The 461373-nt window shown below is 59.4% G+C and carries 368 protein-coding genes, 12 tRNA genes and 9 pseudogenes (1 of these 389 only partly in view); 249 read left to right on the forward strand and 140 right to left on the reverse strand.

Annotated elements, in window-relative coordinates:
• The first annotated feature begins 136 nt into the window (after positions 1–136).
• The 6 genes from ppc (at position 137) to KUIN1_RS07415 (ending at position 6714) form a co-directional block, all read left to right on the forward strand.
• Complete coding sequence (ppc, locus tag KUIN1_RS07390; RefSeq protein WP_011266958.1) at positions 137–2773, forward strand: phosphoenolpyruvate carboxylase; 2637 nt, start codon at positions 137–139, stop codon at positions 2771–2773.
• 282 nt (positions 2774–3055) lie between these two features.
• Positions 3056–3703 carry an adenylate kinase gene (gene adk / locus KUIN1_RS07395; RefSeq protein WP_004406317.1) on the forward strand — a complete coding sequence of 216 codons (648 nt, stop codon included), beginning with the start codon at positions 3056–3058 and terminating at the stop codon, positions 3701–3703.
• 92 nt (positions 3704–3795) lie between these two features.
• Positions 3796–4470: a tRNA (adenosine(37)-N6)-threonylcarbamoyltransferase complex dimerization subunit type 1 TsaB gene (tsaB, locus tag KUIN1_RS07400; protein WP_004406315.1), complete on the forward strand. Its 675-nt coding sequence runs from the start codon at positions 3796–3798 to the stop codon at positions 4468–4470.
• A gap of 243 nt (positions 4471–4713) precedes the next feature.
• Positions 4714–5025 (forward strand): hypothetical protein, encoded by a 312-nt coding sequence (locus tag KUIN1_RS07405; protein ID WP_011266960.1) that lies wholly within the window; start codon positions 4714–4716, stop codon positions 5023–5025.
• 2 nt (positions 5026–5027) lie between these two features.
• Complete coding sequence (locus KUIN1_RS07410; RefSeq protein WP_096126441.1) at positions 5028–5891, forward strand: DUF72 domain-containing protein; 864 nt, start codon at positions 5028–5030, stop codon at positions 5889–5891.
• Between the two features lie 133 nt (positions 5892–6024).
• Entirely contained in the window at positions 6025–6714 is a 690-nt protein-coding gene (locus KUIN1_RS07415; protein WP_152091914.1) for an extensin-like domain-containing protein, read from the forward strand.
• Positions 6715–6750: 36 nt separating this feature from the next.
• Here KUIN1_RS07415 and KUIN1_RS07420 read toward each other — a convergent pair whose 3' ends face one another.
• On the reverse strand, positions 6751–7374 hold the full coding sequence (locus tag KUIN1_RS07420) for a hypothetical protein (RefSeq protein WP_004406299.1): 624 nt from the start codon (positions 7372–7374) through the stop codon (positions 6751–6753).
• A gap of 96 nt (positions 7375–7470) precedes the next feature.
• Between KUIN1_RS07420 and KUIN1_RS07425 the strand changes: the two genes are divergently transcribed.
• Positions 7471–8280, forward strand: a complete 810-nt coding sequence (locus KUIN1_RS07425) for a class I SAM-dependent methyltransferase (RefSeq protein ID WP_011266962.1) — start codon at positions 7471–7473, stop codon at positions 8278–8280.
• Positions 8281–8351: 71 nt separating this feature from the next.
• Here the strand turns inward: KUIN1_RS07425 and KUIN1_RS07430 are convergent, their stop codons facing one another.
• From KUIN1_RS07430 to KUIN1_RS07460, 7 genes are all read right to left on the reverse strand, one after another.
• Positions 8352–9041: a DUF4197 domain-containing protein gene (locus KUIN1_RS07430; RefSeq protein WP_024651763.1), complete on the reverse strand. Its 690-nt coding sequence runs from the start codon at positions 9039–9041 to the stop codon at positions 8352–8354.
• 204 nt (positions 9042–9245) lie between these two features.
• The gene (locus tag KUIN1_RS07435; RefSeq protein WP_024639892.1) at positions 9246–9596 is read right to left on the reverse strand and encodes a YbaY family lipoprotein; all 351 of its coding nucleotides are present in this window, start codon (positions 9594–9596) and stop codon (positions 9246–9248) included.
• A 113-nt stretch (positions 9597–9709) separates the two neighbouring features.
• Entirely contained in the window at positions 9710–12211 is a 2502-nt protein-coding gene (gene plsB, locus KUIN1_RS07440; RefSeq protein ID WP_004406292.1) for a glycerol-3-phosphate 1-O-acyltransferase PlsB, read from the reverse strand.
• A gap of 178 nt (positions 12212–12389) precedes the next feature.
• On the reverse strand, positions 12390–12767 hold the full coding sequence (locus tag KUIN1_RS07445) for a hypothetical protein (RefSeq protein ID WP_004406289.1): 378 nt from the start codon (positions 12765–12767) through the stop codon (positions 12390–12392).
• A 19-nt stretch (positions 12768–12786) separates the two neighbouring features.
• Positions 12787–13596 (reverse strand): putative RNA methyltransferase, encoded by an 810-nt coding sequence (locus KUIN1_RS07450; RefSeq protein ID WP_024639894.1) that lies wholly within the window; start codon positions 13594–13596, stop codon positions 12787–12789.
• Positions 13596–14747 (reverse strand): succinyl-diaminopimelate desuccinylase, encoded by a 1152-nt coding sequence (gene dapE, locus KUIN1_RS07455; protein ID WP_003409292.1) that lies wholly within the window; start codon positions 14745–14747, stop codon positions 13596–13598. The genes KUIN1_RS07450 and dapE overlap by 1 nt, the downstream gene beginning before the upstream one ends.
• Positions 14748–14846: 99 nt before the next feature.
• The gene (locus tag KUIN1_RS07460) at positions 14847–17342 is read right to left on the reverse strand and encodes a glycosyltransferase family 2 protein (RefSeq protein WP_152091915.1); all 2496 of its coding nucleotides are present in this window, start codon (positions 17340–17342) and stop codon (positions 14847–14849) included.
• A 301-nt stretch (positions 17343–17643) separates the two neighbouring features.
• Here KUIN1_RS07460 and tcdA point away from each other — a divergent pair, with 301 nt between their 5' ends.
• On the forward strand, positions 17644–18474 hold the full coding sequence (tcdA, locus tag KUIN1_RS07465) for a tRNA cyclic N6-threonylcarbamoyladenosine(37) synthase TcdA (RefSeq protein WP_004406281.1): 831 nt from the start codon (positions 17644–17646) through the stop codon (positions 18472–18474).
• Here tcdA and KUIN1_RS07470 read toward each other — a convergent pair.
• The 4 genes from KUIN1_RS07470 to KUIN1_RS07485 are packed head-to-tail and all read right to left on the reverse strand — an operon-like array spanning position 18465 to position 21563.
• Positions 18465–18872, reverse strand: a complete 408-nt coding sequence (locus tag KUIN1_RS07470; protein WP_024639896.1) for a SufE family protein — start codon at positions 18870–18872, stop codon at positions 18465–18467. The genes tcdA and KUIN1_RS07470 overlap by 10 nt on opposite strands.
• Positions 18869–20074, reverse strand: coding sequence for an aminotransferase class V-fold PLP-dependent enzyme (locus tag KUIN1_RS07475; RefSeq protein WP_024639897.1), 1206 nt, complete (start codon positions 20072–20074; stop codon positions 18869–18871). Before KUIN1_RS07475 ends, KUIN1_RS07470 begins: the two co-directional genes overlap by 4 nt.
• Positions 20075–20133: 59 nt before the next feature.
• The gene (gene dapD / locus KUIN1_RS07480; RefSeq protein ID WP_024639898.1) at positions 20134–21168 is read right to left on the reverse strand and encodes a 2,3,4,5-tetrahydropyridine-2,6-dicarboxylate N-succinyltransferase; all 1035 of its coding nucleotides are present in this window, start codon (positions 21166–21168) and stop codon (positions 20134–20136) included.
• 47 nt (positions 21169–21215) lie between these two features.
• Positions 21216–21563 carry an ArsC family reductase gene (locus KUIN1_RS07485; protein WP_003314287.1) on the reverse strand — a complete coding sequence of 116 codons (348 nt, stop codon included), beginning with the start codon at positions 21561–21563 and terminating at the stop codon, positions 21216–21218.
• Between the two features lie 232 nt (positions 21564–21795).
• On the opposite strand from KUIN1_RS07485, the gene KUIN1_RS27605 reads away from it, so the two are divergent.
• On the forward strand, positions 21796–22026 hold the full coding sequence (locus KUIN1_RS27605; RefSeq protein ID WP_024639899.1) for a hypothetical protein: 231 nt from the start codon (positions 21796–21798) through the stop codon (positions 22024–22026).
• 92 nt (positions 22027–22118) lie between these two features.
• Here the strand turns inward: KUIN1_RS27605 and KUIN1_RS07495 are convergent, their stop codons facing one another.
• From KUIN1_RS07495 to map, 4 genes are all read right to left on the reverse strand, one after another.
• A complete protein-coding gene (locus KUIN1_RS07495; protein WP_172980039.1) occupies positions 22119–22967 on the reverse strand; it encodes a matrixin family metalloprotease in 849 nt (282 codons plus the stop codon).
• Positions 22968–23098: 131 nt separating this feature from the next.
• Complete coding sequence (dapC, locus tag KUIN1_RS07500) at positions 23099–24292, reverse strand: succinyldiaminopimelate transaminase (RefSeq protein WP_058822132.1); 1194 nt, start codon at positions 24290–24292, stop codon at positions 23099–23101.
• 51 nt (positions 24293–24343) lie between these two features.
• The gene (locus KUIN1_RS07505) at positions 24344–27040 is read right to left on the reverse strand and encodes a [protein-PII] uridylyltransferase (RefSeq protein WP_004406260.1); all 2697 of its coding nucleotides are present in this window, start codon (positions 27038–27040) and stop codon (positions 24344–24346) included.
• A gap of 65 nt (positions 27041–27105) precedes the next feature.
• Positions 27106–27888 (reverse strand): type I methionyl aminopeptidase, encoded by a 783-nt coding sequence (map, locus tag KUIN1_RS07510; protein WP_003391089.1) that lies wholly within the window; start codon positions 27886–27888, stop codon positions 27106–27108.
• Between the two features lie 313 nt (positions 27889–28201).
• Between map and rpsB the strand changes: the two genes are divergently transcribed.
• The 23 genes from rpsB to ispD all read left to right on the forward strand — a co-directional run bounded on the left by rpsB (position 28202) and on the right by ispD (position 54448).
• Positions 28202–28945: a 30S ribosomal protein S2 gene (gene rpsB, locus KUIN1_RS07515; RefSeq protein ID WP_003314293.1), complete on the forward strand. Its 744-nt coding sequence runs from the start codon at positions 28202–28204 to the stop codon at positions 28943–28945.
• A 190-nt stretch (positions 28946–29135) separates the two neighbouring features.
• Positions 29136–29999, forward strand: a complete 864-nt coding sequence (tsf, locus tag KUIN1_RS07520) for a translation elongation factor Ts (RefSeq protein ID WP_003415531.1) — start codon at positions 29136–29138, stop codon at positions 29997–29999.
• 205 nt (positions 30000–30204) lie between these two features.
• On the forward strand, positions 30205–30945 hold the full coding sequence (gene pyrH, locus KUIN1_RS07525) for a UMP kinase (protein ID WP_003339591.1): 741 nt from the start codon (positions 30205–30207) through the stop codon (positions 30943–30945).
• Positions 30945–31502, forward strand: a complete 558-nt coding sequence (frr, locus tag KUIN1_RS07530) for a ribosome recycling factor (protein ID WP_004657953.1) — start codon at positions 30945–30947, stop codon at positions 31500–31502. The genes pyrH and frr overlap by 1 nt, the downstream gene beginning before the upstream one ends.
• Before the next feature lie 16 nt (positions 31503–31518).
• Positions 31519–32274, forward strand: coding sequence for a polyprenyl diphosphate synthase (gene uppS / locus KUIN1_RS07535; protein WP_003314296.1), 756 nt, complete (start codon positions 31519–31521; stop codon positions 32272–32274).
• Positions 32274–33089, forward strand: a complete 816-nt coding sequence (locus KUIN1_RS07540; protein ID WP_003415535.1) for a phosphatidate cytidylyltransferase — start codon at positions 32274–32276, stop codon at positions 33087–33089. Before uppS ends, KUIN1_RS07540 begins: the two co-directional genes overlap by 1 nt.
• Complete coding sequence (gene ispC / locus KUIN1_RS07545; protein ID WP_004406255.1) at positions 33086–34276, forward strand: 1-deoxy-D-xylulose-5-phosphate reductoisomerase; 1191 nt, start codon at positions 33086–33088, stop codon at positions 34274–34276. The genes KUIN1_RS07540 and ispC overlap by 4 nt, the downstream gene beginning before the upstream one ends.
• A 117-nt stretch (positions 34277–34393) precedes the next feature.
• On the forward strand, positions 34394–35746 hold the full coding sequence (gene rseP, locus KUIN1_RS07550) for a sigma E protease regulator RseP (protein ID WP_004406254.1): 1353 nt from the start codon (positions 34394–34396) through the stop codon (positions 35744–35746).
• 74 nt (positions 35747–35820) lie between these two features.
• Complete coding sequence (bamA, locus tag KUIN1_RS07555; RefSeq protein WP_011266976.1) at positions 35821–38196, forward strand: outer membrane protein assembly factor BamA; 2376 nt, start codon at positions 35821–35823, stop codon at positions 38194–38196.
• Between the two features lie 45 nt (positions 38197–38241).
• Positions 38242–38745, forward strand: a complete 504-nt coding sequence (locus KUIN1_RS07560) for an OmpH family outer membrane protein (protein ID WP_003314303.1) — start codon at positions 38242–38244, stop codon at positions 38743–38745.
• Positions 38746–38747: 2 nt separating this feature from the next.
• On the forward strand, positions 38748–39803 hold the full coding sequence (gene lpxD / locus KUIN1_RS07565; RefSeq protein ID WP_011266978.1) for a UDP-3-O-(3-hydroxymyristoyl)glucosamine N-acyltransferase: 1056 nt from the start codon (positions 38748–38750) through the stop codon (positions 39801–39803).
• Positions 39804–39912: 109 nt separating this feature from the next.
• Entirely contained in the window at positions 39913–40353 is a 441-nt protein-coding gene (fabZ, locus tag KUIN1_RS07570) for a 3-hydroxyacyl-ACP dehydratase FabZ (RefSeq protein ID WP_002554719.1), read from the forward strand.
• Positions 40350–41126, forward strand: coding sequence for an acyl-ACP--UDP-N-acetylglucosamine O-acyltransferase (gene lpxA, locus KUIN1_RS07575; protein ID WP_003314305.1), 777 nt, complete (start codon positions 40350–40352; stop codon positions 41124–41126). The genes fabZ and lpxA overlap by 4 nt, the downstream gene beginning before the upstream one ends.
• A gap of 2 nt (positions 41127–41128) precedes the next feature.
• Positions 41129–42271, forward strand: a complete 1143-nt coding sequence (gene lpxB / locus KUIN1_RS07580) for a lipid-A-disaccharide synthase (protein WP_024651769.1) — start codon at positions 41129–41131, stop codon at positions 42269–42271.
• An 11-nt stretch (positions 42272–42282) separates the two neighbouring features.
• Positions 42283–42936, forward strand: coding sequence for a ribonuclease HII (gene rnhB / locus KUIN1_RS07585; RefSeq protein ID WP_024639907.1), 654 nt, complete (start codon positions 42283–42285; stop codon positions 42934–42936).
• A 68-nt stretch (positions 42937–43004) separates the two neighbouring features.
• Positions 43005–46526 (forward strand): DNA polymerase III subunit alpha, encoded by a 3522-nt coding sequence (gene dnaE / locus KUIN1_RS07590; protein WP_011266980.1) that lies wholly within the window; start codon positions 43005–43007, stop codon positions 46524–46526.
• 128 nt (positions 46527–46654) lie between these two features.
• Positions 46655–47602 carry an acetyl-CoA carboxylase carboxyl transferase subunit alpha gene (gene accA, locus KUIN1_RS07595; RefSeq protein ID WP_003364825.1) on the forward strand — a complete coding sequence of 316 codons (948 nt, stop codon included), beginning with the start codon at positions 46655–46657 and terminating at the stop codon, positions 47600–47602.
• 135 nt (positions 47603–47737) lie between these two features.
• Positions 47738–49075 (forward strand): tRNA lysidine(34) synthetase TilS, encoded by a 1338-nt coding sequence (gene tilS / locus KUIN1_RS07600; RefSeq protein ID WP_103713531.1) that lies wholly within the window; start codon positions 47738–47740, stop codon positions 49073–49075.
• Positions 49076–49338: 263 nt separating this feature from the next.
• Positions 49339–50970, forward strand: a complete 1632-nt coding sequence (locus KUIN1_RS07605; RefSeq protein ID WP_003364819.1) for a CTP synthase — start codon at positions 49339–49341, stop codon at positions 50968–50970.
• Between the two features lie 14 nt (positions 50971–50984).
• Positions 50985–51830, forward strand: a complete 846-nt coding sequence (gene kdsA, locus KUIN1_RS07610) for a 3-deoxy-8-phosphooctulonate synthase (protein ID WP_004406226.1) — start codon at positions 50985–50987, stop codon at positions 51828–51830.
• 138 nt (positions 51831–51968) lie between these two features.
• Positions 51969–53255 carry a phosphopyruvate hydratase gene (eno, locus tag KUIN1_RS07615; RefSeq protein WP_003339565.1) on the forward strand — a complete coding sequence of 429 codons (1287 nt, stop codon included), beginning with the start codon at positions 51969–51971 and terminating at the stop codon, positions 53253–53255.
• 190 nt (positions 53256–53445) lie between these two features.
• Positions 53446–53724 (forward strand): cell division protein FtsB, encoded by a 279-nt coding sequence (ftsB, locus tag KUIN1_RS07620; protein WP_003314315.1) that lies wholly within the window; start codon positions 53446–53448, stop codon positions 53722–53724.
• Positions 53725–53737: 13 nt separating this feature from the next.
• Positions 53738–54448, forward strand: a complete 711-nt coding sequence (ispD, locus tag KUIN1_RS07625) for a 2-C-methyl-D-erythritol 4-phosphate cytidylyltransferase (RefSeq protein WP_004406223.1) — start codon at positions 53738–53740, stop codon at positions 54446–54448.
• A gap of 7 nt (positions 54449–54455) precedes the next feature.
• Here ispD and KUIN1_RS07630 read toward each other — a convergent pair whose 3' ends face one another.
• Complete coding sequence (locus tag KUIN1_RS07630) at positions 54456–55352, reverse strand: LysR family transcriptional regulator (protein WP_004406220.1); 897 nt, start codon at positions 55350–55352, stop codon at positions 54456–54458.
• 104 nt (positions 55353–55456) lie between these two features.
• Between KUIN1_RS07630 and KUIN1_RS07635 the strand changes: the two genes are divergently transcribed.
• The 8 genes from KUIN1_RS07635 to rpoS all read left to right on the forward strand — a co-directional run bounded on the left by KUIN1_RS07635 (position 55457) and on the right by rpoS (position 62693).
• A complete protein-coding gene (locus KUIN1_RS07635; protein WP_003314319.1) occupies positions 55457–56569 on the forward strand; it encodes an S-(hydroxymethyl)glutathione dehydrogenase/class III alcohol dehydrogenase in 1113 nt (370 codons plus the stop codon).
• Positions 56570–56665: 96 nt separating this feature from the next.
• Positions 56666–57511, forward strand: a complete 846-nt coding sequence (gene fghA, locus KUIN1_RS07640) for an S-formylglutathione hydrolase (protein WP_003364809.1) — start codon at positions 56666–56668, stop codon at positions 57509–57511.
• 53 nt (positions 57512–57564) lie between these two features.
• Positions 57565–58038, forward strand: a complete 474-nt coding sequence (ispF, locus tag KUIN1_RS07645; protein WP_011266985.1) for a 2-C-methyl-D-erythritol 2,4-cyclodiphosphate synthase — start codon at positions 57565–57567, stop codon at positions 58036–58038.
• On the forward strand, positions 58035–59093 hold the full coding sequence (truD, locus tag KUIN1_RS07650) for a tRNA pseudouridine(13) synthase TruD (RefSeq protein ID WP_057458496.1): 1059 nt from the start codon (positions 58035–58037) through the stop codon (positions 59091–59093). The genes ispF and truD overlap by 4 nt, the downstream gene beginning before the upstream one ends.
• Positions 59081–59830, forward strand: a complete 750-nt coding sequence (gene surE, locus KUIN1_RS07655) for a 5'/3'-nucleotidase SurE (protein ID WP_004406214.1) — start codon at positions 59081–59083, stop codon at positions 59828–59830. Before truD ends, surE begins: the two co-directional genes overlap by 13 nt.
• 41 nt (positions 59831–59871) lie before the next feature.
• Positions 59872–60507, forward strand: a complete 636-nt coding sequence (locus KUIN1_RS07660; protein ID WP_004406213.1) for a protein-L-isoaspartate(D-aspartate) O-methyltransferase — start codon at positions 59872–59874, stop codon at positions 60505–60507.
• 208 nt (positions 60508–60715) lie between these two features.
• Entirely contained in the window at positions 60716–61582 is an 867-nt protein-coding gene (locus tag KUIN1_RS07665) for a peptidoglycan DD-metalloendopeptidase family protein (RefSeq protein WP_004406211.1), read from the forward strand.
• A 103-nt stretch (positions 61583–61685) separates the two neighbouring features.
• On the forward strand, positions 61686–62693 hold the full coding sequence (gene rpoS / locus KUIN1_RS07670) for an RNA polymerase sigma factor RpoS (RefSeq protein ID WP_003314325.1): 1008 nt from the start codon (positions 61686–61688) through the stop codon (positions 62691–62693).
• Between the two features lie 542 nt (positions 62694–63235).
• On the opposite strand, the gene fdxA is transcribed toward rpoS, so the two are convergent.
• The gene (fdxA, locus tag KUIN1_RS07675) at positions 63236–63559 is read right to left on the reverse strand and encodes a ferredoxin FdxA (RefSeq protein ID WP_003314327.1); all 324 of its coding nucleotides are present in this window, start codon (positions 63557–63559) and stop codon (positions 63236–63238) included.
• Between the two features lie 259 nt (positions 63560–63818).
• Positions 63819–66386, reverse strand: a complete 2568-nt coding sequence (gene mutS, locus KUIN1_RS07680) for a DNA mismatch repair protein MutS (RefSeq protein WP_172980092.1) — start codon at positions 66384–66386, stop codon at positions 63819–63821.
• A 471-nt stretch (positions 66387–66857) separates the two neighbouring features.
• Between mutS and KUIN1_RS07685 the strand changes: the two genes are divergently transcribed.
• The 3 genes from KUIN1_RS07685 (at position 66858) to recX (ending at position 69004) form a co-directional block, all read left to right on the forward strand.
• Entirely contained in the window at positions 66858–67373 is a 516-nt protein-coding gene (locus KUIN1_RS07685; RefSeq protein ID WP_032619601.1) for a CinA family protein, read from the forward strand.
• A 93-nt stretch (positions 67374–67466) separates the two neighbouring features.
• Positions 67467–68531 (forward strand): recombinase RecA, encoded by a 1065-nt coding sequence (gene recA / locus KUIN1_RS07690; RefSeq protein ID WP_002554688.1) that lies wholly within the window; start codon positions 67467–67469, stop codon positions 68529–68531.
• A 5-nt stretch (positions 68532–68536) separates the two neighbouring features.
• On the forward strand, positions 68537–69004 hold the full coding sequence (gene recX, locus KUIN1_RS07695) for a recombination regulator RecX (RefSeq protein ID WP_004406202.1): 468 nt from the start codon (positions 68537–68539) through the stop codon (positions 69002–69004).
• 13 nt (positions 69005–69017) lie between these two features.
• Here recX and KUIN1_RS07700 read toward each other — a convergent pair whose 3' ends face one another.
• Positions 69018–70130, reverse strand: a complete 1113-nt coding sequence (locus tag KUIN1_RS07700; protein WP_011266989.1) for an LOG family protein — start codon at positions 70128–70130, stop codon at positions 69018–69020.
• Between the two features lie 193 nt (positions 70131–70323).
• The gene (locus KUIN1_RS07705; RefSeq protein ID WP_004406195.1) at positions 70324–70740 is read right to left on the reverse strand and encodes a quorum-sensing-regulated virulence factor family protein; all 417 of its coding nucleotides are present in this window, start codon (positions 70738–70740) and stop codon (positions 70324–70326) included.
• A gap of 255 nt (positions 70741–70995) precedes the next feature.
• On the opposite strand from KUIN1_RS07705, the gene KUIN1_RS07710 reads away from it, so the two are divergent.
• The 4 genes from KUIN1_RS07710 (at position 70996) to KUIN1_RS07725 (ending at position 73047) form a co-directional block, all read left to right on the forward strand.
• Complete coding sequence (locus KUIN1_RS07710) at positions 70996–71706, forward strand: tRNA-uridine aminocarboxypropyltransferase (protein WP_004406193.1); 711 nt, start codon at positions 70996–70998, stop codon at positions 71704–71706.
• Positions 71707–71752: 46 nt separating this feature from the next.
• On the forward strand, positions 71753–71935 hold the full coding sequence (locus KUIN1_RS07715) for a hypothetical protein (protein ID WP_011266990.1): 183 nt from the start codon (positions 71753–71755) through the stop codon (positions 71933–71935).
• A gap of 15 nt (positions 71936–71950) precedes the next feature.
• Positions 71951–72598 carry a response regulator transcription factor ErdR gene (erdR, locus tag KUIN1_RS07720; protein WP_003319664.1) on the forward strand — a complete coding sequence of 216 codons (648 nt, stop codon included), beginning with the start codon at positions 71951–71953 and terminating at the stop codon, positions 72596–72598.
• An 83-nt stretch (positions 72599–72681) separates the two neighbouring features.
• A complete protein-coding gene (locus KUIN1_RS07725) occupies positions 72682–73047 on the forward strand; it encodes a diacylglycerol kinase (RefSeq protein WP_003364775.1) in 366 nt (121 codons plus the stop codon).
• 18 nt (positions 73048–73065) lie between these two features.
• Here the strand turns inward: KUIN1_RS07725 and KUIN1_RS07730 are convergent, their stop codons facing one another.
• Positions 73066–73992 (reverse strand): LysR family transcriptional regulator, encoded by a 927-nt coding sequence (locus KUIN1_RS07730; protein WP_003339525.1) that lies wholly within the window; start codon positions 73990–73992, stop codon positions 73066–73068.
• A 123-nt stretch (positions 73993–74115) separates the two neighbouring features.
• On the opposite strand from KUIN1_RS07730, the gene fpr reads away from it, so the two are divergent.
• On the forward strand, positions 74116–74895 hold the full coding sequence (gene fpr / locus KUIN1_RS07735; RefSeq protein ID WP_002554680.1) for a ferredoxin-NADP reductase: 780 nt from the start codon (positions 74116–74118) through the stop codon (positions 74893–74895).
• Between the two features lie 96 nt (positions 74896–74991).
• On the opposite strand, the gene tsaA is transcribed toward fpr, so the two are convergent.
• The 6 genes from tsaA to KUIN1_RS07770 all read right to left on the reverse strand — a co-directional run bounded on the left by tsaA (position 74992) and on the right by KUIN1_RS07770 (position 80328).
• Entirely contained in the window at positions 74992–75684 is a 693-nt protein-coding gene (gene tsaA / locus KUIN1_RS07740; RefSeq protein WP_024643240.1) for a tRNA (N6-threonylcarbamoyladenosine(37)-N6)-methyltransferase TrmO, read from the reverse strand.
• Positions 75685–75694: 10 nt separating this feature from the next.
• A complete protein-coding gene (locus tag KUIN1_RS07745; RefSeq protein WP_003409371.1) occupies positions 75695–76156 on the reverse strand; it encodes a DUF1456 family protein in 462 nt (153 codons plus the stop codon).
• 79 nt (positions 76157–76235) lie between these two features.
• Entirely contained in the window at positions 76236–76946 is a 711-nt protein-coding gene (locus KUIN1_RS07750) for an rRNA pseudouridine synthase (RefSeq protein WP_003339519.1), read from the reverse strand.
• Between the two features lie 92 nt (positions 76947–77038).
• Positions 77039–77479 carry a GNAT family N-acetyltransferase gene (locus KUIN1_RS07755; protein ID WP_103713527.1) on the reverse strand — a complete coding sequence of 147 codons (441 nt, stop codon included), beginning with the start codon at positions 77477–77479 and terminating at the stop codon, positions 77039–77041.
• A gap of 102 nt (positions 77480–77581) precedes the next feature.
• A complete protein-coding gene (gene rimO, locus KUIN1_RS07760) occupies positions 77582–78925 on the reverse strand; it encodes a 30S ribosomal protein S12 methylthiotransferase RimO (RefSeq protein WP_152091916.1) in 1344 nt (447 codons plus the stop codon).
• Positions 78926–79236: 311 nt separating this feature from the next.
• Entirely contained in the window at positions 79237–80328 is a 1092-nt protein-coding gene (locus KUIN1_RS07770) for a catalase family protein (protein ID WP_004406176.1), read from the reverse strand.
• A 333-nt stretch (positions 80329–80661) separates the two neighbouring features.
• Between KUIN1_RS07770 and KUIN1_RS07780 the strand changes: the two genes are divergently transcribed.
• Positions 80662–82557 carry a potassium transporter Kup gene (locus KUIN1_RS07780; protein ID WP_116886399.1) on the forward strand — a complete coding sequence of 632 codons (1896 nt, stop codon included), beginning with the start codon at positions 80662–80664 and terminating at the stop codon, positions 82555–82557.
• 85 nt (positions 82558–82642) lie between these two features.
• Here the strand turns inward: KUIN1_RS07780 and KUIN1_RS07785 are convergent, their stop codons facing one another.
• From KUIN1_RS07785 to KUIN1_RS07800, 4 genes and pseudogenes are all read right to left on the reverse strand, one after another.
• Positions 82643–83977, reverse strand: a complete 1335-nt coding sequence (locus tag KUIN1_RS07785) for a virulence factor family protein (RefSeq protein ID WP_024639921.1) — start codon at positions 83975–83977, stop codon at positions 82643–82645.
• A pseudogene (mprF, locus tag KUIN1_RS07790) lies at positions 83977–86594 on the reverse strand (bifunctional lysylphosphatidylglycerol flippase/synthetase MprF). Before mprF ends, KUIN1_RS07785 begins: the two are co-directional and overlap by 1 nt.
• Positions 86595–86968: 374 nt before the next feature.
• Positions 86969–87045, reverse strand: a tRNA-Met gene (locus KUIN1_RS07795).
• 205 nt (positions 87046–87250) lie between these two features.
• A tRNA-Met gene (locus KUIN1_RS07800) sits at positions 87251–87327 on the reverse strand.
• A 261-nt stretch (positions 87328–87588) separates the two neighbouring features.
• Here KUIN1_RS07800 and dinB point away from each other — a divergent pair.
• Positions 87589–88653 (forward strand): DNA polymerase IV, encoded by a 1065-nt coding sequence (gene dinB / locus KUIN1_RS07805; protein ID WP_004406165.1) that lies wholly within the window; start codon positions 87589–87591, stop codon positions 88651–88653.
• Between the two features lie 44 nt (positions 88654–88697).
• On the opposite strand, the gene KUIN1_RS07810 is transcribed toward dinB, so the two are convergent.
• The 3 genes from KUIN1_RS07810 to KUIN1_RS07820 all read right to left on the reverse strand — a co-directional run bounded on the left by KUIN1_RS07810 (position 88698) and on the right by KUIN1_RS07820 (position 92953).
• Positions 88698–89654 carry a lipoprotein gene (locus KUIN1_RS07810; protein WP_003390980.1) on the reverse strand — a complete coding sequence of 319 codons (957 nt, stop codon included), beginning with the start codon at positions 89652–89654 and terminating at the stop codon, positions 88698–88700.
• A 65-nt stretch (positions 89655–89719) separates the two neighbouring features.
• Positions 89720–91435 carry a proline--tRNA ligase gene (locus KUIN1_RS07815; RefSeq protein ID WP_152091917.1) on the reverse strand — a complete coding sequence of 572 codons (1716 nt, stop codon included), beginning with the start codon at positions 91433–91435 and terminating at the stop codon, positions 89720–89722.
• A 171-nt stretch (positions 91436–91606) separates the two neighbouring features.
• Positions 91607–92953 carry an OprD family porin gene (locus tag KUIN1_RS07820; RefSeq protein WP_152091918.1) on the reverse strand — a complete coding sequence of 449 codons (1347 nt, stop codon included), beginning with the start codon at positions 92951–92953 and terminating at the stop codon, positions 91607–91609.
• 855 nt (positions 92954–93808) lie between these two features.
• Here KUIN1_RS07820 and KUIN1_RS07830 point away from each other — a divergent pair.
• Together KUIN1_RS07830 and KUIN1_RS07835 are read left to right on the forward strand one after the other, a co-directional pair.
• Positions 93809–94240, forward strand: coding sequence for an HIT domain-containing protein (locus tag KUIN1_RS07830; RefSeq protein ID WP_004406157.1), 432 nt, complete (start codon positions 93809–93811; stop codon positions 94238–94240).
• Complete coding sequence (locus KUIN1_RS07835) at positions 94237–94443, forward strand: SlyX family protein (RefSeq protein WP_003364741.1); 207 nt, start codon at positions 94237–94239, stop codon at positions 94441–94443. The genes KUIN1_RS07830 and KUIN1_RS07835 overlap by 4 nt, the downstream gene beginning before the upstream one ends.
• A gap of 64 nt (positions 94444–94507) precedes the next feature.
• On the opposite strand, the gene KUIN1_RS28250 is transcribed toward KUIN1_RS07835, so the two are convergent.
• Positions 94508–95116: a cold-shock protein gene (locus tag KUIN1_RS28250; protein ID WP_004406145.1), complete on the reverse strand. Its 609-nt coding sequence runs from the start codon at positions 95114–95116 to the stop codon at positions 94508–94510.
• 458 nt (positions 95117–95574) lie between these two features.
• Between KUIN1_RS28250 and KUIN1_RS07850 the strand changes: the two genes are divergently transcribed.
• From KUIN1_RS07850 to KUIN1_RS07930, 17 genes are all read left to right on the forward strand, one after another.
• Positions 95575–96048 (forward strand): Dps family protein, encoded by a 474-nt coding sequence (locus KUIN1_RS07850; protein ID WP_003314356.1) that lies wholly within the window; start codon positions 95575–95577, stop codon positions 96046–96048.
• A gap of 341 nt (positions 96049–96389) precedes the next feature.
• Positions 96390–96734, forward strand: a complete 345-nt coding sequence (locus KUIN1_RS07855) for a ribbon-helix-helix domain-containing protein (protein ID WP_004406139.1) — start codon at positions 96390–96392, stop codon at positions 96732–96734.
• 292 nt (positions 96735–97026) lie between these two features.
• Positions 97027–98802 (forward strand): aspartate--tRNA ligase, encoded by a 1776-nt coding sequence (aspS, locus tag KUIN1_RS07860; protein ID WP_002554661.1) that lies wholly within the window; start codon positions 97027–97029, stop codon positions 98800–98802.
• A 117-nt stretch (positions 98803–98919) separates the two neighbouring features.
• The gene (locus tag KUIN1_RS07865) at positions 98920–99666 is read left to right on the forward strand and encodes a YebC/PmpR family DNA-binding transcriptional regulator (RefSeq protein WP_003339485.1); all 747 of its coding nucleotides are present in this window, start codon (positions 98920–98922) and stop codon (positions 99664–99666) included.
• Between the two features lie 130 nt (positions 99667–99796).
• A complete protein-coding gene (gene ruvC / locus KUIN1_RS07870) occupies positions 99797–100321 on the forward strand; it encodes a crossover junction endodeoxyribonuclease RuvC (protein ID WP_011266999.1) in 525 nt (174 codons plus the stop codon).
• 85 nt (positions 100322–100406) lie between these two features.
• Positions 100407–101015, forward strand: a complete 609-nt coding sequence (ruvA, locus tag KUIN1_RS07875) for a Holliday junction branch migration protein RuvA (RefSeq protein WP_004406125.1) — start codon at positions 100407–100409, stop codon at positions 101013–101015.
• On the forward strand, positions 101016–102077 hold the full coding sequence (gene ruvB / locus KUIN1_RS07880; RefSeq protein ID WP_003409396.1) for a Holliday junction branch migration DNA helicase RuvB: 1062 nt from the start codon (positions 101016–101018) through the stop codon (positions 102075–102077).
• A gap of 134 nt (positions 102078–102211) precedes the next feature.
• A complete protein-coding gene (gene ybgC, locus KUIN1_RS07885; protein ID WP_004406122.1) occupies positions 102212–102679 on the forward strand; it encodes a tol-pal system-associated acyl-CoA thioesterase in 468 nt (155 codons plus the stop codon).
• Positions 102669–103364 (forward strand): protein TolQ, encoded by a 696-nt coding sequence (gene tolQ / locus KUIN1_RS07890; RefSeq protein WP_002554655.1) that lies wholly within the window; start codon positions 102669–102671, stop codon positions 103362–103364. Before ybgC ends, tolQ begins: the two co-directional genes overlap by 11 nt.
• A 14-nt stretch (positions 103365–103378) precedes the next feature.
• Positions 103379–103843, forward strand: coding sequence for a protein TolR (gene tolR / locus KUIN1_RS07895; protein ID WP_002554654.1), 465 nt, complete (start codon positions 103379–103381; stop codon positions 103841–103843).
• Complete coding sequence (tolA, locus tag KUIN1_RS07900; RefSeq protein WP_004406115.1) at positions 103843–104913, forward strand: cell envelope integrity protein TolA; 1071 nt, start codon at positions 103843–103845, stop codon at positions 104911–104913. The genes tolR and tolA overlap by 1 nt, the downstream gene beginning before the upstream one ends.
• 47 nt (positions 104914–104960) lie before the next feature.
• Complete coding sequence (gene tolB, locus KUIN1_RS07905) at positions 104961–106211, forward strand: Tol-Pal system beta propeller repeat protein TolB (protein WP_218961292.1); 1251 nt, start codon at positions 104961–104963, stop codon at positions 106209–106211.
• 52 nt (positions 106212–106263) lie between these two features.
• The gene (pal, locus tag KUIN1_RS07910; RefSeq protein ID WP_003314369.1) at positions 106264–106767 is read left to right on the forward strand and encodes a peptidoglycan-associated lipoprotein Pal; all 504 of its coding nucleotides are present in this window, start codon (positions 106264–106266) and stop codon (positions 106765–106767) included.
• A gap of 6 nt (positions 106768–106773) precedes the next feature.
• Positions 106774–107592: a tol-pal system protein YbgF gene (gene ybgF, locus KUIN1_RS07915; protein ID WP_057449775.1), complete on the forward strand. Its 819-nt coding sequence runs from the start codon at positions 106774–106776 to the stop codon at positions 107590–107592.
• Between the two features lie 170 nt (positions 107593–107762).
• Positions 107763–108410 (forward strand): 7-carboxy-7-deazaguanine synthase QueE, encoded by a 648-nt coding sequence (gene queE, locus KUIN1_RS07920; protein ID WP_011267001.1) that lies wholly within the window; start codon positions 107763–107765, stop codon positions 108408–108410.
• 1 nt (position 108411) lies between these two features.
• Complete coding sequence (gene queC / locus KUIN1_RS07925) at positions 108412–109101, forward strand: 7-cyano-7-deazaguanine synthase QueC (protein ID WP_024651784.1); 690 nt, start codon at positions 108412–108414, stop codon at positions 109099–109101.
• Between the two features lie 63 nt (positions 109102–109164).
• A tRNA-Lys gene (locus tag KUIN1_RS07930) sits at positions 109165–109240 on the forward strand.
• A gap of 200 nt (positions 109241–109440) precedes the next feature.
• Here the strand turns inward: KUIN1_RS07930 and KUIN1_RS28550 are convergent.
• Positions 109441–109551: pseudogene (locus KUIN1_RS28550) on the reverse strand (site-specific integrase); the annotation flags it as partial.
• 9 nt (positions 109552–109560) lie between these two features.
• On the opposite strand from KUIN1_RS28550, the pseudogene KUIN1_RS28345 reads away from it, so the two are divergent.
• The 4 genes and pseudogenes from KUIN1_RS28345 to KUIN1_RS07950 all read left to right on the forward strand — a co-directional run.
• Positions 109561–109893, forward strand: a pseudogene (locus KUIN1_RS28345) (DUF4113 domain-containing protein); the annotation flags it as partial.
• A 961-nt stretch (positions 109894–110854) separates the two neighbouring features.
• Entirely contained in the window at positions 110855–112528 is a 1674-nt protein-coding gene (gene iaaM / locus KUIN1_RS07940) for a tryptophan 2-monooxygenase (RefSeq protein WP_004406103.1), read from the forward strand.
• A 36-nt stretch (positions 112529–112564) separates the two neighbouring features.
• A complete protein-coding gene (locus tag KUIN1_RS07945; protein WP_004406102.1) occupies positions 112565–113905 on the forward strand; it encodes an amidase family protein in 1341 nt (446 codons plus the stop codon).
• A 78-nt stretch (positions 113906–113983) separates the two neighbouring features.
• On the forward strand, positions 113984–115351 hold the full coding sequence (locus KUIN1_RS07950) for a carboxyl transferase domain-containing protein (protein WP_024641898.1): 1368 nt from the start codon (positions 113984–113986) through the stop codon (positions 115349–115351).
• 290 nt (positions 115352–115641) lie between these two features.
• On the opposite strand, the pseudogene KUIN1_RS07960 reads toward KUIN1_RS07950, so the two are convergent.
• A pseudogene (locus tag KUIN1_RS07960) lies at positions 115642–116319 on the reverse strand (DNA topoisomerase); the annotation flags it as partial.
• Positions 116320–117483: 1164 nt separating this feature from the next.
• Between KUIN1_RS07960 and KUIN1_RS28555 the strand changes: the two are divergent.
• The 5 genes and pseudogenes from KUIN1_RS28555 to nadA form a co-directional block, all read left to right on the forward strand.
• A pseudogene (locus KUIN1_RS28555) lies at positions 117484–118446 on the forward strand (methyl-accepting chemotaxis protein); the annotation flags it as partial.
• A gap of 27 nt (positions 118447–118473) precedes the next feature.
• On the forward strand, positions 118474–119304 hold the full coding sequence (locus tag KUIN1_RS28560) for a methyl-accepting chemotaxis protein (protein WP_373686961.1): 831 nt from the start codon (positions 118474–118476) through the stop codon (positions 119302–119304).
• A 388-nt stretch (positions 119305–119692) separates the two neighbouring features.
• Entirely contained in the window at positions 119693–119959 is a 267-nt protein-coding gene (locus KUIN1_RS07975; protein ID WP_011267084.1) for a cupin domain-containing protein, read from the forward strand.
• A gap of 54 nt (positions 119960–120013) precedes the next feature.
• Positions 120014–120595: a DedA family protein gene (locus KUIN1_RS07980; RefSeq protein WP_116866405.1), complete on the forward strand. Its 582-nt coding sequence runs from the start codon at positions 120014–120016 to the stop codon at positions 120593–120595.
• A 315-nt stretch (positions 120596–120910) separates the two neighbouring features.
• Positions 120911–121969: a quinolinate synthase NadA gene (gene nadA, locus KUIN1_RS07985; protein ID WP_011267086.1), complete on the forward strand. Its 1059-nt coding sequence runs from the start codon at positions 120911–120913 to the stop codon at positions 121967–121969.
• An 80-nt stretch (positions 121970–122049) separates the two neighbouring features.
• Here the strand turns inward: nadA and KUIN1_RS07990 are convergent, their stop codons facing one another.
• The gene (locus tag KUIN1_RS07990; RefSeq protein WP_003409438.1) at positions 122050–123483 is read right to left on the reverse strand and encodes a M48 family metalloprotease; all 1434 of its coding nucleotides are present in this window, start codon (positions 123481–123483) and stop codon (positions 122050–122052) included.
• 140 nt (positions 123484–123623) lie between these two features.
• Between KUIN1_RS07990 and KUIN1_RS07995 the strand changes: the two genes are divergently transcribed.
• Positions 123624–123875: a sulfurtransferase TusA family protein gene (locus tag KUIN1_RS07995; RefSeq protein ID WP_003317380.1), complete on the forward strand. Its 252-nt coding sequence runs from the start codon at positions 123624–123626 to the stop codon at positions 123873–123875.
• Between the two features lie 34 nt (positions 123876–123909).
• A complete protein-coding gene (locus KUIN1_RS08000) occupies positions 123910–124980 on the forward strand; it encodes an AI-2E family transporter (RefSeq protein WP_011267087.1) in 1071 nt (356 codons plus the stop codon).
• Between the two features lie 66 nt (positions 124981–125046).
• On the opposite strand, the gene KUIN1_RS08005 is transcribed toward KUIN1_RS08000, so the two are convergent.
• Positions 125047–125520, reverse strand: a complete 474-nt coding sequence (locus tag KUIN1_RS08005; RefSeq protein WP_003317382.1) for a peroxiredoxin — start codon at positions 125518–125520, stop codon at positions 125047–125049.
• A gap of 9 nt (positions 125521–125529) precedes the next feature.
• Positions 125530–126093 carry a glycine cleavage system protein R gene (locus KUIN1_RS08010; RefSeq protein WP_003317383.1) on the reverse strand — a complete coding sequence of 188 codons (564 nt, stop codon included), beginning with the start codon at positions 126091–126093 and terminating at the stop codon, positions 125530–125532.
• A gap of 325 nt (positions 126094–126418) precedes the next feature.
• Between KUIN1_RS08010 and dapA the strand changes: the two genes are divergently transcribed.
• From dapA to KUIN1_RS08065, 11 genes are all read left to right on the forward strand, one after another.
• A complete protein-coding gene (gene dapA, locus KUIN1_RS08015) occupies positions 126419–127297 on the forward strand; it encodes a 4-hydroxy-tetrahydrodipicolinate synthase (RefSeq protein ID WP_152091919.1) in 879 nt (292 codons plus the stop codon).
• Between the two features lie 18 nt (positions 127298–127315).
• A complete protein-coding gene (bamC, locus tag KUIN1_RS08020) occupies positions 127316–128434 on the forward strand; it encodes an outer membrane protein assembly factor BamC (protein ID WP_004406091.1) in 1119 nt (372 codons plus the stop codon).
• Positions 128435–129193: an MBL fold metallo-hydrolase gene (locus KUIN1_RS08025; RefSeq protein ID WP_004406084.1), complete on the forward strand. Its 759-nt coding sequence runs from the start codon at positions 128435–128437 to the stop codon at positions 129191–129193. It begins immediately after the preceding gene.
• A 28-nt stretch (positions 129194–129221) separates the two neighbouring features.
• Complete coding sequence (gene purC, locus KUIN1_RS08030) at positions 129222–129932, forward strand: phosphoribosylaminoimidazolesuccinocarboxamide synthase (protein ID WP_024651789.1); 711 nt, start codon at positions 129222–129224, stop codon at positions 129930–129932.
• Positions 129933–130025: 93 nt separating this feature from the next.
• A tRNA-Ser gene (locus KUIN1_RS08035) sits at positions 130026–130115 on the forward strand.
• A gap of 375 nt (positions 130116–130490) precedes the next feature.
• Positions 130491–131165: a dual OB domain-containing protein gene (locus tag KUIN1_RS08040; RefSeq protein ID WP_152091920.1), complete on the forward strand. Its 675-nt coding sequence runs from the start codon at positions 130491–130493 to the stop codon at positions 131163–131165.
• Between the two features lie 8 nt (positions 131166–131173).
• Positions 131174–131617 carry a DUF488 domain-containing protein gene (locus tag KUIN1_RS08045; protein ID WP_032658508.1) on the forward strand — a complete coding sequence of 148 codons (444 nt, stop codon included), beginning with the start codon at positions 131174–131176 and terminating at the stop codon, positions 131615–131617.
• The gene (locus KUIN1_RS08050) at positions 131614–132213 is read left to right on the forward strand and encodes a DUF4326 domain-containing protein (protein WP_152091921.1); all 600 of its coding nucleotides are present in this window, start codon (positions 131614–131616) and stop codon (positions 132211–132213) included. Before KUIN1_RS08045 ends, KUIN1_RS08050 begins: the two co-directional genes overlap by 4 nt.
• Before the next feature lie 249 nt (positions 132214–132462).
• Entirely contained in the window at positions 132463–133245 is a 783-nt protein-coding gene (locus tag KUIN1_RS08055) for a hypothetical protein (RefSeq protein WP_152091922.1), read from the forward strand.
• Position 133246: 1 nt separating this feature from the next.
• Positions 133247–133975, forward strand: a complete 729-nt coding sequence (locus KUIN1_RS08060) for a hypothetical protein (RefSeq protein ID WP_032658515.1) — start codon at positions 133247–133249, stop codon at positions 133973–133975.
• Between the two features lie 360 nt (positions 133976–134335).
• Entirely contained in the window at positions 134336–134929 is a 594-nt protein-coding gene (locus tag KUIN1_RS08065) for a hypothetical protein (protein ID WP_152091923.1), read from the forward strand.
• Between the two features lie 596 nt (positions 134930–135525).
• On the opposite strand, the gene KUIN1_RS08070 is transcribed toward KUIN1_RS08065, so the two are convergent.
• The 3 genes from KUIN1_RS08070 to KUIN1_RS08080 all read right to left on the reverse strand — a co-directional run bounded on the left by KUIN1_RS08070 (position 135526) and on the right by KUIN1_RS08080 (position 137504).
• The gene (locus tag KUIN1_RS08070) at positions 135526–135825 is read right to left on the reverse strand and encodes a type II toxin-antitoxin system RelE/ParE family toxin (protein ID WP_152091924.1); all 300 of its coding nucleotides are present in this window, start codon (positions 135823–135825) and stop codon (positions 135526–135528) included.
• A complete protein-coding gene (locus KUIN1_RS08075) occupies positions 135803–136051 on the reverse strand; it encodes a CopG family ribbon-helix-helix protein (protein WP_003345556.1) in 249 nt (82 codons plus the stop codon). Before KUIN1_RS08075 ends, KUIN1_RS08070 begins: the two co-directional genes overlap by 23 nt.
• 331 nt (positions 136052–136382) lie before the next feature.
• Positions 136383–137504 carry an alkene reductase gene (locus tag KUIN1_RS08080; protein ID WP_116886401.1) on the reverse strand — a complete coding sequence of 374 codons (1122 nt, stop codon included), beginning with the start codon at positions 137502–137504 and terminating at the stop codon, positions 136383–136385.
• 330 nt (positions 137505–137834) lie between these two features.
• Between KUIN1_RS08080 and KUIN1_RS08085 the strand changes: the two genes are divergently transcribed.
• Complete coding sequence (locus KUIN1_RS08085; RefSeq protein ID WP_104652694.1) at positions 137835–138764, forward strand: LysR family transcriptional regulator; 930 nt, start codon at positions 137835–137837, stop codon at positions 138762–138764.
• A 69-nt stretch (positions 138765–138833) separates the two neighbouring features.
• On the opposite strand, the gene KUIN1_RS08090 is transcribed toward KUIN1_RS08085, so the two are convergent.
• Positions 138834–139802 (reverse strand): LLM class oxidoreductase, encoded by a 969-nt coding sequence (locus KUIN1_RS08090; RefSeq protein WP_152091925.1) that lies wholly within the window; start codon positions 139800–139802, stop codon positions 138834–138836.
• A gap of 298 nt (positions 139803–140100) precedes the next feature.
• Between KUIN1_RS08090 and gvpU the strand changes: the two genes are divergently transcribed.
• The 6 genes from gvpU (at position 140101) to KUIN1_RS08120 (ending at position 147077) form a co-directional block, all read left to right on the forward strand.
• Positions 140101–140583, forward strand: a complete 483-nt coding sequence (gvpU, locus tag KUIN1_RS08095) for a gas vesicle accessory protein GvpU (RefSeq protein WP_010432140.1) — start codon at positions 140101–140103, stop codon at positions 140581–140583.
• A gap of 313 nt (positions 140584–140896) precedes the next feature.
• On the forward strand, positions 140897–142588 hold the full coding sequence (locus tag KUIN1_RS08100; RefSeq protein ID WP_024651792.1) for an NAD-dependent malic enzyme: 1692 nt from the start codon (positions 140897–140899) through the stop codon (positions 142586–142588).
• A gap of 232 nt (positions 142589–142820) precedes the next feature.
• Positions 142821–144461: a phosphoethanolamine transferase gene (locus KUIN1_RS08105; protein ID WP_172980040.1), complete on the forward strand. Its 1641-nt coding sequence runs from the start codon at positions 142821–142823 to the stop codon at positions 144459–144461.
• Between the two features lie 189 nt (positions 144462–144650).
• Complete coding sequence (gene rnd, locus KUIN1_RS08110; RefSeq protein ID WP_003407217.1) at positions 144651–145784, forward strand: ribonuclease D; 1134 nt, start codon at positions 144651–144653, stop codon at positions 145782–145784.
• Positions 145781–146074: a YcgL domain-containing protein gene (locus KUIN1_RS08115; protein ID WP_003407219.1), complete on the forward strand. Its 294-nt coding sequence runs from the start codon at positions 145781–145783 to the stop codon at positions 146072–146074. The genes rnd and KUIN1_RS08115 overlap by 4 nt, the downstream gene beginning before the upstream one ends.
• Positions 146075–146144: 70 nt before the next feature.
• The gene (locus KUIN1_RS08120; RefSeq protein ID WP_024651794.1) at positions 146145–147077 is read left to right on the forward strand and encodes a D-2-hydroxyacid dehydrogenase; all 933 of its coding nucleotides are present in this window, start codon (positions 146145–146147) and stop codon (positions 147075–147077) included.
• 66 nt (positions 147078–147143) lie between these two features.
• Here the strand turns inward: KUIN1_RS08120 and KUIN1_RS08125 are convergent, their stop codons facing one another.
• Complete coding sequence (locus tag KUIN1_RS08125; RefSeq protein WP_011267101.1) at positions 147144–147737, reverse strand: nitroreductase family protein; 594 nt, start codon at positions 147735–147737, stop codon at positions 147144–147146.
• A gap of 210 nt (positions 147738–147947) precedes the next feature.
• Between KUIN1_RS08125 and KUIN1_RS08130 the strand changes: the two genes are divergently transcribed.
• Positions 147948–148397 carry a YcgN family cysteine cluster protein gene (locus tag KUIN1_RS08130; RefSeq protein ID WP_003407229.1) on the forward strand — a complete coding sequence of 150 codons (450 nt, stop codon included), beginning with the start codon at positions 147948–147950 and terminating at the stop codon, positions 148395–148397.
• Between the two features lie 4 nt (positions 148398–148401).
• On the opposite strand, the gene KUIN1_RS08135 is transcribed toward KUIN1_RS08130, so the two are convergent.
• The 7 genes from KUIN1_RS08135 to KUIN1_RS08165 all read right to left on the reverse strand — a co-directional run bounded on the left by KUIN1_RS08135 (position 148402) and on the right by KUIN1_RS08165 (position 155279).
• Positions 148402–148782: a YgaP family membrane protein gene (locus KUIN1_RS08135; protein WP_024641153.1), complete on the reverse strand. Its 381-nt coding sequence runs from the start codon at positions 148780–148782 to the stop codon at positions 148402–148404.
• Between the two features lie 105 nt (positions 148783–148887).
• On the reverse strand, positions 148888–149388 hold the full coding sequence (locus tag KUIN1_RS08140; RefSeq protein WP_003317406.1) for an RNA methyltransferase: 501 nt from the start codon (positions 149386–149388) through the stop codon (positions 148888–148890).
• A 66-nt stretch (positions 149389–149454) separates the two neighbouring features.
• Positions 149455–150351 carry a copper resistance protein B gene (locus tag KUIN1_RS08145; protein ID WP_172980041.1) on the reverse strand — a complete coding sequence of 299 codons (897 nt, stop codon included), beginning with the start codon at positions 150349–150351 and terminating at the stop codon, positions 149455–149457.
• A gap of 8 nt (positions 150352–150359) precedes the next feature.
• Positions 150360–152138, reverse strand: coding sequence for a copper resistance system multicopper oxidase (locus tag KUIN1_RS08150; RefSeq protein ID WP_032607382.1), 1779 nt, complete (start codon positions 152136–152138; stop codon positions 150360–150362).
• An 86-nt stretch (positions 152139–152224) separates the two neighbouring features.
• Positions 152225–152599, reverse strand: coding sequence for a YajD family HNH nuclease (locus KUIN1_RS08155; RefSeq protein ID WP_003317410.1), 375 nt, complete (start codon positions 152597–152599; stop codon positions 152225–152227).
• A gap of 66 nt (positions 152600–152665) precedes the next feature.
• Entirely contained in the window at positions 152666–153142 is a 477-nt protein-coding gene (locus KUIN1_RS08160; protein ID WP_003407239.1) for a cyclic nucleotide-binding domain-containing protein, read from the reverse strand.
• Positions 153143–153218: 76 nt separating this feature from the next.
• Positions 153219–155279: a S9 family peptidase gene (locus KUIN1_RS08165; protein WP_003407241.1), complete on the reverse strand. Its 2061-nt coding sequence runs from the start codon at positions 155277–155279 to the stop codon at positions 153219–153221.
• A gap of 132 nt (positions 155280–155411) precedes the next feature.
• Between KUIN1_RS08165 and KUIN1_RS08170 the strand changes: the two genes are divergently transcribed.
• From KUIN1_RS08170 to KUIN1_RS08180, 3 genes are all read left to right on the forward strand, one after another.
• Entirely contained in the window at positions 155412–155888 is a 477-nt protein-coding gene (locus KUIN1_RS08170) for a hypothetical protein (protein WP_003390927.1), read from the forward strand.
• A 76-nt stretch (positions 155889–155964) separates the two neighbouring features.
• On the forward strand, positions 155965–156765 hold the full coding sequence (locus KUIN1_RS08175) for a class II glutamine amidotransferase (RefSeq protein WP_103754560.1): 801 nt from the start codon (positions 155965–155967) through the stop codon (positions 156763–156765).
• Between the two features lie 46 nt (positions 156766–156811).
• On the forward strand, positions 156812–157336 hold the full coding sequence (locus KUIN1_RS08180) for a DUF2937 family protein (RefSeq protein ID WP_003345586.1): 525 nt from the start codon (positions 156812–156814) through the stop codon (positions 157334–157336).
• Positions 157337–157373: 37 nt separating this feature from the next.
• Here the strand turns inward: KUIN1_RS08180 and KUIN1_RS08185 are convergent, their stop codons facing one another.
• From KUIN1_RS08185 to KUIN1_RS08195, 3 genes are all read right to left on the reverse strand, one after another.
• Positions 157374–158090, reverse strand: coding sequence for a WbqC family protein (locus tag KUIN1_RS08185; RefSeq protein WP_032656456.1), 717 nt, complete (start codon positions 158088–158090; stop codon positions 157374–157376).
• 209 nt (positions 158091–158299) lie between these two features.
• Positions 158300–159478 carry a vWA domain-containing protein gene (locus KUIN1_RS08190; protein WP_003407247.1) on the reverse strand — a complete coding sequence of 393 codons (1179 nt, stop codon included), beginning with the start codon at positions 159476–159478 and terminating at the stop codon, positions 158300–158302.
• Between the two features lie 39 nt (positions 159479–159517).
• Positions 159518–160363: an AAA family ATPase gene (locus KUIN1_RS08195; RefSeq protein WP_003407249.1), complete on the reverse strand. Its 846-nt coding sequence runs from the start codon at positions 160361–160363 to the stop codon at positions 159518–159520.
• 207 nt (positions 160364–160570) lie between these two features.
• Between KUIN1_RS08195 and KUIN1_RS08200 the strand changes: the two are divergent.
• Both KUIN1_RS08200 and KUIN1_RS08205 read left to right on the forward strand, forming a co-directional pair.
• Positions 160571–160797, forward strand: a pseudogene (locus KUIN1_RS08200) (DUF4160 domain-containing protein).
• Positions 160794–161282 (forward strand): DUF2442 domain-containing protein, encoded by a 489-nt coding sequence (locus KUIN1_RS08205; protein WP_024639948.1) that lies wholly within the window; start codon positions 160794–160796, stop codon positions 161280–161282. The pseudogene KUIN1_RS08200 and the gene KUIN1_RS08205 overlap by 4 nt, the downstream one beginning before the upstream one ends.
• Here KUIN1_RS08205 and KUIN1_RS08210 read toward each other — a convergent pair.
• A complete protein-coding gene (locus tag KUIN1_RS08210; protein ID WP_003407252.1) occupies positions 161279–162346 on the reverse strand; it encodes a DUF748 domain-containing protein in 1068 nt (355 codons plus the stop codon). The two genes, KUIN1_RS08205 and KUIN1_RS08210, sit on opposite strands and share 4 nt — an antisense overlap.
• 126 nt (positions 162347–162472) lie before the next feature.
• Here KUIN1_RS08210 and cysK point away from each other — a divergent pair, with 126 nt between their 5' ends.
• The gene (gene cysK, locus KUIN1_RS08215) at positions 162473–163447 is read left to right on the forward strand and encodes a cysteine synthase A (protein ID WP_024639950.1); all 975 of its coding nucleotides are present in this window, start codon (positions 162473–162475) and stop codon (positions 163445–163447) included.
• A 175-nt stretch (positions 163448–163622) separates the two neighbouring features.
• Positions 163623–164561, forward strand: a complete 939-nt coding sequence (locus KUIN1_RS08220) for an aspartyl/asparaginyl beta-hydroxylase domain-containing protein (protein WP_003407254.1) — start codon at positions 163623–163625, stop codon at positions 164559–164561.
• A 69-nt stretch (positions 164562–164630) separates the two neighbouring features.
• Here KUIN1_RS08220 and KUIN1_RS08225 read toward each other — a convergent pair whose 3' ends face one another.
• Positions 164631–168107, reverse strand: coding sequence for a hybrid sensor histidine kinase/response regulator (locus tag KUIN1_RS08225; protein ID WP_152091928.1), 3477 nt, complete (start codon positions 168105–168107; stop codon positions 164631–164633).
• Between the two features lie 242 nt (positions 168108–168349).
• Between KUIN1_RS08225 and KUIN1_RS08230 the strand changes: the two genes are divergently transcribed.
• Positions 168350–170224, forward strand: coding sequence for an MFS transporter (locus KUIN1_RS08230; protein ID WP_116886407.1), 1875 nt, complete (start codon positions 168350–168352; stop codon positions 170222–170224).
• 499 nt (positions 170225–170723) lie between these two features.
• Here KUIN1_RS08230 and KUIN1_RS08240 read toward each other — a convergent pair whose 3' ends face one another.
• Both KUIN1_RS08240 and rdgC read right to left on the reverse strand, forming a co-directional pair.
• Positions 170724–171671 carry a bile acid:sodium symporter family protein gene (locus KUIN1_RS08240; RefSeq protein ID WP_011267112.1) on the reverse strand — a complete coding sequence of 316 codons (948 nt, stop codon included), beginning with the start codon at positions 171669–171671 and terminating at the stop codon, positions 170724–170726.
• 96 nt (positions 171672–171767) lie between these two features.
• Positions 171768–172688: a recombination-associated protein RdgC gene (rdgC, locus tag KUIN1_RS08245; protein WP_003317427.1), complete on the reverse strand. Its 921-nt coding sequence runs from the start codon at positions 172686–172688 to the stop codon at positions 171768–171770.
• A gap of 171 nt (positions 172689–172859) precedes the next feature.
• Here rdgC and KUIN1_RS08250 point away from each other — a divergent pair.
• From KUIN1_RS08250 to KUIN1_RS08270, 5 genes are all read left to right on the forward strand, one after another.
• Positions 172860–172935: transfer RNA gene (locus tag KUIN1_RS08250), tRNA-Val, on the forward strand.
• A 21-nt stretch (positions 172936–172956) separates the two neighbouring features.
• Positions 172957–173033, forward strand: a tRNA-Asp gene (locus tag KUIN1_RS08255).
• A gap of 360 nt (positions 173034–173393) precedes the next feature.
• A complete protein-coding gene (locus tag KUIN1_RS08260; protein ID WP_011267113.1) occupies positions 173394–173789 on the forward strand; it encodes a hypothetical protein in 396 nt (131 codons plus the stop codon).
• 125 nt (positions 173790–173914) lie between these two features.
• Entirely contained in the window at positions 173915–175105 is a 1191-nt protein-coding gene (locus KUIN1_RS08265; RefSeq protein WP_057457602.1) for a CaiB/BaiF CoA transferase family protein, read from the forward strand.
• Positions 175106–175160: 55 nt separating this feature from the next.
• Positions 175161–175553, forward strand: a complete 393-nt coding sequence (locus tag KUIN1_RS08270) for a VOC family protein (protein ID WP_003346527.1) — start codon at positions 175161–175163, stop codon at positions 175551–175553.
• A gap of 32 nt (positions 175554–175585) precedes the next feature.
• Here KUIN1_RS08270 and KUIN1_RS08275 read toward each other — a convergent pair whose 3' ends face one another.
• Positions 175586–176104, reverse strand: a complete 519-nt coding sequence (locus tag KUIN1_RS08275) for a hypothetical protein (RefSeq protein WP_004408551.1) — start codon at positions 176102–176104, stop codon at positions 175586–175588.
• Between the two features lie 247 nt (positions 176105–176351).
• On the opposite strand from KUIN1_RS08275, the gene KUIN1_RS08280 reads away from it, so the two are divergent.
• From KUIN1_RS08280 to KUIN1_RS08300, 5 genes are all read left to right on the forward strand, one after another.
• Entirely contained in the window at positions 176352–177761 is a 1410-nt protein-coding gene (locus KUIN1_RS08280) for a DUF4329 domain-containing protein (RefSeq protein WP_116894159.1), read from the forward strand.
• A gap of 206 nt (positions 177762–177967) precedes the next feature.
• Positions 177968–178738: an FKBP-type peptidyl-prolyl cis-trans isomerase gene (locus tag KUIN1_RS08285; RefSeq protein WP_003346532.1), complete on the forward strand. Its 771-nt coding sequence runs from the start codon at positions 177968–177970 to the stop codon at positions 178736–178738.
• A gap of 366 nt (positions 178739–179104) precedes the next feature.
• The gene (locus tag KUIN1_RS08290; RefSeq protein WP_004408555.1) at positions 179105–179557 is read left to right on the forward strand and encodes a YkvA family protein; all 453 of its coding nucleotides are present in this window, start codon (positions 179105–179107) and stop codon (positions 179555–179557) included.
• A 100-nt stretch (positions 179558–179657) separates the two neighbouring features.
• Positions 179658–179996 carry a helix-turn-helix domain-containing protein gene (locus KUIN1_RS08295; RefSeq protein ID WP_011267116.1) on the forward strand — a complete coding sequence of 113 codons (339 nt, stop codon included), beginning with the start codon at positions 179658–179660 and terminating at the stop codon, positions 179994–179996.
• Positions 179993–180364, forward strand: a complete 372-nt coding sequence (locus tag KUIN1_RS08300; RefSeq protein WP_024661202.1) for a hypothetical protein — start codon at positions 179993–179995, stop codon at positions 180362–180364. Before KUIN1_RS08295 ends, KUIN1_RS08300 begins: the two co-directional genes overlap by 4 nt.
• A gap of 17 nt (positions 180365–180381) precedes the next feature.
• Here the strand turns inward: KUIN1_RS08300 and KUIN1_RS08305 are convergent, their stop codons facing one another.
• Together KUIN1_RS08305 and KUIN1_RS08310 are read right to left on the reverse strand one after the other, a co-directional pair.
• A complete protein-coding gene (locus KUIN1_RS08305; protein WP_152091929.1) occupies positions 180382–182154 on the reverse strand; it encodes a GGDEF domain-containing protein in 1773 nt (590 codons plus the stop codon).
• Between the two features lie 117 nt (positions 182155–182271).
• Complete coding sequence (locus KUIN1_RS08310; protein ID WP_172980042.1) at positions 182272–184353, reverse strand: carboxy terminal-processing peptidase; 2082 nt, start codon at positions 184351–184353, stop codon at positions 182272–182274.
• Positions 184354–184491: 138 nt separating this feature from the next.
• Between KUIN1_RS08310 and KUIN1_RS08315 the strand changes: the two genes are divergently transcribed.
• A complete protein-coding gene (locus KUIN1_RS08315) occupies positions 184492–185454 on the forward strand; it encodes an NAD(P)H-quinone oxidoreductase (RefSeq protein ID WP_024643193.1) in 963 nt (320 codons plus the stop codon).
• A 19-nt stretch (positions 185455–185473) separates the two neighbouring features.
• On the opposite strand, the gene KUIN1_RS08320 is transcribed toward KUIN1_RS08315, so the two are convergent.
• The 6 genes from KUIN1_RS08320 to KUIN1_RS08345 form a co-directional block, all read right to left on the reverse strand.
• Entirely contained in the window at positions 185474–186127 is a 654-nt protein-coding gene (locus tag KUIN1_RS08320) for an HAD family hydrolase (RefSeq protein ID WP_024643192.1), read from the reverse strand.
• A 91-nt stretch (positions 186128–186218) separates the two neighbouring features.
• Positions 186219–187208, reverse strand: coding sequence for an ABC transporter ATP-binding protein (locus KUIN1_RS08325; RefSeq protein ID WP_152091931.1), 990 nt, complete (start codon positions 187206–187208; stop codon positions 186219–186221).
• A 1-nt stretch (position 187209) separates the two neighbouring features.
• The gene (locus tag KUIN1_RS08330) at positions 187210–188007 is read right to left on the reverse strand and encodes an ABC transporter permease (protein ID WP_004408565.1); all 798 of its coding nucleotides are present in this window, start codon (positions 188005–188007) and stop codon (positions 187210–187212) included.
• Entirely contained in the window at positions 187994–188836 is an 843-nt protein-coding gene (locus KUIN1_RS08335) for an ABC transporter permease (protein WP_003421288.1), read from the reverse strand. Before KUIN1_RS08335 ends, KUIN1_RS08330 begins: the two co-directional genes overlap by 14 nt.
• The gene (locus tag KUIN1_RS08340; RefSeq protein WP_011267123.1) at positions 188833–189639 is read right to left on the reverse strand and encodes an alkaline phosphatase family protein; all 807 of its coding nucleotides are present in this window, start codon (positions 189637–189639) and stop codon (positions 188833–188835) included. The genes KUIN1_RS08335 and KUIN1_RS08340 overlap by 4 nt, the downstream gene beginning before the upstream one ends.
• Positions 189640–189717: 78 nt before the next feature.
• Positions 189718–190785, reverse strand: coding sequence for an ABC transporter substrate-binding protein (locus KUIN1_RS08345; protein ID WP_004408569.1), 1068 nt, complete (start codon positions 190783–190785; stop codon positions 189718–189720).
• A gap of 354 nt (positions 190786–191139) precedes the next feature.
• Between KUIN1_RS08345 and KUIN1_RS08350 the strand changes: the two genes are divergently transcribed.
• Both KUIN1_RS08350 and KUIN1_RS08355 read left to right on the forward strand, forming a co-directional pair.
• Complete coding sequence (locus KUIN1_RS08350; protein ID WP_162886048.1) at positions 191140–191859, forward strand: UTRA domain-containing protein; 720 nt, start codon at positions 191140–191142, stop codon at positions 191857–191859.
• A gap of 459 nt (positions 191860–192318) precedes the next feature.
• Positions 192319–196377: a beta strand repeat-containing protein gene (locus tag KUIN1_RS08355; RefSeq protein ID WP_152091932.1), complete on the forward strand. Its 4059-nt coding sequence runs from the start codon at positions 192319–192321 to the stop codon at positions 196375–196377.
• A gap of 251 nt (positions 196378–196628) precedes the next feature.
• Here the strand turns inward: KUIN1_RS08355 and KUIN1_RS08360 are convergent, their stop codons facing one another.
• From KUIN1_RS08360 to minC, 5 genes are all read right to left on the reverse strand, one after another.
• The gene (locus KUIN1_RS08360; protein WP_011267127.1) at positions 196629–197918 is read right to left on the reverse strand and encodes a M18 family aminopeptidase; all 1290 of its coding nucleotides are present in this window, start codon (positions 197916–197918) and stop codon (positions 196629–196631) included.
• A gap of 602 nt (positions 197919–198520) precedes the next feature.
• Entirely contained in the window at positions 198521–199156 is a 636-nt protein-coding gene (locus KUIN1_RS08365; RefSeq protein ID WP_011267128.1) for an RluA family pseudouridine synthase, read from the reverse strand.
• A 90-nt stretch (positions 199157–199246) separates the two neighbouring features.
• Positions 199247–199501, reverse strand: a complete 255-nt coding sequence (gene minE, locus KUIN1_RS08370) for a cell division topological specificity factor MinE (protein ID WP_003317453.1) — start codon at positions 199499–199501, stop codon at positions 199247–199249.
• Positions 199501–200313 carry a septum site-determining protein MinD gene (gene minD / locus KUIN1_RS08375; RefSeq protein ID WP_003317454.1) on the reverse strand — a complete coding sequence of 271 codons (813 nt, stop codon included), beginning with the start codon at positions 200311–200313 and terminating at the stop codon, positions 199501–199503. Before minD ends, minE begins: the two co-directional genes overlap by 1 nt.
• A gap of 231 nt (positions 200314–200544) precedes the next feature.
• Complete coding sequence (gene minC / locus KUIN1_RS08380) at positions 200545–201285, reverse strand: septum site-determining protein MinC (protein ID WP_003368369.1); 741 nt, start codon at positions 201283–201285, stop codon at positions 200545–200547.
• A gap of 120 nt (positions 201286–201405) precedes the next feature.
• Between minC and KUIN1_RS08385 the strand changes: the two genes are divergently transcribed.
• Together KUIN1_RS08385 and KUIN1_RS08390 are read left to right on the forward strand one after the other, a co-directional pair.
• Entirely contained in the window at positions 201406–202338 is a 933-nt protein-coding gene (locus KUIN1_RS08385; RefSeq protein ID WP_152091933.1) for a lipid A biosynthesis lauroyl acyltransferase, read from the forward strand.
• A gap of 32 nt (positions 202339–202370) precedes the next feature.
• A complete protein-coding gene (locus tag KUIN1_RS08390; RefSeq protein ID WP_004408362.1) occupies positions 202371–203555 on the forward strand; it encodes a patatin-like phospholipase family protein in 1185 nt (394 codons plus the stop codon).
• A gap of 41 nt (positions 203556–203596) precedes the next feature.
• On the opposite strand, the gene KUIN1_RS08395 is transcribed toward KUIN1_RS08390, so the two are convergent.
• From KUIN1_RS08395 to KUIN1_RS08415, 5 genes are read right to left on the reverse strand one after another with little or no spacing between them, the layout of a single operon-like run.
• Positions 203597–203833 (reverse strand): Rieske (2Fe-2S) protein, encoded by a 237-nt coding sequence (locus KUIN1_RS08395; RefSeq protein WP_152091934.1) that lies wholly within the window; start codon positions 203831–203833, stop codon positions 203597–203599.
• Positions 203817–204674: an iron-containing redox enzyme family protein gene (locus tag KUIN1_RS08400; protein WP_011267130.1), complete on the reverse strand. Its 858-nt coding sequence runs from the start codon at positions 204672–204674 to the stop codon at positions 203817–203819. The genes KUIN1_RS08395 and KUIN1_RS08400 overlap by 17 nt, the downstream gene beginning before the upstream one ends.
• Entirely contained in the window at positions 204674–205471 is a 798-nt protein-coding gene (locus tag KUIN1_RS08405) for a dihydrodipicolinate synthase family protein (RefSeq protein ID WP_152091935.1), read from the reverse strand. The genes KUIN1_RS08400 and KUIN1_RS08405 overlap by 1 nt, the downstream gene beginning before the upstream one ends.
• Entirely contained in the window at positions 205461–205979 is a 519-nt protein-coding gene (locus KUIN1_RS08410) for a DUF6190 family protein (protein ID WP_004408355.1), read from the reverse strand. Before KUIN1_RS08410 ends, KUIN1_RS08405 begins: the two co-directional genes overlap by 11 nt.
• Positions 205972–207168 carry an aminotransferase class I/II-fold pyridoxal phosphate-dependent enzyme gene (locus tag KUIN1_RS08415; RefSeq protein ID WP_004408352.1) on the reverse strand — a complete coding sequence of 399 codons (1197 nt, stop codon included), beginning with the start codon at positions 207166–207168 and terminating at the stop codon, positions 205972–205974. The genes KUIN1_RS08410 and KUIN1_RS08415 overlap by 8 nt, the downstream gene beginning before the upstream one ends.
• 219 nt (positions 207169–207387) lie before the next feature.
• On the opposite strand from KUIN1_RS08415, the gene KUIN1_RS08420 reads away from it, so the two are divergent.
• Entirely contained in the window at positions 207388–208068 is a 681-nt protein-coding gene (locus KUIN1_RS08420; RefSeq protein ID WP_004408351.1) for an acyl-homoserine-lactone synthase, read from the forward strand.
• 1 nt (position 208069) lies between these two features.
• On the opposite strand, the gene KUIN1_RS08425 is transcribed toward KUIN1_RS08420, so the two are convergent.
• Positions 208070–208813, reverse strand: a complete 744-nt coding sequence (locus tag KUIN1_RS08425; RefSeq protein ID WP_011267135.1) for a helix-turn-helix transcriptional regulator — start codon at positions 208811–208813, stop codon at positions 208070–208072.
• Positions 208814–209100: 287 nt separating this feature from the next.
• On the opposite strand from KUIN1_RS08425, the gene KUIN1_RS08430 reads away from it, so the two are divergent.
• Positions 209101–210204 (forward strand): transketolase-like TK C-terminal-containing protein, encoded by a 1104-nt coding sequence (locus KUIN1_RS08430; RefSeq protein ID WP_004408349.1) that lies wholly within the window; start codon positions 209101–209103, stop codon positions 210202–210204.
• Between the two features lie 2 nt (positions 210205–210206).
• Here KUIN1_RS08430 and KUIN1_RS08435 read toward each other — a convergent pair whose 3' ends face one another.
• Entirely contained in the window at positions 210207–210659 is a 453-nt protein-coding gene (locus KUIN1_RS08435; RefSeq protein ID WP_004408348.1) for a MarR family winged helix-turn-helix transcriptional regulator, read from the reverse strand.
• Positions 210660–210803: 144 nt separating this feature from the next.
• On the opposite strand from KUIN1_RS08435, the gene aceE reads away from it, so the two are divergent.
• A complete protein-coding gene (gene aceE / locus KUIN1_RS08440; RefSeq protein WP_024639306.1) occupies positions 210804–213473 on the forward strand; it encodes a pyruvate dehydrogenase (acetyl-transferring), homodimeric type in 2670 nt (889 codons plus the stop codon).
• Positions 213474–213570: 97 nt separating this feature from the next.
• Here aceE and KUIN1_RS08445 read toward each other — a convergent pair whose 3' ends face one another.
• The 3 genes from KUIN1_RS08445 to KUIN1_RS08455 form a co-directional block, all read right to left on the reverse strand.
• Positions 213571–214425 (reverse strand): pirin family protein, encoded by an 855-nt coding sequence (locus KUIN1_RS08445; RefSeq protein ID WP_024642752.1) that lies wholly within the window; start codon positions 214423–214425, stop codon positions 213571–213573.
• A gap of 190 nt (positions 214426–214615) precedes the next feature.
• Positions 214616–215026 (reverse strand): PA2817 family protein, encoded by a 411-nt coding sequence (locus tag KUIN1_RS08450; RefSeq protein ID WP_004408346.1) that lies wholly within the window; start codon positions 215024–215026, stop codon positions 214616–214618.
• 76 nt (positions 215027–215102) lie between these two features.
• Positions 215103–217550 (reverse strand): acyl-CoA dehydrogenase, encoded by a 2448-nt coding sequence (locus KUIN1_RS08455; protein WP_024639308.1) that lies wholly within the window; start codon positions 217548–217550, stop codon positions 215103–215105.
• A gap of 160 nt (positions 217551–217710) precedes the next feature.
• On the opposite strand from KUIN1_RS08455, the gene KUIN1_RS08460 reads away from it, so the two are divergent.
• The 10 genes from KUIN1_RS08460 to murB all read left to right on the forward strand — a co-directional run bounded on the left by KUIN1_RS08460 (position 217711) and on the right by murB (position 226788).
• Positions 217711–218334, forward strand: coding sequence for a glutathione S-transferase (locus KUIN1_RS08460; RefSeq protein WP_011267140.1), 624 nt, complete (start codon positions 217711–217713; stop codon positions 218332–218334).
• 183 nt (positions 218335–218517) lie between these two features.
• On the forward strand, positions 218518–219450 hold the full coding sequence (locus KUIN1_RS08465; protein ID WP_011267141.1) for an ABC transporter ATP-binding protein: 933 nt from the start codon (positions 218518–218520) through the stop codon (positions 219448–219450).
• Positions 219447–220235 carry an ABC transporter permease gene (locus KUIN1_RS08470; protein ID WP_003421319.1) on the forward strand — a complete coding sequence of 263 codons (789 nt, stop codon included), beginning with the start codon at positions 219447–219449 and terminating at the stop codon, positions 220233–220235. Before KUIN1_RS08465 ends, KUIN1_RS08470 begins: the two co-directional genes overlap by 4 nt.
• A 136-nt stretch (positions 220236–220371) precedes the next feature.
• Complete coding sequence (locus KUIN1_RS08475) at positions 220372–222588, forward strand: DNA internalization-related competence protein ComEC/Rec2 (RefSeq protein WP_024639311.1); 2217 nt, start codon at positions 220372–220374, stop codon at positions 222586–222588.
• Positions 222589–222630: 42 nt separating this feature from the next.
• On the forward strand, positions 222631–223347 hold the full coding sequence (locus tag KUIN1_RS08480; RefSeq protein WP_011267143.1) for a MotA/TolQ/ExbB proton channel family protein: 717 nt from the start codon (positions 222631–222633) through the stop codon (positions 223345–223347).
• Positions 223344–223775 carry an ExbD/TolR family protein gene (locus tag KUIN1_RS08485; protein ID WP_003317468.1) on the forward strand — a complete coding sequence of 144 codons (432 nt, stop codon included), beginning with the start codon at positions 223344–223346 and terminating at the stop codon, positions 223773–223775. Before KUIN1_RS08480 ends, KUIN1_RS08485 begins: the two co-directional genes overlap by 4 nt.
• Positions 223775–224770 carry a tetraacyldisaccharide 4'-kinase gene (gene lpxK, locus KUIN1_RS08490; RefSeq protein WP_152091936.1) on the forward strand — a complete coding sequence of 332 codons (996 nt, stop codon included), beginning with the start codon at positions 223775–223777 and terminating at the stop codon, positions 224768–224770. The genes KUIN1_RS08485 and lpxK overlap by 1 nt, the downstream gene beginning before the upstream one ends.
• 17 nt (positions 224771–224787) lie before the next feature.
• Entirely contained in the window at positions 224788–224973 is a 186-nt protein-coding gene (locus KUIN1_RS08495) for a Trm112 family protein (RefSeq protein ID WP_002552679.1), read from the forward strand.
• Positions 224970–225734 carry a 3-deoxy-manno-octulosonate cytidylyltransferase gene (gene kdsB, locus KUIN1_RS08500; RefSeq protein WP_024639315.1) on the forward strand — a complete coding sequence of 255 codons (765 nt, stop codon included), beginning with the start codon at positions 224970–224972 and terminating at the stop codon, positions 225732–225734. The genes KUIN1_RS08495 and kdsB overlap by 4 nt, the downstream gene beginning before the upstream one ends.
• A gap of 34 nt (positions 225735–225768) precedes the next feature.
• Positions 225769–226788: a UDP-N-acetylmuramate dehydrogenase gene (gene murB / locus KUIN1_RS08505; protein WP_024642747.1), complete on the forward strand. Its 1020-nt coding sequence runs from the start codon at positions 225769–225771 to the stop codon at positions 226786–226788.
• 154 nt (positions 226789–226942) lie between these two features.
• Here the strand turns inward: murB and rne are convergent, their stop codons facing one another.
• On the reverse strand, positions 226943–230248 hold the full coding sequence (gene rne / locus KUIN1_RS08510; RefSeq protein WP_162496827.1) for a ribonuclease E: 3306 nt from the start codon (positions 230246–230248) through the stop codon (positions 226943–226945).
• A 726-nt stretch (positions 230249–230974) separates the two neighbouring features.
• Here rne and rluC point away from each other — a divergent pair.
• The 3 genes from rluC to sppA are packed head-to-tail and all read left to right on the forward strand — an operon-like array spanning position 230975 to position 233606.
• Positions 230975–231931: a 23S rRNA pseudouridine(955/2504/2580) synthase RluC gene (gene rluC / locus KUIN1_RS08515; RefSeq protein WP_003317474.1), complete on the forward strand. Its 957-nt coding sequence runs from the start codon at positions 230975–230977 to the stop codon at positions 231929–231931.
• Entirely contained in the window at positions 231921–232583 is a 663-nt protein-coding gene (locus tag KUIN1_RS08520) for an HAD-IA family hydrolase (protein WP_004408320.1), read from the forward strand. The genes rluC and KUIN1_RS08520 overlap by 11 nt, the downstream gene beginning before the upstream one ends.
• A 24-nt stretch (positions 232584–232607) precedes the next feature.
• Positions 232608–233606 carry a signal peptide peptidase SppA gene (sppA, locus tag KUIN1_RS08525; protein WP_011267147.1) on the forward strand — a complete coding sequence of 333 codons (999 nt, stop codon included), beginning with the start codon at positions 232608–232610 and terminating at the stop codon, positions 233604–233606.
• Positions 233607–233661: 55 nt separating this feature from the next.
• On the opposite strand, the gene KUIN1_RS08530 is transcribed toward sppA, so the two are convergent.
• The gene (locus KUIN1_RS08530) at positions 233662–234240 is read right to left on the reverse strand and encodes a Maf family protein (RefSeq protein ID WP_024661285.1); all 579 of its coding nucleotides are present in this window, start codon (positions 234238–234240) and stop codon (positions 233662–233664) included.
• Positions 234241–234346: 106 nt separating this feature from the next.
• Between KUIN1_RS08530 and KUIN1_RS08535 the strand changes: the two genes are divergently transcribed.
• The 32 genes from KUIN1_RS08535 to KUIN1_RS08690 all read left to right on the forward strand — a co-directional run bounded on the left by KUIN1_RS08535 (position 234347) and on the right by KUIN1_RS08690 (position 262282).
• Positions 234347–234874 carry a YceD family protein gene (locus KUIN1_RS08535; RefSeq protein WP_003390869.1) on the forward strand — a complete coding sequence of 176 codons (528 nt, stop codon included), beginning with the start codon at positions 234347–234349 and terminating at the stop codon, positions 234872–234874.
• Positions 234875–234887: 13 nt separating this feature from the next.
• Positions 234888–235070: a 50S ribosomal protein L32 gene (rpmF, locus tag KUIN1_RS08540; RefSeq protein ID WP_002552688.1), complete on the forward strand. Its 183-nt coding sequence runs from the start codon at positions 234888–234890 to the stop codon at positions 235068–235070.
• A 4-nt stretch (positions 235071–235074) separates the two neighbouring features.
• On the forward strand, positions 235075–236097 hold the full coding sequence (gene plsX / locus KUIN1_RS08545; RefSeq protein WP_024643102.1) for a phosphate acyltransferase PlsX: 1023 nt from the start codon (positions 235075–235077) through the stop codon (positions 236095–236097).
• Positions 236098–236213: 116 nt separating this feature from the next.
• Positions 236214–237152, forward strand: coding sequence for an ACP S-malonyltransferase (gene fabD, locus KUIN1_RS08550; RefSeq protein ID WP_011267150.1), 939 nt, complete (start codon positions 236214–236216; stop codon positions 237150–237152).
• A 15-nt stretch (positions 237153–237167) separates the two neighbouring features.
• Positions 237168–237911 carry a 3-oxoacyl-ACP reductase FabG gene (gene fabG, locus KUIN1_RS08555; RefSeq protein ID WP_024639323.1) on the forward strand — a complete coding sequence of 248 codons (744 nt, stop codon included), beginning with the start codon at positions 237168–237170 and terminating at the stop codon, positions 237909–237911.
• A gap of 193 nt (positions 237912–238104) precedes the next feature.
• On the forward strand, positions 238105–238347 hold the full coding sequence (gene acpP / locus KUIN1_RS08560) for an acyl carrier protein (protein ID WP_004408315.1): 243 nt from the start codon (positions 238105–238107) through the stop codon (positions 238345–238347).
• 114 nt (positions 238348–238461) lie between these two features.
• Complete coding sequence (fabF, locus tag KUIN1_RS08565; RefSeq protein ID WP_003390862.1) at positions 238462–239706, forward strand: beta-ketoacyl-ACP synthase II; 1245 nt, start codon at positions 238462–238464, stop codon at positions 239704–239706.
• Positions 239706–240521: an aminodeoxychorismate lyase gene (gene pabC, locus KUIN1_RS08570; RefSeq protein WP_024643100.1), complete on the forward strand. Its 816-nt coding sequence runs from the start codon at positions 239706–239708 to the stop codon at positions 240519–240521. The genes fabF and pabC overlap by 1 nt, the downstream gene beginning before the upstream one ends.
• Positions 240522–240523: 2 nt before the next feature.
• Positions 240524–241657 (forward strand): endolytic transglycosylase MltG, encoded by a 1134-nt coding sequence (gene mltG, locus KUIN1_RS08575; protein ID WP_004408308.1) that lies wholly within the window; start codon positions 240524–240526, stop codon positions 241655–241657.
• Positions 241658–241676: 19 nt separating this feature from the next.
• Positions 241677–242309 carry a dTMP kinase gene (gene tmk, locus KUIN1_RS08580; RefSeq protein WP_024639326.1) on the forward strand — a complete coding sequence of 211 codons (633 nt, stop codon included), beginning with the start codon at positions 241677–241679 and terminating at the stop codon, positions 242307–242309.
• Positions 242302–243288, forward strand: a complete 987-nt coding sequence (locus KUIN1_RS08585) for a DNA polymerase III subunit delta' (RefSeq protein ID WP_024643099.1) — start codon at positions 242302–242304, stop codon at positions 243286–243288. Before tmk ends, KUIN1_RS08585 begins: the two co-directional genes overlap by 8 nt.
• 34 nt (positions 243289–243322) lie before the next feature.
• On the forward strand, positions 243323–243679 hold the full coding sequence (locus tag KUIN1_RS08590) for a PilZ domain-containing protein (protein WP_003409617.1): 357 nt from the start codon (positions 243323–243325) through the stop codon (positions 243677–243679).
• Positions 243680–243693: 14 nt separating this feature from the next.
• Complete coding sequence (locus KUIN1_RS08595; RefSeq protein ID WP_004408301.1) at positions 243694–244479, forward strand: TatD family hydrolase; 786 nt, start codon at positions 243694–243696, stop codon at positions 244477–244479.
• A 304-nt stretch (positions 244480–244783) separates the two neighbouring features.
• A complete protein-coding gene (locus KUIN1_RS08600) occupies positions 244784–245437 on the forward strand; it encodes a LysE family translocator (RefSeq protein ID WP_011267155.1) in 654 nt (217 codons plus the stop codon).
• Positions 245438–245583: 146 nt separating this feature from the next.
• A complete protein-coding gene (locus KUIN1_RS08605) occupies positions 245584–246246 on the forward strand; it encodes a TetR/AcrR family transcriptional regulator (RefSeq protein ID WP_003368424.1) in 663 nt (220 codons plus the stop codon).
• A 123-nt stretch (positions 246247–246369) separates the two neighbouring features.
• Positions 246370–246972: a DUF4823 domain-containing protein gene (locus KUIN1_RS08610; RefSeq protein ID WP_152091937.1), complete on the forward strand. Its 603-nt coding sequence runs from the start codon at positions 246370–246372 to the stop codon at positions 246970–246972.
• A gap of 21 nt (positions 246973–246993) precedes the next feature.
• Positions 246994–247554 (forward strand): DUF1285 domain-containing protein, encoded by a 561-nt coding sequence (locus KUIN1_RS08615; RefSeq protein WP_024639330.1) that lies wholly within the window; start codon positions 246994–246996, stop codon positions 247552–247554.
• Positions 247555–247639: 85 nt separating this feature from the next.
• Complete coding sequence (locus KUIN1_RS08620; protein WP_152091938.1) at positions 247640–248653, forward strand: aspartate-semialdehyde dehydrogenase; 1014 nt, start codon at positions 247640–247642, stop codon at positions 248651–248653.
• 109 nt (positions 248654–248762) lie between these two features.
• On the forward strand, positions 248763–251597 hold the full coding sequence (locus KUIN1_RS08625) for a FimV/HubP family polar landmark protein (protein ID WP_152091939.1): 2835 nt from the start codon (positions 248763–248765) through the stop codon (positions 251595–251597).
• Between the two features lie 159 nt (positions 251598–251756).
• Positions 251757–252581, forward strand: a complete 825-nt coding sequence (gene truA, locus KUIN1_RS08630) for a tRNA pseudouridine(38-40) synthase TruA (protein ID WP_004408281.1) — start codon at positions 251757–251759, stop codon at positions 252579–252581.
• Positions 252582–252642: 61 nt separating this feature from the next.
• Positions 252643–253263, forward strand: coding sequence for a phosphoribosylanthranilate isomerase (locus KUIN1_RS08635; RefSeq protein ID WP_004408280.1), 621 nt, complete (start codon positions 252643–252645; stop codon positions 253261–253263).
• 252 nt (positions 253264–253515) lie between these two features.
• The gene (gene accD, locus KUIN1_RS08640) at positions 253516–254436 is read left to right on the forward strand and encodes an acetyl-CoA carboxylase, carboxyltransferase subunit beta (protein WP_003318491.1); all 921 of its coding nucleotides are present in this window, start codon (positions 253516–253518) and stop codon (positions 254434–254436) included.
• Positions 254433–255737: a bifunctional tetrahydrofolate synthase/dihydrofolate synthase gene (folC, locus tag KUIN1_RS08645; protein ID WP_011267159.1), complete on the forward strand. Its 1305-nt coding sequence runs from the start codon at positions 254433–254435 to the stop codon at positions 255735–255737. The genes accD and folC overlap by 4 nt, the downstream gene beginning before the upstream one ends.
• Entirely contained in the window at positions 255721–256374 is a 654-nt protein-coding gene (locus KUIN1_RS08650) for an SPOR domain-containing protein (protein WP_011267160.1), read from the forward strand. The genes folC and KUIN1_RS08650 overlap by 17 nt, the downstream gene beginning before the upstream one ends.
• Before the next feature lie 118 nt (positions 256375–256492).
• The gene (locus KUIN1_RS08655) at positions 256493–257080 is read left to right on the forward strand and encodes a CvpA family protein (protein ID WP_003318487.1); all 588 of its coding nucleotides are present in this window, start codon (positions 256493–256495) and stop codon (positions 257078–257080) included.
• Between the two features lie 12 nt (positions 257081–257092).
• Positions 257093–258601, forward strand: a complete 1509-nt coding sequence (gene purF / locus KUIN1_RS08660; RefSeq protein ID WP_003347797.1) for an amidophosphoribosyltransferase — start codon at positions 257093–257095, stop codon at positions 258599–258601.
• A 20-nt stretch (positions 258602–258621) separates the two neighbouring features.
• A complete protein-coding gene (locus KUIN1_RS08665; protein WP_011267161.1) occupies positions 258622–259833 on the forward strand; it encodes an O-succinylhomoserine sulfhydrylase in 1212 nt (403 codons plus the stop codon).
• A gap of 50 nt (positions 259834–259883) precedes the next feature.
• Complete coding sequence (locus tag KUIN1_RS08670; protein WP_153221455.1) at positions 259884–260648, forward strand: SDR family oxidoreductase; 765 nt, start codon at positions 259884–259886, stop codon at positions 260646–260648.
• A 150-nt stretch (positions 260649–260798) separates the two neighbouring features.
• Positions 260799–260874 (forward strand) — tRNA-Val (locus KUIN1_RS08675).
• Between the two features lie 79 nt (positions 260875–260953).
• Positions 260954–261030: transfer RNA gene (locus KUIN1_RS08680), tRNA-Asp, on the forward strand.
• A gap of 115 nt (positions 261031–261145) precedes the next feature.
• Positions 261146–261222, forward strand: a tRNA-Asp gene (locus KUIN1_RS08685).
• 235 nt (positions 261223–261457) lie between these two features.
• Positions 261458–262282 carry a DUF2242 domain-containing protein gene (locus KUIN1_RS08690; protein WP_011267162.1) on the forward strand — a complete coding sequence of 275 codons (825 nt, stop codon included), beginning with the start codon at positions 261458–261460 and terminating at the stop codon, positions 262280–262282.
• A 346-nt stretch (positions 262283–262628) separates the two neighbouring features.
• On the opposite strand, the gene ilvA is transcribed toward KUIN1_RS08690, so the two are convergent.
• The 3 genes from ilvA to KUIN1_RS08715 form a co-directional block, all read right to left on the reverse strand.
• Entirely contained in the window at positions 262629–264164 is a 1536-nt protein-coding gene (gene ilvA / locus KUIN1_RS08700; RefSeq protein ID WP_011267163.1) for a threonine ammonia-lyase, biosynthetic, read from the reverse strand.
• A 557-nt stretch (positions 264165–264721) separates the two neighbouring features.
• Positions 264722–265762, reverse strand: a complete 1041-nt coding sequence (locus tag KUIN1_RS08710; RefSeq protein ID WP_011267164.1) for an AraC family transcriptional regulator — start codon at positions 265760–265762, stop codon at positions 264722–264724.
• Positions 265763–265764: 2 nt separating this feature from the next.
• Complete coding sequence (locus KUIN1_RS08715) at positions 265765–266898, reverse strand: carbon-nitrogen hydrolase family protein (RefSeq protein WP_011267165.1); 1134 nt, start codon at positions 266896–266898, stop codon at positions 265765–265767.
• Between the two features lie 207 nt (positions 266899–267105).
• On the opposite strand from KUIN1_RS08715, the gene KUIN1_RS08720 reads away from it, so the two are divergent.
• The 5 genes from KUIN1_RS08720 to KUIN1_RS08750 all read left to right on the forward strand — a co-directional run bounded on the left by KUIN1_RS08720 (position 267106) and on the right by KUIN1_RS08750 (position 275123).
• On the forward strand, positions 267106–269145 hold the full coding sequence (locus KUIN1_RS08720; protein ID WP_103713494.1) for an NADPH-dependent 2,4-dienoyl-CoA reductase: 2040 nt from the start codon (positions 267106–267108) through the stop codon (positions 269143–269145).
• Between the two features lie 84 nt (positions 269146–269229).
• Positions 269230–270174 carry a 1-aminocyclopropane-1-carboxylate deaminase/D-cysteine desulfhydrase gene (locus KUIN1_RS08725; RefSeq protein ID WP_152091940.1) on the forward strand — a complete coding sequence of 315 codons (945 nt, stop codon included), beginning with the start codon at positions 269230–269232 and terminating at the stop codon, positions 270172–270174.
• Positions 270175–270321: 147 nt separating this feature from the next.
• Entirely contained in the window at positions 270322–271659 is a 1338-nt protein-coding gene (locus tag KUIN1_RS08730) for an MFS transporter (protein ID WP_011267168.1), read from the forward strand.
• A gap of 975 nt (positions 271660–272634) precedes the next feature.
• Positions 272635–273843 carry an MFS transporter gene (locus tag KUIN1_RS08745; protein ID WP_003406479.1) on the forward strand — a complete coding sequence of 403 codons (1209 nt, stop codon included), beginning with the start codon at positions 272635–272637 and terminating at the stop codon, positions 273841–273843.
• A complete protein-coding gene (locus KUIN1_RS08750) occupies positions 273843–275123 on the forward strand; it encodes an arsenic transporter (protein ID WP_003406481.1) in 1281 nt (426 codons plus the stop codon). Before KUIN1_RS08745 ends, KUIN1_RS08750 begins: the two co-directional genes overlap by 1 nt.
• Here the strand turns inward: KUIN1_RS08750 and KUIN1_RS08755 are convergent.
• Positions 275089–276072: a DUF1853 family protein gene (locus tag KUIN1_RS08755; protein ID WP_011267174.1), complete on the reverse strand. Its 984-nt coding sequence runs from the start codon at positions 276070–276072 to the stop codon at positions 275089–275091. The genes KUIN1_RS08750 and KUIN1_RS08755 overlap by 35 nt on opposite strands.
• 371 nt (positions 276073–276443) lie before the next feature.
• Here KUIN1_RS08755 and KUIN1_RS08760 point away from each other — a divergent pair, with 371 nt between their 5' ends.
• The 18 genes from KUIN1_RS08760 (at position 276444) to KUIN1_RS27830 (ending at position 296439) form a co-directional block, all read left to right on the forward strand.
• On the forward strand, positions 276444–277508 hold the full coding sequence (locus tag KUIN1_RS08760) for a GGDEF domain-containing protein (protein WP_024641250.1): 1065 nt from the start codon (positions 276444–276446) through the stop codon (positions 277506–277508).
• Positions 277509–277649: 141 nt separating this feature from the next.
• Complete coding sequence (locus tag KUIN1_RS08765; RefSeq protein WP_003409651.1) at positions 277650–278540, forward strand: NAD(+) kinase; 891 nt, start codon at positions 277650–277652, stop codon at positions 278538–278540.
• A complete protein-coding gene (locus tag KUIN1_RS08770; RefSeq protein ID WP_024651738.1) occupies positions 278540–279505 on the forward strand; it encodes a metallophosphoesterase in 966 nt (321 codons plus the stop codon). The genes KUIN1_RS08765 and KUIN1_RS08770 overlap by 1 nt, the downstream gene beginning before the upstream one ends.
• Positions 279506–279507: 2 nt before the next feature.
• Positions 279508–280380 (forward strand): rhomboid family intramembrane serine protease, encoded by an 873-nt coding sequence (locus KUIN1_RS08775; RefSeq protein WP_003406491.1) that lies wholly within the window; start codon positions 279508–279510, stop codon positions 280378–280380.
• Between the two features lie 28 nt (positions 280381–280408).
• On the forward strand, positions 280409–280669 hold the full coding sequence (locus KUIN1_RS08780) for a YeaC family protein (RefSeq protein ID WP_002554502.1): 261 nt from the start codon (positions 280409–280411) through the stop codon (positions 280667–280669).
• Positions 280666–281499, forward strand: coding sequence for a DUF2797 domain-containing protein (locus KUIN1_RS08785; RefSeq protein ID WP_004414155.1), 834 nt, complete (start codon positions 280666–280668; stop codon positions 281497–281499). The genes KUIN1_RS08780 and KUIN1_RS08785 overlap by 4 nt, the downstream gene beginning before the upstream one ends.
• A 12-nt stretch (positions 281500–281511) precedes the next feature.
• Positions 281512–284178 (forward strand): aminopeptidase N, encoded by a 2667-nt coding sequence (gene pepN / locus KUIN1_RS08790; RefSeq protein ID WP_152091941.1) that lies wholly within the window; start codon positions 281512–281514, stop codon positions 284176–284178.
• A gap of 437 nt (positions 284179–284615) precedes the next feature.
• Entirely contained in the window at positions 284616–285269 is a 654-nt protein-coding gene (locus KUIN1_RS08800; protein WP_011267178.1) for a YjfI family protein, read from the forward strand.
• Between the two features lie 26 nt (positions 285270–285295).
• Positions 285296–286003, forward strand: a complete 708-nt coding sequence (locus tag KUIN1_RS08805; protein WP_003406498.1) for a PspA/IM30 family protein — start codon at positions 285296–285298, stop codon at positions 286001–286003.
• A gap of 30 nt (positions 286004–286033) precedes the next feature.
• Positions 286034–286588 carry a rhomboid family intramembrane serine protease gene (locus tag KUIN1_RS08810; RefSeq protein ID WP_003406500.1) on the forward strand — a complete coding sequence of 185 codons (555 nt, stop codon included), beginning with the start codon at positions 286034–286036 and terminating at the stop codon, positions 286586–286588.
• Between the two features lie 84 nt (positions 286589–286672).
• Entirely contained in the window at positions 286673–287338 is a 666-nt protein-coding gene (locus KUIN1_RS08815) for a DUF2491 family protein (RefSeq protein ID WP_003406502.1), read from the forward strand.
• A 13-nt stretch (positions 287339–287351) separates the two neighbouring features.
• Positions 287352–287777, forward strand: a complete 426-nt coding sequence (locus KUIN1_RS08820; RefSeq protein WP_011267180.1) for a DUF350 domain-containing protein — start codon at positions 287352–287354, stop codon at positions 287775–287777.
• A 27-nt stretch (positions 287778–287804) separates the two neighbouring features.
• Positions 287805–288551 (forward strand): DUF1190 domain-containing protein, encoded by a 747-nt coding sequence (locus KUIN1_RS08825; protein ID WP_011267181.1) that lies wholly within the window; start codon positions 287805–287807, stop codon positions 288549–288551.
• A gap of 11 nt (positions 288552–288562) precedes the next feature.
• Positions 288563–289720 (forward strand): glutathionylspermidine synthase family protein, encoded by a 1158-nt coding sequence (locus KUIN1_RS08830; RefSeq protein WP_003406507.1) that lies wholly within the window; start codon positions 288563–288565, stop codon positions 289718–289720.
• A 516-nt stretch (positions 289721–290236) separates the two neighbouring features.
• Entirely contained in the window at positions 290237–291592 is a 1356-nt protein-coding gene (locus KUIN1_RS08835; RefSeq protein ID WP_011267182.1) for a DUF1329 domain-containing protein, read from the forward strand.
• Positions 291593–291825: 233 nt separating this feature from the next.
• A complete protein-coding gene (locus KUIN1_RS08840; RefSeq protein WP_161632420.1) occupies positions 291826–292872 on the forward strand; it encodes a YCF48-related protein in 1047 nt (348 codons plus the stop codon).
• Between the two features lie 26 nt (positions 292873–292898).
• The gene (locus KUIN1_RS08845; RefSeq protein WP_024651744.1) at positions 292899–295289 is read left to right on the forward strand and encodes an efflux RND transporter permease subunit; all 2391 of its coding nucleotides are present in this window, start codon (positions 292899–292901) and stop codon (positions 295287–295289) included.
• 433 nt (positions 295290–295722) lie between these two features.
• Complete coding sequence (locus KUIN1_RS27830) at positions 295723–296439, forward strand: LuxR C-terminal-related transcriptional regulator (protein WP_011267185.1); 717 nt, start codon at positions 295723–295725, stop codon at positions 296437–296439.
• Positions 296440–296590: 151 nt separating this feature from the next.
• On the opposite strand, the gene gntB is transcribed toward KUIN1_RS27830, so the two are convergent.
• Positions 296591–297643, reverse strand: a complete 1053-nt coding sequence (gene gntB / locus KUIN1_RS08855) for a guanitoxin biosynthesis L-arginine gamma (S) hydroxylase (protein ID WP_011267186.1) — start codon at positions 297641–297643, stop codon at positions 296591–296593.
• A 323-nt stretch (positions 297644–297966) separates the two neighbouring features.
• Between gntB and KUIN1_RS08860 the strand changes: the two genes are divergently transcribed.
• The 3 genes from KUIN1_RS08860 to KUIN1_RS08870 all read left to right on the forward strand — a co-directional run bounded on the left by KUIN1_RS08860 (position 297967) and on the right by KUIN1_RS08870 (position 315818).
• Entirely contained in the window at positions 297967–301833 is a 3867-nt protein-coding gene (locus tag KUIN1_RS08860) for a non-ribosomal peptide synthetase (RefSeq protein ID WP_232060020.1), read from the forward strand.
• A 116-nt stretch (positions 301834–301949) separates the two neighbouring features.
• On the forward strand, positions 301950–314510 hold the full coding sequence (locus tag KUIN1_RS08865; protein ID WP_116892685.1) for a hybrid non-ribosomal peptide synthetase/type I polyketide synthase: 12561 nt from the start codon (positions 301950–301952) through the stop codon (positions 314508–314510).
• Positions 314511–314621: 111 nt separating this feature from the next.
• The gene (locus tag KUIN1_RS08870; RefSeq protein WP_003406518.1) at positions 314622–315818 is read left to right on the forward strand and encodes a tetracycline resistance MFS efflux pump; all 1197 of its coding nucleotides are present in this window, start codon (positions 314622–314624) and stop codon (positions 315816–315818) included.
• A 19-nt stretch (positions 315819–315837) separates the two neighbouring features.
• Here the strand turns inward: KUIN1_RS08870 and KUIN1_RS08875 are convergent, their stop codons facing one another.
• The gene (locus KUIN1_RS08875) at positions 315838–316551 is read right to left on the reverse strand and encodes a FadR/GntR family transcriptional regulator (RefSeq protein ID WP_003368499.1); all 714 of its coding nucleotides are present in this window, start codon (positions 316549–316551) and stop codon (positions 315838–315840) included.
• A gap of 95 nt (positions 316552–316646) precedes the next feature.
• Entirely contained in the window at positions 316647–318389 is a 1743-nt protein-coding gene (locus tag KUIN1_RS08880) for an IlvD/Edd family dehydratase (RefSeq protein WP_024639094.1), read from the reverse strand.
• Positions 318390–318603: 214 nt separating this feature from the next.
• On the opposite strand from KUIN1_RS08880, the gene KUIN1_RS08885 reads away from it, so the two are divergent.
• The 5 genes from KUIN1_RS08885 (at position 318604) to KUIN1_RS08905 (ending at position 322977) form a co-directional block, all read left to right on the forward strand.
• Positions 318604–319917: an MFS transporter gene (locus tag KUIN1_RS08885; RefSeq protein ID WP_116886282.1), complete on the forward strand. Its 1314-nt coding sequence runs from the start codon at positions 318604–318606 to the stop codon at positions 319915–319917.
• 35 nt (positions 319918–319952) lie between these two features.
• The gene (gene araD1, locus KUIN1_RS08890; protein WP_011267192.1) at positions 319953–320945 is read left to right on the forward strand and encodes an AraD1 family protein; all 993 of its coding nucleotides are present in this window, start codon (positions 319953–319955) and stop codon (positions 320943–320945) included.
• 135 nt (positions 320946–321080) lie between these two features.
• Entirely contained in the window at positions 321081–321368 is a 288-nt protein-coding gene (locus KUIN1_RS08895) for a DUF5629 family protein (RefSeq protein WP_024639096.1), read from the forward strand.
• A 78-nt stretch (positions 321369–321446) separates the two neighbouring features.
• Positions 321447–322619, forward strand: coding sequence for a lactonase family protein (locus tag KUIN1_RS08900; RefSeq protein ID WP_162886004.1), 1173 nt, complete (start codon positions 321447–321449; stop codon positions 322617–322619).
• 175 nt (positions 322620–322794) lie between these two features.
• On the forward strand, positions 322795–322977 hold the full coding sequence (locus tag KUIN1_RS08905; protein WP_003406532.1) for a hypothetical protein: 183 nt from the start codon (positions 322795–322797) through the stop codon (positions 322975–322977).
• Positions 322978–323416: 439 nt separating this feature from the next.
• Here the strand turns inward: KUIN1_RS08905 and KUIN1_RS08915 are convergent, their stop codons facing one another.
• The 10 genes from KUIN1_RS08915 to KUIN1_RS08960 form a co-directional block, all read right to left on the reverse strand.
• Positions 323417–327061: an AAA family ATPase gene (locus KUIN1_RS08915; protein ID WP_116886283.1), complete on the reverse strand. Its 3645-nt coding sequence runs from the start codon at positions 327059–327061 to the stop codon at positions 323417–323419.
• Positions 327058–328302: an exonuclease SbcCD subunit D C-terminal domain-containing protein gene (locus KUIN1_RS08920; protein WP_003406534.1), complete on the reverse strand. Its 1245-nt coding sequence runs from the start codon at positions 328300–328302 to the stop codon at positions 327058–327060. The genes KUIN1_RS08915 and KUIN1_RS08920 overlap by 4 nt, the downstream gene beginning before the upstream one ends.
• Positions 328303–328344: 42 nt before the next feature.
• Complete coding sequence (locus KUIN1_RS08925) at positions 328345–330003, reverse strand: BatD family protein (protein WP_011267197.1); 1659 nt, start codon at positions 330001–330003, stop codon at positions 328345–328347.
• Positions 330000–331718 (reverse strand): VWA domain-containing protein, encoded by a 1719-nt coding sequence (locus KUIN1_RS08930; protein WP_011267198.1) that lies wholly within the window; start codon positions 331716–331718, stop codon positions 330000–330002. The genes KUIN1_RS08925 and KUIN1_RS08930 overlap by 4 nt, the downstream gene beginning before the upstream one ends.
• A complete protein-coding gene (locus KUIN1_RS08935) occupies positions 331715–332773 on the reverse strand; it encodes a vWA domain-containing protein (RefSeq protein WP_003406537.1) in 1059 nt (352 codons plus the stop codon). Before KUIN1_RS08935 ends, KUIN1_RS08930 begins: the two co-directional genes overlap by 4 nt.
• A complete protein-coding gene (locus tag KUIN1_RS08940; protein WP_003406538.1) occupies positions 332766–333260 on the reverse strand; it encodes a DUF4381 domain-containing protein in 495 nt (164 codons plus the stop codon). The genes KUIN1_RS08935 and KUIN1_RS08940 overlap by 8 nt, the downstream gene beginning before the upstream one ends.
• Complete coding sequence (locus tag KUIN1_RS08945) at positions 333257–334201, reverse strand: DUF58 domain-containing protein (RefSeq protein ID WP_003318876.1); 945 nt, start codon at positions 334199–334201, stop codon at positions 333257–333259. Before KUIN1_RS08945 ends, KUIN1_RS08940 begins: the two co-directional genes overlap by 4 nt.
• A 4-nt stretch (positions 334202–334205) precedes the next feature.
• A complete protein-coding gene (locus tag KUIN1_RS08950) occupies positions 334206–335165 on the reverse strand; it encodes an AAA family ATPase (protein ID WP_003342804.1) in 960 nt (319 codons plus the stop codon).
• A gap of 209 nt (positions 335166–335374) precedes the next feature.
• Positions 335375–336121 carry an amidohydrolase family protein gene (locus KUIN1_RS08955; RefSeq protein ID WP_024640811.1) on the reverse strand — a complete coding sequence of 249 codons (747 nt, stop codon included), beginning with the start codon at positions 336119–336121 and terminating at the stop codon, positions 335375–335377.
• A gap of 47 nt (positions 336122–336168) precedes the next feature.
• On the reverse strand, positions 336169–336528 hold the full coding sequence (locus tag KUIN1_RS08960) for a hypothetical protein (RefSeq protein WP_152091942.1): 360 nt from the start codon (positions 336526–336528) through the stop codon (positions 336169–336171).
• A 367-nt stretch (positions 336529–336895) separates the two neighbouring features.
• Here KUIN1_RS08960 and KUIN1_RS08965 point away from each other — a divergent pair, with 367 nt between their 5' ends.
• The gene (locus KUIN1_RS08965) at positions 336896–341752 is read left to right on the forward strand and encodes an NAD-glutamate dehydrogenase (protein WP_116831058.1); all 4857 of its coding nucleotides are present in this window, start codon (positions 336896–336898) and stop codon (positions 341750–341752) included.
• A 777-nt stretch (positions 341753–342529) separates the two neighbouring features.
• Here the strand turns inward: KUIN1_RS08965 and KUIN1_RS27960 are convergent.
• The 6 genes from KUIN1_RS27960 to acnB all read right to left on the reverse strand — a co-directional run bounded on the left by KUIN1_RS27960 (position 342530) and on the right by acnB (position 348868).
• Positions 342530–342913 (reverse strand): hypothetical protein, encoded by a 384-nt coding sequence (locus tag KUIN1_RS27960; RefSeq protein WP_024640809.1) that lies wholly within the window; start codon positions 342911–342913, stop codon positions 342530–342532.
• A gap of 188 nt (positions 342914–343101) precedes the next feature.
• Positions 343102–343524 (reverse strand): hypothetical protein, encoded by a 423-nt coding sequence (locus KUIN1_RS08980; RefSeq protein WP_024640808.1) that lies wholly within the window; start codon positions 343522–343524, stop codon positions 343102–343104.
• Between the two features lie 34 nt (positions 343525–343558).
• Positions 343559–343969, reverse strand: a complete 411-nt coding sequence (locus KUIN1_RS08985; protein ID WP_024640807.1) for a hypothetical protein — start codon at positions 343967–343969, stop codon at positions 343559–343561.
• Complete coding sequence (locus KUIN1_RS08990; protein WP_024650800.1) at positions 343950–345113, reverse strand: polymorphic toxin type 44 domain-containing protein; 1164 nt, start codon at positions 345111–345113, stop codon at positions 343950–343952. The genes KUIN1_RS08985 and KUIN1_RS08990 overlap by 20 nt, the downstream gene beginning before the upstream one ends.
• Positions 345114–345416: 303 nt before the next feature.
• Positions 345417–345989 (reverse strand): manganese efflux pump MntP, encoded by a 573-nt coding sequence (gene mntP / locus KUIN1_RS08995; protein WP_003409706.1) that lies wholly within the window; start codon positions 345987–345989, stop codon positions 345417–345419.
• A 278-nt stretch (positions 345990–346267) separates the two neighbouring features.
• Entirely contained in the window at positions 346268–348868 is a 2601-nt protein-coding gene (acnB, locus tag KUIN1_RS09000; protein ID WP_003409708.1) for a bifunctional aconitate hydratase 2/2-methylisocitrate dehydratase, read from the reverse strand.
• A 402-nt stretch (positions 348869–349270) separates the two neighbouring features.
• Here acnB and KUIN1_RS09005 point away from each other — a divergent pair, with 402 nt between their 5' ends.
• The 5 genes from KUIN1_RS09005 to KUIN1_RS09025 all read left to right on the forward strand — a co-directional run bounded on the left by KUIN1_RS09005 (position 349271) and on the right by KUIN1_RS09025 (position 353959).
• On the forward strand, positions 349271–349741 hold the full coding sequence (locus KUIN1_RS09005; protein ID WP_003404500.1) for a DUF1289 domain-containing protein: 471 nt from the start codon (positions 349271–349273) through the stop codon (positions 349739–349741).
• Positions 349742–349825: 84 nt separating this feature from the next.
• On the forward strand, positions 349826–350437 hold the full coding sequence (locus KUIN1_RS09010) for a tRNA-(ms[2]io[6]A)-hydroxylase (protein WP_003368536.1): 612 nt from the start codon (positions 349826–349828) through the stop codon (positions 350435–350437).
• 150 nt (positions 350438–350587) lie between these two features.
• Positions 350588–351076: a MarR family winged helix-turn-helix transcriptional regulator gene (locus KUIN1_RS09015; RefSeq protein ID WP_003404499.1), complete on the forward strand. Its 489-nt coding sequence runs from the start codon at positions 350588–350590 to the stop codon at positions 351074–351076.
• A 72-nt stretch (positions 351077–351148) separates the two neighbouring features.
• Positions 351149–352357 (forward strand): HlyD family secretion protein, encoded by a 1209-nt coding sequence (locus tag KUIN1_RS09020; RefSeq protein ID WP_011267203.1) that lies wholly within the window; start codon positions 351149–351151, stop codon positions 352355–352357.
• Positions 352358–352399: 42 nt separating this feature from the next.
• Positions 352400–353959 carry a DHA2 family efflux MFS transporter permease subunit gene (locus KUIN1_RS09025; RefSeq protein WP_225650789.1) on the forward strand — a complete coding sequence of 520 codons (1560 nt, stop codon included), beginning with the start codon at positions 352400–352402 and terminating at the stop codon, positions 353957–353959.
• 189 nt (positions 353960–354148) lie between these two features.
• Here KUIN1_RS09025 and lpxH read toward each other — a convergent pair whose 3' ends face one another.
• Both lpxH and KUIN1_RS09035 read right to left on the reverse strand, forming a co-directional pair.
• Positions 354149–354895, reverse strand: a complete 747-nt coding sequence (gene lpxH, locus KUIN1_RS09030; RefSeq protein WP_011267205.1) for a UDP-2,3-diacylglucosamine diphosphatase — start codon at positions 354893–354895, stop codon at positions 354149–354151.
• Positions 354892–355395 carry a peptidylprolyl isomerase gene (locus KUIN1_RS09035; protein WP_003404493.1) on the reverse strand — a complete coding sequence of 168 codons (504 nt, stop codon included), beginning with the start codon at positions 355393–355395 and terminating at the stop codon, positions 354892–354894. The genes lpxH and KUIN1_RS09035 overlap by 4 nt, the downstream gene beginning before the upstream one ends.
• Positions 355396–355602: 207 nt before the next feature.
• On the opposite strand from KUIN1_RS09035, the gene KUIN1_RS09040 reads away from it, so the two are divergent.
• Both KUIN1_RS09040 and cysS read left to right on the forward strand, forming a co-directional pair.
• Positions 355603–357297 (forward strand): glutamine--tRNA ligase/YqeY domain fusion protein, encoded by a 1695-nt coding sequence (locus tag KUIN1_RS09040; RefSeq protein WP_024650802.1) that lies wholly within the window; start codon positions 355603–355605, stop codon positions 357295–357297.
• A gap of 24 nt (positions 357298–357321) precedes the next feature.
• Entirely contained in the window at positions 357322–358704 is a 1383-nt protein-coding gene (gene cysS / locus KUIN1_RS09045; RefSeq protein ID WP_024639690.1) for a cysteine--tRNA ligase, read from the forward strand.
• 109 nt (positions 358705–358813) lie between these two features.
• Here the strand turns inward: cysS and KUIN1_RS09050 are convergent, their stop codons facing one another.
• Complete coding sequence (locus tag KUIN1_RS09050) at positions 358814–360670, reverse strand: sigma-54-dependent Fis family transcriptional regulator (RefSeq protein WP_116886286.1); 1857 nt, start codon at positions 360668–360670, stop codon at positions 358814–358816.
• 299 nt (positions 360671–360969) lie between these two features.
• Between KUIN1_RS09050 and KUIN1_RS09055 the strand changes: the two genes are divergently transcribed.
• From KUIN1_RS09055 to KUIN1_RS09080, 6 genes are all read left to right on the forward strand, one after another.
• The gene (locus KUIN1_RS09055) at positions 360970–362064 is read left to right on the forward strand and encodes an ABC transporter ATP-binding protein (protein WP_103713484.1); all 1095 of its coding nucleotides are present in this window, start codon (positions 360970–360972) and stop codon (positions 362062–362064) included.
• Positions 362064–363179 carry an ABC transporter ATP-binding protein gene (locus tag KUIN1_RS09060; protein WP_011267209.1) on the forward strand — a complete coding sequence of 372 codons (1116 nt, stop codon included), beginning with the start codon at positions 362064–362066 and terminating at the stop codon, positions 363177–363179. Before KUIN1_RS09055 ends, KUIN1_RS09060 begins: the two co-directional genes overlap by 1 nt.
• Positions 363172–364038: a carbohydrate ABC transporter permease gene (locus KUIN1_RS09065; RefSeq protein ID WP_002552729.1), complete on the forward strand. Its 867-nt coding sequence runs from the start codon at positions 363172–363174 to the stop codon at positions 364036–364038. Before KUIN1_RS09060 ends, KUIN1_RS09065 begins: the two co-directional genes overlap by 8 nt.
• Before the next feature lie 10 nt (positions 364039–364048).
• Positions 364049–364849 (forward strand): carbohydrate ABC transporter permease, encoded by an 801-nt coding sequence (locus KUIN1_RS09070; RefSeq protein WP_003315280.1) that lies wholly within the window; start codon positions 364049–364051, stop codon positions 364847–364849.
• Positions 364850–364861: 12 nt separating this feature from the next.
• The gene (locus KUIN1_RS09075; RefSeq protein WP_003404479.1) at positions 364862–365134 is read left to right on the forward strand and encodes a DUF2160 domain-containing protein; all 273 of its coding nucleotides are present in this window, start codon (positions 364862–364864) and stop codon (positions 365132–365134) included.
• Between the two features lie 84 nt (positions 365135–365218).
• Positions 365219–366991, forward strand: a complete 1773-nt coding sequence (locus KUIN1_RS09080) for an ABC transporter substrate-binding protein (protein ID WP_011267212.1) — start codon at positions 365219–365221, stop codon at positions 366989–366991.
• Between the two features lie 64 nt (positions 366992–367055).
• Here the strand turns inward: KUIN1_RS09080 and folD are convergent, their stop codons facing one another.
• The gene (gene folD, locus KUIN1_RS09085; RefSeq protein ID WP_003404473.1) at positions 367056–367910 is read right to left on the reverse strand and encodes a bifunctional methylenetetrahydrofolate dehydrogenase/methenyltetrahydrofolate cyclohydrolase FolD; all 855 of its coding nucleotides are present in this window, start codon (positions 367908–367910) and stop codon (positions 367056–367058) included.
• A 296-nt stretch (positions 367911–368206) separates the two neighbouring features.
• On the opposite strand from folD, the gene KUIN1_RS09090 reads away from it, so the two are divergent.
• From KUIN1_RS09090 to KUIN1_RS09100, 3 genes are all read left to right on the forward strand, one after another.
• Positions 368207–368283: transfer RNA gene (locus KUIN1_RS09090), tRNA-Arg, on the forward strand.
• 51 nt (positions 368284–368334) lie between these two features.
• A tRNA-His gene (locus KUIN1_RS09095) sits at positions 368335–368410 on the forward strand.
• A 56-nt stretch (positions 368411–368466) separates the two neighbouring features.
• Positions 368467–368551, forward strand: a tRNA-Leu gene (locus tag KUIN1_RS09100).
• Positions 368552–368796: 245 nt separating this feature from the next.
• Here KUIN1_RS09100 and KUIN1_RS09105 read toward each other — a convergent pair.
• Positions 368797–369270, reverse strand: coding sequence for a hypothetical protein (locus tag KUIN1_RS09105; RefSeq protein WP_003404470.1), 474 nt, complete (start codon positions 369268–369270; stop codon positions 368797–368799).
• Positions 369271–370366: 1096 nt separating this feature from the next.
• Here KUIN1_RS09105 and tig point away from each other — a divergent pair.
• From tig to KUIN1_RS09140, 6 genes are all read left to right on the forward strand, one after another.
• A complete protein-coding gene (gene tig, locus KUIN1_RS09115; protein ID WP_003315274.1) occupies positions 370367–371677 on the forward strand; it encodes a trigger factor in 1311 nt (436 codons plus the stop codon).
• A gap of 91 nt (positions 371678–371768) precedes the next feature.
• Positions 371769–372410 carry an ATP-dependent Clp endopeptidase proteolytic subunit ClpP gene (gene clpP, locus KUIN1_RS09120; RefSeq protein ID WP_002552734.1) on the forward strand — a complete coding sequence of 214 codons (642 nt, stop codon included), beginning with the start codon at positions 371769–371771 and terminating at the stop codon, positions 372408–372410.
• 106 nt (positions 372411–372516) lie between these two features.
• Complete coding sequence (clpX, locus tag KUIN1_RS09125) at positions 372517–373800, forward strand: ATP-dependent Clp protease ATP-binding subunit ClpX (RefSeq protein ID WP_002552735.1); 1284 nt, start codon at positions 372517–372519, stop codon at positions 373798–373800.
• 207 nt (positions 373801–374007) lie between these two features.
• Entirely contained in the window at positions 374008–376404 is a 2397-nt protein-coding gene (gene lon, locus KUIN1_RS09130; RefSeq protein WP_011267216.1) for an endopeptidase La, read from the forward strand.
• A 146-nt stretch (positions 376405–376550) separates the two neighbouring features.
• Positions 376551–376823: an HU family DNA-binding protein gene (locus KUIN1_RS09135; RefSeq protein ID WP_002552737.1), complete on the forward strand. Its 273-nt coding sequence runs from the start codon at positions 376551–376553 to the stop codon at positions 376821–376823.
• A 205-nt stretch (positions 376824–377028) separates the two neighbouring features.
• On the forward strand, positions 377029–378912 hold the full coding sequence (locus tag KUIN1_RS09140) for a SurA N-terminal domain-containing protein (RefSeq protein WP_116886288.1): 1884 nt from the start codon (positions 377029–377031) through the stop codon (positions 378910–378912).
• 102 nt (positions 378913–379014) lie between these two features.
• Here the strand turns inward: KUIN1_RS09140 and KUIN1_RS09145 are convergent, their stop codons facing one another.
• Positions 379015–379344, reverse strand: a complete 330-nt coding sequence (locus tag KUIN1_RS09145; RefSeq protein WP_024639684.1) for a winged helix-turn-helix transcriptional regulator — start codon at positions 379342–379344, stop codon at positions 379015–379017.
• Between the two features lie 89 nt (positions 379345–379433).
• On the opposite strand from KUIN1_RS09145, the gene KUIN1_RS09150 reads away from it, so the two are divergent.
• Positions 379434–379760: a nuclear transport factor 2 family protein gene (locus tag KUIN1_RS09150; protein WP_011267219.1), complete on the forward strand. Its 327-nt coding sequence runs from the start codon at positions 379434–379436 to the stop codon at positions 379758–379760.
• A 205-nt stretch (positions 379761–379965) separates the two neighbouring features.
• Here the strand turns inward: KUIN1_RS09150 and fabI are convergent, their stop codons facing one another.
• The 8 genes from fabI to gloB all read right to left on the reverse strand — a co-directional run bounded on the left by fabI (position 379966) and on the right by gloB (position 390791).
• Complete coding sequence (fabI, locus tag KUIN1_RS09155; protein WP_060409189.1) at positions 379966–380760, reverse strand: enoyl-ACP reductase FabI; 795 nt, start codon at positions 380758–380760, stop codon at positions 379966–379968.
• A gap of 18 nt (positions 380761–380778) precedes the next feature.
• Complete coding sequence (locus KUIN1_RS09160; RefSeq protein ID WP_152091943.1) at positions 380779–382389, reverse strand: ABC transporter ATP-binding protein; 1611 nt, start codon at positions 382387–382389, stop codon at positions 380779–380781.
• Between the two features lies 1 nt (position 382390).
• On the reverse strand, positions 382391–383410 hold the full coding sequence (locus tag KUIN1_RS09165; protein ID WP_003315267.1) for an ABC transporter permease: 1020 nt from the start codon (positions 383408–383410) through the stop codon (positions 382391–382393).
• A 1-nt stretch (position 383411) separates the two neighbouring features.
• Entirely contained in the window at positions 383412–384485 is a 1074-nt protein-coding gene (locus KUIN1_RS09170) for a microcin C ABC transporter permease YejB (RefSeq protein ID WP_002552742.1), read from the reverse strand.
• A 2-nt stretch (positions 384486–384487) separates the two neighbouring features.
• Positions 384488–386344, reverse strand: a complete 1857-nt coding sequence (locus KUIN1_RS09175; RefSeq protein ID WP_104723783.1) for an extracellular solute-binding protein — start codon at positions 386342–386344, stop codon at positions 384488–384490.
• Entirely contained in the window at positions 386341–388170 is a 1830-nt protein-coding gene (locus KUIN1_RS09180; protein WP_011267222.1) for an extracellular solute-binding protein, read from the reverse strand. The genes KUIN1_RS09175 and KUIN1_RS09180 overlap by 4 nt, the downstream gene beginning before the upstream one ends.
• 137 nt (positions 388171–388307) lie before the next feature.
• Positions 388308–389912, reverse strand: coding sequence for a lytic transglycosylase domain-containing protein (locus tag KUIN1_RS09185; RefSeq protein WP_011267223.1), 1605 nt, complete (start codon positions 389910–389912; stop codon positions 388308–388310).
• 99 nt (positions 389913–390011) lie between these two features.
• Entirely contained in the window at positions 390012–390791 is a 780-nt protein-coding gene (gene gloB / locus KUIN1_RS09190; protein ID WP_024642085.1) for a hydroxyacylglutathione hydrolase, read from the reverse strand.
• Positions 390792–390872: 81 nt separating this feature from the next.
• Between gloB and KUIN1_RS09195 the strand changes: the two genes are divergently transcribed.
• The 4 genes from KUIN1_RS09195 to KUIN1_RS09210 all read left to right on the forward strand — a co-directional run bounded on the left by KUIN1_RS09195 (position 390873) and on the right by KUIN1_RS09210 (position 393553).
• Positions 390873–391634 (forward strand): methyltransferase domain-containing protein, encoded by a 762-nt coding sequence (locus tag KUIN1_RS09195; RefSeq protein ID WP_003404449.1) that lies wholly within the window; start codon positions 390873–390875, stop codon positions 391632–391634.
• Positions 391635–391680: 46 nt separating this feature from the next.
• Positions 391681–392133, forward strand: coding sequence for a ribonuclease HI (rnhA, locus tag KUIN1_RS09200; RefSeq protein ID WP_003368579.1), 453 nt, complete (start codon positions 391681–391683; stop codon positions 392131–392133).
• Positions 392134–392198: 65 nt separating this feature from the next.
• The gene (gene dnaQ / locus KUIN1_RS09205; RefSeq protein WP_003368580.1) at positions 392199–392978 is read left to right on the forward strand and encodes a DNA polymerase III subunit epsilon; all 780 of its coding nucleotides are present in this window, start codon (positions 392199–392201) and stop codon (positions 392976–392978) included.
• A gap of 20 nt (positions 392979–392998) precedes the next feature.
• Positions 392999–393553 (forward strand): GNAT family N-acetyltransferase, encoded by a 555-nt coding sequence (locus KUIN1_RS09210; protein ID WP_152092433.1) that lies wholly within the window; start codon positions 392999–393001, stop codon positions 393551–393553.
• 45 nt (positions 393554–393598) lie between these two features.
• On the opposite strand, the gene KUIN1_RS09215 is transcribed toward KUIN1_RS09210, so the two are convergent.
• Entirely contained in the window at positions 393599–393814 is a 216-nt protein-coding gene (locus KUIN1_RS09215; RefSeq protein WP_003404447.1) for a hypothetical protein, read from the reverse strand.
• A gap of 210 nt (positions 393815–394024) precedes the next feature.
• Here KUIN1_RS09215 and KUIN1_RS09220 point away from each other — a divergent pair, with 210 nt between their 5' ends.
• A complete protein-coding gene (locus KUIN1_RS09220) occupies positions 394025–394594 on the forward strand; it encodes an NADPH-dependent FMN reductase (protein WP_152091944.1) in 570 nt (189 codons plus the stop codon).
• 140 nt (positions 394595–394734) lie between these two features.
• Complete coding sequence (locus KUIN1_RS09225) at positions 394735–399963, forward strand: dermonecrotic toxin domain-containing protein (protein WP_152091945.1); 5229 nt, start codon at positions 394735–394737, stop codon at positions 399961–399963.
• Between the two features lie 43 nt (positions 399964–400006).
• On the opposite strand, the gene KUIN1_RS09230 is transcribed toward KUIN1_RS09225, so the two are convergent.
• Both KUIN1_RS09230 and KUIN1_RS09235 read right to left on the reverse strand, forming a co-directional pair.
• The gene (locus tag KUIN1_RS09230; RefSeq protein ID WP_011267227.1) at positions 400007–401158 is read right to left on the reverse strand and encodes an acyl-CoA dehydrogenase family protein; all 1152 of its coding nucleotides are present in this window, start codon (positions 401156–401158) and stop codon (positions 400007–400009) included.
• 3 nt (positions 401159–401161) lie between these two features.
• A complete protein-coding gene (locus KUIN1_RS09235; RefSeq protein ID WP_003404441.1) occupies positions 401162–402259 on the reverse strand; it encodes an enoyl-CoA hydratase/isomerase family protein in 1098 nt (365 codons plus the stop codon).
• Positions 402260–402535: 276 nt separating this feature from the next.
• Here KUIN1_RS09235 and KUIN1_RS09245 point away from each other — a divergent pair, with 276 nt between their 5' ends.
• Both KUIN1_RS09245 and KUIN1_RS09250 read left to right on the forward strand, forming a co-directional pair.
• Positions 402536–404215 carry an MFS transporter gene (locus tag KUIN1_RS09245; protein ID WP_152091946.1) on the forward strand — a complete coding sequence of 560 codons (1680 nt, stop codon included), beginning with the start codon at positions 402536–402538 and terminating at the stop codon, positions 404213–404215.
• A complete protein-coding gene (locus KUIN1_RS09250; protein ID WP_152091947.1) occupies positions 404212–405369 on the forward strand; it encodes an HlyD family secretion protein in 1158 nt (385 codons plus the stop codon). Before KUIN1_RS09245 ends, KUIN1_RS09250 begins: the two co-directional genes overlap by 4 nt.
• A gap of 536 nt (positions 405370–405905) precedes the next feature.
• On the opposite strand, the gene KUIN1_RS09260 is transcribed toward KUIN1_RS09250, so the two are convergent.
• The 7 genes and pseudogenes from KUIN1_RS09260 to KUIN1_RS09285 all read right to left on the reverse strand — a co-directional run bounded on the left by KUIN1_RS09260 (position 405906) and on the right by KUIN1_RS09285 (position 415337).
• Positions 405906–407522: an inorganic phosphate transporter gene (locus KUIN1_RS09260; RefSeq protein ID WP_024651277.1), complete on the reverse strand. Its 1617-nt coding sequence runs from the start codon at positions 407520–407522 to the stop codon at positions 405906–405908.
• Positions 407523–407647: 125 nt separating this feature from the next.
• Positions 407648–408667 (reverse strand): transporter, encoded by a 1020-nt coding sequence (locus KUIN1_RS09265; protein ID WP_003404434.1) that lies wholly within the window; start codon positions 408665–408667, stop codon positions 407648–407650.
• 172 nt (positions 408668–408839) lie between these two features.
• Positions 408840–409661: an aldo/keto reductase gene (locus tag KUIN1_RS09270; RefSeq protein WP_003315245.1), complete on the reverse strand. Its 822-nt coding sequence runs from the start codon at positions 409659–409661 to the stop codon at positions 408840–408842.
• A gap of 105 nt (positions 409662–409766) precedes the next feature.
• Positions 409767–410501, reverse strand: coding sequence for a methyl-accepting chemotaxis protein (locus KUIN1_RS28565; RefSeq protein WP_428842016.1), 735 nt, complete (start codon positions 410499–410501; stop codon positions 409767–409769).
• Between the two features lie 123 nt (positions 410502–410624).
• Positions 410625–411500, reverse strand: a pseudogene (locus tag KUIN1_RS28570) (cache domain-containing protein); the annotation flags it as partial.
• A 252-nt stretch (positions 411501–411752) separates the two neighbouring features.
• Positions 411753–412361 (reverse strand): TetR/AcrR family transcriptional regulator, encoded by a 609-nt coding sequence (locus tag KUIN1_RS09280; RefSeq protein ID WP_010429686.1) that lies wholly within the window; start codon positions 412359–412361, stop codon positions 411753–411755.
• Between the two features lie 105 nt (positions 412362–412466).
• Positions 412467–415337 (reverse strand): PAS domain-containing hybrid sensor histidine kinase/response regulator, encoded by a 2871-nt coding sequence (locus KUIN1_RS09285; protein ID WP_116886292.1) that lies wholly within the window; start codon positions 415335–415337, stop codon positions 412467–412469.
• A gap of 512 nt (positions 415338–415849) precedes the next feature.
• On the opposite strand from KUIN1_RS09285, the gene KUIN1_RS09295 reads away from it, so the two are divergent.
• On the forward strand, positions 415850–416488 hold the full coding sequence (locus KUIN1_RS09295; RefSeq protein ID WP_024651272.1) for a TetR/AcrR family transcriptional regulator: 639 nt from the start codon (positions 415850–415852) through the stop codon (positions 416486–416488).
• Between the two features lie 58 nt (positions 416489–416546).
• Here KUIN1_RS09295 and KUIN1_RS09300 read toward each other — a convergent pair whose 3' ends face one another.
• Positions 416547–419237, reverse strand: a complete 2691-nt coding sequence (locus tag KUIN1_RS09300; RefSeq protein WP_003404425.1) for a beta-glucosidase — start codon at positions 419235–419237, stop codon at positions 416547–416549.
• Between the two features lie 59 nt (positions 419238–419296).
• The gene (locus KUIN1_RS09305; RefSeq protein ID WP_003404424.1) at positions 419297–419545 is read right to left on the reverse strand and encodes a hypothetical protein; all 249 of its coding nucleotides are present in this window, start codon (positions 419543–419545) and stop codon (positions 419297–419299) included.
• A 425-nt stretch (positions 419546–419970) separates the two neighbouring features.
• Here KUIN1_RS09305 and KUIN1_RS27465 point away from each other — a divergent pair.
• Positions 419971–420180: pseudogene (locus KUIN1_RS27465) on the forward strand (hypothetical protein); the annotation flags it as partial.
• Between the two features lie 15 nt (positions 420181–420195).
• On the opposite strand, the gene KUIN1_RS09315 reads toward KUIN1_RS27465, so the two are convergent.
• Positions 420196–422349, reverse strand: coding sequence for a TonB-dependent siderophore receptor (locus KUIN1_RS09315; protein WP_152091948.1), 2154 nt, complete (start codon positions 422347–422349; stop codon positions 420196–420198).
• Between the two features lie 233 nt (positions 422350–422582).
• Between KUIN1_RS09315 and KUIN1_RS09320 the strand changes: the two genes are divergently transcribed.
• From KUIN1_RS09320 to KUIN1_RS09340, 5 genes are all read left to right on the forward strand, one after another.
• Entirely contained in the window at positions 422583–424142 is a 1560-nt protein-coding gene (locus KUIN1_RS09320) for a cryptochrome/photolyase family protein (RefSeq protein WP_080269109.1), read from the forward strand.
• Positions 424139–424282: a DUF2256 domain-containing protein gene (locus tag KUIN1_RS09325; RefSeq protein WP_080269108.1), complete on the forward strand. Its 144-nt coding sequence runs from the start codon at positions 424139–424141 to the stop codon at positions 424280–424282. The genes KUIN1_RS09320 and KUIN1_RS09325 overlap by 4 nt, the downstream gene beginning before the upstream one ends.
• A gap of 146 nt (positions 424283–424428) precedes the next feature.
• The gene (locus KUIN1_RS09330) at positions 424429–424857 is read left to right on the forward strand and encodes a DUF2231 domain-containing protein (protein ID WP_003368607.1); all 429 of its coding nucleotides are present in this window, start codon (positions 424429–424431) and stop codon (positions 424855–424857) included.
• Complete coding sequence (locus KUIN1_RS09335; protein ID WP_011267237.1) at positions 424854–426146, forward strand: PQQ-dependent sugar dehydrogenase; 1293 nt, start codon at positions 424854–424856, stop codon at positions 426144–426146. The genes KUIN1_RS09330 and KUIN1_RS09335 overlap by 4 nt, the downstream gene beginning before the upstream one ends.
• Positions 426147–426475: 329 nt before the next feature.
• On the forward strand, positions 426476–427675 hold the full coding sequence (locus KUIN1_RS09340; protein WP_011267238.1) for an MFS transporter: 1200 nt from the start codon (positions 426476–426478) through the stop codon (positions 427673–427675).
• Positions 427676–427748: 73 nt separating this feature from the next.
• On the opposite strand, the gene KUIN1_RS09345 is transcribed toward KUIN1_RS09340, so the two are convergent.
• Both KUIN1_RS09345 and KUIN1_RS09350 read right to left on the reverse strand, forming a co-directional pair.
• The gene (locus tag KUIN1_RS09345; RefSeq protein WP_003404405.1) at positions 427749–429389 is read right to left on the reverse strand and encodes a methyl-accepting chemotaxis protein; all 1641 of its coding nucleotides are present in this window, start codon (positions 429387–429389) and stop codon (positions 427749–427751) included.
• Between the two features lie 268 nt (positions 429390–429657).
• Positions 429658–430653 carry an aldo/keto reductase gene (locus KUIN1_RS09350; RefSeq protein WP_116886293.1) on the reverse strand — a complete coding sequence of 332 codons (996 nt, stop codon included), beginning with the start codon at positions 430651–430653 and terminating at the stop codon, positions 429658–429660.
• A gap of 155 nt (positions 430654–430808) precedes the next feature.
• On the opposite strand from KUIN1_RS09350, the gene KUIN1_RS09355 reads away from it, so the two are divergent.
• The 5 genes from KUIN1_RS09355 to KUIN1_RS09375 all read left to right on the forward strand — a co-directional run bounded on the left by KUIN1_RS09355 (position 430809) and on the right by KUIN1_RS09375 (position 455464).
• Complete coding sequence (locus tag KUIN1_RS09355) at positions 430809–431531, forward strand: haloacid dehalogenase type II (protein WP_024651268.1); 723 nt, start codon at positions 430809–430811, stop codon at positions 431529–431531.
• 614 nt (positions 431532–432145) lie between these two features.
• A complete protein-coding gene (locus tag KUIN1_RS09360) occupies positions 432146–441211 on the forward strand; it encodes a non-ribosomal peptide synthetase (RefSeq protein WP_152091949.1) in 9066 nt (3021 codons plus the stop codon).
• Positions 441208–445320 carry a non-ribosomal peptide synthetase gene (locus KUIN1_RS09365; protein ID WP_116886295.1) on the forward strand — a complete coding sequence of 1371 codons (4113 nt, stop codon included), beginning with the start codon at positions 441208–441210 and terminating at the stop codon, positions 445318–445320. The genes KUIN1_RS09360 and KUIN1_RS09365 overlap by 4 nt, the downstream gene beginning before the upstream one ends.
• Entirely contained in the window at positions 445317–454499 is a 9183-nt protein-coding gene (locus tag KUIN1_RS09370) for a hybrid non-ribosomal peptide synthetase/type I polyketide synthase (RefSeq protein WP_152091950.1), read from the forward strand. The genes KUIN1_RS09365 and KUIN1_RS09370 overlap by 4 nt, the downstream gene beginning before the upstream one ends.
• Before the next feature lie 95 nt (positions 454500–454594).
• Complete coding sequence (locus KUIN1_RS09375; RefSeq protein WP_152091951.1) at positions 454595–455464, forward strand: TauD/TfdA dioxygenase family protein; 870 nt, start codon at positions 454595–454597, stop codon at positions 455462–455464.
• A 43-nt stretch (positions 455465–455507) separates the two neighbouring features.
• On the opposite strand, the gene KUIN1_RS09380 is transcribed toward KUIN1_RS09375, so the two are convergent.
• Complete coding sequence (locus KUIN1_RS09380; protein WP_003404381.1) at positions 455508–456023, reverse strand: GNAT family N-acetyltransferase; 516 nt, start codon at positions 456021–456023, stop codon at positions 455508–455510.
• A 154-nt stretch (positions 456024–456177) separates the two neighbouring features.
• On the opposite strand from KUIN1_RS09380, the gene KUIN1_RS09385 reads away from it, so the two are divergent.
• From KUIN1_RS09385 to KUIN1_RS28580, 3 genes and pseudogenes are all read left to right on the forward strand, one after another.
• Positions 456178–457305 carry a saccharopine dehydrogenase NADP-binding domain-containing protein gene (locus KUIN1_RS09385; protein ID WP_116886360.1) on the forward strand — a complete coding sequence of 376 codons (1128 nt, stop codon included), beginning with the start codon at positions 456178–456180 and terminating at the stop codon, positions 457303–457305.
• 399 nt (positions 457306–457704) lie between these two features.
• Positions 457705–458598, forward strand: a pseudogene (locus KUIN1_RS28575) (methyl-accepting chemotaxis protein); the annotation flags it as partial.
• Positions 458599–458799: 201 nt separating this feature from the next.
• Positions 458800–459504: a methyl-accepting chemotaxis protein gene (locus tag KUIN1_RS28580; protein WP_373686962.1), complete on the forward strand. Its 705-nt coding sequence runs from the start codon at positions 458800–458802 to the stop codon at positions 459502–459504.
• Positions 459505–459537: 33 nt separating this feature from the next.
• Here the strand turns inward: KUIN1_RS28580 and KUIN1_RS09395 are convergent, their stop codons facing one another.
• A complete protein-coding gene (locus KUIN1_RS09395) occupies positions 459538–460470 on the reverse strand; it encodes a DMT family transporter (protein ID WP_032655312.1) in 933 nt (310 codons plus the stop codon).
• 74 nt (positions 460471–460544) lie between these two features.
• Here KUIN1_RS09395 and KUIN1_RS09400 point away from each other — a divergent pair, with 74 nt between their 5' ends.
• On the forward strand, positions 460545–461373 hold the 5' portion of the coding sequence (locus KUIN1_RS09400; RefSeq protein ID WP_058822608.1) for a LysR family transcriptional regulator. The gene runs 26 nt beyond the window's last position; only the first 829 of its 855 coding nucleotides appear in the window; its start codon is at positions 460545–460547; the stop codon falls past the right edge of the window.

Here is a 461373-nt window from a genome sequence, read left to right on the forward strand (position 1 = left end):
GTTCAGGTTTTTGCTGAAGCATTTGTCCAACTGCAGACTTTTGGTGCACTGTTGGCATAGCGGATTCGAATTCACGTACGCCCGTGCTACCGAGCGGGTACGCAACTGAGCCCAGATAAAAAACGGGAGAGGAACGATGGCCGATATCGATGCGCGTCTGCGCGAAGACGTTCACCTGTTGGGTGAGCTGTTGGGGAATACGATTCGCGAGCAGCGAGGTGCGGAATTTCTCGACAAGATCGAGCGTATTCGCAAAGGTGCCAAAGCGGGCAGGCGCGGTTCCGCAGAAGGGGCCGAGCAACTCAGCTCCAGCGTCGACGGGCTGGGTGATGATGAGCTGCTGCCGGTGGCGCGTGCGTTCAACCAGTTTCTCAACCTGGCCAATATTGCCGAGCAATATCAGCTCATGCACCGCCGCGATGATAAACAGCCGCTGCCATTCGAGTCGCGAGTACTGCCCGAACTGCTTGATCGCCTCAAGGCCGAAGGCCACTCACCTGATGCCCTGGCACGCCAGCTCAGCAAGCTGGAAATCGACCTGGTGCTGACTGCGCACCCGACCGAAGTGGCACGTCGCACGCTGATTCAGAAATACGACGCCATCGCAGCGCAGCTGGCTGCACTTGATCATCGCGATCTCAATAGCATCGAGCGCACACAGATTACTTCGCGCCTGCAGCGGCTGATTGCCGAGGCCTGGCATACCGAAGAGATCCGGCGCATCCGACCCACCCCTGTCGATGAAGCCAAATGGGGTTTCGCGGTCATCGAACATTCCCTCTGGCACGCCATTCCAAACTACCTGCGCAAGGCAGACCATGCGCTGCATGCGGCCACCGGTCTGCATCTGCCCCTGGAAGCCGCGCCGATCCGTTTTGCCTCCTGGATGGGCGGCGACCGCGACGGCAACCCGAATGTCACCGCCGCTGTCACCCGCGAAGTGCTGTTGCTGGCGCGCTGGATGGCCGCTGACCTGTACCTGCGTGACGTGGACAATCTCGCCGCAGAACTGTCGATGCAGCAGGCTAGCGATGCTCTGCGTGCCAGCGTGGGTGACAGCGCCGAACCCTATCGGGCAGAACTCAAACGCCTGCGCGAGCGCTTGCGCGCGACGCGCAACTGGGCCAATGCCTCACTGAGCGAAACCCTGCCTGCGCCGGAAGCGGTGCTGCGAGACAACCGTGAACTGCTCGACCCGCTGCTGCTGTGCTTCCAGTCGCTGCACGAATGCGGCATGGGTGTCATCGCCGACGGCCCGCTTCTGGATTGCCTGCGTCGTGCGGTCACATTCGGCCTGTTCCTGGTGCGTCTGGATGTTCGTCAGGATTCCAGCCGTCACTGCGCAGCGATGACCGAAATCACTGATTACCTGGGGCTGGGTCGCTACGAAGAGTGGGATGAGCAGACCCGCATCGATTTTCTGTTGCGTGAATTGAATAACCGCAGGCCGCTGCTGCCGAGCTACTTCAAACCGGCCGCCGATACCGCAGAGGTTCTCGCAACCTGCCGCGAGGTGGCGGCCGCCCCGGCGGCGTCGCTGGGGTCCTATGTCATCTCGATGGCCGGCTCGGCTTCGGATGTGCTGGCCGTGCAACTGCTGCTCAAGGAATCCGGGCTGCAGCGGCCCATGCGTGTGGTGCCGCTGTTCGAGACCCTGGCCGACCTGGATAACGCCGGGCCGGTGATCGAGACGCTGCTCGGGCTGCCGGGCTATCGCTCGCGTCTGCACGGCCCGCAAGAGGTGATGATCGGCTATTCCGACTCGGCCAAGGATGCCGGCACCACTGCGGCGGCCTGGGCGCAGTACCGCGCCCAGGAAAGGCTGGTGGAGATCTGCCGCGAGCAGCAGGTCGAATTGCTGCTGTTCCACGGTCGCGGCGGTACAGTCGGTCGTGGCGGCGGTCCCGCGCACGCGGCGATTCTGTCGCAGCCGCCGGGTTCTGTGGCCGGGCGTTTCCGGACCACCGAGCAAGGGGAAATGATTCGTTTCAAATTCGGTCTGCCGGACATCGCCGAGCAGAACCTCAATCTGTATCTGGCTGCCGTGCTGGAAGCGACCCTGTTGCCACCGCCACCTCCGCAGCCAGCGTGGCGGACGATGATGGACCAGATGGCCGACGACGGGGTCAGTGCCTACCGAGCGGTGGTGCGCGAGAATCCCGAATTCGTCGAGTATTTCCGTCAGGCGACGCCCGAGCAGGAGCTGGGGCGCTTGCCACTTGGCAGTCGTCCGGCCAAGCGCCGCGAGGGCGGTGTAGAAAGTCTTCGTGCCATTCCGTGGATCTTCGCCTGGACGCAGACGCGTCTGATGCTGCCCGCCTGGCTGGGTTGGGAGGCCGCGCTGAGCAAAGCGCTGGAGCGCGGCGAAGGCGAGGTGCTGGCGCAGATGCGTGAGCAGTGGCCGTTCTTCAGAACGCGCATCGACATGCTGGAAATGGTCCTTGCCAAAGCCGATGCGGACATCGCCCGACTCTACGACGAACGTCTGGTCAGCGCCGAGCTGCAACATTTGGGTGCACATTTACGCGACCTATTGTCGCAGGCGTGCAATGTGGTTCTGGGGCTGACCGGGCAGACGCAACTTCTGGCTCACAGCCCTGAAACGCTGGAATTCATCAGTCTGCGCAACACCTACCTTGACCCGTTGCATTTGCTTCAGGCGGAGCTGCTGTCGCGCTCGCGTAATCGTGAAGCCAGTCTGGACAGTCCTCTGGAACTGGCGCTGCTGGTGTCTGTAGCGGGGATTGCTGCCGGTCTGCGTAACACGGGCTGATGGATCCGGCCAATGTCATCGTCGGGCCTTTTCGGTCCGGCGATGGCCAGCGCGGGTTTTCCAGGCGGGTCTGCCTGAAACGTTGATATAGGTCATGTCACTCTGAAATCAAGGCCGGCAAGCCGGTACGCCTGCGGTTACTGCGACTTTCGGCGGCTTGTGCGGCCTCGGTCTGCTGTGTATCTTGATCAGCCTTTCGGCCTATTGGCCTGATTCATTTTTTAGATTGGCCCCCGAGGCGAATCCGATGATTTCACTATAAAAAATTTGAGGAGCATGACGATGCGCGTGATTCTGCTGGGAGCTCCCGGGGCCGGTAAAGGTACTCAGGCAAAATTCATCACTGAAAAGTTCGGCATCCCGCAGGTTTCGACAGGCGACATGCTGCGCGCTGCAGTCAAGGCTGAAACCGAGCTGGGCCTGAAGGCCAAGAGCGTCATGGACTCAGGCGGTCTGGTTTCCGATGACCTGATCATCGGCCTGATCAAGGACCGTCTGGCCGAGCCGGACTGCGCGAACGGCGTGCTGTTCGATGGCTTCCCGCGCACCATTCCACAGGCCGAAGCCCTGTTGAACGCCGGTCTGGAAATCGACCATGTGCTGGAAATCGCGGTCGATGACGAAGAAATCGTCAAGCGCATGTCCGGCCGCCGGGTTCACGAAGGTTCCGGGCGCATCTACCACACTATCTTCAATCCGCCGAAGGTCGAAGGTATCGATGATGTGACCGGCGAACCGCTGTTGCAGCGCAAGGACGACGTCGAAGAGACCGTGCGTCATCGCCTGTCCGTGTACCACGCGCAGACCAAGCCGCTGGTCGAGTTCTACAGCAAGCTGGAAGCGAAGAACGGCAAGCCCAAGTGCAGCCATATCCCGGGCGTCGGCTCGGTTGAGGACATCACTGCAAAAGTACTGAAAGCCTTGAGCTGAGGCTCGCAGGCTGAACAATAAATGGCCCGCTTGCGGGCCATTTGTCATTTATACTGCTGCACTTTTTCACATTGACCACGACGGAAACACCGATGACCACCTTGCTGGCCCTGGACACCGCCACTGAAGCCTGCTCGGTCGCTTTGCTGCATGACGGCAAAGTACTGAGCCACTACGAGGTGATCCCGCGCCTGCACGCCCAGCGGCTGCTGCCCATGATCAAAAGCCTGATGGCCGAGGCGGGCATTGCCATGTCGGCGCTGGACGCCATCGCTTTCGGACGTGGTCCCGGTGCGTTCACCGGTGTACGTATTGCCATCGGCGTCGTGCAAGGCCTGGCATTCGCCCTTGAGCGTCCGGTGCTGCCCGTGTCGAACCTCGCCGTGCTGGCGCAGCGCGCCTTGCGCGAGCACGGCGTGTCGCAAGTGGCCTCGGCCATCGATGCACGCATGGACGAGGTGTACTGGGGCTGCTATCACGAGAGCGCCGGCGAGATGCGTCTGTTGGGCGACGAAGCTGTGATGGCGCCCGAACTGGCCACGCTGCCTGCGCACGCCAGCGGGCAATGGTTTGGTGCCGGTACGGGCTGGGGCTACGCAGAGCGTATTCCGCTCAGCCTGGCAGGCCATGATGCGGCCATGCTGCCGCACGCGCAGGATCTGTTGACACTGGCGACCTTCGCCTGGCACCGCGGCGAAGCCCTGCCTGCGGATGACGCTCAGCCGGTCTACCTGCGCGACAAGGTCGCTACACCTAAAGCACGTTGATGGAATGAGTTCAGGACCCGCGCAATCGTCTGATTCGTCATGAACACGTCTTTCAATACTCGCCAGCATCAGCCAATGCTGGAAAAATATCAGTTTGCCATCTACCGTTTATCGTCTGAATGGTCTTTAATCTCATTTGGCGATAACAAGTTGCAAGATATGTGGTCTAGTTATCGTTACGCAATTTGCGAACTACAAGGCAGTAACGCTAAATTGCCACTATCGACGCCGAGTACATAATCGATGCGCATAGACGGAACCTCATCACGCTCGTACCCCATCAAGCGAAAGCCGCAGAAAACACCTTCGACGGTCGAAGGTTCTTTTGAGGAAGTCGTGGTTGATGCCGAGCTGCCGCCGCCACCAGCGCGCGCTCGCCGTGAAACGGGTGATCCAACGATTGGCAGCACTGCCAACGTACCTGCGCGTCCGCAAGACATCATTTTCCCGCGCTCCATGAGCTCTCGTGTCGCCCATGCGCTGGCCAGTTATATGGCCACTGCCAGTTTTGTCGATTGGGACCTTGAAGTATCGGGGCTCGATCTGCACGTCTGATTGTGTCTCGTCTGCCTTACTACCTCGGTTGTCCGTCATGGAGTGAAAACGCCTGGCGCGATTCGCTGTACCCCGAAAATGCCCGCCCCAATGATTTCCTGAACCTCTACACTCAGGTGTTCAACGCTGTCGAAGGCAACACCACGTTCTATGCCCGTCCCGCCGCCACTACGGTGCAGCGCTGGGCAGAAATAATGCCCGACGATTTTCGCTTCACCGCCAAATTCCATAAAGACATCAGTCACAACGGCGACCTTCGTGAGCAGGTGGGCGCCGCTGGGGAATTCATTCGCCTGCTTGCGCCTCTGGGCAGACGGGTCGCGCCGTTCTGGCTGCAGTTGCCCGCCAGCTTCACACCGCAGCGCCTGGCCGAACTGGCCGGTTTTCTTGACGAGCTCAAGGTGTCTGTAGCAGTGGAAGTGCGCAACATGGCTTTCTTCATGAAAGGTGACGAAGAGCGCATGCTCAATCGCCTGTTGCTGGACCGAGGCGTCGAGCGCATCTGCCTCGATTCGCGGGCATTGTTCAGCTGTGTCTCGAGTGATCCTGCAGTCCTGCACGCCCAATCGAAAAAGCCCAAGGTGCCGCCTCGTCCGGCTGCGCTGACGCTGTTTCCCCAAGTGCGCTTCATCGGCGGTCCGGACCTGGAGGCCAACGATCAGTTTCTGCTGCAGTGGGTGGAAAAGGTCGCCGTGTGGATTGAAGAGGGGCGCACGCCGTATGTCTTCCTGCACACTCCGGACAACATCAGGGCTGCCGAGCAGGCCATGCGCTTTCACCAGCAACTGATGGCGCGATTGCCGGGCTTGCCGGCATTGTTCGAACTGGATCGCGGGCCTCAGGTGGAACAGTTGGGCTTGCTCTGAGGTCTTCCAGGTGTGGGCTGAAAAAGCCTGGCCTTGCGGAGAGCACGCTTATGGATGCGCAACTGCGCTGTGTTGCCCCTGTTTACAAACGCCTCTTGCGGTTCGCCTCTGTTGCCCTGGTCAAGGGTTGAGCATGCGCGTGCTTCTGGTATTCCTGTTGCTCTGTGCAATGGCTGCGTTGGCAGTCTGGCGTGGCTGGGTCGATGTCCCCGAGCGCTGGAACCCATGGGCGCCACTGGATGTGCGGGCCGAGCCCAACTTTCTGACGGCTTACAAGCTATCGCGATTGCAGAACGATCCCGCACTGTGCGATCAGGTGCTGAGTTCGTCGGGGTTGCGTTTCAGTCGCCAGGCCGACAGTGATCCGTCTGCTCGTTGCCCTCTGCAAAATACCCTGCGTATCCAGGGTGGCGACGTGGCGCTGAGCAGCAGCTTTCTGGCCAGTTGCCCATTGGCGGTCGCCTATGCGCTATTTGATATCCACACGTTGCAGCCTGCCGCCCAGGCCGTTTTCGGCCAGCGGGTAGCGCGGATCGATCACTTGGGCAGCTTTGCCTGCCGCAATATCTATAACCGCACCAACGCTCGGCTCAGCCAGCATGCCACGGCCAATGCGCTGGACATGGCAGGTTTTCGCCTGGCAGACGGTCAGCGCATCGGTGTTCTACAGGACTGGAACGATGATGGGGACAAGGGGCGTTTTCTGAGGCTGTTGCGTGACGGTGCCTGCAAAAATTTCAGTACGGTGCTCGGGCCGGAGTACAACGCAGCGCATCGCGATCATTTTCACGTCGACATGGGGCGCTGGTCGGTGTGCAGGTAAAGCCGCGGTAAGCTGCCGGCAGGAAGCGTTCGGGGCTTATGCCGCCATCCGCAGGTTTTGCAGGATCAGCGGGCGTGCCCAGCCGTTCTCGTAGTCGAACTGGCGTTGTTGGGCGGCGATGGTCTGCTCATCCAGGGGCAGGGCAGGCTTGTCGGCCAGTTCCCATTCAAATTCGGCAATCGGCAGATGAAGCGGGCGTGGCTGCGGGCCAGGGCCTGGTTTGACGCTATCGTCATACGGATTCAGAACGGTAGGGCGTACCCAGTGGCTCTCGAATTCCAGATGGCGTTGCTGTTCGATCATTTCAGCCATGCTGAACGGCTCGGCAGGCGGAGGCAGCAGATCAAGGTCGAACTCGGCAATCGGCAGGAACAGCGGCTCTGGAGGCTTGACCTCGGTGTCGGTGACCGGGCAGGTACGTTGCTCGACGATTTTGCTCAGGGTTTTTGCGCCAGCGACCGGTTCGCCTGTTTCTACATCCACCTCAACGGCCGTCGGGTGCACGGGGACTGAAGCGCTTTCACTGACCTGATCCGCCATCGCCCGGGCAAATGCATCCGACCACAGCTGCGTCACACCACCCAGTGTGCGGCTGTTGCGTACGCTAAAGTCGCCTGAGTGCGACAAATAGCCGATGGATGATTGAACAATCTCTGACATAGCGATCAGTACTGGCCTTGGGTCTGGCAAAATGCCGGATACTTGGTTATCGGCAGGCTTTGCCGAACATTAACAATTTTTGAGTGTGTAAACGCAATGATTGAGCAGCAAGCAGGCAGTCGTATCCGGGTCGAAGCCCTGGCCGTTGGCGGACAGGAGCAGGCGGCGCAATGGGCGCAGCGCCTGGGCCTGCCGTTGACCGATGCGCACGCTGATTTTGCACTGCAGCTTACTGACGAAGGGCTGCAGTTGCAGCAATTGGGCGATGATGCGCCAGGCGCGGTACGTGTCGATTTTGTCGAGGGCGCAGTGGCTCATCGGCGACTGTTCGGTGGTGGGACCGGGCAGATGATTGCCAAGGCGGTTGGTATTCAGCCAGGCATTCGCCCCAGCGTGCTGGATGCAACGGCAGGGCTTGGCAAGGATGCGTTCGTGCTGGCAAGTCTCGGTTGCGACATGAGCCTGATCGAGCGTCAGCCGATCATCGCTGCATTGCTGGAGGATGGTCTGGCCCGCGGGCGCGGTGATCGTGACGTCGGTTCGATCATTGCCCGGATGCGCCTGTTGACCGGCAACTCGATCGACCTCATCCGCGCCTGGACAGGCGAGCCGCCCCAGGTGATCTACCTGGACCCGATGTTCCCGCATCGGGAAAAGACCGCCCTGGTGAAAAAGGAAATGCGTCTGTTCCGGCCGCTGGTCGGTGATGACATGGACGCGCCAGCCTTGCTGGAAGCCGCGCTGGCGCTTGCCACCCACCGCGTGGTGGTCAAACGCCCGCGCAAGGCCCCCTGCATCGACGGCCTTAAGCCGGGCTATGCGCTGGACGGCAAATCCAGCCGCTACGACATTTACCCGAAGAAAGCCTTGAAGCCCAAGGCAGCCACAGACGAGAGCGGTGCATAGCGCCTATCGTCGACGGCCTGAGCCCGAATCAAACGCAGATGCGCCTGTAAATACAGGCGCGAATCCCGCACTCAAAGTGCGCCAAACACTTTCTTCGCCAGGCCCGTAGCGGCGGCAGCAGGGTTGGCGCGAATGCTTTCTTCCTGTTTGGCGATCATTTCGAACAGCCCGTTCAGCGCTTGCTCGGTCACGTAGCCTTCAAGGTTGGCATTTTTGCTGTCAAGCGCGCCAAGTGCTGCCGCTTTGCCGGCAAAGGCGTTGTACTTCTGGGCCAGGCCCACCTGATCGGTGGACTTCTTGACGATAGGCAGGAACTTGGCGCGAATCTGCTCGCGGCTGGTGCTGCTCAGGTACTGGGTGGCCGAGTCCTTGCCACCGCCGAGAATGGCTTTGGCGTCGGTTACGCTCATCTTTTTCACTGCGTCTACAAGCAGGGCCTGAGCTTGAGGCACGGCGGCTTCGGCGGCCTGGTTCATGCTGGTTTCCAGCTGATCGACCTGAGTGCCCATGCCGAGCATTTTCATTTTTTTCGCGATCTGGCCGAGTTTGCCCGGCAGCTCGATACGTACCTCTTCATTTTTGCTGAAGCCACCGGGCACGCCGAGCTGTTTGACGGCGACCTGTGCGCCTTGAGTCAGGGCATCCTTGAGTCCTCCGGTCGCGTCCGATTGCGAGAGGTCGCTCAGCGACAGGGCGAAGACGTTGGCCGACAGCAGAAGGCCAGCGCACAGGCCGGCCAGGGTGAAGGAAAAACGAGGCATGAGAGCTTCCTTGTTGAAGTGGGTTCTGACCTGAACCCGGGTCGATAGTGGTGCGGTGCGTGATCAAGCGTATCAGGAAGTCGCAACAGGCACTTGCGCCCGTGAGCGATGCACGTCAATCGATGTCGGGGGTGATGAAGCCTTGTGAAACGACAACGGCGCGTGAAGGCGCGCCGTTGAAGGGAGCAAGCAGTGTCGAACGGATTAGCCGGCTGCCTGAATGACCTTGATTTTCAGGCCGCTCTGGTCCTGGTTGGTCAGTTCAACAGGATGAACAGTGTCGTTGATCCAGATAAGTTTGCCGTCATGTTCGATGCGTGCCGACAGTGCATAGCTGCGACCCTGAATGGGGTAGCGATCTGCGGCATAGCCCAGTTCAAACCGCAGTGGCACCTGGCTGGTAATGTGTGTTTCGCTGACGTCGATGACAGGGGCCAGAACATCAGCAAGGCTGATGTCACTCAGGGTGACAGTGAGCTTGCAGTCCGCTGGCAGCAGGATGCGTGGCAGGTAATAAACTTCACCCTGAAGGCGTACTAGGGGTTCGCTGGACATTTCAATTTCCTTATTGAGTGTGGGTACCAGTCATTGGCACAAACCACACCTTAGCAACTGCCGGGAGGCATAAAGCACTCGTCTAAAGATCCCCGGCTAATTGCGGAAAATCCCTACGCTGCGCCTTGATCGGTTCCCGCTTCCTGCTCCTCTTCATTGCTGTGCAAGGCCACTTGCCGAATCGAAAGACGGATTTCGGCAGGCAATACCCGCTTGGCCGCACCTTCTGCCAGTTCGCCCAGCATCGGGTGATAGCTCAGCTTGCCGGCGCTGTCCTTGCGCAGTACGCCCAGGTCCAGCAGGGTCTGGATGAAGTGCCGGAACAGGCTCTTGTCGAAGAACTCCGGCGCATTGAGGCCATGCAGAATCGACAGGCGCTGGGCCATGACCGTGCACAGGTCCTCAAGCTGCTCGGGGCTCAGCGTGTTCTGCCCGCTGTTGAGCAACAAGGCAATCGCCATGTAGAAGCGCTGCAGGGTCTGGGCGATGGCGCGCGACAACAGGGTCAGCAATACGAACTCGCGGGAACTGGGCTCCGGGCGCACGTAGGCGTCCTTTTTGAAGCGCAACAGACCTTGTTCCACGAACGCTGCCAGCCACTGATCGACCACGTCATCCAGTTCGTTCAGCGGCCAGCGAATGAACAATTCCGATTGCAGGAACGGATACAGCGCACGTGTGTAGCGCAGGATCTGTTCACGGGTCATGCGCGACGAGCTCTGGAAAAAGCTCGCCAGCAGCGAGGGCAGGGCGAAGATGTGCAGGACGTTGTTGCGGTAATAGGTCATCAGCACCGCATTCTGTTCGTTCAGGTACAGAATTTTGCCCAGCGCGTCTTTTTGCTCGGCGAGCAGGTCCATGCCTTTGACATGCTCGATCAATGAGCGGCCATCACCTTCCGGCAACGTCGTGTGCGGGGAGTACGGAACGGCGCGCAGCAGGGTCAGGTACAGGTCGAGAACCCGCTCCATGGCCTGATCGTCCAGCGCCAGTCTTTGCGTCGACAATAACGCCACGGCAACCAGGTTCATCGGGTTGACGGCAGCGGCTTCGTTCAGGTGCTGAGCCACACGCTCGCCCAGACGGTGCGTGGTCTCGCTCAGCCATTCGGGGCGAAATTGCGGGTCCAGTTGCTGTTCGCGCCAGTCCGGTTGTTCGCCATCGAGAAACTCGGCCAGTTTGATCGGCGCACCGAAGTTCACTGAGACCTGGCCGAAGCGCTGCTTCAGCGCGCCGATGACTTTGAAGATATCGAAGATCGACTCTTTCTTCTTGGTTGCTCCGCGCAGTTCGCCCAGATAAGTACGGCCTTCCAGTACGCGCTCGTAACCGATGTACACCGGGATGAAGACGATAGGCATCCGCGAGTTGCGCAGAAAGCTGCGCAGGGTAATGGCGAGCATGCCGGTTTTCGGTTGCAGCATGCGCCCGGTGCGCGAGCGACCGCCTTCGACAAAGTATTCGACCGGAAAGCCCTTGATGAACAGCGTGTGCAGGTATTCGGTGAACACCGCCGTATACAGCGGGTTGCCCTTGAACGTGCGGCGCATGAAAAATGCCCCGCCACGTCGCAGCAGGCCGCCGACCACAGGCATATTCAGGTTGATGCCGGCGGCGATGTGCGGCGGCGTGAGGCCGTTGCGAAACAGCAGGTAAGACAGCAGCAGGTAATCGATATGGCTGCGGTGGCAGGGGACATAAATGACCTCATGTCCCGGCGCGACTTCCTGAACGCCTTCGATGTGGCTGACCTTGATGCCGTCGTAGATCTTGTTCCAGAACCAGCTGAGCACCACTTCCATGAAGCGGATCACTGAATAGGTGTAGTCCGAGGCGATCTCGTTGCCGTAGCTCAGCGCCCGTTCCCGCGCCTTTTCCTGGGTGATGTGTTCACGCTCGGCTTCTTCGATGATCGCCTGCTTGACCAGCGGCTCGTCCAGCAGACCTTTGACCACCGTGCGCCGGTGCGAAACGTCGGGACCGATCACGGCACTTTTCAGGTTGCGAAAGTGCACGCGCAGCAGACGTTGGGTCATGCGCAGGGTCAGTTCGTAACCTTTGTTTTCACCCACCAGTTCGCGCATGTGGATAGGCGCGGAAAACTGCACGCGGGTCTTGCGGCCCAGAATCAGAATGCTGACCAGGCGACGTAAGCGGCCGGTCACCGCCCAGCTGTCGGCAAACAGCAGCTTCCAGGCACTGGACTCGCGGTCAGGCGACTGGCCCCAGAACACGCTCACCGGGATGATCTGCGCGTCTTCGCCGGGGTTCTGGCTGACGGCTGCGACCACACGCTCCAGCGTCGGAGGCGCACCACGCTTGTCCTGGCGACCGAGCCAGTCGGGGGAGGGGGTCAGGTAAAAGAATGCGGCCGGCTCGATCAGGTTGCCGACCGCTACCGACAGCACCGGACGAGGCAGACCGGCCTTGCGGCATTCTGTGTCGATCACTGCCAGATCGCTGATCGACGGCGATTGCAGTGCATAGAACACCGGGCGGCTGCGGTCCAGATTCAGCGTAAAAGACGATTGATTGATGGTTTCCGAGCGAACCCAGAGATACAACAAACGGCGCAGGGTGCCGAACACAAGGCGACGGAATGGAGAGCGGGTCATACGGCTTCTGCTGAGTGAGGGGCGGGCGATTGCCCTGGATGGGCGCCAGTGTGACGTATCCCGAAGCGATCGGCAAAAGCGCCGGTGCGCGCGCTGAACGGATCACGTCTGAATGACCGCTTGCCGAGCCGGGCTCACCTGACGACGGCACGTATCAGGAACGTCGCGGCGAAAAATCCTACGCGGTTCGCCAGGTAATCTCTTCCTCACCGTCGGCACTCACGCGTATCCAGCGGTCGGCCGTCTCGTCGCTTTCTTCTTCAACCCAGGTGCCCGGGGCGCAACGTACTTCGACGTTCAATGCCTTGAATGCGGCGCGAGCACAGGCGATGTCGTCTTCCCACGGGGTCTGATCGCTGTCCAGGTGCAGGCTGTTCCATTTACCGACCGCTCTGGGCAGCCAGGTCACGGCGACAGTGCCCGCGGTGCATTTCCAGGTCTGGCCTTTCTGCTTCCAATCGCTGCAAAAGCCCAGCGCTTTGCCGAGCCACTGGGCGATTGCCTTGTGATCGACGTCTTCGTCTTTCAGGTAAATCTCGATATCGGGTTGGCGCATGGGGGCCTCTGTTGAATGCTTATTGCAGCACGAAATAATCGTAGCGCATGGAAACGGTGACCTTGAAAGGTCCTGGTTGCTCGATGACCGCTGCCCGACGTTCGGCGCTGGCGCGCCAGCCGTGCGGTGTCATGGCCAGCAGATCGGCGCGGGACTGGCCGTCGATCAGCTTCAGCGTGTAGCGCAGTGTTTCGCTGTGTTGCAACTGCATGCCTTGCGGCACCAGTGACAGGTGCTTGTCGTCTGCGTAATCGCGCACTTCATCATAGAGCCGCTGACGCAGCTCCATCAGATGCTCGCTGGTCGGGCCGACCCGCATCAGTCCGCCGCCAGGGGTCAGCAAACGCTTGGCTTCCTGCCAGTCCAGCGGGCTGAACACGCTGGCCAGAAACTGGCAGCTGGCATCCGCAAGTGGCACACGGGCCATGCTGGCGACCATCCAGGTCAGCGCCGGATCACGACGACAGGCGCGTTTGACCGCCTCGCGGGAGATGTCCAGCGCATAGCCATCGGCATGCGGCAAGGCTTCGGCAATCTGCGCGGTGTAATAACCTTCGCCACAACCGATGTCCAGCCAATGCGCGGGGGATCGCTCGGCGGCCAGTTCAGCCAGTCGCCGGGCTACCGGCGCGTAGTGCCCGGCGTTGAGAAAATCGCGTCGCGCCTCGACCATGGCCTGATTGTCGCCCGGGTCGCGGCTGTTCTTGTGCTGCACCGGCAACAGGTTCAGATAACCCTGACGGGCTCGGTCGAAACGATGATTGGCCGGGCACACCACGCCGTTGTCGGCAGTGCTGAGCGGCGCTGAGCAGATCGGGCAGGTCAGCATCAGGCGAGCAACTTGACCAGAGTCTGGTAGTAGATCTCGGTCAGCACATCGAGGTCGCTGGCCAGAATACGTTCGTTGACCTGATGGATCGTTGCGTTGACCGGCCCCAGCTCGACCACTTGGGTACCGAGGGTGGCGATGAAGCGACCGTCGGAGGTTCCGCCGCTGGTTGAGGCTTTAGTCTCACGGCCGGTGACGCTTTTGATGCTGGAAGACACGGCGTCCAGCAACGCGCCCGGTTCGGTGAGGAACGGCAGGCCGGACAATGCCCAGTCCACGTGCCAGTCCAGTTCATGCCTGTCGAGGATATCGGCAACGCGCTGCTGCAGACCTTCGACGGTCGACTCGGTGGAAAAACGGAAATTGAAGACCGCCACCAGATCGCCGGGGATGACATTGGTGGCGCCGGTGCCAGCGTTCAGGTTGGAGATCTGGAAGCTGGTCGGCGGGAAGAAGTCGTTACCGTGGTCCCAGTGCTCGGCGGCCAGTTCGGCCAGGGCCGGCGCGGCCAGGTGAATCGGATTCTTCGCCAGATGCGGGTAAGCGACATGGCCCTGCTTGCCGCGTACCGTCAGCGTGGCGCCCAGCGAACCGCGCCGACCGTTCTTGACCACATCGCCGACCAGCGTGGTGCTCGACGGCTCGCCGACGATGCACCAGTCCAGACGCTCGTTACGCGCTGCGAGGCGTTCGACCACGGCTTTGGTGCCGTGATGCGCCGGGCCTTCTTCGTCGCTGGTGATCAGAAATGCCACCGAGCCCTTGTGATCAGGGTGGTCGGCGACAAAGCGTTCGGCCGCCACCAGCATGGCCGCCAGACTGCCTTTCATGTCTGCCGCGCCGCGTCCGCAGAGCATGCCGTGCTCGTCGATCAACGCATCGAACGGGTCGTTCTGCCAGTTCTGCAGCGGCCCGGTCGGCACCACGTCGGTATGCCCGGCGAAACACAGTACCGGGCCGTCGGTAGTGCCGTGGGTGGCCCAGAAGTTGTCGACGTCTTCGATACGCATTGGCTCCAGCTTGAAGCCGGCATCGCCCAGGCGCTGCATCATCACGGTCTGGCAATCGGCATCGACCGGCGTCACTGACGGACGGCGGATCAGATCGCAGGCGAGTTGGAGGGTGGGCGAGAGGTCGGCTGGGGCCGTCATGTACAGAACTCCGGTAGCAAGACTTTGGGCGCGAAAAGGCGGATATCTTAAAGCAAAACGACGACCTGAGGCCGTCGTTTATCGTGCCCGGTGGATATGTCAGGTTGTCGGCAGTGCCGGGCGGTTTGCGCGTGCCGACAAGATAGCCATGGTTATGGCTGCAAGATAAGGGAGTGATTGTGCGAACAGCATGGTTATCCAGAAACCGGAATTCGTATCGATGGATGCCCTGCCTGTGAGCAAAAGCACAATCGCGATCCAGGAGATCGCCAAGGTAGACAGTTCTTCCCTTACATCGAGCAGGTTTTGTCCGATCCGGTTTGCAGAGGTATGTTTGGGCGTTCTGTAGAAAGGCATCGCCGAGGTGAAAAGCCCCGCCAGCACTGCCTTGCCCAAGGTCGGATAAAGCGCCATGCCGGCCAGTATCGCCGCCAGTGCCTCTTTGATGTGTGTGCTGACCAACCGCCGGTAAAGCACAATCATCTTGAACGAGCGCAGGGCAAACATCAGTATCAACGACGTGGAAAATATCCATGGCAGCGGCCCGAAAGTCTCGGGCTTAAGGATCATTGCCATCGACCAGGCCAACGCAGCCAGCGTTAACAGATAATTCATTCCTTCTGCCACCCACGGCATCCACCCCGCGATGAAATGGTAGCGTTGCATCGCGCTCAGGGACGCGCAATTTCCTGCAATCAGGCTTCCGGCGTGCCGCTTGACGATCTGCATAGCTCCATATGCCCAGCGATATCGTTGTTTCTTGAAGTCCATGAACGTATCGGGAGTCAGCCCTTTGCCATAGCTGATAGCGGCGTAACCAGTGGAGAAACCACTTTCAAGCATACGCAGGCCAAGTTCGGCGTCTTCGCATATGCACCATTCCGCCCAGCCCAGTCGGTCCAGTGCTGATCGGCGGATCAGTGTCATGGTGCCGTGCTGGATAATTGCATCGTGATCGTTACGGATCACCATGCCGATGTTAAAAAAACCTCGGTACTCGGCCTGACAGCAACACTTGAACAGGCTTTCGTGACCGTCGCGATAATCCTGCGGCGATTGAATGACTGCAACCTTCGGGTCCGTGAAGTGGGGCACCATATGTTTGAGCCACTGTCGATGGACACAGTAATCAGCGTCGATGACTGCCACTACCTCTGCGTCTTCAGCGGTATGTCTCAGGAGGTAGTTGAGCGCACCCGCTTTGAATCCGGGAAGTGGACTGACATGAAAAAACCGGAACCGAGGGACGAGCTGCTGACAGTATCGCTCGATAGGCTTCCAGATGGCCGGGTCCTGAGTATTATTGTCGATAACCAGCACCTCGAAGTCCGGGTAGTCCAGCGTTTGCAACGAGTCGAGAGTCCGTTTCACCATGTCCGGAGGTTCGTTGTAGCACGGAACATGCAGGGAAACTTTCGGGGCGGGACCAACAGGACGATGGACGGGGCTGAAAGAGCGTGGGGTGTCCGGTCCCCAGCAGGCTTCGAGGAATTCGTGCGTTTCGATACCCATGTAAGTCAGCACGCTGGCAGCCCAGATAAAGACGACAGGCAGCGCGAGCCAGGCGGGCAGTGGCTGTGAGTAGTGCATGCCGAACCCTGACAATGCGCAATAAGCCAGCACGATTATCAAGGCGCCTGCAGGCCACGACTCCGGTTTAAGGCGGGTGATAAGCCTGAGTGTTTCCGAGAGCATGTTGACCGGCATTTTTACCGGGCCGTTGACGTGCAGTTTTAATCTGCGCTTTGCATCGAACAAACCCCAATTAGGCCCGGGCAGACCTTCTTCAGTCTTCCAGTGCTGGTCGAAGGCTTCTATCACGAAATAGTCATGGCCGTGCTGATCCAGTAATGGAATCTGGTTGCGCAGGTATATCGAGTGCTCTGCGTCAGAGGTCGTCATCCGCCTCTTGGCGATGGCCTTGCTCGGCCAGCCAATCTCCGAAAGTATGAGGGGCTTGTCGGGGAATCTCGTTCTCAGTTCGTTCGCGTGTGCCAGAACGATCGCGGTCGCGTCCAGCGCTGAAACGCCTTCCCAGAAAGGCAAAATATGGGCGGCAATGAAGTCGACATGCCTGACGAGGTCCGGCGTCTCGTACCATTGTGTCCATATCTCGGAGGTCGAAACAGGCACATTGACGGCGCGTCGTGCGGTCTGCAGATAGTGAATAAGCAGATCGATGGGAACATCATCACGAAACAGGACTTCATTTCCCAAGACCAGGCGTTGCACGCTGGAGTAACGGTTGGCGAGTTCGATCCCTGCATTTATTTCCTCGATATTGTGCGTTTCATCCTCTGTTATCCACACGCCAAGCGTGACATTCATGCCCAGTGCTTCGGCGAGTTCGGGGATATGCATCAATGTCCCTTCCACCGAGTAAGTTCTTATATTCCGTGTAATGCTTCGAAGTAGCAGCAGGTCTTCTCTTATCTGATCACGCGTCGGAAAAATCTGTTTGTAGGGGCTTTGGCCCGGTCGAAAAGGGGCGTAGGCCACGCCAGAGATCATTGCAGGCCAGTTGGGCGGATAATTGAACCTGGTTTTGAACAGGTTTTTCAGCCACGTGCCTGCCTTGTTTGAATATTCATCCATGTGTGAAACGTGCTCCATGCTTGTTGCACTGGTGCCGCGAGTTCCCTTCGCGTTGGTTAACCTTAGTCGCCCTCGTTCATTGCCGTTTGCAATGCTTAGACTCTTTTCCTCGGGCGTTTCCAAAAACGGAATGGCGTTTAGGCAGTGGGCGTTGATCGCGTTCTAAAATCATTATTTTTTACTTCCCTTGAGTCTCTGGGTCAGTTCGTCAACGGACCAAGACCTTGCCTGCCGGGAACAAGTCAGGTGTCTTGCCGTCGACAAACCCCTATAATGCGCGCCGGTTTTTGAGGTATTGATCATGAGCGCAGAAGATCCGCGGTTCGCTGGTATCGCCCGTCTATATGGCATCGAAGGGCTGGCACGCCTGCGCGCGGCCCATGTGGCGGTGGTGGGTATCGGCGGGGTGGGCTCCTGGGCGGCGGAAGCCATGGCGCGCAGTGGTGTGGGCGAGATTTCGCTGTTCGACATGGACGATGTCTGTGTCAGTAACAGCAACCGTCAGTTGCATGCGCTCAGCAGTACGGTTGGCCAGTCGAAAGTCGAGGTGATGGCTGAGCGTATCCGCGCGATCAACCCCGATTGCATCGTGCACGCGGTGGCTGATTTCGTCACCCGCGACACCATGGCCGAGTGCATCACCCCGGACATGGACTTCGTCATCGACTGTATCGACAGCGTCAACGCCAAGGCTGCGCTGATTTCCTGGTGCAAGCGGCGCAAGATTCAGATGGTCACCACCGGCGGGGCGGGGGGGCAGATCGACCCGACCCTGATTCAGATCGCCGACCTGAACCGCACGTTCAATGACCCGCTGGCCTCCAAGGTGCGCTCGACCCTGCGTCGGGATTATGGTTTTTCACGCACGCCGAACCGTCACTACAGCGTGCCTTGCGTGTTTTCTACTGAACAACTGCGCTACCCCAAGCCGGATGGCAGTATTTGTCTGGAAAAGAAATTCGTCGGCGAGGGCGTAAAGCTCGATTGCGCCGGTGGTTTCGGTGCAGTGATGATGGTGACTGCGACCTTTGGCATGGTTGCCGCTACCCGTGCGGTAGACAAGCTGGTGGCGGGCACGCGACGGCCTTCGGAGCGGATCAAGCCAGCGCTTGTAACACCCGATCAGGCTTGAGTCAGCTGGCGCATCTTCTGCAGTACGGCATTCAGGCCGTTGCTGCGCGAGGGTGAGAGCTGGCGGGCGAGGCCCAACTGATTGAACCAGCCAGGTAAATCCACGGCTGCCAGCTCCCGGTCCGACAGGCCGTTGACCCGCGCCAGCAGCAGCGCCACCAGACCGCGAATCAGTCGCGCGTCACTGCCGGCCCGAAACAGCCAGGCATTGTCGCTGACTTCGCCGGTCAGCCAGACCTTGCTTTCACAGCCATGTACCAGATTGTCGTCGGTCCTTTCTTCGTCACTCAGTGGCGCGAGTTGATCACCCCATTGCATCAGCAGGCGTGCGCGCTGTTCCCAGCCTTGCGGCCGGGAAAAACTGTCGAGCGCAGTTTGCGCCAATGGCGGCAGACTCATCGAAGCAGCTCCAGTGCCTGATCCAGTGCGCTGAAGAACTGCAGCAGATCGTCCGAATCGTTGTACAGCGCCAGTGACACGCGAATCGCGCCGGGCAGGCCAAGGGTCTTGAACAGCGGCATCGCGCAATGATGACCGGCACGTACGGCAATGCCCTGTTCGGTCAGCAGGTGAGCCACATCAGCATTGTGAACATCGTCGACGACGAAGCTGACCAGTGCCAGATCCGGCGAGCCCAGAACCTGGATGCCATCACGCTGTTGCAGGCCCTCAAGCAGGCGACGGTGCAGTCTGGCTTCATGTTCTGCGACCGCCTGATGATCGAGGCTGTCCAGATAGGCCAGCGTAGCGCCCAGACCGATCACACTGGCGATGGGCGGGGTGCCGGCCTCGAAACCCAGGGGTGCCGGACGAAATTTCGCGTGCTGATAATCGGCTGTCAGCACCATCTCGCCGCCGAACTGCCAGTGCGCGAGGCTGGGCAGCGCCTCGTTGCACCCGTAAAGCACGCCGAGTCCTTCTGGGCCATACAGTTTGTGGCTGGAAAACACATAAAAATCGCAGCCCAGCGCCTGCACATCGTGGCGTCCGTGCACCACGCCCTGTGAGCCGTCCACGACGGTAATGGCGCCTTGGGTCTTGGCAAGTGCGATAAGACGAGCGAGCGGTTGCCAGGTGCCGAGCACGTTGGAGAGCTGGGTGACGGCGAGCAGACGTGTGCGCGGTCCGATCAGGTTGGCTGCCGCGTCGCAGTCGATCACGCCATCGATATCCAGCGGCAGAACCACCAGTTTCAGGCCGCGACGCTGAGCCAGTTGCTGCCATGGCAGCAGATTGGCGTGATGTTCCAGCGCGCTGATGGCGATTTCGTCGCCCGCCGCGAATTCATGTTCCAGCCCGTAGGCCAGCAGGTTCAGCGCAGACGTCGCGCCGTGAGTGAAGATGATCTGGCCGTTCTCGCCGGCATTCAGCCAGCGGGCGGCCTTGCCACGGCTGGCCTCGAACGCTTGAGTGGCGTGTGCGCCGGGCAGATGCTGGGCACGATGCACATTGGCGGCACCGTTGGCATAGTAATGAGTCAGGGCGTCGATCAGCGCCTGGGGCTTTTGCGTCGTGGCGGCGTTGTCCAGATAAGTCTGGCCTTGCCGTTGCAGGGCGGCGATGGCGGGGAAGTCGCCACGCCAGGGAGAGAAGAGGGGCATTGTTCGTCCAGCGTGTGGAGGCGGGTTCAAAGCCAGCAGCCTTGAACCCGCACACAGCATCAGTTATGAGCGTGCAGTGCTTCGTTCAGCTCGACGGCCGACTTGTGGGTTTTGCATTCCACCGCGCCGGTCTGAGAGTTGCGACGGAACAACAGGTCGGTCTGACCCGCCAGCTCGCGGGCCTTGACGATCTTGACCAGCTCATTGTTTTCGTCGAGCAGCGCGACTTTGGTACCTGCGGTCACGTACAGGCCCGACTCAACGGTGTTGCGATCACCCAGCGGGATGCCGATGCCGGCGTTGGCACCGATCAGGCAGCCTTCACCGACCTTGATGATGATGTTGCCACCACCGGACAGCGTACCCATGGTCGAGCAGCCGCCGCCCAGATCCGAGCCCTTGCCGACGAATACGCCAGCGGAAACGCGGCCTTCGATCATGCCCGGGCCTTCGGTGCCGCCATTGAAGTTGACGAAGCCTTCGTGCATGACCGTGGTGCCTTCGCCGATGTAGGCGCCCAGGCGCACGCGAGCGCTGTCAGCGATACGGACGCCGCTCGGCACGACGTAATCGGTCATTTTCGGGAATTTGTCGACCGAGAACACTTCCAGCAGCTCGCCCTTGAGGCGTGCTTCGAGCTGACGTTCGGCCAGTTCGGCCAGATCGACCGCGCCCTGGCTGGTCCAGGCCACGTTTGGCAGCAGCGGGAAGATACCTGCCAGGTTCAGACCGTGCGGCTTGACCAGACGGTGCGACAGCAGATGCAGCTTGAGGTACGCCTCGGGAGTCGACGTCAGTGTGGCGTCTTCAGCCAGCAGGGTCGCGACCAGTGGCTTCTGGCTTTCGGCCAGACGAGTCAGCAGTGCGGCTTGAGTAGCGTCCACGGATTTGGCCGCTTCGGCCAGCTTGTAGGCCATGTCGACATTAAAGGTGATCGCCTGGTTGCCGCCGGTGTAACCCAGAACCGGTGCGATAGCCGCGACCAGTTCCGCAGAAGGATTGATCAGAGGCTGAGCATAAAATACTTCAAGCCATGCGCCTTGACGATTTTGGGTGCCGACGCCGAAGGCCAGGCTGAACAGGGTGGTGGACATGTAAATACCTCGTGGCTTTATCAAGGGGCTTTCAGTAGCGCTCTGGCTTACTGTAAAGCCGCTGCATACAGGTCAGGCTTGAAGCCGATCAGGGTTTTATCGCCCAGATCAAGCACCGGGCGCTTGATCATGGACGGCTGCGCGAGCATCAGTTCTATGGCTTTCGCCTGGTCGAGATCGGCCTTTTGTCCGTCTTCGAGCTTGCGAAAGGTCGTGCCTGCGCGGTTCAGCACAACCTGCCATCCGTGTTCATTGCACCACTGCTCGAGGTGCTCACGGTCGATGCCCTGGGTCTTGTAGTCGTGAAATTCGTAGCTCGCCGAATGCTCATCGAGCCAGGTACGAGCCTTTTTCATCGTGTCGCAGGCTTTGATGCCAAATAGAGTGTAAGTCATTGTTTAAGGTGGGGTGGCTGATCTTGCTCGATACTCCCCACGTCCTCTCCTCGCAATTTAGCCGGCTATTATGCCACGTCAGTCCGTTCAGTGTTATGACAGAGCCAGTACGGTGACTGAACGAAAATTAGATAATAAGGCTAACCATCATTAAGAAAACTTCACCCGCTCACGCTTGAGTCGCTGGCTGCAGCGGGCAATTATTACCCGTCATTTGAAGTTTGGGTGCGTTATGTCTGAGCAAGAGAAGAAGCGTCAGGATGCGCTTGTCCGGCAACGTTATTACAGGGAGCGTCAACGTGCCGAGGGATTCAAGCAAAGTACCATCTGGATTCACGGTGAAGCCGAAGCTCAGGGCCGGCTGGCTGCCCGTGAAGGAAAGCCGTTGCTGCCCATGCAGTCTCATGACCCCGTCAGCTGGGCAGTCGGCTGGGTGGCTGAAAAGCTGCGGACCCGACAGTAGTCAGCACTTTTTCGGGCGGTCACGCCACACGTTGGGGACGTATGGCGCGCTGTTGATTGCCGCATGATCAACACGTGTCAGGACGCTCTCCGTCAGAGCGTTTCAAATTTCGAGTTGCCACGGTCCGCGTAGATAGCGCCCATCACGGCGATGTCATTGCTGCTGAGCGTCTTGCCCACATTGATGATCTCGAAGTCGCCGAGGGTCAGGCCGTTGGGGATATCGAAATGCATGATCGAATCACGGTCGTAAGCCGAGTGGTGGAAGTCTGCGGCCTCGTACCTGTCGAAAAAATTGGTATTGATCTCTTCGTCGCTCAACCCGGTTTGCGAAAGCAGTGAGCGCAAGAGCGGCTCGTTCCAGGGGATGTTTGCCTGTGGATGCTGATGCTCGTGAACCGCGCCCAAGGCGTGCCCGAATTCATGCAGTACGATGCGCGTCAATTCCGGCATCGGCTTCAGGTCCGCCGTGTACAGCTCTTTTAGGTTGAACTCCATCGTAGCCTCATCAGGTCCGGCCAGCAGGGTATCGGTGCCTATGGCGCTCCAGTTCAGATGTTCATTGAAGCCAATTCGGATATCACTCGCCCCGTCCGTCACGAACTCGAATTTCAGGTTTATGTGCGGCAGCCACTTGCGGGCGGCCTCGACGATGGGTGCTGTCAGGCTGACAGGAGGATTCTTCAAAAAAAGAACTTTCAGGGTTCGCCCGCGAGCCCAGTATTTGCTGAACGAAACCAGCAGGCGCGCCTGGCGACCTGACTGGCTGGTGTCGGCGCCGGTTTCCGATGGGTAAGCAGGGGTGATCGGCGCGTTGGCGGGGTTTTCGCGAATCGCTGCATCATACGAAGCCTGGTGATTTCCAGCGCTGCGCATGCAGCAGGATGCGGGCAGTTTTACGCCTTGGGTAACAGCGGGTGCGGTCATGGGAGTGGCCTTCATGGTAGTTCGCTTCGTGTCTGGAAGCATTAAAAATGAAGGGTGAGGGTACGTTCACGCAGGGGGCTGGAGGTGGTAACTAATTACCCCGCCGCACATTGCATGCGGCGGGACGATTTTTTTGGATTCGGCTTTTACTTGCTCAGGAATGCGCGGATACGTTCGGCCGCTTCGATGCATTCGGCCAACGGGGCCACGAGCGCAAGACGCACCCGGCCTGCGCCAGGGTTGACGCCATCCACTTCGCGGGAAAGGTACGAGCCCGGTACTGCAGTGACGTGCTGATCGACGAACAGATCGCGGCAAAATGCAGCGTCATCGGTACCGACGTTCGGCCACAGGTAAAAGCCGCCGTCCGGGCGTTGAACGTCGAGCACCGGGGTCAGGATGTCGAGCACCGCAGCGAACTTTTCCCGGTACAGATCACGGTTGGCGCGTACGTGCTCCTCATCATTCCAGGCGGCGATGCTGGCCAGTTGAGTCTGAACCGGCATGGCGCAGCCGTGATAGGTGCGATACAGCAGGAAGGCCTTGAGGATCTGGGCGTCACCCGCCACAAAACCTGAGCGCAGGCCCGGCAGATTGGAACGCTTGGACAGGCTGTGGAAGACCACGCAGCGTTTGAAATCCTCGCGGCCCAGCTCGACGCAGGCGCTGAGCAGGCCCGGTGGCGGAGTCTGCTCATCGAAGTACAGCTCGCTGTAGCACTCGTCCGCAGCAATGACAAAGTCATGTTCGTCGGCCAGGGCGATGAGCTTTTTCAGGGTTTCAACCGGAATCAGTGCCCCGGTCGGGTTGCCTGGTGAGCACAGAAAGAGGATCTGGCAACGCTTCCAGATGTCCGGGCTGACGGCATCGAAATCGGGATTGAACCCGTTATCGCTCAGGCATGGCAGGTAGTGCGGTTGGGCTCCGGCCAGAAACGCGGCGCCTTCATAGATCTGGTAAAACGGATTCGGGCTGATCACCAGGCCGTCATCACTGCGATTGACTACGGTCTGGGTGAAGGCGAACAGCGCTTCGCGCGTGCCGTTGACCGGTAATACATTGCGCGCCGGATCGAGCCAGCCCTGTGGCACGCCGAATCGACGGCTGCACCAGCCGGCAATGGCTTCGCGCAGCGCAGGAATACCCAGCGTGGTCGGGTAAACCGCCATCTGATCGAGGTTGTCTGCCAGTGCTTTGGCAACGAAATCGGGAGAGCGGTGCTTCGGTTCGCCGATGGACAGTGCTACCGGACGCTTTTCCGGGTTGGGTGTCACGCCGGCCAGCAAGGCGCGCAGCTTCTCGAAAGGGTAAGGCTGAAGCAGTTGCATGGCGTTATTCATGGAACGTGTTCCTCAATGAGCTGCGTTGAGTCGATTCGTATGGCCAAGTATTCATATGCTGATCCGCAAATCGTTGCCCGGCTCTGAGTTGACGCTCAGTTGCTTGACGATCGCATCCTGCAACTGGCGGCACAGTTGTGGATCGGACAGCGGGTGATTGTTGGCGTCGGTGATGAAGAACACGTCTTCCACGCGCTCGCCCAGCGTTGCAATCTTGGCGTTCTGCAGGGACAGGTCGAACTCCAGGAAGATCTTGCCGATGCGCGCCAGCAGGCCTGGACGGTCCGGTGCCAGCAACTCGAGTACCGTCACCGGACGCTGGGCGTCGTTATGAATGGTGACTTGCGGTGCGAAGGCAAAGTGCTTGAGCTGACGTGGCACGCGGCGCTTGATGATTGTCGGGTAATCATCCGGGTTGCGCAGGGCTTCGGTCAGGCCTTCGCGGATGTCCTGAATGCGCTCCGGGTTGTTGCCGATCGAACCGCCCTCATGGTCGAGGACGATGTAGGTGTCGAGTGTGAATTTGCTGCTGGAAGTAATAATGCGTGCGTCGTGAATGTTCAGGTTCAGCTGGTCCATCGCCGCCACGGTAACCGCGAAGAAGTCATGCTGATCCGGGGCGTAAATGAAGATCTGCGTGCCGCCCTCGAATTCACGCTGCGTGGTTTCCTTGATCAGCACCAGCGGACCGCCGTCGGCTGGTTGCTGCAGAATCGCATCGCTATGCCAGGCCACGTCGCCGGCGGTGTGGCGCAGGAAGTAATCATCGCCCAGTGCTGACCAGAGTTGCTCGACGTCATCAGGATCGGTGCCGTTGCGTACCAGAATATCCAGTGCGGCAGTCTGTGTGCGGCGAATCTGTTCTTCGCGGTCGACCGGGTTTTCCAGGCCGCGGCGCAAGGCCCGCTTGGTCTCGGTGTACAGCTGACGCAACAGGCTGGCGCGCCATGAGTTCCAGAGCGTCGGATTGGTCGCGTTGATGTCGGCGACGGTCAGCACATACAGATAATCCAGATGCACTTCGTCGCCCACGAACTGGGCAAAGTCGTGGATGACCTGCGGATCGGAAAGGTCCTTGCGCTGGGCGGTGGTCGACATCACCAGGTGGTTGCTCACCAGCCAGACAATAAGCCGGGTGTCCCAGGCAGGCAGATGATGGCGCGCACCGAACGCCTGCGCATCGATGGCGCCCAGCTCCGAGTGATCACCGCCACGACCCTTGCCGATGTCGTGATAAAGCCCGGCCAGGTAGATCAGCTCCGGCTTGGGCAGGCGGCCCATGATCTTGCTGGCCAGCGGAAATTTCTCGGACACTTCGGTGTATTGCAGCTTGCGCAGGTGCTTGATCAGATTCAGCGTGTGCGCATCGACGGTATAGATGTGAAACAGGTCATGCTGCATCTGACCGACGATATGGCCGAACTCCGGCAGGTACAGGCCGAGAATGCCGTAGCGGTTCATCCGCCGCAGGTTGCGATGAATGCCTATTTCGCACTTGAACAACTCGATGAACAGGCTGGTGTTGCGAATATCGTTGCGGAACTCGTCGTTGATCAGGTGCCGATGTTCACGCAGCAAGCGAATGGTGTCGGCACGTACACCCTTTATTTCCGGATGCTGGGCCATGAGCACGAAGATTTCGATCATGGCAAACGGGGTGCGCTTGAAGACGTTCGGGTGGGTGGCTTCTATATAGCCATCGTGCAGCTGAAAGCGTGAATTGATCGGCTGTGGTGTGCCGCTGTCGTCGGAAAGAATCACTTCTTCGAAATGCTGGATGATCAGATCGCTGAGTTCGGCGATGCTCATGACCACCCGGTAGTACTTCTGCATGAAGCGCTCTATGGCCAGCTTGGCATCATTGTCTTCATAGCCCAGCAACCCGGCGATGCGTACCTGATAATCGAACAGAAGCCGGTCCTCGGAGCGTCCGGCCAGCATGTGCAGCGCGTAACGCACTTTCCACAAAAACTCTTGGGAGGAGGCGAGCAGGGCGTTTTCGCTGCCCAGCAGGAAGCCTTCGCCTGCCAGTGCGTGCAGGTTCAGCGTGCCGTACTGACGCCGCGCGACCCAGAGGATGGTCTGAATATCGCGCAGGCCACCCGGAGAGCCCTTGACGTTGGGTTCCAGGTTGTATTCGGTGTCGTTGTACTTGTGGTGGCGTTTTTTCTGTTCCGCGTGTTTGGCGAGGAAAAACTCCTTGCTCGGCCACATATGCTCGGTGCTGGTGACCTCCAGCATGCGCTGGCGCAGGTGTTCGGGGCCGGCGATGGTGCGACTTTCCATCAGATTGGTGATCACGGTCAGGTCGGCGCGGCCTTCCTGTGCGCACTCGTTGACCGAGCGTACGCTTTGTCCGACTTCCAGGCCGATGTCCCACAGCAGGGTCAGAAACCGCTCGATAGGCTCGCGGAAAACTTCGTGGTCATCGCTGTCCAGCAGGATCAGCAGATCGATGTCCGAGTAAGGATGCAGCTCGCCGCGCCCGTAGCCACCCACTGCCAGAAGCGCGATATCGGCGTCTTCACTCCATTCGAACTGATCCCAGGCCTTTTGCAGGATGTTATCGACAAACCATGCCCGGTCCTCGATCAGTCGTCGAATGTCACGGCCCGACCTGAAGCGCTCATCAAGGACGTCTCTCGCTCGGCGGATGGCCTTCTTGAACGCAGCGATGGGGCTGGCTTTCAAGGCCAGTTCGGCCTGGAACTGGCCTCGATCGAACAAGTCTGGATCTACTTGCGGCATTGAGCAGTATTCCTCGTGTCGGGCTGTGCAAGTGACGGGCGGGCGTTCAGCCGGGCATGATCGGGTCAGGGAGCCTTTTGGGCAATGGTGTCATCGCTGCGCAAGGTGAAGATTTCGTAACCGTCAGCGGTCACCAGCAGCGTGTGCTCCCATTGCGCCGAGAGCTTGCGGTCCTTGGTGATCGCCGTCCAGCCATCGCCGAGAATCTTGGTTTCAGGGCGACCCTGGTTGATCATCGGTTCGATGGTGAAGGTCATGCCTTCCTGCAACTCGATACCGGTTCCGGCCTCGCCAAAGTGCATCACCTGCGGCTCTTCATGAAACACCTTGCCGATGCCATGGCCGCAGAACTCACGAACCACGGAGAAGCCGTTCTTTTCAGCGTGTTTCTGGATGACGGCACCGATGTCACCCAGGCGAGTGCCGGGTTTGACGATTTCGATGGCCTTGTACAGGCACTCCTGAGTTACCTTCGACAGGCGCTCGGCCCATACCGGAACGGTGCCGACATGGAACATCCTGCTGGTGTCGCCATGGTAGCCGTCCTTGATGACGGTAACGTCGATGTTCAGCGAGTCACCGTCCTTCAGCTTCTTGTCGCTCGGGATACCGTGGCAGACCACCTGGTTGATCGAGGTGCAGATCGATTTGGGAAAGCCCTTGTAGTTCAGCGGGGCCGGGATCGCCTTCTGTTCGTTGACAATATAGTCATGGCAAAGGCGGTCCAGCTCTTCGGTGGTCACACCGGGCTTGACGTGCGGCGCTATCATTTCCAGAACATCGGCGGCCAGGCGACCGGCGATGCGCATCTTTTCGATGTCTTCCGGGGTTTTGAGGGTGATGGTCATACGAATTCTCTCGGCGTGGCAGGCACGCGGTGGGTGCGCAAAGGCGCAATTCTATCAGACCACCGGTGCCGGGTAATCATCGCTTCCTTCTATAGGCCGTCCATGCAACTGCAAAGTCACCGCAAAACAAGCACTTGATGGGAGTTCCGTTCTCTTCCCTTTTATGATATAAAATGCGCCGCTTTCCAAGGTCCGTCCTTGAAGCACAAACCCACACACGTGTCGACACGATGACCTGGGTGCCCTTGGCAGATGCCATTGGTTGGTCATTGGGATACGTGGAGGCCTAACCCGACTTATCAAGGAACTATTTATGTCCCAAGTCAATATGCGCGATATGCTGAAGGCTGGTTGCCACTTCGGCCACCAGACCCGTTACTGGAATCCGAAAATGGGTAAATACATTTTCGGCGCGCGTAACAAGATTCACATCATCAACCTTGAAAAAACCCTGCCTATGTTCAACGAAGCGCTGACTTTCGTTGAGCGCCTGGCTTCGGGCAAAAACAAGATTCTGTTCGTCGGCACCAAGCGTTCCGCTGGCAAGATCGTTGCTGAAGAAGCAGCACGTTGCGGTTCGCCGTACGTCGACCATCGCTGGTTGGGCGGCATGCTGACCAACTTCAAGACCATCCGTCAGTCGATCAAGCGTCTGCGCGAGCTGGAAGTACAGGCTGAAGACGGTACTTTCGCCAAGCTGACCAAGAAAGAAGCCCTGATGCGTACCCGTGATCTGGAAAAACTGGATCGCAGCCTGGGTGGTATCAAGGACATGGGCGGTCTGCCGGACGCTCTGTTCGTTATCGACGTTGATCACGAGCGCATCGCGATCACCGAAGCCAACAAGCTGGGCATCCCGGTTATCGGCGTCGTCGATACCAACAGCAGCCCGGAAGGCGTTGACTACATCATCCCTGGCAACGATGACGCAATCCGCGCCATCCAGCTGTACATGGGTTCGATGGCTGATGCTGTTATCCGTGGTCGTAACAATGTTGCTGGCGGCACCGACGTCTTTGTCGAAGAAGCTCCAGCTGCAGCTGCTGTAGAAGGCTGAGTACAAACGCCTGGCGTTTACTCAGTACGCGAAAAGGGGGCTTAGCCCCCTTTTTGCCACCTAGGAAATGATTTGTCGGTCTGTAGCCATGACCTCGCTGTCATGTGTTGCTGCCACCCTGATTTTTCAAGAATTGCACGCCCGGCCTGTCGGGTGGAATGGTTGAAGACCTATCCAAGAGGATTTTGAAATGGCAGAGATTACTGCAGCGTTGGTCAAAGAACTGCGCGAGCGTACCGGCGAAGGCATGATGGATTGCAAAAAGGCCTTGACCAAGGCTGGCGGCGACATCGAAAAAGCAATCGACGACATGCGTGCTTCCGGCGCCATCAAGGCCGCCAAGAAAGCAGGCAACGTGGCTGCTGAAGGCGCTATCGCCATCAAGGACGACGGCAAGGCTGCTGTCATCATCGAAGTCAACTCGCAGACCGACTTCCTGGCCCTGCAGGACGACTTCAAGGCTTTCGTTGCTGCAAGCGTCGAAAAAGCCTTCGCTGACAAGCTGACTGATGTCGCTCCGTTGATCGAAGCTCAGGAAGCTGCACGTCTGGTACTGGTCGGCAAGGTTGGCGAAAACGTCAACATCCGTCGCTTGAAGCGTATCGAAGGTGACGTCGTAGGTACTTACCTGCACGGCAACAAGATCGGCGTGGTTGTTACCCTTAAAGGTGGCGACGTCGAGCTGGCCAAGGATATCGCCATGCACGTCGCGGCAAGCAACCCAGAGTTCCTGTTCCCTTCGGAAGTTTCTGCCGAAGCGATCGAGCGCGAGAAGAATGTCTTCCTGCAACTGAACGAAGACAAGATCAAAGGCAAGCCAGCTGAAATCGTTGAAAAAATGGTTGGCGGTCGTATCACCAAGTTCCTGGCAGAAGCCAGCCTGGTTGAGCAAGCCTTCGTCAAGAACCCGGAAGTCAAGGTCGGTGATCTGGCCAAGAAAGCCGGCGCTGAAATCGTTTCCTTCACCTACTTCAAAGTAGGCGACGGCATCGAGAAGCCAGTTGATAACTTCGCTGACGAAGTGGCTGCTCAACTGGCTGCCGCCAAGCAGTAAGACGGTTTTTCAACTGTCGCCCCAAAGAGGCTGCCCGCTCACGCGTGCGGCCTCTTTGTCGAAAGGGAAAAGGAAATTTTCCTTGGAGATTGTGCTCACAAGGCTGCATTCTCCCGACGCGCGCAAAGCGTCAAGCTAAAGTAAGCGCAGGCTTGAAATAGCCCGCACAGATTTTTTTCAGAAAACGCCGCAGGAGAGATTCGCAATGGCTCAGCAGGGCAGTGGTTATCAGGCTCGCTATAAACGCATTCTACTCAAGCTTAGCGGTGAGGCCCTCATGGGCTCGGAAGAGTTCGGCATCGACCCGAAGGTGCTGGATCGCATGGCGCTGGAAGTCGGCCAGCTGGTCGGTATCGGCGTTCAGGTCGGTCTGGTGATTGGCGGCGGCAACCTGTTCCGTGGCGCGGCCTTGAGTGCTGCGGGCATGGATCGGGTGACAGGCGATCACATGGGCATGCTGGCCACTGTGATGAACGCCCTGGCAATGCGCGATGCGCTGGAGCGCGCTAATATCACTGCCATCGTGATGTCGGCCATTTCCATGGTGGGTGTGACCGATCATTATGATCGCCGTAAGGCCATGCGCCATCTCAGCGCCAAGGAAGTGGTGATTTTTGCCGCCGGCACCGGTAATCCGTTCTTTACCACCGATTCGGCTGCCTGCCTGCGCGCGATCGAGATCGACGCCGATGTAGTGCTCAAGGCCACCAAGGTGGATGGTGTGTACACCGCAGATCCGTTCAAGGACCCGAATGCCGAGAAGTTCGATCATCTGACCTACGATGAAGTGCTGGATCGCAAGCTGGGTGTGATGGATCTGACCGCAATCTGCCTGTGTCGCGATCACAAGATGCCATTGCGCGTCTTCAACATGAACAAGCCGGGTGCCCTTCTGAATATCGTCCATGGTGGCGCTGAAGGGACCCTGATCGAGGAAGCACAATAATGATCAACGAAATCAAGAAAGATGCTCAGACCCGTATGCAGAAGAGTCTGGAGTCGCTGACCCATGCCTTCACCCGTATCCGTACCGGCAAGGCGCATCCGAGCATCCTGGGTGGTGTGATGGTTCCTTACTACGGCGCCGATACCCCGCTGAGCCAGGTGGCCAACGTGACCGTCAAGGACTCGCGTACCCTTCAGGTCGTGGCGTTCGAGCGCAACATGCTCGCTGCTGTCGACAAGGCCATCCAGAGCTCCGGTCTGGGCTTCAATCCGACCAACCTGGGTGAGTTGCTGCTGATCTCCATGCCGGCGCTGACCGAAGAAACCCGCAAGGGCTTCACCAAGCAGGCGCGCGATGCTGCAGAAGATGCCCGTGTGGCCGTCCGTAACATCCGCCGTGACGCCTTGAGCCAGTTGAAAGACCTGGTCAAGGAGAAGGAAATCAGCGAAGACGAAGAGCGTCGTGCGGCTGACGACGTACAGAAGCTGACTGACAAGTTCGTGGCGGAAATCGAAGTTGCGGTCAAGCAGAAAGAAGCCGATCTGATGGCTGTTTAAGGTTTCGGACGCTTTCATGGAAAAGATAAAACCGGCCGTGCCGTCTTCGGTGCCGCGCCATGTTGCGATTATCATGGATGGTAATAATCGCTGGGCCAAGAAGCGCCTGCTGCCAGGCGTTGCAGGCCATAAGGCCGGCGTCGATGCCGTGCGGGCCGTTATCGAGGTCTGCGCCGAAGCGCGGGTCGAAGTGCTGACACTGTTCGCGTTCTCCAGTGAAAACTGGCAGCGCCCGGCCGAAGAGGTGGGTGCGTTGATGGAGCTGTTTTTCACGGCGCTGCGCCGTGAAACCAAGCGCCTGAACGAAAACGAGATCAGCCTGCGAATTATCGGCGACCGCTCACGCTTTCATCCTGAGCTTCAGGCTGCCATGCGCGAGGCGGAAGTGCGCACCTCCGGCAACAGCCGTTTCGTGCTGCAGATCGCTGCCAACTACGGTGGGCAGTGGGACATCGCGCAGGCTGCCCAGCGGCTGGCGCGTGAGGTTCAGGCCGGGCACTTGCAGCCGGAGGACATTACTCCTCAGTTGTTGCAGACCTGCCTGGCCACCGGCGACCTGCCGTTGCCGGATCTGTGCATCCGCACCGGCGGCGAACACCGCATCAGCAATTTTCTGCTTTGGCAGCTGGCCTACGCCGAGCTGTACTTCTCCGACCTGTTCTGGCCGGACTTCAAACACGATGCCATGCGCGCCGCGCTGGCAGATTTCGCTTCTCGCCAACGTCGCTTCGGTAAAACCAGCGAACAGGTAGAAGCTGGAGCCCGGGCTTAATGCTGAAACAACGGATCATCACGGCACTCATTCTGTTGCCGATCGCCTTGTGCGGGTTTTTCCTGCTGACCGGCATGTACTTCGCCCTGTTCATCGGGGTCGTCGTCGTTCTGGGTGCCTGGGAATGGGCGCGGCTCGCAGGTTTTGCCGCGCAGTCGATGCGTATCGGCTATGCGGCTGTGGTCGCTGTTCTGCTTTTCCTCATGTACCTGCTGCCAGGGCTGGAGCCCTGGGTGCTGGTTGCTGCCGTCATCTGGTGGGGTGTGGCGACCTTTCTGGTCCTTACCTATCCGGACTCCAGCAGTCACTGGGCAAGTGCAGCGTGCAAGCTGGTCATCGGCCTTCTGATTCTGCTGCCTGCATGGCAGGGTCTGGTCCTGATCAAGCAGTGGCCACTGGGTAACTGGTTGATTCTGTCGGTGATGGTGCTGGTCTGGGCCGCCGACATCGGCGCTTATTTTTCCGGCAAGGCTTTTGGCAAGCGCAAGCTGGCGCCCAAGGTGAGCCCTGGCAAGAGCTGGGAGGGCGTATATGGCGGTCTGGTGGTCAGTCTGGGCATCACCGCAGCAGTAGGTTTTTCCCGCGACTGGACGGTTGCGCAGTTCATCGCGGCGCTCTTTGGTGCGGCGGTGATCGTATTCATCTCGGTGATTGGCGACCTGACCGAAAGCATGTTCAAGCGCCAGTCCGGGGTCAAGGACAGCAGCAATCTGCTGCCTGGACACGGCGGAGTACTGGACCGCATCGACAGCCTGACGGCGGCCATTCCGGTATTTGCCGTTCTGCTCTGGGCCGCTGACTGGGGTGTCATGTGAGTGGTCCGCAACAAATCACCATTCTGGGCGCAACCGGTTCCATAGGGCTGAGCACTCTGGATGTGGTCGCCCGTCATCCAGCGCTTTATCAAGTGTTCGCGCTCACCGGTTACAGTCGTCTGGATGAATTGCTGGCCTTGTGCATCAGGCACACACCGCAGTACGCCGTAGTGCCGGATCAGGTGGTCGCTCGCAAACTGCAGGACGACCTGGCAGCGGCCGGGCTCGATACCCGGGTGCTGGTCGGCGAGGGCGGTCTGTGCGAAGTGGCCGCAGACCCTCGGGTCGATGCAGTCATGGCCGCCATTGTCGGGGCTGCCGGCTTGCGCCCGACCTTGGCTGCGGTAGAGGCGGGCAAGAAAGTATTGCTGGCCAACAAGGAAGCGCTGGTCATGTCCGGCGCCCTGTTCATGCAGGCTGTTCGGCAAAATGGCGCTGTGCTGTTGCCCATAGACAGCGAGCACAATGCGATCTTCCAGTGCCTGCCCGGCGATTTCGCTCGCGGGCTGGGTGCCGTTGGCGTCCGGCGGATCATGTTGACTGCCTCGGGCGGGCCGTTTCGCGAAACGCCGCTGGAGCAGTTGCAGAATGTCACGCCGGAGCAGGCCTGTGCCCATCCGGTCTGGTCGATGGGGCGCAAGATCTCCGTCGATTCGGCAACCATGATGAACAAGGGGCTTGAGCTGATCGAAGCCTGCTGGCTGTTCGATGCGCGGCCGGATCAGGTCGAGGTGGTCATTCACCCGCAAAGCGTGATTCACTCGCTGGTCGATTATGTCGATGGCTCGGTGCTGGCTCAATTGGGCAATCCCGACATGCGTACGCCCATCGCCAATGCATTGGCATGGCCTGCGCGTGTAGACTCTGGCGTTGCGCCACTGGACCTGTTTCGTATCGGTCAGCTTGATTTTCAGGCGCCGGACGAGGAGCGATTCCCTTGCCTGCGGCTGGCCCGACAGGCGGCAGAGGCTGGAGGCAGTGCACCTGCCATGCTCAACGCGGCCAATGAAGTGGCCGTCGCGGCATTCCTCGATGGGCGTATCCGCTACCTGGAAATCGCCGGTATTATCGAAGAGGTTCTGGATCATGAGCCTGTCACCGCGGTCGAAGGGCTCGAAGCGGTGTTCGCCGCCGATGCAAAAGCGCGTTTGCTGGCGGGCCAATGGCTTGAAAGACACGGGCGATAGCGATCTGACAACCCGTCAGGATGTGAGTGAAAGGGTTGATGTGGTGCGTCAACGGCGGGCCTGGAGGCCTGCAATGATTAACACACTGGCCGACCAGTCGGTACCCGGAGAAGGCTGATGAGCGCTTTATACATGATTCTCGGCACCCTGATTGCTCTGGGTGTGCTGGTGACCTTCCACGAATTCGGCCACTTCTGGGTGGCGCGCCGCTGTGGCGTCAAGGTGCTGCGTTTCTCGGTAGGCTTCGGCACGCCTCTGCTGCGCTGGCATGACCGGCAGGGCACCGAGTACGTCGTCGCTGCCATTCCTCTGGGCGGCTATGTGAAGATGCTCGACGAGCGCGAAGGCAATGTTCCGCCCGAACTCGCTGACCAGTCGTTCAACCGCAAGACAGTAGGGCAGCGCATCGCGATCGTGATTGCCGGCCCGACTGCCAATTTCATCCTGGCCATCGCATTTTTCTGGGTGCTGGCGATGATGGGCAGCGAGCAGGTGCGCCCCGTTATCGGCGCAGTCGAGTCCGGAAGCATCGCCCAGCAGGCTGGCCTGACGGCCGGACAGGAAATCGTTGCTGTCGATGGCGAGCCTACTTCGGGTTGGGCCGGGGTCAATCTGCAACTGGTCCGCCGTCTGGGTGAAAGCGGTACCATCGCGTTGAAAGTCAGGGACCAGGGTTCTACGGTCGACACGTCTCGTCAGTTGGTACTGAGTGACTGGCTGAGAGGCGCAGAAGAGCCTGATCCGATCAAGTCGCTGGGTATTCGCCCGTGGCGTCCGGCGCTGTTGCCGGTGCTGGCGGAAATCGATCCGAAAGGTCCGGCGCAGAGCGCAGGGCTCAAAACGGGTGATCGTCTCGTTGCGATGGACGGTCAGCCGCTCGATGAGTGGCAACAGGTTGTCGATCGGGTGCGCGAGCGTCCCGAAGCGAAGATTTCGCTGCGCATCGAGCGCGACGGGGTGCAAATGGACGTGCCGGTGACCCTCGCGGCCAAGGGCGAGGGCAAGGCTGCCGCGGGTTACCTGGGGGCTGGTGTGAAAGCTGTCGATTGGCCACCGGAAATGCTGCGCGAGGTCAGCTACGGGCCTTTCGCGGCGATGGCCGAGGGTGTGAAGCGCACCTGGAACATGAGTGTGCTGACCCTGGACTCGCTGAAGAAAATGTTGTTCGGCGAGCTCTCGGTAAAAAACTTGAGTGGACCGATAACCATTGCTAAAGTGGCGGGCGCTTCGGCCCAGTCGGGCATCGGAGATTTTCTGAACTTCCTCGCTTATCTGAGTATTAGCCTGGGTGTTCTGAATCTGCTGCCCATTCCCGTCCTGGACGGGGGGCATTTGCTGTTTTATCTGATCGAGTGGGCGCGTGGTCGTCCCCTTTCGGAAAAGGTTCAAGGTTGGGGGGCGCAGATCGGTATTAGTCTGGTAGTGGGCGTAATGTTGCTCGCGCTGGTCAACGATCTGGGCCGACTGTAAAGCGTTGCCGAGTTGCGAATCTGCCGCATTTTGCGGCAGTTTGTTTATTGCCAGTTGGAATAAGAAAGGACTTCATGAAACGTCTGCTGCTAACTGCGGTTCTTTCCGCACTGATGATCGCTGAAGTTCACGCCGAGTCCTTCACCATCTCCGATATCCGTGTCAACGGCCTGCAGCGGGTTTCCGCCGGCAGTGTCTTTGGCGCACTGCCGCTGAACGTAGGCGAGCAGGCGGACGATGGTCGTTTGGTCGATGCTACCCGTTCGCTGTTTAAAACCGGTTTCTTTCAAGATATCCAGCTGGGTCGCGACGGCAACGTGCTCGTCATCAACGTCGTCGAGCGCCCTTCGGTTGCGAGTATCGAAATCGAGGGTAACAAGGCCATTTCCACCGAGGACCTGATGAAGGGGCTGAAACAGTCCGGTCTGGCCGAAGGTGAGATTTTCCAGCGTGCCACCCTCGAAGGCGTGCGTAACGAGCTGCAACGTCAATACGTTGCCCAGGGCCGTTACTCTGCCGAGGTTGACGCCGAGGTTGTTCCTCAGCCGCGCAACCGCGTAGGCCTGAAGATCAACATCAATGAAGGCACCGTAGCCTCCATTCAGCACATCAACGTGGTGGGTAACAAGGTCTTCTCCGACGAAGACCTGACCGACCTGTTCGAGCTCAAGACCAGCAACTGGCTGTCGTTCTTCAAGAATGACGACAAGTACGCCCGTGAAAAGCTGTCGGGTGACCTTGAGCGCCTGCGTTCGTACTACCTCGATCGCGGCTATATCAACATGGATATCGCCTCGACCCAGGTGTCGATCACGCCCGACAAGAAGAACGTGTACATCACCGTCAACATCAATGAAGGCGAGAAGTACAGCGTCAAGTCGGTCAAGCTCAGCGGTGACCTGAAGGTCCCTGAAGATCAGGTCAAATCCCTGTTGCTGGTGCAGCCGGGCCAGGTGTTCTCGCGCAAGGTCATGACCACGACGTCCGAACTGATCACCCGCCGTCTGGGTAACGAAGGCTATACCTTCGCCAACGTCAACGGCGTGCCGACACCGAACAACGAAGACCACACGGTCGATATCACCTTCGTCGTCGACCCGGGCAAGCGTGCCTACGTCAACCGTATCAACTACCGCGGCAACACCAAGTCGGAAGACGAAGTGCTGCGTCGCGAAATGCGCCAGATGGAAGGCGGCTGGGCATCGACCTACCTGATCGACCAGTCGAAAACCCGTCTGGACCGTCTGGGCTTCTTCAAGGAAGTCAACGTCGAAACGCCACCTGTTCCTGGCACCGACGATCAGGTCGATGTGAACTACGCCGTTGAAGAGCAGGCGTCCGGTTCGATCACCGCCAGTGTCGGCTTTGCGCAAAGTGCCGGTCTGATCCTTGGTGGTTCGATCAGCCAGAACAACTTCCTGGGTACCGGTAACAAGGTCAGCATCGGCCTGACCCGCAGCGAATACCAGAGCCGTTACAACTTCAGCTACGTCGATCCGTACTACACGCCGGACGGTGTCAGCCTGGGTTACAGCGCGTTCTACCGCACCACCAACTACGATGACCTTGACGTTGATGTTGCAAGCTATGCGGTTGACAGCCTGGGTGCCGGTATCAACCTTGGCTACCCGATCAGCGAGACCTCGCGCCTGACCTACGGTCTGACCGTGCAGCAGGACGAGATCAAGACCGGCAAGTACACCGTTGACGAGATTTTCGACTTCGTCGAGAAGGAAGGCGACAAGTACCTGAACTTCAAGGGCTCGGTTGGCTGGTCTGAATCGACTCTGAACAAGGGTGTTCTGGCGACCCGTGGTCACTCGCAAAGCCTGGTGTTCGAATCCACCTTGCCGGGTAGCGACCTGTCGTTCTTCAAGCTGGATTACCGTGCCCAGTACTTCCACCCGATCACTGATAACTACACTCTGCGCCTGCACACCGAGCTGGGTTATGGCGACGGCTATGGTTCGACCTCGGGTCTGCCGTTCTACGAGAACTACTACGCCGGTGGCTTCAACTCGGTACGTGGCTTCAAGGACAGCACCCTTGGTCCGCGCAGTACGCCAAGTAATGGCTCCAAGCCGGGCACATTGGCGGACCCGGATCAGGATCCACTGCCGTTCGGCGGTAACGCTCTGGTTCAGGGTGGCGTAGAAGTCATGTTCCCGCTGCCATTCGTCAAGGATCAGCGCTCCTTGCGGACGTCTGTTTTCTGGGACGTGGGTAATGTCTTCGATACCAAGTGCGACTCGACCAGAACAAGCGCGTCAGGCAAGAAAGTCGAATGCAACGACATCGACCTTTCCGGCATGGCCAGCTCGGTGGGTATCGGCGTCACCTGGATCACTGCGCTCGGTCCTTTGAGCTTTGCTCTGGCGATGCCGATCAAGAAGCCGGATGACGAAGCAGAAACTCAGGTCTTCCAATTCTCCCTGGGTCAGACCTTCTAAGCGTCTGGTCTTTGATAACGCAACGAATTTTGTAGGAGTTGTATTGTGCGTAAGTTGACTCAACTGGTAATGCTGGCCACCGTACTGGTCGCCAGCCCTGCATTTGCCGACATGAAAATTGCGGTACTGAACTATCAGATGGCCCTGCTGGAATCGGACGCTGCCAAGCGTTACGCAGTGGACGCCGAGAAGAAGTTCGGCCCGCAACTGACCAAGCTGAAAAGCCTGGAAAGCAGCGCCAAGGGTATTCAGGATCGTCTGGTCAGCGGTGGCGACAAGATGGCTCAGCCTGAGCGCGAGCGTCTGGAGCTTGAGTTCAAGCAAAAGGCCCGTGATTTCCAGTTCCAGTCCAAGGAACTGAACGAAGCCAAGGCCGTTGCTGACCGCGAAATGCTCAAGCAGTTGAAGCCGAAGCTGGATCAGGCTGTAGAAGAAGTCATCAAGAAAGGTGGTTTCGACCTGGTCTTCGAGCGCGGTGCGGTGATCGACGTCAAGCCACAGTATGACGTGACTCGCCAGGTCATCGAGCGCATGAACCAGCTGAAGTAACCATGAGCATAACCATCAAGCTCGGCCAGTTGGCCGAGTTCCTTGGTGCCACGTTACGTGGCGACAAGGATATCGAAATCACCGGGCTGGCCACTTTGCAAGAGGCCGGCCCTGGTCAAGTCAGTTTCCTGGCAAATCCCAAGTACCGTAAATTGCTGGTCGATACCCAGGCCACTGCCGTGCTGCTCAAACCTGCAGACGCCGACGGTTACGCCGGTAATGCGCTGGTGGTTCCTGATACTTATCTGGCCTACGCACGCATTTCGCATTTTTTCGATCCCAAGCCTAAAAGTAGCGCAGGCGTTCATCCGACGGCAGTGATTGCCGCAGATGCACTGATTGATCCTGCTGCCAGCATTGGCGCTTTTGCTGTGATCGAGAGCGGTGTGCGCATTGCAGCAGGTGTCACCATCGGTGCTCACTGCTTCATCGGCGCTCGCTGCGAGATCGGTGAAGGCGGCTGGCTGGCCCCGCGGGTAACGCTTTACCACGATGTGCGCATTGGCAAGCGCGTGGTCATCCAGTCGGGTGCTGTGCTGGGTGGCGAAGGCTTTGGCTTTGCCCAGGATAAAGGTATCTACCACAAGGTTGCACAGATCGGTGGCGTCACCCTCGGTGATGACGTCGAGGTTGGCGTCAATACGGCGATCGATCGCGGTGCACTGGCTGACACGCGCATCGGCAATGGCGTGAAACTGGATAACCAGATTCAGATTGCTCACAACGTTCAGATTGGCGACCACACGGCGATGGCTGCGTGTGTCGGCATTTCCGGAAGCACCAAAATCGGCAAGCATTGCATGCTGGCTGGAGGTGTCGGTCTGGTGGGGCATATCGAGATTTGCGATGGCGTTTTCATCACCGGCATGACGATGGTGACGCATTCCATCACCGAGCCGGGTTCGTACTCGTCCGGTACGGCCATGCAGCCGGCCGCCGAGTGGCGCAAGAGTGCAGCTCGTCTGCGCAAGATCGATGATATGGCGCGACGTCTGCAAAAGCTTGAAAAGGCCATAGAGACGGTGACCTGCGCTGATAATCGCTCATCTGATGGCTGATACCTTTTTAATATCAAGCGTGCTCAGTCGATAAACTGCCTCCTTGATGTAGAGGGGTGCTGCGCAGTCGCGACGCACTCCTAATCTTTACTACAGGCTTCCCCTCGAAATGATGGACATCAAAGAAATTCGCGAATACCTGCCTCATCGTTACCCGTTCCTGCTGGTGGATCGCGTGACCGAGCTGGATATCGAGAACAAGAACATTCGCGCCTACAAGAATGTCAGCGTCAATGAGCCTTTTTTCAACGGTCACTTCCCTGAGCATCCCATCATGCCGGGCGTGCTGATCATCGAAGCGATGGCACAGGCTGCCGGTATCCTCGCGTTCAAGATGCTCGATTCCAAGCCGTCGGACGGTACGCTCTATTATTTCGTCGGTTCGGACAAACTGCGTTTCCGTCAGCCGGTTCTGCCGGGCGACCAACTGGTTCTCGAGGCGAAATTCCTGAGCAGCAAGCGTCAGATCTGGAAGTTCGAATGCAAGGCTACCGTTGATGGCAAGGCAGTCTGCTCTGCCGAAATCATTTGTGCGGAACGCAAACTATGAGTTTGATTGACCCTCGCGCAATCATCGATCCGACGGCCGTTCTGGCCGACAATGTTGAGGTCGGCCCCTGGTCGATCATCGGACCCGGTGTGGAAATTGGCGAGGGTACAGTCGTCGGTCCTCACGTTGTCCTCAAGGGGCCAACCAGAATCGGCAAGCACAACCGCATCTACCAGTTTTCATCGGTGGGTGAGGACACGCCTGATCTGAAATACAAGGGCGAGGAAACCCGCCTTGTCATCGGCGATCACAATGTGATCCGCGAAGGCGTGACCATTCACCGCGGGACCGTTCAGGACCGTGCCGAAACCACGCTGGGCGATCACAACCTGATCATGGCCTATGCCCATATCGGGCATGACAGCGTGATCGGCAACCACGTGATTCTGGTCAACAATACTGCCCTGGCAGGCCACGTTCACGTGGATGACTGGGCGATCCTGTCCGGCTTTACCCTGGTCCATCAGTTCTGCCACATCGGTGCGCACAGCTTCTCCGGCATGGGCACTGCGATCGGCAAGGATGTACCGGCGTTCGTCACGGTCTTTGGCAACCCGGCCGAGGCGCGCAGCATGAACTTCGAGGGCATGCGCCGCCGCGGCTTCTCCGAAGAAGCCATTCATGCGCTGCGCAGAGCCTACAAGACAGTTTATCGCCAGGGGCTGACCATCGGTCAGGCGCTGGCCGATCTGGCAGAGCCTGCGGCGCAGTTTCCTGAAGTGGCCGTATTTCTTCAGTCCATTCAGACGTCGACCCGCGGCATCATTCGCTAACCATGACCAGTCCACTCTGTATCGCTCTGGTCGCGGGTGAAGCATCCGGCGATATCCTCGGATCCGGTCTGATGCGTGCCCTCAAGGTGCGCCATCCCGATATCCGCTTCATTGGTGTCGGCGGTCCGTTGATGGAAGCCGAAGGCATGCAGTCCTCCTTCCCGATGGAGCGCCTGTCGGTGATGGGGCTGGTTGAAGTGCTCGGGCGACTGCGCGAGCTGCTGGCCCGGCGCAAGCTGTTGGTCCAGACCCTGATCAATGAAAAGCCGGACGTCTTCATCGGCATTGACGCGCCTGACTTCACGCTCAATATCGAACTTCAGCTACGTCGCGCCGGGATCAAGACTGTGCACTACGTCAGCCCGTCGGTCTGGGCCTGGCGTCAGAAGCGTGTGCTAAAGATTCGTGAAGGCTGTGACCTGATGCTGACCCTGTTGCCATTCGAAGCGCGTTTCTACGAAGAGCAGGGCGTACCGGTGCGTTTTGTCGGTCATCCGCTGGCAGACACAATTCCTCTGGAGTCCGATCGTGCAGGTGCTCGCGCAGGCCTGGGATTGGCGCAGGAGACGCCGGTTGTCGCGCTGATGCCGGGCAGCCGGGGCGGTGAAGTGGGGCGTCTGGGCGGGTTGTTTTTCGACACGGCCGAGCGGCTGCTTGCCCGGCGCCCAGAGCTGCGCTTCGTACTGCCCTGCGCCAGCCCGCAGCGACGGGCTCAGGTGGAGCAGTTGCTGCAGGGGCGTGATCTGCCCGTCACGCTGCTCGACGGCCAGTCGCATGTTGCTCTGGCCGCGTGCGATGCGGTACTGATCGCCTCCGGCACCGCGACCCTGGAGGCGCTGCTTTACAAGCGCCCCATGGTAGTTGCCTATCGCCTGGCGCCGCTGACCTTCTGGATACTCAAGCGAATGGTCAAAAGCCCTTACGTGTCGCTGCCGAACCTGCTGGCCCAGCGTCTGCTGGTGCCTGAGCTGCTGCAGGACGACGCTACGCCAGAAGCCCTGGCGCGTACGCTGCTGCCATTGATCGACGACGGTCGCGAGCAGACCGCCGGTTTTGATGCCATTCACCGGATCCTGCGTCGCGATGCGTCCAATCAGGCCGCCGATGCGGTATTGAGCCTGCTCGGACGGTCGCCTTCACTGTGAGGTCGCCCATGATGCAAACAGGTCTGGATTTTACCCTCGTCGAGGACCTGGTGGCGGGTGTTGATGAAGTGGGTCGCGGCCCGCTGTGCGGTGCCGTGGTAACCGCCGCCGTCATTCTCGACCCGACCAGGCCCATTCTCGGTCTCAATGATTCGAAGAAACTGACCGAAGCCAGGCGCGAAAAGCTCTACGTCGAAATTCAGGAGAAAGCCCTGTGCTGGTTCATTGCCAGGGCTGAAGTCGAAGAGATCGACCAGCTGAATATCCTCCACGCCACGATGCTGGCCATGCAGCGCGCCGTTGAGGGGTTGAGTATCACGCCCAGACTGGCGCTTATCGACGGCAACCGCTGCCCGCAGTTGTCGGTGCCCTCGGCGCCGGTGGTAAAGGGTGACTCCAAGGTGCCTGCCATCGCTGCCGCCTCGATTCTTGCCAAGGTGAGTCGGGATCGGGAAATGGCAGCGTTCGAACTCATCTATCCGGGTTATGGCATCGGTGGGCACAAGGGTTATCCTACCCCGGTGCATCTGGAAGCACTGGCCCGGCTCGGGCCGACGCCCATTCATCGGCGTTCCTTCGCTCCGGTGCGTGCAGCCCATGAAGCGCGCGCAACGATAATGATGGGTGGCTCGATTTCGCCTTCAGTCGGGTTGCTGCAGGACTGACGTTTCACTCCGGGCCAGCTACAATCCTGCCCTTCGTTTTTTGTATTTTCGCGTTTTATAGGATCACCATGCCGGCTTCTTTCGTTCATCTACGCCTGCACACCGAATATTCGCTGGTTGACGGTCTGGTTCGGGTCAAACCGTTGATCAAGGCGCTGACCGGCATGAACATGCCCGCCGTGGCGGTGACCGACCAGAACAACATGTGCTCGCTGGTCAAGTTCTACAAGGCCGCCCAGGGCTCCGGCATCAAGCCGATCTGCGGTGTCGACCTGTGGCTGGCGGGCAGGGACGAAGATGCCGCGCTCAGCCGCATCAGCCTGCTGGCGATGAATGCCCAGGGCTACCGCAACCTGACCGAGCTGATTTCCCGAGGCTTTATCGAAGGCCAGCGCAACGGTCAGATCGTCATTCAGCGCCAGTGGGTCGCGCAGGCCAGTGAAGGTGTGATTGCGCTTTCTGCGGCCAAGGAAGGCGAGATCGGCATGGCCTTGCTCGGCGGCAATCCGGGGGAGGCCGACGAACTGCTGCGCGAGTGGCTGGAAGTCTTTCCTGACCGCTTCTATATCGAAGTGCAGCGCACCAACCGCGCCAATGACGAAGAACATCTGCACGCTGCGGTGGCCCTGGCCGAGCGTCACGGTGCACCGCTGGTGGCGACCAACGATGTGCGCTTCATCAAACAGGCCGATTTCGAAGCTCACGAAACCCGTGTGTGCATCGGTGAAGGGCGTGCGCTGGACGACCCGCGTCGCTCGCACAACTACAGCGATCAGCAATACCTGAAAAGTCCGGAAGAAATGGCCGAACTGTTCAGCGATCTGCCGGAGGCGCTGGAAAACACCGTCGAGATTGCCAAGCGCTGCAACATCGACGTCAAGCTGGGCACGCACTTCCTGCCCAACTTCCCGATTCCCGATGGCATGACCATCGATGAGTATTTCCGCAAGGTCTCCTTCGACGGCCTCGAAGAGCGTCTTGCAGTCCTGTTGCCCAAGGACACGACCGAAGATTACGAAGCCAAGCGTCAGGTGTATGTCGACCGGCTGAATTTCGAGCTGGATATCATTATCCAGATGGGCTTCCCCGGTTACTTCCTGATCGTGATGGACTTCATCCAGTGGGCCAAGAGCAACGGCGTGCCGGTGGGGCCGGGCCGTGGTTCGGGTGCCGGGTCGCTGGTCGCCTATGTGCAGAAGATCACCGACCTCGACCCGCTGGAATACGACCTGCTGTTCGAACGCTTCCTGAACCCGGAACGGGTTTCCATGCCCGACTTCGACGTCGACTTCTGCATGGATGGTCGTGACCGGGTGATCGAATATGTGGCCGAGAAGTACGGTCGCAACGCGGTCAGCCAGATCATCACCTTCGGTTCCATGGCTGCCAAGGCGGTGGTGCGTGACGTGGCGCGGGTGCAGGGCAAGTCTTACGGGCTGGCTGATCGTCTGTCGAAGATGATCCCGTTCGAAGTCGGCATGACCCTCGAAAAAGCCTACGAGCAGGAAGAGATTCTTCGCGATTTCCTCAAGGTCGATGAGGAAGCTGCGGAAATCTGGGAGATGGCGCTCAAGCTCGAAGGCATCGTGCGTAACGTCGGCAAGCACGCCGGCGGTGTGGTTATTGCCCCGACCAAGCTGACCGACTTCTCGCCGATTTATTGCGACGAGGCCGGTGACGGTCTGGTGACCCAGTTCGACAAGGACGATGTCGAGGCTGCGGGGCTGGTGAAGTTCGACTTCCTCGGTCTGCGTACCCTGACCATCATCGACTGGGCACTCAAGACCATCAACCGCGACCGCGCCAAGGTCAACGAAGAACCGCTGGACATCGCGTTCATTCCGCTCGATGACATGCCGACCTATCAGTTGCTGCAGCGCGCCGAGACCACGGCAGTGTTCCAGCTCGAGTCGCGCGGCATGAAAGAGCTGATCAAAAAGCTCAAGCCCGACTGTCTGGAAGACCTGATCGCACTGGTGGCACTGTTCCGTCCCGGCCCGTTGCAATCGGGCATGGTCGACGACTTCATCAACCGTAAACACGGTCGCGCCGAGCTGTCCTATCCGCACGTCGATTACCAGTACGAAGGCCTCAAGCCGGTACTGGCACCGACCTACGGCATCATCCTGTATCAGGAACAGGTGATGCAGATCGCCCAGGTCATGGCCGGTTACACCCTTGGCGGTGCGGACATGCTGCGTCGTGCCATGGGTAAGAAAAAGCCCGAGGAAATGGCCAAGCAGCGCGGTGGTTTCATCGATGGCTGCAAGACCAATAACATCGACCCGGACCTGGCCGGTAACATCTTCGACCTGGTGGAAAAGTTCGCCGGTTACGGTTTCAACAAGTCCCACTCCGCGGCCTACGGGCTGGTGTCGTACCAGACTGCCTGGCTGAAGACTCACTACCCGGCGCCGTTCATGGCGGCGGTATTGTCGGCGGATATGCACAACACCGACAAGGTCGTGACCTTGATCGAAGAAGTGCGCACGATGAAGCTGCGCCTCGATGCGCCGGACGTGAACACCTCGGAGTTCAAGTTCACGGTAAGCGACGATGGCCGCATTCTTTATGGCCTCGGTGCGATCAAGGGGGTAGGCGAGGGGCCGGTCGAGGCGATTACCGACGCGCGCCAGAACGGGCCGTTCAAGGACCTGTTCGACTTCTGCGCCCGCGTCGACCTCAAGCGGGTCAACAAGCGAACCCTGGATGGGCTGATTCGCAGCGGTGCGCTGGATCGCCTCGGGCCGTACTTCGAACTGGAGCCCAAGGCCTATCAGGCCAATATCGACCGTAACCGTTCGGTGCTGCTTGCCGCACTGGAAGAAGCCATTCAGGCAGCAGAGCAGACGGCGCGCAGTCGCGACAGTGGTCACTCGGACCTGTTCGGCGGCCTGTTCGTCGAAGCGGATGCCGATGTCTACGCCAACCATCGCAAGACCCGCGAGCTGAGCCTCAAGGATCGTCTGCGTGGCGAGAAGGAAACCCTGGGGCTGTACCTGACCGGGCATCCGATCGATGAATATGAAGGCGAGATCCGCCGGTTCGCCCGGCAACGGATCATCGATCTCAAGCCGGCAAGAGACACTCAGACGGTGGCAGGTCTGATCATTGCCCTGCGCGTCATGAAGAACAAGAAGGGCGACAAGATGGGGTTCATTACCCTGGACGATCGCTCGGCGCGCATCGAGGCGTCGCTGTTTGCCGAAGCGTTCCATTCGGCTCAGTCACTGTTGCAGACCGATGCTATGGTGGTGGTCGAGGGCGAAGTCAGTAATGATGACTTCTCCGGCGGGCTGCGCCTGCGGGCCAAGCGTGTCATGAGTATCGAGGATGCCCGCACCAATCTGGCCGAGAGCCTGCGTGTGACGGTGCGTGCCGAAGCGCTCAAGGGCGACCGGCTGCGCTGGCTGGGCGATCTGTGCAAGCGCCATCGCGGTGCCTGTCCGATCACGGTGGACTACACGGGGCAGGACGCCCGTGCATTGCTGCAATTGGGAGAAGCATGGCGGATTGATCCTGCGGACAGCTTGATTCAAGCTCTGCGTGACCAGTTCGGACGTGAGAACGTCTTTCTCCAGTATCGTTGAACGCCGCAGGCTCGACTTGCGCTCAACCCTGAATTTTAATTTCGACCTGAACGCGCCGGTTCCGAACAGGAACGGCGCAGACGGATCAACCGGCCGGCCTCTTGGCCGTCGACCCAAGACGGATGCCTATGAACCCGAATTTTCTTGATTTCGAACAGCCTATCGCTGACTTGCAGGCCAAAATCGAAGAACTGCGCTTGGTGGGTAACGACAACTCGCTGAACATCGGCGACGAGATCTCCCGGCTGCAAGACAAGAGCAAGACGCTCACCGAAAGCATCTTCGGCAACCTGACCAGCTGGCAGATCGCGCGCATGGCGCGCCATCCGCGTCGTCCCTACACGCTGGACTACATCGAAAACATCTTTACCGAGTTCGATGAGCTGCACGGTGATCGTCATTTCTCCGATGATGCGGCGATCGTCGGCGGTATTGCCCGTCTGGACAACCAGCCAGTCATGGTCATCGGTCATCAGAAAGGTCGTGAAGTGCGCGAGAAGGTTCGTCGCAACTTCGGTATGCCGCGCCCCGAAGGCTATCGCAAGGCCTGCCGCCTGATGGAAATGGCCGAGCGCTTCAAGATGCCGATCCTGACCTTTATCGACACACCGGGCGCCTATCCGGGTATCGACGCGGAAGAGCGCAACCAGAGCGAGGCCATTGCCTGGAACCTGCGCGTGATGGCCCGTCTCAAGACGCCGATCATCGCTACCGTCATCGGTGAAGGCGGTTCCGGTGGTGCGCTGGCAATTGGTGTCTGTGACCAGTTGAACATGCTGCAGTATTCGACCTACGCGGTGATCTCTCCGGAAGGCTGCGCATCGATTCTGTGGAAGACCGCCGAGAAGGCCCCGGATGCTGCCGAAGCCATGGGCATCACCGCTGATCGCCTGAAAGGCCTGGGTATCGTCGACAAGGTCATCGCCGAACCACTGGGTGGCGCGCATCGTGACCCGGTAGCCGCCGCTGCCTTGATTCGTGAAGAGCTGAGCAGTCAGCTGGCGATGCTCAAGGAGTTCGATAATGACGAGCTGCTTGCCCGCCGTTATGACCGCTTGATGAGCTACGGTCTGTAAGCTGCGTCGCCCCGATTGTTTCCACGTCTTGCGGGCTTCTGCCCGAAGGGCGTGGGAGCGAACCTGTTCGCGAAAGGGCGGGTTCGAGCACTGAAGCCGTTAGTGTGCGAACCCGCCAGGCCGGTGAAAACACCCATGACCACCCCCTCACGCACCGGTCATGATCTTTCTGTCAGGCTTCTTCAAGTCCTGGCCCCCTGGCGCAATGCGCCTGTCTGGCATGTCGGTTTCTCCGGCGGCCTCGACTCAACCGTGCTTTTGCATCTTCTGGCTGAACTTGCCAGTCGCGAAACCCTGCCTGCGCTTAACGCCATCCATGTGCACCATGGCCTGCAGCCCGCTGCCGATGCCTGGCCAGAGCATTGTCAGCAGGTCTGCAGGACGCTCGGGGTGGCATTCGAGTCGGTTCGTGTTCAGGTCGAGCCGGGTGCAAGTATCGAGCAGGCGGCCCGGCAGGCGCGATACAGCGCGTTCAGCGAGCGGCTGGGTGAGGGCGAGGTGCTGCTGACGGGGCAGCATCGCGATGATCAGGCCGAGACCCTGTTGTTCCGTCTGCTGCGCGGCGCAGGCGTACGCGGTCTGGCTGCCATGCCCGATCAGCGGGTGCTGGGGCGTGGGCACCTGGTGAGGCCGCTCCTGGATATGTCGCGAATGCAGTTGGAGGATTACGCGCATCGGCACGGGCTGAACTGGATCGAAGATCCCAGCAATGACGATCAGCAGTTCTCGCGCAATTTTCTGCGCAGTCAGGTACTGCCGTTGCTGACCTCCCGATGGCCACAGGCAGCGGCCAGTCTGGCGCGAACCGCACGTCACCTTGGCGAAGCGCAGCAATTGCTGGACGAGCTTGCGCTGCAGGATATTGCCCATGCCCAGGCTGCAACGTCGTTCGCTTGGCTTAGCCTGCCGGTATTGAGTCTTGGGCCGATTGCCGCATTGTCAGCAGCCCGGCAGCGCAATGCACTGCGTCACTGGCTTGCGCCGCTGACGCGCCTGCCGGACACCGATCACTGGGCCGGCTGGGAGGCGTTGCGCGATGCAGCGCAGGACGCGGGCCCGCTGTGGCGGCTCGCCGATGGAACCCTGCACAGGGCGCAGGGCTGCCTCTGGTGGGTGCCCGCTGGCTGGGAGCCGCTCGGTCATCAGACAATGGACTGGTCAGACCCTGGCGCGGCGCTGCTCCTTCCCGGTAATGGCCGCGTGGTTCTGCAAGGCGAGGCGCCGTCGGGGTGTCTGCAAGTCCGCTATCGGCAGGGCAGTGAAGTGTTACGCCTGGACGGGCGTGGCAGCCGTGACCTCAAGCGCTTGCTCAACGAGCAGGCAGTGCCGGCGTTTCTGCGCGGCAGATTGCCGCTGCTGTACCTCGATAACGTGCTGCTGGCGGTCGCCAACCTGCCAGGGCTGGACGGTTCGCCCAATGAAAACTGGCGTTTGCGCTGGGTTGCGCCGACCGGCGACCAAAGTTTGAGCTGAAAGGCCCTTTCAGGTAGACTACGCTCCCTTCTTGATACAGCTTCTGTCGGCTCTTTTGAAACGACATGAGTTGCCGGTTACCAACCAGTATTTACTGGGTAATTCTTAAAATGTAGCGCACACCACACTGGCTTCGGCCGGTCGGTTTCAACGCAGCAGTTTCGGGAGTGCACCGTGAATTTTGTCGGTAATCGGGGGCTTCGGCCTTCCTTCGCTATCCCCGGCGGCTCTGACCGCTTTAACGCAGACTTCTAGGGTTTTTCATGACGCGCTACATCTTCGTCACGGGCGGTGTTGTTTCTTCATTGGGGAAAGGCATTGCCTCGGCTTCATTGGCGGCCATCCTGGAGGCGCGGGGACTCAAGGTCACCATGCTCAAACTGGATCCCTACATCAACGTGGACCCAGGCACCATGAGCCCGTTCCAGCACGGTGAGGTGTTCGTCACTCACGACGGCGCCGAGACCGACCTGGACCTTGGTCACTATGAGCGGTTCATCCGCACCACCATGACCCAGAACAACAACTTCACCACCGGCCGTGTGTACGAGCACGTCCTGCGCAAAGAGCGCCGTGGTGATTACCTGGGCGCGACCATTCAGGTCATCCCGCACATCACCGATGAAATCAAGCGCCGCATCATCAAGGGTGCAGGCGATGCCGACGTGGCGCTGGTCGAGATCGGCGGCACGGTGGGTGACATCGAGTCCCAGCCGTTCCTTGAAGCCATCCGCCAGTTGCGTTTCGAAGTCGGCGCGCGCCGCGCGATGCTGATGCACCTGACGCTGGTGCCGTATATCGCCACTGCCGGCGAGACCAAGACCAAGCCGACCCAGCATTCGGTGAAGGAATTGCGCTCCATCGGCCTGCAGCCTGATGTGCTGGTCTGCCGTTCCGATCACCCGATCGACGTTTCTTCGCGTCGCAAGATCGCTCAGTTCACCAACGTCGAAGAGCGTGCAGTCATCGCCCTCGAAGACGCGGACACCATCTACAAGATCCCGGGCATTCTGCATTCGCAAGGCCTGGACGATTTTGTGGTCGAGCGCTTCGGCCTGCAATGTGGCGGTGCCGACCTGTCCGAGTGGGACAAGGTTGTCGACGCCAAGCTCAACCCGGAGCACGAAGTGACCATCGCGATGGTCGGCAAGTACATGGAACTGCTCGACGCCTACAAGTCGTTGATCGAAGCCATGAGCCACGCCGGTATTACCAATCGCACCAAGGTCAACCTGCGCTACATCGATTCTGAAGACATTGAAAACCAGGGCACCGGCCTGCTGGAAGGCGTGGATGCAATCCTGGTTCCGGGTGGCTTCGGTCTGCGCGGCGTCGAAGGCAAGATCACGGCCGTTCAGTTCGCCCGTGAGAACAAGGTTCCGTACCTGGGCATCTGCCTGGGCATGCAGGTCGCAGTCATCGAGTTCGCCCGTAACGTGCTGGGCTGGAAAGACGCCAACTCCACCGAGTTCGACCGCACCAGCGCACACGCTGTGGTGGGGCTGATCACCGAATGGGAAGACGCCACCGGCGCAGTCGAAACCCGTACCGAAAGCTCCGATCTGGGCGGCACCATGCGTCTGGGTGCGCAAGAGTGCCAGCTTGAAGCCGGTTCGCTGGTTCACGATTGCTACACCAAGGACGTGATCGTCGAACGTCATCGTCATCGTTACGAAGTGAACAACAACCTGTTGCCGCAACTGATCGAGGCCGGCCTGAAGATTTCCGGTCGCTCCGGTGACGGCGCGCTGGTTGAAGTGGTTGAGGCTCCGGACCATCCATGGTTCGTTGCTTGCCAGTTCCACCCGGAATTCACCTCCACGCCCCGTGACGGTCATCCGCTGTTCAGCGGTTTCGTCAAGGCGGCACTGGCTCAACATCAGAAAAATTCCTGACAGGGACTGCAGACATGGCTCAGAAAATCATCCGCGTAGGTTCGATCGAGGTCGCCAACGACAAGCCAATGGTGCTGTTCGGCGGCATGAACGTACTCGAATCCCGGGATATGGCCATGCAGGTCTGTGAAGAATACGTAAAGGTCACCGAAAAGCTCGGTATCCCTTACGTGTTCAAGGCCAGCTTCGACAAGGCCAACCGCTCTTCGGTGAACTCCTACCGTGGGCCGGGCCTTGAAGAAGGCATGCGTATTTTCGAAGAGATCAAGCGCACCTTCAACGTGCCGCTGATCACCGATGTTCACGAGCCTCATCAGGCTGCCGTGGTGGCCGAAGTCTGCGACGTCATTCAGCTGCCGGCTTTCCTGTCGCGGCAGACCGATCTGGTTGTGGCGATGGCGAAAACCGGCGCGATCATCAACATCAAGAAAGCCCAGTTCCTTGCACCCCAGGAAATGAAACACATCCTGACCAAGTGCGAAGAGGCCGGTAACGATCAGTTGATTCTCTGTGAGCGGGGTTCCAGCTTCGGTTACAACAACCTGGTCGTGGACATGCTTGGCTTCGGCATCATGAAACAGTTCGAGTACCCGATCCTGTTCGACGTAACCCACGCCCTGCAGATGCCGGGCGGTCGTTCCGATTCTGCCGGCGGCCGCCGCGCCCAGGTGCTGGACCTGGCCAAGGCCGGCATCAGTCAGAATCTGGCCGGTCTGTTCCTTGAAGCCCATCCGGACCCTGACAACGCCAAATGCGACGGGCCATGTGCCCTGCGTCTGGACAAGCTGGAGCCGTTCCTGGCCCAGCTCAAGTCACTGGATGAACTTGTCAAAAGTTTTCCGATCGTAGAGACCGCTTGAGCAGGGTTCTCCGGTAAAGTGCCGTTCCCCGTCATTCGTGACGGGGTTGTCACATTCAGGGCTGCCGGTTTTTGCACCTGACTGTGAACATCGTTTTCCCGCTGCGTCGTTTTCGTCAATCCTGGAGTGTTTACAACAATGGCAAAAATCGTTGACATCAAAGGTCGTGAAGTTCTTGACTCCCGTGGCAACCCAACCGTTGAAGCAGATGTGCTCCTCGATAACGGCATCATCGGCAGCGCCTGCGCGCCGTCTGGCGCTTCAACCGGCTCGCGCGAAGCGCTGGAGCTGCGTGATGGCGACAAGAGCCGTTACATGGGCAAGGGCGTTCTGAAGGCTGTTGCCAATATCAATGGTCCGATCCGCGACCTGCTGCTGGGCAAGGATCCGGTTGACCAGAAGGCGCTGGATCACGCGATGATCGAGCTGGACGGCACCGAAAACAAGGCAAGCCTGGGCGCGAACGCCATCCTCGCGGTCTCCCTGGCAGCTGCCAAGGCAGCGGCACAGGATCAGGACCTGCCGCTGTACGCGCACATCGCCAACCTCAATGGCACACCGGGTGTGTATTCCATGCCAGTGCCGATGATGAACATCATCAACGGTGGCGAGCATGCCGATAACAACATCGACATCCAGGAATTCATGATCCAGCCTGTCGGCGCCAAGTCCTTCGCTGAAGGCCTGCGCTGGGGCACCGAGATTTTCCATCACCTCAAGGCGGTTCTCAAGGCGCGTGGCCTGAACACCGCAGTGGGCGACGAAGGTGGCTTCGCGCCTAACCTGGCGTCCAACAAGGAAGCGCTCGACGCCATCGCCGAGGCGGTTGCCAATGCGGGTTATACGCTGGGCACCGACGTGACCCTGGCGCTTGACTGCGCAGCGAGCGAGTTCTACAAGAACGGCAAGTACAAGCTGAGCGAAGAGGGCGAGTACAGCTCTGCCGAGTTTGCCGAATACCTTGCCGAGCTGACTCGCAAACACCCGATCATTTCCATTGAAGACGGTCTGGACGAGTCCGATTGGGATGGCTGGAAAATCCTCACCGACAAGATCGGCGAGAAAACCCAGCTGGTAGGTGACGACCTGTTCGTGACCAACACCAAGATCCTCAAGGAAGGCATCGACAAGAAGATCGCCAACTCGATCCTGATCAAGTTCAACCAGATCGGCACGCTGACCGAAACCCTGGAAGCCATTCAGATGGCCAAGGCTGCCGGTTATACTGCGATCATCTCTCACCGTTCCGGCGAGACCGAAGATTCGACCATTGCCGACCTGGCGGTGGGCACCTCTGCCGGTCAGATCAAAACCGGTTCGCTGTGCCGCTCCGATCGCGTGTCCAAGTACAACCAATTGCTGCGCATCGAGGAGCAATTGGGCTCCAAGGCTGTGTATCGTGGTCGTGCCGAGTTTCGCGGCTGAGCCATAGATGGTAAAAAGACGCAGAGTGCTGCGCGGATTCGGGTTCCCTGACTCGCCTGTGCAGCTCCGATGCTGACGCTCCGCGGTAATCTGGAGTGATTGAGCCTGGCTTATGTCAGGCTCAATGCCCTCAGTCGTTTGTTGTTCACGTTGGCTCTGCTGTCTTTTTTACTGGGTACCTGATATTTCAATGCGCAGTCCTAACTGGTTGTTCCTCGTCCTGCTCCTGTTGCTGGCTGGCTTGCAGTACCGCCTTTGGGTCGGTAACGGAAGCCTCGCGCAAGTGGCCAGCCTGACTCAGCAGATTGCCGACCAGCACGCTGAAAATCAGGTGCTGCTGGAGCGCAACCGCGTGCTTGATGCCGAGGTCATGGAATTGAAAAAAGGTCTGGAAACCGTCGAAGAGCGTGCCCGACATGAATTGGGCATGGTCAAGGACGGCGAAACCCTTTACCAGCTCGCGCAATAATCAAGTTGGTGCGATGAAAGACTTTCTTCCTGCCTTCTGGGCAGTGATACCTGCAGCGGGCATTGGCGCTCGCATGGCAGCCGACCGTCCCAAGCAATACCTGTCACTGGGCGGCCTGACAATTCTGGAACACAGCCTGCTTTGCTTTCTCGATCACCCCCGTCTCAAGGGGTTGGTGATCAGTCTGGCTGTGGACGACCCTTACTGGGCGGCATTGCCCTGCGCGCATGACACTCGCATCCAGCGCGTGGACGGCGGCAGCGAGCGCTCAGGCTCGGTGCTCAACGCGCTTCTGCACCTGCATGCGCAGGGCGCCAGCGACAATGACTGGGTGCTGGTCCATGACGCTGCGCGTCCGAATCTGGCGCGCAGTGATCTGGATAATCTGCTCGGCGAGCTGGCCGATGATCCTGTCGGCGGCCTGCTGGCCGTGCCGGCCCGCGATACGCTCAAGCGTGCCGACAGCAGCGGTCGCGTGCTTGAGACTGTGGATCGCAGCCTGGTCTGGCAAGCGTTCACGCCGCAGATGTTTCGTCTTGGGGCCCTGCATCGCGCCCTGGCGGACAGCCTGGTCTCCAACGTCAGCATCACCGATGAGGCATCGGCCATCGAGTGGGCAGGGCAGTCGCCCCGCCTGATCGAGGGGCGCTCGGATAACATCAAGGTCACTCGCCCCGAGGACCTGGAATGGCTACGTCAGCGCCGCAGCGAGTTCGGGCGCTAGGTTTTCGCTATTGGCGATATTCATCCCGCATCGCCAACCCTTCCTTAAGATAATCCACCAGCTTGCGCACCTTGGGTGACAGGTGCCTTTGCTGCGGATACAGCGCCCACACGGCGGTGTTGGGCGGTTGATGTGCCTCCAGCAACGACACCAGCGTGCCGTCGTTGAGGTGTTTCTGCACGTAGTAATCCGGCAACTGGCATAAGCCGACCCCGTGCAGCGCGGCATCCAGCACTGCCTGGCCGCTGTTACAGCGCCAGTTGCCTTGCACGCGCTGGGAGAATTCACGCCCGTTCTGCTGAAGCTGCCAGGTGTCGCTGCCACCGATCAGGCAATTGTGGCGATTCAGTTCTGAAAGGCTGTGCGGCCGGCCGTAACGCTGGATGTAGGACGGCGAAGCGCACAGGTACATCTGCCGTGGCGCGAGGCGGGTTGCGACCAGACGCGAATCCTGCAGCCGACCCAGACGAATCGCCAGGTCCATGCCTTCATGAACCAGATCCAGCGTGTCGTTGCTCAGCTCGATATCGACCCGCAGGTGTGGGTACACATCCATGAAACGCGTGACCAGCGGCGTGATGAAGCGCTCCCCGTACGCCACGGCGCAGGTCATGCGCAACAACCCCTTCGGTTCGCTGGCCAGATCGCCCACGGCGCGCAGTGCTTCTTCACGGCCGTCCTGCAGGCGCTGGCAGTGATGCAGAAAGGTCTGCCCGGCTTCGGTGAGTGCGACCTTGCGTGTACTGCGGTAGAGCAGACGGGTCTGCAGGCGTTCTTCAAGACGCACGATCTGACGGCTGACGTGCGACGAGGAGACCCCGAGCCGCTGAGCCGCCGCCGTGAACTGCCCGCATTCCGCAACAGCAACGAACTCATCCAGACCTTCCCAGCGATTGGTGTACATCGATTATCCCTGTACAGCATTAATGTTTTGCTTTTAGCCGCATTACTCGTCAATTGGCACTGTACTACACTGCAATCCTTGTTTTTACCCGTCGGAGAAGATTGATGATCAAGTCGCGCGCTGCTGTCGCTTTTGAAGCCAAAAAGCCATTGGAGATCGTTGAAGTCGATGTGGCCATGCCCAAGGCGGGAGAAGTGCTGCTCAGAGTAGTGGCCTCCGGCGTTTGCCACACCGATGCCTACACATTGTCCGGGGCTGACCCTGAAGGGATTTTTCCGTCGATCCTCGGCCACGAAGGTGGTGCGATTGTCGAAGCGGTGGGTGAGGGCGTGACCTCGGTGGTGGTCGGCGACCACGTGATTCCGCTGTACACCCCGGAATGCCGTCAGTGCAAGTTCTGCCGCTCGGGCAAGACCAACCTGTGCCAGGCGATTCGTGCCACGCAGGGTAAAGGCCTGATGCCGGATGGCACCACGCGCTTTTCCTACAAGGGCGAGCCGATTTTCCACTACATGGGCACCTCGACCTTCTCCGAATACACCGTACTGCCGGAAATCTCGGTGGCCAAAATCGACAAGCAGGCACCGCTGGAAAAAGTCTGCCTGCTGGGATGTGGCGTCACCACCGGTATCGGTGCGGTGCTCAACACCGCCAAGGTCAAGCCTGGTGATACCGTGGCCATCTTCGGTCTGGGCGGTATTGGCCTCTCGGCATTGATCGGTGCGGTCAAAGCCAAGGCGGCTCGAATCATCGCCATCGACATCAACCCGGCCAAGTTCGAGATCGCCAAACAGCTGGGCGCGACTGATTGCGTCAATCCGAAGGATTTCGACCGTCCGATCCAGGAAGTCATCGTCGACATGACCGATGGCGGCGTCGACTTCTCGTTTGAGTGCATCGGTAATGTGCAACTGATGCGTGCAGCGCTGGAATCCTGCCACAAGGGCTGGGGCGAGTCGGTCATCATCGGCGTGGCCGGTGCCGGTCAGGAAATCGCTACCCGTCCGTTCCAACTGGTGACCGGGCGCGTCTGGCGCGGTTCGGCATTTGGCGGCGTGCGTGGCCGTACCGAATTGCCGAGCTATGTGGACATGGCGCAGACCGGAGAAATCCCGCTGGATACGTTCATCACCCACACCATGGGCCTGGAGGACATCAACAAGGCGTTCGACCTGATGCATGAAGGCAAAAGCATCCGCACCGTCATTCATTTTTAAGGAGCAGCGGCAAGCTGTCAGCTCCAAGCGGCAAGCACGAAGGTCTCTTACCTGCTTGTAGCTTGCGGCTTATAGCTTGCAACTGGAGGACATCACATGCCTTTGGAAAATATTTCCTGTCAAAAGAGTTTCGGCGGCTGGCACAAGCGCTACAAGCACCACTCCCAGGTGCTGGGCTGCGACATGGTGTTTGCCGTCTATCTGCCACCGCAGGCGGAGCAGGGCGGCAAGCTGCCGGTGTTGTACTGGCTGTCCGGCCTGACCTGTACGGATGAAAATTTCATGCAGAAAGCCGCCGCCCATCGACTGGCGGCCGAGTTGGGCATCATCATCGTGGCGCCTGATACCAGTCCGCGTGGTGCCGACGTGGCAGATGATCCTGACGGCGCCTGGGACTTCGGTCAAGGCGCGGGCTTCTACCTCAACGCTACCGAGCAGCCTTATGCACGGCATTACCAAATGCATGATTACGTGGTCAAGGAGCTGCCGGCGCTGATCGAGGGGCATTTTCCGGCGTCACAGGTGCGCAGTATCAGCGGGCACTCGATGGGCGGTCACGGCGCGCTGGTCTGCGCATTGCGTAATCCGGGTCGCTATCGGTCGGTGTCGGCGTTCTCGCCGATCAGTAATCCGATCGATTGCCCATGGGGGCAAAAGGCATTCTCGCGTTATCTGGGCGAAGACCGTTCCCGCTGGCGCGAATGGGATGCCAGCGTGCTGATTGCGCAGGCGTCCGAAAAGCTGCCGACGCTGGTCGATCAGGGCGATCGTGACGATTTTCTGGTCAACCAGCTCAAACCCGAGGTGCTGGTTCAGGCGGCCAAGGCTGCGGACTATCCGCTGACCCTGCGCATGCAGCCAGGCTACGACCACAGCTATTTCTTCATCGCCAGCTTCATTGAGGACCATCTCAGGCATCACGCTGCAGCCTTGAACAGCTAACGCGCGCCAAAGCAGGTAGAATCACGCCCTGACTTTTTTCAGGGCGTTTTTTTATGCGTATTGGCCATGGCTATGATGTGCACCGTTTCGCTGAAGGCGACTTCATTACCTTGGGCGGCGTGCGGATTGCACACGGGTTCGGCCTGCTGGCCCATTCCGATGGCGATGTCCTGCTGCATGCCTTGAGCGACGCGCTTCTGGGCGCCGCAGCGCTGGGCGATATCGGCAAGCATTTTCCCGACACCGATCCGCAGTTCAAGGGCGCCGACAGCCGCGTGCTGCTGCGTCATGTCCTCACGCTGATCCACGGCAAAGGCTGGAAGGTCGGTAATGTCGACGCCACCATCGTCGCTCAGGCACCAAAAATGGCACCGCATATCGATGCCATGCGGGCATTGATCGCTGAAGATCTTCAGGTTGAGCCGGACCAGGTCAACGTCAAGGCCACAACGACCGAAAAGCTTGGCTTTACCGGGCGTGAAGAAGGCATCGCGGTGCATGCCGTTGCGTTGTTGCTGCGCGCATGAACGAACTTGAACTGCTGGGCCCGCGAGCTTACGGCGAGGCACTGGGGCGTGCAGTCCTCAAGGCGACTGCCGAAGACTTTCAGGTCGACGAAGTGCTGGACATTCCGCTTTCCGGGGATGGCGAGCACTTGTGGCTATGGGTCGAGAAGCGCGGTCTGAACACGGAAGAGGCGGCACGTCGGCTGGCCAGGGCTGCGGGCGTTCAGCTGCGCACAGTCAGCTACGCCGGGCTCAAGGATCGCCAGGCACTGACCCGCCAGTGGTTCAGCATTCAACTGCCGGGCAAGGCCGATCCTGACCTGTCCGCGGCGCAGGACGACACGCTGCAGATTCTCAAGAGCGGCCGCCACAAACGCAAGCTGCAGCGCGGCGCCCATGCGGCCAATGGCTTCACACTGCGTCTGACCCAGCTGGATGCAGACAAGGACGCCTTGAATCAGCGTCTTGAAACCATCGCCCGGCAGGGCATCCCCAATTATTTCGGCGCGCAGCGTTTCGGTTATCAGGGCGGAAATCTTGGCGAGGCACGCGATTACGCCGCCCGCAAGGCGCTGCCTGAGCAACGCGCGGTGCGTTCGCGACTGTTGTCCACGGCGCGCAGTTACCTGTTCAATCGGGTGTTGGCCGCCCGGGTTGCCGATGGCAACTGGCAGAAGGCTCAGGTCGGTGATTTGCTCGCGTTCACCGACAGCCGCAGCTTTTTTCCGGCCGGGGTGGATGAATGCAGTGATCCTCGTCTGGCGATCCTCGACCTTCACCCCACCGGACCACAGTGGGGTGAAGGCCCTTCGCCAGCTGGCGGTGCGACGGCAGCGCTGGAAAATACCGTTGCCGATGACGAATCTGTGTTGCGTGACTGGCTGGTCAGAGCGGGCATGGAGCACGAACGTCGCATCCTGCGACTGCCCATTGGGCGGCTGACGTGGCATTATCCCGAGTCTGACATTCTGCAACTGGAATTCGTCCTTCCGCCCGGATGCTTTGCTACCGTTTTGGTACGCGAACTCATCGATCTGGTGCCGGTTGGGCAGACGGACAGCTCATGCGTATTCTGATATCAAATGATGACGGGGTGAATGCGCCCGGTCTTGTCGCGCTCCATGCGGCGTTGGCGGACTACGCCGACTGCGTGGTGATTGCGCCTGATCAGGACAAAAGTGGTGCCAGCAGTTCTCTGACACTCGACCGGCCCCTGCATCCGCACACCCTGGAAAATGGCTTCATCAGTGTCAACGGTACGCCCACCGACTGCGTGCATCTGGGCATTCACGGGCTACTGGAGCGTCAACCGGACATGGTGGTTTCAGGCATCAACCTGGGGGCCAATCTGGGCGACGATGTACTGTATTCCGGAACGGTCGCTGCAGCCCTGGAAGGGCGTTTTCTGCAGCGCCCGTCGTTTGCCTTTTCGTTTCTGTCACGTCAGCCGGATAATCTGGCGACGGCGGCGCATTACGCGCGTTTGCTGGTCGAGGCCCATGAGCAACTCGACCTGCCACCCCGCACGGTATTGAACGTGAATATTCCCAACCTGCCGCTCGAGCATATCCGCGGCATTCAATTGACCCGATTGGGGCATCGTGCCCGCGCTGCAGCACCGATCAGGGTCGTCGACCCGCGTGGCCGTGCAGGCTACTGGATCGCGGCTGCCGGCGATGTCGAGGACGGCGGTGCCGGGACCGACTTTCATGCGGTCGTACAAGGCTACGTATCGATCACGCCGTTGCAACTGGATAGAACCTGTCAGGACGGATTCAGCAGCCTGAACACCTGGCTGGAGGGACTTCGTTGATGTCACGCGAGCAGGATGATTTATTGCGTCGAGGGATCGGAATGACGTCGCAGCGTACCCGCGAGCGTCTGATTCAACGCCTCTGTGAAGAGGGCATTTCCAATCAGCGGGTACTGGACGTCATTCGCAAGACGCCCCGGCATCTGTTTGTCGATGAAGCGCTGGCGCATCGCGCCTACGAAGACACCGCATTGCCCATCGGCCACAACCAGACGATATCCCAGCCCTACATGGTCGCGCGGATGAGCGAGCTGCTGCTGGCAGCAGGGCCGCTGGACAAGGTCATGGAGATCGGTACAGGGTCCGGCTATCAGACCGCTGTGCTCGCCCAGCTGGTAGAGCGAGTGTTTTCGGTCGAGCGCATCAAGGGGCTGCAGGATCGCGCCAAGGAGCGTCTGGTCGAGCTCAATCTGCGCAACGTGGTTTTTCGCTGGGGTGACGGCTGGGAGGGCTGGCCAGCCCTGGCGCCGTATAACGGCATCATCGTCACGGCGGTGGCAACCGATGTACCGCAGGCATTGCTCGATCAACTGGCACCGGGAGGCCGTCTGGTCATCCCTGTTGGCTCTGGGGAGGTTCAGCAGTTGATGCTGATCATTCGTGAAGAAAACGGTTTTTCCCGGCATGTGCTGGGGGCTGTGCGCTTCGTACCCTTGCTCAACGGGCCCATCGCTTGAAGATTGTCTGCGGTAAACAATGAATTCTGGCGTCAGTCATCGGTCTACAGCGCGCGGCCCGGAATCTTGAATGGCCTGATGGCATCATTTCCACGCAGCTGATTGATACTTAACAGCGTTTTTCAGCGGCTTATCACTGGCTGCCCGTTGCTATTACGACACAATAGGCATCTTTTTTGAATTCAGTCACCAGTAAAGGGAGTGGCGGGTGAGTCTCACAGTCATTCAGCAGCTCAGGTCTTCAAGAAGTTATCAGCGTCTGGTGATTGGCATTGCTCTCAGTGTCCTTTTGGTCGGCTGCTCCAGCTCGCCTTCAGGCGGCGTTCGCGTGGTCGATCGCAACGGCAATGCAGTCGCCCAGCGCCCGACGGTGACCACCGGCCAGTATGTGGTCAGGCGCGGTGACACACTTTTTTCCATTGCATTTCGTTACGGCTGGGACTGGAAGGCGCTGGCTGCCCGTAACCAGATCCCGGAGCCGTTTACCATCAAGCCCGGTCAGACAATTCGCTTTGACGGACGCTCCTCTTCAACGCCGAACGTGGTTTCAACGTCCGGCGCGGGGCGTCCGGTGACGTCTACATCGACCAGTACCGGCAGTTCCGGATCCGTCAAAACCACGGTCATGTCCAAACCCGTTGCGGTTGTACCTGTGGTTATACCTCCGTCGGCGACCACCGGGACAGGCCCGGCCGGCAAGTCTCCGACGGGTTGGACCTGGCCTTCGAGTGGCATTTTGATAGGAAAATTTTCCTCAAACGGCAGTTTGAATAAAGGAATTGATATCGCTGGTGATTTGGGACAGCCTGTTTTGGCAGCGTCTGATGGTTCAGTTGTTTACGCCGGAAGTGGATTACGGGGCTACGGCGAATTGATCATCATCAAACACAGCGATACCTACGTCAGTGCCTACGGTCATAACCGCAGGCTTTTGGTACGGGAAGGACAACAGGTCAAGGCAGGGCAGACGATTGCCGAAATGGGGTCAACAGGAACTGACCGGGTGAAACTGCATTTTGAGATTCGCCGCCAAGGGAAACCTGTAGATCCGTTAGGATTCTTGCCACGTCGTTGATAGTTGTCAGCCTGTTCCTGGCGTAGTAGGAACAGGCTCAAGCGTTGCCATGGAACCAGGCGATGCTGGAGCTTGAGGTCGAACTCACCAAAGGACTAAAACAATGGCTCTTGGCAACGAAGCGCCGGAGTTTGACATCGATGATGAAGTGCTCCTTATGGAAGCCGGCATTGTCCTGAAGGAAGCGTCAAACGAGAAGCAGCCAGCCGCTGTCTCGGGACGTACCAAGGTCAAGCATTCAACATCGCTCAAACAACACAAGTACATTGACTACACGCGGGCGCTCGATGCTACCCAGCTGTACCTCAATGAGATCGGTTTTTCTCCTCTATTGTCCCCGGAAGAAGAAGTTCATTTTGCGCGTCTGTCGCAAAGTGGAGATCCGGCCGGGCGCAAACGCATGATTGAAAGCAATCTGCGGCTGGTAGTGAAAATTGCCAGACGCTATGTCAATCGTGGGCTTTCATTGCTTGATCTGATCGAGGAGGGCAACCTGGGGTTGATCCGGGCGGTTGAGAAGTTCGACCCAGAGCGCGGCTTTCGTTTTTCGACCTACGCCACCTGGTGGATTCGTCAGACCATTGAACGCGCGATCATGAATCAGACGCGGACCATCCGGCTGCCGATTCATGTGGTCAAGGAGCTGAACGTTTATCTGCGTGCGGCCAGAGAGCTGACCCAGAAGCTGGATCACGAGCCCTCTCCTGAAGAGATCGCCAACCTGCTGGAAAAACCGGTAGGCGAGGTCAAGCGCATGCTGGGCCTGAACGAGCGTGTTTCGTCGGTGGACGTTTCGCTGGGGCCGGATTCGGACAAGACACTGCTCGATACCTTGACCGACGACCGTCCGACAGACCCCTGCGAGCTGCTGCAGGACGACGATCTTTCACAGAGCATCGATCAATGGCTGTCTGAACTGACCGAGAAGCAGCGCGAGGTTGTGATTCGTCGCTTTGGCTTGCGCGGGCATGAAAGCAGCACACTTGAAGATGTTGGGCTTGAGATTGGTCTGACGCGTGAGCGTGTAAGGCAGATTCAGGTCGAAGGACTCAAGCGTCTGCGCGAGATCCTTGAGAAAAACGGTCTGTCCAGCGAGTCGCTCTTCCAGTAATCCCCCCTCCGTAGCCACCATCCAGGGCCGATATAACACTGTGTGTATATCGGCCTTTTTATATGTCTTCCGTCATTCCAATGTTGCTGCGCGTGCTGCCAGCAGACGCTGCTCTGCCTGGTCGATAACTACGTGCCTGTACTTATAAGTTTCAAAGCCTGTAAGTCATTGCGTACGCTTGCTGTAAGTCATTCAGTTAAGCAGAGTGAGGCTTGTCGCCAACTCGCCTGTTTTTCCATTGCAAGGCTTTGTTTTAGAAGAGGTTCTAATTTTGAAAGGCGATCTTCCAGGAAATATTCTGGAGCGTTTCGGGTGTTGCTCTCCAGGGTTAAATCTCTAATATCGAAGCTGTGCCAACGGACAGGCACAGGCCATCAAGGATGAAGGCCGGGATATCGCGGGATGCGATTCATCAGGATGATGACTAGGGAATACAGGGATCAAGGAAAAATGTGGGCGGGTCATACCGCCCCTTTTTTTATCTGCAGAAAATCGTCTTCAACAAAAAAGGCCCTCTTGAGGGCCTTTTGTCTGTATGGAATCTAGCGTTCCAGATCAGCGATCTTGCCGGTTTTGCCATCCCACTCTGCCGCATCCGGCATAGCGTCTTTCTTTTCGGTGATATTGGGCCAGATTTCAGCAAGCTCGGCATTGAGCTCAATGAAGTTTTCCATGCCGGCAGGAATCTCGTCTTCAGAGTAAATGGCTACGGCAGGGCACTCTGGCTCGCAGAGCGCGCAGTCGATGCACTCGTCCGGGTGAATCACCAGGAAATTCGGGCCTTCGTAAAAGCAGTCCACCGGACAGACTTCTACGCAGTCGGTGTACTTGCACTTGATGCAGTTGTCGGTGACGACGAAGGTCATTTCTAATTTTCTCCTCAGGCGGCTGCGGCAGAGCCCTTCCAGACAGGGGTGCCAGGTTCGGGAGGTTTCCCGGCCCTATGAAAACACGTGCTTGTGGTGGGTGGCCTTGAGGCAGTAAGACTGCGTCGTCTGCTACCTCTCCCTGCTACCTACCGGCGGTTCGCTGCATTTTCACGCGGCTCGAAAAACGCCTCGACCAGGCTAAAAGCCGAGAGCGTCCCAAACCGCGCGGGATTCTAACAGTATGTAACGCTTCGCGTCACAGGCGAGTTTGCAATGTGTATAGCAAATCCAGCGCCTGTCGCGGGGTCATATCGTCGACCTTGACCTTCGACAGCTCGTCGAGCACCGGGTGCGGCAGACTTGCGAACATATCGCTCTGCTGCGGGACAGCGGGCTTGCCGGGTTTGGCGCGCGGCTGCTCGTGCGGCAGGCTGGTGGTTTCCAGACGCTGCAAGTGCTCCTTGGCGCGGCTGATGACCTTGCCCGGCACACCGGCCAGTTGCGCCACGGCCAGGCCATAGCTCTGGCTCGCAGGCCCGGGCAGGACGCGGTGCAGGAACACGATGCGCTCGTTATGCTCGGTGGCATTGAGGTGCACGTTGGTCACCAGCGGTTCGCTTTCCGGCAACACCGTCAGTTCGAAATAGTGCGTGGCGAACAGCGTGTAGGCACGCAGTTGCGCCAGACACTCGGCTGCCGCCCATGCCAGCGACAGGCCGTCGAAGGTGCTGGTACCGCGCCCGACTTCATCCATCAGCACCAGACTCTTATCGGTGGCGTTGTGCAGAATGTTTGCCGTTTCGCTCATTTCGACCATGAACGTCGAGCGTCCGCCCGCCAGGTCGTCGCTGGAGCCGATGCGCGTGAAGATCCGGTCGACCAGCGACAGTTCGCAGCTGGCGGCGGGGACGAAGCTGCCGATATGGGCCAGCAGTACGATCAGCGCCGTCTGACGCATATAGGTCGATTTACCGCCCATGTTCGGGCCGGTGATGACCAGCATGCGCGTGCTGTCGTCCAGCGCCAGGTCGTTGGCCACGAAAGGCGTGCTTAGAACCTGTTCCACCACCGGATGGCGACCCTGCTCGATGCGCATGCACGGTTCGGCGACAAAGCGTGGGCAATTGAGGTCCAGATTCAGCGCGCGTTCCGCAAGGTTGCTCAGCACGTCCAGTTCGGCCAGAGCCGCCGCTGTATCCTGAAGCGGCGCAAGATGACCGATCAGGTCTTCGAGCAGTGTTTCGTAGAGCATCTTTTCCCGAGCCAGCGCGCGGCTCTTGGCCGACAACGCCTTGTCTTCGAACTCCTTGAGTTCGGGCGTGATAAAGCGCTCGGCGCCCTTGAGGGTCTGGCGGCGTATGTAATCAGCCGGCGCCTGCTCGGCCTGCTTGCTTGGCAGCTCGATGAAGTAGCCATGCACGCGGTTGTAGCCGACTTTCAGGTTGCCGAGGCCGGTACGGGCTTTTTCGCGGGCTTCCAGGTCGATCAGGAACTGACCGGCGTTTTCGCTCAGCGACTGCAGATCATCCAGTTCAGCGTCGTAGCCCGTCTTCAAAACGCCGCCGTCACGGATGACGGCTGGCGGATTGTCGATGATCGCGCGCTGCAGCAGGTCGGCCAGCTCGGGATAGGTTCCGGCAGTCTGCGCAAGTTGCTGCAGATGCGGCGCGTCCAGATCGGTCATCGCCTGTTGCAGTTCGGGCAGGGCGCTCAGTGCGTCGCGCAGGCGGGCGAGGTCACGTGGCCGCGCGTTACGCAGGCCGATACGCGCCAGAATCCGCTCGATGTCGCCGATTTCCTTGAGCTGTGGCTGCAGGTTTTCGAAGCGATAGCGTTCCAGAAAGCAGGTGATCGATGTCTGCCGTGCCTGAAGGATGGTCAGGTCGCGCAGTGGCCGGTTCAGCCAGCGGGTCAGCAGCCGCGTGCCCATTGCGGTCTGGCAGCGGTCCATGACCGATTGCAGGGTGTTGTCACGGCCCCCGGACAGGTTGGTGTCCAGTTCCAGGTTACGGCGGCTGGCGGCATCGAGGATCACGGTATCGTCGAGACGTTCGTGACGCAGGCTGCGTAAATGGGGCAGGGCGGTACGCTGGGTTTCCTTGGCATAACTGAGCAGGCAGCCGGCAGCACCAATGGCCAGCGTGAGGTTTTCGCAACCGAAACCCTTCAGGTCCTGGGTTGCAAACTGCTGACACAGACTTTTATGGGCTGAGTCGCGCTCGAAATCCCAGGGTGCGCGACGTCGAGAACCACGGCGTTTCTCGGCGGGCAGACCTTGTGGCCAGTCATCCGGAATCAACAGCTCGACCGGGTTGATGCGCTCGAGCTCGGCCAGCAGGTTCTCCCAACCCTTGATCTCCAGCACACTGAAGTTGCCGCTGGTGATATCCAGTACCGCCAGGCCGAACAGGCGTTCGTCACCCAGCACGGCGGCGATCAGGTTATCGCGGCGCTCGTCGAGCAGGGCCTCATCGCTGATGGTCCCTGGCGTGATGATCCGCACCACCTGACGATCCACCGGCCCCTTGCTGGTGGCCGGGTCGCCGATTTGCTCGCAGATCACCACCGATTCGCCCAGTTTCACCAGCTTGGCCAGATAACCCTCGGCTGCGTGGTAGGGAATCCCGCACATGGGAATGCTCTGACCTGCCGACTGGCCGCGTGCGGTCAGGGTTATGTCCAGCAGCTTGGCGGCTTTCTTCGCGTCTTCGTAGAAGATCTCGTAGAAATCGCCCATGCGATAAAACATCAGCTGATCCAGGTGCTGGTTTTTGAGTTTCCAGTACTGCTGCATCATCGGAGTGTGTGCGGAGAGGTCGGAAATTGCTTTATTCATCAGTGGCTTAGGCAAGTTCTTGAGAGGAGTGAGGCAACCTTGAGACGCGACGGGTAGCCCTTGTCTGAAGCAAGGGGCGTCTGCCGGGTATGTGCGATGGCGGCAAGGTTATCACGCTCGACCGGGTGGTGCAGTGACAGCGTGGCGCCCGCGTATTGGTGACCGGGCGTTTCCAGACAGCCATGCAGCTCGATTTGCCGTATAGACTTTCATCGCTGCCACTCGATCTCCGGGCGGTAACTTATAAAAAAGGATTTTTATATGAAGAACAAACGAGCAAGGGACTCTGTCAGCGGGCGCTTCATCCCTTTGGAAGAAGCCAGAAAAAGGCCGAGAGAAACCACGGTGGAAACGGTCAAAAAGCCCGGGCGCAGGAAAAATGACAAGTAAAGCAGCATGCTCAGTACCGTTGCGCGGCAGGTGCGCGGCTCCAGGATTCACCTTTACAGGCTTTCCAGCATGAACGATTACACCGTGAGTGAGATAACCGGGCTTGCCGATACGCTTGGCAGGCTTCTCGACGCAATGAACGCGCAAGTGACCACTGCCGAATCCTGTACGGGGGGCGGAATCGCCGAAGCGATCACGCGCATTGCCGGCAGCTCGGCGTGGTTCGAAGCCGGTTACGTGACCTATTCGAACGCCCAGAAGACCCGTCAGTTAGGGGTGCCCGAGGTATTGTTCGAACAGGTCGGGGCGGTCAGCCAGCCGGTCGTCGAAGCCATGGTGCGAGGCGCGCAGCGTGAAAGCGGTGCACGATTCGCCGTCGCGGTCAGCGGTGTCGCAGGCCCCGGCGGCGGTTCGCCGGACAAACCGGTCGGTACTGTGTGGCTGTGCTGGGGCAAGGATGATGCGTCGGTCAGCCGCTGTTACCGGTTCGATGGCGACCGTGATCAGGTTCGTCGACAGACGGTCGAAGCCGCGCTGCACGGGCTGATACAGCTTGCGCGCGGAGAAATGCCAAAACAGGGGTAGGCGCGCGCTCACTGCTGTGGAATAATACTGTCTACTTATACAGGTGTTGTGGCCATCAAGGCCCTAATTGAATTTGATTACGTGAGGACTTCAATGGACGACAACAAGAAGAAAGCCTTGGCTGCGGCCTTGGGTCAGATCGAGCGTCAGTTCGGTAAAGGCGCCGTGATGCGCATGGGCGATCACGATCGCCAGGCGATCCCTGCCATCTCCACCGGTTCGCTGGGTCTGGATATCGCTCTCGGTATTGGCGGACTGCCAAAAGGCCGGATCGTGGAAATCTACGGTCCTGAGTCTTCCGGTAAAACCACACTGACGCTGTCGGTCATCGCCCAGGCCCAGAAAATGGGCGCTACCTGTGCCTTTGTCGACGCCGAACACGCGCTGGATCCGGAGTACGCAGGCAAACTGGGCGTCAATGTCGACGACCTGCTGGTTTCGCAGCCGGACACTGGTGAGCAGGCGCTGGAAATCACCGACATGCTGGTGCGCTCCAATGCCATCGACGTGATCGTGGTCGACTCCGTTGCTGCGCTGGTGCCGAAGGCAGAGATCGAAGGCGAAATGGGTGACATGCACGTGGGTCTGCAGGCGCGTCTGATGTCGCAGGCGCTGCGCAAGATCACCGGCAACATCAAGAACGCCAACTGCCTGGTGATCTTCATCAACCAGATCCGCATGAAGATCGGCGTGATGTTCGGCAGCCCGGAAACCACCACCGGTGGTAACGCGCTGAAGTTTTACGCTTCGGTACGCCTGGACATCCGTCGTACGGGCGCGGTCAAGGAAGGCGATGAGGTTGTCGGCAGCGAAACCCGCGTCAAGGTTGTGAAGAACAAGGTGGCTCCGCCGTTCCGTCAGGCCGAGTTCCAGATTCTTTACGGCAAGGGTATCTACCTGAACGGTGAAATCGTCGATCTGGCCGTTCTGCATGGTTTTGTCGAGAAGTCCGGTGCCTGGTACAGCTACCAGGGCAGCAAGATTGGTCAGGGCAAGGCCAACTCGGCCAAGTTCCTGGCAGATAACCCGGAAATCTGCAAAGCGCTCGAGAAGCAGATCCGCGACAAATTGCTGACCCCTGGCGTCGACACCAAGGCTGTCGGCTCCCGTGAAGCAGTGGCTGCCGATGATATGTCTGAAGCAGATGTCGATATCTGATAGCCATGCCTGCCGTACTCGATACACCTGTCGCCGTCAGGCGCACTGCAATGGACCTGCTCGCACGTCGCGAGCACGGTCGAGTCGAGCTGACGCGTAAACTGCGTCAGCGCGGCGCTCCCCCCGAGCTTATCGATGCCGCCCTTGATCGCCTGGTCGAGGAAGGTCTGCTCTCTGAATCCCGCTACCTTGAAAGCTTCGTGTCTTACCGGGCACGTTCGGGCTACGGTCCTGTTCGTATTCGCGAAGAGCTTGGTCAGCGTGGCTTGCAACGTGCCGACATTGAGCAGGCGCTCAGGGACTGCGGTATTGATTGGCAGGAGAAGCTTTACGAGCTTTGGCAGCGCAAGTTTGCCGGTGCTCTGCCTGTCGATGCGCGCGAGCGAGCCAAACAGGGGCGTTTTTTGAGTTATCGAGGCTATCCGCTGGAAATGATCGGCCGCTTGTTAAGCGGCCGTGGCGGAGATGACTGATATATCGGGGCGTTTACTGTGGCGCCCGTTTCTGAGCTGCGTCCCTGGTCGCTGAAGCGTCTTCCCAGTTTTCCTGTTGGTTGATGTAATCCACCAGTTCACGAAGCCTGCCCTGATTGCGGCCTGTGAAGGTGAACGCCAGTCGTGTCAGGTGACTGAACTGCGCTTCATCGTGTTCTTCGCCCTGATAACTGTGCTGGTGAAAGTTTTCATTGATGCACAAGTCAGCGAACGCTTCCTGCATGTGCTCCAGAGCTTGCTCGCTCAGCGCATGATGCATACGGATCACGAACTTGTTTTTCAGCCAGCGGCTGGAATGGAAGTTGGCGTAAAACCGGTTGATCTCTTGCACCGCTTCGTCGGCGCTGTAAACCAGCCTCATCAGCTTCATGTCGGCTGGCAGAATGTAGTGATTGTCCTGCAACTGGTGCTTGATGAAGTCCAGCGCACCTTGCCAGAAACTCCCGCCAGGCGTGTCCAGCAATACCACAGGCACCAACGGGCTTTTGCCGGTTTGTATCAACGTCAGCACTTCCAGGGCTTCGTCCAGAGTTCCGAAGCCGCCTGGGCATAGCACCAGCGCGTCGGCTTCCTTGACGAAGAACAGCTTGCGCGTGAAGAAGAAGTGGAAGGGCAGCAGGTTTTCGCTGCCCTCTACCGTCGGGTTGGCGTGCTGTTCGAAGGGCAGGGTAATGTTGAACCCGAGGCTGTGTTTCAAGCCTGCACCGGCATGGGCTGCCGCCATGATGCCGCCGCCTGCGCCGGTGATGACCATCATGTTGGAGCTGGCCAGTTTTTCTCCCAGCTCTCTGGCCTGGGCGTACAGCGGATGTTCCATTGGTGTACGAGCGGAGCCGAAGACAGTGACTTTGCGGCGGCCCTTGAAGCGCTCGAGCACCCGAAAGGCTTTGTCCAGTTCGCGCAGGGTCTGCAGCGTTATCTTGACGTCCCAGCGGTTACGGTCATCCTGGGCCATGCGCAACACGGTGAGCATCATGTCGCGGTACAGCGGAAGGTTTTTCGTGCCCGGAGCCACCTCATTGATGTGCTCTTCAATCTTGCTGGTCAGGTCGAGACCGTCGCTTTGAAAGTGTCGGGATAGAAGATCGTCAGGTACATACGGCATTCGGGATTTTTCCTCCTGCAGGATCGATGGCCCGGTGGGGCGTGTTGAATCGATGATGTCCCGGTTTGCAGAGAAAGGCTACCCATTCCCTGTTCATTGCCAGGGTGGATTGGTTGCAGGATGTCTTGAGTACTGCTCGAATGACGCGCCTGAAGAACAGGCGCGCGGGGGGAGGCTACATGTCGGGCGTGGCTTATTGCTTGGGCTTTACAGTGCAGTCGGAAGCCTGAAAGGTCTGCGTCGCAACCGGGCGGTTGGTCTTGTACTCGGTGAACTGATACTTGAGTACGGCACCCTTGGTCATCAACTGGCGAAAACCATTGTTGTGGCACACGCTATTGCCCAACTGGTTGCGCATCACGTCCGGGTTGGCGCGCATCTGCTGAGCCTGGCCTTCACGAACGCTCAGGTGGTTGATCAGCTGGTTGCCGCTGACGGTATAGCCCTGATCGAGGATGTCTTCGTTGATCGCTCTCGGCGTGCCGACACTGCTTTCCTTAGCGACTTTTTCCAGCATCTTGCTGAGTTCGAACTCCTGTTTCGACGCCGCCTGGGCGCACAGTGGAGTAACGAGCAAAAGCGTAAGGGTGGGTACGATAAGGCGCAGCATTAAACTCTCCTGATTAAGTCACTGGCCGTTGGACCAGCGACTTCAAAGTGCGTTCCGGGCAGCCCACCGATAGCGCGGGGGTGCTGTGGCGCAGCAGTATAGAGCAGGAGTCTTCCTCGGGCCTAGACTCTGGACGAAAAGAGGCTGCCGTACCGAAAGCGCGTTGAAGTGCCGGGGCTCTGATAAACTGCGCGCACTTTAGTCCTGCCGAGTCTTTGTGGTGTCGATGTATCTCCCCCGCAGGTGTGTCCTGTAATGAGCCATGCCGTGTCCCGCCTGCGCGATGAGCGTCTGGCCCGCAGTACCAGGCCTTTTATTGCCCGAGGCTCGCGCGCGCCGCGCTGCCCGGAATGCCGGGTGATCTCCAGCTATTGTCTGTGCGAATGGCGACCCAGCGTCGCTGCAGACTCAGGCATCTGCCTGCTGATGTATGACACCGAGCCCTTGAAGCCGACCAACACTGGTTGGCTGATCGCCGATGTCATCCAGGACACTCATGCCTTCCTCTGGTCGCGGATAGAGGTCGATGAGCAATTGCTCGCCTTGCTGGACGACCCGCAGTGGCAGCCCTACATCGTCTTTCCCGGAGAATTTGTCGCCGAGGAGCGCGTGGTCAACAGGGTCTCGCGCCTGGATGGCAAGCGCCCGCTGTTCATTCTGCTGGATGCCACCTGGACCGAAGCACGCAAGATGTTTCGCAAGAGCCCGTATCTGGAGCGGTTTCCGGTCTTGAGTCTGGAGCCCGAGCAGATCTCGCGTTACCGTTTGCGTCGATCGAGGCGTGACGATCACTTCTGCACGGCGGAAGTGGCCGCCCTGTGTCTGGAACTGGCCGGTGACGCCAGTGCCAGCGGAGTGCTGGATGCTTATCTGGACGTGTTCAGCGCTCATTACCTGGGCGCCAAGTACCAGAACCCGATCGATCCCGACGACGCGGCGCATACCCACTTGAAGGCGTTCATTTGAAGGCTGTTCATAACCAGGGGCTGCCGAACTGCACGGGTTTGGCTAATTGCCATCTATGTTCCCGGGTATCGACGCTTCGCGCTTGACCGTCATGGCCATGCTGGGCATGCTTGGCGCCGCCTGGAAGCCGATTCATCTGGTCTGGCAGGGCACCGGGGCCCGCTTCGGGTTTCGCACTGTGCGTTCGCCAGCCTTGCTGGGCGGCCGAGTCTTCGGCCCCTCACTATAAAAACAGGATCATTACATGACCTACGACATCCTGATCGCTGATGATCATCCCCTGTTTCGCAGTGCGCTGCATCAGGCGCTGAGCATTGGCCTGGGGCCTGACGCACGGCTGGTCGAGGCAGAAAGCATTGCCCAGCTTGAGTCGCGCCTGGGGGAGAAGGCTGATTGGGATCTGGTTCTGTTGGACCTGAACATGCCAGGGGCCTACGGCTTCTCCGGGCTGGTCCTGTTGCGTGGCCAGTACCCGCAGATACCGGTGGTGATGGTCTCGGCGCAGGAAGAAGCCTCCATCGTGGTGCGCTCCAGAGAGTTTGGTGCCAGCGGCTTCATTCCCAAATCCAGCTCGCTGGAAGTCATTCAGCAGGCGGTACGCACGGTGCTTGACGGTGACGTCTGGTGGCCGCCGCAGGTCAATGAAGTGATCAGTGTTTCAGACGAAGCAAAGGCTGCCAGCGCAGGCCTTGCCAGCCTGACGCCGCAGCAGTTTCGAGTGCTGACGATGGTCTGTGAAGGCTTGCTGAACAAGCAGATCGCTTCCGAACTCAGCGTGTCCGAAGCGACCATCAAGGCACATGTCACAGCGATTTTCCGCAAGCTTGGCGTACGCACGCGTACCCAGGCAGCATTGTTGTTACAGCAGCTTGAGTCCATTTCGTCCAGCTGACGGCTTTCAGGTTGCGAGCATTCACGCTTTTTTGACCTTTATTGCCTTAGCTTTCCTCATCTTTTTTACACAGCAGCCTCTCTATGTCGCCCTTCAAAGGCCAAACCGGTCTGAAACGTATTCTTAATGCCGCGGGTTATTCACTGGACGGTTTGTGCGCAGCCTTCAAAGGTGAAGCGGCTTTCCGCCAGTTGGTACTGCTCAACGTGGTCCTGGTCCCGCTGTCGTTTTTCCTGCACGTCAGCAAGGGCGAGCATGCCCTGCTGGTTGCCGTGTGCCTGCTGGCGCTGATCGTGGAGCTGCTCAATTCGGCCGTAGAGGCGGCCATTGACCGCATCTCGCTGGACCTGCACCCGCTGTCCAAGAACGCCAAGGACATGGGCAGTGCTGCCCAGTTCATCGCCCTGAGCATGATTGGTCTGGTGTGGGCGATCATTCTGCTGGGCTGACGCCTTTGGTACAGATCGTCAATACAGGCTGGGCAGCACGATCTCGTCGCTGCGCTGCACCCCTGCGGTGAATGCGCGACACAGTTCGAGAAACTCGCGCATGGCCGAGGTCTGGTATTTCTGTTTGTGCCAGATGAAGTAGAACTGCCTGGCCAGGTCCAGCTCGGGCGTAGCCAGTTCGACCAGATTGCCGCGACGAAAGGCATCACGCAGCGCCAGTCTGGAAATGCAGCCAATGCCCAGCCCGGATTCGACTGCGCGTTTGATGGCTTCGGTGTGCTCAAGCTCCAGTCGGACATTCAGCCCGTTACGGTGATGACGCATCGCCTGATCGAACGTCAGGCGTGTGCCTGAGCCCTGTTCCCGAAGTATCCAGGCTTCATGGGTCAGCTCTTCCAGGGTTACCTGGGCGCGCTTGGCCAGCGGATGCTGCGGGGCGCAGAACACCACAAGTTCGTCTTCGACCCAGGATTGCACTTCGATGTCCGGGTGGCTGCAATCGCCTTCGATGAGGCCCAGATCGATCTCGTAGTGCGCAACCTGTTGCACGATATGCGCCGTGTTCTGGACATGTAGCTTGACCTGGCTTTCCGGATGGCGCTGCATGTAGCCGCCGATCAGCAGGGTCGCCAGGTAATTGCCGATCGTCAGCGTCGCCCCGACCGCCAGTGAACCGAAGCCTGATTTGCCGTTGAGCAGGTCTTCGATTTCCTTGGCCTGATCGAGCAGCGCGACGGCTTGGGGCAGCAATTGTCTGCCGGTGGCGTTGAGGCTGAGGCGCTTGCCGGCACGGTCAAATAGCTGGCAGCTCGATTGGCGCTCCAGCTCGGTGATGGAGGTGCTGGCAGCCGACTGCGAAAGCGAAAGCAGTACTGCGGCTTTGGAGACGCTTTCCTGCCGGGCGACGGCCACAAATACCTGGAGCTGACGGAGAGTAAATCGCATATCTATATAACCGATAACCTATATCTTGATAATTCATTTAACAGATATTGTGTCTGCCACTAGAATGTCGCGCAATAGCGCAGTGCTTCTGCGCGCACTATTTTTTCAGGAGTCCTCACGTACATGAGCAACATGAACCACGAGCGTGTCCTCAGCGTCCACCACTGGAACGACACCCTCTTCAGTTTCAAGTGCACCCGCGACCCTGGTTTGCGTTTCGAGAACGGTCAGTTCGTGATGATCGGTCTGCAGCAGCCAAACGGTCGCCCGCTCATGCGCGCCTATTCGATTGCCAGCCCGAACTGGGAAGAGCATCTGGAGTTCTTCAGCATCAAGGTGCCTGACGGCCCGCTGACTTCCCAGCTGCAGCACCTCAAGGAAGGCGACGAGATCATCATCAGCAAGAAGCCTACGGGTACGCTGGTGCTGGACGATCTCAAGCCAGGCAAGCATCTTTACCTGCTGAGCACCGGTACCGGCCTTGCGCCGTTCATGAGTGTCATCCAGGATCCCGAAACCTACGAGCGTTTCGAGAAGGTCATCCTCTGCCACGGCGTGCGTTACGTGAACGAAGTCGCCTATCGCGAATTCATCACCGAGCACCTGCCGCAGAATGAATTCTTCGGTGAAGCGCTGCGTGACAAACTCATCTACTACCCGACGGTCACCCGCGAGCCTTTCGAGAACGAAGGTCGTCTGACTGACCTGATGCGCAGTGGCAAGCTGTTCAGCGACATCGGCCTGCCGCCGATCAACCCGCAGGACGACCGTGCCATGTTGTGCGGCAGCCCGAGCATGCTCGACGAGACCAGCGAAGTGCTCAACAGCTTCGGCCTGACCGTTTCGCCGCGTATGCGTGAGCCGGGCGACTATCTGATCGAGCGTGCGTTCGTCGAGAAGTAAGCCGGCTGCACAAGACCCGCCTCTTCCTTGAGTGGATCAGGCGGGTTTTTGTTGTGCGGGATTTGTTGCCTCGATCAGTTCAGATCAGCAGCAGCCTCAGGCGAGCAGCACTTCAAGCACGCAAATCACGCCGGCCTGCGGGTAGTGCCAGCGCACGTCCAGATCCCAGAACTGAGCACCATAGCGACGTTCCGGCGTGGGCAGCTGATAGGCCGGGCGCGGGTCCTGGGCCAGGCACTGCTCGATCAGTTCGACCAGCGGCTCGTTCAGGCGCAACGCGTGTTCACGAGCCTGTTGCAGCGCGGCCTCCTGCCAGCGCACCGGTATCAGGTCTGGCGCAGCACTGGCGATGTGGTTGGTCGCGTCGGCGATTGCGTCGGCGTAGGGCACATAGGGCTTGATGTCCAGCACCGGCGTGCCATCCAGCAGGTCGATGCCGGACAGCCAGAGTCGCCCGGGCTCGACCTTGTCCAGCTTGACCACCGACTGGCCGATGCCATTGGGGCGATGGGTTGCGCGGGTAGCGAACACGCCCATCGACTGGTTGCCACCCAGGCGCGGCGGGCGCACCTTCAGGCGTGGCTTGTCTTCCAGTGTCAGGTGGAACAGAAACAGCAGCCAGACGTGACTGACCTGTTCCAGCCCCTGAACCGCTTCACCCTGATCGAAAGGTGGCACCAGCTCCAGCACGCCGCGTGCCGCCGGTGCCAGCTGTGGCTGGCGCGGGATGGCGAACTTCTCCTTGAAGCAGGAGCGCACGAAGCCGACAGGGGAGACGTTGTAGCTCATCGGGACCGATTCAGCCACGCACGCGCAGGGTCAGGCCCTTGAGGAAATTGCGCAGCAGTTGATCGCCACAGGCGCGGTAGTTGGTGTGTCCGACCTTGCGGAACAGGGCGCTCAGTTCTGGTTTGGAAACCGGGAAGTCGACTGATTTGAGGATGGCGTGCATGTCGTCTTCTTTCAGTTCGAACGCCACGCGCAGTTTTTTCAGGACGATATTGTTGGTGATCGGCAAATCGATCGCCTGTGGCGGACGGCTGTCGTCCTTGCCACGCTTGAAGTAGACCAGGCCATCGAGGAAGTGCGCCATGATTTCATCGCTGCAATCCAGATAGCCTTCTTCTTCCTCTTTTTTCATGAAAGCGATGACATCGCTCTTCGACACTTCAAAACCGGTCAGTGCGGTGATCTCGACAATCTTGCTGTCGCTGATATCGAGCATGTAGCGCACGCTGCGCAGTACATCGTTGTTCATCATGAGGCGTGTTTCCTGATAAGTCGTAGGGCAGCGCATGACGGTGGTCATGCGCGCTGTAATAAGGTGGGTGGCGCGAGGGTCAGAATTTTTCCTTGGCCGTCATGTAGCGCCACTGGCCCTCGGGCAGTTTGCCCATGGATACGCCGCCGATGCGGATGCGGCGAATGGCGACGATCTTCAGGCCGACGGCCTCGCACAGCAGGGCGATGATGCCGGGCTGCGGGTTTTTCATTGCAAAGCGCAGGCGGTTCTCGTTCTGCCAGCTGGCTTTCACGGCTGGCAGCTCCTTGCCTTTGTAGGTCAGGCCGTGGTTCAGCCGATTGAGGCCGTGAGCAACCATCTCGCCCGAGATTTCCACCACGTATTCCTGCTCGATTTTGCTGCGGTCATCGGTGAGCTTGCGCAGGATTTTCCAGTCCTGGCTGAATACCATCAAGCCGCTGGCGTTGGCCTGCAGGCTTGAAATCGCCTCAAGGCGCATGAAATGGCCCTTGAGCGGACGCTTGCTGTAGCTGTGCTCTACGGAGAGCGTACCCGGCGTGATCATCTGCAACGCTTCTTCGGCGCTTGCCGAGGCGGGTTTGTGCAGGATGATCGTCACCGGCTCGGGCGAGTCGGCCTTGGCGTCCGGGCTGAGCTCGATTTTCTGGGTGCTGACCTTGAAGTGCGGTTCTTCGATGACCTCGCCGTCCACAGTGACCCAGCCACCCTCGATAAACAGTTCGGCCTCCCGGCGGGAGCAACCGACCAGCTCGATAAGGCGTTTGGAAAGGCGAATGGGGTCTGTCATGACAAAAAAGCCGTTTGCTAAAATAAAGTCGCCATTGTAACCGCCCGGCGACGGTTAATCGCGGCAACATTGCATTTGCGCTGCAATCGGTGTCAGTTACGACTGATCAGGCGCATTCTGAGCATGGGGTAAGGCTGGCCCAGACCATCGATTTCAGAGCGGCTGACAACCTCGAAACCATGCCTGCGGTAAAACCCCAATGCCTGCGTATTCTGCTCGTTGACGTCCAGCTCGCGGATATTGAACTGCTCGATTGCATGAGTCAGCAACTGCGTGCCCAGCTTCTGGCCGCGATGGTCCGGGTCGATGAATAGAATATCCAGACTGTCCTTGTGCGCACCCGCAAAGCCGGTGATGTTGAGCTGCTCATCCCTTGTACAGAACAGGGTCACACTGCCCAGATACTGCGGCAGCAGCACCTTGAGCCGGGTGATGTAGGCGTCTGGCAGAAAGTCATGGGTGGCGCGCACCGAGCGTTCCCATACCTCGGTCAATTCCGGGTAATCGCGGGTATCCGGTGTGTATAGCTGCATCTCGCGTCCTCCTTTAAGCCGGTCCTGGATAGACAACAGCCCGAGACGAAAAAGCCCTGCCGGTTCAAGGGCAGGGCTTTCGCTTGCGACCAGGGAGAGCGCTTAGAGCATCTCGGCCCACAGGTCGTATTCGTCGGCATCGGTCACCCGGCACATGATCTTGTCCCCGGGCTGAACGGTGCTGCCGTCTTCCAGGCCGATGAACACGTTGCCGTCGATTTCCGGGGCGTCGAAGAAGCAGCGGCCCACGGCACCACGATCGTCGACTTCGTCGATCAGCACTTCGATCTCCTTGCCGATTTTCATCTGCAGGCGCGCAGCGCTGATTGCCTGCTGATGAGCCATGAAGCGATCCCAGCGATCCTGCTTGACGTCGTCCGGCACGATGGCCGCGTCCAGCAGATTGGCGGGCGCGCCTTCAACCGGCGAGTACTGGAAGCAGCCAACCCGGTCCAGCTGCGCTTCGGTCAGCCAGTCCAGCAGGTACTGGAAGTCTTCTTCGGTTTCGCCGGGAAAGCCGACAATGAAGGTCGAACGGATGATCAGGTCCGGGCACTGCTCACGCCAGTTCTTGATGCGCGCCAGGGTCTTGTCTTCGAAGGCCGGACGTTTCATCAGCTTGAGGATTTTCGGGCTGGCGTGCTGGAACGGGATGTCCAGGTACGGCAGGATCTTGCCCGCGGCCATCAAGGAGATCAGTTCGTCGACGTGCGGGTACGGGTAGACATAGTGCAGGCGCACCCAGACACCCATCGAGCCCAGCGCCTGGCACAGCTCGGTCATGCGGGTTTTGACCGGCTGACCGTCCCAGAAACCGGTGCGGTATTTGACGTCAACGCCATAGGCGCTGGTGTCCTGGGAAATGACCAGCAGTTCCTTCACCCCGGATTTGACCAGGCGCTTGGCCTCGTCCAGTACATCACCCACCGGGCGGCTGACCAGCTTGCCGCGCATCGACGGGATGATGCAGAAGCTGCAACTGTGGTTGCAGCCTTCGGAAATTTTCAGATACGCGTAGTGGCGCGGGGTCAGTTTCACGCCTTGTGGCGGCACGAGGTCGATCAACGGATTGTGATCCTGGCGGGGCGGCACCACATCGTGCACCGCGTTGACCACCTGCTCGTACTGCTGCGGGCCGGTCACCGACAGCACGCTCGGGTGCACGTTGCGAATGACACTCGCATCGACGCCCATGCAGCCGGTCACGATGACCTTGCCGTTTTCCTTGATGGCTTCGCCGATCACTTCCAGCGACTCGGCCTTGGCCGTATCGATGAAGCCACAGGTGTTGACCACGACCACGTCGGCGTCCTCGTAGGTCGCAACGACTTCGTAACCTTCCATGCGCAGCTGGGTCAGGATGCGTTCAGAGTCAACGAGTGCCTTTGGGCAACCCAGTGAAACGAATCCAACCTTGGGGGCGGACGGCGTGGTGACGGTGGACATGGCAAACCTCGGCGTGAAGGGCGCCCGGACGCGAAGCGCAGGCGCTGACTGGGCGCTTGCTGCGCCTCTGATCAAAAAGTGCGCAATTCTAGCGGCGAGTGGGCAGGATGACCAGCGTTTGCATGAGAATTACGACGTACGCGAGACGCAGCCAAGGCCAGCGCTTGCCGAGCCGATCGCATCACGACCGGCAGTAACGCCGGCACACGCAGTGTATTGAAGAAAATAGCCGATGTTGCAAAGGGCGGCAGTGACAGTTTGAATGAAGTCCAGGCCCGACTGCGCAGGCCTGGACTGGCTGTCACATGCTCTCAGCGCCGCGGTTCATGCATCGGGCAGCCGTTGTGCTGGCTGCGAAAGCCCGCCGAGTGTTCATAGGCCGGTTTGCGCACGCGCATCACGCCGCCCAACGGACGATGCGCCTCAAGGCCATGCCATGGGCTGAACGCCATGGCTTCGTCGATTTCCTGGACGTTTTGCTCCGACCACGCTGACTGGCGGGGCACATCGATTCGAGCGACGGTTACGTAAGGGCTGAGGTCTTCCGGCCAGATCGCCGAGGCGTCCTCGATCGGCATTTTCTCCAGGTCCGTGGCCAACTGGACGCGGACTTCCCAACTGGCATCGTGTTCAAGAAAGAACGCCTTGACCGCTTCGCGCAGACCGTCCGGATTGTCTTTCAGGTCCACAGCCTTGTCGGTCAGCGCAATCAATTCGGCGGAGACGGGCACGACGCTGAGTTTGGCGTAGTAGGGGCCGTACAGAAACGGTACGACGGTGTAGAACGTCTCGCCCAGGATGTGGGTCATCGGGTGTCCGCCGAGACTTCTCAGTGTGCCACTTTCGCCCCCGGCAGACTCGATCACCGACTCGATGCCGCGCAGGACGGCAGACAAAGCGCGTTTCATGCTCGGCGCCTTGTCGGTCGTCTTGGCCAGCAGCTTCAAGGTCTTCAGGAAGGCCTTGGGGTCCTTGGCGGTAAAGGCCTTGGCGTTTTGCATGACGAAATCCTGAGTGGTTGCCTCTGCGCTGCCAGGCAAGCGCGGGCCTTCGACGCCTACCAGTTTGATGGCCAGGCCTCTGGGCGTGGACACCTTGTCGTCGAGGATGTCGCCCGGGTTGGTCGAAAAGCGCATGACGACCGGGAAGTTGCCGGGCCTGGCGAAGGCACCCTGGGCCAATGGCTCGGGCAGGTCGCCGTACACTTGAATCTGCCCGTGGAGCAAGCCGTGAGCCTTGGCGTGGACACTGCGAATGGCGTGCCCTGTATCTTGATAAGTGGTCTCGAGGATGGAATGCATGGCTTCGACCAGCTCTTTGCTGGTCTGCGCTTCATCATCCGGAACGACTTCAAATGAGGGCTGGAAGGGTAAAGGCTGGACAGTCAGGTTTTGTGTGGTCATCAGAGCATCTCGGTCAGAGGTAATCAGGGGGCCCGGGCGTCGGTGCGGTTCTTGAAGACCCCTGATGCGGCAGGCTTAACTAATGACCGGCCGATATTTTTGTCGTTCCATGAGAAACGCTGCCTCGAAAAACGCCTTCAACAGGCAGTGATCAAGGCGTGGTGGCAGGTCGGATCGTTGCGACGATCTGCGTTTCACCAAGAATTACGACGAGTGCTGCGTTATGCTTCGCGCCATCGCGCCGAGGCATGTCAATGTCTGGCTGAATCTGAATTGTTACGCCTTGTGATGTTCTCAGTGTTGAACCTCATGTCTGGTTTCCGGGAGTAGTGGATGAGTCAAGCAAACAGTCATGCGGAGGCCGGAGGCGCTGCCAAGCCCATCGGGCTGCTGATCGCCGCGGTAGGGGTGGTTTACGGCGACATCGGCACCAGTCCGCTGTACACCCTCAAGGAGGTGTTTCAGGGTGGTTACGGTGTGGACGTGACCCATGACGCGATTCTCGGCGTGCTGTCGCTGATCTTCTGGTCGCTGATCTGGGTGGTTTCGTTCAAGTACATGGCGTTCGTCCTGCGTGCCGATAACCAGGGTGAGGGCGGTATCATGGCGCTGATGGCCCTGGCGCGGCGCGCTTCGGCCAAGCATCCCCGGCTGCAAATGATGATGGTGATATTCGGCCTGTTCGGCGCCGCATTGTTCTACGGTGACAGCATGATCACCCCGGCGGTTTCGGTGTTGTCGGCGATGGAAGGGCTGGAGCTGGCGTTCGATGGCCTCGATCACTGGATCGTGCCCATGGCGCTGGTTGTGCTGGTGGGCCTGTTTCTGATTCAGCGTCATGGCACCGCGCGTATCGGCGTGCTGTTCGGCCCGGTGATGGTGATCTGGTTTCTGGTGCTCGGCGCGCTGGGTGTCTACGGCATCATGCAGTCGCCGGAAGTGCTGAAAGCGGTCAACCCGGCATGGGGTGTGAATTTTTTCATCATCCATCCGGGCATCGGTGTGGCCATTCTGGGGGCTGTGGTGCTTGCCCTGACAGGGGCCGAGGCGCTGTACGCCGACATGGGCCACTTCGGCCGCAAGCCGATTTCGCGTGCCTGGTTCATCCTCGTGCTGCCTGCGCTGCTGCTCAACTATTTCGGCCAGGGTGCGCTTGTGCTGGGCAACCCTGAAGCGGTTCGTAACCCGTTCTACCTGCTGGCGCCGGGTTGGGCGCTGCTGCCACTGATCGGTCTGTCGACGATGGCGACCATCATTGCCTCGCAAGCGGTGATCTCCGGTGCCTTCTCGATGACACTGCAGGCGATCCAGCTGGGCTACATTCCGCGCATGCACATCCAGCACACCTCCAGCGACGCGCAAGGCCAGATCTACATTGGTGCCGTCAACTGGGCGCTGATGGCGGGTGTCATTCTGCTGGTGATCGGCTTCGAATCGTCTGGCGCGCTGGCGTCTGCCTACGGCGTCGCGGTGACCGGAACCATGCTCTGCACCACCATTCTGGTGTCGACGGTCATGCTGATGCTCTGGAAATGGCCGCCATTGCTGGCTGTTCCGTTGCTGATCTGCCTGCTGCTGGTGGACGGTCTGTTCTTCGCGGCCAACGTGCCGAAGATCTTCCAGGGCGGGGCCTTCCCGGTACTGGCGGGCGCGGTGTTGTTTATCCTCATGACCACCTGGAAGCGCGGCAAGCAGTTGCTCGCGGAGCGAATCGACGAGGGCGGCCTGCCATTGCCGATCTTCATCGGCAGCATTCGCGTCCAGCCGCCGCACCGGGTACAGGGCACGGCAGTGTTCCTGACTGCACGTTCGGATGCCGTACCCCATGCGCTGTTGCATAACATGCTGCACAACCAGGTGTTGCACGAGCAAGTGGTGCTGTTGACCGTGGTGTATGAAGATTCGCCGCGTGTGCCGTCCGCTCAGCGCTTCGAAGTCGAATCCTATGGCGAAGGCTTCTATCGGGTGATCCTGCACTTCGGCTTTATCGATGAGCCTGACGTACCGGCTGCGCTGGCCTTGTGTCACTTGCCGGAGCTGGACTTCAGTCCGATGCGCACCACGTACTTCCTCAGCCGCGAGACCGTGATCCCGTCCAAGATGGATGGCATGGCTCGCTGGCGTGAAGCGTTGTTCGCCTTCATGCTCAAGAACGCCAACGGCAACCTGCGCTTCTTCAAGCTGCCGTTCAACCGGGTGATCGAGTTGGGTACGCAAGTGGAGATGTAAGCGTTGGCCGGGTTGTCCGGCAGCGCAGATAAAAAAATCCCGGCCACCTCACGGTGCCGGGATTTTTTTGTCGCAGACTGTGGCGTTACTGAGCGGCAGTCTTGCCCTGACGCTTGTTGATCGCGTCGATCAGACGTTTGGCCAGCGCCGGATAGTCCTCATCGAAGTGATGACCGCCTGGCAACTGAACCGCTTCGCCGACGGCGGTGGTGTCAGTGCAACCGCTGTCTTTCTTCTCTTCGACGCCGTAAACGCAGAACACCTTGGCGGCTGGCAGCTTGGCCATTTCCTGTCCGGTGGTGGCTTCCTTGCCTGCGTTGCCAAGCCAGCCGTCGACGTGAATCTCGAAGCTGCCAGTGCGCGCGAAGGCCAGCAGAATGATCGCGTCGACCCGATTCTGATCTTCTGCGGCCAGGCGATTGTAGATAGCCGGCATGACGTCCGCACCGAACGAGTAGCCCGCCAGAATGAAGCGCTTGGTGCCCCACTTCTGACGGTAGTGGTTCATCAGGTCGGTGAGGTCGACGGCGGTCTGTTCCGGCGTCTTGTGTTCCCAGTAGTAGCGCAGTACGTCGATGCCCACCACCGGGTAGCCCATCTTGGCCATGTCGCCGGCCACGACCTTGTCCAGGTCGCGCCATCCGCCGTCACCGGACATGAACAGCGTCACGGTGTCGGAGGGCTGGCTGGCCGGAACTTCGACCGTCGGTATGCCCAGTCCGCCACTGTCATTCTCGCCGAGCAACAGATGACGAAGTTCGGTATTGAGCACCTGAGGCAACGGGATGTCGTAGTCGCTGATGCTGGTGTCGGCGTTGCTCTGATCGCGCACGAAGGCTGCGCTCGGATCATCCGGCGCGTCGTTCCAGGCGGCCAGCCAGTGACCGTGCGCAGCCTTCTGCGGCAGCGGCACGTCGCAGATCTGCGGCGGCTTTTCGTCCTCTTCCACAACGGGCGGCGGATTAGACACGTGCTCGAGCGCAAAACCTACCGAAATGGCCTGCGCCTGGTCATCGGTCTGCCCGGCCAGCCAGCGCCAGGCCAGGGTTGCGCCCGGGCCTATGCCACCGACGACCTTTGCCGGGCCGTCGAGCTTCGTCAGAGCGTCCTGAAAGGTCTTCTGCTGCAGGACGCAGTCGTCCTTGGGCAACACCACCTGAATGATGCGTGCCGACGCATCCTTGCTGATCGCCAGCAATTGCTTGTCGCTCAGCATGTCTTCAGCGGTGACGGCCAGTGCGATACGGGTCTTGATGCTGGTGGCCGGCGTTACGCTGGTCAGCGGCGCGCCACCGTCAAGGTTCGAGTGTTCCAGTGATGCGGGCGGAGCGGGGCGGGTCCAGACCCAGACCCCCAGCGCTACGATTAAAAGAACAATTACCAGAGCTGCGAGCAAAAGGCGCCAGGAGCGTCGAATCATCAGCGTTTCACCAATCCAGTCAGGCCGCCCGCAATCAGGGCGGCGGTGTCAGCCAGTGCCACGAGCGGATCGAGTCCGGCAGGCACGGCCATATAACGAGGTTCCCAATCGGGCTGGAATTTGTCCTTGAAGCGACGCAGCCCCTGGAAGTTGTACAGCTGTTCGCCACGGCGGAAAATCATCGAACCCAGACGCTGGGTGATGGGTGCGCCACGTCGCGGCTGCAGGCCCGACAAAGGCACCATGCCCAGGCTGAAGCGCGCGTAGCCCTGGGCTTTGTAATGCAGAATCAGACCGACCATCATGAACTCCATGGTCAGCTTGGGTGCATCCGGGTGAGAGCGCATCAGGTCCAGGCTGGCCAGTTCCGGGCTGGTGGTTTCCAGCAGGTTGGAGAACGCGACCGGCTTGCCCTGGAAGTGCACGATGGCAATACGGAAGTACTTCAGGTACTCAGTGCTGAAACGGCCCAGCGAGAAGCCTTTTTCGCGGACATTCTTGCCCGTCAGCCAGGCGTCGGAAATCACTTTCAGCTCGTCGATCGGTGCCTGGCCCGGTTCGTAGATCTCCAGCGAAAGACCGTCGCGGCCACCCCGGTTCCAGGTGTAACGCAGGTCTTTCATCTCCTTGCCCTTGGCGTCGATGTCGAAGCGATGCAGGTCGACGCGCGCTTCTTCACCCAGCTTGATGGCCGTGAGACCGATGTCCATGTAGAACGGCAGGTTTTCTGCACGTACCTGGTAGAACACCGGGCGCGCATGGTGCACATCGCACAGGTCGCGGAACTGCCAGATCAGCTCGGCACGCTGTTGTGTGGGGCCGATCGGGTCGTAAAGTGCTACCAGACTGCGGCCGCGATGCGAGTACATCAGGAACGCATTGCCGGCCGGATGGAACAGGATCGCCTTGTCGCCGGTGAGCACCAGGCCGCCATCGGGCTGTTTGGAGGCCTTGAGGATCTCGGCCGCCTTGTCCATATCTGCGGCGTCGGGCAGCTTGATGACCGGTCTGGCAGTACGCAGTAACCAGGTCAGCGAAACCACTACCAGCAGCACGGCGCTGCCGAGCGCCGAACGCAGGCCGCGCGGGGCGTCTGCATCGAGGGTGAACTGCCACCACAACTGGTGACTGTAGGGCACGTCCTGATAGGCGAACAGCAGCAGCCAGATCGAGGCACCGACCACGCAGATGCTGGCAATCAGGTAGACCGGCGAGAACGGCAGCTCCAGCAGGCGGCTTGGACGGTAGAACGAACGGCGGAAAGTCAGCAGCAGGCAGGCGGTCAGCAGCAGCATGCTGGCTTCTTCCCAGTCGAAGCCCTTGAGTATCGACAGCACTGCACCTACCAGCAGCAGAATAGAGGTCAGCATCCAGGCAGCCGACAGCCGGCGACGCAGGCCCTGGGCGAGCAGCAGGCACAGCACACCCACCAGACTGGCTCCAAAGTGCGACGCATCGATCAGTCGATGCGGGATCATGAAGCCGACGTTTTCCAGACGGGTATCGATTTCAGGGGTGGCACCAGAGAAGAGCAGCACCACCCCCGACAAGAAAACCAGTAGTGCCAGAATCGGTGCCGCCAGCCCTGAGGCGACGCGCATGGCCTGCCGGGTCGGCAGCAGGCGCTGAGCCTCGGTGAACAGCAGGGTAAGGCAGGCCAGCAGCAGCGGCAGGATCACGTAGATCAGGCGGTACAGCAGCAGTGCAGCGGCGAGCGGGGCGGCACCCAGTTCGTTGGCAAAGGCTGCGAGCAGAATCGCCTCGAACACGCCGACGCCACCAGGCACATGGCTGAGCACGCCAGCAGCGAGCGCCAGCAGGTAGATAAGGATGAATGCACCCAGCGGCGGCGCATGCGGCAGCAGCAGGTACAGCACCATCGCGGCGGCGGCGACGTCCAGCGCGGTGATCACCAGCTGAATCAGCGTCAGCTTCAAATCCGGCAGGCGCAAGGTGCGACGACCGAGACGAACCAGAATATTGTGCGGGATGTCCTGTTCCGGCAGGCGTCGACGGTAGACGAACACCGCCAGCAGCAGGCTGCCGATCAATACCGCTGTAGCGACTACAGCCAGCACGTCGACGGGAAGCTTGAGGGCCAGTGACGCGCCTGACAGGTTGCTCAGGGTGGCTAGTGCAGCCAGCGGCGGCAGCGCACAGCCCAGTGACAGGCTGGCGAACACGGTCATGCGGGCGATTTCGATTGCGCCTACGCCATGGCGTGAATAAAGCCTGTAACGTACCGAGCCACCGGACAGCATCGACAGGCCGACCGCATTGCCGATGGCAAATGAGGTGAAGCCGCCGAGAAGCAGCGTCTTGATAGGCAGGTCGACATTGGCGTATCGACTGGCGGACAGTTCATAGCCCATCAGAATGATATAGCCGACGATTGCCGCGAGCAGCGCACCGCCCAGGGCGGGCAGGGGGACTGCGAACAGCGAGTCGTGCAGCGCATACCAGTCCATTTCGACCAGCATGTGGCGGCAGGCTATAAGGGCCAGGCTGAACAACAGCAGCATCACCGCCAGCCCGATGGGCTGTCGGTATTTGCTCAGCAGCTCCCGCCAGTTATGGCGCGGTGGGCTGACGGGTTGCTCTGCATCAATGGTTTCATTGGAATCGGACATGTTGTCGCGCATCAATCACTCCTTGGATCGTGCGCGACAGGATGGAGGTATGCAGCCAAGTTACCAATCCCTACGCAGAAAATATTTCAGGATGTTAGCGCGTCAACGTCTAACGAGCGAATGGCGAATCGAGCCGGGTGATGCTGTTCAGCTACGGTTCAGTCGTGATTCAGCTTAGTAACACCTATCGGCAGCGCACGCAAAAACTGTCGTAAATGCACGCATTACGTTACAGATGTGATGATAGGGTTTCAAAGGGCTTTGGAAATAGTCTTTTTTGTCAGACAGTTAGCCGTTGCCCGCGCTACTTTTTTACCGGAAACAAAAAAGGCCACTCTTTCGAGTAGCCTTTCTTGATGTTTGGTTGCGGGAGCCGGATTTGAACCGACGACCTTCGGGTTATGAGCCCGACGAGCTACCAGACTGCTCCATCCCGCGTCTGTGTGGCGGCATTCTACAGCCGAACGCTGAAGTGTCAACCCTTAATCCGCAAAGCATGCAAATGAATAGCAGATTGTGCACATTGTGCACGCTCTATAGCCAAGGCAGAGGGCCACGGCGGCGTGCAGGTCAGGGCTTGAGAAGAGGGCTTTTCAGGCACGCACAAAAAAGGCCACTCTTTCGAGTAGCCTTTTCTGATGTTTGGTTGCGGGAGCCGGATTTGAACCGACGACCTTCGGGTTATGAGCCCGACGAGCTACCAGACTGCTCCATCCCGCGTCTGTGTGGCGGCATTCTACAGAGAGATGACAAGGTGTCAATGGTTAGTTTTAAAAAAGTGCTTTTTCTTCAAACGCTTAGCGGATCCAAATGATCGATCTGCACGGCATCGGCGCTTGCATGACGGGGCTTTGCAGCTGTTTCGGTCATGCGTGATGGGCTTTTGACTACTTTTCGTGGCGGCCTTTCGCATCATTGGATGTTACTTGGCGGCACGAATGAGATACTGCCCGGCCATTGATTGCAAAATCCCATCAGGTCATGACGCAGCGCAAAATCATCCACATCGACTGTGACTGCTTTTATGCAGCCATTGAAATGCGTGACGAGCCCGACCTCGCCGGCAAACCGTTGGCGGTAGGCGGCTCTGCGGAGCGGCGCGGGGTGATTGCGACCTGTAATTACGAGGCGCGCGCCTATGGCGTGCGTTCGGCCATGTCGTCCCGGCATGCGCTCAAGCTCTGCCCGGACCTGACCATCGTCAAGCCGCGCATGGATGCCTATAAAGAAGCATCGCGGGAAATCCACACGATCTTTCGCGATTACACCGACCTGATAGAGCCGCTGTCTCTGGATGAGGCCTTTCTGGATGTGTCCGAGGCCGGGCACTTTTCCGGCAGCGCCACGCGCATCGCGCAGGACATCCGTCGTCGGGTCTCGAATCAATTGCACATCACCGTGTCGGCGGGCGTTGCGCCCAACAAGTTTCTCGCCAAGATCGCCAGCGACTGGAAAAAGCCCAACGGGTTGTTCGTCATTACGCCGGATCAGGTCGAGGAATTCGTCGCTTCCCTGCCAGTCACCAAGCTTCATGGCGTAGGCAAAGTCACCGCAGACAAACTCGGCCGGCTGGGTATCGTCGACTGCGCCGACCTGCGAAGCCGCAGCAAGCTCGCGCTGGTCCGGGAGTTCGGCAGCTTCGGTGAGCGCCTCTGGAGTCTGGCGCACGGCATTGATGACCGACCGGTGCAGAATGACAGCCGACGTCAGTCAGTCAGCGTTGAAAATACCTACGACACGGATCTGCCTGATCTGGCGGCCTGCCTGGAAAAGCTGCCCGACCTGCTGGAAACCTTGAGTGGCCGGATGGCCAGAATGGAAGGGCAGTACCGGCCCGGCAAGCCGTTCGTCAAGGTGAAGTTTCATGACTTTACGCAGACGACTCTGGAGCAGTCCGGAGCCGGAAGGGATCTGGGCAGTTATGAACAGTTGCTGGCTCAGGCGTTCGCCCGCGGTGGCAAGCCGGTCAGGTTGCTGGGCATAGGCGTGCGCCTGCACGACCTGCGTGCAGCCCATGAGCAACTGGAATTGTTCTCTCGACAATGACTGGCCGCGGCTAAACGCCGCGGCCTTTCATGTTGCGGGCTTTTTTACTGGCTCTGGGCAGGAACGGCGACCAGGCGGCCAGCGTCTCTGGCGAGCGACTTGAGAAATTCACCCTGCAGTTGCGGGTCGTTGCGCGTCAGTTCGATCAGGTTCTGTTCCAGCTCGCTGGCTTCTTCTTCCAGCCCCATGTCAGAAAGACGTTTGACGCGATGCACCCACTGGCTGACCTCATCATCTTCAAGGTCGTCGTAGATCAGGGCGTGCGCCTCCAGCAACTTGCCGCGTAGCGAATGGCTGATTGGCAAACTGGCGCTCGTGTGCGCGCTGTCCTGATCGTCTTCGACATTGATATAAATGCGCGTGATGCGGCTCAGGTCCTGTTCGGCAAACGGACTGTCCAGCAGGTTCAGGCGCAGGATGCCGTTGCGGTCAGTGCTCATTTCGTGAGTTTCATTGCCAGCCTTGACCATCACCGGGCGTTCATTCCAGGGCAGGGTGGAGTTCTCGATCCGCTTGTCCTTCTGAACCTCGTCGATGCTCGCCAGATTCTGCTCGGCGCGACCGTGGGACGGGGCGTTCATGAACGGGTTCAGACCTGCCACGCCATAGTGAATCCAGTCCTTGGTCATGCTTTCCGGCAGATTACCCAGCGCAAACACGTTGACCACGTTAGCCCCGACACCTGCGACAACAGCGACTGCGCCGAGCGGGATCTCGTAGACCTCCCGCCACGGTTGGTAAGGCGTATAGCGGTCATAGTGGCGGGTGACTTCAAAGTCGGTGACCTCGAACGATTTGTGCTCGTGAATCCGCACGCGGCGTTGCGGCAACTCCAGTGTCTTGGGTTCGCCGATATCGACTTGCAGGGTGTGTTCGAGCAGTTTGCGTTCGACTCGCTCCTCGTGCTCGCTGCGCTGAGAGAGCTGGTTGGCACAGCCGCCGACGAGAAATGAGCCGCACAGAACGGCGCTGCCGAGGCTTAGGGTGCTTCGTTTGAGCATGGGATCTCTGATGCGGATTGGGCGAGTGAAGAGCGGCGCACCTGCGAGCAGGTGCGCACGTTGACTCAGCGGTTCACTTTGCCCTGGATGAACGACAGCACGTCCGCGACCGCAATGGCTTGCGGTTGCGATTCGGTACGGCTCTTGTATTCCAGATTACCTTCGGCCAGGCCTCGGTCACTGACCACGATACGGTGCGGGATACCGATCAGTTCCATGTCGGCGAACTTGATGCCCGGGCTGGTCTTCTTGTCGCGGTCGTCGAGCAGTACTTCAAAACCGGCAGCCGTCAGGTCGGCGTAGAGTTTGTCCGTCGCTTCACGAACGGCGTCCGTCTCGTAGCGCAGCGGGACCAGCGCAATCTGGAACGGCGCGAGGGTGTCGTTCCAGATGATGCCGTTTTCGTCGCTGTTCTGTTCGATGGCAGCGGCAACCACTCGGGAAACACCGATGCCGTAGCAACCCATCGCCAGATTGACCGGCTTGCCGTTTTCACCCAGCACCTGGCACTTCATCGCTTCGCTGTACTTGGTGCCCAGCTGGAAGATGTGACCCACTTCGATGCCGCGCTTGATTTCCAGCGTGCCCTTGCCGTCCGGGCTTGGGTCGCCCGCAACCACGTTGCGCAGGTCGGCAACGGTCGGAACCGGCAGATCGCGCTCCCAGTTGACGCCGAAATAGTGTTTGTCGTCGATGTTGGCACCGACGCTGAAGTCGCTCATCAGCTCGACAGAGCGGTCGATGATGCACGGCAGTGGCAGGTTCAATGGGCCCAGTGAGCCCGCGCCTGCGCCGATGGCGTCGCGCAGTTCGGCTTCGGACGCCATGACCAGCGGGTTGGCGACCTGTTCCAGCTGACTGGCCTTGATTTCATTGAGCTCGTGATCGCCGCGGATGATCAGGGCGATCAGCTTGCCCTCTTCGGCAGCATGCACCACCAGCGTCTTGACGGTTTTCTCGATTGGCAGACCGAAACCTTCGACCAGTTGGGCGATGGTCTTGGTGTTCGGCGTGTCGATCAGACGCAGCTCTTCGGTCGCGGCAGGGCGCGTCTTCTCGCGAGGAATCGCCTCGGCCTTTTCGATGTTGGCTGCGTAATCGGAGCCGTCGCTGAACACGATATCGTCTTCGCCGGATTCGGCCAGTACGTGGAATTCGTGCGAGCCTGCGCCACCAATCGAGCCGTTATCCGCTTCGACCGGGCGAAACTTCAGGCCCAGTCGGGTGAAGATGTTGCTGTACGCCAGATGCATGCGGTCGTAGGTGACCTGCAGCGATTCGTGATCGGCATGGAACGAGTAGGCGTCTTTCATGACGAACTCGCGTCCACGCATCAGGCCGAAGCGTGGGCGGATCTCGTCACGGTATTTGGTCTGGATCTGGTACAGGTTGATCGGCAGCTGTTTATAGCTGTTGAGCTCATTGCGTGCCAGATCGGTGATGACTTCTTCGTGGGTCGGGCCCAGGCAGAACTCACGGTTGTGGCGGTCGACCAGACGCATCAGCTCCGGGCCATACTGCTCCCAGCGTCCGGATTCCTGCCACAGTTCTGCGGGTTGAATGCCGGGCATCAGAATTTCGAGTGCGCCTGCGGCGTCCATTTCTTCACGAACGATGGCTTCGACCTTGCGCAGTACGCGCAGGCCCATGGGCAGCCAGGTGTAGAGGCCGGAGGCCAGCTTGCGAATCATGCCGGCGCGCAGCATCAGCTGATGGCTGACCACGACCGCATCGGAAGGGGTTTCTTTCTGTGTGGCGAGCAAAAATTGACTGGTGCGCATGGTTGGCCGTTGTCGGTTGCTGAGACAGGAAATGACCTGGCATTGTACGGCGCTGTGCCGGTCGCGTACAGGGCGGGGCTGGCTTGCAGGTGGCGTTGGAGTGCTTTCTTGGGGGCATGAAAAAGCCCGGCATGTGCCGGGCTTCTTCTATTAACGAGTGCTGAGCGGTGATTACAGGATCGAGATCGGGTAATCGACGATCAGGCGGAACTCGTTGACGTCGCCATCTGCCTGGGCATCGTTACCACGGTGCCATGCCTGACGCATACGGAAGGACAGGTCTTTGGCCGGGCCAGTCTGTACAACGTATTTGGCTTCAAGGTTGGTTTCGTGGTGCTTGCCGTCAGCTCCATACATGTTGGCATAGGCACTGGACGCGTCTACTTTGGTGCCATCAATGTTGTCACCGTTGAGGTAGCGTGTCATGAAGCTCAGGCCAGGAACGCCGTAAGGCGTCATGTTCAGGTCGTAGCGCACTTGCCACGATTTCTCGCCTGGGCCGTTGAAGTCAGAGTACTGAACGGAGTTGGCCAGGAAAATAGAGTCGCCGCCACGATTGTTGTCGCCTATACCGATATAGTCGAACGGCGTATCGCCGTCGACTTTCTGGTACGCAACGGTAATGGTATGCGCTGCCAGGAACGAATAAGCCGCCGACGCCGAGTAAGTGGTGTTGTTAATCGACCCAGCTTTAGCGCTGCCTTCGTCAAGGGTGCGGTACAGGTTGACGTCGAAAGCCAGTGACTGATCATTCCCCAAAGGCAATGCATAGTTCACGTTACCGTAGTACTGATCCCAGATGTCTTCGAGTTTGGCTGCATAGAAAGCCACGCCCAAACCATCGGTCACTGCGTACTTGCCGCCAACAAAATCTGCACTGCTGGCTTTCAGGCCGTTGAAGCCGTTTGCGTAAGTTGCCCAGATGCTGCCGTCGTGACTCGTGTCATCCTGGCTTGTGCCCGAGTAGAAGTGTCCTGCTTCAAGATCAAGACCTGCAATCTCACTGCTTTGCAGGCTTAGACCGCTAGCGGTTTGAGGTAGCAGGCGTGATCCGCCAACCGCAAATACTGGACTGGTAGGCTGCATGTCGCCGATTTTCAATTCAGTCTTCGATACGCGGAATTTTACAGCGCCGCCCAGCTTGCCCTGCGTAGCCTCGTTATCACCATTGGCGTCAGTGACCAGGTTTCCAGAGCCTGAGTATTTGTCGAGACCCCAAAGCCTGAAGCCTCCATAGCCGAATGCCTCAACGCCTACACCGATGGTGCCTTGAGTGTAGCCGGTACTGAAGTTGGCCCAGATGCCTTGGGTCCAGTCTTTGTCACTGCGACCGCCTGGAGCAGGGTTGTTTTTCTTGTCACGGTTGTAATAGTAATTGCGCAACTTCAGGTCAAGCGTGCTGCCTTCCACAAAGCCCTTGGCATCAGCCTGATCGCTGACGAAAGGTGCGGCTGTTGCCATTTGGGCGCTGGCTGCCGTAACGGCCAGTGCGATTGCGCTCCACTTCATCACTCTCATCGTGATTGCTCCTTTGGTTTTTAGAAGATTTGTCTGCCGTCCCACCTGTTTTTTTATCTGGGCGGCTCTTTCTATTTTTGTCGGCGGAATCTATATCACGCTGACTTGGGTTGCTATAGCTACAGCCTTATCCTTTCAGAATCTTTACGACGCGCAGCCGAGCTAGCCTGTAGTGGCATTCTGCACCTTGTCTGATTGATCAAAGTGCGGTCCGTCACAGCGTCCCTCAGGGTCGCAAGCCTTGTTTCCCTTGATTCTGCCACCCCTGTTTTCCGCCAGGGGTGCCTTGATCATATGGGTGATAAAGCAACAAGCGTGCACAAAGTTTCCGAAAATGAAAAAATTTTGTGAAAAATCAGAATCAGGATCGCATTTTTGCTCTATCTACATGTTTTTGTTAGCCATTTTTATTTTTTAAAAATACCTGTGGCTTTTCCTCGCCAAGGATGAACGCTGCCCTGATTCCCCAAAACGTTACCGGTATCGGCTCACGTTGAGTAGAAAACGAATCCGCTTTGTTGCTGTCGCAACAGCAGTGTGTGATTTTGGTGCAGTCCTTATCGGATTCGCCTGAACCTGGAGCATTGCTCTGGTGGCGGTCATGGTGAGGCAGTGGATGTTTCATTTTCATGTACGTCAGGCAGGCAATTGTAAGGCACTGGTTCAACGTGTGGCTGTTTGCAGCGGGATCTGCCGTCATTCAGTGGCGTCAAATTGGTGCGGCGACCGTTGTGGTGGGTGCATTCTGGTGCATAGGTGAAGCCTCACGCGAAGCCTAGTATCCTGCCTGCCTATCGCAGCACCCTGCCACAGGCAGGGCAGGTGCATTTACCTGGCAGTCAGGAGCTTTTTATCGTGTTCGTTCTGGATTCCCGTCTTCAACAAGACACCCTGCCGATTGGCGACTTTCCGTTGTGCCGGTTACTGCTCTCCAACGACAGTCACTACCCATGGTTCATTCTGGTGCCGCGTCGGGCTGAGATCACTGAAGTCTTTCAGCTGAGCGCTGCAGATCAGGTGCAGTTGTGGCAGGAGACGACTGCACTGTCCAGGGTGCTGAACGAGCTCTTCGATGCGGATAAAATCAACGTTGCCGCCTTGGGGAACGTGGTGAGCCAGCTGCATATGCACGTCATCGTGCGCAAGCGTGACGATGCCGCCTGGCCTGCGCCCGTGTGGGGCAAGCAGGCTGCCATCGCTTATACTGACGAACAGTTCTCGGCAATCCGCCAGCAACTGAAGCCGGTACTGACAAATGATTTCCGATTTGAGGAGGAGCAATCATGAGCCTTGAAGAGCGAGTCATGGAGCTTGAAAGCCGTATGGCCTTTCAGGACGATACGATCCAGGCGCTCAATGACGTGCTGGTAAAGCAGCGGCGCGAGCTTGATCATCTGCAACTGCAGATGGCGGCGATGCTCAAGCGTCAGGAGGAAATGGGCAGTCAGTTCGAGACCTTCGAGGAAGATGCGCCGCCACCTCACTATTGATCGGCTGGCATAAAAAAACCGCGACTTCCGTCAGGAGGTCGCGGTTTTTTGTTGCTTGAAACAATCAGCGGCGGGGCAGGGCTGCAATGACATCTTCGGCCTGCAGGCCTTTGTCGCGGTTCATCACGGAAAATTCGACGCGTTGCCCCTCGACCAGTACGCGATGACCCTCACCGCGAATGGCACGAAAATGCACAAAAATATCGTCGCCGGAATCCCGGGAGATGAAGCCGAAGCCCTTGGAGGTGTTGAACCACTTTACGGTGCCAGTATCACGATTCCCCATGTCGTGGCTTTGCGGCGCGGACGAGGGCGTGTAAGACCTGTAAAAGCTGACGCCCAGGTGCAAGGCGACGGCTGCGATGGCGACAGCCAGGCTCACCAGAATGGCGGGTTGACCTGCGATGCCGGGTAGAGGAACAAGCAAGGTTAGCGTTTGTACGATTACCGCAATGACAAGCAGTGCACTGACCAGATTTTGCAGATTATGACGCGGGCCTCGATTCCAGTAAGGAATGACCGGAGCGAGTATCAGGTTAAGCAGCCCTAGAAAAGCCAAGCAGATCGCGTCAGGATTTTGCAGGTAGAGAGATGCCGCTTCACTACGCAGGCTAGGTATGAAAGAGAGCAACAGGGCTGCTGCTCCCGTTACCAGATGGACGATTTTCAACATTTTAAAAAGCTCACATGCAAGAAGGATTACAAGAAATAGCTGGTAACGTCCGGTACGCTTCTGAACAAGATGAGGCGTGATGCACGAACGCTGGGCCGGCCTATGTGCCAGCGCTGAATGACAACTCGTTGGCGACACGCCGTGTATTTAACAGCAAAGCCTGATCCTACTCAAATCAGCAATCGATAATGGTGCCGGTGCCTGTCCGTCCCTGGCATCACGTTGTCCTTTAGTACCTCTGCACATGCTGAAACAGAGCGCTCTGGCGGATTTTGCTGATTATTCTTCAATTTTCTGCTCCTGGCAGCCCGCTGCGAACACGCAGGAGTCGCCGTGGTATTGGCGTGAGTCGCTGCCAGCAGCCAGCGTCGTACCAACGGAAAGCTGCGCCATTCGGGTTCTCTTGATAGAGTAGCGGTCTTTACTGCTTTTCAATCCTCACCAAAAGGGCATGAAACATGGCAATCGATATCGGTATCAGTGAAGAGGATCGCAAATCGATCGTGGACGGTCTGTCGCATCTGCTGTCGGATACTTATGTGCTTTACCTCAAGACTCACAACTTTCACTGGAATGTCAGCGGGCCGATGTTTCGCACGCTGCATTTGATGTTTGAAGAACAGTATAACGAACTGGCACTGGCGGTTGATTCCATCGCCGAGCGTATTCGTGCTCTGGGCTTTCCGGCGCCGGGTACTTATTCGACGTATGCGCGCCTGTCTTCCATCAAGGAAGAAGAAGGCGTACCAAGCGCTGAAGATATGATCAAAAGTCTGGTGCAGGGTCAAGAGGCAGTTGTCCGTACCGCTCGTAGTATCTTTCCTCTTCTGGACAAGGTAAGTGACGAGCCGACAGCTGATCTGCTGACGCAACGCATGCAGGTGCATGAGAAAACGGCCTGGATGTTGCGCTCGATGCTCGAGTCTAAGTAACGGCCAGGGGCGAGTGGCTTCAAGTGCCACCCGTCCCGCTCCTGAACTGTTGATCCCCCGCCGTATCTGGTACTTCCTGTACCTGCCTTCATTGCGCAATCGCTCCGGCAATTCAAGGCCCTGCAGTCGCGCGTTGTGCTGCAGTTCTCCTCGCTTTTATTGGCGGCTCCTTCAAGGTTAATAACGTTATTCCGCTGTTTCCTGTAGCCATCTCCTACAGTGACAAAGTGTAGGGGCTTCTGGCTATAAAATCGTCAATCATGTTTTATACATCGGGACATTTATTTGTTTTTGAATATTTCTTTTGGTGTTTAAAACTCAATGATTCGAAGGTGACGGTTATGATGTTACGAAGTGCTGAGCGAGAGCTTAAGTTGCTGCATCGGGAGGTGGAAATACGCCATGACCCTTTTGTCGAGGATTTCAATATGACGCTGGCGCAACCACACTCCAAATCCGTTCGGCTTAACGGTCTGGCTACGTGCCTGCGTCTGGAGAACGTGTACTGGAACATTCTTTCAGGTATCGCCAGTTCCAATGAGTGCTCTGTCAATGCGGTACTGTCCTACATTGATCGGGAGGTTCACTTGCGGTACGGGGGCGTAAAGAATTTCAGTGGTTTGATTCGTGTTGTCTGTGTGGCGCATCTTTTGAAGGGCGACTGCCTGGAAAATTCCCACGTCTAGCATAGCTTTATCCTCATTCCTGTGGGCCCGCTCAGGTGTGCCTGCGCTTTCCCCCGCAGCGCGAGTGAACGGCTCGGCTGCGCGGGGTGGTCACGAACTTATCCGGTCGTTAATAGGTTCGTCCGGCTGCACGGTGCCAATTAACTCTATATAATCCTCCGTCTTGCTAGCGGGCGTGACTCTGCGTGGGTCAGGGCTGGCTTTGGCCTTGTGCCGGTGCCTTGTACCTCTGAGCGCAAGCCAGGAGCGAAATCGCCACCGAATTCGAATTACGAGAAGTGAAAACACCATCATGATGCGCAGCCATTATTGCGGCCAACTGAACGAGAGTCTGGAAGGCCAGGAAATTACCCTTTGCGGATGGGTCCACCGTCGTCGTGACCACGGGGGCGTTATCTTCCTCGATATCCGCGACCGTGAAGGCATGGCTCAAGTCGTGTTCGACCCTGATCGGGCCGACAGTTTCGCTGCCGCTGATCGCGTGCGCAGCGAGTACGTGGTCAAGGTCGTGGGCAAGGTTCGTGCTCGTCCGGCAGGTGCCGTGAATGCGAACATGGCGTCAGGCGCCATCGAGGTTCTGGGTTACGAGCTCGAGGTGTTGAACGAGTCCGAAACGCCGCCGTTCCCTCTGAATGAGTATTCCGACGTCGGCGAGGAAACACGCCTGCGCTATCGCTTCATCGACCTGCGCCGTCCGGAAATGGCCGAGAAGCTGCGTCTGCGTTCGCGTATCACTACCAGTATCCGTCGCTATCTGGATGACAACGGCTTCCTCGACGTCGAGACGCCGATCCTGACCCGCGCCACACCAGAAGGCGCTCGCGACTATCTGGTTCCAAGCCGCACACACCCGGGCAGCTTCTTCGCCCTGCCGCAATCGCCTCAGCTGTTCAAGCAACTGCTGATGGTCGCCGGCTTCGATCGTTACTACCAGATCGCCAAGTGCTTCCGCGACGAGGACCTGCGTGCCGACCGTCAGCCGGAATTCACCCAGATCGACATCGAAACCAGCTTCCTCAATGAAGAGGACATCATCGGTCTGACCGAGAAGATGGTTCGTCAGTTGTTCAAGGAAGTCCTGGACCTGGAGTTCGGTGATTTCCCGCACATGACCTTTGAAGAGGCCATGCGCCGCTACGGTTCCGACAAACCGGACCTGCGCAACCCGCTGGAACTGGTGGATGTTGCCGATCAGCTCACCGGCGTGGAATTCAAGGTGTTCAGCGGCCCGGCCAACGACCCCAAGGGGCGCGTTGCCGCACTGCGTGTACCGGGCGCCGCCAGCATGGCGCGCAGCCAGATCGACGACTACACCAAGTTCGTCAGCATCTATGGTGCCAAGGGGCTGGCCTACATCAAGGTCAACGAGCGCGCGAAGGGGCCGGAAGGCTTGCAGTCGCCGATCGTCAAGTTCATCCCGGAAGACAACCTGAACGTCATCCTCGATCGCGTTGGTGCGGTTGATGGCGACATCGTCTTCTTCGGTGCGGACAAGTTCAAGATCGTCAGCGAGGCCCTTGGCGCGCTGCGCATCAAGATCGGTAATGACCTCAAGCTGCACACTTGCGAGTGGGCACCGATGTGGGTCGTTGACTTCCCGATGTTCGAAGAAAACGACGACGGCAGCTTCACCGCGTTGCACCACCCCTTCACGGCACCCAAGTGCACCCCTGAAGAGCTGGAAGCCAACCCGGCGACCGCGCTGTCCCGTGCCTACGACATGGTGCTCAACGGCACCGAGCTGGGCGGCGGTTCGATCCGTATCCATCGCAAGGAAATGCAACAGGCGGTCTTCCGTCTGCTGGGCATTGCCGAAGACGAGCAGCAGGAGAAGTTCGGCTTCCTGCTCGATGCCTTGAAATATGGTGCGCCACCGCACGGTGGTCTGGCTTTCGGTCTGGACCGTCTGGTAATGCTGATGACCGGCGCGCAATCGATTCGTGAAGTGATCGCGTTCCCGAAAACCCAGAGCGCGGCCGATGTCATGACCCAGGCGCCTGGCGTTGTCGATGCCAAAGCGTTGCGCGAGCTGCACATCCGTCTGCGCGAGCAGCCAAAGGCCGAGTGATGCCGGGCAGGGCGTATCAATGATGCGCCCTGCATTTACCCCTTATTGAGTGAAGCTTTTTGCCCGTCTGTTCAGGGCGAAAGGTGAAGGTGTTTCAAAAAGAATCTGGAGCGAAAAATGGCAGGTCATTCTAAGTGGGCGAACATCAAGCACCGCAAAGAGCGTCAGGATGCCAAAAAAGGCAAGATTTTCACCAAGTGGATCCGTGAGCTGACCGTTGCTGCGCGTCAGGGGGGCGGTGATCCCGGTTCCAACCCGCGTCTGCGTCTGGCGCTGGACAAGGCGCTTGGTGCGAACATGACCCGTGACACCATTGATCGTGCGGTGGCGCGAGGGGTAGGGGCCTCCGACGGTGATGATGTCGAGGAGCTGGGTTACGAGGGCTACGGTCCGGGCGGCGTGGCGATCATGGTCGAAACCATGACCGACAACCGCAACCGTACCGCGGCGGCTGTGCGCCATGCATTCACCAAATGCGGCGGCAATCTCGGCACCGACGGCTCTGTTGCCTACCTGTTCGATCGCAAGGGGCAGATCTCCTTCGCTGCCGGGGTCGATGAGGATTCGCTGATCGAGGCTGCCATGGAGGCTGATGCTGACGATGTCGTGACCAACGAAGACGGCTCGATCGATGTGTTCACATCGTTCTCCGGGTTTTATGCAGTGCGTAACGCATTGGAGGCTGCGGGTTTCAAGGCTGCAGACGCAGAGATTGTCATGCTGCCGACCACCAGTGCCGTGCTTGATCTGGAAACCGCTGAAAAGGTACTCAAGCTGATTGATATGCTCGAAGACCTGGATGACGTGCAGAACGTGTATTCAAATGCGGAGATCCCGGACGAAGTGATGGAGCAACTGGGCTGATCGCTTGCAGGTAACACCAGGTCGGAAGCCGGGGGAACGAAGCTGTGAGCAACGCGCAGCTATCGGCCCCCGGCTTCTGCCTTTATGCTGCACCTATTGTTTTGCGTGACTTCCTCAAGCTGCAGGCGTTATGACTCTTATTCTTGGTATCGATCCCGGTTCGCGAATCACCGGCTATGGCGTGGTACGCGACACCGGGCGCGGCTGTGTCTATGTCGCGTCGGGCTGCATCCGCACCGGCAGCGGCGAGCTGCATGAGCGTTTGCAGATCGTTTATCGCGGTGTGCGGGAAGTCATCAAGACCTACGAACCAGTGACGATGGGCATCGAAAAGGTTTTCATGGCGCGTAACGCCGATTCGGCATTGAAGCTGGGGCAGGCCAGGGGCGCAGCCATCGTGGCGGGTGCCGAAGAGGCGCTGGAAATTGCAGAATACACCGCAACCCAGGTCAAGCAGGCAGTTGCAGGAACCGGCGGTGCCAATAAGGAACAGGTGATGATGATGGTCATGCACCTGCTCAAGCTGACCCAGAAGCCGCAAATCGATGCGTCCGATGCCCTTGCCATCGCCCTGTGCCACGCGCATACGCGTTCCAGTCTGATTCCTCACGGCTTGGGCACTGCGCGCAGTCGCGGCGGCCGCTTGCGGCTCTAGAGGCATTATATGTCCGCTTATTTTCTATGATGACGGTGTTCAACTTCTTCGCGCGAGCGACAGGCAACACGAAAGGATCTGAAACGTGATTGGACGTTTACGCGGCTCTCTCGCCGAAAAGCAGCCTCCGCATCTGGTGCTGGATGTCAACGGTGTCGGCTATGAGGTGGAAGTGCCGATGACCACCCTGTACCGGCTGCCGCATGTTGGCGAGACGGTGACTTTGCACACCCACCTGGTGGTCCGCGAGGACGCGCACCTTTTGTACGGCTTCTACGAAAAACGCGAGCGCGAACTGTTTCGTGAGCTGATCCGGCTCAATGGCGTCGGCCCCAAGCTGGCACTGGCGCTGATGTCCGGTCTGGAAGTCGATGAGCTGGTACGTTGCGTACAGGCGCAGGACACGTCGGCGCTGACGCGTATCCCCGGTGTGGGCAAGAAGACTGCCGAGCGGCTGCTGGTCGAGCTCAAGGATCGTTTCAAGGCCTGGGAGGCCTTGCCAGGCACCTTTACGCTGGTTTCCAATGGTCCCAATCAGGCTGAGCCTGTGGCATCGGCAGAGTCCGATGCGGTCAGCGCACTGATTTCGCTGGGCTACAAACCTCAGGAGGCGAGCAAGGCTGTCTCCGCCATCAAGGAAAAAGATTTGAGCAGTGCGGATCTGATTCGCCGTGCGTTGAAGGGGATGGGTTAAGTGATAGACGCCGACCGTCTGATAACTGCCACTGGTGGCCGTGATCGTGATGAACAGATGGACCGCGCGATTCGGCCACTGAGCCTTGCGGATTACATCGGCCAGCCGACCGTACGCGAGCAGATGGAGTTGTTCATCCAGGCTGCCCGTGGTCGCAGCGAAGCGCTGGATCACACGCTGATCTTCGGTCCGCCCGGTCTGGGCAAGACCACGCTCGCCAACATCATCGCTCAGGAAATGGGCGTGTCGATCAAGAGTACGTCCGGCCCGGTCCTCGAGCGGCCCGGCGATCTGGCAGCGATCCTGACCAACCTTGAACCCAATGACGTGCTGTTCATCGACGAGATCCATCGTCTGTCGCCGATCGTCGAGGAAGTGCTGTACCCGGCAATGGAAGACTTCCAGCTCGACATCATGATCGGTGAAGGCCCGGCAGCGCGCTCGATCAAGCTTGATCTGCCGCCGTTCACGCTGGTCGGTGCGACCACTCGAGCCGGCATGCTGACCAATCCGCTGCGCGACCGCTTCGGCATCGTGCAGCGACTCGAGTTTTACAACATCGCCGATCTTTCCACGATCGTGTCGCGCTCGGCAGGCATTCTGGGGTTGGTCATCGAGCCGCAAGGCGCTTTCGAGATCGCCAGGCGCGCCCGTGGCACGCCGCGTATCGCCAACCGCCTGTTGCGTCGCGTACGGGATTTTGCCGAAGTGCGTGGCAATGGGCAGATTACCCGGCAGACAGCCGATAAGGCCCTCAACCTGCTGGACGTCGACGAGCACGGCTTCGATCATCAGGACCGGCGTTTGCTGCTGACCATGATCGAGAAGTTCGACGGTGGTCCGGTGGGCGTGGACAGCCTGGCGGCGGCCATCAGCGAAGAGCGTCATACGATCGAAGACGTACTCGAGCCCTATTTGATCCAGCAAGGCTATATCATGCGCACACCTCGGGGGCGTGTGGTGACCCGGCATGCGTATCTGCATTTCGGCCTGAATATCCCGTCGAGGATGGGCGAGATACCGGTACCGGACGATTTCGGCGACGAGCCCGTGGATTTATAGCAATGGCTTGCAATTTATTTGCGGTCTCTGTGGTCACATTGCCAGTCCTGCCGCCGATACCAGTAACTAAGTGGCAAATCGTTGAAAAACAGTTGCCTGACCCGATTGGCAACCTGAGGAGTAAGCTCTAGAGTATGCGCGCGCAAAACGGGGTTCAGTCGTTCGCACATCGCTGTCGCGTTTATTACGAGGACACCGATGCCGGCGGCATCGTCTACTACGTCAATTATCTGAAATTCATGGAGCGGGCTCGTACCGAGCGGCTACGGGAATTGGGCTTTGCCCAATCCGAACTGGCGCAGGAAAACCTTTTATTTGTCGTGCACTCCAGTGAGGCTCGTTATCACCAGCCGGCGCGGCTGGATGACGAGTTGCTCGTCAGTGCAGAAGTAACCGAATTGAATCGCGTCAGCCTGCGCTTTAAACAGCAGATCAGGCGGGCGTCGGATGCAACGCTGCTCTGTGAAGGGCAGTTCCTGGTGGCGTGCGTGCGCGCCGATAGTTTTAAACCCCGGGCCATTCCCGAAGCTCTGCGAGCGGCCTTCGCCGACCAGAGCGGCGCGGGCATACATTCAGAGCAGGAGATAAAGCGTGGAAGCTAACGTCGTCGACCATTCCTCCATGTGGAGTTTGGTCAGCAATGCCAGCATTGTTGTTCAGTTGGTAATGCTGATTCTGGTAGCTGCTTCGGTCACTTCGTGGATCGTGATTTTTCAGCGCAGCAACATGCTGCGCGCAGGTCGACGTGCGCTGGACAGCTTTGAAGAGCGTTTCTGGTCGGGTATCGATCTGTCCAAGCTGTACCGTCAGGCGGGCAGCAACCCCGATCCGGATTCGGGCGTCGAGCAGATCTTCCGTGCCGGTTTCAAGGAGTTCTCGCGTCTGCGTCAGCAGTCCGGCGTCGATCCTGATGCGGTCATGGAAGGTGTGGCGCGCGCCATGCGTGTTGCCATCTCCCGCGAGGAAGAGAAACTCGAAGCCGGTCTGCCGTATCTGGCGACCGTGGGCTCTACCAGTCCTTATGTCGGTCTGTTCGGTACTGTCTGGGGGATCATGAACTCCTTCCGCGGTCTGGCGACTGCACAGCAGGCAACACTGGCTACCGTGGCACCGGGTATTGCCGAAGCATTGATTGCAACGGCCATCGGCCTGTTTGCAGCCATTCCGGCCGTTATTGCCTACAACCGTTTCGCCGCGCGCAGTGAGACCTTGATCAGCCGTTACTACACGTTTGCTGACGAGTTCCAGGCCATCCTGCACCGTAAAGTGCACACCAGCGAAGAGTGAGCAGGTAATTCCCCATGGCTTTAATCGCTCGAGATCGTCGCAGAAAACGCAAGCCGGTCGCCGAAATGAACGTAGTGCCCTACATCGACGTGATGCTGGTGTTGCTCGTGATTTTCATGGTGACGGCTCCCATGATCAACCAGGGCGTGAAAGTCGACTTGCCCAAGGTCTCCAGCGAGGCTTTGCCGCAAGACAACAACAATCAGGTCCTGACCATTTCGATCAAGGCTGACAAGACCTATTACTGGAACCTTGGCAGCGAAGTCGATACCGACAAGCAGATGGACAAGGCAATGACCCTGCCACAGCTGACTGCCGCAGTGACCAAGATCGTCGCTGCCGGTCGTGACGCAGGCAAGCAGACGCAGGTTTTCATTCGTGGTGACAAGACCGTCGATTACGGCTCGGTCATGGGCACGATGGGCGGGCTGCAGAAGGCTGGGGTCGGGAATGTTGGCTTGATTACCGAGGCACCCTGATGCAGCCGATTCGAGAGCCGTCCGCCTCGGAAAGCTACTTCTGGCCCAGTGTCTGGGCCGTGGCATTGCATATTCTGATTTTCGGCATGCTGTTCGTCAGCTTTGCCATGACTCCGGATCTGCCCGAAGCCAAGCCTATCGTTCAGGCAACGCTCTATCAGCTCAAGTCCAAGAGCCAGGCCACTACCCAGACCAACCAGAAGATTGCCGGTGAGGCGAAGAAAACCGCTGCGCGACAAACAGAAGTCGAACAGCTGGAGCAGAAAAAGATCGAGCAGCAAAAACAGGAAGCTGTAAAAGCTGCGGAACAAAAGAAAGAAGAGTCTGCTCAAAAAGCCGAAGAGCAGAAAGCAGCCGACGAAGCCAAAAAGGCCGAACAGAAAGCAGAAGAGGCCAAAAAGGCTGACGATGCCAAGAAAGCCGATGAAGCCAAGAAGGTTGCCGACGCCAAAAAGCTTGAAGAGAAGCAGCTGGCTGATATAGCCAAGAAGAAGGCCGAAGACGAGGCGAAGAAAAAAGCCGAAGAAGACGCCAAGAAAGCTGCTGCCGAGGAAGCCAAGAAACAGGCTGCTGATGAGGCCAAGAAAAAGGCCGCAGAAGACGCCAAGAAAAAGGCTGCCGAGGACGCGAAGAAAAAAGCCGCTGCCGATTCCGCCAAGAAGGCGCAGGAAGCAGCCCGTAAATCCGCTGAAGACAAGAAGGCGCAGGCACTGGCCGATTTGCTGTCCGATAAACCGGAGCGGCAACAGGCTTTGGCTGACGAGCGGGGCGATGAAACGGCTGGCAGTTTCGATGACCTGATTCGTGTAAGGGCTTCGGAAGGCTGGAGTCGTCCACCATCGGCACGTAACAACATGTCGGTAACGTTGCAGATCGGGATGTTGCCGGACGGTACGATTGCTTCTGTATCGATTGCCAAATCCAGTGGTGACGGACCGTTTGACAGCTCTGCGGTTGCTGCGGTGAAGAACATTGGACGTTTGACAGAAATGCAGGGTCTGAAGCCGGCTGACTTCGCGCCCTATCGTTCATTCAAGATGACATTCACACCTGGAGATCTAGCCTTGTGATCAACCTTTTTCGAGGACTGCTGGTCGTTCTCTGTTTCGCATCCGCAATGGTGTCGGCAGAAGAAAAGAACATTCTGGTCACCAGCGGCAGTGACCGCGCAGCGCCAATCGCTGTTGTGCCTTTCGGATGGCAGGGCGGTAGCGTTCTGCCTGAAGACATGGCCGAAATCATAAGCAACGATCTGCGCAACTCCGGTTACTACGCGCCGATCCCGAAGCAGAACATGATCAGCTTGCCGACCCAGGCCAGCGAAGTCATCTTCCGTGACTGGAAAGCGCTGGGTGCCCAGTACGTCATGGTCGGCAACATCACGCCTGCCGGCGGACGTCTGCAGATCCAGTACGCGCTGTTCAACGTGGCCACCGAGCAGCAGGTGCTGACCGGTAACGTGTCGGGTACCAATGATCAGTTGCGCGACATGGCGCACTACATTGCCGACCAGTCGTTCGAGAAGCTCACCGGTATCAAGGGTGCGTTTTCCACTCGTATGCTTTACGTGACGGCCGAACGCTTCTCGGAAAACAACACGCGTTACACCTTGCAGCGTTCGGATTACGACGGTGCTCGTGCAGTAACCCTGTTGCAATCCCGTGAGCCAATCCTGTCGCCGCGTTTTGCGCCGGACGGCAAACGTATTGCCTATGTCTCGTTCGAACAGAAGCGTCCACGCATCTTCGTTCAGCACATCGACACCGGTCGTCGCGAACAGATTACCAACTTCGAAGGCCTGAACGGCGCGCCTGCCTGGTCGCCGGATGGCAGCAAGCTGGCATTCGTACTGTCCAAGGACGGCAACCCGGAGATCTATGTAATCAATCTGGCGTCGCGTCAATTGAGCCGCGTGACCAACGATTCTTCGATTGATACTGAACCTTTCTTCGGCAAGGACGGGTCTACGCTATACTTCACGTCGGACCGTGGCGGCAAGCCACAGATCTACAAGACCAATATCAATGGCGGCGGTGCCGAACGCGTGACGTTCGTGGGTAACTACAACGCCAACCCGAAATTGTCAGCCGATGAAAAGACGCTGGTAATGATTCACCGGCAGGACGGCTTCACTAATTTCAAGGTGGCAGTGCAGGATTTGGCCCGCGGTAGCGTAAAAATCCTCACAGATAGCAACCTTGATGAGTCGCCTACTGTTGCGCCCAACGGCACCATGGTAATCTACGCCACCCGCCAGCAGGGCCGGGGAGTCTTGATGCTCGTGTCCATTAACGGACGCGTAAGGCTCCCGCTTCCTACCGCTCAAGGCGAAGTCAGAGAACCTTCCTGGTCCCCTTACCTGAACTGACGCGGCGCTACACGATTTGCTTAACACACTGGGGTTCATTAGGAGTTTCAAGATGGAAATGCTGAAGTTTGGTAAATTTGCTGCGCTGGCTCTGGCCATGGCTGTAGCTGTAGGTTGCTCGTCCAAAGGCGGCGACAATGCCGGTGCAGGCGGTGCTGCTGTTGATCCTAACGCTGGTTACGGCGCCAACTCGGGTGCTGTTGACGGCTCCCTGAGCGAAGAAGCTGCTCTGCGCGCAATCACCACCTTCTACTTCGAATACGACAGTTCGGACCTGAAGCCAGAAGCCATGCGCTCCCTGGACGTGCACGCCAAAGACCTGAAAGCTAACGGCGCTCGCGTTGTTCTGGAAGGCAACACCGACGAACGTGGTACTCGTGAGTACAACATGGCACTGGGCGAGCGTCGTGCGAAAGCCGTTCAGCGCTACCTGGTACTGCAAGGTGTTTCCCCAGCCCAGCTGGAACTGGTTTCCTACGGCGAAGAGCGTCCAGTTGCTACCGGCAACGACGAGCAGTCCTGGGCTCAGAACCGTCGCGTCGAACTGCGTAAGTAATTTGACATGCGAACGTGCCGACGTGCTCTAACCGTTTTGGCCCTTGCCCTTCCGCTTTCAGCGTTGGGTGCGGCACCTGTGGTCGATAACAATTCTGGCTCTGGCAGCAGCAGTTATCCGCCAGCGGGTTATGGCACGTCCGGCGCCTATGCCGGGGGAGGGGTTACGGCCCCTGCCTCGGCACAAGGTCAGCTGTTCATGCAGCTGCAGCAAATGCAGGACGAAATCGCGCGTTTGCGTGGTGTTGTCGAGGTCCAGCAAAATGACATCCAGCGCATGAAGCAGGAAGCACTGGAGCGTTATCAGGAACTCGATCAACGTATAGCCAGTGGCTCAGCCGCTCCGGCTACCAATAATTCCCAACCTGCTGGTGGCGCTATCGACGCCGGCGGGACGCCTTCGGCCCCCGCGGCTCAGCAGGCACCGGCAGCAGGCACCGAGCCTCCTGATCCGGCGAAGGAAAAGCTTTATTACGAAGCCGCCTTCGATTTGATCAAGGCAAAGGATTTCGACAAGGCCAGCCAGGCCTTCACCGCTTTCCTGCGCAAATACCCAAACAGTTCGTATGCGGGCAATGCCCAATACTGGCTGGGTGAAGTCAATCTGGCCAAAGGCGACCTTCAGGGCGCCGGTCAGGCGTTCGCCAAAGTCAGTCAGCAGTATCCGAAGCATGCCAAGGTGCCTGATTCGCTGTACAAGCTGGCTGATGTCGAACGCCGTCTGGGTCATACCGACAAGGTAAAAGGCATATTGCAGCAGGTCGTTGCCCAGTATCCGGGCACTTCAGCTGCACAATTGGCGCAGCGAGATCTGCAGCGCCTTTGATGTGCTGACCCGCTGATCAAGAAAGCCGCGCTAGTCGCGGCTTTTTTCGTTAGAATCTCGCACCCGAAATTCCGGTACACCTTACGCTTTTCTGGATTCCGCGATTGCGAGTCCCTTGAAGTGCCTGACGGAGGCGGACGGCCTGTTTAGCTGTTACGCCCGTGGCTGATATGCAAGACACATTACGCATCACCGAAATCTTTCACTCGCTGCAGGGTGAAACCCGTACGGCAGGCCTGCCCACCGTATTTGTCCGCCTTACCGGCTGCCCGTTGCGCTGCCAGTACTGCGACAGTGCCTACGCGTTCAGCGGCGGCACCATTCAGACGCTGGACGACATCCTTGGACAAGTGGCTTCCTATCGCCCTCGTTATGTCTGCGTCACCGGTGGCGAACCGCTCGCCCAGCCCAATGCCATTGCGTTGCTGAAGCGTCTTTGCGACGCGGGCTATGAAGTATCGCTGGAGACCAGTGGTGCTTTGGACATCTCGGCGGTGGATCCTCGTGTCAGTCGCGTCGTAGACCTCAAGACCCCGGGGTCAAAAGAAGTCTCGCGTAACCGCTACGAGAACATGGAGCTGCTGACGGCGAACGATCAGGTCAAATTCGTGATCTGCTCGCGTGAGGATTATGACTGGGCGGTTTCCAAGCTGATCCAGTACGGTCTTGATCGTCGTGCGGGCGAAGTTCTGTTCTCGGCCAGTCACCACGAGCTCAAGGGCCGTGATCTGGCGGATTGGATCGTGGCTGACAACCTGCCGGTACGCCTGCAGATGCAGTTGCATAAAATTCTTTGGGATGACGAGCCGGGGCGCTGATATGAGTGAATTGACCAAGACTGAAAAAAGAGCCGTGATCCTCCTGTCTGGTGGCCTGGACTCTGCGACCGTCGTAGCCATTGCCCGCGCCGAGGGTTACGTCTGTTACACGATGAGCTTCGATTACGGCCAGCGTCATCGCGCCGAGCTGGATGCCGCTGCGCGGGTTGCCGGTGATCTCGGTGCCGTGGAGCACAAGGTCATTGGCCTGAACCTCAACGGTATTGGTGGCTCGGCATTGACCGACAGCTCCATTGCCGTGCCTGAGTCGCCTTCTGAAGGCATTCCGGTCACCTACGTACCGGCACGCAACACCGTCTTCCTGTCGCTCGCTCTGGGCTGGGCAGAGGTCCTTGGCGCGAGGGATATCTTCATTGGCGTCAATGCCGTGGATTACTCGGGTTATCCGGATTGCCGTCCCGAGTTTGTCGAGTCATTCGAGCGCATGGCCAATCTGGCTACCAAGGCCGGTGTGGAAGGGCAGGGCTTCACGATCAGGGCGCCGCTGCAGAATCTGAGCAAGTCGGACATCGTCAAGGCAGGCACTGCGCTGGGGGTCGATTACTCGCTGACGGTTTCCTGCTACCAGGCTGACGACCAAGGCCGTGCCTGTGGCAAATGCGACAGCTGCCGCTTGCGCGCCGAGGGCTTTACCGCTGCCGGTATCGCAGACCCGACTCGCTATTTTTAAAGTTTTTCAAAAAAGGTGTTGAATTACTCATAAAAATCAGTAATATACGCGCCACACAACAGAGGGTCGTTAGCTCAGTTGGTAGAGCAGTTGGCTTTTAACCAATTGGTCGTAGGTTCGAATCCCACACGACCCACCATTTCGAAAATCTGGAAGGCCCATGAAAATGCGGATTTCCAGGTTTTTTTTTTGCGTTGCAGATTGTCATGGTCGAATAGCGGTTCTGGGCTTCCGTCATGGGGCTGATGCGACGATCGGTAAGGCAGCTGGCAGGTCTTTCGAGGCTGAAGGCAGTAAGCACCGATTGAGTGTGATGTGCACCCAGACAAGCAGCCGTCTGAACTCCCGATGGGTTTTTTCGGTTTCGCCCCTAACCCCGATTATTCTCTGGCTCGGATCTACGTTCTCATACCTCAAGCAGAGCAATGCGTTAAGTATTATGCCCGTGTATTAGGAGGTTACCCCACTAACGACGTGCGCTTGATGACCAGGGCGGCGAACGAGGCAGTGAATCGTTTGTTTCGACCGGAGTTCAAGTACAGCAAGGCAGAGGTACTGTTGCTGGATCTGCGACAGCCTGGCGAGTTTACGGATGACATGTTCGCAGCTTCGCAACTGGCGTCTGCGGAGAGGATGATGGGAGGCCTGGACGAGATCAATACACGCTGTGGCAGAGGGGCTTTACGAACAGGGAGTGTTCCTTTCAATCCGGAATGGGCTATGCGCCGCGAGCTGATGAGTGAGAGTTATACAATCAGGCTCGATCAGTTGTGGGAGGTGAAAAGTCTGTAAGAGCTCTGTAAGGATCAAGGCGCGGATGCACTTGGGTTACTAGAGTTACCACGCCTACTTCGTCAAAATCTTCGAATCGAGATTTAGATAGAGCAGTTTTTTGTAGACGCAAAGTGATACGTTTGCAGTCATTCGCTAGTGAAATTTTAGTATTTCTGATTGTCATCTAATAGCTCCATTGAACTGACATCGTACATCCATCACTAACCCAGCTGTCTAATTGATATCACCAGTTCGCTTCGGTGGTGAGAAGGAAAAGCTGTCTTCATATAATAAAGCTTGACTCGTCGCTTTTGAGAGGATAATTTTTATTCAAGTCTGATGTTGGATCCGAACGATGCAGATTTTTTAGCTCTGACGATTAGGCCGTTTCGCGATAGCATGATTGATGCCGTTGTATTTTAATGTATACTAAAGCCATGTTGACTGCCTTTTTCTGTTGGGGCATATACTTCTTTTGCAGGCGGAAAGTTGGCAGTGCTGTGGGTCTTTAAACCCTCCGACGTAGGCTTTCGCTCAGCTCGGCTGATCGTACCGCGAACTCGGCGGCAAAGGTATTAGTATTATTTATGGAAATAGGTGCATTGCTGATTGCGATGCGAGCTCGGCAGTTGGCGGGGCGGGGGCGCCAGCCTTAGAAAGCCTCATTCCCCACAGCCTTATATAGAGATTGGACGCTCGGTATATGATTATGTTGCTCCGCTTTAAGGCGGCTCATCTTTGATGTCTGCAGGGGCGTTAAGGAATTCGGTCAGGTCGAAAAAAGTCGGTATACGCAAGCCAATGCGTGGTCGACCAGCGGTCGTTAATGCTTACTAATCTTAGCGGACTAATAGGGTTTGAAGGGATTGGTTTAGGAATTTTGGATGTTGACGACTGCTGTGCACAGCTGCCGTTTCAGCTTTAGTTTAAAAAAACGTAACCGGGCAGCACGTCAGGTTGAAGAGGATAGCGTCACGTTATGGATGACCATTTTAATTCACCCAGTATTGATATTTTGTACGACTACGGTCCCTTTCTGAAAAAATGTGAGATGACGGGAGGCATAGGCAGCTATTCATCCGGAACGCCCACCCCTCGGGTAGCGATAGTCGGTGCCGGCATCAGTGGGCTGGTCGCTGCAACTGAATTATTACGTGCGGGAGTCAAGGACGTTGTTTTATATGAGTCGCGTGATCGAATCGGGGGGCGGGTATGGTCTCAAGTGTTCGATCAGACTCGTCCACGTTACATTGCAGAAATGGGTGCGATGCGCTTTCCTCCCAGCGCAACTGGCCTTTTCCACTACCTGAAAAAGTTTGGTATTTCAACGTCGACCACCTTTCCGGATCCAGGTGTGGTGGACACGGAGCTGCATTACCGTGGTAAACGCTATTACTGGCCAGCGGGCAAAAAGCCGCCCGCATTATTCAGGCGAGTTTATGAGGGGTGGCAGTCTTTATTGCGCGATGGTTACCTCCTTGAAGGCGGTTCTTTAGTTGCCCCGCTGGACATTGCCTCCATGCTCAAGTCGGGTCGTTTTGAAGAGGCAGCGATCGCATGGCAAGGATGGCTCAATGTATTCCGAGATTGTTCATTCTACAACGCGATTGTCTGTATTTTTACCGGCCCCCACCCGCCAGGCGGTGACCAATGGGCTCGCCCTGAAGACTTTGAGCTGTTCGGCTCGCTTGGCATAGGCTCGGGTGGTTTTCTGCCAGTCTTTCAGGCTGGCTTCACGGAAATACTCCGGATGGTCATCAATGGATACCAAAGTGATCAGCGACTGATTCCGGACGGGATATCCAGTCTGGCCACGAGACTCGCTGATCAGGCATTTGACGGCAAAACGTTAAGGGAGCGCATTTGTTTTAGTCGGGTAGGCCGCATTTCCAGAGACTCTGAAAAAATCATCATCCAGACAACAGCAGGAGAACAGGGCTTATTTGATCGAGTGATTGTCACTAGCAGTAATCGAGCCATGCAAATGATTCATTGCCTCACGGACAGCGAGCGCTTCCTGAGTCGTGACGTCGCTCGTGCTGTCCGCGAAACCCACCTGACCGGATCATCGAAGCTTTTCATTCTCACCCGTACTAAATTCTGGATAAAAAACAAACTTCCGACCACCATCCAGTCGGACGGCTTGGTGCGCGGCGTCTATTGTCTGGATTATCAGCCCGATGAACCTGATGGTCACGGAGTTGTTCTGCTCAGTTACACGTGGGAAGACGACGCTCAAAAAATGCTGGCGATGTCTGACAAAAAGACACGTTGTCAGGTACTGGTTAATGACCTCGCTGCGATGCATCCGACGTTCGCCAGTTATCTCCTGCCTGTTGAGGGGGATTATGAGCGGTATGTATTGCACCATGACTGGCTCACCGATCCCCATTCTGCGGGCGCTTTCAAACTCAATTACCCCGGCGAGGATGTTTACTCGCATCGATTGTTCTTTCAACCGATGACAGCGAACAGTCCCGATAAAGACACGGGGCTCTATCTGGCTGGCTGCAGTTGCTCTTTTGCCGGAGGGTGGATCGAAGGTGCTGTCCAGACAGCATTGAACAGTGCCTGTGCCGTGCTGCGCAGCACCGGAGGGCAGGTGTCAGAAGGCAACCCGCTTGACTGTATTAACGCCTCCTATCGCTATTAGCAGTCCTGAGAGAAGCGCTTATACAGGGAGAAGAGTATGCGCGAAATGATCACACTTGAATCGCTGTGCCGGGCATTGGCCGATGAACAGATTGCCGCTGAAGAGCTGCGCGGGCGGGCGCTCGACACTGAGGCCCGCTTGACCCTTTTGAACTGTTTCATACGCGAGGGCGATGCGGTCAGCCAGTTTGGCGAGGCTGATCAAGCAAGGAAGGGTACTTCACTCTGGGGCGTGCCAGTTTCCTTCAAGGATAATATCTGTGTTCGCGGTCTGCCGTTGACGGCCGGGACGCGAGGGATGTCCGGTTTCATAGCTGATCAGGATGCTGCGATTGTCAGTCAACTCAAAGCCCTCGGGGCTGTGGTTGCTGGCAAGAACAATATGCACGAACTTAGTTTCGGGGTGACATCCATCAATCCTCATTGGGGAGCCGTGGGAAACCCCGTTGCCCCCGGGTATTGTGCCGGGGGCAGTAGTGGTGGAAGTGCCGCCGCAGTGGCAAGTGGAATCGTTCCGCTGTCGGTGGGGACCGATACGGGGGGCTCGATAAGAATACCGGCGGCTTTTTGCGGCATTACGGGCTTCAGACCCACTACTGGACGCTTGTCAACGGCAGGCATTATCCCTGTTTCTCATACAAAGGATTGCGTTGGGTTACTGACACGAACAGCAGGCGACGCCGAATTTGTGTATGGGCTGTTGTCAGGCAAGCAGCAGTCTTTTCCTCTGAACAGGACGGGTCCCTGTCGAATCGGCCTACCGGTCTCCATGTGGTCTGATCTGGATGGCGAGGTGGAGAGGGCATGCATTAATGCACTCAGCCTGCTGCGCAAGACAGGGTTCGAGTTTGTTGAAATTGATGATGCCGATATTGTGGAACTGAACCAGACACTCACGTTCACCGTTCCGCTTTACGAATTCTTTGCCGACTTTGCTCAGTCATTGCTCTCCTTGGGCTGGAAGCACGGTATCCATCATATTTTTGCGCAGGTTGATGATGCCAACGTAAAAGGCATCATCAATCACCATCTTGGAGAGGGCGCTATAAAACCGGCTCACTATTTGAGTTCACTGCAAAATGGCGAGCTGTTGAAAAGAAAAATGGATGAGCTATTTGCTCGTCATCATATCAAGCTCCTGGGGTATCCCACGGTACCTTGCCGGGTACCTCATCTGGATCATGCTGACCGACCAGAGTTTTTCAGTCAGGCCATTCGCAATACCGACCTGGCCAGCAACGCGATGCTCCCCTCTATAACGATTCCCGTCGGGCCGGAAGGGCGGTTGCCGGTCGGCTTGAGCTTTGACGCGCCCAGAGCGCGAGATGCTTTTTTACTGAGCAACGTGAGTCTTATAGAGAAAGTATTAAAGGGTTGAGGTTTCAGTTGCCGACGCTTGTTGACGGGGTGTCGCGGTGTCGGCGTTTATCTACGCAAACCGACGTCAGGAGTTTCGATGAGCGTTTCCGAAAGACGCGTCTCTAGGTTGTTTGATCCAGGTAGTTTCAAGGAGGACCTCGAGGGCCAGAACACCCATTTCATCTGCGGGGCAGGAACGATCCACTCAATCAAGACCTATGTTGCGATGAGTCGCGGTCGTGACTGCGAGTTTCAAAGCAGTCGGCAATGGAGTACGGCTCAGCAAATTATAAAAACGGTAGGTTTGGCACGAGCTGCTGAAGCCCCGCTTATCTATATTCAAGATAAAATCGGGGACAATAATGATACTGAAGGCTTTGATACAGCCAGGGTTTTTTCTTCAGATATGTCAAGTTTGCTTCTTTCCCCGTCCGGGATGGGCAGCGTCAGCGCATCGCTGGCAGAGTTGGCAAAACTCAATTTGCTGATGTCCGTGATTTTAGGGCCGACATCAGGGCCTTTGGCGTTACCTGTGATGCTCGCCGATCTGGTGCTGATGACTCGTCGAGGAGCTTTGTGCATGGGACGACCTGACATGGTCAAGGCGATGCTCGCTCAACAGACCGATCTTTATTCCCTCGGCGGGTCCGATATCCACAGTACCGCGTCTGGGTCCGTGCACTTGGTTTTTGACGACGAGGCTGATCTGTTCGCCGATCTGAGAAAACTGCTCTTATATCTGATTGCTGGAAAAAGCTCGACGTACGGTGAGTTTTCAACCCCGCTTGAAGTGGATTTCAGCCGCCTGTTGCCCCCGTCTCATAATATTCCTTTTGATGTGCAGCATCTGGTACGTTCATTTGTCGATAGCGACAGCCTGATCGAAATCGGTGCCTCTCATGCGCCTGAGGTTTTAGTCGGGCTGGCCAGCCTGCAAGGGCAGGTTTTTGCCGTGGTTGCCAACAACTCCGCGCATGGCGGCGGCGTCATCTACAAAAGGACCGCCCGCAAAATGATTCATGTCATTGACCTGGCTGGGAAAATGAGCTTGCCCATTTTGTTTATCGCAGATATTCCTGGGATCATGATTGGGGAAGAGGCTGAACGCGATGGGATTTTTGCCGCTGTGGCAGATTTATTCAGAGCACATACCCGATGCAAGGTAAAAAAATTATTGTTGGTTGCTCGGAAGGCGTACACCGGTGGTGTTTATGCCATGAGCGGGCCAGGCTTTGAACCTGTCGCCGTGCTGGCCTATCCTGACGCCAATATAGGCGTTTTCAGTACCCTTACCATGGAAAAGATCATCAAGTCCTCAAGCATGACCGATGCGCAGAGAGCTGTGGTGTCCGCATTGGATGAGGAAATCAGATCGCCGCTACTGCTCAAAGACAAGGGCTTGATTACCGATGTCATCAGTGTGCGAGATACACGGGAAGCAGTGTTCAAGTATCTGTTTCATTAGGAGTGTTCAGCTCCGTACCTGACGGCGTCCCAGTGGTGGGCACCAGCAATTACTGCCCTGGGTTGCGTGCCCCTTCGCAATTGCAAAACTTGATGAGGGAATGACAGAAAACGTCTGGGTTGCCAAACAGATTGGACGGCCTGCGATCAAGGGCTTCAACACCGTGCTGGCTTATACCTTGGCAGAGCCAGGCTTTCCGAAGGGTTGCCCAGGACGCTTGGCAGCAGCTGTGGCAGGTAACGATCAAGGCAACGGCCTTCCTCATCTACCATGTATTCATCGGCGACCTATTTCGCCAAGAACGATTGTCCTGCAGTCCATAGCTGAACCTCGACACTCCAGAACGGTTTGGGTACGAAGTTTGAGATATCCCGGTCGCCGTCAACCACCAGCCGAAGGGGCGGTGCTTGAACGCTTCCGACGGAGAGCACACCGGTATACTCGGACTGTCGGCCCAGCAAGGTGAAAAGCCGCGAAAAAGTTCATGCCGGTGAGCCGGTCCGCTCTGGAGCGAGCGCGGAGAGATACAGCGGGTAGGTTTCAGAGCCTTGTTTGACGCTGTTGAGTGCCTGGTGGATGGATGCTTCGTTGAGCGCTGACAGCCAAAGCCTTTGAATCGGTCCCCGGTGCCCACAATAGTCGATCAGCGCGCGATCATCTCCCGCGGTCAGCGTCCGTCGCAATCACGAGCTCGGTGGCCTGCTTGAGTAGTTGCTTGACGATCTTGAACTGATCGGCTGTTTTCGGCTTGACGAGCACTTTCCATTCCGCAGGCAGGATTGTAAGTATGTCCAAGCTCCAGTTTTTCAGGCGCTCTCCATAGGCATCGGGAGGAGCTGTTTTCAGTAGGTGTCCGCCCCCCCCCCCAGTTCACGGCCACACCATTGCCTTTGATGCAGCCGTCACCTCGTGTTTTGGCTCCGAGCACGGCGGCGATGTCTTTACCTCTCGCACAGATACAAGCGCATAAGTAGCGCCCGTTCATCAATATGCTACCTCCGCCGGATTCTGGTACAAGGCTCGGACACGTTTCGCGGCGGCCGGCGCTGCATCTGAGATGAGATTCGTAGCATGTAGATGGATGCCGAGATGGAGCGCTGGCAGCACCTATTGCCCGAGCCGGTACATGAGCGCTTGCGGCATGAATCTATGGCCTCGGATCAATCGCCTGCTATCAAGGTGAAATGGGACGCGTATTGCGGTCTATGCCGGGAGGATTGATCTCGCTTGAGGAAGGCGGGCGCTGACCCACGGCGGCGCGCTGTTCCGGCATCTGGCTGCGGTAAGATTGGCCGTGTAGTGGTTTGTCAATATCAATAACCCGTGTACCCGCCGGGCTTATCAGATCGCCCTGCAGGACTTCTGCAGTTTCGTCGGCTCGGCCTAGGCGTTTCGCGCCGTGGCGCGCTCAGTTGGATTTCTGATTCGTCCGATATCAAACTCATTGCCCGCGCTTTGGTGTCGTATGCGCTGATCGTCTTGCCATAGCCAACGGCAAGCGTGCCTAACGACAACAGCGTCCATTAGGTCTTTTTAAAATCGGTGCGTCAGAGAGGACAAATAATGCAAGTGCTCTGTTCGATAATAAAGTTAATTATTCGCTGCCTCTCTGTGTAACTCATTATTATGAGTTGTGGATTTGGGGTTGCCAGGCGTGCGCCGAGACGAATTTTAGTCGTCCGTTCGTCGACATGCGTCAAAAAAATTATAGAAAATGAAAAGAGTGACGACATAGTGGCTTATAGCCATGGAGCGGCCTTTTATCTTTAGTTCGAGACCCTCGGTTATGAACAGGCTTATCCTGCCTCGGCACCTCTTTGTCCAGAAAACACATACAGTTCGAGTATTTACTCAAGTACTTCAATGGCCCTCCGGATGACGCCGCAGTGAGTTCAGATCTGTGACGTGACCTTTTTACCGAGCGTGTCGAGGGTTTCAGCAGATTCACATTATCAATTCATCCTGATGCGTATCGGACTCTATGTTCCGCTACCTGTCCGGCGGACTTTTATTTTCAAAAAATCAATGAGTAAAGATATATGTCCAGCGCAACATCTGGTGTGTTAAGTAATATGACGGTTCGGGCGAAGCTACTGGTGGGTTTCGGACTGTTGATTTTAATGATTTTGTTAATGGCTTATACGGGAAAGGATGCCACCGATACGTTGAAGCGTCGGGCTGAACTGTCTGGGGATATTGCTCAATTCAGCTCGATCGCCCGAGACATGCGTATCGAGCGTTTGGTTTATTTTTTAAAAGCGGATGATGCACAGGCTTCAAAGTGGTTGGAGGCACTCGAGCGGACGGAGCGTCAGCTGGTGAGCATCTCGCCCCGTTTCAAAACAGCCAATAACATCGCGCTGCTCAAAGAAGCCCAAACGACGATGCAGCTTTACCGTGGGTTCTATACTCGATCAGTCGAGGCTACTCGAGAGCGTGAGCAACTGCGGACCCTTGCCGGCGCTTCGGGCGAAACGATTAACGGTTTGTTGCTGAAGATCGCAGAAGCCGCCAACGACGAGAGCGGGAATGCCGCGGATCGTCAGAAACTCCCTGCACTGTTTATCTCTGTCCAGAAGATGCGAACCGCGTTTCGCTCTTATACGGCATCCCCGAGTAAAAGCGGGGAAGACACTGTCCGTCAGGCAATAGCGCAGGTGGTGGCCAGTATCGACACGCTCAAAGATACCAGTTTGCCCCGTGCTGACGTTCAAGCGTTGGCGGCAGGAATGGCCACCTATAGCGGGCAACTGGAAACATTAGTTGCCGCTCAGGCCAAAGTTGATGAGGCTCAAGGCGGTATCACAACGTCGATCGCCACCATTCTTGGCATTACGGACAAGATGACGGCTATCCAGAATGAGTTTCGTGCCTCCGATGCAGAGAAAGCACAGGAGAAGATTTTGCTCTGGCTGGGCCTTTCTGCTCTCTTGGGTGTTCTTGCGGCCTGGTTGATTACTCGATCAATTGTTCATCCACTCAAAGAGACTGTTGAAATCGTTGAAGTCGTTGCAGAAGGGGATTTTACGTACAAAACGCAAGTGACTCGAAATGATGAGTTGGGCGCGTTGCAGGGCAGCATGCTGCGCATGACGTCCGGGCTCCGAAGCTTGATTGGGGAAATGAAAGAGGGAATCGTGCAGGTGGCAAGCGCGGCAGAGCAGCTTTCAGCAGTAACCGAGCAGACCAGTGCGGGCGTGAACGCGCAGAAGCTGGAGACTGAGCAGATTGCCACTGCGATGCAGCAGATGACAGCCACTACTCATGAGGTATCTCGTAATGCAGCCCAAGCCGTAAATACTGCGCAAATCGCCAGTCAGTTGGCCCAGAAAGGTGGGCAAGTCGTTGACAGGACTCGTTCCCAGATAGAGACCCTGGCGCGTGAGATGAACATGACCAGAACAGCGATGGCGGCGCTTAGAGGGAATACTCAGAGCATCGGTGGCGTGCTGGATGTGATAAAAACGGTGGCTGATCAGACAAACCTTCTGGCGTTGAACGCGGCCATTGAAGCTGCGCGTGCCGGGGAGGCAGGACGTGGTTTCGCTGTCGTCGCGGACGAGGTAAGAGGCCTGGCCGTGCGCACCCGCACGTCGACAGACGAGATCGCGCTGCTTATAAACGAACTGCAAACCAGTACCGATCATATGGGCCAGGTTCTAGAGCAAAATCTGGCACTGACGGACAGCAGTGTCGAACTGTCTACGCAAGCCAGCGAAGTGCTGCAGAGTATTACCGCATCTGTTCATGAGATTGAGGTGATGAACGAACAGATCGCCGTTGCTACTGAGCAGCAAAGTAACGTCGGTGAAGAAATAGGCAGGGGCGTCACGAATGTCAGGGACATTTCAGACCAAACAGCCGCCGCCAGTGAAGAGACAGCGACATCGAGTGTTGAATTGGCCAGAGTCAGCGCCAGACTGCAGGAGATGACCAACCGGTTTAAAGTCTAGCCTGAAGGTCTGGCCCAATGCGTTTGTGGCTTGGGTCAGGCCTCAACAAGACCAGATCGAGTTCATACCGCGTTGCGGCACTCAGCCGCCATGCATGGGCTGCCGGTACGGCTGAAAAGAGCGGCCGCACAAGAGAATTGGCTATCTACAAAGACGAGTACCTATCGAGTCATCCGGGCGACGGGGGGGGGGAGGTGGGACTGATCTGAAGCAAGCGTTCAAAGCGTCGGAAAACTTATTGAATGTTGCTCCCAAGGGGTGATCTATAGGGGCGGCGTTTTTGAATATTGCGAGGCTGTAGCAATTGTCGTGGTGGGTGGTCCCGGCGCCGCCATTCCGGGCGTCGATTCGGTTCAGCCCCACACCAAAAGATTCAGGAAAGGTAGAAATGGAAAAAGAGGCTTTTTTGCAACTGCTGGCTGCCGAAGGGTTCGGCACCGTTGTTGAAGTCGAGCGCGAAGCGTTTGGTACGCTGGACTCGCATGCCCACAACTTCGAGGCGATGGCGCTGGTTCTGCACGGCAGCCTGGTCATCCATAAATCTGATGGCGATTTCACCTACAACTCAGGAGATATTTTTCACCTGGAATGTAACCAACCCCATTCGGAAGTGTTTGGTGAGCATGGCGTACGGTACCTGGTGGGAAGAAAGTGACGAAGCTGGCATTTCAGCCTGGATTCATGTGATGTCAGACGTACAGGAAAGACCATGTTCGAACATCTTGACCTCAACGCGCTGATCGCCGCCTACGGCTATTGGGTCATTTTCCTGGGCTGTTTGCTGGAAGGCGAAACAGTGTTGATCCTTGGTGGTATGGCTGCGCACCAAGGTGCTCTGCAATTGCTGCAAGTGATCGGCTTGGCCACGTTGGGCGGTATGCTCGGCGATCAGTTGCTATTCTGGACCGGACGTTATTCCGGGGAGCGCCTGCTGCCCAGACTCAAACGTCACCAATCTGCCATCAAGCGGGTCGAGGGTCTTATCCAGCGTTACCCCACGACCTCCGTATTCGCTGTTCGCTTCCTCTACGGCATGCGCCTGGTGGGGCCTATGGTGATAGGTGCAAGTGGCCTGTCACCCTGGCGTTTCGCCCTGATAAATGTGCTGAGTGCGGCAGTCTGGGCAACCCTGTTCGTCTGCGCCGGCTATTGGGCGGGGGAAGCGTTACAGCATCTACTCGGCGACCTGAAGCCCTATCGTCTGCCGATCTTCCTCGCGGTGGTAGCACTGGTGATTCTTGCTGCGTTGGTGCGGTATGTGCGCCGCCGATCCAAGGCAACGCATGATTGAGGCGGTGGAGTCGGCGCGCATGGCTGTAGCGCGCCTTGCCGACGTTGAGGTCGACAGCCAGTACCTGGCTTTCCGTGCCCCCGGCAAGCGGTCTTCAAGAACCCTTCTCATCGCTGCCCGCCGAGCCAGAAACAGCTGTTAAATCAGTTTTTTGGCGCTAGAATCGGCGCGCCTTAAGAAGTCTGGCCGATATCCACCGGATATCAGCCATAAGCCTTTGTACAGATGGCGCAGCCTCTGTCAGGCTTTTTTTATTGCCTGTATTTCGGGTGTAAACTTGCCTTTCGCGCACTGGCGCTTTCAGGTCCCGTGAACATGACACAGATCTCCGAACGTTTCCTGGTGCAGGCGCATCTCGATGCCAAACAGCCCAGGACGTTGAGCCCGGCAGAGCAGGCGCGTTACCGTGCCGACATTGCTGCTGAACTCAAGAAGCAGGACGCCGTGCTGGTTGCTCACTATTACTGCGATCCGGTTATTCAGGCGCTGGCCGAGGAGACTGGTGGCTGCGTGGCCGACTCCCTGGAAATGGCGCGCTTCAGCAATAACCACGCGGCCAGCACTGTATTGGTGGCGGGTGTGCGTTTCATGGGCGAAACCGCGAAGATCCTCAACCCGGAAAAACGCGTGTTCATGCCGACGCTTGAAGCCACCTGCTCGCTTGACGTGGGGTGCCCGGTCGACGAGTTTTCCGCCTTTTGCGACCAGCACCCGGAACGTACCGTGGTGGTGTATGCCAACACCTCAGCAGCCGTCAAAGCCCGCGCGGACTGGGTGGTGACCTCAGGCTGTGCGCTGGAAATCGTCGAGAGCCTGATGGACAACGGTGAGAAGATCATCTGGGCGCCAGACAAGCACCTGGGCCGCTACATTCAGCGTGAAACCGGAGCCGACATGCTGTTGTGGGACGGTGCCTGCATCGTCCACGAAGAGTTCAAGTCCAAGCAGCTCGAAGACATGAAAGCCCTGTACCCCGAGGCGGCGATTCTGGTTCACCCGGAGTCGCCGGAAGCGGTCATCGAGCTGGCTGACGTGGTCGGCTCGACCAGTCAGATGATTGCCGCAGCGCAACGCCTGCCCAACAAGACGTTCATCGTTGCCACTGACCGGGGCATCTTCTACAAGATGCAGCAGCTGTGCCCGGACAAGATCTTCATCGAGGCGCCTACGGCCGGCAACGGCGCGGCGTGCCGGAGTTGTGCACATTGCCCATGGATGGCGATGAATACGCTTGAACGCACCTTGCAGTGCCTGCGTGAGGGCAGTAACGAGATATTCGTCGACCCGGCGCTGATCCCCCATGCTGTACGCCCCTTGCAGCGCATGCTGGACTTCACTCAGGCAGCGCGTTTGCGACAGGCCGGCAACGCCTGACAGCGGTCATGAAAAAGCCCGACTGAAGCGTCGGGCTTTTCATTGTTGTACGTGTCAAGCCGTCTTGCGACGCCGGACGATCAGTTCATCATGTCCTTGACCATCCGCTCCTGCTCGATCAGATCCTTTTGCCGCGCATCGATACGTGACGCCAGCTGAAAATTATTGGCCGCACGGCGTTTGGCGAAGTCCAGCTGCTGGATCGCCTGACGGAAATCACCGACCAGCGCAAAATACTCGGCGCGCGCCTGATGCAGGCCGATCGTGTTGCCGTTCAGGCCACGGGTTTCCGCCACGACGTACCAGATGTCCGGATCATCCGGGCGGGTCTTGAGCAGTGCTTCAAGGCTTTTCTCGGCTTCGGCCGTGCGGTTCTGCTTGAGCAGCACGTCGATACGCACGTCATTGAGCGGATAATTGCCGGGGTACAGCGTCAGCATGCGATCGACACGCTGCTGCGCATCGGCCAGGCGGTTATTGGTGATGTCCAGGTCGATCTGCGTCAGGTTGTAGGTAATGTCATTCGGCGCTTTTTCGAGCAATGGCTTGAGGGTTTCCCTGGCCTCGTTCAGTTGTCCGCCCTTGATCTGCGCGATGGCCAGGCCATAGCGCGCCGGATCGGATTTCGGGTTTTCAACCAGTTGCGCACGGAAGCGTTTGGCGGCAATGCCTGGGGTTTCTTCGTAGATCAGCGCCACGCGGGCGCGCATCAGTTGGTACAGCAGACTGTCTTCCTTGCCGCCCGGTTTGGCCTGCTCGGCACGGTTGCGTGTGTCGGCGATCCGCGACTCGCTGACCGGGTGAGTCAGCAGAAACTCCGGAGGCCTGGCGTCGAATCGATACTGGCGCATGAGGCGCTCGAACATGGTCGGCATGTTGCGCGGGTCATAACCGGCCTTCTCCAGGTTGAGAATGCCGATGCGGTCGGCTTCCTGCTCGTTCTGGCGCGAAAAGCGCCGTTGTTCCTGGATCGCGGCAGCCTGTGAGCCGGCGATGGTGGCGATACCCGCGTCACCGGCGCCTGCGGCTGCCATGACGATACCCGCCAGCATCGCGGCCATGACCGGCACCTGCATGCGTTGCTGGGCCTCGATGCCCCTGGCGAAGTGGCGTTGTGACAAGTGAGCCAGCTCGTGAGCCAGTACCGAGGCATACTCACCCTCGGTCTGAGCGTTGAGAAACAACCCGCCGTTGACGCCGATGATGCCGCCGGGTGCGGCAAAGGCGTTGAGCTGCGGGCTGTTGATCAGGATGAATTCAAGCCGCCGGTCCTGAACCTGACTGGTCTCGGCAAGGCTGTAGACCGAAGTCTCGACGTAGTCCTTGAGTTGCGGGTCCGACAGCTGCGCCACCTGGCCGCGCAGCAACCCCAGCCACGCGCGGCCCAGACGGTGCTCCTGTTCGGGGGAGACAATCGAGGAGCTGGCGTCACCAAGCGAGGGGAGGTCATCCGCCATGCCGTGTGTAGCGAACAGGCAAGCGAGGGTGAGCAGTGTAGGACGCAAAAAATTCATGCATGAAGCTCTGGTCAGAAGAACCTGTACTGTAGCTGGCTCAATGGCGTGCTGACCAGAGTGAGGTATTCTTGCCGCCTTGTTCGTCCTGCCTTTTCTGACCTGCTTTGTAATTCGATGTGTCCGCCTGGAGATAAACGATGTCTGACGCTGTAGTGCGCCCCGAGGCCTGTGACGCCGAACTGGATGCCAGTGGTCTCAACTGTCCGCTGCCCCTGCTGAAAGCCAAGATGGAACTCAACCGCCTGGCCAGCGGCGCGGTGCTTAAAGTAATTGCCACCGATGCCGGTTCGCAGCGCGATTTTCGAACTTTTGCCAGGCTCGCCGGGCATGAGTTGCTGCATGAAGAGGTCGATGCCGGCATTTATCGTTACTGGCTGCGCAAGGCCTGACCCACTGCCGCGTTTTTTCCGAAAAGGATGTTTGATGTTCAATGTGCTTCGCAATTGGGTGCAACGCTACTTCTCTGACGAAGAGGCGGTGGTCCTGGCGGTTTTGCTGTTTCTGGCGTTCACTCTTGTCCTGACGCTGGGCGGCATGCTGGCGCCGGTCCTCGCCGGTCTGGTGCTGGCGTTTCTGATGCACGGGCTGGTCAGTGCCCTGGAGCGCCTGCGCATGCCCGAAATGGCCGCCGTCGGTCTGGTGTTCACCCTGTTCATCGGCGTATTGCTGGTGTTCCTGCTGGTATTGGTGCCACTGCTCTGGCACCAGTTGATCACTTTGTTCAACGAAGCCCCGGGTATGCTCGCCAAATGGCAATCCGTGCTGCTATTGCTGCCCGAGCGTTATCCGCACCTGGTGTCCGACGAGCAGGTGCTGCTGGCCATCGAGGTCGCCCGGGGTGAGGTGGGCAAGATCGGTCAACTGGCGCTGACGTTCTCGATCTCCAGCCTGCCGCTGCTGGTCAACCTGATGATCTATCTGGTGCTGGTGCCGATTCTGGTGTTCTTCTTCCTCAAGGATCGGCACATGATCGGCCGCTGGGCGCGTGGCTATCTGCCGCGTGAGCGCGCTTTGATCAACCGGGTGGCGGATGAGATGAAGCGCCAGATTGCCAACTATATTCGTGGCAAGGTCATCGAGATTTTTATCTGTGGTGGCGTGACCTACATTGCTTTCGCCGCGCTCGGGCTCAATTACGCAGCGTTGCTGGCAATGCTGGTCGGCATATCAGTGGTCGTGCCCTATGTCGGCGCGGTAGTGGTCACCGTGCCGGTGGCGTTGATCGGTCTGTTCCAGTGGGGCTGGGGTGACCAGTTCATCTACCTGATGATCGCTCACGGCATCATTCAGGCACTGGATGGCAACGTGCTGGTGCCGCTGCTGTTTTCCGAGGCCGTCAATCTGCACCCGGTGGCAATCATCTGCGCCGTGCTGCTGTTCGGCGGGTTGTGGGGGTTCTGGGGGATCTTCTTTGCGATTCCGCTGGCCACGCTGTTCAAGGCCGTGCTCGACGCCTGGCCGCGCAATGAGCCGACGGTAGCCCCGTTGCTTTGACGCGATAGCCGCGACAGCAGGGCTGAATCGCTGCGGCACCTTGCGCGCCGCAGCGGGGTACGCGGATCAGCCTTTGTTCAGGGCTTCGGCCTGCGCCAATACTTCAGCCACATGGCCCGGCACTTTCACGCCGCGCCATTCCTGACGCAGTACGCCTTCCTTGTCGATCAGGAAGGTGCTGCGGTCCACGCCCAGGTATTCCTTGCCATAGAGCTTCTTGAGCTTGATGACGTCGAACAGCTGGCAGACGGCTTCGTCCTTGTCCGAAATCAGCTCGAACGGGAAAGACTGCTTGGCCTTGAAGTTTTCATGGGTCTTCAGGCTGTCGCGGGAAACACCGAGCACAACCGTGTTGGCTGCCTGAAACTGCGCGATATGGTCACGAAAGTCCTGACCCTGCGTGGTGCAGCCGGGCGTGTTGTCTTTCGGGTAAAAATAAATCACGACCTGCTGGCCCTTGAGCGCAGACAGCTCGACAGTCTGTCCGCTGGTAGCGGGTGCCTGAAAATCGGGAACCGGATGATCTACTGTGACAGTCATGAGGACTCCTTACATTGGGGCTTGTGGGCGCCAGGGTTCGATCAGTGCGTCCAGATTCAACGCGTCGGCGAAATCGAGGAATTGATCGCGCAGCCAGCTGATCTGCGTCCCGGCAGGCAGTGTCACCGTGAACGTGGCGTTGAGCATGGTGCCGCCGGTCTGCGGAGCCTGATAGGTGTCGCAGATCAGGTTCTCCAGCTCGACGTTGTGGTCGATGAAGAACTGGCACAGCTCATTGATGATGTCCGGGCGGTACGCCGAGCTGACGTAGGCCACGTAGGGCAGGGCCTCAGGACGGTTCTCAAGAGTGGCGCTGCGCACGACGCTGGTCGTGAACGCATGCTTCTTGGAGAGGCTCGACAGACCGGTTTCAAGGCGCGCCAGAGCGTCCCAGCTGCCCGACACCTGAAGAATCAGCGCACTGCACTCGCCGTGGCGGGTGAGGCGCGAGGTGACGACCGAGCAGCGGTTTTCATGGCTGGCGCGGCACAGGACGTTGGTCAGCTCCATGGGGTTTGCGCCAAGGGCACTGATGACAAGGAATTGTTCGCGAACTGTGGGGGTGGACGACATGCAGCATTCCTAGACGATGAGCGGTCGGTACTTTTTCGGACTTGCGGGGCTGTTTCGACAATCGATGGCGCAAGATTACTTGCCGGGTCCCTCGGCGCCTGGCTCGCATGGATATACCATGACTGGGCTGGAGTGCGCTGGGGCGGGGCTTCTGGCGACAAATTCGACCGATTGAGCGAGGTGCGCAGGTGACCAGTACCGATCAAAGGACGAAGGGTAGCGAAAACCATCGCTCAGGGGAATGCTCAGAGCGCGGTACTTCGCTTGTACAAGGCTGATAGCGCCAGTACCATTACGGCTCTCTTTTTCCGGCAGGAGCGGTTGCATGATTGCGGGCAGTATGGTGGCACTGGTCACACCAATGGATGCACAAGGTCGTCTGGACTGGGACAGCCTGAGCAAACTGGTTGACTTCCACTTGCAAGAGGGCACCCACGCCATTGTTGCCGTAGGCACCACCGGTGAATCGGCGACGCTGGATGTGGACGAACACATCGAAGTCATCCGCCGGGTGGTCACTCAGGTTGCAGGTCGCATTCCGGTCATCGCCGGTACAGGCGCCAATTCGACGCGTGAAGCTGTCGAACTGACCACCAACGCCAAAAATGCGGGTGCCGACGCGTGCCTGCTGGTGACGCCTTACTACAACAAGCCGACTCAGGAAGGCCTGTTCCAGCATTTCAGCCACATCGCCAATGCCGTCGACATCCCGCAGATCCTCTACAACGTGCCGGGCCGTACGGCCTGCGACATGCTGCCAGAGACCGTTGCGCGTCTGTCGACGGTAAAAAACATCGTTGGTATCAAGGAAGCCACCGGCAACCTGCAACGCGCCAAGGACATCCTGGCCAGCGTCAGCAGCGATTTTCTGGTGTACTCCGGCGACGACGCTACAGCAGTCGAATTGATGCTGCTGGGCGGCAAGGGCAATATTTCCGTCACCGCCAACGTTGCACCGCGCGCCATGAGCGATCTGTGCGCAGCGGCCATGCGTGGCGATGCGCAAACGGCCCGGGCGATTCACGAAAAGCTCATGCCGCTCAACAACACCCTGTTCATCGAATCCAACCCTATCCCCGTGAAGTGGGCCTTGCATGAAATGGGTCTGATGCCAGACGGTATCCGTCTGCCGCTTACCTGGCTCAGCGAAGCCTGTCATGAACCGCTGCGTCAGGCCATGCGCCAGTCCGGCGTCCTGGTTTAATTGAGGAAGTATCACGCAATGAAGCGATTGGCCGGACTTTCCGCACTTGCTCTTATTATCTCCAGCACCAGCGGTTGCGGTTGGCTCTGGGGCGAAGATGGTTACTTCCGTGATCGCGGCAGCGATTACCTCCAGGCGACCCAGACCCCACCCATGCAGTTGCCCGCCGATGTCAGCGGCGTCAAGCGTCTGGATCCTTTGCTGCCGATCCCGCGTAACGTGGCTGACAGCACTCAGAAAGACGGCGAGTACACAGTGCCGCGTCCTCAGCCGCTGGGCACGACTTCCGAGTCGAGCGACTTCAGCCTGCAGAAGAGTGGTGATGCGCACTGGATCCTGGCGCAGCGTCAGCCCGCCGAAGTCTGGCCGGTGGCTCATCAGTATTTCGAAGACAACGGTTTCCGTATCGCTGAAGAGCGTCCGCAGACCGGCGAATTCAGCTCCTCGTGGCAGCGCCTCGATGAGCTGTCCGCTTCGGTGGCCAAGCGCCTGAGCGCTGCTGGTGTCTCGGCCGACTCGGAAACCCGTGTACGGGTTCGCATCGAGCCGGGCGTGCAGCGCAATACCAGTGAAGTCTACGTGGTCAGCGTTGAGCGTCCTGCCGGCAGCACTGCCGACGTGGCCTTCCCGACGCGTACCACCAACCTGGGCCTTGATGCAGCACTGACCGACGATCTGCTGGCCAGCATGGGCCGCAACGCCGAGAAGGGCGGTTCTATTTCCCTGCTGGCGGCACGTGACTACGACACCCCGAGCCGTGTTGCCTTGAGCGAAGACGGCAGCGGCAACCCGGTCTTGAACCTCGGTGCCGATCTGGACCGCGCATGGTCGAGCGTTGGCCGTGCGCTGGATCAGGGCGACTGGCGTGTCGAGGACATCAACCGCAGCCTGGGTCTGTACTACATCAACCTGGCTGAAAAGGCCAAGACGCCTGAAAACGAGCCTGGTTTCTTCGGCCGCATGTTTGGCAGCAAGTCGACCAAGGAAGAGATCGATGCCCGTGCCGAGCGCTATCAGGTCCGCCTGAGCAAGGTCGGTGACAACGTTCAAGTGACCGTCGAGAAGAACATCAACACCGTTGCACCTGCGGATATCGCACGTCGGGTGTTGAGCGTTATTCAAGACAACCTGGGTTAAGTGCGTTTCGCGGTTCTCGGCAGCGGCAGTCGTGGCAACGGCACGCTGGTCGCAAGCAACGATACGTACGTACTGGTCGATTGCGGTTTCTCCCTGCGGGAAACCGAGCGGCGCCTGGCTCGTCTGGGCGTCTCGGCAAGCCAGCTGAGCGCCATACTGGTGACCCACGAACATGCCGATCATGTGCATGGCGTGGGTTTGCTGTCGCGGCGCTACAATGTGCCGGTCTACCTCAGCAGCGGGACGTTGCGCGGAATGCGCAAGCCGGTTGAAATTGCCGGCCTGCTGGCAGGCGGGGAGAGTCTGCAGATCGGCGCACTGGACATCGACGTGGTGTCGGTCGCCCACGATGCGCTTGAACCGACGCAGTTCGTCTTCAGTGACGGCAAGCGCCGCTTCGGCCTGTTGACCGACCTTGGCTCTTACTGCTCCAACGTATTACAGCGTTATCAAGGCCTGGATGCCTTGATGATCGAGGCCAATCACTGTCGCGACATGCTTGCCCGAGGCCAGTATCCGGTCTTTCTCAAGCAGCGCGTGGGCTGTGAAACCGGTCATTTGAACAACCATCAGGCCGCCAATCTGGTGAGCGAACTGGGATGGCAGGACCTTCAGCACCTGGTGCTGGCGCATCTCAGCAGCAAGAACAATCTGCCGCATCTGGCCCGGCAATGTTTTGTCGATACCCTCGGGTGCGACCCGGACTGGCTGCAACTGGCCGATCAAGATTCAGGGCTCGACTGGCGACATATCGCCTAGCCCAACTACTTAGCAAGCGGAGCCCATCATGGAAAAACGTGAAGAACTCTACCGCGGCAAAGCCAAATCGGTTTACAAGACCGACGACGCTGACCGCTTGATCCTGCTGTTCCGCAACGACACCTCGGCGTTCGACGGCAAGCGCATCGAACAGCTCGACCGTAAAGGCATGGTGAACAACAAGTTCAACGCCTTCATCATGCAAAAGCTCGAAGAAGCGGGTATTCCAACCCAGTTCGACAAGCTGCTGGGCGACAACGAGTGCCTGGTCAAGAAGCTCGACATGATCCCGGTCGAATGCGTCGTGCGTAACTACGCGGCTGGCAGCCTGGTCAAGCGTCTGGGCATCGAAGAAGGCACCAAGCTCAACCCTTACACCTTCGAACTGTTCCTCAAGGACGACGCCAAGGGCGACCCGTTCATCAACGAATCCCACGTTGTGGCGTTCGGCTGGGGCACCGCCGAGCAACTGGCTCGCATGAAAGAGCTGTCGATCAAGGTCAATGACGTGCTGACCAAGCTGTTCGACGACGCCGGCCTGCTGCTGGTCGACTTCAAACTCGAATTCGGCGTATTCCACGGTGAAATCGTCCTCGGCGACGAATTCAGCCCGGACGGCTGCCGCCTCTGGGACAAGGACACCCGCAAGAAAATGGACAAGGACCGCTTCCGCCAGGGTCTGGGCGACGTCATCGAAGCCTACGAAGAAGTCGCAAACCGTCTGGGCGTGCCGCTGTAAGCGGAAAAAAAACACGCAAGCGCTTGATAGCACGAAAAAAAACAGCAGAAGGGCTTCGCCTTCTGCGTTGATGCTGTTATGATGCGCGCCGTTGGAGAGATGCCAGAGTGGCCGAATGGGACGGATTCGAAATCCGTTGTACCTTCACCGGTACCTAGGGTTCGAATCCCTATCTCTCCGCCATTACGTAAAAACCTTTGTAAATCAATAAGTTACAAAGGTTAAGAAGCAGCGATTGGTAGCAGCAGTTTGTAGCAATTTTTTGCCAAGCTGCAGCGATCAAGTCGCTGTTTTTTTTCGTCTGTATTTTTAGGTGACTGATCATATCCCCCGTCAGGTCTACGTAGCCCTTCTGTGATCGTCTAAGATGCGATAGGGCGTCGTTCGCATCACGACGTGTGATACGAGCAAGGTTTGATAAAAGCTCTTACACTGCAGCTACGGGATCTGTGAGCTTTGCGGCTATACATCTAAATTCACCAAAGTAGGGCTTGCCATCGATGTTGAGCAAAGCGAGGATGTTCAACGGCACATCGCCATCATGGAACGGAAACCAAAATGCCTTATCAAGCTCAGCTTGTTTGTTTAGCCAACTCACGAAAACCCCAAGGCAAGTGCATTGCTGGCAAAATTTGGGGAGGAGATCACCACGGCACGTGGGTCCGTCCTGTGAGTAATCGTCCTCAAGATTCGATCTCTGACGTAGAACGAACCTGCCAAACTGGGCAATTTGCTCAGTTGCGTGATTTTCTATCTATTTCCTTTTCCAATGCCCATGGACATGCGTTTCAGCAAGAAAATCATGTGATCCAGCATCCACCCGTTTGGGTTCAAAACGGGCAAGCGTCAATTGCTGACCTAGCCAATCTTGTGGACACACCGCTTGCTCTGTGGGAAAACAATCATCACAGCTACTCAGGTTGCAATGACAAGGTTCCAGCTGAGATCCTTGTTAATCACCGATCTAGTCTCTACTTGATTCGCCCCCAAAATATCCGGATCAGAGTCTCTGCCGAGGGGGCGTATCGTGGTGATGGGACGCTAAAAGCAAGGGCAACATTTTCGTACAACAGAATTAACTACTCCCTTATCATCACCGATCATGACGTGGAGCGATATTATCAGCAGCAAGGTGCCGGTGAATATACTCCAGAGGGCGTGAGCTATTTTACGGTTAGCCTCGGTGACGTGAGCAACGGTTTTGCTTATAAATTGATAGCCGCAGTGATCTAAGGGTAAATATGAAAATTTTCACAATAGGTTTTACTGAGAAAAAAGCCGAGCGTTTTTTCTCTCTTATTAAATTGTCAGGTACGAAGCGAATTGTTGATGTACGACTTAATAACTCGTCGCAACTTTCAGCCTTCGCCAAAAAAGACGATCTAAAATATTTCCTCAAAGAACTTTGTAATGTTGACTACATCCACGTTCCGGATTTAGCCCCGACAAAAGAAATTTTGTCCCCATACCAGAAAAAAGAGATTTCTTGGCAGCAGTATGAGGAAAAATTTCTAAATCTCATGGCGAAACGAAATATTGAAAAACACGTAAAACCAGAAATTATTGATGAGGGTTGCTTGCTTTGCAGTGAGCATCAGCCGCATCAATGCCATAGACGGCTGGTGGCAAATTACCTTAAACAGGCGTGGGATCAATCTGATGCGGTTGTCAAAGATTTAGTATGAGTAAAGATGCAAAAGTTTTAATTGCATACCCTATCGACTTCCTTTCATATTCAAAATTTGAAAGGAAAGTCGATAAAATTATTGGCTGTCTTGAAAAAGTAGAGCTGATTTACGTTGCTGATGAAAACGGCTTTATCGAACAATATTCGGCGTCCAAGGGACTGAAAGCGACCCCTTTCGAGGCAGACAACGAAGCGTTAAAGAAAGCAACGCACGCTATCCTTTTTCAAGATGAAGAAAGAAATTGCTTTTTTATTTTGTATAACGAACTACAAGACAGAAAAATACCAACAAGGGTGATAAATTTAAAAATCACAAAGGTATCTAATAAAGACAATGGTGATAGCTACGATATTTATATTGGCAGAGGAACCCTGTGGGGAAACCCGTACCAGATGGGTAAAGAAGGCACACGCGACGAAGTTATAGCCAAGTTTGCTTATGATTTCGAAAAACGCTTTTTGAAATTACCCGAGAAATTTGATGAAAACATCGAAAAGCTCAGGGGCAAGACTCTCGGTTGCCACTGTAAGCCTGCGGCATGTCATGGTGATGTGATCGCTAACTATCTTAACTCCCAAGACGATGGAAAGTAACTCGACGGCATTACGCTTAGCGGGTGTCCAGACGTTTTCTCACTCTGTGGGTATTGGCCCGGTTGCGAACGCCCGGCCAATGGTGCGTTAAAGCCCTCGATTTTTGATCAGGGTGGTTTTGAACGCTGGGACTTGTACCAGTGTGAAGAACTACCGAATATGCGGTGTGTGTGTCGATCCCGCACATGTGGCGGCAATGAGCCACCCTGTTGCTATATTCTTTCTCTATGCCATAGGAGATAGAGCACCATGATCAAGGAATCAAAGGAAGAGATTTTTATAAAAAAGGTCTTTCACCATTTTGGATTCGACCTTGAAAAAATCAGAGAAAGCGACACAAAAAGCCCGGACTTCCTCACATCAGATGGTCAGTATAAAATTCTGTTGGAATTGAAGACGAAAAATGAAAGCCAAGAAATTCTTGATGAAAGAGATACGGTGTTAAAGACGGGCGAAATTTATTCAAAAACCACGCCGCTACGCCGAAATAATAGAATCTCGAAATTATTTGACAAAGCTGCTAAGCAGTTCCACTCAAAGAAAGAAACCGTTGAAGCTGATTTTTGCTTTCTTATTCTGCACGCATGCGGGCCTGCCACCTCTTATCATTTGAGTCAGTTTGAAGCTTCGGCATATGGCTCAGTGAAACTGATAACTTATGGCATTACTAATGAACCGTTAAAAGATTGTTACTATTTCCAAAATAGTGATTTTTATAAGCATCAATCCATAATTGATGGAGCAATATTTGTAGGGGAAAATAACCTGCAATTCTGCATTAACGATCTATCACCACGTTATGACGCTGTGAAAAAATGCGGTTTTGTGAAAGCGTTCACTACTGGCGTGGTCGATCCGACTGCTAAAGAGACCGCAGGCAAGGCGTATTCTATACGAACCAATATTGATAGAAATGATGAGTACGAACTCATTGAACATATCAAGAAAAAATATTCGATAGACAAAGTAACCCCGTTTAATTTTATGCATCAAATACTTATCACAAGAATTGCCGCAAGTGAGGAGGAATAAAATGGCGGATAACAGGAAGCTAACAAAACGCCAGCACTACCACATGCGAGCAATTTTGAAAAATTTCTCGGTAGGTGAGGATCTAAGTATTTTTTACAAAGATGGAAGCATTGGATGCCTGACATACGAAGACAAAGCATTTTATGGGCATATTGCATGGTCGGATGAAACAGAAACACGTTATGGAGCCGTCATTGAGAAAAAAGGACTTGGGCAAATACGTCACATCCTAAATACTCGTGGAGTGTCCGACCATCAAGATATATCGACATACCATATATTTTGGCGTTTACGTCACATGTATGCTGTGACGCCTGGGCCAGTGACTAAAATTTATGAAGGTTTCGATTTCGGTACGTTGGAAGAAGTCAAAGACTGGGCCAATAGGCATGGGAAAATCTACGTCAATGGGGATGGCACCATTGATGGCATGTTTGCGGCAACTCTCAGGATTCAAGAAGGGCTTGATCGGTACCGTAAAGAATATGAAGGAGTTTTTTGGTCAGTAGGGATCGCAGAAAACGGCGGATTGATTTCGGCAGACAACTACCAAAGGTCTTTAATGTTTCCTTTATCGCCTCATATTTTGCTATGCGGCAAGCGTAAAAAAAATAAGAAGCCTTGGATTATGACTGACGAAGAAATCACGCAGGCAAACCAAATGGCGAAAGATGAATGCCATGATTTCTGTTTTTCAAAGCCTAAAAGCCATGATGCTATCGCATCATAAGGCCTGTAAAGCCTCTGCTCGTTGGGGTTGGTATTGAGATTCTGAAAGTCCCTATCTCTCCGCCATACAAATAAAGACCCGTAGCTGATTCAGCTACGGGTTTTTTATTGCCTGAGATATGGATCATTTCCGCGTACGTGCTTCATTTGGTCTGATTTACAGCGTCCCTAACGCGCCGATACACGTGCTGCGTGAGGGGCTCTTTCGAGTGCTCTAGCCGGGTGATGTCGTCAAAGGGGTCGTCGATCAGGTCAGGCAACAACTGCCGCACTATGTTTAGACGTTGCGAACGAGGGTTACCAGAATCGCGGTATCGTGAGAATATCTGTAGCGGATGTTAACTGTCATAGTGAGTACTTGATGTTTAGCTCGGGGATCGAGAAGACTATTTTGCTAACGCTTTTGGCTGCTGTTGGCGGGGCGTTTAAGTTGGGGCTTGAGACGCAGCACCGCTGGCTAGTGGGGAGTGAGCAGGAAGTGGTTGCGAAAGGCTCTTATATAAAACTCAAAGAGCTTGAGGATGGCTATTATTCTAAGAAGTATGTGGATGAAAATTATCTATCGAAAAGTTCCGTACTGGAAGGCTTTGTTACGAAGAAGCAGTATAAGGAGATTGCGGCTGAGTTAGTTGAATGTCGCTCTAAAGCGCAACTTGCTGCTAAGGCGCTGAAGTCTGAAACGAAAAAACTTTCGTATGGTGAGGTGTGGCATCCCCAAAATCCTGAGTTCGTCATACGATTCGACAGCTACTCAGTGGATGTTGATAGTGTCTTTACTGGCATCGTTACGACTATTTTGCCTGAGTCGGAGCGTAGCACCTACAGGATGTCGCCTTTAAGTAACTCTAGGGTATACAAGTTCAGGTATGAGGGACAGAGCTATAGCCTTAAGCTGGACTTTAAGAACGTCAGGGATGAAATTTTTTTGGAGGCTACGCTCACCCAGATTTTGTGATTTATTATTTGATAATCAGTCACGGAAAATATGCCTAACTGGCGGGTGTTTTGTTGCTGATAGTCAACCTTGGGTGCGAGCGGCAATAGGGTGTTGGGATAGGCCGGAAGTCAGTCGCAAAAACTAGATTTGTATTTTGTATGTCGATCCAATCGGGCAAAAAATGGGGTAATTCATCCTTCCATTGTTGCCATCCAATGCTCAGTGAGCGGCTTTCTGGATTGCTGGGAATCAACCTGTAGCACTGGTGACGGAGGGCTGCAGGCCTTTTTTTGCCCAGTACCCAGACACAATGGAAGTGTGCTGTGCTGAGCGGTTTACCTCCTTTGGAAACGGGCTCACTCTTTCGAGTACTGTTCTGCCTCGTTGATGCAGTGCTCGCAGAGAGCGCTGCCATGGCAGGCCTCTTGTTCGAGTGATATTGCCAACTCTTTGCCTTCAAGGACTATCTGGCAACCCTTGCGGTAGCTGCCCGGGTCCGTCGGACCCTCGCATGCTCTCTGGCGATGAGCGCAATGACTGCATTTTGAAGGGCGCTCAATTGGTCGGAACCCTTGGCAATGGCGAGCTTGGCTATTCGGCTAACCTTGGCGTGCTCATTGGATTTTTGCAGTATTCAGGCGCTCGTTCCGCTCATGCAGTACACGAACAATGAATACGACCCGGGTGCGAACCACATAGCTCACTACGAAGGGGTAGCGGGTAAGCACCAGCTCGCGCACGTCCGGGGTTTGGGAAGGGCGTCCCATCCCCGTAAACGTCGCGAGCTGCTCAATGGATTCCAGAATGGTATTTACGACTTCGTCAGCTCTCTGGTGGCCCATCAGCCCCGCGTAATGCTCATGAATCGCTTCCAGATCGCTATCGGCTTTTTCACTTAACTCGATTTGCGGCACGCGCTACCCACTTGGCTTTAACGGTTTCCAGATCGATCGTCTTCCCTGCATCGATGTCGGCCAAGCCTTCATCAATGGCTTTCAAATGCCACGCTTCTGCTTCAACGTAGCGAGACAGAGCACGTTTCAGGTGGTACTGACGATCACGGTCCGTGGCAAGGGCAAGCTGGTCGAGCATTTCGACCAAGCCTTCTTCTACCCGGAATGACAGAACAGGCGATGCCATATTGGCCTCCACGGCTGATAGCTGTAAACAATGTATACAATAAATTAATTGGTATACTCAGTTTACTTGCTAGCGCACCGGGTTTGTCAACGTTCAGTCAAAACAGATTTTACTGAGAGTTTACTTTTATCGGCTTCTCATCCGTCTAGCTGCTCAGTCAGATGCCGTACAAGCCTATCCCTGAGGACTTCCAGCTCGTCGTCATTCAGAACCAGCTGCTCACGGCAAGGATATGGCTGCGCTGACACGATTGTCAGCGCCCTGCTGAGAAGCGGCTTTTACCATTAGACCAACCGAGACACCGCTCGAACGCGGCGTCCCGGCCAGTAGATCAAGCGCGGTAAGGTGCGTAGTCGATGTAGCCCTGCGCATCGCCACCGTAGTAGCTGTCACGGTCCGGGGTCGTCAGGGGCCAGCCGTTTTTCAGGCGGGCGACCAGGTCGGGGTTGCCGATGAAAGGCTGGCCAAACGCAGCAAGGTCGATCAGGTTTTCTTCCAGCAGCGCATCAGCGCGTTCACGGGTCATGTCGCCGGCGAGGATCAGCGCGGTGTTGCCCAGTTCGGCCTTGCAGTGCTTGAGCAGTTTGCGTAATGCCTGCTCCTGCGCGGCGGAGCTTTCGCCGGCCATGAAGAAGTGCGTCTGGTCCATGACGTGTACATAGGCGATGCCGCGTTCGCGCATGCCTGCGCACAGCGCAGAGTAGGTTTCGTCGATCTCCGGGTAGAGCGGCATGTCGAACAACTGGCCATAGGGCGAGATGCGAATACCAACGCGGTCGGCACCGATTCTGGCGCAGGCGGCATCGACCACTTCGAAGACGAAGCGCAGCCGATCTTGCAGGTTGCTTGCGCCGTATTGATCGGTGCGGTCGTTGACCTGCGGGTTGAGGAACTGCTCCAGCAGGTATCCATTGGCGCCGTGAATTTCCACGCCGTCGAAACCGGCGTCGATCGCATTCTGCGCGGCCTGGGCGAAATCCTCGACGACTCGCGCCACTTCTTCGGTGGTGAGCGGGCGCGGCACGGAGGTGGGCACGAAGCCGGGTTCGCCGTCTTCGCCATAACCGAACGCAACTGCACCCTGTGCTTGTCTGGTGGTGGCGCTGACCGGTGCTTGGCCGTCGATCTGGATCGAGGTATGGGACACGCGGCCAACATGCCAGAGCTGCGCGAACATGTGACCACCGACGCTGTGGACCGAGTCCGTCACCAGCTTCCAACCCTGGATCTGCTCCGGTGTATAGATGCCTGGATTGAACAGGTAGCCCTGGCCTTCACGGGAGATCGGCGTGCCTTCCGACACGATCAGGCCGGCGGTGCCGCGCTGGGTGTAGTGCAGCGCGATCTGTTCGGTGGCGATGTCCTCGGGGGCACGCGAGCGGGTCATTGGCGCCATGACGACGCGGTTGTTGAGGGTCGTGTTGCCGAGTTTGAATTCATTGAACAGAGTCAAGGCAGTCTCTCCTGTGGAGGGAGAATCAAAAGGACAATGACGGCAGCAGCCTTGGACGGCGGCTGTCAGGGGATTACTGGCGACGTGTCAGCGGTAGCGCAACGAGCACTCCGATGCCCATTGGCCACCCGCCAGCTTGCCAGGCAGGGATGTTGCGGCCGCCATCATCAGGACTGATAGTCCGAGCGTGAGGTGTTGTCCGGGGCCAGTTCAGCGCTGTATTAGGCTTCAATCCGAACAGGTTTTGACATAGTCTATTGGAGAAATGGCGTTTGATTTTTGCTGGTTTCTATCAAGTGAGTGGAATGGAATTCAATAATCGGAGTGTCTATGTTTTCGTCTGAGCGCCTCAAGGGTATCGATGTGTTCGTCATCGTCGCCGACATGGGCAGCTTCACGGCCGCAGCTGAACGGTTGAACCTGACCAACTCGGCGATCAGCAAGAGCATTGCGCGATTGGAAGGGCGTCTGCGCACCCGGTTGTTCCAGCGCACTACGCGTCGGCTGTCGCTCACCGAGGCAGGGGAAACCTTCTACCGTACCTGCACAACGGTCCTTTCGGATCTGGAGGAAGTCGAGATTGCGCTGACTTCGACCCAGACCGAGCCACAGGGCAAGGTGCGTATTGATTTGCCAGCTTCGTATGGGCGTTTACATGTCCTGCCGTTGATTCTTGATTTCATGAAGCAGCACCCCAGGTTGCAGCCCCATGTGTCTTTTTCCGATCGGTACGTCGACCCGGTGCACGAGGGCATCGATATCGTCGTCAGGATTGGTGGTTCAGATGCCTGGCCAGCCGCCATGGCTCATCAGTTTTTTGGAACGCAGAAGCTGATTTTTTGCGCGTCGCCCGAGTATGTAAATCAATATGGGCAGCCCAAAACGGTGTCGGACCTCGATGATCACCAGTGCATCGGCTATGGGCAAAATGACGGTATGGCGATCCCCTGGTATTTCAAGGGCCGCCAAGCAGGGGACATGGAGCGCAGAATCATGCATCCGCACATTGCCGTGGGAGACGGAGAGGGTGAGGTAATGGCAGTGTTGGCGGGGCTTGGTATCGCTCAGCTACCGACCTGGCTGGTCCAGGGGCATCTGAACAGCGGCAGGCTGGTGGAAGTGCTGCCGGATCTTGCTACCGAAGGCCTTCCGATGAATCTTGTCTGGCTTCGAAGTCGCGAGGCGCTGCCAAAAGTCAGCGCTTTGGTCGCCTACCTGGGAGCCAATCTCACGCCTGCCGGGCGTGTTGAGCGGGCTTGAATAATCATTGAATCGGGGATGATCGCAAAGCCGCTTACAACACAGAATCGCGAAACCGTCCCTGTCTCCTCAGCCTGACGTGATGGAAAACTCGGGGAGGATGTGCTCCTGAAGTTCATCGATCAGCTCCAGAGAGGGGCGCCGCGTGGGCTTGAGGTTCAAGGCAACATGATTGATCCCGGCTTCGCGTTGCCGCGAGAAGAAGTCTTTCAGCGCCTTTCGACCGCCCCGCAGCATCCGCCCCGTTTGTAGCGGCGCGTCAGGATTGGTGTCGAGATCGAACATCGCGCCATAGCCGAAAGGGATGAACCCCCTGGAAGCGGTTGCCTCACGCCAATGCGGTACAGCCTCCGGCATGCGCGGCGCGTCGCCATGCCAGATCCAGGCATCTACATTGGCTGCAAGCCACTCCAGGCTCTGTCCAGCACGACCGATGGCAATGATAGGGACGCGTTGGGCTGCGGGTTTGGGGACCAGATCGATATCGCCCCGCAACTGGCCGAAATGCTGTGTCTTCAGGCGCGGAAATGACTCTGAAATCAGCGTTTTGATCAGCGTTAGCGCTTCCTGATAGCGTTCCGCCCGGCTGGCAAAGTCGACCCCGAAAGCCGGGTACTCTGTTGCCCGGTCACCCGAAGCCATGCCAGCGAGAAAGCGGCCTCCCAGGAGTTGGTCCGCCGTAGCGATCTGCTTGGCGGTGATAACCGGCTCTCGCAACGGGCTGACGATGCCTGCAGTGCCGATGGCGATTCTATGAGTGAGCGCTGCCAGCCAGCCCGCGTACACCAGCGGATCAAGGACCTGGCCGGTATCGCCAAATGACGGATCGTAAAACGGCACATCGCGCAGCCACAGCGCCGCAGCATCGCTCTGATCGAGGCGCTGCACGATCTCGGCCTGGTCCTCCAGACTGGGAAAAGGGCCGTCAGGATAGCCGCGCGCGGGCGAGATGAATCCGATGGTCAACTGATCAGGCTGGAATGTACCGCTGAACGCCGTATGGTTCTCCAGGCTGAGCGATTGATTGTTCTGAGTCATCGTTTTACTCCGTTTCGGAAATCGATCATTCGATTCTATAGATGACCTTTAGGCGGATCTCCGATCTTTTGGATCAGTCATTGTGAAAAAAAATCATCAATATGCTGTCTGCAACAGTTGAGCGAACGACTGGCTGCCCATGCAGATTACAAGCACTGACATCATCCTCCTGCAAAATTACGTGGTTTTCATACCTACCCTTTGGCCATTCGCAAACTAATCCTGCCTCCCGGTTTCGCTTTCGCCCTTTCTGATCTATACCTTGGGTTCAACGTTTTGTGAGGCGAGGAGCTATCAGATGTCGGACGTAGATCAGGTACAAAAGTCGCAACCTTCTCCCAGCCAGAGCCACGATGACGTGATTGCTCAGTTCAAGTGGCAGGGCAAGCAGATCGACTGGTTGCTGCAATGGCTGGTCAAGTTTGTTGCCAACACCAAGGTTGAGATGGGCGTGACGCTGTCGGTGGGCGGGAATCTGGTTTCCGGGCATCTGATTTCTCACGATGCGTATTTCGAGCAGTTGGCCGACGATATCTCGGCACCGTTCAGTTCGTTCGCCAACGGCACTGACGCGACCATGAAAGAGATGATCCTGTCCTTCAAGCCCGGTGAGTCATCTGAAGACACCCCGGCCTTCCATTTCATTCACTTGAAGGACTGCCGCACCTATTCCACTGACGGCAACCCGATTTGTGATGCCGGTGTGCTGTGGCGGGGCCGGATCTCGGCAGTCGATGGGTTCACCATCGGGCTTATCGCTGAAAAGCCTGGCGCAGCCTGATCCCATGAAGCCCCGACGTCCGTCGGGGCTTTTTCAACCCGAGACCATGATGCCTTCCAGCGTGCCGACTGCACCGGCTGGTCATGGGATGCTGCGCCTGCAATAGCGTCACTTAGCCACTCTTTGCGCGACAAAATGTCGCAAGCCGCTGTCAGGCGAGTAATATGTCTGCCCTGACCTTATCCGCCGAATGGTTTTCGGCATGGCCTGATAGAGAACTGGCGACAAGAAAAAACAACAAGAACTGAGCCAGGCTGCCCGCCCCGGTCGACGTAAAGAATTAATGAGTAGACGAAAAAGGCGATTAGAGAAAATGACCAACACTTCGCGACCTTTGTACATTTCCTACGCAGGACCCTCACTGCTGGAAATGCCCCTGCTGAACAAAGGCAGTGCCTTCACCCCGCAAGAGCGGGTCGAATTCAATCTGATCGGTCTCCTGCCGCAGAACGTAGAGACGATCGAAGAGCAAGTCACCCGGGTCTACAGCCAGTACAAACAGTGTGCGAGCGACCTGGACAAGCATATCTACCTGCGTTCGATCCAGGACAACAACGAAACCCTGTTTTTCCGTCTGCTCGACTCCCACCTGGACGAGATGCTGCCGATCATCTACACGCCGACGGTGGGGCAGGCCTGTCAGGAATTCTCCAAGATCTACCGCACGCATCGCGGCCTGTTCATTTCCTACCCCGAGCGTGACCGCATCGATGACATTTTGCGCAGCGCGACTAAGGATCGGATCAAGATCATTGTCGTGACCGACAGCGAGCGAATTCTCGGCCTGGGCGATCAGGGCATCGGCGGCATGGGCATTCCGATCGGCAAACTGTCGTTGTACACCGCTTGCGGCGGGATCAGCCCGGCGTACACGCTGCCGATCGTGCTGGATGTCGGCACCAACAATCGTGAGCTGCTGGACGACCCGATGTACATGGGCTGGCGTCACGAGCGGGTATCGGGCAAGGAATACGAAGACTTCATCGCGCTGTTCATCGACGCGGTGCAGCGTCGCTGGCCGGACGTGCTGTTGCAGTTTGAAGATTTCGCCCAGTCCAACGCCATGCCGCTGCTCGAAAAGTATCGCGACGAACTGTGCTGCTTCAACGATGACATCCAGGGCACCGCTTCGGTTGCCGTGGGTACGTTGCTGGCGGCCTGCAAGGCCAAGAATGAAACCCTCGGCCAGCAGAAGGTGGTGTTTGTCGGAGCCGGTTCGGCAGGCTGCGGGATCGCCGAGCACATCATCGCAGCGATGCGCATTGAAGGCCTGAGCGAAAGCGAAGCGCGCAAACGTATTTTCATGGTTGATCGTTTCGGCCTGTTGACCGAAAGCATGGACAACCTGCTCGACTTCCAGAAACGACTGGCGCAAAAGACCGCCGACGTGTCTGGCTGGACTGCCGGCTCGGAAGCCTTCCCACAGTTGCTCGACGTGGTCACCCACGCCGGCGCCACCGTAATGATCGGTGTGTCCGGGCAGCGCGGTCTGTTCACCGAGCAGGTGATTCGCGAACTGCACAAGCATTGCGCCAAACCCCTGGTCATGCCGCTGTCCAATCCGACGTCCAAAGTGGAAGCCACGCCGGAAGAAATCCTGCGCTGGACCGACGGCAATGCGCTGGTGGCCACCGGCAGTCCGTTTGCGCCAGTGGAAATCAACGGTCGCACGGTGCATATCGCGCAGTGCAACAACTCCTACATCTTTCCGGGCATCGGCCTCGGCGTGGTGGCCTGCAAGGCATCGCGCATCACTGACCGGATGCTCATGGCGGCGTCCAATGCGCTGGCCGAGTGCTCGCCGATGGTGACAGGGAAGGGCGATGCGGTGTTGCCGCCGCTCAAGGAAATCCAGCAGGTCAGCCGCAAGATCGCGTTGGCTGTGGCCAGGGAAGCGCAAGCCGAAGGGCTGGCGCTGGAAACTACCGAAGAGGCACTGCTTGAGGCCATCGAGCGTAATTTCTGGTTGCCGGGCTACCGGGCCTACCGCCGTCGCTCGGTCTGATCAGGCGCGGTTGAAAGGATGACGTCTCCGCAAGCTTGCTTGCGGAGACACGCTGCTCTGCAAATGCGGTAATGCTGCAACGAATTTCTTTACAGTGAAATAAGCTTCATTCAACCCAATCCTCTCACCATTTTCACATAAAATTGATGATGCGCTGCCTACAGTGCGCGCCATCGGGGAGTTCACTGGCTCCTGAATGCCCGATGCATATTCATTCGATAAGCAGACCACGATGCCGACACCCAGAACTGTTCGTCCAGAAGTTGTAACCCTACTTGCCAGTGCGTTTCTGTTACTGGGTTTCAATATCAATCTCTGGCAGCATCTTTTCTCGATTACCAGCGCCGATAGTAAAGGGTTGGCCATGCGCTTTGCGTTTGGCTTGATGATTTTTTGCGTGTTCAATATCGTGCTGACGCTGTTGGCATTCCGTCGTGTGTTTAAACCGGTGTTGATCAGTCTGTTTATGATCAGCGCGGGGGTGGTTTATTTCATGACCGAATACGGGGTCATGATCGACGCTGGCATGTTTCGAAACTTCGCCGAAACCAACGTTACGGAAGTGCAGGGGCTGCTGTCTTTAAAACTGGCCTTGTATATCCTTCTGCTGGGCGTAGTACCCTCGCTGATACTCTGGAAACTGCCGATCAGCTACCGTCGCTGGCACCTTGAACTGTTCAGCAAACTGCTGGTGACGGTTGCGTGCTGCGTGGCAATCGGCGGCGTTGCACTGGCCAATTACCAGGGGCTGTCGTCATTGTTTCGCAATCACCATGAGTTGCGCCTGATGGTGGTGCCAAGCAATTACATTGGTGCGTCGCTGGGCTACCTGAGTGAGCAGGTGCTCTCTGCAAGGCGCCCGTTCGTCAAGATCGGCGAGGACGCCAAACGTTCTGCGGATTGGGCCACGCATGCTCGCAAATCGTTGACCGTGCTGGTGGTCGGCGAAAGTGCCCGGGCCGAGAACTTCGGGATCCTTGGCTATGGTCGTAACACCACGCCCAACCTCAACAAGGAAAGCGGGCTGGTGGCGTTTACCGATGTGTATTCCTGCGGCACCGAAACCGCCGTGTCGGTGCCTTGCATGTTCTCCAGCATGGGGCGCAAGAATTACAACGCTACCCAGGCGCGCAATCAGGAAGGCTTGCTGGATGTACTGAAGCGCGCGGGCATAGACGTGATATGGCGTGACAATCAGGCCGGCTGCAAAGGCACCTGTGATCGAGTGACCTTCCAGGACGTGAGCAATCTCAAGGACCCGCTGTTGTGCAACAACCATGAATGCCGGGACGAGATACTCTTGCAAAACCTGCAGACCTTTATCGACAGTCTCGACAAGGACACGGTGCTTGTTCTGCACCAGATGGGCAGCCACGGGCCTGAATACTACAAACGTTACCCAAAAGAGTTTGAAAAGTTTACCCCGGTGTGTGAAAGCAATGCGCTGAACAATTGCAGCCGGGACAGCATCGTCAATGCGTACGACAATACGTTGCTTTACACCGACCATGTACTGTCCACACTGATTGATCTTCTACGCGCCAATCAAAACAAGGTCGATACCGCCATGGTCTACCTGTCGGACCATGGCGAGTCGCTGGGCGAGTACAACCTGTTCCTGCACGGCACGCCTTATGTGCTGGCGCCTGATCAGCAAAAGCATGTGCCGATGATGGTCTGGTTGTCCGATAACTATCAGAAGTCCTTTGCCGTCACGCCGGAGTGCCTGGCCAAACAGCGTAATGCACCGTTGAGTCAGGACAATCTTTTCCATTCCATGCTCGGCCTGCTGAAAGTCGATACCAAGGTTTATGACCCCAGCCTCGATATGTTTGCCGGGTGCCGCAGCGAGTTGGCGGCCACCGACAAGTAACCACGTGCGCGGCGTTCCGGGTATTGATCGTCCTCTCACGTTATGGGGACGATCATCGGCAGCGCGTTTGCCCGGCAGTCGCTGTTCCCGTCCGTCATTTGCATGAAGATGCGCCAGACCCGGACGACAGACGCGCGATAATCTCCCATGACGATATATACTGCGCGCCATTGTTGAAGGGAGAGCCATGTGGCCATCGATATTCACTGGATTCGCGACGACGACAGCCTCGCCCGGCATTGCGCACAATGGCAGTCACTGCCTTTCGTGGCGCTCGACACCGAGTTCATGCGGGTCGACACTTTTTATCCGATCGCCGCGCTGCTGCAGATCGGCGACGGGCAGAGCGCCTGGCTGATTGATCCGTTGCTGATCAACGACTGGCGGCCGCTGTCTGCGTTGCTCGAAAACCCCGACGTCATCAAAGTGGTGCATGCGTGCAGCGAAGACCTCGAGGTGTTGCTGCGCCTGACCGGCAGCCTGCCGGTTCCGCTGTTCGATACCCAGTTGGCAGCCGCCTACCTGAACCTCGGTTTTTCCATGGGCTACTCGCGCCTGGTGCAGGAGGTCCTCGACATCGACCTGCCCAAGGGCGAAACCCGTTCCGACTGGCTGCAACGCCCGTTGTCGGAAACGCAGGTCAGCTACGCTGCCGAAGACGCCGTGCACCTGGCCGAGTTGTTCACCATCCTGCGCCCGCGCTTGTCCGACGACAAATACGCCTGGCTGCTGGATGACGGCGCCGAACTGGTCGCCAACCTGCGCCGTGAGGTGGACCCGTACGAGGTGTATCGCGACGCCAAGCTGGCCTGGAAGCTGTCCCGCGCCCAGCTGGCGGTGCTGCGCGAGTTGTGTGCCTGGCGTGAGCGTGAGGCGCGCGCCCGTAATCTGCCGCGCAACCGTATCGTGCGTGAGCACTCGCTCTGGCCATTGGCCAAGACCCAGCCGGACAACCTCGGCGCGCTGGCGCGGATCGAGGACATGCACCCGCGTACGGTCCGTCATGACGGCGAGTTTCTGCTCGAGCTGATCAAGACCGCGAGCGTGTTGCCTCCCGAAGAGTGGCCACCTGCGTTGCCCGAGCCACTGCCCATTGATGCGGCCGGGTCGATCAAGCGTCTGCGCGCAATCGGCCAGCAATACGCCGAGCAACTGGACATGGCGCCGGAGCTGATGCTGCGCAAGAAGACCCTCGAAGCCCTGCTCAAGAGCGGCTACCCCGACGGTCCTTACCAATTGCCCGACTCGCTGCGTGGCTGGCGTCGCGAGTTGATGGGTCAGGCGCTGCTGGACAGCCTGGCCACCCCTGGAGAACCGTCTTGAAGCGCATCTGCTCGATTTATCGCAGCCCGAAAAGAAACGAGATGTACCTTTACGTCCTGAAGAGCGACGTCCTCAAGCGTGTGCCGCCCGAGCTGCTGGTGGCCTTCGGCAAGCCGGTTCATGCATTCGATCTGGTGCTGAGCCCCGAGCGGGCGCTGTCGCGCGAAGATATCAATGTGGTGCTGGAGAACCTCGACAGCCAGGGCTATCACTTGCAGATGCCGCCGGCTGAAGACGATTACATCGAGCACTTGCCCGAAGAGCTGCTGCGCCGCAACGATCCCATGTAATCGTTGCTCACGTTGTAAAGCGGCCCACATCGACGTGGGTTGCCTGTCCTGTTTTTAAGGTTTTTGAAACATGCGCGTTCTGATTGCCGAGCACGATTACCACGTTTACACCCAATTGTTGCGCAAGGCTGCGCCTGATCTGGAAGTTTTCAGCACTGGCGATTCTGCCGAATTGTCGCGCATGGCCAGCGACTGCCCGGTCTGGCTGGGGCAGCCGGACCTGATGGCCAACCTGTTGCGGCAGGGGCACACGCCGCAATGGCTGCAATCCACCTGGGCGGGCATCACGCCGCTGCTGGCTGACAGCCTGTCGCGCGACTATCGCCTGACCCGCGCGGTCGGGATTTTCGGGCAGGTCATGGCCGAATTCGTTTTGACCTACATGCTTGGCCATGAGCGCGAGGTGCTGGCGCGCCTGATGAGCCAGGTCGAGCGCAAGTGGGACAACCGCACCGGGCAGAGCCTGTCGGGCCGCAAGGCATTGATCGTCGGTGCCGGTGATATCGGTCAGCGCGTTGCCGAGTTCCTCCTGCCGTTCGGCGTGCAGGTGTACGGTGTGGCTTCCAGTGCGCGCACTCAGGAACCGTTCATCGAAGTGACGGCGTTGTCAGACATGACGGGTCTGCTCGGCGAGATGGATTACGTCATCAACCTGCTGCCCAACACGCCCGAGACGCACGACCTGTACGACGCCAAGCTGTTCGCCAGCTTCAAGCCCACGGCGCTGTTCATCAACGTCGGACGCGGGGTGGCGGTCGTCGACGCAGATCTGGTCGAGGCGTTGAAGGAAGGGCATCTGGCTGGCGCGGTGATTGACGTCTGCCGTCAGGAGCCTTTGCCGCAGCGGCATCCGTTCTGGACTGCCTACGGTCTGCTGTTGACCGGTCACAGCTCGGCGCCTACCTCACCTGTGGCCATGACCGAGCTTTTCGTGCATAACCTGAACGCTTTTCAGGCCGGAGAAACGCTGCGCGGCGAGGTCGATTTTTCGCGAGGTTACTGACGCCCTTGCCTGCGAGCCGACGTTTCAGGCGTCGGCTCGCAGGTATCGATCACCGCAAACAGTCGGTTACAGCGAAAAATCACCTTCGGCGGCCAGTTCTGCCAGCGGCTTGCGCGGGCTTGGCACTTCGCGGCCTTGCAGGTAGTCCGGCAGGGTCGATTTGTCACCCAGCTTGCCAATCGCGACGGCCGCGTGCACTGCGTAGCCCTCGGGAATATTCAACTCCTTGCGGGTCAGATCCTGATCGAAACCGGCCATGCCGTGGGTGTGCCAGCCGCTCAGGCTGGCCTGCAGTGCCAGGTAACCCCATGCCGAACCCGTGTCGAAGGTGTGCCATAGAGCCGGGCTCTCTTCGCTTGCGCCGGGGGCGACGAAGGTGGTCTTGGAAATGACGATCACCAAGGCCGCTGCGTGTTGCGCCCAACTGCGATTGAACTCGTTCAGCAAGCCCAGGTAACGCTCCCAGTTCGGCGTATCGCGACGTGCATAGAGAAAGCGCCAAGGCTGCGAGTTATACGCCGATGGCGCCCAGCGTGCGGCTTCGAAAAAGCTCAGCAGGGTTTCCTGGTCGATGCTTTGGCCGTTGAAGGCACGTGGCGACCAGCGTTCGGTGAATTGCGGGTCGATCGGGTGATCGGCGATGCGAGGGTTCGTGCTCATGAGAGTCCTTGATAGCGAAGGTTGAAAACGAGCGTGGCTTGATGGGCCGTGGTCGGCAGGCATCGCTTGAACGCACTGAAAACCCGTTAACGCTACTGTTTTGCCCTGTCGCTGACAAGTCCCGGCTACCGGCAGTCGCAAGTGCTTGGCCCGCACCCCGTGTACCTCTAGACTGGCGGCCTTTTCATTATCGATACCGTTGTCCGAACCATGGCCGCTAAAGTTGAACCCTTCTGGATGCGCAAGACCCTTGACCAGCTCGATACCCAGGAGTGGGAGTCTTTGTGCGATGGCTGTGGCCTGTGCTGCCTGCAGAAGCTTGAGGATGAGGAAGACAACGCGGTTTATTACACGCGAATTGCCTGCAAGCTGCTGGATCTGAAAACCTGCCAGTGTTCCGATTACGCAAACCGTCGTGCCTCGGTGCCCGATTGCATTCAGTTAACGCCCGGTCAGGCAGATGAGTTCAAATGGCTGCCACCGACCTGTGGCTATCGCCTGGTCAGCGAGGGCAAGGATCTGCCGCTCTGGCACCATCTGGTGTGTGGTGATCGCACGGCCGTGCATCACGAGCGTATCTCCCAGTCAGGTCGCATGCTCAGCGAGAACAATGTGGCCGAAGACGACTGGGAGGATTACCTGATTTTTCGCGCAGGTTGAACGCTTAAATGACCGGTTTTGGCTCGGTCAGCTCTTCCACGCCTTTGGCAGCCGCCGTCTTCACGGCATGTTCAGCGTCGTCCTTGAGGGTGTTCAGTTCCGCACCGGCACGTTCGATGGTCGAGCGTGCGCTCTGCAGATCGCTGCGGCCTTTTTCCATCAGGCTCTTGGCCGAGCAGTGACCACTGATGCCGCGTGCCAGCGCCGCGCCGCCGATGGCCAGTTGGATCAGGCCCAGAAAGCCGCCACGACGGACGCCTTTACCCATCAGCAATACGCCGCCAGCCAGCGAGCCGATACGCTCCCAGCCCTGGACATTCTGCTCGGGTTTGCGTTGAAGCAGTTCAGGTGTGTCGATGCGTTCGATGATCGGGGTGTCGCGCATGATGGCTCTCCATGAGGTAGTAGGTCGGAGTTGGCAAATTGGAAGCAGTTGCTCGATTCACAGAAACTGACTGCCCATGCGCGACACAGGTTCAATGCTTTTCCGTCAGCGGTCGCTGGCCGGATCAATTTTCTCGCGACCGAACTGCGGACCCGAACGGGTATTGATACCTTTGGCCATGCGGTCATAGAGAACAACGTTGACGGTCGCCGCCAGGTTCATGCAGCCCTCGGTCGGGATATAGACCACGTCTTCGCACCAGTCGCGAATCTCCTGATCCAGCGAGCCATCTTCCGGGCCGAAGATATACAGCGCGCGATCAGGGTGCGTGTATTCGGGCAGTGCGCGGGCGCCGTCGACCAGTTCGACGGCCACCGGAATGCAACCCAGCGGCAGAATGCTTTTGAGGTCTTCGATGCCGATCAGCGGGATGTCCTGATGGATTTTCTTGGTGTCGGTGATGAAGTCCCGCGCGCGTTCATAGCGTTTACCGGTATAGAACACCGACGCCACGCCGTAACAGCCGGCCGCACGCATGACGGAGCCGACGTTTTCCGGGGACTTGGGGTTGTAAAGACCGATGCAGGCGTACCGTTTGTTGGCCACGGGGAGGGTGCTCTGAAGAAAACCGGGGATTATACGGCAGCCTCGGAGCAATACCATTGACTGTGTTCAGAACCACATGCGCACGCCGACCACCAGTCGCGCGTCCTGGGTGTCTTCGTCGTCCTCGCGCGCGTAATCGGCCGTCTTGCCGTAGGAGCGGTCCCAGCTCACCCCGACATAAGGGGCGAATTGCGGGGTGATCTCGTAGCGCAGTCTGAGGCCGAACTCGCTGGTCGACAGGCCCGAACCATTGCCGCGTTGCGGGTCGTTCTTGCCGTAGAAGTTCAGCTCCGCGGTGGGCTGCAGCACCAGATTGTTGGTCAGTTGGAGGTCGTAGTCGGCCTCCAGGCGAGCGGCGGTCTGTCCGGCTTCGCCGATGAACGCGGTGGCCTCGATATCCAGATCCGAAATGGCTTGGCCCTGCAGGCCGAAGGCGGCCCAGGTTTGCGGCGCGCCCGGTTTGAAATCCTGACGTGCTCCGGCGACCACGTCCCACCAAGGGCTGATCGAGTGGCCCCACAACGCCTGGATTTCCGCTTCTTCGGTCTTGCCGTTGGTTCGCTCACCTTCGGAGCGCAGCAGCAGGCGGTCGATATCACCGCCAATCCAGCCGGACAGGTCCCAGGCCAGAGCGCTGCCGTCGTTGGCGTCCTGCCATTCCAGCTTGTCGGCCAGAAAGTAACTGTTGATGGCGCTGTCATGAACCTGATGGCCCGCGTGGATGGTGTACACCGCAGCCCGGTCCGCATCAGTGATCGGCGGGATCGGGGTTCGGCTCTGGTTGGGCGCAGCCTGTGTCGAGGGCGTGTCCTCGCTGTCGCCGGCGTCCATATGCATCGCATGGCTGTCGTGGTCCATGCCCTCCATTCCGGCGGCCAAGGTCGGGGCCCACGGCGTGGCGGTCAGCCCGGCGGCCAGCAACAGCATCGGCAGGCGGGGCGAATTCAGCGTTCTGCTCAACATCAAGGTCCTCATTCTTCCACCCGCACTTCGCGGAACATGCCCATTTCCATGTGGTACAGCATGTGACAGTGATAAGCCCAACGGCCCAGCGCATCGGCGGTCACGCGATAGCTGCGGCGTGATCCCGGTGGCATGTCGATGGTGTGTTTGCGCACCATGAACTGTCCATTCTCGTCTTCGAGGTCGCTCCACATGCCATGCAGATGGATGGGGTGGGTCATCATCGTGTCGTTGACCAGCACGACACGCACCCGCTCACCGTATTTGAGCATCAGCGGTTTGGCGTCCGAGAACTTCACACCGTCGAATGACCAGGCGTATTTTTCCATATGCCCGGTCAGGTGCAGCTCGATCGTGCGACTGGGCTCACGGCCGTCCGGGTCTTCGAAGGTGCTGCGCAGGTCAGCGTAGGTCAGGACTCTGCGGCCATTGCCCCTGAGGCCGATGCCCGGATCGTCGAGCTTGGGCGAGGTGCTCATGGCTTGCATGTCGACCAGCGGGTTGTTGTTTTCGCTCTCGGGGTGCGATTGCGGAGTCGGCGTTTTCTGGGCCGGCGTCTGCGCGTGGTCCATTGCGGGCATCGCGTCGTGGCCCATCTTGCTGTGGTCCATGCCTGACATGTCGTGCGTTGCCGGGGCTGCGGCGTGGTTCATGCTGCCATGCTCCATGCCTGCCATGCCCATATCATCCATGCTCAACAGCGGGCGTGGATCGAGGGGCGGAACGGCAGCCTGCAGGCCGGGCCTGCTGGCCAGGGTGCCGCGGGCATAACCGGTGCGGTCCATGGACTGTGCGAACAGGGTATAGGCACCTTCCGCCGGCTCGACAATCACGTCGAAGGTTTCCGCCACTGCGATGCGCAACTCGTCGACGGTCACCGGCTTGACGTGCAGGCCGTCGCTGGCCACTACGGTCATCTTCAGGCCCGGAATACGCACGTCGAAGTACGTCATTGCCGAGCCGTTGATCAGCCGCAGTCGGATCCGCTCGCCAGGCTTGAACAGCCCGGTCCAGTTCATGTTCGGCGCCTGACCGTTCATCAGGTAGGTGTAGGTCGCGCCGCTGACATCCGCGAGATCGGTCGGGTCCATTCTCATCTTCGCCCACATCCAGCGATCCCTGGTGGTCTCGCTCCAGCCTTTTTCACCCACGTCGTTGATGAAGTCGCCGACGGTGCGCTGGTTATTGTTGTAGTAATCGGACTGTTTCTTGAGCGTTTTCATCAGCTGGACCGGCTCTTCGTCGGTCCAGTCGCTGAGCATGATCACGTGTTCGCGGTCGTATTCGAACGGCTCCGGCTCTTTCGCGTCGATCACCAGCGGCCCGTAGACCCCCGACTGTTCCTGGAAGCCGGAGTGGCTGTGATACCAGTAGGTGCCGTGCTGCCTGACCTTGAAGCGGTAGACATACAGGCCATCCGGCGCAATACCGTCAAAACTCAACCCCGGCACGCCGTCCATGTTGGCCGGCAGGATGATGCCGTGCCAATGGATGGATGTGGCTTCGTCGAGCCGGTTTTTGACCCTCAGGGTCACGGTGTCGCCTTCGCGCCAGCGCAGCAGCGGGCCGGGAATACCGCCATTGATGGTCTGCGCGGTCTTGGCATTGCCGGTGATGTTGACCTGGGTTTCGCCGATATACAGATCGAACTCGGTGCCGGACAACCCGTTGGGCTGGCCCGGATTGGCCACCGCCCACGCCGGGCTGCGCCACAACCCGAGGCCGCCGAGCAGGCCACTGGCGGCCAGCCCTTTCACAAAGGTTCGTCTTGAGGTTCGGGTGGGCATGGCGAGATATCCGGTCGGTCGGGTGGCCGCAGGCCAGGGGAAGTGCGGGTAGGGCAGGGGAGCGTGGCTGGTCGAAAGCGCCGAGGTTACTCGTCCTTTTTCATCAGCCCGGCCAGTGCAGCGAACGGGTTGTGAGTGGCCTTGGCGGTTTTCGGACTGCCCAGGGAGCCATCGGCGAAGTACTGCTGATCGGTGTAGCGCGAGTGCTCGTTGTCGTGGCAATACAGGCACAGCAGCTCCCAGTTGGAGCCGTCCTGCGGGTTGTTGTCATGGTTGTGGTCGCGGTGGTGTACGGTCAGTTCGCTGAGACGTTTGCCTGCGAACTCGCGCGCGCAGCGGCCGCAAACATGCGGGTACATGCGCAGCGCCTTGTCACGGTAGCCCATCTCGCGGTCGCGCTGGGCGTCGGCCAGGATGCGGTCCAGCTTGGCAGTATGGGAAGGAGGATTGGCCGTGCTCATGGTGTCACCTGTGCGTGTGCGCATTGAAAGCGGAATATCGGCAAGTTTAGCGCCAGATAGGCAAACTCACACCTGTTGGGAGAGTAATTGACCATCGACCATGCGCAGGCGCTTGGACAACGAGATGGCCAGGGCACGAATGATCTTGGCGGCGATTTTCGGTGCGTCCTCGAGCATCTTGTCCAGCGAATCACGGCCCAGGTTCAATAGCTGGCAACTGGTGGCTGCGATACAACTGGCCGAGCGGCGCTCGCCATCGAGCACCGCCATTTCTCCGAAGGCGCGGCCGTGGCGCAGAACGGCGATTTCCACCTGTTGACCGTCTGCGGCAAGCTTCTGCACAGACACGGTGCCCTGATGGATGATGCACATGAAGGTTCCGGCATCGCCCTCGGCAAAGATGGTCTCGCCTTTATCGATATCGGTAATGCTGAAATAGCCGGCTACGGTAAAGAAATCGCCCGGCAGCAGGGTGTCGAACAGGCCGCAATCGAGCAGCATGTCGCGTATGGCGTTGTTCAGGTTGGACAGTGGTTCTGACATGTTAGGTCTGGTAATCCTGACAAAGGGGCAACTCCGCTGCCCCCGATCCTAGTAAGACAGGTGTTTCACACCAAGTTCATTCAGCGATCTGCAATACCTTGAAGATAAATGCGTACTCCAGCGCCACGTCACGCAAGCCCTGATAGCGACCGCTCATGCCACCGTGCCCGGCGCCCAGTTCGGTCTTGAGCAGCAACGGATTATCGTCGGTCTTGGTGGCGCGCAATTTAGCCACCCATTTGGCGGCTTCCCAATACTGCACACGGCTGTCGTTGTAACCGGCGATGACCAGCATGGCCGGATAGGCCTGAGCCGTGACGTTTTCGTAGGGCGCGTAGGCCTTGATACGCGCGTAGACCTCCGGCTCCTGCGGGTTGCCCCATTCGTCGTATTCGGTGACGGTCAGCGGCAGGTCCGGGTCGAGCATGGTGTTCAGTACATCGACGAACGGCACTTCGGCAATCGCTGCCTTGAACAGCTCGGGCCGTTGGTTGAGCACCGCACCGATCAGCAGGCCACCGGCGCTGCCACCGCTGATCACCAGTTGTCCGGCGCTGGTCAGGCCCTGGGCAACAAGGTGTTCGGCGCAGGCAATGAAATCGCCGAAAGTGTTCTGTTTGTGCTCCTGCTTGCCGTTGCGATACCAGGCCTCGCCCAGCTCGCCGCCGCCGCGCACATGGGCGATGGCGAACGCCACGCCACGGTCGAGCAGGCTCAGGCGCGCGTGGGAAAACCACGGGTCGAGGCTCTCGCCGTAGGCGCCGTAGCCGTACAGATACAGCGGGGTGGCCTGTCCGGCCAGTTCGCGCTTGACCACCAGGCTGATCGGCACCTGGGTGCCATCGCTGGCCGTGGCCCACAAACGCTGGCTGACGTAGGCATCGGCGTCGAAGGTGCCCAGTACCGGGGTTTCCTTGAGCACTACCTGTTCGCCGCTGGCCAGGGTCAGTTGACGGACCTGGGCCGGACGGTTCAGCGACTGGTAGCGCAGGCGGATTTTGTCGCTGTCGAATTCCAGCGTGTCCTGCACATACAGGCTGTAGGCGGCGTCAGGTAGCTGCACGCGATAGGTCGGCAGCGCTTGCGGACGTACTTCGATGATCGGCAGGCCGCCCTCGCGCAGGCTCAGGCTGATGCCTTTGGCGTTGAGGCTGACGCCTTCGAGCATGACCTTGTCGTCGTGCGCGACCAGCGTCTGCCAGTCCTCGCGCACCGGTACGTCACTGTCCTGTTGCGCAGCCTGATACAGCGCGAAGTTGATGCCGCTCTGATTGCTGCGGATGAACCAGGTCCAGACGCCATTGAGCAGCCCGTGGTCCGGATAATATTCGTGACCTTCGCTGCGCGGTGCGAGGCAGGTGAAGGCCTGTTGCGGATGATCGGCGTCCAGCACCCAGGCTTCGCTGGTGGTTTTGCTGTTGAGCAGAATGATCAGTTGGCGCTCTGAGCTGCTGCGGAAGCAGTGCAGGAAGAAGCGGCCGTCCGGCTCGTCGAACACCTGCTCGGCCGATGCCGTGCCCAGGGTATGGCGATGCAGCTTGCCCGGGCGATGGGTTTCGTCCAGCTCGCCGAAAAACAGGGTCTGGCTGTCGTTGGCCCAGGTCATGCTGCCGTCGCAGTTTTTAAAGGGCAGGCTGCTGATCTGACCGGTGCTCAGCTCCTTGACGTAAAGCTCATATATCTCGTCGCCACTGGTGTCCAGGCTGTAGGCCAGACGCTGGTGGTCGGGACTGATGCTGAACGCACCCAGCGAGAAAAAGCCGCCATCGGCCATCTCGTTGGGGTCGAGCAACAATTCCTCGGCGCTTTCATCCACCGTGTTGCTGTCGTCGGCCGGGCGCGGGCAGCGGTAGTGCCGGGCGTATTCATCGCCTTGTGTGGTGCGGGTGTAATAAAGGTACGGGCCCCAGGGGGAGGGCAGCGACAGGTCGGTTTCGAGGATGCGGCCCTTGATTTCTTCGAACAGGCTTTCGCGCAACCCGGTCTGCTCTGCCAGTTGCTGCTCCTGCCAGGCGTTTTCGGCTTTGAGGTAGTCGAGCACTTCGTCGGTGTCGCGGTTCTGCAGCCAGGCATAAGGGTCGGGACCGTCGGCCTTGCGAGCGATCGGGGCGCTGGAGGTTGCATTCGGGAAGGACATGCTGGGCTCTCTGTTAAGGCATCAATCAGGAAAATATCGGTACACGCTGAACCGAATACTGAAGCGAGGCAAGCCGCGTCAGGCAAAAGCCGTTATCATAAGCGCCTCTTTACCTGGCTTACCACGGACGTCATGACCGAAAACGACTATCTGATCGCCTGGAGCGTCTACGCCTTCGCCGCGTTGGGTTGCCTGCTGGTATGGTTTCTGATGACCCGCTGGATGTGGCGGTACCTCAAGGAGCCGTTGCTGGTGGCGGTCGCGGTGCTGCTGTTTACGCCGACCATGGTCGACCCTGCCAAGGACGCGATGGCGCCAGCCGTGGCGATCACTGCGCTCGACCTGATGTTCAAGGTCGGCAGCAATATCTGGACCGCCGTGTCGGACCTGGCCATGTATGGTATGTTCGCCTTCGCCGCGTACCTGCTGTTCGTGCTGATCCGCTGGCCGATCGAACGCAGCCGCAAGGCCCGCCAGCCCAAGCCTGCGGCCCAGCCTGTCGAAACAGACCCTGCTGACGAACCTTTCGCCGAAGACGATCACTACGCTCGCAAGAACGCTGCGCCTCTTGCGCCGACCAGGGCTGCGCGGGTCGAGCCGCGGCTGTAGCTCCCGCTTCGTTGGCAAGCGCCGCTACCTGCGGCGCATGACCCGCTGCAAAACGTCTTGAAGCGAGAACCTGAGCATGTGTGAACTACTGGGCATGAGCGCCAACGTCCCGACCGACATTGTCTTCAGCTTTACCGGGCTGATGCAGCGTGGCGGCCGCACCGGTCCGCATCGCGATGGCTGGGGCATTGCCTTCTACGAGGGCCGTGGCCTGCGTCTGTTTCAGGACCCGGCAGCCAGCAGCGAATCGGAAGTCGCACAGTTGGTGCAGCGTTATCCCATCAAGAGCGAAGTCGTGATTGGCCATATTCGGCAGGCCAACGTCGGCAAGGTCTGCCTGTCCAATACCCATCCTTTCGTCCGTGAGCTCTGGGGCCGTAACTGGTGCTTTGCGCATAACGGTCAGCTGGCGGATTTCACCCCGGGCGTTACTTTTTATCGGCCAGTGGGCGATACCGACAGCGAAGCGGCATTCTGCGACTTGCTCAATCGCGTCCGCGAAACCTTTCCCGAGCCCGTCGACGTCGAGGCGTTGCTGCCTACGCTGATTCAGGCGTGTGCCGAATATCGCAGTAAAGGCGTGTTCAACTGCCTGTTGAGCGACGGCGACTGGCTGTTTTGCTTTTGCAGTACCAAACTGGTTCAGATCACTCGCCGTGCTCCGTTCGGTCCGGCGAGGTTGAAAGATGTCGACGTGATTGTCGATTTTCAGGCTGAAACCACACCGCACGACGTGGTCACGGTCATCGCGACCGAACCCTTGACCGAGAACGAAAACTGGAACCGCTATGAACCGGGCCAGTGGAGTCTGTGGCGCAAGGGCGAGAGCGTGGCGCAAGGTTCAGTCGACACCGCGACCGAGACGGCCAGGCCGTAAGACACCATCACATCGGCTTAATGGATAAAAAAGAAGAGGGATATTGATGCTGCGAAGTTATCTGCGATTGGTCCTGTTCACCATGGGCCTGCTGTTCGGGGTACAGATTCCCGGTTTCATCAGTGATTACAGCAAGCGTGTCGAAGCGCATCTGATCGAGGCGCAACAAGCCGTCAAGGGCTATACCGCCACTGCGCAGCAGTTCTTCAAGGGCGATATCCAGGCGCTGATCCAGCACTATCGCAGCAGTGAAGACCCGGTTTTCCGCAGCGATGCGGACACCATCGACACCCTGATGAACCGCACGCACATTCTTGAGCGTCAGTGGCTCGGGCTCCAGGGGCCGTGGTATTCCAAAGCCATCTTCGTGGCCACCTCTTCCGATCCGGATATCCGTCGCGAAACCTTCAATGGCTATACGTGGCAAGTTCTGCTGGCCCCGGAAGTGATTGCCTGGGGCATCATCAGTGCATTGCTGCTGGCGCTGCTGATCGAAAGCTTTGTGCTGTTGCTTGGCTGGGTTTTCAACGGCGGACGACGCAAGCCGCAGCTGGAACGCGACTGGAATTGACTGTGGGGCGGGGCATAGCGAAACATCGGCGCGCAGCTCATATGACTGCCCGTGTTTCATTATGTAGATAGGCGAGTACCGTTTCAGGTGCGTTCCACATCAGCACGTCGATGATTGAAAGGTTTTCGACGAAATTCAGAGGTCCCGTGGAATAACTGAATGAAGCGGGCTCGAGAAACCTCAGTTCTATGCCTCGTTCCTGCCATTCGCCGGGTATGAAAATTTCGCGTCCACCTGTGGCGTTGATGTACTGGCGCGCCCCCAGCACGGTGCTTATTTCCAGCGCCCATTGGCCTGCATGTTCAATGGGCGGCAGATCCAGGTTCATCGCCGCACAGCTTTCCCAGTTAAAACTCATGCCTAAATACTCGCAGACCACTTTCAGCGCGCGCGTGTTGAGTTCACACAGGTGGGTGGCAGGTGTGCCGAATGTCTGCTCGACCACCTGCAAGGTTTCCCGGAAGTACGGCGCCTGGCTTCGATAGTGTTCAAGCTGATTCTTGATTCGTCGGTGGGCACAGGCAAGGTCGATGATGGTCGCGTCCTTGATCAGTGCGCCCTCGCTGACACAGACCGGAACATTGATGTATTGCCAGTCGCCTTTGCTGCCCAGTACCCGATTGCGGTTCATCCAGCTTTTGCGTTTGTATTTGACGATGTCAAAGACCAGCCCGCGCTGGACCGCCGCAATGAGCTGGAAGTAACCGATGTAGGGGAAAAAGTAAGGCTGCATGATCCCGAGCGTTTCGTTCATAAGTAACCCGCGACGTCGCGACGTCGCGACGGCTGCTCAGGCAAAACGATGGAGTAACTGCAAAACGACCTACTCAATCAGCACTTTTGCGTCTGATTGGTTGTGTGGAACTGTCAGCGTAGTTTGGGTGTTCAAAATGATCATGCTGCTGGTCGGGTTGTATCGGTCGGTCGATGACCGGCTTATACAGCATTGGCAGCAGCCTTATTTCATTTCGCCAGGTAGCGCATGCCTTCTTCCAGACCGCTGAGGGTCAGCGGATACATCTGACCTTCAATCAAATCACGCACGATATGCGTCGAGGTGGTGTAGTCCCAGGCATCTTTCGGGTAGGGATTGATCCAGATGATCTTCTTGAATTTGGCCATGAAGCGCTGCATCCATACATAGCCCGCCTCTTCATTCCAGTGTTCGACGCTGCCGCCGGGCTGGGTGATTTCATAGGGCGCCATCGAGGCGTCGCCGATGAAAATCACTTTGTAGTCCTCGCCATACTTGTGCAGCAGGTCCTGGGTAGCGGTCCGCTCCGAGCTTCTGCGCAGGTTGTTCTTCCACACCGATTCATAGATGAAGTTATGGAAGTAGAAATACTCCATATGCTTGAATTCGGTCTTGCATGCGGAGAACAGTTCTTCACAGACCTTGACGTGCGAATCCATCGAGCCGCCGATGTCGAACAGCAGTAATAACTTGATGGTGTTGCGCCGCTCCGGACGCATCTGAATGTTCAGCAGGCCGGCATCGCGTGCGGTGTGATCGATAGTGCTGTCGATGTCCAGTTCATCCGCAGCGCCCTGACGAGCGAACTTGCGCAGGCGACGCAGGGCCACCTTGATATTGCGCGTCCCCAGCTCAACCTGATCATCCAGATTCTTGTACTCGCGCTGGTCCCAGACTTTGACGGCCTTGCCTTTGCGCTCGCCGGCCTCGCCGACGCGGATGCCTTCCGGATTGTAGCCACCCGAACCGAACGGGCTGGTGCCACCGGTGCCGATCCATTTGTTGCCACCGGCATGGCGTTCCTTCTGTTCTTCCAGACGTTTCTTGAACTCCTCGATCAGTTTGTCGAGGCCGCCCAGCGACTGGATCTGCGCGCGTTCCTCGTCCGTCAGCGAGCGCTCGAACTCTTTGCGCAGCCAGTCTTCCGGGATCAGCGCCTGCAAATGCTCGTCGAGGTTTTCCAGGCCGTTGAAATACGCACCGAAGGCGCGGTCGAACTTGTCGAAATGGCGCTCGTCCTTGACCAGAATCGTGCGCGCCAAGAAGTAGAACTCATCGATGTCGGCGAACACGACCCGCTGTTTCAGCGCATTGATCAGGTCCAGCAGTTCACGCAGAGACACCGGCACTTTGGCCGCGCGCATTTCGTTGAACAGGTTGAGCAGCATGGCTGTCGCCCTTTTACATGGCAGGTTGGATAGACACGATCAGCGATTGCCGCGACGGCTCATGAACGCCAGACGTTCCAGCAGATGTACGTCCTGCTCGTTCTTGACCAGCGCGCCGGCCAGTGGCGGAATGGCCTTGGTCGGATCGCGTTCGCGCAGCACGGCTTCACCGATGTTGTCGGCCATCAGCAGCTTCAGCCAGTCGACCAGTTCGGAAGTGGAGGGCTTCTTCTTCAGCCCCGGCACTTTGCGCACATCGAAGAATACGTCCAGCGCTTCGCTCACCAGGTCTTTCTTGATGTCCGGGTAATGCACATCGACGATGCGTTGCAGCGTGGCCCGATCCGGAAAGGCGATGTAGTGAAAGAAGCAGCGACGCAGAAAGGCGTCCGGCAGCTCTTTCTCGTTGTTGGAGGTAATGATGATGATCGGTCGCTTTTTGGCCTTGATGGTTTCATCGATCTCGTAAACGTAGAACTCCATCTTGTCGAGTTCCTGCAACAGGTCGTTGGGGAACTCGATATCGGCCTTGTCGATTTCGTCGATCAGCAGAATCACACGCTCCTCGGACTCGAAGGCTTCCCAGAGCTTGCCCTTTTTCAGGTAATTGCGTACGTCGTGGACCTTGTCGACGCCCAGTTGCGAGTCGCGCAGACGGCTCACCGCATCGTACTCGTACAGGCCCTGATGGGCCTTGGTCGTGGACTTGATATGCCAGGTAATCAGTTTCGCGCCGAAGGACTCGGCCAGTTGCTCGGCGAGCATGGTCTTGCCGGTGCCGGGCTCGCCCTTGACCAGCAATGGACGCTCCAGCGTGATGGCCGCGTTGACCGCCAGCTTGAGATCGTCAGTGGCAACGTAGGCCGGCGTACCTTCGAACTTCATTGATCCATCCTTTTTCGCATGGGCGCGCGTAACCGGTCGGCACGCACGCCGTAAGAGGGGCAAGCAATGCCCTGACTATAACGTGGCGGCCCGCTGGCTGTGAACGAAGACGCCTCATTCAGTTCTTGAATGGCGCGTCACGCTGTGACCGGGTGTAAATTGTAACGCTGCTTCTGGTATGGCTAATTTGGCGATACCATGCGTGCCATGTCGACCAAATACAGATTCAGGGATAAATACAGGATTCAGCTGAGAGAAAAAGACCACCTGCCGCCGCATGTTCACCTGACTGGGGGCTGGACGTGCTGATTTGCCTTGAGCTTGTAGAGCCCATGCGCGGAACTGCACCGGCTGTTGTGTTGAGGGAAGCTCTTGAATGGATACGCATTCGCCGTAACGAACTGATGGAGGAATGGAAACGATGGCATCCATGAAACGCCCACGGCTCAAGGAGGTTCATGCCCAGTCCGGATATCGACTGGCCTTGACGTTCATCGACGATCAGCAATTCGTGCTCGACATGAGCGCGGATGTGCAGACTTTTCCTGGGTTACGGCCTTTGATCGCTGCCGATGCCTTTGCCCAGGCCCAGGTGGGCGATGATGGCTGGACGGTTGAATGGCCAGAGCCGGATATCCAGATCGGTGCCGATACCTTGTACCTTGACGCTCAGGCTCAAGCGGCCACCGATGAAAACACGCGTATTTTCATCGGGTGGCGGGCCCGCACGGGGTTGCCCCTGGCCCAGGCCGCAAAAGCATTGGGTGTGAGCCCGCGCAGCATCACCCGCTACAGCAACTCCCGCGAGCCGACACCACGCACCCTTGCGCTGGCTTGCCTGGGCTGGGATGCATTGCAGCAACAGGCACAGGCCGCCGAAGGGCGGGGTGTATACGGCACAGACAAAAAAACACGCTAGGAACCCTTGCTGCTCTCATAGCGCGCATTGAATGCCTGCACGAACGCATTGCGCAGGATCTGCAGAAACGCCTGGAAGCCGCTGATGTCCTGCTGATGGACACTGCCGCTGAGGTCGACGCGTGTGGCGAACTGGTTTTCCCGCTGGTTTTTCAATACGGTTTCGCTGGTGCCGACCAGCGCTTCCCAGATCGAACGGAAAACACCCTTGTCCTTGTTTTCGACATCCTGCTGCCAGTTGAATACGTCCACATTGCGCAACAGCGGCTTTATGTAGCCCTTGAGCTGGCCTTTGTCGGCCTGCGCTTCAATCACCACGTCGCCATCGCCGGCGTTGAAATCGAACTTGCCGTAGGCCGACGAAAAGTCGTTGAGTTTCTTGAGTTGGATGCCGGTGGCGCGCAGTTTGAAGTCGAAGTCTTCAAAGTTGCTGAACGGGTCGAATCTGGCTGTGCTCTCCAGATCGGCGTGGCCCAGCAGGCGCGCCTTGCCCTTGAACTCGGCATCGCGATTGCCCTCCACGTCGACCACGTTAGTCAGGTTATAGATGCTGGCATTGACCTGATCCGCCTCGATTTTTACCTTGGGCGTGGAGTTGAAGTTATTGAACGTGATACGCCCGTCGTCGATGCGCAATTCGTTGAGGGTGATAGGCAGCAACTTGTTCATCTGGGTACGCCAGTCGGTGCCCTGACCGGTCTGCGAGTCCTGCTTGCTGCCGCCGTCCACGAAGTTGATCTGCGGGCCAGTGAACAGGGCTTTCGCGACCACTGCATGGTCATACCAGAGAGAGTGCCAGCTGACTGCCAGTTCGATCATCGGCGCGTCAAAGAAGGGCACCGGGACCTTGCCGTCGGTCTTGACGATCTTCAGCCCCTTGATCCGGTACGCCCCTCGCCACAGTGCCAGGTCCACATCGGTGATCTCGCCTCGGTAGTCACCCATGTCGGCCAGTTTGTCGTTCAGATAGTCACGCACCAGGTATGGCAGGGCGATATTGACAGCGATCAGCAGGACTACCAGAGCGGCCAGGGTCCATAGCGGCCAGCTGTAGCGACGTTTCATGACATGAGTCTCCTGTTTCAATGAAGGATTGACTGCTCGCGTCGTCATCCGTTCGGTCAGACTGGACGCCCCAGAGTTGGCGGCATAGGCTTTGGGTCTTTAACCGATGTGCACAAGGACACCCTCATGAGCCGTATCTACGCTGATAACGCCCATTCCATCGGTAATACGCCGTTGGTGCAGATCAACCGTATCGCGCCGCGCGGTGTCACCATTCTGGCCAAGATCGAAGGGCGTAATCCGGGCTATTCCGTCAAGTGCCGTATCGGCGCCAACATGATCTGGGACGCCGAAAGCAGCGGCAGGCTCAAGCCGGGCATGACCATCGTCGAGCCAACCTCGGGCAACACCGGCATCGGTCTGGCCTTCGTTGCCGCTGCCCGTGGCTACAAACTGATGCTCACCATGCCCGCTTCCATGAGCATAGAACGTCGCAAGGTACTCAAGGCACTGGGCGCAGAACTGGTGCTGACCGAAGCGGCCAAGGGCATGAAAGGCGCGATTGCCAAGGCCGAAGAACTGCTGGCAGGCAACCCCGAGAAATATTTCATGCCGGCGCAATTCGAAAACCCGGCCAACCCGGCCATCCATGAAAAAACCACTGGCCCGGAAATCTGGGCAGACACCGACGGTGCCATCGACGTCCTGGTGGCAGGCGTAGGAACTGGCGGGACTATCACCGGTATCTCCCGGTATATCAAGCACACCGAAGGCAAACCGATCCTGTCGGTCGCGGTCGAGCCGGACGGTTCGCCGATCATCACCCAGGCGATGGCCGGTGAAACGATCACGCCCAGCCCGCACAAGATTCAGGGCATCGGCGCCGGCTTCATCCCGAAAAACCTCGACCTGTCGATTGTCGACCGGGTGGAGCGTGTCACCGATGAAGAGTCCAAGGCCATGGCGCGGCGTCTGATGCAGGAGGAGGGCATTCTCTGCGGTATCTCCTGCGGCGCGGCAATGGCGGCTGCCGTCCGTCTGGCTGAAAAGCCGGAGATGCAGGGCAAGACGATCGTGGTGGTGCTGCCGGACTCCGGCGAACGTTACCTGTCGAGCATGCTGTTCAGCGATCTGTTTACCGATCAGGAGCTTTCCCAGTAACACATCTTCGCAAGCGCGCACTTCATGCGGGCAACGCAAGGGTTTATGATGGCCAGCTTACGACTCGCCGGACGATCAGCGCTGTCCGCCCGGCGCTCCAGTCATTATTCAGAATCATGCATCAGCACTGCCCGCGTGACGTTTGGCGTTATCTGCCCGCTTCAAGGAGAGCTTCATGACCCTTTCATTTGTTGCCAAGGCATCGATCCTGATGCTGTTTCTGGGCAGCACGCTGTACGTTCATTTGCGCGGTCGGGCCCGATTGCCTCTGTTGCGGCAGTTCGTCAACCATTCTGCATTGTTCGCACCGTACAACGCACTGATGTACCTGTTTTCCCGCGTGCCGTCCGAGCCGTATCTGGACCGCAGCAAATTCCCTGAACTGGACGTCCTCAAGGACAACTGGGAAACCATTCGCGACGAAGCCATGCACCTGTTCGACGAAGGCTATATTCGTGCGGCGGAGAAAAACAACGACGCCGGTTTCGGCTCGTTCTTCAAGAAGGGCTGGAAGCGCTTTTACCTGAAGTGGTACGACAAGGCCTTGCCGTCTGCCGAGGCGCTGTGCCCGAAAACAGTCGAACTGGTCAACAGCATTCCCAACGTCAAGGGCGCGATGTTCGCGCTGTTGCCGGGTGGCAGTCACCTCAATCCGCACCGCGATCCGTTTGCCGGCTCGCTGCGTTATCACCTGGGCCTGTCCACGCCCAACTCCGATGACTGCCGGATCTTCGTCGATGGCAAGGAATACGCCTGGCGTGACGGTCAGGACGTCATGTTCGATGAGACCTACGTTCACTGGGTCAAGAACGAGACCGACCAGACTCGTGTGATTCTGTTCTGTGACATCGAGCGTCCGCTGACCAACCGCTTCATGACCCGTATCAACCGCAGCGTCAGCGCGTTTCTGGGCCGCGCCACCGCTCCGCAGAACCTTGACGACGAGCGCGTCGGCGGAATCAACCAGGCGTATGCATTCAGCAAGCGTTTCAGCGACGGCTTCAGTGGCAAGGTCAAGCAGTTCAAGCGCGCCAACCCCAAGGCTTACCGCGTACTGCGCCCTGTTCTGGCAGTGGCTGTACTGACGCTGCTGGGCTACTGGTTGTTTGGTTAAGCGACAGTCTTTCCTGTTATTCCGCTCTGATCCGGTTGTTCGTGGCCTCTGCGAACAACCGGCATTCCGTTACCCGTCCAGACTCACATGCCGGCTCAACAGTGCGCGCAGCGCTGCAGGCTTGACCGGCTTGGGCAGATAATCGAGTCCCGCCGCATGCACCTGAGCGATCAACTCTGCCCGCCCATCGGCACTGATAAGCACGCCCGGCACCGGTTGACCCAGTCGGGTGCGTAGCCAGACCATGAGTTCAGTACCGGTTTCGCCTTCATCCAGGTGGTAATCCACCAGGGCAATCTGCGGTCGAACGCCATTGTTCAACAGCGCTTCGCATTCCTGGCGATTGCGCGCGGTCCAGACCTGACAGCCCCAGCGTGACAGCAGACTGTGCATACCGATCAGGATGCTGTCTTCGTTGTCGACACACAGCACCTGTGTGCCGTTCAGCGCGGGGCGGCTGACATCGGGCAGCGTAGCGGGGAGTGCCGCCTGGGGCGCGGCCAGCGGTACCCGGACGCTGAACACGCTGCCTTTGCCGGTCCATGAGCGCACCTGCAAAGGATGCTCGAGAATGCGGCACAAACCATCGGCAATCGCCAACCCCAGACCCAGCCCCTTGGCCGCGTGAGTCTTGTGGCTGTCGAGGCGTTTGAATTCTTCGAAGATCACCTTGCGCTTGTCCTCGGGAATGCCCGGCCCCCGGTCCCAGACTTCCAGACTCAGGCTCTCACCGTAGCGCCTGACACCCAGCAGAATGGGGCCTTTGGCATAGCGGAACGCGTTGGTCAAAAAGTTCTGCAGCACCCGGCGCAACAGCTTGATATCGCTGTCGACGCGCAGTGAACTGCCCCTCACACGAAAACTCAGGCCCTGCTCCTGAGCCAGCGCCTTGAATTCGGCACCGAGGGTGTCAAACAGCGCGCTGAGCGGAAACGGCTGGCGGTCCGGGGTGATCTTGCCGTTTTCGATGCGGGAAATATCCAGCAGGTCGCTGATCAGGTCTTCGGCAGAGCGCAGCGAGCTGTCCAGGTGCCGAACCAATTGCTGGGCTTCGCTGGAAATCCCTTCCTGCTGATGTGACAGCGCAGCGGAGAACAGCCGTGCAGCGTTCAACGGCTGCATCAGGTCATGACTCACCGCAGCCAGGAAGCGGGTTTTCGATTCGTTGGCGGCTTCAGCGGTGCCCTTGGCTTCGGTGAGCGCCTGGTTGAGCTGGGACAATTCGTGGGTACGTGCGGCTACCCGCTGCTCAAGGCTTTCATTGACGCCTTTGAGGGCGTGTTCGGCAGCGCGGAACTCGGTGATGTCGGTGAAACTCATGACGAACCCGCCGCCGGGCATAGGGTTACCAATCAGCTCGATCACCTGGCCATTGGGAAACAACCGCTCCGAGGTGTGAGCGCGGCCCTGGCGCATCCAGTGCAGACGGCGCGCAACGTGAACTTCTGCCTCGCCCGGTCCGCAGAGCCCGCGTTCGGCGTTGTAGCGGATGATGTCGGCAATCGGCCGGCCAACGCCGATCAGGCCTTCGGGGTAATTGAACAGCTCAAGGTAACGGCGATTCCAGGCCACCAGCCGCAGGGACTGGTCGACCACGCTGATGCCCTGGGTAATGTTTTCGATGGCACCCTGCAGCAGCGCGCGGTTGAACTGCAGGACTTCCGAGGCTTCGTCGGCGATGCGTACAACGTCTTCCAGCTGCATGTCGCGACCTTCGATAGCGGCCTTGACCACCGCGCGGGTCGAGGAGGTGCCGAGCACGCCGGCCAGCAGTCGCTCGGTATGCGCGATCCACTCACCGTCGGCATTCAGGCTGGGGTTGAAACCCTTGCCCTGCCTTTGGGCGAAACGGATGAAACTCTGCCGCGCGCGGTCTTCACCGACGAAGCGTGCCGACAGGCTGAGCAGGTCCTCGATCTGCACCGCAAGCAGCGGGCGGCTGAAGTCGCGCCCCTGGGTTTCCTGACCGATGAAACGACCCGCCTGCCAGTGCTCGGCCACTCGCGTGCGCGACAACATCGACACCCAGGCGAACAGCGTGCAGTTGCCGGCCATCGACAGCACCACGCCCTGGGTCATCGGCGAGATAGGCAGGTCGAACGGGTTGCTGTGCAGCCAGGAAAGCAGCGGGAAAGTGCTCAGCGACCAGCCCATGCCATGCGCCGCCACTGGCAGCACGAGGGTGTAGAACCAGATGAAGATACCGGCCGCCAGCCCTGCGAAGACGCCACGCCGATTGGCCTGCTTCCAGTACAGCGCACCGAACATGGCGGGAGCCAGCTGGGTGATCGCGGCAAAGGCGATCTGGCCGATGGTCGCCAGACTCGCCGTCGACCCGAGCATCCGGTAGCTGACATAGGCCAGCAGGAGAATCATCACGATGCTGATGCGTCTGACAGAAAGCATCCAGTGACGAAACGCTTCGAACGGCCGCTCGGTGTTTTTGCGTCTTAACAGCCACGGCAGCAGCATGTCGTTGGAAATCATCGTCGACAGCGCCACGCAGGCGACGATCACCATGCCGGTTGCCGCCGATGCTCCGCCGATGAAGGCCAGCAACGCGAGTGACGGGTGAGCGTGCGCCAGCGGCAGGCTGATCACGAACGAGTCGGGCAGCATGGAGCCGGGCAGGAGCATTTGTCCGGCCAGTGCAATCGGCACCACGAACAGCGCGGCCAGCGCCAGATAGGCCGGGAACACCCATTTGGCGAGATTCAGGTCCTGAGGCTCGATGTTCTCGACCACCGTCACGTGGAACTGGCGGGGCAGACAGACAATCGCCATCATCGCCACGCCGGTCTGCACGAACATCGACGGCCAGTTGATCGTGTCTTTCCAGTATTCCTCAAGGCGTGGCGCGAGTTTGGCCTGATTGAACAGGTCGTCGAATCCGTCATACAGGCCGAACGTGACGAACACGCCGACTGCCATGAACGCAAACAGCTTGACCAGCGCCTCGAAGGCAATGGCCAGCACCATGCCGCGATGGTGTTCGGTGACATCCAGATTGCGTGCGCCGAAGACGATGGTGAACAGCGCGAGAATCAGCGACACCACCAGCGCAGTGTCCTGAGCGCGGGTGCCGGTGGAATCGGCCACGGCACCGATCAGGATATTCACCCCCAGCACGATGCCTTTGAGCTGCAACGCGATGTACGGCAGCATGCCGATCAGGCAGATCAGCGCCACCATCACCGCCAGGGACTGGGACTTGCCATAGCGCGCCGCGATGAAGTCGGCGATCGAGGTGATGTTTTCCTGCTTGCTGATCAGCACCATTTTTTGCAGCACCCAGGGTGCCAGCACCATCAGCACGATGGGCCCCAGATAAATCGGCAGAAACGACCATAATTGCTCGGCGGCCTGACCCACTGCGCCGAAAAACGTCCAGCTGGTGCAGTACACCGCCAGCGACAGGCTGTAGACCCAGGCACGCATGGTCGGGCGCAGGGATGCGCTGTAGCGGTCGCCGTAGAAGGCGATGGCGAACATGATGGCCATATAGGTAAGGGCAACGGCCGCAATCAGCCCGCTGGACAGCGACATATCAAATTCCACACCGTATCGATAACGCGCAGTCTCGCACGATGGCCGCGCTTCGTCTTTGTCGACCAAGGTCGAGCGTGGCGCGGTGTCGCAGCCGCCCCGACAAAGCCCGAAGTGATAAAAAAAGCGACACAGGTTTTGTAAAAGAAAATGTCCTATCGACATTCGGCGGCGTTACGTCTTCAATGTGCCTCGGATTGGCCGCTGCGTCAGTTCTCCCCAGCCTCTCAGGACCACGGACGATGAGCCAACAGTCACAATTCAGCCTGCTCGGGAAACGCCGTTTCCTGCCGTTTTTCATCACGCAGTCTCTCGGGGCATTCAATGACAATGTCTTCAAGCAGTCATTGATCCTTGCCATTCTTTACAAGCTCAGCATCGATGGGGATCGCTCGATCTACGTCAATCTATGCGCATTGCTGTTCATCCTGCCGTTCTTTCTGTTCTCGGCGCTGGCCGGGCAGTTCGGCGAGAAATACCCCAAGGACAAGTTGATCCGCATCATCAAGTTCGGCGAGATCGTCATCATGGTGGTCGGCGCCGCAGGCTTTCTGTTCAATCATCTGGAGTTGATGCTGGCCGCGCTGTTCGCCATGGGGACGCATTCGGCGCTGTTCGGGCCGGTCAAATATTCGATCCTGCCCCAGCACCTGCGCGAGAGCGAACTGGTCGGCGGCAACGCGCTGGTCGAGATGGGCACCTTTCTGGCGATCCTGGCCGGCACCATCAGCGCGGGTGTGATGATGTCTTCTTCGCAATACGCCTGGGTGGTGGCGGCTGCCATCGTGCTGGTCGCCTGCCTGGGGTTTCTGGCCAGCTTCGGTATCCCGCGCGCCGAGGCTGCCTCGCCGGAGATGAAGCTCAACTGGAACATCTTCACCCAGTCGTGGGCGACCTTGCGCATGGGGCTGGGGCAAACGCCCGCGGTTTCGCGCTCGATTGTCGGCAACTCGTGGTTCTGGTTTGTGGGCGCTATCTACCTGACGCAGATCCCGGCCTATGCCAAGGAATGGATGTACGGCGACGAAACGGTCGTTACGCTGATTCTGGCCGTATTCTCCATCGGCATCGCGCTGGGCTCGTTGCTCTGTGAGCGCTTGTCCGGGCATAAGGTCGAGATCGGGCTGGTGCCGTTCGGCTCGATGGGCCTGACAATTTTTGGCCTGCTGCTGTGGTGGCATTCGGGCGGTTTCCCGCAGAACGTGCAGGCCAACGACTGGCTGGCGGTGCTGTCCTCCGGGCAGGGCTGGCTGGTGCTGTTCGATATTCTGGGTATCGGCGTATTCGGTGGCTTTTATATCGTGCCGCTGTACGCCTTGATCCAGTCGCGCACGCCGCTGAAAGAGCGCTCGCGCGTCATTGCCGCCAACAACATTCTCAACGCGCTGTTCATGGTGGTCTCGGCGATTGTCTCGATCCTGCTGCTGAGCGTTGCCAAGCTGTCGATTCCGCAGCTGTTTCTGGCCGTGTCGGTGATGAACATCGCGGTCAATATCTACATCTTCAAGATCGTCCCCGAGTTCACCATGCGCTTCATGATCTGGCTGCTTGGCCATTCCATGTACCGCGTCGAACACCGCAATCTGGACCGGATTCCGGACGAAGGCGCGGCGCTGCTGGTCTGCAACCATGTGTCCTTTGTCGATGCATTGCTGATTGCCGGTGCGGTGCGGCGTCCGATCCGCTTTGTCATGTACTACAAGATCTACCAGCTGCCTGTGCTTAACTTCATCTTTCGCACCGCCGGGACCATCCCCATTGCCGGGCGTAACGAAGACATGGACATCTACGAAACATCGTTCAAGCGCATCGCCCACTACCTCGCGGAAGGCGAACTGGTGTGCATCTTCCCGGAAGGCAAACTGACCACCGACGGCGAAATCAACGGCTTCAAGAACGGCATGAGCCGCATCATCCAGGAAACGCCAGTACCGGTCATTCCACTGGCACTGCAAGGCCTGTGGGGCAGCTTCTTCAGCCGCGACCCGAGCAAGACCCTGTTTCGCCGCCTGTGGTCTCGCGTCGTGCTGGTGGCCGGTTCGCCCATCGCAGCGGACGTGGCAACCCCCGTGGACGTACGTGAAGAAGTGAAAGCGCTGAGAGGAAAAGTGCAGTAGCGCCGGCGCTCCGTACGACTGACGTGCCAATCACTCCGCATTGGCACGATAGTCATCAGTTCCCGAGCCGTGTATTTAGCCAAATTGCTCTGAAGCGCTTTTCAACCACGATGGCACAGGCGACGCAGAGTGCGACGTTAGTGACGGCTGAGTCCTGGCGCTGATCCGGGGGTAGCCTGGCAGGACGCCAGGCAAGCCGCACCGTGCCATGGATGGCGCGTTGCGGCGACCCCCGGATCAGTGACAGGGCGAAGGAACCCGACGAAGTCGGGCCGGAAACGGAGCCAGGGGGTTTGCTTACTTTGGCCCCATCAAAGTAAGTCGCCGAGGGGCGAAAAGGTGACCTGAGCCGAACCCCGATCCACCTGACACCGCAGAACCGCCGTGTGACGCAGAGCGTCACGAACTGCATTCCCACGCGGAGCATGGGAACGATAGTCAACCGTCCAACTTTTTGGGGGCAGTTCACTGGAGCGTGAGGAACGATAGTCAACTGGCATCAACGGACGGACGTATTCTCTTCCTCCGGCATCTTCCTGAAATACGTCGACAGCAACGCCCCGGAAATATTGTGCCAGACACTGAACAGCGCACTTGGCACCGCCGCCAGCGGCGAAAAATGTGCACTGGCCAGCGCAGCGCCCAGCCCCGAGTTCTGCATACCGACCTCCAGCGCCAGCGACTTGCGTTGCGCCAATGGCAGCTTGAAAACCTTGCCAGTGAAATAACCCAGCAGAAAACCGAACGTGTTATGCAGAATCACCACCGCCATGATCAGCAGGCCGGATTCAGCGATTTTCGCCTGACTGGCGGCGACCACCGCGCAGACGATCATCACAATACTGACCACCGACACCAGCGGCAGCACATCGACCGCATAGCTGACCCGCGCGCCCAACAGACGCTGGGCAATCACGCCCAACACAATCGGCAGCATGACCAGTTGCAGGATCGACCAGAACATATCCAGAAAGGACACCGGCAGCCACGCCGACGCCAGGAACCAGATCAAGGTCGGGGTCAGCAGCGGGGCGAGCAGGGTAGTGACCGCAGCGATTGCCACCGCCAGCGCCAGATCACCCTTTGCCAGCCAGGCCATGACGTTGGATGAAGTGCCGCTCGGACAGCAGCCGACCAGAATCACACCCACGGCGATCTCCGGCGGCAGTTGAAACACCTGGCACAGCAACCAGGCCACACCGGGCATGATCACAAAGTGCGCGATCACACCCAGCGCCACTCGCCACGGGTTACGCGCCACTTCAGAGAAGTCTTCGAGTTTCAGGGTCAGGCCCATGCCGAACATGACCAGCCCCAGCAGCGGCACGATCCAGCTCTTAAGGCCAATGAATGCCTGCGGAAACAGAAATGCCAGAATGGCGAACAGCAAAACCCAGTAGGCAAACGTGTTGCCGACAAAACGACTCAAGGCTGCCAACGCACGCATGGCCTGTTCCTTATTGTTGAATAACCGGGGTGAAATGAATGCGCCGTCTGACGAGACGGCGCGGTGTTTCGAGCGGCAGTGCTGCAAGAGCGGGTATCAGATGCCCTGCGGAATCTCTTCGCCGCCCAATGCCTCGAACAGCTCCGGCAGGAACTCGCCGAAGGTCAGCATCATCAGCGTGAAGCTGGCGTCCAGTTGTCCCAACGCTTCGTCGCCACCGTCCTGTTCGGCCTGATCCTGCAGCAGGTCCTCGAACTTCAGACGCTTGACCACCAGTTTATCGTCCAGCACGAACGACAGCTTGTCCTGCCAGGCCAGCGACAGTTGGGTCACGACCTTGCCTGTGCTCAGGTGCAGCTGGATTTCGTCGCCGGTCAGGTCCTGACGCTTGCAGCGCACGATGCCGCCATCTTCATGGGTGTCGCGCAGCTCGCACTCGTCCAGCACGAAGAAGTTGTCGGCCGCTTTCTGGGTCTTGACCCAGTCGGTCATGGTCGCACTCGGTGAAACCTTGACCGTCAGCGGACGTACCGGCAGCGAGCCGATGACTTCGCGCAGGGTCGACAACAGGTCCTCGGCGCGTTTCGGGCTGGAGGCATTGACCAGGATCAGGCCCTGTTTCGGCGCGATGGCGGCGAAAGTGGCGGAGCGACGGATAAACGCACGCGGCAGGAACGCCTGGATGATTTCATCCTTGAGCTGATCGCGTTCCTTCTTGTAGACCTTGCGCATCTGCTCGGCTTCGATCTCGTCGACCTTTTCCTTGAGCGCGTCACGCACGACGCTGCCCGGCAGAATGCGTTCTTCCTTGCGTGCTGCGATCAGCATGAAGTCCTGACTGATGTGTACCAATGGAGCGTCTTCACCCTTGCCGAAAGGAGCGACGAAACCATAGGTGGCTACCTCCTGGCTGGCGCAGGCGCGCGCCGGTTTGGTCGCCAGTGCTGTCTCCAGCGCTTCGGCATCAAAAGGCACGTCCTGGGTCAGGCGATAGACAAGCAGGTTTTTGAACCACATGAGGTGAATCTCTCTTTCTATACAAAGGCGGGCATTATTCGCTCCTCAGCCGCTGGGGCCAACCCTGTACAGAGCGTTTGTAAGCCTTTGGAAGGATTATAAAAATTATTTAAAAAAGTGCTTGCCAGAGTACAGGTCGCTCCGTAGAATGCGCGCCACACCGAGAGTGAAGGGTGATTAGCTCAGCTGGGAGAGCAGCTGCCTTACAAGCAGCGGGTCGGCGGTTCGATCCCGTCATCACCCACCAAACTCGCTTTTAGTGTTACGCGCAGCGGTAGTTCAGTCGGTTAGAATACCGGCCTGTCACGCCGGGGGTCGCGGGTTCGAGTCCCGTCCGCTGCGCCATATTCCGCTTCAAGGCCCTTGAACTCCTTGAAGCAAACAGAAAGCCCGCCCAGTGCGGGCTTTCTGCTTTCTGTAGTTTGGAAATTCCAACCCCCTCGTGCAATGCCCCCGCGGCAGTTCTATTGAAGTTCTGTAAGAATTATTCTTCGCGAATGTAAGTAATGTCCTTAATTAGTGAAGTTTAAACCAGGCTTGTTAGTTAGCCTTGGTGAGCGCTTGATTTATCCTCTTTGCTGGTATTAGCTGAATGGGTTGATGGGGTATCCAGACATTAAACGTTTTTTGATGATCCCAGATAATTAATCCAGACCGACCGCCGAATCGAGGCGGTCTGATACGATAATGAGCAAAGGAATGACTATGAAAAATCGTTTTAAACTGTTTGTAGGCACTACGGCCTTGATCCTCTCTGCGAGCGCGCTGGCCAAGCCAGTACTGCACACGGCGACCATCGACCAGCACGGCAATATCGTTGCTCAGTCGTCGCCCTGGATCAAGTCTGTAAGTTACAGCAGCCAGAAAGACTACTTCGCGACGTATAAAGTGCTCTTCAAGGAAGGGCAGTTTAAAAAGTCTCCAGGGTTCTGCTCGGTGTCTTCCATTGATACCAGTGATCATGAGCGGCTGTTCTACGGGCACGCCAAGTTGGGCGGCGCTGCGACAACAGAACAGGTCAATGTATTGGGACTTATGGTCGGTAAGCGGGGGGCTTCGGGTGACTCCTCAATGAGTTTCCAGTTGGCCTGCAGTAATTGATTCAATGAACCCCGCCTGGTGCGGGGTTTTTTACGGCGGTCTGATCTGGAGGCGCACCTTCCGGCTTTCCATCCAGCGCATTTGCGCAGATCATTCCTCCACCTCCCAACAAGAAAGGACGTGTCATGAGCCTGCCTCTTCAGGGCATCAAGGTGGTGGAACTGGGTCAGCTCATTGCCGGGCCGTTCGCGACGAAGATTCTCGCCGAGTTCGGTGCCGAGGTCATCAAGGTCGAGCCGCCATTGACCGGTGATCCCCTGCGCAAATGGCGTTTGCTGCATAACGGCACGTCCGTCTGGTGGGCGGTGCAGTCCCGCAACAAACAGTCGGTAACCCTCGATCTGCGCCAGCCTCAGGCGCAGGAGATGGCACGGCGCCTGATCCGCGATGCCGATGTACTGGTCGAGAACTTCCGCCCCGGCACACTTGAAGGCTGGGGGTTGAGCTGGGAAGCGCTGCACGCCCTCAATCCGAAACTGATCATGCTGCGTGTCTCCGGCTACGGGCAGACCGGGCCGTATCGCGACCGGCCGGGTTTTGGCGTGATCGGTGAGGCCATGGGCGGTCTGCGTCATCTGTCGGGTGAGGCAGGGCGCACGCCAGTGCGTGTCGGCGTATCGATTGGCGATTCGCTGTCTGCGCTGCACGGTGTGATCGGCATTCTGCTGGCGCTTCGTCATCGCGAGCAGAATGGCGGCGACGGGCAGCAGATAGATGTCGCATTGTACGAGTCAGTGTTCAACATGATGGAAAGCCTGATTCCCGAGTATTCGGTATTCGACACTGTCCGCGAGCCGGCTGGCAGCAGCCTGCCAGGCATCGCGCCGAGCAATGCCTACCGCTGCAATGACGGCAAGTACGCGTTGATCGCGGGCAATGGCGACAGTATCTTCCGGCGCCTGATGGAAAAGATCGGCCGCGCGGACCTGGCCAGCGACCCCGAGCTTGAGCACAACGACGGGCGGGTCAGGCACGTGGCGCGCATCGATGCGGCCATCTCGACCTGGACCGCCGAACGCTCGATGGACGAAGTTCTTGCAGCGCTCAACGAGGCCCGTATTCCGGCAGGTAAGATCTACGACGCAGCCGATATCGCCAGGGACCCGCATTATCAGGCGCGGGACATGCTGTTGCAGGGCACGCTGGATGACGGAACGCCCGTCACCCTCCCGGGTATTGTGCCTAAACTTCAAGACACGCCGGGGCAGGTACGATCGTCTGCGCCAACACTCGGTCAACACACCGATGCTGTGCTTGAAGCGCATGGCATCGACGCTGCCACCCGTGCCGAGTGGCGTCGGCTTGGCATTATCTGATCCGAAACCTGACCATTGTCGTAAACAGAACTCTATTCCAAACGGAGCTGATCCCGTGATTGATCATCTGGACCATCTGGTACTGACCACTGCCGATATCGACGCCTGCAAGGATTTTTACGTACGCGTTCTGGGCATGACCCCTGAACGCTTTCGTCAGGGGCGTCTGGCATTTCGCTTCGGCAATCAGAAAATCAACGTCCATGAACGCGGCAAGGAGTTCGAGCCCAAGGCTCACTTGCCGGTGCCAGGTGCGCTGGATCTGTGTTTCATCGCCACCATCCCGCTGGAGCAGGTGATTGTGCACCTGCAGGAGCAGGACTGGCCGATCGTCGAAGGTCCGGTCGAGCGCACCGGTGCTACCGGGCCGATCTGGTCGGTGTATGTGCGTGATCCGGATCTTAACCTGATCGAAATTTCCGAGCCGGCGGCTGATGCGTCGATGTAATCGCGCTCGATGAGGGCGGTTGCATCATTGCATCAGCAGCCCTTCGCAGGCGCTCCGTCCTTCGGCACGAATGCGCCTTTTTCGCCTGGCTTGGTGATGATGTACGCACGTCGCCACGGCTGATCGTCGATCAGTTTCCAGCGATGGCCGGGGCCGGTGGTGTCCTGCGCCAGCAATACTTCCCCAGGGTGCAGGATAAAGTTCTCGCCGCCGGTGGTGGAAAATTCCAGCGTGCCGGACAGGGTGATCACGTACTGCTCTTCGGGGGCCGGATGCCAGTCAAAGGTCGAGTGCGCCGGGGTTTCCTTGAAGTGCAGGGCGCTGACATCGGTCATGGCTTTTTGATCGATTGAACCCTCGATGACGTGTGACAGATTGTCGGGGCCTGTGCACAGGCGGTAGGCCTTGATGCCCTCAGTGACAACCAACGGCGGCTTCTTGGCGGCATAGGCTGCGCTGACCGGTAACATGGCTGCGGCGGCGATTACGGCCAGGCTTGCCAACTGGCGAGCCGTCGAGCGCGTTGAGCGAAAACGAGTGGTCGGTTGCATAAAAATGTTCCTGAGCACGACAAACTGCGTGAGCCCTGGTCGCCAGTCGCGATGGTCGATGCAGGGTCTGGGCCGATTCGCCCACGCCGTGGATCGAAGCACATCCCGGGATGCTTAAAAATTATCTTTAATTTCATGTTGTTCGGCGCCGGCAGGCGTACGTAACGTCATATTCATCTATGTCACTTGCCGTCTCGGGTTTCCTTACGCTCATGACTCAATCAGTCAGGCTTCCAAGGAGCCCCGCATGCACCCCAGAAAAAGGCGCTACAAACGATCCATCGATCACCACCCCGGCATGCCGGCGCTCAGCGCGCCGTTCGATCATCCTGATGATGCGGCGCGTTATGCCCACGAGCGGATCGGCAATCGGCGTGATCGCGAATACGGTGGTTTCATTCTGGTTCGCAAGGATGGTAAATACATCGCGACCGAACCCATGAACGGCAGCGAGTTCAGCTTCGATCCCAATGAAGTCTTCCCGCGCAATGACCAGGAAGGTTACGTGCTCTACCCGCAAGGGCATGACGACTATGCGGTCTACCATTCTCATCCGTCACTGCAGGCCGGGCTGGACGAGTGGCCGGAGAGTGAAAAGGTCACGTACCCGAACAGTTTTTCAGTCGGCGACATTTATGCGGTGATCGATGATCAGGAGGTGTGTGCGGCGACGTATCTATCCGGGCCTGACGGCTCCCTGATCAAGTACACGCTGTCGCGCTCTGCCGCCGAAGACACATTGTTTGCGCGCGTCTCCGGCCCGCGCAGCATGCCGCACCTGTGTGAACTCAGCCAGATCCACAAGGCGCTGCAGAACCTGAGCATGATGCCCAGTGATGTAGTCCGCCTGCTGGCCGGTGCCGGGGATCTGCACGTGATAGTGCCCAGCCGCCTGTGGGGGCAGGCAGGCAAAGTGCCGGCCGACTGGCAGCCTTACCCGGACGATGCTGTTGCTCGTACACCTCCCGCCAAATCGCCTGCAAGCTGCGAAGCGCAATGGCCACCCCGACCTCTGAGCCTCAGCGCGCCGTTCAACAGTGCCGATGAGGCTGCACGTTACGCACATGGCCGTATCGGCAGTCGTATTCATTCGCAGATCATCGGTTTTCTTCTGTTCAATCCGGTCGCGCGAGCCTATCGGATTGCCGAGCCGATTCTCGATGACGGCATGCCGGTGTATGCACCGTGTTCGGCATTTCATCCCGATGCCTATTATCGGCCTGCATTACCTGACGGCTACCGTGTGGACGGCATGTATTTCTGCTCAGCCAATCTGGCCGTCGAGGGCGGACGTGACGTCATCAACGATTTCTTCGAGCCGGATGACCTGCATCGGATGTTCAGTTACCGGCACAAACCGGCACAACGCCGTAAAGGCCTGCCGATTCGCTATGGTTTCGAGATGTCGGCGGTTTATTTCTCGGCAGCCGACGGCGCGCTGCTCTGTTACACCCCAAGCCAGTCCGCCGAGGAGTTTCAACTGTTGCAAAGCGTATCGCGAGTGTACTCCGGGGCCGAGTCCGTTCAAGCGCAACTCGCTGCCGGTAACCTCAGCGTGCAGGATTTCGCCCTTCGAGTGGCGCGGGCCGGGCTTCTGCGCGTGCTGCAGACCAGTGAGCGCTGGCCTGATGCCGGTGTGATCAGTCCCGTGGCCTGAGCCCTGTGCAGCGAGCCAGCGCCTTGCCTTCGCGAATCACAAACTGAACTGCAACTGAACAATGCGGTACAGATCCGGGAAAACCTTTGGATACCTGAACTTATCGGCGTTTTCTCCCTCTCATGCCGGTAGCCATTGATCGCGGCGGCCTGATAAGCTCGCGGCTTTACTCGTTTGCCCTTTTGGCGCATGAACAAGGAATTAGCATGAAACAGCATCGGTTGGCAGCGGCGATTGCCCTGGTCGGTCTGGTACTCGCAGGTTGTGACAAGCAAGCCAGCACCGTAGAGCTGAAAACCCCAGCACAAAAAGCGTCTTATGGCATCGGTCTGAACATGGGCAAAAGCCTGGCTCAGGAAGGTATGGATGATCTGGATTCCAAGGCTGTAGCCCTGGGTATCGAAGATGCTGTTGGCAAGAAAGATCAGAAACTCAAGGACGAAGAGCTGGTTGAAGCCTTCTCCGCGCTGCAAAAGCGTTCCGAAGAGCGTCTGGCGAAGATGAGCGAAGAGGCTTCTGCCGCTGGCAAGAAATTCCTCGAAGAGAACGGTAAGAAGGACGGCGTGGTCACCACCGCTTCCGGCCTGCAGTATCAGATCATCAAGAAAGCCGATGGCGCTCAGCCCAAGCCTACCGATGTTGTGACTGTTCACTACGAAGGCAAGCTGATCGACGGCAAGGTCTTCGACAGTTCCGTTGAGCGCGGCAGCCCGATCGACCTGCCGGTTGGCGGTGTGATTCCGGGTTGGGTCGAAGGTCTGCAACTGATGCACGTCGGCGAGAAGATCAAACTCTTCATCCCGAGTGATCTGGCTTACGGCGCACAGAGCCCGAGCCCGGCGATCCCTGCCAACTCGGTACTGGTGTTCGATCTTGAACTGCTGGGTATCAAGGACCCTGCAGCGGCACCGACTCCTGGTGCTGATGCCGACGAAGAAGAGGCAGCTCCTGCCGCTTCGGCTCCGGCCAAGAAGTAACGCACCACCTGGCTACAGAAAACGCCCTGTCTCGACAGGGCGTTTTTGTGTCCGGCTTATTTCCCGAACGCTTGGTCATTCGGGCAGTCCCACTATCATGGATGTATGCAAAGGCATTGTCCGACAGTCCGGCAAGATCAAGGTACTCGTTTAGTAGAGGGTGTCGGGTTCACACGTTTGTAGTTTTTTTGTGAGTAAAAAACGCCCGATTTGACTACGGCCCCCCGAAAACGGGGGGTTGAGGCTGGAAAGAAGCCGCTGTTCACAAGGTTATCCACAATTATTGTGGATAACCTTGTGGCACTGGCCGGGCAGGTTCGGCGAATCTGCTTTTATCGAACGACATTTTGCTGAACGGGAGTGGGTATGAAAGCACCGTGGAATTTTATCCGTTATCTGCCCGGAGCCCGGCGTTTGCTGGCCGCTGGACGATTGCCAGGACTGTTGTTCGCTGTCGCGCGCAAGGGCAACAGTGAAGGTAATCGTCTGGGCAAACTCAAGGAAGACCTGCGTTTGCTGCAGGCCTTGTGCCTGGCTTACTGGCGGGGCGAATACCGCGCCATCAGCCCCAAAGCGATCCTGTCCATTGTCGCCGGTCTGATGTACTTCCTCAGCCCGCTGGACGCGATCCCCGACTGGATACCCGGCCTCGGCATGCTCGATGACATCGCCGTGCTGGCGTGGGTTACCAAGCACCTGAGCAATGAGCTGGACGCTTTTCGTGAATGGCGCGCGCAGCAATCGCCCGAGAAACTCATCGTGGTCGAGCAACTGCCGAAGACTCAGGCCCTGCTGGAGCAAGAGCGGGGTAAGGTGTAAGTCTCACGGATTGAACACAAGCCCTGGCGTTCCGCTGTTAAGATGCCTGCCTATGGATCAAGCCTGATCAGTATGCGGTCGTGTAGTACAAGGTGACTCTATGGATCTTCAAGTGATATCCCGTGACGGGGAGCCGGAATACGCCGTGCTGCCCTGGGCGCAGTATCAAGCACTGCTCAAGGCCGCCGGCCTGGCCGGCAAGCCTTCCGAGCCGGCTGCCTCGACTGGCGGCACCACCGCCAGTGAGCTTCCCGGGTTCGATGAATTGCGTGCACTGCGCGAGGCCAAAGGCCTTGAAGCGGCGAGTCTGGCGCGTACCGTCGGGATCAGCCCGTCCTATCTGGAACTGATCGAGAACGGTACTCGGCAGCCGGACGGCGCCATCAAACGCAGCCTGGCGTGGGAGCTTGGAGTGCCGGGCTGGCGAGGTGAGTCGTGAGCGTGCGCATCAGTCGTCAGCATTGGGATGGACTGCTCAATGAGCTCGATCTGGCCCGTCGCCAACGGCACCTGCTGACCTATCGCGCTCTGGTGGAACGCCTGCAACTGCCCAGCCCGGCCATGCAGACCCTTACGGCCGCCCTTGAGCACCTCGCCGCCATGGATGCCCGCGCTGAACAGCCCTTGCGCAGTTCGCTGGTCATCAGCCAGGGCGCCAGCCGCCTGCCGCGTCCCGGTTTTTTCGAGTGCGCCGAACGCCTTGGCCGTTTCTCCGGACCTTCGGACGGCGTCGCGGCAGCGTCATGGCACGCCTCGGAAGTGGTTCGGGTGTTTGAATACAATTATCCGCAAGTGCAAGCGCAGTAGGGGTATGGCGCCGGCGCTCACGCCTGCATCAACAAATCCAGTCGCGTCGAATCGATGACGTGAATGCTGGCGCCGGCGACATCCTTGGCGAAGTGCTTGGCCTGTGAAGCGAGGTCGGCCAATTGGCTGGCATCGACCAGCGTGCAGCTTGCTTCATGCAAGTGCACCACGCCAATCGACAGTGACAGCAGGGGGAATTCCTGGCGTTGGCCCTGACGGTTGAGGGCGATGAAACAACCGGCTTCCAGGTGTTCTGCGCGGTAGAAACGCCGGCATTGATTCTGAAAATCATCCAGCAGGGTTTTCAGGCGTCGTTCCCAGTCATCAAAGCCCAGCACCATCAGAAAATCATCCCCGCCGATGTGCCCGACAAAGTCCCTGGCCGGATCGATGCGGTCGTTCAGGCATTGCGCCAGACACAGCAGCACCTCGTCGCCACGCGCATAACCGTAGATGTCGTTGAAGGGCTTGAAGCTGTCGATGTCCACGTAGCAGATCATCGACGCACGGCCTTGCTGCAGCAGTCGAGTCAGGCATTGCTGAATCGGAACGTTGCCGGGCAGCAGGGTCAGCGGGTTGGCGTAACGTGCCTGCTGGATCTTCATTTCGGTAATCAGCTTGAGCACGTCGATCACTCGTCCGAGGCCCAGATAGGTACCGTTCGAGGTGATGATGAAATCCTCCTCGATGCGCTGCCGGGCACGGCTGGTCAACAGCCGGCTGACCTGTTGCAGTGACTGGCTGACCTCCACGGCGAGAAAGTCACTGCTCATCAGACGGCTGATCGGTTTGCGAGCAAACAGCTCGGTGCCGAAGGGCTTGAGCAGGGCCTCGGACAACGAATGCCGGTGGACGATGCCGCACGGTCGGGCGTCGTCATCCAGCACCGCCAGAGAATTGAGGTTGGCCTGCCTGCGAAACGCTTCCAGCACTTCAGCCGTGGGTGTCGACTGGCTGACCGATGGCTGCGGATTGAGCAGGGCAGACAGGTCGGCCGCTTCTTCGTTGAGCGGCGCCACTGCGGTTTCTGTCCTGGGCAGCATGGCGCGGGTGTCGCGCGGCGGGCGCTCCTGAGGTCGGGCCAGCAGATAGCCTTGAACCAGGTTCACGCCCATGTCTTTCAGCGTTGCCAGCTCTTCGGGCAATTCGATGCCTTCGGCAATCACCGTCGCTCTGGAGGCCTTGGCCATCTGCAGCATGGAGCCGACGAATTCGCGCTTCACCGCATCCTGGTGAATGCCGTCGATGAAGTGCCGATCGATTTTCACGTAGTCCGGGCGCAGCTCCGACCAGAGTCGCAAGCTCGAATAACCGGCGCCAAGATCGTCCAGCGCGATGGAAAAGCCCATGTCGCGGTAGTGGTGCAACGCTTTGTACAGCAGGTCGAAATCGTCGGTGGGCATCTGCTCGGTCAACTCGATGACCACGTCCTTGGGCGCGATGTGGTAGCGACGCAGCATCTCCAGAGTCCGCCCCGGTGGATGCGAGGTTTCGAGCAGCGATTCGGGGGAGACGTTGAGAAACAGCTTGCCCGGCAACTTCTGCTGGCTGAAACGTCGGCAGGCGCTGTCCCGACAACTCAACTCCAGCTCGCTCAGACGACCGGCCTGGCGGGCGATGGCGAACAGGTTCAGGGGCGAGTGCAGGGCGCTGTTGGACGGGCCGCGGGTCAAGGCTTCATAGCCCAGGATCCGGTGTTCCGACAGCGAGACGATGGGTTGGAACAAACTGTGCAAATCACCACGAGCCAGAATGGAACTCAGTGCGCTCAGCTGCTCTGTTATGGTCATGGTCGTCTCGAAGAGAATGAAAAAGGGCTGAGCGCTTTCGCGTTCAGCCCCGTATTTCACGACAGCTTCATGACTGTTTGATGACGTTGAAGCTAAATGGCCATCAATGAACCTGCGTTACTTCTTCGCGACAGCGGCACTCAGACCCAGGTAGTCGATGAGAATGCGCCCGGTCTCTGCCAGATAGGCATCGTCCTCGGGTTTGGTTTTCTCGTCTTCCACCGGCAGCGCGTCTTCGTCTTCCTTCTTCAGCTCTTTGAGCGGCTCTTCACCCTTGGCCTTGCGGCGGGTGTTTTCCAGCGCAAGTTGCTTGCTTTCGATAGACGCATGCTCGGCACGCCGGTCGGCTTCATTGAGGCTGACGGTCTTCTCGTTCATCAGCTTCTTGGCCAGCGCCAGGCGATCCTCGATGAACACGAACTCGGCGTCTTTTGCCGAACGTGCCTCGTGACGCGCCTGCAGTTGGGCCAGGAACGGCCTGAACGGGTCGATCGCCGGCTTGATCGCCGGTTTGATGCTGTCCCACGGCATGGCCTCGGGCAGCGCGCTCTCGCCGATTTCCTTGGTGTCGATCAGCGACGGGTAAGTGATGTCCGGTACCACGCCCTGATGCTGGGTGCTCTGACCGGAAACCCGGTAGAACTTGGCCAGGGTCAGTTTCAGTTCGCCGTGATTGAGCGGCTGAATGGTCTGCACGGTGCCTTTACCGAAGGTCTGACCACCGATCACCAGCGCGCGGTGATAATCCTGCATCGCCCCGGCGAAAATCTCCGACGCCGACGCAGACAGACGGTTGACCAGCAGTGCCATCGGGCCTTTGTAGAACGCGCCCTTGGCTTCGTCTTCCAGCACGTCGACCTTGCCGTCGGCATTGCGCACCAGCACGGTCGGGCCTTTGTCGATGAACAGGCTGGTCAGCTCGGTGGCTTCCTGCAATGAACCGCCACCGTTGTTGCGCAGATCCAGTACCACACCGTCGACCTTCTCGGCCTGCAATTCGGTGAGCAGTTTCTTCACGTCACGGGTGGTGCTCTTGTATTCCGGATCGCCGGCACGGTAGGCCTTGAAGTCCAGATAGAAGGCCGGAATGTCGATGACCCCGAGCTTGTAGTCCTTGCCATCCTGCTTGAGGTGCAGGATCGACTTCTTGGCCGCCTGCTCTTCAAGTTTCACCGCTTCACGGGTGATGGCGACGATCTTGGTGGTCTGGTCGTTCGGCGCATTGCTGGCCGGGATGATCTCCAGGCGTACCACCGAGCCTTTCGGACCGCGGATCAGCTTGACCACTTCATCCAGACGCCAGCCGATCACGTCGACCATTTCCTTGTCGCCCTGAGCGACGGCCACGATCTTGTCGGCCGGGGCAACCTGCTTGGTCTTGGCCGCCGGACCTGCCGGCACCAGACGCACGATCTTCACGTTGTCATTATCGCTCTGCAACACGGCGCCGATGCCTTCCAGCGACAGGCTCATGTTGATGTCGAAGTTCTCCGCGCTGTCAGGTGACAGGTAGTTGGTGTGCGGATCGTAGGACATGGCGAACGTGTTGATGTAGGCCTGGAAGATATCTTCGGCGCGAGTCTGATTCAGACGCGCCTGCTGATTCTTGTAGCGCTTGGTCAGGGTTTCCTGAATCTTCGCCGGGTCCTTGCCTGCAATCTTCAACCGCAGGACTTCATCCTTGATGCGCTTGCGCCACAGTTCGTCGAGCTCGGCGGTATCCTTGGGCCATGCGGCGTCCTTGCGGTCGACCAGCAGGGTTTCCTTGGTATTGAAGTCGAGCTTGTCGACGCCCTTGCCCAACTCGCCCAGCGTGAAGTTCAGACGCGCGTTGACGCGGTCCAGATAGCGCTTGTAGATGATGAAGCCGGCGTTCAGGTCGCCACTCTTCAGGAAGTCGTCGAACTGGAACTGCCATTTGTCGAACTCGGCAATGTCGCTGGCCATGAAATAGCTGCGCGAGGGGTCCAGTTGCTTGATGTAGCTCTGGTAAATAATCGCTGAACGCTTGTCGTCCAGGGGCGGCTTGCTGTAGTGATGTCGTTTGAGCAGCTCAACCACGTTGAGACTGGCAATCACTTCGTCGCGGTCCGGCTGAAGATTATCCCAGCTGTTGGCGGCAAAGGTACTGGCTGACATCGGCAAAACGCTAAGGCCGACAAACAGTGCGAGGGCAGTGCTGGGGAATAGTTGCTTCATGCTGATTCGACGCGAGGACAATTGATAACGCATATTAGGCCGTCTTTGAGGTCGCCGGTTCCTTTGGACCCGGCCGCATAATGCAAAAGCCCGGGCAAAACAGCCACGGGCTCAGTCTGGACTCACTATGGAGGCACCGTGAAAGCATTGCAAGGCGTTGAAGGACATGTGGAATGGGTCGAGGAGCCGAGTCCGGCCCTCGATGTGGGGCAGGTACGTATCAAAGTGGCTGCGGCAGGTTTGAATCGTGCCGATCTGTTACAGCGCGAGGGCAAGTATCCGCCGCCGCCCGGAGTCACTCAGACGCTGGGTCTGGAGTGCTCCGGCGTGATCGCCGAAGTCGGTCCGGGTTCGTCCTGGGTGGTTGGAGACCGCGTCTGCGCGCTGTTGGCGGGCGGGGCGATGGCCGAAGAAGTGGTGGTCGATGGGCGACACGTGCTGCCCGTGCCGGAAGGGCTGTCGCTGCATGAGGCGGCAGCCATTCCCGAGGTCTATGCCACGGCGTGGCTGAACCTGTTCGAGCTCGCCGGGCTCAAGCCAGGCGAGAAGGTGTTGTTGCACGCTGGCGCAAGTGGGGTTGGTTCAGCCGGGATTCAGCTTTGCAAGGCGTTTGGCAACCCGGTCTGGGTCAGCGTCGGCTCGGCAGAACGGCTGGCCTATTGCGTCGAACTGGGTGCTCAGGGCGGCGTGGTGCGCAGCGAAAGTCTTGAAGGCCTGAACGATTTTGCACCGTTCAACGTCATCCTCGACCCGGTGGGGGCGAGCTATGCCGAGCTCAATGTAAAACTGCTGGCCCTTGACGGCCGCTGGGTGCTGATCGGCGTCATGAGCGGCCGCGAGGCGAAAGTGGATCTGGCTCATGTGCTGGGCAAGCGTATCCGGTTGATGGGCTCGACCTTGCGCAGCCGCGACGACACGTTCAAGGCCGACCTGCTCAGTGACCTGGGACAGCACGTCTGGCCGCTGTTCACTGAAGGCCGCCTCAAGCCGCAACTGGCGAAATCCTTTGCGATCAAGGATGCCGAAGCGGCGTTCGAAGAGCTGGCGACCAATACGGTGTCCGGCAAGATCGTGCTGGTGATCGACGAAAGCCTGGTCTGACCCGGCGGCGCCTCTGGACTCAGCTCCAGTCGTGCACCGGCCAGCCTGCTTTCTGTGCGTGTTCCAGTAACACGGCATCGGGGTTGACCACGTTAGGGTGGTCAACCTTGAGCAGCAGCGGCAGGTCATTGCGCGAATCCGAATAGAAACTCGCACCCTCGAGATTTTCCCCCTCGGCATCCAGCCACTCCATCAGGCGCGTGATCTTGCCTTCCCGATAAGTCAGCACGCCGACTGTGGCCCCGCTGTAGACGCCATGCTGCACGTCCAGCTCGATACCCAGCACTTCGTCGATGCCGAGGCGTTCGGCGATCGGCTTGACCAGGTGCACGCCCGAAGCCGAGATCACCAGAATCCGGTCACCCTTGGCGCGGTGCTTTGCAATGCACGTGCAGGCGTCGCTGTAGATGATCGGTTCGATGACGTCCTCGACCCACGGGCCGACCAGATGCTCGATTTCTTCGGGGGTACGGCCAGCCATGGGCTCCAGGCTGAAGGCCATGTAGTCTTCCATCGCGAGCTTGCCCTCGCTGTAGGCGGCCATCAGTTCGTCGTTTCGTTGCATGAACGACGTCGAGTCAACCCAGCCCAGGCGACCCATCTGCTCGCTCCAGAGCGTGGCGCAGTCACCACCGATCAGGGTTTCGTCCAGGTCGAAAATTGCCAAGGGCATGTGTGCTTATCCTCAGTGTTGGTTACGTTAGCTTCAAGCTTCAAGCTTCAAGCTTCAAGCTTCAAGCGAAAGCGAAAGCTCGGCGGTTGCGTCAGTCAAGCGCGCACAGCGCCGACGGTTCGATGTTCAGTGTTACACGCCTTCCGTCCGGGTGCAGGTCGTCGGCGCTGCGGTTCAGTACGTCGACCACCAGCTTCACGCCACGGGCCTGTACCCGGTAACGGATGACGTTGCCGAGCAGACTGTGACTGCGTATTTCGCCTTCCAGTTCGCCGGTCAGGCTCAATTGGATCGATTCAGGGCGGATCGCCACACGGCTGTTGATCGGGCGCTGCATCAGGCGCGTGGCGTCGTCGGCTTCCAGCAGGTTGTAGTTGCCGATGAAGCCTGCGGCGAATACGTCCACAGGCGCGGTGTAGAGGGTTTCGGCGTCGCCGCTCTGCACGATCCGGCCCTGGTTCATCAGGAAGATACGGTCTGACATGATCAGTGCTTCTTCCTGGTCGTGGGTCACGAAAATGGTGGTCAGGCCCAGCTCGCGCTGAATGGCACGGATCTGTTCGCGCAGGTTCTTGCGAATCCGCGCATCCAGCGCCGACAGCGGCTCATCGAGCAACAGCAGACGCGGGCGAGTGACCAGCGAACGCGCCAGCGCCACGCGCTGGCATTGCCCGCCGGACAACTGATGCGGGTAACGCGTGGCAAAATCGTGCAGCTCGACCATGCGCAGAATCTCGGCGACGCGCCGTGTACTCTCGTCAGCACTGACTTTCTGAATGCGCAGCCCGAAGGCGACGTTTTGCTCGACGGTCATGTTGGGAAACAGCGCGTAACTCTGGAACACCATGCCGATGTTGCGCTTTTGCGGGGTGAGCGGCACCAGATCGCTGCCATCGAGCAGAATGCGCCCGCTGTTGACCGGGGTCAGCCCGGCGATGCAACGCAACAACGTGGATTTGCCGCAGCCCGACGGGCCCAGCAAGGTAACGAACTCGCCTTTCGCAATGCTGCAGTTGATGTCGCTGAACACTGACGTGCTGGCGTAGCTTTTCTGCAGGTTTTCAATGCTGACAAAACTCATCTCAGTCTTTGTCCTTGTTCAGTCGATTGGCGGCCCAGGTCAGCACCAGCACGAAGAGGAAATAGGAAATCACCAGCGCGCTGTTGAAGTGACCGCTGCTGTTGCGCATGTTGTTGAGGTACACCTGCAGGGTTTCATAGCGCGTGCCGACCAGCAGGTTGGCGAATACGAATTCGCCGAACAGGAACGAGAACGACAGCAGCAGGGCAATCATCAGGCCCTTGCGCAGGTTGGGCAGCACCACCATGAACGCCGCCTGCCAGGTGCTGGCGCCGAGCAACCGGGCGGCGTCCATCAGGTCTGTCAGGTTGATGGCCTGCAGGTTGTTGGTGATGGCGCGGTACATGAAGGGCAGGGCGACGGTGAAGTAACAGCCGATCAGAATCCACGGTGTGCCGACCATCGCCATGGGGCCTGAGCCATACAGCTGCAGCAGGCCGACCGAGGAAACCACGGGTGGCACGGCAAACGGCAGCAGGATGAGGATGTTCATCAGCCCGTCGAGGCGCGGAAAGTAGTAATGCACGACGAACAGCAGGGGCAGAATCAGCACCACCGAAAGGATCAGTGCGCCGACGCAGACCAGCAGTGACTGGCCGAACGCCGTCAGAAAGCGTGGGTCGCTCCACAGCGCCACGTACCATTTGAAGGTCAGGCCACTGGGCAGAATGGTCGCCGACCAGCTGGTCGCGATCGAGTACAGGAAGGTGCCGGCCAGCGGCAGCAACAGGATCAGGAACAGCAGGCAGACCACCGTCTTGTGATAAATGCTCGCAGGCCCTCGTTCAACGCGTGACATGGTAGCTCCTTCTCAACAGCCACTGATGGACCACCGTGACCAGGGTCATGAGACCGACCAGAATCATCGCCAGCGCGCTGGCCATGTTCGGGTCCAGCGTGATATCGCCCGCGACCATCGCCGCGATACGGATGGGCAATACGTTGAAATTGCCGGTGGTCAGCGCGTAGACCGTGGCATACGCGCCGAGCGCATTGGCCAGCAGAATGACGAAGGTGCCGAGCAGTGCCGGGGTCAGCACCGGCAGGCCGATGTAGCGCCAGAACTGATAGCTGCTGGCCCCCAGCAGCGCTGCCGACTCGTTCCAGTCTTCGCGCACGGCATCGAATGCGGGGTAGAGCAGCAGCACGCCGAGGGGGATCTGGAAGTAGGTATAAAGGATGATCAGTCCGGTCTTGGAATACAGGTTGAAGTCATCGATGATCCCGGTCTGCTTGAGGATCAGGGTCAGCGCGCCGTTGAACCCCAGCAGGATGATGAACGCGAACGCCAGTGGAACGCCGGCGAAATTGCTGGTCATGTTGGCGAACGAGTTGACGAAATCGCGCAGCCGCGAATCCACCTTGCGCAGTGAATAGGCACCCAGAACGGAGATGATGATGCCGAACAGGCTCGACCAGAAGCTGATCTCCAGGCTGTACTGAATGGCCTGCCGATAGAACTTCGAGCTGAACGCCCGGGTGAAGTTTTCCCAGCCCCAGCCGGCATCGCTTTGCAGGCTGTGGATCGCGACCCACAACAGCGGTGCGATCTGAAACACGATGAAAAATACGGCGAAGGGCAGCAGGCACAACAGCCCCAGCCACTTGCCTCGGGAAAAGGTCGTCAATTGAAGATCTCCCGGCAGACCGGTTTGTCGTGAGGGATACCCAGCAGCTCGCAAACGGTGCCGCACAGATCGGTCTGGCGCGGCGCGGCGTCGACATTCAGGCTGAAGGCATCGCCGATAACGAACAGCGGTACTTCACGCTCTTCCGGCAACAGCCCGTTGTGCGAGCGGTCGTTGTTCATGCCGTGGTCGGCGGTTACCAGCACCTGATACCCCGCATCCAGCCAGCGTTGCAGATAGTCAGCCAGAATGATGTCGGCGCTGCGGGCGCTGTTGCGGTACTGCGCAGTGTCGAGGCCGTGCTTGTGCCCGGCGTCGTCGATGTTCATGGGGTGGATCAGCAGAAAGTTCGGGGCGTGGCTGAGGCGCAGACTTTCGGCGTCGGCGAACAGGTGCGAATCAGGGTAGTGGTCGGCCCAGTAGAACAGCCCGTGCTGGATCGGCAGGTCCGCTGCCTCGGTGTGGCGGTCGCGTGCCGGGTCGAACGGCGTGCGGTTGTACAGCTCGCTGACCCAGTGATAGGCCGCCGCTGCCGTGCTCAGTCCGGCGTCGCGAGCATAGTGAAAGATGCTGCGCTGATTCGACAGGCGTGAGACGTTGTTATGCACGATGCCGCTGTCGATGGGCGCAACGCCGGTCAGTATGCATTCGTAAAGGGGGCGGGAGAGGGCGGGCAGTTCGCATTCGATCTTGTAGAGCGCGGCCCTGCCTGCATCATGCCAGGCTTGCAGGTGCCCCATCGCATGGCGTGCGACTTCGTAATTGAGGCCGTCCAGCACGATCAGGATGACGTTGTGTTTCATGGGCAACTCGCTTTGAAAGAACGGGCGAGACTGGCTCGCCCGGTGTACACGACTTCATCCCTGAGCCGCAGGAGAGGATCAGTTCATCTCGATGATGACCTGCTCGTTCCACATCTGCGGCAGCGCTTTGGAGGTTTTCTCCCAGGCGTCTGCGTTCTTGATCGGCTTGGCGTTTTTGTACTGGTCTTGCGGCAGCAACTTGGCTTGAACATCTTCAGGCAATTTGATGTGCTCTACGCGAATCGGGCGCGCATTGCCTTCTGCCAGCCTGATCTGACCCGCGTCGCTGAAGGTGTACTCACGCGCCAGCTTGGCGGCGTTCGGGTGTTTGGCATACTTGTTGATGATGGTGGTGTAGCCGGAAATCACCGAGCCGTCCGACGGGATCAGCACGACGTAATCATCGGGTTTGGTCATCTTGGCTTTGTAGCTCAGGCCATTGAAGTCCCAGACCACACCGACTTCGATTTCGCCTTTCTCGATGGTCTGAATGGTCGGGTTGGCCAGCGACAGACGCTTCTGTTTGGCCAGATCGGTGAACAGTGCCAGGCCCGGTGCGATGTTGCTTTCGTCACCTTTCATGGCGATGGCCGCTGCCAGTACACCGTTGGCAGCCTGAGCCGCAGTGCTCACATCGCCGATGGAAACCTTGTATTTGCCGGTTTTCAGGTCAGCCCAGCTTTTCGGGATTTCAGAGCCGTGCAGCAGGTTTTTGTTGACGATGAAGGCAATGGTGCCCGTATAGGCCAGCGCCCAATGGCCGTCCGTGTCCTTGGCCCAGGTCGGGATCTGCTCCCAGGTGGTTGGCTTGTAAGGCTGGGTGACGCCTTTTGCTGCGGCGATAGGGCCGAATGCTGCGCCTACGTCGCCAATGTCACCGCTGGCGTTGTCTTTCTCCGCTTCGAACTTGGCGATCTCCTGGGCCGAACTCATGTCGGTGTCCATGTGCTTGAGGCCGTATTTGGCTTCCAGGTCTTTCCAGATGCCGCCCCAGTTTGCCCAGTCATCCGGCATGCCGAGGCTGTTGACTGCGCCTTCAGCCTTGGCCGCAGCCTCCAGCGTTTTAAGATCCGTGTCCGCAGCCATGACCAGCGAACTCATTGCCATGGCTGAACCGAGGAGTGATGCCAACAAAAGATGTTTCATTCGGAGCTCCTAGTGCACTTCTTGCAAGAAGTGTTCGTTGCGGATTGTTTGGTCTAGATCAGCAATACCTGAGCCAAGTTAGGCTTTTTGCATGACATTTTCGTGTCGTGTCGCGTAGACAAAAGCGTTTTTCAAGGGCCCTGGCAGTGCCTGGCGCTAAGCGTAGACCATCGCAACGTGCGCGCTGAGCAGGGGGTTCGGGGCTGTTTTCAGCACAGTTGGCATGCAACGTGATTTGTCCTGTAACAGGACAGTCATGTACCCGGCCTAGGCTCACCGCAAGGGAGTCAACGGCGTTGACCGCACTGATGTATGCCTCGTAACAGGGCTGGTCTAGTCCAGACGGATACCGGAATGCGCGAAGATGTACCACGGGCGGTAACCACGATTTGCCATGCGCTGCAGGAGCAGATCGAACACGGCTTGTTGCCGCATGGCAGCAAGTTGCCTGCAGAGCGCAAGCTCAGTGAGGTATTCGCCACCACACGCATCACCTTGCGGGAAGCGCTTTTGCAACTCGAGTCGCAGGGGCTGATTTACCGCGAAGAGCGGCGTGGCTGGTTCATCTCGCCGCCGCGGCTGGCCTATGACCTGATCAGGCGCAGCCATTTCCACGCAATGGTCTGTGCCCAGGGAAGGGTGCCTCACACCCAGCTTCTTTCTGCACGCCTGCAACCTGCTTCAGCGATGATCTGTGAAATGCTGGAACTGCCGGCGCTGTCGAGCGTGATCCAGATCTGTCGCGCGCGGCGAATCGATCAGCGCCTGGTGCTGTATGTCGAGCACTACCTGAGGCCGGAGTTGTTCCCCGGCATTCTCGAACACGATCTGAACGAATCGCTGACCGCACTCTACGCCCGCTGCTACGACATTCACTGCGGCCGGGTGCGCTTCGACATGGTTCCCACGTCTTTGCACAGCGAAGCATCCGCAGCACTGAAGGTTTCACTGGGTAGTCCGGGCCTGCGCATTGCACGAGTCAATTACGACCGCAAAGACCGGTTGATCGATTGCGATCTCGAATACTGGCGTCATGATGCTATTTATGTGCGCGCTGAGGTGCATGGCGACTGAACGCCTGTATTTAAAACCTGCTTGCCAGGCACGGTCTGCACCGTCGTTAGTTGCCTGTTTTCTATAAGTAAATGCTCATTTCAGTGGTCGGAAACTTGCGAGGTGCAGGGCCTGTTTAATAGGCTCTGTGTAACGCATGCGTTTAACTAACAAAAAAAATCAATGAAGATAACGCTGTTGTCTCTTGGGGCGTGGGCGTAGATTAGTTGGTTTTTGTCATCAGGATTTTCAGAGTAATTATTCTAATCTTTCATGAAGAATTTACAAAAAAGTTAGTATTAATTAATGTTTTTTAGTGGGGTGTGGTAGGTTTTTTAGTGCGGAAGGATGTGCGCTGTTAGTGGCTGTTTTGTGCACCATCGTTCCACATTGGATTAAGGCTGACATGGCGGTTGTCCTGTAAAGCAATGCTTGATAAGTGCAGCTGCTTTTATTTAAAGGATCTATGAGGATGCTGTAATGAATCTCGACAAGGCGTTGGTGCTGCGTACCTGTGCAAATAACATGGCCGATCATTGCGGCCTTATATGGCCCGCTTCCGGGACGGTTGAATCCAAATACTGGCAGTCAACCAGGCGTCACGAGAATGGTCTGGTGGGTTTACTGTGGGGCGCTGGAACCAGCGCTTTTCTAAGCGTGCATGCCGATGCGCGATGGATTGTCTGTGAAGTCGCCGTTGCAGACATCATCAGTCTGGATGAGCCGGGAATGGTCAAGTTTCCGCGCGCTGAGGTGGTTCATGTCGGCGACAGGATCAGCGCGTCACACTTCATTTCGGCGCGTCAGGCCGACCCTGCATCAACGCCCCCGCCCACGTCAATGACCACGGCCACGCTCCCGCCCCCGCCCACGCCTGCGGCAGCACATGTCACATTACCTGTGGCGGCAAGTGTCACGTTACCGGTGGCCGAACAGGCCAGTCATGAAGTGTTCGATGTGGCGTTGGTCATCGCAGCGGCCCCCTCAGTAAATACCCTGCCGGTAACGACGCCGCAGAATTTGCAGACCGCCACTTACGGCAGCACGTTGAGTGGCGACAACCACAGTCGGCTCATTGCCGGTTATGGCAGTAACGAGACCGCTGGCAACCACAGTGATCTGATTGCCGGTTATGGAAGTACAGGAACCGCCGGTTCCGACAGCTCGCTGGTCGCAGGCTATGGAAGCACCCAGACTGCCGGAGGGGACAGCGCGCTGACGGCGGGTTACGGCAGCACCCAGACCGCCCGCGAAGGCAGCAACCTGACGGCAGGGTATGGCAGTACGGGAACAGCTGGCTCGGATAGTTCGTTGATCGCCGGTTACGGCAGTACTCAGACTTCCGGAGAAGACAGCTCGCTCACAGCGGGTTACGGCAGCACGCAGACGGCCCAGGAAGGCAGTAATCTGACGGCCGGGTACGGCAGCACCGGCACGGCGGGCTCCGATAGCTCGCTGATCGCCGGTTATGGCAGTACACAGACCTCTGGAGGTGACAGCTCGCTGACGGCGGGTTACGGCAGCACGCAGACGGCCCAGGAAGGCAGTAATCTGACGGCCGGGTACGGCAGCACCGGCACGGCGGGCTCGGATAGTTCGTTGATCGCCGGTTACGGCAGTACACAGACTTCCGGAGAAGACAGCTCGCTCACGGCGGGTTACGGCAGCACGCAAACGGCTCAGGAAGGCAGCAACCTTACCGCTGGGTACGGCAGCACCGGCACGGCGGGCTCGGATAGCTCGTTGATCGCCGGTTACGGCAGTACCCAGACTTCGGGCGGCGACAGTTCGCTGACCGCGGGCTACGGCAGTACGCAGACGGCTCAGGAAGGCAGCAACCTGACCTCCGGGTACGGCAGCACTGGTACCGCAGGTGCCGACAGCTCGTTGATCGCCGGCTATGGCAGCACGCAGACTTCGGGAAGCGACAGCGCCCTGACCGCCGGCTACGGCAGCACGCAAACGGCTCAGGAAGGCAGCAATCTCACTGCTGGGTATGGCAGCACCGGCACGGCAGGTTCCGACAGCTCGCTGATCGCCGGTTACGGCAGCACGCAAACCTCGGGCAGCGACAGTTCGCTCACGGCGGGTTACGGCAGTACGCAGACGGCCCAGGAGGGCAGCAATCTGACGGCGGGGTACGGCAGCACGGGTACAGCAGGTGTCGACAGCTCTCTGATCGCGGGATACGGCAGCACGCAGACCTCGGGAAGTGACAGTGCGCTGACAGCAGGTTACGGCAGTACGCAGACGGCCCAGGAAGGCAGCAATCTGACGGCGGGCTACGGCAGCACTGGCACGGCTGGTGCCGACAGCTCGTTGATCGCCGGATACGGCAGCACGCAGACCTCGGGAAGTGACAGTGCGCTGACAGCAGGTTACGGCAGTACGCAGACGGCCCAGGAAGGCAGCAACCTGACTGCGGGTTATGGCAGCACGGGTACGGCAGGTGCCGACAGCTCGTTGATCGCCGGATACGGCAGCACGCAGACCTCAGGCAGTGAAAGTTCGCTCACCGCGGGTTACGGCAGTACCCAGACGGCCCGTGAAGGCAGCACGCTGACAGCCGGGTATGGCAGTACGGGAACAGCTGGCGCCGACAGCTCGTTGATCGCCGGTTACGGCAGCACGCAAACCTCTGGCAGTGAAAGCTCGCTCACGGCAGGTTATGGCAGTACCCAGACCGCACAGCAGGGCAGCGTACTTACATCCGGCTATGGCAGTACGCAAACGGCGGGGGCTGCCAGTAACCTCACCACCGGTTATGGAAGTACCGGCACTGCGGGTCATGAAAGCTTCATCATCGCCGGTTACGGGAGTACACAGACAGCGGGCCACAAAAGTATCCTGACCGCGGGCTATGGGAGTACTCAGACTGCCAGGGACGGTAGCGACCTGATTGCGGGCTATGGCAGTACAGGAACCTCAGGCTCAAGCAGTTCGCTGATCGCAGGTTATGGCAGCACCCAGACCGCGAGTTACAAAAGCATGCTGACCGCCGGTTATGGCAGTACTCAGACGGCCAGAGAACACAGTGACCTTGTCGCAGGCTATGGCAGCACGTCAACGGCAGGTTCAAACAGTTCGCTGATCGCCGGATACGGCAGCACCCAGACGGCGGGCTTCAAAAGCATACTGACCGCCGGTTATGGCAGTACCCAGACGGCACAGGAGCGCAGTGACCTGGTCGCAGGTTATGGCAGCACGTCGACTGCGGGCTACTCCAGTTCCTTGATCGCCGGCTATGGCAGCACGCAGACGGCAGGCTACGGGAGCACGTTGACGACCGGTTATGGCAGTACGCAGACCGCGCAGGAAAACAGCTCGCTCACCACCGGTTACGGAAGTACCTCCACTGCGGGCTATTCCAGCTCGCTGATCGCGGGTTACGGCAGTACGCAGACGGCAGGCTACGAGAGCACGTTGACCGCCGGTTACGGCAGTACGCAAACCGCACAGGAGCGCAGTGACCTGGTGACAGGTTATGGAAGTACTTCCACTGCCGGCTATGCGAGTTCGTTGATTGCAGGTTATGGCAGCACGCAGACGGCAGGCTACGAGAGCACCTTGACCGCCGGTTACGGCAGCACGCAAACCGCACAGGAAAACAGCTCGCTCACCACAGGCTACGGGAGCACTTCCACCGCCGGCTTTGCCAGCTCGCTGATCGCCGGTTACGGCAGTACGCAAACGGCCGGCTACAAAAGTACCCTCACGGCCGGCTATGGCAGTACTCAGACCGCAGAGTACGGAAGTTCACTCACTGCGGGCTATGGCAGCACTGCAACGGCCGGGCAGGACAGCTCGTTGATCGCCGGTTATGGCAGCTCCCTGACCAGCGGAATCAGAAGTTTTCTGACGGCAGGCTATGGCAGTACGCTGATCGCCGGACTTCGCAGTGTTTTGATCGCCGGTTATGGCAGTAGCCTTACATCGGGCATTCGCAGCACATTGACTGCGGGTTATGGCAGTAACCAGATTGCAAGTTACGGCAGCTCGTTGATTGCAGGCCATGAAAGCATTCAGGTCGCCGGAAATAAAAGCATGCTGATCGCCGGCAAGGGCAGCTCGCAGACCGCAGGTTTTCGCAGCACGCTGATTGCCGGTGCGGGCAGCGTACAACTGGCGGGTGATCGCAGCCGTTTGATTGCCGGTGCAGACAGTAATCAGACCGCGGGTGACCGCAGCAAACTACTGGCCGGTAATAACAGTTATCTGACCGCCGGCGATAGAAGCAAACTCACCGGCGGGCATGACTGCACCCTGATGGCGGGCGATCAAAGCAGATTGACCGCTGGAAAGAACAGTATCTTGACGGCCGGCGCGCGGAGCAAACTTATTGGCAGTGAAGGCTCGACGCTCTCGGCTGGAGAAGACTCCACGCTGATTTTCAGGCTCTGGGACGGGAAGAGGTACAGGCAACTGGTTGCCAAAACGGGTGAGAACGGTGTTGAAGCCGATATACCGTATTACGTGAACGAAGATGACGATATTGTCGATAAACCCGACGAGGAAGATGACTGGATAGAGGTAGAGTAGCCAGCGATATTCAAGCACTCCACTACTGAATCATCGACAGGGTGTGTCGATGGAGTTCGGGACATGAAGTCCCTTTATAAACGAATGATCTTTTGTTGCGTAAGATATGGCTCAGGATCATGCAGGCAAAAGCAGCTTTTTTATCGTTGTGATTAGAGAGGTTTTATTTTTTTCAATGGCGTTTACCGGGGTCAATACTGACACGCGAGAGCAGCAGGCCGCTCCCGCGTTACCGATGATCGCCTCAGTCGTTATGGCAGCTCGTGGCTGGCATAGAACGCGCTCAATACCTTGACCAGATGCGCCAGGTCATGGCTGCCGGCCAGTTCGCGGATCGAGTGCATGGCGAACGTTGGCAAGCCGATATCTACCGTGCGGATGCCCAGATGGCTGGCAGTGATCGGTCCGATGGTCGAGCCGCAACCCATGTCGCTGCGTACCACAAAGCTCTGCACCGGGACTTCTTCGGCCATGCACAGATGGCGGAAGAAACCGGCGGTTTCGCTGTTGGTGGCGTAACGCTGGTTGCTGTTGACCTTGATCACCGGCCCGGCGTTGAGCTTGGGGCCGTGATTGGCGTCGTGCTTGTCAGCGTAGTTGGGATGAATGCCGTGGGCGTTGTCGGCTGAGATCAGCAGCGACTTCTGAATCGTGCGCACGTAGTCTTCGCTGCTTGGCAACAGGCGCTGGACGATCTGCTCAAGCATCGCGCCGTCTGCGCCACAGGCAGAAGACGAGCCAACCTCTTCGTGATCGGTGCACACCAGCAGGGCGGTTTCGTCGCTCTCGGTGTTGAGCAGTGCCTGCATCCCGGCGAAACACGACAACAGGTTGTCAAGGCGTGCGCCTGCCAGGAAATCCCCGTTGAGGCCGACCACAGCGGCGCCCTGGGTGTCGTAGAAGCTCAGCTCGTAATCGAGCACCACATCGGCATTGAGCCCGTGTTCGCGGGCCAGTTGGTCGGTCAGCAGCGCACGGAAGTCCGCGCGCTCGTCACCGGCTACCTGCGCCAGGATGGGCGGCAGTTCGTTTTGCGCGTTGATCGCCCAGCCTTCGTTGGCAGTGCGGTTCAGGTGAATGGCCAGATTGGGAATCACGGCGATCGGCAGCTTGAAGTCGATCAGTTGGCTTTCGACCTTGCCATCGCGGCGGAAAGTGACGCGCCCGGCCAGCGACAGATCACGATCGAACCAGGGAGCCAGCAAGGCGCCGCCGTAGACTTCGACGCCCAGTTGCCAAAAACCCTGGCGTTGCAGTTCCGGTTGCGGCTTGACCCGCAGGCACGGGCTGTCGGTGTGCGCACCGACCATGCGGATGCCGCCACTGAGTGGCGACTGACGGCCCATGCGGAAAGCGACAATGGAGGAGTCGTTACGGGTGACGAAGTAACGACCTCCGGTTTCTACTGCCCACGTATCACGTTCGTCCAGCCGCTGAAAACCTGCGGCTTCAAAGTGTTGCACGAGGGTGGCAGTGGCGTGGAATGGGGTAGGAGAAGCCTTCAGGAAATCAATAAGGCCTTTGTTCAACTCTGCGCGCATAAATAGCTCCAGACAACAATGGCGCGAGTTTACCGTATTGGATGATTTGCTGCCTTCGGTTGCGCTCATCGCGCAGCTCTCGTGCCGATGCGCTGTGTGACGCAGAGCGTCACGAACTGCATGCCGACGCGGAGCGTCGGCACGATAATCAAAACCGCAGTCATTGCCGCAAAAGCGCTTCTCAACCACGATGTCACTGACGACGCAGAGTGCGACGTTAGTGACGGCTGAGTCCTGGTGCTGATCCGGGGGTAGCCTGGCAGGACGCCAGGCTAGCCGCACCGCGCCATGGATGGCGCGTTGCGGCGACCCCCGGATCAGTGTCAGGGCGAAGGAACCCGACGAAGTCGGGCCGGAAACAGGAGCGGGGACTTTGCTCACTTTGGTCCCTCAAAGTGAGTCGCCGAGGGGCGAAAAGGTGACCTGAGCGGAACCCCAATCCACCTGACATCACAGAACCGCTGTGTGACGCGGAGCGTCACGAACGGCATTACCACGCGGAGCGTGGGAACGATAGTCGGGCCCGAACGCCAATCCACCTGACATCACAGAACCTCTGTGTGACGCGGAGCATAGGGACGATAGTCAGCGCGTCATTTAAATCAGAACGGCGCAGCACACTCGAAGGTCATTCGCTCGCCAGTCCCGGGATGCGTGAAGCTCAGCATGCTGGCATGCAGACACAGACGTGGATAGGCCGCCAGCGCTTCCGGATGCGCGTACAGCCCATCACCCAACAGCGGATGCCCGATCGACAGCATGTGCACACGCAACTGATGCGAGCGGCCAGTGATCGGCGTGAGCTCGACGCGACAATAAGTGTCATGCCGCTCGACAACCTTCCAGAACGTCAGCGCGTGTTTGCCACCCTCGTGGTCCACCACATGCCGGGGCTTGGTAGGCGGGTCGTAGCGCAACGGCAGATCGATGCTGCCGCTGTCCAGGGACGGTTGGCCCCAGCACAGCGCGGTGTAGGCTTTCTCGGTTTCGCGGTCATGAAACTGACGCGACAGTTCGCGATGCGTATCGGCATCGCGGGCCAGCAGAATGATGCCCGAGGTTTCCCAGTCCAGACGATGGACGATACGCGCTTCGGGGTAACCGTTTTCCTGCAGGCGGGTAATCAGGCAATCCTTGTTGTCGTCGGCACGACCGGGAACGGAAAGCAGCAGGGTAGGCTTATCGATCACCAGAACGGCGGCGTCCTGATGAATGATGCGGATGTTCGACAACGGCATGCAACGGCCTCGAAACGCTAGAAACGCCGACGGCGGCAAGGGCGCAGCTTCCGGAGAAGTGCGCCGATACCGCCGCGAGCGACTGCCTGATCAGCGATCGGGCAGGGTGATATTGAGTTCCAGAATAGAACAGCTGCCCTGGCTTTCCAGAGCGACCTGTACCTGATCAGACTCGATATTGACGTATTTACGGATCACTTCCACCAGCTCTTTCTGCAGCGCAGGAAGGTAGTCCGGGGTACTGCGTTGGCCGCGTTCGTGAGCAACGATGATCTGTAGACGCTCTTTCGCTACCGAGGCCGTGCTTCCTTTTTTGCGGTCACGAAAGAAGTCAAAAATATTCATTAATTACCCCCGAACAGGCGTTCAAAGAATCCTTTCTTATGCACATCCAGAAACCGGTGCTCAAGTGTTTTGCCCAGCAGGCGGTCGACCGCATCGCTGTAGGCCTGACCCGCGTCGCTCTGGTCATCGAGAATGACCGGCACGCCCTGGTTGGAAGCTTTCAGTACAGCCTGGGATTCGGGAATCACGCCGAGCAGGGTAACGGCAAGGATTTCCTTGACGTCTTCCACGCCGAGCATTTCGCCCTTGCTGACGCGCTCAGGGTTGTAGCGGGTCAGCAGCAAGTGTTCCTTGATCGGGTCTTCGCCGCGTTCGGCGCGACGCGATTTGCTGGCCAGCAGGCCCAGCATGCGGTCGGAGTCACGCACCGACGAGACTTCAGGGTTGGTCACGACGATGGCTTCGTCGGCGAAGTACATGGCCAGGTGAGCACCGGTTTCGATGCCGGCCGGCGAATCGCAGACGATGTATTCGAAGGATTCCTTCAGCTCCATGAGGACTTTTTCAACGCCCTCCTTGGTCAGTGCTTCCTTGTCGCGGGTCTGGCTGGCGGCCAGCACGAACAGGCCTTCGATCTTCTTGTCCTTGATCAGCGCCTGTTGCAGGTTGGCTTCACCATTGACCACGTTGACGAAGTCATACACGACACGACGTTCGCAACCCATGATCAGGTCGAGGTTACGCAGACCGACGTCGAAGTCGACGATGACTGTCTTGTGGCCGCGCAGTGCGAGGCCGGTACCGATGGCGGCGCTGGTGGTGGTCTTGCCCACACCACCCTTGCCGGATGTAACAACGAGAATCTTGGCCAAGGTGTATCACCCCTAGAGGAAAAGGACATTGAGTCCCTGAAAGGCATCTCCTGGCGCCGCGCACGCCGAAGCATTCTGGAAGCCCTGGGGTCTGATTCCGGAAAGCTAGCACTAAGCTATTACTTTCGACTCATATACCCGCTGAAAAGCAGTGCTTTTCAGAACTTCCTGCCGCCTTCACGACAATTTCGCGACGAATCAGAGATGCTTTGAAAATTGCGGCAGTATCCGTTAAAGACGAATGATGTTCAACACATCACCTGACAAGCTGATCTGGACCGGCGAGCCCCATAACGGGTCCCTGCGCAAGTCCTCGGACACCTTGTATTGTCCGGCAATCGAAATCAGCTCGGCGCTCAACTGCTGACAGAAGATGCGTGCCTTGGTATCGCCCTTTATTCCCGCCAGTGCCCTGCCACGCATCGGGCCGTAGACATGGATGTTTCCATCGGCGAGAAGTTCCGCACCAGGACTGACCGGCGCGACTACCACCAGGTCGCCGCCCTGAGCGTAGATCTGCTGCCCGCCGCGTACCGGAGCGGTTATCACGCGGGTCGGCTTGATCAGTGGCTCGGGTGGTTTTTCCGGTATTTTTTTCGGTGCTTCGGCCTCGACCGGGTCGATCACGCGTTCACGTGCGCCGGACGGCGGCAGGACCGGGAGGTCGACGGCAATCGCCGCAGCAATGTCTTCGATGCGGTTGGCGCGGATCGCCAGGGTGCGCAGGCCATGCTGGCGACAGATGCGCACCAGACCCGGGAGATCCACCGGCCCCTCGTTCGGTGCGAGTTTGTCCAGAGCCAGGATCAACGGCGTATTGCTGAAGAAGTTGGGGGCTTGTGCCACCTTGGCGGCCAACTGCCTGTCGAGCGCTTCAAGGTTGGTTCGGGCCAGCTCCATCACGGTGATGGCGAGCATGCTGCCCTTGAGCTGAAATACAGGTTCCGGGTTTTGCGATTCAATCTGGCTCATGGTTGATATACACAACAGCTTGTCGCTAAAAGTGCCGAGACTTATAGCGAGAACGCCCGCGAGCCGCAAGCGGCCAGAACCGTTGTAGAATGCGCGGCCTTTGTTCTGACGGAAGCCCAAATGGATCGCCCGCGTCTTAAAGCCAGTTTCCTTCACCCCCGTTTCTGGCCGCTATGGCTGGGGCTGGGGCTCTTGTGGCTGATTGTTCAATTGCCATTTTGTGTTCTGCTGGTCATCGGTCGGGCACTGGGCGCCATCATGTACCGTGTGGCCACTGATCGAAAAAAAATCGCGTCGCGCAATCTGGAGCTGTGCTTCCCGCATTTGTCCGCGGCCGAGCGCAAGCGTCTGCTCAAGGAAAACTTCGCCTCCACCGGGATTGCCTTTTTCGAGATGGCGATGAGCTGGTGGTGGTCGAAAAAACGTCTGGCCAGGCTTGCCCACGTCGAAGGGCTCGAGCATTTGCAGAATGCCCAAAAAAAAGGCGAGGGCGTGATTCTGATGGCGCTGCATTTCACCACGCTGGAAATCGGCGCGGCGCTGCTGGGCCAGCAGCACACCATCGACGGCATGTATCGCGAGCACAAGAGCCCGCTGTTCGACTTCGTCCAGCGTCGCGGGCGCGAGCGCCATAACCTTGATTCGCTGGCTGTCGAGCGCGATGACGTGCGCGGCATGCTCAAGTTGCTGCGCGCCGGCCGGGCCATCTGGTATGCGCCGGATCAGGACTATGGCGCCAAGCAAAGCATTTTTGTGCCGCTGTTCGGCATCCAGGCCGCGACCGTGACCGCCACCAGCAAGTTCGCCCGCCTGGGCCGTGCGCAGGTTGTGCCCTTCACTCAGCGGCGTCTGGCAGACGGCAGTGGTTACCGGCTGGTGATCCATCCGCCGCTGGATAACTTTCCGGGGGAAAGCGACGAAGCCGATTGCCTGCGCATCAACCAATGGGTGGAAAAGGCCGTCACTGAATGCCCGGAACAATATCTTTGGGCCCATCGACGCTTCAAAAGTCGACCGCCAGGTGAACCGAAGCTATACAACAAGCATAAATAAAACGCGTCTTCGATCACCGAGGTCAGTTGTAGATGCCAGATCCTGCTGTTGCGATCAATGCTGTGAGGAGTCCGGTCGAACCGGTAACCGGGCTCATTCTTTCAGGTGGTGGTGCACGTGCCGCCTATCAGGTCGGGGTGCTTGCAGGCATTGCCGACCTGTTGCCTGCCGGGGCGCCCAACCCTTTTCCGGTCATTGTCGGCACGTCGGCAGGGGCGATCAATGCAGTGAAACTGGCCAGCGGTGCGCTGCACTTTCGCATTGCCATTCACCAATTGACCGAGTTCTGGCAGTCATTTCGCAGTCATCAGGTTTTACGCAGCGACTGGTCGGGTGTGATCCACCAGGCCAGCCGGTTTTTTGGCCGCAGCCTGATGGGCTTCGGACGAAACATTCCCGTTGCCTTGCTCAACAGCTCACCGCTGCGTGAACTGCTCAACGAGCGGCTGGACCTTTCCGGGATCGAAGCGGCGATCAATGCTCACCACCTGCGCGCGGTGGCGGTGACAGCCTTTGGCTACGAGTCGGGGCAAGCGGTCACGTTTTATCAAGGGCGGGGCACCATCGAGCCGTGGTTACGTCATCGGCGTATCGGTCGTCCGACGCAACTCACCGTGGATCACCTGCTTGCCAGCTCGGCTATCCCGTTGCTGTTCGCTCCAGTGATGCTCGATAAGGAATACTTTGGTGACGGAGCCGTGCGTCAATCTGCACCGATCAGCCCGGCGCTGCATCTAGGGGCCAATCGGGTGCTGGTCGTGGGTGTCAGCGGCAATCCGCGCGGGCTTAAAAGCGAACGACCCGCACCACGTCCACCGAACGGCATGCAGCCGAGTCTGGCGCAGATCAGCGGGCACATGCTCAACAGCACCTTTATTGATAACCTGGAAAGCGATATCGAATTGCTTGAACGACTGAACACGGCCAGCGCGTTGCTGCCCGATGAGCAGATCAGGCAGCCGGGCATGGAGCCGGTGGAAGTGCTGGTGATTTCGCCGAGCCGTCCGCTGGATGAAATCGCGGCCCGCCACCGCCGTGAACTGCCCCCCGCACTGCGCACGTTCCTGCGCGGGCCGGGCGCGACCAGGAGCAGCGGTGCCAGTGTGCTGAGCTATCTGCTGTTCGAGTCAGGTTATTGCAGCGAATTGATCGAGCTGGGGCGTCACGATGCGATTGCTCAGGGTGCCGAACTGAAGCGCTTTTTGCGTCTGACCTGACGTCGCCACGGCAGGAGCGAGCCCTGCCGTGGAGCGCGCTGTTATCTCACTCGGCGTACCTGCAACTGACCGCACGGCGGACCGCTCAGTTGCTCCCCGGTTTCGAGGCTGAACACCGAAAAGTGCAGGGGACAGGTGATGGACCGGCGTTTCTCGTTGACCACTCCATGCTCCAGCCATCCTTCACGATGCGGGCAACTGCTCGGTATCAGGTATTGCTCCTGGCCAATGCGTACGGTGAACGTGTCGGGACGACGAAACTCAGCAGGCTCGTTCAAGGCTGACCTCCTTGTTGAAATGCTTGAGCCGACGGGCTTTTTCTACCGCCAGGTCGAACGCCAGGTTGGTGATCTCGCGTCCCATGCAGATGCCGCGCCAGGCTTTTACCGGATCCAGATCCCCGCTGACGTCCATGGCCTTGAGCAGGCGCTGGCCCTCGATGGCGTGGAAAACGTCGATATGAACGTGTTCTGAATAGTAGGTATGAGCCTTGATCTGCAAGCGCTCGCAAAGCTGCGTGTAGCACTCGAAAAAGAACGGTACCACGGTCTCGAAGTAGGTGATGACGCCGGCAAACCATGACGCATCGTCCGCCCGCATCGCCAGCCAGCAGAACATATTGGGAAAGGTGAAACCGGCGCTGGAGTTGGCGTCTACGTAAAACTGCAGGTCCAGCGGCATTTCCAGTTCGCGCAACAGGTCCTGATAGAGCGTGGTATGCGAGCGTTTGAGGTTCCCCGAGCCGAACTCGTCGATCATCATGCGCAGCATGGGCATCTGTGCGGGAAGGCTGAGCCTGGGCATCAGGTGATAGAACACCTGTGCTTCGGTCAGGCCATCCAGTGCAAACTCCTGAACCAGAATCCGGAATTCGTCGAGGGTCATGTCGTTGGCGACATACTGTGCGCTGGGCGGTACTTCGCTGCTCTCCTGTTCGACCAGCTCGGCCAGCATTCTGCGCAGACCGGCAAGGTCATCAGGCGCATCTGCCGTCATGCTGCGTTCGATGGCATCCTCGATCCAGTGTTGCTCGAACGCCAGAATCGCCTGTGGCATGGGCACCCGCTTTTCGATAAGCGCACGGTTGGCCAGAAACAGTTGCTTGTGCAGGTCTTCCATCAGGCAGCCTCCTCGGTGACGACACGCTCGCTGTTGATCACGCCCCTGGCTCTGAGCTCGCGCTTGATATGCGCGTACCAGTCCGGGGCATTGAGCAGATAACGCTGGTTAAGCGTGGCGACTTGCTGGCTGAGTGCCGGCTGCTGCCGGGCAGCCGCTGTCCGGCACAGCAGCGGTTCCAGATTGGCCAGGGAAACCACATTGCCGTCGGACTCCAGGTCTCCGGCCAGCTGCATTTCCCAGCCGATGAAGTAGTCGACGCCCTCCTGTCGAATGGCATCTACCTGATCCTGCGGGCGCGACAGCGAGGGCGAGTCCTTCAGGCCAATGACTCTGGGTAACTGCGCGATGGCCTTGAGGGTGGCGAAGGACTTTTCGTTGCCCGACAGGGCGGCCTCGTTGTACATGAAGATATCCATGTGCGTCGCGTCATGAATGGTCTGGTAATGCTCGATGATCGCCTGCTGGCTGATACCGGGCGTCAAGGGTGAGGTAAACATCACTGCTTGAGCACCGGCATCCTGAGCCAGGAGGGCAAAGTCCAGCACCTCCTGCGTCGAATGGCGTTCGATCCCGGCGATGACGCTGCGCTCGCCCGCGTGCCTGAGGGTCAGCGTCAGCATCTGCAGCCATTGCTGACGCGACAGCCGCCAGCCCTCTCCGGAGGTCAGGCATGGAATGTAGCCATCGACATGGGGCGCGAGGCTACCCAAAAGGCGTTCGAGGCTGGCTTCGCAGACTTGCTCCTGCGCGTTCAGAGGCGTTATCAGGGGGACCAGAATGCTTTTACCAGACATGTTGAAAGTCCTCGTTGCTGATCACCATGGCGCAGGACTGGTCATAGAGACGCTGGAGCATCTTCGGGAACGTCTGCCGTCGAATGGTGCTTTCGAATGGTTGAAGGAAAGGCTGCAGCACTTGCAGGCGCAGCAACTCCGGATCGTGGGTATAAAACGGGATTTCCTGCTCCAGCACTTGAGCAGCCAGCAGTTTCTTGTCGGCCGGCAGACCTCTGAACAGCGTTTCACCTGCTGCGCGCTGGAGCACCTGTTCGCTATAGCCCTCACGCTGTATTGCCATGTCGGTGTGCAAGACATCCATGAACGGGTAATAGGCGTCCTGCAGGGCACGGCCTTTCTTCCAGATGATGGCGTCGCAAATGCCTATCTGGGCGAAATTCATCTGCACGCTGCTCTCGTAGAACCGGGAGAAGAACTCCAGGGATTTGTCACGCACGCCGGGATCGGCATGGTGCATGCCCATGAAAACCGTGGCATCGATCATCGGCAGGTCGAAGTCAGACATGGAGGTTCTCCAGTGCCTGCGCAATTGCCTGAACGGCGGCCTCGAATTCGTCCGGCTTGCGTGCCAGTGCCAGGCGTATGTAGCGCTGGCCTTTTTCCGGCTGGCTCCAGTAGAAATACTTGCCCGGCAGTACGTAGACGTCCGATTGCAGCAGATAAGCCTGCAAGTCATCGGCGTTCACGCCGGCGGGTAGAATCTCGAACCAGGCCACGCTGGTATCGATCATCGGTTGCACATACTTCAAGACCTTGCCCTCAAGGCAGGCACGCGCCTTGCTGCGGTTGAGGTCCAGCACCGAGCGCACGGAGTCGAAGTCATCGTCGTTGCTGTCCTCGATGTAGCGGGTCACGACGTTGAGGATGAACGGTGAGACATTCAGCAGGACGCTGGTGACAATGCTGTAGATATCGGCGTTGATGTCGCGGCTGGCCATGAGCGTGGCGCATTTGGTGTCCTGCAGGGGCCAGGTCTTGCCCGTATCTTCCATGACCAGGTATTGAGTGCCGATGTCGTCGAGAATCGCGTAGGCATCCACGCGCTGCTTGCCGGCGGCTTTGAAGAACGAGGCGAAACAGAAATCGAGGATCAGCAGCTTGTTGTAATCCCGGCAGTAGCGGGCCACTTCGACAAACGTGTCCGGCCCCTCGGCAAACAGGCTGGAACCTGTCGGGTTGTTGGGATCGACCAGAAAGATTGCGTCCAGTCCGATGGCGGCCTTCTGTAACTTTGCGTACACCTCGGTCGATGACCTGAACAGGCTTTCATCCAGTGCCGACATGGGCACTTCCATGTGTTTCAACAGGTCATGCAGGTTGTCGAAACAGGGCTCGATCAGCCCGACGCTCATGTTCTTTTTGCGCAAGTAGGTCGCAGTGATATGCATGGCGATGGACGCGGCGTAGACGAGATAGATTTCGTCGTGGCGTTTCAACGCATGATGCTGGCCGTGGAAGGTGAAGAAGGCCTGAATGAACGTCTGTTCACTCTGATACTGCGTCTGGTTCTGTGCCCGATACCACAGCTCGGGCAGGCTGGCGACGATCATGCGCTGGGTCTCGCTCTGATCCTGGTGCGTGTGGGCATCGGCCAGATTGAAGCGGGTCTTGAGGGCAGAAATTTCGTGTTGGGTAATATCGTCCAGAACAGGAACTGCGTTCAAGGTGTCGATACCGGCATACAGACTATTCATACCATTATCCCTGTGGCGTCATTATTGTTTGGGAAGCCGCCGTCCTGGATATCCAGAACGCCGGAGCAGATTTCCTTATTTTCGGCGCCAATGACACTGTACCTAAGTGCAAACAGCAGGGCGTTAGTGTTTCAGCGTGTTGACCTGTTCTTAAGTACAGTAGATTTGCCTATTTAAATAAGTAATGCTTCACGCTGGTGACGCCGGGTGGGTTTTAGAATGTCGAGCGGGTTTGAATTTCAGGTAGCCAGTTACAGCAAAGTGCCCGTCACGTTGCTGGAAACGCTGTATGCCCTGCGCAAGAAGATCTTTTCGGATCGGCTTGAATGGAAGGTTCGCGTCAGTCAGGCGTTCGAGTTCGATGACTATGACAGTGCCGCTGCGACTTACCTGATAGGCAGCTGGAACGGGGTTCCGCTGGCCGGGCTCAGGCTGATCAACACCTGTGATCCGTACATGCTGGATGGACCGTTTCGCAGTTTTTTCGACTATCCGGCGCCCAGAAATGCTGGCATGGCGGAGTCGAGCCGGTTCTTTGTCGACACGGAACGTGCCCGGTCGCTGGGTATTCTGCACGCGCCACTGACCGAAATGCTGCTGTTCTCGATGCACAATCACGCTGCCTCGGCTGGTCTGGAGTCCATCATCACGGTGGTCAGCAAGGCGATGGCGCGGATCGTGCGCAAGTCCGGGTGGGAGCACCGTGTTCTGGCAACGGGGGAGGCTTCACCAGGCGAGACGGTATTGTTGCTGGATATGCCTGTGAGCGCCGACAACCATCAACGGCTGCTCGGCAGCATTGCTCTCAGGCAGCCCGTCACGGATGACCTGTTGCGCTGGCCAATACCGCTCGATGCATCAGCATCCTTGCAGCGAGCACGCATGGACAGCGCAGCCTGAGTCAGACCATGCCCATATTAATGGCTTTGTACACGGCCTGTTTGGCAGTGCGCACTTCGAGTTTGCTGGAAACGTTGGACATGTGAAATTTCACGGTGCGTTCCGAAATGGAAAATATCTCGGCGATTTCGCTGTAGGCCTTGCCCATGGCTACCCATTTCAGCACGCCTATTTCGCGGCTGGATAATTTGCATCGGGTGGGCTGCGGGAAGAGTTCGTGGGGCGCCTGTGTCTTGGTCAAACGGTCATGAAAGCGGATGAGGCTCATCTGGATATCAGCGGCCTTGTCGCGGATTCGCTGATCGAAGTCAGTCTGTTGCCTGGCATTGCAAAGACTCAGAGCGGCAAAAAGCCCGCTTGCATCGTGCAGGGTGAAAGTGGCCCCGGAGGACAGCTGGTATTTGGCCGAGCGCTTCAGGAAGTCATCGGTCTCGACGCCCTGAATGGCATGCCGGGCCTCTCTCCAGAAAAATGGCGTAATGCTATGCCAGGCATGTTTGATGATGGGATCGATAAGGTGATAGTTGGAGGCAATATACGACTTCAGCCAGGAATCAGGATAGTTGGACAGGATGACCGGTTTGACAGTGCGTGTCTTTGGGCTGGAAAAGTAGGCATAGGTGAAATCGCCAATACGATGCAGATCGTTTTCGAAGTCTTCAATCAATTGACGCAGCGGAGCAGGGGCTGCGTTGATCTTGAGGGGCGGGCAGTCAAGTTGGGTGTGCACGGTACGAACCTCCATGTAATACCTTGTCTATTGTTTGTTTGCGGCCTGGCCGTCTTCATTATCCTCATTTGTATTTTCCGCAGTACATGAAAACATGGACTGCGTGTGTCTTTTGTCTTTGAACAAGGGCTTAGCCGTTGAAAATAATACGCTCATCGACCTGCCGAGTTGCGAGCGCACGCATGTTCGGGGACTGGCCATCGCGCTGCGATGAGGCGTGTCAGTGATTTTTATTGCGATTGCAATCATATTCTTGGTTCCATCAAGGTGCAAGGATGCTTGTCCGACAGCAAGGAGTAGTGATGAACAGCGCAAACAGTCATTCGTTGGCACCCCAGACCCGGTTCGCGGCGTTGGCCTGCATGGACAAGATTCAGGCGGTCACGGGGCTTGCGCTGCGTGGGTGTTGTTCACCCCTGTTCGCGATGGCCGATATCGTCGAGCGTCTGACCAGAGATCCGTCCACCTCGCGGCGGATATCGGTGGTACGGGCCAGCAAACACATGTCACGCGGACAGGAAGGCATGCTCGCCAGCGCCTGGCCGCTGAGATTTGCTGCGCAGGCTGGCGCGGTGGAGTTGCCGCTGATTTACATGATCAGCAGCGAAACCTCCGCCGAGTTGAGCGCGCTCGCATCGGAGTCGTTCCAGCGGGGCATCTTCTGCAACGATATCGAGACGCTGCCGTCACGCTGGCCCAAGGGTGCCCATCCCTGGTTACCGCTGTGGCTGCTGTCGAACCGCAAATGCCAGCCGTTTGACCCTGCGGATGCTGCCGAAGCGCGGGCGATCACACTGCACGCCCTGCACAGTCTGTATGTCGAAGGCCGGAGCGGCTTCTATTACATGGCCTTGCACGACGAGTCCAATGAGGAAGTCAGTGAACTGAGCGATGCTCAGGCTGTGGCGGCCGTACAGGGCATGTACCGGATTGGCGACGCCGTTTGCGGTCATGAAGGCCGTCGCGTACGCCTTCTGGGGGCGGGTCTGGCGCTGCGCTCGGTACGCCAGGCTGCCCGCCTGCTCCGTGAACACTGGGACGTCGATTGCGAAATCTGGAGCTGCCCCAGCTATACCCGAGTGGCCCGCGATGCCGCAGCCGCACGACGCTGGAATCGTTTCCATTCTGCACAACCCGCACGATCCTGGCACCTGCGCGATTGCCTGGGCGAGGGGCAGGACGCGGTGGTAGCCGTCACCGGCTACCCGCAGGCCGTGGTTGAACAGCTGCGTGAGCATGTCCCGGGGCGGTTCGTCGGGCTGGGTGCCGATTCCGCGGCCCCGCAGGGTACGCCTGCAACCCGTCCGGAGTGGATCGTCGTACAGGCCCTGACTGCGCTTGCGGAAGGCGGGCAACTGGGCTACGAGCCGCTGAAACTCGCCTTGCGACGCTATCAGCTGGTCTGATGTCAGCCTTTTCCACCGCTTTGCCGGGCGGCCAGTGCGGCACGCTCCAGCGCGTCGGCGAACACGCGGCGCTGCTGGTCGTCGAATTGCGTCAGAAACAGCTCGTCGACTGCCGTTTCGTAAACCTGCCACATCTGTTTGCGCAGGGTCCGGCCCTTGTCGGTGATCGCTGCCACGGCGCCTCGTCCATCGCTGTCGGACCTGTGGCGCGCCACCAGCCCTTCGCTTTCAAGCCGGTCGACCAGGCGAGTCAGGTTGTAGCGTTCAATGGCCATGACGTCGGCCAGCTCATGCATGCGGCGCATGCCTTGCGGGCCGCTTTCAATGCCCCAGAGCGCGTCATACCACGCATAGGCAGGCAGCCCGGCCGCCGCCAGACGTCGTTCGATTTCGCGAATCAGACAGCGGTGTGCCCTGACGAATCTGAACCACGTATCCGGTTCGGCTGACGACATGATTCACCTTTGTCTGAAATTCTTGAGGGTTGCAATAGTAACCGAGCGCGGGATAAATTCCGGTATTTGATTGCAATTGCAATCAGATTTTTCAAGGCAGACGCCTGTCCGGCGTCCACTGCCGCATCACAGTAGGAGACGACGATGGCACAGCAACCCCGGTTTCTTGACGAGGATCCGCAAGAAACCCGCGAATGGCTCGAATCGATTGAGTCGGTACTCAACACTGAAGGGCGCCCGCGCGCGCACTATCTGATCGATCAGTTGCTGGACTTCGACGTCGCCCAACATGGCGATTTCTACGGTCGGGTCACCACGCCTTACGTCAACACCATCCCCAGTGACCGCCAGCAGCCTTATCCGGGCGACCTTCAGGTTGAAAAACGTATCAACGCGTTCATCCGCTGGAACGCCCTGGTGATGGTGCTGCGTGCCGGCAAGCATTCCGGCGTGGGCGGCCATATCGCTTCCTACGCATCTGCTGCCGTGCTTTACGACGTCGGGTTCGACCACTTCTTCCGGGGGCGTACCGAGCAGTTTGCCGGTGACCTCGTCTATATTCAGGGTCATTCTTCGCCGGGCATTTACGGCAGGGCGTATCTGGAAGGTCGTCTGAGCGAAGAGCAACTGGACAACTTCCGTCGCGAAACCGATCGTGACGGCATTTCTTCCTATCCGCACCCGCGCCTGATGCCGGACTTCTGGCAGTTCCCCACCGTCTCCATGGGGCTGGGGCCCATCACTGCGGCGTATCAGGCACGCTTCATGCGCTACCTGGAGAATCGCGGACTCAAGGAGCATCAAGGACGCAAGGTCTGGGCGTTCCTGGGCGATGGCGAGATGGATCAGCCTGAGTCACAGGCAGCCATTGCTCTGGCCGGGCGCGAGAAACTCGACAACATCATTTTCGTCGTCAACTGCAACCTGCAACGCCTTGACGGACCGGTACGCGGCAACAGCAAGGTCATTCAGGAGTTCGAAAGTCTGTATCGCGCCGCAGGCTGGAACGTGATCAAGGTCATCTGGGGCGGCGGTTGGGATGCGCTGCTCGAGAGGGACAAGAGCGGGCTGCTGCGTCAGCGCATGATGGAATGCGTGGATGGCGAGTACCAGAACTACAAATCCCAGAATGGCGCCTACGTTCGCGAGCATTTCTTCGGCAAGTACCCGGAGCTGCTGGAACTGGTCAGCGACATGAGCGATGACGACATCTGGAAGCTCTCGCGTGGCGGCCACGATCCGGAAAAAGTCTACAACGCCTATGCTGCCGCGATGCGCCACAAGGGTGGGCCGACCGTGATCCTGGCCAAGACCGTCAAAGGTTTCGGCATGGGCGAGGCGGGTGAGGGGCAGAACATCAACCACCAGTTGAAGAAGCTTGGGGCAGAGGCGATCAAGGCCTTCCGCGACCGCTTCTCGCTGGACATCACCGATGACCAGCTGGGCGACATGCCGTACCTGAAACCGGCCGAGGGCAGTACCGAAGCGCTGTACCTCAAGGCCCGCCGGGCTCAACTGGGCGGTTACATTCCGGCCCGTTTCAGTGACGCTGCCACCCTGCAGATTCCGCCGCTCTCGGTGCTGGATACCCAGCTCAAGAACACCGGCGATCGCGGCATATCCACGACCATGGCCTTTGTGCGCATCCTCTCGACGCTGCTCAAGGATCCGAACATCGGCAAACTGATCGTGCCGATCGTGCCGGATGAGTCACGAACCTTCGGTATGGAAAATCTGTTCCGTCAGATCGGTATTCATTCCCACGTCGGTCAGTTGTACACGCCGCAGGATGCAGGGCAACTGAGCTACTACAAGGAGAGCACCGACGGGCAGATCATGCAGGAAGGGCTGAATGAGTCAGGTGCGATTTCTTCCTGGATCGCGGCCAGTACTTCCTACGCCAACCACGGTGTGATGACCGTGCCGTTTTATATCTTCTACTCGATGTTCGGCTTCCAGCGGGTGGGCGATCTTGCCTGGGCCGCGGGAGACGCCAGGGCGCGGGGTTTTCTGCTGGGCGCCACGTCAGGCCGAACCACGCTGATGGGCGAGGGGCTGCAGCATGACGACGGGCACAGCCATGTCATGTCGTCGACGATACCGTGCTGCGTGTCTTACGACCCGACGTTTGCCTTCGAGCTGGCGGTGATCATTCAGGACGGCATGCGTCGTATGTTTGCCGAAAATGAGGATATCTATTACTACATCACCTTGCTCAACGAGAACTACCCGCACCCGGATCTGCCCGAAGGCGCAGAAGCCGGCATTCTCAAGGGGATGTACCCGTTGCAGGCCAGTGCATCGATCAATACCGGCAAGCACGTGCAGTTGATGGGCTGCGGGTCGATCCTGCTGGAAGTCATCGCGGCCGCCAGCTTGCTCGAAGACGACTTTGGCGTGAGCAGCGAAATCTGGAGTGTTACCAGCCTGACCGAACTGCGTCGTGAAGGTCAGGATGCCGAACGCTGGAACCTGCTGAATCCCGAGCAGGAGCCGCGTCTGAGCTACGTGGAAAGCTGTCTGGCAGACAGGGAAGGGCCGGTGATTGTGGCGACCGATTACATGAAAATCTTCGCCGACCAGATCCGTCCCTTTGTACCCATGCGCCGTTTCGTGGCACTGGGCACTGACGGTTTTGGCCAGTCCGATACGCGTGAGTCGCTGCGCCACTTCTTCGAAGTGGACCGTTACTTCGTGGCGGTGGCTGCACTCAAGGCGCTGGCCGATGACGGCAAGGTCGAGCGCAAGGTGGTGGCGCAGGCCATAGAACGTTACAAGATCGACCCAGGCAAGCAGAACCCTGTGCTGGTCTGAGTCGCGCTCGTATCTGCTCTGACACCAGCAAAGCGGTCCGCCTTGCTGGTGAAGGGGCCGCTACAGACGAAGGGAAGTCTGACGGTCCGAACCGGGTTCACGCCGTCAGACGATCTTCCCGGAAGTCACGAATCGCCTGCTCGATCTCTTCCTTGGTGTTCATCACGAAGGGGCCGTATTGCACGATCGGCTCACGCAAGGGCTTGCCTGCAATCAGTAACAGCCGTGCACCCGCGGTGCTGCTGATCTGTACGGCACCGCTGTCGGACAGCCTTGCCATATGGCGTTTGCCGATCGGCTGGGCGCTGCCTTCCAGCTCGACACTGCCTTCATAGACGTACAGCAACACAAGGTGCCCGTCGGGTACGTGCGGGCTGATACGACTGCCGGCAGGCATATCAAAGTCAAAGTACAGAGGCTCGGTATCCGGGCGCTGTACTGCCCCGGCCTGTTGAACCTGACCATCGTCGAAATGCCCTGCCAATACCACCACCTGCACACCGGCCTGAGTGGTGATACTCGGAACGTTTTCCGGCTGGATGTCCTGATAGCTGGCGTCGCTCAGCTTGTTCTTGCCCGGTAGGTTCAGCCAGAGCTGAAAGCCGCGCATGGTGCCTTCTTCCTGTTCGGGCATTTCGCTGTGAATGATCCCGCGTGCTGCGGTCATCCACTGCACACCGCCGCTCTGCAGAAGGCCGACATTGCCCATATGGTCTTCATGACGCATACGGCCTTCAAGCATATAGGTCACCGTTTCGAAGCCACGGTGCGGGTGAGGTGGAAAGCCGGCGATGTAGTCATCCGGCTTGTCCGATCCGAACTCGTCCAGCATCAGAAACGGGTCGAACTGCTCCACACCACGCCCGCCGAAGACGCGCGTCAGTTTGACGCCCGCGCCATCGGACGCTGGCTGACCCGTTTGAATGGACAGGACTTTACGAAATTGAGTCATGGGAGAGGGAGCACTCCTTATCAGATGATACGAAGTGTCATGGTATGCCTGTCTATTCGATAAATTGATTCGAATGCCGGGACTTAATGATCGTATTGATCGATGTGTTGCGCGGTGTGGCGTATTGGCGCGGGGTGACAGGCAACCTGCCCGGAATGACCTCCGGAGCAGGCTTGAAGCCAAAGGATGCTCAGTGCTTGCTGCCCTGCGTCGACATGCTCAGCAGCTGTTTCTCCTGATTCCAGTCAAACGGTTCTTCGTTCTGCTCGGCGTCGTAGCGGCGCTCTTCCAGCGCCTGATACAGCTCGATTTCATCATCCGGCATGAAATGCAGGCAGTCACCGGCGAAGAACCACAGCAGGTCGCGCGGCACCAAGTGCGCGATTTGCGGGTAGCGCTGGATGACCTGGCAGAGGATGTCCTGACCCAGGTACTGGCTTTCGATGGGGTCCTGCGGCAGCAGCTCGACCAGTTCGTCGAAACGCTCCATGAACAGCGCGTGGCTTTCTTCCGGAACCTGCTCGGCCTCGCCCAGCGCGACCAGAATGCTGCGCAGGTGTGCCAGCAGGCCAAGTTGGTGATCGAGAGTGGCGTCGGCCATTGGGTAATCCTCAAATGCAAAAACAGGCGCGAGAGTATAAAGCTCTACGCGCCTGCTGTGTGGTGCGACCTGACTATCAGCGAATCTTGCCGGCTGCCAGGGTCAGTTCTTCCTTGTCGAAATCATCCACATCGATCACCTTGCGGCGGGCTGCCTCGGCGGTACGCAGGGTCTGCGCTTCGTCGGCCTGCAACACACCGAGGCGCAGCGCGGCGTCGATGACCGGCTCGCCAGCGTCCGGCTTGACCTGACCACTCTTGAGGGCCACTTGCAGCTTCTTGTGCAGCGGATACGCAGCGCTGAGCAGGTCGATGGCCTGTTGCAGCGCGCCGACCGGATCGTCTGCTGATTGCGGGCGATAGCAGCCTGCCAGCAACTCTTCCAGCGTCGGATCGCCCTTGGCGCGGCCCAGTACCTGGGCAACTTCGGCATCCAGTCTGTCCGAAGGCCCCTTGTGTCGGCGACCGAACGGGAACACTACGGCACGCAGCACCCCGCCCAGTATCCGGTTGGGGAAGTTGCTGAGGATCTCGTCCATTGCCCGTTCCGAATGCCCGAGGCTTTCTTCCATGGCCCAGCGGAACAACGGGCTCATGTGGTCCGGTGATCCGAGGTCGTGATAACGCTTGAGCGCTGCCGAGGCCAGGTACATGTGGCTGAGCACGTCGCCCAGGCGGGCCGACAGGCGTTCGCGGCGTTTCAGCTCGCCGCCGAGCAGCATCATGCTCAAGTCGGCGAGCATCGCGAACGCTGCTGCCTGGCGGTTGAGCGCCCGGAAGTAGCCCTGGCTCAGGCCGTTGCCCGGCGCTCTTTCGAAATGGCCAAAACCCAGGTTGAGGATAAAGGTGCTGGCGGCATTGCTCACCGCAAAGCCGATGTGTTTGAGCAGCAGGCTGTCAAACTCGATCAGCGCCTGCTGTTTGTCCTCACGCCCGGCCAAGGCCATTTCCTTGAGTACGAACGGATGGCAGCGAATCGCGCCCTGGCCGAAGATCATCAGGTTGCGCGAGAGGATGTTGGCGCCCTCGACAGTGATGAAGATCGGCGCACCTTGCCAGTTGCGACCCAGGTAATTGTTCGGGCCCATGATGATGCCCTTGCCGCCATGCACGTCCATGGCGTGACCGATACACTCGCGGCCGCGCTCGGTCAGGTGATATTTGAGGATCGCAGAGAGCACTGAAGGCTTCTCGCCCAGGTCGACCGCATTGGCCGTCAGCATGCGCGCACTGTCCATCAGCCAGGCATTGCCGCCGATGCGCGCCAGTGCTTCCTGGATGCCTTCGAATGCCGAGAGAGGCACATTGAATTGCTCACGCACCTTCGCGTACTGGCCGGTGACCAGGCTGGTGTACTTGGCAGCGCCGGTGCCGACGGCCGGCAGCGAGATCGAACGACCCACCGACAGGCAGTTCATCAGCATCATCCAGCCCTTGCCCAGCATCGGCTGACCGCCGATCAGGTAGCTCAGCGGGACGAACACGTCCTTGCCGGAGTTGGGACCGTTCATGAACGCTGCTCCCAGAGGCAGGTGACGGCGGCCGATCTCCACGCCGGGCGTATCGGTCGGAATCAGCGCCAGGCTGATGCCCAGATCTTCTTTTTCGCCGAGCAGGTGCTCAGGATCGTGGGCCTTGAAGGCCAGGCCGAGCAGGGTGGCGACCGGGCCGAGGGTGATGTAGCGTTTTTCCCAGGTCAGGCGCAGGCCGATGACTTCTTCACCCTGCCACTGACCTTTGCAGATGATCCCGGTGTCGGTCATCGCGCCAGCATCGGAACCGGCCAGCGGACCGGTCAGCGCGAAGCAGGGAATGTCTTCGCCGCGTGCCAGACGTGGCAAGTAGTGATTGCGTTGCTCGTCGGTGCCGTAATGCAGCAGCAATTCGGCAGGGCCGAGGGAGTTGGGCACCATCACCGTGGAGGCCAGGTCGCCGCTGCGGGTGGCCAGCTTCATGGCCACCTGAGAGTGGGCGTAGGCCGAGAAGCCCTTGCCACCGAATTCCTTGGGGATGATCAGCGCGAAGAAGCCGTGCGCTTTCATGTGCGCCCAGGCTTCGGGCGGCAGGTCCATGGCCTGGCCGATTTCCCAGTCGCTGACCATTGCGCAGAGTTCTTCGGTCGGCCCGTCGATAAAGGCCTGTTCCTCTTCGGTCAGCTGGACTTTCGGGTAGGCCAGCAGCTTGTCCCAGTCCGGACGACCGCTGAACAGCTCGCCATCCCACCAGACCGTGCCGGCATCGATCGCATCGCGCTCGGTCTGCGACATCGGCGGCAGGACTTTTTGAAACCAGCTGAACATCGGTGCAGTGAAATGCTTACGGCGCAGATCGGGCAGCATTACCGGTACGAACACTGCCAGCCAGAGCAACCAGAACACCGTCAGCAGCCATCCTGGCGCGTGACTGAAAATACCCATGGCCAGCAGGTAGACAGCTACCACGCCAAGCGCCGGGAGCGGGGCGGTTCGCCGATGAGCCAGCCAGGCAATGCCGACGACCAGCACAACAATCCACAACAACAGCATAAGTATTCCTCCGTGATGACCGCCGCTGTGGCAGCGATCAAACTGGTCGCCAGGCAGTGGTGAGGCGACATCGATAGTGACCCCTGGTTGACGAGGAAGTTGCCGCCGCTTAGGGGTAGACTGTGAGCCTTTATTTATCAGCGACTGCGAGGGGAACGCAATGCTCAAGATCTGGGGACGGAAGAATTCCAGCAATGTGCGCAAGGCACTCTGGATTGCCGAGGAAGTGGGCGTACCCTACGAGACGCAGGACGCCGGTGGTGCATTCGGCCTGGTCAACGAAGCGGCCTATCGCGCGAAAAACCCTAACGGCCGGATTCCGATGATCGAAGACGGCGACTTCGTGATGTGGGAGTCCAACGCCATCGTGCGCTATCTGGCCGCCCGGCATGCCCCCGATTCTGATTTATACCCCGCAGACCTGCAGGCCCGCGCCAATGCAGACAAGTGGATGGACTGGACCACCTCGACCATCGCCGCGCCGTTCAGCCCGGTGTTCTGGGGCGTAGTACGCACGCCGGCCGAGAAACAGGACTGGCCGGCCATCAAGCAAGGCATCAAGACGCTGCACAGCCTGCTGCTGGTGGCCGACGAGGCGCTGTCGCGACAGCCCTGGCTGTCTGGCGATGCTTTCGGCATGGGCGATATTCCCCTGGGATGCTTCGCCTACGGCTGGTTTGAAATGCCGATTGAACGTCCGCCGCTGCCTCACCTCCAAGCCTGGTATGAGCGTCTCAAGACGCGCCCGGCTTATCGCAAGGCGGTCATGACCCCGTTGACCTGAGCATGTGATGTGAACAGGTGAAAGGGCTGATCGGGCGCATGTCCGGCGCTCGATATTTACTATTAACAGATGTGTCTGTACTTGAACGACGCAGCCGAGCACCATTGCGCGGCTGGGGCGTCACGGCAGGCGGCTGGTGACAGTCATCTTCAATTCCTTTTTCTGATGAGTACCTTTCCCGATATGTCTTCCGCTCTGTCCATTCGGCAGTTAACCAAAACCTACGGCAACGGTTTCCAGGCCTTGAATGGCATCGATCTGGACGTCGCCGAAGGTGATTTCTTCGCCTTGCTGGGCCCCAATGGCGCTGGCAAATCCACCACCATCGGCATCATCTCGACGCTGGTCAACAAGACCAGTGGCACGGTGAACATCTTTGGCCACGACCTGGATCGCGAGCCCGCTGCGCTCAAGCGGTGCATCGGTGTCGTGCCGCAGGAGTTCAACTTCAACCAGTTCGAGAAGACCCTCGACATCGTCGTCACTCAGGCGGGCTACTACGGCATCCCGGCGAAAATCGCCAAGGAACGCGCCGAGCAGTACCTGACGCAGCTGGGGCTGTGGGAAAAGCGCGATGTGCCGTCGCGTTCACTGTCCGGCGGCATGAAGCGGCGCCTGATGATCGCCCGTGCGCTGATTCACGAGCCGCGCCTGCTGATCCTCGACGAACCCACCGCAGGTGTGGACATCGAGTTGCGCCGTTCGATGTGGACCTTTCTCACCGAGCTGAACAGCAAAGGCATCACCATCATCCTCACCACGCACTACCTGGAAGAGGCTGAACAGCTGTGCCGCAACATCGGCATCATCGACCACGGGGTGATCGTGCAGAACACCGGCATGAAGCAGTTGCTCAGCACGTTGACCGTCGAGACGTTCGTGCTCGATCTCAAGGCCTCCTGGCAGAGCGCGCCACAATTGCCCGGTTTCCCTTGCCGCCTCCTCGACAGCCACACCCTGGAAGTGCAGGTCGACAAGAACGTCGGCATCACGGCACTGTTCAGTCAGCTCGCCTTCCAGAACATCGAAGTCTTGAGCCTGCGTAATAAATCCAATCGCCTTGAGGAGTTGTTTGTGTCCCTGGTGGAAAAAAACCTCGCGAAGGTGGCGGTATGACCGTACCCAACGGCGAGTTGCGCCCCAATCTGATCGCCCTGAAAACCATCGTCTACCGTGAAGTGCACCGCTTCATGCGGATCTGGCCGCAGACCCTGCTGCCGCCAGCCATCACCATGGTCCTGTACTTCGTGATTTTCGGTAACCTCATCGGTCGCCAGATCGGCGACATGGGCGGCTTTACCTACATGCAGTACATCGTGCCGGGGCTGATCATGATGTCGGTGATCACCAACTCCTACGGCAACGTGGTCTCGAGCTTCTTTGGTGCCAAGTTTCAGCACTCCATCGAAGAACTGATGGTGTCGCCGGTCTCGCCGCACACCATTCTGGTCGGTTACACCCTGGGCGGTGTATTGCGTGGTCTGATGGTCGGTTTCATCGTCACCATGCTGTCGATGTTTTTCACCGACCTGCAAGTGCACCATTTGGGCGTGACCATTATCGTGGTGGTGTTGACCGCGACGATTTTCTCGCTGCTGGGCTTCATCAACGCAGTGTTTGCGCGCAACTTCGATGATATCTCGATCATCCCGACCTTCGTCCTGACCCCGCTGACTTATCTGGGCGGCGTGTTCTACTCGATCAACCTGTTGCCACCGTTCTGGCAGACCGTGTCGCTGGCCAACCCGGTCCTGCACATGGTCAATGCCTTCCGCTACGGCATTCTGGGCGTCTCCGACATCAAGATCAGCATCGCCCTGGCGTTCATGATCGTGGCGACCTTCGTGCTGTATATCGGCTGCGCCAGGTTGCTGGTGAGCGGCCGCGGTATGCGTCAGTAACACATTGGCTTCGACCCGCCAGGCTGGCGGGTCGAGCGCTGGCCGGGACCGGCCGTTCAGATTCTGCAACACACCACCCCTTCCGACATTTCCCCTGTGCGCTGATTCTTGAGGCTTTCCGCTGCAAGGAACCGTCATGCGCACAGGGATGATCGCGCTCGCGCTCGGGCTGCTTGCCCTGCGTTTTCTACCGGCCCTGCCGCCGACCTGGCTACTGCTGCTGATGCCGATACTGGCGTTGATGTTGCTGCCGTTCCGTACCTATCCGCTGGCGTTCTTTCTGCTCGGTTTCACCTGGGCCTGCGTTTCGGCGCAGTGGGCATTGAGTGACCGCTTGGCGCAGCGTCTCGATGGTCAGACGCTGTGGGTGCAGGGCAAGGTGGTCGGTTTGCCCAGTGTCGCCGAAGGTGTGGTGCGCTTTGAACTGGAAGATGCCTGGTCACGACGTGCCAGGCTGCCGGCGCGAATCCGCATGGCGTGGTACGGCGGCCAGCCCGTAAACAGCGGCGAGCGCTGGCGCATGGCGATCAAACTCAAGCGGCCGGCCGGGCTGGTCAATCCGGATGCTTTCGACTACGAAGCCTGGCTACTGGCGCAGCGCATCGGTGCGACCGGCACGGTAGTGGATGGTCAGCTATTGGCACCCGCGCGTGCCGCCTGGCGCGATGCCATTCGTCAGCGCCTGCTGGCGGTCGATGCGCAGGGCCGGGAGGGCGGTCTGGCGGCGCTGGTGCTGGGCGATGGCTCAGGGCTGTCGAGCACCGACTGGCAGGTGTTGCAGGATACTGGCACTGTGCATCTGCTGGTCATTTCCGGCCAGCACATCGGTTTGCTGGCCGGCGTGATCTACGCGCTGGTCGCAGGCCTGGCGCGCTGGGGGCTGTGGCCACGCTTTTTGCCCTGGCTGCCGTCGGCGTGTGCACTGGCGTTCAGTGCTGCACTGGGCTACGGACTGCTGGCCGGTTTCGAGGTGCCGGTCCGGCGAGCCTGTGTGATGGTCGCGATGGTGCTGCTGTGGCGCTTGCGTTTTCGTCACCTGGGCGTGGTCTGGCCTTTGTTGCTGTCCTTCAACGCGGTGCTGATCTTCGAGCCGCTGGTGACGCTGCAGCCGGGTTTCTGGCTGTCCTTCGCGGCGGTCGGCATTCTGATCCTGATTTTCAGCGGGCGTCTTGGCGCCTGGAGCTGGTGGCAAAGCTGGACACGGGCGCAATGGCTGATCGCCGTTGGCTTGTTGCCGATCCTGCTGGCGCTGAACCTGCCGATCAGCCTCAGCGGCCCGTTTGCCAACCTGCTTGCGGTGCCTTGGGTCAGCGTGATTGTCCTGCCGCCGGCATTGCTCGGAACGCTGTTGCTGCCAGTCCCCGTGGTCGGGGAAGGTCTGCTCTGGCTGGCGGGCGGGGCGCTGCAGGGGCTGTTCGTATTCCTCGGCGCGGTGGCCGCCGCATTGCCGGCCTGGCTGCCCAGTGCCGTGCCGGTCTGGGCATGGTGGTTGAGTCTGCTCGGAGCCTTGCTCCTGTTGCTGCCCAAGGGCGTGCCCCTGCGTCCGCTGGGCTGGCCGTTGCTGTTGCTGTGCGTTTTTCCGCCGCTCGAATCAGTGCCTGAAGGTCAGGTCGATGTGTTGCAACTGGATGTGGGGCAGGGCCTGGCGATTCTCCTGCGCACCCGCAATCACACACTCCTGTATGACGCAGGCCCACGTTTCGGTGAGTTCGATATCGGTCAGCGCGTGGTCGTGCCCGCCATGCGCAAGGCGGGTGTCCGCCATCTTGACCTGATGTTGATCAGCCATTCCGACGCAGACCATGCCGGAGGTGCAGCAGCGGTTCATCAGGCCTTTCCGGTGGCCCGCGTGCTAGGCGGTGAGCTGGCCCGCCTCGCGCCGCAACTCGACGCCCGACTGTGCGAGAGCGGTGCACGCTGGGAGTGGGATGGCGTGGTGTTTTCCACGTGGCGCTGGGAGCAGGGGCCTGACGGCAATCCGGCCTCCTGCATCCTCAGCGTCGACGCCAGGGGCGAGCGTCTGCTGCTGGCGGGCGATATCGACGTGCACGCCGAGCGTGCGGCGATCGACAGCGGGTTCGACCTTCGTGCCCACTGGTTGCAGTCGCCGCATCACGGCAGCCGTACCTCGTCGTCCAAAGCATTTCTGCGCGCCGTGGCACCGGTTGGCGTGCTGATTTCCCGTGGTCGCAACAACGCGTTCGGTCACCCGCATCCGTTGGTCATGGCGCGCTATCGAGGCCTGGGCATCGCCAGTTACGACAGTGCCGAGCTGGGCGCGGTCCGTCTGCAACTGGGGACATTCGGAACGCCACAGGCCGAGCGCGCGCAACGGCGCTTCTGGCGTGATTGAGTGAATGGATATCGATCTCGGCGTTCGGCACTTGGCGACCCTATGGTAGAGTGGCGCCAATTTTTCGAGGGAGTGATCACTGTGTGGGAACTGGTCAAATCTGGCGGCTGGATGATGCTGCCGATTATTCTGAGCTCCATCGCCGCCGCCGGCATCATCATCGAGCGCTTGTGGACGTTGCGTGCCAGCCGTATCACGCCACCGCACCTGCTCGGGCAGGTCTGGCAGTGGATTCAGGAACAGAAGCTGGACAGCGAAAAGCTCAAGCAGCTGCGCGCTGACTCGCCGCTGGGCGAAATCCTTGCCGCAGGGCTGGCCAATTCCAGGCATGGTCGCGAGATCATGAAGGAATGCATCGAAGAAGCCGCTGCCCGGGTCATTCATGAACTGGAGCGCTACCTCAGCGCACTGGGCTCGATCGCTGCCATGGCGCCGTTGCTTGGTTTGCTCGGCACGGTGCTGGGCATGATCGATATCTTCGGCTCGTTCAACAGCTCCGGGGCCACCGCCAATGCCGGTGTGCTGGCAGGTGGTATTTCCAAGGCGCTGATCTGTACCGCGTCGGGTCTTATCGTAGCGATCCCGGCGATTTTCTTTCATCGCTTTCTGCAGAGCCGCGTCGATGAGCTGGTAGTCGGCATGGAACAACAGGCCATTCGTCTGGTTGAAGTGGTGCAGGGCGACCGCGATGTCGATCTGATCGACGCCAAGATCGATCTCAAGTCGCTGGCCAGAGCGGGCGGGGGCAAGAAGAAGTGAAATTTCGCCGTCGCAGACCCCGGGAAAACATCGACATCAATCTGGTCTCTCTGATTGATGTGGTGTTCATCCTGCTGCTGTTCTTCATTGTGACGACCACCTTTACCCGTGAAACCCAGTTGCGGGTGGATCTGCCCCAGGCCGTCACCGGAACGCCGGACGTGGACGCCAGCGCCAAACAGCTGGACATTGCCATCAACGCCGACGGGATTTTCTCGCTGAACAATCAGTTGTTGCCGAAAAACGACCTGGCGACGCTGATCGAGGCGCTGCAGCGCGAGTCGGGGGGCGATACCAGCCTGCCGCTGTCGATCAGCGCCGACGGCAAGACCCCGCACCAGTCGGTCATCACGGCCATGGATGCGGCGGGCAAGCTGGGCTTCAGTCATCTGCGCATGACCACTGTCGAGGCCACACCGGCTAACTGATGGCATTCACTGACCGTTTGCTCGACGCCTGGTACAAGGGCCACCCTGCGCTGGCGCTGTTGCGCCCGCTCGAAGGTCTTTACCGGCGTGTCGTAGAGCGCAAACGGGCGCGGTTTCTGGCGGGCGAAGGTGATATCTATCGAGCGCCGGTGCCGGTCATTGTGGTGGGTAATATCACCGTCGGTGGCACGGGCAAGACGCCGTTGATTCTCTGGATGATCGAGCATTGCCGCCGTCGCGGTTTGCGTGTCGGTGTGGTCAGCCGTGGCTACGGCGCCAAACCGCCAAGCCTGCCGTGGCGTGTCCTGCCTGAACAAAGTGCCAGCGAGGCGGGGGACGAGCCGTTGCTCATCGTGCAGCGCTGCGGTGTGCCGCTGATGATCGATCCGGATCGCAGTCGCGCCGTACAAGCCTTGCTCGCTGCCGAATCGCTGGATGTGATTCTTTCCGACGACGGCTTGCAGCATTACCGGCTGGCCCGCGACCTGGAACTGGTGCTGATCGATGCCGCCCGTGGTCTGGGCAATCGCCGTTGTCTGCCTGCCGGGCCGTTACGCGAACCGGCCGAGCGGCTGAACAGTGTCGACGCCTTGCTTTATAACGGTGCCACGGCTGACAGGGACGACGGCTATGCCTTCAGGCTCAAGCCTTCGGCACTGATCAATCTGCGCAGTGGCGAACGTCAGCCAGTGGATTATTTCCCGGCCGGGCAGGCGCTGCATGCGGTCGCCGGAATCGGCAATCCCCGACGTTTCTTCAATACCCTCGAAGGATTACACTGGCGACCGGTGCCTCACGCGTTCGCCGACCATGCTGTCTACAGTGCTCAAGCGCTGACATTTGCACCCGCGCTGCCCTTGGTCATGACCGAGAAGGATGCGGTGAAGTGTCGTGCCTTTGCCGCTGATGACTGGTGGTATCTGGCAGTGGATGCAGTACCTTCCGATGCCTTTGTCGGTTGGTTCGACCAGCAACTGCTACGTCTTTCTCCATGATTGCTTCAGGATCTCCTATGGACACCAAACTACTCGATATCCTCGCTTGCCCTGTCTGCAAGGGACCATTGAAGCTTAGCGCCGACAAGACCGAGCTGATCAGCAAGGGCGCAGGCCTTGCCTATCCGGTGCGCGACGGCATCCCGGTGATGCTCGAAAGCGAAGCTCGCACCCTGAGCACCGACGAGCGGCTGGAAAAATGACCGCAGCGTTTACCGTTGTCATTCCTGCGCGCTACGGCTCCAGCCGCTTTCCGGGCAAGCCGCTGAAAACCATTGCTGGCAAACCCATGGTTCAATTGGTCTGGGAGCAGGCCTGCAAGAGCAGCGCCGAACGCGTGGTGATTGCCACCGACGATGCGCGCATTGTCGAAGCCTGTCAGGCTTTTGGTGCCCAAGTGCTGCTGACGCGCGACGATCACAACTCCGGCACCGATCGTCTGGCCGAGGTGGCCGCGCAATTGGGCCTGGCGGCTGACGCGATTGTCGTCAATGTGCAGGGCGACGAGCCGATGATCCCGCCTGCGGTGATCGATCAGGTGGCGTCCAATCTGGCCGCCCATCCCGAAGCCGGCATGTCCACGCTGGCCGAGCCTATCGACGACGTGGCCGCGTTGTTCAACCCCAATATCGTCAAGGTGGCTACGGACATCAACGGCCTGGCGCTGACGTTCAGCCGGGCTCCCTTGCCGTGGGCGCGCGATGCGCTTGCAGCAAATCGCGACCAGCTGCCTGCCGGCGTGCCTTATCGTCGGCACATCGGGATCTACGCTTATCGTGCGGGTTTCCTGCATGACTTCGTCAGTTGGGGCCCGTGCTGGCTGGAAAACACCGAAAGCCTGGAACAATTGCGGGCGCTGTGGAATGGCGTGCGAATTCACGTTGCCGACGCGCTTGAAGCGCCACCCGGTGGCGTCGATACCCCCGAAGACCTGGAGCGCGTAAGGCGCTTGCTGGAGGGTTGATGCGCTTCGTCCAGTGTTCCGGGAAGGCGAGGGCATGAGCTTGCAGGTGCAATCAGCGATTTCCCTCAAGCCGTTCAATACGTTCGGTGTGGATGTTCAGGCCCGGTTGTTTGCCGAAGCGCACAGCGATGATGATGTTCGCGAGGCGCTGGCCTACTCGGCCAGGCATGACGTGCCGCTGCTGGTGATTGGTGGTGGCAGCAACCTGCTGCTCAGCGCTGACGTGCAGTCATTGGTGGTGCGCATGGCCAGCCGCGGCATTCGCATCGTGCACGAGGACTGTCTCGAGTCGATTGTCGAGGCAGAAGCTGGCGAGCCCTGGCATCCGTTCGTGCAGTCCTGTCTGGAGCTGGGGCTGGCGGGGCTGGAAAACCTCAGTCTGATCCCAGGCACCGTTGGCGCGGCACCCATGCAGAACATCGGTGCTTATGGCGTCGAGATCAAGGATGTCTTCCATAGCCTGACTGCGCTGGATCGTGAAACCGGCGAATTGCGCGAGTTTTCTCTGCAGGACTGTGCGTTCGGCTACCGCGACAGCGTGTTCAAGCATCAGGTCGCGCGCTGGTTGATCCTGCGTGTGCGTTTCAAGCTCAGTCGCGTAGCTCGCCTGCACCTCGAATATGGCCCGGTTCGTCAGCGTCTCGACGAGCAGGGTATCGATCGGCCGACGCCGTTCGATGTCAGCCGTGCGATCTGCGCCATTCGCAGTGAAAAGCTGCCTGACCCAGCAATGCTGGGCAATGCCGGCAGTTTCTTCAAAAACCCGATTATCACTGCCGAACTGTACGCAACGATCAAACAGCAGCACCCAGGCGTCGTCGGCTACCCGCAGGACGATGGTCGAGTGAAGCTGGCGGCCGGGTGGCTGATCGAGCAGGCAGGCTGGAAGGGCTATCGCGATGGTGACGCCGGCGTGCACAAGCTCCAGTCGCTGGTGCTGGTCAACTATGGGCAGGCCAGTGGCTTGCAGCTACTAAGTCTGGCGCGCCGTATACAGACCGACATCGCTGAACGTTTTGGTGTCGAGCTGGAAATGGAGCCGAACCTCTACTGATAGCCTGGGGATGGTCTCTTGTGAGAGGGAGCTCGCTCGCGAAGAGATCAGATCAAGCGCCGCGTATTGAAGATGAGCGTGGTGCAAGCCTCAATCAACGGACATGAAAAAGCCCCGCCTGTTTGCACAGGCGGGGCTTTTTCATGGGCCGGGGTTAGACGAGGGGTTTAGGCTCGTTTTCTTTCTCGGCTTCATGTTGCGGTTTAACTGCTGGTTGCTCAGTTGCCGCTTCTTCGGTCTTTTCCTCGGCTGCCGGTGAAGGCTGGGCCGATTCTGCTTCAGCGGCAGCAGGCGCCGCCTCGACGACTGGAGCGCTGGCAGCAGCGGCTTCCTGTTGACGACGTGCTTCTTCTTCACGCTTGCGGCGACGAACTTCACGAGGATCGTTCGGTGCGCGGCCCGTGCTGCTGACCACTGGTGCAGGCGCTGCTTCTACCGCCGCAGGTGCCTGCTCTTGTGGGGCCGGAGCCTGTTCTTCAACGACCGGCTGAGGCGCGACGTAAGGAGCAGGTTCTTCTTTCAGCGCTACCGGCTCGACGACAGCAGCAGGTGCAGGCGTTGGCAGTTCGGATGATTCAGTGGCTGGCACTTCCTCATGAGCCGCTGCTTCGACCGGCGCCTGTGGTGCTGGCTCTGGCGTCGGCTTGAACGGCACTACGCGTTCTGCGTGAGGTGCTTCGAACAGTTCGGACTGTGCAGCAATCGCAGGTGCTTCGACCGCTGCCGGCTGAACTTCAACCTCTGGAGCAGGCTGCGCTACAGGAGCATCGTCTGCCACAGGGGCTTCAACGGCCGGTGCTTCGACAGTCGGCTCGGCAACGGTCTGTGCTTTTTCGGCAACCGGTGCTTCGGTGGCTGGCGTTTCAGCTACTGACGTTTCAGTCACAGGCGCTTCGGCAGCAGTTTCCTGATGCACAGGCTCGGCGTCCGCAGTGGCTGCGTTGCTGTTGGCACGTTCGGCCTGCTGATGCGCGTCGGCTTCGGCAGGCGCGCTGATCACGCTGCTGGCAGCGGAAGCTGCGGCGGTGAAGCCCAGACCCGCCGACAGGTCGGTGGCGCTGCCTTCTTCTTCGTTGCCGTTCTCTTCGGAGCCTTCGATCACGTTGCCATTGGCATCGCGCTGACGCTCACGACGATTGCTGCGACGACGCTGGCCACGCGAGCGGCGGCGAGGGCGGTCGCCTTCGCTACCGTCGTTGCCTTCCTGGTTCTCGTCGTTGGTCTGCTCTTCGTTGAGCAGCACTTCCTCTTCTTCGCTCACGGCAGCCGCGGCCTGTTCGGCGCGTGGTTGACGTTCTTCACGAGGTGCGCGCGGCTGGCGCTCTTCGCGTGGTGCGCGTTCAGGGCGCTCCTCACGAGCGAGGCTCACCGCAGGTGCTGCATCCAGAGGCTCGCGCAGTTCGCGAACCGGGCGATCTTCGCGCGCTTCACGTGGCTTGCGCTCGCGGGTGGTACGGGCTGGACGCTCTTCGCGCGGTGTCGACTCCTCGCGGGCTTCACGCGGTTCGCGAACGGTGCGCTCTTCACGAGGTGCACGTTCCTCACGCGGCGCACGCTCTTCGCGAGGTGCGCGCTCTGCACGTTCTTCGCGGGGGGCGCGTTCTTCACGAGGCTTGCGCTCTTCGTCGCGGCGATTGTTGCGGCCACGGCTCTGCTGGCGGCCGTTGCGGCGTTCTTCGTTGCGGGCTGGACGCTGTTCTGCAACAGGTTTCTCGACCACGACCGGAGCAACAGGCTCTTCCTTGGTCGCGAACAGGCTGACCAGGGATTTCACCAGACCCTTGAACAGGCTTGGCTCGTGAGCGGCGGGTGCCGGTGCAGGCGTTGGTGCAGGGGCTGCGGCTTCTACCGGGACCGGAGCATTGGCACGAGCCGGGGCAGTCTTGACGGCTGCTTCCTGACGAACCAGGGTGCGGGTTGCGGCGGCCAGCGGGGCAATTTCTTCCACTTCGGCAGCGGCAGCAGCGATTTCGTAGCTGGTCTGGCTGCTGTGCGCTTCAGGGCTGTCATCACGCAGACGCTGAACTTCGAAGTGCGGCGTTTCCAGCTGATCGTTCGGCAGAATGATGATGCGGGCACGGGTGCGCAGTTCGATCTTGGTGATCGAGTTGCGTTTTTCGTTGAGCAGGAAGGCGGCGACCGGGATCGGCACCTGAGCGCGCACTTCGGCAGTGCGGTCTTTCAGGGCTTCTTCTTCGATCAGGCGCAGGATGGCCAGCGACAGCGATTCAACATCACGGATGATGCCGGTGCCGTTGCAGCGAGGGCAGACGATGCCGCTGCTTTCGCCCAGCGATGGACGCAGGCGCTGACGGGACATTTCCAGCAGGCCGAAGCGCGAAATACGACCGATCTGCACGCGGGCACGGTCGGCTTCCAGGCTTTCGCGGACTTTCTCTTCCACGGCGCGCTGGTTCTTGGCCGGCGTCATGTCGATGAAGTCGATGACGATCAGGCCGCCGATGTCACGCAGACGCAGTTGACGGGCGATTTCCTCAGCCGCTTCAAGGTTGGTCTGCAGGGCAGTTTCTTCGATGTCGCTGCCTTTGGTGGCGCGCGCCGAGTTGATGTCGATGGACACCAGGGCTTCGGTCGGATCGATGACGATGGAGCCGCCGGAAGGCAGTTCGACAACGCGCTGGAAGGCGGTTTCGATCTGGCTTTCGATCTGGAAGCGGTTGAACAGCGGGACGCTGTCTTCGTAAAGCTTGATCTTGCTGGCGTACTGCGGCATCACCTGACGGATGAAGGTCAGTGCTTCTTCCTGGGCTTCGATGCTGTCGATCAGGACTTCACCGATATCCTGACGCAGGTAGTCGCGGATAGCGCGGATGATGACGTTGCTTTCCTGGTAGATAAGGAAAGGGGCGGAGCGATCGAGGGACGCTTCCTTGATGGCGGTCCACAGTTGCAGCAGGTAATCGAGGTCCCACTGCATTTCTTCGCTGCTGCGGCCCAGGCCTGCAGTACGAACGATCAGACCCATGTCGGCTGGCGCGATCAGGCCATTGAGGGCTTCACGCAGTTCGTTGCGCTCTTCACCTTCGATACGACGCGAGATGCCGCCGGCACGAGGGTTGTTGGGCATCAGAACCAGGTAGCGGCCGGCAAGGCTGATGAAGGTGGTCAGGGCTGCGCCCTTGTTGCCACGTTCTTCTTTCTCGACCTGAACGATGACTTCCTGGCCTTCGCTCAGGACGTCCTTGATGTTGACGCGGCCTTCAGGGGCTTTCTTGAAGTACTCGCGGGAGATTTCCTTGAGGGGCAGAAAGCCGTGGCGCTCAGAGCCGAAATCGACAAAGGCAGCCTCAAGGCTGGGTTCGATGCGAGTGATTCGGCCTTTATAGATGTTGGCCTTCTTCTGCTCGCGTGCACCTGACTCGATGTCCAGGTCGTAGAGGCGCTGGCCGTCTACCAGTGCAACACGCAACTCTTCGGGTTGAGTTGCGTTAATCAGCATTCTTTTCATGTAGTACCGTCGGTTTCCGGGCTGCCGGAAACGGCGTTCGGCACACACGACTTCTCACGGTCGGTGTCAGGGCACGTCAGGAGTGGTTGGACACTCCAGTGTCTAGCGAGGTCCTCGCCCAGAGGGGGCGGAGGGTCGCGACGACGTTTCCTGCTTGCTGTGGTGGCATAAGACACCCCTTTCAGCAAAAGCTTTGTCAGGAGGAGGAATCGACCATCGGTAGCGGACGAGATGAAGCGTCTAGAACAAGCCTTGTGCTACACAGTCCGATGGTTGTGCGTCTCCACCCTACACGTATCCCTGATAATTCGGGTGCTGCCGCGCGCAGAATCCGCAGCGGGTTGGCATTTACCGCGACCTTCGATAGGGAAGGTCGCGCATCATGGCTTGAGGCGTTGTTCCCGAAGCATTCGCTCGTAGCGTCTGAAAGCGACTGCACTTTGTGAACTGGCCATGAACTGTCCGCACTGGCCACGAGCTGTCTGCTCTGCTGTCAGGCGTGTTTCCGGCCTCATGTCACCTGCGCTTGTTACGTTTTCAGCGTGCTCCGTTGTCACCGAACACCGCGTAGGACGGCCTCCCGTCCTTGTGAATTGCGTTGGTCAGGGCCGGTTGTCAACCGTTGGTCCGCTGTCCGGCCGCTTTTGGCGGCGTTCGCGACTATAGCAGCAATCATTAAGTGCTTCAAATCCATAAAAAATTGTTATCATTTGCGGCATGACGAATATTGCCCCTCCAACCCCCGGCGTCCAGCTGGTTGAGGTTGCCCCGGAACTTGCCGGTCAACGCATCGATAACTTTCTGATCACTTATCTCAAGGGTGTGCCCAAAACCTTGATTTACCGCATTTTGCGCAAAGGCGAAGTGCGTGTGAACAAGGGGCGGATCAAGCCGGAGTACAAGTTGCAGGCAGGCGATATCGTGCGCATTCCTCCTGTGCGCGTGCCTGAGCGCGACGAGCCCGTGCCGGTTGCGCAGGCGCTGCTGCAGCGTCTCGAAGCGGCGATTGTCTATGAAGACAAGGCGCTTATCGTGCTCAACAAGCCTGCAGGTATTGCCGTGCATGGCGGCAGCGGCCTGAGCTTTGGCGTGATCGAAGCGTTCCGCCAGTTGCGCCCGGATGCCAAGGAGCTCGAGCTGGTGCACCGCCTTGATCGCGATACATCCGGTCTGCTGATGATCGCCAAGAAACGCAGCATGCTGCGGCATCTGCACGAAGCCCTGCGCGGCGACGGCGTCGACAAGCGCTACATGGCGCTGGTCCGCGGTAACTGGGCAACGGCGCTGAAGCAGGTGCGTGCGCCATTGATGAAAAGCAACCTGCGCTCCGGCGAGCGCATGGTCGAAGTGAATGAAGAGGGCAAGGAAGCCCTGACGATTTTCAAGGTGCTGCGTCGTTTCGGTGACTTCGCCACCATGGTCGAAGCCAAGCCGGTCACCGGGCGGACTCACCAGATCCGTGTGCACACCTTGCATGCGGGGCATGCCATAGCAGGTGACACCAAGTACGGTGACGAGAATTTCAGTCGCGAAATTCGCGATCTGGGCGGCAAGCGTCTGTTTCTGCATGCCTACATGCTGACGGTGCCGATGCCCGATGGCAGCAAACTTAATGTGCAGGCGCCTGTCGATGACATGTGGGCCAAAACAGTGGAGCGTCTGAGTGCGCCGTGATTACGATCTGTTGATTTTCGACTGGGACGGCACACTGGCCGACTCGGTCGGGCGCATCATCCTGTCGATGCGCACGGCGGCCATCGAGACCGATCTTGAAGTGCGCGACGATACGGCGATCAAGGGGATTATCGGTCTGGGGCTGCCCGAGGCGATTCGAACCCTGTATCCGCAGATCAGTGGCAATCAGTTGATCGAATTTCGGCAGCACTACGCGGACAGTTACATGGCAATGGATAGCGTGCCGTCGCCGCTGTTCGACGGTGTGGTGGAATCGATACAGGCGTTTCGCGAGGACGGCTATCGTCTGGCGGTCGCTACCGGCAAGGCGCGTCGCGGGCTCGATCGGGTGCTGAAGGCCAATGGCTGGCTGGATTACTTCGATGCTACCCGCGCGGCCGACGAGACCGCCAGCAAGCCTGATCCGCTGATGTTGAACGAGATCATGGCGCACTGCGGGGTTACGCCGCAGCGTTCGCTGATGATCGGCGATGCTTCGTTCGATCTGCTGATGGCTCGCAACGCGGGTATGGATTCGGTTGCGGTGGGTTATGGCGCTCAGCCGCTGGAGTCGCTGCGCCAGTTCGAGCCGCGGCTGGCTATCGAGCATTTTTCCGAGCTGCGCACCTGGTTGAACGGGCGCAGCGTCTAGTTTTCGGGTTGGAGTGATTGGAACATGTCTGACGAATGGAAGGCACCCGTTTCGCAAAGCGCGGACGAGGGCATCAATGGCAGGGAAGAGGCTAAAAGCTGGAAGCTTCTTGAAAAGACGCTGCTGGCCAGTGTTCAGGAACAGCGCCGCGCGCGTCGCTGGGGGATCTTTTTCAAGCTGCTGACGTTCGCGTTCCTGTTTGTTGCAGTGATCGTTCCGATGCTGGATTTCGAGGGCGGCACTTCGCGCCGTTCCAGTCACACTGCGCTGATCGATGTGCAGGGCGTGATTGCCGACAAGGAGGCGGCCAGTGCCGAGAACATCGTCACTGCGCTGCAGAAGGCCTTCGAGGATGAAAAGACCAAGGGTGTGATTCTGCGTATCAACAGCCCGGGCGGCAGTCCTGTGCAGTCGGGCTATGTCTACGACGAAATCCGTCGCCTGCGCGCGGCGAAGCCGGACATCAAGGTGTATGCGGTCATTACCGATCTCGGTGCTTCGGGCGCTTATTACATCGCCAGCGCCGCTGACCAGATCTATGCCGACAAGGCCAGTCTGGTGGGGTCGATCGGTGTGACGGCAGCAGGTTTCGGCTTTGTCGGAGCCATGGACAAGCTCGGCGTTGATCGTCGTACCTATACCTCCGGCGAGCACAAGGCGTTCCTTGACCCGTTCCAGCCACAGAAGGCTGACGAAACGCAGTTCTGGCAGGGTGTGCTGGACACGACTCATCGCCAGTTCATTGCCAGTGTCAAACAGGGTCGTGGCGACCGCTTGAAGGACAAGGACCACCCAGAGCTGTTCTCCGGGCTGATCTGGACCGGCGAGCAGGCTGTTGCGCTCGGTCTGGTGGATGGGTTGGGCAGTGCGAGCTATGTCGCGCGGGATGTGATCAAGGAGAAGGACATCGTCGAGTACACCGTCGAAGAGTCGCCTTTTGATCGCTTTTCGAAAAAGCTGGGCACCAGCATCGCCGAGCGAATTGCCATGCTGGTCGGTTTCAACGGCCCAAGCCTGCGTTGATGGCTTGATGCAGATATAAAGAACCCGGCCACTGGCCGGGTTCTTTGTCTGAGTGTCAGGGTACGCTGACGCCTTCCTTTATTAGCATGTCCACCAGACGTATCAGGGGGAGACCGATCAGGCTGGTCGCGTCGCTGCCTTCGGTGCTGCGAAACAGGCTGACGCCAAGGCCTTCTGCCTTGAAGCTGCCCGCGCAGTCATAGGGCTGTTCGGCATGCAGGTAGCGTTCGATGCTGGCCCGGTCGAGTTCGCGCATGTGCACTGTAAAAGGCACGCAGTCGACCTGGCACTCGCCGGTCGAGCTGTTGAACAGGGCCAGGCCGGTCAGGAAGGTCACGCTTTTGCCGCTCGCCGCCGTCAGCTGTTCCAGTGCGCGTTCGAAGCTGTGCGGCTTGCCCAGGACCTGTTCGTCAAGGACGGCGACCTGGTCGGAGCCGATGATCAGGTGGTGATGATGCTCTGCAGTGAGTGCTTCGGCTTTCTCCCGGGCAAGGCGCTGTACGAGGTCGAATGCGGCCTCGTCCGGTCGCCGGCTTTCATCGATATCCGGAGACCTGCAGGTGAATGGCAGGCGCAGGCGGGCGAGCAGTTCGCGGCGGTATGAGGAGCTGGAAGCGAGGAGCAGGGATGGCATGCGGTTCTCCGTAGGCTGAGCGTTGATTCTAAAGAGTGGTCGGAGTGACGAACAGGCCTGAATTTCCTTTGACATGCCCGGGGGGCATCCCTAGAATGCTGCGCCTATGTTGAATGACCCGATTCCATCTCACGTTGACCCGCGCAAATTGTCCGATCGCGGCACTACCCTTCAGGGTGAAGTGCTGCTGGGCGATCTGAAGAGACTCTGCGACCCGCTTGCCGACACTGTCGGTACGGTGCAGGCGAAATTCGTTTTTGAGCGTGACGAACGCCGTTCTGTGGTTATCCACAGTTCGATAGACGTCCCGGTCAAGATGGTTTGCCAGCGTTGTCTTGAGCTGGTGACCCTGCCGATCCACAGCGAATGCAGTTACGTTGTGGTGAAGGAGGGTGCGAATACCCAGTCGTTACCGAAAGGTTATGACGTGCTGGAACTGGGCGAAGATCCTTTGGATCTGCTGGCATTGATCGAGGAGGAGCTATTGCTCGCCTTGCCCATTGTGCCTGCTCATCATCCTGAAGAATGCCAGCAACCGGCGGGTCTCGATGAGCCCGAACCGAGCGTGGACGAGGTAACGCGGTCCAACCCGTTCAGTGTATTGGCGCAGTTAAAGCGTGACCCAAACGTTTAGGAGTTAATCAATTATGGCTGTTCAGCAGAACAAAAAATCCCGCTCTGCCCGTGACATGCGTCGTTCGCACGACGCTCTTGAGGCAAGCACTCTGTCGGTAGAAAAGACCACTGGTGAAATTCACCTGCGTCACCACGTATCGCCAGAAGGCGTATACCGTGGTCGTAAAGTGATCGACAAGGGCGCTGACGAGTAATTTCTTGTCCGCTCCGATCATCGCGATCGACGCAATGGGCGGGGACTTCGGTCCCCGCAACATTGTTCAGGCAAGCCTCGCGTGCCTGACAGCTACTCCCTCGCTTCACCTGGCCCTTGTCGGCCAAGCCTCCCTTATTGAAGAACTCGTCTCTGCTCATGAAGCCGTGGATCGTTCGCGCCTGCGTGTCATTCATGCCAGTGAAGCGATTGCGATGGACGAGCGTCCGTCTCAGGCGTTGCGTGGCAAGCCTGACTCTTCCATGCGCGTTGCTCTCGAGCTGGTGGCCAGCGGTCAGGCCCAGGCATGTGTCAGTGCCGGCAATACCGGTGCGCTGATGGCGCTTTCGCGGTTTGTGCTCAAGACCTTGCCAGGGATCGACCGCCCGGCAATGATCGCAGCTATTCCTACTCGCTCGGGTCATTGCCAGTTGCTGGACCTGGGGGCGAACGTCGATTGCAGCGCCGAGGCGCTCTATCAGTTTGCGGTAATGGGCTCGGTGCTTGCCGAGATCCTTGGTGTCGCAACGCCCAGAGTGGCCTTGCTCAATGTGGGCACTGAAGACATCAAGGGCAATCAGCAGGTCAAGCGTGCTGCCGGTCTTTTACAGGCTGCCTCGGGGCTTAACTACATTGGCTATGTCGAAGGCGACGGGTTGTACAGGGGAGAGGCTGACGTGGTGGTGTGTGATGGTTTCGTCGGCAACGTGTTGCTCAAGTCGAGTGAGGGTCTGGCGACCATGATTGCGGCCAGAATCGAGACGCTGTTCCAGCGCAATCTGCTCAGCAGAGCGGTCGGCGCGCTGGCGTTGCCCTTGTTGAGGCGTTTGCAGACCGATCTGGCGCCCGCCCGTCATAATGGTGCGAGCCTGCTCGGATTGCAGGGGGTCGTGGTGAAAAGCCACGGTTCTGCAAGTGTTTCAGGTTTTCAGAGTGCGATTCAGCGAGCGGTCGTCGAATCCCGTGAAAACCTGCCACAGCGTTTGAAGGGGCGGCTTGAGACGATGTTTCAGGACGGCCGAACCTGAAAATGTGACGCATCAGACTGGTCAGTCATCCAACCGATCAGTCATGTACATTAGAATTCCCGCGTTCGGCCTGTCCGGACGCCCATTTTGGCGACAATAATTCAGAGGCTTGTCAAATGTCTGCATCCCTCGCATTCGTCTTTCCGGGTCAAGGATCGCAATCGCTCGGTATGCTCGCCGAGCAAGGCGCGCACCATCCGCTGATCCTCGACACTTTCGAGCAGGCTTCCGAAGCCCTCGGCTACGACCTGTGGGCATTGACTCAGAACGGTCCTGCCGAGCTGCTCAACCAGACCGACAAGACCCAGCCGGCCATTCTGACCGCTTCCGTTGCCTTGTGGCACGTGTGGCTGGCCGAGGGCGGTGCGGTTCCTGCATTCGTCGCCGGTCACAGTCTGGGTGAATACAGCGCACTGGTAGCCGCGCAAAGCCTGAGCCTGGCCGACGCCGTAAAGCTTGTCGAGCGTCGCGGCCAGTTGATGCAGGAAGCGGTGCCGGCGGGTCAGGGCGGCATGGCCGCCATTCTGGGTCTGGATGATGCTGACGTTATTGCAGCCTGCGCCGAAGCGGCACAGGGTGAAGTCGTCAGCGCGGTGAATTTCAACTCGCCGGGTCAAGTGGTGATCGCCGGTTCCGCCGAGGCCGTCAAGCGTGCCATGGAGCTGTGCAAGGCCCGTGGCGCCAAGCGCGCCTTGCCATTGCCGGTCAGCGTGCCATCGCACTGCGAACTGATGCGCCCGGCCGCCGAGCGTTTCGCCGAGGCCGTTGAAGCCATCGAATGGCAAGCGCCGGAAATTGCGCTGGTACAGAACGTCAGCGCCAGTGCCGTCAGTGATCTGGCGACGCTCAAGCGTGATTTGCTGGAGCAGTTGTACAAGCCGGTGCGTTGGGTCGAGTCCATTCAATGCCTGGCGAGCCGCGGTGCGACCCAGCTCGTGGAATGCGGTCCGGGCAAAGTGCTGGCCGGTCTGAACAAACGTTGCGCCGACGGCGTGATGACCTACAACCTTGATACCCCGGACGCCTTTGCCGCCGCGCGCGCGGCACTGGCCTGATTAGGAGAAGCCTGCATGAGCCTTCAAGGTAAAGTGGCACTGGTAACCGGTGCAAGTCGCGGCATTGGCCAAGCCATTGCTCTGGAATTGGGACGCAACGGTGCTGTTGTCGTGGGTACCGCGACGTCAGAGTCCGGCGCCGAGCGCATCAGTACGACGTTCAAGGAAAACGGCATCGAAGGCTTTGGCCTGATGCTGGATGTCTGCGACGCCGAGTCTGTGAATTCGGTTCTGTCCACCATTCAGGAGCGCGTCGGCGCACCGTTGATTCTGGTCAATAACGCCGGTATCACCCGTGATAACCTGATGATGCGCATGAAAGATGACGAATGGTATGACGTCGTCAACACCAATCTGAACAGCCTTTTCCGTCTTTCCAAGGGCGTTTTGCGTGGTATGACCAAGGCGCGTTGGGGGCGTATTATCAGCATTGGTTCGGTTGTGGGTGCCATGGGCAACGCCGGTCAAGTAAACTATGCTTCCGCGAAGGCCGGTCTGGAAGGCTTCAGTCGGGCTCTGGCCCGTGAAGTGGGCTCGCGGGCGGTCACCGTGAATTCGGTGGCACCGGGTTTTATCGATACCGACATGACGCGTGAGCTGCCTGAGGCTCAGCGTGAGTCACTGATTACCCAGATACCCCTGGGCCGTTTGGGGCAAGCCGAAGAGATTGCGCACGTAGTCGCTTTTCTTGCGTCCGAAGGCGCAGGCTACGTTACCGGGGCCACAATCCCTGTTAACGGCGGCATGTACATGAGCTAATGTGACGACCTGTTTCAAAAAAATGTCATACGAGCTGTCTAAAATCCGTTATAAAGCTGCAATCTATGAATGGGCAAAGGTACGGTTGGGCATAAAAGGGGAGAGCGTTAAGCTTGAAATTCGCAAAACCTCTTCTATACACTTACCCACTGGCCAGATGCCTGAACATTTCCACTAGGAGTTAAAACTAGGTATGAGCACCACATCCATCGAAGAGCGCGTCAAGAAAATCGTTGCAGAGCAACTTGGCGTCAAACAAGAAGAGGTTGTCAACACTGCTTCTTTCGTTGAGGACCTGGGCGCTGACTCCCTGGACACCGTCGAGCTGGTAATGGCTCTGGAAGAGGAATTCGAGACCGAAATCCCTGACGAAGAAGCGGAAAAGATCACTACCGTTCAAGCAGCAATCGACTACGTCACTAGCCATCAGGCTTAAGATTTGTAATCGCTGACTGCTGTCACGGGAAAACCGCACTGCTTTAACCGGCGTGCGGTTTTTTCTTTAAAAAACGCTGTGATTGTTCCGTAAACAAGAGAGAAGGAGAGTCCTGTGTCGCGTAGACGCGTCGTGGTCACCGGGATGGGCATGCTTTCGCCACTGGGCAATGACGTGCCCAGCAGTTGGCAAGGCATTCTGGCGGGCCGCAGTGGCATTGGCCTTATCGAGCACACGGACTTGTCAGCCTTCACCACCCGCTTCGGCGGCTCGGTCAAGGGTTTCAACGTCGAAGAATACCTCGCGCCCAAAGAAGCGCGCCGCCTCGATCTCTTTATTCAGTATGGCCTTGCGGCCAGCTTTCAGGCCGTGCGTAATGCAGGCCTCGAAGTCACTGATGCAAACCGTGAGCGCATCGGCGTTGCCATGGGGTCGGGCATCGGTGGTCTGACCAATATCGAAAACAGCAGTCGCCTGCTGCACGAGCAGGGTCCGGGACGGATTTCACCGTTCTTCGTTCCTGGCTCGATCATCAATATGATTTCCGGTTTCCTGTCGATCCACCTGGGCGCACAGGGACCCAATTACTCCATCGCGACGGCTTGCACGACTGCAACCCACTGCATCGGCATGGCGGCTCGCAACATCGCCTATGACGAAGCGGACGTGATGATCGCCGGTGGCGCTGAAATGGCCGCCTGTGGACTCGGTCTGGGCGGCTTCGGTGCAGCGCGTGCGCTGTCGACCCGCAACGATGACCCGACCCGCGCCAGTCGTCCCTGGGACAAGGGCCGTGATGGCTTCGTCCTGTCCGACGGTGCCGGTGCCATGGTGCTCGAAGAGCTTGAGCACGCCAAGGCGCGTGGCGCGACCATTTATGCAGAGCTGGTCGGGTTCGGCATGAGCGGCGACGCTTATCACATGACCTCGCCACCTGATGACGGCGCCGGTGCTGCACGCTGCATCGTCAATGCGTTGCGTGATGCCAAGGTCAATCCCGATCAGGTGCAGTACATCAACGCACACGGTACGTCGACGCCTGCAGGCGATCTGGCCGAAGCTTCTGCGATCAAGTCGGTATTCGGTGATCACGCCTACAAGCTGGCAGTCAGTTCGACCAAGTCGATGACCGGCCACCTGCTGGGCGCTGCCGGTGCTGTCGAAGCGATCTTCAGCGTCCTGGCAATGGTTGATCAGGTGGCTCCGCCGACCATCAACCTGGATGAGCCAAGCGAAGGCTGCGATCTGGACTTCGTGCCTCACGAAGCGCGCCGCATGCCGATCGACGTCGTTCTGTCGAACTCCTTCGGCTTTGGTGGCACCAACGGCTCGCTGGTATTCCGTCGGTTCGCCGAGTAATGCCCGACTGGGTCGATGGCTGCCCCGCAGACGCCTTGTCCCTCAAGGACCGAGGGCTGGCCTACGGCGATGGACTGTTTGAAACCATCGTCGTCAAGGCCGGGCAGCCATTGCTTCTGGAGCGTCATCTGCAGCGTCTCGAAAGCGGCTGCGCGCGCTTGTCGATCGCAACCGATCACGCGCTGATCCGTGCTGAAATGACCCGCTTCGCTGCAGAGCTTGGTGATGGGGTCATGAAGCTCATCCTGACCCGTGGCGACAGCCAGCGCGGCTACGCTCCTGCCCCCAATGCCCAATCGCGTCGAATCCTGCAGGGCGGCCCTGCGCCAGCCTATCCGGGTGTGCATGCCGAGCAGGGCGTGCGCCTGTTTGCCTGCCAGACGCGTCTGGCGGAACAACCGCTTCTGGCCGGCCTCAAGCACCTCAATCGTCTGGAGCAGGTACTGGCCCGCTCCGAGTGGAGTGACAGCGAGCACGCCGAGGGCTTGATGCGTGACACGTCAGGACGACTGATAGAGGGTGTCTACAGCAACCTGTTTCTGGTCAGTCAGGGCCGTTTGCTGACTGCTGATCTCAGCCGCTGCGGGGTCGCAGGTGTGATGCGTGCCGAATTGCTGGATCAGGCACCAAAGCTGGGGCTGACTGTCGATATCCGTGACCTGCACATGTCTGACCTTGAATCGGCAGACGAAGTGTTTCTATGCAACAGCGTGTACGGCGTCTGGCCGGTTTGCAGCTTTGCAGCGTTGAACTGGCCGGTCGGGCCGCTCACCCGTAAACTGCAAGGTATTGCTCGCACCCTTCTGGATATCTGATTTTGATCCGAAAAATATTGGTGTTGCTGGAAACAGCGGTTGTCCTGGCAGGTTTGCTGTTCGGCTTTGCGTTCTGGCAGCAGTACCAGGCGCTGAACCAACCGCTCGAGGTGGCTCAGGAACAACTGCTGGACGTTCCGGCCGGTTCGACGCCGACCGGCGTACTCAATCGATTGCAGGCCGATGGCGTAATCAAGGACGCTTTCTGGTTGCGTCTCTACTGGCGTTTCAACCTGTCCGGGCAGGCCCTGCACAGCGGTGAATACCGCATGGTGCCGGGGATGAACGTCAAAGGCCTGTTCGACGTCTGGAAGCGCAAGGAAGTCGTGCAATACAGCCTGACGCTGGTCGAAGGCTGGAATTTCCGCCAGGTGCGTGCTGCGCTGGCCAAACAGGCCAAGCTCGATCAAACGCTGGCAGGTCTGTCCGACAGTGAGCTGATGGCGAAAATAGGCCATCCCGATGTGTTGCCTGAAGGCCGTTTCTTTCCGGACACCTATCGCTACGTGCGCGGCATGACCGATGCCGAATTGCTCAAGCAGGCTTATAGCCGTCTGGAAGAAGTACTCGACGAGGAGTGGAATGCGCGGTCGCCAGAGGCGCCGTATTCAAACCCTTACCAGGCGCTGATCATGGCGTCGCTGGTCGAGAAGGAGACTGGCGTACCTCAGGAGCGCGGCCAGATAGCCGGCGTGTTCGTGCGTCGCCTGAAGCTGGGCATGCAGTTGCAGACCGACCCGACCGTGATCTACGGCATGGGCGAGCGCTACAACGGCAAGTTGACGCGCGCCAACCTCAAGGAAGCCACGCCCTACAACACCTACGTGATCGCTGGCCTGCCGCCGACGCCCATTTCGCTGGTAGGGCGTGAAGCGATTCATGCTGCTCTTAACCCGGTGGACGGCAGCAGTCTGTATTTCGTGGCCAAGGGCGACGGCAGCCATGTGTTCTCGGACGATCTGGATGCCCATAACGCGGCCGTGCGTGATTATCAGCTCAAGCGCCGTGCGGATTATCGCTCCAGCCCGGCACCTGCCGCACCTGCCACACCGGCACCCGTAACTGACTCGCCCCCTTCGGAAAGCGTGCCTGCGGATACTCCGGATGCGCCGCAGTCCGAGCCGAATGCACAATGATGACGATTAAGGATGACCTGTGACTGGCTTGTTTATCACTCTTGAAGGCCCGGAAGGTGCAGGCAAAAGTACCAACCGTGACTACCTGGCGGCGCAATTGCGTGCGCAGGGTGTTCAGGTACTGCTGACCCGCGAGCCGGGTGGTACTCCGCTGGCCGAGCGTATTCGCGAGCTGTTGCTGGCGCCCAGCGACGAGGCCATGAGCGCCGACACCGAGCTGCTGCTGGTGTTTGCGGCGCGTGCACAGCATTTGGCCGAAGTCATTCGTCCAGCGCTGGCGCGTGGCGAGGTGGTGCTCTGTGATCGGTTTACCGATGCGACCTACGCCTATCAGGGCGGCGGCCGCGGCCTGTCCCATCAGCGTATTGCAGCGCTGGAACAGTTCGTTCAAGGCGACCTGCGCCCTGACCTGACGCTGGTCTTCGACCTGCCGGTGGAGATCGGTCTGTCACGCGCCGCTGCACGCGGTCGGCTGGATCGCTTCGAGCAGGAAGGCAGAGCTTTCTTCGACGCTGTGCGCAGCACCTATCTGGAGCGGGCCAGGGCCGAGCCTGCGCGCTATCGCCTGGTAGACGCCGCACAGACTCTGGCCGACGTTCAGGCTTGCCTCGACACCTTGCTGCCTCAGTTGCTGGAGCTGCAACGTGGCTGAAGCCTACCCCTGGCAGGCGTCGCTCTGGCAGCAGATGGCCGGTCGCGCCCAGCACGCTCACGCCTATCTGCTGCACGGGCCGGCGGGTATCGGCAAGCGCGCTCTGGCTGAACGACTGATGGCCAGCCTGTTGTGCAAGACCCCTGAAGGGCTTGATGCCTGTGGACACTGCAAGTCCTGTCTGCTGCTGGCGGCTGGCAGCCACCCTGACAACTACGTGCTCGAGCCGGAAGAGGCGGACAAGCCGATCAAGGTCGATCAGGTGCGTGATCTGGTCAGTTTTGTGGTGCAGACCGCTCAGATGGGCGGGCGCAAGGTGGTGCTCGTCGAGCCTGTGGAAGCGATGAATACCAACGCGGCCAATGCCTTGCTGAAAAGTCTGGAAGAGCCTTCAGGCAATACCGTTCTGTTGCTGGTCAGTCATCAACCGAGCCGCTTGCTGCCAACGGTCAAGAGCCGTTGTGTGCAGCAGGCGTGCCCGTTGCCCGGCGAACAGATGAGCCTCGACTGGCTGAGCGGCGCATTGCCCGATTGCACGCAGGACGAACGCTTCGAGTTGCTGACGCTGGCCGCCGGATCGCCGCTGGCTGCGGTGGCGCTGCACACGCAGGGCGTTCGCGAACAGCGCGCGCTGGTGGTCGACGGCGTCAAGAAGCTGCTCAAGCAACAACAGTCGGCTACCCAGCTGGCCGAGGGCTGGAAGGATATTCCGCTGTTATTGCTGTTCGACTGGTTCTGTGACTGGTCGCACCTGATCCTGCGCTATCAGATGACCCAGGACGAGGAAGGCCTTGGCCTGGGTGACATGCGCAAGGTCATTCAATACCTGGCGCAAAAATCTTCTTGCGCCAAAGTGCTGGAAATTCAGGACTGGATTCTGGCGCAGCGCCAGAAAGTCATGTCCAAGGCCAACCTCAATCGGGTGTTGCTGCTTGAAGCGTTATTGGTGCAGTGGGCAGGCCTGCCGGGACAGGCGTAGACTCTGCGTTATCCGGAACCGTTGAGGTGTTGTCATGAGTCTGCCGCCGAGCACAGGTCCACGTAATGGCATTCTGTCCCTGACCATCAAGGACAAATCCGTTCTTTACGCTGCTTATATGCCGTTCATCAGAAACGGCGGGCTGTTCATTCCGACCAGCAAAAGCTACAAGCTGGGCGATGAAGTGTTCATGCTGCTCAATCTGATGGACGAACCGGAGAAGGTTCCGGTTGCCGGCCGCGTGGCCTGGATCACGCCAAAAGGCGCACAGGGCAATCGCACCGCTGGCGTTGGCGTGCAGTTCAATGACGGCGACAACACCGCCCGCAATCTGATCGAAACTCACCTGGTCGGCGCTCTCAAGTCCGATCGTCCAACCCATACGATGTAGTTGTGTTTTAAGCCATGCTTGTAGATTCCCATTGTCACCTCGATCGCCTTGACCTTGCCCAGCACGACGGCTCTCTGGATGCCGCACTCGACGCCGCGCGCGGCAGAGGGGTCGGGCATTTTCTCTGCATCGGTGTCAGCGCCGACAATGCGGGGGCGGTCAAGGCACTCGCCGAACGCTACGCGGATGTCGATTGCTCGGTGGGCATTCATCCGCTGGACGTGAAGCCCGGCGAAATGCCGCCCCTGGACTGGTTGCTCAAGGAACTCGATCACCCGCGGGTGGTGGCCATTGGCGAGACCGGTCTGGATTATCACTACGAACCTGAAGCGGCCGAGATTCAACAAGCGTCTTTCCGTGTTCACCTCGAGGCGGCCAGAATCACTGAAAAACCGGTGGTCATCCACACTCGGGGCGCACGTGCCGATACGCTCAGCCTGCTGCGTGAGGCTGCCTTGCCCCACGCCGGTGTCCTGCACTGTTTCACCGAGGACTGGGAGATGGCCAAGGCCGCGCTGGACCTGGGGTACTACATTTCGCTGTCCGGCATCGTGACGTTTCGTAATGCCGATGCCCTGCGCGACGTTGCAAGGCAGGTGCCCGCCGATCGTCTGCTGGTCGAGACCGATTCCCCGTACCTCGCGCCGATCCCTTACCGGGGCAAGCCGAACCTGCCCCAGTACGTACGTGAGGTTGCCGAGTTTCTGGCAATGCTGCGAGGCGAGTCCTACGAGCACTTTGCCGAGCAGACCACCGCCAACTTTGCCCGCCTGTTTCCGCTGGCGCACGTTCAGCGCTGACGGATGCTCAAATCCGCGGGCAGACAAATCGCAGGCAAAAAAAACCCGGATTCTGGGGGGTGAAGCCGGGTCAAGACCATTAGGAGTAAAACAAAGGCGCGCGAGTCCTTTGGCACCTCTACTGCCGAGTCATTTGGGGAATGATGACGCGTCAGCAGCTTAAGTATTGTTCAGGACGGCGTAGCGTCCAGTGTCTTTTGATCGTTTTTTAAACAGTTTTGGAATACTAAAGCCCTCCTTGAGTGCTCGATGAACACTTTGTATCGGGCGAAATGCGGGGGCGCTGCAGTCATGGAGTGGTGGGGTGGAGTTTTCCAACGGTTTTCTGCTGAGTCTGTCCTTGTGTCTGGACATTGGTCTGGCCAACATCGCCATGATCACGCTGTCCATGCAGCGCGGTTTTTCCAGGGGGCTCTGGCTGGGGCTGGGAACCTGCGTCGGTGATCTGGCCTACGCAATCCTGGCGATGCTCGGCATGGCCGTGCTGCTGCAATATGAAGCCGTGCGCTACGTGCTGTGGATTGGCGGCACAGCAGTGCTGGCCTGGTTCTGCTTCAGGATGATCATCAGTGCCACTACCGTCAGCACCGGTCTCGACAGTCAGAAGGTTGAATCGGAAAAATCCAGCCTGGCGCTGTTCCTGCGCGGGATCTTTCTGGCGATGTCCTCGCCCAGCGCCATCCTCTGGTTCGCCGCAGTCGGCGGGGCGCTGATTGCCCGGCAAGGCTCTGATCTTGTCAGCGCTTCGACCTTTCTCGCCGGGTTCGTCGCTGCGGGCGTGGTCTGGTCGACCTCGCTGTGTGCGCTGGCTCATCAGGGTGGGCGATTCATGGGCGAACGAATGTTGCGCTGGTCATACATTGCCTCGGCGCTGATCTTTGCCTACTTCACGTTGTATGTGGTGATCACGGGTTATCTGGAGTTTGTCGTTGCCTCTCCAGCGTTGCCGGCGCACTAGGTTGCCACCGCACTGGAACGGTATCGGGCGCCCGGGCTGACCGGTGCGAATCGTTCATGCAGGTCGACAAGTATGGATGAACCGTGCAATTTAGCGCCGATTGGGCATAATACCCGGCTTCGATTTCGATCCTGACAGACCTCTCTATGCAGAAAGAACCTCGTAAGGTCCGTGAATTTCGCCGCCGTGAGCAGGAAATTCTCGACACCGCGCTAAAGCTGTTTCTCGAGCAAGGCGAAGACAGCGTCACTGTCGAGATGATCGCGGACGCCGTCGGCATTGGCAAAGGCACCATCTACAAGCACTTCAAGTCCAAGGCGGAAATCTACCTGCGCCTGATGCTCGACTACGAGCGGGACCTGAACGAGCTGCTGCATTCGGCCGACGTCGACAAGGACAAGGAATCGCTCTCGCGCGCCTACTTTGAATTCCGTATGCGTGACCCGCAGCGCTATCGTCTGTTCGACCGTCTGGAAGAGAAGGTGGTCAAGGGCAATCAGGTGCCTGAGCTGGTCGAAGAGCTGCACAAGATCCGCGCCTCCAACTTCGAACACCTGACGCTGCTGATCAAAGGCCGCATCAGCGAAGGCAAGCTCGAAGATGTCCCGCCTTACTACCATTACTGCGCTGCCTGGGCGCTGGTACATGGCGCCGTTGCGCTGTATCACTCGCCGTTCTGGAGCAACGTGCTGGAAGACCAGGAAGGCTTCTTCCACTTCCTCATGGACATCGGCGTACGCATGGGCAACAAGCGCAAGCGCGACGGCGACGTCAGCGCCGAACCCACGCCAGATCCCGCCGCCGAATAACGCGCCGCCCCGGTCTTGAGCATCAGCTTAAAGGCTTTGGCGTCGGCTGCGCCAGAGATGGCGCGGAAGCTGCATCCGACGACCATTCGCCGGTTTTCCGTCACCGGTATTTGGGAGGGGATAATGCGTAGCCTGGTTATGCTGCTCGCGCTTCTGGCGTTGAGTGGCTGCATGAAAGTCAGTGACATGGGCGAAGGTGTTCGCGAGCAATTCAGCGATGCGGGTCTGCTTGACCATAGCGAAACCCGTCGTACTGCCAACTGGCGCGTGCAGCCTGACTCGTTCATTTACATCGCTCAGGGCGCCTTCGTACCGCCGGGCAACGTCTATCCGCGGCCTAACGTGGTGGCTGAAGAAGCCTTCAAGGGCTTTATCGAGTACTTCCCGATGGTCCGTCGTGCCCGCGGCCCGCTCGGGCTGGATGAAGCCATGGTCGAGGCGCGTGCTGCGGGCGCGCATTATTTGCTCTATGCACGTTTCGCCAAGGCTGACGACCGCATCGGCAATGTCGATCAATGGGCCGATCAGGAAGCGGTGGACCGTCTGGGTGTCGACAGCGGTGTCATTCAGCTGATGCTGATCGAGACCGGGACCCGTTACCTGATCGACAGCGCACGCATTCGCAGCCGTGGCGGATTGCTGACGCTTTACGACAAAAGCCCCGAGGATTTGCTGGGTCCGCCGCTTGAGGACTACGCTCGTACCTTATTGGGTGTCGAACGCTAGGGCCCGCATCAGGAGAATGGAGTGACCGATTCAAACAAGGCGGGTGATCTGTTCGCGCAGATCCCCAAAACCAAAGGGTTGCCGCCTGTTCATTTGTGGAATCCGGACTTCTGCGGCGATATCGACATGCGTATCGCCCGCGACGGTACCTGGTATTACCTGGGCACGCCGATCGGCCGCAAACCGATGGTTCGGTTGTTCTCGACCATCATGCGCCGTGACGGCGATGACTATTTCCTGATCACTCCCGTCGAAAAGGTCGGCATCACGGTGGATGACGCGCCTTTTGTCGCCGTCAGCCTTGAGGTGCTGGGGGAGGGCGAGTGCCAGGTGTTGCGCTTTCTGACCAATGTAGAGGATCAGAGCGAAGCGGGACCGGAACACCCTTTGCGGGTTGTCACCGACCCTGATACCCAGGAACCGGCGCCGTACATTCACGTGCGGAGCAATCTGGAAGCGCTGATTCACCGCAATGTTTTCTATCAGTTGGTCGAGCTGGCCGTTTCCCGCGATATGGACGGACAGCGCTGGCTGGGCGTCTGGAGCCATGGCGTGTTCTTCCCGATAGGGCTCGAGCCTTGAAATACACACCTGATTGCCGGCTTGAATTGCCTGTCGGCAATGCGGCGGTTAAAGTGCCGCTCCCTGATTTTCCTGAGGTTTTTGCATGAGCCAGTCCTTTGATATCGCCGTAGTCGGCGCAACCGGTACTGTCGGCGAAACCGTTGTGCAGGTTCTGGAGGAGCGCAATTTTCCGGTGGGCAATCTGTACCTGCTGGCCAGCATCGAGTCCGCAGGCCACTCGGTGCCGTTTCGAGGCAAGAATGTGCGCGTACGTGAAGTCGACGAATTCGATTTCAGCACGGTGCGCATGGCGTTTTTCGCTGCGGGGCCTGCGGTCAGTCGCAGTCACGCCGAAAAGGCGGTAGCGGCGGGGTGCACGGTCATCGACCTGTCGGGGACATTTACCTCAACCCAGGCGCCGAATGTGGTGCCGGAAATAAATGCTACGCTTTTGCACAGCCGTGGCGTCGCTCCCTGTCTGGTTGCCAGCCCAAGTGCTTCTGCCACTGCGGTTGCCCTGGCTCTGGCGCCGTTGCGCGGCCTGATCGATATCCAGTCGGTGACGGTAACGGCGTGTCTGGCGGTATCGGCACTGGGGCGTGAAGGCGTCAGTGAGCTGGCACGTCAGACCACCGAGCTGTTGAATGTCCGTCCGCTGGAAACCCGGTTTTTTGATCGCCAGATGGCGTTCAACCTGCTGGCTCAAGTGGGTACTCCAGATGTGTCGGGGCACCTGCCGCTGGAAAGGCGTCTGGTCGAAGAATTGCGCGAACTGCTGGCGCTGCCATCGCTCAAAGTGTCTGCGACCTGCATTCAGGTACCGGTGTTCTTTGGTGACAGCTTCACTGTAGCGCTGCGCACGGCCGGAGCGGTCGACGTGGCGGCGGTCAATGCTGCACTCGAGTCTGCAGACGGGGTCGAACTGGTCGATGCGGGTGATTACCCTACGCCGGTGGGCGATGCGGTGGGCCAGGACGTGGTTTATGTGGGACGCGTCAGGACGGGAACCGACGATTCCGAGCAGCTCAATCTGTGGCTGACCTCGGATAATGTGCGCAAAGGCGCTGCGCTCAACGCTGTGCAGGTTGGCGAATTGTTGATAAAAGACTATGTGTAAAAGATACTTGGCAACAATTTGAATAATTGTTTTAGCGGCGATACGCCTTACACCCAAATGCAGGACTACCTCCCCGGATCTCGGGGAATCTTTAAACAAGGGATGGGCTATGGTTCAGGTTCGTAAACTGGTATTAGCAATCGCTGCGGCATCAGCGCTGTCATCGGGTATGGCGCAGGCGCTGGGGCTCGGGGAATTGTCGGTCAAGTCGACCCTGAATCAGCCATTGGTAGCGGAAATCGAGTTGACCGAGGCTCAGGGGCTCAACGCAACGCAAGTTGTGCCCAGCCTGGCCACCACGGCCGACTTCGCGCAGGCGGGGGTGACCCTTCAGGCATTTCTCAACGATCTCACCTTTACCCCGGTTATCAATGCCAGCGGTAAAAGTGTCCTGCGCATTACATCCAGCAAGCCGGTGCGCGAGCCTTATGTGAAGTTTCTGGTTCAGGTGCTCTGGCCCAATGGCCGGTTGCTGCGTGAATACAGCCTTCTGCTCGATCCGCCGAAATTCTCTCCCGAGGCAGCCGCTGCGGCCGCTGCCCCGGCCCCGGCCCCCGCTGCCGCGCCCGCCGCGCCTGCGCAACTGGCAACAGTAGCCCCTTCGGCAGAAGCGCCGGCAGCCGAGGCACCGGCACCGGCTGCCAACCCAGCCGCAGTGCCGCCGCCAGCCGCCGACAAGCAGTCGCAGTACGTCACCGCCAATAACGACACCTTGTGGGAAATCGCTGCCAAGGTGCGTACGGGCGGGACTGTCCAGCAAACCATGCTGGCGATTCAGGCGTTGAATCCGGATGCGTTCATTGGTGGCAACATCAACCGCCTGAAAAAGGGGCAGGTGCTGCGTCTTCCAACGCCGCAACAGACCACCGCGCTGCCGCAATCACAGGCAGTGGCAGAAGTTTCCCGCCAATACAGCGCCTGGCGTGAAGGTCGCCGTCTGCCGGCCGGTACCCGTCAGGTCGATGCTACCCGTCGTGACCGTGCGGGCGCGGCGCCTTCCAAAGTCGATACCTCCGACAACCTCAGCCTGGTTTCGGCAAGCGGCAAGCCTGCGGCGAAAGGTGCGGCGGGCGACGGTGACCTTGGCAACAAGCTGGCCGTGGCTCAGGAAGCGCTGGATACCACACGTCGCGACAATGCCGAGCTGAAAAGCCGCATGAACGACCTGCAAAGCCAGCTCGACAAGTTGCAGCGTCTGGTCGAGTTGAAAAACGGTCAGTTGGCCAAGATGCAGGCCGCTGGCGCCGCCGTGCCTCCTCCTGCCGCCACTCCTGATGTCGCGACGCCTGCCAATGCGGCAGTGCCTGCCTCGCTGGTCGACGCTAACGGTGCGCCGGTCAAACCGGCCGGCGAGATCGCGCCTGAAGATGCGCTGCCTGCAGGTGCTGCCGAAGTTGCGACGCCGGCGCCAGAGCAGCCGCTGGCGGTGGAGCCGGTTGCTGCAACTGACGAGGATGAGGATGCACTGCAGAAAATCATCAACAACCCTGTGCTGCTTGGCCTGATCGGCGGTGCGGTACTGCTGATTCTGGCCTTGCTGCTGTTGTTCCTGGCGCGTCGTCGTGCGGCGAAGGCCGAGGCCGAGAAGCACAAGCGCATGGCACGTGCGCTGGCCGAGGAGTCTGATTTCGTCTCTGACATGGACATGAATGCACCGCCCGCCAGCTTCGACGGGCTTGATGTGCCGCCGCCCAACGTGCGTATGGGCGGCGCCGCAGCCGCCGCTGCCGGTCGTGAACGTCCTGCCGATCCGCTGGTTCAGGCCGAGATCCATATCGCTTACGGGCGTATGAATCAGGCGATCGAGTTGCTGGAAGAAGCCGTCAACGAAGACCCCAAGCGCGACGATATCCGTCTGAAACTGATGGAAATCTACGCCGAGCAGGGTAACAACAAAGCCTATGCCGCCCACGAACGTAAACTGGTGGCTGCGGGAAAGCTTGAAGCTGAGGTCGAGCAGCGGGAAGAACTTAACTCGACCATGAAGCCGGTGGCACCTGTTGCTGCGCCGCTGGCTTCTGAAGCCTCATCGGCTGCTCCTGCCGTCGCTGCAGCCGCCGCGGCGGCTACAACAGCCGCACTGGTTGCAGAGCTTGATGCCAAATATCTCGAAGAACTGCTGGCCGATGATGCGGCAGAGCAGGATGCCGAGCCTGAGCCCGAGCCCGAGCCCGAAATTGTTGCTACACCTGAACCTGAGCCGGCAGTAGTCGCGCCGCTGGCCGCAGAGCCTGTTGAAGAGGCAGACCCGTTCGATAACGATTTTGACTTGAGCCTGGACGAGTTCGAAGAACCGTCTGTGCCTGAAGTCTCTACTGTGAATGACATCGATGACCTGATGCTCGACGAGCCCAAGGTATCGGCGGTAGCCGATGACGAAGAGCTGAGCTTCGAGTCGGTCATGCAGCAGCAGGAAGAGGCCCGTGCAGCGACAACGCCGCAAGACCTTGCCGACTTCGACCTCGATCTGTCCGAGGAAGACCCGGCCCTCAAGAGCGAAGATGATTTCCTGCTCGGTCTTGGCGAGGATCCACTGGATTTGGGTGAAACCTCGCCTGTACCGCCGGTCAGTGATGACCTGGAGCTTCCAGAGGATTTCGACCTGTCGCTGGCGGACGAGATTGAGACCGATCAGGCAAGTCAGGCGTTCGCGACTGAAATCGATGACGTCAATGCCGAGCTTGAGCGTCTTTCGCAGAATCTTGAGCATCCGCCGCTCGATGAGCCGAGATTCACTGCCGAGGATGCGGCAGCGCTGGATGACGAGCCGGACTTCGACTTCATGGCCGGTACTGACGAAGCGGCGACCAAACTCGATCTGGCGCGTGCCTACATCGACATGGGCGATGCGGACGGCGCTCGGGATATTCTTGATGAGGTCGTCACCGAGGGCGATGACGGTCAGAAAAGCGAAGCGCGGGAGATGCTTTCGCGGCTGGCCTGATTCAACCCCGGCAACCTTCACACGGCCGCTTATGCGGCCGTTTGCATTTCAGATGTCCCGCTTGAGTAGCGTGTTTTTTTTGCGGCCGTATAATGGCCGACTTTTCGCGAACCGACAGGCTGTACCACTTTGGCGAATATAGATAACCCGGCCGCCGAGATGGCGGCCGAGGGCTTTTCCCGAATCGCGCTGGGCGTTGAATACAAGGGCTCGCGCTATTGCGGCTGGCAGCGTCAGGCGTCCGGCGTGCTGACCGTGCAGGAAACCCTTGAAGACGCGTTGTCAAAAGTGGCCGCGTCACCGGTTTCACTGATGTGTGCCGGTCGCACGGACGCGGGCGTGCATGCCTGCGGTCAGGTGGTGCATTTCGACACCCAGGCCGAGCGCAGCATGAAGGCCTGGGTCATGGGCGCCAATATCAATCTGCCCCATGATGTCAGTGTCACCTGGGCCAGAGTCATGCCCGCCACCTTTCATGCGCGCTTCAAGGCCATTGCCCGGCGTTATCGTTACGTGATCTACAACGATCAGATCCGTCCGGCGCACCTGAACCAGGAAATTACCTGGAACCACCGCCCGCTGGATGTCGAGCGCATGGCGCAGGCTGCCGAATATCTGGTGGGTACTCACGATTTCAGCGCCTTTCGCGCCGGTCAGTGTCAGGCCAAGTCGCCGGTCAAGCAGTTGCACCATCTGCGCGTGACCCGTCACGGCAAGATGATCGTCATTGATGTGCGCGCCAATGCCTTTCTTCATCATATGGTGCGCAATATCGCCGGTGTACTGATGACCATCGGTACCGGAGAGCGACCGATCGAGTGGGCGCGGGAGGTGCTGGAAAGCCGGATTCGGCGCACCGGTGGTGTCACGGCCCATCCTTACGGGTTGTATCTGGTCGGGGTTGAGTACCGTGATGAATTCCCGCTGCCCGAGCGCTATATCGGCCCCCATTTTCTTACGGGCTTTGCGGAATTGGACGGCTGACGATCCGGGCCGCATTTGCTAACATCCGGGACTTTCCGAAAGGCCTGAGGTTACTCACGACATGTCAGCCGTTCGCAGCAAGATCTGCGGGATTACCCGCATAGAAGATGCACTGGCTGCCGCCGAGGCAGGTGCCGACGCGATCGGCCTGGTGTTCTACCCGAAAAGCCCGCGTGCGGTGACGGTATTGCAGGCGCGTGCCATTATTGCCGCGCTGCCGCCGTTCATCACCACGGTGGGCCTGTTCGTCAACGCCAGTCGCTGCGAGCTCAACGAGACACTGGATGCGGTTGCGCTGGACATGCTGCAGTTTCATGGCGATGAGACACCCGAGGAATGCGATGGGTATCATCGCCCGTACGTCAAGGCGCTGCGGGTCAAGGCCGGTGATGACATTGCCGGGGTCTGCCGGACCTATCGCAATGCACGCGGCGTGCTGCTCGATACCTACGTCGAAGGGGTGCCCGGCGGTACCGGAGAAACCTTCGATTGGGCATTGATTCCGGACGACCTGGACAAGCCGGTCATTCTGGCAGGCGGGCTGACGTCGGCCAATGTGGCGCAGGCCATCGCTCAGGTCCGGCCCTATGCAGTGGATGTCAGCGGCGGCGTTGAAAAGAGCAAGGGCATCAAGGATCGGGAGAAGATCCTGGCGTTCATGAGTGCGGTGCACGGCACCTGATGTGACGGCTATTGATCGGCCGCCGTCCATAAGCCTGTCCGCGCCAAGAGGCACGCGGGTCGAATCGAGTAAGCGGTGGTGCCACTGAGCAACGCCGTCGTTGTGAAAAATCGGGGTGAGGGGTGCGCAGGTCCGGCCGTGAGTCGATCGCTATCCTTTCATCGTCGTCCATATACGAATTTATCCGAGGGCATGCGACTGGCGTTTGATTTGTCAGTCGTTCGAGCCACACCGGTACTGGAGATATAAAGCATGAGCAACTGGTTGGTAGACAAACTGATCCCATCGATCATGCGTTCCGAGGTCAAGAAGAGCTCGGTTCCCGAAGGCCTCTGGCACAAATGCCCGTCCTGTGAGGCGGTGCTGTATCGCCCTGAGCTGGAAAAGACCCTGGACGTCTGCCCCAAGTGCAACCACCACATGCGTATCGGCGCACGTGCACGACTGAACATTTTTCTGGACGTCGAAGGGCGCGAAGAGCTGGGTGCCGATCTTGAGCCGGTCGACCGTCTGAAATTCCGCGACGGCAAGAAGTACAAGGATCGCCTGACCGCTGCGCAGAAGCAGACCGGTGAAAAGGACGCGCTGATTTCCATGAGTGGCACCTTGCTGGGCATGCCGGTGGTGGCTTCGGCATTCGAATTCTCGTTCATGGGCGGTTCGATGGGTGCCATTGTCGGCGAGCGTTTCGTACGTGCCGCCAACTACGCGCTGGAAAATCGCTGTCCGTTCGTCTGCTTCGCCGCTTCCGGCGGTGCGCGGATGCAGGAAGCGCTGATCTCGCTGATGCAGATGGCCAAGACGTCTGCCGTTCTGGCGCGCCTTCGCGAAGAAGGGCTGCCGTTCATCTCGGTGCTGACCGACCCGGTCTACGGTGGCGTTTCCGCCAGCCTGGCCATGCTGGGTGACGTTATCGTCGCCGAGCCCAAGGCGCTGATCGGTTTTGCCGGTCCGCGGGTCATCGAGCAAACTGTTCGCGAGAAGCTGCCTGAAGGCTTCCAGCGCAGCGAATTCCTGCTGGATCACGGCGCTATCGACATGATCGTCTCGCGCAGCGAGCTTCGTCCGCGCCTGGGTAACCTGCTGGCACAGATGATGAACCTGCCGACCCCTCGTTTTGTCGCCCCCGTTATCGAGCCAATCGTCGTCCCGCCGGCCCCTGCGACGATATGACTTCTACGTCCCTGAGCGACTGGCTCGCTTACCTGGAGCAACTGCATCCGTCTGCCATCGACATGGGGCTGGACCGGTCTCGACAGGTGGCGCTGCAGCTGGGGCTTACCCGCCCGGCGCGCCGGGTGATCACGGTGACGGGCACCAACGGCAAGGGTTCAACCTGCGCCTTTGTCGCCGCCTTGTTGCAGGCTCAGGGCCTGAAGGTCGGTGTCTACAGTTCCCCGCATCTGATTCGCTATAACGAGCGGGTAAAGGTGCAGGGCGTCGAGGCAACCGACCTGGAGTTATGCGATGCCTTCGCTGCGGTCGAAGCGGCACGCGGCGACGTCACCCTGACTTATTTCGAAATGGGCACGCTGGCGGCATTCTGGCTGTTCGAGCAGGCCCGGCTCGATGCGGTCGTTCTGGAAGTCGGTCTGGGCGGTCGCCTGGATGCGGTCAATCTCGTCGATGCGGATATGGCGCTGGTCACCAGTATCGGGGTCGATCATGCCGAGTACCTGGGCGACACCCGTGAGTCGGTCGCCTTCGAGAAAGCCGGGATCTTTCGCGCAGGTTGTCCTGCGCTGTGCGGTGATCCGGCGCCACCCGAGCCGCTGCTGGCCAAAGCCCGCGAGCTGGGCTGTCCGTTGTTGTTGCGTGGCCGGGATTTCGATCTTTCCATAGGCGATGACAGCTGGGACTGGCGCGGTGTCGCTCACGGCGAACAGATCGAGCTGCGCGGTCTGCCGCTGCTCGACCTGCCCATGCAGAATGCAGCGCTGGCGCTTCAGGCCTTCGCCCTGCTGGGGTATCCATTGCAACCGGATGCGACAGGCAAGGTACTTGCCGAGACCCGGCTCGCCGGTCGTCTCGATCGCAGGGTCGTCAAGTGGCACGGCAAGTCGCTCAACCTGCTGCTGGATGTAGGCCATAACCCCCACGCGGCACAGTTTTTGGGGCAGCGCCTGGCGCGGCAGCCGGTTGGCGGCAAGCGTCGTGCGGTGTTTGGCCTGCTCAGCGACAAGGATCTCGACGGTGTGGTCGCGCACCTGGCGCCGGTCATTGAAGAGTGGGCCGTTGCGCCGCTTCCGACCTCGCGCAGCCGGCCGGCAGAGGAGTTGCAGACGGCCTTGCAGAACCTTGGGGCCCGCGTGACGTCCTATCAGAGTATCGCGTTGGCGCTGGAAGCTCAGTGCGCGCATGCCACGCCCGATGACGAGATTCTGCTGTTCGGTTCATTTTACTGTGTTGCCGAGGCCCTTGAATGGTTGGCCCGGTACACCGATGAGGACGCTGCAAATGGCTTTGCTGGATAACGTATTCAAGCAGCGAATGGTGGGAGCACTGGTGCTGATCGCCGTGGCGGTCATCTTCCTGCCCATGCTTTTCACGCGTGAAGATGAAACACGTCAGGTGCAGGTCGAGGCCCCAGCCGCGCCCCAGGCGCCCGCGGCTTCGCAGGTGCGGGTCGATCCGGTGCCTGTTCCGGAGCCTCAGGTTCTGCCTCAGGAGCCTGTGCCGGGTGACGATGACATGAGCAGCAGCCAGCCGCCTTCCATGCCGATCGCGCCTGCGCCGACCGCCCAGACCGCACCTGCCGCTCCGGCCTCCAAAGCAACTGCCAAACCTGCACCTGCACCTGCACCGGCGACAGCGGCTGCACCTGCGGCCCCCGCCAAACCTGCGGCACCTGCTGGCGTCGACGCCAACGGCCTGTCGATCAGCTGGTCGGTGCAGTTGGCGAGCATGTCCAATCGTGCGAATGCCGACAATCTGCAAAAAACGCTGCGCACCCAGGGCTACAATGCCTACATTCGCACCGCTGATGGTGTGAACCGGGTGTTTGTCGGCCCGCTCATCGAGCGCGCCGAGGCCGATCGTCTGCGTGATCAGCTCGACAAGCAGCAAAAGCTCAAGGGTATTGTGGTGCGCTTTCAGCCCGAGCGCGGTTGACCGTTCGGCACCTGGTGCCCCTGGCACAAAGGAAAATGCCTCGCGCCGGTAATCGCTGCTTACCGGCAGGCGGGCGCTCTGCTAAAATGCGCCGCCTTATCCGTCTGCAGGCTGCAACGTGCCATTTACTCCGGTTGACTGGGCAATTCTCGGAATTGTCGCCATCTCCGCCCTGATCAGTCTGAAGCGCGGCTTCGTAAAAGAAGCACTGTCGTTGACGACGTGGATCATTGCAGGTGTTGTGGCCTGGATGTTTGGCGCAGGGCTGTCGCAGTATCTGGTCAATTACATAGAAACACCTTCGGCCCGCGTGATCGCGAGCTGTACCATTCTTTTTGTCGCCACCCTGCTGGTAGGCGCCATGGTCAATTTTCTGATAGGCGAGCTGATTCGCGTCACCGGGCTTTCCGGGACCGATCGTTTTCTCGGCATGGTCTTCGGCGCAGCGCGCGGAGGCCTGCTTGTCGTTGTGGCGGTAGGGCTGTTGAGCCTGGGGCCGGTGCAACAGGATCAATGGTGGCAGCAGTCCAGGCTGGTGCCGCAATTTCTCATGGTCGCTGACTGGTCGAAAAACCTGATTCTCGGGATGTCCAGCAAGTGGCTCGCCAGCGGCATCAGCGTACCCGCTGACATGCCGTTCAAGGAACAGATCCTGCCGTCTACAATGCCGCAGGATGTGCTCGGTAAATCCAGTTCCACTAAGTAGGGGTTGTGTCGCATGTGTGGCATCGTCGGTATCGTCGGCAAGTCGAACGTCAATCAGGCGCTGTATGACGCGCTTACCGTCCTCCAGCACCGCGGCCAGGACGCTGCCGGTATCGTAACCAGCCATGATGGCCGGTTATTCCTGCGCAAGGACAACGGATTGGTGCGCGATGTGTTTCATCAACGTCATATGCAGCGTCTGGTCGGGCATATGGGCATCGGTCACGTGCGTTACCCCACCGCGGGCAGTTCGACGTCGGCCGAGGCTCAGCCGTTTTACGTCAACTCGCCTTACGGCATCACGCTGGCGCACAACGGCAACCTCACCAACGTCGAGCAGCTGGCCAAGGAAATTTACGAGTCCGACCTGCGCCATGTGAACACCAATTCCGATTCGGAAGTGCTGCTCAACGTGTTCGCCCATGAACTGGCCGTGCGTGGCAAGTTGCAGCCAACCGAAGAGGATATCTTCGCGGCCGTGACCGACGTGCACAATCGCTGCCGCGGTGGTTATGCGGTCGTAGCCATGATCACCGGCTACGGTATCGTCGGCTTCCGTGACCCGGACGCCATTCGTCCTATCGTGTTCGGCCAGCGTCACACCGACGAAGGCGTCGAGTACATGATCGCCTCGGAAAGCGTATCGCTGGACGTGCTGGGCTTTACCCTGATTCGCGACCTTGCACCGGGCGAAGCGGTCTACATCACCGAAGACGGCAAGCTGCACACCCGTCAGTGCGCGGCCAACCCCAAATACGCTCCGTGTATCTTCGAGCACGTCTATCTGGCGCGCCCGGATTCGATCATCGACGGTATCTCGGTCTACAAGGCGCGCCTGCGCATGGGCGAGAAGCTGGCCGACAAGATCCTGCGCGAGCGTCCGGATCACGATATCGACGTGGTCATCCCGATTCCGGACACCAGCCGTACTGCGGCGCTGGAGCTGGCCAACCATCTGGGCGTCAAGTTCCGCGAAGGCTTCGTCAAGAACCGTTACATCGGCCGGACCTTCATCATGCCGGGCCAGGCTGCGCGCAAGAAATCCGTACGCCAGAAGCTCAACGCCATCGAGCTGGAGTTCCGCGGCAAGAACGTGATGCTGGTGGATGACTCCATCGTACGCGGCACGACCTGCAAGCAGATCATCCAGATGGCCCGCGAAGCCGGTGCCAAGAATGTCTACTTCTGTTCTGCAGCCCCGGCTGTGCGCTACCCCAACGTCTACGGCATCGACATGCCGAGTGCTCACGAGCTGATTGCCCACAACCGCACCACGCAGGACGTGGCCGACCTCATCGGTGCCGACTGGCTGGTCTATCAGGACCTGAATGACCTGATCGAAGCGGTCAGCGGCAGCAAGAAAATCAAGATCGACAACTTCGATTGCTCGGTTTTCGACGGCAAGTACGTGACCGGCGACATCGACGAGCATTATTTGAACCGGATCGAGAGCGCGCGTAATGACGCCTCCAAGATCAAGACTCAGGCAGTGAGCGCGATCATCGATCTGTACAACAACTAATTGGGCAAGGAGTGGGCGGCATGACTCAGGAATGGGATGCAGGTCGGCTGGACAGCGACCTTGAAGGCGTAGGTTTCGATACCCTAGCCGTACGTGCCGGGCATCACCGCACACCGGAAGGAGAGCATGGCGAGCCCATGTTCTTCACCTCCAGTTACGTATTTCGCACCGCCGCCGACGCGGCTGCGCGTTTCTCCGGTGAGGTGCCGGGCAACGTCTACTCGCGTTACACCAACCCGACGGTGCGTTCGTTCGAAGAGCGCATTGCCGCACTGGAAGGTGCCGAGCAGGCCGTCGCTACGGCGACCGGCATGGCGGCAACCCTGGCTGTGGTGATGAGCCTGTGCAGCGCCGGTGATCATGTGCTGGTGTCACGCAGCGTCTTCGGCTCGACCATCAGCCTGTTCGACAAGTACTTCAAGCGCTTTGGTGTCGAGGTGGATTACGTTCCTCTCGCCGATCTGAGCGGCTGGGACGCGGCGATCAAGCCCAACACCAAAATGCTCTTCGTCGAATCGCCGTCCAATCCCCTGGCTGAGCTGGTCGACATCGCGGCGCTGGCCGAGATCGCCCACGCCAAGGGCGCGATGCTGATCGTCGACAACTGTTTCTGCACGCCGGCCTTGCAGCAGCCGCTGTTGCTGGGCGCTGATATTGTCGTGCATTCGGCCACCAAGTTCATCGACGGCCAGGGCCGTTGCATGGGCGGCGTGGTTGCCGGGCGCAGCGAGCAGATGAAAGAAGTGGTCGGCTTCCTGCGTACTGCCGGGCCGACGCTCAGCCCGTTCAACGCGTGGATCTTCCTTAAGGGCCTCGAAACCCTGAACCTGCGGATGCGCGCTCACTGTGCCAATGCTCAGGCACTGGCCGAGTGGCTCGAGCAGCAGGACGGCATCGAAAAAGTCCATTACGCCGGACTGAAGAGTCACCCGCAGCACGAGTTGGCCCAGCGTCAGCAAAAGGGTTTCGGCGCTGTGGTGAGCTTCGAGGTCAAGGGCGGCAAGGACGGCGCATGGCGCTTCATCGATGCCACACGACTGATTTCGATCACTGCCAACCTGGGTGACAGCAAAACCACGATCACTCACCCGAGTACCACCTCTCACGGTCGCCTGGCACCTCAGGAGCGTGAAGCCGCAGGTATTCGCGACAGCCTGATTCGGGTTGCAGTGGGGCTGGAAGACCTGGCTGACCTGCAGGCTGACCTGGCTCGTGGTCTGGCGGCGTTGTGAGTAGCGAGGCCAGCAATCCGGCCAGTGGCAAGCCGGGCGAGGAGTGGGCGTTGAAATTTGCCAGTGTCCACAACGGTCGTGTCGCTCTGGTGACCGGTGCCGCTCGCGGTATCGGGCTCGGCATTGCAGCGTGGCTGATTGCCGAAGGCTGGCAAGTGGTGCTGACCGATCTGGATCGTGCGCGTGGCTCGAAAGTGGCTGGTGCGCTGGGTGAAAATGCCCTGTTCATTGCCATGGACGTTGCCAGTGAAGAGCAGGTCGCAGCGGGCGTGGCCGAGGTGCTTCGGCAGTTCGGTCGTCTCGATGCGCTGGTGTGCAACGCTGCGATCGCCGACCCGCACAACACGACGCTGGAAAGCCTTGAGCTGTCGCACTGGAACCGTGTGCTGGCAGTCAACCTCGGCGGTCCGATGCTGCTGGCCAAGCATTGTGCGCCATACCTGCGTGCGCATTGCGGCAGCATCGTCAACCTGACCTCCACACGCTCTCGCCAGTCGGAGGCCGATACCGAAGCTTATGCAGCCAGCAAGGGCGGTCTTATGGCGCTGACACATGCGCTGGCGATCAGCCTGGGGCCGGAGATTCGCGTCAACGCTGTCAGCCCTGGCTGGATCGACGCGCGTGACCCCTCGTTGCGCAGAGCCGAGCCGTTGTCCGAGACCGATCATGCCCAGCACCCGGCCGGCAGGGTAGGGACGGTGGAGGATGTTGCGGCGATGGTTGCCTGGCTGTTGTCCAGAAACGCCGGTTTCGTCACCGGGCAGGAGTTCGTGGTCGACGGCGGCATGACGCGCAAGATGGTGTACGCCGAGTAGTTTGCGCGGGCGAGCTTCGATTGAGCTATTGCTTGTGCTTTTGGTGTGTGGTGAGGGTTTTGTGATTGAGGCGGTTTTTAAAAAAACTTCAATCAGGCTATTGACTTAGGTTCGTTAGGTGCGTAAATTTCGCGGCCTCAACGAAGCAAAGGGTGATTAGCTCAGCTGGGAGAGCAGCTGCCTTACAAGCAGCGGGTCGGCGGTTCGATCCCGTCATCACCCACCATCGTTGAGTTTGAAAGCTGAAGTACGAGGGCTTTCAAAAGTGATTTTACAAAGCTTTCACGGACGCAAGTCCACAATGCGCAGCGGTAGTTCAGTCGGTTAGAATACCGGCCTGTCACGCCGGGGGTCGCGGGTTCGAGTCCCGTCCGCTGCGCCATATTTGTACAGATCGGGTTCGCCGGGTCTGCGATTGAAAAGCCCAAGGGTCTTTCAGTCACGTGTACAGGAAGCAGCCTACCCAAGGTTTGTTTCAAACAGGTTTACAGCGATACGCAGCGGTAGTTCAGTCGGTTAGAATACCGGCCTGTCACGCCGGGGGTCGCGGGTTCGAGTCCCGTCCGCTGCGCCATACACCGCTTCAAGGCCCTTGAACTCCTTGAAGCAAACAAGAAAGCGGCCCTAGGGTCGCTTTTTTGTTGTCTGCGTTTTGTGTGTCTGCGAGCCGGGGTTCGTGCGCCTGGGCATGGGTTGTATCCAAATCCTTTTGAACTGTACGTTGATCCAGCGTCGACCTTGTTGCAGACTTACCGCCATTTACCAGTTCGCAGTCTTGCTGGCAGTCTTTTCCTTCCTCAGGATTTTCGATGTTTAAGCTACTGAACGTTCGTACCGCCTTCTGGATTTCTGCCGTGTTGATGGCAGCCGGCTGTTCATCGCCCAAGCAGGCGGTTTACGATCATGAACACTTCGACGACGCTGGAACCTTCTCCCGAAGCTATCCTGCGACCGACATGGCTTACTGCGAGGCAGGGCGGCGTGCCTTGCTGAGTCAGGGCTATATCATCACCAGCAGCGATCCGAAGATGATTGCCGGCCGCAAGAGCTTCCAGCAGACCGGCGATACGCATATCGAGATCAGCTTCAATCTGGTGTGTGCCGCCGATGCGAAGGATGGCAATTCCACCATGTTTGCCAACGCCCTGCAGGACCGTTACGCGCTGAAGAAAACCAACAACTCGGCCAGCCTCGGTGTAGGCGTGCTGGGCTCCGTGTCGATGCCGATAGGCTCGACTGACGACTCGATGGTCAAGGTCGCCAGCGAGACCGTCTCGTCAGCGAAGTTCTACGAGCGCTTTTTCGGTCTGGTGGAAAACTTCCTGCCGCCTGAAGTGAAAAAGGCTGCGCATATTGTCGAGAAGCCCAAGGCCGACCTGGGTGTGCCTGACACCGCTCCCGCAGCCCCGGCGGCTCCCGCCAAGGCTGCCGCGCCTGCGAAGCTGGCGCCTGCGTCGTCAGAAAACGCGCCGAAGGCCGAGCATGCTGCCGAACCGGTTACGCCTGCTGCAAGCGAACCTGTGCCTGCGCCGTCTGAACCGGCTTCGTTCAAGACAGAAACGGTCGAAACACCGGCCGCAGAACCTGCAGAAAGTACCACTCCCACGCCAGTCGAGCCCGCCCCGGTGCAGTAAAGTGTGGTGCGGAGCGTCGGTAACGAAGCCTGTCTTGCCCACGCTCCGCGTCCTGCCCTTGTGACGCAGAGCGTCACGAACTGCATTCCCACGCTGGAGCGTGAGGAACGATAGTCGTCAGGGATAACACCATCGTGCCCATGCTCCGCGTGGGTACGCCGGTCTGGACGCTCTGCGTCCTCTTGCGACGCAGAGCGTCACGAACTGCATTCCCACGCTGGAGCGTGAGGAACGATAGTCGTCAGGGATAACACCATCGTGCCCATGCTCCGCGTGGGTATGCCGGTCTGGACGCTCTGCGTCCTCTTGTGACGCGGAGCGTGAGGAACGAGAGATATCCTCGGCCTCAGCCCAGAAACAACCGGTAAGCCGGGTTCTCGCTTTCATCCCAGTACCGGTAACCAATCTCATCCAGCGCAGCACCGACCAGATGCCGCTCTTCCTCCGGCACCACCAGCCCGGCAACCACTCGGCCATCGGCTGCGCCGTGGTTGCGGTAGTGGAACATGGAGATGGTCCAGCGCCCGCCCAGGCGGTTGAGGAAGTTGAACAGCGCGCCCGGTCGCTCCGGGAACTCGAAGCGCAGCACCACTTCATCGTCGACCCGCTCGGCATGCCCGCCGACCATGTGGCGGATGTGCAGTTTGGCCAGTTCGTTGTCTGTCAGGTCCAGCACCGGGAAGCCTTGCCCGGTCAGGCTGGCGATCAGGGCGCTGCGTGGGTCGTTCTCGGGATGGGTCTGCACGCCGACGAAGATGTGCGCCTCGCGGTCGGTGTGATAGCGGTAGTTGAATTCGGTGATCTGCCGCTTGCCGATGGCCTCGCAGAACGCCTTGAAGCTGCCCGGTTGCTCGGGGATGGTCACGGCAATGATCGCCTCGCGGCCTTCGCCCAGTTCGGCGCGCTCGGCCACGTGCCGCAAGCGATCGAAGTTGACGTTGGCCCCTGAATCAATCGCCACCAGCGTCTGGCCGCTGACGCCGCGCTGCTCGACATACTTCTTGATCCCGGCCACGCCCAACGCGCCGGAGGGCTCGGTGATCGAGCGGGTGTCATCGTAGATGTCCTTGATCGCCGCACAGATCTCATCCGTGCTGACGGTGATCACTTCATCGACATAATGGCGGCACACTTCAAAGGTGTGATGGCCGATCTGCGCGACCGCCACGCCATCGGCAAACAGCCCGACCTGGCTCAACACCACGCGCTCCCCGGCGGCCATCGCCGCCTGCAGGCAGTTGGAATCGTCCGGCTCGACGCCGATCACCTTGATCTCCGGGCGCAGGTATTTCACGTAGGCCGCGATACCAGCAATCAGACCGCCACCCCCGACCGGAACAAAGATCGCATCCAGCTGGCCCGGTTGCTGGCGAAGGATCTCCATCGCCACAGTGCCTTGCCCGGCGATGGTGTCGGGGTCGTCATACGGATGGATGTAGACGAAACCTTGTTCGTCGACCAGCTTCAGCGAGTAGGCCAGCGCTTCCGGGAACGAATCGCCATGCAGCACCACGGTGGCTCCCCGCGAGCGCACGCCTTCGACCTTGATCTCCGGAGTGGTGCGCGGCATGACGATGGTCGCCTTGATCCCCAGCTCACGCGCTGCCAGCGCCAGGCCCTGGGCATGATTGCCTGCCGAGGCCGTCACCACGCCCCGTGCGGTCTGCTCTGCGGGCAGTTGCGCGAGCTTGTTGTACGCACCGCGAATCTTGAACGAGAACACCGGCTGCAGGTCTTCGCGCTTGAGCAGCACCTGATTGCCCAGCCGTTCGGACAGCTGGCGAGCGCCTTGCAGCGGCGTTTCGATGGCAACGTCGTAGACGCGCGAGGTGAGGATTTTGCGCGCGTAATAGTTGAGCAGAGCGTGCGGGTCCTGGCTCATCGCATCGTCTCTTCATACGTCGTGCCTGGATACTCGGTGAACGCGCGCGGCAGACCGATAATCAGGTCCAGAGAAGCGAGAAGGGCGATAGAGCGAGGGATGGCGATCATGTCTGACTCCTGATTCGGCAATTGTTGCCCGGGAGACAGAAGAAACCCGCCTCCAGGGCGGGTTTTTGGCAAACGTCGGCTAACCCGCCATGACTGGAATGACGGTAATAATAATCTGGCCGATGTTGTGCTTGATGAGGTTCATGAGCAGGAGGTTAGGTCGACACTGGCATGCAAGTCAATAGCGCCCGTCCGCTATACGGGTGAGGGGATGCTGAATCGACCACGGTCTTTTTCGTCTGTTTGACAAGAATCAACATTTTTATTTCACATTGGCACTTTAATGTTGATCTTGCGGTCAGTTATTTCAGCTTTGATTATCACCCCCACTCACTCAGCCAAGAGGGCGAAGAAATGGACGAATACCAGGAAGAACTACTCGAATACCGTGCATCGGAACTGGACCCGGTAGAGCCTGCCGACGACGCTACCGAACTGTGAACGGCTTCATGCGCTTTGACGCTGGCTGCGGCGGAACTCTCCCGGAGTCTGCCCGTTCCAGCGTTTGAAGGCGCGTTGAAAGGCTTCGGCAGAAGCGAATCCCAGCAGGTAGGCGATCTCCCCGAACGCCAGTTCAGTGTCGCGAATGTACGTCATTGCCAGGTCGCGCCGCGTGTCATTGAGCACTGCGCGAAAGCATGTACCTTCCTCAGCCAGCTTGCGACGCAGCGTCCAGGTCGGCAGTTTGAGCCTTGCTGCCACTTCCTCCAGATCCGGTTCACTTCCGCCGTTCAATAACGGCCCCAGCAATTGAATGATGCGTTCACGCAGGCTGCGGGTGCGGGTCTGTTGTTCCAGTTCGCTTTCGCACAGCTGCAACAGGTGCCGCCAGGTACTTGGGCAATGGTCGGGGTTGCGCAATGCCAGGCTGGTCTGGTCCAGATGCAGTTGGTTGGTCGCCGCGCCAAATACCATCGGGTTATCACTCAGTACGGCGTATTGCGCGGCATAGTCAGGCGCTTCGAATTCGATCTCGACGCGTTGTGCGCGCAGCTCTGTACCTGCCAGCGTGGAAAGCTGAGCCAGCCAGCCAGCTAAAATCGAGTCCACCACAAACCTGTTGTAAGCGTTATAGGGGCTGATTGAATAGAAGCGCATCCAGGCGCCGTCGGCATCCTCGTGGAAACTCGACTGGCCGCGATAATTGGAACCGTACAAGGGTTCAAAGCGAATCAGCGTGCGCGCCGCCTCGCGCACGTTGGGTGCCTGGGCCGCGGTGATACCGGCCAGACCGGCCTGCGCGAAACGACTCAGCTGGCCCATGCGCAAGCCCAGCCCGGGCTGGCCGGTCAGCTGGATGGCAGCGTGTCCCAGGCGCATGTAGCGCGGGATCGACAGCCGCGCCCGCGCCTGGCTCAGGCGAATCGGGTCAAGACCGTACTGCTCCAGCAGCGCGTCAGGGTTCCTGTCGAAACTGTTGACCGCATCGCTCAGGCTCTGGATGAAACCCACCGACAGATCACCCAGGCGCAGGGTCAGGGTCGGCATCGTCAAAGCCAGAGGTTGATCAGGCGCGCACCGCCAGCGGCAGCATTTTCCTGCTGCGGCTCGGCGATCGTCTGCCCAGCGTGGCTGGCAAAACTTTGCCCGGCCACGCCCTGATTCCAGAACTGCCCGCGCATGAACACGCTGATCCCCGCTTGCGCAGTACTTTGCGGAGCACGCCCGGTCAACGTCAGGTGATGCCAGGCTTCGCCCTCGCTAGGCGTGTCGGTCGGCACGTCGATGTCTGTATGCCTTGGCTTGCGCCACGGTTCGGACCAGGCGGCCTTGCCGATGACGAAGGCCGGCACCGCAATCAGTTGCGCACCGTTCTGGTTCAGGCGCGCGTAATTATCCGGGTACCAGCTGTCGCTGCCGATCAGCACACCCAGGCGCCCGGCAGGCGTGTCGATCACATTCAACGGTGCGTCGCTTGCCGTGCGCACATAACGCTTCTGATAGCGCTCGGGGTACAACTGACGCTGCGGCTGGCCGAGCGGCAGGCCATTGCTGCCAAACGTCAGGCTGCTGTTATACAGGGCGCCACTGCCGACTTTCAGTTGGCCATCTTCAACGCTGGGATCGGGCAGCACAATCGAGCCTGCCACCAGTGTGACGCCGAACTCTCTGGCCAGGCCGCCAAACAGTGTCTGATAGTCCCGCGCCATCGATCGGGCCTTGATCCGCAGGTGGGCGTCATCCAGACGGTCCCTGCCTTCGGCCCCCAGGATCGCCGTGATAAATTGCAACGGATTGCTCCACGACAGCCATTCCATGGCGTCATCCAGCGTGGTGGCTTGATAGAGCTGATCCTTCTCGCCACTGGCGAACAGCCAGGTGCCGATATGTTCCGGCAGTACCACCACCGTGCGTGGGTTGATCAGCCCCTTGTCACGGGCCTGTTGCAAATAAGCGGCGAGCTTGCGGTGCAGTCGCTCGCTGTTCTGGTAATCAGTCGGAAACAGTTCGGGCTCGATCCCCAGCAGGTTGCCGCGCTCACCGGGCTGGCCTTCATTGATGGCCAGACGAATGCGCAGATCGGACAGGTAGTGACCCGCCGGACGTTGATCGGTCCAGATCGCGTAGCTGACGAGGCTGGCAACGCTCAGCAGAACCAGGCAGATGGCGAAGAATTTGCGCATAAAAAGATCGAATGACGGCCATCGGGGAATTGTCGCCTAGGGTAGGGCTGCGTCGGGCGCTTGCCAAGTGCCACTGCGCGTTTGGATCAATAACTTGTCACTTTCGGTCATTGAGTGTGTGGCGGGATGCGTCTTTACTGGTGCCCATGAACCAGAGGACCCGCAGAGGTCCTTGCTATTCCGTGATTGACTCGATGGAGCTTCGCCATGACTGCTGCTCATTATCCGCACCTGCTGGCCCCGCTGGACCTGGGCTTCACGACCTTGCGCAACCGCACCCTGATGGGCTCGATGCACACCGGTCTCGAAGAGCGGCCGGGCGGCTTCGAGCGCATGGCGACCTATTTTGCCGAACGCGCCCGTGGCGGGGTCGGGCTGATGGTCACCGGCGGCATCGCGCCCAACGAAGAGGGCGGGGTGTATGACGGCGCGGCAAAACTCACCAACGCCAAAGAAGCGGAGCGCCATCGTATCGTGACCCAGGCGGTCCACGACGCTGGCGGCAAGATCTGCCTGCAGATCCTCCATGCCGGTCGCTACGCCTACAGCCGCAAGCAGGTCGCGCCTAGCGCCATTCAGGCGCCGATCAACCCGTTTACGCCGCGAGAGCTGGATGAAGAGGGCATCGAAAAGCAGATCGCTGATTTCGTGACCTGCTCGACACTGGCCCGCAGTGCCGGTTATGACGGTGTCGAAATCATGGGCTCGGAAGGCTACTTCATCAATCAGTTCCTGGCCGCGCATACCAACCACCGGACCGACCGTTGGGGCGGCAGCTATGAAAACCGCATGCGCCTGGCGGTCGAGATCGTCAGGCGCGTGCGTGAGGCGGTCGGGGCGCAGTTCATCATCATCTTTCGCCTGTCGATGCTCGATCTTGTGGAAGGCGGCAGCAGTTGGGAAGAAATCGTCGAGCTGGCCAAGGCGGTCGAGCAGGCCGGTGCAACCCTGATCAACACCGGCATCGGCTGGCATGAAGCGCGCATTCCGACCATCGCCACCAAGGTGCCGCGCGCCGCATTCAGTAAGGTCACTGCGAAACTGCGCGGCTCGGTTAGCATCCCGCTGATTACCACCAACCGGATCAATACCCCGGAAGTTGCCGAGCGCATTCTCAGCGAAGGTGATGCGGACATGGTCTCGATGGCTCGTCCGTTTCTGGCCGATCCCGAGTTCGTCAACAAGGCCGCTGCGGGCCATGCCGAACGCATCAACACCTGCATCGGCTGCAACCAGGCCTGCCTCGACCACACCTTCGGCGGCAAGCTGACCAGCTGTCTGGTCAATCCGCGTGCCTGCCACGAGACCGAGCTCAATTACCTGCCCACCCTGCAGATCAGGAAAATTGCCGTAGTGGGTGCCGGGCCTGCCGGTCTGGCCGCGGCGACCGTCGCCGCACAGCGCGGGCATGAGGTGACGCTGTTCGATTCGGCCAGCGAAATCGGCGGCCAGTTCAATATCGCCAAGCGCGTGCCGGGCAAGGAGGAGTTCGCCGAAACGCTGCGTTACTTCCGCAACAAAGTGCAGGAGACGGGTGTTCAGTTACGTCTTGGCAATCGGGTAAAGGCTGCAGACCTGCTGGACGCAGGCTTTGACGAGGTGATTCTGGCGACCGGCATCGCGCCGCGCACACCGGCCATCCCCGGCATCGATAACCCTATGGTGTTGAGCTATCTGGACGTCATATTGCAGCGCAAGCCGGTCGGGCGCCGCGTGGCGGTGATAGGCGCGGGTGGTATCGGTTTCGATGTGTCGGAATTTCTCGTGCATCAGGGCGTGGCCACCAGTCTGGATCGCGAGGCTTTCTGGAAAGAGTGGGGCATCGACACGACGTTGCAGGCTCGCGGTGGTGTCGCCGGGGTCAAACCCGAAGTCCACGCGCCGGCACGTCAGGTGTTTCTGTTGCAGCGCAAGAGCTCCAAGGTGGGCGACGGCCTGGGCAAAACCACCGGCTGGATTCACCGCACGGGGCTCAAGAACAAACAGGTGCAGATGCTCAATGCCGTTCAGTACCTGAAAATCGACGATGCAGGGCTGCATATTCGCATCGGCGAAGACGGCGAGGAAAAGCTGCTGGCGGTGGATAACGTAGTGATCTGTGCCGGGCAGGACCCGCTGCGTGAGCTGTATGACGATCTGCTCAACGCCGGGCAAAGCGTGCACCTGATTGGCGGCGCGGATGTTGCCGCAGAGCTGGACGCCAAGCGGGCCATCGACCAGGGCTCACGGCTGGCCGCAACCCTGTGACAGACAATGCCTGATCAAGGGTTTTGCAACGCAGCCTGCTGACCGGCGAAGACCCTGAAACGGCTTGTCTGTAAACTGCGGCGCATGATGCTCGACGCCCTCGGCTGGCAACCCACTGCTCCCCTGGAACGCTTGAACCTGCCCTGGCTGCAAGACGCCGGGGTCGAGGTTGCGATCCTGCGCCTGGACCTTATCGACGCGCTGATCAGCGGTAACAAATGGTTCAAGCTCAGCGAGCACCTCAGTCTGGCTGTTGATTCGGGTGCCGAGGGGTTGATCAGCCTCGGCGGCGCACATTCCAATCATCTGCATGCCCTGGCCGCTGCAGGCAAACGCTTCGGTTTCCCGACGGTCGGCCTGTTGCGCGGTTATGCCCAGCAGACGCCGACGGTGCTCGATCTGCAGGCTTTCGGCATGCAACTGCACTGGCTGGGTTATGCCGGCTATCGTGAGCGGCATGCTGCGGGCTTCTGGTCGCCGTGGCAGGCCCGCTATCCCGGTCTTTATCCGATTGCCGAAGGCGGTGGCGGGCTTGCCGGTGCATTGGGTTGCGGTCGGTTGCGGGCAATGCTCGACGAGCAGCTCGGGCACCTGGGCTGGGACGATTACCACGGATGGTGGTTGGCGGCAGGCACCGGCACCACGCTGGTCGGCTTGCTGTTGGCAGAGGCGGGCGCCCGGCCGGTGTATGGGGCGATGGCTGTGCCCGAGGATCACGGGGTCGCGCAAAACATCATCGCGGTGCTGAATGAGGCGGCCGGTGCGCAAACCGATGTCGCGCCGCGCCTGCCACCCACTTGTATTCTGCTCGATGCCAGCCGCGGCGGTTTCGCCAGAACCGACGCGGCGCTGCTCGGTTTCATTGCCGACAGCGAGGCACAGAGCGGTGTACCTCTGGAGCCGCTGTACACCGGCAAGGCGTTGCTGGCCCTGCATGATGAAGTGCTGGCCGGTCGTTTCGCGCCCGGCACCCGGCTGGTCTTCGTCCACACCGGCGGCCTTCAGGGGCGGCGTGCGATGGGCCTGTAAGCCACGTGGCAGAGCCTTTGGCATGAATTCTGCGCAGAACGATGCGAGACGTCGGCCCTGACTACGTGGATGACACTTCTGGAGAGGGGCATCCGGGTCGCTGTCTCGATAATCGATCCATTCCAGATCAACACGCCGAGGCCCGCCATGACCACTACTACCGTAGAGCAAGTCGACCCTGCCACGCTGAAAAAAGTCATCGTCGCTGCGGCCATCGGCAACTTCGTCGAGTGGTTCGATTTTGCCGTCTATGGATTTCTGGCGACGACGATCGCGCTGCAGTTTTTCCCCAGCGGCGACAGCAGTGCAGCGTTGTTGAAAACCTTTGCCGTGTTCGCCGTGGCCTTTGCATTCAGACCGCTGGGCGGGATTTTCTTCGGCATGCTGGGTGACCGGATCGGGCGCAAGAAAACCCTGGCCATGACCATCCTGCTGATGGCCGGCGCCACCACACTGATCGGCCTGTTGCCGACCTATGCCGCGATCGGTGTGATGGCACCGGTGCTGCTGACCATCATTCGCTGTGCGCAGGGTTTCTCGGCCGGCGGCGAGTATGCCGGTGCCTGCGCGTACCTCATGGAGCACGCGCCGCGCACGCAACGTGCCTGGTACGGCAGCTTCGTTCCGGTCTCGACGTTCTCCGCATTCGCTGCCGCAGCAGTAGTGGCCTACGCGCTTGAGTCGTTGCTGTCGACCGAGGCCATGGGCAACTGGGGCTGGCGTCTGCCGTTTCTGATTGCTGCGCCGCTGGGGCTGGTCGGGCTGTACCTGCGCTGGAAGCTCGATGAAACCCCGGCGTTTCAGGCGGTTGCTCAAGAACACGCCGTGGCTCACTCGCCGCTCAAGGATACCTTGCGCCATCACGCCGCGGCGATGTGCTGTCTGGGCGCATTCGTGTCACTGACGGCGTTGTCGTTCTACATGTTCACCACCTACTTCGCGACCTACCTGCAAGTGGCCGGTGGACTGAGCAGGGCAACGGCGCTGCTGGTCTCGTTGATCGCGCTGGCCTTCGCCGCCGCCCTCTGCCCACTGGCCGGTGCCTATTCGGATCGGGTAGGGCGCCGGGTCACCATGGCAACGGCCTGCATTCTGTTGATGGTCGTGGTGGTTCCATCATTCCTGATGGCCAGCTCCGGCTCGTTCATCGCCTCGATCATCGGCGTCATGCTGCTCGCCGTGGGCGCAGTGCTGTGTGGCGTGGTAACAGCCGCACTGCTGTCGGAAACCTTTCCCACCCGTACCCGCTACACCGCCTCGGCGATCACCTACAACATGGCCTACACCCTGTTCGGCGGCACCGCGCCGCTGATGGCAACCTGGCTGATCAGCATGACCGGCAGCAACCTGTCGCCCGCGTTCTACCTCATCGCCGTGGCAGCACTGGCAATGGCCGGCGGCATGGCCCTGCCGGAAACCTCGAAAATATCGTTGCATGATGTACCTGTTACAGGCGAGGAACCGGTGGTGGGGTCAATTGCCTGAGGGCAGAGGCCGGAAACGAACATGGCTCGCATCGCAGAGCGCTGTGTGACGCAGAGCGTCACGAACTGCATTCCCACGCGGAGCGTTGGAACGATAGTCAAAACAATCTCATGCCTTACCCGCAGCCACTGGCGCAAAAGCGCTTTTCAACCGCGATGTCACTGACGACGCAGAGTGCGACGTTAGTGACGGCTGAGTCCTGGCGCTGATCCGGGGGTAGCCTGGCAGGACGCCAGGCTAGCCGCACCGCGCCATGGATGGCGCGTTGCGGCGACCCCCGGATCAGTGACAGGGCGAAGGAACCCGACGAAGTCGGGCCGGAAACCGGAGCGAGGGGGTTTGCCTACTTTGGCCCCATCAAAGTAGGTCGCCGAGGGGCGAAAAGGTGACCTGAGCCGAACGTCAATCCACCTGATGTCGCAGAACTGCTGTGTGACGCAGAGCGTCACGAAAGGCATTACCACGCGGAGCGTGGGAACGAGAATCTGAGTCGAACCCCAATCCGCCTGATGTCGCAGAACCGCCGTGTGACGCAGAGCGTCACGAACTGCATTCCCACGCTGGAGCGTGGGAACGAGAATCTGAGTCGAACCCCAATCCGCCTGATGTCGCAGAACCGCCGTGTGACGCAGAGCGTCACGAACTGCATTCCCACGCTGGAGCGTGGGAACGAGAATCTGAATCGAACGCCAATCCAGCTGATGTCGCAGAACCGCTGTGTGACGCAGAGCGTCACGAAAGGCATTACCACGCGGAGCGTGGGAACGAGAATCTGAGCCGAACCTCAATCCAGCTGATGTCGCAGAACCGCCGTGTGACGCAGAGCGTCACGAAAGGCATTTCCGTCAGCAAAAATGCAACAAAACGTGGCACAGTCGCCCCGAAAAATGGCACATTGGCGCGCCCCGGTACGCGTGACACATCTTGTAATCATTCGTACCGGGCGGCCCGCGAACCCTTTTACGGATAAATACCATGGCGACCAGTGCTCCGCCCGCGACGGCGAAGGCCTCGACCACCCCTCAAGCCAGCCCGCTGGTGATGCGCATCATCGGTGCTGTTGCCCTCGCGCACCTGGTCAACGACCTGATTCAAGCCATCCTCCCGTCGATCTACCCGATGCTCAAGGCCAGCTACGACCTGAGCTTCACCCAGATCGGCCTGATTACCCTGACATTTCAGATCACAGCCTCGCTGCTGCAGCCCTGGGTCGGTTATTACACTGACCGCCATCCCAACCCGCTGGTACTGCCCGTCGGATCGATCTGCACGCTGATCGGCATCGTCATGATGTCGATGGTCGGCAGCTTCCCCTTGATCCTGCTGGCCGCCGCGCTGATCGGCATCGGCTCGTCAACGTTCCACCCGGAAGCCTCGCGTATCGCGCGGCTGGCCTCCGGTGGTCGTTACGGGCTCGCGCAATCGACCTTTCAGGTCGGTGGCAACACAGGCACGGCATTCGGACCGTTGCTGGCGGCGGCGATCATCATCCCGTTCGGCCAGGGCAATGTCGCCTGGATCGGGCTATTTGCGTTGTTCTCGCTGGGGCTGCTGTATGCGATCAGCCGCTGGTATCGCGCGCACCTCAACCTGTTCAAGCTCAAGGCCGGTCAGGCAGCCACTCATGGCCTGTCCAGAAAACGCGTGATCGCCTCGTTGGCAGTGCTGGCGTTCCTGGTGTTTTCCAAGTTCTTCTACATGACCAGCCTGACCAGCTATTTCACCTTCTACCTGATCGAGAAATTTGGCCTGTCGGTCGCCAGCTCGCAGTTGCACCTGTTCCTGTTTCTGGGCGCCGTGGCGGCGGGGACCTTTTTCGGCGGGCCGATCGGTGACCGCATTGGCCGCAAGGCGGTGATCTGGTTCTCGATTCTTGGTGCCGCGCCGTTCACCCTGGCGCTGCCCTATGCCGATCTGTTCTGGACCAGCGTACTCAGTGTGATCATTGGCTTCGTCCTGGCCTCGGCGTTTTCCGCCATCGTGGTCTACGCCCAGGAGCTGGTGCCTGGCAACGTGGGCATGATCGCCGGGCTGTTCTTCGGCCTGATGTTCGGCTTCGGCGGCATCGGCGCTGCCTTGCTCGGCTATCTGGCTGACAGCCACGGCATCCTGTTCGTCTACACGCTGTGCTCGTACCTGCCGCTGCTCGGCATCCTCGCGATTCTTCTGCCTCGGACCAAATAATGCTGATAGCAACGCTGATTTTCCTGTTCACCATCACGCTGGTCATCTGGCAACCCAAGGGCCTTGGCGTAGGCTGGAGTGCCGTATTGGGGGCAATTCTGGCGTTGCTGACAGGCGTCGTGCACGTCAGTGACATCGCTGTGGTGTGGGGCATCATCTGGAATGCCACGGCGACGTTCATTTCGCTGATCATCATCACGCTGTTGCTCGATGAGGCCGGTTTCTTCGCCTGGGCAGCGCTGCATGTGGCGCGCTGGGGCAAGGGCAACGGGCGCCGTTTGTTTGCCCTGTTCGTGCTGTTCGGTGCGCTGGTGTCCGCCTTGTTCGCCAACGATGGCGCGGTGCTGATCCTCACCCCGATCGTCATTGCCATGATGCTGGCGTTGCGTTTCTCGCCTGCGTCGACGCTGGCGTTCGTCATGGCGGCCGGTTTCATCGCCGATACGGCCAGCCTGCCGCTGGTGGTCTCGAACCTGGTGAACATCGTGTCGGCGGATTACTTCAAGATCGGTTTCAACCGTTACGCAGCCGTCATGGTGCCGGTGAATCTGGCCAGTGTCGCCGCCACCCTGGCCGTGCTGATGTGGTACTTCCGTCGGGATATTCCCGCCGAGTTCGAGCCCGAGCAGCTGGACAAGCCGGAAACGGTTATCCATGACCGCGCCACGTTTCTGGCCGGTTGGGCGGTGCTGGTGATTCTGCTGGTGGGCTGTTTTGCCCTTGAGCCGCTGGGCATCCCGATCAGTGCGATCTCGTCGGTGTGCGCAGTGTTGCTGCTGGGCATCGCCGCCAAAGGGCATACGATCAAGACGCGCAAGGTGATGAAAGAAGCACCGTGGCACATCGTGGTCTTTTCGCTGGGTATGTACCTGGTGGTCTATGGCCTGCGTAACGCCGGGCTGACCGATTACCTGGCCAATCTGCTGGACTGGTTCGCGGGCTATGGCATCTGGGGCGCGGCGATGGGCACCGGCGTGATGACCGCGTTCCTGTCTTCGATCATGAACAACATGCCCACGGTACTCATCGGGCTGCTGTCCATCGACGCGAGTCATGCCAGCGGCGCCATCCAGGAAGCGATGATCTACGCCAACGTGATCGGCAGTGACCTCGGCCCGAAAATCACCCCCATCGGGAGTCTGGCCACGCTGCTCTGGCTGCATGTGCTGGAGCGCAAGGGCATCACTATCAGCTGGGGCTACTACTTCAAGGTCGGTATCGTGCTGACCGTGCCTGTCCTGCTGGTCACACTGGCTGCGCTGGCATTGCGGTTGAGTTGAGCGGATGACTGGTATCGGCGAGGTTCGGCCACATGTCCGACACCAGAAACAGCCGTTCGGCTTCTTCCCAGTGGCCCTCGGCATTCTCCCTGAGGCGCACCAATAGCTGCGCCGGGGCCAGCGGGTCGAGTTCACTCAGCCATTCGTGCAACTGTTGATCGCTCCATGCCTCGTTATAGAGTGCCGGCGCCAGCCAGGCATGGCGCGGCAGGGGCTGCCAACGTCCCGGTTGGCTTTGCGCCAGGAACGACTTCCAGTCACGTTGATGTAGCCAGCGACCCTTGAGGTGCTGCGGATGAACGCCGGCAGGGGACTGGCATGAGCCTGGCCACGGATACAACAGGTAGCCGCCCAGCCACAACCGCGCAGTGAACGCTTCGACCCCCAGCGCTGCCAGCGTCGCCCGGCTTTCCGGGCGTGCCGACATCGGCAACTGATGCTGGCTCAGATGCGTCAGCTTGCGGTCCAGCCGGTCCTGACAGCCAGGCCCCAGCCAGTGCGCCGGGTCGCTACCATCGCCGTCCTGCGGCCCCAGGTAGAGCTTGATCGCCAGTTCGACGTGGTGCACGCCTTCACCATCGCGCAGCAGCATGTCCAGCTCGCCCAGGGTCTGGCTGCCAAGCCTGATCGGCAGGTTGGCGGCGATTATCTCCACCCCCGGCGCATGCTGCAGGGCGAATTGCCAGAGCCGTTCGTAATAGCGGCCCAGTCTTCGTGTGGTGGCCTGCGCCAGCCAGTCTTCGAGCGGGCGGCTGTCGCGGTCCAGTTGCCAGAGAAAGTCCGCCAGTTGCTGTGGCGCTTTTACCCAGTCGCTGCCCGCCAGTGGGTGGCGCTGCGGCCAGGGCGCGGTTTCAAGCATGGGCGGCGCGAGGATCACCCAGGCGAGGTCGCGCACTTCGGAATGCCGCAATTGGCGGGGGAGATCGATCAGGTCGGGGAATAGAGTCATGTGTCGAGGATAGCGTGAGTCGCCGCCCACAAACAGCGTGTTGGGCAAACAGCATATGCACGCCGGTGTTTTTGCTTTCGACGACAACGTATGACGTACGATGTGCGACAGGATGATCATCGAATATAAAAAGGTTATTGAGAATTATCAGGCGCCTTCTCTTTGTGCACACTGTCATTCATATCCAGTATATTGTTGGCGTCAAACAGTTCAGGCGCCAGTCAAGGATGTTCATTGGCCGGTGTGTCTCAATGGTGGTCACCGTGTGGTGAATGTCATTCAATCAGTCGGTCGACTCGTGGGCTGCTTTATATAGGTGGTCTTCATGCGGTGGATATTCGACTCGGCAAATCGGATGCCTGGAGTTTTCTATGAACGGTGACATGCAGACCCGGATAAAACAACTGCTCTCACCCGCCATTGCACGTGTGCAATGTATTGCCATCGTTTGTTGGCTGGTTGTTCTGTCGGTCACGCCGTATCTGCAATTCGGTCTGCTGGAAGTACTGCTGACCCTTGGCCTGCTGGGCGCGTGCGCCTGGCAATATCGCGCAGTCGACTTCCGGGTCTGGCGATGTATGGGCATGGCCTTCGTGATCATTGTGGCACTGTGCTTTTCAAGGGCGGGCCATTTACGCACCGGAACGGACATCAACTGGTCACTCTCGGTCGCCGTAATGATTATTCTGTGTTCGACATTGTTAGTGGTGTATACCCGGGATTATCTGCTGGTGGCGGTACTCGCCTGGTGTATTCTTTCTCCCGCTCAGGGGATCGATACCGACAGTGTCGCGACGCTGTTCATGACACTGTTCTTTATCACGTCGGTCAGTCTGGGCAGTGTGCTGAATCATACTTACACGCGCACACTTCGTACGGTATTGAGTCTGGAGCATCAGTTTCGCGAATTGTCGATGACCGATGACCTGACCGCTATATTGAATCGCCGTGCACTGATGCAGGCACTGGATAATCATGTGCTGAATAATTCCGCGGGTTATTTTCTGATGCTCGACATTGATGACTTCAAAACCATCAATGATCAATTCGGCCACGACGCCGGTGATCAGGCGCTTCGGGTGATGGCTGGCTGCCTGCAAAAGACCGTGGGCAGTCTCGCCTTCGGACGCATGGGCGGAGAGGAGTTCGGCGTGATCCTGCCAATGTGCAGTGAAGACGACGCTCGGGATTATGTGCTGGACCTGTTGGAGTGCATCAGAAAATCCCTCGCTGTCAGCCCGCTGACCTGCAGTGCCGGGCTGGCCGACATCCCTGCGGCAGCGGACAGCTCGGCAGTGCTCAAGACCGCCGACATCAATTTGTATCAGGCCAAGCGGGGCGGCAAGGACCGGGCATTCTGGCGAGGTGCGCAGATAGGCGGCCAGCAGGCGCACGGGAGTGTGGAATGCGACAAAACCCGCGCCCTGACACGATAGGCGGCCATCGGACTTCATCGCGCCGCCCGTACCCTGTTGCAAGGTCCGCGAAACCCTTTTTTAACCCCGGTTTGCTGCTGTCAGGCCCTTTCGCCCATAATCACGTTTTTAAAGTCGTATCGAACCCGCAGCAGGAGCCTCATGGAGCAATTTCGCAATATCGGCATCATCGGTCGCCTGGGCAGTGTTCAGGTGCTCGAGACCGTTCGCCGACTCAAGAGATTCCTGCTGGACCGCCACCTGCACGTCATTCTCGAAGAAACGATCGCCGAGGTCCTGCCCGGTCATGGCCTGCAGACCTCATCGCGCAAGATGCTCGGCGAGGTCTGCGACATGGTCATTGTGGTCGGCGGCGACGGCAGCCTGCTGGGCGCGGCGCGGGCACTGGCCCGGCATAACGTTCCGGTGCTGGGCATCAACCGTGGCAGCCTGGGCTTTCTGACCGACATCCGCCCCGACGAGCTGGAGGTCAAATGCGCCGAAGTGCTCGACGGGCATTACCTGGTGGAAAACCGCTTTCTGCTCCAGGCCGAAGTGCGTCGCCACGGCGAGGCCATTGGTCAGGGCGATGCGCTCAACGACGTGGTGCTGCACCCCGGCAAGTCCACGCGCATGATCGAGTTCGAGATCTACATCGACGGTCAGTTCGTGTGCAGTCAGAAGGCCGACGGCCTGATCGTCGCCACACCGACCGGTTCGACCGCCTACGCGCTGTCGGCAGGCGGGCCGATCATGCACCCCAAGCTCGACGCCATCGTCATCGTGCCGATGTACCCGCATACCTTGTCGGGGCGGCCCATCGTGGTCGATGGCAACAGCGAGCTGAAAATCGTGGTGTCCAAGGACATGACCATTTACCCGCAAGTGTCGTGTGACGGTCAGAATCACTTCACCTGCGCGCCGGGTGACACCATTACGGTCAGCAAGAAGCCGCAGAAACTGCGTCTGATCCATCCGTTGGATCACAACTATTACGAGGTCTGCCGCACCAAGCTCGGCTGGGGCAGCAAGCTCGGCGGCGGGGGCGATTAATGCTCGATCCGGCGCGTGGCTATGATCTGATCGGTGACGTGCACGGGTGTGCCCATACCCTCGAGCACTTGCTGGAGCTTCTCGGTTACCGTCTGCAGGCTGGCGTGTGGCGCCATCCCGAGCGCATCGTCATTTTCCTCGGCGACATCATCGACCGCGGCCCGCGTATCCGCGAATCGCTGCACATCGTGCGCGACATGGTCCAGGCCGGTCAGGCGTTGTGCATCATGGGCAACCATGAGTTCAACGCGCTGGGCTGGGTGACACCGGCCCTGTCCGAAAGCGGTCATCAGTTCGTGCGCGAGCACACCCCGCGTCATGCGCGGCTGATCGGCGAGACCCTGGCGCAGTTCGAGCAATATCCGGATGAGTGGAGCGAGTTCGTCAACTGGTTCTACGAGTTACCGCTGTACCTCGATGCCGGTCGCTTCAGGGTGGTGCACGCCTGCTGGGATGCGACCCTGATCGATCCGCTGCGTGGCCTGCATGGTACGGGGTGTATCGACAAGCATTTCGTCCAGGCATCGGCAGTGCCCGGCAGCTTCGCCAGCAATGTCTTCAATCGTCTGCTGCGTGGCACCGACATGCGCCTGCCGTACGGCCTGACCCTGACTGGCGGTGATGGCCTGACCCGCGAATTCTTCCGCACCAAGTTCTGGGAGGATGATCCGCAGACTTACGGCGACGTGGTCTTTCAGCCGGACGCCTTGCCCGAAGGGGTTGCCAAGACGCCATTGACCACGTCGGAAAAGAACGCCTTGCTGCGGTATGGCATCAATGAGCCGCTGCTGTTTGTCGGTCATTACTGGCGCAGCGGCATCCCTGCGCCTATCCGGCCGAACCTGGCCTGTCTGGATTACAGCGCCGTGCTCTACGGCAAACTGGTCGCCTATCGGCTTGACCAGGAAACACAGATCGATCCGGACAAATTCGTCTGGGTCGACGTGCAGCGTCCCGAGGTTTGATAATGAGTCCTGTAGCTGTCCTGCGTTTGCCGCTGACCACCGACCTGAGCGGTTTTGTCAGGCTGTTGCTGCGCTTGCAGATTCCTCACCGGGTCAGTGAAGAGGCTGGCGAGCAAGTCCTGTGGGTGCCGGACGCGCCGCGACTGGTCGAAGAAGTGCGCGAGTTGTACACGCGCTTTCCCGAAGGCGACGAGCACGTTCAACTGGCGCAGGACAGCGGAAGCGCCACCTACAAGCCGCCCGGCCTTATCGAGCAGTTACGCAGCAGTCCGGTGACGGCCCTGGTGTTGCTGGTCACCTTGCTGGTGGCGGGGCTGACGCTGCTGGGCGATAACCTCGAAGCCGTCCGCTGGCTGACCTTTCAGGATTTCCGCATCAATGGCGAGTACGCAACGTTTCTGCCGTTGTCCGAAAACCTGGCGTCCGGGCAGTGGTGGCGGATCATCTCGCCCATGCTGATCCACTTCGGCATCCTGCACCTGGCCATGAATGGCATGTGGTTCTGGGAGCTGGGGCGGCGGATTGAAATTCGTCAGGGCAGCCTGTCGCTGCTGTTGCTGACCCTGCTGTTCTCGTCGGTTTCAAATTACGTGCAATACCTGTTCAGCGGCCCAAGCCTGTTTGGCGGACTGTCCGGCGTGCTGTATGGCCTGCTCGGGCATTGCTGGATTTTCCAGATGCTGGCGCCCAACCCGGTCTACCGCCTGCCGCGCGGCGTGTTGATCATGATGCTGGTCTGGCTGGCGCTGTGCCTGTCCGGTCTGGTGAGCATGCTCGGCTTCGGCGAAATCGCCAACGGTGCGCATGTCGGCGGGCTGATCATCGGTTGTGTCACCGGGCTGCTGGGTGGTGCGATTGCGCGCCGCAAGGCCTAGAATTACCCGCTATTTTCTGGAGTGCGCCATGTCGTCTTTTATAGAAATGATCGAAAACATCACCCCGGATATCTACGAGAGCCTGAAACTGGCTGTGGAAATCGGCAAATGGTCCGACGGTCGCAAGCTCACTCAGGAACAACGTGAGCTGTCCCTGCAGGCGCTGATCGCCTGGGAAGTGCAGAACCTGCCGGAAGACCAGCGCACCGGCTACATGGGGCCGCAGGAATGCGCCTCCAAATCGGCCCCGGTGCCCAATATCCTGTTCAAATCGGATGCAATTCATTGATCGAAATTGGTCGCGGAGCAGTCAACAAAATGTCGGCGCGTCAGGATGACACGTCGTGTGTGCAATACGCTTTTCGCCTGGGCGACACCGAGATCGCGGTCAACCCGCTGATCGGCAAGACGCTGCGTCTGGAGTTTCTCGGCGCCATTCATTGCAGTCATTGCGGGCGCAAGACCAAGTCCAGTTACAGCCAGGGTTACTGCTACCCGTGCATGCTCAAGCTGGCGCAGTGCGACCTGTGCATCATGAGCCCGGAGAAATGCCATCACGATCAGGGCACCTGCCGTGATCCGGCGTGGGGCGAGCAGTTCTGCATGACCGATCACATCGTCTACCTGGCCAACTCATCAGGCGTGAAGGTCGGCATTACCCGCTCCACGCAGTTGCCGACCCGCTGGCTGGACCAGGGCGCAAGCCAGGCACTGCCGATCCTGCGCGTGGCAACCCGTCAGCAGTCCGGCTTCGTCGAAGATCTGCTGCGCAGCCAGGTGGCCGATCGTACCAACTGGCGTGCCTTGCTCAAGGGCGACGCTCAACCCGTTGACCTCAAGGCCATTCGCCAGGAGCTGTTCGACAGTTGCGGCGCAGGGCTGCTGGGATTGCAAGAACGATTCGGGCTGCAGGCCATCCAATTGCTACATGACGCCGAGCCTGTCGAGTTTCGTTACCCGGTCGAGGCGTATCCGACCAAGATTGTCAGCTTCAATCTGGACAAGAACCCGATTGCCGAAGGCACGCTGCTGGGGATCAAGGGCCAATACCTGATTTTCGACACGGGCGTGATCAATATTCGCAAGTACACGGCCTATCAGTTGGCCGTGCATCAGTAGAAGGATTCCAGCATGCGCACCGAACAACCGAAAATGATCTACCTGAAGGATTACCAGGCTCCCGAGTACCTCATCGATGAGACGAACCTGACCTTCGAACTGTTCGACGACCACTCGCTGGTCCACGCGCAGCTGGTCATGCGCCGCAACCCAGAGCGTGGCGCAGGCCTGCCAGCGCTGGTGCTCGACGGCCAGAATCTGGAACTGATCTCGGTCAAGCTGAGCGATGTGGAGCTTGGCGCTGCCGATTATCAGCTGACCGACGACCACCTGACCCTGCACCCGCAGGCTGACAGCTTTACGGTCGACAGCACCGTGCGCATCCATCCGGAATCCAACACCGCACTGGAAGGGCTGTACAAGTCCAGCGGCATGTTCTGCACCCAGTGCGAGGCCGAAGGCTTCCGCAAGATCACCTATTACCTCGACCGTCCTGACGTGATGAGCAAGTTCACCACCACCGTCAGCGCCGACAAGCAGGGCTTCCCGATCCTGCTGTCTAACGGCAACCCGGTGGCCAGCGGCGAAGAAGAGGATGGCCGGCACTGGGCGACGTGGGAAGATCCGTTCATGAAACCGGCCTACCTGTTTGCGCTGGTGGCCGGCGATCTGTGGTGTATCGAAGACACGTTCACCACTATGAATGAGCGGAACGTGACCCTGCGTATCTACGTCGAGCCGGAAAACATCGACAAGTGCCAGCACGCCATGACCAGCCTGAAGAAGTCCATGCGCTGGGACGAAGAGACCTACGGTCGCGAGTACGACCTGGACATCTTCATGATTGTCGCGGTCAACGACTTCAACATGGGGGCGATGGAAAACAAGGGCCTCAACATCTTCAACTCCAGTGCCGTGCTGGCGCGTGCCGAGACGGCGACCGATGCCGCACACCAGCGTGTCGAAGCGATCGTCGCCCACGAATACTTCCACAACTGGTCGGGCAACCGCGTGACCTGCCGTGACTGGTTCCAGCTGTCGCTCAAGGAAGGCTTCACGGTGTACCGCGACGCCGGTTTCTCGGCCGACATGAACTCGGCCACGGTCAAGCGTATCCAGGACGTTGCCTATCTGCGTACTCACCAGTTCGCCGAAGATGCGGGGCCGATGGCTCACGCTGTGCGCCCGGACAGCTTTATCGAAATCTCCAACTTCTACACCCTGACCGTGTACGAAAAGGGCTCGGAAGTGGTCGGCATGCTTCACACCCTGCTGGGGGCTGAAGGCTTCCGCAAGGGCAGCGATCTGTATTTCGAGCGCCACGACGGCCAGGCCGTGACCTGCGATGACTTCATCAAGGCCATGGAAGACGCCAATGGCGTCGATCTGACTCAGTTCAAACGCTGGTACAGCCAGGCGGGTACGCCGCGTCTGGCGGTCAGCGAATCGTACGACGCTGCGGCCAAGACCTACAGCCTGACCTTCCGCCAGAGCTGCCCGACCACACCAGGCCAGCCTGGCGATCAGAAGCAACCGTTCGTGATCCCGGTCGAACTGGGGCTGCTGGACAGCAAGGGTGGCGAGATTGCCCTGCGTCTGGCGAATGAGACGGCGGCGACCGGCACTACGCGAGTGTTGTCGGTTACCGAAGCCGAACAGACCTTCACCTTCGTCGATATCGCCGAAAAGCCGCTGCCTTCGCTGCTGCGCGGCTTCTCTGCACCGGTCAAGCTGAGCTTCCCGTATGACCGCGATCAACTGATGTTCCTGATGCAGCACGACAGCGACGGCTTCAATCGCTGGGATGCCGGTCAGCAGTTGTCGGTTCAGGTATTGCAGGAACTGATCGGCCAGCATCAGCAAGGTCAGGCGCTGCTCATGGATCAGCGCCTGATCACTGCGCTGGGCACCGTGCTGGCGGATGATGGCCTGGATCAGGCGATGGTCGCAGAAATGCTGTCGTTGCCGGGCGAGGCTTATCTGACCGAAATCAGCGAAGTGGCCGATGTCGATGCGATTCACGCCGCTCGCGAATTTGCCCGTCAGCAGCTCGCAGAGGGGCTGTTCGATGGGCTGCTGGCGCGCTATCAGGCCAACCGCGAAGTGTCGAAGGTCACGCCTTATGTGGCCGAAGCCGCGCACTTCGCCCGTCGTGCCCTGCAGAACATCGCGCTGTCGTACCTGATGCTCAGCGGCAAGCCGGAGGTACTGGCAGCCACTATCGACCAGTTCGACACCAGCGACAACATGACCGAGCGCCTCACCGCGCTGGCCGTGCTGGTCAATTCGCCGTTCACTGCCGAGCGCGACAAGGCGCTCGACGTGTTTGCCGAGAACTTCAAGAGCAATGCGCTGGTCATGGATCAGTGGTTCAGCGTTCAGGCGGCGAGCACGTTGCCGGGCGGCCTGCAGCGTGTTCAGGAACTCATGAAGCACCCAGCCTTCAGCATCAAGAATCCGAACAAGGTGCGTGCCTTGATTGGTGCCTTCGCCGGGCAGAACCTGGTCAACTTCCACGCGGCAGATGGCTCCGGCTATCGCTTCCTGGCAGACCTGGTGATCGAGCTGAACGCGCTGAACCCGCAGATCGCTTCTCGTCAATTGGCACCACTGACCCGCTGGCGCAAATACGACAGCGCCCGTCAGGCGCGGATGAAAGCCGAGCTGGAACGCATTCTCGCCTCCGGCAAACTGTCTGCGGACGTGTATGAAGTGGTGAGCAAAAGCCTGGCTGAATGAGGGTTGTCCGGTGCCTGACAGGCACTTGTGACAAAGGCGCTGTCCGCTGCTGCGGACAGCGCTTTTTTATGCGAAGTGTGCGTCGCCATGCGGGTTTTGACGATCGTGCCAATGCTCCGCGTTGGCATGCATTGGGTGACGCTCTGCGTCACGAAATGCGCTGCCACGCGGAGTGCTAATCGTTATACACAAATCCGCTTTTGATTCTGGCCGTAGGCCGTAGGAGCGAACTTGTTCGCGAAAGAGCAGGTGTTCTCCGAAAATGCATTGTCTGAGCTACCGTCTTCGCGAACAAGTTCGCTCCTACGCCCTTCGGACAGAAGCAAGATGACGATATCCTCTCCCGCAAAAAATCTCACATGTGATGTGTATCTATCCTTGAATGCATCTGCTACGTTGCTTACCTGATTCACGGCCAGCAGCAAGGGGAAGCGCCAATGCCTCGTAAAACCCAGGGCGATAACGCAGCGGTCCCGGCCAAGGTTTCCAAGAGTTCCACCGATTACATGCGTGAAATGCGTCAGCGGCTCAAGGAGGCGGGGCTGGTGAAGCGCGAATTCTGGATCCGGCCGGAAAATGTCGATGCCCTGCGGGGTATCGAAAAAGCCTTAAGACAGCCCTTTTTGGGCGACAGAATAAAACTGGAGGACTTCATGACCGAGAATACCCACTGGACCATCAGCTCTCTGCAGAAGGCACTCAGCGAACTGGAACTGGTGACGAACGGCAAGATCGAGCTCGACGTGACCGAGGGCGATGCCTCGGGGATCAGGCTGACCATGGCTGACTACGGCGACCTGCCGATCTACATCGCCGTAGAAGGCGAGCAGATTCTCGCCGACGCGACCTTGATCGAAGTGAACAAGATCAAGAACGTGCAAGCGTTCAACGACGTTGTCCTGCGCAGCCGCGACCTGTTTCCGCTGTCGTCGGTCGGCATCGAAAAGCTGGGCGGCGGTCAGGAAGTCTACTGCCTGTTCGGCGCATTGAGCGCGGCATCGTCGCTCACGGTCGTGGTGCAGGAAATTCTCACCCTCGCGGACAACGTGATCCGTGCGGCCGATGCTTTTGAAGATCATTTCATCTACTGAACAGCGCTGTCAGGCGGAGAACATTCATGACTACAAGTATCTGGAAAAAACTGGTGACCGCTGTTCGTGGCGGCGCTTCCGAAGTGGGCGAGTCGATTGCCGACGCCAATGCCATCCGCATTCTGGACCAGGAAATCCGCGACGCCGAGAACGCGCTGGTCAAGGCCCGCGACGGGCTGATCACCATCAAGGCCAAGCACAAACTTTCGGCACAGCGTCTTGAAGAGCACGCTACCAGCATTGCCAACTGGGAAGGCCGCGCCATGCAGGCCCTGAACAAGGGTGAAGAAGCCCTGGCCGTAGAATGCGCGAACAAGATCGCCGAAATCGAAGCCCTGCGTGATCAGGAGCAGGAACTGGCCGACCAGTTCAGCAAGCAGGTCAACCTGCTGCAGGATCAGGTGATCAAGGCCGAATCGCGAATCAAGAGCCTCAAGCAGCAGGTCGAGATGGCCAAGGCCCGTGAAACCGTGCAAAAGGCCCGCGTTGCAACGGCTACTGCAACCGGTGGTGCCAGTGGCGCCGTCGAAACCGCAGTCGGCTCGCTGGCACGTCTCAAGCAGCGCCAGGATGAACAGGACGCCAAGCTCGAAGCAGCTGAAGAACTGGCCACCCAGTCCAGCGGCAGCGATCTGGAGCGTCGTCTGCAGGATGCCGGAATCGGTGCTAAAAGCGGCGGTGCGCAAGATGTACTGGCGCGCCTGAAAGCCAAAAGTCAGACGCCGGCTCAGTAAGCGCTGCAACAAGGCAGGCGAGGGTGGTGCATGGCGTTTTCCCGACGACTCAAGGTCATCCTCGTCCTGTCGGCCGTGTTGATTGCGGTACAGGCATTCAACTCGATGACCAGCAACAGTCTGCTGCAGTTCGGTATCATGCCGCGCAGCCTCACCGGGTTGCGCGGCATTGTGTTTGCCCCCTTTTTGCACGGGTCGATTCAGCACTTGCTCAGCAATCTGTTGCCGTTCATTGTGCTGAGCTGGCTGGTGGCGACCGAGGGTGTCAGGCGTTATGCATGGGTCGCCGGGCTGGTTTGCCTGCTGGGCGGACTGCTGGTCTGGAGCTTCGGTCGCAGCAATATTCATGTCGGCGCAAGTGGTCTGATTTTTGGTTTGTGGGCTTATCTGCTGGCGCGGGCGTGGTATCAGCGCAGTATCGCCAGTGTGCTGATCGCGCTGCTGGTGCTGGCCGCTTACAGCGGGCTGGTGTTCGGCTTCGTTCCGGTGGCCGGTGTGTCGTTCGAATCACATATCGCGGGTGCACTTGCAGGCGTTTGTGTGGCCTGGCTGATGCATTCCAGGGCATTGCTGGCGCAGAAATGAGTCAGTCTCGCGCTTGCAGGCAGTGCGCCTGTTGCGCTTGAAGAGCGTTATATATCGTCACCCGTCACTGCAAGGAAACGGATTATGAGTTGGTTCAAACGGGCCATGGGCCTGGAAGCCCCCAAGGCATCAGGCCGGGACGGCACACAACCGGTCAGCACGGTCAGTCCGCTGGGGCTGGCCTCCGGACGGATGCTGTGCCTGGACAGTTCGCTGAAACTGTTGCTCGACGGTCACTCGGAAGTGGTCGTTCCGGGCGATGAAAAGGTCTGGTCCGTGGGGCATATCGATCTCGGCCAGTCCATGGCGCTGCATCGTTTCTACCTCGATAACGAGGACTATTTTCTGCAAGTGGTCAGCACTGGCCCCAACCCGGAAGACGTACAGGACATCATCCTGTTCGGCTACTACGGCGCCGAGCCGATCACCAGCAAGGATGAGTTGCTGCGCCTGACCGGCCCGTCGTCGAAGATCGGCCTGCCGACCTACGAGCACGATGGCGAGGTCTTCGAGCGGCAATGGGGGACTTCACCCGGCCAGACCGAGCTGACGCCACTCGATGAAAACATCGTCAGTCCTGACGCGACTTATCGTGTCAAGCACCTGAGCATGCTGTACGCCCGCGAAACAGGACTGATCAACCGCCGTGAGTTTCTGCTGTTTTCCGTAGAGGAAGACGAGGAGGGCAGCATCACGCTCACCACGGCGGTCGGCATAACGCTGCAATCCACTGATATCAACGTTCTTTGACAAGGAAATCCTCATGATCGACGCGCTGCGTATGTCGCTCAATGCCACTGCTGTATTCGGCTTCGTCATGTACATCCTGGTGGCGGCGATTCTGTTCGCGCTGTTCCAGTTCATCTACAGCCGGATCACGCCGCACAAGGAATTTGCGCTGATTCGCGAGAATAACAGCGCAGCGGCAGTTGCCCTCGGTGGCTCGCTGATCGGTTTCGCGCTGCCGGCCAGTAACATTATCAGCTACAGCATCAGCATTCTGGACGTGGTCGTCTGGGCAGTGATCGCCGCCGTCGTGCAACTGCTGGCGTTCGGCGCTACCAGCCTGGTGCTCAAGGGCCTGTCGACGCGTATCGCCAAGGGTGAAATGGCGGCGGCCATCTATTCGGCCAGCGTCGCGATCAGCGTCGGTCTTCTCAACGCGGCCTGCATGACCCCGTCGGTCTGACGGCAGCCTTGAACAAGGAGACTCACGATGAGACGTAGTTCAGTAAAACTGGTACTCGCCGGTGCGCTGCCGCTGGCCCTTGCCGGTTGCGGTCCGTCCGAGAAAAAGGACACCGTCAACGCCAAGGCCAACTTCAGTTCGGTGCAGGAATGCGTCGATGCCAAGGTGCCGGTGAATATCTGTTCGGATGCCTACATGCAGGCGCTGTCCGACCATCGCCGCATTGCGCCGACCTATGATGACAAGGCGTCCTGCGACGCGGACTTCGTCCCGGATTATTGCCAGGTCACCTCTGACGGCAAGTACATGCCTAAACTCGGCGGCTTCGAACTGGGCTTTTCCGGGCAAGTGCCGAAAGAGGCGCTGGACCGCGCCAATCAGGAAGTCACCCAGTCTGCTCCGTCGGGCATGAGCGGCACCACCGGCCTGATGGCCGGCCTGCTGATCGGCAATCTGCTCAGCAACGGCTTCGGCAATAACCGCTATTACTCGCAGCCCATTTACCAGACGCGCGATGACCGGGGCGGTTATTACAGCTCGTCCCTGCCGAGTCAGATCGATCGCGGCAAGACCTTCGGGCGCTCGACCCAGGCGCAATCCAGCCCGGATCGCAGCTACGGCAAGAGCACCCTGGGGCGCAACCTGGGCAGCTCGGGTTCCGGCTCGTCTTCGGTGTCATCGACCATCTCGCGCGGCGGCTTCGGCAGCCAGGCCTCGGCACGCAGTGGCTGGGGCGGCAAGAGCAGCAGTGGCAGCAGCAGTTTCGGAGGCTGACGGTTCGCGGCATGAAAAAGATCAGCATCGAGGAACGTCCGGACTGGCGCACCACCGCCGAGCGTGAAGGGTTCAACTTTCACACCATCGATGGCGAGCGTTACTGGGACGAGCGCGGGTATTACCTGTTCAGCGAACAGCAGATTACCCGCGATCTTGAAGCGCCCACCCAGGAGCTTCACCAGATGTGCATGGATGCCGTGGCGCGAGTGGTGGACAGCGAAGCGCTGCTCCATCAACTGGCGATCCCGGAAGCTTTCTTCGACCTGATCCAGAGCTCATGGAAGGAGGGACATCCGCATCTGTACGGACGCTTCGATTTTGCCTACGACGGCACGGGCCCGGCAAAGATGTACGAAATCAATGCCGATACGCCGACCAGTCTGATGGAAGCCGGGGCGGTGCAACTGCTCTGGCTGGAAGAGCAGATGGCGCGCGGCGTGCTGCCTGCGCATGCCACCCAGTTCAACTCGATTGCCGAGGATCTGGTTCGGGCCTTTGCCGAGTTTCCCGGTACGACTCCGTTCTACTTCTCGGCGATGTCCGGTTCCATCGAAGACCGGGGCACCACCGATTTTCTGCGGCGTATGGCGGCACACGTCGGCATCGATGCGAGGCATATCGATATCGAAGACATCGGGCTCGGCGCTGACGGGCGTTTTGTCGATCTGGACGGGCGCTGGATCGAGCGCTTGTTCAAGCTGCACGCGTGGGAGCATATCTTTCACGAGGAATTCGGTCAGCACGTGTCAGCGAGCGGCACTCAGTTTGTCGAACCGGCGTGGAAGGCGATTCTCAGCAACAAGGGTATTCTGCCGTTGTTGTGGCAGTTCAACGAAGGCCATCCGAACCTGCTGCCCGCGCATGTCGACCAGGACGCGAACAAAGCGGTCCCCAAAGGCTGGGTACGCAAACCGTACTTTTCCCGTGAGGGCGCCAATATCGAAATGCGCACGCCTGGCGATCAGGTGATCTCGGTCGATGGGCCCTACACCGATGCGCCCTACATTCTGCAGGCGTACTCGCCGCTTCCGCGATTCGGCGACAGCTACACGCTGATCGGCTCCTGGGTCATCGGCGATCTTGCGTCCGGGATCGGCATTCGTGAAGACGACAGCCTGATCACCAAGGACACCAGCCGCTTCCTGCCACACGTCGTCATCGACTGAGCCCTGCCTGTCATCACCCGGTGTTACTGGCTTGAAGCAAGTAACACTCTTGTTGTTACCACACGTTCATATACCCGCCATCAAGCAGCGATAATAAGTGGTTTTATGAGTGTGCTGTCTGACAATCAAACAGACGATGTTGTTGTTTTTAATCCTGGTCATAACGCGGGGGCACGACGTTTCAGATCTGTACCTTATATAAGGTGTGATCTGTTCTTTATCGCCTGTTGGCATTCACGTTGCATTACTGTGGGCTATTCCGGGTGCCTGCTTCATTGGTGTTTAACAGCGCGTTGTCGATTCTTCTTGTTCTGTGAAGTTTCCTACAGACATATTCCCGATAGATAACCTGTTCGCGGTAAGAATACGTGGGCAATTCGGTTTGCCTGTTAAACAAACGGTTATTGGCCGAACGTCAATAACCGTGTCGCCCTTACAACCTGCCGTTTACACGGAACTATTCCCGGCCTGGACGCCAGACACGCGTCCCGACGTGGCCATGCAAGGAGAGCCCACATGCTCATGAAACTTCGGCTGGGCGGCGCGCTGACGCTGCTGTTCGCGATCGACACCTGCCAGGCAGTGGATGCCACGTTGCTCGGGAGTCGTTTGACCCCACTGGGAGGCGAGATGGCAGGTAATGCCACGGGGACCATTCCACCCTGGACAGGCGGAATCACCCGGCCCCCGCCCGGGTACAAAGGCTCGGGCACTCGGCATGTCGATCCGTATTCCGCTGACAAACCCCTGTTCACCATTACTCACGCCAATATGCAGCACTACCGCACGCGCCTGACGCCTGGGCAGGTAGCGATGTTCGACACCTACCCCGACAGCTACCGGATGCCGGTATACCCCACGCGACGTTCCGGATCGGCGCCGCAATGGGTCTACGACAACACCCGCCGCAATGCGCAGAAAGCCCGGTTGATCGGCGGCGGCAACGGTTTTGTCGATGCCTACGGCGGCATTCCATTTCCGCTTCCGGAAAAGGGCATTCAGGCCGTGTGGAACCACATTGCACGGTATCGCGGCCATTATGCGGTGCGACGTACTTCGGAAGTTGCCATACAGCGCGACGGCAGTTTCAAACTGAACACTTCGCGTCAGGAAGTGCTGTTTCGTTTCTATGATCCTGCGGGCAGCTTTGCCAGTCTGGATAACGTGCTGTTCTATTACCTGTCGTTTATCCAGTGCCCGACGCGCATGGCCGGTTCTGCCGTGCTGGTCCACGAAACACTGGACCAGATCCAGGAGCCGCGGCAGGCGTGGACCTACAGTGCGCGGCAGCGTCGGGTACGCCGCGCGCCGAGTCTGGCTTACGACATGCCGATCCCGGCCTCTGAAGGCTTGCGCACGGCCGACGACACCGACATGTTCAATGGCTCGCCGGATCGTTACGACTGGAGGTTACTGGGCAAACGCGAGGTCTATATTCCCTACAACAACTACCGGATTTCCAGTCCTGACATTACCTATCGCCAATTATTGCAGGTAGGGCATCTTAACCCGGCCTATACGCGCCATGAGCTGCATCGCGTATGGGTGGTGGAGGGCACGCTCAAACCGACCGCGCGTCATGTCTATTCAAGACGCACGCTGTACCTGGACGAGGACAGTTGGCAGGCTGCAATCGTCGATCAGTACGACGCTCGGGGGCAGTTGTGGCGCGTCTCCATGGCGTACCTGAAGAACTATTACGAACTGCCGACCACCTGGTCCGCACTGGACGTTTTCCATGACTTGCAGGCGCGGCGTTATCACGTGCAGAACCTCGACAATCAGGAGCCTGGCACCAGTGACTTCTCTCAGCCGGTACCCAGCGTGAACGCCTTCAAACCAGCGGCCTTGCGGCGCAGGAGCATTCGCTGACCGGCGTCTGGTCAATCTGTCCGATCAACCGTCGTTATGTTTCATCAATCACATTCAGCACGCTTAACAAAAGATAACGACATGTCGATTGTCAGGCATTTGCAAAGCTGCCTAGGATGGCCGAGCTTACAGACAGGTAACGCCATAGCGCTGCGGGCGTCGACATCGATATGAGTTGTCCGGCACCCGCACTCGATAACAGCCACCTGATAATAATAAGAGCGGAAAAGTCCATGCGTGAGTCTTTCCATCGTCGCACCCGGTTATACGCGGGCATGTCCCTGGCTGTCGTTACGTCATCCCTGTTTGCGCTGCCAGCCATGGCCGGTTCCGAGGCGCTAGCCACTGCCGTTGCTGCAGACGCTCCTGTTTATGCCATCGAGTCGGCCAAAGCCTCTCGCGCGTTGTTGCTGGACGTTGCCCATGCGGGTGCGCGGCTGGTCGTGGTGGGTGACCATGGGCATATTCTGCTTTCCGATGATCAGGGCATGACCTGGAGTCAGGCCCGCGTGCCTACCCGGCAGTTGTTGACGGCCGTGTTTTTTGTGGATGAACAGCACGGTTGGGCGGTCGGTCACGACGCGCAGGTACTGGCCAGCAGCGATGGCGGCAAGAGCTGGAACAAGCAGTTCGAGGACTTGAAGCGCGAGGCTCCGCTGCTGGATGTCTGGTTCAAGGACCTCGACAACGGCTTGGCCATCGGTGCCTACGGCCTGCTGCTGAGCACGGCCGATGGCGGGCAGCACTGGGAAGATGTCAGCGACCGGCTGGACAACGAGGATCAATACCACCTGAACGGCATCGCTCAGGTCAAGGACGCCGGCCTGTTTATTGTCGGCGAAGCGGGCAGCATGTTTCGCTCCCGCGACGAGGGGCAGACCTGGGAAAAAATCGCCGGCCCGTATCAAGGCTCGTTATTCGGCGTGATCGGCACGGCTCAGCCGTCCACGTTGCTGGCCTATGGTCTGCGCGGCAATCTGTTTCGCTCCAGCGATTTTGGTGACAGCTGGCAGCCGATCGAACTGAAGGGCGCGCGCGGGCCGCTCGAGTTCGGCCTGGCCAGCGCTACGCTGCTGGCCGATGGCTCGCTGGTGCTGGTCGGCAATGGCGGCAGTGTCATGCGCAGCACCGATGACGGGGAAACATTCGCGGTCTTCAATCGACCTGATCGCATCTCGCTGGCCGGGGTTACCGGCAATTCTCAGGGCAATCTGATTCTGGTAGGACAGGGCGGCGTTCGCCTCACCTCGTCGACGGGCGCCGATACGACCCAACAATAAGACCTTTCAGGGCGGGATATTCAGGCATGAGCACGCACCAGCACGCGCAAGATCCGGATGAAAAAGCAACCTTCCTTGAACGCCTGATTTTCAACCATCGCCCGGCAGTGATTCTCCTCTGCCTGCTGGCCAGCCTGTTTCTGTTCTGGCAGGCCACGCAGGTGCGGCCTTCCACCAGTTTCGAGAAGATGATCCCGCTGTCTCATCCGTTCGTTCAGAACATGCTCAAGCATCGTAACGATCTGGCGAACCTTGGCAACACGGTGCGCATATCGGTCGAAGCGGTGGACGGCGACATCTTCTCCAAGGAGTACATGGAGACCCTGCGCCAGATCAGCGACGAAGTGTTTTACATCCCCGGCGTGGACCGCTCCGGGCTCAAGTCGCTGTGGAGCCCCAGCGTGCGCTGGACCGAAGTGACGGAAGAGGGCTTTGCGGGAGGCGAGGTGATCCCGCAGAGCTACGACGGCTCGGAGGCCAGTCTGGACCAGTTGCGCAACAACGTGCTCAAGTCCGGGCAGGTCGGGCGCCTGGTCGCCAACGATTTCAGGTCGAGCATCATTGATGTTCCGCTGCAGGAGTCCTACCCGGACCCGGCAGACCAGGGCAAATTACTGGCGCTGGACTATCAGCAATTCTCCCACCAGCTCGAAGAAAAGATCCGCGACAAGTATCAGGCGCAAAACCCCGACATCAGGATTCACATCGTCGGCTTCGCCAAGAAGGTCGGCGACCTGATCGACGGTCTGTTCATGGTGGTGATGTTCTTTGGCATCGCCTTTCTGATCACGCTGGTGCTGCTGATCTGGTTCACCCGGTGTATCCGCAGCACGGTGGCAGTACTGAGCACCACGCTGATCGCGGTGATCTGGCAATTGGGGCTGATGCATGTGGTCGGCTTCGGTATCGACCCGTATTCGATGCTGGTGCCGTTTCTGATTTTCGCCATCGGCATCTCTCACGGTGTGCAGAAAATCAACGGTATTGCCCTGCAATCCAGCGAGGCCGACAACGCCCTGACCGCTGCGCGGCGGACGTTTCGTCAGCTGTTTCTGCCCGGCATGATTGCGATTCTGGCCGATGCGGTGGGCTTTATCACGCTGCTGATTATCGACATCGGGGTGATCCGCGAGCTGGCCATCGGCGCTTCCATTGGTGTGGCGGTGATCGTGTTCACCAACCTGATCCTGCTGCCGGTGGCGATTTCCTACGTGGGCATCAGCAAAAAGGCAGTGAGCCGCAGCAAGCAGGATGCGGTCTCCGAGCATCCTTTCTGGCGATTGCTGGCGAACTTTGCCAGCGCCAGAGTCGCGCCGGTGTCGATTGTGCTGGCGCTGCTGGCCTTCGGAGGGGGGCTTTGGTACAGCCAGAACCTGAAGATCGGCGACCTGGATCAGGGCGCGCCCGAACTGCGCCCCGACTCGCGTTACAACAGGGACAACGCGTTCATCATCAACCATTACTCGACCAGTTCCGATGTGCTGGTGGTCATGGTCAAGACAGGCCCCGAGGGTTGCTCGGCGTATTCGACAATGTCAGCGATCAACGAGCTGGCCTGGAAGATGGAGAACACCCAGGGCGTGCAGTCGGCCATTTCGCTGGTGACGGTGTCCAGACAGATGATCAAGGGCATGAACGAGGGCAACCTGAAATGGGAGAGCCTGTCGCGTAACAAGGACGTGCTGAACAACTCCATCGCCCGCGCCGACGGCCTGTACAACACCGATTGTTCGCTGGCGCCGCTGCTGGTGTTCCTCAACGACCATAAAGCCGAAACCCTCCACCGGGCGGTGCATGCAGTGCAGGACTTCGCCAGACAGAACGATACGCCGGACCGGCAATTTCTGCTGGCCGCCGGCAACGCCGGCATCGAGGCCGCGACCAACGAAGTGATCAAGCAGTCCGAGTGGGTGATTCTGCTGCTGGTCTACCTCTGCGTGGCCGCGATGTGCATGATCACCTTCCGCTCATGGGCCGCCACGCTGTGCATCGTCCTGCCGCTGGTGCTGACCTCGGTGCTGGGCAACGCCCTGATGGCCTTCATGGGCATCGGCGTCAAGGTCGCGACCCTGCCGGTGGTGGCGCTGGGCGTTGGCATCGGCGTCGATTACGGCATCTACATTTACAGCCGTCTCGAGAGTTTCCTGCGCGCCGGACTGCCATTGCAGGAAGCCTATTACGAAACCCTCAAATCCACCGGCAAGGCCGTGCTGTTCACTGGCCTGTGTCTGGCCATCGGTGTGTGCACCTGGATCTTCTCGGCGATCAAGTTCCAGGCCGACATGGGCCTGATGCTGACCTTCATGCTGCTGTGGAACATGTTCGGCGCACTGTGGCTGCTGCCTGCGCTGGCGCGGTTTCTGATCAGGCCGGAGAAGATGGCGGGGAAGGTGGGGAATTCGTTGTTTTCACATTGAGACACACATGAGGTTATCCATCCTCTTCTTGGTGACGTGTCTTCGCTCTGTGCTGAACGTTTCGCAGCGCGCGGTTGCTTTGCTGAACGGCTTGTGTCGGGTCAAGGTTGCCTTGCACTGGAAAAGGGGGACAAGGGGGTGAAAAAAAGGGCGAAAAATAGAGTTTTTAGGGTGATAGAGTTAAGGTTTTTATGAGACGCCTATCAGAAACATCAAGATATTGTTCTGTCGGGCGGGGCTATTAGTGTGCGGCTTAATAAGATGTCGTAAGAAATACTATAATCGCGCAAAGCGAGTGTCAGTGTGCGGGCAATGTGCCGGTATTTAAAGTCTGAGAGTTACTTAAGTTGCGTGAAGGGTGGTGCATAGTTATCATAATTTGCATGGGCTTCTCACTTGAGAGTTAGCCATTTCAAGTAGTTCATGGAGTAGAATGATGGCACTTTCATTGCGCGGTGATACGTTTGGCCATGAAAAAAGCACCGGCAGACAAAAGCTGGAATGGGAGTTCGAACAGAGTGCAAGTGAGCGGGGTGTTCATCACTATACCTATTTTTTTTATCATCACGCGCCAGCGGTACAGCAACATGGCTTTGTTCTGATCAGCGTTCCGGAGGCAGGGAAAAATAATAGTCATTGCGCAGAGCGGCAGGACGTCGCGGATGCGATTTGGGACGTTGCTTGCTCTGAGCCACTATTTACCGGTTTACTGAACAGGCCGACATCATCAAATGACCGCGGCGAAATGATCGACGCCGGTACCACCTCTGACGGGATGACGGCGTTCTACCTCGGCGAAGAGAAGGCATTCAGTTTACTGCGGTTTGCAAATAAAGAAACCGGAACAGGAAGTACGCAAGGCGAGTACAGTCTTGCGGCAGAGGTGAAGTCGCTGGTTCGTGAGTTTCATCATAAGTTGACGGGCCTGGTCATGGGCGTCAATGAGTCGGACGAAAACTTCACTATTACGGACCGTGAAAAGGAGGTGTACATATGGACAGCCATCGGCAAGACCTGTAATGAAATTGCCGTCATTCTAAATATATCCAAAAGAACGGTAGATTTTCATATTTCCAATGTCATCTCGAAGTTGGGTGTCAGAACCAAACTCCAGGCCTGCATACAACTGACCAAGATGGGAATTTTGTAAGGGGTTTTTGGAACCCATGACGACTGGGTTGAGTGGCGGGCGCCAAGGCAGTCAACGCGTTGAGTGAGCCTGGATTCTTCTTGTGCGATTCCGACACAGCGCGAGGCCGATCGGAATGCTCATTGACCCCATCTGGATGCCCGCGCGATGGCTATCGGTCATCGCCATTCGTGGTCTGCGTACCTTCTCGTGCCGACTGTTCGCACAGTGTCTGCGGTGCAGTGCCGTATGGCGAATGACGTCTGTTTTGCAGGCGATAAATACTCAGTATCTGGCGCATGACCGATTGCGTATCGCGACGACCCGAGATGATGCCACCCTTGGCCAGATTGGCTTCGGCATAGTCAGGGTCTTGCAGGAGAATGGAGTGTGCCTTGTGCAGGTTCCAGTAGGGGATGCCTGCGAACAGGTGATGGGTCAGGTGCAGGTTGTCCCCGTGCATGCCGATAAACAGCCTCTCCCACCAGGAGGGAAAACGGTTGCGGGTGATACGCAAGGCCTCCTGCTCCCTGCCGAATAATCCAAAATGTTCAGAAACTTCCGACAGCCAGCCGATGACCTGAAAGGCCGTCAGATAAGGAACGAGCCAGAACATCAAGTAACCGTACACGCCCGTGGTGGCATAGAAAAGCGAGAATAAAACAGCGTGTACCGCGATCAGTGTCAGGGCTTTGCGAGGGGATTTCAACAGTGCGCCCAACCGATGAATGACGAGGTAGCGCAGGTAGCTGAATATATTCAGAAACAGCACGGTTCTAAGCAGGTGGTTGAACATGAAGTCGAATCGATCTTCGGTCGCCTGCAGCCCGGATTCAATATAGTAACGATAGTCCGGGTCCTTGTCGGCGTCACCGAGATGATGGTGATGCATGTGCACATGCGAATGTCGATAAGCCTCGTAATCCTGAAAGATGGGTAATCCGGTCAGGTAGTGGCCAATGGCATAACTGAGGCGGCGGCTTTGGGTCAGGGTTAAATGGGCTGCTTCATGAACGAGAGAGGCAAGGGCGCGTTGCCGTGAACCGATAATCAGCACACTGAGGGGGTAAGCATACAATGACCATTGGGTAAGTGCGACAGCGGAAGCAATGACAAGAACATCCCCCGACCAACCCAATAGCCATCGCCAGTTATTCTTTTTATAAAGACACGTCAGTTCAAGTTTTAGTGCATTTGTACAGTGAAATCGTTGGACGGTCTGCATCGTTTACCTCGACAGGTTGTGCTCTGCAATGCGTTGGTAATTAGGGCGTTATATAGACTAGAGAGGGGCGGGGAGCCGCGTAAGCTGCTATTTTTTACAGGTAGACAGTTGGCGGTGGCGTGTGGTCTTTTTAAAGAAGGCAATCACCGCTAACAAAAACGGATACACCGGTTTTTTTACGAGGTTGATGTCACCTGATCAATATGTTATCCGAGGCCGTCATGAACAGTTTTGAGAAAAATAATACCGCACCGTCACGCTCTCAAGATCTCGCTATGCGGGCCGGCGCACAGCATATAACCGGTACTGAAGGGCCACTCTCCATGTCTCAGGAACAAGCCTGGTTTCTTGAGACGTTAGTACCAGAGAGTATTGCTTATAACTTTCAGGCCATGCTGAACATTCGCGGCAACCTTGATATCAACGTGCTTGAACGTGCGCTGAACAGGGTGGTTGAACGCCATCAGTCACTGTCCACTGTTTTTGATGAGGTTGACGGAGAACCACGGCAAACTATCCAGGACGCCTGGTCCGTGAACATTCCGATCGTTGACCTGTCTGCCAGCAGTGAAGCGGTACGGCAGACCTACATGAATTCTATTGTGAAAGCTGAAATTGCCCAGAAGATCGAAGTGGCGAAACTTCCGCTGATTCGCTGGGTACTGTTCAAATTCAGCGATCAGTTCCACGTATTGCTGCATATCGAACACCACCTCATTCATGACGGCTGGTCATTCCGGCTGTTTCTCAAAGAGCTGAATCATTTTTACAATGAAGAAAAGGGCCGCGCGAATCAGGAGCCCCTTGAGCCGGTGATCCAGTTCATCGATTACTGCCAATGGGAGCGCGACTGGCTGGATTCGGCTGAAGGCCGTCAAGGCCGAGACTTCTGGTACGGACGTCTTGAAACCTGGCCGGCCTACACGCATTCGCCGTTTCCGGCAGAGAAGGACGCGCAAGCCGCATTGGATTTTGTCGGAAGTTCGGTGTCGGTGCCGTTGCCGGGTAAGTTGATCAGCGCACTGCAGGCGTATGGGTCGGAAAATAAATCCACCCTGTTCGAGACCATGTTTTCGCTGTTTGCCTGCGTGGTAGCGGCGCGTTCGGGTCAGACGCAACAGCTGATAGGCACCGCCGTCGCCAACCGTGACTTGCCGGGCATCGAAAACACCATCGGTATGCTGGTCAACATGTTGCCGCTGCGCATCGACATTGATGCGAATACGTCCTGGGCGCCTCTACTGGCAGCCGTGAAAGAAGAAATCCGCACGGCTTGCCTGCAGTCGCATGTACCGTTTTCAACAATGGTTGCCGATCTGAGTCCGGATCGTGTCACTCAGCAATTGCCGTACATCCAGGTTGCTTTCAGCTTTCATAACTCCATGTCCCGCACCCTGGACTTTGCGGACATTGATGTCGAGGTGGTGGAAGGGCTGGCAAACGGTTCTGCGAAATTCGACCTCAACGTCATTTGCGTTTTCGATGACGAAGTGAACCCGGCCGCTGGTGGTCGCTTCATGCTTGAGTACTCCACCGCTGTCGCCAAAGAAGCAGATGTCAGAGCGCTGATGGCCGATTTTCTTCACCTGGCTGGCGCCTGGCTCGAGCAACCTGCAGAAAGTCTCGCCAATGTACGCAAGTCTGCTGTGCTGGCCGCGCCGTCAGGCAGTTCTTCTGTCAATCCTGGTATGGAATTCTGGAAACAATCACTCGACCTCGAAGCTTCGGGGCTTCTGCCTGACCATGCGCTTAATCGCGCAGTCAGCGGGCCGCTTGCGCGTCATGAAATCCCTCTTCCGGATGAAAGCCTTGCGCGCCTGTTTCAAGCGTGTGAGCAGCGCAACATTGAACCTGAAGCAGCGCTTTTTTCTCTCTATGCCGTGACCATGGCTCGTTATGGCGGGCATCAAACCGTCGTGGCCGGTCTGGGTACTGCTGCCGATGGACAGCGTCTGGCCATACCGTTGCCACTCAAGTTGACGCTCGCTGCGCATGACACGTTTGCCGATGTCTTCCTGCGCGCACAACAGCACTGCGAGCAGGCTCGTCACTGGCACGCATCTTCTGCCCAGGGTCTGGAACAAGCGCTTGATGACAGTGTTGCGGCCTCGGGAAGAGCGCCGCAGTCATTGATACAGTCGGTATTCTGCGACGGTGTTTCCGCGCGTGCAGAGCAGGGAGGCGCGTCGGGCAGTCTGCACTCGCCTCTCGAATTCGTCCTGGACCGTTCCAGCACAAAGGCCTCGTTGTCACTCGGCTATGCTGCTGATCTGTTCGCTCAGGAAACAGCCACTTCAATGGCCGGGCATTACGTCCAGTTGCTGGAAAAGGCCAGCGAATCACTGGACGAAACGCTGGCGCAAAGTCTATCGGCCCAGCACCAGGCTGCCATTCAGACACAGTGTGAAGGGCTTGACTCGAGCTATCCTGAAACGTCCCTGCACGCCATCGTCGAGGCCTTTGCGGCCATACAGCCCGAGGCCATCGCTGTGCGGTGCGGCGATGCAGTGCTGACGTACGCTCAGCTCAATGAATCCGCCGACAAAGTTGCTGACACATTGCTTCGCAAGGGCGTGCAGCCGGGTGACGTCGTGGGCATCTGCATGATGCGCTCCGAATTGCTGGTTGCGGCGCTGTTGGGCGTGCTCAAGGCCGGTGCATGCTACCTCTCGATCGACTGTGCATTGCCTGCAGAGCGTCGTAATTGGCTTCTGGAGGAGGCGGACGTCAAGTGGGCACTGATCGATGAGAGTGCTCCGGCTTTACGTGATGCAACCTCAACACTGTTGATAGGGCAATTGGTGAATGAGCAGGACGACCCACGCGTGTCGCCGCTGGCCAAACCTGTCATCAGCGCGGATGCTCGCTGCTATTACATGTTTACATCGGGTTCCACGGGCACTCCGAAGGCCACGGCCAGTACCCACCGCGCGGTGGTGAGTCTGGTCAAGGGTACGGACTATATCGATATCAAGGGTGACGACCGCTTCCTGTTTTTCGCGCCCCTCGCGTTCGATGCGTCGACCTTTGAAATCTGGGGCGCCTTGCTGAACGGCGCGCAGTTGGTGGTTCAGCCTGGCGAAGCCGGCGGACTGGATGACCTGGCACACACACTGGAAAATCAGCAGGTCAGTGTGCTCTGGCTGACGTCCGCATTGTTCCAGGAGATGGTCGATCAATATCCTCAGGCGATGGCTGGCGTGAGGCATGTACTGACCGGCGGTGACGTTGTTTCGCCGCAAAGCATGCGCAGTTTGCTGGCACGCTCCACCGGGACGCTCACCATCTGTTACGGCCCGACTGAAGGCACGGTCTTTACCACGGCCTACAGCATGGACAAGGTCGAACAAGTGACTGACAAACCCTTGATCGGATGGCCGATTGCACAGGCCGATGCCTACATCGTGGATGTTTTCGGGCAGCTTGCCGAGCCCGGTGTTCCAGGGGAGTTATTCATCGGCGGCACAGGGATCACCGGTGCCTACCTCAAGCGTCCGGAACTGAGCCAGGAGCGGTTTGTGACGCTGGAGCGGTTCCCCGGCAAAACACTCTTCCGCACCGGTGATCTGGCGCGCTGGACCCCGGGCCGCGGTATCGAGTTCCTTGGACGCAGTGACAGTCAGATAAAGATCCGTGGGTTGCGTATAGAACCGGGTGAGGTCGAGCAGGCGATACGTCAATTGCCGGGTGTCACAGCGTGCTCACTGATTCTGCGCACATTGAACCTGGACAAACAGCTGGTCGCCTTCGTCAGTCTGGACGGCAGCGTTGCACTGGATGAGCAACAGATTCGTGTGGCGTTGAGAGAATGCCTGCCCGACTACATGGTGCCTGCCGAAGTGCATGTGATCGAGCAACTGCCGGTCAATGCGAGCGGCAAGGTCGACAAGCGTGCCTTGCTTGAACTGGCGACTCAAAACGGCCGTGCAAGGGTTACCAGCGAGCGACCGTCGACGGCTCTGGAAAAATCCATTGCCGAGGTCTGGGCGCACATCCTCAACGTGCCGGACGTGGGTAGAAATGAAGACTTCTTCTCCATCGGCGGACACTCGTTGGCCGGTATGCGGATCATGTCGAGGCTGAGCAAGCAATTTGGCACTCGTCTGTCGCTGAATCTGCTCTTCGAGTATCCCAGCGTCGAGACGCTTGCAGGTGCTATCGAACGCTCGGCCGAGCCGTTGACGGCCTGACCGTTTTTCAGGCGCGTGGTGGGTAGCAACAGCACCCCCACGCGCTTTCTCACCTCTAAGCCTCCCAATTTACCTTCCTCGCAGCGACATCGGTCGCTGTCGAGGTGGAGATGGTCATGTCTCAAAAAAAGCCGGTCACTTCAACCACCGAGTCCGCTGTCAGGATGCCGACCCCGGCAGCCGGAGGTTTCCTGAATTTATCGCCTGCGCAAAAAAGCCTCTGGTTCATGCACCAGATGGAAGATGCCAGCGCCACGTACAATGTGCCTTTTGCGCTGCGTATTGACGGGGCACTGGATCGCGCGGCCCTCGAGCGGGCAGTGGACAGTGTCTATCAGCGCCAGAGTGCACTGCGCTATCGTTTTCCCTGTATCGATGGGCAGCCGGTGATTCGCCTTGTCGATGAGCAACTGCTGATTCGCAAGGTTGACCTGCGAGCCGAACCGGACAGCGAAGCCGCGCTGAAAGCGTTCGAGCAAAGCGAAGCGCGTTATGTTTTCGATCTTGAGCATGAAGCGCTTCTGCGCGCGACGTTGCTGCACTGTGCGACCGACGAGCATGTTCTGTTGATCAATGTTCATCACATCGTTTTCGACGGTTGGTCGATGCAGATCTTCCTCTCCGAAGTGGCCTCAGCCTATTCGGCGCTGGTGCGGGGCAGCGAGGTAAACGCGGAGCCGTTGAACTTCGACTTTGGCGATTATTTGAGTCTGAGCCCATCGAACGCTGAACGGGCTCCCGATATCGACCACTGGCAGCGGCGATTGGCCGGTGCGCCGCCGGTATTGCCATTACCGCTGGATAACAAGCGTCCGGCCGTTCAGCGTTACGCAGGCCAGCGTTGTCATTTTCAAGTGCCTGAAGCCGTCTCGGACGCGCTGAAAAACCTGGCAAGGGAGTGTCGCGTCACGCCCTATATGGTAGGGCTCGCGGCCTTTTCCGTGCTGCTGTATCGCTATACGCAAGAGGCGGATCTGGTCATCGGATCGCCGATGTCGAATCGGCAATCCTCTGACCTGGAAGGCGTGATCGGTTTCTTCGTCAATACGCTGCCAAACCGGATCGATGCATCGGGTTCTCCTTCTTTCGTCGAGTTGCTCAAAAGAGTTCGTGCCTCGGTGCTCGATACGTTCGAGCATGCCCATGTGCCCTTCGATCAGATTGTCGAGGCCATTCAGCCCCCACGTTCCCTTAGCCATGCGCCGGTGTTTCAGGTGCTGTTCGATATGGCCAACGAAGATTTTTCGGTCGAGCTGGAAAACCTGCGCACTCGTGTTTATACGCTCGACTCCTGTACCGCCAAATATGACCTGAGTCTTACCCTGGCACTGACTGCGCACGGCATGAGCGGCGCAATCGAGTATGACACCGCATTGCTGGATGAGCGCGCAGTGCAGGGGATGATCGATAGCCTGCTGATCATCATGGAGCAGGTGTCGCGCAACCCTGACGGGGCCATTGACGATTTTTCGCTATTGTCGTGCGAAGCTGTGGAGCAGGCGTTGCGCCTGGCCAATCATCAGCCCGCAGCGCCGCAGGCGCCCTTTGCACCTTTTCATCAATGGTTCAAACGCAGTGCCGCGCAATGGGGCGAGGCGGATGCGCTGGTCTATGAAAACCGTCGTTACAGCTATGCGCAACTGGATGCAGAGGCCCGGGTACTGGCGGGCCACCTGCATGCTGCCGGCGTTCGGCGTGGTGACCGGGTTGCAGTGGTGCAACGCTATGGGCCAGAGGTCATCATCGCGTTACTGGCGGTGCATCAGGTCGGGGGCATTTATGTGCCGCTGGCGATCGACGATGCCCGTCATGCTGATCTGCTCAAGGACATCGAGCCCAGACTGGTGCTCACACTGAGCGCCTGTCAGGAGCAACTGAGGGGTTATCCATGCCTTGTGCAGGATGATTTGCCGCAGGCCACCGGCACACTGCACGAGAACGAATTCGAGGGGCGCAACACACAGCCGGAAGACATCGCCTACATTATTTTTACCTCCGGTTCTACCGGGCGTCCCAAGGGCGTCAGTGTCTCCCACGGCAGTTGGGTAAGTCTGCTCCAGGCGCTGGAGCAGACTTACGGTCAGACCGAGCCAGGTGTCACCGGCATTTTGCAGATGGCCAATTTCACGTTTGACGTATTCATGAGCGATGTGGTCCGCGCGCTGGCGGTTGGCGCACGGTTGATAATGTGCCCGCGGCAGAGTCTGGCTGACCCTGAACAACTCTATGAGCTGATCACGGCTGAACGGGTGACGTTGCTCGAGTTCGTGCCGGCGGTCCTGCGGCAGATGATACGTTACCTGGAAGAGACGGGACGGCGTCTGGATACCCTGCGTACGCTGACCTGTGGCGCGGATGTCTGGTTCGTCCACGAGTATCGGAAAATGCAGACGCTGTGTGGACCGCAGACCAGGGTTGTCAGTGTTTACGGAGTCACCGAGGCAACCTGCGAAAGCGCTACGTTCGAGCCCGATGCGGGGTGGTATGACCCTGAGCGCAGCTTGCCAATCGGCGGTCCGTTGCCGAACACGTCCCTGTACCTGGTCGACGCAACGCTGAATCTGGTACCGCGCACTGTCCCCGGCGAATTGTTGATTGGTGGCGGCGCAGTGGCGTCCGGTTACATGAATCGCCCTGAACTGAACGAGAAAAGCTTCCTGACAGGTTCGTTCTCGGCCAGCGGACGGTTTTTACCTGGCGTCGGCGAGCAGCGGTTCTATCGCACCGGCGATCTGTGTCGGCACATGCGCGACGGCACCATCGAGTTTCTGGGCCGCAGTGACAACCAGGTCAAGATTCGTGGCTTCCGCATCGAGTTGGGGGAAGTCGAGAGCGTACTTGCCGACCATCCGGACGTGAATGAATGCGCGGTGGTGACCCGCCAGTCACCAGGCGCTGAGGCCGAGCTGATCGGTTATGTACAAACCCGCGCTACAGCGCAGCAACTCAATGCCTACCTTGGCGAGCGCCTGCCGGGCCACATGGTGCCGCGCCTGTTGGTGGTCCTGGCGGCACTGCCCTTGACCGCAAACGGCAAGATCGATCGCAAGAGCCTGCCGGAGCCCGACTGGACGCAGGACTCACGCGCCTATGCCGCACCGCGTAACAGTCTGGAAGAGCAGCTTGTCGAAGACTGGCAACACCTGCTCAACGTGCCGCGTGTGGGCATTGACGACAATTTTTTCGAGAGTGGCGGGCATTCTCTGCTGGTCACCCAGGTCATTGCGCAGATCAAAAAACGCTTTGGTGTGGCGCTCAGCATTGCCAACCTGTTCGAAGGGCCTACCGTCGCCCAGGTCGCCGAAAAGATTATGCTGAGTATGATCCAGATCTCCCAAGGGGCCAGTGTCGCTTCCAGGCCGGCCGCGATCGGTCGCAGCAGCGGTATCGAGCGTCAACGTCTGTCGTTTGCCCAACGCCGACTGTGGTTGACCCAGCACAGTGAACCGGGCACTGCCTACAACATGCCGGAAATATGCCGGCTGACCGGGCAACTGGATATTCCTGCGCTGGAAGGTGCATTGAATCTGCTGCTTGAGCGCCATGAAGTCTTGCGCACGCATTTCACCCGTGAGCTTGAAACGTTTGTAGACGCGCAGGGCGTCACGCAGAAAGAGCCGTTGGTTGTGACAAGCCACGCTGACAGCGCACGTGTACCGTTCAGGCTGCAAACCATCGCTCGCGAAGCGCTCACGGCTACGCTGGAGCGGGAGGTGCACACGCCGTTCGTGCTGGACAAGGAACTGCCGATACGCGCGTTGCTTCTGCAGACGGCGTCGGATGAGCATGTTCTGTGCCTGACGCTGCATCACATCGCCTACGACGGCTGGTCGAGTGCCTTGCTTCGTCAGGAGCTGGCAGTGTTCTATCGGCACTTGACGCAAGGTGAGCGCATCACACTGAGCCCACTGGAGGCTCAGTATCAGGACTATGCGGCCTGGCAACGAAATCAACTCGAAACCGGGGCCTTCACGACTCAAATCGATGCCTGGAAGGCATCGCTGCAGGACTTGCCGCCGCCTCTGGTACTGCCTGTACGTTCCAGTCCGCGAGAAGGAAATCCGTTGGCTGGCGACTACGTTGCGCTGACTCTGCCTGGCGACTGCTCGGCAAGGCTCGATCAGCTTTGCCTGCGTCTGCAATGCACGCCGGCCATGGTCATGCACGCCGCGTTCGCGCTGCTGTTGCATCGCTACACCGGGCAGGACGACATTTTGATCGGCATGCCATTCTCGGGAAGGGACCATGATGAAAGTACGAACCTGATCGGGTTTTTCGTTAACCTGCTTCCGTTACGGCTGCGTTTGCGAGGCCCTCTGCGTGTGGCGCAGGTTATCGAACAGAGTCGTCAGGCCCTGCTTGCCGCCGAGGCAAATCAGTCGGTGCCGATCGATTACCTGGCGCAAGTGCTCAACCCGCAGCGGCTGCCGGGCAAGCATCCTTTTTTCCAGGCAGGCCTGGTGGTGCAGAGTACGACGGCCGTACCGCTTAGCTTGCCGCACGTGAAATCGGAAGAAATCTCCCTGGCCTCCACTGAGGTGAAGCTGGACCTGATGCTGGAGTTGCGTGCTGTCAAAGGCGAAGGGGTGAGTGGGGTATTCAAATATCGCACGTCGCTGTTCGAGCGTTCTGTTATCTCGGGCATGGCAGGGCATTTCCAGTGTCTGCTGGAAAATATGCTGGCTAATGACGAGCAGACCGTCGCGCAGGTGAAGATGCTGTCTGCAACCGAACAGCAGAGGCTGATCAGCCAGTTCAACGATACGGCGCGCGACTTTGGCGATGGCGATGTCGTCAGCCGTTTCGAACAGCGTGTACGTCAGACTCCCCAGGCTATTGCCCTTCAGTTGCAACAACGCTGCTGGACATACGCCGAACTGGACCGGTTAGCCAACGGCATCGCCCACGCGTTGATAAAGAAGGGTGTGCAAGCCGGTGAGCACATCGGCCTGTTCACTGGACGGCATCCCTATCTGGTGGCAGGCATGCTTGGCATCCTCAAGGCGCGCTGTGCCTTTGTCCCCTTGAATCCGCAGGATTCGATGGAAGGTGCGCTGGGCTACATGATCAAAGACGCAGCATTGCACCGCGTGGTGGGTCATCGAGGCTTGGCACACGAGCTTGCCGCTCTGGGGCTGGAGACGTTGCTGGTCGACGACTTCGAAGGTGACCAGGGCGAATGGTCTGCTCCGGCCTGCCAGCGTGAGCCTCAGGATCTGGCCTATATTCTTTACACCTCTGGCTCGACCGGGCAGCCCAAGGGGGTAATGGTTTCGCAGCGCAATATCGATAACACCGCGAATGCATTTGCGCGAACACTGGAACTGACTGGTCAGTCGCGCCAGCTGCAGTACTTTTCGCCAGTCTTCGACGGGGTTTGTGGCGAGGTGTTTCCGGTACTGATCAGCGGCGCCACACTGGTATTTGCAGCCTCTGAACAGCTGCTCCCGGGGCCGGATCTGGTGACGCTTCTGCGCGAGCAACGTATCACTCATCTGCAGATCACACCGACGGCCCTGCGCTTGCTCCCCCATGCCGAGCTTGCCGAGCTGAAAGTCATCATCAGCGCCGGTGAAGCCTGTCCGGCCAACGTCGCCCAGACCTGGGCAGCCGGCAGACGTTTCCTCAATGGTTACGGTCCGACCGAAACGACGGTGTATGCATCTGCCCGGGATTACTGGGATGAACGAGGTGCCTTGGTATTGCGGCCTCTGGACAACGTCAGAATGTATGTCCTTGACCGGTATCTGAATCCTCTTCCCTGCGGTGTACCCGGCGAGCTTTACATTGGCGGGAGCGGGGTGGCACAGGGTTATCTGAATCTGGATGAGCGCACCGCGCAAGCGTTTCTTCCCGACCCATACGGCGTTTCGCCCGAGGCGCGGCTGTACCGCACTGGCGACTTTGTCGTGCGTCAGTTCAACGGAAGCCTGAGCTATGTCGGGCGTATCGATAATCAGGTCAAGATTCGCGGTTTTCGCATTGAGCTGGGCGACGTCGAAACGCGCTTGAACGCGATAGCCGGGCTGGAGCAGGCCGTCGTGGTGGTCAAACAGGATGACCAGGGGCGCAAGGCTCTGGTGGGGTATTACGTCGGCAAACCGAGCGTGGCACAGGTACGTGCAGAGCTGGCCAGGGTGCTGCCGGCACATAGTGTGCCGGAGCGTCTTGTCTGCTTGCCCGAGCTGCCGCTCAGCCGTACTGGCAAAGTCGATCGCAAGTCGCTCGAAAATCGCGTTGATCAGCGCGCTCAGGAAGGCACTGCGGTCGGGACGCCGGCGACCCTTCCTGCAGCCGTCAGGCCTGCTGGAAAACGTCTGCACAACAAGGTCAGAACGATCTGGCAGGAAGTGCTCGATTGCCAGGAAATCGATTCGGACGACAATTTTTTCGATCTCGGTGGCCACTCGTTACGCATCGTCGAGATGCAAAAACGTTTGAGCGAGCTTTTGCAGGCGCCCGTGGCCATGACAGACCTTTTCGAATACCCGACGCTGCGTGGTCTGGTCGCTCACCTGGAACGCTTGCATGGGCCGCTGCCGGAGGTTCGCCAAGCCAGCGAGGCATCACCTGCCATTGATCCAGGGAATCGCACGCTGGCGGTCGTCGGCATGGCCGGGCGCTTTCCGGGCGCCGCTGACCTGAGCGAGTTCTGGCAGAACATCACCGAAGGGGTGGAGTCGACTCTTTACTTCAGTGATGAGGTCATGCTCGCGCATGGCGTAAACCCTGATCTGCTGGAGCGTGCCGATTTCGTCAAGTGTGGCAATCGTCTCGAGGACGTCGACAAGTTCGATGCCGAGTTCTTCGGCTTTTCACCGCGTGAAGCACAGCTGATGGATCCTCAGCAGCGCATCTTTCTTCAATGCGCGTGGGCCGCGATGGAAGCCGCCGGTTACGGCGGCGCTCTGAACGATTTGCGTGTGGGCGTATTTGCAAGCGCGAGCACCAGCCATTACCTGCTCGATCACGTTTACCCGAGGCGCCAGGAGCTGCAACTGGAGAACATCCAGTGGTTGTTGGGTAATGGCCGCGATTTCATGGCTTCGCGTGTGGCTTACAAACTCAATCTCGCGGGACCTGCGATTACCGTCGAAACGGCTTGCTCCTCGTCACTGGTGGCGGTCCAGATGGCCTGCGAAAGCTTGCTGCGAGGCGAGTCGGATATGGTGATCGTCGGCGGTGCTTCGGTCGAAGCTCAATACTACGGTTACCAGGCGGCACCGGGCAGCATCATTTCCGTTGATGGCCATTGCCGGCCGTTCGATGCCCAGGCCAGTGGCACCACTGGCGGCAGCGGTTGTGCAGTGTTGGTCCTCAAACTGGCTGACAGGGCAATCGAAGATCGCGACCATATTCATGCCTTGATCAAGGGCGGGGCGATCAATAACGATGGCTCCAGTAAGGTCAGTTACACCGCGCCCAGTGTTCATGGGCAGGCCCAGGTGGTGAGCGCTGCACTCGATGCAGCGAATATCAGCGCAGATTCCATTGGTTACGTCGAGGCGCATGGCACCGGCACTCGTCTGGGTGACCCGGTAGAAGTCCGTGCGCTGACGCAGGCCTATACCAGCGCTTTGCCACATTTCACGCCGGGCTTTTGTGCCCTTGGTTCGTTGAAGAGCAACATCGGTCATCTTGATGCGGCCTCAGGCATCGCCGGGCTGGTCAAAGCCATACTTGCCGTGCAACACAACGTGCTGCCTGCAAGCCTGAACTTCACGCGGGCCAATCCCGAAATCGATTTCAGCGACAGCCCGTTTTATGTCAACACGACCTCCAGGCCGTGGCCGGCAGCGGCCTCGCCACGTCGGGCAGGCGTCAGCTCCTTCGGCATCGGCGGGACCAATGCGCATGTCATTGTCGAGGAACCTCCTCAACCGTCGGTACGCCCGCATGACGATAGCGAACGCTGGTACATACTGCCGTTCTCTGCACGCTCCGCAGCAGCGCTGGATCATCAGCGTCGGCAACTGATCACCTGTCTGCAGAATCCCGCAGCCGATCTACGCGATATCGCCTTCACGCTGGGAGAGGGTCGTACACGTTTTGCCTTCAGGGACAGCGTCGTCAGCCAGAGTATTGCCGGAGCCTTGCACGCGCTGCAGGCGCCTTCGTCCACAGCGCTAATGGAACGCAGGCAGGACCGTCCGATCGTGTTCATGTTCTCCGGGCAGGGCAGCCAGTACGCGGGAATGTTCAAGGGCCTCTACGACAGTGAGGCAGTATTTCGGCAGACAGTTGACCGCTGTGCAGTCATATTGCAGCGTTATGGCGTCGACATTCTGGCCTGTCTGTACCCGCCAGCGGGTAGCAAAACAGGCGACGCCCTGAGCCGGACGGAGATCGCGCAGCCGGCACTTTTTGTGGTCGAGTACGCGTGCGCGCTGTTGTTGCAAAGCCGCGGTATCCACCCGCAGGCGCTCATAGGCCATAGCCTTGGGGAGCTGGTGGCTGCCTGTTTTGCCGGGGTCTACAGTGTTGAAGACAGCTTGAAACTGGTTGTCGAGCGGGGCCGCCTGATGCAACGTCAAGCGCCCGGTGCGATGCTTGCCGTTGGCCTCTCGGAAGCAGACTGCGCGCGTTTTCTGGAGCCCGGCGTGGAGCTGGCTGCCGTCAATGGGCCGCTGCAATGTGTCCTGGCGGGTGATTTTGAAGCCATTGCGCGGGTCGAGCGACAACTGGCCGAGGAAGGGCTCGTAGGGCGTGTACTGGATACCTCGCACGCTTTTCATTCCCGCATGATGGCTCCAGCTGCGCACGCGTTGAAGGCCGTTGTTAACGGGTTCTCTGTTCAGCCCCCGACTATCGCGCTCGTGTCCAACCACAACGGTGGTTGGTTCTCGATCGATTCGAGCAGCCAGAGTGATTATTGGGCGTCTCATCTGCTGGAAACCGTGCGCTTTTCTGACGGTATCGGGCTGCTTGCCGACGAACTGGAAGAGCCGATTTTTCTCGAAGTCGGCCCGGGCCGTGCTCTTCAGAGTGCACTGAAATCCTATGCTGAGCCCTTGTGCGTGCTTGGTTGCACTCGGCATGCACGGGACAGCCGGTCGGACGAGGCGGCATTGGCGCAAGGCATCGCGTCATTGTGGAGGCAGGGGGCAAGTTTCGGTTGGGCGCAGGCCACAGGGTGTACAGACGGCGCACGCGTGCCGCTGCCGACCTATCCGTTCGCGCGGGACAGCCACTGGATCGAGGCTGCCGGGACGGCTTCTTCAGCGCAGCACGAGGCACCGTTGTTCCTGCATTGGCAGCGTATGCATGGTAATCGCCGGCAGTTCCGGTTGAGCCTTTCGCCGCAACTCTGGCTGGTGGACGAACACCGGGTTTTCGAAGGAAGGCCAGTGCTTTCCGGCACCGGATGCGTCGAACTGGTGCGCAATGCCTATGCGCGTATGGAAGGTGTCGAGTCGATCGAGCTGAGTGATGTTTACTTCCCGACACCTCTGGTTCTGGAAGATGAGCAGGCCTCGCAACGCGTGCTGATTACGTTCAAGGATCACGCCGAGAGCACCGAGTTTTTCCTCGAGTCGGTATCGGACGAGGGTAACGGTCCGCAGCAGCGCACGATGCTGCACGCCCAGGGCTTCATCAAGCGCCACGACCGGGAGCGTTCCGTACCCACAGCGTTGATGCAGCTTCAGGCCGACCATGCTGACTGTCTTGCCGATGAAGTCGAACATGCGGCATTGAACACGCGTCTCGGCTTGTTCGGGCCTCGCTGGAAGTGCTTTCGTTCTATCTGGCTTAGTGAGGATGAGGGGTTGGCGCTCCTGGAACTCGATCAGGCGTTTGCCGCTGATGTTGAGCACTTTGCGCTGCATCCGGCGTTGCTCGACATGGCGACTGGTTTTCTCTCGATCATGGAAAACCGCGCCCGCAGATTGCCGTTCCATTACCAGCGCCTGACTATTCATGCACCACTGCGCTCCCGGCTTTACAGCCATGCACGGCGGGTTCGCAGTAATGTTTATGATGTGCAGATGTTCGAAGTCGACAGCGACGGCGGAGTCGGGGCGCTGCTGGCCGAGGTGACAGGCTTCACTTTGCGCGAGGAGCGAGTGGCATCGGAAGCACAGCGCACTGAGCCCCTGGACTGGTGCCAGGCGCCTGCATGGCGCCCGGCATTGCCGCCGAGGAGCGACTCGCCATTACAAGGGCCCTGGCTGGTTGTGATGCGCGGCGTTGCAGCCGATAACAGCATGCTTTTCTCGCTGCCGCCGGACAGTGTCTGCATAGCAGATGCCGGTGATTCCGGCACTGCGGTCGCGACAATTGCTCGCGGCGATGCTCAGGCGTATGAGCAGCTGTTCAATACACTGGCGGCGCAAGATGCCTTGCCGAGTCAGATCATTTACATGGCTGGTCAGGCGCAACCGACGCACGGCGAACACGCTGCCATTGGGCTGTTTACCGATCTTATGTCGCTGGTACAGGCGTACATCCCTCATGCCGCAAACACCACTGTGTTGTCACTGGTGACCGAAGGTGCCTGCCAGGTGGATGACGATGAGCCGGTCAACAGCTGTGTAGCGACCTTGTCTGGCGTGGTTCGCACACTTGCGTGGGAGCTGCCACAGATTCAGTGCCGTCATTTCGATCTGCCGCTTGCCAATGCGGCGGAGAACGAGACGCTGCTGCTTCAGGCACTCCAGCACATCGATCCAGACCAGGCATCGCCGCTTGCTTCGACCCTGGCGTTGCGCAAACAGACGTTCCATGAGCCTTGCCTGCGAGCGCTGCAAGTCTCGCCACCTTCGCAGCCGTTCGAGGAGGGCGGGACCTACGTGGTTACCGGTGGTCTGGGCGGCATGGGGCTTGCGCTGGCCAGTCATCTGGCTGCGAAGGCAAAAGCCGTCACGTTAGTCCTGATGTCCCGTTCTGCGACAGTCACGGATGAGGTCGGGCAAGCGCTGCAGGCGTTAGAACAGCAGGGCGCGCGGATTCAACACATGGCGGTCGATTGCGCTGATCGCGAGGCTTTCACTGCAGCGCTGCACCAGGTCAGACTTCAGCATGGACGTATCTCTGGAGCCATACACGCGGCAGGCGTGCAAGCCAGCGGTCTCATTCAACTGAGCCAGGCAACTGCATGGGCACAGGTCATGGGCAGCAAGGTAGTCGGCACCGATGTGCTGATAGAGGTTTTGCGCCAGGAACCTGTCGATTTCATATTCCTGTGTTCGTCGTTGGCGTCGGTGCTGGGTGGTCTGGGCCAGGCGGATTACGCCGCCGCCAACGCTTACCTGGATGCTCGGGCGCAGGCGTGTCGTCAGGAGGGCATACCTGTGGTTTCGCTCAACTGGGATGCATGGGCGCAGGCAGGTATGCGTGTTGCCTATGACAGGGCACACCCCGAGCAGGCGCCGATTGACGATGTGCGCGGGCTGACCAACGCAGAAGGTTGCCAGTTGTTCGAGCTGGCCCTGGCGCAGAACACGGCTCAGGTCATCGTGAGCAAGGCGCAGGATCTGCAACAACTGATCGAGCAACTGCAGCGCGGCGGCGCGACATCGGCTGGCCGTGCAACGCCGCTGTTCGACTCCGGGGCCGAGCGTGTTGCGCCACGCAATGCGGTGGAACAGGAAGTCGCGCAGTTGTGGCAAGAGCTGCTAGGCGGCGATATGCCGGGTGTGCTGGATAACTTCTTCGATCTGGGCGGGCACTCGCTGTTGGGCTCCCAGCTTATTTCGCGAATTCGTTCGCGCTTTCAGCAGTGCCTGACGTTGGCCGAGTTTCTCGATGAGCCGACCATCGAGCGAATCGCCCGTTCATTGGGCAGTGGCGCCGACGATACGCCCATCGATGCCGATGAAGCCGCCGTCCGCTACTGTCTGGTGCCGGTGCAGCGAAACGGCGAGGGGAGACCATTCTTCTGTCTGCCGGGCATGGGGGGCAACGTCAATCAAGTGCTTGGGTTGGCCAAGGCCATGGGTACGCAGCGGCCTTTTTACGGTCTGCAATGCCTTGGGCTCGATGGCAAGGCTGAGCCTCACCTCAGCGTCGAGGATATGGCCGAACACTATATTCGCTGCATGAAATCGGTTCAGGCGCACGGGCCGTATCTGTTGGGCGGGCATTCACTTGGCGGAAAAGTAGCGTATGAAATCGCCAGGCGTCTCGAAGCGCGTGGCGACCAGGTGGGCTTGCTGGCGCTGTTCGACTCGGCGGCACCTCCCTATACGCAAATGCAGGTGCCCACTGATGCTCAGGTACTGGGTTCGCTGCTGAGTATCTTCGGGCATTACTTCGACAAGCCGATCAAGCTTAGCCGCGAGGAGTTGCAGGCGCTCGAGCATCTGGATGATGAGGAAAAGATCCGCTACCTGAAAGACACACTGGAAAGTCACGGGTTGCTGGATGCGCGTGGCGATGAGGGAAGCATCCGGGGGCTGTTCAACGTGTACAAGGCTGCTGCCGCATTCGGTATGCGCTATGACCCGCCCAAAGTTGCGCTTGATGCCTCGCTGGTGCTGTTTCGCGCGGTCGACTCGATGCCCTCCGGCATCAACCTGCCCGAGATCCGCGACACGGATGCCTGGGGCTGGGAGTCGTTCAGTGCGGCGAAGGTAAGAACGGTCGATGTCTCGGGAGACCACTTTACCTGCCTGTCCGTCCACGCCCGGCAAATTGCCGATGTATTGATCGAGCAACTCGCCGAGTGTGATCGATAACCCGTTCTTTGCAGAACATGGCGAGCAGGCTCAGCGCCTGCTCGCCTACATTAATCAGTCTGAGGTTTACATATGCCTGGAGGTTACTCAAAAGGTGACACCCGTCCACCCATGCGCTTCATTCTTCTGATATTGGGGCTCGATGTGCTTGGCATCGGTCTGGCGATCCCTGTCATGCCGACGCTGATCGCGACTATCTGGCCATCGTCTACCGAGCATGTCTCGTTGGCGCTGGGTGTGGCGTTGACACTTTATTCAGCGATGCAGTTTCTGTGTGCGCCGCTGCTGGGGGCGCTGAGCGACTGCCATGGGCGTCGACCGATATTGCTTCTGGCGCTGGCCGGCATGTGCCTGGGCAATCTGATGGCTGGCTTCGCCGGCAGCCTGACGGTCTTGCTGATAGGCCGTGCCATCGCAGGAATCACTGCCGCCAATATCGCCACTGCGATGGCCTATATTGCGGACATCAGTGAGGGTGAGCAGCGCACGCATTTCTACGGTGCCGCGGGCAGTGTTATCGCCATAGCGCTTGTTTTTGGCCCGGTGATAGGCGGGGGACTTGCGTCTTACGGACCGCACTTGCCCTTTCTGGTCGCTGGCGGCCTGGCGGCAATCAACCTGCTGTATGGCTACATGAGGTTGCCGGAAAGCCTTGCGGCCGAGCATCGGCGTGCCTTCGAATGGCGGCGAACCAACCCGTTTGGCAGCCTGCGAGGACTCTGGAGTACGCAAGGCCTGCGGCCGTATCTGCTGGCTGCGACGTGCTCCTGGTTCGCCTACGGGATATTTCAAAGCTGCTTTGTGCTGGCCAATCAGATGCGTTATGGCTGGAGCATGCTTGAAGTGTCGTACGCATTGGCGGCACTCGCCCTGGGCATGGCGTTCGCGCAGCGCGTACTGGTACGCAAGCTGACGCCAATCATGTCCAACCAGCGGATCATCGTTACAGGTTATGCCTGTTGCCTGCTGGGTTATGGTTTCTATACGGCTGCTGCAAGCGTCTGGCTGACGGTGGTGGGCATGTGTTTCCATGCTGTCGGACTGATCGCCGAGCCGGCATTGCGCAGTGAGCTCTCGCGTCATGCCAGTGCAGGGCATCAGGGCGAGTTGCAGGGCGGGCTGACATCCCTGTTGAGTCTGGTGGGCGGTGTAGCGCCAGTGATTGGCGCCCTGATATTTGCGGGTAACGTTGGCTCAGGCCAGCATGTCCTGTGGCTGGGCGCTCCCTTTCTGGTCAGCCTGTTGATGTACGTGCTGGCGATAGGCTGCATCCAGAGGGGGAGAACTTCAGCCGCCTGTAACGGTTGATCCTCGCGCTGGTAACCCATCAGCCTCCGCCGAGCACCACACTCAGCGCGTTGCGTGCATCGTCCAGTTGCACCAGCGAGGCGTGGCGTGCGCCCAGCGCGTCGCGGTTCTGGATGGCGGTGAGGATCGCCTTGTGACGCGGCATGGCCAGTTCGTGCAGGTTGGGACGCTTGTTGGAGTATTTGAGCGCTTCGCGCAACGCCAGTGACAGCATGTTGCACAGGTGAGCCAGCAAGTCGTTGTGGGTGGCGTCGGCGATGCGGCTGTGGAAGTCGAGATCGGGTTGCAACAGGTCTTCCGGCGTCGGTGCGGCTTCCATGCGCAGGTAGGCTTCGTGGATCGACTCGATCTCTGCGTCGGTGGCATGCTGCGCGGCCAGCGCTGCAACTGCTGGTTCGATGACAGCGCGTACGCTGGTCAGCAGATTGAAGAAATCATTCTGCGGCGAGCTTTGCATGACCCAGTGCAGTACGTCCGGGTCCAGCAGATGCCATTCGCGACGCGCCTTGACCACCGTGCCGACACGCGGCCGCGAATAAACCAGACCCTTGGCCACCAGAACCCGCGTGGCTTCACGCAGGACCGGGCGGCTGACGGCATACTCTTCGCAGAGCAACGCTTCGGCAGGCAGCTTTTCGTCAGGCTTGAAACGGCCGGACACGATTTGCATGCCCAGTTCCTGGACAATACGGGCGTGCATGCTTTTTCGGTCGGAAGGCTTTCGATAATCCATGGGAACGCTGGTCGGTCCTGGCGGTAATTGCTGGGCATCATACCATTGCGTAACACTTGCGGCGGCTGCCTGCGTCAGGCAAACCGCCGCTTTGGTCAGTGCGAGTGGCGGGGCACTTCGGAACCTCTGCAGCCGACCAGGAAGTCGAAATCACAGCCCTGATCCGCCTGCATCACCCGGTCTACGTACAGTTGACGGTAGCCACCGAGCAACAGCTGCTGCGGTGCCTGCCAGTCGGCGAGGCGCGATGCCAGTTCGGCTTCCGGGATGTCCAGATGCAGACGCCCGCCAGCGCAGTCCAGCTCGATCCAGTCGCCTTCCTTGACCACCGCCAGCGGTCCGCCCGCTGCGGCTTCCGGCGCCACATGCAGAACCACGGTGCCGTAAGCTGTGCCGCTCATGCGCGCATCGGAAATGCGCACCATGTCAGTCACGCCCTGCGCCAGCAGCTTGGCTGGCAAGCCCATGTTGCCGACCTCGGCCATGCCCGGATAACCCTTGGGGCCGCAGTTCTTCAGCACCATGACCGAGTTGGCATCGATGTCCAGATCCGGGTCGTTGATCCGTGACTTGTACATCTCGAAATTCTCGAACACCACTGCGCGTCCACGGTGCTGCATCAGCGCCGGCGTCGCGGCCGAGGGCTTGAGCACGGCACCCAGCGGCGCGAGGTTGCCGCGCAGCACGCAAATCCCGCCGTCGGCGCGGATCGGGTTGTCCAGCGCGCGGATCACCTGATCTTCGCCATAGATGGGGGAGTTGCAGGTGTTTTCACCGATGCTTTTGCCATTGACGGTCAAGGCATCCGGGTTGGGCAGCAGCCTGGCTTCGTTCATGCGCCGCAGCACGGCGGGCAGGCCACCGGCGTAATAAAACTCTTCCATCAGGAAGCGCCCCGAAGGTTGCAGGTCGACAATCGTCGGCATGCCACGGCCCATGCGTGACCAGTCATCCAGGTCCAAGTCGACGCCGATGCGTCCGGCGATGGCCTTCAGGTGAATCACGGCGTTGGTCGAGCCACCGATGGCCGCGTTGACCCGGATGGCGTTTTCGAATGCAGCCTTGGTGAGAATCTTCGACAGGCGCAGGTCTTCACGGACCATATCGACGGCGCGCATGCCGGACATGTGCGCCAGCACGTAACGCCGCGAATCCACCGCCGGAATGGCCGCGTTGTGCGGCAGCGAAGTGCCCAGCGCTTCGGCCATGCAGGCCATGGTCGAGGCCGTGCCCATGGTGTTGCAGGTGCCTGCCGAGCGCGACATGCCGGCTTCGGCGGACAGGAATTCATCCAGGCTGATGGTCCCGGCCTTGTAGGACTCGTGCATCTGCCAGACGATGGTGCCGGCGCCGATGTCCTTGCCTTCATGCTTGCCATTGAGCATCGGTCCGCCGGTGACGACGATGGCGGGGATGTCGCAACTGGCAGCACCCATCAACAGGGCAGGGGTGGTCTTGTCACAACCGGTCAACAGCACGACCCCATCGATAGGGTTGCCGCGAATCGCTTCTTCAACGTCCATGCTCGCCAGGTTGCGGGTGAACATTGCGGTAGGGCGCAGGTTGGATTCGCCGTTGGAAAACACCGGAAACTCGACCGGCCAGCCGCCTGCTTCGATCACGCCACGTTTGACATGCTCGGCGATCTGCCGGAAATGCGCGTTGCAGGGGGTCAACTCCGACCAGGTATTGCAGATGCCGATGATCGGCTTGCCCTGAAACTGGTGGTCGGCAATACCCTGATTCTTCATCCAGCTGCGGTACATGAAGCCATTCTTGTCGGCAGTGCCAAACCACTGGGCAGAACGGAGGGTCGGTTTTTTATCGGAGTCAGACATGATCGGCTCTCTTATTGTAAGACTTAATGGCGATACTGCTGGCTAAGGTAAGCCTAAAAAACGCGTATTGGAAGAGTTGTCAGTTTAAATAGTATTACTATATAGTCGGTCGTAGACGAGGGATCATCCTGGCGCATGTGCAGTGTTATTCAGCCCCCAGGCACAGAGGCGATCCCCGCAGGTTCCATAACAAAAACAATGGGAGACCGCCTACATGAGCCAGGAACTGCGGCTTATACGCCGCATCACGTTCAAACTGATTCCTTTCCTCATCCTGCTGTACCTGATCGCTTATGTAGACCGCTCTGCCGTGGGCTTCGCCAAGCTGCACATGGGCGCGGACATCGGTATCGGCGACGCGGCCTATGGTTTGGGTGCCGGGCTGTTCTTTATCGGTTACTTCCTGCTGGAGATCCCCAGCAACCTGATGCTCGAGCGTTTCGGCGCACGTCGCTGGTTCGCGCGGATCATGATCACCTGGGGCGCGATCACCATCGGCATGGCCTTCGTCCAGGGGCCGCACAGCTTCTATGTGATGAGGTTTTTGCTGGGCGCTGCCGAGGCGGGCTTCTTTCCCGGTGTGCTGTACTACATCACCCAGTGGTTTCCGGTGCGCCATCGCGGCAAGATCCTTGGCCTTTTCATCCTCTCGCAACCCATCGCCATGATGATCACCGGGCCCGTGTCCGGCGGTTTGCTGGGCATGGACGGCATACTCGGCCTGCATGGCTGGCAATGGCTGTTCATCGTCATCGGCACGCCGGCGATTCTGCTGACCTGGCCGGTGTTGCGCTGGTTGCCGGATGGTCCGCAGCAGGTCAAATGGATGGACCAGGCCGAGAAGGACTGGCTGACCGGTGAGCTGAAAAAGGACCTTGAAGAGTACGGCCAGACTCGCCACGGCAATCCGTTGCATGCCTTGAAAGACAAGCGTGTGTTGCTTCTGGCGCTGTTCTACCTGCCGGTGACCTTGAGCATTTACGGTCTGGGCCTGTGGCTGCCGACGCTGATCAAACAGTTTGGCGGCAGTGACCTGACCACCGGCTTCGTGTCATCGGTGCCTTACATTTTCGGCATCATCGGCCTGCTGATCGTGCCGCGCAGTTCCGATCGCCTCAACGACCGTTACGGGCATCTGGCCGTGCTTTATGTGCTGGGGGCCATCGGCCTGTTCTGCAGCGCCTGGCTGACCATGCCGGTGGCGCAGCTGGCTGCATTGTGCGTCGTGGCGTTCGCGCTGTTTTCCTGCACGGCGGTGTTCTGGACCTTGCCGGGGCGGTTCTTCGCCGGTGCCAGTGCCGCAGCCGGTATCGCGCTGATCAATTCGGTCGGCAACCTGGGCGGCTACATCGGTCCGTTCGTGATCGGCGCGTTGAAGGAAATCACCGGCAGTCTGGTATCAGGCCTGTATTTCCTGTCGGGCGTCATGGTCTTCGGGCTGCTGCTGACCGGCATCGTTTATCACGTGCTGGAGCGCAAGCATGCGCTGCCAGCGTCCGACTTCGCGGCGAGTGCCAGGGCGAGATAGGTTTTCAGCGGCCCATTATCTGGAAGGAGAATTTCATGCGGTTAGTACAGTTTGAATTGAGCGACGGTCAGCGCCGGGTCGGGCTGGTCGATGGTGATCAGGTGCGTGAGGTCCAGGGTGTCGAAAGTGTTCGCGAGCTGGCGCTGGTGGCTATCGAGGCAGGGTCGGCTCTGGCGCATCAGGTCGAGCAGCGTGGCGTTGGCGAGACGCACGACTATTCGCAGTTGCTTGAGGAGTTGCGGATCCTGCCGCCGCTCGACCATCCTGATCCGGCGCACCTGCTGGTCAGCGGCACCGGGCTGACACATCTGGGCAGTGCATCGGCACGCGACAAGATGCACCAGCAGTCCGGCGACGAAGCCTCGATGACCGACACCATGCGTATCTTCAAATGGGGCGTCGAAGGCGGCAAGCCGACGGCGGGGCAGGCCGGTGTTCAGCCCGAGTGGTTCTACAAGGGTGACGGCAGCATTGTCGTGCGTCCCGGACATTCGTTTTCGCTGCCGCCCTTTGCCGAAGACGGCGGGGAAGAGCCCGAGCTGAGCGGCCTGTATGTGATCGGTCATGATCGCAAGCCTTATCGCCTGGGCTTCGCCATCGGTAATGAATACTCCGATCACGTCATGGAGCGTCGCAACTACCTGTATCTGGCGCATTCGAAACTGCGCGCCTGTTCGTTCGGGCCGGAGTTGCGCGTGGGCGACTTGCCGCAAAGCCTGTCGGGCACCAGTCGGGTCTGGCGCGATGGCAAGGTGCTGTGGGAGAAAGAGTTCCTCAGTGGCGAAGCGAACATGTGCCACAGCCTGGAAAACCTTGAATACCACCACTTCAAGTACGCGCAATTCCTCAGGCCGGGTGACGTGCATGTGCACTTCTTCGGCACCGCCACCCTGTCGTTCGCCGATGGCGTGCGCACCCAGCCGGGCGATCGTTTCGAGATCAGTCAGGCCGAGTTCGGTCAGCCGCTGGTCAACGGCCTGGCATCGAGCGAGCCGGTGTTTCAGCCGGGCGGCATCGGCAAGCTGTAAGCGCAGACGCGCCATACCTGTTTGATTGCTCACCGTGCCAGCGCTCGGCGCTGGTACGGCTCTACTTGCGCTCCGACTGTATCTGCGCCTGCCTTTTGCCCTATCATTCGCGCTTTTGCTGGCCGGATGAATTTCATGACTACCATACCCACCACACTGCTCGCCGCGCTCAAAGCCACCACCATGCTGGAAATCGACGGCCTGCACGCCTGGGACTTCTCTCTGGGCGAGGAACTGAACGTCGAATGCATGGACGGCCGCGAGCGCAAGGTATGGCGTTTCACCACGGCGCAAATCGACGCTGCGACCTTCGATGAATCCCTGCAAAGCTGGGTGATCAATGACGGCAACGCCGATCACCGGATCATCTGCTGCCTGGATGCCTTTACCCCTTCCGATGAAGATGATTCCGCGCAGGATTGAGTAAATGCGGGCTGGCGCTGTCATAGACCCGACCGTGCCGTAACAGGCATCAATAACCTCAACAAAATGGATGCCCCCATGCCCCATAAATTTCTGCCGTGGCTGGCGATTGCCAGTGCCATGAGCGCATTTACCCTGCAGGCCCAAGCCATGCCAGATACTGAATTGCTGATCGGTTCCTACACGCAAGGCAAGAGTGAAGGGATCTATCGTTTTGCCTTCGACAGCGAAACCGGAATGATCGGCGCCAAGCCGCTGCAAGTGGTCAAAGCCGAAAACCCGTCGTGGCTGACCGTCTCCAGAGACCAGCGCTATCTGTTCGCAGTCAATGAAAACGGCCCCGGACAAAAAGACGTGGTCGGTAAGGTCAGCAGCTTTGCGATCGACCCGAAAACCCGTCAGATCACGCCGATCAATCAGGTTCAAAGCCGCGGTGAAGAACCGACGCACTCCAGCCTGAGCTACGACGGCCGTTACCTGTTCGTGGCCAACTACGCGGTAAACCCTGACCCGGGCGGCGCGCTGACCGTGGTGCCGGTGGGCAAGGACGGCACCTTGAGCGAAGCCGTTCAAGTCCTGCCGCTGGGGCCTGGAAGCAAGGTCAACAGTGAGCGGCAGATGTCCTCACATGTGCACCTGGCCGTGCCGACGCCGGATGACAAGTACGTAGTGACTGCCGACCTGGGCGCTGACAAGCTGTTCGTGTATCACTACGACGCAAGCCAGGCCAAGCCATTGCAGCCAGCCAAGGTGCCGTTCGTGCAGTTGCCGGGCGGCTCCGGACCCCGTCATACGCTCTTCAGCGCTGATGGCAAGCATGCCTGGCTGGTGCTGGAAATGACGGCTCAGGTCGCGGTGTTCGACTACCACGACGGCGTCTTCAAGCAGACCCAACTGGTCGACATGAAGAACAAGGGCGTGGACGAGAAAAACGGTGGTGGCGCCTTGCACACTTCACCGGATGGCAAGTTTCTGTACGTGACCAATCGGGGTGACGCGAATCAGGTCGTGGTGTTCCGCATCGATCAGGCCAGCGGCAAGCTTGAAGAAATTCAGCGTCGTTCCCTGGAAGGCAAGGAGCCTCGCGAGTTCGCTTTCGATCCGACTGGCCAGTTCATGCTGTTCGCCAATCAGAAGAGCAACCAGATCGTGACCGTACGCCGTGATCCGCAGAGCGGCAAGATCGGTGAAACGGTACAGAAATTCGATGCAGATGCACCTTCTTACCTGCGTTTTCTGACCGACAAGTAATCCGCTTCGGCTCCAGCCCGCACGATACAAGGGCTGGGGCCGTTATCATTCTTGATGATATGGGTTAGTGCTACAAAAGATTTCTGCTGAACCACCCTCGGGCGTAAGTTTGAGTCACGGCCATAACGGTCAGGACTTCAAACCAGCGTACAGACAGACAAGAGGGGTGACCGACATGAATTTCAATCTTTTCTCCATCATCGCTGCATCTGCTATCTCGGCAAGCGTCGCTCTCCCGGCCAGCGCCAGCGTCGAAGTGAACGACAAGAAAGCCCACTCGACTCAGACCTACACCACCAAATACCTGCAACAGAGCGCTAATTTCTACGCAGCGCTGGACCACAAATCCGCTCAATGATTGATCAGCCGTCACGCTTTCGCGAGCATGTTCGCCCACACAGGTCCCTGCGACTTACTGCCCAATGCGCGGCAGACCAGGCATGGAATGTCAGGCGAGCCTGTTCGCGAAAGCGCTGGTGGCGGCACATCCGCGCCTGGAAACAAGGCTTCTGCCCAGCGGGCGTAGGAGCGAACTTGTTCGCGAAGGCGGTACTTCGGGCGCTACATTTTCTCTGAATTTAACGTCCCTTTCGCGAACAAGCGAAGCGTCGCCCGGTCCACTCCTACGCCCTCCCGGGCAGAATCAAAAGCTGAAGACTGTCAGGCGAGCCTGTTCGCGAAAGCGCTGATGGCACAACATTCAAGAGCGGACGCAGAGCGTCCAGAACGGCATTCCCACGCGGAGCGTGAGGAACGATAGTCAACTGCCGTGCCTCACGTTCCGCGTCACAGGTCTCTCAGTGCCCCACCTCGATGGTGCTCAATCCATTGCCCTGACGACGCACCTTGATCTGCACCGGGATTCGTTCGTGCATTTCCTGGACGTGGGAGATCACGCCGACCTTGCGACCCTGTGCCTGCAAGCCGTCGAGAGCGTCCATCGCCAGTTGCAGCGACTCCGGATCGAGGCTGCCGAAGCCTTCGTCGATGAACAGTGACTCGATGCGCAAGGTGCTGGATGCCATGGAAGCGAGGCCCAGCGCCAGCGCCAGCGAGACAAGGAAGGTTTCCCCGCCGGACAGCGAGTGAACCGAGCGCAGTTCGTCGCCCATTTCCGTGTCCATGACCAGTAGACCGAGCATGCTGCCGCCGCGTTTCAGGCGGTAGCGGCGCACCAGTTGCCTGAGCTGCGCATTGGCGTGATGGACCAGCAAGTCGAGGTTGTAGGCCTGGGCGATTTTGCGAAACCTGTCGCCTTCTGCCGAGCCGATCAATGAGGCCAGACGTGCCCAGCGCAGGTATTCGCTGTTGGCGTCGGCGATGCGCGCCTGCAGTTCGCTGTTGGCGTTGCGGCGGCGCTGATCTTCACTGAGCTCGGCCCGCAGGTCGGCGCAGTGCTGCTCGCTGAGCGCCGACAGTTCAAGGGCCTGTTGCAGTGCTGTCGCCAGTTGCGCACTGTCGGTCAGGTCACTGTGTTGCGCCTGATGCTGTTGCAGACGCTGATCGCGTTCCTGCAGCAACACTTTTGCCTGTTCCAGCGCCTTGTCGGTGCTATTCAATTGCACACGCAGTTGCTCGACATGCGCATCGTCGTAGGTCAGCAAGGTGTCCAGCGCGCTATCGTCCAGCTGAGGATGCTGAGCGCGCCATTCGCTGATCTGCACATCAAGTTCAGCCAGTTCCTGTTGCAGGGACTGCTGTTGTTGCTGTCCGGACTTGAGTTCGGCAGCCAGTTGAATCAGCTGATTGTGGATGTCCTGCAGCGCCTGCGCCGCCAGACTTTCCGCCTGCCTGGCCTGCTCGATGGTCTGCTCCAGCGTCTGCTGCCATTGCTCTGCGCTGGCGTGGTCGCCCAGCAGACCGGCAAGCGTCTGCTGACTGGTCTGCTGTTGCTCGCCGAGCCGGGTGAGTTCCTGCGCCAGTTCGGTCTGGCGGTGCAGACGCGTCTGCTGCTCGACCTGCTGCTTCTCGATCTTCTGCTGACGCTCGGTTTGCTCTTGCTGCTCTTCGTGTTGCTGCTCCAGCTGATCGAGACGCTGGGTCACCTGCTGTTCGAGCTGCAGCACGGTCGCCGATGCATCACTGCGCAGCCCTTCAAGCACCTGCGGTGATACCAGCGGCGTGAATGCCGTCAGTTCTTCTTCCAGTCGCTGCCCGTCGGCCTCCAGTTGTTTGAGCTGCTCGGCAACATGACCCGCAGCGGTCTGGCTGGCTTCGGTCGCCGCCTGAAGCTGCTGCTGCAGGCGGGCGGCGTCTTTTTGCAGGGTCAACAAGGCTTGCTGACGTTGCTCGTCACGGATGATGACTTCGCTCAGTTGACTCAATTGCTGGCTCAACCAGGTGTCGCGCTTGTCGGCGTCGCGGTCGAGCAATTGGGCGGCGAGGGGGTGTGACTCCAGGTCCGGTGCCAAAGCCTGATGGCGCACGGTGAGCTGCTCATGCTGGCGCAGCAGCTCTTTCTGCCGGGCGATTACGCCGCCGACCTGTTCACGCAACTGATTGCGTTGCTCGGTCAGCAGGTCCACGGCTTTCTGCGCGCTGGCCTGCTCGTTGTCGTCGTGTTGCGTGAGGCTTTCGAGCAGCGCCTCCGGCTGATGCCAGGGGTGTTCAATGCTGCCACAGACCGGGCAGGGCTGGTCGTCCTGCAACTGCACGCGTAACTCCTCGACACTGGCGCTGCGGGCCAGCCGCTGGCGCTCCAGCAGTTGCCGGGTGACGGTCAGGGTCTGCTCGGCGACGGTCAGTTCATCACGAACGCGAAGGCCTTCGCTATTGAGCTGTTCGCGTTGCTGCTGGGCGCTCTGCTGTTGCTGGGAGAGGTCGGCAAGCTGGCGGTCGACGTCCTGCTGACTGGCCCATAGACGGGCCAGCTCCTCGAATGCACGTTGCTGTTTGCGGTTGTCCTGCAACAGGCTGCCGAGAATCTGCACCTGCTCGGCCACTGCCTCCACTTCGCAATCGGCTTCGCGGTACAGCAACTCCAGCGCGCTGCGTTGCTCGGTCAATTGCTGATCGGCAGTGCTGGCACGCTGCTGCAGCGCCGGCAGCTCACTGTGGCCGTGCTTGAGACGATTGGCGATCAGCGTGAGGGATTTCAGCCGGTCACGCCACGCGTTCCAGGCCTGAGCCAGCGGTGCCAGTTCGCTGCTGTGCTGCAGTTGCCCGGCAATACGCTCCAGACGTTGAGCCACCTGCTGTTGCTGATCGAGCAGGGTTTGCAAGCTGGTCTGGCCCTGGATGCAGAGCTGCTGGCTCTGCTGGTGCAGGTCGGACGCCTTGGCCAGTTCCTGGGCCAGGTGGTTCAGAGTGTTCTGTGCTTCGAAAGCCTGCAGCAACAGCGGTTTGGCGCTGCTGTGCGCTTGCTGTGCTTCCAGCAGACTGGTCTGCGCCTGAGTACGGCGGCTTTCCAGCTGTTGCTGCTGGTCGTGCAGCGAGGCCTGCTGTTGCTGATGCTGGCGAATCTGTTCAGCCAGCGGATCAAGCTGAGCGTTCAGTGTGACCCGACGCGCGAAGCGATGGCGCTGCGGGCCCAGGCGTTTCAGCTGGCCGAGGGTCTGGCGTGCACCGCTGTGGTCGTCCCAGGCCTGTTGCGCACTGTTCAGTGCTTCCTGGGCAGCGAGCTGTTCGTCACGCAGACGGTGCAGCTCGGTCAGCCACTGCTGTTTGATTTCCAGTTGCCGTTGCTGTGTCTGATGGGCCTTGAGCTGTTGCTGCGCGTCGCTCAGGCGCTGCTCCAGTTCAGCCAGCAGTTCCGGGGCCAGCGGGATGATGTTGCTGGCCTGCGCGGTCAGGGTTTTCAGGGCGTCTTCGGCTTCCTTGCTTTTACTGTAGGCGCGTCGACCGAGCTGGCTGTAGATCGCGGTGTTGGTGAGCTTTTCCAGCAGTTCGCTGCGTTCCTTGTCATCCGCCTTGAGGAATGCGCTGAACTCACTCTGGGCAAGCATTACGGCACGGGTGAACTGCTCGAAGTTCAGGCCCAGGCGGTTTTCGATCAGTTGCTCGAATTCGCGTTTGCTCTGGTTGCTGAGGATTTGCTCGCTGTCCAGATCGGTCAGGGTCTGGCGGCTGGCCTGCAGCTTTTTGGTCGCATTGTCGCGCGCGCGATTGGTTTCCCAGCGCGCGCGATAACGCCGCTGATCAATGCCGATGAAGTCCACCTCGGCGTAACCGCTGCCCGTGCCGCGGCGCAGCAGGGTACGTGGGTCGCTGGTGGTGATGTCGCCGTCGATGTCCGGGACCTTGGACTGACCAATATTACTCAGCCGCGGAATCGCCCCGAACAGCGCCAGGCACAGGGCATCGAGCAGCGTGCTTTTGCCCGCGCCAGTCGGGCCGGTGATGGCAAACAGTCCGGCGCTGGCCAGCGGCTCGGCAGTGAAATCGATTTCAAAGGGTCCGGCCAGCGAGGCCAGGTTTTTCAGGCGAATGGCGAGAATTTTCATGGCTGCTCGCTCTCCTGCTGGACTTCACGCAGCAGCGTGGCGAAATCGGTCAGCGTCTGTTCGTCGACCTCGCTGCCGAAGTTGTCCTGCCAGGCACGGCTGAACAGTTCCTGAGGCGTGAGCTGGTCCAGTTCGATCAGCGTGGCGTCACCCTCGCTGCCGTCCGCGCTGCCTTTACCGGCGTATTCGGCACCGATGCGCACCAGCCGCACGGCCTTGCCCTGTAGGGCGTTTTCGATCTGGTTGCGCAGGTCCGGCTGGGGTTCATCCAGACGCACGCGCACTTCCAGCCACGGCTGGCGGTCCGGGTCGGCAAGCAGGTCGATGTCGGGCAATGCTTTGAGCTGCACCAGCAGGTCGGCCAATGGTGCAGGCCCGAGGCGTTGCAGGTTGACGGCGCGAGGGATCAGCAACGGCTCGACGCTGGTCAGCGTCTCGCCGTCGCAATTGATCTCCAGAATCTGGTGCTGGTAGCTGATTTCCGAAAAGGACAGCGGGATCGGCGAGCCGCTGTAGCGAATGCGCTCTTCGCCGTTGACCCGCTGCGGTTTGTGCAGGTGGCCCAGCGCAACATAGGTGATGCTCGGCCCGAACAGGCTGGCCGGCAGGGCTTCGGCGTTGCCGATGATCAGGCTGCGCTCGGAGTCTTCCGAGACCGAGCCGCCTGCCATGTGGGCGTGGCTGATGGCTATCAATGCCTGACCGGGCTGGCGCTTGAGGTCAGCCGCCGCGATCAGCAGCTCATGCACCCGGCCGATGCCACGCAGGTAGTCATCGCCCAGGGTCGGGCCGGTGACTTCGGCGGGACGCAGGAAGGGCAGCGCCAGGCACCAGGCCTTGATGTCGCCATTGGCGTCTGGCAATGGCAACAGCAGGCGTTCGGCATCCAGCACGCCGTCGTCCAGCCACATCACCCGGCCCAGCGCGTGAGTGCGCAAGCGGCGCATCAGCGGGGCGGGAAGTTCGATACGCGAGCCGGAGTCATGGTTGCCGGCGATCATCACGATGGTCAGCAATGGCTGCTGTTCGTGGGCGTTGACGATGAAGTCGTACAGGCGCTCCTGCGCTTTGACCGGCGGGTTGACGGTGTCGAAGATGTCGCCCGCGATCAACAGTACATCCGGTTTACGGTCGGCCAGACGGGCCAGCAGCCAGGTCAGGAAGCAGGCGTGTTCGAAATCCCGCTCCTGGCCGTGCAGGTTCTGACCCAGGTGCCAGTCAGAGGTGTGAAACAGACGCATTGGTTTACCTTGTCGTATAGGGGTGTTGCCTGAGCTGCATCCTTACTTGGGATACAGCGGCGGCAACCCGGCATCACCTGCCGGGTCCTGAATATGTTCGGCGGCGGGCAGTTTGCGCACCGCGCGCCAGAGGTCCTCGCCCAGCCACAGCTTGCCGGTTTCGCTGTACAGCGCACCGTTGAGACCGTCCAGAGCATCGGACAGCGGCACGAAACGCGCGGCCATTTCGGCCAGGGTTTCCGGCTGCTGACGTGCCCAGGCGTCGAGCGCCTGACGGGTGCCCTGCGGGTCGTTGGCCAGGCAGGCGCGTTTGAGGTCATCGAGTACGGTACGCGGGCTGGGCCCGGTCTGCACGGCCCGGGCGATTGCCGGCTGTCCACGGGCGCGCCACCACAGGCCGAAACCGAGCAGGGTGGTGCAGGCCAGCAGCAATGTGCTCATCTGCCACGGCCAGACTGGCGGGCCGATCACGGTCACACCGCTCATGTCGTTGTTCACCGGCGTGTCCACCGCCAGACCGGGGTTGCTGCTGATCTGCAGGGTGCGCGCGGGCAGGCTGCTGTGCTCCAGATGATCTTCGCGGGTGTTCCACCAGGTCACTTCAACCGCAGGCAGGTCGATTGCGCCGGCGCGGGCGGGCACCAGGGCTTCGCGTTCTTCGCGCGTGCCGATCAGGCCGCGTTCGCTGGGCAGGTTGCGCAGTTGTGGCTGATCCGGGTAACGCCGCAGGCCGGGTACTTCCGTGGGCGGCAGGGGCGGCAGTTGCGCGCCGGCCAGCCCTTCGGCCTTGAGCGTCAGGGTGCGGGTCAGCGAATCGCCGACCTGCGTAGTACCGGGCTCCGGGCTCCAGTTTTCTTCCAGATTGATACTGCGTGCCGGCAGCCAGGCGACATCGGCCGGGTAGTCGGCAGGCTTGTGCTTGACGGTCAACGGTACTTCGGCGGATTTGACCCGCACCGATCGGCCCGGCTGCGGGCCGAACGGATTGCTGTCCTGGGCTTGCGAACCCTCGGCAGGCGTCTGCACCAGCGTGGCACTGAACACTTGCGCCGGTATCTTCAGTACGCCGCTCTGCTGCGGGTAGATCGCGTAGCGTGTCTCGATCACCCCATGGCGCACACCGTTGATCAGCTTTTCGTAGGTGCGCGAATCACCCAGTTTTTCGACCCGTGCGTCCGGCACTTGCAGCGGGCTCAGGCTGCTGTCGTCGAACAGTGACACCGAGTGGTAGACGCGCAGGGTCAGCACGGCCTGGGCCTGAACATACACGCTGTCCTGATCCAGGCTCGCTTCGATGAAGATCGATGCCAGATGGTTGCCTGGCTCCTGGGGTTCGCTCTGCAGGACCTGCAGGGTCAGCGGCTGGCTTTTCAGTTCGCCCAGTTGCAGCGACGGAATCAACACGCTTCCGGTCTCGCGGGGCAGCAGAGTGACGATCCAGCGCGTCGTGGCCTGGCTGCTGCCATCCAGGGTTTTCAGGCTGTTGAGCTGACGCGTGTCACGCACCTCGAAACTGCTTTCCAGCGCGCTCATGTCCGGTTTGCCGAACTGCGTCACATCGTCTGTTTCCAGCGTCAGTTCGACGGTTTCCCCGGCGTTGAGGCGCGTGCGGTCAACGCTGGCGGTCAGTTGCGCAGCCTGCAGCGACAAGGTGACCAGGCTCAGCAGCAGGCTGATCAATAAGGTGTACACGCGACTCATCGGGTCTTTTCCTGATGTTGCTGTTCGTAGCGAAATTTGCGCCGCAACAGTTCGCCCGGATCATCCGGAATCTGCCTCAGCCACTGCTCCAGTTCCTGACGCCGCTCGCCGGTCATGGGGCTGTCGGCGGACTGTAGCGGCGGGCGGGTGGTCTGTTCGTCGTCGGTCGACTCGCCCGAGGTGGCCTTACCACTGGTGTCTGGCGGCAGGCTTTCGCTGGTGCCGGGTTGATCCGATCGGGACGGGTTCTGCTCGGCGGGTGATGCGCTGCTGTTGGGGTCTTGCGACGCCTGCTGACCTTCTTCGCCCTGATCGGCCTTGTTCTGTTCATCCTGGGCAGGCTTCTGCTCATCGGCCTGATCCAGCAGGCCTTGCACCAGCGCCCGATTGGTTTGCGCCGCAGGGAAGTCGGGTTGTCGGTCCAGGGCCTGCTCGTAGGCATCCAGTGCCGCTGCCAGCTCACCGCTGCGGGCCAGGGCATTGCCACGATTGTAGTGGTCGGCGGCGCTGTTGCCTTCGGCAAACTGCCGGGCGGCGCTGGCGTAGTCTTGCGCCTGGTACAACGCCACGCCTTTCCAGCGCGAGTCTTCGAAGCGCTGCGCGGCCTCGGCCGGCCGATGCTGTTCCAGCAGGCGCTGGCCCTGTTGGTCGGGACGCAGCCACAGGTCCTGAAACTCGAACGCCTGGCTGTTCTGCGGAAACATGAACAGCAGCGGCAGGCAGAACAGCCAGCCGCGCCGGCCGGCCAGTGCCGCGATCAGCAACAGCGGCAGCAGCAACCAGTGGCCCTGGTCAGCCCAAGTGTCGAGCTGCACGACCTGACCGTCGCGGGTCATGTGTCGGGGGCTGGCCAGCAGACCGAGGCTGCGCAAGTCTTCTTCATCGCCGCGTGCCTGACGATAGCTGCCACCCACCTGATCGGCGAAGTCGTTGAGGCTGGTACTGTCCAGACGCGGCACCAGAATCGCACCTTGATCATCCTTGAGCAGGCTGCCGTTTTCCTGCGTGACCGGTGCGCCTTCCGCTGTGCCGACCCCGAGAATCAACAGCGGCGGCGATTGCCCGCGCAACGCGGCGCGGATGCCCTGACGTTCCTGTTCGCTCAGCGACGAGGTGATCAGCAGAATCCGCCCCTGACCCAATGCGCCCTGTTTGAGCAGGTGCAGCGCTTTCTGCACGGCCAGATCGGCGCGCTGGCCGGTCACCGGCATGATCGACGGTCTGATGGCTTCCAGCAGGTTGTGGCTGGTGACCAGATCATCGGACAGCGGCACCAGGGTGTGTGCGCTGCCTGCGTAGACGACGATGGCGGTCTGTGCATCGCTGCGTTTTTGCAACAGGTCCAGCAGCTTGCGTCTGGCCTGTTCCAGGCGGGTAGGCGGCGTGTCGGTGGCGAGCATCTGCGGGGTGAGCTCGAGAATCACCACCAATGGATCGACCGGTTTCTGGCTGATCTGTTCGACGCGCTGCCAACTGGGGCCCAGCAAGGCGAAAAGGGCCAGCAACCAGGCGAGCCCCAGCGCGATCCATGGCAGTTTGCTGTTGCTGCCGCGCCCGCCGTTGAGCAACACCTCATGAAAGTGAGTGGGCAGAAGCATTTGCCAGCGTCCGGCGCGTTTCTGCCGGTGCCAGAGTCGCCAGATCAGCAGCGCCAGCAAGGGCGTGATCAGCAGCCATTCCGGGCGAAACCAGTGCGGCCAGAGTCCGCTGATCATCGCGACCTCCACAGGCTTTTGCAGCGCTCGCGCCAGTTGATGGAACGCACCACCGCCAGCAGGCGTTGCAGTGCGTTGTTCGGCCATAACTCGCGCAGCACCAGCAGCACACTCAACAACAGGGCTGTCGCCAGTGGCCATTGATAAAGCGCTTGCGCCGGGCGCGCCTGGGTGGGCTGCTGTGCAACCGGCTCCAAGGCATCGAGGGTGGCGCGGATCTTTTCCAGCTGATCGCCATCGCGCGCGCGGAAGTACTGGCCACCGCTGAGGCTGGCGATTTCCTTGAGCGTCGGTTCGTCCAGATCAAGGCTGGGGTTGAGGCCCAGCACGCTTTGCAGCGCGTCTTTGTCCGGGTCCGAGCCGATGCCGATGGCGTAGATTTTTACGCCTTCTTCGGCAGCCAGTCGTGCAGCGGTGACCGGATCGATCTGACCGGCGTTGTTGGCGCCGTCGGTGACCAGCACCAGCGCACGACTGGTGGCCGGACGCATACGCAGACGTTTCAGGGCCAGGCCGATCGCATCGCCCAGCGCAGTGTTCTTGCCGGCAATGCCTATCCTCGCCTCGTCGAGCCAGACCCGCACGGTGCGGCGGTCATAGGTGAGTGGCGCCTGGACAAACGCCTGGGTGCCGAACAGGATCAGGCCGACCCTGTCGCCCTTGCGGCCCTCGAGAAAGTCACCGAGCAGTTGTTGCACCAGCACCAGCCGGCTGACTTCATCGCTTTTCCATTGCATGTCCGGGTAGTCCATCGAGCCGGACACGTCGACCGCCACCAGCAGATCGCGGCCACTGGCGGCGACCGGCAGTGGCTCGCCCAGCCACTGCGGTCGCGCTGTGGCGATCAGCAGCAACAGCCAGATCAACAGAAACGGCGCACGCTGTCTCCAGACCGGCAGATTGGCTTTGGCGCGGCGACCGCTCAGGCCTTCGAGTTCACTGAGAAAGCTGACCTTGAGCGCCGGCTCGCCGCTGTCGGCCATGGGCAGCAGGGCGCGCATCAGCCACGGCAAAGGCAGCAGCACGAAAGCCCACGGCCAGGCGAACTCAAACATGTTTGCGAATCCAGGTATCGACCGCCTGAGTCAGGCCGGTGATGGCCTTGTCGTCCAGTTTGCACTCGGGCTTGTAAGCGCCTTCGACCAGGATCATCCAGCGCGTCAGACCGGCAGCCGGGCAGCGGTTGTCGAGGAACGCCAGCCATTTGCGGCCGTTGAGGGTATGGCTCTGGCTGTGCGGGTAGTGGTTACGGCACAGGCGCTTGAGCAGGCCGTTGATCTGCTGCAGCCAGGCACCGGCCGGCGCGCCGTCGTAGGGTTTCGGCAGGCTCGCCAGTTCTGCCAGCGCGGCGAGGCGAACCGGGTCCAGCGGCTGTTCGCTGCGCACCTTGCGAGCTTTGGCCGGCAGCAGTTTGCGCAAGCGCCACAGGCCCCAGCCCGCCACGGGGATCAGCAACAGCAGCAGCCACCAGCCCGGCGCAAGCGGCCAGAAGCCGACGGCTTCGGGCGCAATCAGTGGCTCCAGCTGATCGAGGGGATTCATTTGCGCTTCACCGGACGACGCGCATTGAGGTATTCGCGCAGTTGTTCGACGAGCTCCGCCTGAGTGCTCAATGGCATGAGCAATACCCGCAGCTTCTGCGCCAGCAACTCCCAACGCGCCGTGCGCTCCTCGCCCTGTTGCCGATAGGCGCGGCGCAGCTCGGGGTTGAGCGTATCGATCTCCAGTTGCGCGCCGCGCTCGGCAAAGCGCAGCAGACCGGCAGCGGGCAGGGCGCGGTCCAGTGGGTCGGACAGCGGCAGCAACAGCAGGTCGCTGTGGCGTGACAGCAGGCTCAGTTGTTGTTCGGCGGCATCGGACAGGGCGCGCTCGTCGCACAGGACGATGACCAGACTGCCGGGGCGCAGCACTTCCCGGGCACGACGCAGCGCAGTGCCGAACGCATCGCGGTCTGGCGGAATCTCGGTATGCAACGACTGATTGACCCGCACCAGCCGGTTGAGCAGTTGCAGCAGGCTTTGTTTGCTGCGCCGGGGCTTGATCTCGTAGTGTTCGTTATCGCCGAACACCAACCCGCCGACCCGGTCATTGTGTTCCAGCGCCGCCCAGCCGATCAGCGCCGCCGCCTGAGCGGCGAGTACCGACTTGAACATCAGGCCGGAGCCGAAGAACAGCCGTCGGCTCTGTTCCACCAGGATAAAAATGGGCCGTTCGCGTTCCTCATGAAACAGCTTGGTGTGCGGCTCCTGCGTACGTGCCGTCACGCGCCAGTCGATGCTGCGCACGTCGTCACCGGCCTGATAGACCCGCACCTGATCGAAATCCACGCCACGCCCGCGCAGCTTGGAATGGTGCAGGCCGATCAGCGGGCTGCGCTGGCTCGGGGTGGAAAACAGCTGCACTTCCCGCACCCGATGACGCATCTCGATCAGCTCGCTGAGGCTGACGCGGATGCCCGGCTGGGGGATCAGGTAGGGTTGCATGGGCTCAGGCGACGGCCACGACGTCGAGGATGCGCTGAATCACGCGATCCTGATCGATACCCGCAGCTTCGGCCTCGAACGACAGGATGACCCGGTGGCGCAAGACATCGAACAGCACCGCCTGAATGTCTTCAGGGCTGACGAAGTCACGTCCGGCCAGCCAGGCATGCGCACGGGCGCAGCGGTCCAGCGAGATGGAACCCCGCGGGCTGGCACCGTAGGCAATCCATTCGGCCAGTTCCGGGTCGAACTTGGCCGGGGTGCGGGTGGCCATGACCAGTTGCACCAGGTATTCCTCGACCGCATCGGCCATGTACAGGCCAAGGATTTCCTTGCGTGCGGCGAAGATCGCCTGCTGGCTGACGCGGCGCTCCGGCTTGGTTTCGCCATTCAAGGCTTCGCCACGCGCCTGTTGAAGGATCTTGCGTTCGACGGCGGCATCCGGGAAGCCGATCTTGACGTGCATCAGAAAACGGTCGAGCTGGGCTTCGGGCAGCGGGTAGGTGCCTTCCTGCTCGATAGGGTTCTGGGTCGCCATGACCAGAAACAGCGGCGACAGGTCGTAGGTGCTGCGCCCGACACTGACCTGCCGTTCGGCCATGGCTTCGAGCAGCGCCGACTGGACCTTGGCCGGCGCACGGTTGATTTCGTCGGCCAGCACCAGGTTGTGGAAGATCGGCCCTTGCTGGAACACGAAGCTGCCGGTTTCCGGGCGATAGATTTCCGTACCGGTGATGTCGGCAGGCAGCAGGTCGGGGGTGAATTGAATGCGGTGGAACTGGGCTTCGATACCTTCTGCCAGCTCCTTGATCGCCTTGGTCTTGGCCAGGCCGGGAGCGCCTTCGACCAGCATGTGGCCGTCGGCAAGCAGGGCGATGAGCAGACGTTCGATCAGCTTTTCCTGGCCAAGGATCTGCGTTGAAAGAAAAGTTCGCAGCGCAATCAGCGCTTCACGATGTTCCATCGGTGACGGTTCCTGGCAGGGCGAACAGCGGTGTCTGATGACTGCTGAGCTGGGGGCGATACTTTAATCCATCCGGGCAGCTATCGACTAACGACTCCCGCGTTTTTTATTGCATTTAGAGAAGTGCCTGTCATTTATGCAGGTATTGTCCTACATGATCCATGGGTGTCCATGTAGGACGACTGGCTCGGGCTCCCGGAGCCGCGGCGTCAGAGTCGATAGAAGCTCGCCGCGTTATCCCACAGCGCCTGACGAGCGCCGCTTTCGCCCAGTGCGTCGATCAACAGGTCGATATCGTCGGGCCGGAAGGGACGGGGTGCGCGGGTCGACGGCAGGTCGGTGCCGAACATCAGGGCATTCGGGTTGGCGGCGTGGATATCCCTGAGGGCCTCGCGCACCGGAAAGTCCACACGCCCGAAACCACAGGCCTTGACGCGTACGCCGTGCTCGGCAAGGCGCAGCACCACGGGCAGCCCTTCGGCACTCAGCCCCAGATGATCAATACTGATGGCCGGGAGTTTGCGCAGGCGTGTTTCGATGGGCGCCAGTTCCCGCGAGTCGATGTACAGCTCGGAGTGCCAGCCTGCGTGCTCATGGACACGCACGGCCAGGGCCTCCAGCTGGTCGAGCTGCTCCGAGCCGCCGCGCTTGAGGTTGAAGCGCAAGGCGCGCACGCCTGCGGCATTCAGGGTGTCCAGTTCCGCATCGGTGACGCTGGCGGGCAATTGCGTGACACCGACGAAGCCCGGTCCCAGCAGACGCAGCGCCTGGAGCAGATAGCCCTGATCAAAACCCTGAAAGGAGCCCGATACCACCGCGCCGCCCTTAACGCCCAGCGGCTGGACCGTCGCAAGGTAGTCACTGACAGCGAACGGCTCCGGCAGATAACCGTTATTGGCGATCAGCGGGAAACCAGGATCGATGATGTGGCAGTGGGCGTCGAAAATGCGGTTCATGACACACTCCTGTTTGGCGAAGTGCTCACTTTAGCGCTTTTTGCCCATCAGCTGATTGTGCTGGTGTACTCACCGACGTTTTCGAGAATGATCTGTAACGTCTGGTGAACGTCCTGCAACTCGCCTGCGTCGGTGGCATGGAGAATTTCGTACTGATGGTGGCCATCGAGCTGCTTGGCGTCCTGCGGTTCGATTTCCACCAGCAGGCGCTCGGCACTGAAGGTGACCTTCAGGCTGGACACGTTCAGTGACTTGTCGTCGCTGACGGTGATTTCCACTTCGTTCTCGTTCGGGAAACGGGTCAGGGAAAACAGCATGCCGTTTTCTGCGTGGCAGCAGAGCAGTGCCATATCGTCGTATTCGTCGTCGCACGGGTTGGCGATGAGGCTGGCGGTCTTGATTTGCATGGGTGGCTCCGGGTCTGTCCAGGTAAGGCGTGAGGGGATTTTGCCAGTCCCGGGCAAATTATGTCGGGCGATATTGGCACCATCGTACGCAGTGTATCGCGACCTGATGACCGAATATGTCGCAGCCTCGTAAGCAGTGTGCGCTCAGCTCTCGTTAAGCTGCATGACAGACGAGTGGTGTACGGTGTCGGGTGCGCGTAGCGTTTTTTCACCGCGATATACAAATGTGACTACCCTGACACAGCGCGCGTTACTACTTTAGCTTTACACTCGATCAGGTGATGCCCACGCGATTGACTGCAAGGGCACACCGGTTTCAACACCTTCTTCAAGCCTCCCCAATAAAAGCCAAAGCGGAGTACCACAGATGGCGTTCTTCACCGCAGCCAGCAAGGCCGACTTCCAGCATCAACTGCAAGCGGCACTGGCTCAGCACATCAGCGAACAGGCACTGCCACAAGTGGCGCTGTTCGCCGAGCAATTCTTCGGCATCATTTCCCTCGACGAACTCACCCAGCGGCGGCTTTCCGACCTGGCAGGCTGCACCTTGTCCGCGTGGCGCCTGCTGGAGCGTTTCGAACATGCTCACCCGCAGGTCCGTGTCTACAACCCCGATTACGAGCGCCACGGCTGGCAATCGACTCATACTGCCGTTGAAGTGCTGCATCATGACCTGCCGTTCCTGGTCGACTCCGTACGTACCGAGCTGAACCGCCGCGGCTACAGCATCCACACCCTGCAGACCACCGTGCTGAGCGTGCGTCGCGGCGCTGCTGGCGAATTGCTCGAGCTGCTGCCCAAGGGCAGCACCGGCGACGACGTGCTGCAGGAATCGCTGATGTACCTGGAGATCGACCGCTGCGCCAATGTCAGCGAGTTGAACGTGCTGGCGCGCGAGCTGGAGCAGGTGCTTGGCGAAGTACGCGCCGTCGTCGAAGATTTCGGGCCGATGAAAGCGCGTCTGCACGAACTGCTGGCCAGTATCGATGCCAACGAGTCCAACACCGATGTCGAGGAAAAGGCCGAGATCAAAGTCTTCCTGCAATGGCTGGTAGACAACCACTTCACCTTCCTCGGCTACGAAGAGTTCGAAGTGCGCAACGACGCCGAAGGCGGCCAGCTGGTCTACGACGAGTCGTCTTTCCTGGGGCTGACCCGACTGCTGCGCCCCGGCCTGACCCGCGAAGAACTGCACATCGAAGATTACGCGGTGAAATACCTGCAGGAACCGGTGCTGCTGTCGTTTGCCAAGGCGGCGCATCCAAGCCGCGTGCACCGCCCGGCTTATCCGGATTACGTTTCGATCCGGCAGATCGACGCGTCGGGCAAGGTCATCAAGGAATGTCGCTTCATGGGCCTGTACACCTCGTCGGTGTATGGCGAGAGCGTGCGGCAGATTCCGTACATCCGTCGCAAGGTCGCCGAGGTCGAGCGTCGCTCCGGCTTCGACGCCAAGGCGCACCTGGGCAAGGAGCTGGCGCAGGTGGTCGAAGTGCTGCCACGTGACGACCTGTTCCAGACGCCGGTGGACGAATTGTTCACCACGGTCATGTCCATCGTGCAGATTCAGGAGCGCAACAAGATTCGCGTGTTCCTGCGCAAGGACCCGTACGGCCGGTTCTGCTACTGCCTGGCCTATGTGCCACGCGACGTATATTCCACCGAAGTACGCCAGAAGATTCAGCAGGTCCTGATGGACCGCCTCAAGGCCAGCGATTGCGAGTTCTGGACGTTCTTCTCCGAATCGGTGCTGGCGCGGGTGCAGTTGATTCTGCGCGTGGACCCGAAGATCAATCTGGACATCGACGTCGCCCAGCTGGAAAACGAAGTCATTCAGGCGTGCCGTTCGTGGAAGGACGACTACGCCAGTCTGGTGGTTGAAAGCTTCGGTGAAGCGCACGGCACCAACGTGCTGGCCGACTTCCCGAAAGGCTTCCCGGCCGGATATCGCGAGCGCTTTGCGGCGCATTCGGCAGTCGTCGATATGCAGCACGTACTGAGCCTCAGCGAAGCCAATCCGCTGGTGATGAGCTTCTACCAGCCACTGGCCGGTGGCCGCCAGCAATTGCATTGCAAGCTGTATCACGCCGATACACCGCTGGCCTTGTCCGATGTGTTGCCGATTCTGGAAAACCTCGGCCTGCGCGTGCTGGGCGAGTTCCCGTACCGCCTGCATCATGCCAACGGTCGCGAGTTCTGGATTCACGATTTCGCCTTCACTTACGGCGAAGGTCTGAACCTCGATATCCAGCAGCTCAATGACACCCTGCAGGATGCGTTCGTGCACATCGTGCGCGGCGATGCCGAAAACGATGCGTTCAACCGCCTGGTGCTCACCGCCGGTCTGCCATGGCGTGACGTGGCGCTGCTGCGGGCTTATGCGCGTTATCTGAAGCAGATTCGTCTGGGCTTCGATCTGGGCTACATCGCCACCACGCTGAACAACCACACCGACATCGCCCGCGAGCTGACGCGTCTGTTCAAGACCCGGTTCTATCTGGCGCGCAAGCTCGGTTCCGACGATCTCGACGACAAGCAGCTGCGTCTGGAACAGGCCATTCTGACTGCGCTGGACGACGTGCAGGTGCTCAACGAAGACCGCATCCTGCGTCGTTATCTGGACCTGATCAAAGCCACGCTGCGGACCAACTTCTATCAGGCCGATGCCAACGGGCAGAGCAAGAGCTATTTCAGCTTCAAGTTCAACCCGCGCCTGATTCCCGAACTGCCCAAGCCGGTGCCCAAGTTTGAAATCTTCGTCTATTCGCCGCGTGTCGAAGGTGTGCATCTGCGCTTCGGCAACGTGGCGCGTGGCGGCCTGCGCTGGTCGGACCGCGAGGAAGACTTCCGTACCGAAGTGCTGGGCCTGGTAAAAGCCCAGCAGGTGAAGAACTCGGTGATTGTGCCGGTAGGTGCCAAGGGCGGCTTCGTGCCGCGTCGCCTGCCGACCACCGGCAACCGCGACGAAGTGCAGGCCGAGGCAATCGCCTGCTACCGCATCTTCATCTCCGGGCTGCTGGACATCACCGACAACCTCAAGGAAGGCGCGCTGGTGCCGCCGGTCAACGTTGTGCGTCATGACGACGATGACCCGTATCTGGTGGTGGCCGCCGACAAGGGCACGGCGACGTTCTCCGACATCGCCAACGGCATTGCCATCGACTACGGCTTCTGGCTGGGTGACGCCTTCGCTTCCGGTGGTTCTGCCGGTTACGATCACAAGAAGATGGGCATCACCGCCAAGGGCGCATGGGTGGGCGTGCAGCGTCACTTCCGTGAACGCGACATCAATGTGCAGCAGGACAGCATCAGCGTGATCGGTATCGGCGACATGGCCGGTGACGTGTTCGGCAACGGCCTGCTGATGTCTGACAAGCTGCAACTGGTCGCAGCATTCAACCACCTGCACATCTTCATCGATCCGAACCCGGACCCGGCCAGCAGCTTTGCAGAGCGTCAGCGCCTGTTCAATCTGCCGCGCTCGTCCTGGACCGACTACGACACCAGCATCATGTCCGCTGGCGGCGGGATCTTCCCGCGCAGCCTGAAGAGTATCGCCATCACCGAACAGATGAAGGCGCGCTTCGACATCAAGGCCGACAAGCTGACCCCGACCGAACTGCTGCATGCGCTGCTCAAGGCACCGGTCGATCTGTTGTGGAACGGCGGTATCGGCACCTACGTGAAGTCCAGCGAAGAGTCGCACGCCGATGTGGGCGACAAGGCCAACGATGCACTGCGCGTCGACGGCAACGAGCTGCGTTGCAAGGTGGTGGGCGAGGGCGGCAACCTGGGCATGACCCAGCTGGGCCGTGTCGAGTTCGGCCTCAATGGCGGAGCGACCAACACCGACTTCATCGACAACGCAGGCGGTGTGGACTGCTCCGACCACGAAGTGAACATCAAGATCCTGCTCAACGAAGTGGTGCAGGCCGGTGACATGACCGAGAAGCAGCGCAATCAGTTGCTCGAGAGCATGACCGACGAAGTCGGCCACCTGGTGCTGGGCAACAACTACAAGCAGACCCAGGCGTTGTCGCTGGCAGCCCGTCGTGCTTACGAGCGGATTGCCGAATACAAGCGCCTGATGAGTGACCTGGAGGCGCGTGGCAAGCTTGATCGTGCCATCGAGTTCCTGCCTGCTGAAGAGCAGATTGCCGAGCGGATTGCGGCCAAGCAGGGCTTGAGTCGTGCCGAACTGTCGGTGTTGATCTCGTACAGCAAGATCGACCTCAAGGAAGCGTTGCTGGAATCCCGTGTGCCGGATGACGATTATCTGGCGCGTGATATGGAAACCGCGTTCCCGCCTTCGCTGGGCGCCAAGTTTTCCACGGCCATGCGCGGCCACCGCCTGAAGCGCGAGATCGTCAGCACGCAGATCGCCAACGATCTGGTCAACCACATGGGCATCACCTTCGTGCAGCGGCTCAAGGAGTCGACCGGCATGAGCGCTGCTGCGGTGGCCGGGGCCTACGTGATCGTGCGTGACATCTTCCACCTGCCGCACTGGTTCCGTCAGATCGAGGCGCTGGACTACAAGGTTTCGGCCGAAATCCAGCTGGCGTTGATGGATGAGCTGATGCGCCTGGGGCGTCGTGCCACACGCTGGTTCCTGCGCAGCCGTCGCAACGAGCTGGACGCTGGTCGTGACGTAGCGCACTTCGGTCCGCACCTCGCTGCACTGGGTCTCAAGCTTGACGAACTGCTGGAAGGCCCGACCCGCGAGATCTGGCAGACCCGTTATCAGGCCTATGTCGAAGCCGGTGTGCCGGAACTGCTGGCGCGCATGGTCGCCGGTACGACGCACCTGTATACGCTGTTGCCGATCATCGAAGCCTCCGACGTCACCGGGCAGAACGCTGCGGACGTGGCCAAGGCGTACTTCGCCGTCGGCAGCGCACTGGACATTACCTGGTACTTGCAGCAGATCAGCAGTCTGCCGGTGGAAAACAACTGGCAGGCGCTTGCGCGTGAAGCGTTCCGTGACGATGTCGACTGGCAACAGCGGGCGATTACCGTGTCGGTTCTGCAGATGGCCGACGGTCCTTCGGAAATCGATGCGCGTCTGGCTCTGTGGCTGGAGCAGCACACACTGATGGTCGAGCGCTGGCGTGCCATGCTGGTCGAGTTGCGTGCGGCAAGCGGCACGGATTACGCCATGTATGCCGTTGCCAACCGCGAACTGCTGGACCTGGCTATGAGCGGGCAGGGCATCACGGTCTGATCCGCTTGTAACAGGTTGATCCATAAAAAACCGCATCGAGAGATGCGGTTTTTTTGTGGTGCGCCAAGCATGGCGCGTTGCGCCTAAGCGCAACCAGCTTGGCTGTGGTGACCACGCTGGTGACTTTAAGGTGCAAGTTCTCTACACACCCGGCAAGGGGAAGTGTTAGTCGGAGGCAAGGGTGTCGCGGGTGACTGCGAATCTGAAGGAAGCCCGAGGCAAAATGCTGGCCTGATGAACAGGAGGCGGATGGGGCGGCACAGCGGGGTAAGGCGGCCACAATCGTCAAAGCCCGATACTTGCACGGACGCTGTGACTCCGACAGGCACAAGCAGAAAGGTCGCGCGAATTACCTTGGGAGATCTGCACGCTTGCCATTGTGCTACCGAGCGTCGAGAGGCGACGGGATGAGCGTGCAGGAGTCAGCTGAAGCCTATTAAGTGACGAATAACCCCGTCATCAAGGGCTGAACAGGTTATGCCGCCAGTAGGCCTTCACCCCATGTCTGGGGCGGTACTGTAAGCACTTCGTCCATGATCATCTTGGCCGTGACGCTTCCTTTAGGATGTGGTCTGCGTGCTACTTGGTGGCTGCCGGCTATAAAAGAGGTCGATGGTAATGAATAATCCTGCGTTGCTGCCTGCCTGAAAGCGTCCGGATGGCCGTGGAATCGGTGTCCGGATACTTGTGGAAGACGCAGGCTAACCCAGTGAATTCGGGGCTATGGGCACGCCTCGGGGACCATAACGTTTGACACTTGCGGTTCTGGAGTGCCGGTTAAGGTCGGAAGGGGGCTGGTCGCCCCACACACTGTTTCAGACGAGCAATGACGTCAGGCGCTGTTTTGGCTGTGTCGATCCTGCCGATATCATCAAGATAGATGTCTATCGTACTTCCCCATTCAGGCGTGATGTCGATGCACCTCTGAAAACCCTTGTCGGTCCACCAATCGAACATCATGAAAAAGTCCTTGTCAGGGAATATGTAGCTGAACTCAACGGCTGAACCGCCCCCTTTGGGCATGTCACCCTTATAGATTCGATGCTGCGTGTTCCAGATGTACCGAAATTCTTCCTTTCCTTCATGTGAAAAATTGACAGCTACGACTGGAGATGCCAAGTACCAAAATGCAATTGGGCAGACTAATAAGGCGCCAAGCACCCATCGGCCATATCTGAACTTAGCGTTATTCGCCTTTTTTCACTGGTGCCTTTCCCCCCCCCCATTCTCCTAGCGTTATTGCAAGAAACTCACTTGTTGCCGTCGTGCGTAATGTTTCCGTAAGTAAGTCGTCTCGGTCTGCATGGTGGCCGTGCTGATTGTCTTTTTTGTGTTGCTGGCAGGGCGCTTTAGGACCGAAAGGGGGCAGATTCACCCACGCATTGCTTCAACCGGGCAATAACCTTAGGAGATGTTTTTTCGATATCGACCCTACCAGCCCTATCAAGGTAGATGTCTATCGTTGCCCAGCGCTTAGGTGTGATGTCCATGCATTTTCGTAAACCTCTGTCGGTCCACCAAAAGAACACCATGAAGAAGTTCTCATCAGGGAATACATGACCAAACTCCGATGTCGCTTCCCCCGGTAGCATTCGCTGCCGTGTAATCTGGTCGTGAGTGTTCCAAATTAAGCGCAGTTCGTCCGTGGCTTCTTTAGGGTAGTGGACAATTACGCCTGGAGCAGCAAGGTACCAAGCCACCAGCGGAGCTATCAATAGGAAAAGGAACAAGTAACGGGCCTTAATTTTCTTTGCATTTGTGCTCAATAACATGTGCTACCCATTCTTGCGCGGCTGGTTGGGCACCTTAAGGCCGGAAAGGATCAGCGTCACCCTCACATCTCTTCAAGCGAGCAATAACGTCAGGGCCAGTTTTAGCAGTTTCGATGCGGCCTCTGTCATCGAGGTAGATGTCTATCACGCTGCCCCATTTTGGCGTAATTGCTATACACCTCCGCAGACTCTTTTCATTCCACCAATCAAAGTTCATAAAAAACTTCTCATTGGGGAAGATATGCCCGATATCGTATGTGCCTTGACCCGGAAGCATTCCTTCTTTATGAGTGTTGTGCTGGGTGTTCCAGATCACACGAAGCTCGTCTGTAGCTTCTTTAGAATAATGGACACGAACGATAGGGGTCGCCACGTACCAGAACAGCGCTGGAAGAATTATGAATGCCCCAATAAGATACCGGGCCTTAATATTTTTCACAGACATGGACACTGGCGCCATCTCCCCATTCTGACGGTGTGACCGCGAGTACTTTGTCCATGATCATTCTTGCCGTGACGCCTCCGTTTGGATTCTCATAGAAGAGTTTAACGCCAATGCTAATAGAAATCCGATCCGGGACGTCATCCCATGCGCGCATCCCTTCCACGCCCTCAGTGGCATGAGGTCCTTTGAGTCTCTGATCTTCTTTGGCTTCGAATATCTGCTCTCCCCACCGTCGTAATTGATCTGAAACAATCTGCTCGACACCCGCGCCGTCTAAAAGGACGCTCTCACTGAGTCCTCCGGCCATGCCCACATAGCCGTAATGAATGTTGGACCAAATATCGTAGTAGTAGTCGTACTTGCCTTGCCTATGGCGATACCTGCCAAACTTCGCGTGGATCTTTGGTTTGTGGTCCCAATCACGACCCTGGCCTACTCGCTCAGTCCAAAGGATCATGGCTGCCGCCATGTTTGAAGCGCCGATAGCTTGAGGGCTGGTGTTCCCTATTTGGGCGTACCAAGGCAGGTCCATTTTTTTACGAGTCTCTTCCGCAACGTCATAGCTGAGCAGCTCATTCATCTTCAAGACGGAGGAGTGGTGGATATTGTTGTTCATCTCGTCTGCGATGTAGGTCGCCAGCTTCTCCATCATGTTCGGATGCGTACAGCCTTCAGGTCCATCATTTGGTACAGCTTCCTCTTCAGGTTTCTCACGGGCCGCATTTGGATTTACCAAAGCGTTTGCCGCCAAGGCTTTCTCCGTGAGCTTCGGGTCAGCCAACAAGGTCGCCATCTTCTCGTCGTCCACGGAACCGTCTGGCCGGAAGGCCCCCAGCGCCATGAAGTTAATAATGGTCGCGCCACCAGGGTCACCCATGACGAAGCCGCCACCGACATTACTGGAGCCCGTGATGATTGTCCCGCCGTGACTGGTTGGGCTTCCCAAGTGGGCCATAGGACGGCCATTCACCTGAATAGATGGGAAACCTGAAGTGATGACCGCCTCGCACCCACAGGTATCACCCACGCGTGCCGCGCCCATGCCGTTGATGTTGACGTCACCGGATGCAGAAGCGATCGGCGTTGTACCGTGACCCGGCAATGGGCAGGCGTGCTTGTCGCCCAATCGAGCTGAAGAAATCATTGCAGGCCGTCCTTGTGTCTTTGATCCGTTGACAATAATCAGCGTTTAATTGACGGATGGGAGGCTATCGGAGACGTGAAAGGCGGTCTGTAGGAGAAGTCTTAATTTTCGCGTGGTGCCCTGAGAATCTGATCGGGATCTCATCTATATTTCTGGCTGTGGTGGGTGACATCGTCGTAGTGGTAGCAAATCTTAGTGCCTGAAAGAGTCTGGCTGGCCGTGGGGGGGAAGGTGGTGTGAGAGGACGGCGGGTGTGAACCCGCCCCCTACTCGATTCTGCGTTTATAGGTCTCGGGCCGTCAATCAGGCCGCCGCAGACAGGTGCTCATAAAGAATCGTCGCACCCACCACGATCAACACGATACCGCCAATGATTTCAGCGCGTTTGCCGACCATGGTGCCCAGCACCCGGCCCAGCATCACGCCGATGGTGACCATGACCGTGGTCGCCAGGCCGATGGCCAGGGCGGCAACCACGATATTGACGTCGACAAACGCCAGGCCTACGCCGACCGCCAGTGCATCGATACTGGTGGCGAATGCGGTGACGGCGAGAATCCAGAAAGAATGCTGCCCCGGCTTTTCCTGCTCTTCGTCATCGTCGTGCTTGATGCCGTTGTAGATCATGTGCAGGCCGAGCACCAGCAACAGGGTGAAGGCGATCCAGTGATCCCAGCTCTCGGCGAAGCGCGCAGCCACCTGGCCAATGCCCCAGCCGATGACCGGCGTGATGGTTTCGATGGCGCCGAATATGAGGCCCGTGCGCAACGCTTCGAGAAAGCGCGGTTTATGCAGGCTTGCTCCTTTACCAAGAGCCGCAGCAAAGGCGTCCGTGGACATGGCAAGCGCGAGAAAGAGGAGGGAAATCGGGTTCACGGTTATATCCAGTCGGGCTATGAGTCAACGACGCAACCACACGCCCGACTTTAGGCATGGATGCATCGTTGGTCTCGCCAACCAGAAGGTGTTCGCACCACGGCATGCTGCCGAGAATGTTGATACGAACGCTCTGTGACCGGAGTCACGAGCAGGCTACTCCCCAACAAGGGCCGCCACTATAGCCATGTGAATGTGAAAAATATATGTACGGGCATGCTCGAAAGCAAAAAAACCCCATCACGAGGATGGGGTTCTTCTGATGCCTGCTTTCGTGCTTACACTTGAACGGCCGGGATGTTGGCGTTCGCTGCGGCTTCACGGAACTCGGCGATTTGATCGAAGCTCAGGTAGCGGTACACGTCCGCTGCCATGGTGTCGATCTGGTTGGCGTAGCCCATGTACTCTTCGACCGTCGGCAGACGACCCAGAATCGAGGCAACGGACGCCAGCTCGGCCGAGGCCAGGTAGACGTTCGCGCCATCACCCAGACGGTTCGGGAAGTTACGGGTCGAGGTCGACACCACGGTCGCGTTCGGTTCAACGCGTGCCTGGTTACCCATGCACAGCGAGCAGCCCGGCATTTCCATGCGTGCGCCAGCCTTGCCGTAGATGCCGTAGTAGCCTTCTTCGGTCAGCTGGTGAGCATCCATCTTGGTCGGCGGCGACAGCCACAGACGCGTCGGCAACTGGCCCTTGACCTGATCCAGCAACTTGCCCGCAGCGCGGAAGTGGCCGATGTTGGTCATGCACGAACCGATGAACACTTCGTCGATCTTCTCGCCCTGTACCGAAGACAGCAGGCGGGCATCGTCCGGGTCGTTCGGCGCGCAGAGCACAGGCTCCTTGACGTCGGCCAGATCGATTTCGATGATTTCGGCGTACTCGGCGTCCTTGTCGGCTTCCAGCAGCTCCGGGTTGGCAACCCAGGCTTCCATCGCCTGAGCACGACGCTCCAGGGTGCGAGGATCACCGTAACCCTGTTCGATCATCCAGCGCAGCAGGGTGATGTTCGAATTCAGGTATTCGATGATTGGCTCTTTGGCCAGCTTGATGGTGCAACCGGCAGCCGAACGCTCGGCAGAGGCGTCGGACAGCTCGAAAGCCTGTTCGATGCTCAGGTTGTCGAGGCCTTCGATCTCCAGGATGCGACCGGAGAATGCGTTCTTCTTGCCTTTCTTCTCTACGGTCAGCAGGCCAGCCTGAATCGCGTAGTAAGGAATGGCGTGAACCAGGTCGCGCAGGGTGATGCCAGGTTGCATCTTGCCCTTGAAGCGAACCAGGATCGATTCAGGCATGTCCAGCGGCATGACGCCCGTTGCAGCAGCGAATGCCACCAGGCCGGAACCGGCCGGGAAGGAGATACCGATCGGGAAGCGGGTGTGCGAGTCGCCACCGGTGCCGACGGTGTCCGGCAGCAGCATGCGGTTCAGCCAGCTGTGGATGATGCCGTCGCCCGGACGCAGGGAAACGCCACCGCGGGTCATGATGAAGTCAGGCAGCGTGTGGTGCGTCTTGACGTCGATCGGCTTCGGATAGGCCGCGGTGTGGCAGAACGACTGCATGACCAGATCGGTCGAGAAGCCCAGGCACGCCAGGTCTTTCAGTTCGTCGCGGGTCATCGGGCCAGTGGTGTCCTGGGAGCCGACGGTGGTCATCTTCGGTTCGCAGTAGGTGCCCGGACGAACGCCCGCTACGCCGCATGCCTTGCCGACCATCTTCTGCGCCAGGGTGTAACCCTTGGTGCTTTCGGCTGGCTGGTCAGGGGTCTTGAACAGGTCGAACTCCGGCAGGCCCAGTTCGGCGCGCGCCTTGCTGGTCAGGCCACGACCGATGATCAGCGGAATACGGCCGCCAGCGCGGACTTCGTCGAGCAGCACCGGGGTCTTCATTTCGAAGGTGGTGATGACTTCGTCGCTGTCGTGCTTGCAGACCTTGCCGGCGTAGGGGTAGACGTCGATCACGTCACCCATGTTGATGTTCGAGACATCGAATTCGATTGGCAGAGCGCCGGCATCTTCCATGGTGTTGTAGAAGATCGGAGCAATTTTGCTGCCGAAGCAGAAACCGCCGGCACGCTTGTTCGGGACGTAAGGGACGTCGTCGCCGAAGAACCAGAGTACCGAGTTGGTTGCCGATTTACGCGAGGAACCGGTACCGACCACGTCACCGACGTAGGCAATCGGGAAGCCCTGACCGCGCATTTCTTCGATCTGCTTCATCGGGCCGATGGCGCCCTGAACGTCAGGGACGATGCCGTCACGGGCCATTTTCAGCATGGCCAGGGCGTGCAGCGGGATGTCCGGACGCGACCAGGCATCAGGGGCAGGGGACAGGTCGTCGGTGTTGGTTTCGCCGGTGACCTTGAAGACGCGCAGGCTGATCTTGTCGGCCAGCGTCGGGCGCTTCTTGAACCACTCGCCGTCAGCCCAGGACTGCAGCACAGCCTTGGCGTGGGCATTGCCGTTCTTGGCTTTTTCGGCCACGTCGTGGAAGGCGTCGAACATCAGCAGGGTGTGCTTGAGTTGTTCGGCAGCGACCGGCGCGAGGGTGGCGTCGTCGAGCAGTTCAACCAGGGTGACGATGTTGTAGCCACCTTGCATGGTGCCGAGCAGTTCGGTAGCGCGTTTTTTGTCGATCAGGGGAGAAGTGGCTTCGCCCTTGGCCAGGGCAGACAGGAAACCGGCCTTGACGTAGGCAGCTTCGTCAACGCCTGGCGGAACGCGATTGGTGATCAGATCGACAAGGAAAGCTTCTTCGCCAGCCGGGGGATTCTTCAGCAGCTCGACCAGGCCTGCAGTTTGTTCGGCGTTAAGCGGCTGGGGCACGATGCCCTGGGCGGCACGCTCTTCGATATGTTTACGGTAGGCTTCAAGCACAGTATTAACCCTCATCAGTGGTCCCAAATGGGTGTCCGGGACGCTCATCCAGAAATCGCCCGTACCCACGCAAGGCTTATTGAGCCTTGTTGGCAGGGTATCGGTGATTCCTAACAGAAGCTGTTTTCAAAGTTTTACGCCTGCAGGGCGGGGGGAGTGGCGGTCGACACGGCCATTCGTGATGAGGGAATGGCCTGTCGACGCCGCACTGCGGGATTAACTTGACTGTGCTCGTGACGCTTTGAAAACAGCTTCCAACGGACATTGGCGCCTTAAAAGGCTCGCTGATTCTACGCCAAAACTTTGCCAAAGGTAAGTTAGCCCCTACATCTTCGGGGGTGAACTTGCTTAGACAAAGGGCTAACATGAGTCCCTGTTTCGCCTTCCGCAGTCCTGCCTGACATGCCCGATTACATTATCAAAACTCCCTGCGTCGGCCTCTGCTCCACTGTTTACGGGGATCTGGTGTGCCGTGGCTGCAAGCGGTTCCACCACGAGGTCATCCACTGGAACGGCTATAACGAAGACGAAAAAAGAGCCGTCTGGCTGCGTCTGGAGCAACTGCTGGTCCAGGTTATGACTGCCAAGCTCGAAGTCTTCGATGCCGACAGGCTGCGTGCGCAGCTCATCCAGCGCAAGATCCGCTTTGTGCCGCACCAGTCCGAATATTGCTGGGCTTACCAGTTGATCGCCCGTGGTGCCCGGGTCATCAGCCAGGTCGAGGCCTATGGTTTTGTGCTGTTGCCGGAGTTCCGCGACTGGACGCTGCCGGAACTGCGCGATGCGATCGACCGCGAGTTTTTCCTGCTGTCCGAGGCGCACTATCAGCGTTACATCGCGCCAGGCTTTTTGCGCGACGCCTTCGGCGCCTGACAAACCCGGCATGCTTTTGTGTCGCGGGGCATCGTGGCTCCTCGTATAATGCCCGGCCGTGCCTCTCCGTCATCCTGTGAGCCTATGTACCCGATCCCTGAAATCGAAGCCTTCCTGCTTTGCCGCACCCCCGACAGCTGGGTCCAGGCCGCGCTGCGCAATCTGGACATCCTGCTGATCGATCATGCGAACAACGAGAAGAAGGCCGCCGGGGCCGCGTTCCAGTTCATGTTTCAGTACAACGACAAGTTCGACCTGCTGAGCAAGATGTCACGTCTGGCCCGGGAAGAACTGCGCCATTTCGAGCAAGTCATCAGCATCATCAGAAAGCGCCAGATCCCCATGGCCAATATCAGCTCGGCCCGTTATGCCGGAGCGCTGCGCAAGCTGGTGCGCAATCACAACCCGTACCGGCTGACCGATGCGTTGATCGTCGGTGCCATCGTCGAGGCGCGTTCCTGCGAACGCTTCGCCGCGCTGGTGCCGCATCTGGACGAAGAGCTGGCCAAGTTCTATGGCGGTCTGCTGAAGTCCGAAGCGCGGCACTTTCAGGACTACCTCAAGCTGGCTTACAGCTACGGCGACAAGGCTGATGTCGATGCCAAGATCGAGGAGATCCGTCTGGCCGAGCGTGAGCTGATCGAAAGCCCTGACGAAGAGTTCCGCTTTCACAGTGGCGTACCTGTCGCCGCCTGATTGCTCTCGCGTTCCCTTCAAAAACGACCGCCTTGCCAGCGGTCGTTTTTTTATGGGCATTTAGTAAGCAAGCTAATAAATGCTTTGACAACGGCTGCCTAGGCAGTAATATTTTGCAATCACTGCCTAGGCAGCTATCTGGGTCAATCCATGAAACATTTCAGCCCCGACAATTTTGAATCCAGCCTCATCGGGCTGCTGGTCGGTCGTACCAATGCGCTCAAAGACCGCATGCTCGACAAGTACCTGCTGCCCTATGACGTGACGTTCGCGCAATTCAAGGTGCTGATCATCATTGCCCAGTTTTCTACAGATACTCCCGTGGAATTGTGTCGGCACCTGTCGCTGGACAGCGGTTCGATGACCCGCATGCTCGATCGCTTGGAACAGAAGGGGCTGGTGGTGCGCCAGCGCTCCGCGACCGATCGCCGTCAGGTGCGTCTGGCGCTGACCGAGCAGGGGCAGGCGCTCTCCGATCTGCTGCCGCAGATTGGCGCGGACGCGATGAACGACACGTTCGCGGCGCTCGACAGTGAAGAGGTCGAGAGCCTGAAAAGAATTCTCACCAAAGTGCTGGTGGCTGCTGATGACCACATCACTCTGACTCGTTTGAGCTTCAACCCCAAAGCTAAACGCTGAGCGGCCGACGTGTTGGCAGGCGTGAGCCTGATCGCCGTCGTTCCGTCGCTTCGCTGATTAAAGGTAACTGCCATGGCCACTGCTGCCGCTGAAAACACATCTGCCCCGGCTCCTGAACAGGAGCCGAAGTCCGGCAAGCGCACGTTCATGCTGATCGGGCTTGCCATTGTCGTGGTGATCCTCGCACTGGGCATCTGGGCCTGGTACGAGATCTACGGCCAATGGAGCGAAGAGACCGACGATGCCTATGTGAATGGCAACGTGGTCGAAATCACCCCGCTGGTCACCGGAACCGTCATCAGTATTGGTGCGGACGATGGTGATCTGGTGCACGAAGGGCAGGTTCTGCTCAAGTTCGACCCGAGCGATGCCGAAGTCTCGCTGCAAAGCGCCGAGGCCAATCTGGGCAAGGTCGTGCGCCAGGTGCGCGGCCTCTATAGCAATGTCGATGGCATGAAGGCGCAACTGGCCGCGCAGCGTGCTGCTGTGCAGACCGCTCAGGACAACTATAACCGTCGTCGCAGCCTCGCAGCCGGCGGGGCGATTTCCCAGGAAGAGCTGTCGCACGCCAGGGACAGCCTGACCAGCGCGCAGAGCGCCCTGAACAATATTCAGCAGCAATTGAGCACCAGCGTGGCGCTGGTCGATGACACCGTGGTGTCCTCGCACCCGGACGTCAAGGCAGCGGCTGCGCAGTTGCGTCAGGCCTACCTGACCAACGCACGTTCAACACTCGTGGCACCGGTCACCGGCTACGTGGCCAAGCGCACCGTGCAACTGGGGCAACGCATTCAGCCGGGCACCGCTACCATGGCGGTCATCCCGCTGGATCAGTTGTGGATCGATGCCAACTTCAAGGAGACCCAGTTGGGCAAGATGCGCATCGGTCAGCCGGTGGAGATCAGCTCCGACCTGTATGGCAGCGATGTGAAGTACAGCGGCACCATCGACAGCCTGGGGGCCGGTACCGGCAGTGCCTTTGCGTTGCTGCCGGCGCAGAACGCCACTGGCAACTGGATCAAGATTGTCCAGCGTGTGCCGGTGCGGGTGCACATCAATCCTGAAGAGCTGGCGAAGTACCCGTTGCGCATAGGCCTGTCGACCACGGTTGAGGTCAACCTGCATGACCAGAGCGGTCCGGTCCTGGCGCAACAGCCGCGCAAGCAGGCCGCTTTCAGCACTCAGGTGTACACCGAGCAACTGGCTGACGCCGACGCGCTGATCGCCCGCCTGATTCACGAGAACAGTGCGCCCGGTGGCAAGACTGCCGTTCAGCGCTGAACCGCCAATCCGTGAGCCCCGGCCTGCTGGCCGGGGTGTCGCATTCGTCTTCAGGGATTCGCGATGAGCAACAACGCCCCCGCTTCTTTTACCCCGCCAAGTCTGTTGCTGTGCACCATCGGTCTGTCGCTGGCGACCTTCATGCAGGTGCTCGATACCACGATTGCCAACGTGGCGCTGCCGACCATCGCCGGCAACCTGGGAGTCAGTTCAGAGCAGAGCACCTGGGTGATCACCTCGTTTGCGGTCAGCAACGCGATTGCCTTGCCACTGACCGGCTGGCTCAGTCGCCGCTTCGGTGAGGTCAAGCTGTTCCTGTGGGCCACCATTCTGTTCGTGATCGCTTCGTTTCTGTGCGGCATTTCCCAGTCCATGCCGGAACTGGTGGGCTTCCGGGCGCTGCAGGGCATGGTCGCCGGGCCGCTGTACCCGATGAGTCAGACTCTGCTGATTGCGGTGTACCCGCCCGCCAAAAGGGGCATGGCTCTGGCATTGCTGGCGATGGTGACGGTAGTTGCACCCATTGCCGGGCCGATCCTCGGTGGCTGGATTACCGACAGTTACAGCTGGCCGTGGATCTTCTTCATCAACATTCCCATCGGTCTGTTCGCTGTGCTGGTAGTGCGTACGCAGCTGGCCAAGAGACCGGTCAGCACGGCTCGCCAACCGCTGGACTACATTGGCCTGCTGGCGCTGATCGTCGGTGTGGGTGCGCTGCAGATAGTCCTCGACAAGGGTAATGATCTGGACTGGTTCGAGTCGAACTTCATCATCTTCGGCTCGCTAATTTCGCTGGTGGCGCTGGTTTTCTTCGTCATCTGGGAAATGACCGACAAGCACCCGATCGTCAATCTGCGCCTGTTTGCCTACCGCAATTTCCGCATCGGCACGCTGGTCATGATCGGCGGCTATTCCGGCTTCTTCGGCATCAACCTGATATTGCCGCAGTGGTTGCAGACCCAGATGGGCTATACCGCGACCTGGGCGGGGCTGGCTGTCGCGCCGATTGGCATCCTGCCGGTACTGATGTCGCCCTTTGTCGGCAAGTACGCGCACAAGTTCGACCTGCGTCTGCTGGCCGGGCTGGCGTTTCTGGCGATGGGGCTGAGCTGCTTCATGCGTGCGGGCTTCAACACCGATGTGGATTTCGAACACGTGGCGATGGTGCAGTTGTTCATGGGCATCGGCGTGGCACTGTTCTTCATGCCGACCCTGAGCATTCTGCTGTCCGACCTGCCGCCTGATCAGATCGCCGATGGCTCCGGACTGGCAACCTTCCTGCGCACCCTGGGCGGCAGCTTCGCAGCATCGCTGACCACCTGGATCTGGATCCGCCGCGCCAACCAGCATCATGCCTACCTGAGCGAAAACATCAGCACCTTCGACCCCGCCACCCGCCACGCCCTCGACAGCCTGGGCGGCGCCAGCCCGCAAGCCTACGCGCAACTGGAGCAGACCCTCAACGCACAGGCCTACATGATGTCCACCGTGGATTACTTCTACCTGCTGGGCTGGATATTCGCCGGACTGATCCTGCTCGTCTGGCTGGCCAAACCCCCATTCGCCGCCAAGGCCGGGCCTGCGGCAGGCGGCGGGCACTAGTTTCTTGTGCGCCTATCTGAACCGTGTCTATGGCCAAACTGCTCTAAAGTGCTTTTTCAACCACGATGGCACAGACGACGCAGAACCGCTGTGTGACGCAGAGCGTCACGAACTGCATTCCCACGCGGAGCATGGGAACGATAGTCAACCGTCCAGCTTTTCGGGGTCAGTTCACGCGATCCCGCACCATCAATTCAACAGCGCAACCGTCTCGGGCACAAAGTCGAACGAACTCAGATTGAAACCCTGCTCATCCACCTGCAACACCCAGCCCTGACGATCCCAGTCACCCAGCACAATGCGCCTGGCCGCCTGATCGCCAATCTGCAATTTATGAATAGCCGGACGATGAGTGTGGCCGTGGACCAACGTACGCACACCGAACTGCTGCATGATTCGCGGCACCTCGTCCGGCGTCACATCGACAATATCATTGGCCTTCATACGGGTTTGCGCACGGCTCTCATTACGCAACTTGCGCGCCAACTTGTGCCGAGTGCCCAGCGGCAAATGGCGCAAAATAAACAGCGTCAGCGGATGGCGCAGATAGCGACGCATCCGGATATAGCCTTCATCGCGGGTGCACAGACTGTCGCCGTGCATCAGCAGCACCGGCTCACCGTTCAGTTGCACAACGCTCGGGTCGCTCAGCAGCGTGCAGCCCGCTGCCTTGCAGAAGCCCTTGCCGAGCATGAAATCACGGTTGCCGTGCATCAGAAAAATTCGTGTGCCGCTGTCGCTCAATTCGCGCAGGGCCTTGCAGATCGAAAGCTGGAACGGCGACATCGCGTCGTCACCGATCCAGACTTCAAAGAAATCCCCGAGGATATACAGCGACTCGGCTTCGCGAGCGCGTCCTGCGAGCAGATCCAGAAACGCCCGGGTAATGTCCGGGCGCTCCTGTTCAAGATGCAGATCGGAGATCAGCAGTATCACTCAACGATCTCGGCTTTCTCGATGATCACGTCTTCTACCGGGACGTCCTGATGGCCGGCCTTGCTGGAAGTCGCCACGCCTTTGATCTTGTCGACCACGTCGGTGCCTTCGATCACTTCACCGAACACAGCGTAACCCCAGCCCTGAACGGTCTTGGCGCTGTGGTTCAGAAAGGCGTTGTCAGCGACGTTGATGAAGAACTGCGCAGAGGCCGAATGCGGTTCCATGGTACGGGCCATGGCGACGCTGTACTTCTTGTTCGGCAGACCGTTGTCGGCTTCGTTCTGGATGCTCGGGCGCTTGTCTTTCTTTTCTTTCATGCCAGGCTCGAAACCGCCGCCCTGAACCATGAAATTGCCGATCACACGGTGGAAAACCGTGTTTTCGTAGTGGCCGGCTTTAACGTATTCGATGAAGTTGGCAACGGTCAGCGGCGCTTTTTCTTCGTTCAGTTGCAGCACGATGTCGCCGTGGTTGGTAGTCAGCTTTACATTAGGCATTTGGGAAGTCGCTCTCTAGTCATGCATGAATGGGCGGATTATGACCCTGACGCGCAGTTTACAGACGAGGTTACATTTTTCAGCGCTTTTGCAGCTTTTATGCCTTCAAATACGCAGTCTGTTGTCAGGGACTTGACAGCTTCGGCTATGATAAGCGCTTTGATTTAGTCGGCCTACCCTGGCCGCGCACGTATGTCCAAGGATCCTATGAGCAAGCCCACTCCAGAACCCGCTGCCCATTCAAAGGCAGGTCCAGCCGTACCGACCAATTTCCTGCGTCCTATCGTGCAGGCAGACCTGGACTCGGGCAAGCACAGCAAAATCGTGACCCGCTTTCCGCCGGAGCCCAACGGCTACCTGCACATCGGTCACGCCAAGTCGATCTGCGTGAACTTCGGTCTGGCCCAGGAGTTCGGTGGCGATACGCACCTGCGTTTCGATGACACCAACCCGGCCAAGGAAGACCAGGAATACATCGACGCCATCATGAGTGACGTCAAGTGGCTGGGCTTCGAGTGGGCGGGCGAAGTGCGCTACGCCTCGCAGTATTTCGACCAGTTGCACGACTGGGCGGTCGAGCTGATCAAGGCAGGCAAGGCTTATGTGGACGATCTGACCCCTGAGCAGGCGCGCGAATATCGCGGCACCCTGACCGAGCCGGGCAAGAACAGTCCGTTCCGCGAGCGTGGCGTCGAGGAAAACCTCGACCTGTTCGCGCGCATGAAAGCCGGCGAGTTCGAGGATGGCGCTCGCGTACTGCGCGCCAAAATCGACATGGCCTCGCCGAACATGAACCTGCGTGACCCGATCATCTACCGCATTCGCCATGCGCATCACCATCAGACCGGCGACAAGTGGTGCATCTATCCGATCTATGACTTCACCCACGGTCAGTCGGATGCCCTCGAAGGCATCACCCACTCGATCTGCACCCTGGAGTTCGAAAGCCATCGTCCGCTGTACGACTGGTTTCTCGACAACCTGCCGGTGCCGTGCAAGCCGCGTCAGTATGAGTTTTCGCGCCTGAACCTGAACTACACCATCACCAGCAAGCGCAAGCTCAAGCAACTGGTTGACGAGAAACACGTCAATGGCTGGGATGACCCGCGCATGTCGACGCTGTCGGGCTTCCGTCGCCGTGGCTACACGCCGAAATCGATTCGCAATTTCTGCGAAATGATCGGCACCAACCGCTCTGACGGCGTTGTCGATTTCGGCATGCTCGAATTCAGCATCCGCGACGACCTGGACCACAGCGCGCCGCGCGCCATGTGCGTGCTGCGCCCGCTGAAAGTGGTCATCACCAACTACCCGGAAGGCCAGGTCGAGAAGCTGGAGCTGCCGCGCCACCCGAAAGAAGACCTGGGCATGCGCGAGCTGCCGTTCTCGCGGGAGCTTTACATCGATCGCGACGATTACATGGAAGAGCCGCCGAAGGGCTACAAGCGTCTTGAGCCCAATGGTGAAGTGCGTTTGCGCGGCAGCTATGTGATCCGTGCCGATGAGGCGATCAAGGATGCCGACGGCAACATCATCGAGCTGCGTTGCTCCTACGACCCGGAAACGTTGGGCAAGAACCCTGAAGGCCGCAAGGTCAAGGGCGTCGTGCACTGGGTGCCGGCAGCCGAGAGCGTAGAGTGCGAAGTGCGTTTGTACGATCGTCTGTTCCGTTCGCCGAACCCTGAAAAAGCCGAAGAGGGCGCAAGCTTTCTGGACAACATCAACCCGGACTCCCTGCAAGTACTGACCGGTTGTCGCGCCGAGCCTTCATTGGCGCAAGCGCAACCGGAAGACCGTTTCCAGTTCGAACGCGAAGGTTATTTCTGCGCGGACATCAAGGACTCCAAACCCGGTCGACCTGTCTTCAACCGCACCGTGACGTTGCGGGATTCCTGGACCTGATGCTGTACGTTTGAGGGGGAGCACGTGCTTTCTATCTACAACACGCTCACCAAGAGCAAAGAAGTTTTCAAGCCGCTGGATGGCAACAAGGTGCGCATGTACGTCTGCGGGATGACCGTGTACGACTACTGCCACCTGGGCCATGGCCGCAGCATGGTTGCGTTCGATCTGGTGACGCGCTGGTTGCGCTTCAGCGGTTATGAACTGACCTATGTGCGCAACATTACCGATATCGACGACAAGATCATCAACCGGGCGCGGGAAAACGGTGAGTCGTTCGACGCACTGACCGCGCGCATGATCGAGGCCATGCACGAGGACGAGGCGCGCCTCAACATCCTCAAGCCGGACATGGAGCCGCGTGCCACCGACCATATCCCTGGCATGCACGCCATGATCCAGACCCTGATCGACAAGGGCTATGCTTACGCGCCGGGTAACGGCGATGTGTATTACCGGGTCGGCAAGTTTCAGGGTTACGGCAAGCTGTCGCGCAAGAAGATCGAAGACCTGCGCATCGGCGCACGCATCGAAGTGGACGAGTCCAAGGAAGATCCGCTGGACTTCGTCCTTTGGAAGGGCGTCAAGCCGGGCGAGCCAAGCTGGGAATCGCCCTGGGGTGCAGGGCGTCCAGGCTGGCATATCGAGTGCTCGGTGATGTCGACCTGCTGCCTGGGCGAGACTTTCGATATTCATGGTGGCGGCAGCGATCTGGAGTTTCCGCACCATGAAAACGAAATCGCCCAGAGCGAAGCGGCCACCGGCAAGACCTACGCCAATGCCTGGTTGCACTGCGGCATGATTCGTATCAATGGCGAGAAGATGTCCAAGTCCCTGAACAACTTCTTTACCATTCGCGACGTGCTGGAGAAATACCACCCGGAAGTGGTGCGTTACCTGCTGGTGTCGAGCCACTACCGCAGCGCGATCAACTATTCCGAAGACAGCCTGCGTGAGTCGAAGGCGGCACTGGAGCGTTTCTATCACGCGCTCAAGGGCCTGCCGGTCGCCGAACCTGCGGGTGGCGAGGCGTTCGTCGAGCGTTTCAGCACGGCGATGAACGATGACTTCGGTACGCCTGAAGCTTGTGCGGTGCTGTTCGAGATGGTTCGCGAGATCAATCGTCTGCGCGAATCCGATGTCGCAGCGGCGGCGGGTCTGGCGGCACGTTTGAAGCAACTGGCCAGCGTGCTGGGTGTTCTGCAGCTCGAAGCCGACGACTTTTTGCGCGCTGGCGCGGAAGGACGGGTCGATGCGGCTGAAGTGGAGGCGCTGATTCAAGCGCGTCTGGCGGCGCGTGCCGCAAAAGACTGGGCCGAGTCCGACCGTATCCGCGACCAGATCACTGCCATGGGTGTGCTTCTGGAAGACGGCAAGGGCGGCACGACCTGGCGTCTGGCGGACTGATCAAGGACTGTTCCTGAAACACTATTGTGCCCATGCTCCGCATGGGCATGCTGTTCTGGACGCTCCGCGTCCTGTCCTCGATGATGTGCTGCCTGCCGAGCGTCAAACACTAAACGATCCGCTGCTCCCGCAACCGCTTGTACAGCGTGTTACGGCTGACGCCCAGACGTTTGGCCAGCTGTGAAATATTCCCGCCTGCCGCTTGAAACAATTGGCCGAGGTCTTCGCTCGAGTGAAGGCGCGTGGCCGACTCCTGAGTCCTGACCGGGGCACGGCATTCCTCATCCGCGTGAGCGTCGAGCAGAAAGTCCTCGGGCAGATGGTCAGTGCCGATCGGCTGTTCGTCGGCCAGTGCCAGCGCCACCTGAATCACGCTGTTGAGCTGACGCAGGTTGCCCGGCCAGGGGTGATGCTCGAATAATTCAAGCACTTCTCTGGAAAAGCCCGCGCGCTGGTGAGCATCACGGTGCCGCTCCCAGATTCGCTGGATCAGCGCATGTTTGTCAGTCCGCTCGCGCAGGGGCGGGAGTTCGATGCTCAGGCCGCTGATCCGATAATAAAGATCCTGGCGAAAAAGGCCCGCCTGGACCTGATCGCGCAGGCCCCGGTTGGTGGCTGAAATCAGCCGTATATCGACCGGATACAGCTCGCTGCTGCCCAATGGCTGAACGCAGCGCTCTTGCAGCACACGCAGCAGTCGCGCCTGTACCGGCATCGGCATGTCGCCCACTTCGTCGAGAAACAGCGTGCCTTTGTCGGCCTTGCGGATCAGGCCGATGCTGCCTTTCTGGTTGGCCCCGGTGAAGGCGCCTCTTTCATAGCCAAACAGCTCGGCCTCGACCAGGTCGGCCGGGATCGCTGCACAGTTGACCGCGATCAGCGGCTGGCTGGCGCGCACACTGGCCTGATGCAGGGCTTTGACAAACACTTCCTTGCCGACCCCGGTTTCACCATGAATGAGCAGCGGGATGTCTTTTTCCAGCAGCCGTTGGGCCTGACGCACAGCCTTCTCGACTTTCGCATCGCCCAGGCTGATGGCCTGCAGGTCAAGGTTTCGTGATGGTGCTGCAGGCACCTGCGCAGCCTGGACGCAATGCAGCTTCAATGGTTTGCGAGTCGGGCGTTTGAGCAGGCACTGAAAGCGATTGTTGCCAAATGCATGCAGCGCAAACGGACGCGCTTCGGTCTCGCTGAGCAGTTGCAGGATCGGACACTTGAACAGCGTCTCGATGCTGGCACCGGCCGGAGTCGTCCCCAGCAAAGCGTCGGCACGCCGATTGGCGCACAGGATCTGGCCGCTTTCGTCAAAAATCAGCAGGCCAGCCCATTGGCTGTCGAGGTTGTTAAGACCGGTATTGAAGATCAGCTGGAAGTGGGAATCGCGAAACTGGTCGAGGATCAGGCGGTTTTCCACCGACTGGCTCATCATTTTGACCATGCCCAGCGTGTGTGAAGGTGGCAGGAAGCTGTCGCTGGACACATCCAGCACGGCGATGATGCGCCTGTCTGCGTCGAAGATCGGTGAGGCCGAACCGGTCATGAAACGGTTGGCCTTGAGGAAATGCTCGTCCGGTTCAATATGGATGGCCTCTTCGCAGGCCAGCGCCGTGCCGATGGCGTTAGTGCCCGTGCCGCGTTCGTTCCAGCTGGCACCTGGCATGAAGCCTTGAGCCTGGGACGATTCGACGAAGCGTTGTGCACCCCATGACTTGAGCAACTGACCTTGAGGGTCGGCCAGCAGAATCAGACAGCTGGAGTTGCTGAGAATGTTTTCGTAGACCGGCAGGACCTCCTGATGGGTGGTCTGTACCAGTCCGTGATGGCGCTCCAGCAGCCTGGAAACCTCCGTCCCTGGCAATTGGCCGAATGAGGGGCACGTCTGATGACTGAGGCCGAAGTCCCGGCAGCGGGTCCATGAATCCTGAATGATGATGTCGTGAGCAAGCGAAGCGCTGGTTTGAGACATGAGGATGCCTGCGAATGTGACGTATTGTTTTTGTTTTTAGGTCCCGTCGGCGTGACCATCCTTGCCCGCAACGTCCGTCCAGTGTCGTTCAGTTGTGTTCAAAGTCAATGTTCATTTTGTTCAAGTGTTCAGCCTTTTCTGTTCATTATTGTTCAGCTGTGAAAGGCGTTTCGTCCCCTGAATACGGGCGAACGCTCTGTTTCGGGCTTCACCGGCGATCCGCCTGAGCTGGCACGAATGTCGCTATCTGCAAACAGTCACGCATTCACCCTTAAGAAAAAAACAACAAAGGGCACGCCATGTCACTCACGCTGGAGCATGTCAGTCGCGCCGTCGATGGTCAGGTCTGGATCGACAACGCTTCCCTGAGCTTTGAGCCGGGATCATTCAACGTTCTGCTGGGGCGCACCCTGTCCGGCAAAACCAGCCTGATGCGCCTGATGGCCGGGCTGGACAAGCCGGACAGCGGGCGAGTGCTGATGAACGGAGTCGATGTCACCCATCGTCCGGTTCGCCTGCGCAACGTCTCGATGGTTTATCAGCAGTTCATCAATTACCCGAGCATGACGGTGTTCGAAAACATCGCTTCGCCGCTGCGTCAGGCGGGTCTTTCCAAAGACGTGATCCACAGCCGGGTGCAGGAAACCGCGAAGATGCTGCGCATCGAAAAATTCCTGCAACGCCACCCCCTCGAACTATCCGGCGGGCAGCAGCAGCGCACCGCGATGGCCAGGGCGCTGGTCAAGGACGCCGAACTGATCCTCTTCGACGAACCGTTGGTCAACCTCGATTACAAGCTGCGCGAAGAGCTGCGCCAGGAAATGCGCGAGCTGTTTGCCGCTCGCCATACCATCGCCATATACGCCACCACCGAGCCCAATGAAGCGCTGGCGCTGGGCGGCACCACCACCATCCTGCATGAGGGGCGGGTGGTGCAGAGCGGCAAGACCCCCGAGGTCTATCATCGACCTGCGACTGTGCTGGCCGCCGAGCTGTTCTCCGAACCGCCGATCAACCTCATGCCGGGCCGTATAGAAGGCAATGAAGTCAGCTTCGCCAACTTCGTGCATTTCCCGCTCAACGTCGACCTGCGGGCCGTCGGCGATGGCGAGTATCGTTTCGGCGTGCGCCCCAGCCATTTGAGCCTGGTGCCGTCCAACGATGACGACCTGGAACTGGCGGTTACTGTCGAACTGGCGGAAATCAGCGGCTCGGAAACCTTCCTGCATGTGCGCAACGAGCTGTTCTCGCTGGTCCTGCATCTGCCAGGCGTGCATGCCTATGACGTCGATGCGGCGATTCGGGTGTACATCCCGACCCACAAATTGTTTGTATTCGATCAGCAGGGCGGCATGATTCAGGCGCCGGGCCTGCGTATGGCGAGGGTTGCCTGATGGCCGAGATCCGCTTGCAGAACCTTGCGCACAGCTACAGTACCAAGCCTGGTCCTGACGACTATGCAATTCGCGAGATGAGCCACGTCTGGGAGCAGGGTGGTGCTTACGCGCTGCTCGGGCCTTCCGGGTGTGGCAAGTCAACCCTGCTCAACATCATTTCCGGTCTGCTCAGTCCGTCGCAGGGCCAGGTGCTGTTCGACTCGAAAGTCGTCAATGAGCTGCCCCCGGAACGCCGTAACATCGCTCAGGTTTTCCAGTTTCCGGTGATCTACGACACCATGACCGTGTTCGACAATCTGGCCTTTCCGCTGCGCAATCAGGGCATGGACGAGGCACGGATTCTCATCAAGGTCAACGAAATTGCCGATGTCCTGGACCTGCAGCCGCTGCTGAAAAAGAAGGCGCGCAACCTCAGCGCGGACGAAAAGCAGAAAGTCTCCATGGGTCGCGGGCTGGTGCGCGATGACGTGTCGGCGATCCTCTTCGACGAACCGCTGACCGTTATCGATCCGCACCTGAAGTGGAAACTGCGGCGCAAGCTCAAGCAGATCCACGAGCAGTTCAATATCACCATGGTTTACGTCACCCACGATCAACTGGAGGCGTCGACCTTCGCCGACAAGATCGCGGTGATGTATGGCGGACAGATCGTCCAGTTCGGCACGCCGCGGGAACTGTTCGAAAAGCCGTCGCACACTTTTGTCGGCTATTTCATCGGCAGCCCGGGGATGAATCTGATTGACGTCACGCCGCAGCCGGGCGGTGTCGGTTTTGCCGATATTCACTTGCCGCTGCCTGAGTCGTTGCAGCAAAAACTGGCCAATACGCCGTGGAAAACTCTGAAAGTGGGTATTCGTCCGGAGTTCGTGCATGTCTGGGACGGGCCTTACGACGATGCGATGTGTGCCGACGTGACCTATGTGGAAGACCTCGGCACCTACAAGATCATCACCCTGAAACTGGCCGGACAACTGCTGAAGGTGCGTCTGCAGGAGGACAAACCGGTGCCGCAAGGCCAGGCCTGGATCAGCTTTCCGGGGCAATGGCTGATGCTCTATGCAGATGATTACCTGCTCGAAGCCGGCCCTGCCAGTGAGGTGTCCCATGCGTAAGGTTCAGAACAACAAGGCCTGGTGGCTGGTGATGCCGGTGTTTCTGCTGGTGGCATTCAGCGCGATTATCCCGATGATGACCGTGGTCAACTATTCGGTGCAGGACATCTTCGACCAGTCCAGTCGCTATTTCGTCGGCACCGACTGGTTCCGGCAGGTCCTGCAGGACCCGCGTCTGCACGACTCGCTGCTGCGTCAGTTCATTTATTCGGGCTGTGTACTGCTGATCGAGATCCCGCTGGGTATCGCGATTGCCCTGACCATGCCGACCAAGGGCCGCTGGTCGTCGCTGTGCCTGATCGTGATGACCATTCCACTGCTGATCCCGTGGAACGTGGTCGGCACGATCTGGCAGATCTTCGGCCGCGGTGATATCGGCTTGCTGGGTTACACGCTGAACAACGTGCTGGGCATCAACTACAACTACGCCGCCAATGCCTCGGACGCCTGGGTGACGGTGCTGGTCATCGACGTCTGGCACTGGACCTCGCTGGTGGCCTTGCTCTGCTATTCGGGGCTGCGGGCGATTCCGGATGTGTATTACCAGGCGGCACGCATCGATCGGGCGTCCGGCTGGGCGATCTTCCGGCATATCCAGTTGCCGAAGATGAAAAGCGTGCTGCTGATTGCGGTGATGTTGCGCTTCATGGACAGCTTCATGATCTACACCGAGCCGTTCGTACTGACCGGTGGCGGGCCGGGCAACTCCACCACCTTCCTCAGTCAGACCCTGACCACCATGGCGCTCGGGCAGTTCGACCTGGGGCCTGCGGCGGCGTTCTCGCTGGTGTATTTCCTGATCATTCTGTTGGTGTCATGGGTGTTCTACACCGCCATGACTCACAGCGAAAAGAATTGAGGGGCTGTTCATGAGTCTGCGCAAAATCATACCGCTGTGGATTTACCTGTTGTTTCTGCTGGTGCCGATCTACTGGCTGATCAACATGTCGTTCAAGACCAATACCGAGATCCTCGGTGGTCTGACCCTGTGGCCGCAGGATTTCACCCTGGCCAATTACAAGGTGATCTTCACCGACGAAAGCTGGTACAGCGGCTACCTCAACTCGTTGTATTACGTGTGCCTCAATACCGTGATATCGCTGAGCGTCGCACTGCCGGCAGCCTACGCGTTTTCACGCTATCGTTTTCTCGGCGACAAGCACCTGTTCTTCTGGCTGCTGACCAACCGCATGGCGCCACCGGCAGTATTCCTGCTGCCGTTTTTCCAGCTGTATTCGTCCATCGGCCTGTTTGACACGCACATCGCCGTGGCACTGGCGCACTGTCTGTTCAACGTTCCGCTGGCCGTATGGATTCTGGAGGGCTTCATGTCCGGCGTTCCGAAGGAGATCGATGAAACGGCCTACATCGACGGTTACAGCTTTCCCAAGTTTTTCGTGAAGATTTTCATTCCACTGATTGGCTCGGGTATCGGTGTCACCGCCTTTTTCTGCTTCATGTTCTCCTGGGTCGAGCTGTTGCTGGCGCGCACCCTGACTTCGGTGAACGCCAAGCCGATCGCTGCGGTGATGACCCGCACCGTGTCGGCATCGGGTATCGATTGGGGGGTGCTGGCGGCGGCAGGGGTGTTGACCATTCTGCCGGGCATGCTGGTGATCTGGTTCGTTCGCAACCATGTGGTCAAGGGCTTTGCTCTTGGTCGTGTCTGAGGAGTCGAAAAAATGGAGTGGATGTCCTGGACACTGCCCACTGCGGCGTTCTTCATCAGTATCGGGTTGTTGCTGGTGGGTATGACGGTATGGGAATTGCGCTCGGCGAGCATCGAGCGTCGCGGTTTTCTGCCGATTGCCACCACGCGTGGCGACCGTCTTTTCATCGGGCTTCTGGGCAGCGCTTATCTGCATCTGCTGGTGATCGGCGCGACGGACTGGAGCATCTGGATCGCTTCGGGGGCTTCCCTGGTGTGGCTGTTGGTGGTGATGCGTTGGGGGTAGAGAGCGGCCGGGCGTGGCTGCCGGGGTGATCCGGTCGGCAGTATTGAAAAAGCGGGACTACATGAAAGCAACCTGGAGATGACTATGTTCAATAAGAAAAACAAGCTGCAACATAGCGTGACGCTGGCAACCATGATCATGCTCAGCGGGTTGAGTGTGTCGGCATGGGCGGATCAGTACGAAGATGCGGCGAAGAAGTGGGCGGCGAGCGAGTTCAAGCCGAGCACGCTCTCTGATGCCGAGCAGTTGAAAGAGCTGGAGTGGTTCATCGAAGCGGCCAAGCCGTTTCGTGGCATGGACATCAAGGTGGTGTCGGAAACCCTGACCACCCATGAATACGAGTCCAAGACCCTGGCCAAGGCGTTCACCGAAATCACCGGTATCAAAGTCACCCATGACTTGCTGCAGGAAGGTGATGTCATCGAGAAGCTGCAGACCGCCATGCAGTCTGACAAAAGCATCTACGACGGCTGGGTCAACGACTCGGACCTGATCGGTACGCACTTCCGCTACGGCAAGGCCCTGTCTCTGACGGATCTGATGGCCAGTCCGGAAGGCAGTAAAGTCACCTCGCCGACGCTGGACCTGAAAGACTTCATTGGCACTTCGTTTACCACTGCTCCAGACGGCAAGCTTTACCAGCTGCCTGATCAGCAGTTCGCCAACCTGTACTGGTTCCGTGCCGACTGGTTCGAGCGTCCTGATCTGAAAAAGAAATTCAAGGACAAATACGGTTACGAGCTGGGTGTTCCGGTCAACTGGTCGGCTTATGAAGACATCGCCAAATTCTTCAGCGAAGACGTCAAGGAGATCGACGGCAAGAAAGTCTTCGGGCACATGGACTATGGCAAGAAAGACCCGTCACTGGGCTGGCGTTTCACCGATGCCTGGTTCTCCATGGCGGGCAGCGGCGACAAGGGTTTGCCTAACGGTCTGCCGGTGGACGAGTGGGGCATCCGCGTCGAGGATTGCCATCCGGTCGGTTCCAGTATTACCCGCGGTGGCGACACCAACGGCCCGGCGGCAGTGTTCGCCACGCAGAAATACATCGACTGGCTGAAAGCCTATGCGCCGCCGGAAGCGGCGGGCATGACCTTCTCCGAATCCGGGCCGGTGCCTTCGCAGGGTAACGTCGCGCAACAGATCTTCTGGTACACCGCCTTTACCGCCGACATGACCAAGCCGGGTCTGCCTGTCATGAACGCCGATGGCACGCCGAAATGGCGCATGGCACCGTCGCCAAAAGGCCCTTACTGGAAAGAAGGCATGAAGCTCGGCTATCAGGACGTGGGTTCGTGGACCTTCCTGAAGTCGTCTGACGAGAAAAAGCGTCTGGCGGCGTGGCTGTATGCGCAATTCGTGACTTCGAAGAGCGTTTCACTGAAGAAAACCATCGTCGGCCTGACGCCGATTCGCGAGTCGGACATCAACTCCAAGGAAATGACCGCGCTGGCGCCGAAGCTGGGTGGTCTGGTGGAGTTCTATCGCAGCCCGGCCCGCGTGCAATGGTCGCCTACCGGCACCAACGTGCCTGACTATCCGAAGCTGGCACAGCTGTGGTGGAGCCATGTGGCCGAGGCGGTCACTGGCGAGAAGACTGCGCAGGAGGCCCTCGACGGTCTGGCCAAGGACCAGGATGCGATCATGATGCGCATCCAGCGTTCTGAGGTGCAGGAACCCAGCAAATGTGCACCGAAGATGAATAAGGAAACCACTGCGGAAGTCTGGTACAAGAAGGCCGAAGAGAGCAACGGCGAGTTCCTCGCGCCACAGCGCAAGCTGGCCAACGAGAAACCCAAGGGTGAAACCATCGCCTATGCGGACTTGCTGAAAAGCTGGGAAGCAGCCAGGAAGTAAGTTTTTTCGGGAATGAAAAAACGGCACCTCAGGTGCCGTTTTTTATGGGAGCAGAACAGCCTGATCAGTCGTGCAGGGTTTCTGCCGCGTACAGCGTGTTTTCCAGCAGGCAGGCGCGGGTCATGGGGCCGACGCCGCCCGGAACCGGAGTGATCCAGCCAGCGCGGGGCAGGGCGGTCTCGTAAACCACATCGCCTACCAGCTTGCCGTCTTCCTGGCGGTTGATGCCGACGTCGATGACGATCGCGCCCGGCTTGATCCATTCGCCTTTGACAAGGCCCGGCTTGCCGGCGGCAACCACCACCAGATCGGCACGACCCACGTGGCCTGCCAGATCCCTGGTGAAACGATGGGTCACCGTGACGGTGCAGCCCGCCAGCAGCAGTTCCATTGCCATCGGGCGGCCGACGATGTTGGATGCGCCGACGACGACGGCATCCAGGCCGTACAGGTCGACACCGGTGCTTTCCAGCAGGGTCATGATGCCTTTGGGAGTGCACGGGCGCAGCAGCGGAATGCGTTGAGCGAGGCGACCCACGTTATAAGGATGGAAGCCGTCCACGTCCTTGTCCGGGCGAATGCGCTCCAGCAGCAGCGAAGCGTCGAGGTGCGCGGGCAAGGGCAGTTGCAGCAGGACGCCGTCGACGGCGGCATCTTCATTGAGGCGGTCGATCAGATCGGTCAGTGCTGCCTGAGTGGTATCAGCGGGCAAGTCGTAAGCCTGGGAGATAAAGCCGACTTCCTCGCAGTCCTTGCGCTTGTGAGAGACATAGACTTGGGAGGCGGGGTCGCTGCCGACCAGAATCACCGCGAGGCCCGGCGTACGCAGACCTTGCTGGCTACGTTCGGCGACACGTTTGGCGATCTGCTGGCGCAGGCTGGCGGCGATCGCCTTGCCGTCGATTAGTTTTGCAGTCATGACGCGTGATTAACCATCGAGAGGAAAAAAATGAGCGCGCATTCTCTCATGACATGGCGCGAGGGCAAAGGCGATTGCTTTGCATATTCAGCTAACTCCTTTATCTAGCTGAATTTTTTTCAAAAAAAGGTTGACGACCCCAGGGGGCGTCTATAAGATTCGTCGCACTTGCCGGGCAGAGCCCAGCACTGGTTAAGCTAGCACTGGTTGATTCGGTCAGGCAGAGTTGCAAATCAGCTCGGTGTGATCGATTGAAAGCCTTTTAGTTTGTTATCGCAAGAGTACAAATTATATAAGTGCCCGTAGCTCAGCTGGATAGAGCATCCGCCTTCTAAGCGGATGGTCGCAGGTTCGAGTCCTGCCGGGTGCGCCATTCAAGGCAGCTTTGGCACAGCAAGTAAGTTGCATCGTCACGCGCAATATGGTGGGCGTAGCTCAGTTGGTAGAGCACAGGATTGTGACTCCTGCGGTCGTGGGTTCGAACCCCATCGTCCACCCCATATTAAGAAGGGCGCCAGATTCATAGTCTGGCGCCTTTGCTTTAAAAGTCTGAAATGCGGATGTGGTGGAATTGGTAGACACACTGGATTTAGGTTCCAGCGCCGCAAGGTGTGAGAGTTCGAGTCTCTCCGTCCGCACCAGATGTACTTTCATCGGGTTCCAGTGAGCGCCGCGAAAGTCAAGAGAAGCCCGCCCAGTGCGGGCTTTTTGTTGTCCTGGATTTTTCATTAGGCAGTTTTATCTGCGGTTTTGGCTGTGTCTGTGAGGTGGTGCGAATTTGGATCTGGTCGGCGATGGCTGAGGGGGAGAGGCTGCGGCGGCGCGAGCGGTAGTTCATGCTCGCGGCGCGCTGGACTGCAATTTCAGCCTGATGGCGGCTGTATGCTTATTCGATAACCAGCAAAACCCTGGATTGGCACAGAAGTGATGAGTGCTCGCCCGGAATTTCAGTGACTACGCTGTAGCCGCCGGATTCCAGTGAGGATAAATCGGCAGAGAATGAAAAGCCTGATTTCAGGAAGTTTTCATTGCCGAACGCTTTGATCAGATCAGGGCGGTCCACGATCACAGGATCTTTGAACGTGACGGGGGTGCCTTTGTAGCCCGTCAGGCGAAGTCTGATTTCCTTGGGGGCGCGCTGGTTGGCTGTGTCGATGGCCCATCCGTTGAACTGGGCCATGCCTTTGGCTAAATAGACAGTTGAGCCGGTCTTTCCGCCAATCGAGTCGATAGCGCACTTGTCTGTTGCATAGTTTGTGACTTTGGCTGCGCTTTCTTTGCTCCCGTCTTTATCATTGCACCCCGTCATGATCGCTGAAGTTATAGCGAGAACACTTACTGCAGCAATCATCTTGAGCATGATTTTTCCTGGGAGATGTCGATGTTGTGGGGAGGGGCTGAGTGGTTTTAACGGTTTGGCAGCGCATTGACGCGAGGCGGAGATTATATTATTCATCGTCGTCGCAGCCTCTGTCCCCGCTGCTCGGGCAGCAAAATCAGGGGTCTGATTATGGAGTGCTTAGCCCTGCAGCACAAGGGTGCAGGGTCGCCAGGCTCCGGGGTTGACCAGGTTCTCCCGTTGAATGATCCAGGCGATCCGGCTGGCTTGATCTTTCCGTGCGTCAGGTGGGAGGCCGGCTTTGCGTGCCGCTCGCTGCGATCCATCGCTTTCAGGCGAATTGACATGAACGTCCCGCTGTTATGAGCTTGTGTCGAGGTGGTTATAAAAGTTCAGGTGTTTCGCGTGTCGATGTTTTGTAGGTGTCAGGTCAGCAAAAAGTTGTCTTGTCCCCGATAACTTGCAGCGTCGTCGCCTGGATGCTTGATATGTGCGAAGTGGGGTTATTGCCATAAGTTTCAGTTATTGATGAACAGAGGGCGATCGCCGAGCCGGGGTGTATTTGCCCCCCCCCTGTTCGTTGTCAGGCGGTTGCGCGACCCGCCTGAGTAAAAAAGGCCAGTCCGGTCAATTGCTTGCCATGGGTGGCGCGGCATCGCTGCGTTGTGTACGATGCGCGCCGGGTTGAATAAGGCTTCGAAGTTGGAGCAGGCATTTGGTTGATTTTGTAATCGCCATCCGCCGGAGCCTGGATTGCCGGGGCGAGAGCTCCTCGGCTGCACGAAATGGCCGCCTTGAGCGGTTTTTTTGTTTCAAGGTATTCGTTTTAACGTTTCGCTGGTTCGGTGGTCACATTACCACTGGTCGAGTGGGGCGCTGTGTAGATGGAGTCGGTGATCGTCTTGTGCGGATGCGTCCTTATATAAAGGAAGCTGTGCCAGACCTGTCGCGGTTAGTGAGAGGGTCATTTCCATCTCGCCCGGCTGTAGGCCGATTCCTTCTTGTTAACCCGCCCTTTTTCAGTAGGGTGACTTCTTGAGTTTGACCCACTAGAATGCATGCCCTTGATTCTGGGGTCGGAAACGGCCGGCTAACGTCTGTGCAACGAGGAATATCCATGCAAGTTTCTGTTGAAAACACTTCCGCTCTTGAGCGCCGCATGACCATTGGCGTACCTGCCGAGCGCATCGAGACTGAAGTCAACAAGCGTCTGCAACAGACCGCGCGCAAAGCCAAGATCCCGGGCTTCCGCCCTGGCAAGGTGCCGATGAGCGTGATTCGTCAGCGTTACGAGGACGGCGCACGTCAGGAAGCACTGGGCGATCTGATTCAGGCTACTTTCTATGAAGCTGTGGTTGAGCAGAAGCTGAACCCGGCCGGTGCTCCTGCTGTAGAGCCCAAGTCGTTCGAAAAAGGCAAAGATCTGGAATACGTGGCTACGTTCGAAGTATTCCCGGAATTCACCGTTGCCGGCTTCGATAGCATCTCCGTAGAGCGCCTGTCTGCCGATGTGGCCGACAGCGATCTGGACAACATGCTTGAAGTGCTGCGCAAGCAGAACGTTCGTTTCGAAGTGGCTGATCGTGCTGCCCAGAACGAAGACCAGCTGAACATCGATTTCGTCGGCAAGGTCGACGGTGAAGTGTTCGCTGGCGGTTCCGCTACCGGCACTCAGCTGGTTCTGGGTTCCGGCCGCATGATCCCTGGTTTCGAAGACGGTCTGGTTGGCGCCAAGGCCGGTGAAGAGCGCGTTCTGAACGTGACCTTCCCTGAGGACTATCAGAACCTCGAGCTGGCCGGCAAGGCTGCCGAGTTCACCGTGACCGTCAACACCGTGTCCGAACCAAAGCTGCCTGAGCTGAACGAAGAGTTCTTCAAGCAGTTCGGTATCAAGGAAACCGGTATCGAAGGCTTCCGCACCGAAGTTCGCAAGAACATGGAGCGCGAGCTGCGTCAGGCGATCAAGTCCAAGGTCAAGAATCAGGTCATGGACGGTCTGCTGGCCGCCAACCCGATCGAAGTGCCTAAAGCGCTGCTGGAAAACGAAGTCAACCGTCTGCGTGTGCAGGCCGTTCAGCAGTTCGGCGGCAACATCAAGCCTGACCAGCTGCCGGCAGAGCTGTTCGAAGAGCAGGCCAAGCGTCGCGTCGAGCTGGGTCTGATCGTTGCCGAGGTCGTCAAGCAGTTCGACCTCAAGCCTGATGATGCTCGCGTTCGCGAAATGATTCAGGAAATGGCCTCCGCCTATCAGGAGCCTGAGCAGGTCGTAGCCTGGTACTACAAGAACGAGCAGCAAATGAACGAGGTACGTTCTGTTGTGCTTGAAGAGCAAGTTGTAGATACTGTTTTGCAGAAAGCTAGCGTGACCGACAAATCGGTCTCCTACGAAGAAGCTGTCAAGCCGGTGGAAGCTCCAAAAGCCGACTGATTTCTCTTTTCGTGCGAAAACACCCACAAGCCAGCCTTCGCGCTGGCTTGTGCGTATTCAAGACTCGACTATTTGGGAGTGAATGCAGGACATGTCCCGCAATTCTTATATTCAGCAGAACTCTGACATCCAGGCCGCTGGCGGCCTGGTCCCGATGGTTATCGAGCAGTCCGCCCGTGGCGAACGCGCCTATGACATCTATTCGCGCCTTCTCAAGGAGCGAGTCATCTTTATGGTTGGTCCGGTAGAGGACTACATGGCCAACCTTATCGCGGCGCAACTGCTTTTCCTTGAAGCGGAAAACCCGGACAAGGATATCCATCTCTACATCAACTCGCCGGGCGGTTCGGTGACTGCTGGCATGTCGATCTACGACACCATGCAGTTCATCAAGCCGGACGTTTCGACCATCTGTATCGGTCAGGCCTGCAGCATGGGTGCATTCCTGCTGGCCGGCGGTGCAGAAGGCAAGCGTCATTGCCTGCCCAACTCGCGGATGATGATTCACCAGCCGCTGGGCGGTTTCCAGGGTCAGGCGTCGGACATCGACATCCATGCCAAGGAAATCCTGCACATTCGTCATCGCCTCAACTCGCTGCTGGCGCATCACACCGGCCAGAGCCTCGAAACCATCGAGCGCGATACCGAGCGTGACAACTTCATGAGCGCAGAGCGTGCAGCCGAATACGGCCTGATCGACTCGGTGATCAACAAGCGTCAAATGCCTGCCTAAGCGGCTCAAAATGTAGGGGGTCGGCACAACCGACCGCCTGCGGACTTGAAAAAGCCCGCAATAGCCTTCATCTTGTGTTGCAAGCCTACCGGATTGGATCGATCGAATGACTGACACCCGCAACGGCGAGGACAACGGCAAATTGCTCTATTGCTCCTTCTGTGGCAAAAGCCAGCATGAAGTGCGCAAATTGATTGCCGGCCCCTCGGTCTTTATCTGCGACGAGTGCGTCGACCTGTGCAATGACATCATCCGTGAGGAGGTGCAGGAAGCCCAGGCCGAAAGCAGCGCGCATAAATTGCCTTCGCCCAAAGAAATCAGCGGCATCCTTGACCAGTACGTAATCGGTCAGGAACGTGCCAAGAAGGTTCTCGCAGTAGCGGTGTACAACCACTACAAGCGTCTGAACCAGCGTGACAAGAAGAACGACGATGTGGAGTTGGGCAAGAGCAACATCCTGCTGATCGGCCCTACGGGCTCCGGCAAGACGCTGCTGGCCGAAACACTGGCCCGCCTGCTCAACGTACCGTTCACCATCGCTGACGCCACCACCCTGACCGAAGCCGGTTATGTGGGTGAGGACGTCGAAAACATTATCCAGAAGCTGTTGCAGAAATGTGATTACGATGTAGAGAAGGCCCAGATGGGTATTGTCTACATCGACGAAATCGACAAGATTTCGCGCAAATCCGACAACCCTTCGATCACTCGTGACGTGTCCGGTGAAGGCGTGCAGCAAGCCTTGCTGAAACTGATCGAGGGCACCGTGGCTTCCGTTCCGCCGCAAGGTGGTCGCAAGCACCCGCAGCAGGAATTCCTGCAGGTGGACACGCGTAATATCCTCTTTATCTGCGGTGGCGCCTTCTCGGGCCTGGAAAAGGTCATTCAGAACCGCTCCACCCGTGGCGGCATCGGCTTCAACGCCGAGGTTCGCAGCAAGGAGGAGGGCAAGAAGGTTGGCGAGTCGCTGCGTGAAGTCGAGCCTGACGATCTGGTCAAGTTCGGTCTGATCCCCGAGTTCGTGGGCCGTCTGCCGGTGCTGGCAACGCTGGACGAGCTGGATGAGGCTGCTTTGATACAGATCCTCACCGAGCCGAAGAACGCACTGACCAAGCAGTATGCCAAGCTGTTCGAGATGGAAGGTGTGGACCTCGAGTTCCGGACCGATGCGCTGAAATCGGTCGCCCGTCGCGCGCTTGAGCGCAAGACCGGTGCCCGTGGCCTGCGTTCGATTCTGGAAGGCGTGCTGCTCGACACCATGTATGAAATCCCGTCGCAGAGCGATGTGAGCAAGGTGGTGATCGACGAAAGCGTCATCGATGGCACGTCCAAGCCGCTGTTGATATACGAAAACAGCGAGCCGCCTGCCAAGGTTGCTCCCGACGCATAAACGCATGTTCATAGGCGTGTGAAGTAACACTGAAGGGGGCCTTTTTGGTCCCCTTTTGCATTTTTAAGCCGTTCATTCGTTTGGTATGAAGAAACTGATCTTGGCGGGTGGCGCCTCTAGAGCTTGTTTTTTTTGGACGCTACCCCCATCTTGGCTTCAAGCTAATTCCATCTGTCCCGGCCAATTGGCCGCCGTAGAGGCGAAATCATGAAGACCACTATTGAATTGCCTCTCTTGCCATTGCGTGATGTCGTGGTTTATCCGCACATGGTGATCCCGCTGTTCGTGGGGCGCGAGAAGTCTATCGAAGCCCTTGAAGCGGCAATGACAGGCGACAAGCAGATCCTGCTGCTCGCGCAAAGAAACCCGGCTGACGACGATCCTGATGAAAAGGCTCTGTACAGCGTCGGCACCATCGCCACCGTATTGCAATTGCTCAAGCTGCCCGATGGCACCGTCAAGGTGCTGGTCGAAGGCGAGCAGCGCGGTTCGGTAGAGCGTTTCATCGAAGTCGATGGCCACTACCGCGCAGACGTCGCGCTGATCGAAGAAATCGATGCGCCGGACCGTGAATCCGAAGTCTTCGTGCGCAGCCTGCTGGCTCAGTTCGAGCAGTACGTGCAACTGGGCAAGAAAGTCCCCGCAGAGGTCCTGTCGTCGCTTAACAGCATCGATGAGCCGGGTCGCCTGGTTGACACCATGGCTGCGCACATGGCGCTCAAAATCGAGCAGAAGCAGGAAATCCTCGAGATTATCGACCTGTCAGCCCGTGTCGAGCACGTGCTGGCCTTGCTGGATGCCGAAATCGACCTGCTGCAGGTCGAAAAGCGCATTCGCGGTCGTGTGAAAAAGCAAATGGAGCGCAGCCAGCGCGAGTACTACCTGAATGAGCAGATGAAGGCCATTCAGAAGGAGCTCGGCGATGGCGACGAAGGCCACAACGAAATCGAAGAGCTGAAAAAGCGTATCGACGCTGCGGGCCTGCCCAAGGATGCTCTGACCAAGGCGAATGCCGAGCTGAACAAGCTCAAGCAAATGTCGCCGATGTCGGCTGAAGCGACCGTGGTGCGCTCCTACATCGACTGGCTGGTTCAGGTGCCGTGGAAGGCGCAGAGCAAAGTACGTCTGGACCTTGCGCGTGCCGAAGCGATTCTCGATGCCGACCACTATGGTCTGGACGAGGTCAAGGAACGCATCCTCGAATACCTCGCCGTGCAGAAGCGCGTGAAGAAGATTCGCGGCCCTGTGCTGTGTCTGGTAGGTCCGCCGGGGGTGGGTAAAACCTCCCTGGCCGAGTCCATCGCCAACGCGACCAATCGCAAATTCGTGCGTATGGCACTCGGTGGCGTGCGTGACGAGGCTGAAATTCGTGGTCACCGCCGGACTTACATCGGTTCGATGCCAGGAAGATTGATACAAAAGATGACAAAGGTGGGCGTTCGCAACCCGCTGTTCCTGCTTGACGAAATCGACAAGATGGGCAGCGACATGCGTGGCGACCCGGCGTCGGCATTGCTCGAGGTGCTTGATCCCGAGCAGAACCACAATTTCAACGATCACTACCTTGAGGTCGACTACGATCTTTCGGACGTGATGTTCCTCTGCACGTCGAACTCGATGAACATTCCGCCAGCGTTGCTGGACCGGATGGAAGTCATTCGCCTGCCGGGCTACACCGAAGACGAAAAGATCAACATCGCGGTCAAATACCTCTCGCCCAAGCAGATTCAGGCCAATGGCTTGAAGAAAGGCGAGATCAGCTTTGACGAGGAAGCGATCCGCGACATCATTCGTTACTACACCCGTGAAGCGGGCGTGCGCGGGCTTGAGCGTCAGATTGCCAAGGTCTGCCGCAAGGCGGTCAAAGAGCACGCGATGGAAAAACGTTTTGCGGTGCAGGTCACGGCCGACATGCTCGAGCACTTCCTGGGCGTGCGCAAGTTCCGCTACGGGCTGGCAGAGCAGCAGGATCAGATTGGTCAGGTGACCGGTCTGGCGTGGACCCAGGTGGGCGGTGAATTGCTGACCATCGAAGCGGCTGTCGTATCGGGTAAGGGCCAGTTGATCAAGACCGGTTCGCTGGGTGATGTGATGGTCGAATCCATTACCGCAGCCCAGACCGTGGTTCGCAGCCGTGCGCGCAGCCTGGGCATTCCAGCTGATTTCCACGAGAAGCACGACACGCATATCCACATGCCGGAAGGTGCTACGCCGAAGGATGGGCCGAGTGCTGGCGTGGGCATGTGCACTGCACTTGTCTCGGCGCTTACACAGATTCCGGTGCGGGCAGATGTGGCAATGACGGGCGAAATTACCCTGCGTGGTCAAGTGCTGGCGATTGGTGGTTTGAAGGAAAAACTTCTGGCCGCACACCGTGGTGGAATCAAGACGGTGATCATTCCAGAAGAAAACGTGCGTGATTTGAAGGAGATTCCTGACAATATCAAGCAGGATCTGCAGATCAAGCCCGTTAAATGGATTGACGAAGTCCTGCAAATTGCGCTGCAATACGCGCCGGAGCCTTTGCCGGACGTGGCTACAGATCTGGTCGCCAAGGAAGAAAAGCGCGAGTCTGACTCTAAGGACAGAATTAGCACGCATTAAGTCTGGGCAGGCTTCCTTGACAGCTTTTTGGAGCCCTTGTTATAAAGCGGCTCTTTAAAGCAATCACCGGCAAGCCTTCCAGCGCTCGTTTTGCTTAACACCTAAAACTTAGAAACATACTCAATATAGAGATAAGGGGACTTAGAGTGAACAAGTCGGAACTGATTGATGCTATCGCTGCATCTGCTGATATCCCGAAAGCTGCTGCTGGCCGTGCGCTGGACGCAGTGATCGAATCCGTCACTGGCGCTCTGAAGGCTGGCGACTCGGTTGTTTTGGTTGGCTTTGGTACGTTCTCCGTGACTGATCGTCCCGCTCGCATCGGTCGCAACCCTCAGACTGGCAAGACGCTGGAAATCGCTGCTGCCAAGAAACCAGGTTTCAAAGCCGGTAAAGCCCTTAAAGAAGCTGTCAACTAAGCCTCTCTATGCCTTTGCCCGCTGGATCGGGCCTGTCCTGATCCAGTAGCGGAGCGGTGGTGCATTCGGTTGCGACACCGAAGGGTTCGAGCCCTACCGCTTCGTCAGTTACGAGAAGGCGCATCCTCGGATGCGCCTTTCTTCTATCCGCTTTCTACCCACGCTCCGCGGTTGGTTAGTCAGTACAACCGTTTTGGGGGACGCAATGCTGCAGAACATCAGGGACAATTCACAAGGCTGGATTGCCAAGACAATTATCGGACTCATCATCGCCTTGATGGCCTTCACCGGCATCGAAGCGATGTTTACCGCTACCAGCAACAAACAGAACGCAGCTGAAGTCAACGGCGAGGACATCTCTCAGAATGAGTTGAGCCAGGCCGTGGACATGCAGCGCCGTCAGTTGGCTCAACAGCTCTCGCAACAGCTGGGCAAGGATTTCGATCCGGCCATGCTGGATGAGAAACTGTTGCGCGAATCAGCCCTCAAAGGCCTGATCGACCGCAAGCTGCTGCTGCAAGGCGCGGCGGATGCCAGGTTCTCGTTTTCCGACGCGGCACTGGATCAGCAGCTTTTGCAGACGCCTGAGTTTCAGGTGGATGGCAAATTCAACGCAGACCGTTTCGATCAGGTGATTCGCCAGCTAGGCTACAGCCGTCTGCAGTTCCGCCAGATGCTGGGTCAGGAAATGCTCATCGGTCAGGTGCGTGCTGGTGTTGCCGGCAGCGCCTTTGTAACCGACGCACAGGTTGAAGCCTTTGCACGCCTCGAAAAGCAGACCCGTGATTTCGCTTCGCTGACCCTGCCTGCCGATACCTCGGCGGTCAAAGTGACCGATGACGAAGTCAAGGCTCACTATGACGAGCATGCCAAGGAGTTCATGAGCCCTGAGCAGGTCGTACTCGACTACATCGAATTGAAGAAGTCGTCCTTCTTCGACAAGGTGCAGGTCAAGGACGAGGACTTGCAGGCGGCTTATCAGAAGGAAATCGCCAATCTGTCCGAACAGCGTCGTGCAGCACACATCCTGATCGAAGTGAACGACAAGCTGAATGACGAGCAGGCCAAGGCGAAGATTGAAGAAATTCAACAGCGTCTGGCCAAGGGTGAGGATTTCGCGGCACTGGCCAAGGAATACTCGCAGGACCCTGGTTCGTCGAACAAGGGCGGTGATCTGGGCTACGCAGGCAAGGGTGTCTATGACCCGGCTTTCGAAGAGGCGCTGTATGCCTTGAACAAGGACCAGGTTTCGCAGCCGGTGCGCACCGACTTCGGCTGGCACCTGATCAAGCTGCTGGGCGTTGAAGCACCTTCGGTGCCGAGCTTTGCCAGTCTGAAAGGCAAGCTGACCAACGATTTGAAATCGCAGCTGGTCGAGCAGAAGTTTGTCGAAGTGACCAAGCAACTGGAAGACTCGGCGTTCGAATCGTCCGACCTGTCCCAGCCGGCACAGGACCTGGGCCTGAAGGTTCAGACCACTGCACCGTTCGGTCGTGAAGGCGGCGAAGGCCTGACGGCCAACCGTGCGGTCATCCAGTCGGCATTCAGCCCTGAAGTGTTGGAAGAGGGCGCCAACAGCAATACGCTGGAGCTGGATCCGGAAACCGTTGTGGTGGTGCGCTCCAAAGAGCACCTGCAGCCGCAGCAGTTGCCACTTGAGAGCGTTGCCAGCTCGATTCGCGCTCAACTGGTCAAGGAACATGCTTCGGCCGCTGCCAAGGCCAAGGGCGAGGCGCTGCTGGCCGGTCTGCGTGACGGCAAGATCCCGTTGGCTGCCAAGCAGGAAGGTCGTGACTGGAAGGTGATGGAAGCGGTCACGCGCAGTCAGGAAGGGGTTGACCCTCAAGTGCTGCAGACGCTGTTCCGCATGCCCAAGCCGACAGGTAAGGACAAGCCGGAATTCGCCAGCATCACTGCTTCGGATGGCAGCTTCGTGATCGTCCGTCTCAATGGCGTCAATCAGGCGGCTGCACCGACTGACGCCGAGAAGGCGCAATACCGTCGCTTCCTCTCCTCCCGCGAGGGGCAACAGGATTTCGCGGCGTACCGTGCACAGTTGGAAAGCAAGGCGAAGATCGAGAAGTTCTAATCTCGAAACGCGCAAACAAAGAAGGCCGCTCATTGAGCGGCCTTTTTTTGGATGGCGGTGGGCCAGTTACGTACCTGCGTCAGGGTAAGTCATGACTCGTATTCACTCACGAGACTCTGACCATCCAAGCATGCTGTCCAGCACTGGACAAAGCCGTTGTCCCCATGGCGTAAGGCGATAATCAACCTGAGGGGGTTTGAAGTCGTGGAGGGTTCGAATGACCAACCCATCGCTTTCCAGGCTACGTAATTGTTGAGCGAGCATTTTTTGCGATATGCCTGTCACTCGGCGTTCGAGATCTGAAAAGCGCTGAATCTTCCCGTCGAACAGGTGGAACAAAATCACCAGTTTCCACCTGCCGCGCAACAGCGCGAGTACGCTGTTGACGTCTTCGGCAGCAGAGTCCGGTGTATACAACGTTCGATGGCTCATTGCTGTCACTTACTTTTTCGTGCGTTCTTGTGGGGTTACCCCTTGGCGATGATCATGAGTGTCTCGTCATTTGATAATGAGGCATCTCGATGAATATCACTCGGTACCCGGTCATTGAAGCATATTTTGCCAGCGAAGCAGGCACAGCCGTGGACGTGCTGGAGGACCTGTTCACCCATGACGCCCGCGTCACTGATGAGGGAGTGACGGTCTGCGGGATTGAAGCGATCAAGGCGTGGAAGCGAGCGGCGAAACACAAATATCAATATACCGTCGAGCCTGTCGAGAGCCTGGAAAGCGATGGACTGGTTATCGTGAAGGTAAGGCTTAGCGGAACATTTCCTGGAAGCCCTGCCGTGGTGAGGTTCAGCTTCGCAGTGACTGACGGACTGATCAGTGCACTGGAAATCGGTTAATGATCACAGCAGAGGTTCCAGCGATATGGCGGATCAGCGAAAGGGCATTTTCATAGCTGATGTGGAGTTTCATCCATTTTTGCCAAAGCGTGAAAGGGCAAGGCGAAGCAGTCGGATAATTCAGGACAACAAAAAGGCCGCTCATTGAGCGGCCTTCTTTTTAAGTCCGGGAAAGTGCCGCTCGCGAGGAGCGGCGTTTACCGTATTACTCGTCCATGCTGCCCATCGCGGTGGTGTTGAAGCCGCCGTCGACGTACATGATTTCACCGCTGATGCCCGACGCCAGGTCGGAACACAGGAACGCGCCGGCGTTGCCGACTTCGTCGATGGTGACGTTGCGGCGCAGAGGGGTCTGCGCTTCGTTGGCAGCCAGCATCTTGCGGAAGTTCTTGATGCCTGACGCCGCCAGGGTGCGGATCGGGCCGGCCGATACAGCATTGACGCGAGTACCTTCCGGGCCGAGGCTGCCGGCCAGGTAACGAACGCCGGCTTCCAGGCTGGCCTTGGCCATGCCCATGACGTTGTAGTTGGGCATGGTGCGCTCTGCGCCCAGGTACGACAGGGTCAGCAGGCTGCCGTTACGGCCTTTCATCATTTCGCGACCGGCCTTGGCCAGGGCCACGAAGCTGTAGGCGCTGATGTCATGAGCGATGCGGAAACCTTCGCGCGTGGTGGCTTCGGTGAAGTCGCCATCGAGCTGGTCGCCAGGCGCGAAGCCCACCGAGTGAACGATCACGTCCAGGCCGTCCCACCTCTTGCTCAGCTCTTCGAAGACCTTGTTGATCTCTTCGTCGCTGGCCACGTCGCAAGGGAAGCACAGCTCAGGGCCTGAACCCCAGCCTGCGGCGAACTCTTCGACACGACCCTTGAGTTTGTCGTTCTGGTAGGTGAAGGCAAGCTCTGCGCCTTCACGATGCATGGCGGCGGCAATACCGGATGCGATGGACAGTTTACTGGCGACACCGACGATCAGGACGCGCTTACCGGCGAGAAAACCCATGTGTTGTTCCTCTTCAGGTTAATCGACAGCTACCGGCGCCAAGAAGGCGGCCTCCAGCAGCTGCTGTGTATAAGGATGTTGCGGTGCGGCGAAGATATCCTGCGCTGCACCCTGTTCGACCACTTGGCCTTGCTTGACCACCATCAACTGGTGGCTCAGCGCTTTGACGACAGCCAGGTCATGGCTGATGAACAAATACGTCAGGTTGTACTTGGTTTGCAGTGAGCGAAGCAGCTCGACGACCTGACGCTGTACGGTCCGGTCGAGGGCCGAGGTCGGCTCGTCCAGCAAAATCAGCGCCGGCTTCAAGACCAGCGCACGTGCAATGGCGATCCGCTGGCGTTGGCCACCGGAGAACTCGTGAGGGTAGCGGTGCCGGGTATCCGGGTCCAGACCAACCTCCCTGAGTGCTTCGATGATCGCCGTCTGCTGTTCGGCGGGCGTACCCATGCCGTGGATTCGCAAGCCTTCGCCAACGATTTCAGCCACTGACATGCGCGGGCTCAAACTGCCAAACGGGTCCTGGAAAACCACTTGCATCTGCCTGCGCAGCGGACGGATCTGCTGTTGCGACAGGGATTCTAGCGCGTTGCCCTTGAACCGTATGGTGCCCTGACTGCCGATCAGTCGAAGAATCGCCAGGCCCAGCGTCGATTTGCCCGACCCGCTTTCACCCACAATACCCAGTGTTTGCCCTTCCGGCAGGCTGAAACGTATGCCGTCCACCGCCTTGACGTGGTCGACCGTGCGCTTGAGCAGGCCTTTTTTGATCGGGAACCAGACTTTCAGGTCCTCGATTTCAAGCAGCGGAGCACCTGCGGGGTTGGTCGAAGGACCGCCGCTGGGCTCGGCGCTGAGCAACACTTTGGTGTAAGGGTGTTGCGGCGAACGGAACAATTCTTCGCACGATGCCTGTTCGACGATGCAACCGCGCTGCATGACACATACTCGATTGGCTATTTGCCTTACGACGTTCAGATCGTGGCTGATAAGCAGCAGTGCCATACCCAGGCGAGCCTGCAACTGCTTGAGCAATTCGAGGATCTTCAACTGTACCGTCACATCCAGCGCGGTGGTCGGTTCATCGGCAATCAGCAGCTCGGGTTCGTTGGCCAGGGCCATGGCGATCATCACGCGCTGACGCTGGCCACCTGACAGCTCGTGTGGCAGCGCTTTGAGGCGCTTGTTTGGCTCAGGGATGCCAACCAGTTCAAGCAGCTCCAGCGTGCGCTCGGTGGCCGCCTTGCCGGTCAGGCCCTTGTGCAGGCCCAGCACCTCGTTGATCTGTTTTTCCACCGAATGCAGCGGATTGAGCGAGGTCATCGGCTCCTGGAAGATCATGGCGATCCGGTTGCCACGGATCGTGCGCAGTTTTTTCTCTTCCACTTTCAGCAGGTCCTCACCCGCGTAGTGAATCGTGCCGCTCGGGTGGCTGGCGATGGGGTAGGGCAGCAGGCGCAGGATCGAGTGCGCGGTGACGGACTTGCCCGAACCGCTTTCGCCGACCAGCGCAAGCGTTTCACCGCGACGAATATCGAAGCTGATGTTCTCGACCACGCGTTGCCGCGAGTCGCCCGTCACGAACTCGACCGCCAGATCGCGGATTTCGATCAGATTGTCATTGTTCATCTTATTTCCTTGGGTCGAAAGCATCGCGGGCGGACTCGCCGATGAACACCAGCAGGCTCAGCATGATGGCCAGTACAGCGAAGGCGCTGATGCCCAGCCAGGGCGCCTGCAGGTTGGATTTGCCCTGCGCTACCAGCTCGCCCAGTGACGGTGAGCCGGCGGGCAGGCCGAAGCCCAGAAAGTCCAGCGCCGTCAGGGTGCCGATGGCCCCGGTGAGAATGAACGGCAGGAAGGTCATGGTCGACACCATGGCGTTGGGCAGGATATGGCGGAACATGATCGCGCCGTTTTCCATGCCCAGCGCCCGCGCGGCCCTTACGTATTCCAGATTGCGGCCACGCAGGAACTCGGCGCGTACCACGTCCACCAGGCTCATCCAGGAAAACAGCAGCATGATGCCCAGCAACCACCAGAAGTTGGGTTGTACGAAGCTGGCGAGGATGATCAGCAGATACAGTACCGGCAGGCCCGACCAGACCTCGAGGAAGCGCTGGCCCAGCAGGTCGACCCAGCCGCCATAGAAGCCCTGCAAGGCACCGGCGATGACGCCGATGATCGAGCTGAGGATGGTCAGGGTCAGGGCGAACAGTACCGAAATCCTGAAACCGTAGATCACCCGTGCCAGCACGTCACGGCCCTGGTCATCGGTACCCAGCAGGTTTTCCCGGGAGGGTGGCGCCGGTGCAGGGACTTTCAGGTCGTAGTTGATGCTCTGGTAGCTGAACGGGATGGGCGCCCACAGGGTCCAGCCATCCTTCGCGGCGAGCAGTTCCTTGATATACGGGCTCTTGTAGTTGGCTTCCAGCGGGAATTCACCGCCAAAGGTGGTTTCCGGGTAACGCTCGAATACCGGGAAGTACCAGCTGCCGTCATAACGCACGGCCAGCGGTTTGTCGTTGGCGATCAGTTCGGCGCCCAGGCTCAGGCCAAACAGAATCAGGAACAGCCACAATGACCACCAGCCACGCCTGTTGGCCTTGAAGCGTTCGAAGCGACGGCGATTGAGAGGAGACAGCTTCATATCAATGCTTCCTGCTTTCGAAGTCGATGCGCGGGTCCACGAGGGTGTAGGTGATATCACCGATCAGCTTCACCACCAGCCCCAGCAGGGTGAAGATGAACAGCGTGCCGAACACCACCGGATAGTCGCGGTTGATCGCGGCTTCAAAGCTCATCAGGCCCAGGCCGTCCAGCGAAAAGATCACTTCCACCAGCAGCGAGCCGGTGAAGAAGATGCCGATGAACGCCGACGGGAAGCCGGCGATGACCAGCAGCATGGCGTTGCGAAACACATGGCCGTAGAGCACCTTGTGGTTGCTCAGGCCCTTGGCTTTGGCCGTGGTCACGTATTGCTTGCTGATTTCGTCGAGAAAGCTGTTCTTGGTCAGCAGCGTCATGGTGGCAAAGTTGCCGATCACCAGCGCGGTGACCGGCAATACCAGATGCCAGAAGTAATCGAATACCTTGCCCAGCGTGCTCAGTTCGTCGTAGTTGTTGGAGGTCAGCCCACGCAGCGGGAACCAGTTGAAGTAACTGCCCCCGGCAAACACCACGATCAGCAGAATGGCGAACAGGAACGCCGGGATGGCATAGCCGACAATGATCGCCGAACTGGTCCATACGTCGAACTGGCTGCCGTGGCGGGTGGCCTTGGCAATCCCCAGCGGGATCGACACCAGGTACATGATCAGGGTGCTCCACAACCCGAGGGAAATGGACACCGGCATCTTCTCGACAATCAGGTCGATGACCTTGGCATCACGAAAGAAGCTGTCGCCGAAATCCAGCGTGGCGTAGTTCTTGATCATGATCCACAGACGTTCCGGCGCCGACTTGTCGAAACCGTACATGCGTTCGATTTCCTTGATCAGTGCCGGGTCCAGGCCTTGCGCGCCACGGTAGTTGGAGCCTGCCACCGATACTTCGGCGCCGCCTCCGGCAATCCGGCTGGTGGCGCCATCGAAGCCTTCGATCTTGGCGATCATCTGTTCGACCGGGCCACCGGGGGCGGCCTGAATGATGACGAAGTTGATGATCAGGATGCCCAGCAGGGTAGGGATGATCAACAGCAGCCGTCGCAGAATATAAGCCAGCATGTTTATTGCTCCGCGTTCGCAGGCTTGGCCTGATCAGGGTCTGACGGGGTCGCGGTCACCGGTTTGACATCCGGCTTGGCCCACCAGGTCATCAGGCCGATATCGGAAAGCGCTTCGGCCTTGGGATGGTCGAGGTGATTCCAGTAAGCCACCCGCCAGGTCTTGATGTGCCAGTTCGGGACGACGTAAAAGCCCCACAGCAGCACGCGGTCCAGCGCCTTGGTATGGGTGATCAGGCTTTGCCGTGAGTCGGCGTTGATCAGGCCGTTGACGAGAGAGTCCACCGCAGGGTCCTTGAGGCCCATGAAGTTGCGGCTGCCCGGGTTGTCGGCGCTGGAGGAGTCGAAGTACACGCGCTGTTCGTTACCGGGCGAGCTGGACTGCGGATAGCCCGTGACGATCATGTCGTAGTCCCGCGAGCGCAGGCGGTTAATGTATTGCGACACGTCGGCCCGGCGGATCACCAGTTCAATACCCAGGTCACTCAGGTTGCGCTTGTAAGGCAGCAGAATGCGCTCGAACTCGGTCTGGGCGATCAGAAACTCCAGTTTTACCGGGTTGCCCTGCGCGTCGACCATCTTGTCGTCGACGATCTTCCAGCCCGCTTCCTGCAACAGCTGGAATGCCCGACGTTGTTGTGGGCGAATCATGCCGCTGCCGTCGTTAACCGGTAACTGAAAAGCCTCGGTGAATACCCGATCCGGAATCTTGCCGCGCAGCGGTTCGAGGATTTTCAGTTCCTCGGCAGAGGGCAGGCCGCTTGAGGCCATTTCCGAGTTGTCGAAATAACTTTTGGTACGGCTGTAGGCACCGTTGAAAAGCTGTTTGTTGGTCCACTCGAAATCCAGCAGCAAGGTCAGCGCTTCGCGCACCCGCGCGTCCTGGAATACCGGTTTGCGCAAGTTGAAAACGAACCCCTGCATACCGGTCGGGTTGCCGTTGGGCAGCTCTTCCTTGACCAGCCTGCCATCGCGAACTGCCGGGGTGTTGTAGGCGGTCGCCCAGTTCTTGGCGCTGGTCTCTATCCAGTAGTCGAACTGCCCGGCCTTGCCGGCCTCCAGCGCTACTGTGTTGTCGCGGTAGTAGTCGGTGGTCAGTACATCGAAGTTGTAGAAACCCTTGTTGATCGGCAAATCCTTTGCCCAGTAATCCTTGACCCGCTCATAACTCACCGAGCGCCCGGCTTTTACATCGACCACCTTGTACGGCCCGCTGCCCAGCGGGAAGTCCAGGTTGCCTTTGCTGAAGTCGCGGTCGGCCCAGAAGTGCTTGGGCAGCACGGGCAACTGGCCAAGAATCAGCGGCATTTCGCGGCTGCCCTTGTGCTTGAATTTGAACAGCACCCGCAGCGGGTCTTCGACGACGACCTGATCGACGTCGGCGTAGTAGCCCTTGTACATGGGCGAGCCGTGTTCCATCAGGGTCTTGAAGCTGAATTCCACATCTTCGGCGCGGATCGGGTGGCCGTCATGGAAGCGTGCTTCAGGCCGCAGGTAGAAGCGCACCCAGCTGTTGTCCGGCGCTTTCTCGATTTTGCCGGCAACCAGCCCGTATTCACTGAAGGGTTCGTCCAGGCTAGCGCGGGCCAGGGTGTCGTAGATCAGACCAATGTCGTCTGCCGGTACGCCCTTGTTGATGAACGGGTTGAGACTGTCGAAACCGCCGAAGCCTGCCTGGCGCAGCGTGCCGCCCTTGGGGGCATCCGGGTTCACGTAGTCGAAATGCTTGAAATCAGCCGGGTATTTCGGCGCTTCGTCGTACAGCGTCACGCCATGCTGAGGCGCAGCCTGTACCGTGCAGGCGAGGCTGGCCAGCAGCAGGCCGGCTGCCTGCGAGCGCAGGGAGTGCAGAGGGTTCATCGGGGCTTCTCCAGAGTCTTGAGCCACCACGCACGCAGCCCCAGGGTATAGGGCGGGGTAGTGACCATGGCGAATCGGTTGCGATAGGCAAGCCGATGATTGTTCAGATACCAGTTGGGAATGCTGTAGTGCTGAGACAGCAGTACGCGGTCCAGCGCCCGCGCCGCGGCGACCTGATCGTCGCGGGTCTGCGCGGCCAGCAGTTTGTTCAGCAGGGCATCGACCACGGGGTTGGCGATACCCGCGTAGTTCTTGCTGCCGTTGATCGCGGCCTGACTGGAATGGAAGTATTGCCACTGCTCCAGACCGGGGCTCAGGGTCTGTTGCAGGGTCATCAGAATCATGTCGAAATCGAAACGGTCCAGGCGTTGCTTGTATTGGGCGCGGTCGACGGTACGCAGTCCTGCATTGATTCCCAGGCGGCGCAGGTCTTCGATGTAGGGTTGCAGAATGCGTTCCAGGTTGGGATTGACCAGCAGGATCTCGAAGCGCAAAGGTTGCTTGTCGGCATTGAGCAAACCCTTGTCCGAGAGCGTCCAGCCTGCCTCGGCAAGCAGCTTCAGGGCCTTGCGCAAGGTCTCGCGCGGGATCCCGCCGCCATCGGTTTTCGACGGGGCGAACGGCTGGGTGAACAGGCTGGCAGGCAACTGATCACGGTAGGGCGCCAGGAGCAGCCATTCAGCCCCGGTCGGCAGGCCCGTCGCGGAAAATTCGCTGTTGGGGTAGTAACTGGTCGAGCGGTCATAGGCGTCGCTGAACAGCGTGCGGTTGGTCCATTCGAAATTGAACAGCAGCCCCAGGGCTTCGCGCACGCGGATGTCGGCGAAGGCGGCGCGCCGCGTGTTCATGAACAGGCCCTGGGTCTGGGTCGGTATGCGGTGCGGAATCTGCGCCTTGATCACCTGACCGTTGGCGACTGCAGGGAAGTCATAGCCATTGGCCCAGTTCTTGGCCTGATGCTCGATGTAGATGTCGAATTCACCCGCCTTGAACGCTTCGAACGCCACGTCGCTGTCGCGGTAGAACTCGACCTCGACGCGGTCGAAATTGTATTTGCCGCGGTTGACCGGCAAGTCCTTGCCCCAGTAATCCTTGACCCGCTCGAACACCAGTTGCCGACCCGGCTGCACGCGGGTGATGCGGTAGGGACCACTGCCCAGCGGCGGCTCGAAGGTGGTCGCCTTGAAATCCCTGTCTTTCCAGTAATGCTGCGGCAACACTGGCAGTTCGCCCAGGCGCAGGATCAGCAGCGGGTTGCCGGAGCGCTTGAAGACAAAGCGGATGCGATGACGATTGAGGATGTCGACGCGCTGCACTTCCTGCAGGGCGGTGCGGTATTGAGGGTGACCGTCCTTGAGCAGTGTCCGGTAGGAAAACGCCACGTCGTAGGCGGTGATGGGCTTGCCGTCATGGAAGCGCGCCTGTGGGCGCAGGTTGAACACCACCCAGCTGCGGTCCTCGCTGTATTCCACGGACTGGGCGATCAGCCCGTAACTGGAGGTCGGCTCATCGCCGGACGGGTCGTACTGGCCCGTGCCGACCATCAGCGGTTCATTCAGCTCGTTGACGCCATATTGCAGGAAGTTGCCGGTCGAGACCGGGCTGCTGCCCTTGAATGTGTAGGGGTTGAGCGTGTCGAACGTGCCGAAGGCCATCATTCTCAGGGTGCCACCTTTCGGCGCCTCGGGATTGACCCAGTCGAAATGAGTGAAGCTGGCCGGGTACTTGAGAACACCAAACTGCGCGTAACCATGACTTTCAGTAATGGCTGCGTTGGCGCAGAAGCTCAAGGCCAGGCTGAGGGTTAGCAGGAAGGGACGTATCACGATCCAGGCGGCTTGGGCTTTCGGGTCGCTAACAGTAACAGCTTGTTCCAGCTGGAAAAAGACTGCAGGTGATGGCGTTGCCGGGGCTGCATCGGCCACCCGCCCCAAGGTTATCGAAGGGCAAGTGGCCGAGCTCATCAATGTGGCAGGTAAACGGTCAGGGTCTGGCCGGGTTTGAGGGCCTGCCCGCTACGTGGATTCCAGCGCTTGAGATGTTGCATCTCGACGTTGAAGCGCTTGGCGACCAGGTACATCGAGTCACCTTTCTGGATCTTGTACTGCATGGATTTCTTTTCGCCATCCTTGGCGCTGGTGCTGGCGACCGCCTTGCTGGCGGCTTTACCGGCAGGTTTGCTGGTGTCCTGCATGACCAGCGTCTGGCCGACCTTGAGCTTCTTGCCGGTCAGCTTGTTCCAGCGTTGCAAGTCTTCGACGTCAACCTTGTTGGCTTGCGCGATGTTGGTCAGGTTGTCACCGCTGCGCACTTTGTAGCTGCGGGTACGTGACGGCTTGTCGTTGCTGGCCAGCGCTTCGAACACAGGCTGTGAATTCTGCATGCCCGGCTTGACCGGTATGCTCAGCGACTGACCGACCTTCAGGCGGTTGCCGGACAGCTTGTTATTGCCCTTGAGCGAGCTGACCGTGACCTGATAACGACTTGCCAGGCTTTCCAGAGTGTCGCCCTTGCGCACCCGGTAAGGCTGCCAGGCGACGAGTTCTTCCTGTTTCATGGTCAGCAGGCTGGCCGTCAGCAGTTGCGCCTTGGAGGTGGGCACCAGCAGGTGCTGGGGGCCATCGACGGTCAGGCGCTTCTTGTAGGCGGGGTTGAGCTGGATAAGCTCGTCTTCGTCGATGTCGGCGGCGCTGGCCACTTTGGACAGGTCGACACGCTTGTTGAGCTCGACGACTTCGAAGTAAGGCTGGTTGGCGATCGGGTTCAGATTGACGCCATAAGCTTCCGGCGACAATACAACCTGGGACAGGGCCAGCAGCTTGGGCACGTAATCGCGGGTTTCCTGCGGCAGCGGCAGGTTCCAGTAGTCGGTCGGCAGGTTGAGCTTGTCATTGCGCTCGATGGCGCGGCTCACCGTGCCTTCGCCGGCATTGTAGGCTGCCAGGGCCAGCAGCCAGTCACCGTTGAACATGTCGTGCAGGCGGGTCAGGTAATCCAGTGCCGCAACAGTCGAGGCCTGGATGTCGCGACGTCCGTCATAAAAGCTGGTCTGGCGCAGGTTGAAGTAACGCCCGGTCGACGGGATGAACTGCCAGAGGCCGACCGCCTGGCTGCGTGAAACGGCCATCGGGTTGTAGGCGCTTTCGATAACCGGAAGCAGGGCCAGTTCCAGCGGCATGTTGCGTTCTTCAAGGCGCTCGACGATGTAGTGCATGTACAGGCTGCCGCGCTCGCCAGCGTTTTCCAGAAAGGAAGGGTTGTTGGCGAACCACAGGCGCTGTTGATCGATGCGGGGGTTCTGATCGTTGCCTTGTTGCAGTTGAAAGCCCTGACGCATGCGCTCCCAGACATCCTGTGGAGGTGCGAGAGGGGTGGCAGGCTTGTGTGACAGAAAAATCGGTTTTTGCTTGATTCCGGCGGCCAGGTTAGGCGCGCGATGATTACTGGCCGGGTCGACGCTGGCGGTGCTCTGGCAACCGGCCAGAAGGGCACTCGCGGTGACGGCCATGGCCTGAGCCAACCGAGTCAATGCGTCCGAATGTGAAGGCTTGCTGGTAGATGACGACATTGTTCGGGGGGTACATCCAGACGAAAATGTCGGGCGATTCTAGGAAGCAGCCTGCCGTCGGTCAACCTTTCAGAATTTTATTGCGGTTTTAGGGTCGGGTCAGAACTTATCTTTCCAGGCCCTCAAGCTGGCAAAGACCGCACTCTGCGAGGTGTTTTGCGCGTCGCTCCGTTCGTCCGCTTTTTCTTTAACGGATGTTTCCCCGGTACGCAGGAAGGGGTTGGTGCGTTTTTCCAGTGCCATATTCGAAGGAAGACTGATGCGATTTTCGCTGCGCCAGCGCGTCACTTCGGCCAGGCGTTCGGCAATATCGACATTGGCGGGCTCGACGGCCTGGGCAAAGCGCAGGTTGCTCAGCGTGTATTCGTGAGCGCAGTAGATCAGTGTGCTGTCCGGCAGTTCGGCCAGGCGGCCGAGAGAATCGTGCATCTGTTGTGGCGTGCCCTCGAACAGCCGTCCACAGCCGGCGGCAAACAGCGTGTCGCCGCTGAACAGCAGGGGCGTCGTGGCGTCCTCATGATAAAACGCGATATGCCCCAGCGTGTGGCCTGGAACCGCATGCACCACAAATTCCAGGCCCAGCACGGTCAGCCGGTCATTGTCGACCAGCGCGATATCGCGCGCCGGTATGGTCTCGGCCGCTGGGCCCAGCACCCGCGCCGCGGTCGACTGCTGGAGTTCCGCAACACCGCCCACATGATCATTGTGGTGGTGCGTGATCAGGATATCGGTCAGCCGGTAGTCGGGATTCTGCGCCAGCCAGCCCAGCACCGGCTTCGCGTCGCCCGGATCGACGACAGCGCACTGCTGGCTCGAAAGGTCTTGTAACAACCATATGTAGTTGTCATTGAAAGCAGGAAGGGCGTGGATCTGTATCATGGCGCAGTTCGCATAGCGGCGGACAATGGTGCATCTTAGAGTCTGTTGCCGCTGTATGCGAGCACCTCTGGAGGAGAACTCATGACCGATGAAGCGTTCGCTCAGGCTGATCCTGAGTGGCTTGCATTGATCCGCGCTGCCCGCGAATGGCTTTCCGGGCCGCTCGGGCAGCTTCTGCTCGAAGAGGAGCGGCGCATTCTCGACGAAGAACTGGGGCGGTATTTCGGTGGCTATCTGGTGCATTACGGCCCGTCGGCGCAAAGCCCGCCGGTGGCTCCCCAGGTGCAGCGCAATGTACGCCTTGGTGCGCCATTGCCGGGTGTCGAGATCGTCTGTGAAGAACAGGCGTGGCCATTGAGTGAGCACGCGGCCGATGTCGTGGTACTGCAACACGGCCTGGATTTCTGCCTGTCGCCCCACGGCCTGCTGCGCGAAGCGGCCAGCAGCGTGCGACCGGGCGGGCACTTGCTGATTATCGGTATCAACCCCTGGAGCACCTGGGGCATACGCCATGTATTCGCCCGGGATGCGCTGCGCAAGGCACGCTGCATTTCATCCTCGCGGGTCGCTGACTGGCTGAATCTGCTGGGCTTCGCGCTGGAGAAACGACGCTTCGGATGCTATCGTCCGCCCCTTGCTTCAGCAGCATGGCAGTCGCGTCTTGCAGGGCTTGAACGCCTTGGCGAGGGACGTCAGAGCCCCGGTGGCGGCTTCTATGTACTGGTGGCGCGCAAACTGGTGGTAGGCCTCAGGCCTTTGCGCCAAGTGCGCCGTGACCCGATCGGCAAGCTGATTCCCATGCCGATGGCCAAGGTCAGCCGCAATACTCAGGATCAGGCTTGAGCAATGCCATGCCGCAAATGAAGCCCATCATTCTGGAAAGGTCGTAATGAGCGATAGCGTTGAACTCTTCACCGACGGTGCCTGCAAGGGTAATCCTGGCCCGGGCGGGTGGGGAGCCCTGCTGGTGTGCAAGGGCGTCGAAAAAGAGTTGTGGGGTGGCGAAGCCAATACCACCAACAACCGGATGGAACTGACCGGTGCGATTCGCGGGCTTGAAGAACTCAAGCGCCCCTGCGAAGTGACGCTGGTGACCGACTCTCAGTACGTGATGAAAGGCATTACCGAGTGGATGGTCAACTGGAAGAAGCGCGGCTGGAAAACCGCTGCCAAGGAGCCGGTCAAAAATGCCGACCTGTGGCAGCTTCTGGATGAACAGGTCAGTCGCCACACGGTGAAATGGCAGTGGGTGCGTGGGCACATCGGCCACCCTGGCAACGAGCGTGCCGACCAGCTCGCCAACCGTGGCGTCGACGAAGTGCGCGGCATCCGGCACGGCTAGACGCGCACGGGCTCGCAACGGCCGCTGCGTGCTAGAATCGCGGCCTGTACATGAGGCAACAGTCAATGGCATTGCAAAACCTGGATAACAGATCGATCGTCCTCGATACCGAAACCACCGGTATGCCGGTGACGGATGGTCACCGCATCATCGAGATCGGTTGTGTCGAGTTGATCGGTCGCCGCCTGACCGGGCGGCATTTTCACGTTTACCTGCAACCTGATCGCGAAAGTGACGAAGGCGCGATCGGTGTTCACGGTATCACCAACGAATTTCTGGTCGGCAAGCCGCGGTTTGCCGAAGTCGCCGATGAATTCTTCGAGTTCATCAAGGGCGCGCAGCTGATCATTCACAACGCAGCGTTCGACGTTGGCTTCATCAACAACGAATTTGCCTTGATGGGTTCGCAGGACAGGGCTGATATCACCCAGCACTGTTCGATTCTCGATACCCTGATGATGGCGCGAGAGCGCCACCCGGGTCAGCGCAACAGCCTGGATGCACTGTGCAAGCGCTATGGCGTCGACAACTCGGGCCGTGAGTTGCACGGCGCATTGCTCGACTCCGAGATTCTGGCTGACGTCTACCTGGCGATGACCGGCGGGCAGACCAGCCTGTCGCTGGCCGGCAATGCTTCCGATGGCAATGGTTCGGGCGAAGGCTCCGGCAACCGTGGCAGCGAAATTCGCCGCCTGCCGGCCGATCGCAAGCCTTGCCGCATCATTCGCGCTTCTGAAAGTGAACTGGCCGAGCACGAAGTGCGTATGAGCACCATCGCCAAGGCTTGCGGTGCTCCTCCGCTCTGGGTACAGATGCTGGAAGCCGGAGCACAGGCATCTTCCTGACAGCAAGCGGCAAAGGTGAACTGAACGTGGCACATCCTGCTTTGAGCATTCGGGTTGCAGACGAATGCTTCGAGGACTACATCCTCAATAGCGAATTCACGTTTACAGTGCTTGGCTACGCCCAACCGCGCATCGGCAAGCCCGTGGATTCATGGCCGGTAGAGCTGGTCGAGCCGTACAGCAAGAATTATGGCATCGACTCTCAGGAGTTCGCCGATCATCGTGACGCCGCCACCAGTTCGGTGATGGTTGCCTGGCTGGATGACCACCCCGTCGGCCATATCGTGATGAGCACTCACTGGAGCGGCTTCGCCTACATCGATGAACTGGCGGTAGACGAGTCGGCGCGCCGTCATGGCGTCGCACGTTCATTGCTCGACGCCGCACAATTCTGGACTCGCAAGCGCGATCTGCCGGGCATCGTTCTGGAAACCCAGAACAATAATCTGGGAGCCTGCAGGCTGTACGAGAGTTGCGGGTACGTGGTCGGCGGGGTGGATCACATGCGCTATCGCGGCATCGATCCGAGCACTCGTGAAACGGCGATTTTCTGGTATCTGATCTTTTCGGATTAACAGCTTCCCGCCGGCCGTGCAGCCAAAGCGGGAATGCTGCCGGTATTACGTGGGTGTACGGGTGATTTTTATGCCCGATTGCACCAGCTCGAAGTCCTCACCACCCAGATGCTTGACCCGGTCGCCGATTGCCAGCCTGTAGGTGATCACCGGTTGCCCGCTCTGCGCCTCATCCGGCTGCGATTCCTGGAACTCATGAACCGGATAAACGCGACCTTCGGCGTCCCTGGCATGAAATTGTCCGACGAGAACTGAAGCCATTTGCTCTGTAACCTCTGAAACTGAATATAACTGCTGGTTTACGAATCCATCGAGGCTAGTAGACCACTGATCTATAGGTGAGTTTGCCTTTGAGGGAAAAAATAATCCCTGCTGTTCCAGTGCGTAGGGAATTGACCGGCGCAAAGGTCGTCTAAACCCGGCTTCTGTTCTATACCTAACCTTCCCTTGAATCAGATGACGGATATTTCCATGAGCCAGGTTCATACCATTGCCGTATTGGTCGGCAGTCTGCGAAAAGAGTCCATCAACCGCAAGATCGCGCTTGCTCTGGCAGAACTGGCACCTGCCAGCCTGAAACTGAATATCGTCGAGATTGGTGACTTGCCGTTGTACAACGAAGACATCGATGGCGACTCACCGCCGCCTGCATACACTACCTTTCGCGAGCATCTGGGCGCTGCCGACGGCGTGCTGTTTGTCACCCCGGAATACAACCGCTCGGTGCCGGGTGCCCTGAAGAACGCCATTGATGTGGGCTCGCGTCCCTATGGCAAAAGTGCCTTCAGCGGCAAGCCGGGCGCAGTGATCAGTGCCTCGCCGGGTGCTGTCGGTGGCTTTGGTGCCAACCATCACCTGCGCCAGTCGCTGGTATTTCTGGACGTGCTGTGTCTCCAGCAGCCCGAAGCCTACCTGGGCGGTGCCGGGAGCTTTTTCGACGAGTCCGGCGCATTGTCCGATAAAACCAGGCCTTTCCTGCAGAAGTTCATCGATGCCTTTGCCGCCTGGGTCGAAAAGAACGGCAAAGTCTCCGCCAACTGACGCTGACGAAGCGCGTCTGCGGATAAATTGCTTTATCTAACGCAGGCGCTTCGCGCTACCTCAATAAGCTGTTTCCTTTTTTCCTCGGCCATGCGCTCACGCGCAATGCGCTACGAGGAGTTATCCAAGGGAAACAGTACATGTCAGCAGCACTGCCGTATTTCTTCAGTGAGGCTCTGCGGAGCAGATTTACACAGGACATCCAGTACGCAACGGATGAGGCTCGAATTACCAGCGACGAAGGACGGTGGCTAAGGTCACTGGTCGCTACAGACACTTCAGCAGATTCCGGCACGACCTTCCCGAGAGTCGACAGGCTGACAATTGAAGACGGCTCTGCAGGCAATGCCGAGCTGGCCGGAGCATTGTTCATCAGTGATCCCGATAACGCTGACGCTCCTGTTTTTCTGAGTACGTTGGCGTTCGGGATCGAGCGATTTGCGAGCCGTAGTTTGCTACTCGCCGGATTGCAGCAGCGGTTGGCCGAGGTCAGCGACGTGTCGATTGTCGAAGCCGATCGTGTCGAAGATGCGTTGTTCGAAGCGCGCAGTCTTGCGGTGATACGCCAGCAAGCCCGGCACCTGGAAGACCTGTGGACACTGTTACAGGACTTGCCTGATCTGTATTCAGCCTGTGGCAAGGCTTTGCAGACGGTTCTGTTGGCGCGGTGGCCGGGAGACGGCATCGACGTTTTCACCCAGATCGTGCAGATCCTGGAAATGTCCCCTGCTGCCGACCCGGGACTGCCATCGGTCGTGGGCACCCAATACCTGGTCGATGCCGCTGTGCAGGTCTTCATCGGCGAGTTGATTCCGACAGGTCTGACGCGGCAGTTTCTGGATGCCAGGGGGGTTATCCTGTCCCGGGCCCAGTCAACGCTCTTCGAGCAAGCATTGTCTGACTCGGTTTCCGCAGTCAGCGCTGCCTACGAGCAGTTGCTGGCTGACTACTGGACGTCCCTAAGGCCCGACGGCCGGACCGTGAAGGACTTCGCCACCCGCGCCTTGGCAGAGTGCTTTCGTCAGCACCTGCTGTCGAGCCGGGCACATGGCGCGATGACGGACGCGGAGTATCGCCATTTGCTCACCCTGTTGCCTTCATCCCCTGAAGCGATCGATGCACAATCGATCAGGGTCCGGAGGTTGTCGGTGTCTGTGGCGGGGCAGGAGCCGGTCAAGCTGGTCGGTGTGGCCCTGATCGAGTTCCCGGCGGACGAACTGGCGGGTGTATACCTTTACTCCTCGTTATCGGGTTTGCTGCGCTTCAGCGATTCGGCCAACGCCATCGAGCACGTCCTGAGCGACCCTTCACGTAACGGAATACTGTTTTATTCTTCGCTGGACGATCATGTTTCCATCCGGATGCAAGGACCCGTGGAGGTGCGTCAGGATACGCTCGCCACGGAGTTTTTCAGTGATTTCGTCGGGTCGCTCATCGCCCTGCAAAAGCGCAATCTGCGTTACGCGCTGGCGTTGCCGGCCATCGATGCGGCAAAAATTCCCGTCCGGGTTGATGATGCGCTGGATATTCGGGGGCTGCTGGACGGCCGATTGCTGAATCTGCACGACTCAGGACGCTGGCGCTCGGAACGTCTGACCTTTGATCAGGCCTGGGGTGCCTCTGTGCAAACCACCAGTGTGCAGCCGAGCCTCATTCCCGAGCCGTCCTATAACTGGGTCAGCAAACTGAAAAAGCTCGACTGGATGCTTGAGCGCGTTGATGCCCTGCATACGGGCGTGGACAGCTGCATGCGTCTTGCGCTGAACCGCTATCTGGCAGTGATTGGCGGCCCGCATCTTGATGCATGGATGCTCTGGGTGTTACCGGATGCCATCGATGCGCCGCCCGTGCGCCTGCTTTCGTTGGCGCTTGACCGCGTTTGCGGTTATGCACCGGCACCGCTGTCAGGCGGCGTGGTTCTTGCCGGGCTGCTGAAGCCGGTTATGGATCAACCGGTGCAACGTTTGCCCTTGGCATTGATCGAGCAGATTCTGTCCTGCGTCCAGCTGGATTTCCCTCGCCGCTTCAACGAGCAGATAAGCGAATTCTATTCACGCTCGATACGTCATCTGGATACCCGATTACGGCCCGACGTGATGTGCGGTCTGATTCGGGAGTACTCGCTGCGTCTGGAACTGCTGGTTGAAAAACGCATCGCTACGCTTCCTGATTCGGTCATCGCGAACGTCCAGCAAGTACTGGACAGACCGTTACCAGCGCTCAGGGCTGCGCTGGGCGAGGCGCGTGTCGATGCTTTTACCGTCTCGGTCGAGTACGACCCGCAATCAGCCGCGATCAAAGTGCCCAATGCATTCGTGATCAATAACAGGTTGCCCGGCAACAAGCCCGCTCTGTGGATAGTGAACAAGGGGCTCATATGTTTCGAAACCCTGCAGGTACTGGAACAGTATGTTGCTGAGCGGTTTACCGGCAAAGAACTGGGATCGCACTTGCCCGGCGTTCTTGCCGAGCCTGACCGGCAGACGTTGCTCGACTATCGTGCCCGGAAGGGTGCTCTCACCCTCAAGGTCGTATTGCAGCGCATCGAAGGGCATTTCATCGAGGCCTTGCAACACGACGAGATAGAGCGTCAGCGGCGCACGATGGCAGAACTTTATCAGCAGGCCGTGACCTGGCGTGTGCCGTCAGAACTATTTGTCAACCTGTTGGGGGCAGGGGAGCGGGATGACCGAAATCGCCAGAACCTCAGCCATCTGGGCGTCGCCATTCAGTTCATCATCTACAAAGCCATCGTGCCCTCATGGGTCCGCGAAGCGTCCAGGGCCGATCAGGTTATGCTGATTGATGCCCTGCGGCGTTTCTATGTGACCTGTGCCGGAAAGAAAGACTTTCTGTTTGATATTCCCAGCCTCTACGAATACTCCTGTGAACAACTGAGACTCAGGTTCCAGACCGATTTCACCGAGCCTCGTCCGGATCCTGAAAACATCCGGGTTACCCTGAAGCATTTTGTTCCCGCTCCAGTCGCGCCGGGGCAGACGCCTCAATCGATACCGGCGGCCACGGACGCAGTCAGTGAAAACCTGGCGGAGTTTGCCATCAACCGTTTCCTGTCCAGGCAGGACGGCGTCATTCTTCTCTCGTCACGAGATGATCAGCCGCTGAACGCGTCGCTGACGCCGGCTTATGTGCGTGAGCTGGTGAAGTCGCTGGACATTGCCGCAGGTTACCGGAGCCTGCTGGACTCGCGGCTGGCCGTGACGGCTGCGGATTATCCGGAGCGACGCAGGCTGTTCGTCGAACAGGTCCCCTCTCTCGATATTCTGCAAGCGTTTGCGCTCCGGCTTAAAAATGAGCTCAGCGAGCAAGCCTACCAAGTGATTGAAAATGTGCTGAGCATGCCTGATGCCCTCGCGCGACTTCCTGTCAACGGCTGCAAAGTGGTGCTGAGCCCCTTGCAATTGCTCCCTGCCCAAGAGGGCTGGGAGCCGACTGTCGTACTGAATACGTATCTGATGGGGCCGATGGACAACCAGCCGGGACCGTGGGTGCTTTACGCGCCGCTGCATGAAGATTTCGTTTTCAAGGAATACCCGGATCGGGCCGCGCTGTTGCATGACATACACACCTCTGCGTTTCTTCAACAATACATTCTGGATCGTGTTGATCCCGATGTGCGCAAGCTCTACGACAACGGTGGCTTTATGGAGCCGCACCTGCCTTTCAGTGCAGAGTCTTCGTTTGATTTTCCTTTTGAAACACCTGCACCGGTCACCCTGCAAATCGACCCGTATGAGGGAAACTGTCTGCTGCTGATGTTCAGGGGCGCCCTCGATATCCTGAAATTACAGGTGCAACAGCACAGCGTTACCAATGCCGAACAGCACCGTGCTACGTCCCGCTACCTGTTCACGCTGGGCGCCGAGCAAGTCATGGCGCTCATGCCGGGGAGGGTGGGTGCGTTGATCGGCATTATCCAGGGGCAGACGCTGCTGAATATGTCGGTCATCTCGGCCGGGGATCAGAGCTGGGGCAAGGCTTTTTCGGAGTTCATGGCTGCTCTGAGTGTGATGATTTCTTCTGGACAGGCGCCCTCGGCATTCCCGTCACGGGCGGTTGACGAGGTCAACATGACAGCGGAGGAAGCTGTCCTGTCTGACCCGCTTGTACAGCTGGATGACGACGCCGATGTGCCCGAGTTTTCCTGGAGCAACAGCTCACTGACCCAGCAGATACGAGAGCGGCTGCGCCAATTCGAAGTGCATGATGTTGCCTTGAACACGCTGCAAAGAGATGAGTTGTTGAGTACCTACCACGATCCGCTCCCAAATAGAGAGTATGCAGCCATTGGTGGCAAGATCTACGAATTGAAGTCTGATGCTAACGGCTGGTTCATCGTCTCGGGAACCATGGTAGGGCCCCCGGTCAGTCTTGATGCGGACCAGCAATGGAAGCTTGATATCCAGGGCGGGCTGAGGGGCGGAGGGGGCGCGCTGACGCGTATGGAGGGCAGCCTTGTCGACGACCTGGTTGACGACATAATGGTTGTAAACGCCCGGGGGATGTCCGAGATCCGCCACTCATACCGGGAAATGGCCCTGGCCATCGAGGACGCGCACAAGCAGGCGCAGTACTATCTGGAAAACAGCCTGGCCAACCTGGCGATACCCGAGTCTGCCAAAGCAGTCGAACCACGCACGGAAAAAATCATCGCCGATTTCTTTGGTCAGAAGAATCCGGACGACCGATTGTACGACGTCACTAAAAAGACAATTACCGATATTTATCAGGAATTGATGAACCCTTCGATGTCGCCCATCGACTCTCAGCGTTATGTGGTGGGTATCAACCGGATGGGCAATGAGGCCTCCAGCGCATTCATCTTCGAGGCGGATCCGTTGAGGCGGGTGTTCCTGACTGAACAGTTCTTTCGTGTACCTACTTACCGTTTCAAGCTCAGCGCCATTCGCTCAGGTGAATTCAAGCATGCTCCGCATTATCGCGCTGCCATTCTGATTCACGAGTTATCGCATATGGTGCTCAAGACCGACGACATTGCCTATGTCGACTCTCAGGCCCCGTTCGTTGACCTGATCGAGGATACCCCGACGTATCGATTGCGCATCAGGAATGAACTGATTACCCAGCAGCAGAAAACCCTGTCCTACCAGACTGACCGCGACAAGCTGTTCAAACAACTGGATGAAGAAACGTGGCGCGATTTGCGGCGAATGGACGGTAACGGCAAGCAGACGATTCTGCGTATCTGCGGCAAGAAGACCCTCGAAGAAGCGCGTGATGTGTTTTACCAGGACGTCCACAAACGTACCGACGTCATGCTCAAAAATGCGGATTCCGTGGCGTTGCTGGTGACATTGCTGGGGCGCGAGCGCTTTGTGAGGCGCTGAGGGCATGCTCCGGCGACCGACGTCACCGGGGCACTCGTGCCTGTCAGACCAGATAATGGCGTAATTCACGGGCGATCAACAGCCGCTGGATTTCGCTGGAGCCTTCGTATATCTGGGTGATGCGCGCGTCGCGGTAATAACGCTCGACCGGGTAGTCCTCCAGATAGCCATAGCCGCCATGAATCTGGATCGCCTTGGAACACACCCATTCGGCCATTTCCGACGCGAACAGCTTGGCCTGAGAGGCTTCCGACAGGCACGCTTGCCCGGCGCTGCGCAGTCGTGCAGCGTGCAGGGTCAGCAGGCGGGCGGCATTGATGCGGGTGTGCATGTCGGCCAACAGATTGGCAATGCTTTGATGTTCGATGATCGGTTTGTCGAACTGCACACGTTCCCGCGCATACGCCAGCGCAGCTTCGAAGGCGGCGCGGGCGATACCCAGCGCCTGCGCGGCGATGCCGATGCGGCCGCCTTCCAGGTTGGAGAGGGCGATCGACAAGCCCTTACCGCGCTCACCCAGCAGGTTGGCAGCCGGGATGCGGCAGTTGTTCAAGGTGACCGCGCAGGTGTCCGATGCGCGGATGCCCATCTTGTGTTCGCTGCGATCCACCACGAAACCGGGGTTTTCGGTCGGCACCAGAAAGGCTGACAGGCCCTTTTTGCCAAGCGCCGGATCGGTCACCGCAAACACGATAGCCAGTTGTGCCCGCTTGCCGTTGCTGACGAACTGCTTGGCGCCGTTGATCACCCACTCATCGCCCTGTAACTCGGCACGAGTCCGCAGGTTGTGGGCTTCAGAGCCTGCATGTGGTTCGGTCAGGCAGAAACAGCCGATGGCCCGGCCCGTGGCCAGTTTTTCCAGCCAGGCATGTTTCTGCTCGTCGGTGCCGTAGTTGAGAACCGGCCCGCAGCCCACCGAGCTGTGAACGCTCATCAATGTGCCGGTGGCCGCGTCGGCAGCGGAGATTTCCTCAACCGCCAGGGCGTAGGCGACGTAATCGATGTAGGTGCCACCCCATTGCTCCGGCACCACCATGCCCAGCAGGCCCAGTTCGCCGAGCTTGGCAACCAGTGCGTCATCGATCCAGCCGGCCTTTTCCCAGGCCTGGGCATACGGCGCGATTTCATTACGCGCAAAGTCGCGCGCCATGTCGCGAATCATTACCTGCTCTTCACTCAATTCAAGGTCGTGCACGGCTCAATTCTCCAGACCGCTGAAGAAACTCTGCACCTGCGCGGCACTGACGTCCTGCGCGCTGGCGTGTTTCCATTGCGGCTTCTTGTCTTTATCGATGATCAGCGCACGTATGCCCTCGATCAGGTCACCGCGTTCGAACCATTGGCGGTCCAGGTGCAACTCCATGGCGAAGCAGGCCGGCAGCGACAGATGACGGCCACGGCGCAGCATTTCCAGGGTCACCGCCATGCCCAGCGGTGAGTGAGCTTTCATTCGGGCTACGGTATCCAGCGCCCACTCGCGGGTGTCGCCGATGACCACCTGTTGCAGTTGCTCAAGCATGCTGGGAACATCCGGCAGCCCGAAAAAGTGGTCGATGGCGTGGCGCAGGGATTCCAGCGGAGGGGAGGGCAGACGCTGGGTCGCCAGCTTGGCCAGCGCACCCTGCAGGTCCTTGAGCGGGGTCGACTTCCATTTCAGATGATCGAGCATGTGGTCGAGGCGCGGCAGCAGTTCGCTGTTCATGGACCAGTTGGCAAGGCCGCAGTACAACGCGTCGGCAGCACCGATCTGCGACCCGGTCACGCCCAGCCAGGTCCCGAGTTCGCCGGGCAGCCGCGAGAGAAAATAACTGCCGCCGACATCAGGGAAATAACCGATGGCGACCTCCGGCATGCCGAGGCGGCTGCGTTCGGTGACCACGCGCAGGTCGGCTCCCTGGACCAGCCCCATGCCGCCGCCCAGCACCAGGCCATCCATCAGGGCCAGTACCGGCTTGCGGTAGCGGTGAATGGCCAGGTCCAGCTCGTACTCTTCGGCAAAAAACGTGTGGTGCAGATCCTGGCCGCTCTGGTGGCTTTCATACAGCGAACGGATATCGCCACCGGCGCAGAACGCCTTGCCGCCTGCGCCGCGCAGGACCACGGCATGAACCGAGGGGTCGTCGGCCCAGCGCTCAAGTTGCTGGCGAAGTGTGCGGACCATGTCCAGATCGATTGCGTTCAGGCCTTCCGGACGATTGAGGGTCAAGTGTCCGATGTGGTTACGCACGTCGATAACGATCGAATCCCGGCTGGCGGAAGGTCGAACCGGGCGGGCGGATGAAACCTGTGAACTCATTCTGAACTCCTTGTTCGGTTGCGCTTTTTTCTTATTCGAGCATTCGAGCGTCGCAGAAGATCGTAGCAGCGCAAATGTGCAAAGCAAAACTGCGTTTAAGCATAGTCTGAAGTTTCAGATAGCCACTGTTTAACGCCTTCGCAAGTGCCTGAGCGTTGCGGTATTGGACTGACCGATACGAATCATTGCCTGGCGGATGAGTATTATGAGTGTCATTAATGTCACAAAAGGGAATTCCTCAGGTGTACCCCATGAAAGTCCCCGTGCCAGTCGTTTATGAGCCATAAGTATGCCCCGCGCGAGTGGGCCGCCCACGAGCGTCCGACCATGCCCGGCTCGCCGTCGACGCCACTGCATTCGACCGCGCGGCGTTGGGCGTTTGCTATCGTGGGGGTGATCGTCGCGCTGACCGGCGGCCTCGGTAATGCGCTGGTAGTCGCCAACCTGCCGTATTTGCAGGGCGCGCTGGGGGCGACATCGCAGGACATCGCCTGGCTGCCGGCGGCCTACATCATGACTAACGTGTCGATGAATCTGCTGCTGGTGAAGTTTCGTCAGCAATTCGGCCTGCGCGCGTTCACCGAGCTGTTTCTGGTGCTGTATGCGCTGGTGACGCTGGCGCATCTGTTCGTCAACGACATCGATTCGGCCATCGCTGTACGTGCGGCACACGGTATGGTCGGCGCTGCGCTCAGCACTCTCGGGCTGTATTACATGATTCAGGCTTTCCCGCAGAAGTGGCGGCTCAAGGCGCTGGTGTTGGGGATTGGCACCGCTCAGTTGGCAACACCGCTGGCCCGGCTGGTGTCTGAAGACTTGCTGCAGATTGCCCAATGGCGTGGCCTGTACCTGTTCGAACTGGGCATGGCGCTGCTCTCGCTGGGCTGCGTGCTGCTGCTCAAACTGCCGCCGGGTGATCGCTTCAAGGCGTTCGAGAAGCTCGATTTCCTGACCTTCGGCCTGCTGGCCAGCGGCTTTGCGCTGTTCTGTGCGGTGCTGTCGCTGGGGCGTATAGAGTGGTGGCTGGAAGCGCAGTGGCTGGGTATCGCCTCAGCGGCATCGATTGCGCTGATCTGCACCGGGCTGGCTATCGAGCATAACCGCAGCAATCCGTTGCTGATCACGCGCTGGCTGGGCAGTGGGGCGATCCTGCGTCTGGGCCTGGCGGTTATCCTGTTTCGCGTGGTGCTGTCCGAACAGTCGGTCGGTGCTGTCGGTTTTCTTCAAGCGCTGAATATGGGCAGTCAGCAGTTGCACACCTTGTATCTGGTGATGTTGCTCGGCAGCGTCTCGGGGCTGGCGGTCAGTGCGCTGACCATCAACCCGGCGCATCTGATCAAACCCTTGCTGATCTCTCTGGCGATGATGGCAGTGGGGGCCTGGATGGACAGTCATTCCACCAACCTGACCCGCCAATCGAACATGTACCTCAGCCAGTTTCTGTTGGCGTTCGGCGGCACGTTTTTCCTCGGGCCCACCCTGGTGCTGGGGATCAGCGGGGTGTTGGCGAACCCGCGCAACATGGTCAGCTTTTCGGTGTTGTTCGGGATCACCCAGAACATCGGCGGGCTGATCGGGTCTGCTGCATTGGGCACCTTTCAGGTGGTGCGCGAGAAATTTCATTCCAGTTACATCGTTGAACACCTGACCCTCATCGATCCGCTGGTTCAGGCGCGACTGCAGAGCTACAGCGCCAGTTACAGCTCGGTGCTCGCCGACCCGTCATTGCGCAACAGTCAGGGCATCCGCGCGATGGCCACGGCCGCGACCCGGGAGGCCAATGTGCTGGCCTACAACGATGTGTTCATGCTGATCGCGCTGATTGCGGTGCTGACCATGATCTGGATTTCAGCCCGGGTCCTGTGGCTGAAAATGACCACTCAACCTCTGGCGCTGGCACCCGTTGCACCTGCTGCTTCGCCCTCCGTATCCAACTCCGGCGTTAAATCTTCATGACCGAATCCAAGACCCCAGATACCGAAGCCCCGCGCAACTCGCCGCCACCGGCACCGTTGACGTCCCCGGTGACCAGCAAGCCGCGCTCGACCCGCAAGCGTGTCGTGTCTTCCGTGATTTTCGGCGCCGTCGCCCTGGCCGGGGTGCTGGTGGTGCTGTACGCCTGGCAACTGCCCCCGTTTGCCAGCCCGATCGAGAGCACCGAGAACGCGCAGGTCAAGGGCCAGACCACGCTGATCGGGCCGCAACTGAGCGGCTATGTCTACGAGGTGCCGGTGCAGGACTTCCAGTTCGTCAAGGCCGGTGATTTGCTGGTGCGTCTGGATGACCGTATCTATCGTCAGCGCCTGGATCAGGCCATTGCACAACTGGCTGTGCAGAAGGCCTCGCTGGCCAATAATCTGCAACAACGGCGCAGTGCCGAAGCCACCATCGGCCAGCGTCAGGCCGAACTGCAGAACAGCATCGCCCAGAGCCGCAAGAGCGCCGCCGATCTGCGGCGCAATCAGGCGCTGGTGACCGACGGTTCGGTTTCGAAAAGCGAGCTGGATGTCACGCGTGCCGCCGATGCGCAGGCAAACGCCGCCGTTGCCGAAGCCAGGGCAGTCTTGCAGATCGCCCGTGAGGACCTGCAGACCGTCATCGTCAACCGTGGCTCACTGGAAGCCTCGGTCACCAATGCGCAGGCGGCGATCGAGCTGGCGCGCATAGACCTGGACAACACCCGTATCGTTGCCCCGCGGGACGGGCAGTTGGGGCAGATTGGCGTACGTCTGGGTGCCTATGTCAATTCGGGCGCGCAATTGATGGCGCTGGTGCCCGAGCAGCGCTGGATCGTGGCGAACATGAAAGAAACCCAGATGGCCAACGTGCGCCTGGGCCAGCCGGTGAGCTTTACCGTCGATGCGCTCGATGGCCACGAGATGCACGGCCACGTACAAAGAATTTCGCCCGCTGCCGGCTCTGAATTCAGCCTGCTGCCCGCCGACAACGCCACCGGCAACTTCGTGAAGATTTCCCAGCGTATCCCGGTACGCATCGTGGTCGATGCCGATCAGCCCATGCTTGAGCACCTGCGGCCAGGGATGTCGGTGGTCGTGAGCATCGACACCAGCGCGGACGGCGATGTGCCGCCTGATCCGGCGGTGCGCTGAGCCTCTGGATGATCGCTGATTGCTGGACGCGAGCAGGATTCGATCCGATGCAAGTTGACTATCGTGCCGACGCTCCGCGTCGGCATGCAGTTCATGACGCTCCGCGTCACACAGCGGTTCTGCGATATCAGGTGGATTCGGGTTCGACTCAGGTCACCTTTTCGCCCCTCGGCGAGTTACTTTGATGAGGCCAAAGTAACCAAAACCTTTCGCTCCGGTTTCCGGCCCGACTTCGTCGGGTTCCTTCGCCCTGTCACTGATCCGGGGGTCGCCGCAACGCGCCATCCATGGCCCGGTGCAGCTAGCCTGGCGTCCTGCCAGGCTACCCCCGGATCAGCGCCAGGACTCAGCCGTCACTAACGTCGCACTCTGCGTCGTCAGTGCCATCGCGCTCGAAAAGCACTTCGTTGGCAGCGGCTGATGGGTAACTCATAGCATTGTTTCGCATCAGAGATTGCTAACGCAGAGCGTCACGAACTGCATGCCGACGCAGAGCGTCGGCACGATAGTCAAAGCGGGGGCGGGCGCAGCAGGCATCAGAACAGCTTGCTGAACACCCAATACAACGAACCTGACAAGAGGATCGCCGCCGGCAGGGTCAGCACCCAGGCAGTGGCCAGATTACGCAGGGTACGCATCTGCAGCCCCGAGCCATTGGCGACCATCGAACCGGCCACGCCGGACGACAGCACATGGGTTGTGGATACCGGCAGCCCATACATGTCCGCCGCGCCGATCGTGAACATCGCCACAACCTCTGCCGACGCGCCCTGGGCGTAAGTCATGTGCGTCTTGCCGATGCGCTCGCCCACCGTCACCACGATACGCTTCCAGCCGACCATCGTGCCCAGCCCCAGGGCGATGGCCACGACAATCTTGACCCAGGTCGGAATGAACCGCGTGGCACTGTCGATCTGCCCCTTGAACGCCTCAAGCTTGGTCTTGGTATTCGCGTCGAAATCGCCGACCTTGTTTTTTTCCATCAGGCGGATGGTTTCCGAGGTCAGGTACATGTCGTTACGCACGTTGGTCACGGCTTCCGCAGGCACCTTCGACAGCGAGCCATAACTGGCGACCTGATCGCCGATCTTGCCAGCCATCACCGCCAGCGCAGGGATCAGTTCAGGGCTCGCTTCCTTGCTGACCAAGTAATCCGACAGCGTCTTGCGCGCATCCCCGGGGGCCGGTTGAGGGACGCTGCGGAGCAACGCCTGCTGGGTTACTTCAGCCACAGCAGCGAACTGGGTAGCCTGTTCGGCGGGCATGGTGCGGTTCAGCGCATAAGCCATCGGCAGTGTGCCGACCAGAATCAGCATGATCAGGCCCATGCCTTTCTGCCCGTCGTTGGAGCCGTGCGCGAACGACACGCCCGTGCAGGTCACGATCAGCATGGCGCGAATCCACAACGGTGGCGGCGCATTGCCTTCCGGAGCCTTGTACAGCGCGCGGTTCTTGATGAACATGCGCATGGCCAGCAACAGCAACGCCGCACAGCCGAAGCCCACCAGGGGCGAGAGCAGCAGTGAGTAACCGATCTTGGTGGCTTGGGACCAGTCCACGCCGCTGGTGCCGTCGCGGCCGTGCATCAGGGCGTTGGCGATGCCGACCCCGATGATCGAACCGATCAGCGTGTGTGACGAGGACGCCGGCAGACCCAGCCACCAGGTGCCGAGGTTCCAGATGATCGCCGCGATCAACAGCGCGAAGATCATCGCGAAGCCCGCCGATGAGCCGGTTTGCAGGATCAGTTCCACCGGCAGCAGGGCAATGATGCCGAATGCCACCGCGCCGCTGGAAAACATCACGCCGAGAAAATTGAAGAAGCCTGACCAGACCACTGCAAAGCCGGGCGGCAGGGAGTGGGTGTAGATCACGGTGGCGACCGCGTTGGCCGTGTCATGAAAGCCGTTGACGAACTCGAAGCCCAAGGCGATCAGCAACGCTACACCCAACAGCACGAACGGGGTCCAGGTGGTGACCACCGTGCCCATGTCGTCAACGTCCTGTTTGAGGCTGTAGCCGGTGAACAGCAAGCCTGCGATGAGTATCGTGAAGAAAAGTATCATGGTCATTCGGCTGGGCTTGCGACCGAATTGACTCGCTGACAGGCTCGCCTTGCCGAGAGCGTCTGGAGACAGTGCGTTTGTAGCCATGTTCGCAATCCTGGATTGAAAGAATATTGACATGGTCATTGCAAAATGTGACAGCGGTGAGACATGTAACAATTGATTGCGCTTTTGCGCCGGTTTTCTGACAACCGGCGGGTGCGGGTGCTGATTCAGTAATCGCCGCGTTTGCGGAATGCCCAGCGCCCGGCGACCAGCGTGAAGGTCGCGACCAGCGCCACCAGAATCCAGAAGCCCTCAGGGTCAGAGGCCAGCGGTACGCCGCCCACGTTCATGCCGAAAAACCCGGCAACGATGTTGATCGGCAAGGCCAGAACAGTCACCACGGTCAGGGTAAACAGGGTTCTACTGCTCTGTTCGTTGAGGTTGGCGGCAATTTCTTCCTGCAACAGTTTGATGCGCTCGCCCAGCGCCGTCAGGTCGTTGATCACCAGTGAGGACTCTTCGATGGACTGACGCAACGCCTGGACATCCTGTTCGCGCAGCCATTGCGGAGGTTTGTGCAACAGGCGCATCAACGAACCGGGTTCCAGCGCCAGCAGGCGTTGCAGACGGACCAGCACCCGGCGCATGGCGCCGAGTTCGGAGCGATTGTTGCTCAGTCGCTGCGAAAGCAACTGATCTTCGATGCGGTCGACGTTGACGCTGGTCTTGCGCAGGAACTGCGTCAGCACTTCGCCCTGGTCGCTCAGCAGGTGGGCGAGGAGCTCCAGCGGTGAGTCGAATTGCTCGCCGCGCTTGACCGCCGAGCGCAGCTTGTCCACCGAACGCAGCGGCTGCAGCCGGGCGGTGATCAGCAAACGCTGGCGGGCACAGACCCACAGGGTGGAAATATCCGTCGAGAGCCTGTTGAAGTCGAACACCACATCGTTGACGACCGCCAGCAGCGTGGTATCCACGTGCTCGATCCGCGTCGAACGCGAGCCCTCGTGCAATGCTTCGAAAAACTCTTCCGGAAGGTCCAGCTGGGCTTTCATCCAGCGTTCGCAGGCCGCGTGCGAGAGGTTCAGGTGCAGCCAGATGAAGCCGTTTTCTTCGGGAGGGTTTTGCAGGTAATCCAGCGCGGCGGCCGAACCGATTTCCTGGCCACTTTCACCGTGGCGAAAACGGAAGCCGTAGAGCAGACCGAAAAGGTCGGAGTCCTGATGGTGGTGAGCGATACTGTGGTTCATGGCTGTCCACGTGCGGCCTGGCCCGGGCAGGGGAGGCGAAGGCCGCATGATGACAAGGCGTTATTTCATATTTGTGACAGCTTGTTGCCGGGTGTGACATCCGCCAGATCGAGAAACGACTGCATGGGCAGCCGTTCAGTCAATCGACAGCTCGCTACCGCCTCGACAGCGGTCAGACCATCGCCAGTGGCACCTTGCGAGTCGGCGCAGGCCATGCCAGATCGATATCGGCCAGATCGCGCTCGGTCAGACGAATCTGCTCGGCAGCGATGTTCAGACGGATGTGTTCCGGGTTGGTCGCCTTGGGAATGGCGATCATGTTGTCCTGGCGAAGCACCCACGCCAGGGAAATCTGCGCCGGTGTTGCATCGTGGCGTTTGGCGATTTCGTGCAGGGCAGGGTGGTAGAGCAGATCGCCAGCCTGGCCGATCGGGCAGTAAGCCATCAAGGGCAGATGACGGTCTGCGCTCCACAGCATCAGGTCGAACTCGATGCCGCGCTGCTCCGGGTTGTAGAGCACCTGATTGGTGGCACAACGCGGGTTGTTGAGCTCGATCATGTCCGGCACATCAAAGTTGGACACCCCCCAGGCACCGATTTTGCCCGCTTCACGCAGACGCTCGAATGCCTCGACCGTCTCGGTCAGCGGGTACTGGCCTGGCCAGTGCAGCAAGTACAGATCGATGTAGTCGGTGTTCATTCGCCGCAGGCTGGCCTCGCACGCGGTTGGAATACCGGCGCGGCTGGCGTTGTGCGGGTAGACCTTGCTGACCACGAATACCTTGTCCCGCTGTCCGGCAATGGCTTGCCCGACGATTTCCTCGGCAGCGCCATCGGCGTACATCTCGGCGGTGTCGATCAGGGTCAGGCCCTGTTCGATACCGAGGCACAGGCCGGCGATTTCTGCCGAGCGCTGATGCCCTTTTTCACCCATGTGCCAGGTGCCCTGACCCAGCACTGGTACGGTTCTGCCTGCCAGTTCCAGTGTGCGCATGTGACCCCCTGCAATTAAATAAGCAGCTAATGAGCGGTTGAATAAGCAGGTCTCAGGCAACAAGAGGCGCACGAGGTTCCGTGACACCCCAATCACAATGCAGATTTAAACCCGGAACTGCTTCAGCAAGGTGTTCAACTCTTCGCTCAACCCGCGCAGGTGCAGACTGGCCGAAGTCGATTGTTCGGCGGCCAGTGCGGTGCTCTGGGACAGTTGCGCGGCCTGGGTGACATTCTGGTTGATGTCATCCACCACGTGCGTCTGCTGCAGGGTGGCGCTGGCGATCGATGCATTCAGGCTGTTGAGGTTGCGCAGCGCCTGACTGATGGAGGTCAGGCTCTGGCCGGCCTGATTGGCCTGCTCGATGGTCAACTGCGAAGAGCGGCTGCTGTCACCGATCACCTTGACCGCTGCATCGGAATGCTTTTGCAGGCGTTCGATCATTGACTGGATTTCTGCGGTCGATTTCTGCGTGCGCTGGGCCAGCAGACGCACTTCGTCGGCCACTACGGCAAAGCCGCGGCCCTGCTCGCCGGCACGCGCGGCTTCGATGGCGGCATTCAGCGCCAGCAGGTTGGTCTGCTCGGCAATCGAACTGATCACTTCCAGTACGCTGCCGATCTGCGTGCTCTCGCTGGCCAGGCTCTGCATCACTTGCACGGCCTGACCGATGGTGCTGGAGAGGTGTTCGATCTGGCGCAGGCTGTTATCGATATTGATTTGCCCCTGCTGTGCCTGCGACTCGGCATCGCGCATTTCGCTGGCGGCATGTTCAGCGTTCTTGGCCACGTCCTGCACGCCGTAGGTCACTTCGTTGACCGCAGTGGCAACCAGGTCCATCTGTTGCGATTGTTGCTCGCTGCGGCTCTGCGCCTGTTCAGCGTTGCTGCCCAGATCGGTCGAGGCCTGGCCCAGCGCCACAGCCGAGTGCTGCAACTGACCGACGACATTGCGCAGCTTGGCGACAAAGGCATTGAAGTGCGTACCCAGCTCGGTTATTTCATCCTTGCCGTGGGTTTCCAGCGTGCGGGTCAGATCGCTCTCGCCACTGGCAATGCTGGCCATCGCACCGACCGCCGCTCTGAGAGGGCGCACAATGCTGCGTACGATCGTGACCAGCAGCAACACCATGATCAGCACGATGCCGGCGATGAACATCCCGGCGTTCCACAGTTGGGTCTTGAACTCCGCCGCTACGTCATCCACGTAAACGCCGGACCCCAGAATCCAGCCCCATGGTTGAAACAGCTGCACGTAGGAGGTCTTTTTCACCGGCTCGCTGGCACCGGGCTTGGGCCAGCGATAATTGACCATCCCGGCACCCTGGGCTTTGACCAGCGTGACCATTTCATTGAACACCGCAAAGCCGTCCGGGTCCTTGATGGTCGATAGATCCTGGCCTTCGAGCTTGGCGTTGGTGGGGTGCATGATCATCACCGGGCGCAGGTCGTTGATCCAGAAGTAGTCGCTCTGGCTGTAACGCAGGCTCTTTATCTCTTTCAAGGCTTGCTGTTGCGCAGCCTCGCGGGTCATGCCGCCGGCGGCTTCAAGCCCTTGATAGAAGGAGAGGATGCCGCTGGCCGTCTGCACCACATGCATGGTTTTCTCGGCCTTGGCCTGATACAGGTCATTATGCAGTTGCCTGAGCAGCGTCGCCGAAAGGACGAAGAGCATCAGTACTGAAACGACAAGAATCAGCCACAGACGGCGGCTGATGGACAAACTGCGCATACTCATGATCGGCATCCCATGCATTATTTTTTTTCTTCTGATGACTCTGATCCGCGCAGCGCGCGATTCAGGGCCTTTCAAGCATCTCGGCGCGTAATGACCAAACATGAGCGGTCGGTCACACTTTTTAGCGGCGTACACGGGTATGGCGAAAGGCTTACAGCAACAGACGCGATTGGCTCTATCGACTGACCCTCAGTGAATGTAGGATCCAATTCAACAGCTGCAGCGAAGGAACGCCGCAGTGATCAGGGAGGATCGACCATTGCCAGGAGGCTACTGACAGGATGTCGGAATGGTCATGTTGCAAAACCACCCGCTTCGGCGGGTTTTTTGCGTCTGCAGGAAAGCAGGGTGGGTTCAGCGGTCCGGCTCGCAGCCTTTGAGCACCAGCCTGAGGATGGTCCGGGTGGCCGCCTCGTAATCGGCATCCTGCAGTTTTGCCTTGCCGGTGACCGTTGCGATCTGCCAGTCGAAATCGGCGTAGGTCTGGGTCGCGGCCCAGATGGTGAACATCAGGTGATGAGGATCGAGCGGGGCGATCTGTCCGCTGTCGATCCAGGCCTGGATGCATTCGATGTTGTGCCGTGCCTGGCCATTGAGCTGTTCGATCTGCTGCGCTGTCAGGTGCGGGGCGCCATGCATGATCTCGCTGGCGAACACTTTCGAGGCGAAGGGCAGATCACGGGAAATCTGGATTTTCGAACGGATATAGCGGCTGAGGACTTCGGCAGGCACGCCTTCGGGGTTGAAGGGCGTCGACGCACGCAGAATGGGCTCGATGATGCTTTCCAGCACCTCGCGATAGAGGTTTTCCTTGGATTTGAAGTAGTAATAGACGTTGGGCTTGGGGACACCGGCTTTGGCCGCGATATCGCTGGTCTTGCTGGCGGCGAAGCCCTTGTCGGCGAATTCCTCGCTGGCAGCGCGCAGGATGAGTTCTTTGTTGCGCTCGCGGATACTGCTCATGACCCGGTTATTCCCTTGCCTGCATGGCGGTCGCGCATGTTAGCACCGGGTTTGCGCAGCGCTCAATGTTGACGGCCCGGGGCAGGGTTGCACCGGGCCGTTTACTCAGGCACCCATCAGTTCCTGGACTCTGGCGGCCAACGCTTCAATCGCAAACGGCTTGGTCAGTACGCGCATTCCTGGCCCGAGCTGTTCGTCACCGATGGCGGCGTTTTCCGCGTAGCCGGTGATGAACAGGGTTTTCAGATGCGGGCGGACCTCGCGTCCGGCATCGGCCATTTGTCGTCCGTTCATGCCGCCCGGCAAACCCACGTCAGTGATGAGCAGGTCGATATGCACATCCGAACGCAGCAGCTTGAGGCCAGCCAGGCTGTCGGCGGCTTCGATCAGCGTATAGCCCAGGTCGCCGAGGGCGTCGGTGAGCAGCATGCGCACCGTGGGTTCGTCGTCCACGATCAGGATGGTTTCCCCGGACTGGGTGAACTCGAACGGTGCCTTGTGCACATCGCCTTCGTCTCTGGCCGCAGTGCCGTCGTAGCGAGGCAGGTACAGGGATATCGCGGTTCCCTTGCCGACCTCTGACTGAATACGCACCCGTCCGCCAGACTGATTGGCGAACCCGTAAATCATCGACAGACCCAGCCCGGTGCCCTGGCCAATGGGCTTGGTGGTGAAGAACGGGTCGAATGCCTTGGCGATGACATCAGGCGTCATGCCGGTACCGGTATCGGTGACGCACAGCGACAGATAGTGGCCCTCAGGCATATCGTGTGCGCGTGCCACATCGCCGTCTATCCAGCGGTTGCTCGCCTCGATGGTGATGCGTCCGCCGTCCGGCATGGCATCGCGGGCGTTGATGCACAGGTTCAGCAGCGCGTTTTCCAGCTGGCTGGCGTCGACCAGTGTCGGCCACAGCCCCGTGGCACCCAGGGTCTCGACCACGATGCTGGGGCCGACGGTGCGCTGGATCAGGTCGGTCATGCCTTTCATCAGCCTGTTCACGTCAGTCGGCTGCGGGTCCAGGGTCTGGCGGCGAGAGAAGGCCAGCAGCCGGTGCGTCAGAGCCGCGGCACGTTTGGCCGCGCCCTGGGCCGTCACGATGTACTTGTCGACCTCGCCCCAGCGCCCTTGCTCGATCCGGGTGCCCATCAGTTCCAGAGCCCCGGAAATGCCTGCCAGCAGGTTGTTGAAGTCGTGGGCGAGGCCACCGGTCAGTTGCCCGACCGCTTCCATTTTCTGCGACTGGCGCAGCTTCTCTTCGGCCTGCATGAGCTCGGTGGTGCGCGCTGCCACGCGTTGCTCAAGCGTGTCGTTGAGGGCACGCAGCGCGGCAGTGGCACGGTCGCGTTCTGCCGCCACGGCGCGCCGTTCGTCAACGTTGATGAGCACGCCGGGGAAGCTCAGTGGCGTGCCATCCTCGGCCCGGTCGACCCGGCCGTTGGCTTCGATCCAGTAGTAGATGCCATCAGTACGACGAACGCGGTACTGGTGGGCGTAAACACGCCCGTTGGTGATGACCGCATTGATCGCAGTGATCAGGCCTTGCTTGTCTTCCGGGTGAACAGTGGCAATGACTTGCTCCAGACTCAGGCCTTCACGGCCCAGCGCGGGGTCCAGACCGAAGGCCTTGGCGAAGGCTTCGTCGACGGTAAAGCGATCGGTCGGCAAGTCCCAGTGCCAGGTGCCGATGATTGCACCGGCGGCCAGGGCGAGCTGAACGCGGTCGATGTTTTCGCGTGCGACGGCCTCGCTGGTGCGCAAGCGCTCCTCGGCATCGCGTCGCGCCGTCACATCGCTGAAGATCACCGCAATCTGCCGATCAGCCGGTTCACCGACACGCACCGCCTTGACTTCGAACCAGCGCTCGAACGCCTTGGCATAGTTCTCGAAGCTGGCAGGCTCGCCGGTTTTGGCGACGTTGCCATAGGCTTCGAACCAGAACCGCTCCAGGTCCGGCGCGAACTCGGTCACCCACTTGCCGCGCAAATCGACACCGGCCTGACGTTCAAAGGCAGGGTTGGCCTCGATGAAGCGGTAGTCCACCGGGCTGTCATCGGCATCGAACCTGACCTGAATGATGGCGAATGCGGCTTCGATGGTCTCCAGCATGGCCCTCGAGCGCTCTTCGCTCTGGCGCAGCGCCGTCTCGGCCTTGCGCATCTGCGACATGTCGAGCATTGCGCCGATCATGCGCACCGCCTGGCCGTCGATATCGCGTATCACATGACCGCGGTCCAGTACGTCGGCATAGGACCCGTCCAGACGACGAAAGCGGTATTCGTCTGTCCAGGCAGTGCCATTGCCGTCGATCACGGCATGAATGGAGTTGTATACGCGGGTGCGGTCGTCGGGATGGATCTGGCCCATCCACCAGTCACCGGACTTGTCCAGCGTTGCCAGCGGGTGGCCGTAAGCCTCTTCCAGCGCGTCGTTCCAGAGCACCAGATTGGTTGCAAAGTCCCAGTCCCAGATCGAGTCATTGGTCGCCTTGGCGGCCAGCCGGTAACGTTCCTGGGCTTCTTCGGTCGCGCGGCCGGCCAGATGCTCGCGGGTACGGTCGCGCAGGATTTTCACGAAACCGAGGTGGGTATTGTTCTCATCGTAGAGCGGCATCATCTCGCCTGATGCCCAGAACAGCTCACCGTCCTTGCGCAGGTGCCAGCGCTCGTCCGACGCCCGGCCTACGCTCAGCGCAAGCTGCATTTCATGTTCGACCCGGTTGCTGGCCAGGTCTTCGGGCGTAAAGAAACGCTTGGCGCTCTGACCGACCATCTCTTCCTGGGTCCAGCCCAGAACCTGCTCTGCGCCCGGGTTCCAGTCGGTGATGATGCCGTTGCCATCGGTCAGGATCATGGCGAAATCCATCGCGCTGTCAAAGACTGCGCGCTGGCGTGCCGCCCGGGCGACGGCTGCGGGTCGACAGGTATTCGTTGCGGCGTCGATGCCGGCTTCTTCAAGCATTCTGCGCAGGTCCACGATCTGCGCCTCCAGCTCTTCTCTTGTCAGGTCTTTCAGAGCGCCTCCCGCTCACACGTTATGTTTGGCATGGGCGGAAACTTGCCGATGGCCTGCTTTGCACGGTCTGCTTTCCCTCGGCAGGCAGTGCCTGATGGGCGTCTTTCTATGGCGACCACCATACAGTCATTGCCGCGCCTGAGCTCACGTCCTGCCGTGACTGCAGCGCAGTGGCTGCGTCAGTGGACACCTGCCGACGAATCGGGTTTCGAAGGATCAGAATTTAAAACAGCCATTGTGTCCTGCGCCGGTTCCGGGGACATGTTCAAAGGCGCAGCGATTTTCCCGGGTATTCATCGGCCTGGGGGCGGCTTTCTTTAGAGAATGTCAGGCCTGGGTAACAACTTTGTTTGCAGGCTGCACACATTGCTCATTACCTGATGCGGGTGGGGCTTTCGAGTCAGCCTTTTTTCGGGGTTCTTCGGAACGCGTGCTAGGATTTACCCTTTCGTTATGCGAAACGTGCCCTTCGTATGTCCATCGATGCAAACAGTTCCGCTACTCCTGCACCCACCAAGCGTCGCCTGCCCAAGGGCGAGGTGCGCAAGGCCGAAATCATCAAGGCGGCCATGACCCTTTTCGCTCGGGATGGGTATGCCGGCGCCTCGCTGACCAACATTGCCAAGGTGGCAGGTCTCTCTCAGGTCGGCCTGCTGCACCACTTCCCGACCAAACTGGTGCTGCTGCAAGCTGTTCTCGAACATCGCGACCAGTACATTGCCGGCCGGCTGCAGGATGCCGATCAGGTCGCTTCTCTGCAGGGGTTCCTGTCGTTTCTGAAGCAGGTCATGAGTTTCAGTATCGAAGACGCCGCGGTCAGCCAGGCGCTGATGATCATCAACACTGAAAGTCTGTCGGTCACGCATCCTGCACACCGCTGGTTCAGCGAGCGTTTTGCGATTGTGCACGGCCATCTTCAGGCGCATCTGAAGTTGCTGGTCGAGGCAGGCGAAATTCGGGCGGATATCGACGCAAGGCAGATCAGCCTTGAGATAGCCGCCATGATGGATGGCATGCAGATTCAATGGCTTCGAGCGCCAGGGGATGTGCAGATAGAGGAGGGGTTTGCCAGATTTCTCGAACGACTGGCGCGGGATCTGGCGGCACGCTGAGCTGCGAGCGTTTGCCAGGCAGGCATCGGTGGTCCTGTCGACCACCGATGCCGTTGGCTTAGTAAGCCTGTTCTGCCTTGACCTGTACGGCCTTGCGCAGGGGGATCGGCAGCGGGTTGGAGTCGCGAGTGGTCAATTGCTCCGGGTACAGCGCTACAACCGTGCGGTCGAGCGTCAGGTTTTCCGAGTCCTTGCCCACCAGCACCTTGAACTTGCCAGGGTCAACGTTCCAGCTCACCGAGTTGGCTGAGTAGTACGCGAACGAGCGCGAGTCCAGCGCAATGGTCACGGTCTTGCTTTCGCCAGGCTTCAGGTAAACCTTGGAAAAGCCCTTCAGCTCTTTCTCTGGACGATCAACCAGCGGCTTTGAAGGCTGCACGTACAACTGAGCCACTTCAAAACCGGCCTTGTCACCCGTGTTGGTCACCGTGAACGACGCCTGAATGGTCGCGCCCGGTGCCAGCACGTTGCTCGACAGCTTCAGATCGCTGTACGCATAGGTGGTATACGAAAGCCCGAAACCGAATGGGTAGAGCGGTTTGGTGTGCTTCTTGTCGTAACCGCGATAGCCCAGGTACAGGCCTTCGCTGTAGCTCATCTCGACAGGCGGATTAGGGCTGCTGAAATAGTACGGCACCGGGTTCGAGTACGACGCATAGCTCGGATTGTCCTGTGCCTTCTTGTCCAGCGTGATCGGCAGCTTGCCCGATGGATTGACCTTGCCGAACAGTATTTCAGCCAGTGCCTGACCGCCCTGTTGCCCTGGATACCAGGCGTGCAGAGACGCGGCTACCTTGTCAGCCCACGGCTGCATGTCCATGCCACCGCCACCGTGCAGTACCACGATGGTTTTCGGGTTGGCTTTCTGAATGAAACCGATCAGCTCGGACTGGAATTGCGGCAGTTCGAACGGACGATCGAGCGACTCACCCTCGTATTCGAAGTTATTGCCGGCGGCTACCACGACAGCGTCGTAATCCCCCAGATTCTTCGGTGGTCGCAACGCTGCCCAGCTCATCTGTACGCCGTTCATGCCGCCCAGTACCGGAGTGAAGTTGCCCTTGAGCCGGCGGTATTCGAGGCGCACGTTGTATTCGCTGCCAGCCTTGAGATTCGGTGTCTTGACGGTGCGCGGCACGACTGGGATCAGGTCGAACGAGACTTGCGCGCCTTCATCTTCAAGCACCAGCTCATCGTTGATCCAGAGTTTATAGGCACCGTCCGCACGGACCTTGAACACCTGCGGCCCGGTGATCGTCGGTTTGATCTTGCCAGTGAAACGGGCCGAGAACGAACCGGCTGAAGGGCTGTAGCCGTTGACCGCGCTGCTGCCGTAATCAGTGACGTTGGTGTTGGTAATCCAGTCCAGGTTGACGCCCGGCTCGATGCGAGTTGCCACCGGGTCGCCGGACAGCGAGGTGTTGGCGTAGTACTCGGCTTTTACGCCGGTATTGCTGATCGCCTGCTGGTCACTGCCTGGCTGATACCAGACCGACGATTTAGGGTTGAGGCTCATCTGTGGCAGGTAGTCCACGTTGGACGGGTCAGACGCCAGTTGCTTGAGTCCGCTCACTTCGGTGACATAACTGGCCGGCGCCGAATAGGCAGTACCGAACGGCGCGGTCGGCGGCTGCATGGCCATGTCGCCAATGACGGCGATCTTCGCGTTTCTCGGCAACGGCAGTAGAGGTTTCTGCCCGTCCACTGGCTCGTTGCGCAGCAGGACGATCGATTCTCTGGCCACGTTCAAGGCCGCCAGTTGACCGTATTCACGATGCTCCAGTGGCTGCGCCTTGTTGATCCCCTTGTCAAAACCGTAGCTGACCAGCGCTCTCAGGTTCCTGCGCACCTTGTCGTCGATTACGTTCTGGTGCAGCTGACCGTTCCAGACATAAGGCAGCAGTTTGGCTTCGGTAAACTGAAGGCCGCTGGGCATGTCGATATCGGTGCCGGCCCAGGCGCCTTTGAAGGCGTCCTGAACCGAGTTGAAATCGCTCATGACGTTACCCTGAAAGCCCCACTGGCCTTTGAGGATATCGGTGATGAGGTGATGGTTTTCACACGCGTATTCGCCGTTGATCTTGTTGTAGCCGCACATGATCGAGGCGATATTCGAGTTCTTGACCAGCGATTCGAAGCCCGGCAGGTACAGCTCCTGCATCGCTCGTTCGTCTATCTTCACATCCAGATAATGACGGTTCGCTTCCTGCTCGTTCATCAGGTAATGCTTGGCGGCCGCCTGGACGCCTTGAACCTGGATACCGTTGGTGACGGCTGGTGCCAGTACTGCGCCGAGAAACGGATCTTCGCCGCTCATGTACTCAGCCGCCCGGCCGTTGAACGGCGTGCGGTACAGGTTGATGGCTGGTGACAGCATCTGCTGCCCACCCGCGATGCGGGTTTCGTAGCCGATGGCCAGACCGAATTCCTTGGCGCGATTGATGCTCCAGGTGGCTGCGAGTGCTGACGGCGAAGGGTACTGCGCACCGAACGTCTTGCCGCCGACCAGTACGCCCATGGCCGAGTCATAGGCGACCGTGCCTTGCAGGTTGAACTTGTCCAGCTTGGGAATCATGCGGCCGTCGTCAACGCGCGAAAAATTGATTTTTTCCGATTGCGTCATGTTGTCCAGCATCGCGCCTACGCGCGCTTCCACTTCATTGCCGGTCATCGGCGTGACAGCGAATACGCTGCCTGCCTGGGCGATACCGAGCGCCAACAGGCTCAGGCCCAGGCCTTGTTTGATCATGGACACGGAGTTATTCCTTACGTCATTCATTGATTGATCGGTTGCAGTCAGTGGGTCACTCAGTGGTCTTCATTGCCGGCAGGGGCGTCAGCAGTGTCGATCGGTGCATCCACCACCGTTTGCGCGCCGTTGGGCGTTTTCTGTACGGCAACGTCGGCACCCGTGATCTGCTCACGCTGGGCGTCGACCTCTGCGCGGCGCTCGCTCGACGTGGATGGCAGCGGGTTCTGCCCGTCAGCGGCAGACACCGGGAGGGCGGCAAGGGACATCAGTAAAGTGGCAACAACAGGCAGCAGGGGGCTGGCCATCGGGAGAATCTCCAAACAGAAATATGAAACAGGCAGACAGGCAAGTCAGCAGCTCAGGGCCGCTGACAGTTCATTCAAGGCGTGCGTGACAAACAGAAAATTGCTGAAAGGTAAAATACACGAATGTAATTTTATATAGTTGAGGTTGGGTAAAATTCAATGGCAGCTATTTGGTTTTAGTATTGCTTTAATTTCAAAATATAACTTTAATAGGCAATATTTTTCTGGTTTTTGTGTTTTTAAAGAAATTAATCTTCTTTTTAAAAAGCAGAGTGATCACTCTGTTTTTTGGGTTTAGATGGTTTTACATGGGTCGCGTGCTGATGAGCGCAAGTATTGCTGACGCCTGAATACTGGCAGTGAGTGTCAGTATCATCACGTCGCTGTCAGGCCCGTCGAATAAAGTCCTGACGCCACCGAAGAATGCCTACGCCTGTCTGGACTGGAGTGAGTGTCTCCTCACATCGGCGGCGCTGCTGGAACTGATGCTCAAGCGTGGGTGGGTAAGTCGACATCTGGATTCCAGAGCACTGTATCTGACGCCCAAAGGGGCAGGCGGGATGGCGAAGGCGTTTGGTCTGGAGGCGGTGCGTAAACGCTCAGATAACCACGCTGCTACCGAGCATGCCCGGTAGCAGCGTGGCTCAGGTTCAGAAGCTGTACTTGGCCGTCAACGCATAACTGCGCGGGTTGCCGTAGACGTCGGTGGAGCCCCAGACCGAGCTGGCGCCAATCGCCGTGTAGTAGGTGCGGTCGAATATGTTGTTGGCGTTCAGTTGCAGGTCGAGGTTCTTGCTCACCTGATACCCCGCCATCAGGTCGGCGACGGCGTAGCTGCCCTGTTCCAGGCGATAGCTGCCATCGGTGAGTGCGATGTCGTTGTACATGCGGCTTTGCCAGTAGACGTTGCCACCGACGCGTATTTTCTCCAGTGCACCCTGCAGGCGATAGACCGTCGATACCTTGAACAGATGCTCGGGCGTGTCGGTGTTGAATTGCTGGTTCTTGTTCGCCGGATCGGCATCCTTGATGTAGTGGGTGCGGGCGTAGGTGTAGCCGGCGCCGACTTGCCAGTTCTCGGTCAACGCGCCTTGCAGCTCCATCTCGATGCCCTGACTGCGTACCAGGCCTGCAGCGTCGTAACAGGTCAGGACCGCGCAGCCTGCCTGGGTCGGTGACTGGGTCTTGAGGTTTTTCTGGTCGATCTGGAACACCGCCAGGGAGGTGTTGAGGGCGCCGTTGAAGTATTCACCCTTGATACCGACTTCATAGTTTTCGCCGACCACCGGCTTGAGCACCTTGCCGGACAGGTCCTGTGCGCTCTGCGGCTGAAAGACGTCGGTGTAGCTGGTGTACAGCGAGTGGTGTTCATCCAGCTTATAGATCAGCCCTGCGTAGCGCGTCAGGTTACGGGTGACTTTGTAGTCTTCATCGCCGATGCGGTCATCGTAGTCGTACCAGTCCAGACGGCCGCCGAGGATCAGGGTCAGCGGATCGGCCAGGCTCAGGCGTGTGGTGAGATAGACCGCGTCCTGGGTGGCGATGCTGTGCGTCTTGCCATTGCGAACGAAGTCCGGCTTTGGCGCGGCAATGGGCAGACCGGTGTCGTAGGGGCTGTACTCCTTGCTGGTCTGGTCGTACACGCGCCGGCTGGTGCCGACCACCACTTCATGAGTGCGGCCGAAGGCTTCGACCGGCCCACTGGCGTAGACATCGAAGGCGCTCTGCTGCTCTTCCGGCCTCGACTGGTAGGCCGTGGTTTCCAGCGGGCCGTTGTAGCGAGACAGGTAGGTCCCCGAAAACAGGCCGTCCAGCGACGAGCTCGAGCCTGCTACGCGCAATTTCCAGTCGTTGTCGAAACGGTGCTCCAGCTCACCGAACATGGTGTCTATCCGGATTTTCTTGTTTTCCCAATCCGAGCCGGAATAGGTGGAGCGCGGCAGGTTCAGGTGGTGACCATCGACGCCCAAGGGCAGGCCGCCCCAGAAGTAGTTGGTCTGGTCTTCCTGACGAGACAGGCCCAGGGTGGCGGTCGTCGCGTCGCTCAGATCGGCTTCGACCACCCCGTAGAACACGCCGTGATCGCTCTTTTCCTTGTCGCGGAAGCTGTTGGCATCCTGGTAGGAGCCGACTATGCGGCCGCGAACCGTGCGGCTGTCGTTCAGTGGGCCGGACGCATCGAAGACGCCACGGTAATCGTCCCAGCTCCCGACCGTGCCGGTGAGGGTGACCTGTGGCACGGCGGTAGGGCGTTTGCGCACCATATTGATCGCTGCCGAAGGATTGCCAGACCCTGTCGCCAGGCCAGTCGCGCCCCTGATCACCTCGACATGATCGAACATGGCCAGATTGGGTTGAACGCCTGCCGTGTAGCCCGAGTAGGAGGCGGGCAGGCCGTCGTACATGATGTTGTCGATGTCGAAACCGCGCGACGTGTAGGTTTGCCGGCCCGGTCCGCTGGACTGGTCCAAAAACAGTCCCGGCGTATACCTGACCACGTCATTGATGCTGGTCATGGCCTGATCGTCCATGCGTTGGCGGGTGACGACCGTCACGGCCTGCGGCGTTTCACGAATGGTCAGCGGCAACTTGGTCGCGGTCTGCATCGGGCCGGTGGTGTAGGACTGACTGCCCTCGGTTGTGGAGCCAAGTTGATCACTGCTGATCTGCGTGGCGCCCAGCTCCATGGTCGTGGCGGGCTGTTCTTCAGCGCCAAGGGCTGCCTGTGTAGTGGCAGCCCAGATGCCCATGGCCAGCAGACCCGGTGTGAAACGATTACGGCTTTGCGATTGTTGCCCCGACATGAACCCGACACTCCCTGATGCCCTCCATGGCAGGATGATAATAATGTTGATAATGGTTCGCATTAGTGTGACAGGTTGTTTCGCACAGAAAAAGACACTGCGAACAAATAGTTAACAAAATTTTCACATTCAACGCTGAGGCCGGGGGGCCGTCGTTTTGGGTGTCTGATAGGTATCCGATCGAAAAGCGCTATGAAAATCTTGTACATGAAATTACATTGGTACAAGTTTTTATGGCTGCGGAGCCTCTTCCATTGACCCAAGCCCCTCGTCTCCACCTGATCCTCGGCGATCAGCTTTCCTTCGATCTCGCATCCTTGGCGGGTCTGATCCCCGAGCGCGACACGGTCCTGATGGTCGAGGTCATGGAAGAGGCGAGTCATGTGCCGCATCATCCGCAGAAGATCGTGCTGATCTTCAGTGCCATGCGTCATTTTGCCGAGGCGCTGCGTGAGCGTGGTGTTCGGGTGCAGTACGTCATGCTCGATGATCCGCAGAACACCGGGTCGGTGCCGGGTGAGTTACAGCGCTGGCAGGCTCTGTTGCGAGCAGAAGAGCTGCACATCACCGAGTGCGGCGACTGGCGTCTGGAACAGTCGATCAAGGACTGCGGGTTGCCCATCCAGTGGCACGCCGATACGCGCTTTCTTTGTTCCCGCGACGAGTTCTCGTCGTGGGCGCACGGCAAGAAGCAGTTGCGCATGGAGTTCTTCTATAGGGAGATGCGCCGCAAAAGCAGGCTGCTGTTGAACGGCGACGGTACGCCGGTCGGTGGTGCCTGGAACTTTGATGCCGAGAACCGCAAGGCACTGCCCAAGGGCGTGGCAGCGCCTTACCCAATGCGCTTTTCCCCGGACGCTATCACCCGCCAGGTACTAAAGCTGGTGGGTGAGCGCTTTGCCAGCCATTACGGCTCGCTGGATAATTTCGACTATCCGGTTACGCATGCCGATGCCCAGGCGCTGTGGGAGTGCTTTCTGGATTACGGCCTGGCCGGTTTCGGCGATTATCAGGACGCCATGGCTACTGACGAGCCGTTTCTGTTTCATGCGCGCATCAGTGCGGCGTTGAACATCGGCCTGCTGGATTTACGCCAGGTGTGCAGTGACGTTGAATCCGCGTACTGGTCGGGCAGGGTGGGGCTGAATGCCGCCGAAGGTTTCATTCGCCAACTGATCGGCTGGCGGGAGTATGTGCGTGGCGTCTATTGGCTGAAAATGCCCGATTACGCGAGCGGCAATCTGTTCGGTAACAGCCGGCCGCTGCCCGAGTTTTACTGGACCGGCGAAACGCAGATGAACTGCATGAGTCAGGCCGTCGGCCAGAGCCTGAAGCATGCCTACGCCCACCACATTCAGCGCCTGATGGTGACCGGCAACTTTGCCCTGCTTGCCGGGATAGTGCCGGAGCAGATCTGCGAGTGGTACCTGGCGATCTACATGGATGCCTTCGACTGGGTCGAGCTGCCCAATACGCTGGGCATGGTCATGCATGCCGATGGCGGCTATCTGGGCTCCAAACCCTATTGCGCCAGCGGCCAGTACATCAAGCGCATGTCTGACTATTGCCGCGGCTGTGCGTACAAGGTCACTGAAAGCACCACTGAGGATGCCTGTCCGTTCAATGCGCTGTACTGGCATTTCCTGATGCGCCATGGCGACCTGTTGCGTCGCAATCAGCGCATGGCGATTATCTATAAAAACCTTGATCGCATGGCTGAGCCCAAACAGCAGGCGCTGTGGGCGCGTGGCGAGCATCTGTTGGCCAGGCTCGATGCCGGAGAGGCGCTTTGAAAAAGGCCGAGCTGCCAGTCAGAACCTGTGTGGTCTGCGGGCTGCCGTTCACCTGGCGCAAGAAGTGGGCGCGCTGCTGGGATGAGGTGCTTTATTGCTCTGAGCGTTGCCGGCGAAACAAGCGCACTGCACGCGAGTAGCATTTTCAAAATATTTCGAAATGAAAAGCGCTGAACTATCGCTTGCTCAGCATGATCCTTCCTTATGCGCATTCAGCGCGACCCCGACCTGCCAGCGCATCCGCACTGAGTGTTGATCCAGGGTCGCCGAACGAAAAGGAGCCGTCATGACCGTAACCACCCATCCCGTCTACCGCTACACGCCAGGCCCGCTACATGCGACCTTGCTTGCCGGAACCGTGCCTTTGTTTCTCGGCGGCTTGCTGAGTGATATTGCCTATTACCAGACCTTTCAGGTTCAGTGGAGCAACTTTGCCGCCTGGCTGATTGCCGGAGGCCTGTTGTTCTGCGGGCTGGCGTTGCTGTTCGCGTTGGTCAATCTGGTTCGCGCCGATCACAAGGCTGGTCGTCCCGTGGTGTACTTCCTGTTGTTGCTGGTCACCTGGGTGCTGGGTCTGGTCAATGCCTTCGAGCATGCGAAAGACGCTTGGGCGGTCATGCCGTCGGGCTTGATCCTGTCGGTCATCGTCACCGTTCTGGCCTGCGTTGCGACGTGGACCGGGCTTACTAGCCTGCGTTCCGGAGGTGCAGAATGAGAAATATCCACGCATTGACTGCATTGAGCATGGCGCTGCTGCTGAGCGCCTGCGGTGGTGAAGCCGACAGCACTCAGGCGCGCGGACCGGACCCGAAGCTGCCTGACCCGCAACGCGGCCTGTTGCCGAGCATGAAGATTGCAGAACCCACCGCATGGGGCGATCAGAAGCCTGCCGTGCCTGAGGGTTTCAGCATCACGGCAATTGCCAGCGACCTGAATATTCCACGTCAGTCCATCGTTTTGCCCAACGGCGACATCATCGTTGCCGAAGGGCGCGGCGGCAGCGCTGCCAAGCTCAAGCCCAAGGACGTGATTGCCAGCGTCATCAAGGCCCAGGGCAACACCAAGGTCAAAAGCGGTAATCGCCTGACGCTATTGCGGGACGCGGATGGCGACGGCAAATACGAGCTGAAAACGGTGTTTGCCGAGAACCTGAATGCGCCTTATGGCCTGGCCTTCGCGAACGGCAAGCTGTACGTGGCCAACCAGGATGCGCTGGTCAGCTTCGATTATCAGGAAGGTCAGACCAAGGCCAGCGGTGAACCGACCAAGGTCACCGACTTGCCTGCAGCGATCAACCACCACTGGACCAAGTCGCTGACCGTCAGCCCTGATGGCCGTTTCCTGTACGTGGGCATCGGCTCGAACAGTAACGTGACCGAGCGCGGCATGGAGGTCGAGATCGATCGGGCGATGGTCTGGCAGATCGACGCCGCCACCGGTGCCCACAAACCTTATGCGACCGGTCTGCGCAACCCGACGGCACTGGCGATTCAGCCGGGCACCGGGCAACTGTGGACAGTGGTCAACGAGCGTGACGAACTCGGGCCTGATCTGGTTCCGGACTACCTGACCTCGGTGAAGGAGGGCGCGTTTTACGGCTGGCCTTACAGCTATTGGGGCCAGAATGTCGACACGCGTGCCCAGCCGCAGAATCCGGCCAAAGTCGCTGCGGCGATCAAGCCTGATTACAGCCTTGGTTCGCACGTCGCCGCACTGGGCGTGTCGTTCTCGATCCCGGCCATGGGCGACAAGTTTGCCGACGGCGTGTTCGTTGGCGAGCACGGCAGTTGGAACCGCGATAACCCGGTGGGCTACAAGGTGATCTTCGTGCCGTTCAGCAATGGGCGTCCTGCGGGCGAGCCTGTGGACTTCGCAACCGGTTTCCGCGGAGCTGACGGCAAGACTCGCGGCCGGCCAGTGGGCGTGACGGTTGATCCGAAAGGCGCACTCATCATCGCTGACGACCTGGCAAACACCGTCTGGAGAGTGACCCGCAACAAGTAGGTCACGATGGCCTGAGGTCGTTGTTGAGTAATCGTTCCCAAGCTCTGCTTGGGAACGCCGTTCTTGACCCAGAGCGTCGGCACGATAGCCGGTGATTGATCGTTCCCATGCGCCGCGTGGGAATGCCGTTCGTGACGCTCCGCGTCACCGATGCCACCTCGACCCGGAGCATCACCCTGATGGCCCGTCTTCGCGGGACCTACCTCGCGTCATCCACACAAAATTCTTTCGCAAGGTGGCTTCGATGCGCGCTTACACATTAGGGTTGGCCGCTTCCACGCGCTGGCCTGAGCGGCCGGTCGCTGACATCCCTGAATTCTGGAACCGCTGTGAGTCGCTTTGAAACCGCTGGAAACGTACAAACAAAACCCGCTTCATGGTGGGCCGTTGGCAGCGTATCGCTTGGGTCGTTCGCCACCGTCACCACTGAATTTCTGCCGGTCGGGCTGCTGCCCGATATCGCTCGCGACCTGGGAACCAGCATCAGCCAGACAGGCTTGATGATGGCCGTCCCTGGCATCCTCGCGGCCATCTCGGCGCCGTCCTGTATTGCCCTGTTCAGTCATGTCGACCGCAAGCGCCTGCTGCTCGGGCTGCTGTCGATATTGCTGGCCTCCAACCTGATCGTCGCGTTGTCCACGCACTTCTGGCTGACCCTGGCGGGCAGGGTCCTGCTCGGCTTCGCGCTGGGGGGATTCTGGACGATTGCCGGGTCGCTCGGGCCACGCTTGAGGCCCGGCAAGGAGGGCGTCAAGGCCACCGCGTATGTGCTGGCGGGCGTCTCGATCGGCACTGTCGCCGGGATTCCGGCCGGCACGTTGATCGGTGAAGCCTTCGGCTGGCGTGCTGCGTTTGAAACAGCGGCAGTGGTCACGGTTGCCGTGGGGGTGTTGATTGCAACCTTCCTGCCTGCGTTGCCGGGCGAGCGCTCTGCCGGCATCAGCCAGATGTTGTCGCTGGCTGGCGAGCAGCGCATTCGTCGCATGTTCGCTGCCGCACTGTTGATCTATGTCGGGCACTTCGCGGCTTACACGTACCTCGCGCCCTTCGTGCAGGAATTCGCGCATATTCAGGGTCAGGCCCTGGGCGCATTGCTCTTCGCCTTCGGCCTGGCGGCTGTTGCAGGCAACCTGGCCGGTGGAGCTCTGGCGGCCAGGAGCGCACCGTCCTCGGTGCTGATCATGACCCTGCTGATGCTGGGTTCGCTGACCGCGCTGCTGATGTTCGTCGGTAACCCGTGGCTGCTCTGGCCGGTGATTCTGGTCTGGGGGTTCGCGTTCGGGATGATCCCCATCACCACGCAGATCTGGTGCTTCGAGGCTTCAAACGATCGTGTGGAAGGCGTTCAGGCGCTGCTGGTCTGTGTGGTGAATCTGTCGATTGGCGGCGGGGCGTTCATTGGCGGTGCGGTGTCCGCTCGGGCCGGCTTTACCGCTGCCATCGTGATCGGTGCGGTATGTGCTGCGCTGTCCATGCTCACCGTGATGCTGGCGATGCGCAACTCAAAGCCGGTCAGTTGCACCGACTGATCTGCCAATAATGAGAGACCGCGGCGACGCTGAATCCATCGCCGCGATACCTCATCACACCTTCGTCACACCCTCAGCCTGCCTTGAAAAATGCGACCTTGCGGGTCAGGCGATCCGCGAGCTGCGCCAGTTCCTCACTGGCGGTCGCCACTTGCTGCGATCCATTGGCAGATTTGAGTGTCGAGTCGTGAATGCTGGTGATGTTCATCGCAACGTCTTCTGCCACCGCACTCTGTTGAACCGACGCGCTGGCGATCTGCGCGTTCATGTGATTGATCGCACTCACTTCCTGATTGATTCTCGACAAGGCGCTTTGGGCATTGCGTGTCTGTTCCACGGCACGATTGACCAGTTCACAGCTGTCGCGCATGTTCTGTGCCGCAGTTTCCGTACCACCCTGCAGCGTGCTGATCATGTTCTGAATCTCCTGGGTCGACAGCTGGGTGCGATTGGCCAGCGAACGAACCTCATCGGCGACCACCGCAAAACCTCTGCCATGCTCGCCCGCGCGGGCGGCTTCAATGGCCGCGTTGAGCGCCAGCAGGTTGGTTTGTGAGGCAATCGAGTTGATCACCTCGATCACCTTTTCGATCTCCTCGCCATGCCGTGAGACCTGCTCCACGGTGCTGGTCGTTTCAGTCAGCGTGGCCGCCAGTTGTTCGATGGCAGTGGTCGTACCTTCAACGAGGCTGTTGCCGCTCGCCACCTCACTGTCAGCCAGGCGCGCGGCATCCGCGGCCTGTGAGGCATAGCCCGAGACTTCACTGACCGTCGCGGCCATCTCGCTGATGGCGGTGGCCACCTGTTCGGCTTCACGGGTCTGCACCATGATCTGGGCATTGTTGGCGGAGGAGGCCGCCGACAGCACGCTAGAGGACTGGCTGACCTCCTGAGCGGCCATTCGTACGTCGGTGATGGTTTCCGAAAGACGGCTCAGCGCTGTTCTCAGCACGCCCATGACGCTGTCGGGATACGCCGTGGTGATGGTTTGCTGCAGATCGCCCGCCGCCAGTCGGCGAATGGCCTCGGCAACGTCGACCGGCTCTGCGCCAAGGGTCTTTTTCACGAAGCGGATGATGAACGCCGACAGCACGATGCTCAGCAGCACAGCGAACGCAGTGGCCAGCAGCATCAGGCCGCGGAACTGGCTGGCGGTCGCCTGCACATTATCCAGCTGGACCCTGATCGAGGCTTCCTCATGGTCGATGAGCGCGTTGATGCGCTTCAGCCATTCACTGTAGTTACCGGAGGTCTGGCTCAGCAACAGGGCCTGCGCACCGGCGATGTCTCCGGCACGGCGCAAGGCAATCACGCTCTTGGTAGAGCTGAGCGTTTGCTGTTCGATTTCCTTGATGCCACGCAGCAACTGGCGTTCTTCGGCACTGACGTTGGGCTTGGTGAACAACTGCTCCATCGGTACGGCCGAGTCGACATAGTCCTTTTCAAGACGGGTCATCTCTGCCAGATGCAGCGCCATGTCCTGGTCGTTGTTGACCAGCACGGCATCGCGCAGAGCGATCGCACGGTTATGCACGCTGCCCCGGAAGTTGATCGCATAGCGTTGCACCTTGGCAGCATTTTCGCCTACGTCTTCCAGGGTGCTGTCGATGAACCCGACCCGCTGAATGCCAACGGCGGTGATCAAGATGAGCAGCGAGACGACAGCGGCGAATCCCAAGCCGATGCGCGTAGCCAGAGAAACCTGATTTTTCATGGAATGAACCCGAGCGAGGCAAGAGGAGAAGTCGAATTAAATAATGGCGAAGAGCCTTTATTCAGAATGGCCTGACAATAGCGCCCAGTCGACTCGCTGCCCAATAGATATTTGCGCACGGTGACATAGACAGGTGTTATTTCAGAACTGTATGACAGTTACGAAAGCGTGCGGTGCGATCTTTACCGGCACTCGTCGTCGCTGTGTGCCGCGGGTAACCGGCGAGGCTCATGACGTTCGCCGGTTCCGGGATGTTTTACAGCGTCGGTCAGACGAATCCGGTCACTGCATGGGGCACGTACGGAGCCTCGAGGCGTTTGATGTCCTCATCACTGAGCACCAGTTGCAGTGCCGCGATGGCATCGTCCAGTTGCGTCGCCTTGGAGGCGCCGACGATGGGCGCGGATACACCGCGCTTGGCCAATACCCAGGCCAGTGCGATTTGCGCCATCGGCACCCCGCGCTCTGCGGCCAGCTGTTCCACGGCATCGATCACGCGACCGTCTTCCTTTTCTGTCGCCTCGTAAAACGACTGGCCGGATACGTCGGTTCTGGTCCGCTCGGTCTGCTGACCATGGGGCCTGGTCAGCCTGCCGCGTGCCATCGGGCTCCACGGCATCAGGCCGACCCCCTGATCGATACTCAGCGGGATCATCTCGCGCTCTTCTTCGCGATAGACCAGGTTCAGGTAGTTCTGCATCGAGACGAACCTGCTCAAGCCATGCGCGGTCGCGACCTGCTGGGCCTTGGCGAACTGCCATGCGTACATGGAAGACGCGCCGATGTACCTGGCCTTGCCGGCCCTGACCACATCGTGCAGGGCTTCCATGGTTTCTTCGATGGGCGTGTCATAGTCCCAGCGATGGATCTGGTACAGGTCGACATAGTCAGTGCCGAGTCGCGTCAGGCTCGCGTCGATACTGGACATGATGGCCTTGCGCGAGAGCCCCTTTTCGTTGGGGCGGGTCGAGCCTTCCCACATGTTTGCCGGAAAGAACACCTTCGTGGCGATCACGGTCTCGTCGCGACGCGTGAACTCTTTGAGCAATTTACCGACGATGGTTTCCGAAGTACCTGCCGAGTAGCTGTTGGCCGTGTCAAAAAAATTGATGCCTTGCTCGACGGCGTGTTTGATGATCGGTCTGCTTGCTTCTTCGCCCAGTGTCCAGGGATGCGTTCCGGCATCGGGCTCGCCGAATGTCATGCATCCCAGGCACAGTCTGGAAATATCCAGTCCTGTGTTGCCAAGCTTTACGTAGTCCATGAATCCTCCGTCTATCGTTGATTGAGCAGCCGCCGAGCCGTTTCGCGTCTACAGTTGGGCAACGTCTGCCCGGAACAACTCGCTTTGACGCGATTGGTTCTATAGTTCTAGATCTGTAGAACTATAAGCGACTGTGCACGATTCGGGAGAGCAATATGGCCAGGCTGGAACAGATAGGGTTTCTCGGTTTCGATGTATTCGGCACCGTTGTCGACTGGCGAAACGGCGTGGCGCGGGCCGCTGCGCCATTTCTGCAGCGGCATGGCGTGGACGTCGATCCCCTTGATTTTGCCGATCAGTGGCGGGGTCTTTATCAGCCTTCCATGCAGCGCGTGCGTGCGGGTGAGCGCCCGTACGTGACACTCGACGTGCTCAACCGGGAGAGTCTCGAAACAGTGCTGGCGCGCCATGAGGTGGATTTCGGCAGCATCCCCGACGCCGAGCTCGTCGAGCTCAACAAGGCCTGGGAGCGGCTCGATCCATGGCCTGACTCGGTCGCAGGCCTGAGCCGATTAAAGCGCAGGTTCTCGATCGGTACGCTATCGAACGGACACATCGCCGGAATGCTCAACCTGGCGAAATTCGGCGGATTGCCCTGGGATGTTATCGTCGGTGCGGAGATCGCCGGGACCTATAAACCGATGCCCCAGACCTACCTGAAGTCTGCAAAAGCAGTAGGCCTGGAACCGCATTGCGTCGCCATGGTGGCTGCGCATAACGCCGACCTGACTGCCGCTCGTGCGAATGGCTTCAAGACCGTTTTCGTCCGACGTCCCGCCGAGCACGGGCCAGGCCAGACGTCTGACCTAAGCGCCGAACAGGACTGGGACGTGATGGTCGATTCCCTGACCGAAGCGGCTGACGCGCTCGATTGCTGAAGCGCCCGTTAGGCCGTTGCGCCAACGCTTTGCGTGCCGGGAAAAGTCGCCGCCCGACGCTGAAATTTCAAACGGCTCTCCCGCCGCGACAGCAGTGCCGTTTGACGGACACTTTCGCGGTTTGTAACTTTTTGTTTGCCTCACCGCCAAAAATCGTGGTTATTATCCCCGGCGCTCAGGGCCAAAAACCCAGCGCCAATGACTGTCACGGGTTCACAGACTCCGCAGTCACAGCCGATCGGGTCCACCCTGGCGCTGACACCCCGGCGCAGGCCGTTCCCCGTCGTTGACCCTCGAACGGAAGATGAGGTTTCAATTGGTCACGCGGTATGCAAACGTCAGTTCCAAGGGCAGAGCGATCAGTCTCGTCAACGAGCCAGCCACCCCCCTTTCTGTAGGCGAGTCGCGCCGTGCCGCGTTCGTCTGTCATCCCTCTGCGATCCCCCCGAGTGCTTGCATGTCAGGTCATGACATGAGCCCGAGAGCCCGTGCCGCACCTTCTCCCTGAGTCTCGATGTTCATCCGGCATTGCTCATGCCGTGCCTGACGGGCTTGCCGCTCTGCGCTCCCGTCTGCTTATAAAAAAATAATCTGCTCACGGACGGTGATTCCTGATGGTCGACAAATCTTCCTCGCGCGGGACGGGCTTCGCTCATCCTGATACAGAGCAACCCTTTGACCAAAACCAATGTGTTCATGGTCTTTTCGAAGCCCAGGCGCAGCGCAATCCTGACGCCATAGCGGCACGCTTCGAACTGGACACGCTTGACTATGCGACGCTCAATACCCAGGCCAACCGCCTGGCCCATTACCTGCGCAGCCTTGGTGTCGGGCCGGATGTGCGTGTCGGGATTTGCCTGGAGCGCTCGCTGGACATGCTGGTCGGTGTGCTCGCGGTACTCAAGGCGGGCGGTGCCTACCTGCCGCTGGACCCCGCGTACCCGAAAGCCCGCCTGGCACACATGCTGGCAGACAGCGCGCCACGCGTGCTGCTGAGCCACGCTCCGGCGCGCGCGGCGTTGCTGGCGGCGCTGGAGGAGGGTGAGGTTGCAACGCAGGTGCTTGATCTGGCCGATACCCGCCTATGGGCAGCGCAGCCGATGCACAACCCTGACCCGCGTGCGGTCGGTCTGACGTCCCGCCATCTGGCTTACGTGATCTACACCTCGGGCTCCACCGGTATGCCCAAGGGTGTCATGGTCGAGCACCGTGGGCTGATCGCGGTGAGCGCTGCCTGGGAGCCGTTGTACGCGCTGCACAACCCCCTCAATCACCTGCAAATGGCCGGGTTTTCCTTCGATGTGTTCAGCGCCGACCTGATCCGCGCACTGGGTTTTGGCGGCACGCTCGTGCTCTGCCCGCGTGACACGCTGATGGACCCGCCTGCGCTGTATCGCCTGTTGAGCGAGGCGCGCATCGATTTTGCGGACTTCGTGCCGGCGGTGCTCAACCCGTTGCTGGTCTGGGCGCAGGAGGCGGGGCGCGACCTGTCGTTCATGAGCACGGTGGTTTGCGGCTCGGACATCTGGACGGCGCACAGCGCGCGCCAACTGCGTGGGTTGTGTGGCGAGCAGACGCAGATCGTCCAGGCCTACGGTGTTACCGAAGCGAGCATCGACAGCACCTGTTTCGAGTTCGAACCCGACAGCCATGTCGACGCGGTGCTGCCCATCGGGCGGGCATTGGCCAATACGCGGATTTACCTGCTCGATGCTGCTGGCGATAGGGTTCCCCAGGGCGTGACCGGCGAACTGTACATCGGCGGCGCGGGGGTTGCGCGTGGCTACCTGAATTTGCCGGAATTGACCCGCGAGCGCTTCATTGACAGCCCGTTTGTGGCCGGTGATCGGTTGTACCGTACTGGCGATCTGGCCCGCTATCGGGCTGACGGCCATCTGGAGTTCCTCGGTCGCAACGACTCGCAGGCCAAGCTGCGCGGCCTGCGCCTGGAACTGGGGGAAATCGAGGCACGCCTGGCCGAGGTTGCCGGTGTGCGGGACAACGTGGTGGTACTGCGCGAGGACGGCGCGGGCGTGCCCAGGCTGATTGCCTACTTTCGCGAACAGACCGGCGCAGCGCTGACGCCCAAAGGCCTGCGCCAGCATCTGCAGCTCAGCCTGCCGGACTACATGATTCCTGCTGCGTTCGTGCGCATGGACGCGCTGCCGCTGACCGCCAATGGCAAGCTGGACCGCATCGCGCTGCCCGAGCCGGGGGATGACGCGTTCGATCGGCATGTCTTCGAAGCCGCGCAAGGCGCGCTGGAAGTCTCACTTGCGGCCATCTGGGCCGAGGTGCTGGGTGTCGAGCGAGTCGGTCGCCAGGATCACTTTTTTGCACTCGGCGGCCACTCGCTGCTGGTGATGCGCGTGCTGGCCAAGGTTCGGCAGACGCTGCATCTGGAGGTGTCACCCTCAGCCCTGTTTACCGCCCCTGTGCTGCAGCAGTTCGCCGAACGACTGAGCACCGCTCGGCAGGGCAGCCCCCGCCCACCAATCACGGCTGTAGCGCGTAGCGAGGCACACACGTTGTCGTCGGCCCAGCAACGCCTGTGGTTTCTGGCGCAGATGGAAGGCGGCAATGCGGCTTACCACATGCCCTTGAACCTGCGCCTGCGCGGGCCGTTGCAGGTGGCCGCGCTGGAGCGCAGTTTCAATCAACTGGTGACCCGCCACGAGGCGCTGCGCACCACGTTTTTCACGGTCGAGGGCGAGGGGCGGCAGCGTGTTGCGGCGGCGGGCGCGATCATGCCGTTGCCAGTCATTGACCTGCGCGACGAGCACGATGCCCAGGCGCGTCTGCTGGCGCTGATCGACGCAGAGGGCAGCAAGCCGTTCGATCTGGCGGTGGGGCCGTTGATGCGCGTCAGCCTGGTCAAGCTGGCCGACGACGATCACGTGTTGCTGCTGACCCAGCACCACATCGTCTCGGATGGCTGGTCGATGGGCGTGCTGACCCGTGAGCTGGGGCTGCTCTACGAGGCGGCTATTCAGCAACCGGCCGCGCACGGGCAGTCCCTGTCACTGCCGCCGCTGGCCGTTCAGTATGTGGACTACGCGGCCTGGCAACGCCAGTGGCTGTGCGGCGAGGTGCTGGATGCGCAGCGGCGCTACTGGCGTGAAACCCTGAGCGGTGCGCCGCTACTGCTGGAGTTGCCCACCGATCACAAACGACCGGCGGCCCAGGATTACCGCGGCGGCTTCGTGCCGCTGGTCTTTGACCGTGCGCTGACGGCACGGCTCCGAGTGTTGGCTACGCAGCAGGGCACCACGTTGTTCATGAACCTTCTGGCGGCCTGGTCGCTGCTGTTGATGCGCCTGTCGGGGCAGGATGACGTGGTCATCGGTGTGCCCTCGGCGAACCGCAGCCAGCAGGAGCTGGAAGGGTTGATCGGGTTCTTCGTCAATACCCTGGCGCTGCGCATGACCCGCTCCGGCAGCCCGACGGTGGCCAGTTGGCTGCAACAGGCGCGCAGCGTTGCGCTTGCCGCTCAGGAACATCAGGACTTGCCGTTCGATCAAGTGGTGGAGTTGCTCAATCCGCCGCGCAGTCTGGCTTACAGCCCGGTGTTTCAGGTGCTGTTCGCCTGGGAGCAGCATCAGGATTCGGATCTGGAATTGTCCGGGCTCGACGTCAGCGTGCTGCAAAGCGTACAGCCAGTGGCTAAATTCGACCTGCAACTGGCACTCAGCGAACGTGACGGACAAATCGTCGGCGGCTTGGAATACGCGTCGGGGCTGTTCGAGCCGGAGACCGTGGTGCAGATGGGCGAATACCTGCGCCGCATCCTCACGCAGATGGTCGAGGACAGCGAGCAGCCGCTGGCAACGCTCGACCTGCTCAACGCCGAGCAGCACCGACGGATCGTCCACGACTGGAACCGCACCGAACGCGATACCTCGGCGCAGCCCGATTGCGTCAAGCGCTTCGAGGCCGTGGCGCAGCGCACACCTGACGCCGTGGCGTTGCTGGCCGATGAGCGAGCGCTGACTTACGCCGAACTCAATCAGTCTGCCAACCGCCTGGCGAATTACCTGATCGAGCAGGGCGTGAGGCCCGAGCAGCGCGTGGGGCTGTGCCTGGAGCGCTCGCCGCAGATGGTCATCGGCCTGCTGGCCATCCTCAAGACCGGCGCCGCTTACGTGCCGTTCGATCCGGCATACCCGGCAGAGCGTCTGGCGTTCATGTTCGCGGATGCCGCACCGAGCCTGCTGCTGACCCAGACTGCACTGCGTGCCGGTCTGCCGCCGTTGCCCGACACGCTGCCGATCTGCTGCCTCGACGTGCAGGCGCAGCGCTGGTCTGGGTATTCCGAGGCCAACCCGCAAGTACCCGTCAGCCCCGGTAACCTGGCTTACGTGCTCTACACCTCCGGTTCGACCGGGCGGCCCAAGGGCGTGGCGCACAGTCGTGCGGCGCTGGATAACCTGATCGCCTGGCAACTGGAGCAAACGCCTGTTTCACAACGCGTGCTGCAATTCGCATCGTTGAATTTCGACGTGTCGTTTCAGGAAATCTGCAGCACGTTGTGCCAAGGCGGCAGCCTGGTGCTGATGAGCGAAGCCGGTCGCAAAGACCTCGCCGCGCTGCGTCCGACGCTGGTGGCCGAGGGCGTACAACGGGCGTTTCTGCCGTTCGCCGTGCTTCAGCAACTGGCCAGTTTCACTGAAACCGACGCGTCGGTGCCGATGCCCTTGCCAAAGGGCGGCTGCGAAGTCATCACCGCTGGCGAGGCGTTGCTCGTCAATGATGAACTGCGTGCCTTTGTCTGCGGCCTTGGCGGTGCGCAACTGCACAACCAGTACGGCCCGACCGAAACCCACGTGGTCAGCCAGTTCAGCCTGAACTGTGACGACGCCGGGCAGTGGCCGGACGCACCGCCGATTGGCCGGCCCATCGCCAATGCGCGTTTGTATGTGCTGGACGGCGACCTGAACCCGGTACCGGTCGGCGTGGCAGGCGAGCTGTATATCGCCGGTGACTGCCTGGCCCGGGGTTATCTGAATCGTCCGGACTTGAGCGCCGAACGCTTCCTGCCGGACCCGTTCAACCCGCAGCCCGGTGCGCGTATGTACCGCAGCGGTGACCTGGCGCGGTTTGCGGCCGACGGCAACATGCACTACCTGGGACGCATCGACCAGCAGGTCAAGTTGCGCGGCTTTCGCGTCGAACTGGGCGAGATCGACAGCCTTCTGCACCAGCAACCCGGTGTGCAGGAAGCGGTGGTGCTGCTGCGCGAAGACATGCCGGGCGATAAGCGCCTGGTGGCCTATGTGGTGGGGTCTGCAACTGCCGAAACATTGCGTGCCGAGCTGCACCGCCACCTGCCGGAACACATGGTGCCGACGGCCTGGGTGGCGCTGGCGCAGTTGCCGCTGACCCGTAATGGCAAGCTCGACCGTCAGGCGCTGCCGTTACCGGAGCGGCAGGCCGCCAGTGCCTACGTGGCACCGCGCGACGAGACCGAGCGGCAGATGGTGTGTATCTGGGCCGAGGTGCTCAAGTGCCCGCAGGTCGGCATCCACGACAACTTTTTCGAACTGGGCGGGCACTCGCTGCTGGCCACGCGGATGATCTACATGATCAACCAGCGCATGGGCGCGCAGCTGTCCCTGAGCAGCCTGTTCAAGACGCCGGTGCTGATGGACCTGGCCGAGCAGGTGCGGCTCGGGCGGGGTGACGGGCCTTCGCTCGACACACCCTTTGCCCTGATTGAAGCCGATCGTAGCGCACGTTACGCGCCGTTTCCGCTGACCGATATCCAGCAGGCGTACTGGTTTGGCCGCGAGGCGTCGGTCAGCCTCGGCGGGGTCAGTGCCCATGGCTATGAAGAGCTGCGCATCCCCGGCCTCGACGTGCCACGTTTCGAGCAGGCGCTGAACCGCATGATCCAGCGGCACGACATGCTGCGCGTGGTGTTCCTTGGCGACGGCACGCAGCAGGTCCTCGACAGCGTGCCGATCTACCACATGCCCCGCAACGATCTGCGCGGCCTGTCTCCCGATGCTGCGCAGCAGGCCCTGCAAGGCACCCGCGAACGTCAGTCCCATCAGGTGCTGGACGCCAGTCGCTGGCCGTTGTTCGAGTTCAGTCTGTCGTTGCTCGATGGGGACATCAGCCATCTGCACATCAGCCTTGACGCACTGATCGTCGACGCCGCGAGTACGCAGATTCTGGCGCGCGAACTGATGGCCTTTTATGCCGACCCGCAGTTGCAACTGCCCGAACCGGGGCTGACCTTTCGCGATTACGTGCTGGCCGAGCAGCGCTTGCGCAATGACAGCCGCTACGCACAGGCGCTGGACTACTGGCGCGAGAAGGTTGCCACGCTGGCACCTGCGCCGGACCTGCCGCTGGTGTGCCAGCCGGAAAGTATCAGCCAGCCGCACTTTACCCGCCGCGACCGCGAGCTTTCAGCATTGCAGTGGTCACGGCTCAAGGAACTCGCCAGGCAATTTGCCGTGACGCCATCGGTGATGCTGCTGACCGCGTTCAGCGAGGTGCTGGCGCTGTGGAGTCGGCAGCCGCGCTTCACGCTGAGTCTGCCGCTGTTCAACCGCATGCCGCTGCACCCGGATGTCGATGAGATCATCGGTGACTTCACTTCGCTGGTCTTGCTTGAAGTCAATCTGGACGGGGCCGCGAGCTTCATCGACAAGGCGCGTGCCGTGCAGGCACGGTTGTGGCAAGACATCGACCATTCGGTGGTCAGCGGCGTGCGGGTGCTGCGTGAACTGTCCCAGGCCCGAGGCGTGCAGCAGACCGCCATGCCGATCGTGTTCAACAGCACCCTGTCGGAAGCTGCGCCGGAACTGGCTGAATTCAACCTTGCCGACGCGTTGAATGCCGAGCACATGCACAGCATCACCCAGACTCCGCAGGTCTGGCTTGACCACACGCTGCTGGAGCTGGAAGGGCGCCTGCTGTTCAACTGGGACAGCATCGACGAATTGTTTCCGCAAGGCCTGATCGAGCAGATGTTCGTCGCCTACAACGCGCTGCTGGATCGCCTGCTGGACGCCGATGCCTGGAACGCTGGCACGGTGGAGCTGATACCGCTGGCACGCTTGCCGACGCCCGAGGCCAGCCCCGTTGACTCGGTGCTGATGCACGAACTGTTCGATCGCCAGGCACTCGCTGCCCCGGATGCGCTGGCGGTCATCGGCACCCAGCGGCAGTTGAGTTATCGCCAGCTGCGAACCGAAGCGCGGCAACTGGCGACGCTGCTTCAGCGTCGCGGCGTGGTGCCCAATCAACTGGTCGCGGTGGTCATGGAACGTGGCTGGGAACAGGTCGTCGCGACGCTGGCGATCCAGTACGCCGGCGGGGCCTACCTGCCGCTCGACCCGGCACTGCCGGTCGAGCGCCTGGAGCATATTCTGCAACGTGCCGAAGCCAGCCTGGCGCTGACCCAGCCGGCACTGCTGCAACGTGTCGAGTGGCCCGCGCAGGTCCAGGTCATCAGCGTGAGCGACCCGATCATTGCCGACGCCGGCCGTTCCGATCAGGCCGAATTAAACGCCGTGCATCTCACCCCGGACGATCTGGCCTATGTGATCTACACCTCGGGCTCGACCGGCCTGCCCAAGGGCGTGGTCATCGATCATCGCGGTGCGGTGAATACGCTGCTCGACATCAACCGGCGCTTTGCCGTCGGCGCTGCGGACCGGGTGCTGGCGGTTTCATCGCTGAGTTTTGACCTGTCGGTCTATGACTTCTTCGGCACGCTGGCCGCTGGCGCTGCAGTGGTGCTGCTCGAACCGCAGCAGGCCCTCGACCCGGCGCACTGGCTGACGCTGATCGAGCGGCATCAGGTCAGCCTGTGGAATTCGGTGCCGGCCTTGTTCGGCATGCTGCTGGAGTATGTGCAAAGCGAGCGCAGCGTGTTGCCGTCGTGCCTGCGCGTGGCGATGCTGTCAGGCGACTGGATTCCCCTGACGCTGCCCGAGCGTGCCTGGGCGCTGCAGCCGGCGCTGCAACTGATCAGCCTTGGCGGGGCGACCGAAGCGTCCATCTGGTCGATCCAGTATCCGCTGCAACAGGTCGACCCCGCGTGGCGCAGTATTCCCTACGGCAAGGCGCTGGATCACCAGCGCTTCTATGTGCTGGATGACGCCTTGCAGGTTCGCCCGACCTGGGTGGCTGGCCAGTTGTATATCGGCGGTATCGGCCTGGCCAAGGGCTATTGGCGTGATGAAGCCCTGAGTGCCGGCAGTTTCTTCGCTCACCCGCTGACCGGCGAACGTCTGTACCGGACCGGCGACCTGGGGCGCTGGCTGCCCGACGGCAATATCGAGTTTCTCGGGCGGGAAGACACCCAGGTCAAGGTCCAGGGGCACCGTATCGAGCTGGGCGAGATCGAAGCGGCGCTCAATCGCCATCCCGGCGTACAGAGCGCCGTGGTGCGGGTGCTCGGCGAAGCGCTGGGCGAGAAGCGGCTTGCGGGCTACGTACTCAAGGCCGATCCCTCGTTGCAGGCCAGTGATTTTACCCAGTACCTGGCAGACAAACTGCCGGCCTACATGGTGCCGACATCGTTTACCTTCGTGCAGGAATGGCCGCTGTCGGCCAACGGCAAGGTCGACAAGAAGCGCCTGCCGGAGCCATCGCAGGTTCAGGACGCCGGCCCCGCGCTGGAAGTGCAGGGGCCACAGGAGCAACAACTGGTGATGATCGTGCAGGGCGTGCTCAAGCGTCCGTCGATCGCTGCCGACGCCAATTTGCTCAACCTGGGCGCCACCTCGATCGACATTGTCAGGATCAGCAATGCGCTGTCCGGCGAACTGCAGTTCCGTCCCAACGTTGCGCAACTGCTGGCGCAGCCGACGCTGCTCAACCTGCTCGGCATGTACCGCCGGAATCTGGTCAACGGCAGTGTGGTCGACAGCGTTCGTCAGCGCGCGGGTTCGCCCGAACAGGTGATCGAGGATCCGCAGCAGCGGGCGCGCTTCAAGGCCGAGCAGCGCGGGCGGCGGACCTTCGCCCCGCAGGTTGCGGCGCTGGACCTGGCGCGTCCGGATAACCCGGCGTTCGCGCGGCGCTTCAGCGACTATCGCTCGGTACGCCAATTCGCTGACCGACCCATTCCGAGCGAGGCGTTTGCCGGGTTACTGGCCAGCCTGGCGCAGGGGCAACTGCACGGCGAGGTCAAATACCAGTTCCCGTCCGCAGGCGGTCTGTACCCGATCCAGTGCTACCTGTATGTCAAACCCCAGCGGGTCACCGGCGTTGCTGCCGGCGCCTATTACTACGACCCGGTTGAGCACCGCCTGCTGATGCTCGACAGCGAGCCGCTCGACCCTGACACCTACGATTATTTCGTCAACCGCCCGGTGTATGAAAACGCTGCGTTCTCGCTGTTCTTCATCGCCGACATGGCCGCGATCCGGCCGCTGTATGGCGAGCGCAGTCGCGACTTCTGTCATATCGAAGCCGGGGGCATGGCGCAATTGCTGAGCATGACGGCGGTGGAGCAGGGCCTTGGCCTGTGTGGCATGGGCTCGCTCGAAGAGCAGCAATTGTCGGCCCTGTTCGACCTGGGACCGAATCATCAGTTGATCTACTCGATGGTGGGCGGCCTGCGTAATGCCGACGAACAACGCCGCGCGCAGGTCGAGGCGTTCGCTTCTGCCGCGGATCAAACGGACGACGCCAGCGACATGGAGGAGATAGAGATATGAATGCCTATCAATTGCTGGAGTTGTTCGGTCGCCACGCCGTGGTGCTTGAAGTGGACGGCGAGAAACTGCGCTGCAAGGCGCCGCGCGGGTTTCTGAATGACGAGATGCTGCAGGCGCTCAAGCAGCACAAGGCAGAACTGATTGCCTTGCTGAGCGGCACCGACCCCGCCGCGATCCCTCGGCGTGCTGCCGGGCAAACGGCTGTTGCGCTGTCGTTTTCACAACGCCAGCTGTGGTTTCTCGATCAGATGGAACCGGGTAATGCGTTCTATAACGTGCCCACTGCGGTGCTGCTGAAAGGCGTGCTGGATGTGTCGGCGCTGGAGCGGGCGCTGAATGAATTGATCATGCGCCATGAAATATTGCGCACCACCTTTGCCAGCGTGGATGGCGAGCCACGGCAGATCGTGCACCCGGCGATGCCGCTGGTGATGCCAGGTGTCGACCTGCGTGACCTGTCGCCGACGGCGCGCGAAGCGCACGTCAGGATGGCGGTGGAGCAGCAGGCCAAGGCGCCGTTTGACCTGGCCAGCGGCCCGTTGCTGCGAGCCTCGCTGCTGCGCCTGGCGGATGAGGAATATCTCTGGCTGTACAGCGTGCACCACATCATTGCCGATGGCTGGTCGATGGGCGTGATCCTTCAGGAAGTGACCGCCTTGTATGGCGATTTTCTGTGCGGTCGGGCGTCCAGTCTGGCGCCGCTGGCGGTGCAGTACGCCGATTACGCCTGCTGGCAGCAACAGCGTCTGGGCGACGAGGCGCTGGCCGGGCAGCTGGACTTCTGGAAGCGCACGCTGGCCGACGCGCCGCCGCTGCTCGACATGCCTGCCGACCGGCCACGTCCGACCGTGCAGCGCTACGTCGGGGCGACCTTCAGCTCGACGGTCGACGGCACCACCCTGCGTGCGCTCAACGCGCTGGCCAGACAGACCCAGGGCACGCTGTTCAACGTGCTGATCGGCGCGCTGTCGGTCCTGCTCTGGCGCCACAGTGGTCAGCTGGACCTGTGCATCGGTACGCCATTCGCCAACCGCAGCCGTCCCGAAATCGAGCCGCTGATCGGCCATTTCGTCAACACTCAGGTGATTCGCCAGCGCCTCGATCCGCTGCAGACCTTTGCCGAGCTGTTGCGCGAAGTGCGCGCCACTCTGCTGGATGTTCACGCGCATCAGGATGTGCCTTTCGACCGCGTGGTGGAGGCCGTCAACCCGCCGCGCGATACCGCGTATTCGCCTCTGTTTCAGGTGATGATGGTGTTGCAGAACACCCCGGGCAACGCCGCACAGATGCCGGGCCTGGGCATGACCCCATACGGCACCGGGAGCGCCACGGCCAAGTTCGACCTGGCGTTCGAATGGGTCGAGCGCGACGGTGTGCTGAGCCTGCTGGTGGAATACAACACTGATCTGTTTGACCAGACCAGCATCGAGCGCCTGAGCGGGCACTATCGTCAGTTGCTGGAGCAGGTGGCGCTGAACCCCAAGCAGCCTGTGGGTGCACTGACGCTGATCAGCGATGCCGAACGCGCACAGATACTGCATGCGTGGAACAGCCCGGCACCGCTGGCTCAGCCCGTCGACTGCGTGCATCGCCTGATCGAAGCTCAGGTCACGCGTCGGCAGGCCGAGTGTGCGGTCATCTTCGAGGGTCGATCGCTGAGCTACAGCCAGCTCAACACTCAGGCCAACCGCCTGGCGCATCACTTGCTCACCCTCGGCGTCGGCCCGGATGTGCGCGTGGCGGTCTGTATCGAGCGCTCGCTGGAACTGCCCGTGGCCTTGCTGGCGGTGCTCAAGGCCGGGGGCGCCTATGTGCCGCTGGACCCGGATTATCCATCGGGACGCCTGCGGCATATTCTCGATGACACGTCCCCCGTGGTGCTGCTTGCCCAAGGGCCGACGCGCAAGATCCTGCTCGAGGCTTTACAAGGAGCGGACTGCGAAGTGCCGATCCTCGATGTGCAAGCCGATGCTGCGCTCTGGGCTGACTGCTCTTCAGACAATCCGGAGACGCAGCGTGTCGCGGTGAACGCCGACCACCTGGCGTATGTGCTGTATACCTCCGGCACTACCGGGCTGCCCAAGGGGGCGATGGTCACGCATCGCGGCCTGAGCAACCTGCTGTTGTGGTGTCAGCAGTTCTGCGGCGAATGTGGAAGCATGTTGCACAAGATCCCATTCGGTTTCGACGCCTCGGCCTGGGAGATCTTCTGGCCGTTGCTTACCGGTGGCAGGCTGGTCATCGCCCGTCCCGGCGGGCATTTCGAACCCGGTTACCTGGCGCAGGTGGTGCGCGAACAAAGCGTTACCGCGATGGTGTTCGTGCCGGCCATGTTGCAACTGTTTCTGGAGGTCGAAGAGGTCAGCGCCTGTCACACCCTCAAGGATGTGTTCAGTGGCGGCGGGGAGCTGTCGCCCGCAGTGGCCAGGCTGTTTCAGCAGCGTCTGCCGCATGCCCGCCTGCACAACGTCTATGGTCCGACCGAAACCACAGTGATCAGCAGTGTCTGGACGCTACAGCCCGGTGCCGACGTCCCGCCGCGCCAATTGCCCATCGGACGGCCCATCGCCAACACCCGTTTTTACGTGCTCGACGAGCGTGATGCGCCCGTGCCGGCCGGGGTCACCGGTCAGTTGCACATTGGTGGTGTCGGCGTCGCACGGGGTTATCTGGGGCTCGACGAGCTGACTGCCGAACGGTTTATCGACAACCCGTTCGTTGCCGGTGACCGGCTGTACCGCAGCGGCGACCTGGCGCGTTATCGTCCGGACGGTCAGTTGGAGTTTATCGGTCGCAACGACTTTCAGGTCAAGTTGCGTGGCATTCGCCTGGAACTGAGTGAAATCGAAGCGCGGCTGGACCTGTTCCCCGGTATTCGCACCAGTGTGGCATTGATAGTCGGTGATACTGCGCAGAACCAGCGCCTGGTGGCGTGCTGCGTCACCGATAGCCCAGTGGATGAATCCGCACTGCGTGCGCATCTGGCAACGACCCTGTCCAGCGCCGTCATGCCCAGCGCTTATCTGTGGCTGGACGCCTTGCCGTTGACGGTCAACGGCAAGGTCGACCGTGCAGCGCTCGCGGCACAGGCCGATCAGGATCTGGCCGACCGGCAGGTCAATCTCGGCAGTCCCCGGGACCATATCGAGCTGACCCTGTATCAGATCTGGAAAGACCTGCTGCTGGTGCCGCAGATCGGCATTCGCGACAACTTCTTCAACGTCGGCGGGACATCGATTGCGGCGATCAAGATGGCCTACGAAATTGGCCGGGCGTTCAGCGTCGAGGTGCCTGTGCGCGTGATCCTCGGCCACCCGACCATCGAGGCGCTGGGCGGCTGGCTGCGTACCGGGGCCAGCCTGGCCGCGGCACAGGACAACCTGATCGAATTCCGGCGCGGCGCCGGGCAACGCAACGTGGTGTGCATTCACCCGGCGGGCGGCACGGCGTTCTGCTACCTGTCACTGGCCAAGGAACTGCCGGACAGCATCGGTGTGTACGGTGTGCAATCGCCAGGGTTGAACCCCGGAGAAAGCACCGAGCCGAGCGTCGAAGCCATGGCCGACGCCTATTTGCGGCGGATCGCGGCGTTGACCTCACAGCCGCTGGTGCTCACCGGACTGTCGTTCGGTGGCCTGGTGGCGTACGAAATGGCCCGCCGTCTGACAGCTGCCGGCCATCGTCAGGTGACGGTGGTGCTGCTCGATACCCAGGGCTCGGATGACCCGGGGTTCCGGCAACAGATCGGGACTGTGGACATGGCGGAGTTTCGCGACAAGCTGGTGCGCTTCAACGGCATGTACCCCGGCATCGAAGACGCGCAGGTCGAGCGGTATTTCCACCTCTACAACCACAACCGCCTGGCCATGGCCGCGTACGAGTGCGCGCCGCAAGCCGGGCGCATCGTGCTGATCCAGGCTCGCGAAGGCTTTACCCGCACGCAGTTGCATGAGCTGCGCGGGTTCTGGCGTCGCCGCGCGGGCAACGGTTACAGAGCCCGGCTGGTTCACGGCGGGCACTGGGACATGCTGGAAAGCGCCGAGGTGCATCGGGTCTCGCAGACGCTCAGGCAAGAGCTGCAACGTTTCGACACGCAGGAGGCGCAATGATGAACCGGCACGAGGAGAATATCGCCCGCAACCCCCAGACCCTGCTGTCGCGTTTTGCCGAGCAGGTACGCCGTGATCCCCAGGCGCTGGCCGTGATCGATCGACAGGTACGGCTGACCTACGCGCAACTGGCCAGCGCCAGTGAGCGCATCGCCAAAGGTCTGCTGGCACAAGGCGCAAGCCCTGCGGAGCCGATTGCCCTGTGCATGCCGCGCTGCTGGCAATGGGTCGCCACGATACTGGCCGTGCTGAAAGTCGGGGCTGTGGTGGTGCCGCTGGATCGGGCCAGCCCGGCCCGGCGTCGACAATTGATGCTCGACGACGCAGGCTGCGTCGGGCTGGTGACCCTCGGCGAAGACGCGGACAGTTTGGCAGCGCCACAACACGGCTGGTACGTCAGCGTCGAAGCCCTGCTGGAATTCCCCGATCAGCCTGCACTGCGGCTGCCCGAGGATTTTGCCGTGTCGAGCTTCCTGTTCTACACCTCGGGTACCACCGGCACCCCGAAAGCCGTGGATGTGGGCGAGCGTGGCCTGTTGCGTCTGGCCCGGACCGACGGTTGCCTGGATATTCGCGCAGGCGAGCGCGTGTCCTGTTTGTCCAACCCGGCGTTCGACGCCTGTAACTTCGAACTGTGGGCACCGCTGCTCAACGGCGGTTGTTGCGTCATCATTGCCGACGCAGACCTGCAGGACGCACAGCAACTGGCCAGGGTTCTGGAAACGCAGCAGGTCGATAGCCTGTTCATGACCGTTTCGTTGTTCAACACCTTGAGCGCAGATAACCCCGCCTGTTTCGCCAGCCTGCGCCAGGTGCTGATCGGCGGTGAGCAGGTCAGCGCCGCAGCGGTGCGGGCCTGGTATCAGGCCAATCCCGACAGCCGCTGCCGGATTTTCAACGCCTACGGACCTACTGAATGCACCACCTTCGCTGTGTGCTATCCGATCCCCCGCGATTTTGCCGGTGACGCAGTGCCGATCGGTCGGCCATTGCCCGACACCGGCGTGCAGGTGCTCGACCCGCAACAGCGGCCGGTTGCCCGTGGCGAGGCGGGTGAGCTTTACCTGAGCGGCAGCGGGGTCGCACGCGGTTACCGCAACCGTTGTGCAGAGACCGCACAGCGTTTCCTGCGCCTGCCGACAATCGATGCCGGGGACGTGCTGCATTACCGAACCGGCGATCAGGTGCGGGTCAATGCCGACGGGTTGATCGAGTACCTGGGGCGGATTGATCGTCAGGTGAAGGTCCGCGGTTTTCGCATCGAGCCGGGCGAGGTCGAGCAGCGCATTCTGGAGCATCCGCAGGTGGCGCAGGTGCATGTCTGTACCCGTCGCCAAGCGGCCGAAGACCACCAGTTGCTGGCCTTCATCGTGCCGCGCGAGGCGCTGGACTATCGCGATTTCGACCAGCACCTGCGCGACAACCTGGCGGTATGGATGCGCCCGCATCAGCTGTTTGTGCTGCAGCGCCTGCCGTTGACCGCCAATGGCAAGATCGATCAGCGTGCGCTGCTGGAGCAGCCCTTGAAACCGTGGCGCCCGCAGGCGGGTTCGCGCGCAGGCGAGCAACACTCGCCCGCGTTGGACTGGCTGCTGAGCCATGCCCGCAGGCTGTTGGCGCAACCTGAGCTGAACGGCGAGGATGACTGGCTGGGCAGCGGCGGCGACTCGCTCAAGGCCATGCGTTTGCGCTCTGCAATCCGCACCCACTGGCGGCGGGAAATCACGCTGGGTGCGGTGCTGAGCGAATCGTTTTCGGCACTGGCCGAGCGACTCGGTGATGAGCAGGGTGAGGCGTCGGCCTATCCGCCTGCGCCGCCCGTCAACCGTTCAGGGCGTGCGCCAGCGACGGCCGAGCAAAGTCGCCTGTGGCTGATGCAGCAGCGCACGCCGCAGGCGACCGCCTACAACGTGCCGCTCATCCTGCACCTGGCGGCGGGTGTTCAACTCTCCGCACTGGTCGACGCCGTGCAGCGTCTGTTGACTCGGCACAGCGGGCTGCGCACGGCGTTCGTGTCCGCTGCCGACGGGCTGCATCAGCAGGTTCACCAACGGGAAGCGGTCTGCCAGACCTTTGCCACCGGGGCTTTCAGTGAGCAGACCTGGCGCAGCTTTGCAGCCCTGGTCTTTGACACACCTTTCGATCTGGCGACATCGGCCCTGTGCAAGGCCTGGCTGTTGCCGTTTGCCGATGGCAGCTGTCGCTTGCTGCTGAACCTGCACCACGTGGCCATCGATGGCTGGTCGATGAACCTGTTGTTCGATGACCTGGTGCAACTGTACGACGATGCGCTGCAGGGGCGGCCGAGTGCCGAGCCTTCGCCAGGTCTGGGCACGCTGGAGTTTGCGCTCTGGCAACGGCAATGGCGGGTCGACCCGCGTTACCGCGATCAGCGTCGCGCGCTGGCCGGGTTGCACCGTCAGCACCCGGCGTCTTCGCCCGCGCTGCTGCCGGTTCGCGAGCCTGGACCGCAGGCACGGCTCTATCGTCAGCCGCTGGGAACCACGCGCAGTGCTGCATTGGATCGGTTTTGCAGCCGCCAGCGCGTCACTCGTTATGAGGTGCTGTTCAGCGTCTATGCCTGGAGCATTTACGCCCTGACCGGCTGTGAACGGCCACGCATCGCCAGCCCGGTATCCAACCGTCCGCTGAGCGAATTCGAAGACGCCATCGGGATGTTCGCCAATACCGTGCTGATCCCCACGGCGTTCGACCGCGACAAGGCGCTTGACCAGCAGCTGCATCAGCAAACCGCCACTGTGCGTGAGGTGCTGGCCTTGCAGGACGTCGCGCTGGCGGACCTGGTGGAAGACCTGCGGTTGTCGTCGAGCAGTGCGCTGTTCGATTTCATGTTTGTGCTGGAAAACACCGACTACGCCAGGCTGGCCCAAACCGGCCTGCGCGCCACGCTGGAATTCAACGAGACCGTGCAGGCCAAATGCCCGCTGACCTTGCTGGTGGTCGATGCCGGGTCACAGCTGGAATGCTGGTGGGAGTACCAGTGCAGTTATTTCGATGCGGGCCAAATGGTCGCCGTCAATCAGCTCTTGCAGCAGGGGCTTGATCTGCTGCTGGAGAAGCCGTCGGCGACCCTCGATGCGCTGCTCACGCCTTACCGCTTCAGCCTGCCGCCCGCCAGTCAGGGCGACAGCGCTGAGCCGCCGTTCAACACCGTGGCCGACTGGTTCGCCTATCAGGTGAGTTGCACGCCGGATGCTCCGGCACTGATCGATGATCAGCAGTGCATCAGCTACGCCGAACTGGATGCACTGGCCGATACGCTGGCGGCCACCCTGGTCGAGCAGTGTCCGCTGCCGGAGGAAAATAGTGCGCCGCTGCAAGTGGTCCTGTACCTCGAGGCGTCGGTCGAGCACATCGTGGCCTTGCTGGCGCTGGCCAGGCTCAATCTGACGGCGGTGCCCCTCGATCCTGGCTATCCGCTGGCGGTGCAGCGTCAGGTCATGCAGCAGGCGCAGCCCGGCTGTGTGCTGTACAGCGCGGCCACCGAGGCAGCACTGGAGCAGTTAAGCGCAGACCCACGAGTCTGTCATCGCGTCGACCTGAGCGCTGCCGCACGGCCGTTCGAACGTCGCCGTCATGCGGGCGAACGACCGTTGTACACGCTGTTCACGTCCGGCTCGACGGGAACGCCGAAAGGGGTTCAGGTGCCGGACCGGACCCTTTGCAATCTGTTGCACTGGCAGCGCAACGAGGGGCAGTTGCCCGCGAAGTCAGTGACCCTGCAATTCTCCATGCTGTCGTTCGATGTGTCGTTTCAGGAGATTTTCAGCACCCTCTGCGGCGGAGGCTGTTACCACCTGATCAACCCGCGCTGGCGGCAGGATGCCCAGGCATTACTGAGCTATCTGGTGCAGACGCGCATCGAACGGCTGTTCCTGCCGTGCGTGGCCTTGCAGCATCTGGCGCAGACTGCTGTCAGCCAGGGCGTGTATCCGCAGGCGTTGCGCGAGGTGATCACGGCGGGCGAGCAACTGCTGTGCACCGAGGCATTGCGCAACTGGTTTGGCGGCATGCCGCAGGCACGGCTGTTCAATCACTACGGCCCTACCGAAACCCACGTGGTCAGCGCCTGGCGTTTGCCTGCGGCGGTTCACGACTGGCCGCTGCGCGCGCCGATCGGGCGGGCAGTGAGCAATGCTCGCCTGCTGCTGGTGGACGAACACGACCGGCCGGTGCCGAGTGGCAGCCAGGGCTATCTGCTGGTGGCTGGACCTATGATTTCGCGCTGCTACCTCGCTGCCCCGGCGCTGAATGCCGCGCGTTTTGTCGAGTTGCCGCAGCCTGAGGGCCTGACCCTGTTCTATCGCACCGGCGATCTGGCGCGGGCTGATGCAAACGCCTGCCTGCACTACCTGGGCCGGGACGATCAGCAGATCAAGATCAGTGGCCAGCGTCTTGAGTTGGGGCAGATCGAGGCCGTGCTGATGCAGGTCGCTCAGGTGAGCAACGCGGTGGTGGCCATGCAGGCTGAGCCGCCCCGGCTGGTGGCCTGGTTGCACAGCGAGGGTACGCTGCCCGATGCACAGCAGCTTGACCGACAGATCAGCCTGCACCTGCCGGCGCATGTGCGGATTGACGAGTACCGGCGGGTTGACGCCTGGCCGCGCACGCCGAGCGGCAAGATTGATCGCAGGGCGCTGGGAGATCTGGGCGAGGTGCTGCAACGGCAACGCACCGGGCTGCCTGCGGCACCATTGAGCGCACTTGAACAGCAACTGAGCGAATTGTTCGTGGCGGTCATCGGTCGCGACATCGAGCCTGATCAGACCTTCTTCGAAGCCGGCGCCACCAGCCTCGGCCTGATGCGCCTGCATGCCCGCTACAACGAAGCACTGCCGCAGCCAGTGGCAATGGCCGCGTTGTTCGAGCATGTCAGCGTGCGCCGCCTGGCGCAGCATCTCTCCGGACCGGCAGGGCAAACGCCCGGTGCAGGGAAGGGCCATGAGCGAGGCGCCAAGGCTGGCGAACAACCCATGGCGATCATCGGCATGTCGGTGAATGTGGCCGGCGCGAGCAACCTCGCCGAATTCTGGGCGATGGTTCAAGGAAACGGCTTGGGCATCGAGCATTTCGACGCTGCCGATGGGCTGGTCGGTGCGCGCAGTCAACTGAGCGGCCTGCTGGATTTCGATCCCGAGTATTTCGGCATCAGCCTGCAGGAAGCACGGCTGATGGACCCGCAGCAGCGGCACCTGCTGATGGGCTGCGTGCAGGCACTGCAACATGCTGGGCTCAGGCCTAAAGCCGACGGGCCGCGCATCGGCCTGATCGCCAGTTGCGGCGAAACCACGTATTTCCAGCAAATGCTGCGCGAAACCGCCGAGGGCGATCTGCCGGACGGCTTTCAGATGGCGCTGCACCACGACAAGGACTTTCTGGCCACCAAGGCGGCTTACCATCTCGACCTCGGCGGTCCGGCACTCAGCGTTCAGGCGGCGTGCGGCAGCTCGCTGATTGCCGTGCACCTGGCGGCGGCGATGCTGCGTCAGGGCGACAGTGACGTGATGCTGGCCGCCGGGGTGTTGATCGACCCGACTCTGACCGATGGCTATCGTTATCGCCCGCAGCACATTTTTTCCCGCGACGGGCTGTGCCGTCCGTTCAGTGACGACGCCAGCGGCACCATCGGTGCCAGCGGTTACGGGGTGGTGGTACTCAAACCGCTGGAGCGCGCCCAGGCCGACGGCGACCGGATCTACGCACTGGTCGAAGCCTCTGCGCTGAACAACGATGGCCGCGCCAAGATGAGTTACACCGCGCCATCGGTGGCGGGGCAGAGCGCGGTGATCAGCGAGGCGCTGCGCAAGGCCGGGATCAATGGCGCCGACATGGGCTACATCGAGGCCCACGGTACCGGCACGTTGTTGGGCGACCCGATTGAAGTGGCTGCATTGACCAAGGCGTTCGGCGCGGCACCAGCCGCCCGTTGCGCGCTGGCCTCAGTGAAAAGCCAGGTGGGTCATCTGGGCGCGGCTGCCGGCGTGGTCGGGCTGATTCGCGCGACGCTTGCCGTGTTTCACGGGGTGATCCCGCCCAACCTGGGCTTTGCCCGGATCAATCCGCAAATCGATCTGCAGCACTCGCCGTTCTACATTCCCACCACCTCACGGCCCTGGCCCGAGGGGCGTCGGCGTCTGGCCGGGGTCAGCAGTTTCGGCATCGGTGGCACCAACGCGCATGTGATTGTCGGCGCCGCGCCGCAGCAGACAGACCGCGTCGAGGATTGCCCGGCGTGCCTGCTGCTGTCGGCGCACAGCCGTACTGCCCTGGAGCGGGACATGCTGGCGATTGAAGCCTGGCTCAACGCCTTTCCCGAGCAGCAGGCTGCGCTGCTGCGTTACCTGCAAAACGGTCGACGCGCGTTGCCCTGGCGCTTCGCGATGATCTGCCAGCCCGGTCAGACACCGCGCCTGCAAGCCTCGTCGATCAAGCAGGTGACGCTTTCGGACGTGCGAGTGAACGCCAGCGAGCATTCGCCCCAGGCCCTGCTGGACGCCTGGTATGCGGGGGCCAGCATCGAAGGGGCGACCGGTTCGACGCCGCCACCCTGGGACTTGCCTCCCTCGGCATTCGATCTGCAGACCTTCCGCTTCAAACCGGCCGTTCGTACCGAACTGCAGAAGTCGTCAGCCGTCGAGCGCCAGCCGCTGGCAGACTGGTTTTATCAGCGTCAGTGGCAGCGGGTAAGCCGTCTGCGTACCCAACCGACTGGTGAGGGTCGTGACGTGCTGGTGGTGTGTAGCCATGAGCGTCTGGATGCCACCACGCTTGGCAGTCTGCAGGGTGTCTATCGGCATGTCATCGAGGTGCAGGCCGGCAATGGCTACCAGCAGCTTGGCCCGAATCGTTATGAGCTCGACCCGCTGGACCCTGTGGCGTTTGGTCGATTGATCGCCACGCTCGATCAGAATGGGCAGACGGCGAGCGAACTGGACTGGCTGCATGCCTTGCCGCTGTCGGTGGGCGGGTCGGTTGACGAGCAAAGCCTTGCGGCCGCGCAATGGGCCTGTCTGGATACGCTCAGCGCGTTATTGCAGGCCTGGGGACAGAACGTACAGAAGACCGCCCTGCGGCTCTGGCTGTTGTCCTGGCAGGCATGCCCGGTGAACGGTCAGGTCTTGCGTCCTGAACTGGCGGCGCTGGCCGGTATCACCGAAGTGGCGCCGCAGGAGTACCCGATACGCTGTCATTGGCTGGACCTGCCCATGGCGCAGTTGAGCACTCAGGCGCGGCACCTGGCGGCGCTGCTGGCCGAACCGGCGTCGCTGCCGCGGCGCATGGCCATTCGTGACGGTTATCTGTGGCAGCCACAGCTGCTGCCCAGTCCGCTGGTGACTCCGACGGCTGGTTCGAATCTGTTGCCGGCGAACGGCACGTTGCTGGTGCTCGGCGGTACAGGCGGCATCGGGCGTACCTTGTGTGAACACCTGCTGCAATCCAGCCAGCGGCGGATAGTGCTGCTGTCGCGAGGTGGCGAGTGTCCGAAACAACTGCACGCCTACGCTTCGCGCATCGATAGCATCGCTGCGGATATCGCCGACCTGGCGCGCTGGCCCACGGTGCTTGAACAGTTGCGTGAGCGTTATGGGCATTTTGACGGCGTGATTCACGCGGCCGGCACCGGAGCGGGCAGCCTGATCCGTCAGCGCGAGGCTCACGTGCTGTCTGAGGCGATGGCCAGCAAGACCCGCGGCATGCTGGCGGTCGAAGCGTTGATCGAGCAGATGAACCCGGGGTTCGTCCTGTATTGCTCTTCGATGTCGGCACTGTTCGGTGGCGCCGGGCACCTGGACTACGCCGCCGCCAGTGCCATGCTTGACGGTTTTACCCACTACCGGCCGCATGCCGAAAATGGCTGTGTGCGTCTGGGCATCAACTGGGACATCTGGCGCGATGTCGGCATGGCCGCTGCCAGTGGCGTCGGGGATGACGCGCACCAGCGGCATCTGGCGGTCGGCATGTCGGCGCAGGAGGGCTGCCGGGTATTCGATGCGGCGATGACGGCTCAACTGCCGCAGTTGCTGATATCGACCACCGATCCAGCGACGGCACGACACTTTTACCCGGTTCGCCACAGTGCAGTGGCGACGCTGGCTGATACTGCGCCAGCGCTGGCGGCAGACACTGAAGCGCCTGACCGTCTGCCCGGGCATCTGCATGACTGCCTGTGCAAATGGCTTGGTGTGAATGCTCTGCAGCCGGATGCCTCGCTCTATGAGCTGGGCGCCGATTCTCTGACCCTGCTGGACCTGATCGATGAACTGCAGGCCGCGACCGGCGTGGTCTTCCAGTTGTCGCAGTTCAGCCACACGGTCAGCCTGACCGAGGTCTTGGCGCTGGTGCAGGCGTCAGCGGCCGGAACGGCTGCGGACGAAGACCAATGGGCCGATGCGGTGAGGATCGATCAGTGGCATGCGGGCGCGGGCCGCGAGCGCCTGTATCTGATTCACCCGGTGGGTGGCGACGTGCAGGCGTACCGCGAGCTGGCCTCGGCGCTGCACCCTGATCTGGGCGTGTGGGTGATCGCCGATCCGGCCTTGCGCCTGCCCGAATTGCCGAACATCAGCGTGGATGAGCGCGCGCAACTGTATCTCAAGGCGTTGCAGGCCCATCACCCCGACGGCACGGCATGGCGGCTGGCCGGCTGGTCGTTCGGCGCGTGGGTGACGCAGGCGATGTGCAGCCTGTTAAAGGAGGATTGCGAGCAGCCATTGTTGTACCTGATCGATCCCCCCGCGCCGGATGCGGGCACCGAGCTGGCGCAGATCGGCGAAGCGCAGATTCAGCAGGTCTTCCAGCGCGAGTTTTCTGCACGGCGCGGCCTCAACACGACCACCAGCGCGGCCAGCGAAGACACGCCGCGTTACCTGCAAAGCCTGATTGTCTGCTGCCAGAACAATATGGCGAGCATGGCGGGCCACCAGCCCGTGACGCTGGCGCGCACTCCAGTGCGGCTGTTCATTGCCACGCAGCCCAATCCTTACGGCATGGGCAGCGCCTGGCGGATCGCCGATCTGCAGCGCGCCTGGCAAAGGCTGTTGCCGCACATGTCGAGCTGGCAAGCACTGGACACCGACCACTACGGCATTGTCGCAGCGCCCTGGGCGCAGGTGATTGCCGAGATGATCAATGCGGACCTGTCGGCGGCGCAGGGCTGAACGTAACGGCAGGCTTTTCAGGCGGGGCTGAAGTCCCCGCAGACGAACCACGGGCATGGTGACCAGCCATGCCAACAACCTGAAGGTGAGGGATCATGGATCAAATGGCACTCAAGGCCATAGAAGGCATCGCAGGCGCCGTGCGTGCGCCGTATCAGAGCATCACGGTCAACCGCCTGACACCGATCATCGGTGCCGAGGTCGGCGGTGTCGATCTGTCGCAGCCACTCAGTGCGGAGCAGTTGACGGAAATCCGCCGGGCCTTTCTGGAAAATCACGTGCTGGTGTTTCGCGACCAGCACCTGACGGTCGAGCAGCACAAGGCATTCGGCCGACTGTTTGGTCCGTTGCGCGCCTTGCCGGTGGACAGCATCGATGGCGATGACCCGGAACTGGTCGTGGTGCGCGCCAACGCCCAATCGCGTTTCGCTGCGGGCGAGCAATGGCACACCGACGGCACCGCTGATCTGGAGCCGTCGATGGGCTCGATGCTGTACGTCAAGGAGACACCCGCCATCGGCACCGGCGGCGACACGCTGTTTGCCAACATGCACCTGGCCATTGAAATGCTCTCGCCGGCGATGCAGCAGTTTCTCGGCGGGCTGACAGCCATTCACGATGGCGAGATTCCGTGGAAGGGCTATCAGCCACCTCCCGGCCTCCCGAAAAGCGAGCACCCGGTGGTGGTTCGCCACCCTGAAACCGGACGCCGCAGCCTGTTCGTCAATTCCGGGTTCACCTCGCATATCGTGCAACTCTCGCCCGGCGAGAGCCGCACCGTGCTGAGTATGCTGTTCGAGCTGATCGCCCGCGAACCTTGCCTCAGTTGTCGCGTGCGCTGGGAACCGAACACGCTGGTGTTCTGGGATAACCGTTGCACCCAGCATCACGCGGTGTGGGATTACTTCCCGCACTCGCGCCATGGCGAGCGGGTGACGATTCTCGGAGGGCGGCCTCAGGCCTGAAGGCACTTGCGGATTGACCGGCGAACACCGTTCAGCTGCTTCATCAGCGCAGTGGCAGGTGGTATATCAGGTCGTCGAACCACTGATCGCCGATCTGATAGGCCTGCGGGACGCGGCGCTCGAAGGTGAAGCCGCATTTCTCCAGGACCTTGCAGGAGGCGATGTTGCCGTCGGTCACGGTCGATTCCAGTGAATCCAGGCCGATGGCAGCGGCGTAGTCGATGATTGCCCGGCGTGACTCGGTGCCGAAGCCCTTGCCTTGATGTTCCGGCAGTAACAGACAGCCCACTTCGGCATGACCCGGCGACAGGATGCGAAAGCCACTGACCCCCAGCTCTGCATCGTTTTGTGTGTCTGTGACCACCAGGCACAGCCAGTGATCGGACGCCGGCGTCCACTCGGGGAGGCGATGATCGAAGCCTTTACGGATCTGCGCCTCTTCGATTTCTCCGAATACGTAGCGCATGGTCTCGGGCTCGGAATGCAGCCTCAAAAACAGTGGCCAGTCGCTGGCGAGCAGGGTTCGCAGATAAAGTCGTTCGGTGTGTAGTTCCAGCATCCGTTGCTCCCGGGACAATCAAAAAAGGCACAGGGTTTTGTACTCGGCCTGCGGTCAATGATCAATAATGCACGCGCATTTCATCGCCATTGCTCACGGTAATCGTGACGCAACCAGGCAGGGTCATATCCTTCGGCAGGTCAGGGACGAGTCAATGGCATTTCGCGTATTGGTCATCGGTGGCTACGGTAACTTCGGCAGCCTCATCTGTAATCATCTGGTGATGATGCCGCACATCGATCTGGTCATTTCCGGTCGTGACCCGCGCAAACTGGCGGAAAAGGTCGCCGCACTGCAAACGCTGGGGGGCAGGTTCTGCGAGAGCTGGTGCGTGGACATCATGCAGGACGGCGCGGGCACTGAGCTGGGTGGATTGGGCATTGATCTGCTTATCCACACCGCGGGGCCTTTTCAGGGGCAGTCGTATGCTGTGGCCCGGCATTGCATCGAAGCGGGCGTGAATTATTGCGACCTGGCCGATTGCCGGACGTTTGTCGCCGGTATCGCTACCCTCGATGCCCAGGCGCGTGAGGCAGGTGTCAGCGTGCTGAGCGGGTGCAGCTCGGTGCCGACGCTTTCGGCCGCCATCATCGATCAGCATCGGCAGCGTTTTCTGCGTATCGATTCGATAGAGCATGGCATCTCCTCGGCAGCGAAAATGCCCGGTCTGTCGACTGTGCGCGGCGTGCTGGCCAATGCCGGACGACCGATCAGGCAACTGCGCAACGGCAATGTCCACGAAGTCCATGGCTGGATGGGCCTGACCCTGCGCCGGATGCACGGCATGGGCACGCGGCTGGTGGCCAATGCCGACGTCCCGGACCTGGATGTATTCGCGACACGCTACGCCGCGCAGAACCTGAGCTTCAAGGCCGGTTCCGCGCTCAAGGCCGGCGGCATCGCGACCTGGCTGCTGGCGCTGGCGATTCGCTGCGGGCTGCTGCGCGATCCTGCGCCGTGGGCCGAGCGCCTGTACCGTTGGGGCGCGCGCTTTGAACACTGGGGTGATCGAAAGAGCGCGATGTACATCGATGTCGATGGCCTCGACCTCGACGGCCAGCCGTTGCACATGCGTGCGCAATTGACTGCACTGAACGACCAGGGGCCGGAGATTCCCGGCAGTGCCGCCGTCGCGCTGAGCAGCAAAATGGCCGGTGGCTATCGTCCACTGCCGGGCGCTCGGGCCTGCGTCGGAGAAATCACCGTGGACGAGTACCTGGCGGCGATCGATGAGCCGGAAAACATCCGGCTGGATGTTCATTTCACGAACCATAACGTCTGACACTGCTGTAGATGTCCGATGGCTCTGTACAGGCTGCTGATGTGGCTTTTTAGTGGCACTTTCTTGCTGTTTTCTACAGCACCAATCATCGGAAAATTCTGCTCATGCAACTTAAATAAATCTTAATCATCGATCCCTGAGCCCGTAATTCATGGGGTGCGAGGTCCTCTCTCTCTCGACCGGTCCGTTATTCCAGACACATTAACTATCAAGTTAACTCTTTCAGCGCCGACTCACGGGTATTCCGGAAAAATTAAAGGCACACACGTAATGAGCGCAAAATGGTTGGACAATCTGAAAGTCAGCAAGAAGCTCGGGCTGGGCTTTGCCGCTATTTTGCTCGGGGTACTGACCGTTACCGTGATCGGTTACTCCAGCACCAACCTGCTGATCGAGCGCATGGGCAAAAGCAGCAAGGTCGCCGAGATCAAGGCTGACGTTCTGAATGCCCGGATCGCTGCGCAAGCCTATGCGACCGGCCCTACCGCCGCAGGTGTGCAGAATTACGCCAGCGCGCTGGATACCTTGAGCCGCAGTGTCGATCAGGGCCTGCAGGTGTTCGTGATCTCGAGCAACCTGGCCAAGCTGCGCGAGATCAAGGAGCAGGTGGGCGGTCTGAAGCAGACGTTCGACCAGCTGGTCGGCATCAATCAGAAAGTCGACGAGGCGTTGAAACCGATCATCAAGGTGTCCGATGACGTCAGCGCGACCTTCGAGAATCTGCTGAACAAGACCATTGACGACACCTTGCGCGCGCCGAATGAAACCGGCATCAGGCAGGTCAAGATCGCTGGCGACCTGCGTAACGGCATGACCAATTTCCGTCTGGTGTTTCGCCGCTACCTGAGCGTTCCGAATGCCGACAACCGTCAGGCCACCTATAAGGCCGCCGACGCCCTGATTGCGCAAGTGGATGCCGCTCGCAGCCAGTTGCCTGTCGAGGCAAATGCCGCAGTGGATGCCGCGCTGGTGGCGTTGAAACAGTACAAGGTGCTGATGACGTCGATTTCGGACATGCTTCAGCAGACCGAGCAGATCCGCAATGACCTGCAACAACAATCCGTAGCGACCGCAGCCCGTGCCGATGATCTGGCGGCGCTGCAGGTCATCAGTGCCCAGAAAGAACAACAAACCGCTGTGGTGCAATTGCTCAGCGTAGCGCTGGTCGTGCTGCTGGTCGGCATCTTTGCTGCGTTCCTGATCACGCGTCAGATTACCGTGCCGTTGAACAGCACCGTGATTGCGGCGCGCCGTATTGCCGACGGTGATCTGACCCATGACAGCAGCACCACCCGCCAGGACGAACTGGGCCTGCTGCAGAACACCATGCAACACATGACCGTTTCGCTGCGCGGTCTGATCGGTGGCATCGGCAACGGTGTGACGCAGATCGCCACGGCGGCCGAGCAGTTGTCTGCGGTCAGCGAGCAGACCAGCGCGGGTGTCACCCTGCAGAAAAACGAAGTCGATCAGGTCGCCACCGCCATGAACGAAATGGCCTCCACCGTACAGGAAGTGGCGCGCAACACCGAAGACGCTTCGCAAGCCGCCAAGCAGGCCAGCGAGCGCGCCGCGCACGGTAGCAGTGTGGTGCAGCATGCCACGCGCGAAATCGGTCAATTGGCCGGTGAAGTGCAGCAACTGGGTGAAGCCATGCAGCGCCTGACCGAAGACAGCGGCAAGATCGGCAGCGTGATTGACGTGATCAAGGCGGTGGCCGAGCAGACCAACCTGCTGGCGCTCAACGCAGCCATCGAGGCTGCACGGGCAGGCGAGCAGGGTCGCGGTTTTGCCGTGGTGGCTGACGAAGTCCGCTCGCTGGCTCAGCGTACGCAGAACTCCACAACCGAAATCGAAGCGCTGATCCAGGCGTTGCAAAAAGGTACAGGCGCCGCCTCGGGCCTTATGGACGCCAGCCTGCAGCGCACTGAAGGCACCGTGGTGCTCGCTCGTCAGGCTGAACAGGCGCTGGTGGAAATCAACCAGTCCATTGGCACCATTGAACAGATGAGTCAGCAGATTTCCACCGCGGCCGAGCAACAGAGCGCCGTGACCGAAGAAATCAACCGCAGCGTACTCAGTGTTCGCGACATTGCCGATCAGTCCGCTTCGGCCACCGAGCAAAGCGCAGCATCGACCGTCGAGCTGGCCCGTCTGGGCAGCGATTTGCAGAGCATGGTCGCGCGTTTCAAGATTTAATCTGCGCCAGGCCAAGTCGGCCTCCTGACCCCATCAAGAGGCCGACTGCCGTTGTTCCGCCCGCACCACCATCCACACGCCGATACCTGACACCGCCATGCCTGACGCCATCTGCCAGGACAGCGGTTCGTCGAACATCGCCCAGGCCCAGAGCATCGTCACCGGTGGGCTGAGGTACAGCACACTGGCGACGCGGGTGGCTGACGCGCGGCGCAGACACACCCAATACAGTCCGTACCCGCCCAGGGTTGCCAGCCCCACCGTCCATAGCACGCTCAGCGCAAAGCCGGTGCTGGCTACAGGCGCCAGGCTGCCCTGTGTGCCTTGAATGATCGCGAAGGCGACGCTGGAGACAGCGCATTGCAGCCACAGGTTGGGCAGCAGTGCCATGGGTTGCGCGGTACCGGATTGTTTCTGCCACAGCGTCGCGATGGCCAGCGAAAACATACCCAGCAGCGGCAGGCCGTAGGCCCACAGCGGTGCGTCACCCACCGCCAGCGCGCTGTAGGTCACCAGCACTACACCGATCAGCCCGACAAACAGCCCTGCCCAGATTGGCCAGGCCAGCCGTTGGCCGAGCACTACTGCCGCCAGGAGTGCCATGCCCATCGGTAACAAATCGGCAAACAGCGCGGCGAGGCCGGCAGGCACACCCAGCGCAATGCCCTGCGTGACCCCGGCGACGTAGCCGGTCATGGCCAGCAAGCCGATACCTGCGTTTTTCAGCAGCGTGGCAGCCGGGATCGACCTCAGTTGCCTGGCGACAAAAGGCAGCAGGATCAGGGTGACCACCACACAACGCCAGAACACCACCAGCAGCGGCGGCGCGTGGTCAAGGGAAAAGCGTGCGCCGACGAAGCCCGAACTCCAGGTCAGAACCAGCGCAGCTTCCAGCAGGGGCAGAGGAATGGCCTGGTGCCAGGCAGGCCGCGAGACGCTCGGAGCAATCGACAGGTATGGGTTCATGGACACAGGTTACGAAACCGGCGTAGTCTAATAAATCAAAATTAACTGCATGAGTTATTCAGGAATTCTGAATCATGACGGCCATTCTCGACATCGAACTGGTGCGCACCTTTCATGCGGTGGCGCGGATAGGAAAGTTTTCCGCAGCCGCCGAGCAACTTCATAAAAGCCCGGCAGCGGTGAGTGTGCATATCCAGCGCCTTGAGGCCGTGGCAGGCGGGCGCTTGCTCAATCGGGACAACCAGGCAGTGTCGCTGACGGCGCTGGGCAAGCGCCTGCTGTTGTCGACGACAGAGCTGCTGTCCACGCACGACCGGGTGCTGGCGGATCTGCAAGGCACTCATCTGGCCGGACGCATCACGCTGGGGGTTCCGGATGAGTACGCCGTGCATGTCATTCGCGACATCCTGCCAGTGTTCGCGGCCGCGTGGCCCAATGTCGTGCTGGAGTTGAAATCCGCACCCAGCTACGCCCTGCGCGAGCAGGTTGCGCGTGGCAAGTTGCAGACAGCAGTGATCGCGCAACCCAAAGGGCAGCTGAGTGCTGATGCGCAGTTTCTGGTATCGACCAAGCCGGTCTGGGTCGGGCCGGCCAGCGTTGCACTGGCATCCGCTGACCCGGTGCCGCTGGCCGTTCACGCAGCGCAATGTCCTTATCGTGAAGCCATGCTGGCCTCACTCAAAGACAATGGCCGCAAAATCCGTGTAGTCCTCGAAAGCCCGTCCAATCAGGCGATCAAGGCCTGTGTGGAAGCGGGCCTGGCGATCAGCCTCATCGATCGGAGCGGGGTCACGCAAGCCATGCAGATTCTCGATGACCTGCCTGAAATACCCGAGCACGAAATCGTCTTCCTGCGCTCGCCGTCGTCACAGAACGACGAGGCGGTGAGCCTGCTGGCGCAGG

It is taken from the genome of Pseudomonas sp. KUIN-1 (genome assembly GCF_009176725.1).
In the GTDB taxonomy this organism is placed as follows: Bacteria; Pseudomonadota; Gammaproteobacteria; order Pseudomonadales; family Pseudomonadaceae; genus Aquipseudomonas; species Aquipseudomonas fragariae.

What these genes read in the sequence shown, in the direction of transcription:
- ppc (WP_011266958.1), top strand. Translation starts at nt 137, where the DNA reads ATGGCCGATATCGATGCGCGTCTGCGCGAAGACGTTCACCTGTTGGGT.
- adk (WP_004406317.1), top strand. Translation starts at nt 3,056, where the DNA reads ATGCGCGTGATTCTGCTGGGAGCTCCCGGGGCCGGTAAAGGTACTCAG.
- tsaB (WP_004406315.1), top strand. Translation starts at nt 3,796, where the DNA reads ATGACCACCTTGCTGGCCCTGGACACCGCCACTGAAGCCTGCTCGGTC.
- KUIN1_RS07405 (WP_011266960.1), top strand. Translation starts at nt 4,714, where the DNA reads ATGCGCATAGACGGAACCTCATCACGCTCGTACCCCATCAAGCGAAAG.
- KUIN1_RS07415 (WP_152091914.1), top strand. Translation starts at nt 6,025, where the DNA reads ATGCGCGTGCTTCTGGTATTCCTGTTGCTCTGTGCAATGGCTGCGTTG.
- KUIN1_RS07420 (WP_004406299.1), bottom strand. Translation starts at nt 7,374, where the DNA reads ATGTCAGAGATTGTTCAATCATCCATCGGCTATTTGTCGCACTCAGGC.
- KUIN1_RS07425 (WP_011266962.1), top strand. Translation starts at nt 7,471, where the DNA reads ATGATTGAGCAGCAAGCAGGCAGTCGTATCCGGGTCGAAGCCCTGGCC.
- KUIN1_RS07430 (WP_024651763.1), bottom strand. Translation starts at nt 9,041, where the DNA reads ATGCCTCGTTTTTCCTTCACCCTGGCCGGCCTGTGCGCTGGCCTTCTG.
- KUIN1_RS07435 (WP_024639892.1), bottom strand. Translation starts at nt 9,596, where the DNA reads ATGTCCAGCGAACCCCTAGTACGCCTTCAGGGTGAAGTTTATTACCTG.
- plsB (WP_004406292.1), bottom strand. Translation starts at nt 12,211, where the DNA reads ATGACCCGCTCTCCATTCCGTCGCCTTGTGTTCGGCACCCTGCGCCGT.
- KUIN1_RS07445 (WP_004406289.1), bottom strand. Translation starts at nt 12,767, where the DNA reads ATGCGCCAACCCGATATCGAGATTTACCTGAAAGACGAAGACGTCGAT.
- KUIN1_RS07450 (WP_024639894.1), bottom strand. Translation starts at nt 13,596, where the DNA reads ATGCTGACCTGCCCGATCTGCTCAGCGCCGCTCAGCACTGCCGACAAC.
- dapE (WP_003409292.1), bottom strand. Translation starts at nt 14,747, where the DNA reads ATGACGGCCCCAGCCGACCTCTCGCCCACCCTCCAACTCGCCTGCGAT.
- KUIN1_RS07460 (WP_152091915.1), bottom strand. Translation starts at nt 17,342, where the DNA reads ATGGATGAATATTCAAACAAGGCAGGCACGTGGCTGAAAAACCTGTTC.
- tcdA (WP_004406281.1), top strand. Translation starts at nt 17,644, where the DNA reads ATGAGCGCAGAAGATCCGCGGTTCGCTGGTATCGCCCGTCTATATGGC.
- KUIN1_RS07470 (WP_024639896.1), bottom strand. Translation starts at nt 18,872, where the DNA reads ATGAGTCTGCCGCCATTGGCGCAAACTGCGCTCGACAGTTTTTCCCGG.
- KUIN1_RS07475 (WP_024639897.1), bottom strand. Translation starts at nt 20,074, where the DNA reads ATGCCCCTCTTCTCTCCCTGGCGTGGCGACTTCCCCGCCATCGCCGCC.
- dapD (WP_024639898.1), bottom strand. Translation starts at nt 21,168, where the DNA reads ATGTCCACCACCCTGTTCAGCCTGGCCTTCGGCGTCGGCACCCAAAAT.
- KUIN1_RS07485 (WP_003314287.1), bottom strand. Translation starts at nt 21,563, where the DNA reads ATGACTTACACTCTATTTGGCATCAAAGCCTGCGACACGATGAAAAAG.
- KUIN1_RS27605 (WP_024639899.1), top strand. Translation starts at nt 21,796, where the DNA reads ATGTCTGAGCAAGAGAAGAAGCGTCAGGATGCGCTTGTCCGGCAACGT.
- KUIN1_RS07495 (WP_172980039.1), bottom strand. Translation starts at nt 22,967, where the DNA reads ATGAAGGCCACTCCCATGACCGCACCCGCTGTTACCCAAGGCGTAAAA.
- dapC (WP_058822132.1), bottom strand. Translation starts at nt 24,292, where the DNA reads ATGAATAACGCCATGCAACTGCTTCAGCCTTACCCTTTCGAGAAGCTG.
- KUIN1_RS07505 (WP_004406260.1), bottom strand. Translation starts at nt 27,040, where the DNA reads ATGCCGCAAGTAGATCCAGACTTGTTCGATCGAGGCCAGTTCCAGGCC.
- map (WP_003391089.1), bottom strand. Translation starts at nt 27,888, where the DNA reads ATGACCATCACCCTCAAAACCCCGGAAGACATCGAAAAGATGCGCATC.
- rpsB (WP_003314293.1), top strand. Translation starts at nt 28,202, where the DNA reads ATGTCCCAAGTCAATATGCGCGATATGCTGAAGGCTGGTTGCCACTTC.
- tsf (WP_003415531.1), top strand. Translation starts at nt 29,136, where the DNA reads ATGGCAGAGATTACTGCAGCGTTGGTCAAAGAACTGCGCGAGCGTACC.
- pyrH (WP_003339591.1), top strand. Translation starts at nt 30,205, where the DNA reads ATGGCTCAGCAGGGCAGTGGTTATCAGGCTCGCTATAAACGCATTCTA.
- frr (WP_004657953.1), top strand. Translation starts at nt 30,945, where the DNA reads ATGATCAACGAAATCAAGAAAGATGCTCAGACCCGTATGCAGAAGAGT.
- uppS (WP_003314296.1), top strand. Translation starts at nt 31,519, where the DNA reads ATGGAAAAGATAAAACCGGCCGTGCCGTCTTCGGTGCCGCGCCATGTT.
- KUIN1_RS07540 (WP_003415535.1), top strand. Translation starts at nt 32,274, where the DNA reads ATGCTGAAACAACGGATCATCACGGCACTCATTCTGTTGCCGATCGCC.
- rseP (WP_004406254.1), top strand. Translation starts at nt 34,394, where the DNA reads ATGAGCGCTTTATACATGATTCTCGGCACCCTGATTGCTCTGGGTGTG.
- bamA (WP_011266976.1), top strand. Translation starts at nt 35,821, where the DNA reads ATGAAACGTCTGCTGCTAACTGCGGTTCTTTCCGCACTGATGATCGCT.
- lpxD (WP_011266978.1), top strand. Translation starts at nt 38,748, where the DNA reads ATGAGCATAACCATCAAGCTCGGCCAGTTGGCCGAGTTCCTTGGTGCC.
- fabZ (WP_002554719.1), top strand. Translation starts at nt 39,913, where the DNA reads ATGATGGACATCAAAGAAATTCGCGAATACCTGCCTCATCGTTACCCG.
- lpxA (WP_003314305.1), top strand. Translation starts at nt 40,350, where the DNA reads ATGAGTTTGATTGACCCTCGCGCAATCATCGATCCGACGGCCGTTCTG.
- lpxB (WP_024651769.1), top strand. Translation starts at nt 41,129, where the DNA reads ATGACCAGTCCACTCTGTATCGCTCTGGTCGCGGGTGAAGCATCCGGC.
- rnhB (WP_024639907.1), top strand. Translation starts at nt 42,283, where the DNA reads ATGCAAACAGGTCTGGATTTTACCCTCGTCGAGGACCTGGTGGCGGGT.
- dnaE (WP_011266980.1), top strand. Translation starts at nt 43,005, where the DNA reads ATGCCGGCTTCTTTCGTTCATCTACGCCTGCACACCGAATATTCGCTG.
- accA (WP_003364825.1), top strand. Translation starts at nt 46,655, where the DNA reads ATGAACCCGAATTTTCTTGATTTCGAACAGCCTATCGCTGACTTGCAG.
- tilS (WP_103713531.1), top strand. Translation starts at nt 47,738, where the DNA reads ATGACCACCCCCTCACGCACCGGTCATGATCTTTCTGTCAGGCTTCTT.
- KUIN1_RS07605 (WP_003364819.1), top strand. Translation starts at nt 49,339, where the DNA reads ATGACGCGCTACATCTTCGTCACGGGCGGTGTTGTTTCTTCATTGGGG.
- kdsA (WP_004406226.1), top strand. Translation starts at nt 50,985, where the DNA reads ATGGCTCAGAAAATCATCCGCGTAGGTTCGATCGAGGTCGCCAACGAC.
- eno (WP_003339565.1), top strand. Translation starts at nt 51,969, where the DNA reads ATGGCAAAAATCGTTGACATCAAAGGTCGTGAAGTTCTTGACTCCCGT.
- ftsB (WP_003314315.1), top strand. Translation starts at nt 53,446, where the DNA reads ATGCGCAGTCCTAACTGGTTGTTCCTCGTCCTGCTCCTGTTGCTGGCT.
- ispD (WP_004406223.1), top strand. Translation starts at nt 53,738, where the DNA reads ATGAAAGACTTTCTTCCTGCCTTCTGGGCAGTGATACCTGCAGCGGGC.
- KUIN1_RS07630 (WP_004406220.1), bottom strand. Translation starts at nt 55,352, where the DNA reads ATGTACACCAATCGCTGGGAAGGTCTGGATGAGTTCGTTGCTGTTGCG.
- KUIN1_RS07635 (WP_003314319.1), top strand. Translation starts at nt 55,457, where the DNA reads ATGATCAAGTCGCGCGCTGCTGTCGCTTTTGAAGCCAAAAAGCCATTG.
- fghA (WP_003364809.1), top strand. Translation starts at nt 56,666, where the DNA reads ATGCCTTTGGAAAATATTTCCTGTCAAAAGAGTTTCGGCGGCTGGCAC.
- ispF (WP_011266985.1), top strand. Translation starts at nt 57,565, where the DNA reads ATGCGTATTGGCCATGGCTATGATGTGCACCGTTTCGCTGAAGGCGAC.
- truD (WP_057458496.1), top strand. Translation starts at nt 58,035, where the DNA reads ATGAACGAACTTGAACTGCTGGGCCCGCGAGCTTACGGCGAGGCACTG.
- surE (WP_004406214.1), top strand. Translation starts at nt 59,081, where the DNA reads ATGCGTATTCTGATATCAAATGATGACGGGGTGAATGCGCCCGGTCTT.
- KUIN1_RS07660 (WP_004406213.1), top strand. Translation starts at nt 59,872, where the DNA reads ATGACGTCGCAGCGTACCCGCGAGCGTCTGATTCAACGCCTCTGTGAA.
- rpoS (WP_003314325.1), top strand. Translation starts at nt 61,686, where the DNA reads ATGGCTCTTGGCAACGAAGCGCCGGAGTTTGACATCGATGATGAAGTG.
- fdxA (WP_003314327.1), bottom strand. Translation starts at nt 63,559, where the DNA reads ATGACCTTCGTCGTCACCGACAACTGCATCAAGTGCAAGTACACCGAC.
- KUIN1_RS07685 (WP_032619601.1), top strand. Translation starts at nt 66,858, where the DNA reads ATGAACGATTACACCGTGAGTGAGATAACCGGGCTTGCCGATACGCTT.
- recA (WP_002554688.1), top strand. Translation starts at nt 67,467, where the DNA reads ATGGACGACAACAAGAAGAAAGCCTTGGCTGCGGCCTTGGGTCAGATC.
- recX (WP_004406202.1), top strand. Translation starts at nt 68,537, where the DNA reads ATGCCTGCCGTACTCGATACACCTGTCGCCGTCAGGCGCACTGCAATG.
- KUIN1_RS07700 (WP_011266989.1), bottom strand. Translation starts at nt 70,130, where the DNA reads ATGCCGTATGTACCTGACGATCTTCTATCCCGACACTTTCAAAGCGAC.
- KUIN1_RS07705 (WP_004406195.1), bottom strand. Translation starts at nt 70,740, where the DNA reads ATGCTGCGCCTTATCGTACCCACCCTTACGCTTTTGCTCGTTACTCCA.
- KUIN1_RS07710 (WP_004406193.1), top strand. Translation starts at nt 70,996, where the DNA reads ATGAGCCATGCCGTGTCCCGCCTGCGCGATGAGCGTCTGGCCCGCAGT.
- erdR (WP_003319664.1), top strand. Translation starts at nt 71,951, where the DNA reads ATGACCTACGACATCCTGATCGCTGATGATCATCCCCTGTTTCGCAGT.
- KUIN1_RS07725 (WP_003364775.1), top strand. Translation starts at nt 72,682, where the DNA reads ATGTCGCCCTTCAAAGGCCAAACCGGTCTGAAACGTATTCTTAATGCC.
- KUIN1_RS07730 (WP_003339525.1), bottom strand. Translation starts at nt 73,992, where the DNA reads ATGCGATTTACTCTCCGTCAGCTCCAGGTATTTGTGGCCGTCGCCCGG.
- fpr (WP_002554680.1), top strand. Translation starts at nt 74,116, where the DNA reads ATGAGCAACATGAACCACGAGCGTGTCCTCAGCGTCCACCACTGGAAC.
- tsaA (WP_024643240.1), bottom strand. Translation starts at nt 75,684, where the DNA reads ATGAGCTACAACGTCTCCCCTGTCGGCTTCGTGCGCTCCTGCTTCAAG.
- KUIN1_RS07745 (WP_003409371.1), bottom strand. Translation starts at nt 76,156, where the DNA reads ATGATGAACAACGATGTACTGCGCAGCGTGCGCTACATGCTCGATATC.
- KUIN1_RS07750 (WP_003339519.1), bottom strand. Translation starts at nt 76,946, where the DNA reads ATGACAGACCCCATTCGCCTTTCCAAACGCCTTATCGAGCTGGTCGGT.
- KUIN1_RS07755 (WP_103713527.1), bottom strand. Translation starts at nt 77,479, where the DNA reads ATGCAGCTATACACACCGGATACCCGCGATTACCCGGAATTGACCGAG.
- rimO (WP_152091916.1), bottom strand. Translation starts at nt 78,925, where the DNA reads ATGTCCACCGTCACCACGCCGTCCGCCCCCAAGGTTGGATTCGTTTCA.
- KUIN1_RS07770 (WP_004406176.1), bottom strand. Translation starts at nt 80,328, where the DNA reads ATGACCACACAAAACCTGACTGTCCAGCCTTTACCCTTCCAGCCCTCA.
- KUIN1_RS07780 (WP_116886399.1), top strand. Translation starts at nt 80,662, where the DNA reads ATGAGTCAAGCAAACAGTCATGCGGAGGCCGGAGGCGCTGCCAAGCCC.
- KUIN1_RS07785 (WP_024639921.1), bottom strand. Translation starts at nt 83,977, where the DNA reads ATGATTCGACGCTCCTGGCGCCTTTTGCTCGCAGCTCTGGTAATTGTT.
- dinB (WP_004406165.1), top strand. Translation starts at nt 87,589, where the DNA reads ATGACGCAGCGCAAAATCATCCACATCGACTGTGACTGCTTTTATGCA.
- KUIN1_RS07810 (WP_003390980.1), bottom strand. Translation starts at nt 89,654, where the DNA reads ATGCTCAAACGAAGCACCCTAAGCCTCGGCAGCGCCGTTCTGTGCGGC.
- KUIN1_RS07815 (WP_152091917.1), bottom strand. Translation starts at nt 91,435, where the DNA reads ATGCGCACCAGTCAATTTTTGCTCGCCACACAGAAAGAAACCCCTTCC.
- KUIN1_RS07820 (WP_152091918.1), bottom strand. Translation starts at nt 92,953, where the DNA reads ATGAGAGTGATGAAGTGGAGCGCAATCGCACTGGCCGTTACGGCAGCC.
- KUIN1_RS07835 (WP_003364741.1), top strand. Translation starts at nt 94,237, where the DNA reads ATGAGCCTTGAAGAGCGAGTCATGGAGCTTGAAAGCCGTATGGCCTTT.
- KUIN1_RS28250 (WP_004406145.1), bottom strand. Translation starts at nt 95,116, where the DNA reads ATGTTGAAAATCGTCCATCTGGTAACGGGAGCAGCAGCCCTGTTGCTC.
- KUIN1_RS07850 (WP_003314356.1), top strand. Translation starts at nt 95,575, where the DNA reads ATGGCAATCGATATCGGTATCAGTGAAGAGGATCGCAAATCGATCGTG.
- KUIN1_RS07855 (WP_004406139.1), top strand. Translation starts at nt 96,390, where the DNA reads ATGATGTTACGAAGTGCTGAGCGAGAGCTTAAGTTGCTGCATCGGGAG.
- aspS (WP_002554661.1), top strand. Translation starts at nt 97,027, where the DNA reads ATGATGCGCAGCCATTATTGCGGCCAACTGAACGAGAGTCTGGAAGGC.
- KUIN1_RS07865 (WP_003339485.1), top strand. Translation starts at nt 98,920, where the DNA reads ATGGCAGGTCATTCTAAGTGGGCGAACATCAAGCACCGCAAAGAGCGT.
- ruvC (WP_011266999.1), top strand. Translation starts at nt 99,797, where the DNA reads ATGACTCTTATTCTTGGTATCGATCCCGGTTCGCGAATCACCGGCTAT.
- ybgC (WP_004406122.1), top strand. Translation starts at nt 102,212, where the DNA reads ATGCGCGCGCAAAACGGGGTTCAGTCGTTCGCACATCGCTGTCGCGTT.
- tolR (WP_002554654.1), top strand. Translation starts at nt 103,379, where the DNA reads ATGGCTTTAATCGCTCGAGATCGTCGCAGAAAACGCAAGCCGGTCGCC.
- tolA (WP_004406115.1), top strand. Translation starts at nt 103,843, where the DNA reads ATGCAGCCGATTCGAGAGCCGTCCGCCTCGGAAAGCTACTTCTGGCCC.
- tolB (WP_218961292.1), top strand. Translation starts at nt 104,961, where the DNA reads ATGGTGTCGGCAGAAGAAAAGAACATTCTGGTCACCAGCGGCAGTGAC.
- pal (WP_003314369.1), top strand. Translation starts at nt 106,264, where the DNA reads ATGGAAATGCTGAAGTTTGGTAAATTTGCTGCGCTGGCTCTGGCCATG.
- ybgF (WP_057449775.1), top strand. Translation starts at nt 106,774, where the DNA reads ATGCGAACGTGCCGACGTGCTCTAACCGTTTTGGCCCTTGCCCTTCCG.
- queE (WP_011267001.1), top strand. Translation starts at nt 107,763, where the DNA reads ATGCAAGACACATTACGCATCACCGAAATCTTTCACTCGCTGCAGGGT.
- queC (WP_024651784.1), top strand. Translation starts at nt 108,412, where the DNA reads ATGAGTGAATTGACCAAGACTGAAAAAAGAGCCGTGATCCTCCTGTCT.
- iaaM (WP_004406103.1), top strand. Translation starts at nt 110,855, where the DNA reads ATGGATGACCATTTTAATTCACCCAGTATTGATATTTTGTACGACTAC.
- KUIN1_RS07945 (WP_004406102.1), top strand. Translation starts at nt 112,565, where the DNA reads ATGCGCGAAATGATCACACTTGAATCGCTGTGCCGGGCATTGGCCGAT.
- KUIN1_RS07950 (WP_024641898.1), top strand. Translation starts at nt 113,984, where the DNA reads ATGAGCGTTTCCGAAAGACGCGTCTCTAGGTTGTTTGATCCAGGTAGT.
- KUIN1_RS28560 (WP_373686961.1), top strand. Translation starts at nt 118,474, where the DNA reads ATGAAAGAGGGAATCGTGCAGGTGGCAAGCGCGGCAGAGCAGCTTTCA.
- KUIN1_RS07975 (WP_011267084.1), top strand. Translation starts at nt 119,693, where the DNA reads ATGGAAAAAGAGGCTTTTTTGCAACTGCTGGCTGCCGAAGGGTTCGGC.
- KUIN1_RS07980 (WP_116866405.1), top strand. Translation starts at nt 120,014, where the DNA reads ATGTTCGAACATCTTGACCTCAACGCGCTGATCGCCGCCTACGGCTAT.
- nadA (WP_011267086.1), top strand. Translation starts at nt 120,911, where the DNA reads ATGACACAGATCTCCGAACGTTTCCTGGTGCAGGCGCATCTCGATGCC.
- KUIN1_RS07990 (WP_003409438.1), bottom strand. Translation starts at nt 123,483, where the DNA reads ATGAATTTTTTGCGTCCTACACTGCTCACCCTCGCTTGCCTGTTCGCT.
- KUIN1_RS07995 (WP_003317380.1), top strand. Translation starts at nt 123,624, where the DNA reads ATGTCTGACGCTGTAGTGCGCCCCGAGGCCTGTGACGCCGAACTGGAT.
- KUIN1_RS08000 (WP_011267087.1), top strand. Translation starts at nt 123,910, where the DNA reads ATGTTCAATGTGCTTCGCAATTGGGTGCAACGCTACTTCTCTGACGAA.
- KUIN1_RS08005 (WP_003317382.1), bottom strand. Translation starts at nt 125,520, where the DNA reads ATGACTGTCACAGTAGATCATCCGGTTCCCGATTTTCAGGCACCCGCT.
- KUIN1_RS08010 (WP_003317383.1), bottom strand. Translation starts at nt 126,093, where the DNA reads ATGTCGTCCACCCCCACAGTTCGCGAACAATTCCTTGTCATCAGTGCC.
- dapA (WP_152091919.1), top strand. Translation starts at nt 126,419, where the DNA reads ATGATTGCGGGCAGTATGGTGGCACTGGTCACACCAATGGATGCACAA.
- bamC (WP_004406091.1), top strand. Translation starts at nt 127,316, where the DNA reads ATGAAGCGATTGGCCGGACTTTCCGCACTTGCTCTTATTATCTCCAGC.
- purC (WP_024651789.1), top strand. Translation starts at nt 129,222, where the DNA reads ATGGAAAAACGTGAAGAACTCTACCGCGGCAAAGCCAAATCGGTTTAC.
- KUIN1_RS08040 (WP_152091920.1), top strand. Translation starts at nt 130,491, where the DNA reads ATGCCTTATCAAGCTCAGCTTGTTTGTTTAGCCAACTCACGAAAACCC.
- KUIN1_RS08045 (WP_032658508.1), top strand. Translation starts at nt 131,174, where the DNA reads ATGAAAATTTTCACAATAGGTTTTACTGAGAAAAAAGCCGAGCGTTTT.
- KUIN1_RS08050 (WP_152091921.1), top strand. Translation starts at nt 131,614, where the DNA reads ATGAGTAAAGATGCAAAAGTTTTAATTGCATACCCTATCGACTTCCTT.
- KUIN1_RS08055 (WP_152091922.1), top strand. Translation starts at nt 132,463, where the DNA reads ATGATCAAGGAATCAAAGGAAGAGATTTTTATAAAAAAGGTCTTTCAC.
- KUIN1_RS08060 (WP_032658515.1), top strand. Translation starts at nt 133,247, where the DNA reads ATGGCGGATAACAGGAAGCTAACAAAACGCCAGCACTACCACATGCGA.
- KUIN1_RS08065 (WP_152091923.1), top strand. Translation starts at nt 134,336, where the DNA reads ATGTTTAGCTCGGGGATCGAGAAGACTATTTTGCTAACGCTTTTGGCT.
- KUIN1_RS08075 (WP_003345556.1), bottom strand. Translation starts at nt 136,051, where the DNA reads ATGGCATCGCCTGTTCTGTCATTCCGGGTAGAAGAAGGCTTGGTCGAA.
- KUIN1_RS08085 (WP_104652694.1), top strand. Translation starts at nt 137,835, where the DNA reads ATGTTTTCGTCTGAGCGCCTCAAGGGTATCGATGTGTTCGTCATCGTC.
- KUIN1_RS08090 (WP_152091925.1), bottom strand. Translation starts at nt 139,802, where the DNA reads ATGACTCAGAACAATCAATCGCTCAGCCTGGAGAACCATACGGCGTTC.
- gvpU (WP_010432140.1), top strand. Translation starts at nt 140,101, where the DNA reads ATGTCGGACGTAGATCAGGTACAAAAGTCGCAACCTTCTCCCAGCCAG.
- KUIN1_RS08100 (WP_024651792.1), top strand. Translation starts at nt 140,897, where the DNA reads ATGACCAACACTTCGCGACCTTTGTACATTTCCTACGCAGGACCCTCA.
- KUIN1_RS08105 (WP_172980040.1), top strand. Translation starts at nt 142,821, where the DNA reads ATGCCGACACCCAGAACTGTTCGTCCAGAAGTTGTAACCCTACTTGCC.
- KUIN1_RS08120 (WP_024651794.1), top strand. Translation starts at nt 146,145, where the DNA reads ATGCGCGTTCTGATTGCCGAGCACGATTACCACGTTTACACCCAATTG.
- KUIN1_RS08125 (WP_011267101.1), bottom strand. Translation starts at nt 147,737, where the DNA reads ATGAGCACGAACCCTCGCATCGCCGATCACCCGATCGACCCGCAATTC.
- KUIN1_RS08130 (WP_003407229.1), top strand. Translation starts at nt 147,948, where the DNA reads ATGGCCGCTAAAGTTGAACCCTTCTGGATGCGCAAGACCCTTGACCAG.
- KUIN1_RS08135 (WP_024641153.1), bottom strand. Translation starts at nt 148,782, where the DNA reads ATGCGCGACACCCCGATCATCGAACGCATCGACACACCTGAACTGCTT.
- KUIN1_RS08145 (WP_172980041.1), bottom strand. Translation starts at nt 150,351, where the DNA reads ATGTTGAGCAGAACGCTGAATTCGCCCCGCCTGCCGATGCTGTTGCTG.
- KUIN1_RS08150 (WP_032607382.1), bottom strand. Translation starts at nt 152,138, where the DNA reads ATGCCCACCCGAACCTCAAGACGAACCTTTGTGAAAGGGCTGGCCGCC.
- KUIN1_RS08155 (WP_003317410.1), bottom strand. Translation starts at nt 152,599, where the DNA reads ATGAGCACGGCCAATCCTCCTTCCCATACTGCCAAGCTGGACCGCATC.
- KUIN1_RS08160 (WP_003407239.1), bottom strand. Translation starts at nt 153,142, where the DNA reads ATGTCAGAACCACTGTCCAACCTGAACAACGCCATACGCGACATGCTG.
- KUIN1_RS08165 (WP_003407241.1), bottom strand. Translation starts at nt 155,279, where the DNA reads ATGTCCTTCCCGAATGCAACCTCCAGCGCCCCGATCGCTCGCAAGGCC.
- KUIN1_RS08170 (WP_003390927.1), top strand. Translation starts at nt 155,412, where the DNA reads ATGACCGAAAACGACTATCTGATCGCCTGGAGCGTCTACGCCTTCGCC.
- KUIN1_RS08175 (WP_103754560.1), top strand. Translation starts at nt 155,965, where the DNA reads ATGTGTGAACTACTGGGCATGAGCGCCAACGTCCCGACCGACATTGTC.
- KUIN1_RS08180 (WP_003345586.1), top strand. Translation starts at nt 156,812, where the DNA reads ATGCTGCGAAGTTATCTGCGATTGGTCCTGTTCACCATGGGCCTGCTG.
- KUIN1_RS08185 (WP_032656456.1), bottom strand. Translation starts at nt 158,090, where the DNA reads ATGAACGAAACGCTCGGGATCATGCAGCCTTACTTTTTCCCCTACATC.
- KUIN1_RS08190 (WP_003407247.1), bottom strand. Translation starts at nt 159,478, where the DNA reads ATGCTGCTCAACCTGTTCAACGAAATGCGCGCGGCCAAAGTGCCGGTG.
- KUIN1_RS08195 (WP_003407249.1), bottom strand. Translation starts at nt 160,363, where the DNA reads ATGAAGTTCGAAGGTACGCCGGCCTACGTTGCCACTGACGATCTCAAG.
- KUIN1_RS08205 (WP_024639948.1), top strand. Translation starts at nt 160,794, where the DNA reads ATGAAACGCCCACGGCTCAAGGAGGTTCATGCCCAGTCCGGATATCGA.
- KUIN1_RS08210 (WP_003407252.1), bottom strand. Translation starts at nt 162,346, where the DNA reads ATGAAACGTCGCTACAGCTGGCCGCTATGGACCCTGGCCGCTCTGGTA.
- cysK (WP_024639950.1), top strand. Translation starts at nt 162,473, where the DNA reads ATGAGCCGTATCTACGCTGATAACGCCCATTCCATCGGTAATACGCCG.
- KUIN1_RS08220 (WP_003407254.1), top strand. Translation starts at nt 163,623, where the DNA reads ATGACCCTTTCATTTGTTGCCAAGGCATCGATCCTGATGCTGTTTCTG.
- KUIN1_RS08225 (WP_152091928.1), bottom strand. Translation starts at nt 168,107, where the DNA reads ATGTCGCTGTCCAGCGGGCTGATTGCGGCCGTTGCCCTTACCTATATG.
- KUIN1_RS08230 (WP_116886407.1), top strand. Translation starts at nt 168,350, where the DNA reads ATGAGCCAACAGTCACAATTCAGCCTGCTCGGGAAACGCCGTTTCCTG.
- KUIN1_RS08240 (WP_011267112.1), bottom strand. Translation starts at nt 171,671, where the DNA reads ATGCGTGCGTTGGCAGCCTTGAGTCGTTTTGTCGGCAACACGTTTGCC.
- rdgC (WP_003317427.1), bottom strand. Translation starts at nt 172,688, where the DNA reads ATGTGGTTCAAAAACCTGCTTGTCTATCGCCTGACCCAGGACGTGCCT.
- KUIN1_RS08260 (WP_011267113.1), top strand. Translation starts at nt 173,394, where the DNA reads ATGAAAAATCGTTTTAAACTGTTTGTAGGCACTACGGCCTTGATCCTC.
- KUIN1_RS08265 (WP_057457602.1), top strand. Translation starts at nt 173,915, where the DNA reads ATGAGCCTGCCTCTTCAGGGCATCAAGGTGGTGGAACTGGGTCAGCTC.
- KUIN1_RS08275 (WP_004408551.1), bottom strand. Translation starts at nt 176,104, where the DNA reads ATGCAACCGACCACTCGTTTTCGCTCAACGCGCTCGACGGCTCGCCAG.
- KUIN1_RS08280 (WP_116894159.1), top strand. Translation starts at nt 176,352, where the DNA reads ATGCACCCCAGAAAAAGGCGCTACAAACGATCCATCGATCACCACCCC.
- KUIN1_RS08285 (WP_003346532.1), top strand. Translation starts at nt 177,968, where the DNA reads ATGAAACAGCATCGGTTGGCAGCGGCGATTGCCCTGGTCGGTCTGGTA.
- KUIN1_RS08290 (WP_004408555.1), top strand. Translation starts at nt 179,105, where the DNA reads ATGAAAGCACCGTGGAATTTTATCCGTTATCTGCCCGGAGCCCGGCGT.
- KUIN1_RS08295 (WP_011267116.1), top strand. Translation starts at nt 179,658, where the DNA reads ATGGATCTTCAAGTGATATCCCGTGACGGGGAGCCGGAATACGCCGTG.
- KUIN1_RS08305 (WP_152091929.1), bottom strand. Translation starts at nt 182,154, where the DNA reads ATGACCATAACAGAGCAGCTGAGCGCACTGAGTTCCATTCTGGCTCGT.
- KUIN1_RS08310 (WP_172980042.1), bottom strand. Translation starts at nt 184,353, where the DNA reads ATGAAGCAACTATTCCCCAGCACTGCCCTCGCACTGTTTGTCGGCCTT.
- KUIN1_RS08320 (WP_024643192.1), bottom strand. Translation starts at nt 186,127, where the DNA reads ATGCCCTTGGCAATTTTCGACCTGGACGAAACCCTGATCGGTGGTGAC.
- KUIN1_RS08325 (WP_152091931.1), bottom strand. Translation starts at nt 187,208, where the DNA reads ATGAGTTTTGTCAGCATTGAAAACCTGCAGAAAAGCTACGCCAGCACG.
- KUIN1_RS08330 (WP_004408565.1), bottom strand. Translation starts at nt 188,007, where the DNA reads ATGTCACGCGTTGAACGAGGGCCTGCGAGCATTTATCACAAGACGGTG.
- KUIN1_RS08340 (WP_011267123.1), bottom strand. Translation starts at nt 189,639, where the DNA reads ATGAAACACAACGTCATCCTGATCGTGCTGGACGGCCTCAATTACGAA.
- KUIN1_RS08345 (WP_004408569.1), bottom strand. Translation starts at nt 190,785, where the DNA reads ATGAAACATCTTTTGTTGGCATCACTCCTCGGTTCAGCCATGGCAATG.
- KUIN1_RS08350 (WP_162886048.1), top strand. Translation starts at nt 191,140, where the DNA reads ATGCGCGAAGATGTACCACGGGCGGTAACCACGATTTGCCATGCGCTG.
- KUIN1_RS08355 (WP_152091932.1), top strand. Translation starts at nt 192,319, where the DNA reads ATGAATCTCGACAAGGCGTTGGTGCTGCGTACCTGTGCAAATAACATG.
- KUIN1_RS08360 (WP_011267127.1), bottom strand. Translation starts at nt 197,918, where the DNA reads ATGCGCGCAGAGTTGAACAAAGGCCTTATTGATTTCCTGAAGGCTTCT.
- KUIN1_RS08365 (WP_011267128.1), bottom strand. Translation starts at nt 199,156, where the DNA reads ATGCCGTTGTCGAACATCCGCATCATTCATCAGGACGCCGCCGTTCTG.
- minE (WP_003317453.1), bottom strand. Translation starts at nt 199,501, where the DNA reads ATGAATATTTTTGACTTCTTTCGTGACCGCAAAAAAGGAAGCACGGCC.
- minC (WP_003368369.1), bottom strand. Translation starts at nt 201,285, where the DNA reads ATGAGCCAGATTGAATCGCAAAACCCGGAACCTGTATTTCAGCTCAAG.
- KUIN1_RS08385 (WP_152091933.1), top strand. Translation starts at nt 201,406, where the DNA reads ATGGATCGCCCGCGTCTTAAAGCCAGTTTCCTTCACCCCCGTTTCTGG.
- KUIN1_RS08390 (WP_004408362.1), top strand. Translation starts at nt 202,371, where the DNA reads ATGCCAGATCCTGCTGTTGCGATCAATGCTGTGAGGAGTCCGGTCGAA.
- KUIN1_RS08400 (WP_011267130.1), bottom strand. Translation starts at nt 204,674, where the DNA reads ATGGAAGACCTGCACAAGCAACTGTTTCTGGCCAACCGTGCGCTTATC.
- KUIN1_RS08405 (WP_152091935.1), bottom strand. Translation starts at nt 205,471, where the DNA reads ATGTCTGGTAAAAGCATTCTGGTCCCCCTGATAACGCCTCTGAACGCG.
- KUIN1_RS08410 (WP_004408355.1), bottom strand. Translation starts at nt 205,979, where the DNA reads ATGTCTGACTTCGACCTGCCGATGATCGATGCCACGGTTTTCATGGGC.
- KUIN1_RS08415 (WP_004408352.1), bottom strand. Translation starts at nt 207,168, where the DNA reads ATGAATAGTCTGTATGCCGGTATCGACACCTTGAACGCAGTTCCTGTT.
- KUIN1_RS08420 (WP_004408351.1), top strand. Translation starts at nt 207,388, where the DNA reads ATGTCGAGCGGGTTTGAATTTCAGGTAGCCAGTTACAGCAAAGTGCCC.
- KUIN1_RS08425 (WP_011267135.1), bottom strand. Translation starts at nt 208,813, where the DNA reads ATGGAGGTTCGTACCGTGCACACCCAACTTGACTGCCCGCCCCTCAAG.
- KUIN1_RS08430 (WP_004408349.1), top strand. Translation starts at nt 209,101, where the DNA reads ATGAACAGCGCAAACAGTCATTCGTTGGCACCCCAGACCCGGTTCGCG.
- KUIN1_RS08435 (WP_004408348.1), bottom strand. Translation starts at nt 210,659, where the DNA reads ATGTCGTCAGCCGAACCGGATACGTGGTTCAGATTCGTCAGGGCACAC.
- aceE (WP_024639306.1), top strand. Translation starts at nt 210,804, where the DNA reads ATGGCACAGCAACCCCGGTTTCTTGACGAGGATCCGCAAGAAACCCGC.
- KUIN1_RS08445 (WP_024642752.1), bottom strand. Translation starts at nt 214,425, where the DNA reads ATGACTCAATTTCGTAAAGTCCTGTCCATTCAAACGGGTCAGCCAGCG.
- KUIN1_RS08450 (WP_004408346.1), bottom strand. Translation starts at nt 215,026, where the DNA reads ATGGCCGACGCCACTCTCGATCACCAACTTGGCCTGCTGGCACACCTG.
- KUIN1_RS08455 (WP_024639308.1), bottom strand. Translation starts at nt 217,550, where the DNA reads ATGCTGTTGTTGTGGATTGTTGTGCTGGTCGTCGGCATTGCCTGGCTG.
- KUIN1_RS08460 (WP_011267140.1), top strand. Translation starts at nt 217,711, where the DNA reads ATGCTCAAGATCTGGGGACGGAAGAATTCCAGCAATGTGCGCAAGGCA.
- KUIN1_RS08465 (WP_011267141.1), top strand. Translation starts at nt 218,518, where the DNA reads ATGTCTTCCGCTCTGTCCATTCGGCAGTTAACCAAAACCTACGGCAAC.
- KUIN1_RS08470 (WP_003421319.1), top strand. Translation starts at nt 219,447, where the DNA reads ATGACCGTACCCAACGGCGAGTTGCGCCCCAATCTGATCGCCCTGAAA.
- KUIN1_RS08475 (WP_024639311.1), top strand. Translation starts at nt 220,372, where the DNA reads ATGCGCACAGGGATGATCGCGCTCGCGCTCGGGCTGCTTGCCCTGCGT.
- KUIN1_RS08480 (WP_011267143.1), top strand. Translation starts at nt 222,631, where the DNA reads ATGGTAGAGTGGCGCCAATTTTTCGAGGGAGTGATCACTGTGTGGGAA.
- lpxK (WP_152091936.1), top strand. Translation starts at nt 223,775, where the DNA reads ATGGCATTCACTGACCGTTTGCTCGACGCCTGGTACAAGGGCCACCCT.
- KUIN1_RS08495 (WP_002552679.1), top strand. Translation starts at nt 224,788, where the DNA reads ATGGACACCAAACTACTCGATATCCTCGCTTGCCCTGTCTGCAAGGGA.
- kdsB (WP_024639315.1), top strand. Translation starts at nt 224,970, where the DNA reads ATGACCGCAGCGTTTACCGTTGTCATTCCTGCGCGCTACGGCTCCAGC.
- murB (WP_024642747.1), top strand. Translation starts at nt 225,769, where the DNA reads ATGAGCTTGCAGGTGCAATCAGCGATTTCCCTCAAGCCGTTCAATACG.
- rne (WP_162496827.1), bottom strand. Translation starts at nt 230,248, where the DNA reads ATGCTGATTAACGCAACTCAACCCGAAGAGTTGCGTGTTGCACTGGTA.
- rluC (WP_003317474.1), top strand. Translation starts at nt 230,975, where the DNA reads ATGACGAATATTGCCCCTCCAACCCCCGGCGTCCAGCTGGTTGAGGTT.
- sppA (WP_011267147.1), top strand. Translation starts at nt 232,608, where the DNA reads ATGTCTGACGAATGGAAGGCACCCGTTTCGCAAAGCGCGGACGAGGGC.
- KUIN1_RS08530 (WP_024661285.1), bottom strand. Translation starts at nt 234,240, where the DNA reads ATGCCATCCCTGCTCCTCGCTTCCAGCTCCTCATACCGCCGCGAACTG.
- KUIN1_RS08535 (WP_003390869.1), top strand. Translation starts at nt 234,347, where the DNA reads ATGTTGAATGACCCGATTCCATCTCACGTTGACCCGCGCAAATTGTCC.
- rpmF (WP_002552688.1), top strand. Translation starts at nt 234,888, where the DNA reads ATGGCTGTTCAGCAGAACAAAAAATCCCGCTCTGCCCGTGACATGCGT.
- fabD (WP_011267150.1), top strand. Translation starts at nt 236,214, where the DNA reads ATGTCTGCATCCCTCGCATTCGTCTTTCCGGGTCAAGGATCGCAATCG.
- fabG (WP_024639323.1), top strand. Translation starts at nt 237,168, where the DNA reads ATGAGCCTTCAAGGTAAAGTGGCACTGGTAACCGGTGCAAGTCGCGGC.
- acpP (WP_004408315.1), top strand. Translation starts at nt 238,105, where the DNA reads ATGAGCACCACATCCATCGAAGAGCGCGTCAAGAAAATCGTTGCAGAG.
- pabC (WP_024643100.1), top strand. Translation starts at nt 239,706, where the DNA reads ATGCCCGACTGGGTCGATGGCTGCCCCGCAGACGCCTTGTCCCTCAAG.
- KUIN1_RS08590 (WP_003409617.1), top strand. Translation starts at nt 243,323, where the DNA reads ATGAGTCTGCCGCCGAGCACAGGTCCACGTAATGGCATTCTGTCCCTG.
- KUIN1_RS08595 (WP_004408301.1), top strand. Translation starts at nt 243,694, where the DNA reads ATGCTTGTAGATTCCCATTGTCACCTCGATCGCCTTGACCTTGCCCAG.
- KUIN1_RS08605 (WP_003368424.1), top strand. Translation starts at nt 245,584, where the DNA reads ATGCAGAAAGAACCTCGTAAGGTCCGTGAATTTCGCCGCCGTGAGCAG.
- KUIN1_RS08610 (WP_152091937.1), top strand. Translation starts at nt 246,370, where the DNA reads ATGCGTAGCCTGGTTATGCTGCTCGCGCTTCTGGCGTTGAGTGGCTGC.
- KUIN1_RS08620 (WP_152091938.1), top strand. Translation starts at nt 247,640, where the DNA reads ATGAGCCAGTCCTTTGATATCGCCGTAGTCGGCGCAACCGGTACTGTC.
- KUIN1_RS08625 (WP_152091939.1), top strand. Translation starts at nt 248,763, where the DNA reads ATGGTTCAGGTTCGTAAACTGGTATTAGCAATCGCTGCGGCATCAGCG.
- truA (WP_004408281.1), top strand. Translation starts at nt 251,757, where the DNA reads ATGGCGGCCGAGGGCTTTTCCCGAATCGCGCTGGGCGTTGAATACAAG.
- KUIN1_RS08635 (WP_004408280.1), top strand. Translation starts at nt 252,643, where the DNA reads ATGTCAGCCGTTCGCAGCAAGATCTGCGGGATTACCCGCATAGAAGAT.
- accD (WP_003318491.1), top strand. Translation starts at nt 253,516, where the DNA reads ATGAGCAACTGGTTGGTAGACAAACTGATCCCATCGATCATGCGTTCC.
- folC (WP_011267159.1), top strand. Translation starts at nt 254,433, where the DNA reads ATGACTTCTACGTCCCTGAGCGACTGGCTCGCTTACCTGGAGCAACTG.
- KUIN1_RS08650 (WP_011267160.1), top strand. Translation starts at nt 255,721, where the DNA reads ATGGCTTTGCTGGATAACGTATTCAAGCAGCGAATGGTGGGAGCACTG.
- purF (WP_003347797.1), top strand. Translation starts at nt 257,093, where the DNA reads ATGTGTGGCATCGTCGGTATCGTCGGCAAGTCGAACGTCAATCAGGCG.
- KUIN1_RS08665 (WP_011267161.1), top strand. Translation starts at nt 258,622, where the DNA reads ATGACTCAGGAATGGGATGCAGGTCGGCTGGACAGCGACCTTGAAGGC.
- KUIN1_RS08690 (WP_011267162.1), top strand. Translation starts at nt 261,458, where the DNA reads ATGTTTAAGCTACTGAACGTTCGTACCGCCTTCTGGATTTCTGCCGTG.
- ilvA (WP_011267163.1), bottom strand. Translation starts at nt 264,164, where the DNA reads ATGAGCCAGGACCCGCACGCTCTGCTCAACTATTACGCGCGCAAAATC.
- KUIN1_RS08710 (WP_011267164.1), bottom strand. Translation starts at nt 265,762, where the DNA reads ATGCCGACCCTGACCCTGCGCCTGGGTGATCTGTCGGTGGGTTTCATC.
- KUIN1_RS08715 (WP_011267165.1), bottom strand. Translation starts at nt 266,898, where the DNA reads ATGCGCAAATTCTTCGCCATCTGCCTGGTTCTGCTGAGCGTTGCCAGC.
- KUIN1_RS08720 (WP_103713494.1), top strand. Translation starts at nt 267,106, where the DNA reads ATGACTGCTGCTCATTATCCGCACCTGCTGGCCCCGCTGGACCTGGGC.
- KUIN1_RS08725 (WP_152091940.1), top strand. Translation starts at nt 269,230, where the DNA reads ATGATGCTCGACGCCCTCGGCTGGCAACCCACTGCTCCCCTGGAACGC.
- KUIN1_RS08730 (WP_011267168.1), top strand. Translation starts at nt 270,322, where the DNA reads ATGACCACTACTACCGTAGAGCAAGTCGACCCTGCCACGCTGAAAAAA.
- KUIN1_RS08745 (WP_003406479.1), top strand. Translation starts at nt 272,635, where the DNA reads ATGGCGACCAGTGCTCCGCCCGCGACGGCGAAGGCCTCGACCACCCCT.
- KUIN1_RS08750 (WP_003406481.1), top strand. Translation starts at nt 273,843, where the DNA reads ATGCTGATAGCAACGCTGATTTTCCTGTTCACCATCACGCTGGTCATC.
- KUIN1_RS08755 (WP_011267174.1), bottom strand. Translation starts at nt 276,072, where the DNA reads ATGACTCTATTCCCCGACCTGATCGATCTCCCCCGCCAATTGCGGCAT.
- KUIN1_RS08760 (WP_024641250.1), top strand. Translation starts at nt 276,444, where the DNA reads ATGAACGGTGACATGCAGACCCGGATAAAACAACTGCTCTCACCCGCC.
- KUIN1_RS08765 (WP_003409651.1), top strand. Translation starts at nt 277,650, where the DNA reads ATGGAGCAATTTCGCAATATCGGCATCATCGGTCGCCTGGGCAGTGTT.
- KUIN1_RS08770 (WP_024651738.1), top strand. Translation starts at nt 278,540, where the DNA reads ATGCTCGATCCGGCGCGTGGCTATGATCTGATCGGTGACGTGCACGGG.
- KUIN1_RS08775 (WP_003406491.1), top strand. Translation starts at nt 279,508, where the DNA reads ATGAGTCCTGTAGCTGTCCTGCGTTTGCCGCTGACCACCGACCTGAGC.
- KUIN1_RS08780 (WP_002554502.1), top strand. Translation starts at nt 280,409, where the DNA reads ATGTCGTCTTTTATAGAAATGATCGAAAACATCACCCCGGATATCTAC.
- pepN (WP_152091941.1), top strand. Translation starts at nt 281,512, where the DNA reads ATGCGCACCGAACAACCGAAAATGATCTACCTGAAGGATTACCAGGCT.
- KUIN1_RS08800 (WP_011267178.1), top strand. Translation starts at nt 284,616, where the DNA reads ATGCCTCGTAAAACCCAGGGCGATAACGCAGCGGTCCCGGCCAAGGTT.
- KUIN1_RS08805 (WP_003406498.1), top strand. Translation starts at nt 285,296, where the DNA reads ATGACTACAAGTATCTGGAAAAAACTGGTGACCGCTGTTCGTGGCGGC.
- KUIN1_RS08810 (WP_003406500.1), top strand. Translation starts at nt 286,034, where the DNA reads ATGGCGTTTTCCCGACGACTCAAGGTCATCCTCGTCCTGTCGGCCGTG.
- KUIN1_RS08815 (WP_003406502.1), top strand. Translation starts at nt 286,673, where the DNA reads ATGAGTTGGTTCAAACGGGCCATGGGCCTGGAAGCCCCCAAGGCATCA.
- KUIN1_RS08820 (WP_011267180.1), top strand. Translation starts at nt 287,352, where the DNA reads ATGATCGACGCGCTGCGTATGTCGCTCAATGCCACTGCTGTATTCGGC.
- KUIN1_RS08825 (WP_011267181.1), top strand. Translation starts at nt 287,805, where the DNA reads ATGAGACGTAGTTCAGTAAAACTGGTACTCGCCGGTGCGCTGCCGCTG.
- KUIN1_RS08830 (WP_003406507.1), top strand. Translation starts at nt 288,563, where the DNA reads ATGAAAAAGATCAGCATCGAGGAACGTCCGGACTGGCGCACCACCGCC.
- KUIN1_RS08835 (WP_011267182.1), top strand. Translation starts at nt 290,237, where the DNA reads ATGCTCATGAAACTTCGGCTGGGCGGCGCGCTGACGCTGCTGTTCGCG.
- KUIN1_RS08840 (WP_161632420.1), top strand. Translation starts at nt 291,826, where the DNA reads ATGCGTGAGTCTTTCCATCGTCGCACCCGGTTATACGCGGGCATGTCC.
- KUIN1_RS08845 (WP_024651744.1), top strand. Translation starts at nt 292,899, where the DNA reads ATGAGCACGCACCAGCACGCGCAAGATCCGGATGAAAAAGCAACCTTC.
- KUIN1_RS27830 (WP_011267185.1), top strand. Translation starts at nt 295,723, where the DNA reads ATGATGGCACTTTCATTGCGCGGTGATACGTTTGGCCATGAAAAAAGC.
- gntB (WP_011267186.1), bottom strand. Translation starts at nt 297,643, where the DNA reads ATGCAGACCGTCCAACGATTTCACTGTACAAATGCACTAAAACTTGAA.
- KUIN1_RS08860 (WP_232060020.1), top strand. Translation starts at nt 297,967, where the DNA reads ATGTCTCAGGAACAAGCCTGGTTTCTTGAGACGTTAGTACCAGAGAGT.
- KUIN1_RS08865 (WP_116892685.1), top strand. Translation starts at nt 301,950, where the DNA reads ATGTCTCAAAAAAAGCCGGTCACTTCAACCACCGAGTCCGCTGTCAGG.
- KUIN1_RS08870 (WP_003406518.1), top strand. Translation starts at nt 314,622, where the DNA reads ATGCGCTTCATTCTTCTGATATTGGGGCTCGATGTGCTTGGCATCGGT.
- KUIN1_RS08875 (WP_003368499.1), bottom strand. Translation starts at nt 316,551, where the DNA reads ATGGATTATCGAAAGCCTTCCGACCGAAAAAGCATGCACGCCCGTATT.
- KUIN1_RS08880 (WP_024639094.1), bottom strand. Translation starts at nt 318,389, where the DNA reads ATGTCTGACTCCGATAAAAAACCGACCCTCCGTTCTGCCCAGTGGTTT.
- KUIN1_RS08885 (WP_116886282.1), top strand. Translation starts at nt 318,604, where the DNA reads ATGAGCCAGGAACTGCGGCTTATACGCCGCATCACGTTCAAACTGATT.
- araD1 (WP_011267192.1), top strand. Translation starts at nt 319,953, where the DNA reads ATGCGGTTAGTACAGTTTGAATTGAGCGACGGTCAGCGCCGGGTCGGG.
- KUIN1_RS08895 (WP_024639096.1), top strand. Translation starts at nt 321,081, where the DNA reads ATGACTACCATACCCACCACACTGCTCGCCGCGCTCAAAGCCACCACC.
- KUIN1_RS08900 (WP_162886004.1), top strand. Translation starts at nt 321,447, where the DNA reads ATGCCCCATAAATTTCTGCCGTGGCTGGCGATTGCCAGTGCCATGAGC.
- KUIN1_RS08905 (WP_003406532.1), top strand. Translation starts at nt 322,795, where the DNA reads ATGAATTTCAATCTTTTCTCCATCATCGCTGCATCTGCTATCTCGGCA.
- KUIN1_RS08915 (WP_116886283.1), bottom strand. Translation starts at nt 327,061, where the DNA reads ATGAAAATTCTCGCCATTCGCCTGAAAAACCTGGCCTCGCTGGCCGGA.
- KUIN1_RS08920 (WP_003406534.1), bottom strand. Translation starts at nt 328,302, where the DNA reads ATGCGTCTGTTTCACACCTCTGACTGGCACCTGGGTCAGAACCTGCAC.
- KUIN1_RS08925 (WP_011267197.1), bottom strand. Translation starts at nt 330,003, where the DNA reads ATGAGTCGCGTGTACACCTTATTGATCAGCCTGCTGCTGAGCCTGGTC.
- KUIN1_RS08930 (WP_011267198.1), bottom strand. Translation starts at nt 331,718, where the DNA reads ATGATCAGCGGACTCTGGCCGCACTGGTTTCGCCCGGAATGGCTGCTG.
- KUIN1_RS08935 (WP_003406537.1), bottom strand. Translation starts at nt 332,773, where the DNA reads ATGTTTGAGTTCGCCTGGCCGTGGGCTTTCGTGCTGCTGCCTTTGCCG.
- KUIN1_RS08940 (WP_003406538.1), bottom strand. Translation starts at nt 333,260, where the DNA reads ATGAATCCCCTCGATCAGCTGGAGCCACTGATTGCGCCCGAAGCCGTC.
- KUIN1_RS08945 (WP_003318876.1), bottom strand. Translation starts at nt 334,201, where the DNA reads ATGCAACCCTACCTGATCCCCCAGCCGGGCATCCGCGTCAGCCTCAGC.
- KUIN1_RS08950 (WP_003342804.1), bottom strand. Translation starts at nt 335,165, where the DNA reads ATGGAACATCGTGAAGCGCTGATTGCGCTGCGAACTTTTCTTTCAACG.
- KUIN1_RS08955 (WP_024640811.1), bottom strand. Translation starts at nt 336,121, where the DNA reads ATGAACCGCATTTTCGACGCCCACTGCCACATCATCGATCCTGGTTTC.
- KUIN1_RS08960 (WP_152091942.1), bottom strand. Translation starts at nt 336,528, where the DNA reads ATGCAAATCAAGACCGCCAGCCTCATCGCCAACCCGTGCGACGACGAA.
- KUIN1_RS08965 (WP_116831058.1), top strand. Translation starts at nt 336,896, where the DNA reads ATGGCGTTCTTCACCGCAGCCAGCAAGGCCGACTTCCAGCATCAACTG.
- KUIN1_RS08980 (WP_024640808.1), bottom strand. Translation starts at nt 343,524, where the DNA reads ATGTTATTGAGCACAAATGCAAAGAAAATTAAGGCCCGTTACTTGTTC.
- KUIN1_RS08985 (WP_024640807.1), bottom strand. Translation starts at nt 343,969, where the DNA reads ATGTCTGTGAAAAATATTAAGGCCCGGTATCTTATTGGGGCATTCATA.
- KUIN1_RS08990 (WP_024650800.1), bottom strand. Translation starts at nt 345,113, where the DNA reads ATGATTTCTTCAGCTCGATTGGGCGACAAGCACGCCTGCCCATTGCCG.
- KUIN1_RS09005 (WP_003404500.1), top strand. Translation starts at nt 349,271, where the DNA reads ATGCCCGATTACATTATCAAAACTCCCTGCGTCGGCCTCTGCTCCACT.
- KUIN1_RS09010 (WP_003368536.1), top strand. Translation starts at nt 349,826, where the DNA reads ATGTACCCGATCCCTGAAATCGAAGCCTTCCTGCTTTGCCGCACCCCC.
- KUIN1_RS09015 (WP_003404499.1), top strand. Translation starts at nt 350,588, where the DNA reads ATGAAACATTTCAGCCCCGACAATTTTGAATCCAGCCTCATCGGGCTG.
- KUIN1_RS09020 (WP_011267203.1), top strand. Translation starts at nt 351,149, where the DNA reads ATGGCCACTGCTGCCGCTGAAAACACATCTGCCCCGGCTCCTGAACAG.
- KUIN1_RS09035 (WP_003404493.1), bottom strand. Translation starts at nt 355,395, where the DNA reads ATGCCTAATGTAAAGCTGACTACCAACCACGGCGACATCGTGCTGCAA.
- KUIN1_RS09040 (WP_024650802.1), top strand. Translation starts at nt 355,603, where the DNA reads ATGAGCAAGCCCACTCCAGAACCCGCTGCCCATTCAAAGGCAGGTCCA.
- KUIN1_RS09050 (WP_116886286.1), bottom strand. Translation starts at nt 360,670, where the DNA reads ATGTCTCAAACCAGCGCTTCGCTTGCTCACGACATCATCATTCAGGAT.
- KUIN1_RS09055 (WP_103713484.1), top strand. Translation starts at nt 360,970, where the DNA reads ATGTCACTCACGCTGGAGCATGTCAGTCGCGCCGTCGATGGTCAGGTC.
- KUIN1_RS09060 (WP_011267209.1), top strand. Translation starts at nt 362,064, where the DNA reads ATGGCCGAGATCCGCTTGCAGAACCTTGCGCACAGCTACAGTACCAAG.
- KUIN1_RS09065 (WP_002552729.1), top strand. Translation starts at nt 363,172, where the DNA reads ATGCGTAAGGTTCAGAACAACAAGGCCTGGTGGCTGGTGATGCCGGTG.
- KUIN1_RS09070 (WP_003315280.1), top strand. Translation starts at nt 364,049, where the DNA reads ATGAGTCTGCGCAAAATCATACCGCTGTGGATTTACCTGTTGTTTCTG.
- KUIN1_RS09075 (WP_003404479.1), top strand. Translation starts at nt 364,862, where the DNA reads ATGGAGTGGATGTCCTGGACACTGCCCACTGCGGCGTTCTTCATCAGT.
- KUIN1_RS09080 (WP_011267212.1), top strand. Translation starts at nt 365,219, where the DNA reads ATGTTCAATAAGAAAAACAAGCTGCAACATAGCGTGACGCTGGCAACC.
- folD (WP_003404473.1), bottom strand. Translation starts at nt 367,910, where the DNA reads ATGACTGCAAAACTAATCGACGGCAAGGCGATCGCCGCCAGCCTGCGC.
- KUIN1_RS09105 (WP_003404470.1), bottom strand. Translation starts at nt 369,270, where the DNA reads ATGCTCAAGATGATTGCTGCAGTAAGTGTTCTCGCTATAACTTCAGCG.
- tig (WP_003315274.1), top strand. Translation starts at nt 370,367, where the DNA reads ATGCAAGTTTCTGTTGAAAACACTTCCGCTCTTGAGCGCCGCATGACC.
- clpP (WP_002552734.1), top strand. Translation starts at nt 371,769, where the DNA reads ATGTCCCGCAATTCTTATATTCAGCAGAACTCTGACATCCAGGCCGCT.
- clpX (WP_002552735.1), top strand. Translation starts at nt 372,517, where the DNA reads ATGACTGACACCCGCAACGGCGAGGACAACGGCAAATTGCTCTATTGC.
- lon (WP_011267216.1), top strand. Translation starts at nt 374,008, where the DNA reads ATGAAGACCACTATTGAATTGCCTCTCTTGCCATTGCGTGATGTCGTG.
- KUIN1_RS09140 (WP_116886288.1), top strand. Translation starts at nt 377,029, where the DNA reads ATGCTGCAGAACATCAGGGACAATTCACAAGGCTGGATTGCCAAGACA.
- KUIN1_RS09145 (WP_024639684.1), bottom strand. Translation starts at nt 379,344, where the DNA reads ATGAGCCATCGAACGTTGTATACACCGGACTCTGCTGCCGAAGACGTC.
- KUIN1_RS09150 (WP_011267219.1), top strand. Translation starts at nt 379,434, where the DNA reads ATGAATATCACTCGGTACCCGGTCATTGAAGCATATTTTGCCAGCGAA.
- fabI (WP_060409189.1), bottom strand. Translation starts at nt 380,760, where the DNA reads ATGGGTTTTCTCGCCGGTAAGCGCGTCCTGATCGTCGGTGTCGCCAGT.
- KUIN1_RS09160 (WP_152091943.1), bottom strand. Translation starts at nt 382,389, where the DNA reads ATGAACAATGACAATCTGATCGAAATCCGCGATCTGGCGGTCGAGTTC.
- KUIN1_RS09165 (WP_003315267.1), bottom strand. Translation starts at nt 383,410, where the DNA reads ATGAAGCTGTCTCCTCTCAATCGCCGTCGCTTCGAACGCTTCAAGGCC.
- KUIN1_RS09170 (WP_002552742.1), bottom strand. Translation starts at nt 384,485, where the DNA reads ATGCTGGCTTATATTCTGCGACGGCTGCTGTTGATCATCCCTACCCTG.
- KUIN1_RS09175 (WP_104723783.1), bottom strand. Translation starts at nt 386,344, where the DNA reads ATGAACCCTCTGCACTCCCTGCGCTCGCAGGCAGCCGGCCTGCTGCTG.
- KUIN1_RS09185 (WP_011267223.1), bottom strand. Translation starts at nt 389,912, where the DNA reads ATGTCGTCATCTACCAGCAAGCCTTCACATTCGGACGCATTGACTCGG.
- gloB (WP_024642085.1), bottom strand. Translation starts at nt 390,791, where the DNA reads ATGATACAGATCCACGCCCTTCCTGCTTTCAATGACAACTACATATGG.
- KUIN1_RS09195 (WP_003404449.1), top strand. Translation starts at nt 390,873, where the DNA reads ATGACCGATGAAGCGTTCGCTCAGGCTGATCCTGAGTGGCTTGCATTG.
- rnhA (WP_003368579.1), top strand. Translation starts at nt 391,681, where the DNA reads ATGAGCGATAGCGTTGAACTCTTCACCGACGGTGCCTGCAAGGGTAAT.
- dnaQ (WP_003368580.1), top strand. Translation starts at nt 392,199, where the DNA reads ATGGCATTGCAAAACCTGGATAACAGATCGATCGTCCTCGATACCGAA.
- KUIN1_RS09215 (WP_003404447.1), bottom strand. Translation starts at nt 393,814, where the DNA reads ATGGCTTCAGTTCTCGTCGGACAATTTCATGCCAGGGACGCCGAAGGT.
- KUIN1_RS09220 (WP_152091944.1), top strand. Translation starts at nt 394,025, where the DNA reads ATGAGCCAGGTTCATACCATTGCCGTATTGGTCGGCAGTCTGCGAAAA.
- KUIN1_RS09225 (WP_152091945.1), top strand. Translation starts at nt 394,735, where the DNA reads ATGTCAGCAGCACTGCCGTATTTCTTCAGTGAGGCTCTGCGGAGCAGA.
- KUIN1_RS09235 (WP_003404441.1), bottom strand. Translation starts at nt 402,259, where the DNA reads ATGAGTTCACAGGTTTCATCCGCCCGCCCGGTTCGACCTTCCGCCAGC.
- KUIN1_RS09245 (WP_152091946.1), top strand. Translation starts at nt 402,536, where the DNA reads ATGAGCCATAAGTATGCCCCGCGCGAGTGGGCCGCCCACGAGCGTCCG.
- KUIN1_RS09250 (WP_152091947.1), top strand. Translation starts at nt 404,212, where the DNA reads ATGACCGAATCCAAGACCCCAGATACCGAAGCCCCGCGCAACTCGCCG.
- KUIN1_RS09260 (WP_024651277.1), bottom strand. Translation starts at nt 407,522, where the DNA reads ATGGCTACAAACGCACTGTCTCCAGACGCTCTCGGCAAGGCGAGCCTG.
- KUIN1_RS09265 (WP_003404434.1), bottom strand. Translation starts at nt 408,667, where the DNA reads ATGAACCACAGTATCGCTCACCACCATCAGGACTCCGACCTTTTCGGT.
- KUIN1_RS09270 (WP_003315245.1), bottom strand. Translation starts at nt 409,661, where the DNA reads ATGCGCACACTGGAACTGGCAGGCAGAACCGTACCAGTGCTGGGTCAG.
- KUIN1_RS28565 (WP_428842016.1), bottom strand. Translation starts at nt 410,501, where the DNA reads ATGGACCTGGTTGCCACTGCGGTCAACGAAGTGACCTACGGCGTGCAG.
- KUIN1_RS09280 (WP_010429686.1), bottom strand. Translation starts at nt 412,361, where the DNA reads ATGAGCAGTATCCGCGAGCGCAACAAAGAACTCATCCTGCGCGCTGCC.
- KUIN1_RS09295 (WP_024651272.1), top strand. Translation starts at nt 415,850, where the DNA reads ATGTCCATCGATGCAAACAGTTCCGCTACTCCTGCACCCACCAAGCGT.
- KUIN1_RS09300 (WP_003404425.1), bottom strand. Translation starts at nt 419,237, where the DNA reads ATGATCAAACAAGGCCTGGGCCTGAGCCTGTTGGCGCTCGGTATCGCC.
- KUIN1_RS09305 (WP_003404424.1), bottom strand. Translation starts at nt 419,545, where the DNA reads ATGGCCAGCCCCCTGCTGCCTGTTGTTGCCACTTTACTGATGTCCCTT.
- KUIN1_RS09315 (WP_152091948.1), bottom strand. Translation starts at nt 422,349, where the DNA reads ATGTCGGGGCAACAATCGCAAAGCCGTAATCGTTTCACACCGGGTCTG.
- KUIN1_RS09320 (WP_080269109.1), top strand. Translation starts at nt 422,583, where the DNA reads ATGGCTGCGGAGCCTCTTCCATTGACCCAAGCCCCTCGTCTCCACCTG.
- KUIN1_RS09330 (WP_003368607.1), top strand. Translation starts at nt 424,429, where the DNA reads ATGACCGTAACCACCCATCCCGTCTACCGCTACACGCCAGGCCCGCTA.
- KUIN1_RS09335 (WP_011267237.1), top strand. Translation starts at nt 424,854, where the DNA reads ATGAGAAATATCCACGCATTGACTGCATTGAGCATGGCGCTGCTGCTG.
- KUIN1_RS09345 (WP_003404405.1), bottom strand. Translation starts at nt 429,389, where the DNA reads ATGAAAAATCAGGTTTCTCTGGCTACGCGCATCGGCTTGGGATTCGCC.
- KUIN1_RS09350 (WP_116886293.1), bottom strand. Translation starts at nt 430,653, where the DNA reads ATGGACTACGTAAAGCTTGGCAACACAGGACTGGATATTTCCAGACTG.
- KUIN1_RS09355 (WP_024651268.1), top strand. Translation starts at nt 430,809, where the DNA reads ATGGCCAGGCTGGAACAGATAGGGTTTCTCGGTTTCGATGTATTCGGC.
- KUIN1_RS09360 (WP_152091949.1), top strand. Translation starts at nt 432,146, where the DNA reads ATGGTCGACAAATCTTCCTCGCGCGGGACGGGCTTCGCTCATCCTGAT.
- KUIN1_RS09365 (WP_116886295.1), top strand. Translation starts at nt 441,208, where the DNA reads ATGAATGCCTATCAATTGCTGGAGTTGTTCGGTCGCCACGCCGTGGTG.
- KUIN1_RS09370 (WP_152091950.1), top strand. Translation starts at nt 445,317, where the DNA reads ATGATGAACCGGCACGAGGAGAATATCGCCCGCAACCCCCAGACCCTG.
- KUIN1_RS09375 (WP_152091951.1), top strand. Translation starts at nt 454,595, where the DNA reads ATGGATCAAATGGCACTCAAGGCCATAGAAGGCATCGCAGGCGCCGTG.
- KUIN1_RS09380 (WP_003404381.1), bottom strand. Translation starts at nt 456,023, where the DNA reads ATGCTGGAACTACACACCGAACGACTTTATCTGCGAACCCTGCTCGCC.
- KUIN1_RS09385 (WP_116886360.1), top strand. Translation starts at nt 456,178, where the DNA reads ATGGCATTTCGCGTATTGGTCATCGGTGGCTACGGTAACTTCGGCAGC.
- KUIN1_RS28580 (WP_373686962.1), top strand. Translation starts at nt 458,800, where the DNA reads ATGGCCTCCACCGTACAGGAAGTGGCGCGCAACACCGAAGACGCTTCG.
- KUIN1_RS09395 (WP_032655312.1), bottom strand. Translation starts at nt 460,470, where the DNA reads ATGAACCCATACCTGTCGATTGCTCCGAGCGTCTCGCGGCCTGCCTGG.